440 protein-coding genes, 5 tRNA genes, 4 pseudogenes and 2 riboswitches (1 of these 451 cut by a window edge) are annotated in these 445,729 nt (G+C 66.1%); of the genes and pseudogenes, 256 read left to right on the forward strand and 193 right to left on the reverse strand.

What is annotated here, in order from left to right; translation table 11 throughout:
- Nucleotides 1-297: 297 nt before the first annotated feature.
- Entirely contained in the window at nt 298-501 is a 204-nt protein-coding gene (locus ROJ8625_RS20490) for a hypothetical protein (RefSeq protein ID WP_143534995.1), read from the forward strand.
- A gap of 391 nt (nt 502-892) precedes the next feature.
- Nucleotides 893-1,978: a tyrosine-type recombinase/integrase gene (locus ROJ8625_RS00015; protein ID WP_159456674.1), complete on the forward strand. Its 1,086-nt coding sequence runs from the start codon at nt 893-895 to the stop codon at nt 1,976-1,978.
- 9 nt (nt 1,979-1,987) lie between these two features.
- Here ROJ8625_RS00015 and ROJ8625_RS00020 read toward each other — a convergent pair.
- Both ROJ8625_RS00020 and ROJ8625_RS00025 read right to left on the reverse strand, forming a co-directional pair.
- Nucleotides 1,988-2,064, reverse strand: a tRNA-Arg gene (locus tag ROJ8625_RS00020).
- 73 nt (nt 2,065-2,137) lie between these two features.
- Nucleotides 2,138-4,102 (reverse strand): bifunctional 2',3'-cyclic-nucleotide 2'-phosphodiesterase/3'-nucleotidase, encoded by a 1,965-nt coding sequence (locus tag ROJ8625_RS00025; RefSeq protein ID WP_085789810.1) that lies wholly within the window; start codon nt 4,100-4,102, stop codon nt 2,138-2,140.
- A 259-nt stretch (nt 4,103-4,361) separates the two neighbouring features.
- Between ROJ8625_RS00025 and ROJ8625_RS00030 the strand changes: the two genes are divergently transcribed.
- A complete protein-coding gene (locus ROJ8625_RS00030) occupies nt 4,362-5,090 on the forward strand; it encodes a Hint domain-containing protein (protein ID WP_085789811.1) in 729 nt (242 codons plus the stop codon).
- A gap of 11 nt (nt 5,091-5,101) precedes the next feature.
- Here ROJ8625_RS00030 and ROJ8625_RS00035 read toward each other — a convergent pair whose 3' ends face one another.
- The 9 genes from ROJ8625_RS00035 to ROJ8625_RS00075 form a co-directional block, all read right to left on the reverse strand.
- Complete coding sequence (locus ROJ8625_RS00035; protein WP_085789812.1) at nt 5,102-6,775, reverse strand: thiamine pyrophosphate-dependent enzyme; 1,674 nt, start codon at nt 6,773-6,775, stop codon at nt 5,102-5,104.
- Nucleotides 6,776-6,973: 198 nt separating this feature from the next.
- Complete coding sequence (locus tag ROJ8625_RS00040; protein WP_085789813.1) at nt 6,974-7,984, reverse strand: ABC transporter substrate-binding protein; 1,011 nt, start codon at nt 7,982-7,984, stop codon at nt 6,974-6,976.
- A gap of 43 nt (nt 7,985-8,027) precedes the next feature.
- The gene (locus tag ROJ8625_RS00045; protein ID WP_085789814.1) at nt 8,028-8,873 is read right to left on the reverse strand and encodes an ABC transporter permease; all 846 of its coding nucleotides are present in this window, start codon (nt 8,871-8,873) and stop codon (nt 8,028-8,030) included.
- A gap of 124 nt (nt 8,874-8,997) precedes the next feature.
- A complete protein-coding gene (locus tag ROJ8625_RS00050) occupies nt 8,998-9,930 on the reverse strand; it encodes an ABC transporter permease (RefSeq protein ID WP_234984164.1) in 933 nt (310 codons plus the stop codon).
- 124 nt (nt 9,931-10,054) lie between these two features.
- Nucleotides 10,055-10,882, reverse strand: a complete 828-nt coding sequence (locus ROJ8625_RS00055; protein ID WP_085789816.1) for an ABC transporter ATP-binding protein — start codon at nt 10,880-10,882, stop codon at nt 10,055-10,057.
- On the reverse strand, nt 10,875-11,348 hold the full coding sequence (locus ROJ8625_RS00060; protein ID WP_143534996.1) for a hypothetical protein: 474 nt from the start codon (nt 11,346-11,348) through the stop codon (nt 10,875-10,877). Before ROJ8625_RS00060 ends, ROJ8625_RS00055 begins: the two co-directional genes overlap by 8 nt.
- Nucleotides 11,349-11,397: 49 nt before the next feature.
- A complete protein-coding gene (gene hydA, locus ROJ8625_RS00065; protein WP_085789818.1) occupies nt 11,398-12,858 on the reverse strand; it encodes a dihydropyrimidinase in 1,461 nt (486 codons plus the stop codon).
- Between the two features lie 112 nt (nt 12,859-12,970).
- Entirely contained in the window at nt 12,971-13,219 is a 249-nt protein-coding gene (locus tag ROJ8625_RS00070; RefSeq protein ID WP_085789819.1) for a hypothetical protein, read from the reverse strand.
- Nucleotides 13,216-14,466: a Zn-dependent hydrolase gene (locus ROJ8625_RS00075; protein ID WP_085789820.1), complete on the reverse strand. Its 1,251-nt coding sequence runs from the start codon at nt 14,464-14,466 to the stop codon at nt 13,216-13,218. The genes ROJ8625_RS00070 and ROJ8625_RS00075 overlap by 4 nt, the downstream gene beginning before the upstream one ends.
- A gap of 184 nt (nt 14,467-14,650) precedes the next feature.
- Here ROJ8625_RS00075 and ROJ8625_RS00080 point away from each other — a divergent pair, with 184 nt between their 5' ends.
- From ROJ8625_RS00080 to ROJ8625_RS00090, 3 genes are all read left to right on the forward strand, one after another.
- Entirely contained in the window at nt 14,651-15,301 is a 651-nt protein-coding gene (locus ROJ8625_RS00080; protein WP_085789821.1) for a TetR family transcriptional regulator C-terminal domain-containing protein, read from the forward strand.
- Between the two features lie 70 nt (nt 15,302-15,371).
- The gene (locus tag ROJ8625_RS00085) at nt 15,372-15,878 is read left to right on the forward strand and encodes a methanogen output domain 1-containing protein (protein ID WP_143534997.1); all 507 of its coding nucleotides are present in this window, start codon (nt 15,372-15,374) and stop codon (nt 15,876-15,878) included.
- A gap of 112 nt (nt 15,879-15,990) precedes the next feature.
- Nucleotides 15,991-16,173 (forward strand): hypothetical protein, encoded by a 183-nt coding sequence (locus tag ROJ8625_RS00090; RefSeq protein ID WP_085789823.1) that lies wholly within the window; start codon nt 15,991-15,993, stop codon nt 16,171-16,173.
- A 60-nt stretch (nt 16,174-16,233) separates the two neighbouring features.
- Here the strand turns inward: ROJ8625_RS00090 and preA are convergent, their stop codons facing one another.
- Genes preA through ROJ8625_RS00105 form a run of 3 tightly spaced genes read right to left on the reverse strand, consistent with a single transcriptional unit; the run spans nt 16,234 to nt 19,760 of the window.
- Nucleotides 16,234-17,541, reverse strand: coding sequence for an NAD-dependent dihydropyrimidine dehydrogenase subunit PreA (gene preA / locus ROJ8625_RS00095; protein WP_085789824.1), 1,308 nt, complete (start codon nt 17,539-17,541; stop codon nt 16,234-16,236).
- Nucleotides 17,542-17,593: 52 nt separating this feature from the next.
- A complete protein-coding gene (locus ROJ8625_RS00100) occupies nt 17,594-18,379 on the reverse strand; it encodes an Fpg/Nei family DNA glycosylase (protein WP_085789825.1) in 786 nt (261 codons plus the stop codon).
- A 4-nt stretch (nt 18,380-18,383) separates the two neighbouring features.
- Nucleotides 18,384-19,760 carry an NAD(P)-dependent oxidoreductase gene (locus tag ROJ8625_RS00105; protein ID WP_085789826.1) on the reverse strand — a complete coding sequence of 459 codons (1,377 nt, stop codon included), beginning with the start codon at nt 19,758-19,760 and terminating at the stop codon, nt 18,384-18,386.
- 330 nt (nt 19,761-20,090) lie between these two features.
- On the opposite strand from ROJ8625_RS00105, the gene ROJ8625_RS00110 reads away from it, so the two are divergent.
- The 4 genes from ROJ8625_RS00110 (at nt 20,091) to ROJ8625_RS00125 (ending at nt 22,978) form a co-directional block, all read left to right on the forward strand.
- Complete coding sequence (locus ROJ8625_RS00110) at nt 20,091-20,591, forward strand: type III secretion system chaperone family protein (protein ID WP_085789827.1); 501 nt, start codon at nt 20,091-20,093, stop codon at nt 20,589-20,591.
- A 40-nt stretch (nt 20,592-20,631) separates the two neighbouring features.
- On the forward strand, nt 20,632-21,450 hold the full coding sequence (proC, locus tag ROJ8625_RS00115) for a pyrroline-5-carboxylate reductase (RefSeq protein WP_085789828.1): 819 nt from the start codon (nt 20,632-20,634) through the stop codon (nt 21,448-21,450).
- Entirely contained in the window at nt 21,440-21,781 is a 342-nt protein-coding gene (locus ROJ8625_RS00120; protein ID WP_085789829.1) for a tRNA-binding protein, read from the forward strand. The genes proC and ROJ8625_RS00120 overlap by 11 nt, the downstream gene beginning before the upstream one ends.
- 78 nt (nt 21,782-21,859) lie before the next feature.
- Nucleotides 21,860-22,978, forward strand: a complete 1,119-nt coding sequence (locus ROJ8625_RS00125) for a beta-ketoacyl-ACP synthase III (protein WP_085789830.1) — start codon at nt 21,860-21,862, stop codon at nt 22,976-22,978.
- A 16-nt stretch (nt 22,979-22,994) separates the two neighbouring features.
- Here ROJ8625_RS00125 and ROJ8625_RS00130 read toward each other — a convergent pair whose 3' ends face one another.
- Nucleotides 22,995-23,576: a thymidine kinase gene (locus ROJ8625_RS00130; protein ID WP_085789831.1), complete on the reverse strand. Its 582-nt coding sequence runs from the start codon at nt 23,574-23,576 to the stop codon at nt 22,995-22,997.
- A gap of 67 nt (nt 23,577-23,643) precedes the next feature.
- Between ROJ8625_RS00130 and ROJ8625_RS00135 the strand changes: the two genes are divergently transcribed.
- Nucleotides 23,644-24,528 carry a helix-turn-helix transcriptional regulator gene (locus tag ROJ8625_RS00135; RefSeq protein ID WP_085789832.1) on the forward strand — a complete coding sequence of 295 codons (885 nt, stop codon included), beginning with the start codon at nt 23,644-23,646 and terminating at the stop codon, nt 24,526-24,528.
- A gap of 378 nt (nt 24,529-24,906) precedes the next feature.
- On the opposite strand, the gene rimO is transcribed toward ROJ8625_RS00135, so the two are convergent.
- The gene (rimO, locus tag ROJ8625_RS00140; protein WP_085789833.1) at nt 24,907-26,277 is read right to left on the reverse strand and encodes a 30S ribosomal protein S12 methylthiotransferase RimO; all 1,371 of its coding nucleotides are present in this window, start codon (nt 26,275-26,277) and stop codon (nt 24,907-24,909) included.
- A 164-nt stretch (nt 26,278-26,441) separates the two neighbouring features.
- Here rimO and ROJ8625_RS00145 point away from each other — a divergent pair, with 164 nt between their 5' ends.
- Complete coding sequence (locus ROJ8625_RS00145) at nt 26,442-27,503, forward strand: FUSC family protein (protein ID WP_085789834.1); 1,062 nt, start codon at nt 26,442-26,444, stop codon at nt 27,501-27,503.
- Nucleotides 27,504-27,512: 9 nt separating this feature from the next.
- Here ROJ8625_RS00145 and ROJ8625_RS00150 read toward each other — a convergent pair whose 3' ends face one another.
- The gene (locus tag ROJ8625_RS00150; protein WP_085789835.1) at nt 27,513-28,106 is read right to left on the reverse strand and encodes a GcrA family cell cycle regulator; all 594 of its coding nucleotides are present in this window, start codon (nt 28,104-28,106) and stop codon (nt 27,513-27,515) included.
- Between the two features lie 129 nt (nt 28,107-28,235).
- Here ROJ8625_RS00150 and ROJ8625_RS00155 point away from each other — a divergent pair, with 129 nt between their 5' ends.
- Nucleotides 28,236-29,045 carry an ABC transporter permease gene (locus tag ROJ8625_RS00155; protein WP_085789836.1) on the forward strand — a complete coding sequence of 270 codons (810 nt, stop codon included), beginning with the start codon at nt 28,236-28,238 and terminating at the stop codon, nt 29,043-29,045.
- A gap of 5 nt (nt 29,046-29,050) precedes the next feature.
- Nucleotides 29,051-29,749 carry an SDR family NAD(P)-dependent oxidoreductase gene (locus tag ROJ8625_RS00160; RefSeq protein WP_085789837.1) on the forward strand — a complete coding sequence of 233 codons (699 nt, stop codon included), beginning with the start codon at nt 29,051-29,053 and terminating at the stop codon, nt 29,747-29,749.
- A gap of 1 nt (nt 29,750) precedes the next feature.
- Here the strand turns inward: ROJ8625_RS00160 and ROJ8625_RS00165 are convergent, their stop codons facing one another.
- From ROJ8625_RS00165 to dapF, 3 genes are all read right to left on the reverse strand, one after another.
- Nucleotides 29,751-30,470: a CDP-alcohol phosphatidyltransferase family protein gene (locus tag ROJ8625_RS00165; protein ID WP_085790723.1), complete on the reverse strand. Its 720-nt coding sequence runs from the start codon at nt 30,468-30,470 to the stop codon at nt 29,751-29,753.
- Between the two features lie 117 nt (nt 30,471-30,587).
- Nucleotides 30,588-31,844, reverse strand: coding sequence for a tRNA (N(6)-L-threonylcarbamoyladenosine(37)-C(2))-methylthiotransferase MtaB (gene mtaB, locus ROJ8625_RS00170; RefSeq protein WP_085789838.1), 1,257 nt, complete (start codon nt 31,842-31,844; stop codon nt 30,588-30,590).
- Nucleotides 31,841-32,677 (reverse strand): diaminopimelate epimerase, encoded by an 837-nt coding sequence (dapF, locus tag ROJ8625_RS00175; RefSeq protein ID WP_085789839.1) that lies wholly within the window; start codon nt 32,675-32,677, stop codon nt 31,841-31,843. Before dapF ends, mtaB begins: the two co-directional genes overlap by 4 nt.
- A 139-nt stretch (nt 32,678-32,816) precedes the next feature.
- On the opposite strand from dapF, the gene ROJ8625_RS00180 reads away from it, so the two are divergent.
- Together ROJ8625_RS00180 and ROJ8625_RS00185 are read left to right on the forward strand one after the other, a co-directional pair.
- Nucleotides 32,817-32,892: transfer RNA gene (locus ROJ8625_RS00180), tRNA-Lys, on the forward strand.
- A 140-nt stretch (nt 32,893-33,032) separates the two neighbouring features.
- Nucleotides 33,033-33,839 carry a DUF6635 family protein gene (locus ROJ8625_RS00185; protein WP_085789840.1) on the forward strand — a complete coding sequence of 269 codons (807 nt, stop codon included), beginning with the start codon at nt 33,033-33,035 and terminating at the stop codon, nt 33,837-33,839.
- A gap of 131 nt (nt 33,840-33,970) precedes the next feature.
- On the opposite strand, the gene ROJ8625_RS00190 is transcribed toward ROJ8625_RS00185, so the two are convergent.
- The 3 genes from ROJ8625_RS00190 to fabA all read right to left on the reverse strand — a co-directional run bounded on the left by ROJ8625_RS00190 (nt 33,971) and on the right by fabA (nt 36,859).
- Nucleotides 33,971-34,756, reverse strand: coding sequence for an enoyl-ACP reductase FabI (locus ROJ8625_RS00190; protein ID WP_085789841.1), 786 nt, complete (start codon nt 34,754-34,756; stop codon nt 33,971-33,973).
- A gap of 45 nt (nt 34,757-34,801) precedes the next feature.
- Nucleotides 34,802-36,031, reverse strand: a complete 1,230-nt coding sequence (gene fabB, locus ROJ8625_RS00195; protein WP_085789842.1) for a beta-ketoacyl-ACP synthase I — start codon at nt 36,029-36,031, stop codon at nt 34,802-34,804.
- A 318-nt stretch (nt 36,032-36,349) separates the two neighbouring features.
- Complete coding sequence (gene fabA, locus ROJ8625_RS00200) at nt 36,350-36,859, reverse strand: bifunctional 3-hydroxydecanoyl-ACP dehydratase/trans-2-decenoyl-ACP isomerase (RefSeq protein WP_085789843.1); 510 nt, start codon at nt 36,857-36,859, stop codon at nt 36,350-36,352.
- Between the two features lie 201 nt (nt 36,860-37,060).
- Here fabA and irrA point away from each other — a divergent pair, with 201 nt between their 5' ends.
- Entirely contained in the window at nt 37,061-37,477 is a 417-nt protein-coding gene (irrA, locus tag ROJ8625_RS00205) for an iron response transcriptional regulator IrrA (protein WP_085789844.1), read from the forward strand.
- Between the two features lie 53 nt (nt 37,478-37,530).
- On the opposite strand, the gene nagA is transcribed toward irrA, so the two are convergent.
- The 7 genes from nagA to ROJ8625_RS00240 form a co-directional block, all read right to left on the reverse strand.
- Nucleotides 37,531-38,661 carry an N-acetylglucosamine-6-phosphate deacetylase gene (gene nagA / locus ROJ8625_RS00210; protein ID WP_085789845.1) on the reverse strand — a complete coding sequence of 377 codons (1,131 nt, stop codon included), beginning with the start codon at nt 38,659-38,661 and terminating at the stop codon, nt 37,531-37,533.
- Nucleotides 38,658-39,515 (reverse strand): glucosamine kinase nucleotide-binding domain-containing protein, encoded by an 858-nt coding sequence (locus ROJ8625_RS00215; RefSeq protein WP_159456675.1) that lies wholly within the window; start codon nt 39,513-39,515, stop codon nt 38,658-38,660. Before ROJ8625_RS00215 ends, nagA begins: the two co-directional genes overlap by 4 nt.
- 62 nt (nt 39,516-39,577) lie before the next feature.
- A complete protein-coding gene (locus ROJ8625_RS00220; RefSeq protein WP_085789847.1) occupies nt 39,578-40,408 on the reverse strand; it encodes a metal ABC transporter permease in 831 nt (276 codons plus the stop codon).
- Nucleotides 40,405-41,283 (reverse strand): metal ABC transporter permease, encoded by an 879-nt coding sequence (locus tag ROJ8625_RS00225; RefSeq protein ID WP_085789848.1) that lies wholly within the window; start codon nt 41,281-41,283, stop codon nt 40,405-40,407. Before ROJ8625_RS00225 ends, ROJ8625_RS00220 begins: the two co-directional genes overlap by 4 nt.
- 49 nt (nt 41,284-41,332) lie before the next feature.
- A complete protein-coding gene (locus ROJ8625_RS00230; protein ID WP_085789849.1) occupies nt 41,333-42,208 on the reverse strand; it encodes a manganese/iron ABC transporter ATP-binding protein in 876 nt (291 codons plus the stop codon).
- Complete coding sequence (locus ROJ8625_RS00235) at nt 42,205-43,101, reverse strand: metal ABC transporter substrate-binding protein (RefSeq protein ID WP_085789850.1); 897 nt, start codon at nt 43,099-43,101, stop codon at nt 42,205-42,207. Before ROJ8625_RS00235 ends, ROJ8625_RS00230 begins: the two co-directional genes overlap by 4 nt.
- A 220-nt stretch (nt 43,102-43,321) precedes the next feature.
- On the reverse strand, nt 43,322-45,544 hold the full coding sequence (locus ROJ8625_RS00240; RefSeq protein WP_085789851.1) for an NADP-dependent isocitrate dehydrogenase: 2,223 nt from the start codon (nt 45,542-45,544) through the stop codon (nt 43,322-43,324).
- A 657-nt stretch (nt 45,545-46,201) separates the two neighbouring features.
- Between ROJ8625_RS00240 and ROJ8625_RS00245 the strand changes: the two genes are divergently transcribed.
- Together ROJ8625_RS00245 and ROJ8625_RS00250 are read left to right on the forward strand one after the other, a co-directional pair.
- Complete coding sequence (locus ROJ8625_RS00245) at nt 46,202-46,669, forward strand: YcbK family protein (protein WP_159456676.1); 468 nt, start codon at nt 46,202-46,204, stop codon at nt 46,667-46,669.
- Between the two features lie 525 nt (nt 46,670-47,194).
- Nucleotides 47,195-47,284 (forward strand) — tRNA-Ser (locus ROJ8625_RS00250).
- A 255-nt stretch (nt 47,285-47,539) separates the two neighbouring features.
- Here ROJ8625_RS00250 and ROJ8625_RS00255 read toward each other — a convergent pair.
- The 7 genes from ROJ8625_RS00255 to ROJ8625_RS00280 form a co-directional block, all read right to left on the reverse strand.
- The gene (locus ROJ8625_RS00255; protein ID WP_085789853.1) at nt 47,540-48,289 is read right to left on the reverse strand and encodes a heparan-alpha-glucosaminide N-acetyltransferase; all 750 of its coding nucleotides are present in this window, start codon (nt 48,287-48,289) and stop codon (nt 47,540-47,542) included.
- Nucleotides 48,290-48,351: 62 nt separating this feature from the next.
- On the reverse strand, nt 48,352-48,666 hold the full coding sequence (locus ROJ8625_RS00260; protein WP_085789854.1) for a hypothetical protein: 315 nt from the start codon (nt 48,664-48,666) through the stop codon (nt 48,352-48,354).
- 16 nt (nt 48,667-48,682) lie between these two features.
- The gene (locus ROJ8625_RS00265) at nt 48,683-48,868 is read right to left on the reverse strand and encodes a hypothetical protein (RefSeq protein WP_085789855.1); all 186 of its coding nucleotides are present in this window, start codon (nt 48,866-48,868) and stop codon (nt 48,683-48,685) included.
- 140 nt (nt 48,869-49,008) lie between these two features.
- Nucleotides 49,009-49,131: a hypothetical protein gene (locus ROJ8625_RS21430; RefSeq protein ID WP_268794679.1), complete on the reverse strand. Its 123-nt coding sequence runs from the start codon at nt 49,129-49,131 to the stop codon at nt 49,009-49,011.
- A 117-nt stretch (nt 49,132-49,248) separates the two neighbouring features.
- On the reverse strand, nt 49,249-49,524 hold the full coding sequence (locus ROJ8625_RS00270; RefSeq protein ID WP_085789856.1) for a hypothetical protein: 276 nt from the start codon (nt 49,522-49,524) through the stop codon (nt 49,249-49,251).
- Nucleotides 49,525-49,570: 46 nt separating this feature from the next.
- A complete protein-coding gene (locus ROJ8625_RS00275; RefSeq protein WP_085789857.1) occupies nt 49,571-49,891 on the reverse strand; it encodes a hypothetical protein in 321 nt (106 codons plus the stop codon).
- A 33-nt stretch (nt 49,892-49,924) separates the two neighbouring features.
- Nucleotides 49,925-50,959, reverse strand: a complete 1,035-nt coding sequence (locus ROJ8625_RS00280) for an SH3 domain-containing protein (protein ID WP_085789858.1) — start codon at nt 50,957-50,959, stop codon at nt 49,925-49,927.
- Between the two features lie 389 nt (nt 50,960-51,348).
- Between ROJ8625_RS00280 and ROJ8625_RS00285 the strand changes: the two genes are divergently transcribed.
- From ROJ8625_RS00285 to ROJ8625_RS00340, 13 genes are all read left to right on the forward strand, one after another.
- On the forward strand, nt 51,349-52,287 hold the full coding sequence (locus tag ROJ8625_RS00285; protein WP_085789859.1) for a PDR/VanB family oxidoreductase: 939 nt from the start codon (nt 51,349-51,351) through the stop codon (nt 52,285-52,287).
- Nucleotides 52,277-53,467, forward strand: coding sequence for a Gfo/Idh/MocA family protein (locus tag ROJ8625_RS00290; RefSeq protein ID WP_085789860.1), 1,191 nt, complete (start codon nt 52,277-52,279; stop codon nt 53,465-53,467). The genes ROJ8625_RS00285 and ROJ8625_RS00290 overlap by 11 nt, the downstream gene beginning before the upstream one ends.
- Complete coding sequence (locus ROJ8625_RS00295; RefSeq protein WP_234984113.1) at nt 53,464-54,456, forward strand: ABC transporter substrate-binding protein; 993 nt, start codon at nt 53,464-53,466, stop codon at nt 54,454-54,456. The genes ROJ8625_RS00290 and ROJ8625_RS00295 overlap by 4 nt, the downstream gene beginning before the upstream one ends.
- A gap of 10 nt (nt 54,457-54,466) precedes the next feature.
- Nucleotides 54,467-54,913: a hypothetical protein gene (locus tag ROJ8625_RS00300; RefSeq protein ID WP_085789861.1), complete on the forward strand. Its 447-nt coding sequence runs from the start codon at nt 54,467-54,469 to the stop codon at nt 54,911-54,913.
- 105 nt (nt 54,914-55,018) lie between these two features.
- Nucleotides 55,019-56,500, forward strand: a complete 1,482-nt coding sequence (locus ROJ8625_RS00305; protein WP_085789862.1) for an aldehyde dehydrogenase family protein — start codon at nt 55,019-55,021, stop codon at nt 56,498-56,500.
- 26 nt (nt 56,501-56,526) lie between these two features.
- Nucleotides 56,527-58,278: a thiamine pyrophosphate-binding protein gene (locus ROJ8625_RS00310; RefSeq protein WP_085789863.1), complete on the forward strand. Its 1,752-nt coding sequence runs from the start codon at nt 56,527-56,529 to the stop codon at nt 58,276-58,278.
- A 129-nt stretch (nt 58,279-58,407) separates the two neighbouring features.
- Nucleotides 58,408-58,935, forward strand: a complete 528-nt coding sequence (locus tag ROJ8625_RS00315; RefSeq protein ID WP_234984114.1) for a MarR family winged helix-turn-helix transcriptional regulator — start codon at nt 58,408-58,410, stop codon at nt 58,933-58,935.
- 262 nt (nt 58,936-59,197) lie between these two features.
- Nucleotides 59,198-60,181: a TAXI family TRAP transporter solute-binding subunit gene (locus ROJ8625_RS00320; RefSeq protein WP_085789864.1), complete on the forward strand. Its 984-nt coding sequence runs from the start codon at nt 59,198-59,200 to the stop codon at nt 60,179-60,181.
- Entirely contained in the window at nt 60,178-62,082 is a 1,905-nt protein-coding gene (locus tag ROJ8625_RS00325) for a TRAP transporter permease (RefSeq protein ID WP_234984115.1), read from the forward strand. Before ROJ8625_RS00320 ends, ROJ8625_RS00325 begins: the two co-directional genes overlap by 4 nt.
- Before the next feature lie 177 nt (nt 62,083-62,259).
- A complete protein-coding gene (locus ROJ8625_RS20870; RefSeq protein WP_159456677.1) occupies nt 62,260-62,499 on the forward strand; it encodes a putative antibiotic biosynthesis monooxygenase in 240 nt (79 codons plus the stop codon).
- A 148-nt stretch (nt 62,500-62,647) separates the two neighbouring features.
- The gene (locus ROJ8625_RS00330; RefSeq protein WP_085789866.1) at nt 62,648-63,928 is read left to right on the forward strand and encodes a Rieske 2Fe-2S domain-containing protein; all 1,281 of its coding nucleotides are present in this window, start codon (nt 62,648-62,650) and stop codon (nt 63,926-63,928) included.
- Nucleotides 63,929-64,070: 142 nt separating this feature from the next.
- Nucleotides 64,071-64,640, forward strand: coding sequence for an antibiotic biosynthesis monooxygenase (locus ROJ8625_RS00335; protein WP_085789867.1), 570 nt, complete (start codon nt 64,071-64,073; stop codon nt 64,638-64,640).
- An 80-nt stretch (nt 64,641-64,720) separates the two neighbouring features.
- Entirely contained in the window at nt 64,721-65,653 is a 933-nt protein-coding gene (locus tag ROJ8625_RS00340; protein WP_085789868.1) for an EamA family transporter, read from the forward strand.
- Between the two features lie 167 nt (nt 65,654-65,820).
- Here ROJ8625_RS00340 and ROJ8625_RS00345 read toward each other — a convergent pair whose 3' ends face one another.
- From ROJ8625_RS00345 to ROJ8625_RS00365, 5 genes are all read right to left on the reverse strand, one after another.
- Nucleotides 65,821-66,216 (reverse strand): (R)-mandelonitrile lyase, encoded by a 396-nt coding sequence (locus tag ROJ8625_RS00345; RefSeq protein WP_085789869.1) that lies wholly within the window; start codon nt 66,214-66,216, stop codon nt 65,821-65,823.
- Nucleotides 66,217-66,239: 23 nt separating this feature from the next.
- The gene (locus ROJ8625_RS00350; RefSeq protein WP_085789870.1) at nt 66,240-66,875 is read right to left on the reverse strand and encodes an NADPH-dependent F420 reductase; all 636 of its coding nucleotides are present in this window, start codon (nt 66,873-66,875) and stop codon (nt 66,240-66,242) included.
- A gap of 55 nt (nt 66,876-66,930) precedes the next feature.
- Nucleotides 66,931-67,692 (reverse strand): carboxymuconolactone decarboxylase family protein, encoded by a 762-nt coding sequence (locus ROJ8625_RS00355; RefSeq protein WP_085789871.1) that lies wholly within the window; start codon nt 67,690-67,692, stop codon nt 66,931-66,933.
- Between the two features lie 110 nt (nt 67,693-67,802).
- A complete protein-coding gene (locus tag ROJ8625_RS00360; protein ID WP_234984116.1) occupies nt 67,803-68,762 on the reverse strand; it encodes a LysR family transcriptional regulator in 960 nt (319 codons plus the stop codon).
- Between the two features lie 29 nt (nt 68,763-68,791).
- Nucleotides 68,792-69,250: a (R)-mandelonitrile lyase gene (locus tag ROJ8625_RS00365; RefSeq protein WP_085790727.1), complete on the reverse strand. Its 459-nt coding sequence runs from the start codon at nt 69,248-69,250 to the stop codon at nt 68,792-68,794.
- A 331-nt stretch (nt 69,251-69,581) separates the two neighbouring features.
- Here ROJ8625_RS00365 and ROJ8625_RS00370 point away from each other — a divergent pair, with 331 nt between their 5' ends.
- The 3 genes from ROJ8625_RS00370 (at nt 69,582) to ROJ8625_RS00380 (ending at nt 72,004) form a co-directional block, all read left to right on the forward strand.
- On the forward strand, nt 69,582-69,935 hold the full coding sequence (locus tag ROJ8625_RS00370) for a cyclophilin-like fold protein (RefSeq protein ID WP_143534998.1): 354 nt from the start codon (nt 69,582-69,584) through the stop codon (nt 69,933-69,935).
- A 55-nt stretch (nt 69,936-69,990) separates the two neighbouring features.
- On the forward strand, nt 69,991-70,737 hold the full coding sequence (locus ROJ8625_RS00375) for an SDR family oxidoreductase (protein WP_085789872.1): 747 nt from the start codon (nt 69,991-69,993) through the stop codon (nt 70,735-70,737).
- Between the two features lie 325 nt (nt 70,738-71,062).
- Nucleotides 71,063-72,004 (forward strand): murein L,D-transpeptidase catalytic domain family protein, encoded by a 942-nt coding sequence (locus ROJ8625_RS00380; RefSeq protein WP_143534999.1) that lies wholly within the window; start codon nt 71,063-71,065, stop codon nt 72,002-72,004.
- 188 nt (nt 72,005-72,192) lie between these two features.
- Here the strand turns inward: ROJ8625_RS00380 and ROJ8625_RS00385 are convergent, their stop codons facing one another.
- Nucleotides 72,193-73,350: a zinc ABC transporter substrate-binding protein gene (locus ROJ8625_RS00385; protein WP_085789874.1), complete on the reverse strand. Its 1,158-nt coding sequence runs from the start codon at nt 73,348-73,350 to the stop codon at nt 72,193-72,195.
- 85 nt (nt 73,351-73,435) lie between these two features.
- On the opposite strand from ROJ8625_RS00385, the gene ROJ8625_RS00390 reads away from it, so the two are divergent.
- From ROJ8625_RS00390 to phnE (ROJ8625_RS00420), 7 genes are all read left to right on the forward strand, one after another.
- Entirely contained in the window at nt 73,436-73,912 is a 477-nt protein-coding gene (locus ROJ8625_RS00390; RefSeq protein ID WP_085789875.1) for a transcriptional repressor, read from the forward strand.
- Complete coding sequence (locus ROJ8625_RS00395) at nt 73,912-74,661, forward strand: metal ABC transporter ATP-binding protein (RefSeq protein WP_234984117.1); 750 nt, start codon at nt 73,912-73,914, stop codon at nt 74,659-74,661. Before ROJ8625_RS00390 ends, ROJ8625_RS00395 begins: the two co-directional genes overlap by 1 nt.
- Complete coding sequence (locus tag ROJ8625_RS00400) at nt 74,661-75,455, forward strand: metal ABC transporter permease (RefSeq protein WP_085789877.1); 795 nt, start codon at nt 74,661-74,663, stop codon at nt 75,453-75,455. The genes ROJ8625_RS00395 and ROJ8625_RS00400 overlap by 1 nt, the downstream gene beginning before the upstream one ends.
- A 344-nt stretch (nt 75,456-75,799) precedes the next feature.
- On the forward strand, nt 75,800-76,750 hold the full coding sequence (phnD, locus tag ROJ8625_RS00405; protein ID WP_085789878.1) for a phosphate/phosphite/phosphonate ABC transporter substrate-binding protein: 951 nt from the start codon (nt 75,800-75,802) through the stop codon (nt 76,748-76,750).
- A gap of 67 nt (nt 76,751-76,817) precedes the next feature.
- Nucleotides 76,818-77,639 (forward strand): phosphonate ABC transporter ATP-binding protein, encoded by an 822-nt coding sequence (phnC, locus tag ROJ8625_RS00410; protein ID WP_085789879.1) that lies wholly within the window; start codon nt 76,818-76,820, stop codon nt 77,637-77,639.
- On the forward strand, nt 77,636-78,439 hold the full coding sequence (gene phnE / locus ROJ8625_RS00415; RefSeq protein ID WP_085789880.1) for a phosphonate ABC transporter, permease protein PhnE: 804 nt from the start codon (nt 77,636-77,638) through the stop codon (nt 78,437-78,439). Before phnC ends, phnE (ROJ8625_RS00415) begins: the two co-directional genes overlap by 4 nt.
- Nucleotides 78,436-79,245 carry a phosphonate ABC transporter, permease protein PhnE gene (gene phnE / locus ROJ8625_RS00420; protein WP_085789881.1) on the forward strand — a complete coding sequence of 270 codons (810 nt, stop codon included), beginning with the start codon at nt 78,436-78,438 and terminating at the stop codon, nt 79,243-79,245. Before phnE (ROJ8625_RS00415) ends, phnE (ROJ8625_RS00420) begins: the two co-directional genes overlap by 4 nt.
- A 75-nt stretch (nt 79,246-79,320) precedes the next feature.
- Here the strand turns inward: phnE (ROJ8625_RS00420) and ROJ8625_RS00425 are convergent, their stop codons facing one another.
- From ROJ8625_RS00425 to ROJ8625_RS00450, 6 genes are all read right to left on the reverse strand, one after another.
- Complete coding sequence (locus ROJ8625_RS00425; protein WP_085789882.1) at nt 79,321-80,073, reverse strand: ABC transporter permease; 753 nt, start codon at nt 80,071-80,073, stop codon at nt 79,321-79,323.
- 4 nt (nt 80,074-80,077) lie between these two features.
- Nucleotides 80,078-80,899 (reverse strand): ABC transporter ATP-binding protein, encoded by an 822-nt coding sequence (locus ROJ8625_RS00430; protein WP_085789883.1) that lies wholly within the window; start codon nt 80,897-80,899, stop codon nt 80,078-80,080.
- Entirely contained in the window at nt 80,899-81,723 is an 825-nt protein-coding gene (locus ROJ8625_RS00435) for an ABC transporter permease (protein WP_085789884.1), read from the reverse strand. Before ROJ8625_RS00435 ends, ROJ8625_RS00430 begins: the two co-directional genes overlap by 1 nt.
- 70 nt (nt 81,724-81,793) lie before the next feature.
- Complete coding sequence (locus tag ROJ8625_RS00440; protein ID WP_085789885.1) at nt 81,794-82,786, reverse strand: ABC transporter substrate-binding protein; 993 nt, start codon at nt 82,784-82,786, stop codon at nt 81,794-81,796.
- Nucleotides 82,787-83,070: 284 nt separating this feature from the next.
- Entirely contained in the window at nt 83,071-84,018 is a 948-nt protein-coding gene (locus ROJ8625_RS00445; RefSeq protein WP_085789886.1) for an NAD(P)/FAD-dependent oxidoreductase, read from the reverse strand.
- Between the two features lie 36 nt (nt 84,019-84,054).
- Nucleotides 84,055-84,741 (reverse strand): fumarylacetoacetate hydrolase family protein, encoded by a 687-nt coding sequence (locus ROJ8625_RS00450; protein ID WP_085789887.1) that lies wholly within the window; start codon nt 84,739-84,741, stop codon nt 84,055-84,057.
- Nucleotides 84,742-84,880: 139 nt separating this feature from the next.
- Here ROJ8625_RS00450 and ROJ8625_RS00455 point away from each other — a divergent pair, with 139 nt between their 5' ends.
- Complete coding sequence (locus ROJ8625_RS00455) at nt 84,881-85,573, forward strand: FadR/GntR family transcriptional regulator (protein WP_085789888.1); 693 nt, start codon at nt 84,881-84,883, stop codon at nt 85,571-85,573.
- A 26-nt stretch (nt 85,574-85,599) separates the two neighbouring features.
- Here ROJ8625_RS00455 and ROJ8625_RS00460 read toward each other — a convergent pair whose 3' ends face one another.
- Nucleotides 85,600-86,586, reverse strand: coding sequence for a substrate-binding domain-containing protein (locus ROJ8625_RS00460; protein WP_085789889.1), 987 nt, complete (start codon nt 86,584-86,586; stop codon nt 85,600-85,602).
- A 195-nt stretch (nt 86,587-86,781) separates the two neighbouring features.
- On the opposite strand from ROJ8625_RS00460, the gene ROJ8625_RS00465 reads away from it, so the two are divergent.
- The 8 genes from ROJ8625_RS00465 (at nt 86,782) to xylA (ending at nt 95,004) form a co-directional block, all read left to right on the forward strand.
- A complete protein-coding gene (locus tag ROJ8625_RS00465; RefSeq protein ID WP_085789890.1) occupies nt 86,782-87,603 on the forward strand; it encodes an ABC transporter ATP-binding protein in 822 nt (273 codons plus the stop codon).
- Complete coding sequence (locus ROJ8625_RS00470) at nt 87,600-88,355, forward strand: ABC transporter permease (RefSeq protein ID WP_085789891.1); 756 nt, start codon at nt 87,600-87,602, stop codon at nt 88,353-88,355. The genes ROJ8625_RS00465 and ROJ8625_RS00470 overlap by 4 nt, the downstream gene beginning before the upstream one ends.
- A 12-nt stretch (nt 88,356-88,367) precedes the next feature.
- Entirely contained in the window at nt 88,368-89,132 is a 765-nt protein-coding gene (locus ROJ8625_RS00475; protein WP_085789892.1) for an ABC transporter permease, read from the forward strand.
- Between the two features lie 132 nt (nt 89,133-89,264).
- Nucleotides 89,265-90,296 carry an ABC transporter substrate-binding protein gene (locus ROJ8625_RS00480; RefSeq protein ID WP_085789893.1) on the forward strand — a complete coding sequence of 344 codons (1,032 nt, stop codon included), beginning with the start codon at nt 89,265-89,267 and terminating at the stop codon, nt 90,294-90,296.
- Nucleotides 90,297-90,409: 113 nt separating this feature from the next.
- Nucleotides 90,410-91,942, forward strand: coding sequence for an acyl--CoA ligase (locus tag ROJ8625_RS00485; RefSeq protein ID WP_085789894.1), 1,533 nt, complete (start codon nt 90,410-90,412; stop codon nt 91,940-91,942).
- A gap of 78 nt (nt 91,943-92,020) precedes the next feature.
- On the forward strand, nt 92,021-92,998 hold the full coding sequence (locus ROJ8625_RS00490) for a 2-dehydropantoate 2-reductase (protein WP_085789895.1): 978 nt from the start codon (nt 92,021-92,023) through the stop codon (nt 92,996-92,998).
- Between the two features lie 128 nt (nt 92,999-93,126).
- Nucleotides 93,127-93,567 carry a MarR family winged helix-turn-helix transcriptional regulator gene (locus tag ROJ8625_RS00495; protein ID WP_234984118.1) on the forward strand — a complete coding sequence of 147 codons (441 nt, stop codon included), beginning with the start codon at nt 93,127-93,129 and terminating at the stop codon, nt 93,565-93,567.
- A gap of 141 nt (nt 93,568-93,708) precedes the next feature.
- Nucleotides 93,709-95,004, forward strand: a complete 1,296-nt coding sequence (xylA, locus tag ROJ8625_RS00500) for a xylose isomerase (RefSeq protein WP_085789897.1) — start codon at nt 93,709-93,711, stop codon at nt 95,002-95,004.
- Here xylA and ROJ8625_RS00505 read toward each other — a convergent pair.
- On the reverse strand, nt 94,995-95,867 hold the full coding sequence (locus ROJ8625_RS00505) for a hypothetical protein (RefSeq protein ID WP_143535000.1): 873 nt from the start codon (nt 95,865-95,867) through the stop codon (nt 94,995-94,997). The genes xylA and ROJ8625_RS00505 overlap by 10 nt on opposite strands.
- A 121-nt stretch (nt 95,868-95,988) precedes the next feature.
- On the opposite strand from ROJ8625_RS00505, the gene ROJ8625_RS00510 reads away from it, so the two are divergent.
- The 7 genes from ROJ8625_RS00510 to ROJ8625_RS00540 all read left to right on the forward strand — a co-directional run bounded on the left by ROJ8625_RS00510 (nt 95,989) and on the right by ROJ8625_RS00540 (nt 102,292).
- On the forward strand, nt 95,989-96,756 hold the full coding sequence (locus ROJ8625_RS00510; protein ID WP_085790729.1) for a sulfotransferase family protein: 768 nt from the start codon (nt 95,989-95,991) through the stop codon (nt 96,754-96,756).
- 90 nt (nt 96,757-96,846) lie between these two features.
- Nucleotides 96,847-97,614, forward strand: a complete 768-nt coding sequence (gene pxpA, locus ROJ8625_RS00515) for a 5-oxoprolinase subunit PxpA (RefSeq protein ID WP_085789899.1) — start codon at nt 96,847-96,849, stop codon at nt 97,612-97,614.
- 20 nt (nt 97,615-97,634) lie between these two features.
- Entirely contained in the window at nt 97,635-97,871 is a 237-nt protein-coding gene (locus ROJ8625_RS00520) for an acetyl-CoA carboxylase (RefSeq protein ID WP_085789900.1), read from the forward strand.
- Between the two features lie 8 nt (nt 97,872-97,879).
- Nucleotides 97,880-99,238 carry an acetyl-CoA carboxylase biotin carboxylase subunit gene (locus tag ROJ8625_RS00525; protein WP_085789901.1) on the forward strand — a complete coding sequence of 453 codons (1,359 nt, stop codon included), beginning with the start codon at nt 97,880-97,882 and terminating at the stop codon, nt 99,236-99,238.
- Between the two features lie 21 nt (nt 99,239-99,259).
- The gene (locus ROJ8625_RS00530) at nt 99,260-100,135 is read left to right on the forward strand and encodes a 5-oxoprolinase subunit B family protein (RefSeq protein ID WP_085789902.1); all 876 of its coding nucleotides are present in this window, start codon (nt 99,260-99,262) and stop codon (nt 100,133-100,135) included.
- On the forward strand, nt 100,125-101,093 hold the full coding sequence (locus tag ROJ8625_RS00535; protein ID WP_085789903.1) for a 5-oxoprolinase subunit C family protein: 969 nt from the start codon (nt 100,125-100,127) through the stop codon (nt 101,091-101,093). Before ROJ8625_RS00530 ends, ROJ8625_RS00535 begins: the two co-directional genes overlap by 11 nt.
- A gap of 56 nt (nt 101,094-101,149) precedes the next feature.
- Entirely contained in the window at nt 101,150-102,292 is a 1,143-nt protein-coding gene (locus ROJ8625_RS00540; RefSeq protein WP_085789904.1) for a type 2 periplasmic-binding domain-containing protein, read from the forward strand.
- Here the strand turns inward: ROJ8625_RS00540 and ROJ8625_RS00545 are convergent.
- On the reverse strand, nt 102,282-103,304 hold the full coding sequence (locus tag ROJ8625_RS00545; protein ID WP_085789905.1) for a GntR family transcriptional regulator: 1,023 nt from the start codon (nt 103,302-103,304) through the stop codon (nt 102,282-102,284). The genes ROJ8625_RS00540 and ROJ8625_RS00545 overlap by 11 nt on opposite strands.
- A gap of 278 nt (nt 103,305-103,582) precedes the next feature.
- Here ROJ8625_RS00545 and ROJ8625_RS00550 point away from each other — a divergent pair, with 278 nt between their 5' ends.
- The 11 genes from ROJ8625_RS00550 to ROJ8625_RS00600 all read left to right on the forward strand — a co-directional run bounded on the left by ROJ8625_RS00550 (nt 103,583) and on the right by ROJ8625_RS00600 (nt 114,218).
- Complete coding sequence (locus ROJ8625_RS00550) at nt 103,583-104,683, forward strand: ABC transporter ATP-binding protein (RefSeq protein ID WP_085789906.1); 1,101 nt, start codon at nt 103,583-103,585, stop codon at nt 104,681-104,683.
- The gene (locus ROJ8625_RS00555) at nt 104,683-105,594 is read left to right on the forward strand and encodes an ABC transporter permease (protein ID WP_200813260.1); all 912 of its coding nucleotides are present in this window, start codon (nt 104,683-104,685) and stop codon (nt 105,592-105,594) included. The genes ROJ8625_RS00550 and ROJ8625_RS00555 overlap by 1 nt, the downstream gene beginning before the upstream one ends.
- Nucleotides 105,595-105,607: 13 nt before the next feature.
- On the forward strand, nt 105,608-106,459 hold the full coding sequence (locus ROJ8625_RS00560; RefSeq protein WP_085789907.1) for an ABC transporter permease: 852 nt from the start codon (nt 105,608-105,610) through the stop codon (nt 106,457-106,459).
- Nucleotides 106,456-107,202: an SDR family oxidoreductase gene (locus ROJ8625_RS00565; RefSeq protein ID WP_085789908.1), complete on the forward strand. Its 747-nt coding sequence runs from the start codon at nt 106,456-106,458 to the stop codon at nt 107,200-107,202. The genes ROJ8625_RS00560 and ROJ8625_RS00565 overlap by 4 nt, the downstream gene beginning before the upstream one ends.
- 14 nt (nt 107,203-107,216) lie before the next feature.
- Nucleotides 107,217-107,969 (forward strand): SDR family NAD(P)-dependent oxidoreductase, encoded by a 753-nt coding sequence (locus ROJ8625_RS00570; RefSeq protein ID WP_085789909.1) that lies wholly within the window; start codon nt 107,217-107,219, stop codon nt 107,967-107,969.
- Between the two features lie 45 nt (nt 107,970-108,014).
- Nucleotides 108,015-109,226, forward strand: a complete 1,212-nt coding sequence (locus ROJ8625_RS00575; protein ID WP_085789910.1) for an ABC transporter substrate-binding protein — start codon at nt 108,015-108,017, stop codon at nt 109,224-109,226.
- Between the two features lie 68 nt (nt 109,227-109,294).
- Nucleotides 109,295-110,398, forward strand: a complete 1,104-nt coding sequence (locus ROJ8625_RS00580; RefSeq protein ID WP_085789911.1) for an ABC transporter ATP-binding protein — start codon at nt 109,295-109,297, stop codon at nt 110,396-110,398.
- 55 nt (nt 110,399-110,453) lie between these two features.
- On the forward strand, nt 110,454-111,329 hold the full coding sequence (locus ROJ8625_RS00585; protein WP_085789912.1) for a polysaccharide deacetylase family protein: 876 nt from the start codon (nt 110,454-110,456) through the stop codon (nt 111,327-111,329).
- A gap of 79 nt (nt 111,330-111,408) precedes the next feature.
- Nucleotides 111,409-111,729, forward strand: a complete 321-nt coding sequence (locus tag ROJ8625_RS00590) for a hypothetical protein (protein WP_085789913.1) — start codon at nt 111,409-111,411, stop codon at nt 111,727-111,729.
- Nucleotides 111,726-112,766 (forward strand): CobW family GTP-binding protein, encoded by a 1,041-nt coding sequence (locus ROJ8625_RS00595; RefSeq protein WP_085789914.1) that lies wholly within the window; start codon nt 111,726-111,728, stop codon nt 112,764-112,766. Before ROJ8625_RS00590 ends, ROJ8625_RS00595 begins: the two co-directional genes overlap by 4 nt.
- Nucleotides 112,767-112,853: 87 nt before the next feature.
- Nucleotides 112,854-114,218, forward strand: coding sequence for an amidase (locus tag ROJ8625_RS00600; RefSeq protein WP_085789915.1), 1,365 nt, complete (start codon nt 112,854-112,856; stop codon nt 114,216-114,218).
- Between the two features lie 31 nt (nt 114,219-114,249).
- Here the strand turns inward: ROJ8625_RS00600 and ROJ8625_RS00605 are convergent, their stop codons facing one another.
- The 5 genes from ROJ8625_RS00605 to ROJ8625_RS21245 form a co-directional block, all read right to left on the reverse strand.
- Nucleotides 114,250-116,211 (reverse strand): hydantoinase B/oxoprolinase family protein, encoded by a 1,962-nt coding sequence (locus tag ROJ8625_RS00605; RefSeq protein ID WP_085789916.1) that lies wholly within the window; start codon nt 116,209-116,211, stop codon nt 114,250-114,252.
- A gap of 3 nt (nt 116,212-116,214) precedes the next feature.
- Nucleotides 116,215-118,242: a hydantoinase/oxoprolinase family protein gene (locus tag ROJ8625_RS00610; RefSeq protein WP_085789917.1), complete on the reverse strand. Its 2,028-nt coding sequence runs from the start codon at nt 118,240-118,242 to the stop codon at nt 116,215-116,217.
- A gap of 103 nt (nt 118,243-118,345) precedes the next feature.
- The gene (locus tag ROJ8625_RS00615) at nt 118,346-119,296 is read right to left on the reverse strand and encodes an AraC-like ligand-binding domain-containing protein (RefSeq protein ID WP_085789918.1); all 951 of its coding nucleotides are present in this window, start codon (nt 119,294-119,296) and stop codon (nt 118,346-118,348) included.
- 162 nt (nt 119,297-119,458) lie between these two features.
- The gene (locus ROJ8625_RS00620) at nt 119,459-119,764 is read right to left on the reverse strand and encodes a cupin domain-containing protein (protein ID WP_085789919.1); all 306 of its coding nucleotides are present in this window, start codon (nt 119,762-119,764) and stop codon (nt 119,459-119,461) included.
- Between the two features lie 111 nt (nt 119,765-119,875).
- On the reverse strand, nt 119,876-122,218 hold the full coding sequence (locus ROJ8625_RS21245; protein ID WP_234984119.1) for a calcium-binding protein: 2,343 nt from the start codon (nt 122,216-122,218) through the stop codon (nt 119,876-119,878).
- An 859-nt stretch (nt 122,219-123,077) separates the two neighbouring features.
- On the opposite strand from ROJ8625_RS21245, the gene ROJ8625_RS00630 reads away from it, so the two are divergent.
- The 11 genes from ROJ8625_RS00630 (at nt 123,078) to ROJ8625_RS20495 (ending at nt 133,625) form a co-directional block, all read left to right on the forward strand.
- Nucleotides 123,078-124,271, forward strand: coding sequence for an MFS transporter (locus ROJ8625_RS00630; protein WP_085789920.1), 1,194 nt, complete (start codon nt 123,078-123,080; stop codon nt 124,269-124,271).
- A gap of 203 nt (nt 124,272-124,474) precedes the next feature.
- Nucleotides 124,475-124,548 (forward strand) — tRNA-Cys (locus tag ROJ8625_RS00635).
- 351 nt (nt 124,549-124,899) lie between these two features.
- Nucleotides 124,900-125,193 carry a helix-turn-helix transcriptional regulator gene (locus tag ROJ8625_RS00640; RefSeq protein WP_085789921.1) on the forward strand — a complete coding sequence of 98 codons (294 nt, stop codon included), beginning with the start codon at nt 124,900-124,902 and terminating at the stop codon, nt 125,191-125,193.
- Nucleotides 125,186-125,641, forward strand: coding sequence for a hypothetical protein (locus ROJ8625_RS00645; protein WP_085789922.1), 456 nt, complete (start codon nt 125,186-125,188; stop codon nt 125,639-125,641). The genes ROJ8625_RS00640 and ROJ8625_RS00645 overlap by 8 nt, the downstream gene beginning before the upstream one ends.
- A 79-nt stretch (nt 125,642-125,720) precedes the next feature.
- Nucleotides 125,721-127,739: a virulence-associated E family protein gene (locus tag ROJ8625_RS00650; protein ID WP_159456678.1), complete on the forward strand. Its 2,019-nt coding sequence runs from the start codon at nt 125,721-125,723 to the stop codon at nt 127,737-127,739.
- Between the two features lie 520 nt (nt 127,740-128,259).
- Nucleotides 128,260-128,646 (forward strand): hypothetical protein, encoded by a 387-nt coding sequence (locus ROJ8625_RS00655; protein ID WP_085789924.1) that lies wholly within the window; start codon nt 128,260-128,262, stop codon nt 128,644-128,646.
- Nucleotides 128,639-130,102 carry a terminase large subunit domain-containing protein gene (locus tag ROJ8625_RS00660; protein WP_200813261.1) on the forward strand — a complete coding sequence of 488 codons (1,464 nt, stop codon included), beginning with the start codon at nt 128,639-128,641 and terminating at the stop codon, nt 130,100-130,102. Before ROJ8625_RS00655 ends, ROJ8625_RS00660 begins: the two co-directional genes overlap by 8 nt.
- Nucleotides 130,084-130,341, forward strand: coding sequence for a hypothetical protein (locus ROJ8625_RS00665; protein ID WP_143535001.1), 258 nt, complete (start codon nt 130,084-130,086; stop codon nt 130,339-130,341). The genes ROJ8625_RS00660 and ROJ8625_RS00665 overlap by 19 nt, the downstream gene beginning before the upstream one ends.
- On the forward strand, nt 130,338-131,021 hold the full coding sequence (locus tag ROJ8625_RS00670) for a hypothetical protein (RefSeq protein ID WP_159456679.1): 684 nt from the start codon (nt 130,338-130,340) through the stop codon (nt 131,019-131,021). The genes ROJ8625_RS00665 and ROJ8625_RS00670 overlap by 4 nt, the downstream gene beginning before the upstream one ends.
- Nucleotides 131,022-131,043: 22 nt before the next feature.
- On the forward strand, nt 131,044-131,238 hold the full coding sequence (locus ROJ8625_RS00675) for a hypothetical protein (RefSeq protein WP_085789927.1): 195 nt from the start codon (nt 131,044-131,046) through the stop codon (nt 131,236-131,238).
- A 407-nt stretch (nt 131,239-131,645) separates the two neighbouring features.
- On the forward strand, nt 131,646-133,625 hold the full coding sequence (locus ROJ8625_RS20495; RefSeq protein ID WP_159456680.1) for a P-loop NTPase fold protein: 1,980 nt from the start codon (nt 131,646-131,648) through the stop codon (nt 133,623-133,625).
- A 248-nt stretch (nt 133,626-133,873) separates the two neighbouring features.
- On the opposite strand, the gene ROJ8625_RS00680 is transcribed toward ROJ8625_RS20495, so the two are convergent.
- A complete protein-coding gene (locus ROJ8625_RS00680) occupies nt 133,874-135,244 on the reverse strand; it encodes a tyrosine-type recombinase/integrase (protein ID WP_085789928.1) in 1,371 nt (456 codons plus the stop codon).
- Between the two features lie 560 nt (nt 135,245-135,804).
- On the opposite strand from ROJ8625_RS00680, the gene ROJ8625_RS00685 reads away from it, so the two are divergent.
- From ROJ8625_RS00685 to ROJ8625_RS00695, 3 genes are all read left to right on the forward strand, one after another.
- A complete protein-coding gene (locus tag ROJ8625_RS00685; protein ID WP_085789929.1) occupies nt 135,805-137,139 on the forward strand; it encodes a glycine cleavage T C-terminal barrel domain-containing protein in 1,335 nt (444 codons plus the stop codon).
- A 212-nt stretch (nt 137,140-137,351) separates the two neighbouring features.
- A complete protein-coding gene (locus ROJ8625_RS00690) occupies nt 137,352-137,777 on the forward strand; it encodes a CBS domain-containing protein (RefSeq protein WP_085789930.1) in 426 nt (141 codons plus the stop codon).
- A gap of 29 nt (nt 137,778-137,806) precedes the next feature.
- Nucleotides 137,807-138,496: a BON domain-containing protein gene (locus ROJ8625_RS00695; RefSeq protein WP_085789931.1), complete on the forward strand. Its 690-nt coding sequence runs from the start codon at nt 137,807-137,809 to the stop codon at nt 138,494-138,496.
- Nucleotides 138,497-138,933: 437 nt separating this feature from the next.
- Here the strand turns inward: ROJ8625_RS00695 and ROJ8625_RS00700 are convergent, their stop codons facing one another.
- On the reverse strand, nt 138,934-139,203 hold the full coding sequence (locus ROJ8625_RS00700) for a hypothetical protein (RefSeq protein WP_085789932.1): 270 nt from the start codon (nt 139,201-139,203) through the stop codon (nt 138,934-138,936).
- Nucleotides 139,204-139,646: 443 nt separating this feature from the next.
- On the opposite strand from ROJ8625_RS00700, the gene ROJ8625_RS00705 reads away from it, so the two are divergent.
- The gene (locus ROJ8625_RS00705) at nt 139,647-139,871 is read left to right on the forward strand and encodes a metallothionein (RefSeq protein WP_085789933.1); all 225 of its coding nucleotides are present in this window, start codon (nt 139,647-139,649) and stop codon (nt 139,869-139,871) included.
- 105 nt (nt 139,872-139,976) lie between these two features.
- Nucleotides 139,977-140,228: a hypothetical protein gene (locus tag ROJ8625_RS00710; RefSeq protein ID WP_085789934.1), complete on the forward strand. Its 252-nt coding sequence runs from the start codon at nt 139,977-139,979 to the stop codon at nt 140,226-140,228.
- A 92-nt stretch (nt 140,229-140,320) separates the two neighbouring features.
- Here ROJ8625_RS00710 and ROJ8625_RS00715 read toward each other — a convergent pair whose 3' ends face one another.
- From ROJ8625_RS00715 to ROJ8625_RS00740, 6 genes are read right to left on the reverse strand one after another with little or no spacing between them, the layout of a single operon-like run.
- On the reverse strand, nt 140,321-141,268 hold the full coding sequence (locus ROJ8625_RS00715; protein ID WP_234984121.1) for a sugar kinase: 948 nt from the start codon (nt 141,266-141,268) through the stop codon (nt 140,321-140,323).
- Nucleotides 141,265-141,915, reverse strand: coding sequence for an RraA family protein (locus tag ROJ8625_RS00720; RefSeq protein ID WP_085789935.1), 651 nt, complete (start codon nt 141,913-141,915; stop codon nt 141,265-141,267). Before ROJ8625_RS00720 ends, ROJ8625_RS00715 begins: the two co-directional genes overlap by 4 nt.
- A gap of 37 nt (nt 141,916-141,952) precedes the next feature.
- On the reverse strand, nt 141,953-142,930 hold the full coding sequence (locus ROJ8625_RS00725; protein WP_085789936.1) for a C-terminal binding protein: 978 nt from the start codon (nt 142,928-142,930) through the stop codon (nt 141,953-141,955).
- 21 nt (nt 142,931-142,951) lie between these two features.
- Entirely contained in the window at nt 142,952-143,965 is a 1,014-nt protein-coding gene (locus ROJ8625_RS00730; RefSeq protein WP_085789937.1) for a DctP family TRAP transporter solute-binding subunit, read from the reverse strand.
- Between the two features lie 17 nt (nt 143,966-143,982).
- Nucleotides 143,983-145,269: a TRAP transporter large permease gene (locus tag ROJ8625_RS00735; RefSeq protein WP_085789938.1), complete on the reverse strand. Its 1,287-nt coding sequence runs from the start codon at nt 145,267-145,269 to the stop codon at nt 143,983-143,985.
- Nucleotides 145,266-145,775: a TRAP transporter small permease gene (locus ROJ8625_RS00740; RefSeq protein WP_159456681.1), complete on the reverse strand. Its 510-nt coding sequence runs from the start codon at nt 145,773-145,775 to the stop codon at nt 145,266-145,268. Before ROJ8625_RS00740 ends, ROJ8625_RS00735 begins: the two co-directional genes overlap by 4 nt.
- Nucleotides 145,776-145,931: 156 nt before the next feature.
- On the opposite strand from ROJ8625_RS00740, the gene ROJ8625_RS00745 reads away from it, so the two are divergent.
- The 8 genes from ROJ8625_RS00745 to ROJ8625_RS00780 all read left to right on the forward strand — a co-directional run bounded on the left by ROJ8625_RS00745 (nt 145,932) and on the right by ROJ8625_RS00780 (nt 153,135).
- Complete coding sequence (locus ROJ8625_RS00745) at nt 145,932-146,588, forward strand: GntR family transcriptional regulator (RefSeq protein WP_085789940.1); 657 nt, start codon at nt 145,932-145,934, stop codon at nt 146,586-146,588.
- Nucleotides 146,589-146,843: 255 nt separating this feature from the next.
- On the forward strand, nt 146,844-147,842 hold the full coding sequence (locus ROJ8625_RS00750; protein ID WP_085789941.1) for an ABC transporter ATP-binding protein: 999 nt from the start codon (nt 146,844-146,846) through the stop codon (nt 147,840-147,842).
- A gap of 48 nt (nt 147,843-147,890) precedes the next feature.
- Complete coding sequence (locus ROJ8625_RS00755; protein ID WP_085789942.1) at nt 147,891-149,150, forward strand: ABC transporter substrate-binding protein; 1,260 nt, start codon at nt 147,891-147,893, stop codon at nt 149,148-149,150.
- A complete protein-coding gene (locus ROJ8625_RS00760) occupies nt 149,147-150,094 on the forward strand; it encodes an ABC transporter permease (protein WP_085789943.1) in 948 nt (315 codons plus the stop codon). Before ROJ8625_RS00755 ends, ROJ8625_RS00760 begins: the two co-directional genes overlap by 4 nt.
- A 4-nt stretch (nt 150,095-150,098) precedes the next feature.
- Nucleotides 150,099-150,977 (forward strand): ABC transporter permease, encoded by an 879-nt coding sequence (locus ROJ8625_RS00765; protein ID WP_085789944.1) that lies wholly within the window; start codon nt 150,099-150,101, stop codon nt 150,975-150,977.
- On the forward strand, nt 150,977-151,684 hold the full coding sequence (locus ROJ8625_RS00770) for an aspartate/glutamate racemase family protein (RefSeq protein ID WP_085789945.1): 708 nt from the start codon (nt 150,977-150,979) through the stop codon (nt 151,682-151,684). Before ROJ8625_RS00765 ends, ROJ8625_RS00770 begins: the two co-directional genes overlap by 1 nt.
- 147 nt (nt 151,685-151,831) lie before the next feature.
- Nucleotides 151,832-152,251, forward strand: a complete 420-nt coding sequence (locus ROJ8625_RS00775; protein WP_085789946.1) for a nuclear transport factor 2 family protein — start codon at nt 151,832-151,834, stop codon at nt 152,249-152,251.
- The gene (locus ROJ8625_RS00780; RefSeq protein WP_085789947.1) at nt 152,248-153,135 is read left to right on the forward strand and encodes a polysaccharide deacetylase family protein; all 888 of its coding nucleotides are present in this window, start codon (nt 152,248-152,250) and stop codon (nt 153,133-153,135) included. The genes ROJ8625_RS00775 and ROJ8625_RS00780 overlap by 4 nt, the downstream gene beginning before the upstream one ends.
- A 109-nt stretch (nt 153,136-153,244) precedes the next feature.
- On the opposite strand, the gene ROJ8625_RS00785 is transcribed toward ROJ8625_RS00780, so the two are convergent.
- Together ROJ8625_RS00785 and ROJ8625_RS00790 are read right to left on the reverse strand one after the other, a co-directional pair.
- On the reverse strand, nt 153,245-153,601 hold the full coding sequence (locus ROJ8625_RS00785; protein ID WP_159456682.1) for a hypothetical protein: 357 nt from the start codon (nt 153,599-153,601) through the stop codon (nt 153,245-153,247).
- Between the two features lie 12 nt (nt 153,602-153,613).
- Entirely contained in the window at nt 153,614-153,994 is a 381-nt protein-coding gene (locus ROJ8625_RS00790) for a hypothetical protein (RefSeq protein ID WP_085789949.1), read from the reverse strand.
- Between the two features lie 206 nt (nt 153,995-154,200).
- Here ROJ8625_RS00790 and ROJ8625_RS00795 point away from each other — a divergent pair, with 206 nt between their 5' ends.
- The gene (locus ROJ8625_RS00795; RefSeq protein ID WP_085789950.1) at nt 154,201-154,626 is read left to right on the forward strand and encodes a universal stress protein; all 426 of its coding nucleotides are present in this window, start codon (nt 154,201-154,203) and stop codon (nt 154,624-154,626) included.
- 320 nt (nt 154,627-154,946) lie between these two features.
- On the opposite strand, the gene ROJ8625_RS00800 is transcribed toward ROJ8625_RS00795, so the two are convergent.
- From ROJ8625_RS00800 to ROJ8625_RS00835, 8 genes are read right to left on the reverse strand one after another with little or no spacing between them, the layout of a single operon-like run.
- Nucleotides 154,947-155,381 (reverse strand): SRPBCC family protein, encoded by a 435-nt coding sequence (locus ROJ8625_RS00800; protein WP_085789951.1) that lies wholly within the window; start codon nt 155,379-155,381, stop codon nt 154,947-154,949.
- Nucleotides 155,382-155,392: 11 nt separating this feature from the next.
- Nucleotides 155,393-156,235 (reverse strand): phosphoenolpyruvate hydrolase family protein, encoded by an 843-nt coding sequence (locus tag ROJ8625_RS00805; protein ID WP_085789952.1) that lies wholly within the window; start codon nt 156,233-156,235, stop codon nt 155,393-155,395.
- Complete coding sequence (locus ROJ8625_RS21250) at nt 156,235-157,440, reverse strand: Tm-1-like ATP-binding domain-containing protein (RefSeq protein ID WP_085789953.1); 1,206 nt, start codon at nt 157,438-157,440, stop codon at nt 156,235-156,237. The genes ROJ8625_RS00805 and ROJ8625_RS21250 overlap by 1 nt, the downstream gene beginning before the upstream one ends.
- Nucleotides 157,441-157,453: 13 nt before the next feature.
- On the reverse strand, nt 157,454-158,167 hold the full coding sequence (locus tag ROJ8625_RS21255; protein ID WP_085789954.1) for an ABC transporter ATP-binding protein: 714 nt from the start codon (nt 158,165-158,167) through the stop codon (nt 157,454-157,456).
- Nucleotides 158,157-158,909, reverse strand: a complete 753-nt coding sequence (locus ROJ8625_RS00820; RefSeq protein ID WP_234984122.1) for an ABC transporter ATP-binding protein — start codon at nt 158,907-158,909, stop codon at nt 158,157-158,159. Before ROJ8625_RS00820 ends, ROJ8625_RS21255 begins: the two co-directional genes overlap by 11 nt.
- A gap of 14 nt (nt 158,910-158,923) precedes the next feature.
- Entirely contained in the window at nt 158,924-160,189 is a 1,266-nt protein-coding gene (locus tag ROJ8625_RS00825) for an ABC transporter substrate-binding protein (RefSeq protein ID WP_085789956.1), read from the reverse strand.
- Between the two features lie 14 nt (nt 160,190-160,203).
- Nucleotides 160,204-161,205, reverse strand: coding sequence for a branched-chain amino acid ABC transporter permease (locus ROJ8625_RS00830; RefSeq protein ID WP_085789957.1), 1,002 nt, complete (start codon nt 161,203-161,205; stop codon nt 160,204-160,206).
- The gene (locus ROJ8625_RS00835; RefSeq protein ID WP_085789958.1) at nt 161,205-162,092 is read right to left on the reverse strand and encodes a branched-chain amino acid ABC transporter permease; all 888 of its coding nucleotides are present in this window, start codon (nt 162,090-162,092) and stop codon (nt 161,205-161,207) included. The genes ROJ8625_RS00830 and ROJ8625_RS00835 overlap by 1 nt, the downstream gene beginning before the upstream one ends.
- Before the next feature lie 267 nt (nt 162,093-162,359).
- Between ROJ8625_RS00835 and ROJ8625_RS00840 the strand changes: the two genes are divergently transcribed.
- Nucleotides 162,360-162,995 carry a hypothetical protein gene (locus tag ROJ8625_RS00840; RefSeq protein WP_085789959.1) on the forward strand — a complete coding sequence of 212 codons (636 nt, stop codon included), beginning with the start codon at nt 162,360-162,362 and terminating at the stop codon, nt 162,993-162,995.
- Here ROJ8625_RS00840 and ROJ8625_RS00845 read toward each other — a convergent pair.
- From ROJ8625_RS00845 to ROJ8625_RS00865, 5 genes are all read right to left on the reverse strand, one after another.
- A complete protein-coding gene (locus ROJ8625_RS00845; RefSeq protein ID WP_159456683.1) occupies nt 162,985-164,712 on the reverse strand; it encodes a phosphoenolpyruvate hydrolase family protein in 1,728 nt (575 codons plus the stop codon). The two genes, ROJ8625_RS00840 and ROJ8625_RS00845, sit on opposite strands and share 11 nt — an antisense overlap.
- A 124-nt stretch (nt 164,713-164,836) precedes the next feature.
- Nucleotides 164,837-165,697, reverse strand: a complete 861-nt coding sequence (locus tag ROJ8625_RS00850) for an amidohydrolase family protein (protein ID WP_085789961.1) — start codon at nt 165,695-165,697, stop codon at nt 164,837-164,839.
- Nucleotides 165,694-166,833 carry a mandelate racemase/muconate lactonizing enzyme family protein gene (locus tag ROJ8625_RS00855; protein ID WP_085789962.1) on the reverse strand — a complete coding sequence of 380 codons (1,140 nt, stop codon included), beginning with the start codon at nt 166,831-166,833 and terminating at the stop codon, nt 165,694-165,696. Before ROJ8625_RS00855 ends, ROJ8625_RS00850 begins: the two co-directional genes overlap by 4 nt.
- Nucleotides 166,830-167,735 carry a 5-dehydro-4-deoxyglucarate dehydratase gene (gene kdgD, locus ROJ8625_RS00860; RefSeq protein WP_085789963.1) on the reverse strand — a complete coding sequence of 302 codons (906 nt, stop codon included), beginning with the start codon at nt 167,733-167,735 and terminating at the stop codon, nt 166,830-166,832. The genes ROJ8625_RS00855 and kdgD overlap by 4 nt, the downstream gene beginning before the upstream one ends.
- Nucleotides 167,736-167,820: 85 nt before the next feature.
- Nucleotides 167,821-168,537: a FadR/GntR family transcriptional regulator gene (locus tag ROJ8625_RS00865; RefSeq protein ID WP_085789964.1), complete on the reverse strand. Its 717-nt coding sequence runs from the start codon at nt 168,535-168,537 to the stop codon at nt 167,821-167,823.
- A gap of 99 nt (nt 168,538-168,636) precedes the next feature.
- Between ROJ8625_RS00865 and ROJ8625_RS00870 the strand changes: the two genes are divergently transcribed.
- The 5 genes from ROJ8625_RS00870 to ROJ8625_RS00890 all read left to right on the forward strand — a co-directional run bounded on the left by ROJ8625_RS00870 (nt 168,637) and on the right by ROJ8625_RS00890 (nt 173,833).
- Nucleotides 168,637-169,620 carry a TRAP transporter substrate-binding protein gene (locus ROJ8625_RS00870; RefSeq protein ID WP_085789965.1) on the forward strand — a complete coding sequence of 328 codons (984 nt, stop codon included), beginning with the start codon at nt 168,637-168,639 and terminating at the stop codon, nt 169,618-169,620.
- A gap of 63 nt (nt 169,621-169,683) precedes the next feature.
- Nucleotides 169,684-170,199 (forward strand): TRAP transporter small permease, encoded by a 516-nt coding sequence (locus ROJ8625_RS00875; protein ID WP_085789966.1) that lies wholly within the window; start codon nt 169,684-169,686, stop codon nt 170,197-170,199.
- 6 nt (nt 170,200-170,205) lie between these two features.
- On the forward strand, nt 170,206-171,483 hold the full coding sequence (locus tag ROJ8625_RS00880; RefSeq protein ID WP_085789967.1) for a TRAP transporter large permease: 1,278 nt from the start codon (nt 170,206-170,208) through the stop codon (nt 171,481-171,483).
- Between the two features lie 18 nt (nt 171,484-171,501).
- The gene (locus ROJ8625_RS00885) at nt 171,502-172,296 is read left to right on the forward strand and encodes an NAD-dependent epimerase/dehydratase family protein (protein WP_085789968.1); all 795 of its coding nucleotides are present in this window, start codon (nt 171,502-171,504) and stop codon (nt 172,294-172,296) included.
- Nucleotides 172,297-172,312: 16 nt separating this feature from the next.
- Entirely contained in the window at nt 172,313-173,833 is a 1,521-nt protein-coding gene (locus tag ROJ8625_RS00890; RefSeq protein WP_085789969.1) for an aldehyde dehydrogenase (NADP(+)), read from the forward strand.
- A gap of 141 nt (nt 173,834-173,974) precedes the next feature.
- Here ROJ8625_RS00890 and ROJ8625_RS00895 read toward each other — a convergent pair whose 3' ends face one another.
- The 8 genes from ROJ8625_RS00895 to ROJ8625_RS00930 form a co-directional block, all read right to left on the reverse strand.
- Nucleotides 173,975-176,287, reverse strand: coding sequence for an AAA family ATPase (locus ROJ8625_RS00895; protein WP_085789970.1), 2,313 nt, complete (start codon nt 176,285-176,287; stop codon nt 173,975-173,977).
- Between the two features lie 157 nt (nt 176,288-176,444).
- A complete protein-coding gene (locus ROJ8625_RS00900) occupies nt 176,445-176,738 on the reverse strand; it encodes an anti-sigma factor family protein (RefSeq protein ID WP_085789971.1) in 294 nt (97 codons plus the stop codon).
- Nucleotides 176,739-176,937: 199 nt separating this feature from the next.
- The gene (locus tag ROJ8625_RS00905; RefSeq protein ID WP_234984123.1) at nt 176,938-178,356 is read right to left on the reverse strand and encodes a dynamin family protein; all 1,419 of its coding nucleotides are present in this window, start codon (nt 178,354-178,356) and stop codon (nt 176,938-176,940) included.
- Nucleotides 178,357-178,762: 406 nt separating this feature from the next.
- Nucleotides 178,763-179,089, reverse strand: a complete 327-nt coding sequence (locus ROJ8625_RS00910) for a hypothetical protein (protein ID WP_085789972.1) — start codon at nt 179,087-179,089, stop codon at nt 178,763-178,765.
- 539 nt (nt 179,090-179,628) lie between these two features.
- The gene (locus ROJ8625_RS00915) at nt 179,629-180,651 is read right to left on the reverse strand and encodes a glycosyltransferase family 4 protein (RefSeq protein WP_085789973.1); all 1,023 of its coding nucleotides are present in this window, start codon (nt 180,649-180,651) and stop codon (nt 179,629-179,631) included.
- Nucleotides 180,652-180,669: 18 nt separating this feature from the next.
- Nucleotides 180,670-181,647: a glycosyltransferase family 2 protein gene (locus ROJ8625_RS00920; RefSeq protein WP_085789974.1), complete on the reverse strand. Its 978-nt coding sequence runs from the start codon at nt 181,645-181,647 to the stop codon at nt 180,670-180,672.
- Between the two features lie 12 nt (nt 181,648-181,659).
- Nucleotides 181,660-182,574: a glycosyltransferase family 2 protein gene (locus ROJ8625_RS00925; protein ID WP_085789975.1), complete on the reverse strand. Its 915-nt coding sequence runs from the start codon at nt 182,572-182,574 to the stop codon at nt 181,660-181,662.
- A 1-nt stretch (nt 182,575) separates the two neighbouring features.
- Nucleotides 182,576-183,814 (reverse strand): oligosaccharide flippase family protein, encoded by a 1,239-nt coding sequence (locus ROJ8625_RS00930; protein WP_085789976.1) that lies wholly within the window; start codon nt 183,812-183,814, stop codon nt 182,576-182,578.
- Between the two features lie 261 nt (nt 183,815-184,075).
- Here ROJ8625_RS00930 and ROJ8625_RS00935 point away from each other — a divergent pair, with 261 nt between their 5' ends.
- Entirely contained in the window at nt 184,076-185,251 is a 1,176-nt protein-coding gene (locus tag ROJ8625_RS00935) for a polysaccharide biosynthesis/export family protein (protein WP_234984124.1), read from the forward strand.
- On the opposite strand, the gene ROJ8625_RS00940 is transcribed toward ROJ8625_RS00935, so the two are convergent.
- The 3 genes from ROJ8625_RS00940 to ROJ8625_RS00950 all read right to left on the reverse strand — a co-directional run bounded on the left by ROJ8625_RS00940 (nt 185,213) and on the right by ROJ8625_RS00950 (nt 189,887).
- Nucleotides 185,213-187,816, reverse strand: a complete 2,604-nt coding sequence (locus ROJ8625_RS00940) for a hybrid sensor histidine kinase/response regulator (RefSeq protein WP_085789978.1) — start codon at nt 187,814-187,816, stop codon at nt 185,213-185,215. The two genes, ROJ8625_RS00935 and ROJ8625_RS00940, sit on opposite strands and share 39 nt — an antisense overlap.
- 14 nt (nt 187,817-187,830) lie before the next feature.
- A complete protein-coding gene (locus ROJ8625_RS00945; RefSeq protein ID WP_085789979.1) occupies nt 187,831-188,349 on the reverse strand; it encodes a putative pterin-binding protein in 519 nt (172 codons plus the stop codon).
- 122 nt (nt 188,350-188,471) lie between these two features.
- Nucleotides 188,472-189,887, reverse strand: a complete 1,416-nt coding sequence (locus ROJ8625_RS00950) for a WecB/TagA/CpsF family glycosyltransferase (RefSeq protein ID WP_085789980.1) — start codon at nt 189,885-189,887, stop codon at nt 188,472-188,474.
- A 369-nt stretch (nt 189,888-190,256) separates the two neighbouring features.
- Here ROJ8625_RS00950 and ROJ8625_RS00955 point away from each other — a divergent pair, with 369 nt between their 5' ends.
- The 3 genes from ROJ8625_RS00955 (at nt 190,257) to ROJ8625_RS00965 (ending at nt 193,860) form a co-directional block, all read left to right on the forward strand.
- Nucleotides 190,257-190,868, forward strand: coding sequence for a response regulator transcription factor (locus ROJ8625_RS00955; protein WP_085789981.1), 612 nt, complete (start codon nt 190,257-190,259; stop codon nt 190,866-190,868).
- A 110-nt stretch (nt 190,869-190,978) separates the two neighbouring features.
- A complete protein-coding gene (locus ROJ8625_RS00960; RefSeq protein ID WP_085789982.1) occupies nt 190,979-192,463 on the forward strand; it encodes a GumC family protein in 1,485 nt (494 codons plus the stop codon).
- Nucleotides 192,460-193,860 carry an O-antigen ligase domain-containing protein gene (locus tag ROJ8625_RS00965; protein ID WP_234984125.1) on the forward strand — a complete coding sequence of 467 codons (1,401 nt, stop codon included), beginning with the start codon at nt 192,460-192,462 and terminating at the stop codon, nt 193,858-193,860. The genes ROJ8625_RS00960 and ROJ8625_RS00965 overlap by 4 nt, the downstream gene beginning before the upstream one ends.
- A 32-nt stretch (nt 193,861-193,892) precedes the next feature.
- Here the strand turns inward: ROJ8625_RS00965 and ROJ8625_RS00970 are convergent, their stop codons facing one another.
- The 6 genes from ROJ8625_RS00970 to ROJ8625_RS00995 form a co-directional block, all read right to left on the reverse strand.
- The gene (locus tag ROJ8625_RS00970) at nt 193,893-195,221 is read right to left on the reverse strand and encodes a TRAP transporter large permease (protein ID WP_085789983.1); all 1,329 of its coding nucleotides are present in this window, start codon (nt 195,219-195,221) and stop codon (nt 193,893-193,895) included.
- Nucleotides 195,218-195,784, reverse strand: a complete 567-nt coding sequence (locus tag ROJ8625_RS00975; protein ID WP_085789984.1) for a TRAP transporter small permease subunit — start codon at nt 195,782-195,784, stop codon at nt 195,218-195,220. The genes ROJ8625_RS00970 and ROJ8625_RS00975 overlap by 4 nt, the downstream gene beginning before the upstream one ends.
- Before the next feature lie 73 nt (nt 195,785-195,857).
- Nucleotides 195,858-196,910, reverse strand: coding sequence for a C4-dicarboxylate TRAP transporter substrate-binding protein (locus ROJ8625_RS00980; protein ID WP_085789985.1), 1,053 nt, complete (start codon nt 196,908-196,910; stop codon nt 195,858-195,860).
- Between the two features lie 59 nt (nt 196,911-196,969).
- Complete coding sequence (locus tag ROJ8625_RS00985; protein WP_085789986.1) at nt 196,970-199,351, reverse strand: xanthine dehydrogenase family protein molybdopterin-binding subunit; 2,382 nt, start codon at nt 199,349-199,351, stop codon at nt 196,970-196,972.
- The gene (locus tag ROJ8625_RS00990; protein ID WP_085789987.1) at nt 199,348-199,848 is read right to left on the reverse strand and encodes a (2Fe-2S)-binding protein; all 501 of its coding nucleotides are present in this window, start codon (nt 199,846-199,848) and stop codon (nt 199,348-199,350) included. Before ROJ8625_RS00990 ends, ROJ8625_RS00985 begins: the two co-directional genes overlap by 4 nt.
- Nucleotides 199,845-200,678 carry an FAD binding domain-containing protein gene (locus tag ROJ8625_RS00995; protein ID WP_085789988.1) on the reverse strand — a complete coding sequence of 278 codons (834 nt, stop codon included), beginning with the start codon at nt 200,676-200,678 and terminating at the stop codon, nt 199,845-199,847. The genes ROJ8625_RS00990 and ROJ8625_RS00995 overlap by 4 nt, the downstream gene beginning before the upstream one ends.
- Nucleotides 200,679-200,803: 125 nt before the next feature.
- On the opposite strand from ROJ8625_RS00995, the gene ROJ8625_RS01000 reads away from it, so the two are divergent.
- The 9 genes from ROJ8625_RS01000 to ROJ8625_RS01040 all read left to right on the forward strand — a co-directional run bounded on the left by ROJ8625_RS01000 (nt 200,804) and on the right by ROJ8625_RS01040 (nt 209,538).
- Nucleotides 200,804-201,448 (forward strand): TetR/AcrR family transcriptional regulator, encoded by a 645-nt coding sequence (locus ROJ8625_RS01000; protein WP_085789989.1) that lies wholly within the window; start codon nt 200,804-200,806, stop codon nt 201,446-201,448.
- Between the two features lie 499 nt (nt 201,449-201,947).
- Complete coding sequence (locus tag ROJ8625_RS01005; protein ID WP_085789990.1) at nt 201,948-203,555, forward strand: glutamate synthase-related protein; 1,608 nt, start codon at nt 201,948-201,950, stop codon at nt 203,553-203,555.
- Nucleotides 203,552-203,914 carry a hypothetical protein gene (locus tag ROJ8625_RS01010; protein WP_085789991.1) on the forward strand — a complete coding sequence of 121 codons (363 nt, stop codon included), beginning with the start codon at nt 203,552-203,554 and terminating at the stop codon, nt 203,912-203,914. The genes ROJ8625_RS01005 and ROJ8625_RS01010 overlap by 4 nt, the downstream gene beginning before the upstream one ends.
- Complete coding sequence (locus ROJ8625_RS01015) at nt 203,911-204,963, forward strand: Rieske 2Fe-2S domain-containing protein (RefSeq protein ID WP_085789992.1); 1,053 nt, start codon at nt 203,911-203,913, stop codon at nt 204,961-204,963. Before ROJ8625_RS01010 ends, ROJ8625_RS01015 begins: the two co-directional genes overlap by 4 nt.
- Nucleotides 204,960-205,718 carry a hypothetical protein gene (locus ROJ8625_RS01020; RefSeq protein ID WP_200813262.1) on the forward strand — a complete coding sequence of 253 codons (759 nt, stop codon included), beginning with the start codon at nt 204,960-204,962 and terminating at the stop codon, nt 205,716-205,718. Before ROJ8625_RS01015 ends, ROJ8625_RS01020 begins: the two co-directional genes overlap by 4 nt.
- Nucleotides 205,715-205,999, forward strand: coding sequence for a hypothetical protein (locus ROJ8625_RS01025; protein WP_085789993.1), 285 nt, complete (start codon nt 205,715-205,717; stop codon nt 205,997-205,999). Before ROJ8625_RS01020 ends, ROJ8625_RS01025 begins: the two co-directional genes overlap by 4 nt.
- Nucleotides 205,989-207,962 carry a thiamine pyrophosphate-binding protein gene (locus tag ROJ8625_RS01030; RefSeq protein ID WP_085789994.1) on the forward strand — a complete coding sequence of 658 codons (1,974 nt, stop codon included), beginning with the start codon at nt 205,989-205,991 and terminating at the stop codon, nt 207,960-207,962. The genes ROJ8625_RS01025 and ROJ8625_RS01030 overlap by 11 nt, the downstream gene beginning before the upstream one ends.
- An 11-nt stretch (nt 207,963-207,973) precedes the next feature.
- Complete coding sequence (locus tag ROJ8625_RS01035) at nt 207,974-208,783, forward strand: hypothetical protein (RefSeq protein WP_085789995.1); 810 nt, start codon at nt 207,974-207,976, stop codon at nt 208,781-208,783.
- 227 nt (nt 208,784-209,010) lie between these two features.
- Nucleotides 209,011-209,538: a peptide-methionine (R)-S-oxide reductase gene (locus ROJ8625_RS01040; RefSeq protein WP_159456684.1), complete on the forward strand. Its 528-nt coding sequence runs from the start codon at nt 209,011-209,013 to the stop codon at nt 209,536-209,538.
- Nucleotides 209,539-209,696: 158 nt separating this feature from the next.
- Here the strand turns inward: ROJ8625_RS01040 and ROJ8625_RS01045 are convergent, their stop codons facing one another.
- Both ROJ8625_RS01045 and ROJ8625_RS01050 read right to left on the reverse strand, forming a co-directional pair.
- A complete protein-coding gene (locus ROJ8625_RS01045; RefSeq protein WP_085789996.1) occupies nt 209,697-209,975 on the reverse strand; it encodes a hypothetical protein in 279 nt (92 codons plus the stop codon).
- Nucleotides 209,976-210,372: 397 nt separating this feature from the next.
- Nucleotides 210,373-211,635, reverse strand: coding sequence for a sensor histidine kinase (locus ROJ8625_RS01050; RefSeq protein ID WP_085789997.1), 1,263 nt, complete (start codon nt 211,633-211,635; stop codon nt 210,373-210,375).
- Nucleotides 211,636-211,926: 291 nt separating this feature from the next.
- On the opposite strand from ROJ8625_RS01050, the gene ROJ8625_RS01055 reads away from it, so the two are divergent.
- The gene (locus tag ROJ8625_RS01055; protein ID WP_085789998.1) at nt 211,927-212,802 is read left to right on the forward strand and encodes a LysR family transcriptional regulator; all 876 of its coding nucleotides are present in this window, start codon (nt 211,927-211,929) and stop codon (nt 212,800-212,802) included.
- On the opposite strand, the gene ROJ8625_RS01060 is transcribed toward ROJ8625_RS01055, so the two are convergent.
- From ROJ8625_RS01060 to ROJ8625_RS01070, 3 genes are all read right to left on the reverse strand, one after another.
- Complete coding sequence (locus ROJ8625_RS01060; RefSeq protein ID WP_085789999.1) at nt 212,779-213,456, reverse strand: peroxiredoxin-like family protein; 678 nt, start codon at nt 213,454-213,456, stop codon at nt 212,779-212,781. The two genes, ROJ8625_RS01055 and ROJ8625_RS01060, sit on opposite strands and share 24 nt — an antisense overlap.
- Nucleotides 213,457-213,684: 228 nt before the next feature.
- Complete coding sequence (locus ROJ8625_RS01065; protein WP_085790000.1) at nt 213,685-214,581, reverse strand: dihydrodipicolinate synthase family protein; 897 nt, start codon at nt 214,579-214,581, stop codon at nt 213,685-213,687.
- Nucleotides 214,582-214,781: 200 nt separating this feature from the next.
- On the reverse strand, nt 214,782-215,828 hold the full coding sequence (locus ROJ8625_RS01070; RefSeq protein WP_085790736.1) for a LacI family DNA-binding transcriptional regulator: 1,047 nt from the start codon (nt 215,826-215,828) through the stop codon (nt 214,782-214,784).
- 177 nt (nt 215,829-216,005) lie between these two features.
- Here ROJ8625_RS01070 and ROJ8625_RS01075 point away from each other — a divergent pair, with 177 nt between their 5' ends.
- The 13 genes from ROJ8625_RS01075 (at nt 216,006) to ROJ8625_RS01130 (ending at nt 229,327) form a co-directional block, all read left to right on the forward strand.
- Nucleotides 216,006-217,325 carry an ABC transporter substrate-binding protein gene (locus ROJ8625_RS01075; RefSeq protein ID WP_085790001.1) on the forward strand — a complete coding sequence of 440 codons (1,320 nt, stop codon included), beginning with the start codon at nt 216,006-216,008 and terminating at the stop codon, nt 217,323-217,325.
- Between the two features lie 159 nt (nt 217,326-217,484).
- Nucleotides 217,485-218,435: a carbohydrate ABC transporter permease gene (locus ROJ8625_RS01080; RefSeq protein ID WP_085790002.1), complete on the forward strand. Its 951-nt coding sequence runs from the start codon at nt 217,485-217,487 to the stop codon at nt 218,433-218,435.
- Nucleotides 218,432-219,370 carry a carbohydrate ABC transporter permease gene (locus ROJ8625_RS01085; RefSeq protein ID WP_085790003.1) on the forward strand — a complete coding sequence of 313 codons (939 nt, stop codon included), beginning with the start codon at nt 218,432-218,434 and terminating at the stop codon, nt 219,368-219,370. The genes ROJ8625_RS01080 and ROJ8625_RS01085 overlap by 4 nt, the downstream gene beginning before the upstream one ends.
- On the forward strand, nt 219,367-219,648 hold the full coding sequence (locus ROJ8625_RS20505; RefSeq protein WP_143535005.1) for a hypothetical protein: 282 nt from the start codon (nt 219,367-219,369) through the stop codon (nt 219,646-219,648). The genes ROJ8625_RS01085 and ROJ8625_RS20505 overlap by 4 nt, the downstream gene beginning before the upstream one ends.
- 5 nt (nt 219,649-219,653) lie before the next feature.
- Entirely contained in the window at nt 219,654-220,751 is a 1,098-nt protein-coding gene (locus tag ROJ8625_RS01090) for an ABC transporter ATP-binding protein (protein ID WP_085790004.1), read from the forward strand.
- Nucleotides 220,744-221,739, forward strand: a complete 996-nt coding sequence (locus ROJ8625_RS01095) for an ABC transporter ATP-binding protein (RefSeq protein ID WP_085790005.1) — start codon at nt 220,744-220,746, stop codon at nt 221,737-221,739. Before ROJ8625_RS01090 ends, ROJ8625_RS01095 begins: the two co-directional genes overlap by 8 nt.
- An 11-nt stretch (nt 221,740-221,750) precedes the next feature.
- On the forward strand, nt 221,751-223,394 hold the full coding sequence (locus ROJ8625_RS01100; RefSeq protein ID WP_085790006.1) for a dihydroxyacetone kinase subunit DhaK: 1,644 nt from the start codon (nt 221,751-221,753) through the stop codon (nt 223,392-223,394).
- A gap of 323 nt (nt 223,395-223,717) precedes the next feature.
- Nucleotides 223,718-224,764: a LacI family DNA-binding transcriptional regulator gene (locus tag ROJ8625_RS01105; protein ID WP_085790007.1), complete on the forward strand. Its 1,047-nt coding sequence runs from the start codon at nt 223,718-223,720 to the stop codon at nt 224,762-224,764.
- A complete protein-coding gene (locus tag ROJ8625_RS01110; protein WP_143535006.1) occupies nt 224,761-225,696 on the forward strand; it encodes a substrate-binding domain-containing protein in 936 nt (311 codons plus the stop codon). Before ROJ8625_RS01105 ends, ROJ8625_RS01110 begins: the two co-directional genes overlap by 4 nt.
- The gene (locus ROJ8625_RS01115) at nt 225,693-226,478 is read left to right on the forward strand and encodes an ATP-binding cassette domain-containing protein (protein ID WP_234984127.1); all 786 of its coding nucleotides are present in this window, start codon (nt 225,693-225,695) and stop codon (nt 226,476-226,478) included. Before ROJ8625_RS01110 ends, ROJ8625_RS01115 begins: the two co-directional genes overlap by 4 nt.
- Nucleotides 226,478-227,488, forward strand: a complete 1,011-nt coding sequence (locus ROJ8625_RS01120) for an ABC transporter permease (RefSeq protein WP_085790008.1) — start codon at nt 226,478-226,480, stop codon at nt 227,486-227,488. Before ROJ8625_RS01115 ends, ROJ8625_RS01120 begins: the two co-directional genes overlap by 1 nt.
- Nucleotides 227,481-228,548, forward strand: a complete 1,068-nt coding sequence (locus ROJ8625_RS01125; protein WP_085790009.1) for a phosphotriesterase family protein — start codon at nt 227,481-227,483, stop codon at nt 228,546-228,548. The genes ROJ8625_RS01120 and ROJ8625_RS01125 overlap by 8 nt, the downstream gene beginning before the upstream one ends.
- A 14-nt stretch (nt 228,549-228,562) precedes the next feature.
- The gene (locus tag ROJ8625_RS01130) at nt 228,563-229,327 is read left to right on the forward strand and encodes a glutamine amidotransferase (protein WP_085790010.1); all 765 of its coding nucleotides are present in this window, start codon (nt 228,563-228,565) and stop codon (nt 229,325-229,327) included.
- Nucleotides 229,328-229,338: 11 nt separating this feature from the next.
- On the opposite strand, the gene ROJ8625_RS01135 is transcribed toward ROJ8625_RS01130, so the two are convergent.
- Nucleotides 229,339-230,214: a PfkB family carbohydrate kinase gene (locus ROJ8625_RS01135; RefSeq protein ID WP_085790011.1), complete on the reverse strand. Its 876-nt coding sequence runs from the start codon at nt 230,212-230,214 to the stop codon at nt 229,339-229,341.
- A gap of 35 nt (nt 230,215-230,249) precedes the next feature.
- Between ROJ8625_RS01135 and ROJ8625_RS01140 the strand changes: the two genes are divergently transcribed.
- The 3 genes from ROJ8625_RS01140 to ROJ8625_RS01150 all read left to right on the forward strand — a co-directional run bounded on the left by ROJ8625_RS01140 (nt 230,250) and on the right by ROJ8625_RS01150 (nt 232,453).
- Nucleotides 230,250-231,086 (forward strand): BtpA/SgcQ family protein, encoded by an 837-nt coding sequence (locus ROJ8625_RS01140; RefSeq protein WP_085790012.1) that lies wholly within the window; start codon nt 230,250-230,252, stop codon nt 231,084-231,086.
- Nucleotides 231,086-231,727 (forward strand): TenA family protein, encoded by a 642-nt coding sequence (locus ROJ8625_RS01145; RefSeq protein ID WP_085790013.1) that lies wholly within the window; start codon nt 231,086-231,088, stop codon nt 231,725-231,727. The genes ROJ8625_RS01140 and ROJ8625_RS01145 overlap by 1 nt, the downstream gene beginning before the upstream one ends.
- A 483-nt stretch (nt 231,728-232,210) precedes the next feature.
- Entirely contained in the window at nt 232,211-232,453 is a 243-nt protein-coding gene (locus tag ROJ8625_RS01150; RefSeq protein ID WP_085790014.1) for a hypothetical protein, read from the forward strand.
- A 26-nt stretch (nt 232,454-232,479) separates the two neighbouring features.
- On the opposite strand, the gene ROJ8625_RS21435 is transcribed toward ROJ8625_RS01150, so the two are convergent.
- Nucleotides 232,480-232,614, reverse strand: coding sequence for a hypothetical protein (locus ROJ8625_RS21435; RefSeq protein WP_268794680.1), 135 nt, complete (start codon nt 232,612-232,614; stop codon nt 232,480-232,482).
- Nucleotides 232,615-233,043: 429 nt separating this feature from the next.
- On the opposite strand from ROJ8625_RS21435, the gene ROJ8625_RS01155 reads away from it, so the two are divergent.
- Nucleotides 233,044-234,075, forward strand: a complete 1,032-nt coding sequence (locus ROJ8625_RS01155; protein WP_085790015.1) for a Hint domain-containing protein — start codon at nt 233,044-233,046, stop codon at nt 234,073-234,075.
- A 497-nt stretch (nt 234,076-234,572) separates the two neighbouring features.
- Nucleotides 234,573-236,276, forward strand: coding sequence for a hypothetical protein (locus ROJ8625_RS01160; protein ID WP_085790016.1), 1,704 nt, complete (start codon nt 234,573-234,575; stop codon nt 236,274-236,276).
- A 144-nt stretch (nt 236,277-236,420) separates the two neighbouring features.
- On the opposite strand, the gene ROJ8625_RS01165 is transcribed toward ROJ8625_RS01160, so the two are convergent.
- Genes ROJ8625_RS01165 through ROJ8625_RS01190 form a run of 6 tightly spaced genes read right to left on the reverse strand, consistent with a single transcriptional unit; the run spans nt 236,421 to nt 241,210 of the window.
- Complete coding sequence (locus ROJ8625_RS01165; RefSeq protein ID WP_085790017.1) at nt 236,421-237,179, reverse strand: glycosyltransferase family 2 protein; 759 nt, start codon at nt 237,177-237,179, stop codon at nt 236,421-236,423.
- Entirely contained in the window at nt 237,176-237,613 is a 438-nt protein-coding gene (locus tag ROJ8625_RS01170; RefSeq protein WP_085790018.1) for an HAD family hydrolase, read from the reverse strand. Before ROJ8625_RS01170 ends, ROJ8625_RS01165 begins: the two co-directional genes overlap by 4 nt.
- Entirely contained in the window at nt 237,606-239,075 is a 1,470-nt protein-coding gene (locus ROJ8625_RS01175) for a hypothetical protein (RefSeq protein ID WP_085790019.1), read from the reverse strand. The genes ROJ8625_RS01170 and ROJ8625_RS01175 overlap by 8 nt, the downstream gene beginning before the upstream one ends.
- Complete coding sequence (locus ROJ8625_RS01180) at nt 239,072-239,965, reverse strand: hypothetical protein (protein ID WP_143535007.1); 894 nt, start codon at nt 239,963-239,965, stop codon at nt 239,072-239,074. Before ROJ8625_RS01180 ends, ROJ8625_RS01175 begins: the two co-directional genes overlap by 4 nt.
- Complete coding sequence (locus ROJ8625_RS01185) at nt 239,962-240,756, reverse strand: glycosyltransferase family 2 protein (RefSeq protein WP_234984129.1); 795 nt, start codon at nt 240,754-240,756, stop codon at nt 239,962-239,964. Before ROJ8625_RS01185 ends, ROJ8625_RS01180 begins: the two co-directional genes overlap by 4 nt.
- Before the next feature lie 4 nt (nt 240,757-240,760).
- Nucleotides 240,761-241,210, reverse strand: a complete 450-nt coding sequence (locus tag ROJ8625_RS01190) for a GtrA family protein (protein ID WP_085790022.1) — start codon at nt 241,208-241,210, stop codon at nt 240,761-240,763.
- Between the two features lie 737 nt (nt 241,211-241,947).
- On the opposite strand from ROJ8625_RS01190, the gene ROJ8625_RS01195 reads away from it, so the two are divergent.
- Nucleotides 241,948-243,189 carry a cation:proton antiporter gene (locus tag ROJ8625_RS01195; protein ID WP_085790023.1) on the forward strand — a complete coding sequence of 414 codons (1,242 nt, stop codon included), beginning with the start codon at nt 241,948-241,950 and terminating at the stop codon, nt 243,187-243,189.
- A gap of 199 nt (nt 243,190-243,388) precedes the next feature.
- On the opposite strand, the gene ROJ8625_RS01200 is transcribed toward ROJ8625_RS01195, so the two are convergent.
- Entirely contained in the window at nt 243,389-244,318 is a 930-nt protein-coding gene (locus ROJ8625_RS01200) for a DMT family transporter (RefSeq protein ID WP_234984130.1), read from the reverse strand.
- Between the two features lie 649 nt (nt 244,319-244,967).
- On the opposite strand from ROJ8625_RS01200, the gene ROJ8625_RS01205 reads away from it, so the two are divergent.
- Both ROJ8625_RS01205 and ROJ8625_RS01210 read left to right on the forward strand, forming a co-directional pair.
- Nucleotides 244,968-248,306 (forward strand): M10 family metallopeptidase C-terminal domain-containing protein, encoded by a 3,339-nt coding sequence (locus ROJ8625_RS01205; protein ID WP_085790024.1) that lies wholly within the window; start codon nt 244,968-244,970, stop codon nt 248,304-248,306.
- An 86-nt stretch (nt 248,307-248,392) separates the two neighbouring features.
- Entirely contained in the window at nt 248,393-248,746 is a 354-nt protein-coding gene (locus ROJ8625_RS01210; RefSeq protein ID WP_085790025.1) for a hypothetical protein, read from the forward strand.
- 144 nt (nt 248,747-248,890) lie between these two features.
- Here the strand turns inward: ROJ8625_RS01210 and ROJ8625_RS01215 are convergent, their stop codons facing one another.
- Nucleotides 248,891-249,631, reverse strand: a complete 741-nt coding sequence (locus ROJ8625_RS01215) for an NAD(P)H-dependent oxidoreductase (protein ID WP_306372285.1) — start codon at nt 249,629-249,631, stop codon at nt 248,891-248,893.
- 77 nt (nt 249,632-249,708) lie between these two features.
- Here ROJ8625_RS01215 and ROJ8625_RS01220 point away from each other — a divergent pair, with 77 nt between their 5' ends.
- The 7 genes from ROJ8625_RS01220 (at nt 249,709) to ROJ8625_RS01250 (ending at nt 255,068) form a co-directional block, all read left to right on the forward strand.
- A complete protein-coding gene (locus ROJ8625_RS01220; RefSeq protein ID WP_085790027.1) occupies nt 249,709-250,605 on the forward strand; it encodes a LysR family transcriptional regulator in 897 nt (298 codons plus the stop codon).
- A 267-nt stretch (nt 250,606-250,872) separates the two neighbouring features.
- Nucleotides 250,873-251,262: a hypothetical protein gene (locus ROJ8625_RS01225; RefSeq protein ID WP_085790028.1), complete on the forward strand. Its 390-nt coding sequence runs from the start codon at nt 250,873-250,875 to the stop codon at nt 251,260-251,262.
- A gap of 125 nt (nt 251,263-251,387) precedes the next feature.
- Complete coding sequence (locus ROJ8625_RS01230; RefSeq protein WP_085790029.1) at nt 251,388-251,822, forward strand: alpha/beta hydrolase; 435 nt, start codon at nt 251,388-251,390, stop codon at nt 251,820-251,822.
- 566 nt (nt 251,823-252,388) lie between these two features.
- On the forward strand, nt 252,389-253,366 hold the full coding sequence (gene mbfA / locus ROJ8625_RS01235; RefSeq protein ID WP_085790030.1) for an iron exporter MbfA: 978 nt from the start codon (nt 252,389-252,391) through the stop codon (nt 253,364-253,366).
- Nucleotides 253,367-253,624: 258 nt separating this feature from the next.
- The gene (locus ROJ8625_RS01240) at nt 253,625-253,882 is read left to right on the forward strand and encodes a PepSY domain-containing protein (RefSeq protein ID WP_085790031.1); all 258 of its coding nucleotides are present in this window, start codon (nt 253,625-253,627) and stop codon (nt 253,880-253,882) included.
- Between the two features lie 3 nt (nt 253,883-253,885).
- The gene (locus ROJ8625_RS01245; RefSeq protein WP_085790032.1) at nt 253,886-254,527 is read left to right on the forward strand and encodes a cytochrome b/b6 domain-containing protein; all 642 of its coding nucleotides are present in this window, start codon (nt 253,886-253,888) and stop codon (nt 254,525-254,527) included.
- Between the two features lies 1 nt (nt 254,528).
- Nucleotides 254,529-255,068, forward strand: a complete 540-nt coding sequence (locus ROJ8625_RS01250) for a helix-turn-helix transcriptional regulator (RefSeq protein WP_234984131.1) — start codon at nt 254,529-254,531, stop codon at nt 255,066-255,068.
- Nucleotides 255,069-255,161: 93 nt separating this feature from the next.
- Here the strand turns inward: ROJ8625_RS01250 and ROJ8625_RS01255 are convergent, their stop codons facing one another.
- Nucleotides 255,162-256,535 carry a multicopper oxidase family protein gene (locus ROJ8625_RS01255; RefSeq protein WP_085790033.1) on the reverse strand — a complete coding sequence of 458 codons (1,374 nt, stop codon included), beginning with the start codon at nt 256,533-256,535 and terminating at the stop codon, nt 255,162-255,164.
- Nucleotides 256,536-256,799: 264 nt separating this feature from the next.
- Between ROJ8625_RS01255 and ROJ8625_RS01260 the strand changes: the two genes are divergently transcribed.
- Nucleotides 256,800-257,558, forward strand: a complete 759-nt coding sequence (locus ROJ8625_RS01260) for a MauE/DoxX family redox-associated membrane protein (protein WP_085790034.1) — start codon at nt 256,800-256,802, stop codon at nt 257,556-257,558.
- Nucleotides 257,559-257,861: 303 nt separating this feature from the next.
- Nucleotides 257,862-258,635 (forward strand): alpha/beta fold hydrolase, encoded by a 774-nt coding sequence (locus ROJ8625_RS01265; RefSeq protein WP_085790035.1) that lies wholly within the window; start codon nt 257,862-257,864, stop codon nt 258,633-258,635.
- A 159-nt stretch (nt 258,636-258,794) separates the two neighbouring features.
- On the opposite strand, the gene ROJ8625_RS01270 is transcribed toward ROJ8625_RS01265, so the two are convergent.
- Complete coding sequence (locus tag ROJ8625_RS01270) at nt 258,795-259,442, reverse strand: DUF2268 domain-containing putative Zn-dependent protease (RefSeq protein WP_085790036.1); 648 nt, start codon at nt 259,440-259,442, stop codon at nt 258,795-258,797.
- Nucleotides 259,443-259,784: 342 nt separating this feature from the next.
- On the opposite strand from ROJ8625_RS01270, the gene ROJ8625_RS01275 reads away from it, so the two are divergent.
- Both ROJ8625_RS01275 and ROJ8625_RS01280 read left to right on the forward strand, forming a co-directional pair.
- Nucleotides 259,785-261,731, forward strand: coding sequence for a PhoX family protein (locus ROJ8625_RS01275; RefSeq protein ID WP_085790741.1), 1,947 nt, complete (start codon nt 259,785-259,787; stop codon nt 261,729-261,731).
- Between the two features lie 259 nt (nt 261,732-261,990).
- Complete coding sequence (locus tag ROJ8625_RS01280; RefSeq protein WP_085790037.1) at nt 261,991-263,778, forward strand: SLC13 family permease; 1,788 nt, start codon at nt 261,991-261,993, stop codon at nt 263,776-263,778.
- A gap of 272 nt (nt 263,779-264,050) precedes the next feature.
- Here ROJ8625_RS01280 and ROJ8625_RS01285 read toward each other — a convergent pair whose 3' ends face one another.
- The gene (locus tag ROJ8625_RS01285; protein WP_085790038.1) at nt 264,051-265,172 is read right to left on the reverse strand and encodes a putative sulfate/molybdate transporter; all 1,122 of its coding nucleotides are present in this window, start codon (nt 265,170-265,172) and stop codon (nt 264,051-264,053) included.
- 83 nt (nt 265,173-265,255) lie between these two features.
- Here ROJ8625_RS01285 and ROJ8625_RS01290 point away from each other — a divergent pair, with 83 nt between their 5' ends.
- Nucleotides 265,256-265,468 (forward strand): TOBE domain-containing protein, encoded by a 213-nt coding sequence (locus ROJ8625_RS01290; protein WP_085790039.1) that lies wholly within the window; start codon nt 265,256-265,258, stop codon nt 265,466-265,468.
- Here ROJ8625_RS01290 and ROJ8625_RS01295 read toward each other — a convergent pair.
- The 5 genes from ROJ8625_RS01295 to ROJ8625_RS01315 form a co-directional block, all read right to left on the reverse strand.
- A complete protein-coding gene (locus ROJ8625_RS01295; RefSeq protein WP_085790040.1) occupies nt 265,441-266,238 on the reverse strand; it encodes an ABC transporter ATP-binding protein in 798 nt (265 codons plus the stop codon). The genes ROJ8625_RS01290 and ROJ8625_RS01295 overlap by 28 nt on opposite strands.
- Nucleotides 266,235-267,221 (reverse strand): FecCD family ABC transporter permease, encoded by a 987-nt coding sequence (locus ROJ8625_RS01300; protein ID WP_085790041.1) that lies wholly within the window; start codon nt 267,219-267,221, stop codon nt 266,235-266,237. The genes ROJ8625_RS01295 and ROJ8625_RS01300 overlap by 4 nt, the downstream gene beginning before the upstream one ends.
- Nucleotides 267,222-267,228: 7 nt before the next feature.
- Nucleotides 267,229-268,260: an iron ABC transporter substrate-binding protein gene (locus tag ROJ8625_RS01305; protein WP_085790042.1), complete on the reverse strand. Its 1,032-nt coding sequence runs from the start codon at nt 268,258-268,260 to the stop codon at nt 267,229-267,231.
- Nucleotides 268,261-268,264: 4 nt separating this feature from the next.
- Nucleotides 268,265-269,074, reverse strand: a complete 810-nt coding sequence (locus ROJ8625_RS01310) for a molybdate ABC transporter substrate-binding protein (RefSeq protein ID WP_085790043.1) — start codon at nt 269,072-269,074, stop codon at nt 268,265-268,267.
- Nucleotides 269,075-269,410: 336 nt separating this feature from the next.
- On the reverse strand, nt 269,411-270,322 hold the full coding sequence (locus tag ROJ8625_RS01315; RefSeq protein ID WP_085790044.1) for a LysR substrate-binding domain-containing protein: 912 nt from the start codon (nt 270,320-270,322) through the stop codon (nt 269,411-269,413).
- A 109-nt stretch (nt 270,323-270,431) separates the two neighbouring features.
- Between ROJ8625_RS01315 and ROJ8625_RS01320 the strand changes: the two genes are divergently transcribed.
- From ROJ8625_RS01320 to ROJ8625_RS01410, 19 genes are all read left to right on the forward strand, one after another.
- Nucleotides 270,432-270,968, forward strand: coding sequence for a DUF6647 family protein (locus ROJ8625_RS01320; RefSeq protein WP_085790045.1), 537 nt, complete (start codon nt 270,432-270,434; stop codon nt 270,966-270,968).
- 539 nt (nt 270,969-271,507) lie between these two features.
- Nucleotides 271,508-271,876, forward strand: a complete 369-nt coding sequence (locus ROJ8625_RS01325) for a MarR family EPS-associated transcriptional regulator (protein ID WP_085790046.1) — start codon at nt 271,508-271,510, stop codon at nt 271,874-271,876.
- 235 nt (nt 271,877-272,111) lie between these two features.
- Nucleotides 272,112-273,374 carry a nucleotide sugar dehydrogenase gene (locus ROJ8625_RS01330; RefSeq protein WP_306372278.1) on the forward strand — a complete coding sequence of 421 codons (1,263 nt, stop codon included), beginning with the start codon at nt 272,112-272,114 and terminating at the stop codon, nt 273,372-273,374.
- Between the two features lie 80 nt (nt 273,375-273,454).
- On the forward strand, nt 273,455-274,486 hold the full coding sequence (locus ROJ8625_RS01335) for a CgeB family protein (RefSeq protein ID WP_085790048.1): 1,032 nt from the start codon (nt 273,455-273,457) through the stop codon (nt 274,484-274,486).
- A complete protein-coding gene (locus tag ROJ8625_RS01340; protein ID WP_085790049.1) occupies nt 274,483-275,610 on the forward strand; it encodes a DegT/DnrJ/EryC1/StrS family aminotransferase in 1,128 nt (375 codons plus the stop codon). Before ROJ8625_RS01335 ends, ROJ8625_RS01340 begins: the two co-directional genes overlap by 4 nt.
- Nucleotides 275,607-276,518, forward strand: a complete 912-nt coding sequence (locus tag ROJ8625_RS01345; protein WP_085790050.1) for a formyltransferase family protein — start codon at nt 275,607-275,609, stop codon at nt 276,516-276,518. The genes ROJ8625_RS01340 and ROJ8625_RS01345 overlap by 4 nt, the downstream gene beginning before the upstream one ends.
- A 4-nt stretch (nt 276,519-276,522) precedes the next feature.
- Complete coding sequence (locus ROJ8625_RS01350) at nt 276,523-277,932, forward strand: hypothetical protein (RefSeq protein ID WP_085790051.1); 1,410 nt, start codon at nt 276,523-276,525, stop codon at nt 277,930-277,932.
- A 95-nt stretch (nt 277,933-278,027) separates the two neighbouring features.
- Complete coding sequence (locus tag ROJ8625_RS01355; protein ID WP_159456685.1) at nt 278,028-279,080, forward strand: glycosyltransferase; 1,053 nt, start codon at nt 278,028-278,030, stop codon at nt 279,078-279,080.
- Complete coding sequence (locus ROJ8625_RS01360) at nt 279,058-280,236, forward strand: glycosyltransferase family 4 protein (RefSeq protein ID WP_159456686.1); 1,179 nt, start codon at nt 279,058-279,060, stop codon at nt 280,234-280,236. Before ROJ8625_RS01355 ends, ROJ8625_RS01360 begins: the two co-directional genes overlap by 23 nt.
- 25 nt (nt 280,237-280,261) lie before the next feature.
- Nucleotides 280,262-281,011: an FkbM family methyltransferase gene (locus ROJ8625_RS01365; protein ID WP_085790054.1), complete on the forward strand. Its 750-nt coding sequence runs from the start codon at nt 280,262-280,264 to the stop codon at nt 281,009-281,011.
- A complete protein-coding gene (locus tag ROJ8625_RS01370; RefSeq protein ID WP_085790055.1) occupies nt 281,008-281,853 on the forward strand; it encodes a polysaccharide deacetylase family protein in 846 nt (281 codons plus the stop codon). The genes ROJ8625_RS01365 and ROJ8625_RS01370 overlap by 4 nt, the downstream gene beginning before the upstream one ends.
- A gap of 4 nt (nt 281,854-281,857) precedes the next feature.
- Nucleotides 281,858-282,646: a formyltransferase family protein gene (locus tag ROJ8625_RS01375; protein WP_159456687.1), complete on the forward strand. Its 789-nt coding sequence runs from the start codon at nt 281,858-281,860 to the stop codon at nt 282,644-282,646.
- Complete coding sequence (locus ROJ8625_RS01380; RefSeq protein WP_085790057.1) at nt 282,643-283,806, forward strand: glycosyltransferase family 4 protein; 1,164 nt, start codon at nt 282,643-282,645, stop codon at nt 283,804-283,806. Before ROJ8625_RS01375 ends, ROJ8625_RS01380 begins: the two co-directional genes overlap by 4 nt.
- A 68-nt stretch (nt 283,807-283,874) precedes the next feature.
- Nucleotides 283,875-284,726, forward strand: coding sequence for an FkbM family methyltransferase (locus ROJ8625_RS01385; protein ID WP_159456688.1), 852 nt, complete (start codon nt 283,875-283,877; stop codon nt 284,724-284,726).
- 3 nt (nt 284,727-284,729) lie between these two features.
- A complete protein-coding gene (locus ROJ8625_RS01390) occupies nt 284,730-285,887 on the forward strand; it encodes a glycosyltransferase (protein ID WP_085790059.1) in 1,158 nt (385 codons plus the stop codon).
- Complete coding sequence (locus ROJ8625_RS01395) at nt 285,884-287,146, forward strand: oligosaccharide flippase family protein (protein ID WP_159456689.1); 1,263 nt, start codon at nt 285,884-285,886, stop codon at nt 287,144-287,146. Before ROJ8625_RS01390 ends, ROJ8625_RS01395 begins: the two co-directional genes overlap by 4 nt.
- 157 nt (nt 287,147-287,303) lie before the next feature.
- Nucleotides 287,304-288,134, forward strand: a complete 831-nt coding sequence (locus tag ROJ8625_RS01400; RefSeq protein ID WP_085790061.1) for a sulfotransferase family protein — start codon at nt 287,304-287,306, stop codon at nt 288,132-288,134.
- Nucleotides 288,135-288,154: 20 nt separating this feature from the next.
- Entirely contained in the window at nt 288,155-289,321 is a 1,167-nt protein-coding gene (locus ROJ8625_RS01405; protein ID WP_085790062.1) for a glycosyltransferase family protein, read from the forward strand.
- Nucleotides 289,318-289,890, forward strand: coding sequence for a WcaF family extracellular polysaccharide biosynthesis acetyltransferase (locus ROJ8625_RS01410; protein ID WP_085790063.1), 573 nt, complete (start codon nt 289,318-289,320; stop codon nt 289,888-289,890). The genes ROJ8625_RS01405 and ROJ8625_RS01410 overlap by 4 nt, the downstream gene beginning before the upstream one ends.
- An 821-nt stretch (nt 289,891-290,711) precedes the next feature.
- Here the strand turns inward: ROJ8625_RS01410 and ROJ8625_RS01415 are convergent.
- Together ROJ8625_RS01415 and ROJ8625_RS01420 are read right to left on the reverse strand one after the other, a co-directional pair.
- The gene (locus ROJ8625_RS01415; protein ID WP_143535009.1) at nt 290,712-291,953 is read right to left on the reverse strand and encodes a hypothetical protein; all 1,242 of its coding nucleotides are present in this window, start codon (nt 291,951-291,953) and stop codon (nt 290,712-290,714) included.
- A 796-nt stretch (nt 291,954-292,749) separates the two neighbouring features.
- The gene (locus tag ROJ8625_RS01420; protein WP_085790065.1) at nt 292,750-293,643 is read right to left on the reverse strand and encodes a tyrosine-type recombinase/integrase; all 894 of its coding nucleotides are present in this window, start codon (nt 293,641-293,643) and stop codon (nt 292,750-292,752) included.
- Between the two features lie 78 nt (nt 293,644-293,721).
- On the opposite strand from ROJ8625_RS01420, the gene ROJ8625_RS01425 reads away from it, so the two are divergent.
- The 4 genes from ROJ8625_RS01425 (at nt 293,722) to fcl (ending at nt 297,138) form a co-directional block, all read left to right on the forward strand.
- Nucleotides 293,722-293,949: a helix-turn-helix domain-containing protein gene (locus ROJ8625_RS01425; protein ID WP_200813263.1), complete on the forward strand. Its 228-nt coding sequence runs from the start codon at nt 293,722-293,724 to the stop codon at nt 293,947-293,949.
- Between the two features lie 332 nt (nt 293,950-294,281).
- Nucleotides 294,282-295,025 (forward strand): glycosyltransferase family 2 protein, encoded by a 744-nt coding sequence (locus tag ROJ8625_RS01430; protein WP_234984132.1) that lies wholly within the window; start codon nt 294,282-294,284, stop codon nt 295,023-295,025.
- Between the two features lie 17 nt (nt 295,026-295,042).
- The gene (gmd, locus tag ROJ8625_RS01435) at nt 295,043-296,167 is read left to right on the forward strand and encodes a GDP-mannose 4,6-dehydratase (protein ID WP_085790067.1); all 1,125 of its coding nucleotides are present in this window, start codon (nt 295,043-295,045) and stop codon (nt 296,165-296,167) included.
- Nucleotides 296,168-296,172: 5 nt separating this feature from the next.
- Complete coding sequence (gene fcl / locus ROJ8625_RS01440) at nt 296,173-297,138, forward strand: GDP-L-fucose synthase (protein WP_085790068.1); 966 nt, start codon at nt 296,173-296,175, stop codon at nt 297,136-297,138.
- Nucleotides 297,139-297,219: 81 nt separating this feature from the next.
- Here fcl and ROJ8625_RS01445 read toward each other — a convergent pair whose 3' ends face one another.
- The 4 genes from ROJ8625_RS01445 to ROJ8625_RS01460 all read right to left on the reverse strand — a co-directional run bounded on the left by ROJ8625_RS01445 (nt 297,220) and on the right by ROJ8625_RS01460 (nt 301,039).
- The gene (locus tag ROJ8625_RS01445) at nt 297,220-297,900 is read right to left on the reverse strand and encodes a phosphatase PAP2 family protein (RefSeq protein WP_159456690.1); all 681 of its coding nucleotides are present in this window, start codon (nt 297,898-297,900) and stop codon (nt 297,220-297,222) included.
- A gap of 594 nt (nt 297,901-298,494) precedes the next feature.
- Nucleotides 298,495-299,397 carry an EamA family transporter gene (locus ROJ8625_RS01450; protein WP_085790070.1) on the reverse strand — a complete coding sequence of 301 codons (903 nt, stop codon included), beginning with the start codon at nt 299,395-299,397 and terminating at the stop codon, nt 298,495-298,497.
- A gap of 295 nt (nt 299,398-299,692) precedes the next feature.
- Nucleotides 299,693-300,055: a VOC family protein gene (locus ROJ8625_RS01455; protein WP_085790071.1), complete on the reverse strand. Its 363-nt coding sequence runs from the start codon at nt 300,053-300,055 to the stop codon at nt 299,693-299,695.
- Between the two features lie 171 nt (nt 300,056-300,226).
- Nucleotides 300,227-301,039, reverse strand: coding sequence for an alpha/beta fold hydrolase (locus ROJ8625_RS01460; RefSeq protein WP_085790072.1), 813 nt, complete (start codon nt 301,037-301,039; stop codon nt 300,227-300,229).
- A gap of 89 nt (nt 301,040-301,128) precedes the next feature.
- Here ROJ8625_RS01460 and ROJ8625_RS01465 point away from each other — a divergent pair, with 89 nt between their 5' ends.
- Nucleotides 301,129-301,755, forward strand: coding sequence for a CGNR zinc finger domain-containing protein (locus ROJ8625_RS01465; protein ID WP_085790073.1), 627 nt, complete (start codon nt 301,129-301,131; stop codon nt 301,753-301,755).
- 216 nt (nt 301,756-301,971) lie between these two features.
- Here the strand turns inward: ROJ8625_RS01465 and ROJ8625_RS01470 are convergent, their stop codons facing one another.
- Entirely contained in the window at nt 301,972-302,946 is a 975-nt protein-coding gene (locus tag ROJ8625_RS01470) for an alpha/beta hydrolase family protein (RefSeq protein ID WP_085790074.1), read from the reverse strand.
- A gap of 173 nt (nt 302,947-303,119) precedes the next feature.
- Nucleotides 303,120-303,293 (reverse strand): hypothetical protein, encoded by a 174-nt coding sequence (locus ROJ8625_RS20875; protein WP_159456691.1) that lies wholly within the window; start codon nt 303,291-303,293, stop codon nt 303,120-303,122.
- A gap of 86 nt (nt 303,294-303,379) precedes the next feature.
- On the opposite strand from ROJ8625_RS20875, the gene ROJ8625_RS01475 reads away from it, so the two are divergent.
- The 3 genes from ROJ8625_RS01475 (at nt 303,380) to ROJ8625_RS01485 (ending at nt 306,852) form a co-directional block, all read left to right on the forward strand.
- Complete coding sequence (locus tag ROJ8625_RS01475) at nt 303,380-304,249, forward strand: LysR family transcriptional regulator (RefSeq protein WP_085790075.1); 870 nt, start codon at nt 303,380-303,382, stop codon at nt 304,247-304,249.
- Between the two features lie 798 nt (nt 304,250-305,047).
- Nucleotides 305,048-306,052 carry an ATP-binding cassette domain-containing protein gene (locus tag ROJ8625_RS01480; protein WP_085790076.1) on the forward strand — a complete coding sequence of 335 codons (1,005 nt, stop codon included), beginning with the start codon at nt 305,048-305,050 and terminating at the stop codon, nt 306,050-306,052.
- A complete protein-coding gene (locus ROJ8625_RS01485) occupies nt 306,049-306,852 on the forward strand; it encodes an ABC transporter permease (RefSeq protein WP_085790077.1) in 804 nt (267 codons plus the stop codon). The genes ROJ8625_RS01480 and ROJ8625_RS01485 overlap by 4 nt, the downstream gene beginning before the upstream one ends.
- Before the next feature lie 103 nt (nt 306,853-306,955).
- Here ROJ8625_RS01485 and ROJ8625_RS01490 read toward each other — a convergent pair whose 3' ends face one another.
- From ROJ8625_RS01490 to ROJ8625_RS01500, 3 genes are all read right to left on the reverse strand, one after another.
- Complete coding sequence (locus ROJ8625_RS01490) at nt 306,956-308,110, reverse strand: calcium:cation antiporter (protein ID WP_085790743.1); 1,155 nt, start codon at nt 308,108-308,110, stop codon at nt 306,956-306,958.
- 492 nt (nt 308,111-308,602) lie between these two features.
- Complete coding sequence (locus ROJ8625_RS01495) at nt 308,603-310,183, reverse strand: hypothetical protein (RefSeq protein WP_143535011.1); 1,581 nt, start codon at nt 310,181-310,183, stop codon at nt 308,603-308,605.
- 15 nt (nt 310,184-310,198) lie between these two features.
- Nucleotides 310,199-310,429 carry a hypothetical protein gene (locus ROJ8625_RS01500; protein WP_085790079.1) on the reverse strand — a complete coding sequence of 77 codons (231 nt, stop codon included), beginning with the start codon at nt 310,427-310,429 and terminating at the stop codon, nt 310,199-310,201.
- 368 nt (nt 310,430-310,797) lie between these two features.
- Between ROJ8625_RS01500 and ROJ8625_RS01505 the strand changes: the two genes are divergently transcribed.
- Entirely contained in the window at nt 310,798-312,603 is a 1,806-nt protein-coding gene (locus ROJ8625_RS01505; RefSeq protein ID WP_085790080.1) for a sensor histidine kinase, read from the forward strand.
- The gene (locus tag ROJ8625_RS01510) at nt 312,566-312,916 is read left to right on the forward strand and encodes a response regulator (protein WP_085790081.1); all 351 of its coding nucleotides are present in this window, start codon (nt 312,566-312,568) and stop codon (nt 312,914-312,916) included. Before ROJ8625_RS01505 ends, ROJ8625_RS01510 begins: the two co-directional genes overlap by 38 nt.
- Before the next feature lie 13 nt (nt 312,917-312,929).
- On the opposite strand, the gene ROJ8625_RS20510 is transcribed toward ROJ8625_RS01510, so the two are convergent.
- Together ROJ8625_RS20510 and ROJ8625_RS01515 are read right to left on the reverse strand one after the other, a co-directional pair.
- Nucleotides 312,930-313,166, reverse strand: a complete 237-nt coding sequence (locus ROJ8625_RS20510; RefSeq protein ID WP_143535012.1) for a hypothetical protein — start codon at nt 313,164-313,166, stop codon at nt 312,930-312,932.
- A gap of 65 nt (nt 313,167-313,231) precedes the next feature.
- Entirely contained in the window at nt 313,232-313,462 is a 231-nt protein-coding gene (locus tag ROJ8625_RS01515; RefSeq protein WP_143535013.1) for a hypothetical protein, read from the reverse strand.
- Between the two features lie 1,235 nt (nt 313,463-314,697).
- Here ROJ8625_RS01515 and ROJ8625_RS01520 point away from each other — a divergent pair.
- The 5 genes from ROJ8625_RS01520 (at nt 314,698) to ROJ8625_RS01540 (ending at nt 320,592) form a co-directional block, all read left to right on the forward strand.
- A complete protein-coding gene (locus ROJ8625_RS01520) occupies nt 314,698-315,144 on the forward strand; it encodes a hypothetical protein (protein ID WP_085790083.1) in 447 nt (148 codons plus the stop codon).
- Nucleotides 315,141-315,668: a hypothetical protein gene (locus ROJ8625_RS01525; RefSeq protein WP_085790084.1), complete on the forward strand. Its 528-nt coding sequence runs from the start codon at nt 315,141-315,143 to the stop codon at nt 315,666-315,668. Before ROJ8625_RS01520 ends, ROJ8625_RS01525 begins: the two co-directional genes overlap by 4 nt.
- A 4-nt stretch (nt 315,669-315,672) precedes the next feature.
- Nucleotides 315,673-316,230 carry a hypothetical protein gene (locus ROJ8625_RS01530; RefSeq protein ID WP_085790085.1) on the forward strand — a complete coding sequence of 186 codons (558 nt, stop codon included), beginning with the start codon at nt 315,673-315,675 and terminating at the stop codon, nt 316,228-316,230.
- Between the two features lie 428 nt (nt 316,231-316,658).
- Nucleotides 316,659-317,015: a lysozyme inhibitor LprI family protein gene (locus ROJ8625_RS01535; protein ID WP_159456692.1), complete on the forward strand. Its 357-nt coding sequence runs from the start codon at nt 316,659-316,661 to the stop codon at nt 317,013-317,015.
- A gap of 295 nt (nt 317,016-317,310) precedes the next feature.
- Nucleotides 317,311-320,592, forward strand: coding sequence for an ExeM/NucH family extracellular endonuclease (locus ROJ8625_RS01540; protein ID WP_085790087.1), 3,282 nt, complete (start codon nt 317,311-317,313; stop codon nt 320,590-320,592).
- 118 nt (nt 320,593-320,710) lie between these two features.
- Here the strand turns inward: ROJ8625_RS01540 and ROJ8625_RS01545 are convergent, their stop codons facing one another.
- Both ROJ8625_RS01545 and ROJ8625_RS01550 read right to left on the reverse strand, forming a co-directional pair.
- Nucleotides 320,711-321,052 (reverse strand): hypothetical protein, encoded by a 342-nt coding sequence (locus tag ROJ8625_RS01545; RefSeq protein WP_085790088.1) that lies wholly within the window; start codon nt 321,050-321,052, stop codon nt 320,711-320,713.
- 34 nt (nt 321,053-321,086) lie between these two features.
- Entirely contained in the window at nt 321,087-321,977 is an 891-nt protein-coding gene (locus ROJ8625_RS01550) for a DUF2333 family protein (RefSeq protein ID WP_234984134.1), read from the reverse strand.
- A 269-nt stretch (nt 321,978-322,246) separates the two neighbouring features.
- On the opposite strand from ROJ8625_RS01550, the gene ROJ8625_RS01555 reads away from it, so the two are divergent.
- The 14 genes from ROJ8625_RS01555 (at nt 322,247) to otsB (ending at nt 334,677) form a co-directional block, all read left to right on the forward strand.
- Entirely contained in the window at nt 322,247-322,756 is a 510-nt protein-coding gene (locus ROJ8625_RS01555) for a sigma-70 family RNA polymerase sigma factor (RefSeq protein ID WP_085790090.1), read from the forward strand.
- An 11-nt stretch (nt 322,757-322,767) separates the two neighbouring features.
- A complete protein-coding gene (locus ROJ8625_RS01560) occupies nt 322,768-323,559 on the forward strand; it encodes an anti-sigma factor family protein (protein WP_085790091.1) in 792 nt (263 codons plus the stop codon).
- A gap of 177 nt (nt 323,560-323,736) precedes the next feature.
- Complete coding sequence (locus ROJ8625_RS01565) at nt 323,737-324,117, forward strand: hypothetical protein (RefSeq protein ID WP_085790092.1); 381 nt, start codon at nt 323,737-323,739, stop codon at nt 324,115-324,117.
- A 281-nt stretch (nt 324,118-324,398) separates the two neighbouring features.
- On the forward strand, nt 324,399-325,001 hold the full coding sequence (locus ROJ8625_RS01570; RefSeq protein WP_085790093.1) for a Na+/H+ antiporter subunit E: 603 nt from the start codon (nt 324,399-324,401) through the stop codon (nt 324,999-325,001).
- Nucleotides 324,998-325,249, forward strand: coding sequence for a monovalent cation/H+ antiporter complex subunit F (locus tag ROJ8625_RS01575; protein WP_085790094.1), 252 nt, complete (start codon nt 324,998-325,000; stop codon nt 325,247-325,249). Before ROJ8625_RS01570 ends, ROJ8625_RS01575 begins: the two co-directional genes overlap by 4 nt.
- Complete coding sequence (locus ROJ8625_RS01580) at nt 325,246-325,539, forward strand: cation:proton antiporter (protein ID WP_085790095.1); 294 nt, start codon at nt 325,246-325,248, stop codon at nt 325,537-325,539. The genes ROJ8625_RS01575 and ROJ8625_RS01580 overlap by 4 nt, the downstream gene beginning before the upstream one ends.
- Nucleotides 325,536-326,435, forward strand: coding sequence for a hydrogenase subunit MbhD domain-containing protein (locus ROJ8625_RS01585; protein WP_085790096.1), 900 nt, complete (start codon nt 325,536-325,538; stop codon nt 326,433-326,435). Before ROJ8625_RS01580 ends, ROJ8625_RS01585 begins: the two co-directional genes overlap by 4 nt.
- Nucleotides 326,432-326,713 (forward strand): NADH-quinone oxidoreductase subunit K, encoded by a 282-nt coding sequence (locus ROJ8625_RS01590; RefSeq protein ID WP_085790097.1) that lies wholly within the window; start codon nt 326,432-326,434, stop codon nt 326,711-326,713. Before ROJ8625_RS01585 ends, ROJ8625_RS01590 begins: the two co-directional genes overlap by 4 nt.
- Nucleotides 326,706-328,133: a complex I subunit 5 family protein gene (locus ROJ8625_RS01595; protein WP_085790098.1), complete on the forward strand. Its 1,428-nt coding sequence runs from the start codon at nt 326,706-326,708 to the stop codon at nt 328,131-328,133. Before ROJ8625_RS01590 ends, ROJ8625_RS01595 begins: the two co-directional genes overlap by 8 nt.
- Nucleotides 328,130-329,602 (forward strand): complex I subunit 5 family protein, encoded by a 1,473-nt coding sequence (locus ROJ8625_RS01600; protein WP_085790099.1) that lies wholly within the window; start codon nt 328,130-328,132, stop codon nt 329,600-329,602. Before ROJ8625_RS01595 ends, ROJ8625_RS01600 begins: the two co-directional genes overlap by 4 nt.
- Complete coding sequence (locus ROJ8625_RS01605) at nt 329,599-331,296, forward strand: proton-conducting transporter transmembrane domain-containing protein (protein ID WP_085790100.1); 1,698 nt, start codon at nt 329,599-329,601, stop codon at nt 331,294-331,296. The genes ROJ8625_RS01600 and ROJ8625_RS01605 overlap by 4 nt, the downstream gene beginning before the upstream one ends.
- Before the next feature lie 192 nt (nt 331,297-331,488).
- The gene (locus ROJ8625_RS01610; RefSeq protein ID WP_085790101.1) at nt 331,489-332,985 is read left to right on the forward strand and encodes a fused MFS/spermidine synthase; all 1,497 of its coding nucleotides are present in this window, start codon (nt 331,489-331,491) and stop codon (nt 332,983-332,985) included.
- A gap of 213 nt (nt 332,986-333,198) precedes the next feature.
- Complete coding sequence (locus tag ROJ8625_RS01615; RefSeq protein WP_085790102.1) at nt 333,199-333,900, forward strand: hypothetical protein; 702 nt, start codon at nt 333,199-333,201, stop codon at nt 333,898-333,900.
- A 3-nt stretch (nt 333,901-333,903) separates the two neighbouring features.
- The gene (gene otsB / locus ROJ8625_RS01620) at nt 333,904-334,677 is read left to right on the forward strand and encodes a trehalose-phosphatase (protein WP_085790103.1); all 774 of its coding nucleotides are present in this window, start codon (nt 333,904-333,906) and stop codon (nt 334,675-334,677) included.
- On the opposite strand, the gene ROJ8625_RS01625 is transcribed toward otsB, so the two are convergent.
- Nucleotides 334,674-335,414 (reverse strand): Crp/Fnr family transcriptional regulator, encoded by a 741-nt coding sequence (locus tag ROJ8625_RS01625; RefSeq protein ID WP_085790104.1) that lies wholly within the window; start codon nt 335,412-335,414, stop codon nt 334,674-334,676. The genes otsB and ROJ8625_RS01625 overlap by 4 nt on opposite strands.
- A gap of 219 nt (nt 335,415-335,633) precedes the next feature.
- Between ROJ8625_RS01625 and ROJ8625_RS01630 the strand changes: the two genes are divergently transcribed.
- Nucleotides 335,634-337,070, forward strand: a complete 1,437-nt coding sequence (locus tag ROJ8625_RS01630) for an alpha,alpha-trehalose-phosphate synthase (UDP-forming) (RefSeq protein WP_085790105.1) — start codon at nt 335,634-335,636, stop codon at nt 337,068-337,070.
- The gene (locus ROJ8625_RS01635) at nt 337,067-337,834 is read left to right on the forward strand and encodes a PIG-L deacetylase family protein (protein WP_159456693.1); all 768 of its coding nucleotides are present in this window, start codon (nt 337,067-337,069) and stop codon (nt 337,832-337,834) included. Before ROJ8625_RS01630 ends, ROJ8625_RS01635 begins: the two co-directional genes overlap by 4 nt.
- Here the strand turns inward: ROJ8625_RS01635 and ROJ8625_RS01640 are convergent.
- From ROJ8625_RS01640 to thiM, 7 genes are all read right to left on the reverse strand, one after another.
- Nucleotides 337,831-338,811 carry an adenosine kinase gene (locus ROJ8625_RS01640; RefSeq protein ID WP_085790107.1) on the reverse strand — a complete coding sequence of 327 codons (981 nt, stop codon included), beginning with the start codon at nt 338,809-338,811 and terminating at the stop codon, nt 337,831-337,833. The two genes, ROJ8625_RS01635 and ROJ8625_RS01640, sit on opposite strands and share 4 nt — an antisense overlap.
- Before the next feature lie 11 nt (nt 338,812-338,822).
- Nucleotides 338,823-340,250 (reverse strand): adenosylhomocysteinase, encoded by a 1,428-nt coding sequence (gene ahcY, locus ROJ8625_RS01645; RefSeq protein WP_370738458.1) that lies wholly within the window; start codon nt 340,248-340,250, stop codon nt 338,823-338,825.
- Nucleotides 340,251-340,326: 76 nt separating this feature from the next.
- Nucleotides 340,327-341,508, reverse strand: a complete 1,182-nt coding sequence (gene metK, locus ROJ8625_RS01650) for a methionine adenosyltransferase (protein ID WP_085790108.1) — start codon at nt 341,506-341,508, stop codon at nt 340,327-340,329.
- Nucleotides 341,509-341,636: 128 nt separating this feature from the next.
- Complete coding sequence (locus tag ROJ8625_RS01655; RefSeq protein WP_085790109.1) at nt 341,637-343,328, reverse strand: glycine/sarcosine N-methyltransferase; 1,692 nt, start codon at nt 343,326-343,328, stop codon at nt 341,637-341,639.
- Nucleotides 343,329-343,905: 577 nt separating this feature from the next.
- A complete protein-coding gene (gene thiD / locus ROJ8625_RS01660; protein ID WP_085790745.1) occupies nt 343,906-344,715 on the reverse strand; it encodes a bifunctional hydroxymethylpyrimidine kinase/phosphomethylpyrimidine kinase in 810 nt (269 codons plus the stop codon).
- The gene (thiE, locus tag ROJ8625_RS01665) at nt 344,712-345,320 is read right to left on the reverse strand and encodes a thiamine phosphate synthase (RefSeq protein ID WP_085790110.1); all 609 of its coding nucleotides are present in this window, start codon (nt 345,318-345,320) and stop codon (nt 344,712-344,714) included. Before thiE ends, thiD begins: the two co-directional genes overlap by 4 nt.
- A complete protein-coding gene (thiM, locus tag ROJ8625_RS01670; RefSeq protein WP_085790111.1) occupies nt 345,317-346,108 on the reverse strand; it encodes a hydroxyethylthiazole kinase in 792 nt (263 codons plus the stop codon). Before thiM ends, thiE begins: the two co-directional genes overlap by 4 nt.
- A gap of 45 nt (nt 346,109-346,153) precedes the next feature.
- Nucleotides 346,154-346,249, reverse strand: a riboswitch (TPP riboswitch).
- A gap of 232 nt (nt 346,250-346,481) precedes the next feature.
- On the opposite strand from thiM, the gene ROJ8625_RS01675 reads away from it, so the two are divergent.
- From ROJ8625_RS01675 to ROJ8625_RS01735, 13 genes are all read left to right on the forward strand, one after another.
- Nucleotides 346,482-347,462 carry a cytochrome c oxidase subunit II gene (locus ROJ8625_RS01675; protein WP_143535046.1) on the forward strand — a complete coding sequence of 327 codons (981 nt, stop codon included), beginning with the start codon at nt 346,482-346,484 and terminating at the stop codon, nt 347,460-347,462.
- A gap of 56 nt (nt 347,463-347,518) precedes the next feature.
- The gene (ctaD, locus tag ROJ8625_RS01680; protein ID WP_085790746.1) at nt 347,519-350,062 is read left to right on the forward strand and encodes a cytochrome c oxidase subunit I; all 2,544 of its coding nucleotides are present in this window, start codon (nt 347,519-347,521) and stop codon (nt 350,060-350,062) included.
- Nucleotides 350,062-350,424, forward strand: coding sequence for a hypothetical protein (locus tag ROJ8625_RS21260; RefSeq protein WP_085790113.1), 363 nt, complete (start codon nt 350,062-350,064; stop codon nt 350,422-350,424). The genes ctaD and ROJ8625_RS21260 overlap by 1 nt, the downstream gene beginning before the upstream one ends.
- 2 nt (nt 350,425-350,426) lie before the next feature.
- On the forward strand, nt 350,427-350,993 hold the full coding sequence (locus ROJ8625_RS01690; RefSeq protein ID WP_085790747.1) for a cytochrome c oxidase assembly protein: 567 nt from the start codon (nt 350,427-350,429) through the stop codon (nt 350,991-350,993).
- Nucleotides 350,990-352,072: a c-type cytochrome gene (locus tag ROJ8625_RS01695; protein ID WP_085790114.1), complete on the forward strand. Its 1,083-nt coding sequence runs from the start codon at nt 350,990-350,992 to the stop codon at nt 352,070-352,072. Before ROJ8625_RS01690 ends, ROJ8625_RS01695 begins: the two co-directional genes overlap by 4 nt.
- 289 nt (nt 352,073-352,361) lie before the next feature.
- The gene (locus ROJ8625_RS01700; RefSeq protein ID WP_234984135.1) at nt 352,362-353,306 is read left to right on the forward strand and encodes a DMT family transporter; all 945 of its coding nucleotides are present in this window, start codon (nt 352,362-352,364) and stop codon (nt 353,304-353,306) included.
- 263 nt (nt 353,307-353,569) lie between these two features.
- Nucleotides 353,570-354,298, forward strand: coding sequence for a GntR family transcriptional regulator (locus ROJ8625_RS01705; protein WP_085790115.1), 729 nt, complete (start codon nt 353,570-353,572; stop codon nt 354,296-354,298).
- A 30-nt stretch (nt 354,299-354,328) separates the two neighbouring features.
- Nucleotides 354,329-355,732, forward strand: coding sequence for a vanillate/3-O-methylgallate O-demethylase (gene ligM / locus ROJ8625_RS01710; protein WP_085790116.1), 1,404 nt, complete (start codon nt 354,329-354,331; stop codon nt 355,730-355,732).
- A 75-nt stretch (nt 355,733-355,807) separates the two neighbouring features.
- Nucleotides 355,808-356,800, forward strand: coding sequence for a TRAP transporter substrate-binding protein (locus tag ROJ8625_RS01715; RefSeq protein WP_085790117.1), 993 nt, complete (start codon nt 355,808-355,810; stop codon nt 356,798-356,800).
- On the forward strand, nt 356,801-357,316 hold the full coding sequence (locus ROJ8625_RS01720) for a TRAP transporter small permease (protein ID WP_085790118.1): 516 nt from the start codon (nt 356,801-356,803) through the stop codon (nt 357,314-357,316). It begins immediately after the preceding gene.
- Complete coding sequence (locus ROJ8625_RS01725; protein ID WP_085790119.1) at nt 357,313-358,617, forward strand: TRAP transporter large permease; 1,305 nt, start codon at nt 357,313-357,315, stop codon at nt 358,615-358,617. The genes ROJ8625_RS01720 and ROJ8625_RS01725 overlap by 4 nt, the downstream gene beginning before the upstream one ends.
- Before the next feature lie 36 nt (nt 358,618-358,653).
- Complete coding sequence (locus tag ROJ8625_RS01730) at nt 358,654-359,574, forward strand: methylenetetrahydrofolate reductase (RefSeq protein ID WP_085790749.1); 921 nt, start codon at nt 358,654-358,656, stop codon at nt 359,572-359,574.
- 31 nt (nt 359,575-359,605) lie between these two features.
- A complete protein-coding gene (locus ROJ8625_RS01735; protein ID WP_085790120.1) occupies nt 359,606-360,568 on the forward strand; it encodes a VOC family protein in 963 nt (320 codons plus the stop codon).
- Nucleotides 360,569-360,620: 52 nt separating this feature from the next.
- On the opposite strand, the gene ROJ8625_RS01740 is transcribed toward ROJ8625_RS01735, so the two are convergent.
- The 4 genes from ROJ8625_RS01740 to ROJ8625_RS01755 all read right to left on the reverse strand — a co-directional run bounded on the left by ROJ8625_RS01740 (nt 360,621) and on the right by ROJ8625_RS01755 (nt 364,878).
- Nucleotides 360,621-361,676 (reverse strand): AbrB family transcriptional regulator, encoded by a 1,056-nt coding sequence (locus ROJ8625_RS01740; protein WP_085790121.1) that lies wholly within the window; start codon nt 361,674-361,676, stop codon nt 360,621-360,623.
- A gap of 127 nt (nt 361,677-361,803) precedes the next feature.
- Nucleotides 361,804-363,342, reverse strand: a complete 1,539-nt coding sequence (locus ROJ8625_RS01745) for a tripartite tricarboxylate transporter permease (protein ID WP_085790122.1) — start codon at nt 363,340-363,342, stop codon at nt 361,804-361,806.
- An 11-nt stretch (nt 363,343-363,353) separates the two neighbouring features.
- A complete protein-coding gene (locus ROJ8625_RS01750; RefSeq protein ID WP_306372279.1) occupies nt 363,354-363,788 on the reverse strand; it encodes a tripartite tricarboxylate transporter TctB family protein in 435 nt (144 codons plus the stop codon).
- 97 nt (nt 363,789-363,885) lie between these two features.
- Nucleotides 363,886-364,878, reverse strand: a complete 993-nt coding sequence (locus ROJ8625_RS01755) for a Bug family tripartite tricarboxylate transporter substrate binding protein (protein ID WP_085790123.1) — start codon at nt 364,876-364,878, stop codon at nt 363,886-363,888.
- A 147-nt stretch (nt 364,879-365,025) separates the two neighbouring features.
- Between ROJ8625_RS01755 and ROJ8625_RS01760 the strand changes: the two genes are divergently transcribed.
- The 5 genes from ROJ8625_RS01760 to ROJ8625_RS21270 all read left to right on the forward strand — a co-directional run bounded on the left by ROJ8625_RS01760 (nt 365,026) and on the right by ROJ8625_RS21270 (nt 369,237).
- The gene (locus ROJ8625_RS01760; RefSeq protein ID WP_085790124.1) at nt 365,026-365,703 is read left to right on the forward strand and encodes a response regulator; all 678 of its coding nucleotides are present in this window, start codon (nt 365,026-365,028) and stop codon (nt 365,701-365,703) included.
- Nucleotides 365,687-367,072 (forward strand): sensor histidine kinase, encoded by a 1,386-nt coding sequence (locus ROJ8625_RS01765; protein WP_085790125.1) that lies wholly within the window; start codon nt 365,687-365,689, stop codon nt 367,070-367,072. The genes ROJ8625_RS01760 and ROJ8625_RS01765 overlap by 17 nt, the downstream gene beginning before the upstream one ends.
- Entirely contained in the window at nt 367,069-368,124 is a 1,056-nt protein-coding gene (locus ROJ8625_RS01770) for an ABC transporter substrate-binding protein (RefSeq protein ID WP_234984137.1), read from the forward strand. Before ROJ8625_RS01765 ends, ROJ8625_RS01770 begins: the two co-directional genes overlap by 4 nt.
- 472 nt (nt 368,125-368,596) lie before the next feature.
- A complete protein-coding gene (locus ROJ8625_RS21265) occupies nt 368,597-369,025 on the forward strand; it encodes a hypothetical protein (protein ID WP_234984172.1) in 429 nt (142 codons plus the stop codon).
- Between the two features lie 20 nt (nt 369,026-369,045).
- A complete protein-coding gene (locus tag ROJ8625_RS21270; protein WP_370738459.1) occupies nt 369,046-369,237 on the forward strand; it encodes a helix-turn-helix domain-containing protein in 192 nt (63 codons plus the stop codon).
- 158 nt (nt 369,238-369,395) lie between these two features.
- Here ROJ8625_RS21270 and ROJ8625_RS01780 read toward each other — a convergent pair whose 3' ends face one another.
- From ROJ8625_RS01780 to ROJ8625_RS01795, 4 genes are all read right to left on the reverse strand, one after another.
- Nucleotides 369,396-370,409, reverse strand: coding sequence for a LacI family DNA-binding transcriptional regulator (locus tag ROJ8625_RS01780; protein ID WP_234984138.1), 1,014 nt, complete (start codon nt 370,407-370,409; stop codon nt 369,396-369,398).
- A 47-nt stretch (nt 370,410-370,456) separates the two neighbouring features.
- Nucleotides 370,457-371,956, reverse strand: a complete 1,500-nt coding sequence (locus ROJ8625_RS01785) for a tripartite tricarboxylate transporter permease (protein ID WP_085790127.1) — start codon at nt 371,954-371,956, stop codon at nt 370,457-370,459.
- Nucleotides 371,957-371,975: 19 nt separating this feature from the next.
- A complete protein-coding gene (locus tag ROJ8625_RS01790) occupies nt 371,976-372,395 on the reverse strand; it encodes a tripartite tricarboxylate transporter TctB family protein (protein WP_085790128.1) in 420 nt (139 codons plus the stop codon).
- 73 nt (nt 372,396-372,468) lie between these two features.
- Nucleotides 372,469-373,521 carry a type 2 periplasmic-binding domain-containing protein gene (locus tag ROJ8625_RS01795; RefSeq protein ID WP_085790753.1) on the reverse strand — a complete coding sequence of 351 codons (1,053 nt, stop codon included), beginning with the start codon at nt 373,519-373,521 and terminating at the stop codon, nt 372,469-372,471.
- Between the two features lie 258 nt (nt 373,522-373,779).
- Here ROJ8625_RS01795 and araD point away from each other — a divergent pair, with 258 nt between their 5' ends.
- The 4 genes from araD to ROJ8625_RS01815 all read left to right on the forward strand — a co-directional run bounded on the left by araD (nt 373,780) and on the right by ROJ8625_RS01815 (nt 378,809).
- Nucleotides 373,780-375,522, forward strand: coding sequence for an L-arabinonate dehydratase (gene araD, locus ROJ8625_RS01800; RefSeq protein ID WP_085790129.1), 1,743 nt, complete (start codon nt 373,780-373,782; stop codon nt 375,520-375,522).
- Between the two features lie 21 nt (nt 375,523-375,543).
- Complete coding sequence (locus tag ROJ8625_RS01805; RefSeq protein ID WP_085790130.1) at nt 375,544-376,443, forward strand: dihydrodipicolinate synthase family protein; 900 nt, start codon at nt 375,544-375,546, stop codon at nt 376,441-376,443.
- Nucleotides 376,444-376,467: 24 nt separating this feature from the next.
- Nucleotides 376,468-377,991, forward strand: coding sequence for an aldehyde dehydrogenase (NADP(+)) (locus tag ROJ8625_RS01810; protein ID WP_085790131.1), 1,524 nt, complete (start codon nt 376,468-376,470; stop codon nt 377,989-377,991).
- Between the two features lie 107 nt (nt 377,992-378,098).
- Nucleotides 378,099-378,809, forward strand: coding sequence for a ribonuclease activity regulator RraA (locus tag ROJ8625_RS01815; protein WP_085790132.1), 711 nt, complete (start codon nt 378,099-378,101; stop codon nt 378,807-378,809).
- A gap of 156 nt (nt 378,810-378,965) precedes the next feature.
- On the opposite strand, the pseudogene ROJ8625_RS01820 reads toward ROJ8625_RS01815, so the two are convergent.
- From ROJ8625_RS01820 to ROJ8625_RS01835, 5 genes and pseudogenes are all read right to left on the reverse strand, one after another.
- Nucleotides 378,966-379,151: pseudogene (locus tag ROJ8625_RS01820) on the reverse strand (2Fe-2S iron-sulfur cluster-binding protein); the annotation flags it as partial.
- An 18-nt stretch (nt 379,152-379,169) separates the two neighbouring features.
- A pseudogene (locus tag ROJ8625_RS21540) lies at nt 379,170-379,496 on the reverse strand (hypothetical protein); the annotation flags it as partial.
- A gap of 78 nt (nt 379,497-379,574) precedes the next feature.
- Nucleotides 379,575-379,784 (reverse strand): annotated as a pseudogene (locus tag ROJ8625_RS21545) (DUF6538 domain-containing protein); the annotation flags it as partial.
- A 337-nt stretch (nt 379,785-380,121) separates the two neighbouring features.
- A complete protein-coding gene (locus tag ROJ8625_RS01830) occupies nt 380,122-380,946 on the reverse strand; it encodes an ImmA/IrrE family metallo-endopeptidase (protein ID WP_085790134.1) in 825 nt (274 codons plus the stop codon).
- Between the two features lie 3 nt (nt 380,947-380,949).
- Complete coding sequence (locus tag ROJ8625_RS01835) at nt 380,950-381,294, reverse strand: helix-turn-helix domain-containing protein (protein ID WP_234984139.1); 345 nt, start codon at nt 381,292-381,294, stop codon at nt 380,950-380,952.
- Between the two features lie 111 nt (nt 381,295-381,405).
- Between ROJ8625_RS01835 and ROJ8625_RS01840 the strand changes: the two genes are divergently transcribed.
- The 5 genes from ROJ8625_RS01840 to ROJ8625_RS01860 all read left to right on the forward strand — a co-directional run bounded on the left by ROJ8625_RS01840 (nt 381,406) and on the right by ROJ8625_RS01860 (nt 385,961).
- A complete protein-coding gene (locus tag ROJ8625_RS01840) occupies nt 381,406-382,710 on the forward strand; it encodes a site-specific DNA-methyltransferase (protein WP_085790136.1) in 1,305 nt (434 codons plus the stop codon).
- Nucleotides 382,707-383,426, forward strand: coding sequence for a DUF5681 domain-containing protein (locus ROJ8625_RS01845; protein ID WP_085790137.1), 720 nt, complete (start codon nt 382,707-382,709; stop codon nt 383,424-383,426). The genes ROJ8625_RS01840 and ROJ8625_RS01845 overlap by 4 nt, the downstream gene beginning before the upstream one ends.
- Nucleotides 383,427-383,974: 548 nt before the next feature.
- Nucleotides 383,975-384,751, forward strand: coding sequence for a DUF4198 domain-containing protein (locus tag ROJ8625_RS01850; RefSeq protein ID WP_143535047.1), 777 nt, complete (start codon nt 383,975-383,977; stop codon nt 384,749-384,751).
- Nucleotides 384,748-385,089 (forward strand): hypothetical protein, encoded by a 342-nt coding sequence (locus ROJ8625_RS01855; RefSeq protein ID WP_085790139.1) that lies wholly within the window; start codon nt 384,748-384,750, stop codon nt 385,087-385,089. Before ROJ8625_RS01850 ends, ROJ8625_RS01855 begins: the two co-directional genes overlap by 4 nt.
- Nucleotides 385,090-385,127: 38 nt before the next feature.
- Nucleotides 385,128-385,961, forward strand: coding sequence for a DUF4198 domain-containing protein (locus ROJ8625_RS01860; RefSeq protein WP_085790140.1), 834 nt, complete (start codon nt 385,128-385,130; stop codon nt 385,959-385,961).
- Here the strand turns inward: ROJ8625_RS01860 and gspD are convergent.
- From gspD to gspG, 5 genes are read right to left on the reverse strand one after another with little or no spacing between them, the layout of a single operon-like run.
- Nucleotides 385,955-387,892, reverse strand: a complete 1,938-nt coding sequence (gspD, locus tag ROJ8625_RS01865; protein ID WP_085790141.1) for a type II secretion system secretin GspD — start codon at nt 387,890-387,892, stop codon at nt 385,955-385,957. The two genes, ROJ8625_RS01860 and gspD, sit on opposite strands and share 7 nt — an antisense overlap.
- A gap of 17 nt (nt 387,893-387,909) precedes the next feature.
- The gene (locus tag ROJ8625_RS20880) at nt 387,910-388,803 is read right to left on the reverse strand and encodes a type II secretion system protein N (protein WP_159456695.1); all 894 of its coding nucleotides are present in this window, start codon (nt 388,801-388,803) and stop codon (nt 387,910-387,912) included.
- Nucleotides 388,800-389,162, reverse strand: a complete 363-nt coding sequence (locus ROJ8625_RS01875) for a prepilin-type N-terminal cleavage/methylation domain-containing protein (protein ID WP_085790143.1) — start codon at nt 389,160-389,162, stop codon at nt 388,800-388,802. The genes ROJ8625_RS20880 and ROJ8625_RS01875 overlap by 4 nt, the downstream gene beginning before the upstream one ends.
- The gene (locus ROJ8625_RS01880) at nt 389,159-389,647 is read right to left on the reverse strand and encodes a prepilin-type N-terminal cleavage/methylation domain-containing protein (protein WP_159456696.1); all 489 of its coding nucleotides are present in this window, start codon (nt 389,645-389,647) and stop codon (nt 389,159-389,161) included. The genes ROJ8625_RS01875 and ROJ8625_RS01880 overlap by 4 nt, the downstream gene beginning before the upstream one ends.
- A 1-nt stretch (nt 389,648) precedes the next feature.
- Nucleotides 389,649-390,314: a type II secretion system major pseudopilin GspG gene (gene gspG / locus ROJ8625_RS01885; protein WP_370738460.1), complete on the reverse strand. Its 666-nt coding sequence runs from the start codon at nt 390,312-390,314 to the stop codon at nt 389,649-389,651.
- Between gspG and gspL the strand changes: the two genes are divergently transcribed.
- From gspL to ROJ8625_RS01905, 4 genes are read left to right on the forward strand one after another with little or no spacing between them, the layout of a single operon-like run.
- A complete protein-coding gene (gspL, locus tag ROJ8625_RS01890) occupies nt 390,307-391,410 on the forward strand; it encodes a type II secretion system protein GspL (RefSeq protein WP_159456697.1) in 1,104 nt (367 codons plus the stop codon). The genes gspG and gspL overlap by 8 nt on opposite strands.
- A gap of 32 nt (nt 391,411-391,442) precedes the next feature.
- Complete coding sequence (locus tag ROJ8625_RS01895; protein ID WP_159456698.1) at nt 391,443-391,868, forward strand: type II secretion system protein GspM; 426 nt, start codon at nt 391,443-391,445, stop codon at nt 391,866-391,868.
- The gene (locus ROJ8625_RS01900; protein ID WP_085790148.1) at nt 391,865-393,409 is read left to right on the forward strand and encodes a GspE/PulE family protein; all 1,545 of its coding nucleotides are present in this window, start codon (nt 391,865-391,867) and stop codon (nt 393,407-393,409) included. The genes ROJ8625_RS01895 and ROJ8625_RS01900 overlap by 4 nt, the downstream gene beginning before the upstream one ends.
- A gap of 4 nt (nt 393,410-393,413) precedes the next feature.
- Nucleotides 393,414-394,634 carry a type II secretion system F family protein gene (locus ROJ8625_RS01905; RefSeq protein ID WP_085790149.1) on the forward strand — a complete coding sequence of 407 codons (1,221 nt, stop codon included), beginning with the start codon at nt 393,414-393,416 and terminating at the stop codon, nt 394,632-394,634.
- A gap of 5 nt (nt 394,635-394,639) precedes the next feature.
- Here the strand turns inward: ROJ8625_RS01905 and ROJ8625_RS01910 are convergent, their stop codons facing one another.
- A complete protein-coding gene (locus ROJ8625_RS01910) occupies nt 394,640-395,344 on the reverse strand; it encodes a hypothetical protein (RefSeq protein WP_159456699.1) in 705 nt (234 codons plus the stop codon).
- Here ROJ8625_RS01910 and ROJ8625_RS01915 point away from each other — a divergent pair.
- From ROJ8625_RS01915 to ROJ8625_RS01925, 3 genes are read left to right on the forward strand one after another with little or no spacing between them, the layout of a single operon-like run.
- Nucleotides 395,323-396,399: a penicillin-binding protein activator gene (locus tag ROJ8625_RS01915; RefSeq protein WP_159456700.1), complete on the forward strand. Its 1,077-nt coding sequence runs from the start codon at nt 395,323-395,325 to the stop codon at nt 396,397-396,399. The genes ROJ8625_RS01910 and ROJ8625_RS01915 overlap by 22 nt on opposite strands.
- Nucleotides 396,396-396,953 carry a type II secretion system protein GspJ gene (locus tag ROJ8625_RS20885; RefSeq protein ID WP_159456725.1) on the forward strand — a complete coding sequence of 186 codons (558 nt, stop codon included), beginning with the start codon at nt 396,396-396,398 and terminating at the stop codon, nt 396,951-396,953. The genes ROJ8625_RS01915 and ROJ8625_RS20885 overlap by 4 nt, the downstream gene beginning before the upstream one ends.
- Complete coding sequence (locus tag ROJ8625_RS01925) at nt 396,950-397,804, forward strand: type II secretion system minor pseudopilin (RefSeq protein ID WP_085790152.1); 855 nt, start codon at nt 396,950-396,952, stop codon at nt 397,802-397,804. Before ROJ8625_RS20885 ends, ROJ8625_RS01925 begins: the two co-directional genes overlap by 4 nt.
- A gap of 65 nt (nt 397,805-397,869) precedes the next feature.
- Here ROJ8625_RS01925 and ROJ8625_RS01930 read toward each other — a convergent pair whose 3' ends face one another.
- Entirely contained in the window at nt 397,870-398,100 is a 231-nt protein-coding gene (locus ROJ8625_RS01930; RefSeq protein ID WP_085790153.1) for a hypothetical protein, read from the reverse strand.
- A 12-nt stretch (nt 398,101-398,112) separates the two neighbouring features.
- The gene (locus ROJ8625_RS01935) at nt 398,113-399,672 is read right to left on the reverse strand and encodes a DUF4331 domain-containing protein (RefSeq protein ID WP_085790154.1); all 1,560 of its coding nucleotides are present in this window, start codon (nt 399,670-399,672) and stop codon (nt 398,113-398,115) included.
- A 147-nt stretch (nt 399,673-399,819) separates the two neighbouring features.
- Between ROJ8625_RS01935 and ROJ8625_RS01940 the strand changes: the two genes are divergently transcribed.
- Nucleotides 399,820-400,266 (forward strand): prepilin peptidase, encoded by a 447-nt coding sequence (locus ROJ8625_RS01940; protein ID WP_085790155.1) that lies wholly within the window; start codon nt 399,820-399,822, stop codon nt 400,264-400,266.
- 653 nt (nt 400,267-400,919) lie between these two features.
- Here the strand turns inward: ROJ8625_RS01940 and ROJ8625_RS01945 are convergent.
- Nucleotides 400,920-401,474, reverse strand: a complete 555-nt coding sequence (locus ROJ8625_RS01945; RefSeq protein ID WP_085790156.1) for a carboxymuconolactone decarboxylase family protein — start codon at nt 401,472-401,474, stop codon at nt 400,920-400,922.
- Between the two features lie 212 nt (nt 401,475-401,686).
- Between ROJ8625_RS01945 and ROJ8625_RS01950 the strand changes: the two genes are divergently transcribed.
- The 3 genes from ROJ8625_RS01950 to ROJ8625_RS01960 all read left to right on the forward strand — a co-directional run bounded on the left by ROJ8625_RS01950 (nt 401,687) and on the right by ROJ8625_RS01960 (nt 403,671).
- Nucleotides 401,687-402,268: a TetR/AcrR family transcriptional regulator gene (locus ROJ8625_RS01950; protein ID WP_234984140.1), complete on the forward strand. Its 582-nt coding sequence runs from the start codon at nt 401,687-401,689 to the stop codon at nt 402,266-402,268.
- Nucleotides 402,269-402,303: 35 nt separating this feature from the next.
- Nucleotides 402,304-403,011, forward strand: a complete 708-nt coding sequence (locus ROJ8625_RS01955) for a haloacid dehalogenase type II (RefSeq protein WP_085790157.1) — start codon at nt 402,304-402,306, stop codon at nt 403,009-403,011.
- Between the two features lie 399 nt (nt 403,012-403,410).
- Nucleotides 403,411-403,671 (forward strand): hypothetical protein, encoded by a 261-nt coding sequence (locus ROJ8625_RS01960; RefSeq protein WP_085790158.1) that lies wholly within the window; start codon nt 403,411-403,413, stop codon nt 403,669-403,671.
- 28 nt (nt 403,672-403,699) lie between these two features.
- Here ROJ8625_RS01960 and ROJ8625_RS01965 read toward each other — a convergent pair whose 3' ends face one another.
- The 3 genes from ROJ8625_RS01965 to ROJ8625_RS20890 form a co-directional block, all read right to left on the reverse strand.
- The gene (locus ROJ8625_RS01965; protein WP_085790159.1) at nt 403,700-403,930 is read right to left on the reverse strand and encodes a WGR domain-containing protein; all 231 of its coding nucleotides are present in this window, start codon (nt 403,928-403,930) and stop codon (nt 403,700-403,702) included.
- Complete coding sequence (locus tag ROJ8625_RS01970) at nt 403,921-404,517, reverse strand: tyrosine-type recombinase/integrase (protein ID WP_234984141.1); 597 nt, start codon at nt 404,515-404,517, stop codon at nt 403,921-403,923. Before ROJ8625_RS01970 ends, ROJ8625_RS01965 begins: the two co-directional genes overlap by 10 nt.
- Before the next feature lie 249 nt (nt 404,518-404,766).
- A complete protein-coding gene (locus ROJ8625_RS20890) occupies nt 404,767-404,919 on the reverse strand; it encodes a hypothetical protein (protein WP_159456701.1) in 153 nt (50 codons plus the stop codon).
- A 122-nt stretch (nt 404,920-405,041) separates the two neighbouring features.
- Between ROJ8625_RS20890 and ROJ8625_RS01975 the strand changes: the two genes are divergently transcribed.
- Nucleotides 405,042-406,175 (forward strand): HAMP domain-containing protein, encoded by a 1,134-nt coding sequence (locus ROJ8625_RS01975; RefSeq protein WP_159456702.1) that lies wholly within the window; start codon nt 405,042-405,044, stop codon nt 406,173-406,175.
- Nucleotides 406,176-406,708: 533 nt separating this feature from the next.
- Nucleotides 406,709-406,885, forward strand: coding sequence for a hypothetical protein (locus tag ROJ8625_RS20895; protein WP_159456703.1), 177 nt, complete (start codon nt 406,709-406,711; stop codon nt 406,883-406,885).
- Nucleotides 406,886-407,059: 174 nt separating this feature from the next.
- On the opposite strand, the pseudogene ROJ8625_RS21550 reads toward ROJ8625_RS20895, so the two are convergent.
- The 3 genes and pseudogenes from ROJ8625_RS21550 to ROJ8625_RS21555 all read right to left on the reverse strand — a co-directional run.
- Nucleotides 407,060-407,287 (reverse strand): annotated as a pseudogene (locus ROJ8625_RS21550) (thermonuclease family protein); the annotation flags it as partial.
- 603 nt (nt 407,288-407,890) lie between these two features.
- Nucleotides 407,891-408,202: a thermonuclease family protein gene (locus ROJ8625_RS01985; RefSeq protein ID WP_085790163.1), complete on the reverse strand. Its 312-nt coding sequence runs from the start codon at nt 408,200-408,202 to the stop codon at nt 407,891-407,893.
- A gap of 628 nt (nt 408,203-408,830) precedes the next feature.
- On the reverse strand, nt 408,831-409,283 hold the full coding sequence (locus tag ROJ8625_RS21555) for a calcium-binding protein (RefSeq protein ID WP_143535018.1): 453 nt from the start codon (nt 409,281-409,283) through the stop codon (nt 408,831-408,833).
- Nucleotides 409,284-409,632: 349 nt separating this feature from the next.
- Here ROJ8625_RS21555 and ROJ8625_RS01995 point away from each other — a divergent pair, with 349 nt between their 5' ends.
- Both ROJ8625_RS01995 and ROJ8625_RS02000 read left to right on the forward strand, forming a co-directional pair.
- On the forward strand, nt 409,633-410,391 hold the full coding sequence (locus tag ROJ8625_RS01995; RefSeq protein WP_085790165.1) for an SDR family oxidoreductase: 759 nt from the start codon (nt 409,633-409,635) through the stop codon (nt 410,389-410,391).
- Between the two features lie 206 nt (nt 410,392-410,597).
- Nucleotides 410,598-412,517 (forward strand): calcium-binding protein, encoded by a 1,920-nt coding sequence (locus ROJ8625_RS02000; protein ID WP_085790166.1) that lies wholly within the window; start codon nt 410,598-410,600, stop codon nt 412,515-412,517.
- 106 nt (nt 412,518-412,623) lie between these two features.
- On the opposite strand, the gene ROJ8625_RS02005 is transcribed toward ROJ8625_RS02000, so the two are convergent.
- The gene (locus ROJ8625_RS02005; RefSeq protein ID WP_085790167.1) at nt 412,624-413,352 is read right to left on the reverse strand and encodes a helix-turn-helix transcriptional regulator; all 729 of its coding nucleotides are present in this window, start codon (nt 413,350-413,352) and stop codon (nt 412,624-412,626) included.
- Between the two features lie 459 nt (nt 413,353-413,811).
- Between ROJ8625_RS02005 and ROJ8625_RS02010 the strand changes: the two genes are divergently transcribed.
- The 4 genes from ROJ8625_RS02010 (at nt 413,812) to ROJ8625_RS02025 (ending at nt 418,183) form a co-directional block, all read left to right on the forward strand.
- Entirely contained in the window at nt 413,812-415,095 is a 1,284-nt protein-coding gene (locus ROJ8625_RS02010) for a TAXI family TRAP transporter solute-binding subunit (protein ID WP_085790168.1), read from the forward strand.
- 781 nt (nt 415,096-415,876) lie between these two features.
- Nucleotides 415,877-416,146 carry a DUF3489 domain-containing protein gene (locus ROJ8625_RS02015; RefSeq protein ID WP_085790169.1) on the forward strand — a complete coding sequence of 90 codons (270 nt, stop codon included), beginning with the start codon at nt 415,877-415,879 and terminating at the stop codon, nt 416,144-416,146.
- Nucleotides 416,136-416,546 carry a DUF2924 domain-containing protein gene (locus ROJ8625_RS02020; protein WP_085790170.1) on the forward strand — a complete coding sequence of 137 codons (411 nt, stop codon included), beginning with the start codon at nt 416,136-416,138 and terminating at the stop codon, nt 416,544-416,546. Before ROJ8625_RS02015 ends, ROJ8625_RS02020 begins: the two co-directional genes overlap by 11 nt.
- The gene (locus tag ROJ8625_RS02025; protein ID WP_085790171.1) at nt 416,543-418,183 is read left to right on the forward strand and encodes a recombinase family protein; all 1,641 of its coding nucleotides are present in this window, start codon (nt 416,543-416,545) and stop codon (nt 418,181-418,183) included. The genes ROJ8625_RS02020 and ROJ8625_RS02025 overlap by 4 nt, the downstream gene beginning before the upstream one ends.
- A gap of 183 nt (nt 418,184-418,366) precedes the next feature.
- Here the strand turns inward: ROJ8625_RS02025 and ROJ8625_RS02030 are convergent.
- From ROJ8625_RS02030 to ROJ8625_RS02045, 4 genes are all read right to left on the reverse strand, one after another.
- Nucleotides 418,367-418,441 (reverse strand) — tRNA-Gln (locus ROJ8625_RS02030).
- A 107-nt stretch (nt 418,442-418,548) separates the two neighbouring features.
- Nucleotides 418,549-419,538, reverse strand: coding sequence for a GGDEF domain-containing protein (locus tag ROJ8625_RS02035; RefSeq protein ID WP_085790172.1), 990 nt, complete (start codon nt 419,536-419,538; stop codon nt 418,549-418,551).
- Nucleotides 419,532-420,134 carry a heme NO-binding domain-containing protein gene (locus ROJ8625_RS02040; protein WP_085790173.1) on the reverse strand — a complete coding sequence of 201 codons (603 nt, stop codon included), beginning with the start codon at nt 420,132-420,134 and terminating at the stop codon, nt 419,532-419,534. Before ROJ8625_RS02040 ends, ROJ8625_RS02035 begins: the two co-directional genes overlap by 7 nt.
- Nucleotides 420,135-420,252: 118 nt before the next feature.
- Nucleotides 420,253-420,537, reverse strand: a complete 285-nt coding sequence (locus tag ROJ8625_RS02045) for a DUF3572 domain-containing protein (protein WP_200813264.1) — start codon at nt 420,535-420,537, stop codon at nt 420,253-420,255.
- A gap of 94 nt (nt 420,538-420,631) precedes the next feature.
- Between ROJ8625_RS02045 and ROJ8625_RS02050 the strand changes: the two genes are divergently transcribed.
- Nucleotides 420,632-422,044: a diguanylate cyclase gene (locus ROJ8625_RS02050; protein WP_085790174.1), complete on the forward strand. Its 1,413-nt coding sequence runs from the start codon at nt 420,632-420,634 to the stop codon at nt 422,042-422,044.
- Here the strand turns inward: ROJ8625_RS02050 and ROJ8625_RS02055 are convergent.
- The 4 genes from ROJ8625_RS02055 to ROJ8625_RS02070 all read right to left on the reverse strand — a co-directional run bounded on the left by ROJ8625_RS02055 (nt 421,996) and on the right by ROJ8625_RS02070 (nt 424,032).
- The gene (locus tag ROJ8625_RS02055; protein WP_159456704.1) at nt 421,996-422,490 is read right to left on the reverse strand and encodes a periplasmic heavy metal sensor; all 495 of its coding nucleotides are present in this window, start codon (nt 422,488-422,490) and stop codon (nt 421,996-421,998) included. The two genes, ROJ8625_RS02050 and ROJ8625_RS02055, sit on opposite strands and share 49 nt — an antisense overlap.
- Before the next feature lie 4 nt (nt 422,491-422,494).
- The gene (locus ROJ8625_RS02060; protein WP_085790176.1) at nt 422,495-422,875 is read right to left on the reverse strand and encodes a hypothetical protein; all 381 of its coding nucleotides are present in this window, start codon (nt 422,873-422,875) and stop codon (nt 422,495-422,497) included.
- Nucleotides 422,856-423,440 (reverse strand): RNA polymerase sigma factor, encoded by a 585-nt coding sequence (locus ROJ8625_RS02065; protein WP_234984142.1) that lies wholly within the window; start codon nt 423,438-423,440, stop codon nt 422,856-422,858. The genes ROJ8625_RS02060 and ROJ8625_RS02065 overlap by 20 nt, the downstream gene beginning before the upstream one ends.
- 94 nt (nt 423,441-423,534) lie before the next feature.
- The gene (locus tag ROJ8625_RS02070) at nt 423,535-424,032 is read right to left on the reverse strand and encodes an EF-hand domain-containing protein (protein WP_159456705.1); all 498 of its coding nucleotides are present in this window, start codon (nt 424,030-424,032) and stop codon (nt 423,535-423,537) included.
- Between the two features lie 239 nt (nt 424,033-424,271).
- On the opposite strand from ROJ8625_RS02070, the gene ROJ8625_RS02075 reads away from it, so the two are divergent.
- Nucleotides 424,272-424,682: a DUF983 domain-containing protein gene (locus tag ROJ8625_RS02075; RefSeq protein ID WP_085790178.1), complete on the forward strand. Its 411-nt coding sequence runs from the start codon at nt 424,272-424,274 to the stop codon at nt 424,680-424,682.
- 24 nt (nt 424,683-424,706) lie between these two features.
- Nucleotides 424,707-425,411 carry an NUDIX hydrolase gene (locus ROJ8625_RS02080; RefSeq protein WP_085790179.1) on the forward strand — a complete coding sequence of 235 codons (705 nt, stop codon included), beginning with the start codon at nt 424,707-424,709 and terminating at the stop codon, nt 425,409-425,411.
- Nucleotides 425,412-425,437: 26 nt separating this feature from the next.
- On the opposite strand, the gene metK (ROJ8625_RS02085) is transcribed toward ROJ8625_RS02080, so the two are convergent.
- The 8 genes from metK (ROJ8625_RS02085) to miaB all read right to left on the reverse strand — a co-directional run bounded on the left by metK (ROJ8625_RS02085) (nt 425,438) and on the right by miaB (nt 433,445).
- On the reverse strand, nt 425,438-426,619 hold the full coding sequence (gene metK, locus ROJ8625_RS02085; protein ID WP_085790180.1) for a methionine adenosyltransferase: 1,182 nt from the start codon (nt 426,617-426,619) through the stop codon (nt 425,438-425,440).
- Nucleotides 426,620-426,625: 6 nt separating this feature from the next.
- A riboswitch (SAM-SAH riboswitch) is annotated at nt 426,626-426,673 on the reverse strand.
- A 14-nt stretch (nt 426,674-426,687) separates the two neighbouring features.
- Complete coding sequence (gene lnt / locus ROJ8625_RS02090) at nt 426,688-428,211, reverse strand: apolipoprotein N-acyltransferase (RefSeq protein WP_085790181.1); 1,524 nt, start codon at nt 428,209-428,211, stop codon at nt 426,688-426,690.
- Nucleotides 428,204-429,151, reverse strand: a complete 948-nt coding sequence (locus tag ROJ8625_RS02095) for a transporter associated domain-containing protein (RefSeq protein ID WP_085790182.1) — start codon at nt 429,149-429,151, stop codon at nt 428,204-428,206. Before ROJ8625_RS02095 ends, lnt begins: the two co-directional genes overlap by 8 nt.
- Nucleotides 429,144-429,677 carry an rRNA maturation RNase YbeY gene (gene ybeY, locus ROJ8625_RS02100; RefSeq protein ID WP_085790183.1) on the reverse strand — a complete coding sequence of 178 codons (534 nt, stop codon included), beginning with the start codon at nt 429,675-429,677 and terminating at the stop codon, nt 429,144-429,146. Before ybeY ends, ROJ8625_RS02095 begins: the two co-directional genes overlap by 8 nt.
- A 76-nt stretch (nt 429,678-429,753) precedes the next feature.
- Entirely contained in the window at nt 429,754-430,734 is a 981-nt protein-coding gene (locus ROJ8625_RS02105; protein ID WP_085790184.1) for a PhoH family protein, read from the reverse strand.
- A gap of 148 nt (nt 430,735-430,882) precedes the next feature.
- Nucleotides 430,883-431,197: a hypothetical protein gene (locus ROJ8625_RS02110; protein ID WP_085790185.1), complete on the reverse strand. Its 315-nt coding sequence runs from the start codon at nt 431,195-431,197 to the stop codon at nt 430,883-430,885.
- A 14-nt stretch (nt 431,198-431,211) separates the two neighbouring features.
- Entirely contained in the window at nt 431,212-431,751 is a 540-nt protein-coding gene (locus ROJ8625_RS02115) for an OmpA family protein (protein ID WP_085790758.1), read from the reverse strand.
- Between the two features lie 371 nt (nt 431,752-432,122).
- Nucleotides 432,123-433,445: a tRNA (N6-isopentenyl adenosine(37)-C2)-methylthiotransferase MiaB gene (gene miaB, locus ROJ8625_RS02120; RefSeq protein ID WP_085790186.1), complete on the reverse strand. Its 1,323-nt coding sequence runs from the start codon at nt 433,443-433,445 to the stop codon at nt 432,123-432,125.
- 122 nt (nt 433,446-433,567) lie between these two features.
- On the opposite strand from miaB, the gene ROJ8625_RS02125 reads away from it, so the two are divergent.
- Complete coding sequence (locus ROJ8625_RS02125) at nt 433,568-434,437, forward strand: hypothetical protein (protein WP_085790187.1); 870 nt, start codon at nt 433,568-433,570, stop codon at nt 434,435-434,437.
- 12 nt (nt 434,438-434,449) lie between these two features.
- Here the strand turns inward: ROJ8625_RS02125 and ROJ8625_RS02130 are convergent, their stop codons facing one another.
- Nucleotides 434,450-435,124: an FAD-binding oxidoreductase gene (locus ROJ8625_RS02130; protein WP_085790188.1), complete on the reverse strand. Its 675-nt coding sequence runs from the start codon at nt 435,122-435,124 to the stop codon at nt 434,450-434,452.
- A 342-nt stretch (nt 435,125-435,466) separates the two neighbouring features.
- On the reverse strand, nt 435,467-435,715 hold the full coding sequence (locus tag ROJ8625_RS02135; protein WP_085790189.1) for an accessory factor UbiK family protein: 249 nt from the start codon (nt 435,713-435,715) through the stop codon (nt 435,467-435,469).
- 115 nt (nt 435,716-435,830) lie between these two features.
- Here ROJ8625_RS02135 and lgt point away from each other — a divergent pair, with 115 nt between their 5' ends.
- The 5 genes from lgt to ROJ8625_RS02155 all read left to right on the forward strand — a co-directional run bounded on the left by lgt (nt 435,831) and on the right by ROJ8625_RS02155 (nt 439,966).
- On the forward strand, nt 435,831-436,736 hold the full coding sequence (gene lgt, locus ROJ8625_RS02140; RefSeq protein ID WP_085790759.1) for a prolipoprotein diacylglyceryl transferase: 906 nt from the start codon (nt 435,831-435,833) through the stop codon (nt 436,734-436,736).
- Complete coding sequence (locus ROJ8625_RS02145) at nt 436,733-437,800, forward strand: class I SAM-dependent methyltransferase (RefSeq protein WP_085790190.1); 1,068 nt, start codon at nt 436,733-436,735, stop codon at nt 437,798-437,800. Before lgt ends, ROJ8625_RS02145 begins: the two co-directional genes overlap by 4 nt.
- Nucleotides 437,797-438,552: a peptidoglycan editing factor PgeF gene (gene pgeF / locus ROJ8625_RS02150; protein ID WP_085790191.1), complete on the forward strand. Its 756-nt coding sequence runs from the start codon at nt 437,797-437,799 to the stop codon at nt 438,550-438,552. Before ROJ8625_RS02145 ends, pgeF begins: the two co-directional genes overlap by 4 nt.
- A gap of 242 nt (nt 438,553-438,794) precedes the next feature.
- Nucleotides 438,795-438,947, forward strand: coding sequence for a hypothetical protein (locus tag ROJ8625_RS20900; protein WP_159456706.1), 153 nt, complete (start codon nt 438,795-438,797; stop codon nt 438,945-438,947).
- Between the two features lie 341 nt (nt 438,948-439,288).
- Nucleotides 439,289-439,966 (forward strand): Hint domain-containing protein, encoded by a 678-nt coding sequence (locus ROJ8625_RS02155; RefSeq protein WP_085790192.1) that lies wholly within the window; start codon nt 439,289-439,291, stop codon nt 439,964-439,966.
- A gap of 3 nt (nt 439,967-439,969) precedes the next feature.
- Here ROJ8625_RS02155 and ROJ8625_RS02160 read toward each other — a convergent pair whose 3' ends face one another.
- The gene (locus ROJ8625_RS02160; RefSeq protein WP_085790193.1) at nt 439,970-440,470 is read right to left on the reverse strand and encodes an Lrp/AsnC family transcriptional regulator; all 501 of its coding nucleotides are present in this window, start codon (nt 440,468-440,470) and stop codon (nt 439,970-439,972) included.
- 292 nt (nt 440,471-440,762) lie between these two features.
- On the opposite strand from ROJ8625_RS02160, the gene trxB reads away from it, so the two are divergent.
- From trxB to ROJ8625_RS02175, 3 genes are all read left to right on the forward strand, one after another.
- Nucleotides 440,763-441,767: a thioredoxin-disulfide reductase gene (gene trxB, locus ROJ8625_RS02165; RefSeq protein WP_085790194.1), complete on the forward strand. Its 1,005-nt coding sequence runs from the start codon at nt 440,763-440,765 to the stop codon at nt 441,765-441,767.
- A gap of 178 nt (nt 441,768-441,945) precedes the next feature.
- The gene (locus tag ROJ8625_RS02170; protein WP_085790195.1) at nt 441,946-443,658 is read left to right on the forward strand and encodes a bifunctional sulfate adenylyltransferase/adenylylsulfate kinase; all 1,713 of its coding nucleotides are present in this window, start codon (nt 441,946-441,948) and stop codon (nt 443,656-443,658) included.
- A gap of 100 nt (nt 443,659-443,758) precedes the next feature.
- Nucleotides 443,759-444,820 carry a Hint domain-containing protein gene (locus tag ROJ8625_RS02175; protein WP_085790196.1) on the forward strand — a complete coding sequence of 354 codons (1,062 nt, stop codon included), beginning with the start codon at nt 443,759-443,761 and terminating at the stop codon, nt 444,818-444,820.
- On the opposite strand, the gene ROJ8625_RS02180 is transcribed toward ROJ8625_RS02175, so the two are convergent.
- On the reverse strand, nt 444,817-445,044 hold the full coding sequence (locus ROJ8625_RS02180; protein WP_085790760.1) for a DUF1150 family protein: 228 nt from the start codon (nt 445,042-445,044) through the stop codon (nt 444,817-444,819). The genes ROJ8625_RS02175 and ROJ8625_RS02180 overlap by 4 nt on opposite strands.
- 5 nt (nt 445,045-445,049) lie before the next feature.
- Nucleotides 445,050-445,463: an Hsp20 family protein gene (locus ROJ8625_RS02185; protein ID WP_085790761.1), complete on the reverse strand. Its 414-nt coding sequence runs from the start codon at nt 445,461-445,463 to the stop codon at nt 445,050-445,052.
- A gap of 181 nt (nt 445,464-445,644) precedes the next feature.
- On the opposite strand from ROJ8625_RS02185, the gene ROJ8625_RS02190 reads away from it, so the two are divergent.
- Nucleotides 445,645-445,729, forward strand: the start of a protein-coding gene (locus ROJ8625_RS02190; RefSeq protein ID WP_085790197.1) for a YdcH family protein. Its footprint extends 140 nt past the window's final position; 85 of the gene's 225 nt are visible here — the first part of the coding sequence; the start codon lies at nt 445,645-445,647; its stop codon lies off the right edge, out of view.

The following is a 445,729-nucleotide window of genomic DNA, read 5'->3' on the forward strand; positions in this document are numbered from 1 at the left end:
TAAGTAACGCACGACGTCACACGTACATAGCAGCTCGCTTACATGTGATCAGTCACTCTGCTGTCGCTAGTGTTGTGTATGTTTTTTTTTTTTTTGTATCACCAGCACGACGGCGAAACGCGTAGTTCTGGTGCTTAGGGTTTTGCCTTCTTCTCTTCCCCCCCCCCGCCGCCCCCCCCCCCCCCCCCCCCCCCCCCCCCCCCCCCCCCCCCCCCCCCCCCCCCCCCCCCCCCACACGGAGACGAGCGATGACGATGCGTGAGCCCGCCCGCACCACTAGCAAGGCGGGAGGGTGAGATGGTGTTCAACAAGCGAACAACGCTCGAACATGCGGGATACCGTGGCATCACCGGGAAATGGTGGCCCGGCTTCGGGATTGGATTTGTCCTGATGTGGAAGCCCACATGCCTTGTGATCGGCGCGGAAGCCGTCTCGCACGGCGTCATGATCTACGTAGGCCCCGCCGTTCTGTGCATAGGCAATCCCGGCGGGGGAAAGTGAGATGACAGAGCCGCACCTGACAGACGAGCCGAACGCATACGGGAAACCCTTCATCGCTCCGGCGCGTGCAGAAACCATGCTGCGGGACTTTGATCGCCTGCGCCAGTCAATCCGATCAGGCGACATAAAGGCCGCAGAGAAGGCGCTGGACAAGTGCGAGCGGTGGTTTTCGTGCATTGACCCTAGCAAGGCGGGAGGGGCGTAGGATGGGACGGCCGCTAACGCCTCAGCAACTGCGCGATGCGGCGGAGGTTGCGACCGCGACCGGCACCACCATCGTCATTGAGGCCGGCGGCAGGGTTTACAGGATCGCGCCAGGTGTCGATAGCTTCCCTGTCACAGCGACAGAGAAGGACCGCGCGGCATGCGACAAAGCGTTCGGAGTGTCAGGTTGAAGGGGCTGTGGACGCATCCCAAGACGGGCCAGCGGTATTTCCGCACGCGCAGGGGCGGGAAGCCGCGCCTCGTTAAGCTGCCGAGTGATCTGCCGATAGATCACCCAGACTTTATCGCAGCGTGGGCGGCCGCAGCCAAGGAACTCGCCCCGCCAAAGGCTCACGCAACCGGCACCATTGGCAGCACCTTCAAGGCGGCTCTCGCGTCTGACAGGTTCCATACGTTTTCAGAAGGCTACAGGGCGACCGTAACCCGGCAGGCTGAGGCGGTCATTGCGAAGGTTGGAGGGGTGAAGGCGTCGGCCGTTGAACAGCACCATATCCGAGCGGACATGAACAGCAGTCCGAACCCAGAGGCTAGGCTCAAGGCGTGGCGGTTCTGGGCTGGATTCTGCATAGAGAAAAGCTGGCTGCGGGCCGATCCGACAGTGGGTCTCAGGAAACCCAAGCGGCTAAACACTGGCGGGCATCCGACATGGAGCCTACAGAGCATTGCAGCGTTCCGCGCAGCCTACCCCATCGGCACCACGTGCCGCGCCATTATGGAGCTGACCTATTGGGCCGGCGCACGGATCGGTGACGTCGTGAAGATCGGCCGGCCGCACATCGACGCAGACGGCGTGCTGTGCTTCCGACAGGGCAAGACGCAAGACATGGCTTACGTGCCCTGGACGTGCACCCTACCCGCCTACGCGCGCGGCATGGAAGCAGACAGACAAATGTGCATGGACGCTATCGCCCATCTCGGGCCGGGCCTGACGTTCCTTCAGACGAACCGCAAGCGCGCTCGATCACACAAGAGCGCAGGGCAGGACATATCTGCGGCCTGCCGGGCTATCGGGCTGGAACTGAGTGCGCACGGGCTGCGGAAGGCGCGCGCAGTCGCTCTCGCGAACGCTGGGGGCACCACGTCACAGATCGGCGCTTGGACGGGGCATAGGAGCCTGTCCGAGATCGCGCACTACACGGCCGAAATGGACCGGCGCGGAGCAGTGCGTGGGGTAGATCCTGAACATGTATCGGAAAACAGCGCCGACCCGCAGGAAAAATCTGGCTCTAGTGGCTTGAAAAGTATAGGATAAATCAAAAGGTGGCGACCCCGGCAGGATTCGAACCTGCAACCTGCCCCTTAGGAGGGGGCTGCTCTATCCAGTTGAGCCACGGGGCCGTCGCCCCGGGGCTTAGCAAAGCGGTGCGCGGTTGTCTCGGACGAATTCCGGCGCAGCGCACGCTCCGGCGGCCTACAGGCGGATGCGCATGCGTGCGAAGCCAGTCTCGGTCACGAGGCCGGTCTCCTCGATCTCGACGCCCTCGACATCCTCGATGTAGCGCGCGGCGTCCGGTCCGGTATCGAAGAGAACGGTCGTGCCCGGCATCGGCGCGAAGCGCCAGTTGCCGTCCGCTGAAGGTGTCACCGTGCCCTGCTCCACGATGTAGCGCACGATCGCGTCGCGGTTGGTGTCCGGCGCCTCGAAGACCGTCGTCTCCGGCGTCGCACCGGGGAATTCGCCGCCCCCGCCGGCGCGGTAGTTATTGGTCGCCACGATGAACTCGGCGTCGGGGTCGATCGGCACGCCGTCGCGGGTCAGGTCGACGATCCGGTGGGCGTCCGGATGCGCGACGGCACCGTCGGCGTCGTATCGTGCCGGCTGCGACAGGTCGATCCGGTAGCTCACACCATCGATCACGTCGAAATTGTAGGAGGGGAAATCGGGATTCAGCAGCGTGGCGTCGGTCGCGCCGGGCTCGATGCGGTTGAACATGCCCGCCGCGCGTTCGAGCCATTCGCGGACCTGCGCCCCGGTGATCCGCACTGCCCGCACCGTGTTCGGGTAGAGATAGAGATCGGCCACGTTCTTGATCGCCACGTCGCCCGCCGGCACGTCTGTGTAGTAGTCCGGACCGCCCCGGCCGCCGGCCTTGAACGGCGCCGCGGCGGAGAGGATCGGCAGGCCGGCATGTTGTGTGCCTTCGAGCATCTGGCGGATGTACCAGGTCTGCGCGTTCGACACGATCTGGACGGATGGATCGTCCGCCACCAGCGCGAAATACGAGTGAAGGGGCGCCGCGGTCTTGCCGACCGCCCGGCGGACATAGGCGAGCGTCGCTTCGTGCACGTCCCGAACCGAGGCCAGAACCGGTTCCACGCTTTCGACGGTGGGCGTCACCGAGCGGTCCTCGGCGCGTTCGTAGATCGGCCGTGTCGCGACCTCGGTCGTCACCACCCGCCATGCGCCGGCATCGCGTTCGAGCATCAGGTCCACAACGCCGAGATGGCTGCCCCAGAAGCCGCCCATGACCGCAGGCTTGCCGGCTATGGTGCCGGCGGCGAGATCGACATCGGCGAAGCCTTCGTAGTCCGGCGACGGGAACACCAGGTGCGAGTGTCCCGTCATCAGCGCGTCGATCCCGTCGACGCGCGCCAGCGGAACGGAGGCGTTCTCCATTCCCTCCTCGTGCCGGGGGCTGCCGATGCCGGAATGACTGAGGGCGAGGATGATGTCAGCCCCCTCCTCGCGCATCTGCGGCACCCACGCCCGCGCGGCCGCCACGATGTCACGCGTCGTGACGCGCCCGTCGAGGTGCTGGCGATCCCATGACATGATCTGCGGCGGCACGAAGCCGATCACGCCGATCCGGATCGGATGGGTCGCGCCGGCCCCGTCGGTCACCTCGCGGTCGAGGATGACGTAGGGCGGCACCAGCGTCGTGTCGTCGCGCGGGCCCGCGCCCGCGTCCTTGACCACGTTGGCGGACACGATCGGAAACTCGGCGCCGGCAAGCGAGGTCATCAGGAAATCGAGCCCGTAGTTGAACTCGTGGTTGCCAAGCGTCGAGGCATCGAAGCCGAGCGCGTTCATCGCGGTGATGACGGGGTGCATGTCGCCCTCGCGCATGCCGCGCTCGTAGGCGATGTAATCGCCCATCGGGTTGCCCTGCAGAAAGTCACCGTTGTCGAACAGCAGGGCGTTCGTCGCCTCCGCGCGGATCGCGGCGACGTGGGCCGCTGTCCGGGCGAGGCCCACCGTGTCCGACGGCCGGTCGGCGTAATAGTCGTAGGGATAGACGTGGACGTGGAGGTCCGTGGTCTCCATCAGCCGCAGGTGCACCTGCCCCGACGCCGCCCGCGCCGAGAACGGATGCAGAAGCGACAGGCCGGTCGCCCCGGCGACGGTCATGAAGCGGCGACGATCAATGGCGGGCATGGGCGGTCTCCTCTCACGATGCTCTCTCTCGATGTCTTGAGGATCCAGTGTGACAGGCGCGCGACGGCGCCGACAACCTGCACGCGACGCCGCCCGGGTTTACGGTTTTCAAAGGTCGAAACAATACCTCTATTTTCCGCAATCCTGCCACGTTTGGTGCGTCTGAGGGCCGTATTGGCGGGCGAAGAGGACGGGTGATGGCCCGGCCCGACCGGCCGCGCATGCAGAACGCAACAAGACACGATCGGCAGACCACCAGATGACGGAGTTCGGAAGCACGCAAGGCGCACGGAACGAGACCGCGACGGGCTCGGTCGCCGGCGTGTGCGACACGCCCGCCCCCTCCGGCCGCAGCGTCGACCCGACCGCGGACACCGCGGCGTCGCGCTTCGTTCACAGCCCCTGTTTCACCGCCGGCACCTGGATCAAGACCGACCGCGGCGAGGTCGAGGTGACCGAGATCCGCGTCGGCGACCGGGTGCTGACCCGCGACCACGGCTATCGCCCCGTCCGCTGGGCCGGGCACCGCCACATCACCGCCGACGAGATGGCCGAGCATGCGCATCTGCGCCCGGTGCGGCTCGCGCGGGACGCGCTCGGGCCCGGCCTGCCCTCGCGAGATATGGACGTCTCGCCGATGCACTGCGTGCTGATCCGCGGGCCCGAGACGCAGATGCTGCTCGGCCTCGACGAGGTGCTCGTTCCCGCCCGCGCGCTCCTCGGCCAGCCGGGCGTGACCCGGCGACCGGCGCGCGCGACGACCTATGTCCACTTCATGTTCGACGACCACGAGCTGGTCATGAGCGACGATCTCTGGACCGAGAGCTTTCAGCCCTGCGCCGCCTCGCTCGGCGCGCTGGAGGCCGAGCAGCGCGACGAGCTGCTCGAGATCTTCCCCGAGCTGGTCGAAGAGACCGGCCGCGAAGAATATGTCGCGGCCCGCCCGCGCCTGCGCCCGCACGAGGCGCGGCTGCTCCTCGCCGCCTGAACGCCCGGCGCTCACCGCCCCGCGCGCAACGCCGAGATCGTGGTCCGGGTGGAAATCCGCTCCAGATCGGTGACGAGCTCGATCACCGTCGGGCGGTCCGCCGCCATCGCGGCCTCGAGCGCCGGGGCGAATGCCTGCGTCGTCTCGACCCGCGCGAACCTTGCGCCGAGCCCGGTGGCCAGCGCCCCGAAATCCGGGTTGGCGATATCGGTCCCCGACACGCGGCCGGGATGCTCGCGCTCCTGGTGCATGCGGATGGTGCCGTAGCTGCCGTTGGAGAACACCAGCACGATGGGCCGCCCGCCATGCTGGACCGCGGTGGCGATCTCCATCCCCGACATCATGAACCCGCCATCGCCGACGCAGGCGACGACGGTGCGCGCCGGCGCGTGCAGGCTCGCCGCCACGGCCGCCGGCACCGCGTAGCCCATCGATCCGCAGGTCGAGCCGAGCTGCCGCCCGGGCCGCCCGAAGGTCAGAAACCGCTGCGGCCAGCCGGTATGGTTGCCCGCGTCGAGGGTCACGACCGCGTCATCCGGCAGCGCCGCATCGAGGATCCGCATCGCCTGCCCGAGGTCGAGCGGCCAGTCGGTCTGTGGCGGCTCGAGGTCGGCGAGCCGCGCCGCGCGCAGCTCCTCCAGCCATCCGCTCTCCGCCTCGGGCGCGAGCGCATGCGCGGCGAGTGCCGCCGGAACCGCGGGCGCATGGCCCGCCACCCCGAGGGTCGGCGCGAAGACGCGGCCGATCTCGTCGGCATCGGCATGGACGTGGATCAGCGTCTGGTGCGGCGCCGGCGCGGCGAGCGTGGTGTAGGACTTCGTGGTGATTTCACCCAGCCGCGCGCCGAGAACCAGCAGCAGGTCGGCCCGTCCCACAGCCTCGACCAGCGCCGGCGCGACGCCGGTGCCGAACTCTCCCACATAAGCGTCCGACCGGTGGTCCATCACGTCCTGCCGCCGGAACGACACCGCCACCGGCAGGCGGTTCGCCTCCGCCATGGCCCGCAGCGCGGCGGCCTCGTCGTCGCTCCAGACCGGCCCGCCTGCGATGACCAGCGGCCGCTTCGCCTCCGCCATCGCGGCGGCGATGTCGGCGGCGTCCGCGTTCGTCGGGCGGGCCCGCGTCGCGCGCGCCGGCGGCGCGTCCGCGGGGGCCGCACGCTCGGTCAGCATGTCTTCGGGCAACGACAGGACGACCGGCCCCGGCCGGCCCGACATCGCGGTGCGGAACGCTCGCGACAGGTATTCGGGGATGCGTGCCGCGCTGTCGATCTCCGCCACCCACTTGGCCAGCGGCGCGAACATCGCCCGGTAATCGACCTCCTGGAACCCTTCGCGGTCGCGCGCATCGCGGGCCACCTGCCCGATCAGCAGGATCATCGGCGTCGAATCCTGGTGCGCGATGTGCACCCCCACCGCGGCATGACAGGCGCCGGGGCCGCGGGTGACCATGGCGATGCCCGGCTGTCCGGTCAGCTTGCCGTGCGCCTCGGCCATGTTGGCCGCCCCGGCCTCGTGGCGCGCATTGTAGAGCGTGATGCGGTCGCGGTGATCGTGCAGCGCGTCGAGAACCTCCAGATAGCTCTCGCCCGGCACGCAGAACGCGCGGTCGGCGCCATGGATCAGAAGCTGGTCGACAAGGATCTGCCCGCCCGTGCGGGGCCGTACTGCTTCGCTCACGCACATCTCCGAATTGGTCGTCTCCCGCCGAAGCGACACCAACCGCCCGCAGATGTAAAGCCGCGCCGGCCCGCCGCGGCGTGACCTCGGCCGGGCCGTGACCTCGGCCGAGCGGTGGGGCGACCGATCCCGCGCCGAGGGCCCCCGAACGACGAACGCCGCCGGGCCCGGGACCCGGCGGCGTCTTCAGTCAGGCGCCGGCGCTCAGGAATCGCCGCCGAGCGCCTCGTCGGTCACCGCGTGGGTCCAGGCGCCCTCGGGCTCCTCGGTGATCGCCGGGTTCTCCTCGGACACCGCCGAAAGCAGCGTATCCACCGTCTGCTGGTAGTCGGCCGGGTCGAGCGCGCCGTCGGAACCGGCGGTCAGCTTGGCCACCTCACCCATCATGTAGACCTGGTGATCGAGCGTCTGCGCGCCGGTCATGTCGTTGTCGACGACGATCTGCGCCGCCTCCTCGGGGTTGTCCTCGGCCCATTTCCAGCCGCGCATGGAGGCGCGGACGAAGCGGGCCATCTTGTCGACGAACTCCGGATCCTCGAGGTCCTCCTCCAGCACGTAGAGCCCGTCCTCGAGCATGCCGACACCCTCGTCGAGATAGTTGAAGTTGACGAGTTCCTCCTCGGTGTAGCCGGCGTCGAGGATCTGGCCGTACTCGTTGTATGTCATCGTCGAGATGCAGTCCGCCTGCCCCTGCAACAGCGGATCGACGTTGAACGCCTGCTTGAGGACGGTCACGCCCTCCTCGTCGGCGCCGTCGGTGTCGATGCCGAGCTGCGCCATCCAGGCGTAGAACGGATACTCGTTGCCGAAGAACCAGACGCCGAGCGTGCGCCCGGGAAAGTCCTCCGGGCTCTCGACGCCGGTCTCCTTGAGACAGGTCAGCTGCAGCCCGCCCGTGGCGAAGGGCTGGGCGATGTTGACGAGAGGCACGCCACGCTCGCGCGCGGCGAGCCCCGCGGCCATCCACGTCACGATGACGTCGGCGCCACCGCCGGCAATCACCTGTTCGGGCGCGATGTCGGGTCCGCCCGGCTTGATCGTCACGTCGAGGTTCTCGTCGTCGTAGAACCCCTGTTCCTCGGCCACGTAGTACCCGGCGAACTGCGCCTGCGTCACCCACTTGAGCTGCAGCGTCACCTCGTCGGCCTCCTGCGCGGACGCCGGCACGGCGAGCGCGGCGAGGCCGAGCGCCCCTGCGATAAGTCTGGTCGTCATGTAGTCAGTACCTCCTTGTGGGTCCCGGCTTCTCGCCCGTCTCTCAGGTCCGGTGCGACGGGTGCCAGAACGTGACCCGTTTCTCGACGGCCGCGATGGCGCCGTAGAACAGCGTACCCGCGAGCGCCGCCACCGCGATCTCCGCCCACACCATGTCGAGCGCGAGTTGCCCGACAGAGGTGGAGATGCGAAAACCGACGCCGCGGATCGGCGAGCCGAAGAACTCCGCGACGATCGCGCCGATGAGCGCGAGCGTGGTCGAGATCTTCAGCCCGTTGAAGACGAAGGGCATCGCCGCCGGAATCCGGAGCTTCAGCAGGGTCTGCAGGTACGACGCGCCGTAGGTGCGCATGAGGTCGCGCTGCATCGCCCCGGTTTCCGCGAGCCCCGCGACCGTGTTCACCAGCATCGGAAAGAACACCATCACCACCACGACCGCTGCCTTCGACTGCCAGTCGAAGCCGAACCACATCACCAGGATCGGCGCCGTTCCGACGATCGGCAACGCCGCCATGAAGTTTCCGACCGGCAGCAGCCCGCGGCGCAGGAAATCGACGCGATCGGCGAGGATCGCGACCGCGAAGGCGGCGACGCAGCCGATTGCGTAGCCCGACAGCGCCCCCTTCACGAAGGTCTGGACGAAGTCCTCCCACAACGTGCCTATCCGGTCGGCGAAGGTCGCCGCGATCACGCTCGGCGCCGGCAGGATCACCATCGGCACCCCGAGCCCGCGCACGATCAGTTCCCACATCGCCAGCAGCGTCGCGCCGAAAACGAGCGGCACAGCCAGCCGCACCATTGCGCTGTCCGCCGCGGGCCCGTTGGCGAGCCGCGCATTGGCGTACCACGCCCCGGCCCACAGGATCAGCGCGAGGCTCACGAGCAGCACGGCATCGCCTCCCCGCGCCCACGACAGGGCGCAGCCGCATCTTCTTGGCGGAAATACTCCGCGGGGGGCTGCCGCAGGCAGCGGGGGGCGCGCAGCCCCCCTCCGGTCTCGGGCAGGCGCGCCGTCACGACCGCATTCCCATCCGCCCGAGAAGCGCGCGCTCCACCACGCCCAGCGCCCCGACGCACAGCGCCGCAAGAATCGCCGCGGCGAAGAGCGCCGCCCAGATCTGCTCGGTCTGGCCGTAATAGCTTCCCGCCAGGAGCCGCGCGCCGAAGCCCGCCGAGGCGCCGGTCGGCAGCTCGCCGACGATCGCGCCCACCAGCGACGCCGCGATGCCGATCTTCAGCGAGGCGAAGAGATACGGCATCGAGGCCGGCAGCCGCAGCTTGCGGAAGATCTGCGCCTTCGACGCGCCGTAGGTCGCCAGGAGATCGAGCTGCATCCCGTCGGGGCTGCGCAGCCCCTTCACCATGCCGACCACCACCGGGAAGAACGAAAGGTAGGCCGAGATCACGGCCTTCGGCACGATGCCCTGGATGCCGATCGAGTAGAGCACCACGATGATCATCGGCGCGATCGCGATGATCGGCACCGTCTGGCTCACGATCGCCCAGGGCAGCACGCTCATGTCCATCACCCGGCTGTGCACGATGCCCACCGCCAGCGCGATGCCGAGCCCGGTGCCGATGACGAAGCCGAGAAGCGTCGCCGAGAGCGTCACCCAGCCATGATAGACCAGCGAGCGGTTGGAGCCGATCGGCTCACCGGCGGTCCCGGCCCAGAGCTCGGCCGCCACCTGGTGCGGCGCGGGCAGCCGCGCGCGGTCCTGTCCGAAGGCGCCCGAGACCGCGACCTCGGGGTTGGCCAGCGCGAGCGCGAGCCCGCCCATCTGGCGCCGCTCGGCCGGGCTCTCCGGCGTGACCGCGATTCCCGCGCGCGCCGCCGCCAGAACCGAGGACTGCGCGTTCATCGGGATGCACGCGAGATACCACAGCCCCAGGATCGCCGCGACGATGGTGGCCACCGGCACCAGCGTGTGACCGATCCCGCGCATCCAGAGCGCGGCGCGCGCGGAGCGTCCGATACCGGCGCCCTGCCCGGAGATGGGAGCCGTGTCGGTCATCGCGCCGCCCCGCGGGAGTCCGGCGTGCTGCGCGTCCGGTCGGCCGTCCGCTGCGTCATGCCGCCTCCATACCGGCGCGCAGCCCTTCGCGAACCCGGTGGGCGACGTCGATGAACTCGCGGCTGTCACGGATGTCGAGCGGCCGCTCGCGCGGCAGCGGGCTCTCGATCACGTCCGAGATCCGCCCCGGCCGCGGCGACATCACCACGATCCGGGTCGACAGGTAGACCGCCTCGGGGATCGAATGGGTGACGAAGAGCATGGTCTTGCCCGTCCGCCCCCAGAGTGCCAGAAGCTCCTCGTTCAGCCGGTCCCGCACGATCTCGTCGAGCGCGCCGAACGGCTCGTCCATCAGCAGCAGGCCCGCATCGAAGCTGAGCGCGCGCGCGATCGACGCGCGCTGCTGCATGCCGCCCGACAGCTGCCAGGGATACTTCGTCCCGAACCCTTCGAGGTCGACGAGCGCCAGCGTGTCGCGCACCCGCCGCCGCTTCTCCTCCTCGGAAAAGCCCATGATCTCGAGCGGCAGCCGGATGTTGCCGTCGATGGTGCGCCATGGATAGAGGCCCGCGGCCTGGAAGACGTAGCCGTAGGCCCGCGCCCTTCGCGCGGCGTCGGCGCTCATTCCGTTCACGCTCAGGCGGCCGCCGGTCGGCGTCTCGAGGCCGGCGACGCAGCGCAGGAACGTCGTCTTGCCGCAGCCCGACGGGCCGATGAAGGACACGAACTCGCCCTGCCCGATCTCGAGATCCACGTCCTTCAGCGCGTGAACCGGCCCGTCATTCGTATGGAATGTCAGCTCCAGGTTCGCTGCAGAGACCACCGGACCGGCTCCCGCGCCGGACACGGGTTCGGGCGTTGCGTCGGACGTCGTGTCAGACATGGTCCGCCTCCGTCCACGCCGATCGCGCGACCGGCAGCGACACGAGCGCCGCGACCGCCCCGACCCAGACCGAGGCGTCCCGGGCATCCGGCCAGACCGGGCGCTCGCCGGATGCCGCCACCAGCACCGTGAAGGAACCGATCGCGGCGACCCACACAGCCCCCGGCAGGGCCACCATCGCCGCGGCACGGCGCGACATCACCCGCGCGGCGAGCCCGAAGACCGGCGCGAACAGGAGCGCCGCCACCGCCGCGCCCACCGTGACCGCCGTGGCGAGCCACGGCAGGGCGAACCGCCAGCCGACGGCCGAAGACGAGACGACGGCCGTCACGACAGCGACGGCGCTCGCGTCCTCGGGCATCCCGCCGATCACGGCGCCGATCGCGGCCGCGAGCCCGACCGCCGCCAGCGGGAACAGGACATAGGTCAGACCCGTCGTCGCGTAGTAGGCCACGGCGAACCTCACGATCGGCCGCCCCGATGCCGGGTTTCGTGCCGTGCCCGTGCCCGCCAAATCACACCCCCGCCGGGATGTTCATCGGGTCGCGGTGGATCTGCTTCGGTGCCGTCAGCGCCTTCCATTTCGACAGCGCGGTGTGCGCCGAGGGGAAGGCCGGACGCGGCACGAACCGGCCGCGCCCCGGCTGCGGCTGGCTGTTCTGGCCCCAGGCCCAGATCACCTCGCCCCGGCTGATCGTGTAGCGCGGCTGGGCCGTGACCTCGAATCCCTCGAACACGTTGTAGTCGAGGATGGAATGGTGATTGGACGCGCTGATCGTCTTGGTGATCGACGGATCCCAGACCACGATGTCGGCGTCCGCGCCTTCGACGATCGCGCCCTTCTTGGGATAGATGTTGAGGATCTTCGCCACGTTCGAGGACGTGACCGCCACGAACTCGTTCATCGTCAGCCGCCCGGTCTCCACGCCCGTCGTCCACAGCACGCCGAGCCGCTCCTCGAGACCGTTCGACCCGTTCGGGATCTTGGTGAAGTCGCCCACGCCCATGCGCTTCTGCTCGGTCGAGAAGGCGGCGTGGTCGGTCGCGACCACCTGCAGCGATCCCGCCTGCAACCCGGCCCAGAGCGAATCCTGGTGCTGCTTGTTGCGGAACGGCGGCGACATCACCCGGCGCGCGGCGTGGTCCCAGTCGGTGTTGAAGTACTCGCTCTCGTCGAGCGTCAGGAACTGTGCAAGCGGCTCGCCATAGACCCGCATCCCCTTCTGCCGCGCCCGGCGGATCGCCTCGTGCGCCTGCTCGCAGCTCACGTGCACGATGTAGAGCGGCACGCCCGCCGCATCGGCGATGGTGATCGCACGGTTCGCCGCCTCGCCCTCGAACTCGGGCGGACGGGAATAGGCGTGGCCCTCGGGCCCGGTGATGCCCTGTTCCAGCATCTGCTGCTGCATGTCCGCGACCAGGTCGCCGTTCTCGGCATGCACCATCGGCAGCGCGCCCAGCTCCTTGCAGCGCTTGAACGACGCGAACATCTCGTCATCCTCGATCATCAGCGCGCCCTTGTAGGCCATGAAGTGCTTGAACGAGTTGACGCCCATGTCGACGGCGTCCTTCATTTCGTCGAAGATCAGCTCGTTCCAGCCGGTCACCGCGCAGTGAAAGCCGATATCGGCGCAGATCTGCGGCCCGGACTTGCGGTGCCAGTCGTTGATCGCATTCTTGATCGACCCGTCGGCGCCCGGCAGCACGAAGTCCACCGTCATCGTGGTGCCGCCGCAGGCCGCGGCCCAGGTGCCGGTCTCGAAGGTCTCGGCGGCGGTCGTGCCCATGAAGGGCATCTCCATGTGGGTGTGCGGGTCGATGCCGCCGGGGATGACATAGGCGCCCGAGGCGTCGATCACCTCGTCGCCGGACAGGTTCTCGCCGATCTGCTTGATCGTCTCGCCCTCGATCAGCACGTCCGCCGTCCAGGTGCGGTCCGCGGTGACGATGGTGCCGTTCTTGATGACCTTGGTCATGGTCTCTCCCTGTCGTCTCTGGCGCGCCGTGTGGTCTGTCGCGCGCGGTCCTGCGCTTCTTCTTGGCAAAAATACTCGTATCCCGTCGCCGCCACCGGCGGTCCGGCGCGGATCACCCCGCCGGCGCCACGCAGACCGGCGCGCCGTCGCCGTCGAGCACCGGCTCGGCGATGCTGGACCCCGCCGGCACCACCGACTGGCAGCCGTTCTCGTCGATCATCAGCGTGGCGCCCTCGGCATCCTCGACGAGCGTGGTGCCGCCCACCTGACGGATGCCGCCCTCGCCTCCGCCGCCGCCGAACCCGCCGGAGCAACCGGCGGCCAGCAGGACGACGATGATGAGTCCCGTGCGTGCGGTCACGCGACGATCTCCGCGGTGTCCACCACTGCGTGCATCAGCACGTCGGCCCCGGCGCGCGCCCAGTCCTTGGTGATCTCCTCGGCCTCGTTGTGCGAAAGCCCGTCGACGCAGGGGCACATCACCATCGCCGTCGGCGCCACGCGGTTGATCCAGCAGGCGTCGTGGCCCGCACCCGACACGATGTCGCGATGCGAGTATCCCAGACGCTCGGCCGCGTCCCGGATCGCCGCCACGCAGCCCGTATCGAAGGTCACCGGATCGAAATGCCCGACCGGCTCGATCTCGATGCCGAGACCCAGTGTCTCCGCGATCTCGGCCGCCTCGGTCTCGAGCCGGTCGCGCATGGCGTTGAGCTTGTCGAGATCGGGCGACCGGAAATCGATGGTGAAGACGGCCTTGCCGGGGATCACGTTGCGCGAGTTCGGATAGACGTTGGCCTGCCCGATCGCCCCGACAGCGTTTGGCTGGTGGTCCATCGCGATGCGGTGGACAGCCTCGGTGATCCGCGCCATGCCAAGGCCGGCGTTGACCCGCATCTCCATCGGCGTGGAGCCGGTATGCGCGTCCTTGCCGGTCAGCGTGACCTGCAGCCACCAGAGGCCCTGTCCGTGCGTGACCACGCCGATGTCCTTGCCCTCCGTCTCGAGGATCGGGCCCTGTTCGATATGCAGCTCGAAGAAGGCGTGCATCTCGCGCGTGCCCACCGGCTCCTCGCCGCGCCAGCCGATGCGGTCGAGCTCGTCGCCGAAGCGCTTGCCCTCTGCGTCGGTCCGGTCCTCGGCCCAGTCCTGCGCGTGCATGCCGGCAAAGACCCCCGACGACAGCATCGCCGGCGCGAAGCGGGTGCCTTCCTCGTTCGTCCAGTTCGTCACCACGATGGGACGTTTCGTACGGATTCCGAGGTCATTCAGCGAGCGCACGATCTCCAGCCCGCCCAGGACGCCCAGCACTCCGTCGTACTTGCCGCCCGTCGGCTGCGTATCGAGATGCGAGCCGACATAGACCGGCAGCGCGTCGGGATCGGTGCCCTCGCGGCGCGCGAACATGTTGCCCATCGTGTCGAGACCCATGCTGCAGCCGGCATCCTCGCACCAGCGCTGGAACAGGGCGCGCCCCTCGGCATCGGCGTCGGTAAGGGTCTGGCGGTTGTTGCCGCCGGCGACGCCGGGGCCGATCTTCGCCATTTCCATCAGGCTGTCCCAAAGCCGTTCGCCGTCGATCCTCAGGTTTTCGCCCGGTGCTGCCATGTCACATCCCTGTTCGCCGGTGGCGGGACCGCGCTTGACCGCGCCCGCTCCGGTTTTTTACCGTTTGGTAAAGGGACGATTGCAACCGGGCTGCGGCCTGTCAAGCGAGCGATCCCGAGCCCGCCCCGGCCGGCGCACAAGATTTGGGCAGCCTGCCTGCCATGTTTCCAGTGAAGGGACCCGCATGGCCGAGGACGGCTCTCCCGAGGGTGGCACGAAACCGCTGAGCCGGATCCAGGCCCGCAATCGCCGCCGGATCCTCGAGGCGGCGCTCGACGTGTTCTCGCAAGCCGGGTTTCGCGGCGCGACTCTCGACCAGATCGCCGAGAGGGCGGGCATGTCGAAGCCCAATGTCCTCTATTACTTCGACAGCAAGGACTCGATCCACGTGGCGTTGCTCAACGCACTGATGAGCCGATGGCTCGCCCCTCTCGAGCGGCTGGGGACGCGCGCCGGCGAGCCACCGCTCGACGCGCTCATGGCCTACATCCGACGCAAGCTCGAGATGAGCTTCGAGATGCCGCGCGAAAGCCGGCTCTTCGCCGGCGAGGTGCTGCAGGGCGCGCCGCGCATGGCGCCGCATCTCGACAGCACGCTCAAGCCGCTGTTCGACGAGAAATGCGCGCTCATCCGGCGCTGGGTGGACGAAGGGCAGCTCGCCACGGTCGATCCCGAACACCTGCTCTACTCGATCTGGGCGGTCACGCAGCACTACGCCGATTTCGAGGCGCAGGTCGGGGCGCTGACCGCGGACCAGGCCACGGCGCGCGAGCGCGCGGCCACACATGTCGATGCGCTGTTTTTTCGGCTCCTGGCCCCCCGCCAGAAGACATGAATTCCTGTTTCTCAAATGCACTGTTAAGACCTAGTCTCTATTACTGGGGATGAGTGCGAGGAGACGCGAGATGCAGAGCGCAACGGAATTCGACGAGGCTCACATTTCCAGGGATCGCGACGTTTTCGTACGGGAACTGCTGAGCGAACTCGCCGAAATCCTCGAAAGCGGTGTCGGCCTCGAACAGACCGCGTCGTTCATCGCGCGCGTCGGCAACCGCATCGGCTCCAGCATGAACGCGGAATACGTAGGCGCGGTGCCGGGCGACCGGCTCGAGGTCGAACAGGTCGCCGCCGCCCTCGTCGACCTCAAGCGGCGGATCGACGGCGGCTTCTCCGTCGAGAGCGTCGACGACGAGGAAATCGTGCTGGTCAACAGCGCCTGCCCGTTCGGGCACTACGTCCACGGCCGTCGATCGCTGTGCATGATGACGTCGAGCGTGTTCGGCCGCATCGCCGCGGACAATCTCGGCTATGCGCGCGTGGAGATCGAAAAGGCGATTGCGCGCGGCGATCCGGGCTGTCGGGTGATCATCTATCTGAACGAAGGCGACGCCGGGATCGAATACAGCCGGTGATACGCATGCCGCCGCCGGCGCGGGCACGCCCTTGGAACGTCCCATCCGATTCGTCCGTTTGCGTGGTACAGTGGCCACTCGTGGCAGAACGCATCGACGGAGGAGACCCGAGATGGATGCGATGCAGATCTCTCACTACGCGGGCGCGCTCTACCGCGCCCATGGGCCGAAAGCCGAAGCGGAAGCGTCGCAGCGCGCGCAAGCCTGCGAGGTTGCAGGCCGGATGGACGAGGCGGAGGACTGGCGTCAGATCCGCGCCGCGATCTGCCGGCGTCGCCCCGCACGCGAGACCTGACGGGCCCGACATTACCGCATCACGAATTACCGGGCCGCCGGAGGCCGGCGGCCCGGTTGTTCATTCGGCGGCCTTCACGGCAGCCGGATTGTTCGGGTGCGTCGTCCAGTTGGCATAATGCGGCTCCACCGTGCGTCCGGTCCGCGGATCGACCTCGCCCGGGGCCATTTCCACCATCGTGATGCAATCCTCGACCGGACAGACATCCACGCAAAGGTTGCACGCCACGCATTCGGCATCGATCACCTCAAACACGCGGCCCGGCTTCATCGCGATGGCCTGATGCGAAGTGTCTTCGCACGCGGCGTAGCAGCGGCCGCACTGGATGCACGCATCCTGATCGATCCGCGCCTTGGTGACGTAGTTGAGATTGAGGTATTGCCAGTCGGTCACGTTCGGAACCGCGCGCCCCACGACCTCGGCCACCGACGCGTAGCCTTTCTCGTCCATCCACTGCGACAAGCCACGCTTCATCTCTTCGACGATGCGGAACCCATAGGTCATCGCCGCGGTGCACACCTGCACGTTGCCGGCGCCGAGCGCCATGAACTCCGCCGCGTCGCGCCACGTCGTCACGCCGCCGATACCCGAGATCGGCATCCCGCGCGTCTCGGCGTCACGAGCGATCTCCGACACCATGGATAGCGCAATCGGCTTCACCGCCGGGCCGCAATACCCGCCGTGCGAGCCCTTCCCGTCGATGGTCGGCTCGGGTGCCATGCTGTCGAGGTTCACGCTGGTGATCGAGTTGATCGTATTGATCAGCGACACCGCGTCCGCACCGCCGTTCTTCGCCGCCGTCGCAGGCTTGCGAATATCGGTGATGTTGGGCGTCAGCTTCACGATCACCGGGCGGTCGTAGTACCGCTTGCACCAGCGCGTGACCATCTCGATATATTCCGGAACCTGCCCGACAGCAGAGCCCATGCCGCGCTCGCTCATACCGTGTGGGCAGCCGAAATTGAGCTCGATCCCGTCCGCGCCCGTCTCCATCACGCGCGGCAGGATCGCCTTCCACGCCTCCTCCTCACACGGCACCATGATCGAGGCGATGAGCGCGTGGTCGGGGTAATCCGCCTTCACGCGCGCCATCTCTTCGAGGTTGGTCTCAAGCGGGCGATCGGTGATGAGCTCGATGTTGTTGAGGCCCATGAGGCGACGGTCCGGCCCGTAGATCGCGCCGTAGCGCGGCCCGTTCACGTTCACGACCGGCGGGCCCTCGGCGCCGAGGGTCTTCCACACGACGCCACCCCAGCCGGCCTCAAAGGCGCGGCGGACGTTGTATTCCTTGTCCGTCGGCGGCGCGGAGGCGAGCCAGAACGGGTTGGGACTCTTGATGCCCACGAAATCGGTCGTCAGATCGGCCATTGGTGTCTCCCTGCCGTGGGGCGTATCGGCCCCTGGGTCGTGATTGCCGCTCTCAGGCAGCCTCCTGGTGATCGGCGCAGGCATACGCGGTGCGCCCGCCGACTTTCGATTTCTCGATCCTGCCACCGCATGCCGGGCACGCCGCGCCGGATGTGCGGTGCGGAAACAGCCAGTCGTCCGGGATCTGGCTGTAGTCGGCGTCGGCCGACACGAGATGGCCCAGAACGTCGTGCACCGCTTCGTGAAGTCGCGCGGTCCGGTCGGGCCCGAGCGCGTCGGCCCGGGTCTCCGGCGCGATGCCGGCGCGGTAGAGCGCCTCGTCCGACCACAGGTTGCCGATGCCGGCCAACTTGGTCTGCGCCATTAGCGCGGACTTCACCGCGCCACGCGTGCGGCCCATCACGTCGGCGAACGCGTTCGCCCCGATGTCGAGCGCGTCGGGCCCGAGACGCTTTTCGGCGATGTAGGCATCGGGATCGTCGATCACCGCCATCGTTCCGAACTTGCGCGGATTGCGGAATGCCAGCCGGCGGTCCCCCTCGAACACGAAGGTCACCTTTGCGTAGTCGGGCTCTTTTCCGCCGGCATCGTAGGGCCGGAGCGATCCCGTCATCCCGAGATGGACAACGATCCACGGTCCGGTTTCGGACCCGGCGAAGATCGCCTTGCCGTGACGGCGCGTCTCGGTGAACTGGCGCCCAGTCAGCCGGCCGCGCGCGTTGTCGCCGGGCAGGTCCATATGCGTGACCTCGCCCAGCTCGACGCGTTCGATCGTGCGGTTGAGGCAATCGGCCTCCACCCGCCGTCGGTTCGCCTCGCATTCCGGCAACTCGGGCATCCGATCAGGCGCCCCCTGCCGCCTCGCCCAGCGCCGGGCGTGTCTGCGGCACCGCGACGCCCATGAGCTCGGCATGGATGTCTGCGGCGGCATCGCGGCCCTCTGCCACCGCGACAACGGTCAGATCCTCGCCGGGCGTGCAGTCGCCGCCGGCCCAGACGCCCGAAACCGACGTCCGGCCCGCGTCCGACACCTTCAGCTTGCGGCCCTCGGTCTCGAACCCGTCGAGCGGCACGAAGGTCTGGCCGATCGCGCGGAACACCTGGTCGGCAGGCAGGCGCATCGTCTCGCCCGTCCCGCGCAGGCCGGTGCCATCGTCGGCGGTGTATTCGAGCTCGATTTCCACCGCGGCCCCGTTGCCGTGGATCGCCTTGGGCTGGGCATTGGCCACGATCCGCACACCCTTCGATGTCGCCAGATCCTGCTCGTACTGCGACGCGCCCATCCGATCGCGCCCGCGACGATACGCGATGGTCACGTTCTCGGCGCCAAGAAGTTTGGACTGCACTGCGACGTCGATCGCCGTCATGCCGCCGCCGATCACCACGACGTTGCGCCCGACCGGCAGGCCGGTGAGATCCGACGCCTGGCGCAGCTCGGCGATGAAAGACACGGCGTCATCCACGCCCTCGCGCTCGGAGCCCTCGATGTCGAGCGCGTTGACGTCGCCAAGCCCGATCCCGAGGAACACTGCGTCGAACGTCTCTTTCAGAGTGTCGAGATGGAGGTCGCTGCCCAGCGCGCGGCCGGTCTCGAAGGTGATGCCGCCGATCCCGGCGAGCCAATCGACTTCGCGCGCCGCGAACGCGTCCACCGCCTTGTATGCCGCGATGCCGTACTCATTCAGCCCGCCGGGCTTTTTGCGGGCATCGTAAACCGTGACGTCGTGGCCCCGCATGGCGAGCCCGTGCGCACAGGCGAGCCCGGCCGGCCCGGCGCCGACGACTGCGACCCGCCGGCCGGTCGGGGCCGCCCGGTCGAACGGATGACCCTGCCGGGCCATGACGCTGTCGGTGGCGTGGCGCTGCAGCCGACCGATCTCGACCGGCTGGCCCTCCGCGATCTCGCGCACGCAGGCGCCTTCGCACAGGTCCTCGGTCGGGCAGACCCGCGCGCACATCCCGCCGAGGATGTTCTGCTCGAGGATTGTGCGGCCCGCCGCCTCCGGCTGTCCGGTCGCGATCTGGCGAATGAACAGGGGAATGTCGATTTCGGTCGGGCAGGCTTCGACGCAGGGCGCATCGTAGCAGAAGTAGCACCGATCGGCGGCGACCGCGGCCTCGTGCGGCGAAAGCGGCGCATGCAGATCTGCGAAGTTCGACGCGATCTCCTCGGCGGTGAGTCGCCCGGAGGCGATGCCTGGGGTCAGCGGGTCGGCCATGGAATCCTCCGGTCCGTCATCGTTCGGGCGAGCCTGCCACGGATAAAAATTTTTCCAAACGGTAAATTTTTCGCTGCGCGGTAAAAACCGAAGCCGGAGCGGCCGGACGCTCAAAGCCTGGGCAGCGAGGGCGGCCCGCCTCATCTTGCGTGCGGGATCGCGCAATCCACAAGTTAGTGGGCGTGTCGTGAAAATATCGCTTTACACTCGAGCTGCGGCACAGGCACGATATCTGGTAAGGGCGGAGCAAGAACGCGCCGCCCCTAGAGCAGGCACCAAGCGCTGGGGGCGCTGCCAGCCCCGGGCGCGACAACAGATGAGGTTGGCGCCATGGCATTGTCCGAGCAGTTCCTGGAAGACGACATTCACCCGATCGACATCGTCGAGCACATCGCGTCGCACAACGACTGGGACTTCGATCGCGTGGGCGACGACCAGATCGCGATGGCGGTCGAGGGCCAGTGGCGCACCTATTCCATCACCCTCGCCTGGTCGCATTTCGACGAGACCCTGCGCCTCATCTGCACCTTCGACATGGAGCCGCCGACCGAAAAGCTGCCGGCGCTTTATGAAGGCCTGAACCGCGTCAACGACCAGTGCTGGGCCGGCGCCTTCTCCTACTGGGCCGAACAGTCGCTGATGGTGTTCCGGTACGGTCTCGTCCTGTCCGGCGGACAAGTCGCCAGCCCGGACCAGATCGACACGATGATCACCGCCGCTGTGGTGTCGGCCGAGCGCTACTACCCCGCGTTCCAGCTCATCGCATGGTCCGACAAGAGCCCCGAGGCCGCGCTTCAGGTCGCCATTGCAGAAGCCTACGGCCGCGCGTAATCCTCCGATCGACATCTCATTCGATCGAAGGAATGCGTTAATGCAGGATACCGAGATCGCCCGCCGCGGCCTCGTGCTTCTCGGGTGCGGCAAGATGGGGTCGGCCATGCTCGAGGGCTGGCTTGCCCGGGGCCTGCCGGCCACATCGGTCACCGTGCTCGATCCCGAACCGTCGGACTGGGTGCGGTCGCAGAACGTCAGGATCGACGGCGAGATGCCCGCCGATCCGGCGATCGCCCTGCTGGCCGTGAAGCCGCAGATGATGCGCGACGCGCTGCCGACGCTCGCGACGCTCGGTGGCGGAAGCACGCTCTTCGTGTCGGTCGCGGCCGGGATCCCGCTGTCGACCTATACCGACCTGCTCGGCTCGAAGACCCCGGTCGTCCGCGCGATGCCCAACACGCCGGCCGCCATCGGCCGCGGGATCAGCGCGCTGATCGGCAACGCGGCCGCCACGGAGACGCATCTCGAACAGACCGAGATGCTGCTCTCGGCCGTGGGCGAGACTGTCCGCCTCGACAGCGAGGACCAGATGGACGCGGTCACGGCAACGTCCGGGTCCGGGCCGGCCTACGTCTTCCATATGATCGAGGCGCTCGCCGCTGCCGCAGAAGCCGAGGGATTGTCGCGCGATCTCGCGCTCACGCTGGCGCGGGCGACAGTGGCCGGCGCAGGCGCGCTGGCGCAGGAAACGGGCACCCACCCTTCCGAACTGCGCGAGAATGTCACCAGCCCGAACGGTACGACCGCCGCCGGACTGTCGGTGCTCATGGACGCCGATACCGGCCTGGCGCCGCTGATGCGGGCCACGGTTGCCGCCGCAGCGGACCGGTCGCGGGAGCTCGGGCGTGACGACTGAAATCGGCATCGACGATTTCACCAGGGTGGACATTCGCGCGGGCACGATCCTGCGGGCGGAGCCGTTTCCCGAGGCCCGCAAACCGGCGATCAAGCTCTGGATCGATTTCGGCCCGGAACTCGGCGAAAAACGATCGTCGGCCCAGATCACCGTGCACTACACGCCAGAGACGCTAGTCGGGCGGCAGGTGATGGCGGTGGTCAATTTTCCGCCCCGCCAGATCGGACCCGTGCGCTCCGAAGTGCTGGTGCTTGGGGCGTCGGACGCGGACGGCGCCATCGTGCTTCTGGCGCCCGAGCGGCCTGTCCCGAACGGCGCCCGGATGCACTGACAGCGACGGCATACGGGGGACCGCTTGACCGCGGACCGCCGCTCGGGTCATGTCCCCGCGACGCTTCGGAGGAGAGCCATGACCCAGCCCGCCATCACCGGAAGCGGCGTCTTCACGCCAGAGCTCGCCATCTCGAACGACGAACTCGTCGCCGCCTTCAACGCCTATGCAGACCGGTTCAACGCCGACCACGCGGAGGCCATCGCCGCCGGCACGGTCGAGGCGAAGCCGCAATCGAGCGCAGAGTTCATCCTGCAAGCCTCGGGCATCGAGAGCCGCTACGTGCTCGACAAGTCCGGCATCCTCGATCCCGACCGGATGTATCCCAGCCTGCGGCCGCGTCGCGACGACGAGCCGTCGGTGATGGCCGAGATGGCGCTCGACGCTGCGGGCAAGGCTCTGGCGGCCGCGGGCCGTGCGGCCGGCGAGATCGACCTCGTGATCTGCGCGGCGTCGAACCACGAACGGCCCTACCCCGCGATGGCCATCGAGATCCAGCAACTGCTCGGCGCCGGTGGGTTCGCTTTTGACATGAACGTCGCCTGCTCGTCCGCGACCTTCGGCATCCAGGCGGCGGCCGACATGATACGCGGCGGGTCGGCCCGGCGTGCGCTGGTCGTGTCGCCCGAGATCTGCTCGGGCCATCTCGAATGGCGGGACCGCGACTGCCACTTCATCTTCGGCGATGTCGCGACCGCGGTCGTGATCGAGCCGGCGGACGAGGCCAAGGGCGCGCGGTTCGACATCCACTCGACGCGCTGCGCGACGCAATTTTCCAACAATATCCGCAACAACCACGGCTTTCTTCGACCGGTTCACGACCAGATGGAAGACCGTCGCGACATGCGGTTCATGCAGAACGGGCGCAAGGTGTTCAAGGAAGTGCTACCGCTCGTGTCCGCCCACATCGCCGGTCACCTCGCCGATGCAGGCTGGCAGTCGGACGACCTGAAGCGGCTCTGGCTGCACCAGGCGAACAAGGCGATGAACGATTTCATCGGCAAGAAGGTGCTCGGCCGCACACCCGAGCCCCGCGAGCAGCCGAACATCCTGCAGGACTATGCCAACACGTCGTCGGCCGGATCGATCATCGCGTTCGCGCAGAACTCCGACGATCTCGAACCCGGCGACCGAGGGGTGATCTGCTCGTTCGGAGCGGGATACTCGGTCGGCTCGGTGCTCGTCGAGCGGGCCTGAGCGCCCGGGCCCGGCCCTACCCGTCCGCCATGGCCTCGCGCCAGTGGCGGCGACAGAGGCTTTCGTAGGTCTCGTTTCCGCCGACCTGCACCTGCGCGCCCTCGCGCAGCACGCGGCCGGCGTCGTCGCGCCGCACGACCATGGTGGCCTTGCGCCCGCACGTGCAGATCGTGCGCACCTCGCGCATCCAGTCGGCCAGCGCCAGAAGCGCCGCGGAGCCGGGAAACAGCTTGCCCCGGAAATCGACGCGCAAGCCGTAGCACATCACCGGCACGCCCAGATCATCGGCCACCTCGGCAAGCTGCCAGACCTGCTCCTCGGTCAGGAACTGCGCCTCGTCGACGAAGACGCAGGCCAGATCCTGCGTCGCGCGGCGCGAAGCGACCAGCGCGACAAGATCGGTGGCGGCATCGAAGCAGTCTGCGTCACGCCCGAGACCGATCCGCGACCCGATGCGCCCTGCCCCCGCCCGGCTGTCGATTGCGGCGGTCAGAAGCATCACCGACATGCCGCGCTCCTCGTAATTGTGCGCCGCCTGCAAGAGCAGAGTCGATTTCCCCGCGTTCATCGTGGAATAATGAAAGTAGAGCTTCGCCATGCCGGCCTGATGCCCCACCCCGCGGGACAGGGCAAGACACGCGCGGGGCCAGGGGACGAGGACGGGAATGGAACCGACGCAACCGACGCCCGGTCGCGTGCTGAGCGCGGCCGAGCGCTACACGCCGGAATTGCTTCAAGGCGTTCTGGCGCGGCTCGAAGCGACAACGCACAGCCGCGAGGTCTGGCAGATCATCGTCGAGACCGGGCGCACGGTCGGCCTGCCTTTCGTGGATTTCGTGTCGGCGTCGGGCATGCTCGACTGGCGGCCCACGCTGTTCGTCCGGACCTCCTACGACGCCGACTGGCTGATGGACCAGTACCGCGACCCCGACCTGCGAAAGTGGTCCTTCTTTCGCCAGCACGCGCTCAGTTGCCTGACACCCCTCGTGATCGGCATCGACTTCGCCGACGAGTATCCGCCGGTGCCGCCGGCGCGGGTCGCCCTCTTGCGCGAGGCGGCCGAACGCGGGATGCGCGCCGGTCTCTCGATCCCGCTGCGGCAGAACGCACCGCCCCAGGCGGCGTTGCTGACCTTTTCGGGCGATCATGGCCGGCGCGAGATGCGCGCGATCGTCAAGGCACATGGCTGGACGCTGCACGCGATGTCCCTGATCGGTCATCAGCGATACCTCATGCACTTCGCCGAGGAGTTCACCGAACGAAACGAGATCACCGACAAGCAGCGCGCGCTTCTGGAATTGATCGGCCTCGGGCTTCAGGACAAGGCGATCGCGGAGCGGCTGGGAGTATCGATCTCGGCGGTGCGCCAGCGGATGAACTCGCTGTGCGCCAAGACCGGTCTGGGATCGCGTGCGGAACTGGCGGCGCTGGCGATGACGCTCGGGATTCTGCCCGACCCGCTGCGCGGACCGACCGAAAACGGCCCGACGGAGCTGCTCGTGGAGATGGATCCGGCCGGCGTCCGCAGGGCGCCTGCGCCCAGATTGTGACGCCTCGCGACCCGGGCACCCGCCACCAAAAAGGGCGCCCCCGAAGGAGGCGCCCGATGCGTGTCACCAATACAGACTGAAATCCTTCGTCCCCCCGAACAAAGGGAAAAAACCTTAGGCGAGAGGAAGATACGATGCCAAATGGCACCGCGACCGGTATCGATCCTTCCTGTCCCCTTTGAGGCGCCGCGGCCCAGCGAGCATCCTCAAGTAATGCCTCATATTAACCCAACGTAAATTTTTTGTCCTGCGGATTCTTGCCGAAATGCAGCCACAAATGCCGCTGAAAGGCCTCAAACGAAGGACCGAACTGCAAGATTCGACAGCTTGGTCATCACGCGCCGTCACGGCGCGTTGAGCGAATCGGGAATCGGACCCTCAGATGCGGGTTGCCCAGAGATCGTAGTTCGACGCTTCGTCGATCTCGACCTCCACCAGATCCCCCGGGGACAGGCTCTCAAAGCCACTGTCGACGTAGATATTTCCGTCGATCTCGGGCGCTTCGGCGGCGCTCCGGCAGGTCGCGCCGTCCGAATCCACCGCATCGACGAGCACACTGGCCCGGCGCCCGACGCGCGCCTCGAGCTTCGCGGCCGAGATCGCCTGCGCCTTCTCCATGAACCGCGCCCAGCGTTCGGCCTTCACTTCGTCCGGGACGTGATCGGGGAGCGCGTTCGACCGTGCGCCCGCCACGTTCTCGTACTGGAAGCAGCCGACCCGGTCGAGCTGCGCCTCGTCGAGCCAGTCCAGCAGCGTCTGGAACTCGTCCTCCGTTTCGCCGGGGTAGCCGACAATGAAGGTCGAGCGGAGCGTGATCTCGGGGCAAGCGGCCCGCCACGCCGCGATCTCGTCCAGCGTCCGCTCCGCCGCGGCCGGCCGCGCCATCCGTCGCAGAGTATCGGGATGAGCGTGCTGAAACGGGATGTCGAGATACGGAAGAATCCCACCCGACGCCATCATCGGCACCAGATCGCGCACGTGCGGATACGGATAGACGTAATGCATCCGCACCCAGATCCCGATTTGTCCCAGCTCGCGCGCAAGGTCGAGGATCGGCGCCTTGGACGGCCGATCGGACCAGTCGGTCCCGTAGGCCGATGTGTCCTGACTGATGACGAGGAGTTCGCGAACGCCGCTCTCGGCCAGTTTCTCGGCCTCGCGCACCACGGCCTTGAGCGGGCGCGACGCCAACCGGCCGCGCATGTCGGGAATGATGCAGAAGCGGCACTTGTGGTTACAGCCCTCGGAAATCTTGAGATAGCTGTAGTGGCGCGGCGTGAGCTTCACCCCCGAGGCGGGCATGAGATCCACGAACGGATCCGGGTCTGGCGGCACCGCGGCGTGCACGGCATCGAGAACCCGCTCGTACTGGTGCGGACCGGTCACCGCCAGGACGGTCGGATGCGCGCCGGTGACATAGTCGGGCTCGGCCCCGAGGCAGCCCGTGACGATCACGCGGCCATTCTCGTTCAGCGCCTCACCGATCGCCTCGAGGCTCTCGGCCTTGGCGCTGTCGAGAAACCCGCAGGTGTTGACGATCACCGCGTCCGCGCCGTCGTAGTCCGCCGATATGCCGTAGCCTTCGGCCCGGAGGCGCGTGAGGATCCGCTCGCTGTCGACGAGCGCCTTCGGGCAGCCCAGCGAGACCATGCCGATGGTAGGCTGCCGCTCGGGGCGGACGGTCGAGAGATCGCGCTCGAGGCGGGCATTGGCCCTGTCGGGGCGAAGATCGGGTGGGTTCTGAACCATGATCGCGGCCTATAGCGGCCACGCGGCACCTTGAAAAGCGGCAGGCGCCGCGCGCTCACGGCTGCGTCAGGGCCGCACGCGGGCCGCCGGCGCTTTCCTGACCGTGCCGGGGCCCTATCTCCGCGACAGTCTCACGGACACGGGCGCGAGGGCACGGAAACTTCATGCGCGGCACGGCGCGACGCTTCCTGATCGACGGCGACGGCTACATGCCGTGGCGCGGCGTCGCGGCTGTCCTCCTGGCCGTGGTCGTGCCGGTGCTGCTGGCCGTCACGGTATTCGGCCCGGCGGGTGCAGCGGTGTTCATCGCCGCCTTGCCGGCACACCTTGCCGCCAAGCAGGCGGGCATCTACGCGGCGACAGTGGTGACGATGGTCACCGCGATGGGCGGCGTGCTCGCGCTCGGTTCGCTCGAGATGTCGCTGCTCGTCGCGGCTTGCCTCGCCATCATCACCTCGATCGGGTTTCGCCACGGGCTCGCCACACCGTGCTTGCGCGCGCTGTTTACCTGGACGGTGTTCACCGGGCCGATCCTGCCGGCAGACGAAAAGCCGCTGATCCTGCTTTTGTCCATCGCCGCGATCTTCTGGAGCGTCAGCGTGACATGGGCGATGGGCGAGGCCGCGGACGCCTCCGAAGAAGAAAGCTCCGGCCCGGAATTCTCCTTGCTGTTCGGGGCGATGCTGGGCGTCGGCCTCGTTCTGTCGGTCTATATAGGCGCGCGGTTTTTCGGCCCGCACGGATTCTGGTTCCCGCTGACCTTCGCCGTCCTCTGGATCCCTCCATTCGGCCAACTTTTCACGCGGACCGCGAAGCGGACGGCGGGCACCGTGGCAGGGGTGGCCTTGGCGATGGCGCTGGCCATTGGTGTGGAGTCGGAGGCCACGCGGGCCGCCATCGCTCTGGCGATCGTGCCGTTCGCTTTCCGCATCCTGCCGCGCAGCTACGCCGGGTTCACCGCACTCCTGACGATGATCGTGCTCGAAGCTCTGAGCCTCGTGTCGGATCTCGACGCGCTCGCGGTAGAGAGGATCTGGTCCATGCTCGCGGCTGCTCTGACCGCGGGACTGCTCGGGCTCCTGGCCTTCGCGATCCTGCGGCGCGTGGCGCCCGATGCGCTGGACGAGCTCATGCAGCCAAGCGAGGACGACACGCGCGAGGAGGATGGTCCCAACGCGCAAGAGCCCCGCGCAGAGCCGCGGGGCCGGACACCTGAACCGACGTGAGGAGCGCCGTCAGCGCCGTCGGTCGCGGCGCGACGACATTGGCTGGAACGCCACGCCCACATGCGCCTCGCAATAGGGCTTGCCTTGCTGCACGGGCAGGCCGCAGAACCAGAACTCCTCTGTCGCAGGGTCGCCCACGGGCCATTTGCAGGTCCGCTCGGTCAACTCCATCAACGAGAGTCTCTTGGCCGTCTTCTCCACTTCGCTCACCTTTGCGAGGGCTTCGGGGCTGATTTCGTTGGCCGAGGGCTGCGGGGGCAGCGGTTGGCCAGCGGGCACGATCTTGCCGCGCGGCGCGGGCGCGGCGGATTTCGTTTCGGGGGCCGGCGCCGCGGCGGCAGCGGCCGTCGCGGGCTCGGGCTCCGGCGCCGGTGCCGGCTCGGCCGGGGTCTTGGGCTTGGGCTCGGCGCTCTTTGTCGGTGCGGCGGCAGGTTCGGCCGCGGCCGGTTCCGCACCGGTGCGGTTCGACAGGCCCAGCCGGTGCACCTTGCCGATCACCGCGTTGCGCGTCACGCCGCCCAGTTCCTTGGCGATCTGGCTCGCCGACTGGCCCTCGCTCCACATCTTCTTGAGAAGTTCCACGCGCTCGTCGGTCCAGGACATCCGCAGCCAGCCTTTCTGATTGAAAAAGCGGCCGCGTGGTGTCGGCCGCCTGACTATTCCGCTCGGACCCCTATTCTAATCACCAGCCCGCCAGATACAAGCGGGGCCAACCGCATCGAGGGAGACGACATGAGCGACATCGCGTCATTCGAGCAGGGCACACGCCGGTTCGGCCGGGTGAACTGGCTGGGTCTTCTGACCTTGTGCCAGCGCGAGATCCAGCGCTTCATGAATGTGTGGACGCAAACGCTGCTTGCGCCACTGGTGACCGCCGGCCTGTTCATGGTGATCTTCTCCATCGCTATCGGACCGCGCCGCGGCGACGTGATGGGGATGCCCTTCACCACCTTCATCGCGCCGGGGATCATGATGATGACCGTGATCCAGAACGCCTTTGCCAACACCTCGTCGTCGATCGTCATCGCCAAGGTGCAGGGCAACATCGTCGACACGCTGATGCCGCCTCTGTCCGGCGGCGAAATGGTGCTGGGGTACTTGGCCGGCGGTATCGCGCGCGGCCTGGTCGTCGCAGTCGTGATCGCGGTGGGGCTGGGCCTCGTGCTGGGCGTCTGGCCGCAGCACCCGCTGGTCATGCTCGCCTTCGTTCTGCTCGGCGCCGCGTTCCTGTCGGGACTCGGCATCGTCGCCGGCGTCTTCGCCGAGAAATTCGACCAGATGGCTGCGATCACGAACTTCGTCGTGACGCCGCTCGCCTTCCTGTCGGGCACCTTCTACTCGGTCGAGGCGCTGCCGCCGGTGATGTACGAAATCACCCACCTCAACCCGATCTTCTACCTGATCGACGGCGCGCGATACGGCATGATCGGCGTGTCCGACAGCTCTCCGCTGCTGGGCTTCTTCATTGCGGTGGCCTCCGTCGCCGCGATCAACGTCATCGGCTGGCGCATGTTCGCGCGCGGCTACCGGCTGAAGGCATGAGCGCCATGAGCAAACCGATCGCCGTGATTGTCGGTGTGGGTGACGGCCTGTCGGCGTCTCTCGCCCGCCGCCTGTCACCGGAGTACGAGCTTCACCTCTGCGCGCGCGGGCCGGACAAGATGCGCGCCGTGGCGGAAGAGACCGGCGCGGCCACGCACCTGATCGACGGCACCGATGCCGGCGCGACCGCCGCGCTCTTCGACGGGCTGCCGGAGGCGCCGCGCGTCGCGATCTACAACCCGTCGGCCCGCGTGCACGGCGGCATCGCCGAGCTCGATCCCGTCGAGGTTCGCCGCGCCGTCGAGATCACCGCCTTTGGTGCGTTCCTGACCGCGCAGGCCGCCGCCCGGCGCATGCTGGCCGCCCAACCGGACGATCGCGGCATCCGCGGCACGATCCTGTTCACCGGCGCCTCGGCCGGAGTGAAGGGATTTCCCCGCTCGTCCGTCTTCGCGATGGGAAAGTTCGCGCAGCGCGGGCTGGCCGAGAGCCTGAGCCGCGAATTGCACCCCGAGGGGATCCACGTCGCCTGGATCAACATCGACGGCGCGATCCGCAATCCCGGACGCAGCGAAGCGGCGGACAATCCCGACTCGATGCTCGATCCCGACGCGATAGCCGAGGCCTATGCCGGCCTCATCGCGCAGGACCGGTCGACCTGGAGCCACGAGTTGACGCTCCGGCCCTGGGTCGAAAAGTTCTGAACTACTCGGCGGGAGTTTCCTGCTCCCGCCCGCGCCGGACAGGCACGATCTGCTGCACCGCGCCGACTGCAACGAGGTAGACCGAGGTCGCCACGAGCCCCCAATGCGCCCAGCTTTCGGGGTGGAAGTCGACCCACGCCGCCCACCCCGCGAAACAGACCCACGCGAAGGCCACCGGCAGCGACAGGGCGCGCCACCGGGCCGTGCGCACCGGGTGGATGAACTTGATCGGCAGGAACATCGCCGTGGCGAGCGCCGCCACGAGGACCAGCATCACCGGCACCGCCGGTTCCACCGCGAACAAGACCAGCACCAGCATGTTCCAGCAGCCCGGAAAGCCCATGAACGAGTTGTCCTCGGTCTTCATCCGGCAGTCGGCGAAGTACATCGCCGAGGCGAACGTGATGACGAAGATCGTCACCCACCCCGTCCAGCCCGGCAGCAGGTCCGACTGGAACAGCGCGAATGCCGGGATGAAAACGTAGGTCAGATAGTCGATGATGAGGTCGAGCAGCACCCCGTCGAACCGTGGCGCGTTGAGCTTTACGTCGTATTTCCGGGCCAGCGGGCCGTCCACGCCGTCGACGGCGAAGGCCACGACCAGCCACAGGAACATGATCGACCACTGCCCCTGCGCCGCGGCGAGCAGAGCGAGCATGGCGAACACGGCGCCGGTGGCGGTCAGGAGATGGACGAGCAGCGCGCGGGTCTGAAGTGTCATCGAAACGTGATGGAGGAAATCGCCGGCGGGATCAATGCCCGCCAGCCGGGACCGTGAGCCGCGGCGCACACGCAAGTCATGGCGCGGCTCACCGCCGAGGACGGTCCCGAGCCGCGCTCAGGCGAGCAGGACCGACCCGTCCCGGCCGGACGGCACCGCCTCGACGATCGCGCCCTCCGACCGCGGCGTGGTGAACCGCACCTCGGCGAAATGCTCCGTGCGGCCCATCTCGGGGGCCTCCATCAGCACGCGGTGCGGCTGACCGACCTGCGCCGAGACATGCCGCGCGACGGCGGCCTCTCCGGCCTCGCGCAACCGGCGCGCACGGTCCTTGATTGTGCGCCCGTCGACCTGCGGCATCCGGGCCGCCGGCGTGCCGGGGCGTGGCGAATACGGGAACACGTGCAGCCAGGTCAGGCCGCAGGCCTCGACCATGCCGAGTGCGTTCTCGAACGCCGCCTCGGTCTCGGTCGGAAAGCCGGCGATGATGTCCGCCCCGAAGATCATGTCCGGGCGCAGCCGGCGGGCGGCGTCGCAGAACGCGATGGCGTCCTCCGAAAGGTGCCGCCGCTTCATCCGTTTCAGGATCAGGTCGTCGCCATGCTGCAGCGAGAGGTGCAGATGCGGCATCAGCCGCGGCTCCGTCGCGATCGCCTGCATCAGGTTGTCGTCGACCTCGATCGAATCGATGGACGAGATCCGAAGGCGCGGCAGATCCGGCACCAGCTTCAGGATGCGCATCACCAGATCGCCGAGCTTGGGCGCCGCCGGAAGGTCCGCCCCCCAGCTCGTGAGGTCCACGCCGGTCAGCACGACCTCGTTGAAGCCCGCGCCAACGAGCCGCTTGATCTGTTCGACCACAACGCCCGCCGGGACCGATCGCGAATTGCCCCGGCCGTACGGGATGATGCAGAAGGTGCAGCGGTGGTCGCAGCCGTTCTGCACCTGTACGTAGGCGCGCGAGCGCGTGCCGAAGCCGTCGATCAGGTGGCCGGCGGTCTCGGTCACCGACATGATGTCGTCGACCATAACCCGCTCGGTCTCGCCGATGAAGTCCGCCGCCAGCCGACCCCAGGTCTCCGGCGCCATCTTCTCGGCGTTGCCGATCACGGCATCGACCTCTTCCATCTCGGCGAAGGTCTCGGGCTCGGTCTGCGCGGCGCAGCCGGTCACGATGAGCCGCGCCTCCGGGTTGTCTCGCCGCAGCCGGCGGATCTCCTGGCGGGCCTTGCGCACCGCCTCGGCAGTGACCGCGCAGGTGTTGACCACAACCGCGCCGGACAGGCCCGCCTGCTCGGCCAGCCCCTTCATCGCCTCGGTCTCGTAGGCGTTGAGCCGGCAGCCCATCGTCGTGAACCGGGGCGGCGCCGTCATCGCTGCGCCTCCAGCCACTCGGCTGACAGCACGCCGTCGAAGACATGCATCGTGGGCCCGGTCATCCAGACGCCATCGTCGCGCCAGTCGATCTCGAGCGTCCCGCCGTCCAGGTCGACCCGCACCTGCCGCCCGGTCAGACCCCGCCGCGCGGCCGCCACCGCCGCAGCGCAGGACGAGGAGCCCGACGCGAGCGTGATGCCCGCGCCCCGCTCCCACACCCGCAGACGCAGCCGGTCCGGCCCGGTCACCGTGACGACCTGGACGTTGGTCCGCTCGGGATAGAGCGGGTGATGTTCGTAGCGCGGCCCGAACGTCTCCAGCGCCACCGCCTCGGCATCGGGCACGAAGAACGTGCAATGCGGATTGCCCATCCCCGTCGCGGTGGGCCCGCCCTCGATGGGCAGTTCCAGCGTGTCGACCGCCTCGGCCAGCGGGATCTCGGACCAGTCGAGCTGCGGCGCACCCATGTCGACCGACACCGCGCCGTCGGGCGCCGCGACCGCGCGCAGGGCGCCACGGCCGGTGGCGAGCGTCAGACGCTCGCGCCCGGTCTCGTCCATCAGCAGGCGCGCGATGCAGCGCGTCGCGTTGCCGCAGGCGGCCGAGGGCGAACCGTCGGCGTTGAGAAAGCTGAGCCGCGCATCCGCATCGTCCGTGGCCCCGATCACGGCCAGCTGGTCGAACCCGACCCCGCGGTGGCGGTCCGCCAGCGCCGCGGCCAGCCGCGGCGTGACCTCGATGGCACGCGCGCGCGCATCCAGCACGACGAAGTCGTTGCCCAGCCCGTGCATCTTCATGAAGGGCAGTCCGGTATCGCGCGTCTGGCTCATGCGCGCGGCATATACGCGCCTTGGCCGGCGCTTTCCAGAGCCGTCCGTGGGCCGCGCCCCATGCCCTCGAAAAGCGCTCCGAAGGCCGCACGTTTTCGGGTTGACCTCCCTTCGCGCTCTTTCTAGGTAGCGCGCCAGTGGGCCGTTAGCTCAGTTGGTAGAGCAACTGACTTTTAATCAGTGGGTCGCAGGTTCGAATCCTGCACGGCTCACCACTGTTCCCGAGATTTCCATCGACGGCACGTCGGACCCGGCGCGTGAGCTCCGGGATCTCGCGCGTTTGCGACGTCGGGCGCCTTGCCCCGCGCGGACCGCGCGCCCACCTCTGGCCTGTAGCGCCGGAAGGGCCCGCCCCATGACCGCCGACGAGATCCGCGATGCCGAGATCCGCGCCTTCGTGCGCGACACGTTCGGCCTGCGCGGCACGCTCCGGATCCACCGCGATGCGCTCGGCCTCGACCTTCTGCGCGCGCCGGTCAACGTCGCGCTGGCGCCCGTCTTCCTGCTCTCCCGGCTGCTCGCGCTCGCGCTTCACCTCGTGCGCTTGCGCCGCGCATCGGCCTGGATCCTGGGCCGCCAGGTGTTCCTGCGCACGTCCGTCGCACGCACAGTCGCCGACCGTCTCGAGGCGCTGCTCGCGCGTCTCGACGCGCGCGACGCGGGCGTTGCCGCGGATCCTGCGCGGCGCACCCGCGCCATCGACGACTACGTGGGGGTCCGCAGCGCGGTGTCCGAGATCACGACGTCGCTGATCGTTCTGGCACTCGGCTACCTCGTCTTCCATGCCGCGACGCCCGGAATCGTGTCGCTCGCGCCGAACGTCGCCGACCGGCTGGCGCAGGCCGAGGCGGCGCGCGGCTTCTGGGCCGGCGAGCGCCTCGGGACGATGTGGTACGGCGCGTTCCCTGCCGACATCCCGCCCCGGCGCATCGTGCTCACCGGGTTCATCCTCGCCATGCTGGCCTCGGTCGTCACGACCTTCGCGGGGCTCTTCGCCGATCCGGTCCAGCGCGCCACCGGCATGCACCGCCGGCGGCTGCGCCGCCTTCTGTCAAGGCTCGACCGCGGCACGCCCGAAGGTCTGGCACCCGAGCATTTCGCGGCGCGAACCGGCGATCTGGTCGATGCGGCCCTCGCCCTCCTCCGCGCCTTCCGCGGCTAGCCGGGCGCGCCGCGATCCCCTTCATCTTGCCGCAAACCCCGGGGAGCGCGAGGGGCAGCGCCCCTCGCATGCGCCGTGCAAGCACGCCCGAGGCATGGATCCCCGCGGCACACGCGCGCCGCGACGGCTGCTCAAAGGTTGTCGAATTGCGGCATGCCGAGGACGTGGAATCCGCCGTCGACATGAATCACCTCGCCGGTGGTGAACGCGCCGGCATCGGAGACGAGCCAGACCGCGGTCCCGCCCACCGCCTCGAGCGTGGCGTTCGAGCGCAGGGGCGCGTTGGCCTCTGTGTGCTTGTAGCTGCGGCGAGCGCCACCGATCGCAGCGCCGGCCAGCGTCTTCATGGGTCCGGGCGACAGCGCGTTCACGCGGATGCCTTCGGGCCCGAGATCGTTGGCGAGGTAGCGGGTCGTCGATTCCAGTGCAGCCTTCGCCACGCCCATCACGTTGTAGTTCGGCACGACCTTGTTCGAGCCCTGGTAGGTCAGCGTCAGCATCGTGCCGCCCGCTTCCATCATCGGGTAGGCGCGGCGCGCCACCTCGATGAAGGAATAGCAGGAGATCTCCATCGAATGCTTGAAGTTCGTCCGGGAAGTGTTGAGGAATCGCCCCGTCAATTCGGACTTGTCCGAATACGCGATCGCGTGAACGAGGAAATCGAGCCGATCCCAGCGTTCGCCGAGCGCCGCGAACGCGGCGTCGAGCGACGCGTCGTCACAGACATCGACATCGAAGAGCAGGTCGGAGCCGACGCTTTCGGCAAGCGGCGCGAGCCGCGCGCCGAAGGCCGGGCCCTGGTGGGTGAAGGCGAGCTCGGCGCCCGCCTCGTGCATCGCCCTGGCGATCCCCCACGCGATCGATCGGTCGTTGGCAACGCCCATGATGAGCCCGCGCTTGCCGTTGAGAATGCCCATCTGGTGTCGTCCGTCTGAAATCTCTCGCCGCGGCGCGCCGCGGTCTTATCCTGAAAACCGGCTGAGCAGCATCGACCCGTTGGTGCCGCCGAAACCGAACGAATTGGTCATGACCGTGTCGAGGCCTGCGTTCTCCACCGTCTGCGTCGCGATCTCCTCGGGCTTCAGCGCCGGATCGAGCGTGTCGACGTTGATCGACGGGCAGATGAAGTCGTGTTCGAGCATCAGCAGGCAGTACACCGCCTCCTGCGCACCGGTCGCGCCCTGGCTGTGGCCGGTCATCGACTTGGTGGAGGAGACCGGCGGCGTGGTGCCGTCTCCGAAAACGCGCCGCACGGCCTCGATCTCTCCGACATCGCCCACCGGAGTCGAGGTGCCGTGAGCATTGATGTACCCCACGCGGCGCTCTTCGGGCAGCGTCTCGAGCGCGATGCGCATCGCGCGCTCGCCGCCCTCGCCCGACGGCGCGACCATGTCGTGCCCGTCCGAGGTGGCGCCGTAACCGGTGATCTCGGCATAGATCTTCGCGCCCCGGGCCTTTGCGTGCTCGAGATCCTCCAGCACGAGCATGCCGCCGCCGCCCCCGATCACGAACCCGTCGCGATCCGCGTCGAAGGCGCGCGACGCCTTCTCGGGCGCGTCGTTGAACTTTGACGACATCGCACCCATCGCGTCGAAGAGGCACGACAATGTCCAGTCGAGTTCCTCGCCGCCGCCGGCGAACATCACGTCCTGCTTGCCCAGCATGATCTGTTCGGCCGCGTTGCCGATGCAGTGCAGCGAGGTCGAGCACGCCGAGGTGATCGAGTAATTGATGCCCTTGATCCGGAACGCCGTCGACAGGTTCGCGGAGATCGTCGAGGACATGCATTTCGGCACGGCGGTCGGCCCGATGCGCCGCGGCGCGCCGGTCTTCAGCACCGTCTGGTGCGCCGCGAACATCGCGCTGGTCGAGGGGCCGCCGGAGCCGGCGACGAGACCCGTCCGCGGGTTCACCACGTCGCTCTCCTCAAGCCCGGAATCTGCGATCGCCTGGGTCATCGCGATATGCGCATAGGCCGCTCCCGGCCCCATGAAGCGCAGCGTCCGCTTCTCGACATGTTGTGTCACGTCGAGCTTCACGTCTCCGGCGATCTGCGACCGGAACCCGTGTTCCTTCATGTCCTCGTTCGCGGTGATGCCGGACGTGCCCGCCTTCAGCGAGGCCAGCACCTCTTCGGCGGTGTTGCCGATGGACGAGACGATCCCCAGTCCGGTGACGACGACGCGGCGCATGCCTGCTCCCCTCGGTGATGCAATGATCGTCCTAAGGGACAGCACCGGCAGGAGCAAGGGGCCAGCGCGCCCGCCCCGCCGCCGCGTGGGCGCAGATGCGGCTGTGCGCTAGCGCGTTGAGAGCACGCTCGTTTTCGCGGGTCGGCGCCATTGTTGCGCGAGGACGGAGCATCGCATGTGCCGCAGGGTTCAGCATCGCGCACCATCGGCCCACTGCACCAGGACCGCCGTCGCCGCCGAACCGTCAGGCTATGGCAGGAGATGCCGGACCAGTGCCGGCGCGCGGAATGGCCATGCAGGCCGCCATGTCGCGCATAGTCAGGTTTCGGACAGCGCCACCTTCATGTCGCTCACCTGATAGATGGTTTCGCCATCCGCCTCGACGCGCCCATCGGCGACGCCCATCGTCAGGCGCCGGGTCTGCACCGCCTTGGTGAAATCGACGTAGTAGGTCAGCATCTTGCGGTCCGGGCGCACCATTCCGGTCAGCTTCACTTCGCCCACGCCGAGCGCGTATCCTCGCCCGGGCCAGCCGCGCCAGCCAAGGTTGAACCCGGTCAACTGCCACAGGCCGTCGAGACCGAGACATCCCGGCATGATCGGATTGCCCGGAAAGTGACACTCGAAGAACCAGAGGTCGGGGTGGATGTCGAACTCGGCGACCACGTGCCCCTTGCCATGCGGTCCGCCATCACCCGAAATGTCGGTGATGCGATCCATCATCAGCATCGGCGGTTCCGGCAGTTGGGCGTTGCCGGGGCCGAAAAGCTCTCCCCGCGCGCATTTCAGCAGGTCGTCCTTGTCGAAGCTCGTCGGATAATCGGCCATCTGCACGGGCGCTCATTCGGTTCTGGGTAACAGGGTCGCGACCGTCTAGCACCGCGTTCGGCGCCCTTGCAAGTGCGTCCGCAGGGGCACGAGGCACAGCATTCTACCTGGTTTGCGATTGAAATCACTCGGTCCCGCGCCCTATATTCCGTGGTAATGCCGACGTCCGGCATCCAAGGACATGAAGGGTTCGACTGGTACATGACGCCCGAAGCGATTGAGCGCGGAACGTCGTGGCTCGGCAAGGCCGGGCTTCGCCCTACACGTCAGCGCGTGGCGCTGGCGGCGTTGCTCGTGGGCGATGGCGATGATCGTCACGTCACTGCGGAAAGCCTGTTCGCCGCCGTCAAGGGAACTGGCGAGAAGGTCTCGCTCGCGACCGTCTACAATACCCTGCGCGCCTTCTGCGATGCCGGTCTGATGCAGGAAGTGACTGTCGATGGCTCGAAGAGCTACTTCGACACCAAGACGCACGATCATCCTCACTTCTTCTGGGAAGAGGATGGCCGTCTGACCGATGCGCCGGCGGACGAGCTTCAGATCGCGCAGCTGCCGAAAGCGCCCGACGGGGCGGAGATCGCCAGCGTCGATGTGGTCATCCGCCTGCGCCGCAGCTGACGCCAGGTCGGACACGGCCTTTTGGACAGGAGATCGCCAGGGCCGCCGAACCGTTAGACGGGCTGGCCCCGCTGCCAGATTGCTGTCGGCCGCAACGCATCGTCCAGATGCACCAGATCCGCCGGACCACCCTCCGTCAGCCGACCAATGTCGGCGCGACCGATCGCGTCCGCCGGCCGCGATGTCGCCATCGCGAGGACCGTCTCCAGCGGCTCTCCGAGCTCCATCAGTAGACGCATCGCGCGCGGCAGGTCGAGATCGGCGCCGGCGAGCGTTCCGTCCTCCAGCGTCAGCCGGCTGTCCTGCCGGCGCACCTCTCGCCCGTTCAGGGTGAACCGATCGAGATCCGTGCCGGCCGGCGCCATCGCGTCCGTGACGAGGAAGAGGCGGTCCGGCGACGCTGCAAGCGCGATGCGCAGGGCCGAAGGATGGACATGGATGCCGTCCGCGATGATCCCCGACCAGAGACGCTCTGTCAGGGCAGCGCCCACGACACCCGGCGCGCGGTGGCCGAGCGGGCTCATCGCGTTGAAAAGGTGGGTCGCCATCGTCACGCCCGCCGCGATGGCGCCGCAGGCCGCCTCGTGGGACGCGTCGCTGTGCCCGATCGAGACGATCGCCCCGGCTTCACGCAGCGCGGCGATCTGCGCGTCCTTGGCAGAGCGCGGCGCGAGCGTGACGATCAGGCTCGGCAATCGCACTGCAGCATCCACGAGACGTGCGAGATCGGCGTCGTTCATCGGCCGGATGAGATCGCGGTCATGCGCTCCGGCGCGCGCCGGATCGAGGTGCGGCCCCTCGAGATGAAGACCACCAATGCCCCTGCACGACGCGACGGCCACCTCTGCCGCCGCAATCGCCGCGGCGGTGATCTCGGGACGGTCGGTGATCAGCGTGGGCAGAAGCGTCGTCGTCCCGAGCCTCGCGTGGGCCTTTGCCATCCGCGAAAGCGTCTCTGCGGTCGGCGCGGCGTTGAACTGTATCCCGCCACCGCCGTTGACCTGGAGATCGACGAGGCCGGGCGCGAGGATTCCGCCTGACAATGTCCGGCGCGGGACACGTGCAGGCAACTCACTGTCGGAAGCTATGGCAGCGACTTCGCCATCCTCGATCAGCAGCGCCGCGGCGTCGCGAAAGCGCACCCCGTCGAAGATCCGTGCGCCGATCAGGACCTCGGCGCTCATGCGTCCGTCTCCGCGAGTTGCCGGGCCCGCGCCAGCGCGCCGTCGAGGGCGCTGCCTCGCGGCGCGACGCGGGCCTCAGCCAGCGCGGGCGGGAGGTGGTCTGCATAGCTCTCGGCCAGACCGCCCAGCAAACAGAACGGCTCTCCCGTCTCCCAACCGAGCGCATGGGCGGCCCGTTGGAGATAGGCGGCACCGTCGGACAGGATCGCCGTGGCGGTCGCGTCTCCCGCACGGGCGGCCTCGGCGACGTCCCGGGCAAGCGCCGCGAAGGCCGCGGCGTCCGCATCACGGGCGAAGGCGACGATCCCGGCGATGCCGCCGTGCCGCGCGAACGCGGCATCGGTCAGCGGGCTCGGCGATTGCAGCCCTTCGGCCGCGTGCAAGGTTCGAGCGAGCAACGCCTTGCCGATCCATGCGCCGGACGCCTCGTCTCCGAGAACAGCGCCATGCCCGCCGATGGCCCGCACACTGCCCGACCCGCTCCGTGCGAGGAACGACCCGGTGCCGACACCCGCGAGCGTGCCGCCCCCCCCGGCGAAGGCACCGCGCAGCGCGGCGCGCCAGTCTTCCTCCACCACGACCCGTTCGAGCCCGAGCGCCCTGCCGACGCGAGCGGTGACGTCGTCGTCGATGGCGCCCGCGACCGACAGACAGACCGGCAGCCCTGCGAGGCTTCGCCCAGTGTCCGCTTCGAGCGCCTCCAATCCCTCGCGGAGGACCGCGAGGCTGCCGTCGAAATCGGAGAACACGTTGGCCGGACCGCGGGCGATCACGACCCGGCGTCCCCCGTCCTCGAGCGCGAACCGGCTGCCGCTACCGCCGCCGTCGATCCCGATAATGCCGCTCGGGCTCACGCTGTCGTCACCGCTTCCCATCCCCGGGAAAGGGCAGCGCCCGGCGGCGATGTCAAGCGGGCTCAGATCGCTGCGCTGGCCCGACGGGTCACAACGATGCGCCGCACGAACGCCACCACGAAGAGTGCCGTGAGGATCAGAACGACCGTCGGCGCGGGGGCGCTGTCGAGCCAGAAGCTTGCATACGTGCCGCCGGCCATCGACACGACGCAGACCGCGACGGCCACCGCCAGCATCGCGCCAAACCGCCGGACACACAGAAAGGCGATGGCCCCCGGCGCGATGAGCAGCCCGACCGCGAGGATCAGGCCGGTCGCCGTCAGGGTCGCGACGACCGTCAGCGACAGGATCGCGAGCAGCAGGTAATGCAGCAGCGCGACCGGCAGGCCGGACGCCCGCGCCTGCGCCGGATCGAAGGCGTGAAGCAGGAAGTCGCGCCACTTCATGAGGAGAACGGCGGACACCGGGACCGCGATGGCGGCGGCCGACCACAGATCGCCGCCGCTCACGCCCAGCATATTGCCGAACAGGATGTGGTCGAGGTGCTGGTTCGTATTCACCTGCGTGTAGAGCACGATGCCGAGGCCGAACATCCCGGAGAATACGACGCCCATGACCGTGTCACGCTTCACGCGGCTGTTCTCGGCGAGGAACCCCGTCAGAAGGGCGCAACTCATGCCGGCGGCGAAGGCTCCGAGGATGAGCGGAATACCGGTGATCCACGCGAGAACGACGCCCGGCAGGATCGCATGGCTCACCGCGTCGCCCATCAGCGCCCAGCCCTTGAGCACCAGGAAACACGACAGGAGCGCCGTCGGGACCGCGACGATCGCGCCGATGAGAAACGCGTTCTGCATGAACGGGAACTGGAAGGGCAACAGGAGGTCCGTCATCGGGCCGGGCTCCGATCGGTCGTTGCATCGGCGCTATCGCGCGCGGCCCGGGCGCGGGCCGCAAGGAGGCCGTGCTTCGGCGCCACCACGAACGCGACGAGAAAGATAAGCGTCTGCAGGCACACGATGACGCCGCCGGTCGCCCCGTCGAGGAAATAGCTTGCGTACGCTCCGGCAAAGCTCGTGCCCGCGCCGATCACCACCGCCACAATCAAAAGACGCGGGAACCGGTCGCACAGCAGGTAAGCGGTCGCGCCCGGCGTCACCACCATGGCGATCACGAGAAAGGCGCCGACGGTCTGCATCGCCGCGACCACCGCGAGCGACAAGAGCGTGAAGAAGATGAGCCTCAGGCGGCCGGGGTTCAGGCCGATGGACCGGGCGTGCGTCTCGTCGAAGAAGACCGCGAGCAGATCCTTCCACTTGGCCACAAGCACCGCGAGCGACACTACGCCGATCAGCACAAGCTGGACCGTGTCGCCCGGCGAGATCGCCAGGATATTGCCCATCGTGATCGTCTGTACGCTGACCGCCATCGGGTTCAGCGACACCATGAACAGGCCCAGCCCGAAGAAGGCCGTGAAGATCAGCCCGATGATGACGTCGATCTTCAGGCCCGACCGCTCCGAGAGAAACAGCATCGTGCCGGCGGCGAGCCCGCCCGCGATGAAGGCGCCGAGCGCGAACGGCAGGCCGAGCATGTAGGCGCCGGCGACCCCGGGGACGACCGAATGCGAGAGTGCGTCGCCGATCAGGCTCCACCCCTTTAGCATGAGGTAGGCCGAGAGAAAGGCGCACAGCGCACCGACGAGCGAGGACACCCACATGGCGTTGGTCATGTAACCGTAGCTGAACGGTTCGAGCAGCACGCTCATCGGCCGCTCCTCCGCCCGGTCCGGGCGTCGTCGCACGCGCTCGCCCCGGTCACGATCCATCTCCGGTCGTGCGCGCTCGGTTGCCGTAGTGCACGAGCGGCCGTTCGTCGTCGGTGAAGATCGACACCGCGCGCGCGTCCTCGTCGTGGTCGTCATGCAGATCCTTCCCGCCGAGCGTGAACTGCCGCAGGACGCCGCCAAAGGCGCGCTCGAGATTGGACTTGGTGAAGACCTCTTCGGTCGCGCCGTGGGCCAGGACCGTGCCCTTTACCAGAACGGTGCGATCGCAGAACTCGGGCACGGAGCCGAGGTTGTGGGTCGAGACAAGCATCACCCGCCCCTCCTCGCGCAGCTCGCGCAACAGCGCGATGATCTGCTCCTCGGTTCTGACATCCACCCCGGTAAACGGCTCGTCGAGGAGGATCACCTGCCCTTCCTGCGCAAGAGCCCGGGCGAGGAACACACGCTTGCGCTGTCCGCCCGACAACTCGCCGATCTGGCGATGTCGGAAATCGGTCATGTTGACCCGTGCCAATGCGGCATCCACCGCAGCGCGATCCGCGTCGCGCGGGCGCCGGAAAAAGCCCATGTGACCGTACCGGCCCATCATGACAACGTCTTCGACCAGCACCGGAAAGGCCCAGTCCACCTCTTCGGATTGCGGGACGTAGGCCACGAGGTTGCGCGACAGCGCATCTCGCACCGTCATCCCGAGCAGGCGGATGTCGCCCTTGGCGACGGGTAGAAAGCCCATGATCGCCTTGAACAGCGTGGATTTGCCGGCCCCGTTGACGCCGACGAGCGCGGTGATGGTGCCTTGCGGGATCGAGAACGAGGCATCGCGAAGCGCGGTGTGCCCGTTGCGATAGGTGACGGTCACCCCCGTCGCGTCGATCCCGCCCGTCGTGACCGCAACGTCCTTCACGAGGGATCCTCCGGAGCGAGGCCGTCGGCCACGGTGCTGGCCGTCACCCGCAACAGGTCGAGATAGGTCGGAACCGGCCCGTCCGCCGCAGACAGCGAGTCGACGTAGATTTCACCTGCGTAGCGCGCGCCGGTCTCGCGTGCGACCTGCTGCGCCGGCCGGGTGCTGACCGTGCTTTCGCAGAATACCGCGGGCACGTCGTGCTCGCGCACACCGTCGATGACGGCCCGCACCTGCTGTGGGGTGCCGACCTGGTCCGCGTTCATGGGCCAGAGGTAGAGTTCCTTGAGCCCGAAGTCGCGCGCGAAATAGGAGAACGCGCCCTCGCAGGTAACGAGCCAGCGCTGCTCTTCGGGGATGCCGGAGATGCGCTCGCGCAGCGGCTCCAGCGTGTCGCGGATCTCCTGCTTGTAGGCCTCGGCGTTGCTCTCGTAGGTATCGGCATTGTCCGGGTCCGCCTCCGACAGCGCGTCGGCGATATTGTCGACATAGACGAGCGCGCTTTCGAGCCCCATCCAGGCATGCGGGTTCGATTGTCCCTCGTAGGCGCCTTCGGAGATCGGGATCGGGTCGATGCCCTCGGAGATGGTGGCCGACGGCACGTCCCCGAGATTGCCGAGAAACTGCTCGAACCAGAGTTCGAGGTTCAGCCCGTTCCAGAGGATGAGGTCCGCATCCTGCGCGCTCACGATGTCGCGCGGCGTCGGCTCGTAGCCGTGGATCTCGGCGCCGGGCTTGGTCACCGATACCACTTCGGCCGCGTCGCCCGCGACGTTCCGCGCCATGTCGGCGATCACGGTGAAGGTCGTCACGACCTTCAGCCGGTCCTCCTGGGCGTTCGCTCCGCCGGCCACCACGCCGAGACAAAGAGCAAAGACGATCGGGGCACGCATGAACAGGTCTCCTCGAGCTCGCTTACTTGCGAATAAGTCGCAACTGGAGTGAGACTGAGAACGCGGCGCGCGAAGATCAAGTCCTTGCCGAAAATATTCCCGGCAGGACCGCACCGACAGGACCCACCGCCGCGCCGATCCGCCCGATGGGAATGGTGCAAACGCGAACGGCCCCGCGCGGTGCGCGGGGCCGTCACGGCACCCGGTCGGGCTCGAGTGATCAGCCGATGATCTTGTTCAGCGTGGCCGAGGGCCGCATGACCGACGCGGTCTTCTTCGCGTCCGGGTGATAATACCCGCCGAGGTCCACAGCGTTGCCCTGCGCCTCCGCCAGTTCCTGGGTGATCTGGTCGGCGTTCACGCGAAGCGTTTCTGCGATGGGCTTGAAGTGGTCGGCGATCTCGGAATCCTCGCTCTGCTCCGCCAGCGCCTCGGCCCAGTAGAGCGCGAACCAGAAGTGGCTGTCGCGGTTGTCGGGCTGGCCGACCTTGCGCGACGGCGAGCGGTCGTTGTCGAGCACGCCCTGCGTGGCGGCCTCGACCCCGCGGCCGAGCACCCGAGCCTTTTCGTTGCCGGTCTGGTCGGCGAGGAACTTCAGGCTTTCGCCCAGCGCGCAGAACTCGCCGAGGCTGTCCCAGCGCAGGTGGTTCTGTTCCTGCAGCTGCTGGACGTGCTTGGGCGCGGAGCCCCCTGCCCCGGTCTCGAACAGACCGCCGCCGTTCATCAGTTTCACGATCGAGAGCATTTTTGCCGAAGTGCCGAGCTCGAGGATCGGGAACAGGTCGGTCAGGTAATCGCGCAGCACGTTGCCGGTGATCGCGATCGAGTTCTCGCCCTTGCGGATGGTCTCCAACGTCCGGCGCGTGGCCTCGCGCGGCGCCATGATCTCGAATTTGTCGGCCACGCCCTCTGCCTCGAGGATGGGGCGGACGAAGCGGATGAGTTCGGCATCGTGCGCGCGCGTCTCGTCAAGCCAGAAGATCGCCTCGCATCCCTCGGCGCGCTGGCGCTCGATGGCGAGCTTCACCCAATCCTCGATCGGCGCTTTCTTGGCGCTCGCCGCGCGCCAGATGTCGCCCGCTTCCACGGCATGCTCATGGAGCACGTCGCCATTGGCCAGCACCATGCGGACAGTGCCCTTGGCCGGAATCTCGAACGTGGTGGGGTGCGAGCCGTATTCCTCGGCCTTCTGCGCCATCAGTCCGATGTTCTGGACCGTGCCCGACGTGCGCGGGTCGAGCGCACCGGTTTCCTTGAAGTACTCGATCGCCGCGTCGTAGACCGGCGCGTAGCTGCGGTCGGGGATCACGCAGTTGACGTCGTGCTGCGCGTCGTCCGGGCCCCAGCCCTTGCCGCCGGCCCGGATCACCGCGGGCATGGACGCGTCGATGATGACGTCCGACGGCACGTGCAGGTTGCTGATGCCCTTGCCCGAGTCGACCATGTACATGGGCGGGCGGTCGGCCATGACGCGCTCGATCTCGGCGCGGATCTCGTCGCCCTTGCCGGTGTCGTCGAGCCGCGCCATCAGGTCCTTGATGCCCGAGTTCGGGTTCACGCCGGCCGACTTCAGCGCGTCGCCGTACGTGTCGAACACCGGCTTCAGGAATTCCTTGACCGCATGGCCGAAGATGATCGGATCCGAGACCTTCATCATCGTCGCCTTGAGGTGAAGCGAGAACAGGATGCCGGCATCCTTTGTCTTCTCGATCTGTTCGGACAGGAAGGCGTCGAGCTTGGCGGCGGACATGTAGGTCGCATCCACCACCGTTCCCGCCGGGTAGTCGACGCCCGTCTTCAGGACCGTCTCGGAGCCGTCCTCGGCCACGTGCACGATCTTGGCCGCGCCGGCCTGGGCGTCCGACAACGTCGCCGACACCTCGTTCTCGTAGAAGTCGCCACCGGGCATCGAGCTGACGCACGTCTTGCTCTCGGGCGCCCAGGACCCCATCGAATGCGGATTGGCCATCGCGTATTTCTTGACCGCGGCCGCGGCGCGCCGGTCGGAATTGCCTTCGCGCAGAACCGGGTTGACCGCCGAGCCCTTGATCGTGTCGTAGCGCGCGCGGATGTCCTTCTCGGCGTCGGTCTCCGGCGCCTCGGGATAGTCGGGGATGTCGTATCCCTGTGCCTGCAGCTCTTTGACCGCGGCCACGAGTTGCGGCACCGACGCCGAGATGTTCGGCAGCTTGATGACGTTCGCGTTCGGCTCCTTCACGATGCGCCCGAGCGCGGCGAGATCGTCTTCCTGCCGCTGCGCCTCGGTCAGGCGATCGGGGAAGGTCGCCACGATGCGGCCGGCAAGCGAGATGTCGCGCAGGCCCACGGACACGCCGGCGGCATCTGCGAAGCTGCGGACGATCGGCAGAAGCGAGAACGACGCCAGTTCGGGCGCCTCGTCGACCTTGGTGTAAATGATGTCGGGAATGTGCGGATCGGCCATGTCTCTCTCGTCCCTTGTCCAGTCGGGCGTTCGTATACCCCGGTATACATCGCAGGTCTACCGGACAGACGCGCCCCCCGTCCGGCGGGACCGCGCGCACCCTACGCGATCGCACGGGCCTTGGCGATGCCGTCGCGCGGGTGGTGCCCGGAGAACGCAGGACCAGCGTATCTCAAGCTGTTTGGAGGGTCCTGGCCGCACTCGCGCGGACTGCCCAAGTGGGCATCGCGCGGCACCAAGACGCGGTTCCCCCGGCCGGCAGGCTCGCGGCCGCGCGGCGCCACGTCGCCGAAAACCGGCGACCCGGCAAGCCCCGAGCCGACCGGGACCGACCGTGATACGCCCGTGGCCGCCGAACCGCGGCGCGCCAATAGTTTGCCGCGCATACCCAATTTCCTTGCCAGCGGCGCCCGTCCCCGGCACTCTCATGATCGGAGGCATGACAGCCGACGCCTCCGTTGAGATCCCGGAAAACGGGACCGAGCAGTGATGAGGCAACCAATGAGCACACGACCCCAGACCGCGGGCCGCTTCAACCGGCGTGGGCTACTCTGCGCCATGGGCGCGAGCTTGACCGTTCCCCTCGTGTCAGGCTGCGGAAGCCGCCGGCACGAACCCCTCCCCGCTCCCGGACGGACCGGATCGCGACTCGACTCGGTGTTTCCGAACGTGGACAGCTATCTCGATGTGAAGAACGCCCATACCGGCGAACAGGTCGCGGTGCGCTTCATGTCCAACGGGCGCGAAAGACGGCGCGCCCTGCACCGGCTCGACTGGCTCTTCCGGGACTGGCGCGAGGAAGAGGCCCCGGACATCGACCGCCGGATCTACTGGAGCCTCGCGGCCATCTCGGACGCCGCAAAGCGCAACGGGCATTCCGGGCAGATCATTCTGCTGTCGGGCTACCGCACGCCGCACACGACGCACCTGCTACAGAGCCGCGGCACGGGAGCCTCGTCGACGAGCTATCACATGAAGCGGCGGGCGGCGGATATCCGTCTCGAGGGCATCCCCCCCGAGCAGATCGCCAACTTGGCCGAATGGCTCGAGGTCGGCGGCGTCGGGCGCTACGGGTCGCGGTTCACACATATCGATTCCGGCCCCATCCGCACCTGGGGCAGCTGACCGGAGGCGCGCCGCCGCGGTCACGCTCCCGGCCGGGGGATCTCGGCCCGAGACGCCACCCGACGATCGGGCGGCGTCTGTCGTTTGGCGCGGACGACCGTGGATGCTTGGCACGGGAGTGCCGATTCCGTTCGACGAAAACTGTCTCAGGCCGGCGCGTGTCGGGACTATCCGTTGCCCTTGACGCGCCTCGATCTCCGAGGCGACAGCCATCCTCCAAAGCGGGTTTCCGCGTTTTGCCTTGCGAGCGAACGCCGGCCCGACGACCGTTCGCCCCCATTGCGACAGGTCTCGGAAGTCGCGCCTCTCTGGTGGCAGCGCTGGTCGTCGCGAATGGCGCAATCCCCGGCGCATGCAGTCGCGATACCCGGCCCAACCTCGGGCTCGTATCGCGCCGTCGTCGCTCCGAGGTGCCAAGCGCTCGGTCTTCCGCCCGAGATCCAGTCCGCCGTTCCGCCCGGGAAACCTTCAAACCGGAGACATTCCGCCTTGTTTCCCGAGATACGTGCCGGTAGACGGGTCGACGGAGACGTGGCCGAGTGGTCGAAGGCGCTCCCCTGCTAAGGGAGTAGGCGGGAAACCGTCTCGAGGGTTCGAATCCCTTCGTCTCCGCCATCTTACACTAGATGAATATGCGCCACCGGATCGCCCCTAGGGTGTGAAGCGTGCCTTTGCGGCAAAGCTTGGCCGGCGCCGACTTTGATTTTCGAGACCTTGCGCGACAGATCGAAGCGAGGCCGCAGGTTCGGGCGGTAGGTCCGGCGAGGCTCCGCAAGAGCGGGCCGGCACGCTCTGCCTTACCCCCGCCCCGCTCCGGGCTCAGGCGTGTGTCGACGACTGGCGGCATCGCTGCAGCCCGGCCCATTGTCGTCAGCGGGTTAGCGCCATGGCGCACCAAAGAACGGCGAGCAGGATCGGTTGGTGGATGACGTAGACGGCAAGGCTGTGGCGACCGAGCACCGTGACGACCGGGATCTCTCGCAGCGTCCGCATCCGGTCAAAGCGCGCAACGCCGATCGCCCGTCCGAGCGCGATGCCAATCAGGAAGATCGCGAGCCATGGCACCACCGGGATCAGGTCCAGTGTGGGCGGGACGGATCGGCCGAGTCCGGTCCATGCCATCCAAGGCGCGTCGAAAATCGCGCGACCGGCGACACCGTGCAAGAGCAGGATCGCGAGAGCCGCGGCGACGAGCTCGACGGATGAGAGGCGCACCCAGAGAGGTGCGAGCACGCCGAAGGTCGCGATCGCGTGAAGGATGCCGAAATAGACGAACCGGTCCGGGACCGCGACGAAGGTTGCGGCAGTGACCGCAACGGCCGCAGCCGTGACGGTCACGCAGTGGCGGAGCCATTCGCGGACCCGGAACCCGCGGCCGTGGACCAGCACGACGCTGATCCCGGACAGGCCGACGAAGCTTCCTGCGATCAGGCGCGCGATCCACGCCCACGCACCCTGGCTGGTCGTTCCCGGGGCGAGGAGGCCGAAGACCTCGAGGTCCCGGACAAAATGGAAGATCACCATGCCGCCGAGCGCGCAGACCCGGGCGATGTCAAGCCAGACGACCCGTCCCGCCGCGGCACGACCGTCAGAGTGCGACGGGTTTGTGCGGGTCACCATCTGGGGTCTCATGATCGGCAAAAGGGTTCGCCCCACACCGGCCTTGGCAACGACCGCGGGGTTTATTCAGCGGCCGCAGCGCGCATCCGGTCCATGACCTGCGAACACTCGTCCAGGCTTCCGACGACCGGCGCCGCGGTGTCGGTGCCGGCCATCTCCGACGCATCGGCGGCAGCACGGTTCAGCACCTGGTCGATCTCGTCCGCGGTGAGAAGACCCTCCTCTTCGGCCGCGATCACCGTGGAGCAGATGCCGGCCGACAATCCGGTCGCTATGCCGATCCCGGTCGTCGCGCCCCCGAGGACGGCGCCACCGAAGATCGCGCCGATAACCGCGCCGGCGCAGAGCCCCACACATCCGATCAAGATCTTGCCCATGGCGTGCCCTCTTCCGTCAGGCAGTGGTCCCGTAGGGCCAGACAATGTTGAGGATCAGGAGCACGACGAACAGGATACCGAACAGCACGAGCGATCGTTTCTGCTTGGTCATCCCTTCGAAGGGTCCCGTGTGGTTCACCACCCAGACCACGCAGAATATGATGATCGCCGTCACTATCATATGCGGAAGGTCAAATGTCATTGGCTATTCCTGCGTTCATCAGGGTCGGTCGGCGTGGCTGCGCCGCGCGGACATCAGGGCGCACGCCATTGAAATGAGAGCGAGGTTCACGAGCGGCGTTGCCGCGAAGAGCAGCGATCCCGCCGTATCGCGATGTAGATTCAGGGGATGCCGAGCGGGATCAGCGAGACGCCGGAGAAAGGATCTCTCTCCTGACCGATCAATCCGTAGGTTCCAGCGATGAGAAGGTCGAGCGCCAGGATCCGGATCAGGCACCGACACATCAGCCCGACGCTCCGTCGCGCCGGGGGGCGCGTGGCGCGTTCCGCAGCGCACGGCGCCGCGAGAAAGCGACAATGAGACCGGCCGGCACGCAACGTCATGCCGGCCAATCCACTGCATCAGAGCGTTCCCTCGTCGGTGAGGGATTGGATGCCCGCCGTCGTGCCGTCGCGATACCCGATGCACCGCCACGTGCCGGTCGGACCGACCTGAAGGATCACTTCGGTTCCGGCTTCGGAGAAAGACGAGCGTTGCACACGCACGTCGGGGTTGCCCGTTTCTGCCCGCACAGCCGACGCGCACGCGCTGCGCGCCTGCCCCTCGAGCGAGTCGCCCGGCACCGCGCGCGGTTGCGACGGAGCCGCCGCCTCCTCGACACAAGCTGACAGAAGCATTGCACACCCGAGTGCAGCGACGCGTTTCAAGATTGGCGTTACCATCTCAGCAATCCTCCGCCGGAACCATGGTCACATCGGAATACCGGCCCTGGTCTGTAGTGATGCGCGCACAGGCGCCGGTGTCGCGATTGAACCAGTAGGTCGTCAGCCCCTCGCTGCGGATGGATTCGTAGCCCAGCGCCCGAAGCCCGCCTTCGGCTTGTCCGGCGCGCGCCCCCTCGAACGAGGTCACGTCGCTCGCGCTACCGACCGCCGGCATGCCTTGTGCCGGAGGCTCCTGAGCGGGTTGGCTGGTTTCCTCGACACAGCCTGCCAGCAGGGCAAGTGCGGCGGCCGCCGCGGTCAGCTTTATGAAGTCGGTCATTCTGTCCCTCGCTTCTGGTGTTTGGTTTGCGACTTACTGGATCCCGAGGATCACGTTGAACGAATGCATCGCGCTGTCGGCATTGGTGACCTCGATCCGGTGGTCGCCGGATTGGAACAGACTGCCGCGATACTCGCGCGCGCTCGTCGCCTGATCGAGAAGCGCGCCGTCGGGCGTGTAGAGCCTCCATGAGAGCGCGGGCGTGTCGGCGGCGAGGCGGAAGTACATCTCCTGCTCGTCACTTGCACCGAACTGGTAGGTCACCGACATGCCGGGGCCGAGCTGATCGGTGAACTCGGTGCCGTTCGTGCCAGGCTCGAACCGAACGCGCTCGGTCCGCGGCGCGCGTGACGTCTGATTGACCTGCGTGCCCCCGTCCGAGAGGTAGCGGGCACTGACCCAGCCGCGCTCCCGCATATCGGTCATCATCTCGATCTCGCACCAGCGAGAGCCGCTCGCGTCCTGGCACCCCAGACGGCGAACGGGGTCGCCAGTCGCAAGCGCGCCGATGATCCCGAACGTCGTTCCGGGGCCGCTGCGCACGTTCAGGACATCGTTGGAGGCCACGCCGACGACGGTTGCTGTTCCGCCGGTCCGGGCCGCTTGCGACGCGCCGGCGCCGTTCGGCGCGATAAACACGTCGATCGAGTACCCGACGGTCCGATCGGCGTCGCGATCGTTCCCCATGAGATAGACCCGGATGGCCCAGTCTCCGTCCCGCGGGATCGTCACCTCTGCGCGCGAGTCGACGTCGGTGCTTCCGACATAGAGACCGTCGTAGTCGAGACCGGCGGGGAGGATATTGAAGAAGGCCGAGCCGTGCCCGTTGGTCCCGGTGACCGCAAGAGAGACGACCATGGCCTGCCCCGCCTGCGCCGTCACGACGTAGTCACGGTACTCGTCTCCGCGGATCGTTCCGTTGATCGTCGCGCTCGTGGCGCCCGGGTCGAACCGCACGGAGCTGACCTCCTGCGCAGTGAGTTGTCCTGCTGTGATCGCAACCGCGCCGAGAGCCACCAACGTTCTTGCGACGAAGGGCAGGAGCGATCGCGAACAGGACTTGCTCATCACGGAACCTCCCCCGGCGATGTTCCCGCATAACGTTATCAAGTCTCTCGCAGAAAGTGTTAGAACTTTTTGCCGCAGCCGGTCAGATTGCGCGGCATCCACCGCCATACCTCACCGTTTCCGGGATATTTTCGGGGCGCGTGCAGCGACAGGATGGCGTGGCAGCACGCGTGCTCCCAAAGTATTCCAAGCGAAGATCCGGCGCCCGGAGCGGACCCTCCGCCGCCTGCAAAACAAGAGCGATCTCACGCTCGGGTCGTGCCGGACCCCACCACCCCGCCGAAGTTCCCTTGCCATTCCTTGACAAAAACTTAGCCTTCTAAGTATGAACGCACAAAGCCGGGCGCGGTTCTGTATGCGCGCCCATGCGGAGGAGACGAGGTCTAGGAATGGATGATCTGAAAATGCGTGTCGAAGCGCGACGCGCGCTCACCGAACACATTTGCGAGTTCACCCTGAAGCCGGTCGAGGACGTGGAGCTTCCGAGCTTCGAGCCCGGCGCGCACGTGACCATCGAAACCCCGTCGGGCGCCATGCGCCGGTACTCGCTGGTAAACGACGGCAGCGCGCCGGAGGTCTACAAGATCGCGGTCAAGCGCGAGGCGGAGTCCCGCGGCGGCTCAGCGTCGATGCACGACGAGGCGACCGAGGGCAAAGAGCTGCGCGTCGAGGTGCCGGAGAACAGCTTTCCGCTGAAGGACGCGAAGGAATACCTGCTGATCGCCGGCGGCATCGGCGTCACCCCGATCTACGCCATGGCGCAGCACCTCAAGCGTGAGGACAAGCCGTTCAACGTCATCTACTGCAGCCGCAGCGAAGCGGACACGGCCTATCTCGAGGACATGCGCGAGGCGTTCGGCGACCGCCTGACCGTGCATCACGACAACGGCGATCCCGACGAGGTCTACGACTTCTGGGACCATTTCGAAGAGCCCCGGAACATGCGCGTCTATTGCTGCGGTCCGGAGCCGCTGATGGAAGAGATCGAGGCAATCTCGGGTCACTGGCCCGAGGGCCGCGTGAACTTCGAGGATTTCAAGCCCGTGGAAGTCGTCCGCGAGGACGACAAGGCTTTCGAGGTGACACTGGAGAAGTCTGGCAAGACCGTCACCGTGCCGGAGGATCGCTCGATCCTCGAGGCGCTGCGCGACGAAGGGGTGGCGACCGTCAGCTCTTGTGAAAGCGGCACCTGCGGCACCTGCAAGACCAAGCTGATCTCGGGCGATGTCGATCATCGCGACATGGTGCTGATGGATCACGAACAGGCGGATCACATCATGATCTGCGTGTCGCGCGCGAAGGACGGGGACCTGGTTCTTGACCTCTGATCCGATCCGGCTGGGTGTGGCCGGGCTGGGTCGAGCGTTCATGCTGATGCTGCCGACGTTCCGCGCCGATCCGCGCGTGCGCCTGGTCGCTGCCGCCGCGCCGCGGGAAGAGAGCCGGACGGCATTCGAGGCCGAGTTCGGGGGAACCGGGCACGCCAGCGTGGACGACCTGGCGGCCGACCCGGAGGTCGAGGCGATCTATGTGGCAACGCCCCACCAGATGCACGCCGATCATGTCGCCGCCGCGGCCCGCCACGGCAAGCACATCCTGGTGGACAAGCCGCTCGCAGTATCGCTCGAGGATGCCGACGCGATGGTGGCGGCCGCGGAAACGGCGGGCGTCCACCTGATCGTCGGCCCGAGCCACAGCTTCGATGCACCGGTCGCGCTGGCACGCCGGATGATCGACAGCGGAGAGGTCGGCGCGGTGCGCATGGTGCAGGCGTTCAACTACACCGATTTCCTCTACCGCCCGCGTCGCCCCGAAGAGCTGCGCACCGAGGAAGGTGGTGGCGTGCTGTTCAGCCAGGGCGTGCACCAGATTGATATCGTGCGTCTTCTCTGCGGCGGCATGGCCAACAGGATCACCGCGATGACCGGCGCATGGGATCCCGCCCGACCGACCGAAGGCGCCTATGCCGCCCTGATGAGCTTCGAGGGCGGTGCGTTCGCAACCCTGACCTATTCCGGCTACGCGCATTTCGACAGCGACATCTGGATGGACGACGTGGCCGAGCTTGGCGGTGAAAAGTCGCCTTCGAGCTACGGGAAGGCGCGGCGTGCACTCGAAGGCCTCGATGCCGAGGCCGAGGCGCGGCTCAAGACCACGCGCACCTACGGCGCGGGCTCCGAGCCGGCCAAGGCAGACCATCACGAGCATTTCGGTCCGATCATCGTGTCGTGCGACCGCGCGGACCTTCGGCTGACGCCGGACGGCGTGGAAGTCTTCGGCGATTTCGACCGCCGGTTCGTCGAGGCCCCGCTCGGCCCTGTGCCGCGCAAGACCGTGATCGACGCGCTGCTCGCAGCGGTGCGCGAGGATGTCGCCCCGGCCCAGACCGGACGCTGGGGACGCGCGAGCCTGGAGGTCTGTCACGCGATCCTGCGCTCGGCCGAGACCGGCGCCGCGGTCGACCTGACACGCCAATGTGGAACGATCCAAGAGGAGGAGCACGCTTGACCGACCTGACACTCTCCATCGCGATGGGCAACTACGACCGGACCCGCCCCATCGTCGACGGCCGCGTCAAGATCGACGGGGTGGATCCGGTGCCGATGCTCCTGTCGCCCGAGGAGATGTTCTTTCGCGCGTTCCGGCACCAGGCGTTCGACATCTCGGAATTGTCGCTGTCGTCCTACTCGATCTCGGTCGCGCGCGGAGAGCCGCACTACGTGGCCGTGCCCGTTTTTCTCAGCCGGGCGTTTCGCCATACATCGGTCTATATCCGCACCGACAAGGGCATCGAGCGTCCCGAAGACCTCAAAGGCAAGCGCATCGGCATCGCCGAGTACCAGCTTTCCGCCAATGTCTGGGTGCGCGGCATCCTCGAGGACGATTTCGGCGTGAAGCCCTCCGATGTCACGTGGGTGCGCGGCGGGATGGACACGCCCGGCCGTCCCGAGAAGATCAAGGTGGATCTGCCAGAGGACGTGACCGTCGAGGCCGCACCGGACGGAGCGACCCTGAACGGGATGCTCGAGGCCGGCGAGATCGACGGCTTCGTCGGCCCGCGCTGGCCGCGCTGCTTTGCCGAGGGGCATCCGCATGTCGGGCGGCTCTTCCGCGACAGCGTCGCCGCGGCCGAAGACTATTACAGCCGGACGCAGATCTTCCCGATCATGCACGTTCTCGGCGTGCGCCGGACACTGGCCGAGGCGCATCCATGGCTGCCCGGCGCGCTTCTCAAAGCGTTTTCGGAGTCCAAGCATCTCGCCCAGGAGGCGTTGCAGGACACGTCCGCGACGAAGGTCACGATGCCCTTCGTGGAAGACAACCTGAACCGCGCGCAGGCACTGATGGGGGCCGATCCGTGGACATACGGCGTCGCCCACAACGCCCACGTTCTCGATCGCTTCCTCGACTATCACCACGCGCAAGGCCTGTCGCCGCGCCGCGTGCAGGTCGACGAGCTGTTCCATCCGTCGACACACGAAGCCTACAGCCTTTGAAGGAGGGACCATGACCGACTTCACGCCAGGAGACATCGTCGAGATCGAGACCGACAGCGGGAAGGCCTACGTCCAGGTCACGCACAATCATTCGAGCTACCCGCCGGTCGTGCGGGCGCTTGACGGTCTGCACGAGAGCCGCCCGGACGATCTGGAGGGGCTCGCCACCGGTGCGACGCGCTTCGTCGGGATGATCCCGCTCGGTAGCGCGCTGCAGAAGCTGGGCCGCACGTGCGAGGTCGTGGCGCATGTCGATGTTCCCGAGGACCAGAAGCCGTTCCCGACCTTCCGGATGCCGATCCGCGACAAGAAGGGCGAGATTGTCTACTGGTGGTTCTGGGACGGGCGCGGGCTCAGCTACGATGTCGAGTTGACCGAAGAGCAGAAGGCCCTGCCCCTCCGCGAAGTCATGAGCGGAGAGCGCTTCCTCGAACTTCTCGTGAATCACGAGACGTGATCCAGCGCCGGCCAGGCCGCCCCGGCGGCCGGGCCGGTCTCGCGCGCAAGTCGGCGCCACGGTCGACGGCGCGCCGCCGATGACCCCGATAGGGAGGAGACCCTCATGGACCGCACCGATCCGGTCGATGTCGATGCAGCGCTTCCCGCGCATCGTGACATCTATTTCGGCGGAGGCTGGCACGCGCCGGTCTCTGGCACTTACGAGACCACGATGAACCCCGGAACCGGCGGCACGCTCGCGTCGGTCGCGGTAGCGGGGCAAGCCGATGTCGATGCCGCCGTTGCAACCGCGCGCAAGGGCTTTCTGGAATGGCGCGATGTGGCGCCGCTCGAACGGTCCCGCATCCTCAAGGAGATCGCCGCACGCCTGCGTGCGCATGGCGACGAGCTCGCGATGATCGACGCCGCCAATTGCGGCAATCCCTACACCGAGATGCGCGGAGACGCGACGATCGCGGCGGCGCAGATGGAGTTCTTTGCCGGCCTTGTGACCGAGATGAAGGGCGACACTATCCCGATGGGGCCCGAGCGGGTCAACATGACCGCACGCGAGCCGATGGGCGTCGTCGCGCGCATCCTCGCGTTTAACCATCCGTTCATGTTCTGCGGCGGAAAGATGGCCGCGCCTCTTGCCGCCGGCAACTCGGTCATCATCAAACCGCCTGTCCAGGCGCCGCTTTCCGCGCTGCGCCTCGCCGAGCTGGTGGACGGTCTCCTTCCCGATGGCGTGTTCAATGTCCTGCCCGGGGGGACGGAGGCCGGCGCCGCGCTCGCCGAGCACAAGGACGTGGCCAAGGTCACGCTGATCGGCTCGGTCGCGGCGGGCAAGGCTGTCATGCGCAGCGCCAGCGACACGCTGAAGCCCGTACTGCTCGAACTGGGGGGCAAGAACGCGCTGATCGGGTATCCCGACAGCGACCCCGCACGCGTCGCCGACGCCATCGTGGCCGGCATGAACTTCGGGTGGTGCGGTCAGTCCTGCGGATCGACGAGCCGCGCCTTCCTGCACGAGGACATCCACGACGCGGTCGTGGAGCGGCTGGCCGAGAGCGTCTCGCGGTATCGCCCCGGCGTGCCGACCGATCCCGCGACCACGATGGGCGCGCTCGTGTCCCGCGAGCATTTCTCCAAGGTCATGGGTTATATCGAGAGCGGCAAGTCCGAAGGGGCCCGCATCGTCGCGGGCGGGCACGCCGTGACCGACGGACCGCTTGCGGACGGCTGCTTCATCGCGCCGACCATCTTTGCCGATGTCACTCCCGACATGACCATCGCGCGGGAGGAGATCTTCGGCCCGGTCTTGGCCGTGCGGCGCTGGTCCGACGAGGCGGCCATGCTGGAGGAAGTGAACGGGCTCGATGTCGGGCTGACCTGCGCGATCTGGAGCCGCGACCTTGCCACCGCGCACCGCGCGGCAAACAGGGTCGAGGTCGGGTTCGTCTGGATCAACGAGGTGGGCCGGCACTTCCTCGGAGCGCCCTTCGGCGGGGTGAAGCAATCCGGGATTGGCCGGGAGGAGGGTATCGGAGAGCTGCTGTCCTTCACCCACGAGAAGAACATCCACATCAACCTGGCCGGCCAGTGAGCCGCGACACGTCGGAGGAAGCCCACATGCGCGACGACATCGACCGTCCCGTGCCCCACGAGCCCACGGAGCACTACGGCAGCGACGCCATCGCCGACATGATGCAGCGGTTGGGCACCCCCTATGTCGCGCTCAATCCCGGATCGAGCTTTCGCGGCCTGCACGACAGCCTCGTGAACCATCTCGGCAATCGCGATCCTCAGATGCTGCTGTGCCTGCACGAAGAGCACGCGGTCGCCATCGCGCACGGCTGGGCCAAGGTCACCGAAACGCCGCTCGCTGTGATCCTGCACGCGAATGTCGGCCTGATGCATGCGGCGATGGCCCTCTACAACGCGTGGTGCGACCGGGTGCCGATGATGGTTTACGGCGCCACGGGGCCCGTGGACGCGGCAAAGCGCAGGCCGTGGATCGATTGGCTGCACACGTCGCGCGATCAGGCGGCGGTCGTGCGTCCCTACGTGAAGTGGGACGACCAGCCGGCATCGCTTCAGGCGTCCCTCGCCGCGATGATGCGTGCCGCGACCATCACGGCCACGCCGCCGATGGCGCCCACCTATGTCTGTTTCGACGTGACCGTGCAGGAAGAGAAGCTGACGGCGCCCGCCGCCCTTCCTGCCCCCGATCGCCACGCGGTGCCCCGACTGCCCGAGCCGTCGGATCGCGATGTGCGCGAGGTCCTGGACCTGCTCGAGGGCGCGACCGCCCCGGTCTTTCTCATGGGCCGCGTTTCGCGTGACCAGGCCGCATGGGACCGGCGCGTCGCGCTGGCCGAACACTTCGGCGCGCGGGTCGTGACCGACATCAAGACCGCCGCGGCTTTCCCGACACGGCACCCGCTTCATGCCGGGGCACCGGGATATTTCCTGTCGCCCGAAGCCGGCGAGGTCATCGCTGCGGCCGACCTGGTCGTTTCGTTCGACTGGGTCGATCCCGCGGGCACCTTGGCTCAGGCCGGCCTCGACATCAGCGCCGCGCGCGTCGTCAACGTGACACCCGAGCCGTTGATGCAGAACGGCTGGTCGCTCGATCATCAGGCGATGCCGCCCTCGGACCTCACGCTTCTGACCACACCCGACACGCTCATCGCGGCGCTTTGCGCCGAAGCGGGTATCGGCGCACCGGAAAGCCGGGCGACCGCCGCAGAACCGTCGCCCCCTGCGCCTTCGGCGAGGATGTCGATCGACACGCTGGCCGACGTGCTGTCGGACGCGCTGACCGACGAGGCCACGACCTACCTGCGCCTGACGCTGAGCTGGAACGGCGCCAAATGCGACTTTGCCGGACCCCTCGACTACCTCGGCTACGATGGCGGCGCGGGGATCGGCTCCGGGCCCGGCATGGCGGTCGGCTCGGCACTGGCGCTGCGCGGCAGCGGGCGCCTGCCCGTGGCGGTGCTCGGCGACGGCGACTTCCTGATGGGCGCCACCGCGCTCTGGACGGCGACCCATCACCGCGTTCCGATGCTGATCGTCGTCGCCAACAATCGCTCGTATTTCAACGACGAGGTTCACCAGGAACGGGTCGCGCGCGACCGCGGTCGCCCGGTCGAGAACAAGCATGTGGGTCAGGCAATCGATGCGCCCGACATCGACATCGCCGGCATGGCCCGCTCGCAGGGCGCGACCGCCTTCGGCCCGGTCGAGACACCGGACGAGGCGCGACGTGTGCTTTCCGACGCGATCGCGGCGGTCCATGCCGGCGAAACGGTCGTCGTCGACATGCGGATCCAGCGCGGTTACAGCGACGCCATGGCCGAAGGCATGACGCAGGAGTAATAGGCATGCTCCGCAAGATCGGGGCCCGTCAACCGCGTCGATTTGGAACGAGACAGTTCGTCAACTTGCCCCTGCGCCGTTTGATGTCCAAATTGCACTGCAATCGACATGACGCGGAATGGAACCGGGATGGCGGACGGGACAACCAGGTCGACCGATCGGACCGAGGAGATCTACGAAGAAGAGCGTATTGCTCGCCTCATCCGCTTGGCGGCACGATCGTTCAACCGGTCCTTGCAGATGCGGCTCACGAGCGAGGGCGTCACGTTCGGCCAGTGGATTTTTCTTCGGATCCTGTGGCGAAGTGACGGCCTGTCGCAGCGCGAATTGAGCGAGCGGGCGCACCTGACCGAACCGACGGCGCACACGGCGCTGCAACGGATGGAGGAACTCGGCTTCATCACGCGGCGGAAGGTCGGCAACAACAAGCGACGGCAGCACGCGTTCCTGACCGAGAAGGGTTGGGCGCTGCGCGACCGGCTCGAACCGCTGGCGGTCGAGGTCAACGATCTCGCCCTCGATGGCCTCGACGAGTCCGAAGAAACCGTCTTGCGGCGCGCGCTGAGCGTGATCATCCGCAATCTCGAGCGCGACGAGAAAGACGCGGCAGCGCGCGGACTTCGCGTGCCCGCAACGCGGTCGCTCCCCAACATCTGAGACAGCACGGACCGGTCTGTCAGAGCGGTCTGACAGGTCGATTGTAAGCCTCGCTGCGGTCGGTTGACGCTGCGGCGAAAAAGTCCGTGATCGTCTGTATCCCCCCAGAAAATAAGATTTCTAATTATTTGACCCGATCCGGCAGCGCCACTAAAAAGTAGATGTCTAAGTTTTTCGGTGGCTCCCCGGCCTCGGGAAGACAAGCGACGATCAAGCGACGCCCGCCCCAGTGGCGGGTGGTAGTGAAACTGGGAGGTACATCATGAAAATGTCAGCAATGGCCGCGGTTGTCGGCCTCGCATTCACGTCGTCGGCCGCGTTCGCGGACCCCGTCAATCTCACCCTGTCGGGCGGCAACCCGGGCGGGCTCTGGTCGCTGCTGGGCGCCGGCATCGACCGCGCGGTAAAGGCAGATGACGGTGATTCCGTTGTCACCTACCAAGCGACCGGTGGCGGTTTCGCCAATATCGGCCTGCTGGGCGGCAACCGCACGGATCTCGGCCTGCTGCACGACGCAGAAGCGCAGATCGCGCTCGAGGGCGGAGAGCCGTTCCAGGGACCGATCGAGAACATGCGGGCCATCGGCTACATGTACAACTGGGCGCCGATGCACTTCTTCCTCGATCGCGGGATGGCCGAGGAATATGGCATCGAGAGCCTGGCCGACATCGCCGACAGCGGCGCGCCGATCCGGGTCGGGATCAACCGCTCCGGCAACATCACCTCCAACGTCGCGCTCGCCATGCTCGAGCAAGTCGGTGTGACCGAGGAATCGCTTCAGGAGATGGGCGGCCAGTTCGTCCGCGCCGGCGCGAACGAGCAGGCAGACCTGATCCAGGATGGCCGGCTCGACATGATCACCAACGGCATCTTCATCAACCACTCCTCGTTCCGGTCGGTCGATGAAAACAGCGACGTGGTTCTTCTGAGCGTCCCCGAGGAGGTGGTGACGGCAACGAACGAACAGTTCGGCACAGGCACGATGACCATTCCGGCCGACAGCTACTCGAACCAGAGCGAGGACATCTCGACCGTTGCTCTCGGCGCGCTTCTCGTCGCAACCGAAGGCATGGACGAGGAAACCGCGCATTCGCTCGCGCAATCGCTCGTCACCAACATCGACGAGGTGCGGGCCGTCCACAGCTCCATGAAGCAGCTCGACCCGGAACTCCTGGCCACGCCCAGCGTGCTCGAGTTCCACCCCGGCGCAGCACGCGCCTATGAAGAGGCGGGGCTGATCAATTGATCGGATCCCTTGTCGCCACCGGCCGCAGGCGAAAGCTTGCGGCAGGTTTGCAGCGCGCCCTGATCGTGGTCGCCGCTCTGTTCGCGGCCTGGGTGATCTATGCAAACCTGTTCACGATCTCGGATCCCCTGATCCTGGGCATCCTGTTCGTCTGCGGCATCTACACGATCATGTTCGTCGCGATCGGGGCGACCCCGAACGCGACGGACGAGATCCCGTTCTACGACTGGGCGCTGTCTCTTCTGAGCCTCGCCTGCGGGATCTACTTTTTCGTCAACGCCGGCGCGATCGCGGATCGGATCAGCCTGCTGAACCCGTTCACACCGGCGCAGCTGTTCTTCGGCAGTTCGCTGCTGCTGCTCACGCTGGAGGCCACGCGCCGCACCACCGGCATGGGCCTGACGGGCGTTGTCGTGCTGTTCCTGCTGTACAACCAGTTCGGATACCTGCTGCCGCCGCCGTTCGGACATGGTGTCGATGACTACACCTACCTGCTCGATATCCTCGTCTTCACGACGGACGGCGTGTTCGGTGTGCCGATCCAGGTCGTCGCGAGCTACGTGTTCCTCTTCGTCATGTTTGGCACCTTCCTGTCGAAGGCCGGCGGGGGCGAGTTCTTCTTCAACGTCGCGGCCCTGCTGACCGGCCGGACGCGCGGCGGGCCGGCCAAGATCGCGGTTCTGTCCTCGGGCCTCTACGGCACGATGTCCGGCAGCCCGACCTCGGATGTCGTCGCCACCGGGTCGATCACGATCCCGGTGATGAAACGGCTGGGCTACAAGGCACGCTTTGCCGCGGCCGTCGAGGTCGCCGCCTCCACTGGCGGCAGCGCGATGCCCCCGATCATGGGCTCCGCGGCCTTCATCCTCGCCGAATACACCGGCGTCGCCTATCAGCAGGTCGTCCTCGCGGCGCTGTTCCCTGCCCTGCTCTACTATCTGGGCGTCTTCGCGCAGGTGCACTTCCGGGCGGTGAACAACGATCTGCGCCCCTCGGACGACGACATCCCCACCGCGGCCGAGACGTTCAAGACGGGCTGGGTCTTCCTGATCCCGATCGTCGGCATCGTCGTGGCGCTGGTCGTCGGCTACTCTCCGACCTTCGTCGCGGGGATCGGCGTTCTGGGCGCGGTCGTGGCCTCCATGCTTCTCAAGGCGACGCGCCTGAGCCCGTGGCAGATCGTCGAGGGTCTGGGCGAGACGACGCTGCGCATCCTGCCGGTGGCGGGTGCCTGCGCCGCGGCCGGCCTTGTGATCGGCGGGCTGTCCATGACCGGCCTCGGAATGAAGGCGGCCAATGTCATCCTCACGATCAGCAACGCCCAACCGGCGGTCACGCTGCTGATCGCGGCCGTGGTCACGATTATCCTCGGCCTCGGGATGCCCACGCCCAGCGCCTACATCCTGGCGGCTGTTCTCGTCGGGCCGGCTCTGGCGGAGCTCGGCTTTCCGATCCTGCAAAGCCACATGTTCCTGCTCTACTTCGCGATCCTGTCGGCGCTGACGCCGCCGATCGCGGTCGCCGCGCTCGCGGCCGCCGCAATCGCGGATGAGGATCCGTTCAAGATCGCGTTTTCGGCAGTACGTCTGGCAGCCATCGGTTTCCTTCTGCCGTTCGCCTTCGTCGTGAACCCCGGGCTGATCCTGCAGGCGGACCCGTTCACCAACGGCCTCGCGATCCTCGGCGGCATTCTCGCCACGGGGGCCATCGCCATGTCGATCGAGGGAGCGGTCGGGATCTCGCTGCGCAGTGCAGAGCGCTTGATCCTCACCTTGGCTGCCGTCGCTGCGGTGATGCCGTTCACACTCGTGGCGCTTGGCGGGATCGCGGTGATCTGCGCGATCATGGCGCGCTACTTCATCAAGGTGAAGGGCACGCAGGCACCGGACATCGCCGGATGACCTGCTACATCCTCGTGGGGCGCCATCGTCGGCGCCCCGCATCTTCCGGCCCCGGAACACGCGGCAGAGATGCGTGCGATGCACCGCCGAAGGTGCCGTGCAACGCGTCGGCGGGGCCCTGCAACATGGATCGCGACGACATCGCGTTATCGAACAGAACTGACATGGAGGGTCACATTGCCCGACACAGCCGGCGATCATCCACGCCAACATCCGTCCTTCTGGAAGCGTTGGACCGTGGCCATGATCGCAGTCTATCCCCCGCTGGTGGCCCTGGTGTATCTGTCGCAAAGCGTGCTGCAGGGCGTGCCGACCCCGGCATCGCTGTTTATCATCGCGCTGTGCCTGACCGGCCTGTCGACCGGACTCATCCTGCCGTTCCTGAACCGCCGACTTGCCGGCTGGCTGCACCGCTAGCCAAGAGGGTCGGGAACCGCATCCTCGGCCCCGCGATCAATCGACAGGCGAGATCGTGACCCCAGCCAGCAAGCCTGAGCTTGACTCAACTTCTTAGATACCTAAGACTAATCACAGATCCGAATGCCCTATTCCGGAGGAAAATTCGATGCTCACGTATGAGGAAAACGAGCTGCTGACCCGCGTTAGCGGCGATGCGCCGATGGCGCAGCTGATGCGCCAGCATTGGACCCCTGTCTGCCTGATCGAGGAAGTGGCAGAGCCGGACTGCAACCCGCTGCGCGTCGAAGTCCTCGGTGAAAGCTACGTCGCGTTCCGTGACTCCGACGGGCGCCTGGGCATGCTCGACGAGCTTTGCCCACACCGCAAGGCGTCGCTCGTCTACGGGCGCAACGAGGATTGCGGCCTGCGCTGCCTCTACCACGGCTGGAAGATGGACGTGGACGGCAACGTCGTCGCGATGTCATCCGAGCCCGAGGGCAGCCCGCTGATGGACAAGGTGAAGGCACGCGCCTACCCGGTGCGCGAATGGGGCGGTTTCGTCTGGGCATGGCTCGGCGATCCCGAAGAAGTCCCCGAGTTCCAGCCCCCCGCCTTCGCACCCGAAGAGGACACGCCCGTTTCGATCCTCAAGATCCGCGTTCCGGCCAACTGGGCGCAGATCCACGAGGGCCAGATCGACAGCGCGCACAGCTCGTCGCTGCACTCCTCGACGATGAAACCGGCCAAGGTCGAAGGCGCCGCGTCGGACGACAAGTCCTGGTATCGGCCGTCGACCGACAAGTCGCCGAAGATGCAGACGGAAACCACGAGCTACGGCTTCCACTACGCGGCGATCCGCAAGCCGATCAAGAACGCGAAGACCCACCACTACCTTCGGATCACCGAATTCGTGGCGCCCTACTACTCGCTGATCCCGCCGAACAACAACTACAAGGTCGCGAGCGTCATCGTTCCGATCAACGACGATGAATCCGCCTTCCACTTCATTGCGTGGGGCGGGCCCAACGTCCCGTCGACCGAGGAGTGGCGCAGCTTCAACCACGCCGTTCCCGGCGAGGACGTCGATCACAAGTGGCGCACGAAGCGGACGCTCGAGAACGACTTCATGCAAGACCGCGAGGCCATGAAGGAAGGACACTTCACCGGCGTTCCGGGCATCCCGAACGAGGACATCATCATGTGGGTCTCGATGGGAAGCCGCGTCCAGCGCCATACGGACACGCTCGGCGCGTCCGACCTCGCAATCGTCGAGTTTCGCCGCCTCATGGTGGACGCGGCGAAGAAGGTTCAGGACGGCGGCCGCGCGATCGGGACGGACTCGGACATTCCGCAGGCCCGGATCGCCTCGCACGAAGGCGTCTACTCCAAGGACGTCGACTGGCGCACGCTGGTGGCGCCAAGCTCGGCGTCGCAAGCGGCGGAGTAACCTCGCCCGGGCATAGGGCCCGTGCCGCGGCGTCCGCCCTCCGGCCCGAGGGCGGGCGTCTTGCGTTCGGCGCTGGCACCGAGTGCTGACGGACCACACAACCCGGCCCCGGCCGGGACCACAGGCGAAGGACAGGACCAAGGTGCTCGACGCGAAGATGCTGGATGAGTCCGGCAGTTCCCTCATGGTCGCGCTGCGCGTGCGGCAGTCCGACGCCGACCTGTGTGCCGAACGGCTCGAGGCGCTCAATCGACGCCTGACCGAGGCCGACGGGTTCCGGTCCCTCGACGTGATCCGCCGCGATGGCGGTCTCGGCACCGACTTCTTCATCATCGCGCGCTTCGACACGGTCGAAGCCCTCGAGGCGTGGCGGGCGTCTCCCGAACGCGCGGAGCGCTTGCGCGATGTCGAGGCGCTCGCAATCACCGATGTGTCGCGGCAGCAAATGGCGGGGTCCAACATCTGGTTCGAACCAGTCGTCTCCATCCCCAGCGCGCCGACGCCGCCGCCGTTCTGGAAGCGCTGGCTCCTGAGCTTCGTGGCGGTGTATCCCGCGCTGATCCTGCTCGTCGCGATCCTCTCGCCGGTCACGGCCTCCCTGCCCGAGGCGCTTCGGCTCCTCGTCATCGCGATCGTCCTGACGGGCCTGACCACGGCCTTCATCGTGCCCATCCTGACCCGCTCGCTTTCGGGCTGGCTGCATCGCGGCTGAGACACGCAGTCCGGGAATGGCAGAAGACGTGAAGCCGTGCGCGACCCCGACCTCGCGCGTCAGATCCTGCGGAGATCTTCATGCAACTGATCGGTGAAGGTTTCGCGGTCCTCGCGGCATTTCTGTACGCGCTCGGATCGGTCGGGGTAACGCTCGACGCGCGCGAAAATGGCGGGCGTGGCACGTCCGTTGTCCTGTCGGTGGCGATCACGGCGGTTCTGTCGGGCGTGCTATGGCTGTTGGTGGGCCAGCCGATCCCTGGCATGAGCACGGACCTTCTCGTGGGTATCGGCTATTTCTGCCTTGCGGGCCTGCTTGCCACGGTCCTCGGTCGTGTCTTCTTCTTTCGATCGATCGAGCTGACCGGCGCGGTCGAGACCTCGCTTCTGCGTCGGCTGATCCCGGTGTTCGCCACGGCGCTGGCCGTTGTCTTCCTCGGCGAAGCGTTGAGCGCGGAGGTTCTGCTGGCCTTCGCGCTGGTGTTTTCGGGCGTCGCGATCGTGGTCCTGAAATCGCCAGGCAGGCTGGCCGCGAGCCGAGACGATGCGGCTGCCGACCGCAAGGCCCGGATGGCGGGGCGCGGCCTCGCCGTGGGGTCCGCCGCGAGCTATGGCGGCGCTTACGTGACGCGCAAGTTCGGGATGATGACGCTGCCCGATCCGCTGGCCGGCACGTTCATCGGCGCGATCGTCGGGCTCGTGTTCTTCGCCGCGGCATCCCCGTTCAGCCCCCGGTACCGAAGCCAGATCGCGACCCTTCTAAACCGCCCGACTCGGTGGCAGGCGCTGTCGGCCGGGGCGATCTCCTGCGGCCAGATCTCGCAATTCGCGGCGCTGAAATACACCAGCGTCACCAACGTCGCCATTATCGCGTCGATCGAGATGTTCTTTGCCGCCTGGCTGGCCGGCTTCGTGATCCGGTCGGAACCCCGGCCGGGGATGGGCTTTGCCATCGCATCGCTGCTGGCGATGGCCGGCGTGGTGGTGCTCGCGCTCGAGCGCGGCGGGCCGTGACGCCATCCCGCGGCCGCGCGAGGCACGCGGCACGGGCGCCAGCCAACCAGGGTCCGGTGCAACACCGAAGTGGCTTGGCCCCGATGCGAAAGGCGACACCTCAGGCTCAGCACCGTGCCGCATGCCGCGTCTCCGAGGTCGCGCCACGGCCCAAAGTCGGGCGGCAGTCAGATGCCGTAGTCCTCGTCGGATACCTTCTTCAGCCAGGTCACTGGCGAGCCGTCGATGCTTTCCTGGATCGCGATGTGGCTCATTGCGGTGTCGGGTGCGGCGCCGTGCCAGTGCTTTTCGCCCGCGGGAAACCAGACGATATCGCCCTCGCTGATCTCCTCAATCGCGCCACCCTCGCGGGCGACGCGTCCGCGGCCGAAGGTCACGATCAGGGTCTGCCCGGCGGGATGGGTGTGCCACGCGGTCCGGGCGCCGGGTTCGAACGTGACATGCGCGCCGGAACTGCGGCCTGGCTCTTCCGCCTGGAACAGCGGGTCGATGCGCACGGTGCCAGTGAAGGTCTCGGCGGGGCCGACGCTCGACGGCGTCTGGCCGGATCGGGTGATTTTCATGGCGATCTCCTTTGCTGCTGTGCTCAGCTCAGCTTGTCGAAACGGTAGGTGAGGGCCGGCCCGCCGGGCTGCCCGTAGGCAAGGACGGCAGTGACCATCGCAAAGGGTTCGGCGTAGCGTCCCGTGGCCAAGCCGCCCGCGTCGAGCGGATCGAACCCGATGTCGCGGATGAGGCCACCCGCGAGTTCCTTTGCTCCATCGTTGTCACCGTAGATCAGCAAGTGCGGGCGCGGCTCGGTGTTCTTGCGGGAGAACACCGGATCGAACGCCTCCGACGGGCTGGTGTTGAAGCACGACACCCATGCCGCGCCCGGACGCATCGCCGCCAGCTCTTCCGCACCCGACGTCTCGGGCCCGAGAACGAGCGCATCGTTGGCCTCGTTGAGCGGCACGCAGCAATTGAGCACGACCCGGCCCTCGAGATCGCCCGCCTGCGCGAGCACATCGCCGATGCGCGACCAGTGCACCGCGAGCAGGATCGCATCGGCGCCTGCGACAGCCTCGGCCACGGTGCCGGATGTCGCGCCCGCATCGCGCGCGAGCCGTGCGAGTTTGTCCGCGCTCCGGGAATAGGCGAAGGTCACGTCATGGCCGCCGGCGGCCCAGAGCCGCCCCAGTTTCGATCCCATGAGACCCGCGCCGAGAATGGCGATCTTCATGATCTCTGCCTCCGATTGTCGGGCGGGCGGGCCGGCCCCCGCCCGCCCGAGGGGATTACTGCCGCCGGCTTTCGAACACGTCCTTCGCGACCGGCATCGCGGAGAAGACGCGCGGCCAGCCGGTGTAGAACGCGAGGTGCGATAGCATCGCCCCGGCCTCGTCCTGCGTCAGGCCGTTGTCCATGGCGCGATTGAGGTGGAACGTCATCTGCTCGGGTTGGCCCGCGGCGATCAGCGCGGCCACCGTGACGAGGCTGCGGTCGCGGGGGTCGAGCGCGGGGCGGAGCCAAAGGTCTCGGAACAGCAGCTCCTCGGTATTGTCCACGACACCCTGGCTCACGTCGCCATAGGTCGATTGCACGAAGTCCTGGCGCTCGGCCTCCGCGTCCTCGTCCAGCGGAAGAAGCTCGGGGTCCTCGGCCGGCAGGTCCTCGGACGACACGCCGCGTTCTTCGAAGACCGGCGCGGCGGACTCGGCGGCCGCGACAGCATTCCCCCAGCCACTGTAAAAGGCGAGGTGCGTGATCGTCTCGGAGATCTCGGCCGGCGTCACACCGGCATCGAGCGCGAGCGCCACGTGCTCGGACAGGCTATCCGTTTCGTTGCGGGTCAGCTTGGCGGCGAATGTCACCAGCGCCCGGTCGCGCATCGACAGCTGCTCGTCGGACCAGACCGACCCGAACAGATCGTTCTGTGCGTATGTTTCGAGCTTGGGGGCAACCTGGCCGACTGCATCCGGCAGCGTGGTTGACAGGTCCTGCGCCGCGAGGGGCGCGGCGACAACGGCGAGGGCCGAGGCGGCAAGGCGGGTCTTCATCGGTGGTCTCCCGTAGAGAGTTTCTGACTCTCCACGGGATGTGGACCTTCGTGTCGGGACCTTAATGGCCCGCACAGCGAAGGCGCTCATGAGCGCGCCTCATCAGTCGCTCAGCCGCGTTCGCGCAAGGCATCGAGAACGACCTGGAACGCCGAAGATGGGCGGAGGCGGCTCGGGTAGTAGAGGTAGAACCCCGGAAAGGCGGGGCAGAAGGTCTCGAGGCACGTCTCGAGCGCTCCCGCCGCGAGCGATTTCGCGGCCAGACGCTCTGGCACAAGCGCGAGGCCGATCCCGTCCACCGCGGCCTGCATGACCGGCCCGATCGTGTTGAAACAGGCCTGCCCGCTCACCTTTACTGTGATTTCGGTGCCGTCCGGCTCCTCGAACTCCCATGCATAAAGCCCGCCATGGTTCGACAGGCGCAGATTGATGCAGGCGTGCTCCGACAGATCCTGAGGGGTCTCGGGTCGTCCGCGGCTCTCGAAGTAGTCGGGCGATCCGATGCAGATCATGCGCTCGTCCGGGCCGATCCGCGCGGCGATCATGCCCTCGCTCACCTGGTCGCCGTAGCGCACGCCGGCGTCGCATTGCGACGCGGCGAGGTCGGTGTATCCGTAGTCGTTGACGAGCTCGATGCGCACCGAGGGATAGGCTCGCAGAACCGGCGCAAGTTTTGGCCAGAGCAGCGTGTCGATGGCATAGTCGGTGGCCGCGATCCGCACGGTGCCGGTTGGCTCATCCCGCGCCTCGTTCAACGCGAGGAGCCGCGCCTCGATCTTCTCGAAGCACGGGTTGAGGGTCGCGAGCAGGTCCTCGCCCTCGAGCGTCGGCGCGACGGACCGGGTCGTACGGGTCAGAAGGCGCAGGCCGAGCCGCGCCTCCAGGGATTTGATCGTGTGGCTGAGCGCGGATTGCGACACGTTCAGCCGCGCCGCCGCGCGCGTAAAACTCCGCTCTTCCGCAACGGCGGCCAGGGCGATCAGGTCGGTGATGTTCTCGCGAAGCATGAGCGCGGCACGGGCCTGCGTGTCGATTGCACTGTCCCGCTGCGATATATGCGTCAGGCTCATGACGTCCACCGACTAAGTGGCCTGAGCGCTTATTGCGCGTATTCGGCGTCGGTGACCTGATCGCCCCATTCGACCGCGGATCCGTCTTCGGCTGCCTGCACGGCAAGATGCGTGACCGACGTGGTGTCGGTGGCCCCGTGCCAGTGCTCGACGCCGGCCGGCGCCCAGATCACGTCACCGGCCTGCATGGTGATCTTCTCGCCGCCGCGCTCCTGCACCCAGCCGGTGCCGGCGGTAACGACGAGCCATTGGCCGATCGGATGCGTGTGCCAGGCCGAGCGGGCCCCGGGCATGAAGATCACCTCGCCGGCGTTCACGTCGTTCATCTCCGGGCCGAAGACGGGCGCGACATAGACGGTCCCGGTGAAGGTTTCCGCGCTGCCGAGCTGTCCGGCGCGGTCTTCCGCCCGGGTCACGTCGAGCGATTGCGCCAGTGCGGCAGGCGCGGTGAGCGAGAGAGCCAGGGTAGTTGCGATCAGTCGGGTCATTCGGTTCGTCTCCAGGTGCGGGTAGAAATGTCGCGGGCGGTCGATCGCCCTGTCCTTCACTTGGCGCGCGCGCGGCGACGCATCATCGCCCCCGGACAGGATCCGCTCATGAGCGGCCCTCATGAGCGATCGGCGTGCACGCGGCCAAGCGACTGATGAGCCCCCCTCATGAGTAATAGTGATTTGCGGCGGATTATCCCGCGGGGCTCACGCATCTACTTGCACGGCATCGACACGGGAGCACGGCGCCATGGATCAGAAGCAACGAACCGCCATGGTTTTTGCCGTCGCCCTGTGGACAGGGCCCGCAGCATCGCAAGAGGAGGCCGGAATGATACCGATCACCATCACCGTCGGCGCGGAGACCCTTTCCGCCACGCTCGACGGCAGCACTGCGGGACGAGACTTCGCCGCGATGCTGCCGCTCGACCTCACGCTGTCGGATTTCCACGGCATCGAGAAGGTCGCGGACCTGCCTCGCGCCGTTGATACGAGGGACGCGCCCGAAAGCTACACGCCCCGGGCCGGCGACATCACGATCTACGCGCCGTGGGGCAACCTCGCGATCTTCTACAAGCCATTCCGGACCGCGCGCGGCCTCGTCCGCCTCGGCGCGTTCGACGATCTCATCGACCCGCTCCTGCAGAGCGGGTCCTTCGCGGTCCGCATCGCGCGGGCCGACTGATCCCCGGGGCGGACGCGTGCCGCCTGCACACACCAAGAAACCAGGAGAACGATCCATGACCGACAACATCAGCGGAAAAGTCATCGTCATCACCGGCGCCTCCAGCGGCATGGGCGAGGCGACGGCCCGCGACCTTGCCGCGAAGGGCGCGAAGGTCGCGCTCGGCGCGCGCCGTCAGGACCGGCTCGACGCCATCGTCAAGGACATCGAAGCGGCCGGCGGCGCGGCCGTGGCTCTCACCACCGACGTCACCAAGCGCGATCAGGTCGAGACGCTGGTCACCAAGGCCAAGGACGCCTTCGGCCGGGTGGACGTGATGTTCAACAATGCCGGCCTGATGCCGCTCTCGCCGATGGAAAGCCTGCGCGTCGACGAATGGGACCAGATGGTCGACGTCAACGTGAAGGGGACGCTCTACGGCATCGGGGCGGTCCTGCCGATCTTCAAGGAGCAGAAATCGGGTCAGATCATCAACGTCAGTTCCGTCTATGGCCACAAGGCCGTAGCCACCGGAGCGGTCTACTGCGGCACCAAGTTCGCGGTTCGCGCCATTTCCGAGGGTCTGCGTCAGGAGGTGAAGGACTACAACGTCCGCGTCACGGTCATCTCCCCCGGCGCGGTCGACACCGAGCTGACACAGCACATCGCCGAGCCGGATCTCGGCGACCAGATCCGCGACTTCGTCAAGGACATCGCTGTGCCCTCCTCGACCATGTCCGACATGGTCGCCTTCGCAATTTCCCAGCCCGAGAACGTGGACGTGAACGAGATCCTCTTCCGCCCGACCGTTCAGCCGGTCTGACCCCCTCGGGGATCTATCGACACGGTCGTCTTGAAGCACCCCCGCCGCGTGCGGGGGTGTCTTTCGTCTGAAGGCGGCAGAATCGAGCGCGGCTGGCCTCCGAGGTCCGGGCCCGGCCTCTTCGGACATCGTCGGCCTGCGCCTTTTTGGAGGTTCCCTGTTGCACCGGAGCCAGACCTCGCAATGCAACTTCGGCAGCAGCGCATGATTTCACGGAAGCTCCGCGCCCGGGCGCATCGTTTGTGTTACGCTCCCGCCGAGGCAACCCGAGCAGGAGCGCTTCCCGATGTTCGCGATTTCACGCCGGTTCGTACTGGTATCCGCGATGCTTGCCATCGCGACAGGGTCGATCCCGGCCCGAACGGGCGCAGAGACGGCCGATATTCCGGCATGGCTGCAGCAGCATGTGGGGACGGACGAAGGTCAGATCGCGCCCATCGTGCTTCAGCGGGCACGGGCGCTCCATCAGCGAAAACGGCGCGAGGGCGTCGTCCAGAACCCCTGCTACCTCGCGAAGGATGCGACACGTCCGAGCACGTCCACCAACGGGCAGCCCAACCCCCGGTTCTATGTCATCTGCGAGCAGAGCCAGCAGTTCCAGGCGGTGTCATCGGGTTACGGCAACGGCCGGTCGCTGCCGCGCGCGGACTTCTCGAACAATCGCCAGTGCGCCCGACACTTCAGCAATGCCGAAGGGTCGAAGCTGACGATGGGCGGGACCTACCTGACCGCGGAGACGCGTACGTCTTTCAAGGGCTACTACAGCCAAGCCGGCCAGTCTCGCCCGTTCAATCGCACGTTTCTGCTGTTCGATGGCGAAGGTGAGACGCGCAACGCACGCGAGCGCGCCATCGGCGGCCACGAGGCTGTTTTCCTGAAATGGCAATGCCGTGGCCGGAAGCCGGACAGCGCATATGCTGATGAGGACGGATATGTCCCGTACGGACGGCTGGTCGATTACACCGGGGGCCGCAGCAACGGGTGCACGACGTGGTCGAGCGAGGTGTCAGACGACATCATCTCTCTTGTCGAGGGCAATCCCACATCCCTCTACATCTATCCCGAATCCGAAGACATCGATGCCGTGGCCCGGGCCGTGCGGTCAGGAACGTCTCCGTCGGAGGCCGGGCTCTACTGGAACAGCACCTGCCTCGCGGCGATCGGGGAGCCGAAGTTCTGGCCGAAACGACAGCTTCAACCGATCATCGACGAATGGCGTCGGTCGCTGCCGCCGAGCGAACCATTGGTCCTTCCGATCTGCCGGTAGCAGCGCTCGATCTCACCCCTCGCGGTTGGCCGCAGACGGGCGTTGGGTGGCCGATTGGCAAGACGTCGCGTCCGCTGCTGACCTGGAGCGATGCGTCGAAAGAGGCGCCTGTGGTATCCCCGCCGGGACTGGTGGCGCGCGGTCGGTTCGAGGCGCCCCGCCGGCGGTGCGGCGACGCGCATTGAAAATCAGGACGCCGACCCGCAGCCGGCAATGCTGTCGGCGACGGTGCGGATCAGGTCGGGATAGAAGCCCGGACCCATCTGCAGGTCGAAGCCGAGCGGGTCGATGACGGCCGCTTGCGCGTCGGTGCCCTCGGACACGACGGCCACGAGATCCTGATTGAATTGCGGTTCCGCGAAAACGCACCGGACCTCGAGATCGCGGATGGTGTCGCGCACCTCCTCAACCCGCGCGGGGCTCGGGTCCGTCGCGTCGCTGAGCGAGATCGCTCCGGCCGCCGCGAGGCCGAACCGGTTCTCGAAGTAGTGATATGCGTCGTGGAAGACCACGAAGCTGATCTCGCCGGCTGCGGACAGGGTGTCCTCCGCTTCCGCCATTGCGGCGTCGATCTCCGCCTGCCCCGCGGCGGCGTTGTCGCGATAGGTTTCGGCGTTTTCGGGGTCGAGTTCGGCCAGTTCCGCGGCGATCACGTTCAGCCAGATCTTGCCGTTCTCCGGGTCGAGCCAGGCGTGCGTGTCGACACCTTCGTGGCTGTGACCCGCATGATCCTCGCCTTCGTGCGCATGGTCGTGGTCGGCGTGCTCCTCGCCGTCATGCGCGTGGTCGTGGTCGGCATGTTCCTCGCCGTCATGCGCGTGGTCGTGGTTGGCATGTTCCTCGCCGTCATGCGCGTGGTCGTGGTCGGCATGCTCCTCGTCGTCATGCGCGTGGTCGTGGTCGGCATGTTCCTCGCCTTCGTGCGCATGGTCGTGGTCGGCATGCTCCTCGCCGTCATGCGCGTGGTCGTGACCCTCGAAAGTCGCGCCTTCGCGGTAGTCCAGCGTGGTGATGCCGTCGACGTCGAGCAATTCGACGACGCGCGCGCCCGAGGCCAGCGTGCCGATCGAGTCCGAGAGCCACGGCGCCAGTTCGGATCCGACCCAGAAGACCGCGTCGGCCTGCTCGAGCGCCTGCGCTTCGGACGGGCGCATCGAGTAATTGTGCGGCGACGCGCCCGGCTGGACCACGAGGTCCGGCGTGCCGAGGCCCTCCATGACACGCGCCACCAGCCCGTGCACCGGCGCAATGTCGGTCGCCACGCGCGGCACATCCGCCTGCACCGCACTTGCTGCCGTGATCGCGACGACGCTGCCGGCCAGAGAATTGGCAAAGCTCATGGACATCCAAAGCTCCTGTAATTAGGTAACACCTAAATGCCTTAGTCGTTATGATATTTCATAGCAACCCGAAATCACGCAGGAGCTGGCAATGACCGACCCGGCATTCGAGGCGCATGACCACCATGCATGTATCGTCGACGGCGTTGCGGCCGTCGAGCGGGCCTGCGTCGCGCGGGGCCTTCAACTCACGCAGACCCGAAAACGCGTGCTCGAGATCCTGCTGTCCGAGCACAAGGCAATGGGGGCCTACGAGATCCTCGACGTGCTGCGCGCCGAAGGCCTCGGATCGCAGCCTCCCGTCGCCTACCGCGCGCTCGAGTTCCTGACAAAGCACGGCTTCGCCCACCGGATCGAACGGCTCAACGCGTTCATCGCCTGCTCGCATTTCGGGGACGCTCACGCGCCCGTCTTCCTGATCTGCCGACGGTGCAATTCGGTCGCGGAATCCCGGTCGGACGTTGCGAAGAGCGAGATCGGCCGCATTGCGAAGGGAGCCGGCTTCGTGATTGAACGCACGGTGCGCGAGGCCGAAGGGCTTTGCCCGAAATGCGTGGAGGCCGCCTGATGACGGACGCGAGCCCCCTCGTTTCGGCCAGCGACCTGACCGTCCGCTTCGGCGAGACGACCGTGCTGCACGACGTCAACCTGCGCGTTCAAGCCGGCGAGATCGTGACGATCGTCGGGCCGAACGGCTCGGGCAAGTCGACGCTGATCGCGGCCCTTCTGGGCGGTGTGACGCCAGCGACGGGCCGCATCGACCGCGCGGCCGGCCTTCGGATCGGCTACGTGCCGCAGCGGCTCGTGCTCGACCCGACGCTGCCGATGACGGTCGAGCGGTTCCTGTCCCTGCCCCGCCGCGTGTCGGCGCGCCGCGCCCGCGAAGCGCTGGAGCGCGCCGGCGTGCCGGAGATCGGCAATCGCCAGATGGCGGCGCTCTCGGGCGGCCAGTTCCAGCGCGCGCTGCTGGCACGCGCGATCCTCGAAGAGCCCGACCTGCTGATCCTCGACGAGGCCACCGCGGGGCTTGACCAGCCGGGCGCCGCCGCCTTCTACCAGCGCATCGAGGAGGTCCGGGCCACGACCGGCTGCGGCGTGCTGATGATCAGCCACGACCTGCACGTGGTGATGAGCGCGTCGGACCGTGTGATCTGCCTCAACGGCCATGTCTGCTGCGAAGGCACGCCCGAGGTGGTCGCGGCGGCTCCAGATTACCGCCGCCTCTTCGGCGAGGGCACCCAGGGCGCGCTGGCGCTCTATCGCCACCATCACGACCACACCCATGCGCACGATCATTCGCAGGACGCCGCTGAGTAATGCTCGACGACTTCATGACCCGCGCCGCACTGGCCGGCATCGGCACCGGCCTCGCGGCGGCGCCGCTCGGATGCTTCGTGGTCTGGCGCCGCATGGCCTATTTCGGCGATGCGACCGCGCATGCCGCGATTCTCGGCGTCGCGCTGTCGCTCGCCTTTTCGCTTCCGATCTTCGCAGGCGCGCTGGTCATCGCTCTGGTCATGGCGACGGTCGTGTCGATCATCTCGGGCCGCGGTTACGCGATGGACACGCTCCTCGGAGTTATGGCGCATTCCGCGCTCGCGTTCGGCCTCGTCGGCGTGACGTTTCTTCAGGGCGTCCGGATCGACCTGATGGCGTATCTGTTCGGCGACATCCTGTCCGTTTCGCGCGCCGACCTCGGCGTGATCTGGGGCGGCGCGGCCTTGGTGATCGCGCTGATCGGCTGGCGCTGGTCGGCGCTTCTGACGGCGACGCTGAACCCCGACCTCGCCCGCGCCGCCGGGATCGACCCCAAGCGCGAACAGCTCGTCCTGACGCTGGCGCTCGCCGTCGTCGTGGCGGTCGCGATCAAGGTCGTCGGCGTCCTGCTGATCACTGCGCTCCTGATCATCCCGGCGGCGACCGTGCGCCCGTTCGCCGCCACGCCCGAACGCATGGGCGTCATGGCCGCGCTCGTGGGCATGGCGTCTGCCTGGGTCGGGCTGCGCGTCTCCTACGCACTGGACACGCCGACCGGGCCGACGATCGTCTGCATGGCCGCGCTGCTCTTCAGCCTCTCCACCGTGGCGTCGGGCGTGAAGCGCGCGGTATAGGGCGCGCCGCAGGTCCGGCCGCGCAGACGGAGCCGCCGCCCGCACGAGGCTTGTGCGACATCCGGACGCGCACCGAGCCCAGTCGGCCCGAAACCCGGTTACACTCGCGGGGCTGCCTTTTTACGAGGATCGCGATGTGAGCCGATCGGCCGCTTGCACAGGCCCGTAGCGTCGACACGATGGGAGCAGCGCCGCCGAATGAGTCGCCCGTCCAAAAACCCGCACATCTGCAAAGCCCCGAGCCGCCGCACCGATTTGTCGCACGCTGCGGCGCGCGTCGTGTTACGTTCCCGACACACTGCCTTGTTACGGCCCGACCCAGACGAAACAGACAGGGGAAACTCATGAAAACGCTCAGCACTCTGACGGCGATCGCGGCACTGTCCTTCGCGGGCGCAGCACATGCGCAATTTGCGCTCGGCGACCGCTACGAAGACAACGACGGCGACCTGATCGCGGACATCCCCGAAGACGAATCGGAGCTGATCGATCCCGACACGCTGATCTTCGCCTACACGCCGGTGGAAGATCCGGCCGTCTATGCCGAGGTCTGGCAGGGCTTTCTCGACCACATGTCCGAAGTGACCGGCAAGGAGGTCCAGTTCTTCCCGGTCCAGTCGAACGCCGCCCAGATCGAGGCGATGCGCGCCGGGCGCCTGCACGTCGCGGGCTTCAACACCGGTTCGAACCCGCTGGCCGTGGCTTGCGCCGGCTTCCGTCCCTTCGCGATGATGGCGGCCGAGGATGGCTCGTTCGGATACGAGATGGAGATCATCACCTACCCCGATTCCGGCATCGAGGAGGTCGCGGATCTGCAGGGCGAGACGCTGGCCTTCACCTCCGAGACGTCCAACTCGGGCTTCAAGGCGCCGTCGGCCATCCTCCAGGCCGAGTTCGACATGACGGCTGGCGAAGATTTCGAGACCACCTTCTCGGGCGCGCATGACAGCTCGATCCTCGGCGTCGCCAACCAGGACTATATCGCCGCCTCGATCGCCAACTCGGTCAAGGCGCGCATGATCGAGCGCGAAGTCATCTCCGAAGACCAGATCGAGGTCGTCTACCAGTCGCAGACCTTTCCGACGACGGGCTACGGCACGGTCTACAACCTGACGCCGGAGCTGCAGGACAGCATCCGCGAAGCGTTCTTCAGCTTCGAGTGGGAAGGCACCGCGCTCGCCGAAGAGTTCGGCAAGAACGGCGAGGACCAGTTCATCGAGATTTCGTTCGAAGAAGACTGGGCCGTGATCCGGACTATCGACGAGGCGAACGGCGTCTCCTACGACTGTAACTGAGCCGGGCCACTGGCCCCGATCGACGGGCGGCTCCGGCCGCCCGTTTGCGTTCGACGGAGACTGCGCGATGCTGCATCTGGACGGATTGTCCAAGACCTATGCCACCGGGGAGGCGGCGCTCAGCGATGTCACGCTGACCGTTCCGCAGGGACAGATCATGGGGCTGATCGGCCCGTCCGGCGCCGGCAAATCCACCCTGATCCGCTGCATCAACCGACTGGTGGAGCCGAGCTCGGGCAAGGTGATCCTCGGCGATGTCGACCTCGCCCGGCTGGGCAAGGCCGAGCTGCGCCGGCAGCGCCGGCGCATCGGGATGATCTTTCAGGAATACGCGCTCGTCGAACGGCTGACCGTGATGGAAAACGTCCTGTCCGGGCGTCTTGGATACGTGCCGTTCTGGCGCAGCCTGCTGCGCAAGTATCCCGCGCGCGACATCCAGACCGCCTACCGGCTGCTTGATCGCGTGGGGCTGATGAACCGCGCCGACAGCCGCGCAGACGCTCTGTCGGGCGGCCAGCGGCAACGCGTCGGCATCGCGCGGGCGCTCGCGCAGGAGCCCGAGCTTCTTCTTGTGGACGAACCGACGGCGAGCCTCGACCCCAAGACGTCGCGCCAGATCATGCGGCTCATCACGGAGATCTGCGCCGAGCGCGGACTTCCTGTCATCGTCAACATCCACGACGTGCCGCTCGCCCAGCAATTCATGCAACGCATTGTCGGTCTCCGGGCGGGCCGGATCGTGTTCGACGGCGCGCCGGCGGACCTGACCGAGGCCGCGCTGACCGAGATCTACGGCGCCGAAGATTGGAACGCCATGCGCCAGGGGGACAGCGAGCAGGCGGAGGCCGAGGCCGACGCGGCGCGCCGGCTGGAGGCGCTGGCGAAATGAGCGAGACCTATCCCACGACGTGGCGGCGGCCGCCACAGATCATCCGTTCCGCGCGATGGCGCTACGCGGTGCAGCTCGGGATCGCCATCTACCTCGCGCTCGCCCTGGGAACGATCGAGGTCGACTGGGGACGCGTCGCCGATGGCCTCGCCCGCGGCCAACGCTTTGCCGCCGGCTTCCTGCAGCCGGACTTCGTCAGCCGCTGGGCCGACATCTCGCGCGGGCTGATCGAAAGCCTGACGATGACCCTGACATCGACGGTGGTCGGTGTGCTGATCTCGATACCCGTGGGCATCGGCGCCGCCGCGAACCTCGTGCCCGCGCCTGTCTATTTTGTCTGCCGCGGGATCATCGCGGTCAGCCGCGCGCTGCAGGAGGTCATCATCGCGATCTTCCTGGTGGCGATGTTCGGCTTCGGTCCGTTCGCCGGATTCCTGACACTGTCATTCGCGACGATCGGGTTCCTCGCCAAGCTCCTGGCCGACGACATCGAGGAGATCGAGCCCGGCCAGGTGGAGGCCGTGCGCGCGACCGGCGCCTCCTGGACGCAGCTCGTGAACTACGCCGTCCAACCGCAGGTCATGCCGCGCCTCATCGGGCTGTCGCTCTACAGGCTCGACATCAATTTCCGCGAAAGCGCGGTGATCGGGATCGTCGGCGCCGGCGGTATCGGCGCGACGCTGAACACTGCAATCGACCGCTACGAATACGACAGCGCGGGCGCGATCCTGCTGCTGATCATCGGCATCGTCATGATCGCCGAGTACGGCTCCAGCTATCTGAGGAAGTTCCTGCAATGACCGCGCACGACTATCCCGAGGTCTGGCAGCGCCGGACGCCGCGGGCGCGGCTCGTGCAATGGATGGGCTGGCTGTGCCTCGTCGCGCTCTTCGTCTGGTGCTGGCAGGTGATGACGGCGAACACGATCTGGGCGTTCGTCACCGACGCACCGCGGCAGGCCGCCGACATCGGAAGCCGGATGTGGCCGCTCGAGTGGGGATACGTGCCCGAGCTTCTGTTGCCGCTGTGGGACACGATCAACATCGCCACGCTCGGCACGATCGGCGGCGTCGCGATGGCCTTCCCGATCGCCTTCCTCGCCGCGCGCAACACGACACCGTCGGCCATGATCCTGAGGCCCATCGCGCTCTTCATCATCGTGGCGTCGCGCTCGATCAATTCGCTGATCTGGGCGCTGCTTCTGGTGGCGATCATCGGGCCGGGCCTCCTCGCCGGGATCGTCGCGATCGCGCTGCGCTCCATCGGCTTCGTTGGCAAACTTCTCTACGAGGCGATCGAGGAAACCGACGCGCGCCAGGTGGAAGCCGTCGAGGCGACCGGCGCCAGCGGTCTGCAGGTTCTCAGCTACGGCATCATTCCGCAGATCATGCCGGCGTTCTGGGGCATCTCGGTCTTCCGGTGGGACATCAACATCCGCGAAAGCACGATCCTCGGGCTTGTCGGCGCGGGCGGGATAGGGCTCAAGCTGAACGCCTCGATCAATACCTTGTCGTGGGACGAGGTCGCGGTGATCCTGCTTCTGATCCTCGGGACCGTCGTGGTCAGCGAGTGGGTCTCCGCCAAACTGCGGCGCGCGATCATCTGACGACCCGGCGCGCCCGGCTCGGCGCCCGTTTCGTGCCGCCCTTCCCCCGGTCCTTCATGCAGTCCAGCCGGCGCGTCAGCTCCGGCTGCCGGCGTAATATTCGACCCGCGCCTCGAGACGGTTGATCAATTCGGCAAGCGACAGCGCGAAGGCGAAGAGGATCAGGATCAGCGCCCAGAAATGCGCCATCAGGAAGTTCTGCGAGTAGAGCGAGAACAGCGCGCCCACGCCGATGATCGACACCAGAAGCTGACCGATCACAACGCCCTTCACGCCGCGAATGACGCCGAGCCTAATGCCGGCCAGGATCTCCGGCAAGGCCGACAGCAGGATCAGCTTCAGCCGCTGGCCCCGCGACGCGCCGAAGGCGCGCCCCATCTCGAGCAATGACGGCGACGCGTGCAGCACGCCCGCGCGGGTGTCGAGCGCGATGATCCAGACCGCGAACATGAAAACCGTCGCCACCACCGTGGGAGATCCCATCCCGAACAGGATCATGATGACCGGAACGAGCGCCGAAAGCGGCGCCGACAGAAAGATGTTCACCCACATGTTCAGGATCTGGTCGGCCCGCTTCACCAGCCCCATCAGCAGCCCGATACCGATCCCGACAACGATCGCGAGCGCCAGCCCGGCCAGGTAGCTGACGACCGTGATGCGCGCGGCCTCGGCGAAGCTTGGAGTGCCGATCACATCGGGCAACGAGGCCAGCACCTCGGTGAAGGGCGGAAACATCAGCAGAAGGTCGAACCGGCCGACGATCTCCCAGATCACCACCCAGACGATCAACGCGGCGGCAGCGGGCACCCGGTATCCGTAGATCTCCATCGGCTCACTCCACGTAGGTTCGCAGGCCCGCCCAGATCTCGTCGATCAGGTCGAGGTATTCCGGCGTCCGGCGGATCGCGTCGGGATCGCCAGACCGATCAATCTCGGGCGTGACGATCTGCGCCACACGGCCCGGCCGCGGCGACAGCAGCACGATCCGGTCCGACAGGTAGACCGCTTCTTCGATCGAGTGGGTGACGAGCAGGAACGTCTTCTTCTCGATCTCGCGCAGGCGGATCAGATCCTCCTGGAACTTGCGGCGGGTCTGTTCGTCGACCGCCGAGAAGGGCTCGTCCATCAGCAGCACATCGGCGTCGACCGCCAGGGCACGGGCCAGCCCGACCCGCTGGCGCATCCCGCCCGACAACTCGTGCGGATACTTGTCCTCGAATCCCGACAGGCCGACCTCGTCGATGTAGTGGCGCGCGCGCTCCTCGCGCTCGCGCAGCGACACACCGCGCAGTTCGAGACCATAGGCCGCGTTGCGCAGGACCGTGGCCCACGGCATCAGCGCGAAATCCTGGAACACGAAGGCGCGCTCGGGCCCCGGGCCGGTTACCGGCGTACCGTTCACCCGCACCTCGCCCGACGTCGGCTGCAACAGCCCGGCGAGGATCTTGAGCAGCGTTGTCTTTCCGCAGCCCGACGGGCCCAGAAGGCTGGTCAGGGCACCACGGTGAAAGTCGAGGTTGATGTTCTCGAGCGCCGTAACGCTGCCGCCGTAGATCTTGTGGATGCCCTCCACTTCGATGATCGCATCCCGGGCGGCGTCGCCGGCGGCCGGCGCGCTGTGCGCGCGGGACTCGGACAGGTGGGTCACGTTCATCAGACGCCTCTCTTTTCGGGACGGAACAGCGTCACCTCCAGCCGATGGAGCAGCGACACGGTGATGACCGCCAGCGCGACGATCGAGAAGATCGCGGCGTACATGTGCGCGAACTTGGCGATCGAGCGGTTGTAGGTGATGAGATCGCCGATGCCGGTCGGAGTGATGAGAAGCTCTGCCAGCACGGCACCGGAAAAGCCCTCGGCCACGCCCAGCCGGATGCCGGCGAACATCATCGGGCTGGCGGCCGGCAGGATGATCCCGAAGACCTGCTGCCGACGCGAGCCCATGAACGATCGTGACATGTCGACCAGCGAGGACGGCACGTTGCGCACCGCCTTGTAGCTGTTGATCGCGATGACCGGCAGCGACAGCATCACGACGGCCAGCACCTTGGAGGCGAGGCCGATGCCGTAGACGAAGGTGACGAGCGGGATGAGTGCGGCCATCGGCGCCGCCTGCATCGTAATGAATATGGGCAGGGTCAGCCACTCGACATCGCGGCGCAGACCCATCGCGACGCCCGAGCTGACGCCGATCGCCAGCGAGATGACGAGGCCGAGGACGAGTGGCTCGGCGGTCCGCAGGTAGGCCGCGCCCATCGAGCCGTCCGCGATCATCTCCCACAGCGCGGCCATGGTCTCGAGAAAGCCGGGAAAGGCGTAGTTGAAGTTCGTCCTCCCCGCGATCTCCCAAGCGCCGAAGATCAGCGCGAGCGACAGGATCTTCCAGATCGCCGGCGTGTCGGCGGCCGCCGACGCCCAGCGTGAAGTGAGCCCGGCGACCGGGCCTTCCGCGGCATTGGTCTGGGTCGTGGATGCCATCTGCTTTCCGCTCGATCCGGGGGGCGCCCGCGCAGCGGCCGGCGCCGCGCGGGTCTGGGTCTCGATGCGATCAGTTCGAGGCTTTCGCCGCCTCGAGCAGATCGAAGCTCCAGTAGTCCATCGGGTCGATCTCGGCAGGATCGCCGGTCACCTGACCTGCGGCGGCCAGGAACGCGATGTCGTCGCCCACATCCGCAGGCTCGCCGCCATCGGTCGGGTAAACGCCGTTCTCGACCGCTTCGGTGTAGTACGGCACCGCCTCCGCCGCGACGTCCTCGGGCAGATCCTGCAGAAGGCCGTACTGCTCTCGCAGCTCGCCCACGATCTCGGGGTTTTCCTCGATCTCCTGCCACGTCCGCAGCAGTTCCTCGACAAAGACCTGCATGTCCTCGGCGCGAGCCTCGAGCACGTCGGTGTTGGCGTACAGAGCCTCGTCAGTGGCGTTCACGCCTTCAAGCGGCAGGCGCTGGAACTTGTCGCCGCCTTCTTCCTTCAACAGGCGGAAATTCGCGGCATCGACGATCGACGCGTTGATCGTGCCCTGCAGCATCGCGCCGGCGCGCACCTCGGAGCCCGGGACGTAGGAAATGTTGGAATACTCGATCCCGTGCACCTCCTCCATCAGCCGCATGAGCGCCTCCGTGCCCGATCCGCGCGAATGGACGGTCACCTCCTGTCCGTCGAGGTCCTCCCATCCGGAATAGACCTCCGAATTCACCACCGGGAAGAACAGCAGCGTCGACATCCGGTAGAACATGCGGATTGGCGCATCGGAGTTCTGGATGAAGGCGTAAGGTGCGCCGACACCGATATCCGCTTCTCCCGACAGCACGGCCTGCACGGCGACGTCTTCGGAGTTGAAAAAGGTCATCTCCATCGGCACGCCGCGCTCGCCTGCCCGCTCCATCGCGATCAGCAGGTTCAGGCTCTCGACGCTGGCAATGTCTCCCAGCGCGACCTGAAGCGGGTCGTCCTGAGCCAATGCGGGCGCGCCCGCCAGCGTCACGGTCGCGGTGATCGCCCCGGCCGCGGCGCGCATGAAGTCTCGTCTTTCGAAGGTCATGGTCGCTCCTCCCTCAGGTTCGCGGGTGCTCCACCACCCGGCGGGACGCGCAGTGCCCGCTATCCTGTTCCTGCGCCGTCTCGGCGCCCCGAGGGTCGACTCCCCTTCGATCCGCGGGCTGCAGGACTGTTCCGACCAATACTCCTTCAATCTGCGCGAGTCACGCATTAATCCAAATTGATCTGGATTGGTATACCGATGCCCACCGCGAGCAGGTATGGCGGCTAACCGCAGCTTAATTACTTGATCGTAAAAGTATATTTTGAAACGAGAGTGACTGCGCCCTACGAACCGCGAAGAACGGCGTCGGCCAGCGCCGCGCCGCTTTGGACGGCGTGATCGGCCAAGGGGCCCAGCGTCCAATCACCGCCGAGAACGAGTCGGCCATCGCCAGAGGCCACGCATGGTTGCCCGAACGCCACCTCCACCTGCGAGAACCGCCAACGATGCCCCATGATGACCTCGACCGGCGGCAGCGGACCGTGCGCTGCATCGAGCGCGCCCAGCAATGCCTCGGCCGCATCCGGGCGCGGCATTTCGAGGTTGGCGCGGCTCCATTCGGCGCCGGCATGCGCCACCCAGCACTCTGCGCCACCGGCACGTCCGGGCTTCGATGAATCTCGCATTACGTGTGCAAACGGTGCATTCGGCGCCGTGATCGCGTCGCCCCAACCGGGCGGTGCGGCAAAGGCGACCAAGAGCGTGTAGCACGGCGCATAGACCACCCGGTCAAGCGCGCGACACAGCGTGTCATCGACATCCGCAAGGAGTCGCTGGGCCTGCGGCGCGGGGATCGCCAGCACGACGCGATCGAAGGGCAACGCCCCCGCATCCGTGCCGACGATCCACTGACTGCCCTCGTCCCGCAGGCTGGTGACCTCGCTCTGGAAGGCGATGTCGAGCCCATCAGCCAACGGGCGGCACAAGCCGCTCATCCCCGGCAGGCCAACCCATTCCGGCCCGTCAGCCAACGACCGGCCGGGCCACGCAACGGCGTGTTCCGCGGCCTCGGCGGCGGCGACCCAGGCCCGCCCTTGGGGCGACGACACAGCCACCGCGGGCGCACCGTGATCGAATTGCACGCCCTCGCGCCTCCGAGTCGCCAGCCGCCCACCAAGCCCGCGGGATTTCTCGAACACCGTTATCGAAAAACCGCTCTCTGCCAGTGCCTTGGCGCAGGTCAGCCCTGCGGGCCCGGCACCGACGACGGCAATCCTGGGTGGCTCACGCATGACTCGTGGTATCCTTGCCCGGCGCCGGATCGTATCTCAGGTAACCGTGACGGTCATCGATCCGAGTCCGTCGATCGTCATCTCGAGCGTGTCGCCCGGCTTTACCGGCCCGACGCCCGACGGCGTGCCGGACAGGATCACGTCGCCCGGGGCGAGTTCGAAATACTCGGACAGGTACGAGATCATCTCCGGAACCTTCCAGATCATCTGATTGAGGTCGCCTTCCTGCTTCACGTCACCGTTCAGCTTCAACTCGAGCCGACCCTCTGAGGGGTGCCCCACATCCGCGGCCGGATGCACGGGACCGACGGGCGCGGAGCGCTCGAACGCTTTCCCGATCTCCCACGGGCGGCCCATCTTCTTCATCTCGCCCTGCAGATCCCGGCGCGTCATGTCGAGCGACAGACCGTAGCCGTAGACGTGCTCCAACGCATCATCGACCGGGATGCTCTTTCCGCCGGACTTCAGGTAAACCGCCAATTCCGCCTCGTGATGCACGTCAGAAGTGTGCTCGGGGTAGGGAAACGTGCCGGACGGATCGAGGTTGTTGGGGTTCTTCTGGAAGAAGAACGGCGGCTCGCGGTCCGGATCGTGACCCATCTCGACCGCGTGCGCGGCGTAGTTGCGGCCGATGCAGTAGACCCGGCGAACGGGAAACGCCCCCTGCTGCCCGGCCACCGGCAGGGCCGTGACCGGTGGCACGTCCGTAACGTAATCTGGCATCGCAACCTCCCTGACGAACGATGATGGTCTCGTTGCTAACCTCCGGCGACGCCAAGATCAATCTATACCAATACGAAAATTGGTGACACGGCCGGATCGATTCGATACGGTCCACGTCTCAGAGGGAGGACATGATCACGTGCTCGTTCGTGCAGACCAGCCGGAACGCGATGACGCCGCCGACCTTCTCCGCGCCATGATCGCGGAGCGCGAGCTCGGGCCGGGCGACCGCCTGCCCGCCGAACGCCACCTGATCGACCTGCTCGGCATCGGCCGGTCCGCGCTGCGCAAGGCGCTCGACCAGCTGGAACGCGACGGGCTCATTTGGCGGCACGTGGGCAAGGGCACGTTCGTGTCTCACGCGGCGGGCGACGAAACCGGGATCGACCCGTTCGCCGGCATCGGCGCGCACCTCACGCCCTACCGCATGATGCGCGCACGGATCACGATCGAGCCGGCAATGGCGCGCGAAGCGGCGATGAATGCGTCGCGCGATGCCCTCGCCCGGATCCGCACCACGCTCGCCCGGCAACGGGCCGCGGCAAGCTGGACCGAATACGAACGCCAGGACGACCAGTTCCACCGCGACATTGCCGCGGCGGCAGACAACGCGCTGCTGCTGGCCCTTTTCGACAGTCTGAATCGGGTGCGGCGCGAGGTGGCGTGGGGGTCCGTCACCCGGACGACGACCCGTCCGCCCGAAGATCATTCGAGCTTTGGGGAGCACGAGGCGATCGCCGCCGCGATCGAGGCGCGCGAACAGGACGCGGCCCACGACGCGATGCGCCGCCACCTCAAATCGGTCGCCGCGCGGCTGTTCGGGGATCCGTGATGCGACCCACGGCGCACCCAACCCGCTCAGGTGTCGAGCACGCTTTCGTGGAACAGGTCCTCGGGGGCGACGCGGTGGGGTGCGAGATACTGTTCGACGGAGTAGCGGCAGATCGCGTCGAGTTCCGCGCGATTGCGCCGGACGCCGTAGGACCAGAAATCCTCCCCCATCACCTCAAGCGTTCGCTCCATGCTCGCGTTGAGCCACGGCAACGACAGCCGGTTGGAGTTGCCGAGCCAGATCTCGCGCAGCCGCGCCACGGCCATGTCGCGCGCGGAGACGCCGGCCGCCTGCAGCGCCGCGGGCAGCCAGGGATGCGCTTCGGACAGCGTCTTGCGGATGCCGAGCACGTGCATGATCGGAAAGAAGCCGGTGGCGCGATGGTACGCGATCTCGGCCGCCTCGAAGTCCGGCAGCACGCGCATGATGTCGGGGTGCCCGTCGAGGAACGCCTGCGGCGGCTTCGGCGCCAGGAGCCCGTCGATCTCGCCGGCCAGCAGCAGCTCCTGCAGCGTTTCGCCCTCGGCGATCGGCTCCACGACCATCCCGTCGGGCAGCGCCAGCGCCAGCCGCTCGCGCCGTACGCCGGCATCGAGGGCGCCGGTGCGCCAATGGATGTCCTCGACACTCACACCGTGCTCGTCTTGCAGGATGCCTCGCATCCAGAGGGCGGCGGTCATCTGGTATTCGGGCACGCCGATCCGTCGTCCGGCGAACTCGGCCAGCGTCGAGATGCCGGCGCCCCGGCGCGTGAAGAAGCCGGAGTGACGAAAGGCGCGGGAGGGAAAGACCGGGACCGCGGTATAAGCGGCCTCTCCGCGCGCGATCTGCAGGATGTAGCTGGAGACGGACATTTCGGTGATGTCGAACCGCGCTTCCTGCACCGCCAGCGGGAAGAGCTTGGAGGTGGGCAGAACGTGGCTCTCGAGCGTCACGCCATCGATCGCAACGCGGCCGTCGTGGAGCGGCATCGTGCGGTCGTGATCCCACGTGGCGAAGGACAGCGTCAGCATCGTCCGCGCGCCTCTGACCGGTCGATCACGCTGCATGCCATGATGCTCTCCCCTTGCCCGGGCGCCCGAGATCGCGCCGCTCCAAACCGACGAACACCAAGCGAACCGCGCGGTCAAGCGCGGCACGACTGAGCGGGGGACCGCATCGGCGACGACACGCAGGGCGGCTGCCGACCGCCGAGGGAGGATGAACGAATGAAGGACGCGACCGTCGACGTCCCGGCCATCGAACTGCGCGGGATCCGCAAGACCTTCGCGCTGTCCGATGACGAGAATGCCCAGCGCGTGCTCGCGCTGGACGGCATCGACCTGTCGATCCGGCAGGGCGAGTTCCTGACGATCATCGGCCCGAGCGGATGCGGCAAGACAACGCTTCTGCGCATCATCGCGTCGCTCATCCTGCCCGACGACGGCGAGGTCATGGTGGAGGGAGAAACCGTCCGCGAGCCCGGCCTGAAACGCGCCATGGTCTTCCAGACTTTCGGGCTGTTTCCCTGGAAGACGGTCATCGACAACGTGATGTTCCCGCTGCAGGTCAGGAACGAACCGGCCGAGACCGCACGCGAGACCGCGATGCACCATATCCGGCAAGTGGGGCTCGACCGCTTCGTGGACGCCTACCCGCACCAGCTTTCGGGCGGCATGCAACAGCGGGTCGGACTGGCCCGGGCGCTGTCGACCGGCGCCGACATCCTGCTGATGGACGAACCGTTCGGCGCGATCGACGCGCAGACCCGGGAGCTCATGCAGGAAGAGCTGATGCGGATCTGGCAGGAAGAGCAGAAGACCGTCGTCTTCATCACTCACGACCTCGACGAGGCCGTGCTGCTGGCCGATCGCGTTCTTCTGATGTCACGCGGCCCCGGCCGCGTGCGCGAGACGATCCCCGTCGAGTTGCCGCGCCCCCGCTTCGACTATGACGTGCGCGGTCACGAAGGCTTTGCCAAGGTGCGCGGCCATCTGTGGCAGGCCCTGCGCAACGACCTCGTGGAACAGCGCGCGGAGGAGACGTCATGAGCGCGCGCAGCCGCAAGGACGTGCGCCGCGACCAGCTGATCGGGGTCGCAGTCTTTCTCGTGCTGTGGGAGGTGACCGCGCGCGCGCTCGACAATCCGCTGACCATGCCTCCGATCAGCGCGATCCTCGCCGCGCTTCTCGACCTGATCCTCAGCGGCGAGCTTTTTCTGGCGCTCGGGCAGAGCATCTTTCTGCTGATCGTCGGACTGATCGCGGCAACCGTGATCGGCTTTGTCTTCGGTGCGCTGATTGCGCGGTCGCAGACCGCGTACTGGATGCTGAACCCGTATTTCAGCGCGCTCTTCGTGACGCCGACGATCGCGCTCGTGCCGCTGGTGCTGGTGTGGTTCGGGTTCGGCTTTCCCGGCCGGGTCATCGTGGTGGTTCTGGCCGCGGTGGTGCCCATCCTGTTCAGCGTGGCCTCGGGCCTGCGCGATGCGCCGGGCGACCTGATCGACGTGGCGCGGTCCTTCGGCGTGAAGGGCGAGATCCCGCTACTGTTCACCGTGCGCATCCGTGCAGCACTGCCGGTCCTGATGGCGGGGCTTCGCCTCGCGGCCGGGCGCGGGGTCGTCGGCATGGCGGTGGCCGAGACATATTTGCGGCTCGGCGGGATAGGTGGGCTCATCAAGTCCTACGGGGCGATGTTCCAGACCGACTACGTGTTCGCGTCGATCCTGCCGCTCTCGCTCCTCGGCATCGGCCTCGTCACCCTCATCGCGCGGGTCGAGCGCCGCCTGCACTGGACCTGAGGGAGGCTCTTGATGCTTGCCACCATCTCGAAACCCCGCGTCTTGCTGCCGCTTCTGAGCCTCGTCGTCGTGGTCGGCGGCTGGGAACTCGTCGGGCGCAGCATCAACCCGCTGCTTTTCGCGCCGCCCTCGGTCGTCGCCCAGCAATTCGCCGAACTGCTTGCGACAGGAGAACTCCAGCGGGCCGCGACGATCACCGTTCAGGCACTGTTTCTTGGCTACGCGCTCGCCGTCGTCGCGGGCATCCCCTTCGGCATCGTCATGGGGGCATGGGAACGCTTCGGCGACATTCTTCAGCCGTATCTCTACGCGATCTTCTCGACCCCGCGGGTCGTCGTGGTGCCGCTCATCATCGTGTGGTTCGGGATCGGCTTCGAGGCGCGGTTGTTCCTCGTGTTCTTCTGGTCCGCCATCGCGATCAGCGTGAACACCGCGCAGGGCGTGCGCCATGCGCGGCCGGACCTCGTCGAGGTGGCGCGCTCCTACCGGGCCAACCGCGTGCAGATGGCGCGGCACGTCCTGATCCCGGGTGCGATCCCCTTCGTGGTGGCGGGCCTCCGGATCGGGGCGGAGCGCGCTATCGTGGGCGTCATCATCGGCGAGATGTTCCTGCAGATCGTGGGCCTCGGAGGCGTGATCCAGAAGGGCTCAGAAGAGCTGCTTCCGGCCAAGATGCTGTGCGCCGTCGTCATCATCGCGACGCTGGGCACGATCATCGTGACCCTGCTCGATACGTTCGAGAAACGCTTTCAGAACTGGAAGGGAGACGCTGCCTGATCCCGTGACGCCAAGAACGCGTCGGCAGGCGTGCGGGCGCCCTCGCAAAGCCGACCAAAGGGACATCGCACCCGCCCCGCTCGCCGGAGGAGGATCGGCACCGGGGCATCGGCAACCAAGGAGGAGGAGAAGATGACCATGACTGCCAATCTCGGAACGCTCGCCGCATCGGCGAGCCTCGCCGCGGTGTTCGCCGCGGGCGGGACCGCCGCTTCGGCGCAGACCTTCGATCTTTCGGGCACGGAGGTCACCATCGGCACCGCGCAGGCGCAGGTGCTCAACGTCGGCACGCTGCGCATGATCGAAATGCTCGAGAGCTGGGGCGCGGATGTGACGCGCGTCGAGCTTCCGAACATCTCGGGGCTCGAAGCCATCGTGGCCGACCGGATCGACGTCGCCGCGCGCAGTTCCGACGAGATCATCTCGGGACAGTCGCGCGACGTCGACGTGGTCGCGTTCGGCGCACCGATCTCGACCATGCACTACGCCGTCGTCTCGTCCGAAGGCGTCGCCAGCATGGAAGACCTCGAGGGCGGCGCGATCGCCACCAGCGGACCGGGCGGCTTCAACGGCATGCTGTTCCGCTACATGCTCCGCCAAGCCGGCCTCGAACCCGAGGTGGACGTGCAGGTCGTGCCTGTCGGCGGCAGCTCCGAACGCGCGGCCGCCGTCATGGCCGGGCAGGTTCAGGCGACGATCGTCTACATCGACAACTGGCTGGCGATGAAGGAGCAGGGCGCGAACACGCAGCTGCTCGGCTATGTCGCCGATCTCGTGCCCGGCCTGTCGTCGCGCGCGATCTACGCCCCACGCGAGTACATCGAGGCAAACGAAGAGCTGGTCACGGCGATCGCCTGCGCCAATCTCGAGATCAACCACTGGATAAATTCCAGCAAGGAGGATTTCGTGTCCTACACGATGGACAACGTGCGCGGCGCCAACGAGGCCGCGGTTTCGGCCTTCTACGATGTGGCGGTGGAAATCGAGATGTTCCCGACCGATCCGCAGGCGGTGCTCAACACCTCGGGCTATCAGGCGCTCGCCGATCTCATGCACGACGGCGGCGCGATCGAGGAGGAACTGGACGCGGCGAACTTTGTCACCCACACCTATCTCGAAGAGGCGGCCGGCATGGGCTGCGGCACCGGCGAGATGGCAAGCTGACCCGCCGGGTCGGCGGGCCGGTCCCGCCGACCGACGAGCGTTACCCGCGCCCCGGCGCGCCTGACGGCGCCCGGGGCGCGCGGCCAGAAGCGGACCCGCGAGGAAGAGACATCATGGCGGACACGATTGCAGACCTGATCGCGCCTCACCCGGACGACGCCCCCGCGCTCGGCGCGCCCGGGCGCGGCTGGATGGACTACGGCGCGCTGCGCGCGCTTTCGGGCTACGTCCATACGGCGCTGCGCGCCGCGGGCGTCGGCCCCGAGGACCGCGTGGCCATCGTGCTGCCGAACGGGCCGGAGATGGCCGCGGCCTTCGTGACGATCGCCCAGGCGGCCACGACCGCACCGCTGAACCCGGCATATCGGGAGGAGGAGTTCGCCTTCTACCTCGAGGATCTGGGCGCCCGCGCGATCGTCGTTGCGGCCGACTACGACGGCCCGGCACTCGCCGCCGCGGGTCGGTTCGGGCTGACGGTGCTTCGGCTTGCCGCGGATCCCGAAGCGCCCGCCGGATCGTTCTCGCTGTCGCCCGAGGGCGAGACCACCAGCGCGCCGGAAGGAACACCGGGCGCGCGGGACGTGGCGCTCATCCTGCACACATCCGGCACGACCTCGCGGCCCAAGATCGTGCCGCTGCTGCACGCCAACATCGCGGCCTCGGCCCGGAACGTCGCGGCCTCGCTCGACCTGACGGCGCGAGACAGGTGCCTGAACATCATGCCGCTCTTTCACATCCACGGGCTGATCGCCGCCCTGACGGGATCGTTCGCCGCCGGCGGCTCAATTGCCTGCGCCCCGGGCTTCGACGCCCTGCGCTTCTTCGGCTGGCTGCGGGAGGCACGGCCCAGCTGGTACACGGCGGTGCCGACAATGCATCAGGCGATCCTCGCCCGGGCGCCGCGCAACGCCGAGGCCATCGCCGAGGCGCCGCTCCGCTTTCTGCGTTCGTCGTCCTCGTCCCTTCCCGGGCCGGTCATGACGCGGCTGGCCGAGACGTTCGGCGCGCCGGTGGTCGAGGCCTACGGCATGACGGAGGCCGCCCATCAGATGTGCTGCAACCCGATCCGGCCGGGCGCGCAGAAACCCGGCGCGGTCGGCCTGCCGGCGGGCCCCGAGGTTCGGATCGCCGACGAGATCGAGGACCGGCTGATCGACGGTACGGGCGAGGTCGTGATCTCGGGCCCGAACGTCACGCCGGGCTACGAGGGCAATCCCGAGGCCAATGCCAAGAACTTCTTCGAGGATGGCGGCAAGCGCTGGTTCCGCACCGGCGATCAGGGCGCCTTCGACGACGAGGGATACCTGACGCTGACCGGTCGATTGAAGGAAATCATCAATCGCGGCGGCGAGAAGATAAGCCCGCTTGAGGTGGACGGCGTCCTGTCCGATCATCCGGCCGTGGCGCAGGCGGTAACATTCGCCCTGCCCCACCCGAAGCTCGGCGAGGATGTGGCCGCCGCGATCGTGCTGGCCGAGGGCGCAGAGGCGACGGAGCGCGAGATCCGCGACTTCGCCGCGGCGCGACTCGCCGAATTCAAGGTTCCGCGCAAGGTTCTGATCCTCGACGAGATCCCCAAGGGCGCGACCGGCAAGCTCCAGCGCATCGGACTGGCCGCGAAACTCGGTCTGGCTGAGGACGCCTGACCCCGCGCGGCACCGCCCCGCAACATGAACGGGCCAACGACACGAAAAGGGAGGGGCGCTGCGCGCCCGGAGACCAACTTGAAGATCTGCATTTTCGGCGCCGGTGCGATCGGCGGATACATGGCGGCCAAGCTCGCGCAGGCAGGCGCGGACGTGAGCGTCGTCGCGCGCGGCCCTCACCTTGCCGCGATGCAGGCGAACGGCCTGCGCCTCATCGAGGGCGAAACCGACACGCACGTCGATATCACCGCCGAGGAGGATCCCGCCCGGCTCGGCCCGCAGGACTACGTGATCGTCACGCTCAAGGCGCATTCGGTGCCTCCCGTCGTGGACAAGATGCAGCCGCTGATCGGGCCGGAGACCACGATCGTTTCGGGCGTCAACGGCCTGCCCTGGTGGTATTTCCACGGCCACGGCGGCCCCTACGAGGGCACGCGGCTCGAAACCGTCGACCCGGGCAACGCGCAGTGGGACGGGTTCGGCCCCGATCGCGTTCTGGGCTGCGTGGTATATCCCGCCGCCGAGGTGTCAGAGCCCGGCGTGGTGCGCCATATCGAGGGCAATCGCTTCTCGCTGGGTGAGCCCGACGGCTCCAAATCCGAGCGGGCGCAAGCGTTGTCGAAGGCGCTGGCCGAAGCCGGCCTGCGCGCGCCGGTTCGGCCGCGCCTGCGCGACGAGATCTGGCTGAAGCTTTGGGGGAACCTGTCCTTCAACCCGATTTCCGCGCTGACGCACGCGACACTCGATGTCCTGTGCACCGATGACGGAACGCGCCAGGTCGCGCGCGCCATGATGGTCGAGGCGCAGCAGATCGCCGAGACGCTGGACATCAAGTTCCCTGTCGATGTCGACCGCCGCATTCGCGGCGGCGCGGAGGTCGGCGCGCATCGCACGTCCATGCTGCAGGACCTGGAGGCGGGCCGACCGATGGAGATCGATGCGCTCGTGCGCTCGGTGCAGGAACTTGGCCGGATCACGAGCATCCCGACGCCGACGATCGACACAGTGCTGGCCCTCGTGACCCTGCGCGCCCGCGTCGCCGGAACCTATCCCTGAGCACCCTATTCGACGGGTCGACACTCAAAGACCGGGCCACGCCGACGCGGCGGTGAGACAGGAAATCGTTGCACTTGAGACGATGACACGGAACACTCCGCGCCATGCGAGCCGCAGCGGACCCAGACGTGAGCAAGGACCTTCCGGACTTCGACCTCGCCCGGTTCCTGCCGTATCGCGTCACCGTTGTCGGCGAGCATCTCAGCGCCGGGCTCGCGCGGCGCTACCGGGCGGAGTTCGGGATCTCGGTAGCCGAATGGCGCGTGCTGGTGCATCTCGCCGATGCCGGAACGGTGTCGATCCGCGACCTCGAACGGCGCGTCCACCTCGAGAAATCCAAGGCCAGCCGCGCGGCCTCCCGGCTCGCGCGCGAAGGCTACGTGACCAAGGTTCCCGACCTGTCCGACCGGCGCCTCGTGTGCCTGTCCCTGAGCGATCGGGGGCGGTCGCTGATGGCCGATCTCCTGCCGCTCGCGGCCGCCTACCAGGCACGGCTCGAAGCGGTTGTCGGCAACAGCCTGCGCGATCTGGAAGCCGCGCTCGATCGGTTGATGCAGGAGGATCTGTGAGCCGGCCGGCGCCACGCCCCCCGCGGACCGTGCGGCGAATCGGTTGTAATGTCACGATCTGTCCGACCCTTCTGGACCCCGCGCAGCCGATCTGCGCATGATCCGCCCGAACTGATAGCGCAAACGGACCGGAGACACGGCATGAGCGATTTCTTCGCAGACATTCCAAAGCTGACCTACGCCCCCGATGCCGAGGGCCTCGCGTTCCGGCACTACAACCCCGACGAGATGGTGATGGGCAAGCGCATGGAGGACCAGCTGCGATTTGCCTGCGCCTACTGGCACAGCTTCGCCTGGCCCGGCGGCGATCCGTTCGGCGGCCAGACTTTCGACCGGCCGTGGTTCGGCGACACGATGGCCGATGCCCGGCTCAAGGCCGACGTCGCGTTCGAGATGTTCGATCTGCTGGGCGTGCCGTTCTTCTGCTTCCACGATGTCGACATTCGGCCTGAAGGCGAAAGCTTTGCCGAGAGCCGCCGCAACTTCGAAGAGATTGTCGACATCTTCGCGGCAAAGATGGAGACATCGAAGACCCGGCTCCTGTGGGGCACCGCCAACCTGTTCTCGAACCGGCGCTTCATGTCCGGCGCGGCGACTAACCCCGACCCCGATGTCTTCGCGTGGTCGGCCGCCACGGTAAAGCTGTGCATGGACGCGACCCATCGGCTCGGTGGCGAAAACTATGTGCTCTGGGGCGGGCGCGAAGGCTATGAGACGCTGCTCAATACCGATCTGTCCCGCGAGCTCGACCAGATGGGCCGCTTCCTGTCGATGGTCGTGGACTACAAGCACAAGATCGGCTTTCCCGGTACGATCCTCATCGAACCGAAACCGCAGGAACCGACCAAGCATCAGTACGACTACGATGTCGCCACGGTCTACGGCAACCTCAAGCGCTTCGGTCTCGAGAACGAGGTCAAGGTCAACATCGAGCAGGGTCACGCGATCCTCGCCGGGCACAGCTTCGAGCACGAGATCGCGCTGGCGAACGCGCTTGGCGTGTTCGGATCGATCGACATGAACCGCAACGACTACCAGTCCGGTTGGGACACCGACCAGTTCCCGAACAATGTGCCCGAAGTCGCGCTGGCGTATTACGAGATTCTCAAGGGCGGCGGCTTCGGCACCGGCGGCACCAATTTCGACGCCAAGCTCCGGCGCCAGTCCCTCGATCCGGAGGATCTTGTGGCGGCTCATGCCGGTGCGATGGACGTATGCGCGCGCGGGCTCAAGGCGGCGGCGCGCATGCTCGAGGACGATGCGCTGGAGGCGCCGCGCCGCGCCCGGTATTCCGGCTGGGAAGATCCGCAGGCCCAGGCCATGCTCACGAGCGACCTCGAGACGATTGCCGCGCGGGTCGAAGCCGAGGGGCTCGATCCGCAGCCCCGCTCGGGCCGGCAGGAGATCCTGGAGAACGTGGTGAATCGTTACGTCTGAACGGACGCGCGTGCCGTGGCGGCCGGCGTCGGCCGCCGGCGCAGCGCCTCCGAGTGAAGGCGCGCATCCGCAGCGTAATAGTCGGCGATGAACGCCTCCACGTCGGGGCCGAAATCCACGTCTCGGTAGCTCTGGGCGGCGTCGGTAAAGGCCGCGCTGTTCATCCAGAGCGGATGCAGCGCCGCCTTGACCGGCCGCGGCAGAAGCCGGCGGCCGACAAAGCGCGCGGCCGGCTGCAACGACTTCGACCACCGGGTCGGCTGGCGCCGCGAATGCGTGTGCGCCACTTCGATCGTCAGCCCGCTCTCGGCCTCGATCCAGTCCACGAGAGCGCGCATGTCCTCGACCGGAAACACCGTGCACAGGCGCGTGCCGTCCGGGGTATCGACATAGTCGACCTGCCGGGTGAAGTGCACGAATTCGATGTCGGTGAAGCGATCGCGCGCGGACAGCCAGTCGCACACCGCGGACGCTTCGCGCCGGACGAGCGGATCGTCGGCGCTGATGGCCCCGGCGTCGCGGAACTCCTTGAGACGCTGCATCAGCGCCGAAACGAAACGATCGCGCGGCGCGCGTACGACGGCGAACGGGCGCGCCTCCGACAGCGCACGCCACGTGCGCGGCAGCTCCGAACGGATGGCAGCCAGCGGCAGATGCGCCGGATGGATCCGGCCGAGGACCGGGTGATCGAAGCCATTGCCGCGCTCCGTCACGCGCTCGGCCTCCTCTGGCGACAGCCCGAGATCGTCGGCGAGCGGCCCGAAATCCGTTTCTCCGGGGATGGTCAGCGCCGAACGCAGGCTCATGCCGGCGCATTTCGGCACGTGCAGAAAGAACAGCTTGCGGCGATGCAGGTATTTCACGCGCCAACCTTTCGGCACCATACGTTAACGGTTGAATAACGATCTCGGCTTCAACTGGAAACGGCCGGACGTTCGCACAATGGCGGGGCGTCTCGGCCACGAACCGGCGGGATCAAAGGCGATGCGCGAAACGATCAAACGGGCGGCGGGCGCCGGCGTGGCCGCGGTCTGTCGCCAATGCACGTTCGAGACTTGCATATTCGTGATCGCCCACATGCGGTGCGGCTCCACGGCGCTGTCGAATATCCTGTGCTCTCGGTCCGACCTGTCGGGGTATGGCGAGGCGCATATCCGCTACGATGGACCAGGCGCGCTCGGTCGGCTCGTCGTGAACCAGGCCCTGCGCGGGGTATGGGCGCCGGCGGCTCGCGGTCTGTTCGACAAGATCCTTCACGACCGGCATGACGCCGCGGCCAGCCCCGAATTCTTCGCGGCGCGCGCGATCTTCGTCGCCCGAACGCCGAGCCCCGCGATTCGCTCGATCCGGCGCCTCTACGATCGGCTCGGGCGCAATGAGTACGACACCGACACGAAGGCGGCCGACTATTACGTGCGTCGGCTCTCGACGATCTCCGCCCTCTGGGACCGCTTCGCGCCGGAGCGTCGGGTCGCGCTGACGCACACGGCGCTGATGGCCGACCCTCAGGCGAGCCTCGACCGGATCAGCGCGCGCTTCGCGCTCGATCCGCCCCTGCAGAATCGCTATGACAGCGCCGCCGCCTCGCGCCGGGGCGGTGGAGGCGACCCGTTCGACAGCGGGATGTTCGACCGCATCGTCGCGCGTTCACCCGGAACCGACGCGCCGGCGCACCTCGATATCGACCCTGCGCTGGGGGACGCGGCCGAGGCTCGATACGCGGAATTCGAAGCCCTCGCCCTGCGCGATTGAGCGGCCGCTCGCGGCCCCAATGAGCTAGGCCATTGCACTCGCGACCGCTTTCGCGCTTCATTGACGCGACGGGACCCGGGGGCAGCCGACATGACACGCGCCAGTATCGACCTCAACTGCGACATGGGCGAGGGCTTCGGGCACTGGAGCTACGGCGACGCGCCGGACGAGGACCTGATGCCGATCATCTCCTCGGCGAACGTGGCCACGGGGTTCCACGCCGGCGATCCGATGATCATGGATCGGCTTGCCGGGCTCGCGCGAGAGCATGACGTGGGGCTCGGCGCGCACCCGGCCTATCGCGACATGCAGGGGTTCGGTCGCCGCGCCATCGCGGCGTCGAGCGAGGAACTCGTCAACGACATCCTTTATCAGGTGGGCGCGCTCGACATCTTCGCGCGCCGGCACGGGATCGCGCTCAGCCACGTGAAGCCGCACGGTGCGCTCTACATGACCGCCGCGAAGGACCGCGCGCTGTCGGAAAAGCTGATCGAGGCGCTGCAGGTCGTCGCACCGAACCTGCCGATTTTTTGCATGGGCGTGTCCGAGACATGGGAGGTCGCGCAAGCGGCGGGCCATCCCGCACGGCGCGAATTCTATGCCGACCGCGAATACGACGCCTCGGGTGCGATCGTGTTCGCGCGCAAGGCCCCGAGTTTCGAGCCCGCCGCGCTGGCCGACAAATGCGTGCGCGCCTGCGTCGAAGGCAAGGTCACCTGCATCGACGGGCACGACGTCGACGTCGCCTTCGAGTCGATATGCTTTCACTCCGACACGCCCGGCGCGCGCGACATCGGCCGCGCCATCCGCGACGCGCTCGAGGCCGAGGGCATCACGGTCGCCCGTCCCGCATCCTGACCCCCAACGGAGGCCCGATCATGGCCAAGGAAATTCAGTGCCCCCTGCCCGGCATCTTCTATCGCAAACCCGCGCCGGAAGAGCCGCCCTTCGTCGAGGACGGTGGAGCGGTCGAGGCGGGCGCGGTGATCGGGCTTGTCGAGGTGATGAAGTCCTTCCACGAGGTGACGGCCGAGGAAGCGGGTGAGAATATCCGCTTCGAGGTCGAGAACGAGGGCCAGGTAACCGCGGGCGCCGTGCTCGCGCGGATGGACTGATCCGGCGCATGGATCTCAGCGGCAAGACGCTCTTCGTCGCCAACCGTGGCGAGATCGCGGTCAGGATCGTGCGCGCCGGGCAAGCTCTCGGGATGACGGTCGTGCAGGCCCACTCCGAGGCCGATGCCGACATGCTGGCCGTCCGTATCGCTGACCGCGCGGTCGAGATCGGACCGGCGCAGGCCACGAAATCCTATCTCGACGTCGACCGCGTGGTCGCCGCCGCGACCGAGGCCGGCGCCGACGCGGTGCACCCCGGCTACGGCTTTTTGTCCGAGAGCCCGCGCTTCGCTCGCGCCGTGGAGGCGGCGGGCCTGATCTTCGTCGGGCCCTCGGCGGACACCATCGAGCGCATGGGCGACAAGGCGCGTGCCCGCGCCACGGCGATCGAGGCCGGTGTGCCCGTCACCCCCGGCAGCGACGGCCGCATCGAAAGCGTCGATGCGGCCCGGAGCGTGGCCGACGAGCTGGGCTATCCGGTGATGATCAAGGCCGCCGCGGGCGGCGGCGGGCGCGGCATCCGGGTCATTGCGGATGCCGAGGCGCTCGCCAAGCAGATGCCGCAGGCGCAGTCCGAGGCGCAGGCCGCCTTCGGCGATGGCGGGCTCTACATGGAACGCTTCGTGCCCGACGCGCGCCATGTCGAGGTGCAGATCCTCGGCGACGGGACCCGCGCGATCCACGCGTTCGAGCGGGAATGCTCGCTCCAGCGGCGACGCCAGAAGGTGTGGGAAGAGGCTCCGGCCACCTGCCTGACCGAGGACGAGCGCGCCGAACTCTGCGCCTCCGCCGTGCGTCTGGCCGAAAACGTCGGCTACCGGGGCGCCGGAACGCTGGAATACCTCTTCGATCCGGCGCGGCGCGAGTTCTACTTCATCGAGATGAACACCCGCATCCAGGTCGAACACCCGGTGACCGAGATGGTGACCGGCCTCGACCTCGTGGCCGAACAGATTCGCGTCGCCTTCGGCGCACCGCTGTCGGTCGCGCAGGAAGACATCCGGCTCGACGGCCACGCCATCGAAGTCCGCGTGAACGCCGAGGATCCAACCAAGAACTTCATGCCCTTTCCCGGCGTGACCGGCGCGATGCACATCCCCGATGGCGTGCGTTTCGACACGATGCTCTACGAGGGCTACGCGATCCCGCCGTTCTACGACTCGCTGCTGGGAAAGCTGATCGTGCACGCCACGGACCGCGACGCCGCGATCGACGCGCTCGCGCGCGCCATCGACGGGATGTCGATCGACGGGCTCAAGACGACCCTGCCGCTTCACGCCGCGCTCGCCCGCGACCCGGACGTGCGCGGCGGCGAATATCACACGACCTGGCTGGAAGACTGGCTGGAACGCACCGAGCTCAACTGAGATCCGGAGGGAGACACCGCCGTGAAGACGAGATATTCCCACGGAGGCGACGAGCACATCTTCGTCGAGATGGACGAGGAGATGTCGCTCGACGCCTTCTTCAAGAGCCTGTCGATGACGAACGCGCTGCGCGAGGCAAAGATCGACGGCGTGACCGAGATCTGCCCGGCGAACGCCTCGTGCCAGGTCAAGTTCGATCCCGACGTGATCGCGCCCGACGCCATGCTCGAGGAGCTCAAGAAGCTCGAGGACGTGGCCGAGGCGGCGGAAAAGCGGATGACCACGCGCATCGTCGAGGTGCCGGTCTTCTATCAGGATCCGTGGACTCACGAGACGCTGATGCGGTTCCGTGAACGCCACCAGGATCCCTCGGGCACGGATCTCGATTATGCGGCGAAGATCAACGGGTTCGACAACGCGGAGGGGTTCATTGCCGCGCACCACGCGAACCCGTGGTTCGTATCGATGGTCGGTTTCGTGTCGGGCCTGCCCTTCCTCTACCAGCTGGTCGAACGGGAGCGGCAGCTGCAGGTGCCGAAGTACCTCAGGCCCCGCACCGACACGCCCAAGCAAACGGTCGGCTACGGCGGCTGTTTCTCGTGCATCTACTCGGTGCGCGGCGCGGGCGGCTACCAGATGTTCGGCATCACGCCGATGACGATCTTCGATCCGAAGCAGGAGGTGAGCTACCTTCGCGACTTCATGGTCTTCTTCCGCCCCGGGGACATCGTGAAGTTCTCGCCCATCGACCGCGACGAGTACGACCGCATCCTCAAGGAGGTCGAGGCGGGCACCTACACGCCGAAGATCGCCGAGGTCGATTTCGATCTGGAGGCGTTCAACGCCGACATCGCCGGCACCAACGCGAAACTGATGGAGGCTCTCGATGGCGCTTGAGATCCGCAAACCGGGCCTGCTGACCACGATCCAGGATCTCGGCCGTCCGGGCTATTTCCATCTAGGAATTCCCATCGGCGGTGCGATGGACCGCCTGTCGCTGCGCGCCGCCAACCGGCTGGTCGGCAATCCCGAGGACGCCGCCTGCCTCGAGGCCGTGTTCATGGGGCCCGAACTCGTCGTGACCGAGGACACGCTGCTGGCGGTGACAGGTGGCGAGATGCCCGTGAAGCTCGACGGAGCCGAAGTGCCGACATGGACCTCCTTTGCCGCGAAGAAGGGCCAGGTGCTGAGCTTCGGCTATCTGACCGACGGCGCGCGGATCTACATCGCCGTCGCCGGTGGCATCGCCACGGAGCCCATGCTGGGCAGCCGCGCCACCTACGCGATCGGGGCCCTCGGCGGCGTTGACGGTCGCGCGGTCGCCGCCGGCGACGTGCTTCCCGTGGGCGACGGTGCAGGCACGCCAGGCCGCACGGTACCCGAGGCGCTGCGTCGCCGGCCCGGCCGACCTGCCGAACTGCGGGTCCTGCCCGGCCTCTACTGGCACCGCATCACCGAAGCCTCGCAGAAGGCGTTTTTCGATGACGAGTGGTCCGTCGCGCCCGAGGCCGACCGGATGGGCTATCGCTTTCGCGGCGGCCGGCCGCTCGAATTCGTCGAACGCGAACAGCCGTTCGGCGCGGGATCGGACCCCTCCAACATCGTCGACGGGTGCTATCCCTACGGCTCGATTCAGGTGCCGGGCGGGACGGAGCCGATCGTGCTTCACCGAGACGCGGTCTCGGGCGGCGGGTACTTCATGATCGGTGCGGTCATTTCGGCGGACATGGATCTGATCGGTCAACTGCAGCCCAACGTCCCGGTCCGGTTCCAACGTGTCGACATGGACGCCGCCCTCAAGGCGCGCGCCGAACGGACCGCCGTGCTCGACGAGATCCGGGCCGCGACCGCGTGAGCATCGGAACCGCCGAAGCGCCCCAGGCTCCGCGGGTGCGTCGCCCGCGGGAGCCGATGCGCGTGCTCGGCACGACCGTCACGCAGGTGCCGGCGCTCAAGCGCGCGGCCGAGGAAGATCTCGGCATCCAGCTCGAGTTCATCTCGCTCGACGGAACGGCGGCGCAGCGCGTCGGCGCCCTCTACCCCGACAGGTTCGACGTCTACGACCAGTGGTTTCACGACATCGACCTGATCTGGCCCACGGGCTCGATCCAGCCGATCGACGTCACGCGCATCTCGCGCTGGACCGAGATCGAGACGCTTCCGCGCCTTGCACACCAGACGTCGGGCGCGCCGCCGGCCTCGGGCTCCGAGCCGTCCGAACGTCTTTTCGTGCAGATGGACGGCTCGCTCGGCGACCGGCCGACATCATGGATCTCGATGGCGCCGACCGTCCACAACGCCGACAGCTTCGCGGTGGTCGGAGCCGACCCGAAATCCGTACGCAGCTGGGGCGCCCTGCTCGATCCGGACTGGTCCGGCGCGGTCTGCCTTCAGACCGACGCGGCGATCGGTGTGCTCGACATGACGCTGGCGCTTCACGCGCGCGGTGGGTTCGCTCCCGATGACGCCGGCGACCTGTCGCTCGAGGAGATCGATACCCTCGTTGCGAAGACCGAGACCTATCGGCGAGAAGGGCATTTCGGCTGTCTCTGGGCCGACGAGAGCGAGGCGATCCGCGCCTTCGGCCGGTCCGAGCGTATGCTCGGTTCGCTCTGGTGGTCGGGCTTCACCAAGCTGCGCGCGCTCGGCATCCCGGTGGAGATGGTCACGCCCGAGGTCGGATACCGCGGCTGGTTCGGGGGACTGTCCCTGTCCTCGCGCGCCGATCCTTGGCACGTCGACGCCGCCTACGACTACTTCAACTGGTGGTACGGCGGCCGCGCCGGCGCGCTCATGTCCCGCAACGGCGCGTACATGATGGCGCGCGAAACCGTGCGCACCTACCTCACCGAGGCGGAATGGGATTTCTGGTACGCCGGCAAGCCCGCCGCGACCGAGATCCGCAACTCCGACGGGGCAATCGTCTTCGATGTGGGCGAGGTGCGCGAGGGCGGCTCCTACACCGAACGCATGTCGCGGATCGCCATCTGGGACACGATCATGCGCGAGCACAATTACCTCGTGCGGCGCTGGGAGCACGCGCTCAGTCGTTGAAGCGGCTCTCGCGCATCAGGTAGTCCGGCAAGTCGGGCGGCGGAAAGACCGAGATCGCCATCAGACGTTTCTGCGTGCGCGCGGCCGACAGCCGCAGGTGCTCGTCGAGGGCGCGGGCAGCGGCCTCGATCGAGCCACGCCGCAGGAAGCCCAGCACGAAGAGGTGCTCGCGCAGCGCGGGCTCGAACGGCCGGCCGCCGATCACGTTGGAAAAGACCGCGTTGACCGTCAGCGCGATCTGGCTCTGCTCGATGAAGCGCAGGAGCTGGCTGTTCGGTGTTTCCTGCAGCAGTCGACGATGGATGTCGTGCTCCAGCTTCTCGACCTGTTCGGACGTGAGCGTGTCGCCGCCCGCGGCCAGCGCCGCCTCGGTGTCGTCCAGCATCTGGACAATCGTTCCGGGCGGCAGCCGTGGCGCGCTGTCCTCCAACGCCAGCGGCTCCAGCCGCTGACGGATCGCGAAATAGTGCGCGATGTCCCGCGCCGTCAGCGGGCCGAGAACCCAGTGCGAGCGTCTGTCCTTGCGCAGGAGCCCGCGATCCTGATGACGCTGCAGCAGTTCGCGGATGATCGTGCGCGAGACGTTGTAGTGTTCGGCCGCGCCCACCTCGTTGATGCGAAACCGGCCGAACGGCAGCGCGCCGGCGATCGTGGCCTCGAAGTCCTGCGCAATCCGTTCCGCGCCGGCCCGCGGCGCGGCGCCCAGCCGATCGTCTTCGGCGCCGAGCATGTGCGCCGTAAGCGTGATCCGCTGTGGCGCGGCGTCGGCGTCCGCGCCAGCAACGAGAAAGCCGCGGCCATCGAAGCGGACGAGCCGGCCCTTGGCGACCAGTTCGGCCAGCGCCTTGCGCGCTGGGGTGCGCGAGACACCGAAAATTCGCGCGACCGGATCCTCGCTGACGACGGTCCCGGCCGGCAGCCGACCGTCGCCTATCGCACCGGTGAGCGCGACCTCGATCGCCGCGTAGCGTGGGGTCTGCCGTCTGCCGTCGAAGTCCCTGGAATCGTCCATCGGAAATCCTGAGTGCGCCTGTCCAAATTTGTGTCAGTGCCGACGGAGTCGCAACCGGTATACAAATGCACTCTGTGCACAGAATTTCACAATCGTTCGACAGGGTGCCCCAAAAATTCGTCATGAGCAAATTTTGATGCGCATAAACCCAAGAAAAACGCGTCTTGATGGTGCAGAAGGGGATTGACCGAGCGGAAACGCCAACGGAATACTAGTATCTGAATACAGAATACATAATGCAGCATCGGAAGCTGCGTTCAAAATACAGGGAGCCGTCCATGCTGGAGCTCAGCCGGGTCACCAAGGCCTATGCCGGGATCCCCGCGATCGACGCCGTCGACCTGACGATCCGCGACGACGAGTATCTGACGCTGCTCGGCCCGTCCGGATCGGGCAAGTCCACTCTGCTGCGCCTGATCGCCGGCCTCGACATGGCGGATTCGGGTCGCATCTCGCTTGATGGCGACGACATCACCTTCCGGCCCACGCACCTTCGCAATCTCGGCTTCGTCCAGCAGAGCTACGGCCTCTTTCCGCACATGAACGTGTTCGACAACGTGGCGTTCGGACTGCGCTACCGCGAAATCGATCCCGTCACGGACGACTCCGAGGTTACCCGCCGCGTGCGGTCGATCCTCGACCTCGTTGGGCTCGGCGACCTTGGGGGACGCATGGTCGGCCAGCTCTCGGGCGGGCAAAAACAGCGCGTGTCGCTGGCGCGCACGCTGGTCACGGAACCCAAGGTCTGCCTGCTCGACGAACCGCTGGGCGCGCTCGACGCCAACCTGCGCGAGCGGATGACGGTCGAACTGCGCAAGATCCGTGAAACGCTCGGCGTGACCTTCATGCACGTGACCGGCAACGAGGCCGAAGCGCTCGCCATGGGCGACAGGATGATCGTCCTCGACCGTGGCCGGCTCCTGCAGGTCTCGGACCCCGACAGCGTGTTCCGGGCGCCGCGCAACGTCGGCGTCGCGCGCTTCGTCAACGCCTACAACATCCTCGAGGGAGAGGTGAGCGACGGCAGCTTCCGCTACCGCGACCTGCGCTTTCCCGCACACGGCGCGCCTTCGGGCCGCGCCTCCTACGCGATCCGTCACGACGCCGCCGAAATCCATACCGACACCGCCCCGCCCGAAAGCCACGCCAGCCTGCCGGCGACCTTCGTCGCCTCGGAATTCCTGGGCAGTCGCTTCTTCTACTTCCTGCGCCTGCCCGACGGCACGATCTTCGACGTTGAGCGGCACCTGAGCCGTGAGGATCCGCGCCGGATCGAGGCCGGAACCGCCTGCACGGTGTCCTGGGATCCCGCCAGCGCGCTGGTCTTTGACGCACAGGGCGCGCGTCTGGGTGACGACACGCTGAAGGGAGCCGCCTGATGGCCGACAGTACCGCAGACATGGCCGCCGGCACCGCGCACGCCGCCCGCGACGGGCGCGGCTTTCTCGCCCGGCACGGCAACTACCTCCTGCTGGTTCCCGGCGTGATCTGGATGATCCTGTTCCTCGTCGTGCCGCTGGGCATGATGGTCTATGTCAGCTTCTGGACGCAGACGACCTTTTCGATCTCGTCGGACCTCACGCTGCAGAGCTGGATCACCTTCTTCAGTTCCGACACGTATTTCGGAGCCCTCCTCAGAACGCTGAAGATCTGGCTCTACGTCCTCGTCCTGACCTTCGTCATCGGCTACCCGACCGCGCTCTTCATCGGGCAGGTGGTGCGCAACAAGACGGTGCAGACCGTCCTTCTCGTGACATGCGTCATCCCGTTCTGGACGTCGTTCCTTATCCGGGTTCTCGCATGGCGCCCGATGCTGGGCGTCGAGGGTGCGATCAACATCCTGCTTCAGAAGTTCGGCCTCATCGCGGAACCGATCGAGGTCCTGCTGTTCACCGAGCTGTCGGTCGTGATCGGCATGGTCCAGATCTATGTGGTGTTCATGGTCGGTCCGATCGCCTTCATGCTGGCGCGGATCGACGAGAGCCTGATCGAGGCGGCGCGCGACCTCGGCGCGTCCACCTGGACGATCTTCCGCAAGATCATCTTCCCGCTGTCCCTGCCCGGCGTGGTCGTGGGCGCGATCTTCGTGTCGGTGATGGTTCTGGGCGAGTTCGCGACCGCATCGGCCCTGTCGGGGCGCAAGGTCAACCTTCTGGGCAACATCATCGTCACGCAGGTCGGATCGCTCAAATGGGCCTTCGCCGCGGTGATCGGGGTGATCCTGACCGTGATCATGGCGGTCGTGATCACCGGCCTCCTGCGCATCGTCAACCTGCGCCGCGCGCTCTGAGGAGGAGACGGACATGCAATCGAACAACCTTCTCCGCACGATCCTCGGCGCCTATACCGGCCTCTTCATCCTGTTCCTCTACGGCCCGTTCATCGTCATGGGCATCCTGTCCTTCCAGGCGGGTCCGGAGGGCGGGCCGCAATTCCCGATCATCGAGTGGTCGACCTACTGGTATCAGCACGTCTTCGGGCTGACGCCGCCGTCGCGGGTGGCGCCGCTGCCGATCGGCGAGGCACTGCTGCGCTCGCTGACCCTGGCCTTTGCCACGATGGTGGTCTCCACGGTGCTCGGGACGCTCACGGCACAGGGATTCCGTCGCAATTTCCGCGGCTCGGGCTTCGTCTTCTACCTCGTCGTCCTCGGGATGATGGTGCCCGGGGTGCTTCTGGGCCTCGGCATGGCGCTGGTCGCGGATCAGGTCGGCATCGACCGCACGTGGTGGGGCACCGCCTTCGTGCTCCACGTGGTCTATACCTTTCCCTTCGCATTCCTCGTGATGCTCGCGATCTTCAACCGCTTCGACAAGTCGGTGGAGGAAGCGGCGTGGGCGCTCGGCGTGCCGCCGGGGCGGACCTTCCGGAAGGTGACCTTCCCGATGATTTTTCCCGGGGTTCTGTCGGCGATGCTGTTCGCCTTCACGCTGAGCTATGACGAGTTTCCGCGCACGCTCTTCACCGCCGGGTCCGACGTGACCATGCCGATCGCGATCTACGGCACCTTCGCGGTCGAGATCCATCCGAACATCTTCGCCTTCGGCGTGCTGACGACGCTCTTCAGCTTCGCGCTCCTGAGCGTCTACGGCGTGCTCATGACGCTGTCGGTGCGGCGCGCCAAGACCGCGGCGGTGCAGGAGGAGATCGCGTGAGCCGTCTTGCCGGACAGCATATCCTCGTCACCGGCGCGGGCGCCGGGATCGGCGCCGCCGTGGCCCGCCGCCTCGCGGCCGAGGGCGCGTCAGTCACCTGCACCGATCTCGACGGCGCCGCGGCTGATGCCACCGCAGAGGCGATCCGGACCGCGGGGGGAGCAGCGACCGCTGTCGCCTGTGACGTCTCGGACGATGCCGCGATGGATGCCGCCTTCACGACGGCGGAGGCGGAATTCGGCCCGGTGACGGGCCTCGTCAACAACGCGGGCATCGTGCTGCAATCGCGCCTCGAGGACATGGCGATCGCGGATTTCGACCGCATGATCGCGGTGCATCTGCGCGGCACGTTCCTCGGATGCCGCCGCGCCATCGGCCCTATGCTCGAGGCAGGACGGGGCAGCATCGTCAACATGGCCTCGCAACTCGGCCAGATCGGCGGCGTCGAGCTCACGCATTACTCGGCGGCCAAGGCCGGCATCATCGGCCTGACCAAGGCGCTGGCCCGCGAGGTGAGCGACCGCGGCGTGCGCGTTAACGCGGTCGCGCCCGGGCCGATCAATACCGACCTCGTACGCAGTCTCAGCGCCGACTGGCGCGCGGCCAAGGCTGCCGACCTGCCGCTCGGCCGCTTCGGAGAGTCCGAGGACGTGGCGGCGACGGTCGCCTTCCTGATGTCGGACGACGCCGCGATATACGTGGGCCAGACCCTCGGCCCGAATTCCGGCGACGTGATGCTTTGAGGAGCCGAGACACCATGCGCAACGTTCTCATTACCGGATCGGGCATCGGCATCGGCCGCGCCACCGCCAAGGCCTTCGCGGCCGCGGGGGACCGGGTGATCGTGACCGACGTTCTCGATTGCGAGGGCCGCGCGGTCGCCGACGAGATCAACGCCACCGACGGCACGGCCGAGTTCCACGCGCTCGACGTCACCTCGACGGAGGCCGCCGATGCCGTCGTGGCCAAGGTCGAGGCCGACCACGGGCCTCTCGATGTCATCGTGTGCAACGCGGGCATCGCGCACCGCGTGCCGCTTACCGACATGACGGACGAGGCGTGGGACCGCACCTTCGAGATCGATCTCAAGGGGATGATGCGGCTCGTGCGAGCCGCCGCGCCGGCGATGCGCGCACGCGGCAGCGGCGCCATCGTCTGCCTGTCCTCGATCATGGGCGTGGCCTACGGCTGGGACGAGCATGTGCACTATTCCGCGGCAAAGTCCGGCGTCGTCGGGCTGGTCCGCGGTCTCGCGGTCGAACTCGCCGGCGACGGGCTGCGCGTCAACGGCATCGCGCCCGGCTACATCCGCACGGCCCAGGCGCTGTCGGAGAAGCATTCGCTCGGGCCTGCGGGCCTCGAGAAGGCGGCGAGCTTCATTCCCATGGGACGCGTGGGCGAACCCGAGGACATCGCCGACGTCATCACATTCCTCGCCTCCGACAAGGCCCGGTACATGACCGGGCAGACCATAACCGTGGACGGGGGATTGCTCGTCGGACGCTACTAGGCGCCGGCGCGCGAAACTGAGTGCAATCAGCAACAGGGACCAAAGATGACCAGGACACACCTTTCGCGACGCGGCATGCTCGCCTCGATGGGCGCCTTCGCCGGCTCCTCCGCCCTGATGACCCCACAGATGGCCTTTGCGCAGAGCCTCGGCGACCAGGCGCTGCGCACCGTCGGGCTGTCGGTGACGGTGCAGGAGCGGATCCTCAACAACTTCCAGGAGCAGTCGGGCGTGGGCTCGGTGTCGGGCAAGGCCGACATCTTCCCCAACACCCAGACGGAGCTTCTGTCGGGCTCGACCGCCTACGATTGCTGGGAGATCATCGGCGAGCGCCTGCCGGCGATGACCATCACCGAAACGATCAGCCCGATCCCGGTGGCAGACCTGCAGAACTGGAACGCGATCCGCGACACGTTCGTGCAAACCGACGACCGGATGGAGGCGCGCGCGCAGATCTCCGGCCAGATCTGGGCGGACGACGAGCAGTCGCAGCTCTGGATGGTGCCGAGCGTCTACAACTTCGACTCCATCGGCTACCGCCCCGATCTCGTCGATGCCGAGGAAGCCAACACCTGGACGGCGCTGTTCGATGAGAAGTTCAAGGGCAAGACCGGCCTCAACGTCGATCCGCTCATCGCCTTCGGCCAGGCGATCCTCGCGATGAACTCGATGGGCATGCTCGAGGTGCCGAACCCGGGCAACCCCAGCCGTGAAGAGATCGACGAGGCCGCGGCCTTCCTGATCGACAAGAAGAAGCAGGGCCAGTTCCGCGCGCTCTGGGGCGATTTCGGCGAACTCGTGAACCTTCTGGCTTCGGGCGAAATGATCCTCGCCGACGCGTGGCAGCCGGCGGTGATGGCGGTGAAGGCACAGGGCATCCAGTGCTCCTACGCCGTCCCGCGCGAGGGGTATCGTGCGTGGGCGATCGGCGTCACGCAGATCGCGTCCTCGCCCAATGCTGCGGCGGTCAAGGCCTATGCCGATTACTGGCTGTCCGGCCCTCCGGGCATCATCGTGTCCGAGCAGGGCTACTACTCGCCGACCACGACGATCAAGGACGTCATGGACCCAGCCAAGTACGGCTTCTGGTACGAGGGCAAGCCGTGGGAAGGCGCGCCCGAGCGCGGCATCCAGGAAGGCGAGACGCGCGACGGCGGCAGCCTCGAGGAGCGCGCCAGCCATGTCAGCTACTGGCACCAGTGGCCCGACGAATACGATCACCTCATCATGCGCTGGGACGAGTTCCTCAGCGCCTGATCCGATGTCGGAGACGGCGCCCGGCGCCGTCTCCTCCCCTGCCCGATCGCCCCGCGCCGGAGAAGAGAATGTCCGACCACGACCTCGAACTCGTGAAGCTCAAGAAGGTCTACCCCGGCGGTACGCTGGCGGTCGAAGCCTTCGACCTTAAGGTGAAGAAGGGCGAATTCATCTCCTTCGTCGGCCCATCGGGCTGCGGCAAGACCACCACGCTGCGCATGATCGCGGGGCTCGAGAGCATCACCTCTGGCAACCTGCTGATCCGCGGCAAGGATTTCACCACCGTTCGGGCCGAGGACCGCCCGACCGCGACGATCTTTCAGAATTACGCGATCTTCCCGCACATGACTGTCGCCGAAAACATCGCCTTCGGCTTGCAGGTGCGAGGCAAGGAGCCGGCAGAGGTGAAGCGTCGCGTCGACGCGATCATCGAGACGCTGCAGATCGGCGATATCCGCGATGCCCGAGAAAGCGCGCTTTCCGGTGGGCAGAAGCAGCGCGTGTCGCTCGCCCGCGGCCTCGTGACCGAACCCGATATCCTTCTGCTCGACGAACCGCTGGGCGCGCTCGACGCCAACCTGCGCAAGTCGATTCAGGAAGAGCTGAAGATCCTTCAGCGCGACCTCGGGATCACCTTCATCTTCGTCACGCACGCGCAATCCGAAGCGCTTTCGATGGGCGACCGCGTGGTGGTGATGAACTCCGGCCGGGTCGAACAGATCTCCGAACCGTTCGAGCTCTACACCCGCCCGAAGAGCCCGTTTGTCGCGCGCTTCATCGGCCGCAACAAGATTATCGAGGGCAAGCTCGGCGGCCTGTCGGACGGTCGCGCGACCGTCGAGACCGCGTTCGGGCCGCTCGCCGGAATCCCGAGTTTCGACGCCGGGCATGTCGCCTCGGGCGGCGCGGTCTTCGTCGTGGCGCCGTCTGAGTACGTGGAGATCCTGCCGGCCGGACAGGCCGCAGCGGAGCCCGGCTACGACACGATTTCGGGCACGGTGTCGACGATCGAGCCGGTCGGACAGGTTGTCTACGTCACCGTCGAGCTGCCCGGCATGGCCCCCATCCGCATCGAGGCCTACCGCGACAAGATCGAGGGCGCGGGCCTCGCGCCCGGCGCGTCGGTCGACCTGCGCTGGAAGGCCGAGCGCGCCACCGTCGTCGCGGCCTGACCGCGATGGCCATTCGACACCAGATATCGAAAACGAGGGAGTGAAGGAGAACCCCATGGCCAAGAAGATCTATTGCGCGTTCGGCGTCGACGTGGACGCCGTGGGCGGCTGGCTCGGCTCCTACGGCGGCGAGGACAGCCCCTGCGACATAAGCCGCGGCATGTTCTCGGGCGAAGTCGGCTCGATGCGCCTGCTCGAGCTGTTCCGGCGCTGGGGCATCAAGACGACGTGGTTCATCCCGGGCCACTCGCTCGAGACCTTTCCCGATCAGATGAAAGCTGTCGCCGATGCCGGCCACGAGATCGGGATGCACGGCTACAGCCACGAGAACCCGATTGCCATGACGCCGGAGCAGGAAGAGGCGGTCATGGACAAGTCCATCGGCCTGATCGAGGAACTCTGCGGCCGACGGCCCACTGGCTATGTCGCGCCCTGGTGGGAATTCAGCCGGGTCTCGAACGAGCTGCTTCTGAAGAAGGGCATCAAGTACGATCACTCGCTGATGCACAACGACTTCACGCCCTACCGCGTGCGCGTCGGCGACAGCTGGACCAAGATCGACTACTCCAAACCGGCCGAGGAGTGGATGAAACCGCTCGTGCGCGGCGAGGAAACCGACCTGATCGAGATCCCGGCATCGTGGTACCTCGACGATCTGCCGCCGATGATGTTCATGAAGGCGGCTCCGAACAGCCACGGCTTCGTCAACCCGCGCCACCTCGAGGAGATCTGGCGCGATCAGTTCGACTGGGTCTACCGGGAGATGGACTACGCGGTCTACACGCTGACGATCCATCCGGACGTGTCGGGCAAACCGCAGGTGCTTCTGATGCTCGAACGGCTGTTCAACCATATCAGCAGCCATCCGGGCGTGGAGTGGACGACCTTCGACTCCATCGCCGACGACTTCGACAAGCGCCACCCGCGCTGATCGAGAGCGGGCGGGCGGCGCTCCCCCCCGACGCCGGCCGTCCGATCAGAACCGGAACTCGAACAAAGGACGACGCGGCATGTGCGGATTGTGCGGCCTTCTGGGTATCGTGCACTGGACCGAGACGAACGCGCATCCCGGCGCCTTCACCGGAACTGGGCGGCGCACGATCCGCGCCGAGCGCGCGCATCGCGCCCGGCTGGTCAACGCCGCACTGGCGCCGGTCCGGATGAGCGTATCGGACTTCCAGGCGAGCGCATACCTGGTGCGCGCGCCGACCGGCCGGCAGGAGATCGTCGATGACCTGCAGTCGGTGTGGGGCGCGGTTGACCGGCTGAGGGGTGGGCCGGTCGACCCGCTCGACGAAGACTGGATCGCGGCGATGGAACGCGGATCATGATCCCGGTCAACGTCGTCACGGGCTTTCTCGGCTCCGGCAAGACGACGCTCCTGCGCGAGATCCTGCGCGCGCCGGCGTTCTCGGACAGCGCCGTCATCGTCAACGAATTCGGCGAGGTCGGGCTCGATCACCTGCTCATCGAGGAGGTCGAGGAGGGTGTTCTGCTGCTCGACTCCGGGTGCATCTGCTGCACCGTGCGCTCTGACCTGCAGGAGACGATCCGCGACTTGCAGGCCAAGGCGGCGCGCGGCGCGATCCCCTCCTTCGCCCGCGTGATCGTCGAGACGACCGGCGTGGCGGACCCCGCGCCCATCGTGTCGACCATCGCGGCGGAGCCGGTGATCCGGCAGCATTTCCGCATCGGCAACATCGTCGCCTGCGTCGACGGCGTGAACGGCGCCGCGACGCTCGATGCCCATCCCGAGCCTGAAAAACAGATCGCAGTCGCCGACCGAATCCTCGTGACCAAGGCGGATATCGCCGATGCCGGCGCGCTTGCCGCGGTCGAGGCGCGCGTCGCCGCGCTCAACCCGTTGACGCCGATGGCCCGGTCGACCGGGGCCGGGTTCGACCCCGAGTTCCTGTTTGGCGACGATGTCGGCGACGCGGCCCGGCGCGCGGCCGAGGTGTCGCGCTGGCTGGCCCTGTCCGAACAGGCTGGCGCAGACGGACACGCCCATCACAGCGACCATACGGCCGGGACGCAGTCGTTCGTCCTGCGCTACCCCGACCGGATCGACTGGACCGCGTTCGGCGTCTGGCTGACCGCGCTTCTGCACGCCCACGGCGAGAAAATCCTGCGCGTGAAGGGCATCCTGAACGTGCGGGAGAGCGACACGCCGGTGGTCATCCACGGCGTTCAGCACGTCGTGCATCCGCCCATGCATCTGAACGCGTGGCCCGACGACGACCGGGAGTCGCGCATCGTCTTCATCACCCGCGGGCTCGACAAGAGCAGGATCCTCCGCTCGCTGTCCGCGTTCATCGGAGAACCGACGCCGGGCCGCACGGCGGATGCGGCAGATCGGGTCAGCTGACCGCGCAGCCCGCGCGCATGCATGTTCCAGCATCGGCCGACCGCAGCGCGCGGGCCTGAATGCCCGCCTCAATTCGAAAGTCCAGCCATGAGCGACCTCGAAACCCTCGCACGTCTTCCTGCGACCGAGATCGGCGCAGCGCTCGGCCGACGGGAGATCCGCGCCAGCGACCTCGCCGAGCATTGCCTGGCGCGGATCGCGGCGCAGACGGAGCCTGTCTTCCTGTGCGTCACCGCCGATCGGGCCCGGGCCGAGGCGCGCGCCGCCGATGCGCGGCTCGACGCCGGGCGGCCCCTGTCGCCGCTCGACGGTGTGCCCGTGGCATGGAAGGACCTGTTCGACCTCGCCGGCGAGGTCACGACCGCCGGGTCTGACACGCGCCGCGCCGCCGCGCCCGCGGTCCGCGATTGCCGCGTGGCCGAACGCCTGACGCAGGCCGGCATGGTGTCGATGGGCAAGCTGAACATGACCGAGTTCGCGTATTCGGGCCTCGGGCTCAATCCGCATTTCGGCACGCCCGCGAACCCGCATGGCCGTGACGAGCCGCGGGTGCCGGGCGGGTCGTCCTCGGGGTCCGGCGTGGCGGTGGCGGCGGACCTCGTGCCCTGCGCGATGGGCACGGACACCGGAGGATCGATCCGCATTCCCGCCGCGCTGAACGGGATCTTCGGATACAAGCCGTCCTCTGGCCGGATTCCCGACGCGGGGGTATTCCCTCTGTCGCGGACGCTCGACACGGTCGGACCGCTTGCGCGCTCGGTTCCGGATCTCGTGGCGCTCGATGCGGCGCTGCGCGGCGGGGCGCCCGTCGCTCCGCGCCCGGCCGGCCTGCGCGGGCAACGGATCGTCGTGCCCGAAACCATCGTCTTCGACGACATCGAACCCGAAGTTGCGGAGGCTTTCGAGGCGGCGCTCGCAGCGCTGGAGACTGCCGGGGCCCTGATCGACCGCGCGCCGTTCGCGCCGTTCGCGCTCAGCGCCTCGCTCGCCGCGCAGCACGGATCGCTGGCAGCCGCGGACGCCTACGCGGAGCATCGCACCCTGGTCGAAAGCGAGGCCGGGGCCCGCGTCGATCCCCGCGTGACCGACCGGATCATGGGCGGGGCGCAGATGTCGGCATTCGACGTCATCACGCTGCAGCGGGCGCGCAAACGTCTCGTGGCGCAGACCGCCGACGTTCTGGACGATGCGCTCCTCGCGTTTCCGACGGTTCCGCACGTCGCGCCCGAGATCGCGCCGCTCGACGCCGACCGCGCCCTGTTCCACCGGGTCAATCTGCTGACCCTGCGCAACACGATGCTCGGCAATTTCCTCGACATGCCCGGGGTCGCGATGCCGATGGGAACGGGAGCCGCTGGCCTGCCGGTGAGCCTGCTGCTCTCGGCGCCGAGGGGTCGGGATGCGGCGCTTCTGGCAACGGCACTGGCCGCCGCGGATACGTTGGCAAGGTGACCCGGCCGAAGGCGGGTCACCTTGCCGTCTGTCAGGTCCAGTTCACGACGGTGCGCTTCTCGTAGCTTTCGCGGAACTGCTCGGTTGTCTTGGGCAGCAACGCCCCGCTCTCCCAATCGAGGATGACGGCATAGCGCCGCACGGCGTCGAGCGCGTCGATCTCGCCGTCGCGGTAGAGTTTCGCGACCGCTTCGGGATCCATCCGCGCCCAACCGACACGCTCGGCCCGGATCTCGGCGCGCATGGCCTCGGTGGCGTCCGCATCGATCTCGAACTCGCAGAGCTCGGCGTCGACCTCCCGGATCGCGACGCCGTAGTCGCGCGCCGCCCGCTCGATCGAGACGTAGTCGTCGATCACGTCCTCCAGCACGCGCGCAGGGTCGCGGTCGAGCGGGTCGCCGAAGCCTCCGCCACCCGCGGTCGGACGCGCGAACTCGTCACCCGTGGAGACCGGATAGTCCGAAAAGACCGAGCCGAGCCACTTCGCTTCGGTCTCGCCCTCGCGGCGGATCGAAAGGCCGTGCGGCATGGACGGCAGCCCGCCCTCGACGCCCCAGACCACCGCGCGCTCGCGGTCGCAGATGTAGGACATCACCGCGTTCTCGCTCTCCAGAAGGACCGATGTCTTCTGCACGCCGCAGCCGCCGCGCCATTTCCCCGGCCCGGCGCTGTCGCGCAGGATCTGGAACTCGGAGGTGCGCGTCGGATTGACCCGTTCGTTGCCCTCGTTCGGCTGCGACATCAGGCCGGTGCCGAAGCAGGCGGTCGTCACGTCCGAGCCGTCCTTGCCGTTGCGGCCGCCCCAGCCGCCGGGCAGCCATTCGTAGAACATGAACATCGGCTTCTCGGGCGTGCGCAGGTCGGTGCCGCCCGCAAGCAGGTATTCGAGGTTGAACGCGCAGGCGATGGCGCGATCGGGCATGATCTCGGACCACATCTCGAAGATCGCGTTCATGATCTTCTCGAACGGCATCAGGAATCCTGTCACCGCCACCGGCCACTCGGCGCTGACAACGGTATTGTCCGGAGCGTCGATATCGATCACCCGGTAGAACCCGGAGTTGAGCGGCAGGTCGGGGAAGAAGGTCTTCATCCCCGCGACAACGGCCGAGAAGGTCGCGCCCGGCGCAGAGTTGTAGATCGACGAGATCGTTGGATGGCTGCCCGCGAAATCGTAAAGGATCCGGTCGCCCTTGATCGTCATCTTGATGTGGATCGGGATCATGCCCTCGCCCTGCCCCGGGTCGCGGTCGATGTAGTCGACCGTTTCCCAGGTGCCGTCGGGCAGCGCCGAGATGCGCTGGCGCACGGCGCGTTCCACGTAGTCCTGAACCTCTTCCATGCCCTGCAGCACCGCGTCGCGTCCGTACTTGCCGATCAGGCGGAGCACCTCGCGTTCGGCGACCTGCGTCGCGCTCGCCTGGCTGTGAATGTCGCCGATGATCGACGCCGGATCGCGGGTGTTCGCCGCGATCATCCCCGCCACGTCATGGCAGAACTCGCCCTGCCGGAAGAGCCGGACCGGCGTGATCCGCACCGCCTCGCGAAACATGTCCCGGGCGGAGACGTCGAAGGACCCCGGCACCGACCCGCCGAGGTCCGACCAGTGACCGTTCGATTGCGAGAAGCCGACGAGCGTGTCGTCGTCGAAGATCGGCCGCACCAGCCGGACGTCGCTGAAGTGCGTGCCGCCGGCATAGGGATCGTTGATGGCATAGACGTCGCCCGGCATCATCTCGCCGCCGAAGACGCGGATCACGTCCTTGCATGTGAAATGCAGTGTGCCGACATGCACGGCGATGTCTTGGTTGCCCTGCGCGACGGAATTGCCGTCGGCATCGTGCAACCCGTTCGAAAAGTCGCGGTTATAGATCACGAACGAGTAGCAGGTGCGCAGCATCTGCTCGGACATCTGGTCGACGGCCGTGATGAACGAGTTCTTCAGCACCTCGAAGGTGACCGGATCGAGCGGTTGGGTGTTCGCGTCACGCATGGCTCAGCCCTTCGTGTGGATGCGGATGTTCATGTAGGCGTCGACCTCGGCGCGCATGCCGGGCGGGACAACGATGGTGGAGTCGACCTGTTCGACGACAGCCGGACCGGTGATTTCCGCGCCCGCCGTCAACGTATCGCGGACGTGGATGCCGGCATCATGGCGGGTGCCGTCGAACCAGACCGCGCGTGTCGACGCTGGTTCGGGACTGTGGGTCTTCACGTCCGATTTGGGAAGCTCCGCCTTGGGCACGACGCCGGTGGCCTTGACCGCAACGCGGAAGAGCGACACCGGCGCGTCGCGGCGCGCGAAGTTGTACTCGCGCTCGTGTGCGGCGTGAAACGCGTCGGTCAGTTCGGAAATGCTGGTGATCTCGGGCGGAGCGGACACCTCGAGCGACCGCCATTGCCCGTGATACATCATTTCGGACGAGCGCTGGAACACCATGTCCGCGGGCGACACCCCCTCCTTTTCGAGCTGCGTGCGGGCGTCGTCCTCGATGCGGCGGAACGCGGCTTCGAGATCGGCCGGATCGGTCGTCGCGGCGGGCTGCATGAAGCTGTCTGAGAAATCATGCTGGATGTCGACGAGCAGGCAGCCCAGCGCCGAGGTCACGCCCGGGTTCGGCGGCACGATCACGGTCGGGATCGACAGCTCGCGCGCGATCGCGGCGCCGTGGAGTGCGCCCGCGCCACCGAACGCGCAAAGCGCGAAGTCGCGCGGATCGTAGCCGCGCGTGATCGACAGCAGGCGCACGGCGTTCGCCATGTTCGCGTTCGCCACACGCACGATCGCCTCGGCCGCCTCGTGAAGCTCCATCCCGAAGGGCTCGGCCACCGTCCGGCGCACCGCGGCCTCGGCCAGCTCGGGGTCGAGCGTGATCTTGCCCCCCGCCAGCGAGGTGCCGAGGCGCCCCAGAACCACGTTGGCATCGGTGTTCGTCGCGACCTCGTTGCCGTTCTTGTAACACGCGGGCCCCGGGTCGGCGCCGGCAGATTGCGGTCCGTTGCGCAGCGACCCGCCCTCGTCCTTCCAGGCCAGCGACCCGCCGCCCGCGCCGATGGTCAGAACCTCGATCGAGGGAAAGCGGATGGGGAAGCCGTATTCGATGTACCAGTCCTTGGTAATCCGCGGCTTGCCTTCGTAGCTGACCGACACGTCGGTCGACGTGCCGCCCATGTCGAAGCCGATCGTGTTCGGAAAGCCGCAGAGATTGCCGATGAAGCGGCTCGCGATCGCGCCGGCCGCGATGCCCGATCCGGCGAGCCGCGCGGCGAAGTCGCGCACCGCGTGCGGTGTCATCACGCCGCCGCCGGTGTGCAGCAGCAGCAGCTCGCGCTCGTAGCCGCCCTCGGCCAGCTTGTCGCTGAGCCGCGAGACGTAATCGACCACCACCGGCGAGACCACGGCGTTCGCCATCGTGGTGGAGAAGCGCTCGTGCTCGAAGATCTCCGGCATGATCTCGGCGGAGATCGATACCGGCATGTCGGGCATCTCCTCCTTGAGGATGTCGCGCATCCGCCGCTCGTTCTCGGGGTTCACGTACGAGTTCATGAAGCAGACCGCGATCGACGCGACGCCGCGCCGCGCGAGGATGCGCGCCACGCGGCGGGCATCGTCCTCGTTCAGGGATTCGAGCACGCGGCCCTCGGCATCGACGCGCTCGCGCACGGTCAGCCGATCGCGGCGCGGGATGTAGGGCTTGGCCACGTCCTTGTAGGTATCCCAGAGGTCCTCCTTGTTGGCGCGGCGGATCTCGACCACGTCGCGGAATCCCTCGGTGCAGACCATCGCCGTGCGCGGCAGGTTGCGGGTGATCAGCGCGTTCGTCGCGACCGTCGTTCCGTGCGAGAACATCGACACATCGGACAGGTCGATCCGTCCCTGTTCGATGCCGGTCATGATGGCCTGCATCGGGTCCGACGGGGTGGACGCGGTCTTTTCGATCCGGATCTCGCCGGTGCCCTCGTCCATGATGCAGATGTCTGTGAAGGTGCCGCCGACATCGACGGCCACGCGTGTCTTGCTCATGCGAACTCTCTCCTGTTGGCGCACGGACACAGGCAGGCGGCCGCCCGACGGGCGGACCGCGCGCCGTGGCACGCGCTGAACTCGTTGTTGGATACCGGCGGCGCTAGCCTGCGCCGCGGAACCGGGCCGCCTCCTTGCGGGTGGCGGTGGGCGTGCGGCCGAACCTGGCCTTGTAGTGACGCGAGAACTGCGACTGGTCGGCAAAGCCCCAGCGATAGGCGATCTCGGCCACGCTCAGGCCGGTCGGCGCGGCGCGCAGTTCCTCGTCGCAGCGGCTGAGGCGGCGGTCTCGGATATAGCCGTTCACCGAGTTGCCGGTCTCGGCGAAGAGATCCTGAAGATAGCGCAACGAGATACCGCAGGCGTCCGCCACCGTCTGCGGGCCGAGTTCGGGATCCTTGAGGTGATCCCGGATCACCTGCTCCGCCCTGTAGAGATGCGCGGCCCGAACCGACGAGCGCTGCGAACGCAGCACCCGCGCGTCGCCCTCGATCGCGAGGCAGAGCAGATCCAGAAGGTGCCGCCCCGCCGCCTCGCGCCCCGGCGCGTCGAGCCGGTCCACGTGGCTCACGGCGGCGCGCATGCTGGACAGGAAGTAGGCGCCCACGCCCTCCTGCGCGTCGAGCGTCAGACCGCCCAGACGATCGGTCGGCCCGAGCCGCGCGAGGACGCTGGCCGTGGGCACCTTCACCACCCACTGCGCATTGCGCCCGGCGTGCCAGTATTCGTAGGGAGCATCGGACCGTTCCACGAGCAGCCCGCCGGGGGCACAAGACGTGCGGCGGCGGTTCTGCGTGAAGTGCACCGGTTCGTTCTCGGGGATCGCGATCAGCAGTGAGCTGTCGCGCTCATTGAGGAAGTGGCGCCGGTGACGGCGATAGAGCACGCCGTCGCATTCGATACGGCTGAGGCCGATCACGCCGAGCGACCAGCGCTGCATGTCGCCGCCGAACGATTCCCGGTCGTGATACTCGGTCTCCAGCTCGAAATAGGTGCTGGAGACGGTCTGCTGCCATCTGTCGCCGCCGGACAGGCGAGGCTCGGGCTTTGACATGTCACTCCTCCACGGCGCCGCGATCGGGGCCGGTGCGTCGATCTTGGCAAACGATGCCACAACAGCGTCCGCGTTCTTGCCGATTCGCGCAGAAAAATTTTCCGGCGTCGCGGTCGCACCGGCACCGTGCCCGGATATCGGGCCGTCCCTGGCCGCACGGGCCTATTTCGGATCGAGGAGTTCGATCTCGATGAAGGCGCACTCGAAGTCGTTGCCGTTCACCACGTCATGTTCGACGCCCGCCTCGCGGAAATAGGGGACACCGGTCTTCAGGTGCGCCTCGTTGCGCGTGCCGCCCTCGGTCTCGATCACGAGCGTTCCGTCGAATTGCGGAACGACGACGTAGTCGACCGCGTGCCGATGCCAGCCGGTGTTGTCGCCCTTGCGCGGAAAGCGCCACTCGGTGACGCGCACGCGCGCATTGTCGATCATCACCGTCGGCGTCGCGGTTCCGGTCGTTTCGGTCATGATGTGTTCCCCACTTGCAGCGGGGCGATGGTGGCCGATCCGAACCGCGCAATCCAGCGCGACGACGTCTCGGGCGTACCGACCCTCGCCACGCCTTCGGTGGGGCAGGTGTCACACGAAGAGGAAGTCGTCCACGCCGAGATCGGCCGCCCGCACGCCCGAAAGCTCGATCCGGTGGCCCGCGTATTCCACCACCGCGCCGGTCGGCGTGTCGTGGAGCGACAGCGCCTCGAACCGGCCGGCGAGCCCCGAGCCGGGCGCGTTCTCGACACCCGACAGCCGGATCAGGTCCGCGCCGAGGGCGAAGTCCGAGATCTGGTCCCGCTCTCCGGCGATGAGGTCGTTGAACACGAAGACGTCCGCGCCGGTGCCCCCGACGAGCACGTCGTCGCCGTCGCCGCCGTTGATCGTGTCCGCGCCCGCGCCGCCCCAGACGCGATCATCGCGACCACCCCCGGCGAGGAAGTCGTCGCCATCGCCCCCGATGACGGTGTCGTCCCCCTCGCCGCCGCCGAGCGAGTCGTTGCCCGCCTCGCCATGCAGCACGTCGCGCCCGGTCCCGCCGCCGAGGCTATCGTCGCCGTCGTCGCCGATGATCCGGTCGTGATGGTACGAGCCGCCCACGGTGTCGTTTCCGGTCCCGGCGACGAGGAAATCGCCGCCGGCCCCGCCGGCGAGGCGGTCGGCGCCATCGTTGCCGTAGATCAGGTCGTCGCCGAACCCGCCGCCAATCGTGTCCGCGCCGGCATTGCCGGTCAGGGTATCGGTGCCGAGACCACCCCCGAGCAGATCGTTGCCCGCCGCGCCGTCGATATCGTCGTTTCCGTCCTTGCCCCCGATCGTATCGTTGCCCGTCCCGCCGATGACCCGGTCATCCCCGTTCCCCGTCACGCTCCGCTCCGGCATCGCCGGCTCGCGCGGATCGGCGGCGTGGGGGGTCGGCGTGTCGACGGCCTCCGAGGGCGCCCGGGCAAAGATCCGAAGCTGCAGGATCTCGCCCTCGGCAAGCGTGGCCGTCACGATTCCGTCCTCGTAGACCGATGCCGCGGCCAGCTCCTCCAGCTGAACCTCCGAGCGATTGTGCCCGGCTTCGGCGCCATCGGCCACGCCAAGCAGGATCGCGTGCACCAGAGCGGGGCCGGACAGCAGATCCGACAGATCGATGCGCGTGGTCTCTGTCCGCGCGCTGTCCGAGGCGATGTAGACCACCGTCTCGTTCGCGTCCGAAAAGGCATGAACGTGGACCGGGCCGAGTTGGGCCTCGGTTTCGCCTCTGTCGGCCGGGTCGAGGTCGACCATCGTCTTGCCCGGCAACGCGTCGGCCATCATGCGGAAGAACACGCCGGGCGCGTTCAGCGCGGTGAACTCGAACCCGGAGGACAGCGCGTTCGGCGTGTTCTGGATCAGCGGCCAGACCTGCGCCGCAGTCACGCCCTGCGCCATGAAGGCCTCGACGATGTTGAGCATCTCGTGCGCCTGGTGCAGGCCGTAGTCGGCCCGGTCGTCGAAATGCCCGGACGACCCGGACTGGCTCCACTCCGTGACGTGGATCCCGGTGCCCTCGAACCGCGCATCGGCGCCCCACGTCTCGCGGATGGTCGTAAGGTCGAGGTCGCGCTGGCCGTCGACCGCGGGCTCCTTCGAGTAGACATGGGCCACGATCGCATCGACGGCCGAAATTTCTTCGGCGGTGTCGAATGGCTGCATGACGATCCGGTTGGCGACGAGGCCCCAGTTCACCTCGCCGTTGCCGCGCACCACTTCGGCCCCGAGATCGAGATCGTAGGCGGCGTTGAGCGCGGCGAGGATGTCGGGCGCCGCCATGCCGTGGAATTCCGCGCTCAGGTTCGAGTGATTGAAGTTCGTGCCCATCTGCACGGCGATCTCGATGGCCTCGCCGCCCGGCACGCGCGCCAGTTCCTCGTCGATCACGGTCGCCATCTCTGCCGCCAACCGCCCGTACTCGGCGGCGCTCATCATGCCGGAGCCCCAGTATTCGTTGCCGATCTCGAAGCTGGCGACGCGCGCGTCGCCGTAGGCGCCGCCGGCGACGTCGCGTACGAACGCGCGCAGCTCGGACTCATCGATCTGCGGCACGCGGTGCCCGTCGGCGTCGCGGCGGTCCGACAGCTGATCCCGCGTCGGGATCACGATGTTCACGGCGTGCCCGTTCGCACCGGCGAACGCCATGAATTCGGACAGCGGGATAAAATCGATGACCTCCCCGGTCACGCCATGGGTGGCGCGCGTCGCGTCTGGATCGGAGATGTCGAAATAGAATTCCGTCAGCGACCCACCGGGATAGCGCAGGTCCGTGACCCCGAGCTGGTCGATCGCCTCGGCGTAGGAGCCGTCGCCGGTCATCGCGCCGCGCGGCGCGAGCACATTGCCACCGAAAAGCCGCGCGTCCGCCATTCCACCGGCGGGCCCGTACGTTTGTATCGTGTAAGTCATCGCATGCACATTCGTTCAGGGACGAGCAGGCACCACGATCCCGGTCCGCGCCCCGGGCGGGTGCGGTCTGCAACGGCAAACGGGATCACGTGCGCGCTGCGGACGGACGCAGCGCGGGCCAGATCGTCAGATCAGGTTGGTTCGGTGGCAGCCGGTCCTACCGGACCGCGGATACAGCCCAAGGCGGCTTCAGAAGGCTGACGTGCTGCAGGCGCTTGATGGCCGCTGCCACTATGTCGTGCGAGGTCATCGCGAAACTCCGGACTATGCACACCCGGATATGTTTTTTCTGTTGGAGAGAAGGGTAAGATTCGGCCGGGCAAAAATGTGGCAGACCCTTCCGGAAGCTTGTCCAAACGCCCCCTTATCTGCCACGAAGTCGCGCTCCGACCGATGTTATGCGTCTAAACGATTGAATCTTGAATATTTCCCGAGTCCACATTGTGGCGAATAATGGTGTAGCTTTTTTGCGATTTTTTAACCTTTATGCATTGCCGAACCGAGGCACCGGCTCAATCCAGCGTTTGCTCTATGCAGTTGATTTATTGGAAAGACTCGCACCGCCGCTGCATACATTTGCACGCCGAGACGTCGGCGTAAGTCCAGAAGATTAAGGCACGCTGTCGGGCGCACCCGAACCGCCGCGTATGGCTCGCAACGTCATGGCGGCCCGACGCACCGAGGCCGGCACCATCCCGCAGGGGTTTCCGGACATGACGCAGAGCTTGCTTGAGGCGGCGGCGAGCTGTCACGACACGCCGCTGCAAGCGGATTCCTGCGATGCTGCGTCGCAGGAAACCGGTGCTCTGGAACCAAGCCCCCCGCGCCATCGCTCCGCCCGGAATCAACGGAGAGTCCGATGCGCACACTGACACGAGTTGCCTCCGCCGGATCGGCCGCCACCGCCATCGCGTTCGGCCCGGCGCGTGTCGGCTTCGGGCTATTCCTGCCGCAATTCCGCGAGGAGTTCGGCATCTCGACGAGCACGGCCGGCCTGATCTCCAGCGCTGGATTCGCCGCGTTTCTGATGGGGCTCATCGGCTCCTACCTGATGATCCTGCGCTTCGGCCCGCGTGCGCCGATCGTCGCCGGCATGGTGCTCGCGCTTCTCGGCTTGACCACGGCGGCGATGGCCCCGAACGCGCTCATGCTCGCACTCGGCGTGTTCTTCGCGTCCGCAAGCGCGGGCCTCGCATGGACCCCCTTCAACGACGCGGCCAAACGAGCGCTCTACGACGAAGAGAGGCCCGAAGCCCTGTCGGTCATCAGCAGCGGCACGGCCGTCGGCGTCATGGGTGCCGGCGTGTTCGCGCTTGCGCTGGTGCTGGGCGGGTTCGACTGGCGCCTCGCCTGGGCGGCTTTTGCCCTGGCCAGCGGGCTCGCCGCGCTCGCCAACTTCATCGCCCTGTCCGATACCACCGGCCCCGACGGCGGCGTCACCCGCGCGATGGCCGAGCGACTGGCCGAGCGATCGGCCATTCCGCTCTTCCTCGTCGCGGCGTCCTTCGGCGTGACCAACGGCATCTACGTCACATTCGCAGCGGACCGCGTGTCCGGTCTCGGCGGCTTGCCCGGTCTCCCGGCGGAGGCCAGCGCGGCCATCGTGTTCAGCGCCTACGGCGCCGCCGGACTGATCGGGCTGGCGACCGCACGCGTCAAATCCGGGATTGGCCTGGCCTGGCTGTTGCGCCTCCTGCATGTGGGCGCGGCCACCTCGATCGCGCTGATCGCGTTTGTGCCGCAGAGCTGGCCTGGGCTGATCGTCTCCGCGGGACTTCAGGGCATCTACGTGATGATGCTCAGCGCGACCCTGTCGATGTGGTCCGAACGGTTGTTCCCGGCCATCCCCTCGCTGAGCTTCACCGCCGCGCTCCTGGTCACGGCTCTCGGCAATGTCGGAGGCCCTGCCATTGCCGGCATTGCGGCCGACAGCTTCGGCGCGGTGCCCATGTTCGCCGCGACCGCCGCCGTCGCGCTGGCGACGGCGCTGGTGCTGAAGCCCGGCATACTCCGGGAACGCCCGGAACCAGAGCCCAAGCCCGCCGCAGCCTGAGGAACCGGCGCGGCCGAGTATGGATTTTCGGTCATTCAAGGCAGGCGCGGCGGCAAGGTCCGCCTCGCGCGGTGCGCGCGTTTCTGCGCCCGCCGCAATTCACCCGGCGAAGCTCCCGCGCGAGACGCGGGCGCCGCACGCGCGTGCGACGCCGATCACCTCTTGCGGCGAGGAAATCAAACGTCTAGGTCATGCAGCACTCTGGCGAGTTGGCGGAGTGGTTACGCAGCGGATTGCAAATCCGTGTACACCGGTTCGATTCCGGTACTCGCCTCCATTTTACCAGTAAAATCAACACCATGCGAGCGCAGGCCCCTCTATGGGTGCCGCCACGAAGCGTTTTCTGAATACCTCGCTTCAAGGCTTTTCGCACCCTCTTAGACTCAGAAGGGGGTTTCTCTCAGGGGCGTTTTCAGGTTATTTAGCGTCAGGCTGCCCGCTCGCCGAAGAGCGGGGTTAAACGGCCTTTGTGCAAGCATCGCAATCGCCGGGGTCGATGCCCGGTTCGTCAGGCTTCCACGCAGCCGCCCGGAAATCGGCAACCTCCGAGCAATGACGATCTCTTCAACGCAGCAAGCGTCGAGGGATCGTGTGCGCACTCCCTCGACCGTTTCGAGAGGAGGCCGTGATGCCCCGTCAAGAAGTCGAGCCCGCCCGCTCCTACAACACCGCGCCGGTGAACAGCGCCCGCGCGCGCTCCGATTGGAACACCATGCCCGATTATGACCGCCTTCCGATGTGGTCGCTGATCGGTGTTTCGGAGGTCTCAATCCTTACCGGCCTATCCCGTACGGCGCTCGATGCGCGCCTTGCGGAAGGCACCTTCCCCGCTCCCTCCAAGCACGGGAAGAACCGCGTTTGGTCGCTCCAGCAGGTTCGCAATTGGTGCGTCTCCGTCACGGAGGGCGCTCTCAATGGATAAGCAGGTTATCGAGCGCAAGACCTCGGTCGAGAAGATGATCGAGGACGCCAACCGGCATTCGCGGCGCCAACAGAGCGCGGAAAAGATTGTTCGCCAAGCTGACAAGCTGCGACGGGAGACGGCGCAGGACGGCCATGACCCCCGCTTCCCGGAGGGATGGGGCGAGCCGCTGGCCAAGTTCTTCGTCACCTATCGCTTCACAGAGAACGGGACGGAAGAGACCGTCCACCCCGTTCGCCCGTCGACCGATCAGTATCTCACAGTCTACCGCTTCGGCGGGTTCGAGGCCACGGCGACCTTCGACAGATACTACTTCGGCCCCCACGAAGATCTGAACTGGGAGAGGACGCCGCCGCCTTCCGGCGCTTGGAAAGAAGCCGGGCCGACTGAGAACCGCTCTACGCTCTGGACGCGTACCCGTTCGACCGGAGGGCAGCGCGATGACTGACCGCTCGGACCATCGAAACAAAACCGCCCCCAGCGAGGGACCGGGGGCGGGCGAATTTCACAACAGCAAGGAGGGGGCTATGCCCCTTGATAGTATCGCTGAAAATGCTGACGGTGGAAAGGTTTATCAGCCTTCAGCCAATCGCGGCAGCGGTAATAGTGGCGATGTCGACCGCCCGCGCTGGAACTTCCAGACCGAGCTAATTCGACAGCACGACTATCACCACGCCGATGGGACTTATGCCTTCACGACCCAGAAAGGCCGCAACGGTAGTGGCGAGCAGGTGTGGCGCACGATCCGCAAGAACATGCTCCACCCGAAAGAGCGCTTCGAGCTGGAGGAGAAGCGCGAAGAGTTTCCCGGCATCGGGGATGAGGATTGGCTTCTCTATCGCCTGCCGGAACTTGTAGAGGCGCGTCAGCAGCCCGATCCGCTCGCCTTGGTCGTTGAGGGCGAGAAGGACGTGGAGACGGCTCGCGACTTGGGCTTCCCGGCGACGTGCAATCCGTGTGGCGCGCTAAAGTGGCGGCACGAGTTCTCGGAACACCTGCGCGGCTTCCGCGTGGCGGTCATCCCGGACAACGACGAACGCGGACGCCAGCACGCCGATATGGTTGCGCGCTCCATCGAGGACGCGGCCCACTTGGTCAAGGTCGTCGAGTTGCCCGGCGCGCAGTCGAAAGGCGACCTGAGCGATTGGGTGGCGAAGCGGCGCGAGAACGGCGAGAGCGACGAAAGCATCAAAGCCGCGCTCAACGAGTTGATCGAGCACGCTCCGGAGGCTGATCCGCCGAAGCGCAAGAAGGCTCTCGCGCCGAACGTGGATAACGTCGCGCGCGTCATGGAGGACTCACCGGATTGGAACCCAGACGGAGAGGCATTGATCGCGTACGACGAGTTCCGGGACGAGATGATGCTACTGCATCCCGTTCCCGGGTCCAGGACGCCCAGATCGACTTTTCGCCACCGCCAGTGGAGCGACGGCGACGACGTGGCCGCCCAGAGGTGGTTCAACCGCAACGGCTTTCCGCGCGTGGCGAAACTGACGGTTCATGATGCGGCGGTGAACGTCGCGCAGCAAAACATCATCTCGCCGGTGAAGCACTACCTCGAAGCCCTGACATGGGACGGCCAGAAGCGGCTCGACCGGTGGCTAATCGACCATTGCGGCGCTGACGTTGACGACGAAGAGGGCGACGCCCCCGGGGCCAAGGCCAAGTTCGTGTCGGAGGTCGGGCGCCGGTTTTTGATATCGGCGGTGGCGCGGGCCATGGAGCCGGGCTGCAAGGCCGATGCCTGCCTCGTGCTCGAAGGCGCGCAAGGTATCGGCAAGTCAACCGCACTACGCATCCTCGCGGACGGGCGTGAGCAGCCCAGCGGGCACCGATCGTGGTTCAATGACTCGCTGCAACAGTTCGTGGGCAAAGACGCGCAGTCCGCTTTGCGCGGCAGTTGGATCGTGGAACTGGGCGAACTCTCCGCAATGAAGCGCGCCGAGGTTGAACACATTAAAGGCTACCTTTCCCGCCAAGTGGATCGCTATCGACCGGCCTACGGGCGTAGCGAAGTGGAGATGCCTCGGAGGTGCGTGTTCGCCGGATCGACCAACAAGAGCGACTACCTCAAAGACGAAACGGGCAACCGGCGGTTCTGGCCTGTCCGCGTCACGACCATCGACCTGAAGAGGCTTCTTGAGGACCGGAATCAGCTTTGGGCGGAGGCGATGCACGCGTTCAAGAAAGGCGAGCCGTGGCACCTGCGCGGCGACGCTGCCGCCTATCAAGTCCGCGCCGCAGAGCAACGCTCCGAGGAAGATCCATGGTCAACGGTTCTGGATTGCCTGAGCGACGTGAAGGAGGTCGCCACGAGCGACGTTCTCGAGTTGCTGGGGAAGCCGACCGGCGATCAGTCGAAGCAAGACCAAATGCGCGTCGGGGCGATGCTCCAGCGAGCGGGGTGGACGACCCGGGGGAAGTTCTCCAGCGGGCCTCGCCGACACTCGCGGAGGTACGTGAACCCCGATCCGGAAGCCAAGAAGGAGATGGATCGCGAGGTGGTTGAGGAAGCCAATAGAAGGGGCGGAAATGGACCGCTCTAGGCGAGCCGCCTTGGGGCGTCAGGCGGCGCGAAAATGGGGTCTAATTGAGACAACTTCTTTTCGGGCGCGCCGCCCGCGCCGCCTTTTCCTTGGCGTTTCACTGGCAGTCGGTAACAATATGTTATTACTAGTAATTCCTAGGATATGTCTATTAGGGCAGGCGGCGCGAATATGGGAGGCGGCGCGTTTTACGTGAAACGCGAGCTAGAGGCGGCGCGGGCGGCGCGGCGGCTCTCCTTCCTCCGTCCGGGGCCCCTCCGGCCCCCTCCCCGCGACAGAGCTGATCGGGGTCTGAGGGTCCGGGCTTTCAAGACTTCTGCGGCGAATTGGCAAAAGAAGGGCATTTCTTTTGCCCCCTACCCCGAAATCGCCCACGGAGGACCAACCATCCTCCATATTGTGGGTAAAGTACTTTTAGATACCATATATATACGTTAGCGTTCGGAGTCAGGATCCGCGCAAACACCCGATAGGACCCCCTATTTGTGAGCTAGTGTGGCCCAGAAGTCGGAGGAGTGTAATGCCAAAGCCCAGCGTGCCCGAGAAGTTCCGCCCCGGATATATCGGGGAGATGGACCGCCGCACGAAGCTGGGCGCGATTATGCAGGCCCGGTGGCAGGAGGTCACGGAAGACCTCGGCGGACCGGACCGGCTTTCCTACGCGCAACGCTCGCTGATCGAGCGGGCGCTCTGGCTCGAATACTGGCTACAGGCACAAGAGGCGTCCTTGGGTGAAGGGCGCATTCAGGACTTCGACCCGGGCCAATGGGTGCAGGCCGCCAATTCGCTGCAAGGCATCTTCTCGCGCCTCGGGCTTGAGCGCCGTTCGCGCGACGTGAAGGACATTACCGACTACCTCGACAGCAAGGCGCGGCGCGGACGGTCGCAGAAGGTCGCTCATGGCTGAGCCGTCGGTCACGATTGTCGAGGCGATGAGCGACCCAGAGTTGTTCGGCGACACCTTCGGGGGCGATAGCTGGGAGGCGTGGAGAGCGCTGCTTGGAGCGTTCTACGGCCTTCCCGTTTCCGCCCGCTCCGAAAAGACCGTCGAGGCCCTTACGGCGCGCTCCGTGGGCGCCTGTGGCTCCTTCCGCGAGTTGTGGATGGCGATCGGGCGGCGCGGCGGAAAGAGCCACGTGGCGGCGCTCATCGCGACCTATGAGGCCGTGTTCCGGGACCACCGCCCTAAGCTCTCGCCGGGGGAGTGGGCCACCGTCGCGCTGATCGCGGCGGACCGAGCGCAGGCGCGCACGCTGTTCCGCTACATCCGGGCGATGTTCGCTCATCCTTTGCTCGCGCCGCTCGTGTTGCGCGAGACCTCGGACAGCTTGGAGCTACGCAACCGGACTGCGATCGAGGTCCACACGGCCAGCTTCCGAAAAGTCAGGGGCTACACTCTGGCGGCAGTCATCGCGGACGAAATCGCGTTCTGGCAAGTCGAAGGCGCCAGCCCGGACCGCGAGATCATCACCGCGCTTCGACCCGCGCTCGCGACGCTAGACGGCAAGCTTGTGGCGCTCTCCTCGCCCTACGCGAAGCGCGGGGTATTGTGGGGCGCCTTCAAGCGCCACCACGGCTCAAACAGCGAGCGGGTCTTGGTCGCGCAGGCGCCGTCACGGACGATGAACCCTACGCTGCCTCAATCTGCCATCGACGACGCCATGGCCGAAGACCCGGAAGCGGCGCGGGCGGAGTATCTCGCCGAGTTCCGCACGGACATATCCTCGCTGATCGACCCGGGGCTGGTGGCCGATTGCTCGCGCCCCAAGCCGCGCGACCTGCCGCCTACGACGGGCGTCCAATACGTCGCCTTCGTGGACCCGGCGGGCGGCGGGGGAGACGAGTTCACTTTGGCGATCGGCCACCGGGAGGACGACGCGGTGGTGGTGGACCTATCGACCGGGCTCAAGGGCTCGCCAGCCGCGATCGTTGAGGAATACGCGCGCACATTGGGCCGCTACGGCGTCCGCCGCGTCGTGGGCGACAGGTACGCGGGCCGCTGGCCGCGAGACGAGTTCGCGAAGCACGGCATCCAGTATGACGTATCGGACCTCGACCGTAGCGGGCTGTATCTGGAAATGCTCGCGGCGCTCAATTCCGGGCAGGTGGAGCTACCGCCCTGCGAAGTGCTGTCTCGGCAATTGATCGGGTTGGAGCGCCGAACGAGCCGCAGCGGACGCGATCAGATCGACCATGGGCCCGGAGGCCACGACGACCGCGCCAATGCGGTCGCAGGACTTGTCGCCAACATCGGGCGGCGCAAGGCGCTCTCGGGAATACTCCTGAAGGCGCGGAACCGGGCCGGGAAACCGGCTGCCCCTCAACCGCAAGAGAGAGGAATGAGATGGAACGAGTGTTTGTGACGACGACTGCCGTGCCGATCGACGGCGCGCAGAGGGTCAACGCAGAGCGAACAGAGGCTGAGCCCTCCTACTCGCTGGCCGAGGACTGGGAGCGGGAAACCGTCACGAACGACGCGGGTTCGCTAGCCGAGGACTGGGAAGGAGAGCCGGAGCGCACCTGGTCGCCCGATGACGTCCGCGTCCCTTGGGCCAACGGCGCGAGCGACTACACGCTGGCCGAAGACTGGGAGAAAGAATGATGAGTGCCGCCGAGAAATCCAAGACCAAGCCGGATCTGACGATGGTTCGCGATCCCGCTTCCATCTGGCCCGATCCATTCGAGTGCCCGGACTACCCGCTGACGGTGGCCGGCGAGCGCCTGACGGGCGCTTACAGCCGGGCGCAAGCTGAGCAAAAACTGCGGACGTTGTCGAAACAGATGAACGGCAATCACTCACTACATAAGCCGTCTGAGCATGAACGCTCCGCTGCACTGAGCACGCACTTCAAACAGCAACGCGGCCATGGCCCGGCCCGACCTCTGATGAATGCCCTCGGCTTCACTGACATGGCGCCAACGCAGCAGGGCAAGCTGATTGCTCAAGCCGTTCATCTGCGCGGGTACTTGAGGAAGCTGGAAGCGCGAGACGCCGAACGCGAGAAGGCCGCTCAGGAACGGCGTGAGCACAAAGCGCGATCCAAGCTGGAGCGCTATTCCTCGTATGTCGACGGGCTCGAAGCGGAGGCCGACGAGCTACTGGCGAGGGCGGAGCGCTACCGGCAGTTCCTCGCAGACAAGGCCGCGTACCACCGGGTAATGGACCTGCGCACGGAGATCGACGCAACGCACCGGGAAGCAGCCACCGCTGCCGCGGAGCTAGGCGAGCCCTCGCCGGACAGGCCCGCGTGGATCGACAAGCTGACAGCGTTTGCCGACTAGCGCGAGACAAGGAGGCCCTGCGATGGAAGAGAACGAGAGTGAGCCCCGGTACGCGCAGTTGCTAGCGCGTATCGAGCGGGCCGAGGCCGCGATCAAGGCGAAGCAGGAGAAGATCGACGCCATAGCGCGACGGTTGGACGGCCTTGGTACCGACAGATATCTGGCAGGCAGCGCTCAGTCAGGACGGATCTACCCAGAGACGACCGCAGCTCACTAAAGCGGAGATTTGAGCGCCCGTATGGTGGTGACCCCCTGCAAAACGCTGGTCCATCAGGCACGCAACGAACAACCCGCATGAGCCAGAACGGTGATTTTCGCGCGAGTACCAGTGGCGCCTACACGCGGCGAGCGCGCTTACCAAAGTCGCTCAGCGGGACGCGACCCACAAAACGCTTCGCCGGTGGCAGGCATTACCACTGTTGTGCATATCGCAGAGCGTACTTTCGAACGCGCAGCCATCACGCACTCAGCTTAGCCGACTTCAAAAACACACACCTACCCACAAGCGGCCCGCCGCTATTGTGATTCTCTTTGCGGTGGCCAGGCATTTCCGACAAACGTCTGGACGTTACCACCCTATCGACTATGGTCGCAACGAAGAGCATTAAGGCGGAACCTTTTTTCATGCATGATGCAGCCCGAAACCAAATTCGACGATTCCTATCGGATTGGGTCAATTCGCCTGATAATCCAAAATTTGCCGTGATGCTTGAAGGTCGGTGGGGATGCGGGAAGACGCACTTCATTCAGCAAGTTGTGAGCGAACCAAACTTCACAAGGCGAAAAACCATATATCTTTCGCTGTTTGGCATTAGCAACTTGCAGGATTTTGAGCGACAGCTGTTTTATGCCGGATCATCCAACGCAATACGGATTATGCATCAGGGGGTCGGCTTTGCCTCGTCACTTTTTTCTGGGGCAATTTCGATTGGGTCTGGAGGTATGTTCTCAGGATCGGCGGACATCGGAAAAGCTGTCGAAAGCACTTTGGGCCAAGTAACCAAAGCCGCTGATGCAATCAATGAAGCCTTGGTAATAATTGACGACCTTGAGAGGTGCAGTTTTGACCAATCCGAGTTACTCGGCGTTCTAAACAGACACATTGAACATGGCAACTCTCGCGTCATCTTAGTCGCAAACACACAGCGAATTGACAACGATCGGTTTGCCGAGTTTCGCGAAAAAGTAATCGGCCAAACATTCGAAATTCCACCCGACCCTAAGGGCGCTGTCGATGCGTTCATTGCGGAGATGTCGGAGAGTGCTGCAACAACATTAATCGTCTCTCGAGCTGAGGGAATTCAGGAACTCTATCGCCTCTCTGGATTCAACAATCTCCGGGCCGTCCGTCAGTTCTTTTGGTTCCTGGCAGGCATGCTCGAAGCTACAGATCAGAAACTCCAAGAGAATGAAAAACTGATTGACAGCCTTATTACCCAAGCTTTCATTTTCTTTATGGAATTCAAATTGAACCTTGGCGGCCCAGAAAACTCTTTAACCCCCATTGATCTGTTGCCAGAATTTGGAGGCGACGATCCTGAACTACGAAGCTTCTTTGCATTCAAGATGAAAGAAGACACCCCGGACACTCCCAAGCTGAAAGTATTAAAAAAATACAATATTATAAATGGCATCCAGACGGCCATCACAATTCATCAGTGGATTGATATCCTCAATATCGGAACTGTCGATGCAGACCGTTTCAACGCCGAACTGGCTGGCGCTCCGGAAGTCAATGGCCCGGATAGCTGGCCGTCTTGGAAACGGCTATGGCATATTTGGAGCTGGGACTTTTCAGACGGTTCGGCGACAGAATTCAACGCCGACATCGATGATATTCGCAAAGGAATTGAAGAAGGTCGTTATAAAAACCCTCATGTTGTGATGCACGTTGTAGGGGTAACGTTGATGCTACTCGATGAAGAATTGATCGAAGACATCGAGGGCGGCTGGGTCCATAGGTTCAAGCTTTACATTGATGAAATTGTTATTCCTGCGCTTGATCTGGACAGCTTTGATGCGACACGGTGGAGTTTTGATTCAGGTTATGACAATCTAGGTTACGCCCGTCGTGAAAAAAGCGATTTCATCGAGGTGCTCGATCATCTGAAGCAATCAGCACGTGATTGGTACTCACACTACAAGGCGGAAGCGGTTGCTGGGCACCTCATCGAAACCCTGAAATCGGATTACTTTGCATTTCTTGGCGACCTTGTGATTGTCAATGGAAAGGGAGATCAAAGATTTCTCAAAGAACCAATTCTTCAAACCATTGACGTAGATGACTTCGTGAATGCATGGTTGTCGCTAGGCAGGCAAGAAGAGCACTTACTTACGCGTTACTTCGACGAACGATATGATCAAGTGCCGGATTTGATTTTGACTGAGGGCCCGTGGTGGCAGGGTGTTGCAAATGCGGTTTTAATCAAAATTGATGATGAGCCGGCAATGCCTCGAAAGGCTCAACTACAAGGATTAGTGGGGGGGATCGAAAGATTGATCGACGACAGACTTGAAAAGGCGCGACTAAGAAGCCTGTTCGTCGAACCAATCTGCAAAATGGAAATCGATCTTAGCTGGACCTTATCCACCTCACGATCGTAGCTTAATTCATCGGTCCCCGCCCATCGTTGCTCCGCCAAGAGCTCGGCATAAAACATGACGAGCGCATCCAATTCGCAGCACTAGTGCCCGCTCTCAACTGAGAGTTCGGCCCTTAGCTTTGAACATCAAAAGCGGCGCAGCGATATATCGTTTCATGGAAGAACTGCGATTTGCGCTCCGGGCGACCCTCAGATCTTTTGAGTTCAGGCAATTTCGGGAAACGCCAGGCCGCAAGCACGGCAGAAAGCCTAGCAAATCAATCTTCCGGTCGAACAATCGGCAGGAAGCTCGCTCAGCGCAAAGTTCGCCCACTCGTCCATCAACGCGCGCCGCTTCTCAACCATGTCCGTTCTGTTGTAGGCTCGCTCCACTGCCGTTCCGACATTATGCGCGAGGGCCATCTCGACCATCTCGTATGGGTGGCTGGTTTGCTCGGACGCCCAGACGCGGAAGGTGGAGCGGAAGCCATGAGGCGTCGCGGGGCGTCCCGAGGCCGGATCGACAAGCCCATCCCCGCCCGCCTTCAGATCTGCAGCGTGCATCTTCTTCAGTAGGGCCGCTAGCGTCGCATCGCTCATCGGCTTCTTGAGCCCGGAGCCCGGCCAGATCAGGTCCATTCCGGCGAAGCGCGGCGAGCCGTTCAGAATTGCGAGCGCCGCCTCAGACAGCGGGACGCGATGGTCCTTGCTCGCCTTCATTCGCGCCGCAGGGATTGTCCACAGCCCTCGTTCAAGATCAATCTCGCTCCACGTTGCACCGCGAACCTCTCCCGAGCGGGCCGCAGTCAGGATCAGGAACTCTAGCGCCCGGGACGTCGGCGACGGCTTACGCGCGCGGAGCGCGGCAATGAAGGAGGGCAACCGCGTGAAAGGGAGCGAGGGCTGGTTCGCTTTCTGACGCACCTTCTCCGGCTTGGGCAGGATGGCGGCGAGATGGTCTTTCCACTGCGCGGGGTTCGGCCCGCCCCGGTGGCCGCTGGAGATCTCCCGACGGAGGATCATCTCGACCTTCTTGATGCACCGCTGCGCACGCTCGGGCACTGACTGCCAGAGTGGCTTTTCGGTTTTGGTGCCGTAGCGAATATGGGGGCGTTCGGTAATCTCGATGATTTGGGCGGTTTCGATCTGATCGACCGGCACGTCTCCGATAACTGGGAATGCGAACTTCTTAAGATCGTTCATCCACTGGCCTTCGTCCTTCGCGTTCGCCGACCCCCGAACCTTGGCGTTGAAGTAGTCCAGCGCCGCCTCTCGGAAGGTCCGAGTGGCCGTCTTTCGCGGTCCGCTCTCCGACCTCCTCGCGCGCCTCTCCTCAGTCGGATCTACCCCAGCCCACAGCTTATCGAGGACAGTGCGCGCTCGCTCACGGGCAGCAGCCAGCGTAATATCCGGCCACCGACCTAGGGCGAAGTCTCGGCGCCTTCCCTCGTGGGTTCGGCGTAGAACCCAAGACGCAGACATTGCCTCGCCAGACTCATACCGGCGCATCCGAACGTTAAGCGCGAGGCCTGACACGCCCCCTACCCGGACCAGCCCTGGCGCCGTCTTGCCCGCTTCGATTGCGCGGACGCGCTTGTTCAGAGCAGATACAGTCATCTCGTCTACTGGGCGACGTGGCATGGAGCCCCTCCTGATCTCATAGGACCCCCTATAAGTGCCCGTCTTTACCACCCGAGAAAACCCTTCTCGCGCCCAAGATGCGAAAAAAACTCAAGAAAAGCTATTCCGGTTGGGTTGTTGGGGGAGGTACTCGCCTCCATTCAAAATCAATGGCTTGAGCTCCACTGACCGCCCTTTACCGGTGACGGTCGGCGTGTCGCTTCGGACGGGCCATCCGCGGTCGGCCTGCCCACCGGCCACGAAGGTCGGGCGATCCGATGGGCGGACCAAGCAGCGGCATCTGACGGGAAGAGCCCGAAGCAACGACGCTGCGCCGCGCCTCGGATAGTCGTGACCGGGCTCAGCCAAGACGGCGAGCCACCCACGGCAATGCCCCGCACGTCAGAAATGACCGATCATGCCCGACGCGCCAAAGCGTCGTCGTGGGACGGCGCGACGGCGCATGTGGGAAAGAGTGCGGTCAAGCGCGGTGCCATGATGGGTGGCAGGCGCCGACCGCGCGGCCTCTATCCCGGGGCCGGAACCGGCGACCGCGACGCAGCCAGAGGAGGGCCGTGGTCATGACCGAACTCAAGCCAATCAATCCCGACCATCTGCACGCGAACGTGCCCGGCATAGATCAGTCCGATCGCCGCGTGCCGACGAACCTGCGCCAATCAGGGCCGACCTCGGTCGAGCTCCTGATCTCGACACGCGTGCGGAAGTCTCCCTTCTGGCACCTGTCGATCGAGGCCGGGGCGTGGCGCGCGACGGTCTATAATCGCATGTACCACCCGCGTGGCTACGTGCGCCCCGAGGAGGGCGGCGCGATGGCCGAGTACGACGCGCTGGTGAACCGCGTGACCCTGTGGAACGTCGCCGTCGAGCGGCAGATCCGGGTCAAGGGGCCGGATGCCGAGGCTTTCGTCAACTTCGTCATCACCCGCGACGCCACCAAGATCGCGCCGATGCGCGGGAAGTACTGCATCCTGTGCAACGCGGCGGGTGGCATCGTGAACGACCCGGTCCTCCTGCGTCTTGCCGAGGACGAGTTCTGGTTCTCGATCTCCGACTCCGACCTGATGCTCTGGCTGCAGGGCATCAACGTCGCCGAGGCCTGGGACGTCGAAATCGCCGAGATCGACGTCGCGCCACTCCAAGTGCAGGGTCCACTCTCGGAGGATCTGATGGCCGACCTCGTGGGCGACGAGGTTCGCGAGTTGCCATACTACGGCATGATGGAAGCGCGGATCGGAGGGGTCAGCGTCGTCATCAGCCAGACCGGCTTTTCCGGTGAAAAGGGCTACGAGGTCTACGTGCGTGACGCCACGCTGAACGCCGAAGCCGTATGGTACGCGATCCGCGGCACCGGCGCGCGCTACGGACTGCGCGTCATCGCGCCGGCGCATCATCGCCGGATCGCCGCGGGCATCCTGTCGTGGGGACAGGACATGGATTCGGAGACCTCACCGTTCGAGGTCAATCTCGCCTATCAGGTCCCGCGGAAGAAGACGGCGGAGTACGTGGGCAAGGCGGCGCTGGAAGCGCAGCGCGACCGGATTGATGCCTGCGACTACCCGTTCCGGCAGAAGCTCGTCGGCCTTCGGCTCGGCGGTCACCCGATCACCGACTATGCGCCGGACTTCTGGCTCGTTCAGGACAGTGCTGGCGACCGCGTGGGCTACGTCACCTCGCCTTGGTGGTCCCCCGAGCTCGAGACGAACATCGCACTCGCCTATGTCCCGTGGTCGCTGAGCGAGGTCGGAACGCGACTGCAGGTAGAGCTTCCGTCAAGCTACGCGCTCGTGGCCGGCCAGCCCGTCCCGGCCGAGGTCTGCGAGATTCCGTTCCGGCCGTCCGTGAACCGCAGCGCCCGGGAGCGCGCGCGCGAGTCGGGGCGCGACTGGTCGGACTGAACACTTCGGTCATGACATGGCGGCGCGCCGGGGTCGGCGCGCCGCAGCGCGTTCCGGCCTCCTGCTTCGATGTCGCGAGACGGCGGTTGGCTTGCCTCAAGCCCTGGCCGCCGCGCCGATGCCTCGCCGAATGGCGCGTGGCTGGAACATTGATCCGAACTCATTGTTGGCGCGGGTATCGGAAGGACGGCACACCGAAAGGAGGCCATTCGATGCATATCCGAGAGATCATGACAGCGGACCCGATCACGATCACGCCCGAGAAGACGCTGCGTGAGGCATCCGAACTGATGAGGACCGCCGATATCGGCATCCTGCCGATCGGCGAGAACGATCAGCTCGTCGGCGCGCTCACGGATCGCGACATCGTGGTGCGCGGGCTCGCCCTCGGCCATGGGCCGGACACGCCGGTCCGCGACGCGATGAGCACCGATGTCCTCTACTGCTTCGACGACGAGGAGGTCAGCGCCGTTGCCGAAAATCTCGGCGACCAGAAACTGCGCCGCCTTCCGGTCGTCAACCGGAGCAAGCGACTCGTGGGGCTCGTGTCGCTCGGCGATGTCGCCCTGCAGGAGGACACGAGAGCCGCAGGCGATACCCTTCGCGAGATCGTTCAGGACAGCCGGACCGCAAGCTGATCGAGCGACGGCGCAGAAAGGAGCGATCCATGGTGCCGAGACACAGCTTCAGGGGGTGGGGCGACCAACGTCCCCATCCCGACGTCGAGCGCGGTTTTCACGGCCGTGGCGATCCGCGCCACGAGGATCCGCGCGATCCCTACCGGACAGAGCCGGCCGGCTCCGACCGCGAGAGCCGGCTCCGCGAGGCGCACCGCGACCCGGAGCGAGACATGGAAGCTCGAAGAGAGCGCGAGCGCCAGCATTGGCTGCGATACCATACCGGGCCGTGGCTCGGTCCGGGCATGTATCCCGAGGTCGTCGCCTACCCCTGGGCCGGCACGCTGGCGCCGCGCCCCGGGGGGCGCAGCGACCGACCGGTCTGGGACAGGGCCGCCGACGAAGTGGCCTCTTGGTTCGGAGACGAGGAGGCCGCCGGGCGTCGTGAGCGGGACTACTCCGGCGTCGGACCGCGGAACTATCGGCGCTCCGACGCCCGGATCGAGGAAGACGTCAACGACGGGCTGACCGACGACCCCGCGCTCGACGCAACGGATATCGAGGTCAGCGTTACCGACCGCGAAGTTACGCTGGATGGATACGTGCGCAGCCGCCACGGCAAGCGCCGCGCCGAAGATTGCGCCGATGCCGTTCTCGGGGTGCAGCACGTGCAGAACAATCTCAGAATAAGAGACTCCGTTTCGGAGTCCGAGGCGTTCGCGCCCGGCAGTTCGACCTGACCCCGACTGCACGGAGCGGACCTCCGGCTCGCGCAGAACCATCCCGCCGGTTTGCGCGGGCCGGCCGTCGCCGAAGTTTCGCCGCTCGCCCACACCCGCTCGCCCACACGTGCCTGTCCGGCGCTTAAGCGAACGCGGAGCGGACAGGAAATGGTGGTTCGTGGCTCGCGCGGCCACGTGATGGCGGCAGACTTCCTCCAAACTGCATCACGTCCCGAAATCGTGCTGCCCCGATGACGATTGTCGCATTCCGCCAACCCCTTGCGGCGCGCGCGCGAGTGAAAATACGGCGCGGGTTATCGCCCGGCCGCATTCGGTCTAATGTCTTTTTGGTTCATCCGTATATCGCTGCGGATGCCGATTTGCTTGAACCACACTCCTATTGCGCCGGTCGCGGCTCCGGAACCCTATGCACGCACGTTAATGCGCACCGAACACTAATCGTGGGTCTCCGACCCGGAACTGCCGTTCATGCGTGCCTGCTCGTTGCGGAGAATGTCGCGCACTTCCTCAAGAATCTCCGCCTCCCGCTCACTGCCGTTTCGGAGGGCGTCGACCTGTCCGAGTTCGGTCAGGACGGCTTTGAGGAATTGATCCCGACCCCCGGCCGAATACCCCTGTTCCGCCATGATCTCCTGCAGCTCCTCGCGCCCGATCAGGTTGCCCTCGGGCGTCAGCAGCCGTGATAGGTCGAATGGAACTGTCACGTCATTGTCCTTTCGAGTGCGTGTGTCGGACGCTGCCGGCGTAGAGGCGCCAGAGCCGCGGACATCAAATCACTCGAAGGGACGCCGTAACGCTCGATCGTGGACGCTGGCACTTTGCTCGCCGATGTCTTGGCACAGAGTGCATTTCGGACCCTGCCCTTCATGCCGAAACGTGCTCGATACACTGCCGTTCCTGAATGCCGGCTTCTGGCACTCTGCAGATCCACACATCATTTGAGCTGAATGAGCGCCGGTATTGCACATTGATGGCGGACCCGCTCCGCAAACGACCTGAAATGATACAAGCGTTTCTCGAACATTTGGCCGTCCCAATCGTTCCTGACTTGGACGCGAGCCGAACCGGACCCATCGACGTCCCGAAAACTGGTCATTCGACACGACAGGATGCAGCCCGTTTCACTCGGCGCGAAAGGAGAAATCTCATGGCGGAATGTGCACAATGCCACAACGCATACGACAATCTGATGTTTGTCGAGAAGAACGGCGAACGTTTCGGATTCGACTGCTTTGAATGCGCGATCGAGAAAATGGCCCCCCGCTGCGCGCAATGCGGCACACGGGTCATCGGACATGGGCTCGAGACCGCCGACTCGGTCTATTGCTGCGGACATTGCGCGCGCAAAGCGGGTGTCGACGCCCGCGCCTGAGCGGCGTTTCATGGACGCGCGGACCGCGCCGCGTTGAACGCTATTTCGGAACGCGGCGCTCGATCGCCGCGTTTTCCAATCGAAGCTATTGAACGGAGGTCTGTCATGCGCGGTCTTCTCGCTTCTGCCGCAGCATTCCTTGGCATCGGCTATGTACTTGGGCGGAAAGCCCGACGCGGCGAGCCGTCACGCCGGGTTGCATTCCGCCGCTTCGAGGACGGCGGGCCGCCGGAACAGGCGCACGCCGTCCGCGATGCCGGCCCCTCGACCATGCGCGAGCCCCACAACCCGTGGAGCCGCCGCGACGACGATCTCGATCAGACGTTTCCGGCGAGCGACGCGACGGCCAAATACTGAGTATGGCGGCGGCCGCCGGCCGAGCGGTGCAGAACGTCCGTCCGACCGGCGCGGGCTGACAGGTCCGCTCTCCATCGAGGCGTCAGCGATGGTCAACCGTCGCCACGCTCGCGCAGAAACGCCTCAACCGCGTTCCGCGTCGGCATGGGCGCGACCGCGCCGTAGCCTTGCGTGGACAGCGCGGCCGCCGCATTCGCGTATCGCGCTGCAACGAACGGATCTGAACCGGCGCGCAACTCGGCGAGGAACGCACCGTCAAACGTATCGCCTGCCGCCGTCGCATCGACAGCCTCCACCGGAAATGCCGCGACCCGCTCCCGGCGATCACCCGCCGCGACGAGCGTGCCGTCAGAGCCGAGGGTGAGCGCGACAGTTTCGGCGCCGAGCCCGAGGTAAAAGTCGGCGATGGCATCGGGGTCCGACAGTCCGGTGAGCGCTTCGGCATCTTCAAGCCCCGGCAACGCGATGTCGGCCATCTCCATCGCTGCATGTATGACAGCCCGCGCGCGCGGCAGCGGCCACAGCTTTTGTCGCAGGTTCGTGTCATAGGACACCTTCACGCCGGCCGAGCGGGCGGCGTCGATAGCGGCGAAGGCCGCATCGCATGACGTGTCGGAGATCGCCTGCGTGATCCCCGACACGTGCAGGATTCCGGCCCGTCCGATCACCTCGGGGTCGATATCCGAGGGTCGGATCAGGCTCGCCGCCGACCCTTTTCGCAGGTAGCTGAAGCTGTGCCCGTCAGGCCCGTGCGTGATGAAGTAGATGCCGGTATGAGCGTGCGCGTTGCGCGCCACCGCTTCGGTGTCGATCCCCTCGTTCTTCCACAGTTGCATGAAGCTGTCGCCCGCCGCGTCGGCGCCGAGATGGGTCAGCACGCCGACGCGCGCACCGGAGCGGCTGGCGGCGACCGCGCAATTCGAGGTATCGCCGCCGTGACCGGCGAGGAAACGCCCGTCCGACTGCTCGTTGAACTCGAGCATGGGCTCGCCGAAGCACAGGATGTCCATGTTGATCTCCGCTCCGCTGCGCCGGCTCATATGCGGCCGTATTTCGCCAGGCCCTCCTGCAGCGATCCGGCCTCGATGATCAGGCGGGCCTGTTCGGCTTCGCGCTCGTCGATCTCGCGCGCCATCTCGAGGACTTCCTCGGCCTTGTCGCGCGGGATGACCACGACGCCGTCGATGTCGCCCACGATCAGGTCGCCCGGCTTCACCTCGATCCCGTCGACGGTGACCGCGACGTTGGAGGCAACCGTCTTGTAGCGGCCGACCGTCGTGCCCGGCGACGCGGAACGCGCGTAAACCGGGAAGTCGTAATCGCCCTTGATCTCGGTGATATCGCGCACCGCGCCGTCCAGAACCGCGGCCTCGAGCTTGTTGGCGACGGCGCCCGCGGTCATCAGGCCACCCCAGACCGCGACATCGGCTTCGCCGTTGATCGAGATGACGATCACCGACCCCGCATCGGCGCTGTCGATCAACTCGATCGCGTGCGTCGGCGGATGCGCTTCCTCGGTCGCTTCCTCGAGCACCGTCACGGCCGGGCCGACGATCTTCTTGTCGTTGATGCGGGGCTTGATCGCGTGGCCGAGATAACCGCGATGCCCGGCGATCTTGTCCATCGCGTCGGCGCAGGAGGCGATCGCGGTATCGCGGAACCCGGCGATGAGCTGGTCGAGAGTCATGTTTCGTCCTTTCGTTGGGCGTGGATGGTTCGGAGTGTCACGGGCCGTCCCAGCGGTTGACCCAGTTCTCGGGCGCCTCCCCGCGAAGCACCCGGTCGAGCTCTTGCGCGGCGAGCGTCTGCAAGCGGTCCACCGAAGCCTCGGAATACCAGGCGCCGTGGTCGCTCAGCACGGTGTTGGGGGCACGGAACAGCGGGCTTCTCGCCGGGTCCGGCGGCTCGACCTCGAACACGTCGACGCCGGCGCCGAAAATCCGCCCGTCGATGAGCGCCGAGGCCAGCGCGGCCTCGTCGACGAGCCCGCCGCGCGCAACGTTGACGAGGATCGTCGTCGGTTTCATCAGCGCGATCCGACGTGCGTCGATCACGTGGTGGGTGTCCGGCACGAGTGGCGCGTGAAGGCTGATCACGTCCGCCTCTCGGCAGATCGTGTCGGGGTCCGCGGGCGTCGCCCCCGCGGCCGCCATCTCCGTGGCCGGGACGCCCGGATCGTGGGCGAGCACGCGTGCGAAGCCCATCGCGCGGAACTTCGTCGCCGCGGCGCGCGCGATCCGGCCGAAGCCCAGAAGGCCCAGCACCCCGTCGCGGCGGCCGGGGATCCGGGCGCCCTGCCCCACGCCCCACGTCCCGGCACGCACGTCGGCGTCGCGCGAGACGATCCGGCGATTGACGGCGAGGTAGAGCGCGACGGCATGGTCGCTCACCTCGTGCTCGGCGCCATAGTCGGGCACGTTCGCGACGTAGATGCCGGAGGCCCGGGCGCTGTCGAGGTCGATGTTGTCGACCCCGACGCCGTAGCGCACGACGGCCCGCAAGCCCGGGGCCGCCGCGATTTCATCACTGCCGAAGCGGCGTTCTCGCAGCAGGATCCCGACGGGATCGAGCCGCGCGAGCGCGGGAACCGCCGCCTCCGTCGCGGGCACCGCGACGATCTCGACACCGTGCTTTGCCAACAGCGCGCGTTCGGTCGCGTAGTCGGCATAGCCCGGCTCGAGAACGGCGATGACCCGTGTCATTGCGGCGACCCCCGGCGCGGCTCAGTACTGGTCGCGATAGGCCTGCACGGCCTCGTCGAGCCGGTTCGGCCAGTCTTCACCGATCTCGCCCACGATGTATTCGCGCACGGCCGGCTGAGCCGCCTCGCGGAACTTGTCCTTGTTCTCGGGCGAGACAGGCGTCACCTCGAGGCCGCGCTCGGCCAGGATCGTCGCCGCGTTCGCGTCCTGCGCCGCGGTCATGCCGCGATGGATCGTGATCGCGATATCGACGCACTGGTTCACGGCGGTCTGCTGATCGCCCGAGAGGCCCTGATAGAAGTCCTCGTTCATCATGTAGGCGTGCCAAGAGAACACGTGCCCATCGAGCGACACGTAATCCTGGTGCTGGTAGAGCGATGCATTGAGAATGTTGGTCACCCCGTTCTCCTGCCCGTCGACGACACCCTGCTGAAGTGCGCCGGGAAGTTCCGGCCACGGCACCGGCGTTGCGGACGCGCCGAGGCTCTCGACGAGGTTCACCCAGACCGGCGCGGTCTGGACGCGGATCTTGAGCCCCTCCATGTCGGCGGGCTCCGCCACCGGGCGCACCGAGTTGGTGAAGTTGCGCACGCCGTTGTCGGCCACGCCGAAGGCACGGATGCCCGTCTGCTCGCGCATGTCCTCGAACAGCGCATCGCCGAACTCTCCGTCCATCACCGACCATGCCATCGCCTGGTCGTCGAAGATGTAGGGCATCGCCAGCACCGAGAACGGCTGGTACGTGCCCGAGATCGGGCCGTCATGCACCACACCCATCTGGATGGTGCCGAGCTCCAGCCCTTCCATCACGGTCGGTCCATCACCCAGCTGGCTGGCCGGAAAGATCTGCACGTCGATCGCGTCCGAGGTCTTGCCCTCGACGCAGCTTTCGAAGGCGAGCGCGGCGGCGTGCTTCGGCGAGCTCATGTCGGCCGACTGGAAATGCGCGTATTTCAGCACGTGCTCCTGCGCCTGAACGGCGCCGGCGAGCACGGTCGCGGCGGCGGTGGTCGCGAAAAGGGTCTTGTACAGCATGATTTTCCTCCCTGTGATCAGTTGCTGTATCCGAAGAACTCGGGAATTGCGGTGCTCACCCACGGCACGAAGATCACCAGGAGCAGCACCGCGAGTTCTGCCGCCAGAAGCGGCAGGACGGCACGGGACAGCGCCTCGAGGCGCAGACGTCCCACGGTCGAAATCACGAAGAGCACCGGTCCGATCGGCGGCGTGACCATTCCGATGGCGAGGTTGAGCACCAGCATCATCGCGAACTGGCGCGGATCGATGCCGAACTGGTGCGCGATCGGCGCGAGGATCGGCGTCAGGATGATGAGCGCCGGCAGCGTGTCGAGAAAGAGCCCGCAGAGCAGCGCGAATATCGCCAGAAGGATGAGCACGAGCGTCGGGTTCTCGGTCAGTCCGCCGAGCAGCGCGGCAAGCTGCTGCGGCACCTGCAGATAGGCCAGAAGCCAGGCGAAAATCGACGCCATCGCCACGATCAGGAGAACCGAGGATGTGGTCAGTGCGGCATTGACGAACACGCTGTTCAGCTTGCGCCAGGTGGCCTTGCGGGTCACGAACCCCAGAACGAGCGCATAGGCCGACGCCACCGCCCCTGCCTCGGTCGGGGTAAAGACTCCGCCGAGGATGCCCCCGAGGATCACGAGTGGCATCAGCATGGCCGGAATCGCCGTCACCGCGGAGCGTCCCAGTTCGCCCGACGTGGCACGATGCTCGCGCCCGCGATAGCCGTGCCGGACCGAGATCACGTGGTTCACGACTGCGAGCGCGAGGCCCAGCAGGATCCCCGGAAGGATCCCGGCGAGGAAGAGCCCGGCGACCGTCACGTTGCTGTCGGAGATCGCGTAGACCACCATCAGGATGGACGGCGGAATGATCGGGCCGATCGTCGCCGTCGCGGCCGACAGCGCCCCGGCATAGTTCTTTTCGTATCCGGCCTCGCGCATCATCTTCATCACGATGGCGGACGGCCCGGCCGCGTCGGCCAATGCCGACCCGCTGATGCCGGCAAAGAACATCGACACCAGAACGTTCACGTGGCCGACACCGCCGCGAATATGGCCAACGAGATCGTTGGCCAGCCGCAGAAGCGTCTGCGTGAGGCCGAAGGCCGTCATCAGCTCCGACGCGAGGATGAAGAACGGCACCGCCATCAACGGAAACGAGTTTATGCCGCCGAAGATCTGCTGCGTGGCGAGGATCGGGGTAAGCGAGCCGTCGATCAGGATCGCACCGAGACCGGCGACGCCCATGGTCAGCGCGACGGGAACGCCGAGCGCGAGACACCCGAAGAACAGCAGGAACAGCGCCGTGGTCATTCGCTCCGCTCCTCAGGATCGAGCGGACCGCCCGGCTCGAGGAAGTCTCCGCGCACGAAGCTGCGGAAGAACAGGAGCAGATGCAGAATGAAGAGTGCCGCCCCGATCGGAACCGCGAGGTAGGGCACGCCGCGCGGGATCTGCGTGGCCATCGTCTCCTTGTTCCAGCCGAACTGGACGAATGCGACGCCGTACCAGACGAGCGCCCCCATGAATGCGAGCATCAGGACCGCGATCGCCGTTCTCAGCCCTTTGCGCGCCATGCCGGGCAGAACGTCCTGCAGGACGGTGATCGCCACCAGCCGGCCCTCGCGCAGCGCGATGCCCGCGCCGAAGAAGGCACCCGCGATCATCAGGAAGCGCGCCACCTCCTCGCCCCACGCGAAAGAGGTGCCGAAGCCGTAGCGCATGACGACGTTGACGATCACGACCGCGAACGTCGCCGCCAGCAAGAGCGCGACAAGCGCCTTGTTCAGGGCCGTCAGGTAGCGGTCGAACGCGTCCATCTTTCCTCCCGCGCCGCTGATCCCTCCCACGGCGCCGGCCCAGAAGACACACGCTGGCATACAGTATGTCAAGCCGTATCTGGCATACCGTATGCCATGGATAAATCGCTCGGCACGTGTTAAGAGCGACGCGTTGCCCCTAAGGCCCGCATTCCGATGAACCGTATCGAACGCCCCAAGTCGCTGACCGAACTCGTGTTCGAAGAGATCAAGGACGAGATCGTCACCGGCCAGTTGGCGATGGGTGAAATGCTGTCCGAAACGCGCATCGCCACGCGGCTCGACGTGAGCCGGACGCCAGTCCGCGAGGCTTTCGCGCGGCTCGAACTGGAAGGTCTCGTCCAGTCGAGGCCGCAACGTGGCACCTTCGTCCTCACGATGGGCAATGGCGAGCTTCAGGACATCTGCGATACGCGCGTTTGCCTCGAGACGGGCGCGCTGCGCGCCGCCTTCGAACGTGCGCGCACCGACCTGATCGCGGCGCTGCAGGCGATCGTCACCGAGATGGCGCGCGCCCGCGACGCGGATGCCACGGCAGACTACCTGCGGCTGGACGCCGAGTATCACGAGGCGATCCTGACTGCCTCGCGCAACCCATTCATGGTCGACGCCTACATGACCATTGCCGCCAAGATGAGCGTCCTGCGCAACAAGCTCGGCAATCACCCCGACCACATGCGCAAGAGCTTCGACGAGCATTGCCGCCTTATCGAACTCCTCGAGGCCGAGGACCTTTCGGCGGCCACCGATCTTCTGGTCAGCCATATCGGCCGCAAGGAAGGCAGCTACTGGAGCATTCCGGCGACGGAGTGATCCGGCCCCTCGAACGGCAGCGGGCCGCGATCGGCTCTCCCCGACCTCCGCCGCGCCGCCGCGCAATGCGGGCGAACGACAATCCTCCGAAACCGGGATCACTGGACAGCCTGCTTTTCAGGCACAGCGGCGAATTGTGCTGAACGCTTGGGCGGATGTCCCCCAGGGATCGCTATGTGAAGTAACGGATGCCCCGCCGGACTTGAGCGATCGGGTCCCCCGCTTTTTCGGTAGCCGAATAGCAGGGGGTGCCGCATGTCCGAAGCGCAGACCGTCGAACTGGCTGCCGTCACGAAACGCTATGGCGACGCGCTCGCAGTCGATGCCATCAGCCTCAAGATCCGCGCCGGCAGCTACTGCTGCCTCCTCGGTCCATCGGGGTGCGGGAAATCCTCCACTCTCCGGATGATCGCGGGCCACGAGGACGTCAGCGACGGCGACATTCTGATCGGCCCGCGCGTCGTCAACGATGACCCACCCGCGGCGCGCGGCACTGCGATGATGTTCCAAAGCTATGCGCTCTTTCCCCATCTGAGCGTGGCCGAGAACGTGGCCTTCTCGCTCCGCATGAAGGGCGTGGCGAAAGACGAACGCCTGAACCGCGCGGCACGGATGCTGGAACTCGTCTCCATGACCGACTTCGCCGACCGGACACCGAACCAGCTCTCGGGCGGACAGCAGCAGCGCGTGGCGCTCGCGCGCGCGCTCATGACCGAGCCTTCGGTGCTTCTGCTCGACGAGCCGCTGTCGGCGCTCGATCCGTTCCTGCGGGTGCGGATGCGCTCCGAGCTTCGGCGCATCCAGTCCGAACTCGGCATCACCTTCATCCACGTGACCCACAGCCAGGAAGAGGCGATGGCGCTGGCGGACCTCGTGGTCGTCATGAACGAGGGCCGGATCGCACAATCCGCCGCCCCGCGTGAGATCTACAACGCCCCGCGGACGCCATTCGTCGCGCGATTCATAGGCGGCCACAACATCCTGGAGGACGAGGGCCGCACGATCACGCTGCGCGCCGACGACCTGTCTATCCTGCCCGAAGCGCGCGCCTCCGAGGCGCGACGCCGGGCGCGGATCAGCGAGATCGAGTACCGGGGACCGGATGTCCGCGTCGGGCTCGAGACCGAGGCCGGCGAAAGCCTGACAGCGGTCATGGGCGAACGCGACTTCTTCGACAGTCCGCTGACCCGGGGCTCCGATGTCGCCATCGACTGGCGCCCCGAGGCGGCCCACGAGCTTTCGCGCGACGGCTAACGCGCGCGCAAGACACGACCACAAAACAAGACCAGCAGGAGAGTGACGATGACGAAGATTTCGACCACACGACGTTCCGTTCTGCGCGGTGCCGCGGCGCTCGCCGGCACCGCGGCGTTTCCCGCCCCGTTCGTCCACGCGCAGGAACGCGTGACGCTGCGCTATCTCTCGACAGCGGTGAACCAGTCCCCCGCGATCGCCGAGAAGGCGTCCGAGGAACTGGGGATCGATATCGAGTATATCGCGGTGAACACCGACGAGGTGCCGCGCCGGGTCATCACCCAGCCGAACTCGTTCGACCTCGTGGATTCGGAATATTTCTCGCTGCCGAACCTCGTGCCGTCAGGCAACATGAAGGGGATGGACGCCAGCCGCATCGACCGCATCGACCAGCTCGCGACCGTCATTTCCGAGGGCAAGGTTGCGGGAGAGGCCGTCGGCTCCGACGGGACAGCGCCGCACGAGGTGCTTTATCTCGAGGGGCAGGAGTCCACCTCGTTCGCTTCTTCGCCGACCGAGTGGATCACCCTGATCCCGACGACCTACAACGCCGACACCCTCGGCATCCGGCCCGACCTGATCGACAAGGAGATCAGCTCGTGGGCGTCGCTGCTCGACCCCGATTTCGCCGGGAAAGCATCGATCCTCAACATTCCGTCCATCGGCATCATGGACGCCGCCATGGCGCTCGAGGCTCGCGGAGACCTGACCTACGGCGACAAGGGCAACATGACGCGCGAGGAGATCGACACCACGATCGCGGCGCTGATCGAAGCCAAGCGCGCCGGGCAGTTCCGCGCCTTCTGGTCGAACTTCCAGGAATCCGTGAACCTGATGGCTTCGGGCGAGGTGGTGATCCAGTCGATGTGGTCGCCCGCCGTCACCGCGGTCCGCACGCAGGGCATACCCTGCGTCTACCAGCCGCTGCAGGAAGGCTACCGCGCCTGGGCGTCGGGCTTCGGCTTGCCGCGGACGATCGAAGGGCGCAAGGAAGATGCGGCCTACGAGTTCATCAACTGGTTCCTCTCGGGCTGGGCCGGTGCCCACCTGTCCAAGCAGGGCTACTACCCCGCCGTGCTCGACACCGCGAAGGAATACATGGAGCCCTATGAATGGGCGTACTGGTACGAGGGCGCGGAAGCCGAGCAGGACATCATGGCGCCCGACGGGCGGCTTCTCGAAGAGGCCGGCGCGACGCGCGACGGCGGTTCCTACGAGGAGCGCATGGGCGCCGTCGCCTGCTGGAACGCGGTCATGGACGAGAACCAGTACATGGTCCGCAAATGGAACGAGTTCATCGCGGCGTGACCGACGCGACCGATACCGCAGCGGAGGTCCGGCCCGCCCGGACCTCCGCCCGCCGCAGCGGCACGGGCCGCGCGGGCGCCGCACTCGCGCCCTACCTCCAGGCGGCGCCGATGGCGCTCGTCTTCCTGATCTTCTTTGTTCTGCCGCTCGCGGCGACCATCGTCGTCAGCTTCTGGCAATATACCCAGTATTCGATCGAGCCGGCCCTCACCGCGCAAAACTACGGCGATGTCTTCTACGGCTGCCTTGCGAACCTGCCGAGCCTCTGCACGACATTCCTGACCTACCTGTCGACCCTGAAATTCTGCCTGATCGTCTGGGCGACGACGCTGACCATCGGGTTCACCATCGCCTACTTTCTCGCGTTTCACGTCCGGACGCTGAAGGTGCAGGTCATCTGCTTCCTGCTCTGCACGATCCCGTTCTGGACCTCGATCGTGATCCGCATGATATCGTGGATCCCGCTTCTGGGGCGCAACGGGCTGGTGAACCAGACGCTGATTTCGATGGGCGTGATCGACACGCCGCTCGAGGGTCTGCTCTATTCCGATTTCGCGGTGATCCTCGCGCTGACTCACCTCTACACGCTGTTCATGGTGGTGCCGATTTTCAACTCGCTGATGCGTGTCGACCGGTCGCTGATCGAGGCGGCGCGCGACGCCGGCGCCTCGGGCGCGCAGATCCTGCGCCATGTGATCGTGCCACTGGCCCGGCCCGGCATCCTGATCGGCTCGATCTTCGTGGTCACGGTGGTGATGGGCGACTTCCTGACCATCGGCATCATGGGCGGACAGCAGATCGCGTCCGTCGGCAAGGTGATCCAGACGCAGATGCAGTTCCTGCAATTCCCGCTCGCGGCGGCAAACGCGGTGATCCTGCTGGCAGCCGTGCTCGCCGGGGTCTGGGCGCTGCTCAAGCTCGTCGACATCCGCAAGGAGCTCTGAGCCCATGACCGAACGCCGCCCCCGCTCCTTCTACGTCCTGGCCTTCGTGTTCGCGCTGTTCCTGATGTTCCTCTACGGCCCGATGATCTCGATCCTCGTGCTGTCGTTCCAGGGACCCGAGGGCGGTCTCGTGTTCCCGATGACCGGCGTCTCGACCCACTGGTTCCAGCGGCTCTGGGAGGGCGGCGGACAGGTCGAGATCGGCAGCGCGCTGCGTCGGTCCTTCGTGCTCGCGCTCGTGGTGATGGTGCTGACGGTGACGATCTCGGTGCTGGCCGGGCTGGCGTTCCGGCGACAGTTCCGGGGCGCGACCGTCCTGCTCTACGTCGCGATCGCGAGCCTGATCGTGCCGTCGATCGTCGTCTCGCTCGGCATCGCGCTCGAGTTTCGCCTGCTCGACGACGCGATCAAGGATTTCGGCGCAGCCACAGGCATCGGCTGGATCCAGAACGATTTCGTTTCGGCGCTGGGGCCGTTCACCTCCGGGCTCGGAGCCCACCTGACCTGGACACTGCCCTTCGGTCTTCTGATCATGTTCGCGGTCTTCAACCGCTTCGACCCGGCCTACGAAGAGGCCGCCCGCGACCTCGGCGCGACGCCGTGGCAGACATTCCGGCACGTGACGCTGCCGATGATCGCACCGTTCCTGATCGGGGTGGCGGTGTTCGGTTTCACGCTGAGCTGGGACGAACTGGCGCGATCGAGCCAGGTCATGGGCTCGCAGAATACGCTGCCGATGCAGCTTGCCGCCAAGACCACGACCGTCACCGACCCCGAGATCTACGCGCTTGGGACCGCGACGACGGGCGGGTCGATCCTGCTGGTCCTCGTCACGTTCACGCTCATCAGCCTGATGCAGCGCGGCCGGGCCAAGCGCGGCTGATGCGCCTCCACGTCGTCAATCCCAATGCAAGCGCCGCGATGACCGAGGGCATCGCGCGGGCCGCGTCGGCCGCGGCGCCGCCCGACGCCGCCGTCACCACCACCGGCGCGGCGGGCGGGCCGCTGTCGATCGAAGGACCGGTCGACGGTGCAATGGCGGTGCCGTGGATGCTGCAACGGATCGAGGAGGCGGAGCGCGCCGGGTGCGATGGCCACGTGATCGCCTGTTTCGACGATACCGGGCTCGACGCGGCGCGATGCGTCGCCCGTGCGCCCGTCGTGGGGATCGGCGAAGCCGCCTATCACTGCGCGACGCTGATCGCAGACCGCTTCGCGGTGGTCACGTCGGTTCCCGAGGCGCTGCCGGTGCTGCGCGGGAATCTCGCCCGCTACGGCCTGTCCGCGCGGTGCGCGGGGTTGCGCGCCGCCGGCGTGCCGGTTCTCGACATCGACGCCGGCACGCCGGAGGCCCTGGCCGCGATCCGGCGCGAAACGCGCGCCGCGCTCGAAACCGACGGCGCGGACGCGATCGTGCTCGGCTGCGCCGGCATGGCGACCCTTGCCGCAACGCTTTCGGACGAATTCGGATGCCCGGTGGTGGAGGGGATCGCCGCCGGCCTTTCGCTCGTCGGCGCGCTGGCGGGCGCCGGGCTGCGCACGTCGAAGCGCGGAGGCTATGCCGCACCGCGGACCAAGGCGGCGCAATGACGCCACCGACGGTCCGGGGATCCGTGTTGCCCCGAATGATCCTTGCGCGAAGATCGCGGCTGCCGGCCGCGCTGCGAAGTGAACAACGTTGGCCCGGCCGCCGGCGCCCCTAGGTAACGGCCCGGCCGAAAGAGCGGAGATCCCAGTATGACCGACGACATCATCGCCGAGGCAAAGCGCGTCGTGGCCGCGTATCTCGAGCGGTCCATGGCGAAGGATGCCGACGGCGCGCGCGGCTACATGGCGCCCGGCTGCGAAATCGTCTTTACCGGCGGTCGCCGCATGGACGGCCCGGAGGATCCGCCCGCATTCAACGCCAAGCGCTATGCCTCGGTGCAAAAACGCCCCTTGCGCACCGATGCGGTCTGGAACGACGAAGCCGGCGCCGTGCATGTCTGGACCATCGGGCACCTCTACGGAAGCTGGCCGGACGGAGCGGCATTCGACGGCAACCGCTACGTCGATTTCTTTGCCGTGCAGGACGGGCTGATCGTGCGCACGGAGGTCTGGAACGACAGCGCCGAGATCCTTCTCGCGCGCGCGGGCCTCGCCGAGGCCCCACTGTGAAGCTGCCGCATCACGACCGCTTCGACTACGTCCCGATCACACGTCGGCGCGACTTCACCTGGCCTGGGGGCAAGCGGCTCGCGGTCTATTTCGGGATCAACCTCGAACACTTCGCCTTCGGCGAGGGCCGTGGCGCCCAGCTCGTTCCCGGAGACATCGAACCGGACGTGCTGAACCACGCGTGGCGCGACTACGGCAACCGCGTCGGGGCGTGGCGGCTGATCGACTTGTTCGACGCGCTGGATCTGCCCGCGACGGTTCTCGCGAACAGCACCATGTACGATCACGCCCCCGAACTGATGGACGCCCACCGCGCACGCGGGGACGAGATCGCGGGTCATGGCCGAACGAATTCCGAACGACAGGACACAATGGCCGAGCCGGAAGAGCGCGCGCTGATCGCCGAGGCGACCGACGTCCTGGCCCGGGCCGAGGGACGTGCACCGGACGGCTGGCTCAGCCCGTGGATCGCGGAGAGTTTCGTCACGCCGGATCTGTTGGCCGAGGCGGGATACCGATACACGCTCAACTGGTGCATGGACGACCAGCCGATCTGGATGCGGACGCGCTCGGGCCCGCTGCTGTCGATCCCGTATCCGCAGGAAATCAACGACATCCCGTCGATCATCGCGCGCAACGACGCGGCCGAAATCTTTGCCAAGATGATGCTGGAAGATTTCGAGGAGCGGCTCGCCCAGTCCCGGAACCAGAGCCTCGTCATGGGAATCGCGCTTCATCCGTATATCGTCGGTCAGCCGTATCGGCTGCGCGCGTTGCGTCGGGTTCTCGATCGGATAACCGCCGCGCGCGACGAGATCTGGATCACCCGGGCGCGCGACATCAGTGACTTGTGCCATGGGTCCTTGCGGGACGTCATCGCCTGAAAGCGCATGCCCGCACCGGAGGACACTCTCGGTGCCTCGTGGAACGTGTCGCGCGGTCCGCTCTCGCCAAGTCGAGGTATATGGAGCCAAGCGACCGACGTTCGGCGCGTCACGGGGCGAGCCGAGGCCCGCACCAGTTGAAGTCCTGACCTCGCTCCGCCTGACCTTCGAGCAGCGTGAAGCGGCTTGGCGCCGTGATCGTGATCCGGTCTCGGGTCGGTCGGACCTCGCCGTCATACCTTGCCGCGCAGGTTTGCGAGACGACGATGCTGTCGCCCTGCGGTTCGGTGGCGTCAATCTCGCACCCGGTGCTCGAGGCGCCGCGCAAACCCACACCGTCGTAGACCCGCCACCTCGCGTTCGCGGGAGTCTCGCAGGTGTCTCCGGCGATCACCCAGAAGCCCATCGGGATCGGCAACGGACCGTCGAAAACCGCAGCCTGCGTTGCATCGGAGTTCGAGGGCACGGACGCAACGACCTAGGCCCCATCACATCGAACCAGGACGTCCGTGCGGACGTCCTTCCAGACGAACGTCATCCGGCCCGCCCCGTCTCGTGAATCGAACCGGAAGTACTCGCGGGTCCGCGGCTCCACCGCTGCGGCCCCCTCGAGTTGCTCGAAATCGCCGGCGGCGAAAACGACGTCCCCGATCCGTTCGACCTCGCGGATCTGGGCATTGCCGCCGAACGTGTCGATCCGCCCGGCGGTGATATCGACCCGGGTGACCGAGGTGCCGGGTTCGGCGCAGGCGTCATCGGAGACATCCCATGACCCCTCCAGCTCCGACGGGAGTGTCTGCGCCAGCGCGGGAGCGGCCGCGATGACCGCCGCGACGAGCGCTGAAATAGCTCTGATCATCCGACACCCGTTTCTTGCTCACGTCATGAAACCTGAAAGCGAATGCGCCGTTCCTCAAAAGGAACACAGGCACGAGCCAGACGCGCGGAAACACGGAGGCGTTGCGGGGCCCGATGCAGGTGGTCTCGAATTTTACACTTTCCCTATCGCACCACCTGAATTGAAATCGGAAAGCGGTTTGGAACGACGAGATTGGAGCAGAGACGATGCCACAAGAGACGAAACTCATCCTGTGTCCGATCAACCTCAGGCATACCGAGCTGGATTACAGCGAGTATGAGCAAGCGGTGACGATGGCCAAGTTCCGAGGGGCCAAGCTCATCCTGGCGACGGTCGCCCCGGAGTTCGAGCGCAATCTCAACATCCGCGACGTCGAGGGTTTCTGGAAAGAAGAGTTGCGCAAGTTCCTGAAGACGCACCCCGCCGATGGCGTCGAGGTGGAAACTGCCGTCCGCAAGGGATCGACCCACCGCGAGATCGTCCGGCTCGCCAAGGAGCGCAAGGCCGATGTCATCGTCATGAAGTCGGCAAATCCGAAGGTGAAGGACTATCTTCTCGGGACCACCGCCAGCCATGTCGTGGCTTACGCGCCCTGCTCCGTCTACGTGGTCCGCAGTTACCCGCACGCCTAGGCGTCGGGCGCCACGACAGGTCGAAGGGCTCCGCCGCCTCGTTCTTTCGGGTCGACCGGTGGCGTTGGCCCGAGCGGCGTGTGTGTGCCGCAGTCACGTGGCGAGGTCGATCGCTCGTGCGCGACGAGACGCGCTCGTACCTCCTGCGTTCAAGACGGACGGGCGCGCTGCCACTCGCCGATCCGCCGGTGCCGGTGTCGCACGCACTTCTGGGCGCGCGGCGACCCGGACCACCTGAGCCCCTGATCTGGCCCGCAGCTCCGGAGATCGCCACGGCCTCGTGCGTCAGGTGGCCCGCCCCGCCTCTGAAATCGTCATCTCTATTCGAGACGCTCCGCAAGCGCACGGATGCCCGCTGCGAACGTGTCCTTTCCCACGGCCTGCCGGATGTCGGGTTCGTCCTCGGCGCCGACCTCGAACGTGGCCCACCATTCGACGAAGGTTGCGCCGCGCTCCGTCACCGGCGTGCAGCGGAAGGTGGCGACGTAGTTCTCGATCGGCATTGGCGACACGAGGATCGAATAGGTGAAGGCATGATCGAGATCGCTGAAACTCAGCAACCGCTCGCGCAGATGCCCGCCGTCCGACAGGGTGAAGTTGCGCACGCACCCCACCTGATCCGGCGGAAGCCCGTCTTCGATCGTGCTCTCCGCGATCCGGGGGTGCCACTCGCCGTGGCCGTTGAAATCCCGGGCGAGCGCCCAGACCTTGTCTACGGGGGCCTCGATGATGTCGCTGATATAGACCTTCGCCATTCTCTTCTCCCTCACTTGGCCTTGCCGGGTTTCAGCGCCTTGAACTCGCGCGTCTGCGCGATGAGCGCGTTTTCGACCGGCAGCCGCTCCATCGAGCTCGCGCCGTAGAAGCCGTGGCAGCCGCGGCAATTGTCGAGGATGAACGCCGCGTCGTCGGGCATCGCGATCGGGCCGCCGTGACAGAGCACGATCACGTCGTCGCGCACGGCGCGGGCGGCTTCGGCGATCGCGTTGATCTCGTCCGCGCAATCCTCGAGCGTCAGGGCGGTCTCCGCGCCGATCGCCCCGCCCGTGGTCAGCCCCATATGCGCCACCACGATATCGGCCCCGGCGCGTGTCATCTCTTCGGCGTCGCCGGCGTTGAACACGTAGGGCGTGGTCAGCAAATCCTTGTGCCGGGCCCGAGAGACCAGATCGACCTCGAGCCCGTAGCCCATGCCCGTCTCCTCGAGGTTCGCGCGGAACGTGCCGTCGATCAGGCCCACGGTCGGGAAGTTCTGTATGCCCGAGAAGCCGACCGCGCCCAGCTGATCGAGGAACCAGTCGAAGTTGCAGAACGGATCGGTCCCGTTCACACCGGCAAGGACCGGCGTCTCGCGCACCACCGGCAGCACCTCGCGCGACATCTCCATGACGATGTCGTTGGCGTTGCCGTAGGCCAGCATCCCCGCGAGCGAACCGCGCCCGGCCATGCGGTAGCGGCCGGAATTGTAGATGACGATGAGGTCGATCCCGCCGGCCTCCTCGCACTTGGCCGAGAGGCCCGTGCCGGCACCGCCGCCGACGATCGGCTGGCCGTCGTCGATCATGCGGTGGAACTTGGCGAGGATCTCCTCGCGCGGAATGCGGGGCATCACTGACCTCCTGTCGTTGTCTCCCGCCAGGCCGATACGAGCGCGTCGGCAAAGGCGGGATCGTTGATGTGATGAGGCACGCGCACCAGCCGGCGCGTGTCCGATTGTTCGACCGTGCTCTCGAGCGCATCGAACAGCGCGGCGCGCGCCGCGTCGTCGTGGAAGGCCGCGCCAGGCGCGTCGAGCGCGGAAACTCCGCCCTCGGGCAGCAGGAACCGCACCGGACCGTCGCAGGCGTTCAGCTTCTGACCCAGCCAGCGGCCCATCTCGGCGTTTTCCTCGGCGGTGGTGCGCATCAGGGTGACCTGCGGATTGTGCTCGTAGAACAGCCGGTCGGCATACCGCTCCGGCACGGTGTCGGGCGCGCCGAAATTGACCATGTCGAGTGCGCCGACGGATCCCACATAGGGCACTTTCGTGCGCGCGATGGCGCCCAGCCGATCCTCGGTCGCCGCGAATACACCGCCGAACAGGAGGTCGCAGATTTCCGTGGTCGTGGTGTCGATGACGCCCTCGACCAGCCCGGAATCGACGAGTTTCTCCATCGACTGGCCGCCGGTGCCGGTGGCATGGAAAACGAGGCAATCGTACTCTTCCGACAGCCGCTCTACCGTCTGGCTCACGCATATCGTGGTGACGCCGAACATGGTCAGGCCGAGCGCGGGCTTCACGTCCGCCGGCGGCACCTCGGCGCGGGCCATCCCGGCAATGGCGCCGGCGGCGTTCGCCATGACCCTGCGCGAGATGCGGTTGAGGCCGCCGACATCGGTGACCGAATACATCATCGTCACGTCGGTCGGGCCGACATAGGGCGCGACGTTCCCCGACGCGACGGTGGAGACCATGAGCTTCGGCACGCCGACGCCAAGCGCGCGCATCGCCGGGGTGATGAGTGCGGTGCCGCCCGAACCGCCGAGACCGATCAACCCCGAGAGATCCTCGCGCGTCGTGACGAAGCGCTCGAATGCCTCGGCCATCGCCGCGACGGCGGTGCCCCGGTCGCCGGTGAAGACGCGGGCCGAGCCTTCGGGGTGGTACGCGGCCACCTCGCGCGCCGCGATGTCGGCGCCATCCGGCGGCGTCTGGGTCGTCGAAAGATCCACGAGCGCGACCTCTGCGCCGGTCGACCGGATCCGGTCGCGGACGTAGTCCAGTTCCGGAAGCTTCGTGTCGCATGTTCCCGCGAGATAAATGCGTCTGACCATCGGTCCTCCTCCCTCAAGCCTCGGCGGCGACGCCGAGGTAACGATTGCGCAGAGCGCGATCGTTCAGCAGCGAGTCCGCGTCCGTTTCGAGCGCGATCTCGCCGTTCATCATCACCATGATCCGGTCCGACACCTGCGTCGCGACGTTCAGGTTCTGCTCGACCAGAAGAAGCCCGACGCCGGAGCGACCGATCTCGCGCAGGACGTCGACCACGTGATCCACGATCACCGGTGCAAGGCCCTCGGTCGGCTCGTCCATCACCAGAAGCCGCGGATTGAGAAGCAGTGCGCGCGAGATCGCCAGCATCTGCTGCTCACCGCCCGACAGGGCCCCGCCGCCGTTCCTGCGCCGTTCCGCAAGGCGCGGGAAAGTGTCGTAGATGCGCTCGATCGTCCATTCGCCGTCGGGTTTGCCCACGAGTTGCAGGTGCTCATCGACGCTGAGCGAGCGGAACACGCGACGTCCCTGCGGAACGTAGCCGACGCCGGCGCGCGCGACCTTGTAGGCGCGCTGTCCACTGATGCGGGTGCCGGCGAGGCGGATCTCGCCCCGCGCGGCCGTGACAAGCCCCATGATCGCCTGGCAGAGTGTCGTCTTGCCCATGCCGTTCCGCCCGACGATGGACAGCGGCTCCGTCCCCGTCTCCAGCGACAGGCCGTGCAGGACGTGGCTGGAGCCGTAATAGACGTCGAGGTCCTCGACCTTCAGAAGCGGGTCATTTTCCATGGCGGCCCATGTAGATGTCCTGGATGTCCTGGTTGGCCGAGATCTCGGCCGGCGTCCCCTCGGCCAGCAAACGACCGTTGTGCATGACGCTCACGTAGTCGACGGCCTTCAGCGCGATATCGAGGTCGTGCTCGATCAGGATCAGCGTCAGGTCGCGCGGCAGGTCTGCCAGCATCGCCACGAGCGACTCGCGTTCACGCGTCGACAGGCCGGCAGCCGGTTCGTCCAGCAGAAGCAGTTTTGGCGGATGCGCCAGCGCCATGCCAAGCTCGAGCTGGCGCTGCTCGCCGTGGCTGAGCTCGCTTGCCAACGTGTCGAGCCGGTCGGTCAGACCGACGCGATCGGCCAGCGTATCCGTCTCATGCCGGTCGGGCTGATGTTCGGCGCGGGTCCAGATCGCCAGCCGTGGTCCGGTGGCGCCGCGGACCGCGACATAAAGATTGTCGCGCACGGTCATGCCGCCGAAAACCAATGATTTCTGGTAGGTGCGGCGCACCCCCTCGAGCACGCGTCGCTGCGGGGACAGGCCGGTGATGTCTTCGCCGAACAGGCGGATCGAGCCCGCGCTCGGGGGAAGGTCGCCGGCGATCATGTTGAAGAGCGTCGTCTTGCCCGCGCCGTTGGCGCCAAGCACCGCCCGACGCTCGCCCGGTGCGACGCGCAGGGTCACGTCATCGACCGCCACGAGCGCGCCGAAGCGGCGGGTGAGGCCCTCTACGACGAGGGCCTCCTCCTTGGTCATGTCGACCGCCTGCATCACGACGGGCAGGACGGGTTATCGCGGGACGGCAGGCCCAGTTCCATGTACGCCTCGCGGTCGAGGCCGAGATACTGGTCGACGTTCTCGATCCGCTCCAGCGGTTCGAGCGCGAGGCTGCCATCCTCCTGCTCCACGACCTCGTTGATGTAGATCGCGGCGGTCGCCTGCCGATTCTCGTTGAGGCTCACCGTGCCGGTCGGGCTGGTGAACTCGAGGTTGCTGAGCGCCTCGTTCAGTGCCTCGTGGTCGTTCGACAGATCACCTTCCACCTCCTGAAGCGCGAGGAGCGCGGCCTTGGTGTTGGTGTAGTAGTTCGACGCGAAGAGCGACGGCGACGGAAGCCCCTCGTCCCCGAAGTAGTCCTGATAGCGCTGGGTGAATTCCTGCCACGCCTCCAGTTCCGCGTTGTCCGACACCGGACCCGAGGACAGAATTCCGGGCAGAAGCTCGCGCGCCGGGCCCTGCGTCGTCAGGACCGTCTGGTCGGTCACGTTGGTGCCGCCGACGATGGGGAGCTGACCGCCCATCTGCGCGTATTGCGACAGGAAGTTCACCGCATCGGAACCGCCGAGCACGACGTACATGCCGTCGACCTCGCCCGCCTCGAGCGGAAGCTGGGCGATCACCGACGAGTAGTCGTTGTTGCCAACAGGCGTGAAGTACTTGTCCTGCACGGTGCCGCCGGCTTCGCAGTACGTCGCCATGAAGCCGAAGATCTGCGCGTAGGGGAAAGAGTAGTCCTCGGACACGATGACGATGTTGTCCCAGCCGCGCTCGTTCACAACGTATTCGCCCAAGGGCGACGTCCATTGCGCGCCCTCGGTGTTGAAGCGGAAGAAGTTCTCGGCCGGGTCCACCAGTGTGGTCTCGATCGCCGCCGAGCCGCCATTCAGGAACGTCGTTCCCGGCTGCTCCTTGGCGTATTGCGCGATGCGGATACCTTCCGACCCCGAAAGCGGGCCGACGAGGATGTCCGCGCCGTCCTGTTCGACCAGCCGGCGCGCGGATTCGAGCGCCACGTCCGGGTTGCCGTCCGACGACGCGGTGATGAACTCGATCGGATGGCCGGCGATTTCGCCGCCGAACTCCTCGATCGCGAGCTCGACGCCGCGCAGGCCGTCCTCGCCGGGGCCCGCGAACGGGCCTTCGAGCGTGGCGAGCCCGCCGATGGTGATGGTCTCGGCGTCCTGCGCGAGCGCGGTGGTGCCCATGAGCGCCGCGACCGTGGCCGCCGTGCCGAGCATGAAGCGTTGTGTGGTCATATCGGAATACCTCCTCATTTGCCGATATCGTCGGTCTTGGGGGCGCCGCCGCGGTCGCGGCGTGCCCATCCGGTCCCCCGCGTCCATGCGCGGCGGACAAGGCCCGTGAGCCCGTCGGGCGAGAACAGCACGATGGCCAGGAAAACGAGGCCGATCAGTGTGTTGAATCGTTCGCGGGCGATGAAATCGATGGCGAAGTTGTCGACGATCGTGAACACGAAGGCGCCGACATAGGCTCCCGCCGGGTGGCCGATCCCGCCAAGGACGCCGGCCATCAGCACGTCGATTACCGGGTTCAGCGCGACCGAGCCGGGCGAGATCGAGGCGTTGAGCCAGACGTTCAGAATGCCGCCGATCCCGGCGATGAACCCCGCCAGCCCGAACGCCAGAACCCTCAGGAGCGGCACGTTGAAGCCGAGCGCGCGCAGCCGGTCGGGTTCGTCGCGCACGCCCTGCAGCGCGAGGCCGAAGGGTGTGCGCACCACGTGGCGGACGCCCAGGTAGCAGGACGCGGCGAGCACGACGCTCATGTAGTAGAATGGCAGGTTCGCGCCGAGGTCGAGACCGAGGATCACCGGCGGCTCGACATTGTTGAAGCCGGTGAACCCGTTGAAGATGTCGTAGTTCTGGAGCGTCAGGTAGTAGAAGGCCATCGCCACGGCGAGCGTGATCATCAGCGTGTAGATTCCGCGTGTGCGCACCGCGACGAGGCCGATCAGAAGCCCGGCGAGCGTGGCGAGCGCCAGTGCCAGCACCAGCGCTACCGGCCACGGCAGCAGAAGCCCCACCCCACCCGTCGGCGCAGTGAAATAGGCGGTCGCATAGCCCGCTACGCCCGCCACGGTCATCTGCGCGAGGCTGAGCATGCCGGTATAGGCGGTCAGGAAGACAAGGCTGAGGACGATGGTCCCGAAGCCCAGCGTGCGGCCGCCGATCTGCACCAGCCAGAAGCTGTTGACCACGAACGGATAGACCAGCAGCAGGACGATCACCGCGAGAGGGAGGATCCAGCGCATCAGGCGGCCCTCCCCAGAAGGCCCTGCGGCCGCACCGCGAGCACCGCGACCATTATCGCGAAGGTGTAGACGATGCCGTAGGTCGGCGTGTAGGCGAGCCCGTAGGTTTCGGCCATCGCCACGAGCAGCGCGCCGATCGCCGCCCCTGGGATCGACCCCATGCCGCCCACGATCACCACGATCAGCGACGACAGCAGGTAGCGCGCGTCCTCACCCGGTGAAACGGACAGGACCGAGCCGCCCACCACGCCGGCCATGCCGGCCAGTCCGGCCCCTATGGCAAAGACGCCGACGAAGACCAGCGGCACGTTGACGCCCATCGCCTCGAGCATGCGGCGGTCGTCCACGCCGGCGCGGATGAGCATCCCGATACGCGTGCGATTGAGGATCAGCCAGAGCGCGATGCCGATCACCAGCGCGAAGCCGATCAGCATCAGCCGCGCCATTGCGTAGCGCCCGGCGACGGGCACCGGCACGAATGTCGACACCGCGTCGGGCAGCGCGATCTGGTAGGCGGAGCCGCCCCATTGCGCCAGCATCAGGTCGGCGGCGACGATGGAGACACCGATCGTCGCCAGAGCCTGTCGCAGATCCTGTCCCTGCATCCACGACAGGATCGACACCTGCAACGCCGCGCCGGCGGCAGCCACCACGAGACCGGCGGCGAGGATGCCGACGATCCAGCTGCCGGTGGCCTCCGACACCTCGAAACCGACATAGGCGCCAAGCAGATAGAGCGAGCCGTGCGCCATGTTCACCACGCGCATAAGCCCGAAGATCAGGGAAAAGCCGCTCGCCACGATGAAGTAGAGCGACGCGAGCGTCAGACCGTTCAGCGTCACGATGGCAAAGAGGCGCCAATTGATGTCGGCCAGCGTCTCGATCATGGCCGATCCGGTCGTGGCGTCTTGGTGCAGCGCATATGCGGCGTCTCCTCCCGGTGGTCTGCGGGCACGACCTCTCCGTCCGGCGACGCGCACCGCGTCGCTGGCCAGCGCATCCTCGGGGATGCCGCCGATCCGGATTGTCCTCCCGCATCGCGGTGTGGCAGGGCCACGCTCGTCCGCGATGAGTTGAGCATTTCACGCGGAAAGACGTTCGCTCAACAGGCGGGACGCCTTTTATTGAGTAAGATTGGGTAACTTTGGTGCGGAATGCGTAGATTCTCCAAATGGCCGATCCACCCCTTCGGCACCGCCGCCAACCACCTGCCCGAGGCGATCGTCACCGCGCGCGCCGGCATCCCGGCCATGGAAATGCCGCCAGCCGTCGCGCTGCTGCTGCCGAATGCCGGGGGCGCCCAGGATGTCCTTGACGATCTCGGCGATGTCGCGCCGCCGGCGCTCGGGCTGTTCCTCGCCGACCCGAACCTGCTGACCGAACGGCTGTCGCGTCGCATCGCCAGGCACCGCCGGTGGGTCTGCAACTTCCCGAGTGTCGGACAGCACGAGCACGCTTTCAGGCGCTACCTCTCCGAGGTCGATCTCGACCATGCGCGCGAGATGCGCGTTCTCTCCGATCTCCGCCGCGCCGGTCTGTCCACCATCGCCACGGTATCGACACGCCGCGACGTGGACGTGGCACTCGCCGCACGGCCAAACGCGCTCCTCGTCGTGCCCCCGGTTCCCGAATTCGCCACCGGAGGAGTCTCTTTGGCGCGCCGGGTCGAGCTGGAGCGTTCGATCGCCAGCCAAAGCGACGGGCTCCCGATGATCGGGCTGCGCACGGCGGGAGAAGACGCATCCGGCCTCGACGCAGGATTGATGCCCCCGACGGAGCTCAGTCGTTGAGCCCGAGCCGCGCCATTCGGTTGTATAGCGTCTTGCGCGAGATGTGCAGCGCCTCGGCGGTGCGACCGCGGTGGAAGTCGTTGCGCCAGAGCGCCTCTACGATCTGGCGTTTTTCGAGGTCCGTTGCGGTCTCCGGCTGCGCCTGATCCGCGGTGTTCGCATCCAGAAGCGCTGCGATCTCGGTCCCGCTCACGTCCTCGCTCGCGCTCCGCGCGACGAGCCCGCCGATGACCCGGTCGAGTTCGGCCTCGTTGCCCGGCCACGGGTGGCGGCGCAGCCGATGAAGGGCGCCCGGACTGAGCTGCGGCAGATCGGCGGAGCCAAGGCCCGCATCGGCAGCGCGGGCGGCCATGATGTCGGGCAGATCGTCGATGCGTCGCCGTACGGGTGGCATGCGCACTGCCCAACCGGACAGGAGCCCGACGAGGTCCGGGTGCAGGTCGTCCGGAAAGAGCGGCTCGTCCGCCGCGCGCTCGAACAGGAATATAACCCGCGCCGTGATCCGCATGCGCCGGCGGCGCCGGGATGTCACGAGCGCGCCGTGCGCGAGGCTGCGCGCCAGTCGCAGCTGCAGCGACGGCAGCGTCCGGTGCATGTCGCGCAGAACGATCGTCTCGTTGCCCGGGCTGGTCAGAAGCCCGCTCTCGTAGCCGTCTGCATCGTCGTGCCCGAACAGGCGACGCGACACGCGCGGGCCCGGATCGTCCCGCCCGTCGATGTGGGGCGCATCCCGCCGTCCGCCGTCGAGCGCGGAGAGGGTCGGCGCGAAGGGCGTGCCCGGCTCCTGCGTGACCGCGATCGCGCGGCGCGTGCCGGACAGCGCCTCCAGGTGTTCGAGGCATGCGAGCACGGGGCCGGACCGACCGGCGAAGCCGTGACGGCGGCCCCAGCGCAAGAGCGCCTCCTGCCGCTCGGTGAGCGCGTCCTGACGACGGCCTGCCTGCCGGTACCCCGCGATCCGGTTGGTGACGGATTCCTCGTAGGGCATCCGGTCGAGCGTCGAGCCTCCGACATAGCCGTCGAGGGTCGCGACCCTCGCCACGTGCCCCAGATCCTCCGCCGACACCACCGGGCCACCTTCCAGCAGGATCTGCGCGCCCGGGTGGATGCGCCGCACGAGTGCCGCGTAGTCCCGTGCGATCAGGCCGACCTCCTCGAGCGAGGCGCGCTGCGCATGGCCGAGCGAGCCGCCGGCGTTCCATCCGAAGTTCAGCAGGATCATGTCGATCCCTGCCTCCGCTGCCGCCTGCGCATGTTCGCGCGCCCCGCAATAGTAGAGCGCCCGGTATCCCGCCGACTGCACGCGCGCCAGCGCCTCGATCTCGCGCCGGAACCCGCGGCCGGCCCGATCGAGGATCTGTCGCATCGCGCGTGGCATCAGGGTGGTGTTGGGGAAATTGACCGCACCTGCAAAGCCCTGTTCGGCAACCCGGTCGACAGCGGACTCGGGCGTGAAATCCGGATCCCAGCAATTGATGCCGAGGAGGACGGGCACCGACACACGCGGGAGGATCTCGCGCGCCGCAAACGCATCGGTCATCGCCGTCGCCGCGTGGCACGGCAGCATGCTCGCGATCGACGGGGCGCCCATGTTCCGCATCCGCGCGGCATTGACCGCCAGAAGGAGGTCGGCACCTCCGACCTCGGCCGTCTGCGCGGCGATCCCGCTTCCAACGGCGGCGCCAATCAGCAGCCCTTCTGACGTGTCCTGCGGCATGCACGGATCCTGCACCGGATCGGGCGGCCGGTCGACCGCCTCGGCCCACGCTCTTCCCGTTGGCGCGCGACGGGCGATGGCCGGGCCGGACCCTCCCGCCGGCGGTGCAGTGCAATCGAATGCCCTAGCGTCCCGCGAAGAACAATCGGTCCGGCGTGTCGACCAGTGCCGTGCGGAACGCGCGCTCCGACGGGAACCACGCGGCAACGGTGTCGAGCAGCACGGCATCGTCTGGATACGCGTCCGTCGTCTTGGCCATGTTGTGCGGCCAGTTCGTGCCCCAGACGATCCGCTCGGGGGCGTGGGCGGCCATGTCGCGAGCGACCTCGGCGACATCGTCGTAGTCGGGCGGGCCGGCGGTGCTGCTCTCGTAGCACGCGGCGAACTTGAAATAGCAGAAGCCGGTGTCGAGCAGGCGTTTGATCGCCGCCTTTCGCCCCTCGGTCGGGCCATCGAAGATCTTGGCATGGTGATCGAGGATCCACGGCTGCTTCAACCTGGCGAGGCGCCCCTCTTCCTCCTCGATCCGGCTGCCGTCGAACTGCACGGTCATCAGCCAGCCGCGCGCGCGGGCACGCTCTGCCACCGCGTCCAGCTGCGACAACGGTACGGCGCCGCCCGGCAGGTCCATGATCCGCGCACCGACCACGCCGGCCGCCGCGAGCCGATCCAGCTCGGCCTCCGACGTCTCGCCATCGATACAGCCGATGCCGCGCGCCGCCTCTCCCATCTCGGCCAGCGCAGCGAGGAGGTTGCCATGATCCTTCTGCTGGGCGTTACCCTGCGTGACCACCACGCGGTCGATGCCGAGCCACGCCATGACCTGTCGGTACTGGTCGGGCGTCGGCAAGTCGCCCGGCGGGTTCGGCGGACCGCCCTCGATCGCCGGATAGCCCGGCAGGTACATGTGCGTCTGGGTATCGACCACACCGTCTGGCAACCGGGTCCGCGGCGACGCACCGGTGATCTTGCGCACGATGGTCATGCGGATGCTCCGGGGGCAAAACGCGCGAGCGCGTCGCGGTTGATCTCGATCCCGAGACCCGGTCCGTCCGGGATCACGACGACGCCGCCCTCGTGCTCGATCGGCTGTGTCACGACGGCCTGCCGGAACGGATTGTGAGTGCGGTCGAATTCGAGGATCGGCTCGACGGGATCGCGCCGCACCGGGCTCGGCACCATCGCCGCCATCCATTGCAGAGAGGCGGCGATCTGCACCGCAGTCCCCCAGACATGCGGCACCAGTCGGATACCGTGAAGCGAGGCCATGTCCGCGATGCGCCTCATTTCCGTGAAGCCACCGCAGCCGCAGAGATCGGGCTGCGCAATATCGACGGCACGCGTCTCCAGCGGCTCTCGGAAGGCCCAGCGGGCATGCCATGTCTCGCCACCGGCGACCGGGATCGGCTGTCGGGCCCGCACTTCACGATAGGCGGCGAGGTGCTCCGGCACGACCGGCTCTTCGAACCAGTCGATGCCGTAACGCGCGGCGCGATTGCCCAGTTCGACCGCCTCGAGGACGTCGTAGCCGTGGTTCGCGTCGATCATCAGGCGCATGTCCGGGCCCATCGCCTCGCGCACCGCCGCGATTACGCGCAGATCCTCCTCGACGCCAAATCCGATCTTTATCTTCATCGCGTGAAAGCCCGCGTCGCGATGGCGCGCGGCCTCGGCGGCGTTGTCCTCCACACGGTCGACGCCGTCGCGCCGGAACGACCCGGTCGCGTAGGCGCGCACACGCTCACGGAAGCGGCCGCCGAGGAGAACCGAGACCGGCTGGCCCAACGCCTTGCCCTTGATGTCCCACAGCGCGACGTCGATGCCCGACAACGCCGTGATCGTCAGGCCGCGCTGCCCCTGATCGCGCAACGCGTTGTAGAGCTCCGCCCAGATACGCTCCGTCTGAAGCGGGTCGGCGCCGCGGAGGCGCCCGGCATACGCCGCGACGACCGCCGCGTTCGGGCCTGCAGGACCGAGGCATTCGCCCCAGCCGGTCGTGCCGTCGTCGCAGACGATCTCGACCAGAAGGTGCATCCGCCGATCGAACCGCATCGAGGCGCTCTCGAAGGGAACATCCAGCTCGTGGTCGAGCAGGTGCGTGCGGACCTCTTCGATCTTCATCGCTGTTCGGTCCCGATGATCCCTTGCAGCGTCTCCATCTCCGCGTCCGTCAGGTCGCAGAGCGGCGGGCGCACGGGCCCCGCATCGAAGCCCTGAAGCCGCACGCCGGCCTTGATCGCGGCGACGGCATAGCCCGCGCGCCGGTCGCGCAGCTCGAGAAACGGATAGAAGAAGTCGTTGAGGATCTCTTCGCACCGAGCCCGGTTCCCGGCGTGCAGGCTGTCGTAGAACTCGATCGCCAGCCGCGGCACGAAGTTGAACACCGCCGAGGAATAGGTGCTGAACCCCGCGGCGAGATACGCCTCGGCGAACACCTCGGCCGTCGGCAACCCGCCGAGATAGACCAGCCGGTCCCCCATCTTGGCGGTGATCTGGCGCATCTTCCCGACCTCGCCGCCACCGTCCTTGAACCCCACGAGGTTGGGCAGCTCGTCGCACAGGCGCGCGACAGTGTCCGGCGCGAATTTCGAGTTGCCGCGGTTGTAGATCGTCACGCCGATCCCAACGGACCGGCAGACGGCGCGCACGTGATCGGCCAGTCCCTCCTGCGGCGCCTCGGTCAGGTAGTGCGGCAAGAGCAGGATACCGTCCGCGCCGACCTTCTCGACCTCGCGCGCGATGCCGATCGCGATCTCGGTGCCATAGCCGCAGCCCGCGACAATCGGCGTGTCGCCGGCCGCCTCCTTGGCCGCACGCACCACCTGCGGAATCTCGTCGGGTGTCAGCGAGAACATCTCGCCGGTGCCGCCCGCCGCGAAGAGCGCGCTTGCCGGGTAGCCCGACAGCCAGTTCACGTGCGCCTTGTACGGGTCGGGAGCGAATGCGCTGGCGTCATCGAAAGACGTGACTGGGAATGACAACAGACCTGCCCCGAGGGCGGTCTTGAGCGATTGAGGATCCATCGCGAGACGCTCCGTTCTGTCCGGTGTTTTATCCCGCTTACCGGCCCAGTATCGACCTGTCAATAATTCGTATGATGACTATTCCCTATCGTCTTATGAGTTCGCGGTAGCGCGACATCGAGTTGCGCAAGTGCGCCTGCATCGCATCACGTGCCGCAGCGGAATCGCCCACGGAAACGGCGCTTGCGATCGATTCGTGCTCACCCGCGATCATGTCGATATAAGCGGGATCGCCCCGCTGGTCGCCCCCCGCAAGTGCGGCGCGCGGAATCATCGACAGGCCCAACACCTCCAGGAACTCGCGGAACCTCGGGTTGTTGGTGGCGTCCGCCACAGCGAGATGGAAGCGCTGGTCGGCCTCTTTGGTCGACGCCCCGCTTTCCAGACAGCGGCGCATTTCGGCGGCGGCATCGAAGATCGCTTCTTCCTGCAAGGGCGAGCGCCGCTGCGCAGCGAGCGCGGCCGCCTCCATCTCGACTGCGACGCGCAGTTCCAGCATCTCGACAACCGAAGAAATTCTTTCGTAATCAACGATATGAAACGGCTTTTCCGGCTCCTCCGGACGCTCCAGAACGAACACGCCGGCGCCCTGACGCGGGGCAACGAGCCCGTCTGCCCGCAATCCGGCGATGGCTTCGCGAACGACCGTGCGCGAGACACCGAACCGCTCGGTCAGCCGCGCCTCGGAGGGCAACTTGTCGCCCGGCCGGAACGTACCGTCTGCGATCTCGGCGCCGAGCGCGCCGACAAGTTCAGCCACGAGATTGCGCCGCGTCTTGCCCGTTCCCGCGGTCATGTCCATCGTCGTTCTCCCGCTTTGGTTTCAGCGTCATCCTACCTGTTGACAGCTTATGCCACAAGTTGTCATACAACCTGCATCGAAAGCGGAGGAGACAGCGACATGACCAAGACCATCACGACCACAGCCCTTGCCGCGCTGATCGCCGGCGCAACGGCTCTGCCCAGCGCGGCCGAGGAATGGCGCGGCTGGAACATCCACCCCGAGGACTACCCCAACGGCGTTGCCCTCGAGAGCTTCGCAGAGATGGTGGCGGAGCGGACCGAGGGCCGGATCGAGCCGCAGGTCTACCACAACGGCGTGCTCGGCGCGCAGCCGGACGCGATCGAGCAACTGCGCAACGGCGGGCTCGACTTCGCCAACTTCAACATGGGCCCGATGGGACAGATCGTGTCGGCCACGAACGTGCTGTCCCTGCCCTTCCTCTTCACCGACCTCGACAACATGCACGAGGTGATGGACGGCGAGATCGGCGACCGTTTCGCCGACGCTCTGGCCGAGGAAGGCATCATCGCGCTGTCCTGGTTCGACAGCGGCGCGCGCAGCTTCTACAACACCGAGCGCGCGATCAACACGCCCGCGGATCTCGACGGTCTGAAGTTCCGCGTCATGAACAACGATCTCTACGTGCAGATGGTCGATCAGCTTGGCGGCAATGCAACCCCGATGGCGTATTCCGAGGTCTACCAGTCGCTCAGCACTGGCGTCATCGACGGGGCCGAGAACAACTGGCCGTCCTTTGACACGTCCAACCACTTCGAGGTGGCCGGCTTCTACTCGAACACAAACCACCTGATCCTGCCCGAGTGCATCTGCATCTCGGCCGACACATGGGAAAGCGTGTCCGACGAGGACAAGGAGATCGTGCGCGAGGCCGCCGTCGCCGCGGCCGAAGAGCAGCGCGAGCTCTGGGCGGACAGTTCGGAGGAAAGCCGCCAGAAGGTGATGGATGCCGGCGTTCAGGTGAACGATGTCGAAGACCCCGCCGCATTCCAGGAGGCGATGCAGCCGATCTACGACCAGTTCATCGAGAACAACCCCGATCTCGAGAGCTTTATCAACGACATCCGGGCCACTCAGAGCTGACCCGACGACCGGGCGGCCCTCGGGCCGCCCGGACCGCACCGGCCCCCTGCAGAAAGCGCCGCCATGCTGATCGCCGATGAACGCCAGACCCGGGACCCCGCCTACCGCGTCCTCCACGGGATCGCGACGGTGTGCATGGGGATCGCCGGCGTGCAGCTTGTGGTCCTGATCGGGATCTTCGGCTGGCTGGTTTACGGACGCTACGTGGTCAACGACACGCCGACATGGGTGGAGCAGCTCGCGCTCGTTCTCGTGGTGTGGATCACGTTTCTCGGGGGTGCCGTCGGCGTCTGGACGAAGTCGCACCTCTCGGTCGATTTCATACGCGAGGCGATGCCGCCGATCCTTTCGGTGCCGCTTCGGTTCTCGGCGCTCTTCGGTGTCCTGGCATTCTCTGTCGCGCTTGCGGTCTATGGCGGGCAGCTGTCGCTCGACACCTGGGGCCGACAGATCCCGATGCTGGGCGTGCCCGAGGGCGTGCGCGCCCTGCCGATGGCGATCTGCGGCGTGTTGTCGAGCCTTTTCACCCTCTATCACCTGGTCGAGCATGCGCGCGGCCGCGATCCCCTTCTGGACTGAACACACATGGGCCTCGCACTTCTCTTCGGCCTCTTCGCGGTCGGTCTCATCTGCGGCATGCCGGTGGCCTTCGCGCTCGGGCTCGCCACGGTGGTCGGCTTTCTCTACGAGGGCCTGCCGCTCTTCATCGGCTTCCAGCGCGTCCTGTCCGGCATATCGGTCTTCTCGCTCCTTGCGATCCCGTTCTTCATCTTCGCCGGCGAACTGATGATGCAAGGCGGCATCGCCGCGCGCCTGGTCCGCCTTGCCGCATCGGCCGTGGGATTCATGCGCGGCGGGCTCGGCGTCGTGAACGTCGCCTCCTCGATGCTCTTCGGCGGTATCTCGGGCTCCGCTGTCGCGGATACCTCCGCGCTCGGCTCGATCCTCGTGCCGGTGATGAAGGAAAAGGGATACGACGCCGATTACGCGGTCAACGTCACCGTCACATCGTCCGTCGCGGGCGTGGTGATCCCCCCGTCGCACAACATGATCCTGTTCGCCGTCGCTGCCGGGGGCGTGTCGGTGTCGAATCTCTTCATCGCCGGTATCCTGCCGGGCATCCTGATGTGCCTCATCCTCGGGCTCGTCGCGTGGATCATCGCGGTGCGTCGCGGCTACCCCGGCGAACCCTTTCCGGGCTTCCGCCAGCTGGGTATCCGCTTCCTGGTCGCGATCCCCGGCCTGATGACCGCGGTCATCATCGTCGGCGGCGTCCTGTCGGGGGTGATGACGGTGACGGAATCCGGCGCGTTCGGGGCGATCTGGGCGATCCTGGTGACGACGCTCGTCTACCGGGAGCTGACCTGGGACCGTTTCGTCGCCGCCGTCGTCGCGGCGGTGCGCACCACGGCTCTGGTGATGTTCCTCGTCGCGACAGCTTCGGCATTCGCCTATCTTCTGGCGCTCTACCGGGTGCCGGACCTCCTGGCCATGTCGGTGACGCTGATCTCCGAGAACCCGATCATCATCCTGCTGCTGCTGAACATCACCCTACTGGTGCTGGGGATGGTCATGGACATGGCTGCGCTCATCCTGATCTGCACGCCGATCTTCCTGCCGGTCGTGACCGACCTCGGCATGGATCCCCTGCAGTTCGGCGTGATCCTGATGATGAACCTGGGGCTCGGCCTGTGCACGCCGCCGGTGGGGGCCTGCCTCTTTGTCGGGTGCGTCGTGGGCGGCATCCGGATCGAGCAGGCGGTCCGCACGATCCTGCCGTTCTACGCGGCGATCGTCGCGGCGCTGCTGCTCGTCACCTACGTGCCGTTCTTTTCGATGTACCTGCCCAGCCTCATAGACTGAACCATTCGGGAGCCTGACATGAAACGACTTCTCATCACCGGAGCAGCCGGAGGGCTGGGGCGGATGATGCGGTCACGACTGTCGCACATGGCCGACACCATCCGCCTGTCGGACGTGTCCGACATGGAGCCGGCGGGTGACGGCGAGGAGGTCGTGCAGTGCGATCTCGCCGACGAGGCGGCTGTGCATGACCTCGTGAAGGATTGCGACGGCATCGTGCATTTCGGCGGCGTATCGGTCGAGCAGCCGTTCGACCCGATCTGCGCGGCCAATATCCGCGGCGTCTACAACATCTACGAGGCCGCGCGCGCTCACGGGATGCCGCGCATCCTCTTCGCGTCGTCGAACCACACGATCGGCTACTACACGCAGGACCAGCACCTCGGCGTCGACGACCCGATGAAGCCGGACGGGCTTTATGGCGTGTCGAAGTGCTTCGGCGAGGCGATGGCCTCCATGTATCACTCGAAGTTCGGGCAGGAGACCGCGATCGTGCGGATCGGCTCGTGCTTCCCCGAGCCCAAGAACCACCGGATGCTCGCCACGTGGTTCAGCCCCGACGATTTCGTGGCGCTGATCGAGTGCGTGTTCCGCGCTTCGCGGATCGGCTGTCCGATCGTATGGGGCGTTTCGGACAACGAAGAGCAATGGTGGGACAATTCCGCCGCGCGCTTCCTCGGCTGGCGCCCGAAGGACAGCTCCGCACGCTTCCGCGACAAGGTCGATGCCGAACACAAGCGTCCGCCGGCGGACGATCCGAACGCCGTGTACCAAGGCGGCGCCTTTACTGCGGAACCCATTCACCGCGACTGACCTCGCAGGAGACTTCATGACCTACCACCCCCACGGCAAGCATCTGATCGCCGGCGAGCGCGTCGGGTCGGACCGCACCTTCTCATCGGAGCCGGCCCACGGCGAGGCGCATGCCTTTAGCGTCGGCTCGCCCGAGATGGTCGATCGCGCCTGCGAGGCCGCGGAGGCGGCGTTCGACGCCTTCGCCGCGACCACCCGCGAGGCGCGCGCCGAATTCCTCGACACCATCGCCGCCGAGCTCGAGGCGCGGGTCGACGACATCACCGCGACGGCCATGTCCGAGACCGGGCTTCCGGAGCCGCGGATCCGCTCGGTCGAGCTTCCACGCACGGCCAACCAGATGCGGCTCTTTGCGCGCCATATCCGTGACGGCGCCTATCTCGACCGCCGACACGACGCAGCCATGCCGGACCGAGAGCCGATGCCGCGCCCGGATCTGCGCATGATCGAACGACCGATCGGCCCCGTGGCGGTCTTCGGCGCGTCGAACTTCCCCCTCGCCTTCTCGACCGCGGGCGGGGACACGGCCGCGGCGCTCGCGGCGGGCTGTCCCGTCGTGGTCAAGGGCCACGGCGCGCATCCCGGCACCGGGGAGCTTGCGGCCGAAGCCATCGCGGCCGCCGTCGAGAAATGCGGGATGCCGTCGGGCACATTCAGCCTGATTCAGGGCGGCGACCGGTCTGTCGGTCAGCGGCTCGTGCAGCATCCGCTGATCAAGGCCGTCGGCTTTACCGGATCGCTCAAGGGCGGCCGCGCGCTGTTCGATCTCTGCGCGCAACGGCCCGAACCGATCCCCTTCTTCGGAGAGCTCGGCTCGGTCAATCCGATGTTCCTGCTTGAGCAGGCCGCCGCCGTGCGCGGGGCGGATATCGGAAAGGCTTGGGCCGGGTCGCTGACCATGGGCGCGGGGCAGTTCTGCACCAATCCAGGCATCGCGGTGGTCCTCGACGGCGCTGGCGCGGACGCGGTGCGAGACGCGGCCAAGGCAGCGCTCGAGGAGATGGGCCCCCAGACCATGCTGACGAACGGCATCGCCTCGGCCTACAAGGGCGGCGCCGCGGCAATGGCCGATCAGGCCGGCGTCACCGCAATCGTCACCACCGAGCCGGCCGAGCGCGCGGCAACGCCGTTCCTCTTCGAGACGGACGCGCAGACGTGGCTCGGGAACGAGGCCCTCGGCGAAGAGGTCTTCGGCCCGCTCGGGCTCATCGTGCGCTGCCGCGACACGACCGAGATGGAAATGGTCGCCCGGACGCTGAAAGGCCAATTGACCGTCACGCTGCACATGGATGACGGCGATGCCGATGCTGCGCGCCGCCTCCTGCCGATTGTGGAGCGCAAGGCTGGCCGGATCCTCGCCAACGGCTTTCCGACAGGCGTCGAGGTGGCCGACGCGATGGTTCATGGCGGTCCGTACCCGGCCGCCACGAATTTCGGCCACACCTCCGTCGGCACACTGGCGATCCGCCGCTTTCTGCGACCGGTGTGCTTCCAGAACATGCCCGAGAGCGTTCTGCCGGACGACCTGACGACCTGACGACCTGACGCCGCGCGGGCGTCTGCACCACCGACACACAAAGGGCGCCCGGCCGATGCGGGCGCCCTTTCAATTGGTTTCATCGGCATCGCCGGAGAATTGAATGCGCCTCCGGGCGCTTCTCCACGGTGCCGAAGGCGTCTACGCGGCGACCGCACCGTTCGGTTCCAGCACGCGCGACAAGAGCCGTTCCCAGGTGTCGAGCGCGCCAGCCGGGAGCGCGCTCGGCGTCAGGTCGAGCAACCGCGCCTTGGCCCGCATGGCGAGATCGCGGCGCCAGTCGCCGGAGAGCGTGATCCCTTCCTGTGCCGCCCAGCGCTCGACCTGCAGGACGAGCGGCATGTCGTGACGCACCACGTCGGCAAAGAGACGGTCCGGTCTGCGCTCGATCCGATCGACCAGCGGCGCCAGGAACTCCGCGCCCAGAAGATCCTCGACCTGTGCCCCGCGCACGCCGATCACCTCGTCGAGCATCACCATGCGGTCCGATGCGATACCCTCGGCCCGGTGCTGGCTGGTCCCACCCGGCACAGCCGCGCGGCCGGCGGCGATCGTCGGCGGTGTCTGCGTCGCATCGCCGGCGATCATCCGCACCATCGTCTGCATGATCTCCGGGCCGGCCGCGGGCGTGAAGATCACGTCCCTTGCCGGTCGCAGCCGCCCCTCCCGAACAAGGATCGTCTTGATCGCGGAGAGGTAGATCTGCTCGGTCGTGCTGGCGACGAGGACCGGCGCGGAACCCAGCAACATGGCGTCCGCCACCGAAATGCTCAGCGCAGCCCGCACCGCGAAAGCGGCTCCACGCTTCGTGTCTGTGCCCTCGTCACGGCCCAGATCGGCGCTCACCCGCGTCGAGCCGTCGCGATCGACAAAGACCTTGCGCGCGCGTTCGAGCCGGTCGGCGCCCACGAGAAAGGGTGAATGCGTGGTGTAAAGGATCTGGTTGTTCGCCGCGAGACCTTCGAAGAAAAGCGAGAGATCCCGCTGCGCCAGCGGATGCAGCGAATGGCCCGGTTCGTCGAGCAGCAGAACCGCGTTGCGGTGCGCGCCCCGGCTCTCGTGAAGAAACACCAGGAAGAAGCTCAGGAACCACTGCAAGCCCGTCGAACGGTTCTCCAGCTCAACTTCCTGAGGGCGTCGCGCGTCTGCCACCCAGATCCGGAAGTGATTGCCGTCCGCCTCGAAGCGGAATCGATAGTCGCCCTGCTTCCACCATTCGCCGAAATGCTCTGTGAGCTTCGTGCTCGCGGATTGCAGCAAGATGGAGCGGGTGCGCTTCGCTTCGGCGATGCGGGCCAGCATCGCCGCGTCTGGCGCGGGCTCGGGCTGGCGCGCACGGTCGAGCCACTTGCGCATCCTGCCCGCCTGACCGTCGCGGGCAGCCGCCTCGGCCTCGGCCTCCTCGTGAATGTCGCGGAAGTCGCGTCCGAGTTGAAGGATCTCAGACGCTTCGAGGCCGACGAACCCGAAGAGAACGCGCAGGGTCCGCGCCTTGGCGGCCTCCTTCGCCCCGAGATCCGATCGCTCCATGTTCTCGACGACATGCGGCAGGTAGATCTCGGAGTCGAGGTTGCCGTAGTTCGAGTAGTAGACGAAGACCGGCATGCGCGAGAGGACAAGCTCGCGCACGGCGTCGATCTGGCCCGGGTCGGGCGCCAGGATGCGCGCCATGCGCCCCCCGAGACATTTGCGCAGGGCTTCGAGTTCCTGGGCCAGTTCCGATACGCCTTCAGGCGTCTCGCCCGCGTCCGCGGCTCCGGCCTCCGCCGTGGTCTCTGTCGGCTCCTCTTTCGGCTCCTCGGCGACCAGCGCTCCGACGCGGTTGCGCAGGCGGATCAGGTCGTTGGCCGTAAGCGGCTCCACGCCGGACAGTTCGTCGCGCACGGCCTCCAGTGTCGCCGTTGCCTCGGACAGCCGATCGACGTCGGCATCGCCCAGCACGGACAGCCGCTCGAGTGCGCCATTCACGTCCTCCCGGACTTCGGCGCGGTCGTCGGTCTTGCGGGGCCGATGCAACGGGAAGCTGACGAGATAGCTTCCGTCGAAGCCACGGCTGACCGCGACAACCTCGGCCGCCTCCTTGTCGATCCGTGCCAGCGCTGCAATCTCTTCGGCAGCCGCGCCGGTCTCGAATTCGGCGGTGATGAAGTGGAAGGCCTCGGGCGCCTTGCGGATCGTTCCGAACAGCGCCTTCGGGAAGTCGGAGATCGGATCGATCGCGCCGTCGCCGGCGGGATTGAGCTTCCAAAGCGGCAGGAGAAGGTTGGTCTTGCCGGACTCGTTCACGCCGATCAGGGCGGTGACGTCATCAAGATCGAGAAACCCGGAGTCGACCACCGACCGGAAATTCGTCACGCGGTACCGGCGCAATCTGAATTCGGACCGGTCCCGACGGTCCGCGCGCGTCGTCGCGTCCACCACTTCCGCCGGCGCGAATGTCTTGACCTGATGCATGTTGCTTCCCCCTCCCGAACAATTCTGACAGCGCCACCACCCTCGACCGACACGGCCGGATCGCGTTGGCTCCGGTCATCGGCGGGTGTCAGTGTGAAAACGCCTCATCTGCGGTTTTCATCCCGTCCTCGACGGGAGCGCGGTCACAACGGTTTGGTCAGGTCGGCCAAAGGGCCGGTCCTTCTCGTTCGGCGCCGCCCGTCATCGCCATCCGCCGCGACAGGGCCTGGACGAGCGTCGCCTGCAGGCGCGCCGTTTGGCGGCTGGCCGCGGACGCGACGTCGATGGCGTCCATTGCCCGCGACAGTGTCTCCTTCTGGCGCCAGATCGCGTCGAAAACGGCGCGCATCCGGTCGTCGCGTTCAAGCCGGGCCTCCAGCTCGCACGCCTCTTCCGGCCCCAGTTCCCCGTCGATATAGAAATCGATCTCGCACAGATGGGTCAGCGTCATCGATATCTCCTCACATGACCGCTGCGATGTCTCTTTGTGCCGGCCCAGCACGACGCGGCCGGGCCCGTTCGACCACTTCGCGTGCCGCGCGGGGCCGGGACGAGCTGCAAGACCCGCCACGCATCGGCGGCGCGGATGGAAGGACAAACGCGCGACGGCGCGCCTTCATCCGTGCTGTGCCTGCGAATGCGGCACCGTCTCAAACCGCTCTGCGGCGCGGAACGAGAACGTCAGCGCGGTCGGCGGGGGCGACGCGCACCTCGGCCACGCGTGGCTGGGGCGACGGGCCGCGCGCCTCGGCGCTGCCAAACCGGCCGTAGAGCTCGCTGCGCAGCTGTGGAATCTCCTCCTCGATCAGCTCGTTGAGCTTGATGCGGTCGGACCGGCTCAGCCGCGTGAAGCTCTGGAGGCCACATTTCTGCGCCACCTCGCGCGCATGGGGATGCACTTGCGACCAGAGCGCGCGCAGGTCCATGTCGCGGTCCCGCATGAGCAGTTCACGCTCGTAGATCCGCTCGAACACGTCGTCGAAACGGGCCACGAGACGCTTCCTTTCGCGGGGCAGGATCCCCAGTTCCACGACGAGCGTCAGGATCATGATGACCGCAAGAACCCCGGGCAGCGCGATCAGCATGCCGGTCGCGACAGAGGCGGCCGATGCGGCGACGAGAATGCCGAGCAAAGCGCATCGCCACTGCGTTCGGATCCGCCTGAACTTGCGCGCCGCGCCGTCGATGACGAAGGCGTGCAGGCGCAGCCGCTCGGTAAAGGTCTGCATCTGCGTGATCAGGTTGTCGAGTCGGCGCGTCGGTGCGCTTCGGAGCTCTTCGACGAGGCCCCTGCGCGCCTCGTCGAAATCGTCCACCGGAAGCTTCGAGGCCGGTTTCCCCGCGATCGGAACGAACGTGTTGTATATGAGCGGAAGATCCTTGCGCAACGTGACCTTGCCGAGGTTCCAGCACAGCGCGCCGTAGGCACGGGCGAAATCGTGCAGGTTCTGGAACTGATCCATCTTGTTCATGACGATCAGAAGCTTGTGGTCGATACCGCTCAGCGCCTCCTTGAAGACCTGGAGGGTCTCACCGGTCGTTCCGGGCTTGTCCGGATCGAAGAAGACGATCACGAGGTCCGCACGTTCCGCGAACCAGCGGACCGCGCCTGGAAAATCGTAGCCGCGCCCGCCCTCGGCCTTGGCCTCGTCGATCATGCCCGGGCTGTCGATCAGCGTGACCGTCCGCAGAAGATCGGCCTGCCGCTGCTTCAGACGGATGTGACTGACCAGCTGATCCCCGAAATGGCGAAGCCCCTCGTAGGGCAGATCGGGGTTGCTCACCACTGCGGGCCCATCGCGATCCGCGCGATCCGCTCCCCAGGTGATGATCGTGAAGCTGTCGTCGGTCGGCGCGACGCCCGTCTTCTGCACCTCTGACCCGAGGAGGTAATTGATGAAGGTCGACTTCCCCGACGAGTGATTGCCGAGCAGAAGAACCTGCGGCGGGCGGCGCAGTTCTCCGATGGTCGGAGGGCGCCGAAACATGAACTGCTGCGACAGCGGATCGAGCGGGTCGCCGTAATAGGCGCGGATCTTGTCGGCAAAATCGTCGGTGACATGCTGCACGAGGGTGACCTCTCTCTATATCGTTGGATTTGGGCCGCCACGTCGCAAGCGGTCAGCCGCTCCTGTCGCAACGGCCGCCTGCGTCCGCGAGGCGCGAGGGACACCCCGCCGACGCGCAGGTCGGCAGGGCGGAAGATCTCGGATGTGCCGCCCCCGGTTTGGCACCGTGACCACCGCCGCGGCCATACGTTGCGCTGTCGTCGGGGAGCGGCATGCCGTGGTGAAGGTGCCCACGTCCTCGGAGCAAAGGCGCCCGATAACGGTCACAGCTTCGGCAGCCGACGACGAACGCCGCTCGGATCAAGCGCAGAGCGTCGCGGGGCCTGAGCGAAGCGGCGAATGCGTCGCGAACGTTGTTCGATGAGGCACCAGCCGACGACTTCGCTCCGAAATCTCACACACCCGCTCAGGCCGCCGCCTGAGCGTCCGCTCTCGCCGTGGCCACCGTTTTTGGGGTCGTTGCGTCCTCCGGCGCTGTCTCCAGAAGTTCGACAACATCGCGGCCGATCCGGCGCTGCTCTTCGGCGCGCATCATGAGATCCGACACCGCCTCGAACAGCTCTTCCCGGCGCATGCCGATCAGATCGAGTTGCCGGTCGCACAGGCGATCCAGGCTCGCCATGATGGCCGCGATGTCGCCGCGAAACCGCCAGCTGTCGTAGCGCTCCCGCAGCGAGCGACGCGCGTCGCCGCTATCCACGGCAGCCGAGTGACCGAAAAATCGGGTGAACATGGGGTAGTCCTCCATTGTCGGAAAGAGTCGAGCCACCAACACGGTGACGGGTTCGCGGACCTGCGGAATCGCAGGCGTCGTGGGCCGAACCGGCAGGCAGCATTGGAACGCGACGATTGCCCGGACGTGAGCGTCGCGCGACCACGGATGAACACGAGAACAGCGCCGCAGCGCCGCCGCCGCAGTGGCGACGCGCCCGCGACCCGAGCCAGAGGTCCGGCACAAGGTCGTCCGCCGGCACGACGTCGCGGAACGTGTCCGCAGATTTGAGTGCTGTGGCCGTGGTCACGTCGCGTCTCGCTTCAATCGTATCGAAGCAAAGACGCGTGCCGGATGGTTTTCATCCGGCACGCGCGAGCAATTGGCGCGAAATAAAAGCTTCAACCGCAAGGGATGAATTCACGGCCCGGCGCGTAGCGCGTGCGTTCCCAACCGTCTTATCTCCCGGCGGAGGATCTCTCGACCGGGGCCTTTAGCCGAAGCAGAGCGTGCGCGCGGGCCCTTGCGAATTGCTCTAGTCGCACCGCGCGCGTCCGGTCTCAGGCGAGACCGACCTCCGCGCGCCCGGTGCGGCGGGCGACATCGGCTTCTGTCGCCCGATCCAGCAGGTCTGCCACCAGCCTCGCCCATCCATCGACGCAGGCCGCTTCGGCCGACATATCCGTCGCCGGCATCCGCATCCCTGCCCGCGCCCGCACGATGGCCGATGCCCATGCCTCGACCGTCATCTCCTCGACGGCGACTGCGCCGTTGGCGATGTGGTCCTTGAGTCCGTCGACGTTGGCGACGAGCAGCGGGCGGCGTGCAGCCATCGCTTCGAGCGCGATCAACCCGTAGGGCTCCCAGCGGGAGGGCATCGCCACGAGGTCGCAGCCGGACATCGCCATCGCGGGATCCGCCGCGAAGCCCGGTAACGAGATCCGTGGATCGCCCGCGGCGAGCGTCTCCAGTGCAGCGCGCTCCGGGCCATCACCGATGAGTTGCAGCCGGAGATCGGGATCGGAGACGGCCCGGAACGCACGGATCAGGAGGTCGAAACCCTTCTGCTGATCGAACCGGCCGATCGCGCCGATCGTCCGAACCGACCCGCCCGGCACCGGCAAAGCGCGAAACGCGTCGAGCGCGACGCAGGGTCGGATCATTTCGAGCACGGACGGCGCCACCAGCCCGCGGCGCACAAGCCAGTCGGCCTGTGCCGCACTCACAGCGACGACGCGGTCGAAGAGCGCATAGGCGCAGCGCAGGAGCGTCTGGAACCGACCTGGCGCCGTCACCCGCGCCGCGGCGAACCCGGCGCAATAGCTGTGCTCGACATGCACGAGCGGCGTGTTCGGGAACCGCGCCCGAAGCAGCATGAGCCCGGGCAGGCCCCGCCATGATACGGTAAGGTGCGACACGATCACGTCGGCCTCGATCGGCGCCGTGGCGGGGCGTGTGCGGGACACGGGCACCACGACATGCGTGGCCAGCCGCGCCATGGCGGCATCCGCGGCGATGAAATCGAGATACCGTGTGACGCCTCCGGGATTGGTGTCGTCGATAAGGTGAACGATGCGAAGCATGGCGGGTCTCCTCGAGGATCAGGCGCGGCGCGCGGCAAGTCGCCGGAGCGCGGTCAGCGGTTTCGGCCCGCAGGCCGTCAGGGCGACGGCGGCAGCGAGCGTGGTGATGGTTTTGGCGGGCTCTTCCCAGAGCGGACGGAACGATGCCGAAAGCGCGGCGCGGATCCGCGCGAGCGCTTCGGGACCGTTGCCCGAGACGACCGCGCGCCGTGCGAGATATCGCAGCTGGTAGGCACGAGCGGCGGGCGCGTGGCGGGCCATGAACTCCGGCGCGCACGGGCTCAGCTTGTCGACCATGCGCTCCCACGCCGCGAACTGCCGGACGGTGGCTGCCGACAATCCGCCGGCAACGATGCGATAGCGGGTCAGGAGGCCCGGCACGCCCTCGATCTGCCAGTCGGTCATCAGCGCGAAGCGCAGCCAGCACTCGATATCCTCGGACTGGCGGAAGGTCTCGTCGAACCACCAGTCGCGATGCGTCTCCCCAGCCGGCCGCCATGCAAGGTCGTCGAGCGCCGCGCGGCGCAGCACCGGTGCCGAGCCATTGCCGACCGGATTGCGGCAGAAGACATGCGCGGCGGTGATGCCGGTCAGCCGTGGACGCTGCGACAGGCCGGTCGGCCGGCCCCTCTCGTCGATCATTTCGGACCCGGAGAAGCTCAGCCCGACGCCGGGATTCGCATCGAGATGCGTCACGTGCGCCGCAAGCTTGGCCGGGCGCCACAGATCGTCGGCATCGCAGAACCCGATGTATTCGCCGCGCGCCGCGGCGATCCCGCTGTTGCGCGCGCCGGCGAGGCCGCGGTTCGGCTGCTGCACGATCCGGATCCGCGGATCTCCGAGGCTGCGCGCGATGGCGACTGTCCGGTCGGTCGATCCGTCATCGACCACTATGATCTCGAAGTCGGTGAAGGTCTGCGCACGAAGACTGTCGAGCGTCTCTGCGATGGTGTCGGCCACGTTGTAGGCCGGAACGATGATACTGGTTTTGGGCATGTCGGGGAGCTTTCAGCTGGCAAATAGCGCGCGGCGCAGCCGGGCGGGCATTAGGGGCGAAAGAAGCGCGCCGAGCGCGGTCAGCCCGCCCCGGCGCAGGTCGGACAGGAAGCCCGCCGGGCTGGTGGCGAGTCCCGCGGCGGCAAGGCGCAGGGCTTCGGCGCCGGGCGCGCCGACGCGCAGCGCCCGACGCGCCAGGTAGCGCAGGTGGATCGCCTCCGACCGCGCGTCGGCAACGAAGCCGTGGCGCGCCGCGGTCGCGATCGCCCGATCCCGCCCGGCCCGCATCGCGGCGAGATCCGAGGACAGCCCGGATACGCTCGTGCGGTAGCGCACCAGCGTCCGGTCGAGCCCGATCACGCGAGAGCCCTGACCCACGAGGCGAATGAGCCATTCGAGATCCTCGTTGTGGACCATGCCGGTGTCGAAACCGCCGGTCGCGACGAACGCGGCGCGCCGCACCACGAGGTTGGACATCGTACAGACCGGGTTTTCCCCGAGGAGCGTCGGAACGGACAGGTCGCCAGACGGGACCGTGGACAGCTTGCTCGTCCGCGCTCCGTCGAGGAAGGCAATCCGCGCAAAAACCGCGTCGACGGCGGGATCCGCGAGCGCGGCAAGGCAGAGTCGAAGTTTGTCGGGCGCCCAAAGGTCGTCAGCATCGCAGAAGCCGATCACCGACCCACGCGCCTCTGCCACCCCGAGATTGCGCGCGCGGCTCGGGCCCTTTCCGGTGTTCGCTATGACGCGTATGCGGGCATCGGCGCGCGCCGCGTGCGCGAGCATCTCCGGTGTCGCGTCGGTCGAGCCGTCGTCGACGCACAGCATCTCCCAGTCGGTGACGCTCTGCGCGCGGAGGCTGGCAAGGGTTTCGGCCAGCGTGTCAGCGGCGTTGAAACAGGGAACGACGATCGAAACGGTCGGCATGTCAGGCCCTTTCGGCGTGAGAGATGGCGGAGACGGGGCGCAGCGTCGCGAGGGCTGCGCCGATCTGCGTGACCGTGGCGACCAGCAGGTAGCCCCAGGCGATGGCGGTCAGTCCCTCGCGCGCCAAAATCGCGGTCGTGCAGATCAGTGCGGCGGTAACCCCCAGCGTGACGGCGAACTCGACATGCGCCCTGTCGTCCGCGCGCAGCCATTGCGCCGTTCCGGTCCAGATCACGCCGGGGATCGCTGCGAGGCAGAGGATGGACACGACATCGGCGATGCCCGCCCAATTCGATCCGAAAAGTACCGGCACGTAGTAGGGCGCGGCCAGCGCCTGCGCGACCACAAGGCAAGAGATCAGGGCGGTGCTGAGCCCGAGCGCGCCGCGCAGGGCTGCGCGGCGGTCCGTCGCCGAGCAGAGATGCGGAAAGAGCGCGACCGAAAGAGCCTGCGCGAACGAGTTGGCGAGGCCGAGCCCGGCGTTGAACGCCATGAAGTAGAGGCCCAGCGCCTCGACCCCGAGAAGAGCTCCGATCACCAGCTTGTCGGCCTGCACGCGCAGCGCCTTGACCACCTCGACGCCCAGAACTGCCCAGCCGAACCGCAGGAACGGCGCGAGCGGGGCCGGCGCGACCGAGCGGTCCGGCTGCCACGGCTGCAGACGGCGCATGGCGACCAGCCACAACGGTGCGGTCAGAAGGCGCGGCAGGATCAGAGCCAACGGCCCGGGCACGATGACCGCGAGGCCCGCGGAGAGGACATTCGCCCCCACGACCTGGCCCGCCGCGATCGCAGCTGTCTGGCGCAGCTTGCCCGCCCGCATCGCCAACCCGCAATGCACGAGGCCCGCCGGCATGAACAGGTACTCGCCGGCAAGGATCGCCACCAGCCAGAACAGCCGGACATCGTCGCTCAGCTGCCAGATCGCCGCTCCGATGACGAGCTGGAGCGCGAAGAGCGACAGGCACCAGGCCCAGACGATGCGGCGGGCCGTTCGGCAGGTGGCGGCAAGGTCGGACACGTCCGCGCGGATGATGCGCTGGCCGACGCCGTTCTCCGTCAACGCCTTCAGGATGTCGGCCGCGGCCAGTGCCGTCGCCGCAATTCCGATCGCCGCGGCATCCATTGTTCGCGCGACGGCGACGACGACAAGAAGGCGCGACGCCTTCGCCGCGACCTCGGACAAGCAGTAAGCGACAAGGTTGCGGGCGAACGGCGCGAGGCCGGCACTGAGTTGCATTTTGACGTATCCGGTTCTGGCGGGCTCCGTGCCGGCCGAGATCGGAATAGCCTCAAGCGGTCTGAACTGTCGCGCGCACGGCGGGACAGTGCAGCGGCGCAACGGATTGCCTTTGTCACCATTCGGATAGGTCTGCGATCCCGAAGTTCGATGGACGACCTGCCCCGCCCGACCTTAGGGTTTTCTCAACCATAAAGAGAGCGTTGGAGCAGTTTCCGTATGTCTCGTCGAAGACCCTCCGCGGCGGTCAGTGGCTTGGCCATGCTCGCCCTCGCCGGCTGTGCCGGGGGGCAGCCGGCCGCCAACCTCGAGCCCGTTTCCGTAGGACGCGCCTACCAGGCGCAGTATCGCGCCTTCGCACGCGACACCGATGGGACGCTGCAGTCCGAGGCCATGAACGCCGCCCGCTGCCGGCCCTTCGCGGGCGGCGCTGGCAGCGCCGGCGGCAAGATCGGGCGCGTGCTGCCGGCCTCGTTGCGCGGCGAGCTTCTGTCGCGCGGCGACCTTCTCGATCTGCGGATCGCCGAGGATGAAACGTTCAGCGGCCAGTTCGTCGTGTCCCGCGACGGCACGCTCAAGGTGCCGTTCCTCGCCCCGATCGCCGCGCAGGGGCGCAGTCCGGGCAGCGTGGCCGCCGAGATCGAAAATGCGCTCGTCGCCGGCGGCTATTACGACGCGCGCCCCGATGTCTCGCTGCTGATGATGGATTTTGCGGCCGCCCGCGTCGCGGTGAGCGGCGCGGTCTTCGAACCGAGACCGGTGGATATCGGCGGCGTTGCGGGCGACAACGTGGACGACCGTCGGCAGGCCGCGCTCGGGGACTCGACCGAGGGGCGCAACGTGTCCGTCGCGCTTAGCAGCGCGGGCGGCGTGCGGCCCGATGCCGACCTGTCGGCCGTCCAGATCATCCGCGGCGGCACGATCTATACGGTCGACCTGCGCGGCGCCATCGACGGCCGGGAATTCGACGACGTGATGCTTCTGACCGGAGACCAGGTGGTCGTGCCATCGCGCGACTGCTTTCAGGACGACCTGATGAAGCCGAGCCCGATCAGCCCGCCGGGCATCTCGCTCTATCTTTCGAACCTCACGCAACCGGCCACCGGCAACGCGCCGTCGGCCATCGGGCAGACGGTGCGCGAGGTGCCCTACGGCACCCGGTTCATGCAGGCGGTGATCGATGCGAACTGCGTCGGCGGCGCGCGCGCGACGAGCGCCGACCGCTCTGCGGCGCTCTTCACTCGCAACCCCGACAGCGGGGTGTCCGCCGTGATCGAGCGTCCGGTCGAGGACATGCGCCAGCGCGCGGATCGCGACGACTACGACCCCTACCTGCTGCCTGGGGACGCGATCGCCTGCTACGACAGCGGCGTCACCAATATCGGCGAGGTCGGGCGCCTAATCGGACTCGCCACCGCCTTCACCGTGTTCCGCTGAGGCACGTCCCGCCCGGTCGACCAGTGCCGCGCGCGAGCGCCGCCAGAGCGGGCCGAGCGCAATAAGATCGTCGGCCGAGACGGCACCCGTCCTGGCCGCCGTTTCGATCCGCCCCAGCGCCGAACGCATCGCGGCCAGCCCCAAAGTCGCGCAAGAGCCCGCACAGCGATGCGCGCGCGGTCCGAGGTCGGGCTTGCCGGGGCGCTCTGCGGCCAACGCGGCGATCGCCGCATCGAGTTCGTCGACGAACCGATCGATCAGCTCTGCCATGTGTGCCGGCCCGATCGTCGCCCTGAGCGAGTCGAATTGCGCTTCGTCGAGGAGCGGCACCGAGTCGGGCGAAGGAGCCGGTTCGATCCCGTGCCCGCCGCGCGCGAGGTCGCGCAGCGTGCTGGCCAGAAGCGCACGATCGACGGGTTTGGAGATGCAGCCGTCCATTCCGGCGGCACGAAACTTGGCGATCTCGTCGGGCAGGGCGTGGGCGGTGACGGCGATGATCGGCGTGGTTGCCGAAGGGCCGGCGCCGGCGCGGATGGCACGCGCGGCGTCCTGTCCGTCCATGACCGGCATCGAGATATCCATCAGGATGGCGTCGAAATGACGGGCTTCGGCCCACTCGACGCCGGCACGGCCGTTGACGGCCTCCGTCACCACGTGGCCTTCGGCCTCGAGCATTTCCCGCGCGACGAAGCGATTGATCTCGTTGTCTTCCACCAGGAGGACCGAGAGGCCCGGCGGCGTCTCCGACGGCTCTCCGGCAGTGGCGTCGCGCGCAGGGATCGGCGTCGGGCGATCCTCGACCGGGTCGAGCGGGATGCGGATCCAGAAAAGGCTGCCTTCGCCCAGCTCGCTTTCGACGCCGATCTCGCCACCCATGAGGCCCACGAGGCGCCGCGCGATCCCGAGGCCGAGTCCCGTGCCGCCGGTTTGCCGCGAATACGACGAGTCGAGCGTTTCGAAATCGTTGAAGATACGGTCGAGATTGCCGTCGGCGATGCCGACCCCGCTGTCGATGACCCGGAACTCGATACTGTTGTCGCCATCGCCTATCTGCTCGACCTCGATGTCGATGGTGCCGCCGCGCGTGAACTTGACGGCGTTGCCGACGAGATTGAGCAGCACCTGACGCAGCAGGCGGGAATCCCCGAGAACCGCCCGGCCTGGCGGGCCGACCCACTGCCAGCTCAACGCGTTTCCGTTGCTGGCGGCGAGGCTCGCCGTGGTCTCGATCACGCCGTCCAGCAAACGCTGGATCTCGAACGGGCGACGCTCTGCCGTCAGCTTGCCCGCCTCGAACTTCGACAGGTCGAGTACGTCGTTCACGAGGCCCAGCAGAAGCCGCCCCGAGCTGACCATGCGATCCAGCAGCTCGGTCTGCCGTTCGGTCAGGTCATGATCGCGCATCAGCTGCATCGTCCCGAGAAGGCCGTTCAGCGGCGTCCGCATTTCATGGCTCATCACCGCAAGGAACTCGGCCTTCGCTTTCTCGCCCGCAAGCGCCTTGTCCCGCGCCTCGGTCAACCCTTCCTCGGCGGCCTTTCGGCGCGAGATATCGCGGACGAAGGCGACGTAGACGACCTCGCTCTCGTCCTCGGCACGGTCGATCGACATCTCGGCGGGAAACCTGCGCCCGTCGCGGGTGACCGCGACGCTCTCGAACACCCGCCGGTCGGCTCGAGGCCGCCGCCCCTCGGCGACAGCGGCCATCGCATCGTCGCGCAGGATCGGCTGAATGTCAGCGGGAAAGAGCGTCTCGAGCGCGGAGCGCCCGATCAGTTCGCTCTTGGGATAGCCGAAGGTGCAGACCGCGGCGCCGTTCACGTCGACGATGCGACCGGTCTTGTCGCTCACCACAATCGCATCGACCGAGGTTTCGACGATCGTCTGCATCCGGGCCCCGGTCTGGCGAAGATCGCGGGCGCGCAACTCGGACAAGCGGTAAAGACGTCGAAACGACAGCGCGAGCAGCGACAACCCCGCCAGGAGCAGCGCCAGAACCGCGGCCATGACAAGAAGCGTGGTCGTCACCTCGTCGCGCCGCGCGTCCGACAACTCGGCGAAGCTGGTCAGCCCGGCCAACGACAATTCCCGCACGTCGTCCGTCAGGGCGCCAACCTCGCGCGCCAGATCGGGAAGCGCCGCGCGCAGATCCTCCGGCGGTCCGTCGATCAACGGCACCGTCGCGTCGAGGAAGTCGCGCACGTTCGCCCGAGGCGCGTCGTAGTCCGGGTTCTCGCGCATGTCGCGGAACACCTCGCCGCGCTCGAGGGTCGACATGCGACTGTAGAAGATGTCGAACCGGCGGCGCACCACCGGCAGCAGCGACGGATCCCGCTCGGCCTCCAGAAGGGCGACCTCGAGCTGAAGGAACTCCACGTCGACCTGCGCGAGGCTCCATTGCAGGTTGTCGGAGTTGGCCGTGCTGAGATCGTCGATCTCGCGCAGAACGAGCCAGCCCATCCCGGCGACGGTCGAGAAGCAGAAGACGAGCAGAGTGACCACGACCGACAGACGCGACCAAAGCGTGCGCCGCGGTGCGATTTCCTGGGCCGTGGTCGTACTCATGGGATGCGAAGGTCCTACTCGGCGACGACAATCCGGTCGAGTTGCCAGATGCTGCGCGAATAGACCACCTCGGTTTGATATTCGGTGTTGTCGTCGAAGGGATAAACCACCCAGAGCGGCCCCTTGTCGCGCACCGACATCGGCGATCCGTTGTTCAGGTAGGCGATGATCGGACCGCCTTCGACCCAGTCGTCGCGCGGGATCTCGACCGCGTAGTCGTTGATCGCGGTCGCGCTCAGGACGTCGCCTTCGGCACCGACCGCCTCCATCAACGTGACCAGGGGGACGCCGGTGAACGTCTGCTCGCCCTCGGTCCAGATCGTCGTCGTGCGGATCGTCACGGGTCCGAGCGCTTCGAGCATGTCGAGATCGAAGGCCGCCGCATCGCCTTCGTTGGTGGTCTCGATGGCACCGGTCACCGTCAGGATGACCTCGCCTTCCGGCTCGGGCAGCGCCTGGGCGGCGGCTGGCACCGGGCCGAGGGCACAGGTCAGGACCAGGGACGTCAGAGCAAGACGAGTGAGAGATGTCATGGCGATACTCCGAAAAGCGTGTGCGGGGCTTATGCCACAACCCGGCTTGAACGGTCATCGGGACATCGGCAGAGCCCACCTATCCGAAGGGATAGGTGGGCGACCACGCGATCAAGCGCGGCTCAGTAGGCGCCGCGGCCGCCAAGGACGGCACGGAACGTCATCGCGATCAGGATGAGGTCCAGCAGGACCGAGCGTGACTGTGCGTAGGCCAGGTCGACGTCGATCATCTTGTCGAACCCGATCTCCGCCCGGCCGGAGACCTGCCAGATGCCGGTGAGGCCGGGCTTGACCGCCAGCCGCCCGAGCGCGCGCGCCGGGTAGGCCGCGACCTCTTCGGGCAGAGCGGGCCGTGGCCCGACGACCGACATCTCGCCGCGCAGCACATTGATGATCTGCGGAAGCTCGTCGATCGAGAACCGGCGCAGGATGCGCCCGACCCGCGTGACCCGTGGATCGTTGCGCGACTTGAAGCAGACGCCGGCCCGGTCGGCTTGCGCGAGCAGCGCCGCGCGACGCGCCTCGGCATCGACGTGCATGGAGCGGAACTTCAGCATGGTAAACGGCGCGCCGTCCTTGCCCACCCGCACCTGCCGAAAGAACACTGGCCCGCGGCTGTCGATCTTGATCGCGGCGAGGAGGAGCAGGAGCAGCGGCGCCAGCGCCAACAGCGCCGTCCCGGCCAGCGCGATGTCGAGCGTCCGGCGAACTGCCGCGACACGGTCGATCCGGCCTGCCGCGTGACGCGCAGCGCGCGCGAGGAATGTCGCGTTGCCGACAAGGTAGCGGCCCGCCATCCGGCGCGGCTCCATCGCAAGGCGCCAGATCCATTCACAGCGTGCCTTCCGGATCGCGACAGGCGCGCGCCGCACCCGGCCGGCAAGAAAGTCGAAAAGCGCGCCGACGCCCAGAGTGACCCTCGCATCGAGGAGACGGGCATATTGCGCCAGCCAGACATCCTGCGCCGGCACCCCCATCGCCACCAGCACGATGTCGGGGCGCGCCGCGTTGATCGCGGCGATCGCCGCCGGGGCGCTTGCCACGCCATCGAAGCCGTCGCGCGTGCCGACCACGCGCAAGCCGGGGAACCCGAGGCAGAGGGTGCGCGCGGCTGCCTCGGCCACGCCGGGTCGTCCACCGAGAAGAAACACGCTCTGACCGCAGCGGGCCGCCTCCGCCAGAAGGGCCGGCACGAAATCGGTGCCGTTCAGGTTCTCTGCGAAACGTGTGCCGCACATCCGCGCGGCCAGCTCCACACCGATGCCGTCCGGCAGGACCATATCGGCCGAGTGAAGCGCATCGGCGTATCGCGCGTCGCGTGCCATGATGTTCCCGCAATGGGCATTCAGGAAGGCGACGCGGCTGCGCCATCCAGGCGCGAGAAGAGCGTCGATCACGGCGCCACGGTGGGCGTCGACCACGTCGAGGCCGAACAGGCTGACATGCGCCAGATCAGCGTCAGGCGCCGGGGGCTGGGCGGCCGGAACGGCCGAAAGCGCCGAGGTGGCAAAACTGCGGGCAGGGCTGGCGAAGGTCATGGAAACGATCCCGTTCGATTGCGTTTCCAGTGACTTGCGGCGAACGCGCCTTTCCTCTCAAGCGCGCGTCGGGCGAGGCTGCGCCTCCGCCGGGACAGCGGGCCAGCGCGTTCAGGCAGCGCGGCGCGCCGTGGGGAGTGGCGCCGGACCGTAGGCATCAGACCCGCTATCCGATCGGATAGCATGGTTAACCGTCAGCGCCCTGTTCATGCGTGGTTAACGGTGCAAAAGACACGTCGCGGGCCTGTGACCCTCACCCGCCGTAGTTGTGTCTTGTTCAGGAGTTAGGCGATGGATATCGAGTTCGGAACCACGGCGAGCCAGCCGCCCCGCGCGGTCCGGCCGACGCTCTCGAAGAGGCCTTTGGACATGCGGATCCTGATCGCCGACGACCACGACCTGCTGCGGGAAACGCTCGACATGTTCCTGACCAGCGAGGGCGGGATCGAAACCGAGACGGCCGCCGACTACACCGAGGCCGAACGGCTCGTATCGGAAAGTGCCTTCGACCTGGTGCTGCTCGATTTCTCCATGCCCGGGATGCAGGGGCTCGACGGGCTCGCGCGCATGATGGCGATGCCGGGCGACCACCGCGTCGCGATCATATCCGGCACGGCGGATCAGGACGTGGCGCAGCAGACCCTGGCGTCCGGCGCCGCGGGCTTCCTGCCGAAAACGCTTTCGGCGAAGTCGCTGATCAACGCCGTGCGGTTCATGGCGATGGGCGAGCAATACGCCCCGCTCGAGTTCCTGCGCGCGCCCACGCCGGTCGCCCAGCATCCTCTCGCGGAGAAACTCTCGCAGCGCGAGTTCGAGGTGCTGCGCGGTCTGACCGAGGGCAAGTCGAACAAGGAAATCGCCCGCGATCTCGATATCCGCGAACCGACGGTCAAGCTTCACATGAAGACGCTCTACCGCAAGATCGGCGTGTCGAACCGGACCCAGGCGGCGATGATCGCGCGGGACGAGGGCCTGTTCTGACCTATCCCTCCGGATAGTTCGCGCTATCCCGCGGCTCCGGCCGCTATCCCGCCCCGCACGCGCATCGACGATCCGATCGGGCTAGAGCGACAGGCAAGGAGACTTGCCAGATGCCCAGCCCCCGTTCGATCCCGTTTCGCCTTCCCCTGCTCGTACGGCTGCCCTTTCGGCAGCTGTCGCTGACCCGCGTGCTGCGTGGCGGGCGCCCGCGCGATCTCGGACGCTTGCCGCGCTATGTCGGGCTCTTCGCCCTCGGCGCCGCATGCATCTGGGGACCGATCACCAGCTACCTGCAGACCGCGCCGCTGCGGTTCACCTCCAGCACGTCGCTGATCCTTCCCGGCTCCGGCGCCTCGGCCTCGGTCAACCTCGACCGGATCGGTCAGGCCTCGTCCTTTGCAAACTCGCCGTTCGCCAGCAACGCGGTGAGCCCGACCGAGACCTACAAGCGGCTTCTCGGCGCAGGACGCATCGTCGATGCCGCCGCCGAAACCGTCGGACTGCGCGCGCGCGATTTCGGCCAGCCGCGGGTCGAGCTCGTGGACCAGACCGGCCTGATCCACGTGTCGGTGACCGGGGCGTCCGCGGAGGATGCTCGGGCACGCGGCGCGGCTCTGCTCGACGCGTTCTTCACCGAAATCGACGCCCTGCGCACCGACGAGGTCACACTGCGCGAGGACAGCGGCCGCGACGCGATAGAGGAATACCGCCAGTCCGTTCTCGCGACGCGGGACGAGATTTCGCGCCTTCAGCGCGAGACCGGGCTCATCTCGGCCGGGCAATACACGGATCTCGTCGCCGAAACCGAGATCCTGGCCCAGCGCGTGCGCGACCTCACCGCGACTCTGGACGAAAAGACGGAATCCGTGGCTGCGCTCGAACGCGCGCTCGGGTCGGACGCGACGCTGGCCGCGGCCGCGCTGCGCCTGCATGCCGATACCGAGTTCGCGGCGCTCAACGAGGAGCGGTCCGTGCAGGCGGCGGCGCTGTCGCAGGCGGAGGGCCGCTACGGCGCGAACCACCCCGAGGTTCGCGCGGCGCGGGCCGGTCACGAGGCCGCCCGAACGCAAGCGCTCGCGCGGGCAGAAGCCCTGACCGGTCTGCCGCACAACGCGCTCGACGCGCTCGACCTCAGCCATGTCGGCAGCCGCGCGGATCTCCTGAGCGATCTGGTGTCGCTCGAGGCCGAACGCGCTGGCCTGTCCGCCGAGTTGGCCGCGCTGTCGGCCCGGCTGGAGACGGCCGAGGCGCGCAAGATCGATCTGATCGAACCGGCGGCGCGGCTCGAGGATCTGCAGCGCGACTTCTCGGTCGCCGAGGCGGTGTTCGCCTCGGCGATGGCCCGGACGCAGACCAGCAAGACCGATCTCTACGCCTCCTACCCGCTCGTGCAGGTGCTCGAGGATCCCTCGCTCCCGACCGAGCCCTCGTCGCCGAAGAGAAAGCTCGCGCTCGCGGCCGGCGTCGCCGCGACGCTGTTTCTGTTGATGGGCCTCTTCCTCGGCTGGCTGCGCCGCCCGCTGATCAACCGCCTGCTGGCAGAGCCCGGCGCACCGCACGGCGCGTCCGCTCCCGGACTGGTGCCCGCCGAATGACACCCGCAAGCGACATCCGGCCCGAGAACCCGGCAGAGGCGCTGGTGTTCCGGACCCTGCGCTGGACCTGGCCGTTCTACTTCGTCGGCGCGCTCTACGTGGTCGGGCCGGTCCTCGCCTGGGTGCTCGGCGGACTGGCGGTGCTCTCGCTCTACCTCGGGCCCGCGATCCGTCCGGACCTGCGCGCCCGCGGACCGGTTCCGGATGTCGTCTGGATCTGGATACTCGGCATGGCGGTGATGCTCGTGGCGCTGTGGGCGGGGCATGTCGACTGGGGCCTCGGGCTCAAGCAGACGATCAAGTCCTCGATCGGCTGGGCCAAGGGGTGGGCGCTGCTGGCGCTCTTCCCGCTCGCCGGTGCCGTGCTGCCGGTCAGGCGCGAAATTCTCGTGCGCGGGCAATGCGTGATCGGACTGTGGACGCTCGCGTTGCTGCCGATCCTCGTTGCCGCGCCCTATGTCGGGCTGCCCGAGCGCATCTTCACCTCGCCGCTCAAGGCGATCGGCGGGCCCGGGCCGGAGTACTTCTCGGTCTTCCTGTTCACCTGGGATCCGGCGAGCTGGACGCCACGCTGGCAGTTCTATGCCCCATGGTCACCGTTCGCCGCACTGCTGGGCGTGCTGCAGGTCTGTTTCGCGCTGGAAGAGCGCAACATGCGCTGGCGGACCATCGGCATCGCTGCCGGCCTCGCCCTGATCCTGCTGTCGAAATCGCGCATGGGCCTCGTCGGACTCGTGGCCTGCACCGCCGGCCCTCGGCTGATGCCGCTCGTCCTGCGCGTTTGGGCGTGGCAGGCGCTTGCCGCGGTGACCGCCTCGCTGGCGATGTTCGGGCCCGCGCTCGTGCAGGCGCTGCGGGACGGTGTCGCGGCCTTCAAGGGTGCGCGGGCCGACAGCACGCGCGTCCGCGCGACGCTGCAGCGCATTGCCGGCGAACGCTGGGAGAACGAGGCGTTCTGGTTCGGTCACGGGACGGTCCACCCGGGCGCGCACGTTGTCGAATACATGCCCATCGGCAGCCATCACACATGGTGGGGCCTCTTGTTCGTGAAGGGTCTGGTGGGGCTCCTCGCCCTTCTGGTGCCGATGCTCTGGCAAACCGCCCTGGCCCTGTCCGACGCCGCACGCGGACCCAGAGGGCGGCTGCCGCTCAGCGTCATGATGACCCTCGTCCTGCTGTCGTTCGGCGAGAACATCGAGATCGAGGCCTACATGCTCTGGCCAGGCCTGATGGTGCTGGGACTCCATGCCGCCGAACTCGCGCAGCGACCGATCCATGGCTCGGACGGTCCGGACGCTCCTCGCGTCGAGGCCTGGCCGGTGCAGGAAACCGCGGACACGGAGTGCAGCAAGGGCTCGCTGCGGATCGCGGCCAAACCCGGGTGCCCGATACCTTGAACCCGCGGGGCAAGAGCCAAGGCAAGAGCAGCCTAGAGGAACAGTGTAACCGTCGACGGCACCAGGGCGACGATCACGAGCACCGCGAGCATCACGGCGATGAACGGCAGCGTCGCACCGAAGATCTGTTCGACCGACACGCTCGGGTCGTTCAACGTGTTGTGGACCGTGAAAACGGATATGCCGAACGGGGGAGTCAGCAACCCGATCTCCACAGCGATTACCGTGACGATGCCGAAATGCATGAGGTCGATGCCCATCCCCTGCGCGATGGGCGCGGCAATGGGTACCATGATCAGCAGGATGGATGTGCTGTCGAGGATCATGCCCATCAGCAGGATGATCAGCGCATAGAAGAACAGGAACCCGAGCGGTCCGAACCCCGACTCGGTGACCAGTCCCGCAATCGCGTTGGGCAGGCCGGCGATGGCGAGCATCCGGGAATAGAACGACGCTGCGACCAGCAGCAGCAGGATCGAAACCGAGATCACGCCGGTCTGCTTCATCACCTGCCAGAGCTTCTTGCGATTGAGGCTGCGCCGCGACAGCGCCACGACGAGCGCGCCGAATGCGCCGACCCCGCCCGCCTCCGTCGGCGTGAAGAAGCCGGTATAAAGGCCGCCGAGCACGAGGATCACGAGCAGAATGATGGGAATGAGCTTCGACACCATCACGTTGAGCGGCATCGACTCCTGTGCCCGGTCGAGCCGGCGCTGGCGCGTGCCCTCCGGATCCTCGAGCACGAAGCCCGGAAACAGGATCGTGACGCTGATGAGCATGGCGACGAAGCCGCCGGCGAGCATGAGGCCGGGAATGATGCCGGCAATGAACATCCCGCCGATACTGACCTCGGCCAGCACCCCGTAGATGATGAGCAGAAGGCTCGGCGGGATCAGCATGCCTAGAACCGAAGAGCCCGCCACAGTCCCGGCCGAGAACGACGGGCGGTATCCATGCCGCTTCATCTCCGGCACCGCCACGCGGGTGAAAACGGCCGCCGACGCGATCGAGACGCCGGTGACCGCCGCGAAGATCGTGTTCGCCGCGACAGTCGCCACCCCCAGCCCGCAGATCATGCGGCGCAGAAGATCCTCGGCCACCTCGAACGTGTCACGGCCGACATTCGACACGCTGACCAGCAGCCCCATGAGCACGAACAACGGTATGGTGGCAAAGAGGTAATCCGCGATCCCCGAATAGGCGGTGAGTTCGAGCATCCGGAACGCAAGGTCGATGTTGTCGCGGATCATCCAGATTCCGACGAAGGCCACACCGAAGAGCGCGTAGGCGATCTGCATCCCCAGGAGGACCAGGGCGATCAGCACCCCGATCAGAACGAAACCGAAGGCGAGCGTGGTCATGGCAGGCTCCGGATCGTTCGGATTTCGTCGGTCGTTCGGTAAAGCGCCGCCATGACGGCCAGAGCGCATCCCAGCACCGTGATGCCCCGGAACGGCCAGGTCGGGATCGTCCAGACGCCCTGCACGCCGAAGAACTCGGCGGTCGCCCAGCTTTCGGGCAGCTTGGGCCACGACGCCCAGAGGATCAGGGCGAAAACGATGGCGCCCACGACCGAGAAGACCGCCTCGATCGCCGAGACCGCGGCGGGCGACGCCGTCTCGATCCGGCGGACGAGGAAATCCGCCCGGGTCAGGCGGCGCTGCAAGATCGCGGCGGGAACCTGAAGGAACACGATGGCGACGACAGACCGCGCGGCGATCTCGGACACCCCGGTGACAGGCGCATCGAGAAAGTTGCGCCCGATCACGTCGGCCACGATGAGCAGCATCAGCGCGCCGATGGCGATCGTGCCGACGGCCGAAAGCGCGGCTGCCGCGCTGCCGAGGATCGCGCCCACCGGCGCCTCCGAAAACGCCGGGACGAACCGGTCTTCTTCGAATTCGCCGGAGTCTTCGTCGCTCATGCCCCTGCCCTGTCCTTACGTGATGCGCCGCCCGGCATCGCTGCCGGGCGGTCGCGTGTCGATCTGTATTGCCTCAGAGGCCTTCGTCCCAGGCCCGCAGCGGCTCCGCACCGCGTTCGCGCAGCGCGTCGAAATAGGCCTTGAGCACGACCTCGCCGGCTTCGCCGGTCTGTTCCAGCCACGGCTCGACGATGTTCGGAAGGCCGTTCACCCAAGCCTCCTTTTCCTCCTCGGGCAGCTCGTGGATGGTCAGCCCGGCCTCCTGCATCTCGTCGATGGCGCGCGCGGCAAGGTCCGCCACGTAGTCGCCGTGCGCGATCGAGGTCGCCTGCGCGGCCTCGCGCATCGCGTTCTGGACAGGCGCCGGCAGCCCTTCGAAGAAGCTCTGGTTGGCGGCAATCCCGCCGAAATACATGGAGCCGATGCCGACGCGGGTGAGTTCCGGCGCGACCTCGTAGACACGGGTCGGCAGGATGCCCGACGCGAAGGACAGCGTGCCCTCGGTCACGCCGGTCTGGATGTTGGTGTAATAGGTGGTCAGTGCCCCGTCGACCGGCGTCGCACCGGTCTCGCGCAGCCAGTTGGCCGAGGTGCCCGGCGCATTCAGCTTGCGGTTCTGGAGGTCTTCCATCGAAGAGACCGGAAAGGTCGCGTAGATGTCGTAGCTGTCCGTGATCAGCGACGACAGGTGCACCATGCCGTTTTCGGCCCAGCTGTTCTTCAGCTCCGGCAGGTTCTCGGACAGGTCGTCGAAGATCTCGATGATCATGCGGTGATCTTCGGTGGCGAACGGCGTGAAGTAGGTCACGTTCTGAAGCGGCATGTTCGCCCCTTCCCAGACCGTGCCGACCATGCCGACATCGACAATGCCGTCCATCACCGCCTCGCGGGTGTCGGTGAACTTGTAGAGCGTGCCGGCATAGCTCTCGACCCAGTTCACCTGGTACTCGTTGCCGCCTTCCTCGAGGATACGGTTCACCTCGGGCTGGAAGGTGTTCTTCATCGCGTAGACCCAGATATTCTGTTCGGGGTGCGACGAGCCGATGTTTACGGTGATCTGCTGCTGCGCGACCGCAGCGCCGCCGCAAAGGACGGCCGCGGCCGCCGTGAAGGCTGTGAGTTTCATTGCTTTCCTCCCTTTTGGTTCCTGTGATCGAGCGCCGCTCCCCTTGGCGCCCTTGCGGTTCAGTCGTCCAGTTTTCCGAGCGCGCGAAGGATCCGCTCCGGGGTGAACGGCATCTCGGTCACTTGCGCCCCGAGGGGTCGCAGCGCGTCGTTGATCGCGTTCATCACGGCGGCGGGGGCACCTGCGGTGCCGGCTTCGCCCGCGCCCTTCGCGCCCAGTTCGCTTTCGCCCGTCGGCGTTTCCACGTGTCCGATCTGCATGTCGGGCATCTCTGCGGCCATCGGCACGAGGTAGTCGGCCATCGAGCCGTTCAGAAGCTGCCCGTCCTCGTCGTAGTGGATCTCTTCGTAGAGAGCGCCGCCGAGCCCCTGAACGATGCCGCCGCGGATCTGTTCGTCGACCAGCTGCGGGTTGATGACCCGACCGCAATCCTCGACGCACCAGTGCTTGAGCAGCGTCACCACGCCGGTGTCCACGTCGACCTCGAGGTAACTGGCCTGCACACCGTTGGTGAAGGCGAACGGATACTCCATCGTGATGAAGTGCCGGGTCTGCACCAGCTCGCGCGGCAGGTCCTTGGGCAGGGTATCGCCGCGGAAATACACGATGCGACCCAATTCCTCGAGCGGCATGCGATCCTCGCCGGTGTCGGCATCGACGACCTGACCGGCGCGGATGTCGAGCTTGCCCTTGTCGGCCTGCAGCATCGCCGCCGCGACCTCGAGGATCGAGTCCCGCAAGGCGCGCGCCGCCTGCAGCGCCGCCTCGCCGCCGATCCCGGCACCGCGCGACGCCCAGGTGCCGCCTCCGTAGGGCGTGACCTGCGTATCGCCGGTGATGATGCGCACCTGGCCGGGATCGACGCCGACCCCTTCGGCCACGACCTGGCTCAGCATCGCCTCGGTGCCCTGTCCCTGTTCGGTCACGCCCGACAGCGCGACGACCGAGCCGTCGGGATCCATGCGCACTGTGCAGCCGTCCTGCGCCGAGATGCGCGCCCCGCCGATGCCGTACATGAAGGGCGAGGGATTCGTCAGTTCGATGAAGCTCGCGATGCCGATGCCACGGTATTTGCCCTGCTTTCGCGCCTCCTCCTGGTCGGCGCGCAGCGCGTCGTAGTCCATCATCTCGACGAGCCTGTCCATCGACGCGTGATGCGACAGCCCCTCGAAGCGCATCTTGGCCGGGGACGTCACCGGGTAGGCGTCGTCGGCGTACATGTTGCGCCGCCGGATCTCGACCGGGTCCATGCCGATCGCACCGGCCGCCATGTCGACCAACCCCTCGGTGATGGCGACCGCGATGGGATGGCCCACCGCGCGGTATTGGCAGGTCGGCGTCTTGTTCTGGAAAACGACCGTCGTCTGCGCGCGGTAGTTGGCGAAGTCGTAGGGACCGCCGCACAGGTTCACGACCTGGTTGCCCTCGATGGCCGAGGTGCGCGGATAGACCGAGTACGGCCCGATCCCGGTCCAGTCGTCCACGTCGATGGCGAGGATCTTGCCCTCCTCGGAGACCGCGATCTTCGCTTCGATCTCGTGATCGCGGGCGTGTATGTCGGTGGTATAGCTCTCCAGCCGGTCGGCGATGAACTTGATCGGTCGGCCCATGACCTTGGCGATGGCAGCGGTCGCCACCTCGTCTGGATAAACATGGACCTTGATCCCGTAGGACCCCCCGACATCTCCGCAGACCACGCGCACCCGGCTTTCGGGAATGTCCAGATGCTCGGCAAAGACCGTCTGCATCATGTGCGGCGCCTGCGTGGCGTGGTAGGCCGTCATCTGCCCCTCGGCCGGGTTCCAGTCCACGAGGATGGAGCGCGGCTCGAGCGTCACGCCGGTATGCCGGGCGGTGCGAAAGCGGGCGGAGACGACCTTGTGCGCGCTCTCAAGCGCCGCATCGACGTCGCCCTCTTCGTGCAGGCGGCGGAAGGCGAGGTTGTCGCCCAGATCCGGATGGATGACCGGCGTGTCGGTGTCGAGCGCGGTCATCGTGTCGGTGACGGCGGGCAGATCCTCGTAATCGACGGCGACCAGCGCCGCGGCCTCCTCGGCCGCCGCCCGAGTGGTCGCGACGACCGCGACGACCGGCTCGCCCACCCAGCAGGCGCGATCCACGGCCAGCGGATATTCGGGCGGCGATTTCAGGCCCTTGAGATGGGCGAGCACGGCGACCCAGGGCGTGCAGACCTCGGCGAGGTCCTTCCCGGTGAAGATCCGTATCACGCCCTTCACCGCCTTCGCCTCGGACAGATCGATCTCGCCGATCCGGGCATGCGCCACCGGAGAGCGCGCGAAGCAGACATGCAGCATCCGCGGCAGCACGATGTCGTCGACGTAGCGCCCCCGCCCCTGCACGAGCTTGGTCGCGTTCGGGCGCGGGACGGTCTTGCCGATATACGAGTTCGGCCGGTCCGGGTTGTTGAACGGGATGGTCATGCCGCCCCCTTTCCGGCGCGCGCCTGCGCCACGCCTTCGACCGCGTCGATGATCGCCTCGTAGCCCGTGCAGCGGCAGTAATTGCCCGAGAGGTGCTCACGGATCTCCGCGCGGCTGGGAGTGCCGGACTGCGACAGGAGTTCTTCGGCCGCGACCAGCATCCCGGGCGTGCAGAACCCGCATTGCAGTGCGTTGCGCGCGACGAAGGCATCCTGCAGGTCGGTCATCGCGCCGGTGTCGGTCAGGCCCTCGACCGTCCACACCTCGGCGCCGTCGGCCTGCGCCGCCAGCATCAGGCATCCGCGCACGGACTGATCGTCGACGCGGATGGTGCAGGCGCCGCAGACCCCGTGTTCGCAGCTTGCATGCGCGCCCGTCAGGCCGAGCTCGAGCCGGAGGAAGTCGATCATGTGCTGACCGGCAGGCACGCGGGCCTCGACCGGCTCGCCGTTGACGGTCAGCGACACGTCGACCTTGTCGCGGAAGTGTCCGGTCATTGATTGTCTCCTTTCAGCCGGGCCACGGCGCGGCGCAGAAGCACACCGGCCAGGTGGCGGCGGTAGGCGGCGCTGGCCTGCGTGTCGGACGGCGGGTCGATCTCGGCCGCGAGCGCCGCGACCGCACCGTCCAGATCGCCGTCGTCGAGCGCGGTCATCGCGCCCGTCGCAAGAATCGGCTTCGGCCCGACCGAGAACAGCGCGATGCGGTGGCCGGCGGCACGCTTGACGAGGCACAGACCCGCCAAAGCGTAGTCGCCAGAGCGGCGCGCGACTTCCTCGAGGACCTGCTTTTCGCCGTCCTCGGCCACGGGCACGGAAATCGCGGTGAGGATCTCGCTCTCATCGAGTGCGGTGGTGAACACCTCCTCGAAGAAGTCCTCGGCCGGGATCGTGCGCGTGCCGTCCGGCCCCTCCGCGTGCATCTCGGCCCCGAGCGCGAGCGCGCAAGCCGGGAACTCGGCGGCCGGGTCGGCGTGGGCCAGGGCCCCGCCGATCGTCCCGCGGTTCCGGATCGCCGCGTGCGCGATGTGCGCGACCGCCGCGGCCAGGACGGGCGCGTGTGTCTTCACCAAAGGATCGGAGCCGATTTCGACATGGCGCGTCAGTGCGCCGATGTGCAGCGTGCCGCCCTGTTCGGTGACCCCGGACAGCTCGCTTAGCCGCGAGATGTCGACGAGCAGATCGCCGGCAGACAGCCGCATGTTCATCGCTGCAACGAGGCTCTGGCCACCTGCGAGAAGGCGACCCTGGCCGCCCGAGGCCGCCAAGAGGTCGAGCGCGTGGCGCACGTTTTCAGCCCGGGCGTAACCGCCCGCCGATGCCTTCATGGCGTCCTCCCTTCCTCCTTTGACCCGCGCCTTATTAAGCGCTTGATCAATCCTGTTGAGCAGATGATCTTTTAACTCGAGTCGATGCAAGAAGATTCTTTGGGCCGGGGAGCTGCGGGAGTTTCATGGACGGACCGACCGACAAGACCGCGTCCGAAAGCGACTGCGGCACGATCCGCCGCCGCCTTCCCCCGGCCGAGCGGCGTCAGCAGATCGTCGACGAGGCGGTGCGCTTCTTCGCCGAGGTCGGGCTAGACGGAAAGACCCGCGAGCTGGCGAAGCGCCTCGGCGTCACGCAATCGCTGCTGTTCAACTACTTCGCGACGAAGGACGACCTGATCGAGGCGGTCTACGAGAAGGTCTATATCGGTCGGCTCTCGCCGGACTGGCCCGAACGTCTGACCGATCGCAACGTGCCGCTGCGCGACCGGCTGATGGCGTTCTACAGCGAATACAGCGCGCTGATCTTCGAGCGCGACTGGATGCGGATCTTCATGTTTTCTGGTCTTGCCGGGGCATCGCTGAACCACCGCTATCTCAAGCATCTCGGCGACGTCATCCTTCGCCCGCTCTTGTCCGAGACCGAAGCGCTCGCGCGGACGGACGTCCGCCCGACGATGGAGGATGTCTGGAACCTGCACGGCGGAATCGTCTACATCGGCATCCGTCAACACATCTACCGGATGCCGGCGCCGGAGAGCCCCGACGACGAGATCGCTCGGGCCATCGACAAGTACCTTCAGTTCTTCGGGATCGAGCGGGACGATTGAGCGCCCGCCGGCGCGGACGGCGGAGGGCCGTGACCGCGTATCATCCGCGGTGACGGTCCCACCCGGCCGAGTCGGCAGGTCTTTGCGACCTCCGCCGCCAAGGATATTCCGATCGCCCGGACCGGTGCGTCACGCCATTGCGAGGTGACGAAACACTCGGCATGTGCCGCGGCCGCCCAAGCGGCGATCTCGACCGCGTTCGACGCGGTTCGAGCGGCAAAACGTTTCAATGGACCCCAATCGCGTGATCCGGCCGCGGGGCGCGTTGCCAGAACCCGAAAACCTGCCGTCAAATGCTCTCGAAGCATCTGTGTCTCGGGAAGGAACGCGGCGTGGTCGAGCACTCGGCAGGTACACTCGGTTTGGACCACCCCGGACCGCGCGCGCCCAGACGCGCGGCCTGGACCGAAGCGTTGCGGTCCGTCGTCCCGGCACCGGGCGCGAATGTCACCCCCGTCGGGAGCCGGGCGCGGTTCGACCATCTCGAGGCGATCGGCCGATGAACATGGTCTCGGTCGCATCGTTCAGCGCGTTGGCGGATCGGCAGCCGCACTATGCACTTGTGGGAGAGGTCGACCTCGTGGTGGTGCGCTGGGACGAGGACGTGTCAGTGTTTTACGGCCAGTGTTTGCATCGCGGTGCACTTATGTCCGACGGGTTCGTGCGGGGGCGCAACCTCATCTGCGGGGTTCACGACTGGGATTACCGGCTCGACACCGGGGTGTCTGAATACGCCAACGACGAGGCCCTGCCGAAATTCACCAGTCGGATCGAGGGCGACCATGTACTGGTCGACAGCGCCGAAATCGCCGCCTGGGCGGAGGCCAACCCGCAGCCGTTCGACCGTGAGGCCTATCTCGGCCTCTACGCCGATACCTCGCACGGTACCGCGGAGGAACCGCATGCCGCCCTCACCCACACATACGCGCGCGACGGGCTGGCATCGACCGGCCACCACGGCATCATCGATGCGATGGGCGTGCCGCGCGACCGCCTGCCCTCATGGGACGATCTGCAGATCCTGACCGCTCAGCTGCATCGCGCGCCGCTCCTCGACGATCATCCCGTCGGCACCGACGTCGTCATCGGCCCGACGGCGCAAAAACCGCTCAGGCTCGAGATCCCGCTTCTGGTGTCCGACATGTCCTTCGGCGCGCTGTCCCAGCCCGCCAAGATCGCGCTCGCCCGCGGGGCGGAGCTTGCCGGGACAGGCATCTGTTCCGGCGAAGGCGGGATGCTCCCCGAAGAGCAGGCCGCCAACGCGCGCTACTTCTACGAATTGGCGAGCGCTCGCTTCGGCTTTTCGTGGGACAAGCTCGACCTCGTCCAAGCCTTTCACTTCAAGGGGGGCCAAAGCGCCAAGACGGGCACGGGCGGCCACCTCCCGGGGGCCAAGAACACCGGCCGGATTGCCGAGGTGCGCGGCATCCCGGAAGGACAGCCGGCGATCAGCCCCGCACGCTTTCCCGACTGGACCGAGCCCGCCCAGATCCGCGACTTTGCCGACGAAGTGCGCGACCGGACCGGCGGGATCCCGGTCGGCTACAAGCTTTCTGCCCAGCATGTCGAGAAGGACATCGATGCGGCGCTGGAGGTCGGTGTCGACTACATCATACTGGACGGACGCGGTGGCGGCACCGGCGCGGCGCCAACGCTCTTTCGCGACAACATATCGGTCCCGACCATCCCGGCCCTCGCCCGCGCGCGGCGCCACCTCGATCGCGCGGCGCCGGACGTCAGCCTGGTGATCACCGGCGGGCTCCGGACGCCGGCCGACTTCATCAAGGCCCTCGCGCTCGGCGCGGATGCCGTCGCGGTGTCGAACGCCGCGATGCAGGCGATCGGGTGCATTGCAATGCGCGCGTGCCACACCAACAACTGCCCTGTCGGGATCGCCACACAGAAACCGCACCTCGTCAGCCGGTTGGTCGTCGAGGCCTCCGCCCGGCGCCTCGCCAACTTCTTCTCGGCCGCGACCGATCTGATGCAGGTCATGGCACGGGCCTGCGGTCATGATCACGTTTCGAAGTTCAACGCGGATGACCTGACCACGTGGAAGCGCGACATGGCCGAGTTGTCGGGCGTCGCCTACGGCGGCGTCCGATGAGCACCGCGGCCGCGATACTGGACCTCGCGAGAGCCTGGCTCTGGATCGGGGCTGCGGTCGCGGCGCTGTTCCTGTCGATCGGGATTGGCCGGATCGACCCGGACGCCCGGGGCGCGTTCGTCTTTCGCGTGCTCCTGGTACCCGGCTTGCTTCTGATCTGGCCCTTGGTCCTCTGGAGATGGTGGCGGCTGGAGAAGGGCGACCGGTGGCTGCCGCGCTACCGTCCGCCTTCGGCCCACGCCTCCGCCGCCGCCGCGATGTCGGCGCTGATCATGGCCGCGCTGGTCCTGTCCTATGGCGCGCGTCAGGACTGGCCCGACAATATCGCTCCGCGGCGGATCACGGAGGCCGGGTCGTGAGCGTCCGCTACATCCCGGTCCAGTGGAACCGCTTCAAATGGGGCTACGACGCGGCGCTTCTTGCCAGCGTCGGTGTGTTTCTCTGGGCGTTTCTGCGTGTGACCCCGGAGGACCTAGGACACGAGCGCGATGTCTCCGGCGCGATCCGCAACGCGCGGGCCTTCGGCGCCTGCGCGTTCGTCATGCTGACGGGGATCCTGTGCATCGGCCCCCTCGCCCGGCTCGACACCCGCTTCCTCCCGCTTCTCTACAACAGGCGGCATTTCGGGGTCGTGACCGCCGCAGTGGCGCTGACGCATTTTTCCTTCGTGCTCGACTGGTATTTCGCGTTCTCGCCCGCGGGCAAATACGAAGCCCTCCTGTTCGCCAACACGAGCTTCACGAACGGCGTGGCCGGGTTTCCGTTCGAGGCGTTCGGAATCTTCGCGCTCCTGTCGCTGCTGATCCTCGCCGCGACCAGCCACGACTTCTGGATGAAGTTCCTCACCCCGCCGGTCTGGAAGGGTCTGCACTACCTGATCTATCCGGCCTACGCCGCCGTTGTCGCGCATGTGGCCTGGGGCGCCCTGCTCGATCAGGAGAACACGACGTTCGCCTGGGTGGTCCATGTCGGCGCGCTCTTGGTCGTCGGCCTGCACCTCGGCGCGGCGCTGTCTGGACGGGACGCGGCGAAACCGAGAACCGCCGGCTGGGTCGATGCGGGCGATCCGGCAACGATCCCGGAAGGCCGTGCGCGCATCGTGACGCTGGCCTCCGGCGATCGGGTCGCGGTCTTTCGGCACGAGGGCGCGCTCTCGGCCATATCGAACGCCTGCGCCCACCAGAACGGCCCCCTCGGCGAGGGTCGCATCATCGATTGCCTCGTGACCTGCCCATGGCACGGCTTCCAGTACGATGTGCGCACAGGGCGATCGCCCGCGCCGTTCACCGAAAAGGTGCCGACTTACGCGCTACGGCTCGAGGGCGGCAGACTGCTGGTGAGCCCCGACGCGGATCCCCCCGGCACGCCGCAACGCCCCGTCCCCGTGCACAGGGGGCGGACGACATGAGCGAGCGTCCGTTCTTCGTCGGGTACCTCGGCCTGCCGCGCGGTCTGCGGTTCATGACGCTTGCGCTGGCGGTGTCGCTGCTGATTGGCGGAGGACTTCTGGCCACCGTCATCGCGCGGGCCAAGGACGATCCCGGTCCCGGCACCTTCAGGTTCGACTACGGCCGGCAGACCGTCACCGGCATCGTCGCGCTCACGCCGACGCCGATCCTGCACGTCACCAAGGGCTCCGAGCACATCGAGGCGGGCCGTACGCTCATGCTGTCCGGCCAGGGCAAGAACGGCGCTCTGCTCCGCGCCCGCGCGCTCGAGGGCCGGCTGGCCAATGCCTCGGGCATCCTTCTCACACGGGGAGATCTCGACATGATGCAGCTCGTTTGCGGCGAGGCCGGCCTCGGCCCCGCGGACGGCGACGCGCCCATGGCTCCCGAGCCCGAGGATCTCGGCCGCTGGGAACTGGCCGGAGAGATCTGCGACGGCAAATGCGCCGCCGGCGCCATGCGGCCCGGGACCGGCATAGCGCACAAGGCCTGCGCCAGTCTCTGCATCCTCAACGGGCTGCCACCGGTCTTCATATCGACCCGGCCGATCGAGGGGGAGACATTCCTTTTGATCGCCGGCACACCCGAGGACCCGATGCCGCCCGAGCTCTACGACTGGGTCGCGGAATACGTCGCGCTCAAGGGCCAGATCGTGCGCCACGGCGACCTGCTCGTTCTCGACATCGACACGGCGACGCTGGAGCGCACGCCATGATCCGCCACCTGCCCGCAACGACACTGACCCTCCTTGCCGGAGCCTGCATCTTCTACGTCAGCCGCTTCTGGACACTCCGCCTCTGGTCCGGCGGGCTTTTCGGGATCGAGGCGTTGCCCGCGCAAGGCGGCCTGACCGCCCGGTGGCTGCGCGGCACGCCGCTCGCACCCTACGAGCTGATCATCTGGCTCGTCGGCGGCGTCCTCATGCTCACCGTGCTCGAAGCGCTGATATCGCGGCTCTGGCCGCCCGTACCGGAGGACGACAGCCATGAAGGATGAAGCGCTCGACTGGGTCAGCGTCGGCGCTGCCGATCTCCCTGAGGGACGGGTCAAGACGGTGTCGGCGCGCACCCGCTACCTTTGCCTGTCACATTTTGACGGGCGGTGGGCCGCGATGGACAACCACTGCCCGCACCAGGGCGGACCGCTCGGCGAAGGCACGATCGAGCGCGGCGTCGAGGGCAAGTGCTGGATCCGCTGCCCCTGGCACGGCTGGGACTTCGACCCGATCACCGGCGCCCCGCCGGGCGGGCACGCGGATGCCGGGCAGACCACCTACCCCGTAAAGGTCGAGGGTGGGGAAGTCTTTGTCGGCCTCACGCCCGATCCGCCCCGCGCCCGCACCGTGACCGACGCAATAGCCGAGACCATGGTGGCGTGGGGGATCAAGCGCGTCTTCGGCATGGTGGGGCATTCCAACCTCGGACTTGCGGACGCGATCCGCCGCCGCACCGCGGATGGCGAGATGGCTTATGTCGGAATTCGCCACGAGGGGGCGGCCGCCTTTGCGGCCTCCGCCTACGGCAAGCTCGCCGGCCGGCCTGCCGCGTGCCTGACCATCGCGGGCCCCGGCGCCACGAACCTTCTGACCGGGCTCTGGGACGCCAAGGTCGATCGCGCGCCGGTGCTGGCGTTGACGGGTCAGGTTCAGACGCAGGTCTTCGGACCCGGAGCGTTCCAGGACATTGACCTGGGCTCCGCGTTCGAGGCGGTGAGCCGGTTCTCGCAGCCCGTGCTCTCGACCTCGAACCACCCCAAACTGGCCGCGCTCGCCATCAAGACGGCTCTGATCGAACGGGACGTCGCGCACCTAATTTTTCCCGACGACGTGCAAACGCAGCCGTCGGAGGCGCCGGCGCTGCCGCCCGCGGGCCGGGTTGGCGGCGCCGTGGTCAAGCCATCGGATGCCGACATCGGCGCCGCACTGCAGCTCATCGGCGGCGCGCGCCGTCCGGTCATCGTCATGGGCCACGGTGCGTGGGAGGCGCGCGACCGGATCATCGCGCTGGCCGAAACGCTCGGCGCGCCTGTGCTCACGACGTTCAAGGGCAAGGGCCTCATTCCCGACGATCACCCGAATGCCGGGGGCGTGCTCGGGCGATCGGGTACGCCGATCGCAAGCTGGTTCATGAACGAGTGCGACCTCCAGATCGTCCTTGGCGCGTCCTTCTCGAACCACACGGGTATCGACCGGGGCAAGCCGACGATCCAGGTCGATTTCGAGCGTATGCAGCTTGGCAAGTTCCACCCTGTCACTTTGCCGATCTGGGGCGAGATCGGCGCGTTCTGCGACGCGGTCGCCCCCCGTGTGACATGCCATCCCGATGCCGACGACCAGATCGCTGACCTCGCCACACGCTGGTCGATGTGGCGCGAGGAAAAGCAGCGGCGCCTGTCGGAAGAGCGCGGTACCGGTGTGCATTCGGTCGCGGTATTCGAGGCGCTTGCACGGGTCGCGCCGCCCGACGCCCTGATCGCGGTCGATGTCGGCAACAACACGTATTCCTTCGGCCGCTATTTCGAGACGCGCGGCCAGCGGGTGCTGATGTCCGGGTATCTCGGCTCGATCGGCTTCGCGCTCCCGGCCGCCATGGGTGCGTGGGCGGCAACCCAGGACATCGAGGACTTCGCCGGGCGCAAGGTCATCTCGATCTCCGGCGACGGTGGTTTCGGACAATACGCGATGGAACTGACGACGGCCGTGAAGTACCGGATGGATATAACCCACGTCCTTCTGCACAACGCGGAGCTCGGCAAGATTTCCAAGGAGCAGCGCTCCGGCGAATGGCCGGTGTGGGAAACCTCCCTCGTCAATCCGTCGTTTGCGGCCTTCGCGCGGCTCTGCGGTGCGCAAGGATCCAAGGTAACCAAAGGCCTGGATGTGGAGGCGGCGCTGGCGGAGGCCATCGCCGTGCCGGGCCCCGCCCTTGTCGAGATCATGACCGACCCCGAGTTGGTTTGAGGACGCGGTGGATGGCAAAGATCGCGCCGACCCCTCCAACCCGCCTCGCCACGGCGCGGACACAGGCGCACGCGGCGGTCCAGTTGCTCTATCGCGCCGCGGTCGCGAACCTCGCCGCGCAAGCCGGCGATGCGCATACCAACCTTGCTTGGGATCGCGCGGACATGGCCCTGGCGACGCAGCCGCTCGGCCGCCGCGAGGTAACGGTCGGCCTTCGGATGTCTCCCCTGACGCTTCGGATCGGCGACGCGGAGCTTGCGCTTGACCGCCGGACCGCGTCCGACGCGCTCGCTTGGCTCGACGATCGGCTTGCCGATGTCGGTCTGCGCTCGGCGCGGTCCACGGCTGTAACGTACGACCTGCCGACGGCGGTGGCCCACCTTCACGGTTTCGAGGACGATCCCGGGCTAATCGCATTGGCGGAATGGTTCGATCTTGCCGATACGGCACTGCACCGCGTCGCGAAACGGATCGACGCGGTGCCAGGGCCAAGTCCCGTGCGCTGCTGGCCCCATCATTTCGACATTGCCAGCTATGTCGCACTCGAGGACGGCGATCCCGAAGAGGCGCGCGGTATCGGCATCGGCCTGTCGCCCGGAGATGCGGCGCAGGATCAACCTTATTTCTACGTGACCCCTTGGCCGCGGCCTCCGGTGCATCTGTTGCCCGAGGCGATCCCGCCGGGACGATGGCACCGCGGATCCTTTGTCGGGTTGGTGGCGTCTGCCTCGGATCTCACGGCCATGTCCGAGATCCATTCGGCAAGCGAGGAATTCCTGGAGCGAAGCGTCGCCATTGCGCGCGAACTCCTTGGCGCATGAGACGCGATGTGCCCCCGCCGCAGGTGTTGGAGGGAATTCGCACTGAGTCGTCATTCGTCGATATTTAGAGAAATATGGATCGGTCCGAAGCGCAGAGAACGTGTTACATACCTCACGAGTCGGAGCATCGCAGATCCGTGTAATGCGCGGAAATCCAATCGACCCTACTCTAGTCCCAATCGCCGACGCTTCATTTCGTCGGCGCTGGTATGAACAGGAGAGTCGCGATGCCCGGATACGACATGACACGCCGCGCCGCAATCGGCGCCGCCCTTGCCTCCGTTGCAACGACCAAATCACGAGCGGATGACACCGCGGCGCTGACCAATGAGGACTTCATTTTTGAAATCACCCGCTCCGACGCCGAATGGCGGAGATTTCTCGGCGACGAGCGGTATTACGTCATGCGCGAGGTCGGAACGGAATGGGCACGCTCATCGGAACTCTGGGATCGATACGGTGCCGCGACATATTCGTGCGCTGGCTGTGATCTCAAGGTCTATGACGAGAAACAGCGCCGGCCCCTCGATAAGGGCTGGGTCTTTTTCCACCATGCGGAGCCGAGATCGGTTCTGATGAGCATCGACAGGGTCAGCCCCACCGCCTACGGCGGTTCGGGCATGGAGGAAGAGGGAAAGGAACTCATCGAAGTCCAGTGTCGCCGCTGTGGCTGTCACCTCGGGCACATTCTCTACCTCGAGGGCGGGATCGTGCACTGCATCAACGGGATCGCGTTGACGTTGCAGGAAATCTGAGGACGCCCTTCTTGCGTGTCGCGCGGACCCTTTTGCCCGGCCAGACCAACCACAAGGCGCTCGTATAAATACGAGAATACCGACATCCTCAACAAGAAAGGTCGCGCCGTGGGGCGCGACCGATCATTCCGTTGGTTCTGGATAGACGGAACCGGCCGTCAGTCGTCCATCGTCATGCCGGCGGTCGCGGCGGTCAGGATCGTGGTGGCGGCCTCGTTGCTGCCGCAAATGTTGTTCAGGCGCACGCGCGCGGAGTCCGGATTCTGGCGCGAGCCCAGGCGCTCGACCAATGCGGTTGCCGCTTCGAGCTGCCCCGCTTGGTCCATGTCCTGGAATTCCGCGCAGGTGATCGAGGAGACATCCATTTGTGCGGCAACGGGCGTCGCCATGACAATTGCGAGGCCGCAAGCCGAAAGGATCTTTGCGATATTCGTCATTACTGAGTTCCTTCAATAGGTGGCGTTTCCCGGAGAAGCTACACCGCTCATTCTCCGCATGAACAGTCTCCCTCAATCGCCGCACACATTCCATGAACAAGCCGGTCAGGAATACTACTGCAATAAATTCTCCACTCGTTCACGGACCCGCCCCGCGAAATCACGTTCCGGTCAGGCCGACAATGAATTCGTGAAACAATCGCCCCGGATATCGCAACGTACAGAACAAAGAGAGAGTTGCAGACGCTTTCGGCTCTCGTCTTCGCCGAATTTCATCGCGGCCCCGGCATCTGTATTACAGCGCGCCGCACGAAGCGACGTATATCCCGTCGACACGAGCCGATCCGCGGGCCCTGGACGGGTCCGGTCTCACTTCGCGGCCTTGTGCGGAAGCGTATCAGGAAAGGGGAATTCGGATCCGGAAGCAGGCGCCACGGTTGCGACCCTCGCTCGCGGCAAAGACGCGACCGCCATGCGCCGCGACGATCTCCTTGACGTTCGCGAGCCCAAGACCGAGTGACGGCTCGCCGGCCGTCGGACGCGCGGACAGCGTCTGGAACCGACGGAAGATCCGCTTGAGATCGCCCTGCTCCAACCCCTGCCCGGTATCGGCGACCATGATTTCGGCGCTCTCGGCATCGCACGACACCGAAACCGTCACGCGCCCGCCCGGATGGGTGTATTTGACGGCGTTGCTGACGAGGTTGTCTATCGCCTGCAGCACAAGGTCCGGATCGATACTTGCCGTGACGATCTCTGTCAGATCGTGGCGCAGCGCGATCGTTTTTCGTCGCGCGGCCTCTGCATTCAGGTCGAGAGCGATCTTCGCGAGGCCGCCCAGATCGGACGGGCGACGTTCCAGCGTCAGCGCACCGGTTTCGTTGCGGACACGATCGAGCGTCGCCGAAATGATCGCCGCCATGCGTTCGGCCTGTTCCAAGACGCCGGCGCAACGGCCCCTGAGTTTTTCGGTGTTGCCCGGAAGGCGATCGACCAACGTATCGATCAGTTCGAGCTGGATCATGATCGCCGAGAGCGGGTTGCGCAGATCGTGCGCGATCATGCCAAGGAGCCGCGTCTTGAACTCGTTGACCTCGCGCAGCGCACAATAGCGATGGCGCAGATGGTCGTCCGAGGCGTGCAGCGCACGAAAGAGCTCGTCGCGCTCGGTCTCGGTGCCTTCGGCCTGCCGTTCGATTGCGATCCGCTCGGCCGCAAGTTCGACGATGGCGCGTGCGCTTTCGGGATCCCGGCAGGGTTGGCGCGACATCACGGCGATGTGCCCGTCCATTCGACCGGACACGACGATGGGCGCACCGATATAGGCTTCGAACCCGTCTTCTTCGGGAAACAGCCGGGCGAGGTCGCAAGGGATGATCACGGTGCCAGCAGGATGTACGAGTTGGCACGGCGACGTGTCAAAATCGTACACGAAAGGGTCGTCCTGGGCGCCATCCGCGAACGCCAGTCGCGCGATGATCTGGCGCGTCTCCTCGTCGAAGGCGCCGGCAACGAAGACGAGATCCGGAGCCATCACGTGGCGCAGAGCCGTCGAGAGCCGCCTCAGGGTCTGAAGCTCCGTCGCGCGCGTCTCACCCGGGAGTTCGACACGGGTTACAGGCGGTTCGGTGGCATCCGTACAGTCGAGGAAGTGTAGCATCGCTTGCTCCGTCAAGACCCGGGGAAAGCATCCTCGCGCGTCGTCTTCCGAACAAGCCAGCGGCGCGTATGGATTTGATCGGTATTGCCAATGCCGCCGGTCCCAGCTGCCGGCCGCGGATGATCCGGGTCCCGCCGGCCACGCCGCACCCGTCGCCGAAACGGCATATATTGCGGCACGTTGGCAGAGGTGCGCGCTGCCTCAGGCGATCGCGGTGCGGCCAACCTTGCCGGGACCTTGCGGCGCTGCGTATCCTGCGCTCGACCGCATCGTGGCCCTGGACGAGCGAACATGGAACTTCGGCAAGTCAGATACTTTCTTGCCCTGAGCGAGACGCGCAATTTCACCCGCGCCGCCGAGATGTGCGACGTCACTCAACCGACGCTCACGCTCTCGATCAAGAAGCTCGAGGACGAAATGGGCGGGCCGCTTGTCCATCGCGAGCGCGGCAACACGCACCTGACCCAGCTCGGCGAGATGCTCCTGCCTTTCCTGGCGCAGGTCTACGAAAGCTCGACCGCCGCCTCGCGGCTCGCTTCCGAGATCGCGCATGGGGAGCGTGTGCCGCTCAACTTCGGTGTCTCGGACGTGGTGCGGAAGGCACTTCTGATCGCTCCGCTGCGCGAGACGGGGAATGCCGCCGAAGGGCTGGAATTGCACGTCGAAGGAGGATCCGATGGCGATCTGGTCCAGCGGCTCGTCGATGGCGTGCTTCACCTTGCACTCGTGGACGAGACCGCGATCTCGGCCGACCGCTTGCGCTTTCACCCGATCTACCGCGAAGCGCTTTCGGTCCTCATGCTCGCCGACGATCCGCTGACCGAGAGCAACCGCTTGCGCTCTGCCGATATCGTGGGGCGCCCGTGGATCACGCTGGACGGTTCGCCTGTTCACGAAGCGCTCCAAACCCGATTGCAGAGCATGTCGGCCGAATGGACCCCGCGACATCGCGCCAACCGCTCGGCCGATGCGCAGATCCTGTGCCTCGCAGGCATGGGCCTGACCCTGATCGGCCAGCAGGAGCCGGTCCTGCCCGGCCTCGTTGCGCGACCGCTGGACGACGTGTCGCTGAGCCGAACTATCGGCATTGCCGAGGCACGCGGCCGGCCGCTGTCCTCGACCGCGCTTTCTTTCACGCGGCTCCTACGCGCGCTGTCCGTCGCCTGACGACGCGCGCCTTGCCAGCGCATCACGCATCTCGGTCAGCATTTCCGAGGGCTCTGGTCGCTCGCGGGGATCGATCCCGCCGAACTGGGCCACGATCGTTCCGTCCATGTCGATCCCGTAGCTCTCGGTCAGCGGCAGGAACCACGCGCCGGTGCCCGACCTTTCGCCAAGGTCGATGCCGCGGGATGTCAGGAACGCCCGCGTGTCCTCGGGCACGGCGAACAGCAGGCCGTAGGACAGCGTCACGCCCATGCCGACGTCGCAGAGCACGGGGAACGGCACATCGTGTCGCGCCGCCAACTTCCGCGCGCGGCCGCCGATCTCCGGCGAAACGATCGCGAGGCCAATTCCGGCGGCGGCGAAATCCGCCGCTGCATCCGAGAGCGCGGCGACTTGAGCGGCGCAATACGGGCACCAGTCTCCCCTGACGAAGACGAGTATCTGCGGCCCCTGCGCCAGCAGTTCAGACAACCGGACAATTCGGCCATCCTGGTGCGGCAGAGCGAAATCCTGCGCCATGTCGCCGATTCTCAGGCGCCGGTCCTCCTGCGCGATCCGTTCGAGAAAGGCGATGAGGTGGTCCTGATAGGCGTGGGACTCGGGTCCACGTTCGGCGTTCAGCGCGGCGAGCCTGTCCTTGAGTTTGCCCAACATCCGTCTCGCCTTTGCATGATCGTGTCGACTGCCCAGCTTCACTGTATCTCGCGCGGCCGACGGGCTGAAATAGCGGCTCGCAATGATCGCGATCGGTTCGGCCAATGCAGCGTGGCGATCGGACCGGGCGCAGCCATAGCCGTCCGGGCGCGGCGATGCGCCCCGCGAGTGACGCGAAGCCTGCGCCTGTCTCGCCCTGCCCCCAACCGAAACGGTCTTCGTGACCCGTCAGGCCTCGTCGAGCAGTCGATCGAGAGCTTGAGCCACCCGATCCAGGTCACGCTCCGCAAGCGGGAGGATCGGTCGGGGCGGGCGAAGACTGCCCAACCCCAGGATTTCAGCTATCGAGAACATGACGCGAAAGCTCCCGAACTCGCGAAAGAGCGACCATACAGGACCAAACGCGCGATCGAGCCGCTCGGCGGTGTCGATGTCCCCAGACTGCACCGCACGCGTCAAGGCGACGGCGGGCCCCGGCAGGAGGCCGGCCACAACGCTGAACCAGCAGGCGCCGCCCGCGAAAAGCGCCTCCTTCGCGCCCCAGTCGCCGCTATAGCCGACGGCGAACCCTTTGGGCGTGATGCCGCGCAACCTGAGCACCTCGCCCGTAAAGTCGCCGTCCGCCGGCAGCGGCATCTTGACCGCCGCGATGTTCGGGACCTCGGAGAGCCGCGCGATCAGGTCAGTCCCGAACGTGAATTTCGTCGTGGTCGGATTGTTGTAAATGCAAAGCGGCAGGCCCCCTGCCCCGGCGACCGCTTCGAAATGGCGGAAGACCTCTTCGTCCGACAGCGGCTGATACGACATCGGCGCGAGCAAGAGACCGTCCGCCCCACCCTCTCTGGCATCGCGGGCAAGGCTCTCTGCCTCGGCTGTCGTGAGAGCGCCGACACCCACGACGAGCGGCGTCCGCCCCGCCACGACCTCCACCGCCGCGCGCAGCGTGCGTTTGCGCGCTTCCGGCGAGAGGTAGGCATACGCGCCGGTGCTTCCCAGAAGCCCGATGGAGTCCGCCCCGGCGCCTACAATGCGGTCGAGGAACCGCTGCAGGAGGTCCGGTACCAGCCGCCCGGCGTCATCGACAGGCGTCAGCGGAAACGCGGAAAGGCCGGTGAACAGCGTCATATCGATCTCCTCTGCTGGTCCTGTACCGCAGCGCGACGGAGATCGACGCACCGAAATGCCGTGCCTTCATGGGCGCACCGTCCGGAGCCTTCGGAACGCGGCGCGAACATCACGTATCGTCAGCCTTACGGCATGTCTTATCCTCTCCTAGCCGAGATGCATTCCCAAACCGCGGCAAGATCTGCCTGCGCCGAACCGGTCTAAAGGTTCGTTTCCATCAGGATTTCGGTTCGAATGCGCTCTTGGTCTGCAAGGACCTCGTAGCCGTCGCACTTCGCTTTCAGGCGTCGCAGGACACTGCGCGCGAGATGTCCCGGATCTTGTGTGATGAGCGCGTCGAGACGGCCCTCGCGCAGCGCCGAAACGGTGGCGGCCGTCCGTTCATGGGCGATCACCACGAGGTCGTCCTGCGCGTCGATCTCGCGCAGGATCTCCAGCGGAATCCGCGCCTCCGCGCTCAGGATGTAGAGTCCGCACAGATCGCGGTAGTGGGTGCAGATGTTCGAGAGGATCGAACGCGTTCGGTCCGGATCGCCGTAGGTTTCGAGGCTCGCCGGAACACGGATCCCGGAGAACCTCTCACCGATCTGCCGGTCGAATCCGTAGCGCCGGTTCAGACTGTCCTGCGACGTCATCGTTTCGGCGAGGACCGCTACCGTGCCGTGACGCTCACCAAGAAACCGGCCCATCAGAAGCCCGGCCGTCGCGCCTGCGGCCCGGTTGTCGATGCCGACGAAGCCGTCGCTCGCCTCGTCCTCTTGGCTCGTGACGAACGACATGACCTTCAGCCCCCGCTCGCTCAGCCGGAAAACCGCGTCACGGACTTGCGGCGAGCGCGGCGCCATGATCGCGACGCCGTCCCAGTCCGCCGGATCGAGGCCCGACAGGTAGGCGGCCACGAGGTGAGGGTCGTTCATGTCGATGCGTTCGACCCGGGCGACGATACGTTCGGCGATGAAGGCGTTGGCCGCTTCGGAGACGTAGCGCTCCAATTCCTCGATGAACTGGTCGCCCGTCCGAGGAAGCAGATGCAGGAACCGGTAGCTGCGGCCCGTCGCCAGGTTGGCGGCCGCGACGTTGCGAACGAAGCCGAGTTCCCGGATCGCCTCGTGCACCTTGTCGATGGTCGGCTGACGAACACCCTCGCGATCGTTGAGAACCCGATCGACGGTGGCACGGCTCACCCCTGCGAACCGCGCGATGTCTTTGGTCGTCGGCCGCCGGAAGCCGTCGCTCTCCTCGTTCATGTCGGTCGCCAAATCCACATCGCCCCAACGCTTCTATCCGGTTGACGACGCCGCTTCCAGCAATATGAGGCACGTGTCTCAGAATTTTCTTGCAGTGATACACGTGCCTCAAATATGAATGTTGCTGCCACGGGAGGACGCGGAGGCCACCGCGCCGAGGGCAATAGGGAGAAACACATGAAAAAGCTTCTGCTCGCAGGCACCGCCTGCAATGCCATCATGATTCTCGGCGCCGGCGCTTCGCAGGCCGAGGAGCTGACGCTCTGCTGGGCCGCGTGGGATCCGGCGAACGCGCTCGTCGAGCTTTCGACAGATTTCGAGGAGCAGTCGGGCCACACCATGAACTTCGAGTTCGTGCCCTGGCCGAACTTCGCGGACCGGATGCTCAACGAGCTCAACTCGGGCGGACAGCTGTGCGACCTGATGATCGGTGACAGCCAGTGGATCGGCGGCGGCGCCGAGAACGGCCATTACATCAAGTTGAACGATTTCTTCGAAGCCGAGGGGATCGACATGGCGGATTTCATCCCCGCCACGGTCACCGGCTACGCCGAATGGCCCAAGGGCACGCCGAACTACTACGCGCTGCCGGCCTTCGGCGACGTGGTCGGCTGGACGTACCGCAAGGACTGGTTCGAGCGCCCGGAGATCCAGGAAGCCTTTCAGGAGGAATACGGTCGCGAGCTCGCGGTTCCCGCCTCGCTCGATGAGCTCAAGGATATCGCTGCTTTCTTCCAGGGCCGCGAGATCGACGGCAACACCGTCTACGGCGCCGCGATCTACACGGAACGCGGCTCCGAAGGGATCACGATGGGCGTGACCAACGTGCTCTACAACTATGGCTTCCAGTACGAGAACCCGGACGAGCCCTACGACATGGAGGGGTTCGTCAACTCCGAGGGCGCGGTCGAGGGCCTCGAGTTCTACAAGGAGCTCTATGAGGTGGGCACGCCTCCGGGGTCGTCGAACTGGTACATGGGCGAGAACATCGACGCCTACAAATCGGGCCAGGTCGCGCTGCAGATGAACTTTGCCTTCATCTGGCCGGGCGTGGAGGCGGACCCGAATGTCGGCGGCGGCGCCTCGGGGTATTTCGCGAACCCTCCCGGCCCTGCAGGGCAGTTCGCGCAGCTTGGCGGACAGGGGATCTCGGTCGTCTCCTACAGCGACAAGCAGGATGCCGCGCTCGAATACATCAAGTGGTTTGCCCAGCCCGAGATCCAGGCGCGCTGGTGGGAGCTCGGCGGCTACTCGGCCCTGCGCGCGGTGGTCGAGGATCCCGGCTTCGCCGAGAGCCAGCCCTATGCGCAAACCTTCCTCGACAGCATGGCGATCGTGAAGGACTTCTGGGCCGAGCCGGCCTATGCCGACCTTCTCCTCGCGATGCAGGACCGCGTCCACAACTACGTGATCGCCGGCGACGGCACCGCGCAGGAGGCGCTGGACGGTCTGGTCGAGGATTGGGTCGAGATCTTCGAGTACGAAGGCAAGCTGTAACCGGATTTCCCGGGTTCGGGGCGACGCTCCGGACGCCGGGAACACCTCCCTCCGCGCCGCGCACCCCTTCGACGGCGCGGAGGGCCCAGGCCCACCGACTGCCGCGACCGCGTTCCGGTCGCCGGTGCCGGCCCCGTCTCGGCGAGCGAAGGACACAGAATGGACGAGACATCGCACCTCGACCGCGCGGCCCGAGCGACACCACCGCGCATCGCCCGGCGCATCCAGGGCCTGTCGGATCGCACAATCGCGTGGATCTTCGTCGCGCCGTCGATCTTCCTGCTTCTCGCGGTGAACATCTTTCCGCTGATCTGGACGATCCGCCTGAGCTTCACGAATTACCGGGTCAACCGGCCGAACAACGCTGTCGAATGGGTCGGGCTGGAAAACTACCAGCGGATCCTGTCTGATGAGGACGTCTGGCAGACCATGCAGGCGACGGCGCATTTCCTGATCTGGACGATCGTCCTTCAGGTGCTGATCGGCTTCGCCCTCGCCTACCTCATCAACAAGAAATTCAAGGGAAACGATCTCTGGACGACGATCATCGTGTTCCCGATGATGCTGTCCCCGGCCGTGGTCGGCAACTTCTGGACGTTCCTCTACCAGCCGCAGATCGGCCTGTTCAATTACGTCGTCGCCTTCTTCACCGGCGCGGATCCTGCCTCGTTCTCGATGATCGGTGACGTGAACCTGGCGCCCTGGGCCATCGTCATCGCCGACACCTGGATGTGGACGCCATTCGTGATGCTGATCTGCCTCGCGGGCCTGAGATCGATCCCGGAGTCGATCTACGAGGCGGCCGAGTGCGACCGGGCCAGCAAGTGGCGACAATTCTGGACGATCACGGTGCCCATGGTGCTGCCGTTCCTGATGCTGGCGGTGCTGTTCCGCGGCATCGAGAACTTCAAGATGTTCGACATGGTCGTCCAGCTCACCGGCGGCGGGCCGGGCAACACGACCACCCTGACGTCGATCGATCTGAAGCGCGAGGCGTTCGAGCGGTGGCGCACGGGCTATTCGTCGGCCTACGCGGTGATCCTGTTCGTGACCGTGTTCGGCCTTGCCTCGATCTACGTCAAAGCCCTGAACAAGGTGAAAGAGCGATGAGCCTTTCCGTCACCGACCCGAACCCGCGCACCAAGTGGATCGCCGGCGCTCTGGTGATTGGCTACGCGATCGTCACGATCATGCCGCTGCTCTGGATCATCGCGACCGGCTTCAAATCCCCGGCAGACTCGATCGCGTATCCGCCGAAGGTCGTGTTCGAACCGTCCCTCGAAGGATACGTGAACCTCTTTACGGAGCGCACGCGAGCGACCGAGGGCATGCTCGAGGACGCGGGCCCGCCGACGACCTGGTACGAGCGGATCGTGCGCGACCAGGGCATGGTCATCACCGGGCCGAGCCGGTACGGCGAACGATTTCTGAACTCGGTCATCATCGGCTTCGGCTCGACGGCGCTCTGCATGTTGCTCGGGACGATGGCGGCCTATGCGTTCAGCCGCTTTCGCGTGCCGCTCAAGGACGATCTGCTGTTCTTCATCCTGTCGACGCGGATGATGCCTCCGATCGCGGTGGCGATCCCGATCTTCCTGATGTTCCGCGGCCTGGGACTGAACGACACGCATCTGGGCATGATCCTGCTCTACACGGCAGTGAACCTGTCGTTGTCGGTCTGGCTGCTGAAGGGGTTCATCGACGAGATCCCGGTCGAATACGAGGAAGCCGCGCTGATCGACGGCTACACGCGCTTTCAGGCATTTTACAAGGTCGTGCTCCCGCAAGCGGCGACGGGTATCGCGTCAACCGCGATCTTCTGCCTCATCTTCGCGTGGAACGAATACGCCTTCGCGGTCCTCCTGACCTCTGGCACGGCGCAGACGGCGCCGCCGTTCATCCCCACCATCATCGGCGTCGGCGGCAAGGATTGGCCGGCCGTCGCGGCAGGCGCGACCATCTTCCTCGTGCCGGTCATGGTCTTCACCATCCTGCTGCGAAAGCACCTGCTGCGCGGGATCACGTTCGGAGCGGTGCGCAAATGACCAAACCCGGAGCCGGATACGGAAACGTCCCGCCAGAAGCCGATCGCGGCCCGCTCGAGCCCACGGCCGCCCGCCTTGGTGGTGACGCCGACCCTGCGCCGGCCGGATGGCCGCGGTTCCTGCGACGGGGCCCGATGGAGATGGTCGCCTCGATCCTCATCGCGGCGGGGGTCGTGATGCTGATGCAGCCTTTCGCGATCGCGCTCTACAGCTGGTCATTCCTCGTGACGCTGATCGGAACGGTCATGTTCCTCGTCGTCAGCCACTTCCCGAAATAGGCGTCATGGCACAGATCAGAATAGAAGACGTGCGAAAGGATTTCGGCAGCTTCACCGCGGTGAAGTCGTCGACCTTCACGATCGAGGACGGCGAGTTCTTCATGCTGCTGGGCCCGTCCGGCTGCGGCAAGACGACAACGCTCCGGATGATGGCGGGCCTGGAGTTGCCCACGGCCGGCCGGATCTATCTCGACAACGAGGAGGTGGGGCAGAAGCCCGCATCGGAACGCGATATCGCCTTCGTTTTCCAGATGTTCGCGCTCTATCCGCACATGAACGTGCGCAACAACATCTCCTACCCTCTCAAGAGCCAGGGAATGCGGCGCGACGAGATCCGACGCAAGGTCGCGGAGGTCGCCGAGATCCTCGCGATTACCGATATCCTCGACAAGCCCGTAGGCGGTCTGTCGGGCGGAGACCGCCAGCGCGTCGCCCTCGGCCGGGCGATCGTGCGCGAACCGAAGGCGTTCTTCATGGACGAACCCCTCGGTGCGCTCGACGCCGAGTTTCGCGAACGCATGGCCGAGGAGTTGCGCGCGCTGCACGACCGCATGAACGCCACGACGGTGTACGTGACCCACGATCAGCTGGAGGCCATGCAGATGGGCGACAAGATCGTGGTGATGAACCACGGTGTGGTCGAGCAGTTCGGCGTTCCGCAGGACATTTACGACTGGCCGGCCACCAAGTTCGTGGCCGAGTTCATCGGCTCTCCCCCGATGAACTTCCTGCGGTTCAACGGTTCGGTCGCCAAGGGACAGGACAGCATCGCGCTCGATGGCACCGAGATCGCCGTGCCGCCCTCGATCGACGAGCGGAGCGGCGAACTGGCGCTCGGCGTCCGGCCCGAATTCGTGAAGCTGGACGATGCCTCGAGCTACCGTGGCCGCATCGCGGCCTCCGAATACCTTGGCACGACCCAGATCGTGACCATCGACACCCCGTCAGGGCGCATTCGCGCCCGGATACCGTCGGACGCCACGGCCCGCGAAGGCGAAACGGTCGGGCTACGCTTCGACGCGCGGACGCTGACGATCTTCGACGACGCGACGGGTCGCGCGCTGCGCTCGCAGGGCAACCGGGAGGTGCTGGAGCATGGCTGAGGTCGTTCTGGACGGGATCACCAAGCGCTACGGCGATACGCTTGCGCTCAAGGACGTCTCGATGACCGTCCCGGACGGCGCCTTCGTAGTGCTGCTGGGCCCGACCGGCGCCGGCAAGACGACGACGCTCCGGATGGTGTCGGGCCTCGACGTGCCGGAGGGCGGCGACGTCCGGATCGGCGGGCAGTCGATGCGCGGCCTGTCTCCCGCCCAGCGCAACGTGGCGATGGTGTTCCAGCAATACTCGCTCTACCCGCATCTCACGGTCCGCGAGAACCTGGCGTTCCCGTTGAAGTCGCCCCTGCTTCGGACGCCACAGGCGCAGATCGACATGAAAGTCGCCGAAGTGGCCGAGGTGCTGCAAATCGCGCACAAGCTCGACAACAAGGCCACGGCGCTGTCGGGCGGCGAGATGCAGCGGGTGTCGATCGGCCGCGCGCTGGTGCGGCGGCCGTCGGTCTATCTCATGGACGAGCCGCTGTCGTCGCTCGACGCGAAGCTTCGGGCGGACCTCAGGATCGAGCTCAAGCGGATCCAGGCGACCTCCGGCGCCACGCTGCTCTACGTGACGCACGACCAGATAGAGGCGATGACGATGGCGACCCACGTCGGGGTCCTCGATCGCGGCCGGCTCGTCCAGTTCGGCACGCCGCGAGAGATCTACGAGGACCCCGTCAGCGTCTACGCCGCCAGCCGGCTGGGCTTGCCGCGGATCAACATTCTGCCGGCGGACCTGTTCGGACGCGCGCCCGACGGCGCGGCCCAGATCGGCCTCCGCCCCGAACAGATCCGCCAAGGCGAAGGGACGGACGCATCGGTTCGGCGTGTCGAGAGGCTGGGCGACCAGACCCGGCTGCACCTGACGATACGCGACCACGACATCGTCACGGTGACCGACGCCCACACCACGCTGGAAAGCGGAGACATCGTGAAGATCAGGCCCGAGCGTGCGTTCTATTTCGACGCCGCCGGCGCACGCATCGCCTGAGGGAGGGAAGGATGGCGCATTTCATCAATGAAAAGGCCGACGCGGTCACCGACGCGATCGACGGCACGATCGCGGCTTCGGGGGGAAGCCTCACGCGGCTGGACGGCTTTCCGCACATCCGGGTGGTCGTGCGGGCCGATTGGGACCGCTCGAAAGTCGCCCTCGTCTCGGGCGGAGGCTCCGGGCACGAACCGGCCCACGCGGGTTTCGTCGGCCAAGGCATGCTCACCGCTGCGGTCTGCGGCGACATCTTCGCGTCGCCGTCCGTCGATGCGGTGCTCGCCGGCATTCTCGCCGTGACCGGCGATGCGGGATGCCTCTTGATCGTCAAGAACTACACCGGTGACAGGCTGAATTTCGGCCTTGCCGCGGAACGCGCGCGGGCCTTTGGCCGCAAGGTCTCGATGGTCGTGGTCGACGACGATATCGCCCTGCCCGACCTGTCGCAGCCACGCGGCGTCGCGGGCACGCTCTTCGTCCACAAGATCGCCGGGGCGCTCGCCGAGCAAGGCGCTGACCTCGGCACCGTGTCGGACGCCGCGCGGCGGGTCATCGCGACGACACGCTCCATCGGCATGTCGCTCGACACCTGCACGATCCCCGGTTCGGCCAAGGAAAACAGGATCGGACCGGGCATGGCGGAGCTGGGCCTCGGCATCCACGGAGAAGCCGGGGTCGAGCAGATCGCGTACCACAACGCCCGCGAGGCCATGAACGCGGTCGTCGGCAAGCTTTCGGCAGGCCTGAAGGAGGTCAGCTACGTTGCGCTGTTCAACAATCTCGGCGGGCTATCGGACCTCGAGATGCAGGTGCTCGCGAACGAGTTGCTCCGCTCGGACCTCGCCTCGCGGGTCGAGCTCGTCGTCGGGCCCGCCGCACTCATGACGTCGCTCGACATGAAGGGCTTTTCGGTCTCGCTGCACGCGCTGGACGGCGCAGATGCAGAGCACCTGACCGCGCCGACCGGAACGCTCGCGTGGCCAGGATGCCGACCGGTCAAGGCCGCCAGGGTGTTGCCGCTGCCGGACGGACTGACCCCGATCAAGCCACTGGCATCGCCGCACCCGGCGACGCGGACCTTCCTCGTGCGGTGTTGCGAAACCCTCATCGCGGCCGAGGCCGACCTCAACGCGCTCGACGCGAAGACCGGCGACGGCGATACCGGATCGACACTCGCACACGCCGCGCGCGCGCTGATCGACGCAATGGAGCGGCTTCCGCTCGCCGATCACACGCAGCTGTTCCGCGCGATCGGCCAAGAGCTCAGCCAGACCATGGGCGGATCGTCGGGCGTCCTTCTGGCCATTTTTTTCGCGGCCGCCGGAGACGCCGCATCGTCCGGGATGCCGACGCGCGAAGCGCTGCGCGCGGGGCTCGCCCGCATGCAGGAAATCGGCGGCGCCGACATCGGCGACCGCACGATGGTCGATGCGCTGGCGCCGGCTCTGGAGCACCTTCACGACGGGCTCGACGGGGCTGCGTCGGCGGCGCGTGCCGGAGCCAACCGCACGGCCGGCATGGCGCGAGCGAATGCAGGCCGCGCGGCGTATATCAGCGCGGCGCAGCTCGAGGGACATATCGACCCGGGCGCCGAAGCCGTCGCCCGGCTGTTCGAGCACATGGCCGAGCAGGCGAAATCGACCGCCAAGGGATAGACGATCAAGTGTAGCGGTCGGACCATTCATGGGCATCGGACGGCTTTAGTCAGGTCTCCGTGCGAGGTCGGCGGCGCCTCGTGACGCTTCGGCGCGCGCGCGCGATCCGCCACGCGGTCGCACGGCCCGCCTCGGACATGCATGAGCCGCAGGACCGGCGTCGGCCGAGATCCGTCGCGGTCCTTTTTCGACACGGACCGGGACTCTGACCCGAGTGCGCGAATTTCCATCCGTCGGCTAGTGGCAGGCTGCATTCCGAAAGAATCTTCTTGCATCGATTCACGCGTTGTTGTGCGCTTGTAAAACGCTTTACCGAGGGTGGAATGGCGAATCTCAGCGATGTTGCGAGGAAGGCAGGTGTGTCGGTCACGACCGTTTCGCGCTTTCTGAACGGCTCGCTGTCCCTGCCCGAGGCGCGTGCCCAGCAAATCCGCGATGCCGTCTCCGAATTGCGCTACGTGCCCAATCCGCATGCCCGCCGCCTGTCGCGCGGCCGGTCTGACGCCATCGGTCTCGTCGTTCCCGACATCGCCGGGCCGTTCTTCGCCAAGCTGGTCGCGGCGGTCGAGGAGGAGGCGGACCGACGGGGCCTGGGGCTCGTGCTTCACGCCACGCTGAACCGGCCTGCGCGCGAGGTGCGCTACCTCGATTCCCTACGCATGCGCCACCTCGACGGCATGATCTTCGTGACCAACCGCGCCGCGGACGCGGCCCTGCTCGATGCGGTCAGGTCGTGCCGACACCTCGTGCTGCTCGACGAGGACGTTCCGGGCGCCGATGTGCCCAAGGTCTTTTGCGACAACGAGGCCGGCGGACGCATGGCCGGATCCCATCTCGCGGCGATGGGACACCGATCGGTGCTGTTCGTCGGCGGAGCGTCGGAGATGATCTCGGGGCGTCGCCGTTATCGCGGGTTCGAGCAGGAATTGCAGCGCATCGCCGATGGGCCGGTCCGGATAGAACGGGTGCTCGGACCCTACACGCCAGAGACCGGACGCGATGCGGCGCGCCATTACCTGCAGATGGACCCGCGCCCCACCGCGATATTCGCCTCGTCCGACGACATCGTCATCGGGTTGATCGAGGTCCTGCGCGATGCGCTGATCACGATCCCCGACGACGTCTCCCTGATCGGGTTCGACGACGTGGGCCCCCTGCACCTTTTCGCGCCGCCAATCACCGCGATCCGTCAGCCGGTTCGCGAACTTGGCGGCCGCGCGCTCGGCATCGTTCTGGACACGCTGAGAAACGACACGGGCGAGCCCGCTCCGACCGAAGAGCTCCTCCCCGTCACCCTGGTTGAGCGGGCTTCCGTCGCCCCGCCGGCCGGTCGATCAAATGCGGCGGTCAACAGGAGAGCCTCACCATGATGACAATAAAGACAGTTCAACGCGCGGCGATTGCGCTGGCAAGCGCAACGGCCCTCAGCTCCACGGCGGCCTTCGCGCAAGATGACGGCAAGACCTTTGCCCTCGTTCAGATCAACCAGCAGGCGCTTTTCTTCAACGAAATGAACCGCGGCGCGCAGGAAGCGGCAGACGAACTCGGCGTCGAGCTCGTGATCTTCAACGCCAACAACGAGGCGTTCGAGCAGAACTCGGCCATCGAGACCTACATCACCCAAGGCGTCGATGGGATCGCGGTCGTCGCCATCGACGTCAACGGGATCATGCCCGCCGTCGAACAGGCGGACGCCGCGGGCATCCCCGTTGTCGCCATCGACGCCATCCTGCCGGAGGGGCCGCAGGCGGCCCAGATCGGCGTGGACAATGCCCAGGCCGGCGCCGATCTCGCGAGCTTCATCGGGGAGAACATGGAAAGCGAGGAGATGTCGCTGGGCGTCGTCGGCGCATTGAACTCCTACATCCAGAACGTCCGCCGCGACGGTTTCGTCGACAATCTTCCGGAAGGCGTGAGCGTGGTAAACACGGTCGACGGCCAGAATATCCAGGACGTCGCGCTGAACGCCTCGGAAAACCTCCTGACCGCCAACCCGGGCATGAACGCGATCTACGGGACCGGCGAACCCGCACTTATGGGCGCGATCGCGGCCGTCACCTCGCAGGGGCGCACCGAAGACATCTCGATCTACGGGTGGGACCTGACAGAACAGGTGATCCAGGGGATCGACGACGGATACGTCAAGGCGGTGGTGCAGCAGGACCCGGCCCAGATGGGCGCCGAAGCCATCCGCTCGCTCAATACGCTGGCCGACGGCGGCGAGGTCGAGTCGGAAATTTCCGTCCCGGTGACCATCGTGACCCAGGACAACGTCGACGACTTCCGGTCCCTGTTCGAATGATGGCGACCGACACCAGCATCGCGCCGGAGGGGGAAACCTCCCCCTCCGGTGGCAAGCCGCTGATGTCCCTGAAGGGCATTCGCAAAACCTTCGGTTCACACCAGGCGCTGCGCGGTGTGGATCTCGATATTTTCGCCGGCGAGTGCGTCGGGCTGATCGGCGACAACGCCGCCGGCAAGAGCACGTTGTCGAAGATCATCGCCGGGACGCACATTCCCGACGACGGGCACATGATGCTTCGCGACGAACCGGTCCGTTTCCAGTCGCCCGCGGACGCGCGCGCACGGCATATCGAAATGGTCTACCAGGACCTTAGCCTGTGCGATCACATCGACGTCGTCGGCAACCTGTTCCTCGGGCGGGAGATGACCAAGGGCCCGTTCCTCGACCAGGACCAGATGATCAAGCGCGCCGAGGAAATGCTGGCCCGGCTGGAGATCCGGATCCCCCGGCTGACCGCGAAGGTCGAGAAACTGTCGGGAGGACAGAGACAGGCCATCGCCATCGCACGGGCCGCAAGCTTCGAGCCCGACATTCTCATCATGGACGAACCGACCTCCGCCCTCGCCGTGGCCGAAGTCGAGGCCGTGCTCGGCCTCATCAACCGCGTGAAGGAGCGCGGTGTCGGCGTGATCCTCGTGACGCATCGGATGCAGGACCTGTTCCGCGTCTGCGACCGCATCGCGGTCATGTACGAAGGCACCAAGGTCGCCGAACGACGCACGCAGGACACCAACCTCGAGGAGCTCGTCGACCTCATCGTCGGAAAGGGAGGACACTGATGTCCACCACCTACACCGAGCGCGTTGCCGGCTCGGCCCTGCGCGACTTCGTGACGGACTTCGCGCAGGTCCTGTCTATCGCGACCTTCTTCATCATCTGCCTCGTCTTCTTCGGCACGATGTCCGACGTCTTCCTGACCCCGGCCAACCTTCTGAACATCGTGCGGCAGGCCGCGCCGATCCTCGTGGTCGCGGTCGCGATGACGATGGTCATCACCACAGCGGGCATCGATCTGTCGGTCGGCAGCCAGGTGGCCTTCATCAACGCGCTGGCCGCGATCACGATCTCTGCCGGTGTGCCGTGGCCGGTCGCGATCGTCCTGATGCTGGCGGCCGGGGCGATGATCGGCGGCGTGCAAGGCTGGTTCGTCTCCTACCAGGGCATTCCCGCATTCATCGTCACGCTGGCCGGCCTGTCGATCTACCGCGGCGCCGCACTCCTGCTGACCGAAGGCTACTCGATCCCGATCCGCGATGCGGACGGGTTCCTTTGGCTGGGTCGCGGCACGCTCCTCGGGATCCCGGTGCCGGCGCTGATTGCCGTACTCGTCGTCATCGCGGGTTTCGTCGTGATGTGGCGCACGCCGTACGGGCGACAGATCATCGCCTGTGGCTCCAACCTCGAGGCGGCTCGCCGGGTGGGCATGCCCGCGCGGCGCGTGGTCAATTCCGTCTACGTGTTGACCGGCGTGGCCAGCGCGCTCGCCGCGCTTCTGCTGGCCGCGCGGCTCGGGTCCGGGTCGTCGAACGCGGCGCAGGGCTTCGAGCTCCAGGTGATCGCGGGCGTGGTGCTCGGGGGCACGTCTCTCATGGGCGGCAAGACCTCCATGATCGGGACGGTCCTGGGCACGCTGACCATCGCGGTGATCGGCAACGGGCTCATCCTGATGCACGTCTCTCCGTTCTTCACCCAGATCGTGACGGGCGTGATCATCCTTCTCGCCATCTGGATGAACACCCGCCTGTTCACCGGAACATGGAAGATCGGAAAGGGGGCGTCGAATGGCTGAGCTGTCTCCCGCCCACGTCGGCTCGGGCTTCGTGATGACCGTGGACGGCCCGCGCCCCTCGGCCGAGATGGGCGTGACGCTGATGCACGAGCACCTGCAGAACGATTGCAGCTGCTGGTGGCATCCGCCCGAGACGGAAGAGCGCCAATACCTCGTCGATGGTCCGGTGCGGATCGAAATCCTGTCCGAGCTGCGACAGGACCCCTTCGTGAACCGTCACAACATCGCGCTCGACGAGCTCGATCTCGCAATCGACGAGTTGGGCGATTTCGTTCGGCTCGGGGGCCAAACCGTGGTCGACCCGACCTGCCGCGGGATCGGGCGCGACCCGAACAAGCTGCGCCAGATCTCGGCGCGGACAGGCCTGCAGATCGTGATGGGGGCTGGCTACTACCTGGCTTCGTCCATGCCCGAGGGGATCGCCGACAAGACGGCCGACGACATCGCGGACGAGATCGTCACGGAGGCGCTGACCGGAGTGGACGGCACCGACGCTCGGATCGGCCTCATCGGCGAGATCGGCGTCTCGGGCGATTTTCTGGAGATCGAGGAGCGGTCGCTTCGCGGTGCGGCGCGGGCCCAGGCTCGAACCGGGCTCCCGTTGATGGTTCACCTGCCCGGCTGGTTCCGCCACGCGCACAAAGTGCTCGACATCGTCGAGAGCGAAAGCGCCGACATCCGCCAGACGGTGCTCTGTCACATGAACCCGTCGTTCGACGACGTCGCCTACCAGACCGAGCTGGCCGACCGCGGGGCGTTTCTCGAGTTCGACATGATCGGGATGGATTTCTACTACGCGGACCAGGGCGTTCAGTGCCCCTCGGATGACCAGGTCGCCGAGGCGATCATCGGGTTGGCCGGTGCCGGCCATCTCGATCGGCTGCTCCTCTCGCAGGACGTCTTCATCAAGATGATGCTCACCCGGTACGGGGGGAACGGCTACGCCTTCGTCCTGCGCCACTTTCTGCCGCGGCTGGAGCGGCACGGCATGCCGCGCGCCGACGCGATGCGCATGCTTACGCACAACGCGCGCAGCGTCTTCGACTCCACAATTTCCTGAAAGGACCGCCCGCCATGACAATCAAGGCCATGCTCGTGGGAGAAAGCTGGGTCACGTCCGAGACCCACTACAAGGGCTTCGACCAATTCGGCAGCGTGCATTTCCACCTTGGCGCTCAGCCGATGGTCGATGCCCTCAGCGGCAGCGATATCGAGCTCGACTGGATGACCGCGCATGACGCGGCCGAGAAATTTCCGTTCGAGCGCTCGGGCCTCGACGCATACGATGTCCTGATCCTGTCGGATATCGGTGCGAACACGTTTCTTTTGCCCCCGGACGTCTGGCTGCGGTCCAAGCCGGTTCCGAACAGGCTCAACCTGATCCGCGACTGGGTTGCCGATGGCGGCAACCTCCTGATGGTCGGCGGGTATTTCAGCTTTCAGGGGATCGACGGGCGCGCGCGCTGGCGCCGGACCCCGGTGGAGGAGGCGCTGCCCGTTCGCTGCATGCCGTGGGACGACCGGGTGGAAATCCCCGAAGGCGCGCACCTTGACCCTGTGGCGCCCGGTCACCCGATCCTATCGGGCTTTCCCGAGGGCGAATGGCCGCTCCTTCTCGGGGTGAACGAGGTCGAGCCGAAGGACGACGCGACCGTGGTCGCCCGCCTTCCCCCGCATCAGGGAGGCCACCCGCTTATCGTGACCGGCAGCCATGGCAAGGGCCGCAGCGCCGTGTGGACCAGCGATCTCGGGCCGCACTGGCTCCCGCCGGAGTTCTGCGAGTGGGCAGGGTACGGCGTTCTTTGGCGCAACCTCCTCGGATGGCTCACGGCGCGATGACGCACCGCGCCTCAGAGCAGCGTGCCGATCTCGGCCGCGGTGGGAAACGCCGCGACCGTGCCGGACCGCGAGACCGTGATCGCCGCCGCCGCGGCAGCGACTTCAAGGGCCTGCTCGTCGAGCGTCCGGCGTCCGCGCAGGATCGTCGACGCGAGCGCCGTTGCCATGAAGCAGTCGCCCGCTCCGGTCGTGTCCACGATGTCAGCCGAGACGGCGGGAATTGCGTAGCTGCCAGCAGCGTCGCTCAGCAACGAGCCTGCGCCGCCGAGGGTGGTCACGACCTGCCCGACGCCGGCGCGAAGAACCGCGGCGGCGCCACCGAGCGCCTCGGCTTCGCCCTCGTTGACGACGACGACGTCGAGGAGTGGCCACAGCGCAGCATAGCCCGGTTGCAGCGGCGAGGGATTGATCGCCGTAAGCATGTCGCGGTCCTTTGCCGCTGCCAGAAGCGCCTCGGTGGTCTCGAGCGACAGATTGCCCTGAAGAACGAGCCAGTCACCCGCTTCGGCGTCGGCCAGCACACCGACGGCCGTTTCCGTCCCGAGCGCGGAGGCGGCCTCCCGCGTGGTGATGATCGTATTGTCGCCATCGGCCGCACGCACGATGATCGAGGTATCGGTTGCGACCCCGTCGAGGTCGATGGGGTGCCGGCGGACCGGCTCGCGGTCCAGTGCGGCGCGCAGTGTCACGCCCCGCGCATCGTCGCCGATCGGGGCCGCCAGAATTGTCGTCACGCCTGCGCGGCCGAGCATGACCGCCTGGTTGACGCCCTTGCCCCCGAGCCCGCGCGTTCCTGTGCGTCCGAAGATGGATTGACCCGGGCGCGGCAGGGCATCGACTTCGAAGATCTCGTCGAGTGCGGCGTTTCCGATGACGAAGGCGCGCAAAATCAACTCCTTGCTTATCGCACGAAAGGCGATCGATGACTGTCATATCCAGCAGATCTTCTGGCGCAATAGAGGAAATCTTCGGCCGACCGAAAGCCCTGATCGGGATGATCCATTGCCCGCCGTTCCCGGGTGCCCCCCGATATCGGGGGGCCTCGCTCGACGAAATCTGCGACGCTTGCCTGCGCGATGCCGACCGCCTCGTCGAGAACGGAATGCATGGTCTCATCGTCGAGAACCACGGAGATATCCCGTTCTCGAAGCCCGAGGATATCGGCCCGGAGACGGCCGCCTTCCTGGCCGTGGTTTCGCGACGGATCCGCGATCGCTTCGACGTGCCGCTGGGCATCAACGTGCTGGCAAACGCGCCGATCCCGGCCTTCGCGGCCGCCGCGGCCTCCGGCGCTTCTTTCATTCGGGTGAACCAATGGGCAAACGCCTATGTCGCGAACGAAGGGTTCATGGAGGGACGCGCCGCCGAAGCCATGCGATACCGGTCCGCTCTGCGTGCCGAACACATCAAGGTCTTCGCGGACTCGCACGTCAAGCATGGCGCCCATGCGATCACCGCCGATCGCACGATCGTGGAGCTGACCCGCGACCTCGCGTTCTTCGACGCCGACTGCGTGATCGCCACGGGGCAACGAACCGGCAACAGCGCAACGACCGACGAAATCACTGAAATCGCCAGCGCCACGCAGCTCCCTCTCCTGGTCGGGTCCGGCGTTTCGGAGGATAACGTCGTCGAGATCCTCGGCCTGACGAACGGCGTGATCGTCGCCTCCTCGCTGAAGGAAGACGGCGTATGGTGGAACCCGGTCGAGGCCGCCCGGGTCAAGAGCTTCGTGTCTCGGGCGTCGGAGGGTCTGTGATGGTCGAGAACCTGTCCGACCGCTGCCTGCGCGAGAACCGCGATGCCTTCGACCGGATGGTCGGTCACCGGTTCGTCCGCGATATCGCGACCGACGCCCTCCCCCGCGCCGTATTCGACAGATACCTTCTCATCGAGGGAGAATTCGTCGCGACTGCCATTTCGATCTTCGCGTTTGCCACCATAAAGACCGAGGATATCGGCGATCGCCGGCGCCTGATCGCGGTGCAGCACGCGTTGGCCAATGACCAGATCCCGTACTTTGAAAAACTGCGCGACCGGCGCGCCATCGCCGCGGCACCGCAGGTTGCAAAGGATCCGCGCGTGGTCGCGTTTGACCGCGGCATGTTCGATATCGCAGCCAAAGGAGATCTGCCGCAAATCCTGGCGGCGATGTTCGCCGCCGAATGGATGTATCTGACCTGGTGCCAGCGCGTCAGCAGCAACCCGATCAGCGACCCGGATATCCGCAAATGGGTCGACATGCACACGGACGCCGACTTCAGCGATCAGGCCCATTGGCTCAAGACCCGTCTGGACGCCGCCGGTGCAAAGATGGACGAGGCACAGGCGGCGGCCTGCAGCCGCATCTTCGGAACCGTGCAGGATCTGGAATACGACTTCCACGAAGCAGCGTACTGATCGCGTCGATCCCTCGAAACGGGAAGATTTCCCCACCGGCGCGCGGTCTCCGCCCCGCCGGTGGTCTCCGCCTCTCGGGCGGCGGGCGGTGCTCGAAGAGGTCGTCGGCCCCGACGCGGGCCGCGTGATGAACGGCTCCGAAGGTCAGGCGGGATCGAAACTGAGCCTATCCTACTGCGGCCGCGGACCATCACAGCTCGTGCGCTGACATCACAAACCGTTACACATTCAAAAAATGAATCGACCGGTGGATCGCGGTAGGATATCTCACCACACGTGATTAACCGGTAGACGGAAAAAAAGACCCCGAACGCGAGAAACGTCCGGGGTATCAAGTCTACGGTGTGCAAAGGCGAACTTGATGCAGCCAATGAGGGTGGTCAAGTTCGCCTTTTACCGTTCATATCAAACAGTGTGTTTCCTCTGCAACGAGCAATGTAGCCAACGCGACCGTGCCGATCGGCCAACCGAGGAGCGAAATCAATGGCGGAGCAGAACCCCTACATTCTCGATGAAGTCGGCCTGGCGCTGGCCGCCAAGCACTTCGCGCAGATTCCGGAAATTCGATCGGACGAGGAATTCGCGCATTACGCCCGTCAGGTCATTCAAGCGAGCAACCAGCACTCCGTCCACACGCCACTCGAAGCACGCGCGATGATCGTCGCCGTTCTCCACCGGCTGATCGAATACGATGGCAACGCCGAAACGCCGGACGCCTGCGCCTAGCTCGATCGAATTCGGAGCGCATCAGATCACTCGGTCGCTGCCGCGCCCGTCGCGGCCGGCATCGGTGCGTCATCGTCCGAGCCGCCGAAGACTGCGAGCGGCAGGACACCCACCACCACGACGATACCGACGAGGATCAGCGCGTTCCGCGACGTGGACACCCTCCCGGACTCGAATGAGCCCACGCTAGCTTGTTTGAAAGGCGCCCTGTCGGAGCAACGCATGATTGCGCAGCCTGTTGTCGCTGTTTGTCGACCCGTGGCCCTAGCCATGGTCGTTTTCCGAGAACTGATCCATCACGGATCGCGTCGAATAAGGGCGCATCATCGGGTGCGGTGCGAGTTGGCAGAACCTTTGCACCGCGCTTGACCGGCCGTATCGACCCGTTCGAAACCCATCGAGACCGCCTGCAAGAACAGGCTTGCACAAAACCTGGGAAGGCAGATCGCGCTGTTTTTAAATTATTTTTTCGGATCGCCCCGTGCGCCCGGACAAATGTGGCGCCGAAACGGCCGGCTCGCCTTCAAACCGGCCGACTGGACCAACAGACATAAGGTAATTGAACGATACGGCAAACCCCGAGCGACTTGATGGAAGAATTCCAGTTCACCGGCCTGCAAATCGCGACGTTTTCGTTCGCCTATTCGACCGGCAACGCGAATACCAATGACCTCCAGCTCAATCTTCGGGGCGTGGAGGCGATCGGCACCGGCGATGAGATCTACACGCTTCGCCAGACGCAGCAGACCGGGAATACCGGCGAGTTCGACAACGGACAGTTCTGGGAGTTGCGGGGTCCCGATGGCGATATCCTCGCCCGACAGCTCAACCCGGACGACAACAATTACCAGGGTCTCGGTGCGACCGACGAGTACATCGTCTTTCAGGGGAACAGCTTCGGCAACGTCATTATAAGCGTCAACGACCTCCCGACAGAGCCCACGGATCTGACGTTCACTCAGGCCGACGAGAGTGGCACCGTCGGTGACGGCGACGACGATGGCAATTACGATTTCACCGAAGCCGCGACAGCCGTTCCGGTCTGCTATGTGTCCGGGACGTTGATCGATACGCCGTCCGGCCCGCGGCCGGTCGAGCAGCTCAAGGCGGGTGCGCTCGTCGTAACGGCCGATGGAGGTTGGGATTGCGTCACGTGGACCGCTTCGACGTTGGTCAAGCTCGACAACTCGAGCATGGCACATGCGCCTGTGGTGGTGAAAAAGAACGCTCTAGGCTCCGGTTGCCCGAACCGGGACCTGTTCGTTTCGCCGCAACATCGGATACTTCTCGATGGTCCCGAGATCGAATTGAACTTCGGAACGCCAGAGGTGTTCTTTAAAGCCAGGGACCTGATCGACGGAGAAGGCGTTCAACAAACGTTTCGCCGCGGCTTGGTGCGCTACCACCACGTTCTTTTGAGTTCCCATCAGGTGATCGTTGCGAACGGTCTCTTGTCCGAGAGTTTCTTTCCCGGCCCGGGCAGCGTGACGATGATGTCGGCCAAGACCCGGCGAAGCCTTGCCAACGTTCTCGGGGCGACACTCGAATACGGCCCTCTGGCCCGCCCCGAGGCGCATCCTCGTCTCGCGAACGTCTTGCAGGCGCGCCTGAGAGCCGCCTAACTCCCGCGATGCACAGGCCAGATCATTTTTGCGAACCGGTTCGTGGTCGACAGCATTTTTCGCGAGATTGATGCGGGAAAGCCAGCACGACGATGTGCGAAACAAGCACCGGGCGCCAAGCAGTTCGTTCCAGCGATACTCTCGTTCGATTTGTCGTCACCAACACCGCCTCCAAATCGTGTCGTTGCAGTCAGCCCAGCGCGTCAGTCAAGTTTACTGCCAACCACTCGTATATAATATCCCGAATGCTCGGTGTGATCCGGATCGGGCATCCGAGCCGAAATGACATTCAACAAGCGCTATATTGCATGGGGCTAGATGCTGCTTTTGATTGAGGTCGCGACATCGGATATTCACGGCGCAGACTTCGGCGTTAGCTTTAACAGCCGCATTGATACGCGGCGCTGAAAACCGTATTGACCCAGAAGAAGCCAATCGAGCCCCGATATCTCTTGAGCACGCCCCCCTCCGAGACCACGATTTCCCGTGCAGGAGGGATGCCCAAGGTCTGGGCCGTCGTCATTGCGCTCCTTGCCATCGCCCTGTGGCCGACCCTCGGACGCGTTCATGTCGAGGGGTTCTCCTACCTCACAGAAACCATCTCGGTGCTGTTTCCAGACATCGCGGCAAGTGATCCCTTGTGGGGCGTCAACTCGGAGTTTTTCTACCTGACGCGGCCGGGTGCCAGCTGGCTCATGGCTCCGCTGTCAGACCTTTCGCCTGGGAATGGCTACAACATCCTCACATGGCTGGTACTGCCGCCTTTTCTCTTCGGCCTGGTTCTGGTCACGCGGCTATGGAGCGGCGCCTCGTGGCTGGCGAGTGCTTCCACGCTCTTGCTCCTGCCGATTTCCGTCGAAGTCGGCCATTTCTACAACGACAATATCGTGGCGATGAGCTTTTCGCTCTGGGCCTTGGCAAGCGTGCTGGCCGGCCCAAGCTTGATCTGGCCCGCGCTGTCCGGGGCCCTGCTGTCGATCGCCATATTGTGCCGGCTCGATAATCTGCTGCTGCTGCCGTTGATGTTGTTTTTGGCGGGATTGCCGGCAGATCGGCTCCATCGGGCGCTTTTGCGATCGGTGCTTCTGGTCGCGGCCGCCATCGCAGTCCATCTTCTCGCGTCACTCGTGGATCCCGCGGCCGCGAACCTGTTCGGGCGCATCGAACTTGCGGCTCAGGCGGATGCGCTTTGGTCTCGGGACCAGTTCCCGTTGCATGACCTGTTTGCGAGCGACGCATCGGCATGGCTGACCGCGTTCGGGCTTGGAGTACCGGCGATCATAGCCGGTATCGTGGAGGTGAGACTGCGGTCGCGCGTCGAGGCCGCGAGTGCAGAAGGTTCGGTGATGGATCGCCTGAGGCACTGGTCCGGCCCATTGTGTTTCTTTGTCTATCCCCTCGCGATCTACGCTCTGACGATGGGTAAGTATTACGATCCCCGCGGTTTCCTGACCATGTTGCCGCTTCTGGCGCCCCTGGCCGCACTGGGAGCGGATCGCTGGATGTTCGAGCCGTTGCGCGCGGGCCGGGCTCTCGGGTCGCAAAGTTCGGTCGGAGCTCTGCTGATCCTTGCCCCGTTGCTGATCCCCGGTGTGCCGGCCCCGCCGGAGCCCGAAAGTCCCGTGACGTCCTTGACCGGGCGGATCTGGCATGGGGGCGACTGGCGGAGTTGGCAGACCGCAGTGCAGCGTCGCGATGCAAACCTGCGAAGACTGGTGACCGAGCAATTGCCGCGCGGCGAAACCTCGGTTCTGGTGGCACGACAATGGACTCCCGACCGCAGGGCGCAGAATACCCTCGCCACGGAGGGTTTTCGTCTCGTGACAGAGCGCGCTGAGGGTCAAGAACGGTTCGCGTCACTGCCCGACAGCCCTGCGGCCGCGTGCGATACCCTGAGCGAGACATGGCGCCACCCGGACGGGACGCAGGTCCGCCTGCTTCGGCTCCATGTGCCTTTCCTCGCGAATGCCGCCACGAAAACGGATGCTGCCCTGGTGCTGGCACGCCCGTGTCTCGAGCAGAGCGCTTCCGATCGGCGCTTCGTCATCGATCGCGCCGAACCGGTTCGCCTGTCTGGGTCCGACCTCGACGCCAGGCATGGGGCCGCGGTCGCGAATCTGCGCACGCTCTCCCCGCATGACGCCCCGCGCCGCACCGCGCTGGAGATATTGCAGACCGCCGACTCCGTGTTGAACCGCTGACTTCACGGATCGGCCGCGCGGCGGGAGTGTGGCGGCACCGCCGGGAGCAGCCGCGGGAGCCATGCGGAACCCGTGGTCCAATGGACCCACGGCGATACACAGAATCACCGGCGGAGCTTGCACGAGCCGATGACGCAGAAGCGCTCAAGCCTGACAGAGGGACAGAGCGGCGAGCGGCGGACGTGCCTTGAACTCCGCCACCTGCTCCGGCGTGCCGAGCATGCCAACGTCGTCGAGGCGCAGCGGAGAGATGCGGACCTGCGCTCCGTCCGCGATCAATTGATTGTAGAGCGGCGCGACGTAGCGCTCCCCGCTCTCCTCGCGGCCGGCGATGCCGTAGTAGCATCGGTAAGCCCCCACGTATCGTGCAGCGCTGTCGAACCAGTAGAGGCCGACGGTCGCATGGGCTGAAATCCGCTGCTTCTCGCGCAATTCCACGACGTGTCCGTACGCATCGGTCCGCGCGAAGGACCAGCCTTCACCGGGGGCCGGGAAGCAGGGCACCCACCCGGCGCAGGTGGCGGGATCGGGGGGAACCATCGCGGCCGGCGCGACGAACGTATCGATGTTGTAAATTGCGAACGGCGCGTCTTGTGCCGCACGCTCCGCAAGCATCAAAGCTGTCGTCGCCTGCCCGTCGGTCACGCCATCGATGCTCAGGACTTCTGTTTCTCCCAAACGCAGCGCGTTGGCGCGTTCGGCGATGTAGGCCCGCGCGCCGAGCCCCTCCCGAACCGCGAACGAAAAGCGCCAGCCGGCGGTGCGGAACGCCTCAAGGCTCAGCATCGACCAGTCGAAGAGCGGGCGACCGAGCGCATCCAGCTCGTATTTCGGCCGGTCGAAACCCGCCTTGGCGAAGCGGCTACCGAGACCCGCCATGGTGATGGCGACCGTGCCGCTCATGAGCGGTCCTCCTCGGCCGAGCCGGTCTCTGCGAACGATCGTGCGACCCGGTCGCGGTCGACCAGCGCGTTCAATTCCTCGAGGCTGAGTTGGAGGAACTCGCGCGGGCGCACCGACCTGTCGTCGACGTAGAAGCCCTGCCGTCCCGGCCAGGGCTTGGCCAAGTGCAATTCGTCGAAGGGGATCTCGTGCTCGATCAGCCATTGAAGCATGCCCGGCGCCGCGGTCTTGCCGATCCTGCCGACGTTGCCGTCGTTGCTTCGCATGCCGCGCGCGGAGCTGAGAATGATGTGCCACCCCTCTGCATGAAGCGCCCTAAGTCGCGCGAGCATGCGCGGTTCGGGCACCATGTCGGCGTAGCTTTCATCCGGCCGCTTGATGGCGCACAGGGTCCCGTCGACATCGACCACGAGCGCTTTCTCGGTCTCAATCATTCCCGCCCCCATCGAGTTCGGTCAGGATTTCCGCGGCGATCAGGCAAAAGGCGATGAGCTTTCGCTCGTGGTCCACGTGAAGCGGCAGCATCGACAGAAACAGCGAGGCTTCCACCGCGCGCATCTGCGCGACGTCCCAGCCCTCGTCCACGACCCGTTCGCGGAAGGCCGCCTGCATCCAGTCCGGCGCACCGCCCTGATGCGGTTGCAACGCGAGGCCCAGAGCGTCGTTGACCTCGATGGAAAACAGGCCGTTGTTGACGAAATCGTAGCCGCCGCAAATCGAATGCGAGAACTTCGCCAAATCGTACAGCGGATGGAGGAGCGCATCCTCGCGGGTGACCGCCCCGCGCGGATCGATCAGGCGGAACAGGCTGATCCGGCTGTCGAAGAGCACGTTGGACAGACATGGATCCCCGTGACTGAACGCCAGATACGTCGCGCCATTGGCGTCGAGTGCGGCCTCGACAAGCGACGCGGCGCGGGCCTGCAAACCCGAAAGCCCGCCCGAGATGCTGGCGGCCTCGAGAAAGGCATCGACCCGGGCTCCGGCCGCACTCGCGCGGAATGCCTCCAGCCGGGTGTGCATCTTGCCCACGATCTGGTCTTGCCCCACAGCGCGAACCCGGGCCCGGCCACGCGCCTCCCGAGCCCGCGCATTCAGGAACGCGAAGAAGTGATCCAGAAGTTGCTCGAACTGGGGTTCCGAGAAAGAGCCAAGCACGAATTGCAGTGCGGCGTCCGGGACGCGCAGATGCTCCATCTTGTAGGAGGCACGTCCACGGTCCTCGGAATAGCCGAATGTCGGCAAGAGGAACCGCTTCATCTCGGGAGGTGCGAGCTCGAAGAAGCCGTGTTCCGCCTGCATTTTTGCGATATCGGAAGAGCTCTTGACGAACACGCCCTCCTTCACCGCGAGGTGGTTGAAGGCCCGCGGCTCGGTGGCGCCAGAAAGAAACGCACGCAGCGCATCGGGCTGGCGAAGATCTGCGCAGGGAAGTGGATCGGCCAGCATCTCGGCCTCGGCCTCCAGCTGCAACACGATCGACCGTCTCTCCCGCCCGGCTGATGCCGAGAGAAGCGTCAACGCGGAAGGTCCCGTCAGGACCATTGGCGCGTCGTCCTCCATGACCGGGCTGAGCAGCATCGTTCCCAGGGCAAAGCGCATCTTGCGGATCACGAAGTCGACCCTTTCGAGGTCGAATTGCCCGATAACCGTCGGCAGGCGCAGCCAAAGCCCATCGCCGCGCGCGCCCTCGATCCGGCGTTGAAGTTGCTCTTCCTCTTCGGCGGTGCGGATCACGATCACATCGTCGGCCCCGGCGCAGGCCGCGGCAAGCTCGTCCAGATACCTGCGGCGGCGACGCAGCAGGTCGCCGAAATGGATGTCGCCGATCAACCGCTGAAGCTCGGTCGGCAGCGGCTCTCGGTCATCTATGATCGCGCACAGTCTCGGCTTCATGGGATCACGCGTAACTCCGCACGACCGGCTGCGGGCACGCGGCGGGGCTCGTTTCGGCGGCGCTTCAGGTAGAGGAAGACCATCAACGGCCAGGGCAGCAGCAGTGCGATGGTGACCAGCGCCAACGCGGGACCTGCAACCGGATCGACCCCCAGATCCCACCACGGTGCGACGAGACGGGCGCCAAGCAGTTCAAGCGCCTGACCGGCGACCGCATTGACCAGGATGAGACAGACCAGAAACTCGCTCAGCCAGATCAGGAAGGACAGAAGACTGAGTTCGGGCGCGCGGCGCAGCGCAACATCGGACGCCCGCGCCACGATTACGCGAAGCGCGTCGATCTGCTGCAGCAGGCTCAGCGTGCGACGGGAGTTGTGGTTGACCAGGATATACCGCTGCAACTCGGTCAGCAGCTTTGGGCCGATCACCACAATCGTCAGCGGCAACGCCGCGATGAGCAGGGTCAGAAGCGTCAGGGTGGTCGGCGCGCCTCCCTGGCTCAGCAGAACGAGCAGGACCGGGACGAGAAACAGCGAGTCGTACATCCTGTCGATGAGAAGCGCGATCAGCGCATAGACGGCTGTTCCGCTCAGACGCCAGAGCTCGTACAGGCGGAAGAGCTCTCCGGTCTTGAACGGCAGGATCAGCGCCAGAGGCGCCGTCGCGAAATGCATGAGCGCCGCCGAACGCCCGGACAGGCCCAGAATGTCCGTTGCCAGCAGCATGAGCCGGCAGGCGCGCAGGACGTGGCTCGCCAGGTAGATACCTCCGGCGACAAGCGCTCCGATCATCGTCAGATCACTCACGAGCGGCAACAGCAGGATGACCGCGACGGCACTGAACGCGGCCGCAACCGCCGCGCCAAGCGTGTATGACGCGGCCCTCTTCACGCGTCCCACCGCGCAATGCGGGTCGATGGATAGGCCGTCCGTGGCGTGTCCCGATGCTCTCCCGTCAGAAACGCGTGCTTGTTGGAGACCCGCCGCCACAGCAGGCCGAGGATCTGAAGCCCCATGCGGCCGAGCTTGGCGTTGGACACCTGGTCGTCCTCGCGCCAGGTGAGCGGGAAGAACTGTAGGGCATGGCCGCGCGCCGCTACGGCGAGGATCAGGTAGTAATTGAACGTCAGATCGTCGGCGAAGCGCAGGTGGAAGCCGTCCGAGAACGCCGACACGCGGAACACGTTCAGGCCCGAGCCCAGATCGTAGAGCCGCGTCCCGGATACCGCCGAAAAAATCAGGTTGAAGGTTCGATTGGCCGCGGTTCGAAGCGTGGAGTATCCTTCGAGCGTCGAGCCGCGCATGAAGCGCGCGCCCATGAGGAATTCGCTCCGTTCGTGCGCGCGGGCCTCCAGATGGGGGATCAAATCGCGAATGGAGCCTTGATCGTCGCCATGCAGGACCGCCAGATGCGTATAGCCATGCGCCGCGGCATACTCGATGGCCACCTTGTGCGACCCACCAAGCCCGTAATTGCCATCGTTTTGCAAGAGAACGCGCGAGGGGACATCGGCAGCCTCCAGTCCCGCTTTGGCGGCCGCGACCGTTCCGTCGGTCGAGCGATTGTCGATGCAGAGAATGCCGTCGACCCATGTGGCGATACCGGCATCGTTGAACTGCGCAAGAACCCGTGGGATCTGTGCCGCGCAATCATACATCGGAATGAATACGAGAAGAGACACGCGTTTAACCTTGGCCCGTCGAAATGGACAGACCCGAGCTGAGGCGTCGCGTCAACCATCGCATGAAAAGGAAGTTGGCCAAAAGTGTTATCGGCGTGACAAGCGCTTTTGCCGCGCCGGAGGCCAAAGCCAGCGGGTCGGCTGCTTGAACCGGCAAGGCTGCGGCCATGGGTAGAAGAGCATGCGATAGCCACGCAACGAGCGCCGAGGCGATAAAGATCGCAACAGCCTGCCAGATCAGATACGCGGGGAACCCACGCGCCCCCAGCGCACCTTCGACCGAGAAAATCCTATTGAGCGAAACGACATAGACGAAGCTCACTGCCACCGCTGCACCGATCATGCTGCTCCAGAACGGCGAGGCGCCCAATTGCACCAGCCCCATGGTCAGCCCAACATCCAACAGCCAGCCACACCCGGATACGATGGCAAATACGAGAAAGTTGGAGTGCATGAGCCTGCTTTGCGGTTTCGCCCTTGGAAAACGGACCGGCCTTAGGCCAGCCCATACCGAGCACGCTAACGCGAGATAAGCGCCGCGTGAATTGCGGAAGCTCAGAGTTCGTCACTCAAATTACGCAACGTAAGCATTGGGAGGCTTAAACTGCTAGCGGTCTTGCGACGCTCCTTATTGCCCAGTTAACGCCTTCGGAAGCGGAAAGGCTGAAGAATTTCGCGAAGTTGGGCCAGCAGCGCAGAGGATTTCGATCAGGCGATATCGACGACCCTGATTGTTTTTACAATACATCCGAACAGTGGCCGCCCGCAACGGATGCGGAAAATTGAAATTGTCGGGTGATCAGCGCAGATCTTGTTTTGGTATATCTGGCGCGGCGCTGGATGCTCGCGAACGAATATCACCGCCGCAGAACACGCCGTCCGCGCCATGACGGACAACAAGGCCAGCCCGCAGCGATCTCAGCAGCATGTCGTTGGGCGGACCGGACAATCGGAAACGGCTGTGGGACCAACGCCGTCTCTGCTGCCGTCAATCGTGGTTCCGCCATGGGCCGCGCCCGCAAACCCACAACATTCCGAAGTTGGCACGAGACGGCGTTGGTCCCGCTCGTCCTGTCCTCGTGACCCCCGATCACCGCAACTGCGGACCATCGCCCAACGCGAAACCGAACACTGCGGGACGGAGCCATCGCGGGAGTGGCGGCGTTGTTCCCGAGCAAAAAGGCTTCTGCGATGGATGATCCGCGTTTCGGCTTCGAAGTCTACCACCTCCTGTTGGCTGCACTGGGCGCGAGCCTCCTGGTGTCATTCTGGCTGACTCACCTCGTCTCAAGCCGACCACCAGCGTCGAGCGCGCTGCTCATCGCCTGCGGTTTCGCAACGTCCCTCGTGTTTCCGGGCATGTTCGGCGCAATCGACCCGCTTCAGTCCCCGGAGCTCTGGGAGACCTCTGCCGAGATCGTCGTCATCGTCGTACTCTTCGCCACCGGACTGCGCATCGACGATCTCGGCCACAAGCGTCTCTGGCGCCCGACGATCCGGCTCCTGGCCGTAACGATGCCGCTGTCGGTCGCGGCTGTCGCGGTATTGGGCTGGGGGCTTGCGGGCATGACGGTCGGTGGCGCGATCCTCTTGGGGGCCGTGCTCGCCCCGACCGACCCGGTCCTCGCGGGCGACCTGCAGATCGGTCCGCCCCTCGGCGGGCGCGAACATCCGGTCCGCTTCGCGCTGACGACCGAGGCCGGTCTGAACGACGGCCTCGCCTTTCCGTTCGTCTACCTCGCGCTCCACATCGCCGCCGTCGGTGTGGCCCCGTCCGTCTGGCTGACCGAGTGGCTCGTTTGGGACGTGCTCTACCGGATCGCGGCCGGGGCGCTTCTCGGGGCCGCGATCGGCTGGATTCTCGGGCGCGTCCTTTTTCGACTGCCCGGTCGCAGCACGCTTGCCGAATCAGGGCCCGGCGTCCTCGCGCTCGCCGGTGTGTTCCTGACATACGGCCTGGTCGAACTGGCAGAGGGCTACGGCTTCATCGCAGCGTTTGTCGCCGGCCTCGTCTGCCGCAGGGCCGAGCATTCGCACGCGTTCCACCAGCGGCTGCATGCCTTCACCGTTTCGATCGAACATGCCGTATCGGCGATCCTCCTGGTGTTTCTCGGCGGCGTCATGCCGTCGCTTCTGTCCTATCTGGACTGGTCTCATGCGGTCATCGCATCCGCGCTCCTGCTGGTGATCAGGCCGCTGACCGGCTGGCTCGGCCTGATCGGGACCGATTTCACGAGACGGGGCCGACTGGTGATCTCCTCGTTCGGGGTGCGAGGCATCGGCTCGCTCTACTATCTCGGATACGCCTCGACTCATGTCGAGTTCGTCGACGAGGGGTCGCTTTGGGCGCTGGTGGCCTTCACCATCTTCGCTTCGACAGTGGTCCACGGATTGACCGCGAACCGTATGATCGAAGGTCTCGACCGACAGTGAGACACCGACCTGGTCGAAGGGCCGGCCTGCGTCCCGCGTTGACACGGGATCGATTAAAAAAAATCTCTTCGTATCAAGAGCCTCGCGCTTGGACGCTCGACGGCCGGGAACCCGTCGAACCGGCCGCGGGCTATCCGGTGAGGGGCCGCGATCGGTTCAGTCGAACGAGCGCTGCACGGATGTCGGGCCGGCGACCGGCTCAGGAACGAGGATGGCCCATTTCGTTGCAGGACCTTTTGGCGGGCCAGACTTCCAGCACGCCGGCGCACAGCACGAGCGCGCCGCCCACGAGTTCCCGCGGGGCCAGATGCTCACCGGCCAGGACGGCCGCCGACGCCGCACCGACGATCACCTCGGTCATCAGAAGAATGCCCACCCGCGCAGGTTCCAGTCGGACCGTCGCCCACATCAGGGCAGCGGTCGAGAGCACCCACCAAAGGCCGCCAGTCGCCAGAGCCAGAGCGGCAGGCTCAAGAAAACCTCCGACATCCGGACCGGCCGGCCATGCGCCCAGCCACGGCGCCACGACGAGCGCCGTCACCGTTGCGCCGAGCGCGAAGACGAACGCGGCCGCGACGGGCTCGACCCGCGATTTGACGCGCATCCCGGTGGTGGCGATGGACCAGAGGCCGCCGGCAAGCAGCGCCATCCACTCCCCGGTCCCTTGCGGCACCGGCAGACCGCCATCGCTGCTGAGCATGACGTAGAGTCCCGCCAAGCCAAGAAAGATCGCGACTACGCGCAAAAGCGGCGTGTGCCACCCCATGACGTACCGTGCGAACAGGCTGCTCCAGACCGGCGTGAGGAAATAGAGCAGGATGATGATCGCGACGTGCCCGTATACGAAGCCGATGGAATACAGCGCGAAGGCGGCGCCGCCCAAGGCGATCGACAGAAGTCCGATCCGGTTCGATGCAAGGAGATGGCGCCGTCGCAACACCGCAGCCGGACACAGAAGAAGCACTGCGGCCGACGTGATGGCGAGCGTTCCCCAAGCACCATCGAGGCCCGCATCGCGAAGCGACCGGATCGGCAGCCAATAGAGACCCCACAGCACGCCAGTGACAATGACAATCGCGGTGGCGAGGCTCGTGGTCTGTTGCTGGTTCATGAGGATCGCATACGTCATGCCTCCGGGGAGTCAAAGCCGCCTCGGCCGCCGCTCGAAGCCGTGCGCAAGCGGCATGCGCGCGCCTCGCCAACAGAGGACCGATCTGGTGGCCGGTCACGTCTCGAGATGCTGCGACACGGGTGGATGAGCGCGTCACGCAAGATACGCCCGACAGGCGCAGCCATTCGAATGACAAATACTCGATGATTACGCCAATATTCTGACATCTTTCATTGGAGCCTAGGCCGAACGACCATCCTGCCCGGAATCCAAGTATCAATCAGAACTCAGCCGAGAATGGATGCCAATAGCCTTGGCGACTCCCGCGCGGAGCGGCGCCGTTATCCGGGTCCAGATGAAATGGCCAGAACGCAAGAGGCGAGCTGACTTAACGTAATGAACCCGTGAGCGTTGTCACGCCGACGGGCCGAGCAGGTTTGAGCGTCAGCCTGCCGGAAACCAGATAGGATCGAATTTTCGCGCCTTTTCATTGCCTTCTGACAGGCGAAACCTTCAACTTGGACTCACCATAAGGTCACGCACGGTCGGGTATCGGGCCGTGCAATTCCGGGGAAGCTTTGCGCCGCACAGCACCCGGCGTCGAAATCCGACGCCGGAACCCGGGAATATTGACCGCTAATGGCTATTTTCTTGAGGGAGGCATCGAATGCCAGAAACAAATCAGACCGGCACCGAATGGTGGATCAACGATCAGACGCCGGACAATCCTTATGGCAAAAGCGAGGATTACGACGCCTTTCTCGATTATCTCGGCGCTCTGCCCCGCAGCCTGACGCCCGAGATCGCGTCCGAGCCGCTGAAAATCAACGTCTCCGACCTCAACGATCATCCGGGCTACAAGGATGCCGCCATCGGCGCTCTCGAGATGTGGTCGTCGGTCACGCCGCTCGAGTTCGAGATCGTCGATGACGAACCGTTCGACCCCGAAACCCAGTGGATGGAGGTCGTCAGTCCCGAACTTGGCGAGCCGAGCGACGGAAGCGCCTTTTCGGCCAACCGCTACGTGAGCATCGGCCAGCGGTTCCACGATACCGAGCCGAACCTCACCGACATCGGCGGGTATGTCTACGACAGCTTCGTACACGAGTTCGGCCACGAGTTCGGGCTGAACCACCCGGGTCTTTACAATTACAGCGGCCCCGGCGGCGTTCAGATCAACTATCTCAACAACGCGACCTGGACCTACGATCGCCAGCAATACAGCGTCATGTCCTACTTCGACGGCATCGATGTCGGGGAAGATTCGCGCTGGTCCGCGGTCACCCCGCTCATGGCCGACGTCGATGCGGTGATCCGCCGCTTCTTCTCGAGCGTGGACGAGGACGGCAACCGGACGTTCGAGACGATCGACCTCATGACCGGCGACAACGTCTACGGCTTCGGCAGCACGGAGTATGGCTACGAGCTCGAGTCGTCCGGCATGAAGAAGGATATCGGCTTCGTCATTCACGATACCGGCGGGGACGACACGATCGACTTCTCCGGCTCGACCGACGCCACGATCCTCGACCTGCGCGCCGGCAATTTCTCGAGCGTCAACGGCCACAGCAACAACGTGTCGATCTTCGACGGGTACAACGAGGACCAGGCAGAGTACTACATCGAGACCGGCATCGGCAGCGATCACGACGACATCCTCATCGGCAACGACGGCGACAACGTGCTCGACGGGCGCGGCGGCGCCGACAGCATGGCCGGCAATGACGGCGACGACACCTACTTTGTCGACAGCGCCGACGACGTGGTCCGCGAAGAGGCCGACGGCGGCACCGACACCGTCATCGTGTTGAACGAGGATCTCGACCTCGGAGAGATCGAGAACGTGGAGAACATCGTCTATACTGGCGCGACCGCTCCGGAAGAGGACGGCGGGTCCACGCCCACCGGGGAGGACAGCGGCCCAGCCGTCGCGGCCTCCGAGATCGTCTTCGGCGACGAGACCAGCGAAACGATCGACGGCGGCGCGGACGGCCAGCGCATCTTCGGGCTCGGCGGCGACGACTACATCGTCGGGGGCCGCGACACGTTCGAAAGCCGCGACATCAACAACACGATCGCGGTCGAGGACCTCGAGGATCAGACCCCGAGCGACGACGCCGCCGATGCGCTCTATGGCGGTGCCGGCAACGACACCATCGACGGCGGCGCCGGCGGCGATCTTCTCGATGGCGGCAGCGGTGACGACGTGCTGCGCGGTCAGGACGGCGAGGACACGTTCTACGGCGGCGCCGGCAGCGACACAGTCGACTACAGCCGGGAAAGCCCGTTCCAGCTGCTGGTGAACCTCGAGACCAACACCGCTTCGGGCGGCACGGGATCCGGTGACCAGTTCTACTCGATCGAGAACCTGATCGGTTCTGACGACCGGATCGACAGGTTCATCGGCACAGAGGCCGACAATCACTTCGTCGGCCGCGGTGGCGGCGACGTGTTCAACGGCCGCGAGGGCGACGACACGCTCGATGGCGGGCGCGACGGCGACCTTCTCTACGGTGAGGGGGGCGACGACTACATCGTCGGCGGTGCCGGGCAGGATTACCTCAACGGTGGCGCCGGGACCGACACGATCGATTACTCGGGCAGCGACGAGGGCGTAACCGTGGACCTCGCCGGGGGCACGGCCCGGGGCGGCGATGCCGACGGCCCGGTCCAGATCGTCGGACGCGGTACCACGATCCGCCACGACATCATCGAGAATGTCGAGAACGTCGATGGCTCGTATTATGGCGACCACCTGATCGGGACCGACGGCGAGAACGTCCTGTCGGGCGCACAGGGCGACGACACGCTGACCGGCAGTCTCGGCGCCGACACGCTCGACGGCGGCACCGGCCGCGACACCGCGGACTATTCGACGAGCGAAACCGGGGTGAACATCAACCTGCAGTCCGGCAATACCGAGGGCGACACCTACGCGTCGATCGAAAACCTCTCGGGCTCGGGCATGGATGACCGGATCCGGGGTGACCGGGGCGAAAACGTGCTGACCGGCCAGGGCGGCGACGACGTTCTGCGCGGCGCGGCCGGGGACGACACGCTGCTCGGGGACTTCGCCTACGACGACGAGTCGATCCCGCGTCCGGGCCTGGGCAGCGGCTACGCGAGCCTCGGGGCGGATGCCGACAACAACACGCTCGAAACCGCGTTCGATATCTCGGACAATTTCTCGCTGGAGGAGGATCCGGACATCTTCGACTCGACAGAGGTTCTGCACACGACCGTTGAGTCGACGGGCAACGGCCAAGGCGACTACTACCGGATCGACCTCGCGGCTGGCACGGTCATCACGCTCGACATCGACGGCATCGCCGATCCGAGCGTGCATGACAGCTGGATCCGGCTGCTTGACGAGAACGGCGAAATCGTCGCGCAGAACGACGATGCCGGCGGCGATCCCGGGTCGACCTCGAACCGCGACTCGAGCCTGGTCTACAGCGTCGAGGAAACCGGCACCTACTACATCCTCGAGGGCCAGTGGTCCCCGGAGACGGGCGACTTCGATCCGTCGGTGCCCGAGGGCTCGACCTACGAGCTCAACGTGTCGGTAGAGTTCCCGCCGGAGCCGATCGAGCCGGGCACGCCGGGCAACGACCGCCTCGCCGGTGGGCGCGGCAACGACCTGCTGGACGGCGGTCTCGGCGACGATATCCTCTTCGGCGGTCAGGGCGCGGACAGCTTCCGCTTCTCGACCGAGCTCGGGGCGGACAACGTGGACCGTATCCGCGACTTCGACAGCGGCGAGGACATGGTGCTTCTGGACAGCGAGATCTTTGCGGGTCTGGGCGCGGAAGGCCCGCTGTCCTTCGGAGCATTCCATTCCAGCGCGACGGGCGAGGCGCAGGACGCGGAGGACCGGCTTGTCTACAACACGCGGAGCGGCGACCTGTCCTGGGACGCGGACGGCTCCGGCGATGTCGAGGCGGTCACGTTCGCCCGCCTGCAATCGGCGCCCGAGCTCACGGAGTCGGACTTCATCCTCGTGTGATACGATCCGCGGGAGGGCGCCGTCCGGCGCCCTCCCCGTCCGAGCCCGGCACGTTTCCCGGGGCATTCATCGCAAAGGGCTTGAACATGGCCTCCGACCTGCACCGTCGACAGCTCCTGTCGTGTCTCGCTGCGCTCCCCTTCACGCTCGCAACCGCCGCCTGTGCATCAGAGATGCGCGGTGAACTGACTTTTGCGGACGGCGGGGCGATCCCCCAAGGGACGATCCGCGTCTTCGCCGAACCGACCGGCGACCGGTCCGACGTTGTCCTCGAGAGCGACGGCAAGGCACGCGCCCTGGCGTTCTCCCTGCCGCACGGCGATGCGGAGCCGCGCCAGATCGTTGCCGTGCTCGAACGCAAAGACGGCTGGCTTCTGGCACGCGGCAGCGCGGCACCGTCCGACCCACTGTCCATCACGCTCTACGAGGCAGCACGCTGACGCGGCGCGGGCCGGCTCCCGGCTCAGGCGCCGGGGTTCGACATCCGGTCGGGCCGAAGCGCGAAACAGAGGCACTTCGCATCTGGCGAACGGCGTTCGCGCCCCTCCTGCACGGCCCTCGGCCAGGAAACGCAAGCGACACACCTACCCGACAGCGCTGCCGTCGGCATTCCAATCGGACCAGCCGGGAAACCGGAGCGGCTCGGCCTGATCGAGGCGCGTCAGGTGTGCCGACCAGGCGTCTTGGTTGTGGCGAAGCCGCTCCTGGACGCTTGCCTCATCCTCGTAGCTGTAGCCGTGCCCCTGGACACCGTAGGAAATGAAGGGCGGCAGCACCGAAAACCCCATGTAATGCATCGAATATTGCACGGGCCAGAGCATCGTCTCGAAGTCGCCGCCCCGGCCCCCTGGCCCGAAGGCCGCCTGCGGGGCGCCCGTCGTCACGGAGACGATCGCGCGGCGCCCCCTGAAATAGCCCGCATCATAGCGCATCCGACTGGTGTAGAGCCCGCCGCTGACGAACACGCGGTCCATCCAGCCTTTGAGAATGGCGGGCGGCCCATGCCACCAGAGCGGAAACTGAAGGACGACCAGGTCCGAGCGTTCCAGTTGCCGGATTTCGACGGAAACGTCGTCGGGCAGAGCATCGATGCGCCAGGCATGGCGCTGCTCGGCGAGCGGAGCGAACGTGTCAGGCTGGGCGCGGTTCGCGTAGTGCCGGCCGCTTTCGACCGGGTCGAAGCCCGCGCGGTAGAGGTCGCTCACCGTCACGCTACCCCGTTTCCGCATCGTGCGCTCTGCGGCCCGAGTGAGCGCGGCATTGTAGGATCTCGGCTCGGGATGGGCATGAACGATATGGGTGTGCATCTGAGCGCCTTCCGGCATCGGTTTCGGGTCACCTCGACGCTGCACGATCACTTCTGATATGTCTTCGGACACATCTGATAGCCGTGCTTTCAAAAATGAACAAAAAGCTTGATTGGAACGACTACGCGACGGTCCTGCGGATCGCGGAGGCCGGCTCGCTCGCCGGGGCGGCCCACCGGATCGGATCGAGTCATCCGACGATGTTCCGCAGGATCAACGCGGTCGAGGCCAAGCTCGGCGTGCGGCTTTTCGAGCGGTTCCGCACGGGCTATCGGCTCACGAGCGCAGGCGAGAAGGTCGCGGCCGCCGCGCGGGAGATCGAGGAACTTACCAACGAGACCGAACGGCGCGTCGCGGGACATGACCTTCGCCCCTCGGGCATCGTAAGGCTGGCGACGACCGATACGCTGCTCTGCGGGCTTCTGGCGCCAGAGATCGCCCGCTTGCGACACGAGGAACCGCAGATCGTGCTGGAGGTCGCCGTGTCCAACGAAACCTCCAACCTCTCCTTCCGCGAGGCCGATATCGCGATCCGGCCCTCCGCTGCGCCGGACGAGCACCTGGTCGGTCGCCGGCTGGGCGTGATCGAGCAAGCAGCCTATGCCGCGCGGGCCTTCGAACCCGCCGACCAGCCGTCACGGAGTTGGGCGGCCCTGCCATGGGTCGGGCCGACTCCCCTTATGCCCTATCCGCAGTTGCACGCGTGGATGCGCGACGCGGGATGTGACATGTCCTGCGTTTGCCGCATGGACAGCGTTCTGGGTATGCACGCCGCCGTGCGCTCCGGTCTCGGTGTGGCGATCCTGCCGTGCTATCTTGCCGAAGCGGATGGCGCGCTGCGCCGCATCGGACCTGAGGTCGAAGGTCTCGCGGTGGACCTCTGGATGCTGACCCATCCCGACCTTCGACAAACCGCGCGGGTGCGCGCCGTTCTCGATCACCTCGGAGGCAGGCTCGGCCACGCGCTGAAGGCGACCGCCAGCGTCCGCTAGTCCAGCCACGCTGAAGCAAGCCGAGCGTGCGTGAAGAAGCCGAAAAAGAGCCGGTTGTACCCCGCTGCGCTTGAACGCAATCTGACCCGCACGACACAGACCACGTGAACGCGACCTGCGTAACCGAAGCAGGTGGGCTCCGCCTTGGCCTGCCGTCGAGCCAGTATAGATCAGGAATGCGTTTCAGCGCGTGATCATTGCCGGGAGTATTGTTCCAGAGTGCGACTTGAACTGACTGTTCCGAAGGACCTTCGTGGGAAAACCGAAATGCTGGACGCATTGGATGCCGTGGAGGGACGCGACGACACCAAGGCCCTGTTGCGCCCGATCCTCGAGATCGTGAGCCGCGCCGTCTCCTCCGGCATCCAGCAGGAGGTCTTCGACAACTTCGCTCGATACCGGGACGAGACGTCCCTGCCCCGGCAAGGCCTCGGGGATGTGCGCATCGCGCTCGACCTGCCGGAGACGGATCTGGAGGCGGCGCGCGGCGACCTCATCGATATCGCGATGGAGGGGTCCGAGTGGATTTGGCAGACCACGTCAGACGGACGGACCGCCGCGGTCTTCGAGGTGCTTTGCGACATCCTCGACGAAGGACTCGCCCCCGTGGATCAGCAGGCCCTGCTGGACGCGAACCTCGCCGACCTGGCGAGTTGACGATCGGTCGGCGCCAGCGCGTGTCCGATACTCCGAGTGCCGTTTCGATAGAGCGACCCGCATCATGGCTGACGGTCGAGCCATGACGGACCGGCCGTCAGGTCTATGCCTGCCAGGAGGATTTCGTGGGTGGCCAAAATTCGGCCGTCCGGCGGGTCGTAGAGACCGCGTCGCTGCCCTTCGCCGAGACCTTCATCCCGGCGATGCTGCCCGATACGCCGGAGCACTTCACGATCTGCGAAGAGCTTTTCGAACCGGTGCCCCGCGACACCCGGCTGGAGCCTGTGACCAGCGACCGTCAGGAACTGATCCTGAACGGCGAGATCGACGTCGAGACCGATTTCAGCTGGGGCGCCCGGGCGGCCGAGACGCTGCCGAACCGCCAGACCATCGTCTTTCCGGAGTCGGTCCACGGCACGATCCTCTGCAGCCAGTGCGCGCGCGACATCACCGAGGCCAATATCGGGTCTCCGCAAGGCTCGCTCGACCCCTCCTGCATCGCCGACCTGCGCCCGCCGGTGTTGTTGCTGGACGGAACGATGCATCCTCTGCCCCTGTGATCTCGGAGAGGCGCCGCGAAGGAGCATCCGGATGCTCCTTCGCGGCGACACAGCACGCTGACGGTCGGTGAAGCATGACACACGCGGACGCGATACGATCCGAACGGCGCCAACCGGTGCAGCGCATTGACGATCGAAGTGCGGCTTGGGCCTTGCGTGGCCGTCGTGGCGCGGCGCATCGAACGGACTTCGGCCAGGGCCCCTCGCGCGTCCTTGAGTATTTTTGCCAAGAAGAAGGGGAAAACGGGCGGTCTGCAGGCCGCGGCGCGCGCTTGGGCGGGGCATCGTGCCAGCCGAGTGGTCGGACCGAGAGCGGAGCGGGTGGCGTCCGGGTCGAGACCGCAAATCCGGCGGTCGCCGCAGGTGCGCGCGCGCGGCGTGGCCGATGCGTGCCCGACCGTGTTCCAGCGAACAGCGCGGCGATCGACCCGGCCCGAACGCCGTTCGCCGCGGCCCGTTCACCGCTCGGCCGCCCCGCCTCTGGCTGACCCTCCTATCTTGAAAGAGACAGGCGGCCTGCGGAAGGTGTAAATTCCAATCGCTGAATGACGTCGAGGGATCTCACGATGGTTCCGTTCCTTCCCGGCCGGCGACGCTTCTCGCAACTCAGCGAGCAGGAAGTCCTCGCGCTCGCCATTTCGGCAGAAGAGGACGACGGCCGCATCTACCGGGGCTACGCGGCGCGGCTGCGCGACGACTTTCCGGCGAGCGCCGAGATCTTCGACGGCATGGCGCGCGAGGAAGCCGAACACCAGCAAAGGCTGATCAACCGGCACAAGCAGCGGTTCGGGGAGACCATCCCTCTTATCCGGCGCGAACATGTCGCCGACTTCTACAGGCAACGGCCTGTCTGGTTGGTGGAAACCCTGTCGCTCGAGGAGATCCGCGCCCAGGCGAAGATCATGGAACGGGAGGCGCAGAGGTTCTACGAGGCCGCCGCGCGCCGCTCGACGGATGCCGATACCCGGGCATTGCTGAACGACCTTGCCGCGGCCGAAGCCGGCCACGAGAGAGAAGCGTCGGAACTCGAGGCCGTCCATCTCGGCGAGGCGGCCCGCGATGCGGAAGACGAAGCCGCGCACCGGCAATTCGTCCTGACATGGGTGCAGCCGGGCCTTGCCGGACTGATGGACGGTTCGGTGTCCACCCTCGCGCCGATCTTCGCCACGGCGTTCGCCACTCAGGATCCGTGGACGACCTTTCTCGTCGGGCTCGCCGCCTCGGTCGGCGCGGGCATCTCGATGGGCTTTACCGAAGCCGCCTCGGACGATGGCGCGATCTCGGGGCGGGGATCTCCCTGGAAGCGCGGCTTCGCGTCAGGCATCATGACGACCGTCGGCGGTCTGGGACACGCGCTGCCGTATCTCATCCCGCATTTCTGGACTGCGACCACGATCGCTTTCGTGGTGGTCTTCCTCGAGCTTTGGGCGATCGCCTGGATCCAGAAGCGATACATGGCGACGCCGTTCCTGCGGGCCGTGGTCCAGGTCGTGATCGGTGGCGCGCTCGTGCTCGGCGCCGGTATCCTGATCGGGTCGGGCTGAGCGCGCCGCGGCCGGGTCGGCCAAGCACGGCGCAGGCGATTGCCGCATTGCAGCGCCCGGGCGGGGAAGCTGCGCTCCGGCCCCGGACAGTCAATCCTTTTCCACCCCCGGCCGGAGCACCCGGCGAGAGGCGGCGTAAGCATCCGCTTACGCGGGCCCGTATCAGCGCTCGGTCAATGGCCTGTCGGCCCGTCCGCGCGTCATGTCAGACCCACGGCCAACCCGGTCGGGAAACCCTAATCCCTGAAAGGACATGACATGACCAAACTCCTGCTCGCCGCTCCGCTCGCTCTCATGCCCGCTTTCGCTCACGCCCTTCCCGCCGTCGGCGATATGGTCGGGACCACCCCCGCAGAGGCGACCGCCGCGCTGGCAAATGCCGGGTGTGCCGTCGACGAGTTCGAGGCGGAAGGCGGCCAGATCGAGGCCAAGTGCCGCGATGACGCTGCCAAACGATACGAGGTCTACATCGACCCGAAGTCCGGCATCGTCACCAAGATCAAGTCCGAGGATTGAGCGATGCGGCAGCACATCGAGTCGGGCGCCCACGCGGCGCCCGGTGCCGTGCCCCCGTGGGATCCAGTGGTGCGGCTGACACACTGGAGCCTCGCGGCCGCGGTCCTTGCCAATGCTCTGCTGACAAAGCCCGGGGCCACGATCCACGTGTGGATCGGCTGGGCCGCCATGGCCGTTCTCGCGCTTCGCCTGCTCTGGGGCGTGATCGGCCCGCGAGAGGCGCGCTTCGCTTCGTTCCTGCCCGATCCGCGGGGCGCGCTGAGCCACCTGGTCGATCTCTTGCGCGGACGACCGCAGGACCATGCCTCGCACAATCCGGCAGGGGCTCTCATGGCCTACGCGCTCTGGGCGTGCCTCGCCGTCGTGATCGGCACTGGCCTGGTGATGACCGACGGCAAGAGCCCATTGACCATCTCCGAGGAGAACGCCGCGGTCGCCGCCGGCGACTGGTCGGTACTTGTCGCCAAAGACCGCGCGGACGATCATGACGATGAGGGCGCGGGCGAGATCGCGGAAGAGGTGCACGAGGTCGTGGCAAACCTGATGCTGATCCTCGCGGTCATACACGTCGCGGGCGTGGCAGTCGAAAGCCGTGCGCTTGGCCGAAATCTGGTGCGCGGAATGGTGGCCGGACGAAGGAGGTAGCGTGATCGACCCGGACCGGACTCAAGCAACCGAGCGACGACGCCAGCTCGGCCTCGCCGGGATCATGGTTCTGCAATGCGTCGCCGCCGTCTTCTTCGTCGGTGACGTGGCTGCAGACCTCGTTCATGCGCCACTCGCCGGCCATTCGGTTCTCGAGGCTCTGGTGACGGCGGCCCTCGTTGCCGGGATCTTGCTCAATGCCTGGCAACTGCGTCGCACGATAAACCGGATGCGGGCGCAGGATCGGGCGCTTGGTGCCGCGCGCGGCGATCTGGCCCGGATCATCGGGGCCCAGTTCGAGGCGTGGAGCCTGACGCCGGCCGAGCGCGACGTCGGGCTCCTCGCTCTCAAGGGTCTCGACGCCGCCGAAATCGCCGGGATCCGAGGCGCGGCGCCAAGCACGGTCCGCGCGCAGCTCACCCGGATCTACAGCAAGGCCGGCGTCTCGGGCCGGGCCCAATTCGCCGCGTGGTTCGTGGAAGACCTTCTCGACGGAATTTCCGCGCCGCCCGCCGGGACCGCGGACCGACAGCTCTCGTGAGACGCCCGAGCATAGTCGGACCTCGGCCGCGTCGCCCGCATCTGGTGTGCAACGTCTGATGATGTCTCGGCAGGCTCAAGACAGCGGCGGACCTCAGACGACACGAACCCGCGTCATCATTCCGCTCGCCGCATGGCCGAGCATGTGACAATGCAGGAGCCAGTCGCCCGGTCGCTCCGCGACGAATGCGATCTCGGCCCGGCCGTCCGGCGCCACGAGAGCCGTATCCCGAAGCGCCCCGGCTGTGCCGTCCTCGCCGATCTGGCGGAAATGGTGGCCGTGCAGGTGCATCGCGTGGGGCCATGCGCTGTCGTTCACCATCCGGATGCGCAGCGTCTCGCCCGCGCGAACCTCTGCGAGCGGGCGCTCGTGCATGTCGACCGCGCCGTTGAAGGCCCAAACCTTTCCGCGCGCGGCCAGCTCGCGCAGGGAAAGGGTCTCGCCGCCGAGCGTCGCATGGGAGAGACCGCCCATCGCCCCCCCCTCCATCCGGAGATCGACGGCCCGCGCGTCGCCAAGCGCGAGATCGGGCCACGCATTCGGCGCCAGAGGTGCAACCGGGCCGAGCCTTGAGGTGCGCGCATCGCCGTCGACGGTCAGGTCGAGGAGCGGCACGCCGCCATCGCGTTCGAGGTGGTAGAGGAACGCCGCCTCGCCCCCTTCGGCGGTCACGTCGACGATCAGGTCGGCGCGCGCCCCGGGGCCGAGCGGCACTGGCGCGGTCAGAGGTTCGGGCGACCTCAGGGGCTGGCCATCGAGCGCGACGATCACAGCGTTTACGCCTTCTCCACCGATCCGGAGGATGCGGGCGCTCGCGGCGTTGATGACGCGCACCCGCAACCGCGCGTGGCGACCGACGCGGCGCTCGACCGCCGCAAGACCGTTCGCGGTGAGCCAGTTTCCGATGCGCCCGGCATGCGACCGGTCGTGCAGCGACCCGAAATCCTCGGCGATCTCGCCGTTCTCGGTCAGCCGCCAGTCCTGAACCAGCAGGACCTCGTCGAAATCGACCTCCGGCGGCTCGGGCTCTTCGACGATCAGCGCGCCGGACAGGCCGCGGCCGACCTGCTCCCACGACCGGTCATGCGGATGATACCAGTAGGTACCGGCGTCAGGCAGGTCGAACGCGTAGTCGAACGTACCGCCGGGCGGCACGGTGTCCTGCGTCACGCCCGGCACGCCGTCCATTTCGTTTGGCAGGCGCAGCCCGTGCCAGTGGATCGTGCTGGATTGGTCCAGGGCGTTCTCGAAGCGGCGGCGGAGCCGGTCGCCTTGCCGGAACCGGAGCACCGGGCCCGGCGAAGACCCGTCATAGGTCCAAAGCGATGTCGCCGGATACGCGTCCGGCAGGAGTTGACGCACCCCCTTGCCGGCCACGAGCCGTTCGGTCTCGGCCCGTGCGGGCATACCGAGCGTCAGGGCGACGCCGGCACTCCCGGCCAGGAAGCTCCTGCGTGAAACGGTCATGCGAGAGGTGCCTCCATCCCTTGATGACGTGCGCGCGGCGGGCGATGCCGCGCTACGGCCGTAGTCAACCGCGCGTGTGCGCAGGATAGCGAAGCGAGGCGGGCACTCCCAGTGGGACCAATGCGCCATTCCGTCACCCCGACCCGGGCACCGGACCGGAATACTGGCTGGGGAGCGCTTCGGCGCCGCGCCCGACAGGCGGGGAACCTGCACCTTCGGTCGGTGTGTTTTGCCTCGAAGCACCGCATCGACCGGAGGTGACACATGCCGCGCGACAGCACGAACAAGACCGCCACGCTCTACCGGATGGTCATGCCAGACCATCTCTGCCCGTTCGGCTTGAAGACGAAGTCGCTCCTCGAACGTGAGGGGTATCGGGTCGACGACCACTGGCTCGAGACCAAGGACGAAAAGGACTCGTTCATGGCGGAGCACGCGGTCAAGACGACACCGCAGGTCTGGATCGGCGATGATCGCATCGGCGGCTATGAGGAGGTCCGGGCGCATCTCGGCAAGTCGGTGAAGAGTGACGACGAGACGACGTATCAGCCGGTGCTCGCGATCTTCGCGGTCGGTTTTCTCATGGCTTTGGCCATCTCCTGGGCCGCGTTCGACACGGTTCTCACGCTGCGCACGCTCGAATGGTTCGTCGCGATCTCCATGACCTTGCTCGGGCTGCAGAAGCTTCAGGATGTCGAGAGCTTCTCGACCATGTTCCTCAACTACGATCTGCTCGCCCAGCGCTGGGTGCCCTACGGAAAGCTCTACCCGTTCGGCGAGACGCTTGCCGGCATCCTGATGATCACCGGCGCCCTGGTCTGGATCTCGGCGCCCGTTGCGCTTTTCATCGGCACGGTCGGTGCCGTGTCGGTCTTCAAGGCCGTCTACATCGATAGGCGCGAACTGAAATGCGCCTGTGTCGGCGGCGGCAGCAACGTGCCGCTCGGCTTCATCTCGCTGACAGAGAACCTGATCATGATCCTCATGGGCCTCTGGATGCCGGCAAAGGCATTTCTGTTCTGAGGCGGGAGCAAGAGACCATGACCGACACACCGATTGTGGAGCGGTCGAGCCACGCCACACATGCACTGTCGACCGGTCCAATCGCTCGTCGGAGCGGACTGTGATGGAACGAAGTGAAAGTACCGGGCGACGCGACGGCCCGGGATACAGTCTTCGAGATGTGACACAACGTGCGGCCGTCTGGAGGGCTTTCGGACCGATGCTGCGGAGCATTCGAATGGACGTTTCGGCAACAGCCGATGGATATACTCGGATGTTGCTGGCACTAGATGGCCATGATCGCGCGACCGGAAGGACTTGGCCATGCAAGGCGGATGGCGAAAGTATGGTGAGGGGCCATCGCGCGCCGTCGTTCTGCATGGCGGGCCCGGCGGTGCCGGAGAGGTTGCGCCGCTTGCCCGGGAGTTGGGCATCAGAGGTTATCGCGTTCTCGAACCTTTCCAGACGAGACGGTCCGTTGCCGAACAGGTGGAAGAGCTGGCGGAACAGATCACGGCGGCCTGCGCCCCGCCCGTCGCGGTGATCGGGTGGTCATGGGGTGCGTGGCTCGGCTGCCTTCTGGCCTCACGACGCGGGAGGCTCGTCGAGACGCTCGTCCTTGTTGGCAGCGGCCCATTCGACGCACGCCACGCCAAACGGATCCGGGCGACGAAGATGTCCCGGCTGTCCGAGGCCGAACGCCGCGAACTGTCCGTCCTCGATCCCCGGGAGGGTGATGCCATGCAGGTCGCCCGCTTCATCGAACTATCCGACCGGTCTGACAGCTACGCACGGGATGGATCGCCTTTGCCTGAAGTGATTTTCGATGGGGCAATCCATTCCGCCGTCTGGCCGGAAGCGGATCGGATGCGCCGAGACGGAACGCTGCTCCGCGAGATCGGCACGATCCGCTCTCCGGTCACCGCTTTGCACGGCGACCACGACCCAAGACCCTCCGAAGGTGTCCGCGCTCCTTTGGCGGCTGCCCTTCCCGCCGCTCGGTTCGTCCTCATCGACAGATGCGGTCACAAGCCCTGGCAGGAGGTCTATGCCAGGGACGTCTTCTTCGACGAGCTGGAAGCGGCGCTCGCCCGATAACACGCATCTTGCAGCCGTTCCGGCACGACGCGGGAAGGTCTCTTTCGTCCCGCGCAGCCGCCGCTCGGGCGATACGCAGAGAACACCCGCACCGAGCGCTGTGTCACGGAATGCTGCGATCACCCTGAACGACGGCTCTCCGGGCTTACTTTTCCGGTTCTAGCCGAATGCCATATCGCAATCGTCGCGGAATCTTGCAGCTTCGGCATGGATCAGTGTCGCCGGCGTCTCCTTTGGGTGAGAGAGGAGAAAACGTCCGACCAATGCGTATCCAAGCGCGTATCCGCGCCACGCGGGGTCGTTTCCGAAGAACCACGCGGCATGGTCATACGCATCGTCATCCCATGCTGCCTCCGCGTCACGCGCGGCCTCTGCTAGGCCTTCCGCATCAAGCGACGACTCCCACTTCTCCGGAGGCCCGCCGTAGAGCTGCTGCGCGAAGTGACCCGCCAACCCTTCGGTGACGAGGGCCTCGCCCAGCGTGCGCCCATAGCCGGGCCCGCGCCATCGCAGCACGTGATGCAGTTCGTGAACGATGGTTCGCTCTAGCGGCTCACCCAGGTTCTCCGCGCAATTCGCATTGGTTGGATCAAGGGTCAGCTGAATCATGTCGTCGGTGGGCGCGTAGCCCGCGTGCCCCAGATGCTCGATGACACGGCCCGGCCAAGCCTGAACCACAAGGTCTATGTCAACGGGTTCGGTCACGGCCTCAGCCTGCGTCTGCGCGCGGGCGATCGCCGAGCGGATCGCGGACACAAGACCGTCGAGGCGTCCTGAGGCATTGGCAATGTGGATGGTCCATGTCACGCGGCCTCACTACCTTGCTCGGCTGGACTCATCCAATCGCCAGCAGCGGATATGCGCTCAGGCGAAGCGAAAGCCAGCTCGTCCCGCCGAACCCGGCCCCGGCGTGGCGGACAGGCGAGGTCCGGAAAAGGTCTGAAGCCGCGGTCCGGACCATCCGAGCCGAATGTCGAGTATTCGTTTCGCGTCCTCCGAAACCGCCGGGCGGCGACGTCCGGAGCCGCCGCACAGGCGAACGGGCGCCGGCACACTTGTCATGGCTGCGTCAGATAGAATCGCTACCGTCGGCGCTGGCGGACGACCCGCGTCCGGCCCGGATCACTTCGCACAGCAGGGATGGACGAGATGAAAGATCACACGCACCACGGTCTCACCTTCGACGAGTGGGACGAGGCACGTTTTCCGCGCGAGAAGACGCAGGAGTTCGACCGCGTGGTCGAGCGCGCGATTTCGCGTCGCGGCTTCCTGGGCGGCGTTCTTGCCTTCGGCTCCGGCGCGGCCGTCATGGGCGTGGCTGGCCTGAAAGGCTCGACCGCGCTGGCCCAAGGGGCCGGTCGCTTCCCCTTCGAACAGATTGCCGCGCAGACCGATGGAACGGTCCACGTGCCGGACGGCTACGACTGGCAGGTGCTCGTGCGGTGGGGTGACCCGCTCTTTTCAGATGCGCCCGAGTTCAGCCACGAGACCGGTATCCCGACGGACGGGTCGGACCGCGTCTTCGGCGAAAACACCGACGGGATGGAGTTGTTCTCGGTCGACGGCCGCGAGATCCTCGTGGTGAACAGCGAGTATACCAACAACGACATCAACCTCGTCGGATCGACCACGTCCGAGGCCGACAACCTCGAGGAAGAGCGCGCCCCGAGTTCGGCCGACGACGTCCTGCGCTTGCAGAACTTCCAGGGCGTGACCGTCATGGAAGTGGAAGAAGGCGAGAGCGGATGGTCGGTGGTGATCGACAGCCCCTACAACCGCCGCATCACGCACAACACACCGATGACGATCGACGGGCCCGCGGCCGGCCACGCGCTCCTGCAGACGCAGGACGATCCCACCGGCACGCAGTCGCTGGGCACGTTCAACAATTGCGGATCCGGCCGGACGCCGTGGGGCACGTACCTGACCTGCGAAGAGAACTTCAACGGCTACTTCGGCGCGACCGGAGAGATGCCGACCGACGAGAAGGTTGCCGCGGGCTATGCCCGCTACGGCATCTCGGCCGAGGGCTGGGGCTACAACTACCATCTCTACGATCCGCGCTTCGATGTGAGCGAAAACCCGAACGAGCCGCACCGTGCCGGCTGGATCGTGGAAATCGATCCTCGCGACGCGAGCGCCACGCCCGTCAAGCACACCGCACTCGGCCGCTTCAAGCACGAGAACGCCGCCTACGCACTGGCCGAGGATAACCGGCTGGTGGTCTACATGGGCGACGACGAGCGCGGCGAGTTCATGTACAAGTGGGTCAGCCGCGACGCCTACGAAGACGGAGGCGACACCTCGACGCTTCTGGTCGAGGGCCAGCTTTTCGCCGCGACCTTCTCGGACGATCAAAGCGGTCAGTGGGTCGCCCTGACGCCCGACGCGACGGGCATGGAACCCGCGGAGATCGCCATCTTCACGCGCACCGCGGCGTCGGCCGTCGGCGCGACGACGATGGACCGGCCGGAGTGGATCGCCGTCAACCCGACCGCTCCCGAAGGCTATTGCTGCCTGACCAACAATTCGCGGCGCGGCGCGACCGACGACGACGGCAACATCCTGACGAATGCGGGCGGCGATCCGATGGAGGTCAATGCGCCGAACCCGCGCGAAACCAACGAGTACGGACAGATCGTGCGCTGGCGGCCCGAAGGCGGCGACCATGGCAGCGAAAGCTTCGAGTGGGACCTCTATGTCATGGCCGGCAACCCGAGCGTCTACCAGGACAGCCCCAATGCCGGCACCGACAACATCAACGCGGGCAACCTCTTCAACTCGCCCGACGGGATGCAGATCGACACGACCGGCCTGATCTGGATCCAGACGGATGGCGACGACAGCAACGAGGGGGATTTCGAGGGCATGGGCAACAACCAGATGCTTGCGGGAGATCCCGAAACCGGCGAGATCCGACGCTTCCTGACCGGCCCGAACGGCAGCGAAGTGACCGGTCTGACCTGGTCGTCCGATCGCCGCACCATGTTCGTCGGCATCCAGCATCCGGGTGCCCCGTTCCCAGATGGCGAAGGCATGCTGCCCCGTTCGGCCATCGTGACGGTCAAGCGCAGCGACGGCGAGCCCGTCGGCTGACATCCGGCAAGAGACCAAGCTCCCGGGCCCCTGCAGTCCGGGAGCTTCCGGCTCCCGGCACGCGGGGACATGCCGCGACCGACGCTCGATGAAGTGGCGCCGTCGCTCCCGCCCATCCCGGCCGTCGATGCGCGACTCGTGATCGACCTGCGTGGAGCGGAGGCGGCCGACAAAAAAGGTGAGCGCGAAACTCTCCTATCGCCAAGCACCCGACGACGTGAGATTATCCGAGCGACGTTTCCTCTTCGAGACATCCGCCATGACCTCGTCGCTCGGCCTGGATCCGGCCGTACTCGCGCTTGCGCTCCTCTTTCTCCTCTTCGTGGCTTTCATCGTCGAAAAGTACCCGCCGGACGTCACGGCGGTCGGGGGAGCCGCGCTCTTCATCGTGTTCGGCCTGGTGCCGAGCGACGACGTGATGAGCGTGTTCTCCAGCTCGGCCCCGATCACGATCGCGGCGATGTTCGTGGTCTCGGGCGCCCTCGTCCGGACCGGCGTTCTCGATGCGCTTGCCAACCTCGTCGTCGACCGGGCACAGAGCCGGCCGGTAACGGCCGTGGCCCTGTTCGTCTTTGCCACGATCACCGCGTCCGCGTTCATGAACAACACGCCGGTCGTGCTGGTTCTGATTCCGGTCGTCATCCGGCTCGCCACGAGCCTCGGCCTTGCGCCAACCCGTCTGCTCATCCCGCTGTCCTACGCGGCGATCCTCGGCGGGACCTGCACTCTCATCGGGACCTCGACGAACATTCTCGTGGATGGGGTCGCACGGCAGAACGGGCTCGAGCCGTTCTCGATATTCGAGATCGCGCCTGTAGGCATCATCGTCGCCGCCGTGGGTGGTGTCGCGATGCTGGCGCTCGGCAAGTTTCTTCTTCCGGCCCGCGCCTCGCGCGACGCAGCCGGTGGCGACGGCGCCGAAACCGCGTTTCTGTCCGAAGTCATGGTGCAGGACGGCTACCGCTACATAGGCGAGCCGCTCGGAACCATTGCCGACTTCCAGCGCTCTCGGGTGCGGGTCACGGGCCTGCGCCGCGGAGCGGAGATCGAGCGCGCGAACCTCGACGATCAGGTTCTCCGCAAGGGTGACGCGCTCATCATCATCGCGGAGACGTCCGAACTCCTGACGCTCTCCGAGCGCACCGGCCTGCGGGTGGGGCTGCGGCGGTCCATCGAGATCGACAAGGAAGCCGACGTGCGCGTGGTCGAAGCGATCATCACCCCGTCGCGACGCAGCTCCGGCATCCGCATCGCCGACCTCGCGCTCGGCCGCCGGGCCGGCATTCGGGTTCTGGGCGCGTTCCGACCCCGGCACATCGCCGGTGCGGACCTGTCGAGCGTTCGCCTGCGGCCGGCCGACAAGCTCTTGCTCGAAGGCACGCCCGAAGGGTTCGAAGAGCTGTCCCGGTCCGGCGACGTTGTCTCGGTCACCTCTCCGGTCGGCCGCGCCTATCGCCGACGTCAGGCGCCGATCGCGGTGCTCGCATTGCTGGGGATCGTCGGTCTCGCCGCCTTCGACGTCATGCCCATCGGCGTTCTGGCCCTTGTCGGGGTCGCGGCGATCCTGATCCTGCGCTGCATCGACAACGACGAGGCGTGGGGCTCGGTCGATGCGTCGATCCTGATCCTCATCTTCGCGATGCTGATCGTCGGCCTCGGGCTCGAGAACACCGGCGCGGTGGAACTGATCGTGTCAGCGGTCACGCCGTGGCTTCGGGAGTTGTCGCCGGTCCTGATGCTCCTCGCCGTCTATTTCGTGGGCTCCTTCCTGACCGAGGTCGTCACCAACAACGCGGTCGCGGTCATCTTCACGCCCATCGTCATCTCGCTCGCCGGACAGCTGGGGGTCGACCCGCGGCCGTTCGTCGTGGCCGTCATGTTCTCGGCAAGCGCGAGCTTTGCCACGCCCATCGGATACCAGACGAATACGCTTGTCTACGGAGCCGGAAACTACCGCTTTTCGGACTTTCTCAAGATCGGCATCCCCATGAATATCGTGGTCGGCGTCACCGCCGTTGCGGCGATCCCGCTGTTCTTCCCGCTCTGAGGGCGCGGGAGCGCGAAGTGTCGTCTCACTGCTGACCTCACTTCGAGCAGCACCATCGGCGGCATGTCTGCGCCGTCAGGACGCTTTGGACACCGACGGCTTCGCCGGGGCGAAAGCATGCGCAGTCAGGTGCCACATGTGTCCACCGGCAATCAGTCGGCATCATCGACACGCGACGGGCCAGTCTCTCACCCACGCGACGACCGGACCTCCCTTTCAGAGGCCGACCGCAACGGTCGCGCCCCCAGGCGGCTACTGCCATGCGGAACCGCCTATTCTTCGCGGAAACTCCGACGAACCGCCCATTTTCGCAGGACCTCCGAAACCGTTCCGGCCAGCAGGCCGGCAAACGGGTCGAGAGCGACGCAGGTCAGTGCGGTCACGCCGATGACCGGATAGCAGGATGGCCGGCTGTCCGTGAGGCGACGATCCTTGGCGAGTTCGATTGCCGCGACAATGAGCAAGACCCCGAGCACGAAGTCCGGAAAGCGCGCAAGCAAGCCCAGGCTCGTTTCGACCGCGAGTGCGGCGAGGACAAGCAGACCACCGATCATGAGCGATGCGGCGCCGCTCCGTGCGCCGAACGCCTGATGAGCGGCCAGACCGCCGGCGCCGTGGCACATGGGCAGCGCGCCGAGCGGCGCGAGCGCGCAGTTCAAGAGGCCCGAGGTCAGGCACAGGCGCTTCGGTGTCACGTGCGCGGCCTGCGCACCGAACAGGTCGCCGGCAACGAGCGCTGTCAGGATGACGGCGTTGGTCAGGGTCAATGCCAGTTGAGGCAGAACGAGGCCGGTCAGGGCATCCGATGCGAGCGACAGGGTCGGCAGGACGATAAAGGCCGGCGGCCAGGCCGCCGTAGCGCCGATCCCCAGCGCGTCCGATAGCGCCGCGATGGCCGCCCCCGCCACGAGGAGGATCAGCGCCGCCGGGGCTCCCATGCGACGCGCGAAGAACAGAAGGGCGACCGCCGCGGCGGCCAGGACGGGCGCATCGGCCATGAGGGTCGCGGCGACCCATGCGAGGCCGAGACCCAACCCGAGCCGGAGACCCGCGATGATCGAGCGGGGCACAAGCCGCGCGAGCCGGTCGATCGCCCCCGTGGCTCCCAGGATGACCAGCACCGCGCCGATCATCAGCCCGGCGACGGCGACCGCTTCGGGCGTCACCTCCGACACCATCACCAGCGCAGCGATCGCCTTCATCGGCTGCACCGGAAGCGGGAGGCGGTAGACGAAGCCGGTCACGAGGTAGGCGATCGCGAAGCCCAGGAGAACCGGTGTCGGCGACAATCCCCCGACCGTGATCGCCCCGATCACGAGCGGCAGAAGCGTGCCGGTATCGCCGAGGGCCCCGTTGAGCTCGGCGAGGCTCCAGCGATACCGCGCCCCGGTCACGCGGCGCCTCCCGTGACTTCGGGCTTGAACTTCGGTGATGGAAGCAGACGTTGAGGGTGAAGCAAATTCAGGAGGACATTCCCGTGAAACTCAGCGCGCGCAACAAGCTCAAGGGCACGGTGGTCGAAGTCGAAAAGGGCGCGGTCAACTCCACTGTGAAAATCGATGTCGGCGGCGGGACGATCATCACTTCGATGATCACAAACGACTCGGTCGACGAGCTCGGTCTTGCCAAGGGCAAGGAGGCCTATGCTGTCATCAAGGCGTCTCATGTCATGGTCGCAGCCGACGACTGAACCGCGGGCAGGCAGACCCGGCGGCCGCTGGCCGTGCGCTCGACCGTCAACGGGACGCCGTAGATCTCCGACAGGCGCGCGGGCGTGAGCACGTCCGCCGCCGGGCCCTCGGCGATCATCCGACCCGCCGACATCGCGAGCACACGCGCCTGAAGCGCGAGCGCCTGGTCGGGATCGTGCGTGGACAGGATGACGCCGCGCCCGCTCCCAGCTCGGGCAAGCGATGCGATGCGGTCCAGAACCGAAAGCCTGTTGCCGAAGTCGAGGCTGGCCGTCGGCTCGTCCATGACGATGAGCGGCGCCTCCTGCGCGAGCGCGCGGGCGATCAGCACCAGTTGCCTCTGGCCACCAGACAGGCGCGCGTAGTCTCGACCGGCGAGGTCCGCGATGCCGAGCGCGGCGAGAGCCTCCGTGGCGATGGTGCGATCCCGGGCGGAGGGTTGCGCGAAGGTGCCGATCCGCGCCGTGCGTCCCATGAGGACGACCTCGAGCACCTCGAACGGGAACGGTGGCGCGTGGGCCTGCGGCACATAGGCGATGGCGCGGGCGATATCCTGGCGCGACATCCGCGCGATGTCCGTGTCGTCGAGCGCGAGGGCTCCGTCGAGCCGCGGAAGCAGGCCGAGCAGCGTCTTGAAGAGCGTGGTCTTGCCGCAGCCGTTCGGCCCCAGCAGGCAGACGATCTCGTCCGGACCGAGCGCGAGCGACAGGTCTGCGCCGATCCGCTCGCGCCCGTAGCCGATGGCGAGATCCGTGGCCGCGAGCCTCATGTCCAGCCCCGGCGGCCCGAGGCCAGCAACCAAACGAAGACCGGCGCGCCGATCACGGCGGTGAGGATGCCAAGCGGAACCTCGATTTCGGCGATGGTGCGCGCCGCGGTGTCCACGAGCAGCAGATAGCCCGCGCCGATCAGTGCCGAGGCGGGAAGCAGGTGTCCGAAGCCCGGACCGACCAGCATCCGTGCTATGTGCGGAATGACGAGCCCGACCCAGCCGACGACGCCCGCGACGGCGGTCACCGAGGCGGTGACGAGGGTCGCGGCGGCGATCACCAGAAGGCGCGTGCGCCCGGCCTCGATGCCGAGCGCGCGCGCCTCCTCGTCCCCCATCGAGAGCACGTTGATCCGCCAGCGCAACAGCACGAGCGGCACCAGCCCAAGCGCGACGGCCGGCAGCGCGGGCAGGATGTCGGCGGAGGTGACCGAGGCGAGCGAGCCGAGCAACCAAAAGGTGATCGCCGGCAACTGGTCGTAGGGGTCCGCCAGGACCTTGAGGAGCGACGTCGCCGCCCCGGCCAGCGCGCCGATCACCACTCCGGTCAGCACGAGCGTCAGCACCCGGTCCGCTCCGCGCACGGCGGAGGCCACGGCCATGACCAACGCGACGGCCGCGAGGCCTCCGACGAAGGCCGAGAGCTGGATGAGCGCCACAGGCAGCGACAGAAAGATCCCCGCCACGGCGCCGAGACCGGCCCCGGCGGAGACCCCGAGGATATCGGGCGACACCAGCGGGTTGCGGAAAAGCGCCTGATAACTCGCGCCCGCCGAGGCCAGCGCGGCACCGACGAGGCAGGCGCCCGCAACCCGTGGCAGGCGGATGTTCCAGACGACGATCTGCGCTTGGTCGCCTGCCTGGCCAAGCAGCGCGGCGACGGTCTGCCCCGGGGTCAGCCCGAACGGACCTACGAGCAACGCTCCGAAGGCGAGAGCAACGAGGCCCACCGACAGAGCACCGTTCAGCCCGAAGCGCGTCATGCGGCCCTCATTCGGGCGGCCGACCCTCGGCCCATTCGAGCAGCCGGTCGAGCTCGGCGTCGTCGAGGTCGACCTGATACCACGTCTCGTAGAACTCGGCCGTCTCATCGCGCAGATCGCCCTCCCACCGCTCAGGATAGAAGAGCCGCGCCATCCAACGAAGGCCCATCATGCGATTGAGCGATGGCGGCCGGTCGATCCAGCCGAACGGCGCTGTCGGCGAGAGGTAGACCTGCCCCTCGCGCACCGCCTCGACGCCGGACCAAAGCGGATCCTCCCAAACGCGGTCGTGGAAGGTCGGGTCCCAGGTCACGACGACTTCCGGATCGGCGACGATCACCTGCTCGGGCGAGACCTGCACGAGGCCCTGCGTGCGCCCGCCGTCGTCGGCGACATTCGCGCCGCCCGCACGTTCGATGATCTCGGTGTTGATCGAGCCTTTCATTCCGGTCTCGAGCCCGTCCGGTCCGCGCGCGAGGTAGGTGCGGGGCCTGTCCTCTTCAGGAACGTCGTCCAATATCGCGTCGATCCGGGCGAAGGTATCTTCGGCGTCGCGCGCCAACTGCTCACCGCGCTCGGGCTTGCCGAGCACCTCGCCGAGAAGACGGAGCGCCTCGGGCGTGTTCTCGAACCGTCCGTCGATCAGGATGTAGGGAATGCCCGTCTGCTCCTGCACACGGTTTGCGAGATCGACATACGTGTCGCGCACCGAGCCAAAATCGAGGATCAGATCCGGCGCGATCTCCAGAACACGCTCGAGATTGGCCTCGCCGCCGCGCCCGGTCAGCCTGCCGGTCTCGGGCAGGTCGCGAAAGGGTTCGGCGATGTAGTCCCGCTCCTCGGGCCTGAGGGCACGCGGCCATCCGGTCAAGGTTTCGGGCGCGACGACGTAGACCAGAACCGAGGCCGGCGGACCCGCAGCAAAGACCGTTTCGATCTCGTCCGGCACCTCCACGGTCCGGCCCGCGCTGTCGGTGACGGTGCGCGCGACCGCCGGGGCTGCGAGAAGTGCGAGGGCGACGAGGGTTCGGAGGATCATGCCATCACTCCTTCGGAAGTCCGGGGGCATAAAATCCGTAATCCGCCAGCACGGATTGCCCGGCGGGCGACAGGATGTGGAACGCGAGCCGCCACGCCGCGTCCGGCGCGCCATCGAGCACCATCAGCCCGTAATCGGCACCGACGGAGAGCGCCTCGGGCATCTGCACGATTTGCAGGTCCGGCACCTCTCGCTGCGCCAGCACGGCGTTGGTGCAATAGGTCAGGAACAGGTCCGCTCGATCGGTCTCCATCACCCAGGCATAGGTGTTGCGGCCCTCGGGCGCCGGCGCGCTGTCGGGGCCACCGGTCAGCTGCGCCGCCTTCGTTTCGAGCGCTTCTTGCGCGCCCGGGCTCAGGCCCTCGGCCTTGCCGAAGAGGTCCCAGACGTAGTCACCCGACGGGTCCGCGCCGGGTGTCGAGGTGCCAAGGCGCGTGTCGTCGGACAGCATCACGTCCAGAAGGCTCGCGGAGGTGACCTCGAGACCCGGTTGCGCGAGGCCGCAGAGCCGGTTGCGGGCAAAAAGAACCACCGGGCCGCCGCGCCCCGCTTCTTCAAGGGTGCATGGATGAGCCATGTTCGCGGACGCGAAGACATGGGCCGCCCGGCCGCCCTCGATTTCCTGTCGCATGAGGCCGGAGGGGCCGAACGTCGTTTCGACGGCGGTCCCGTGCGCGGACCCGAAGTCGGACGCCACCTGTCCCAGCGCCGTGCGCAGGCTGCCGGCCGCGACGAGGGACACGGTATCCTGCCCGATTGCCGGTCCCGCGCTCAGGACCGCGGCTCCGATGGCGCACAAGACCGGTATGCGCATGTCACTCCCCCTGTCATGATCCGTCGCTCGCAAGGACATGTCTCGCGCACACACTGGGCGTGGGAAATTTTGCAGTCAAATGCAAGATTTCGCGAGCGCAGATTGGCCGCGGGCACGACGGAATTGAGCAAGCCCATGCCCTGCATAAACATTTCCCTGAACTGACGCTCGATTGAACGGATCGAGCGTCGCGCCGCGAGGGATTCTTTGCATCGAAACGGCACCGTACGCCTCCGGTGAGCGCGTCTCTTCAGCCGCCAAGGGACGCTCGACGCGCGGGTCCGGGCAGCGAACGACTCCGATGCGGCGCGCCGTGCCGGAACGCGCCCGGCGCGGTCACTCCGCGGCGTGGGGCCGGGGCTCCGGCACGACGCCGTCGGCCTCGGCTTCGGCGCGCAGCCAGCGCCGGAACGCGGCGAGCCTCGCGTCGCCGGCGCGCGCCTCCGGCGTGGCGATCGCGTAGATCGACATCGGCGGCGTCGTCACGTCGAAGAGGCGCATGAGGCGTCCCGACGCGATGGTCCCGCGAACCACGGCGTCGTAGGCCAGCGACACGCCCTGGTGCTGCTCGACCATCGTCGTCGAAAGCTCGCAATTGGGAAAGGTCGGGCCCGGCGGCAGATCCGCGCCCGGCAGGCCCGCCGCGGCGAACCATTCGGGCCACGCGTCGTCGGTCTCGTCGTAAAAGAGCGTCAGGCGCAGAAGGTCCTCCGGCCGCCGCACGTCCTCTCGCTCCTGCAAGAGCGGGGAGATCACCGGGTAGCGCGCCGAGGCCATCAGGGGATCGACGCGCAGGCCGGGCGTCGGGCGGTCGGACCACTGGATCACCACGTCGGCGTCGTTCGTGGCGAAGTCGAGCGAGGGCGCCCCGTTCGAGACCCGAAGCCGGATGTCGCGGGCGAACTCGAGCCGCGGCAGCCGCGGCACCAGCCAGCGCGCCGCGAAGCCCGGCGTCGAGAGAACGCGCAACGGGCCCGGCGTTTCGCGCACGGCGTCCGTCTCTTCGAGGAACGTGTCGAGAAGATGGGTCAGCTTGCCCGCATAGGTCTCGCCCGTGAGCGTGAGCGAGATCCGGTTTCCCGCGCGCTCGAAGAGCTGGGTGTCGAGAAAGCCCTCCAGGGCCTTGATCTGGTGACTGACCGCCGAGGGCGTCAGGCACAGCTCGTCCGCCGCGGCCTTGACCGACATGTGCCGTGCAGTGGCCTCGAAGGCGCGGACGGCGGCGAAGGGCGGAAGCTTGCGTCCCATCTCTCTGCCTGAACTGGGCTCACGCGAGCCTGAAAAGCGACCGTTCGGTGACGTAACGAAATCGTAACATCGGCATACCAGTTCTCCAAATCCCGACCCGGAGGGACCGATGCACCGTTCCCGTCTCGCCGTGGCGCTCGCCGCGGCTCTCGTCGCCCTGTGCCCGACGCTCGCGCGGGCCGAGACCGCCGCAGCGCCCCCGGATGCCGACTGGGCGCAGGCGGGCAGCATGACTGCGCTCGTCTCGACGCTCGAGGCCTGGCTCGATGCGCAGTCCCCCTGGCCGCGTCGCGCGGCGGCCCCGGACGTGCGCCTGCTCAGCCCGTGGCAGGCGGCGGCGCGGCGGGGTGCGACGGCGAGCGTCCAGCGCGGTCGGCTCCGGGGCCTCTACGACCCCGACCGCGCCGAGATCCTGCTGGTGCGCCCCTGGGATCCGCGCAGCGCCGAAGATGTCAGCGTCCTGCTGCACGAGCTCGTTCATCACCGTCAGGCCCCGCATCACTGGTACTGCCCAGCCGCACAGGAGCTGCCGGCCTATCGCCTGCAAGCCGGGTGGCTTGCCGATCAGGGGCTGGAGGCGGACGTGAACTGGATCGCGGTCGCGCTCGACGCCGGCTGCACGCCGCGGGACATCCACCCCGAGTGACCGAGGTGGCCCGCGCGCGGGCGTTGCGATCGCGCGATCCGGCGCGCCAAGATGCGGGGCCCGAGACGCGCCGGGAGCGACATGACGGACGACGGCGTGCCGGCGGCGCATTCGAGGCCTCTCGCGCTGCCCCCTTCAGAAGCCTCGAGCCCCCTGCCCTCCAGCCACCGCGATGATGGCTCGACGGACCGGAGGCCGCGCCACCGACGACCGACGGGTGGACCCGACGATCCGGAGGCGCATCGCTCCCGACAAGGCTCCGCCGCGCCAAAACTCGGGGCTTACGGCCCCCGAGCGGTCGCGTGAGGGCCGGCACACAGGCGGCGCACCCCTCGTTGGCCGGATCCGCCGCGAGGCCGGCGTGGCCGAGCCGAAATCCCGCCTGACGCGCATTGCCATCACCTCGCGGCGTTGATACGCGTTCACGCATGAACGGTCTCTTCCCTCTGGATTCGCGCGGCGAGCTCCGGTGCGGTAGCCGTGGACGCCCCGCCCCGTGACGAGACACCCTGCCCCGTGACGAGACACGCTGCCCCGTGATGAAGAGCGTCGACGAGGATGTCCGCTTCCGGGTGATGCGCGCGCTCGCGGACAATCCGCAGATCTCCCAGCGCGAACTTTCGGTGTCGGTGGGCATCAGCCTCGGGCTTGTCAACTACTGCCTGCGCGGGCTCGCCGACAAGGGCCAGATCAAGATCCGCAACTTCCGCGCCTCGGACCGCAAGCTGCGCTACGCCTACGTGCTCACCCCGGCCGGGCTCGCGGCGAAGGCGGCGATGACGCGCCGCTTTCTCCAGCGCCGGGTCGCCGAGTACGAGGCGCTCCAGGCGGAGATCGAGGGGCTGAAGCGGGAGGTGGAGGCGGCTCCCGGGACGGGCGCGGCGTCGGGTTCGGAGAACCCTCGATGATTTGTGTTATTGAGCATTTCCTGCGAAAGAACACCTCGCACTGCTGTTGAACGATCGCCTGACGGACAACCAAACAAAAATCATTCCCTTGCGGGCATCCCCTGCCCGCTCATATTGCAGAAAATTTGAAGTAAATCGGATTGGACATCAAATGAGAAACGGTAATTCTTCGAATGATAGGGCGTATGGTTGCGCTCTCGCAAGACTAACGGCGAGACTAGATCAGAAGTCAGCCGTGATCGGAATTGTCGGCTTGGGCTATGTTGGCCAACCCCTCGCTTTGCGATTTTCTGAGGTGGGCTATCGCGTCCTAGGCTTTGACATTTCTCAGGATCTGGTTGACAAGTTGAATGCTGGAAGAACTCCGATTGCGCACATTGCTGATGACCGCATTAGCAACGCTCGGGAGTTCGGTTTCGAGGCGACTGCTGATTTTACTCGTATCTCCGAAGCGGATGCCGTTCTACTTTGCGTTCCAACCCCTTTGAACAAGTATCGCGAGCCGGATCTGAGCTTCGTCACAAATACCTGCGACCAAATCGCCCCACATTTGAGGGCGGAGCAGGTGGTGGTATTAGAAAGCACCACCTATCCCGGAACGACCAAGGAAGAGGTCGTTCCCAGAATCGAGCGCGGCGGGCTCAAGGTGGGTAAGGAAATTTTCGCAGTTTACTCGCCCGAACGCGAGGACCCCGCCAACCCCGACTTCACGACCTCAACGATCCCCAAGGTGTTAGGGGGGCATACGCCGGCCTGCCTCGAGGCCGGTATTGCGCTCTACCGCCATGCGATCGGCACGTTGGTTCCGGTCCGTTCGACCCAGACAGCCGAGATGACCAAGCTGCTCGAAAATATCCACCGGGCCGTGAATATCGGCCTGATCAATGAAATGAAGGTCGTGGCGGACCGCATGTGCATCGACATCTATGAAGTGATTGATGCGGCGAAGACCAAGCCTTTCGGGTTTACTGCCTATTACCCGGGTCCGGGCCTGGGCGGACACTGCATTCCGATCGATCCCTATTACCTGACCTGGAAAGCCAAGGAATTTGGCCTGCACACAAGGTTCATCGAACTGGCCGGCGAGGTCAACCGCGCCATGCCTGACTACGTCTTCTCCAAGCTGGTTTTTGGCCTGAACCGCGACAGCCGATCGGTCAAGGGAAGCAAGGTCATGGTGCTGGGCATCTCGTACAAAAAGAACGTGGACGATATGCGGGAATCTCCCTCGGTCGAGTTGATGGAGATGCTGCGCGACCACGGAGCAGTTCTCAGCTATGCGGACCCTCATGTTCCCAGCTTCCCGCAGATGCGCCATCACTCGTTCGACTTGGACGCCACGCTAGTATCGCCGGACAGCTTGGCCGCGCAGGATGCCGTGATCGTCGCCACTGACCACGACGCGTTCGATTACGTCCAGATCAAGGCGCATGCCAAGCTGATCATCGACGCGCGCGGAGCTTATCGCGAACCCGCCGATCACATCATTCGGGCCTGACGGCTATATGCAACGTGCCGCCGAGCCGAGAAGGGCGGCATCGCCCACACCTATCGTGGCCAAGCAGGTTGCAGAATGGAATGACAAGACCACTGAAAGTCCTCATCCCCAATTATCGTGGCGTCGACAGCTTTACGGACAACGTGGCCGATGCTCTTGAAGTCATGGGGCACGAAGTGCGCACGATGGCCCGCCCTACCTTCCGAGACCGGGGCAGACTGCGTCGGGTTGTTCATGACGGCCTGTCCATGGCCTGGCCCGGACGCCCAAGTGCGAACGCGGTCTGGGCGTTGAGGGCCGCAAGGGACTGGAGACCCGATCTAGTGCTCTGCCTAACCCTCGCCCTGGACGAGAACATCCTGTCTGCACTGCGCGACATCTGCCCTACTCGCATCGTGGCTTGGTGGGGAGATCCCCCTGCCAACATGAAGGGGATGGGCCTGCTGGCGGACGGGTACGACAGGATTTACATCAAGGATGCCGCAGGGGCGGCGAAGCTGCGTGCAGTGGACCTCCCTGCCGATCTCCTGCACGAGGCCATGAACCCGAAATGGCACCGGATCATCCCACCGGGCCAAGGAGACGACCGAGATGCGCTGATCGTGGCCGGCAACTACTACGGCTATCGCCAGTTCCTCGTCTCACGACTGATCGGAAAAGAGGTGCCGGTGGCGCTTTACGGATCGCCGCCGCCGCGCTGGTCCCGATCCGAGATCAAGCAAAAATTCCGCGGCTGCTACATCGTCCGCGACGAGAAGAGCCGCATTTTCGGGGCCGGTATGGCCTGCCTGAACTCGACTTCAATGTGGGAAGGCGACTCTCTGAACTGCCGCGCTTTCGAAATCTGCGGTGCGGGGGGCTTGCAGCTAATCGAGAACAAGCCGTCCGTGCCGGACTGCTTCGAACCCGGCCGCGAGGTTCTAACTTACAACGGCGTGAACGAGATCCTCGATCACCTGGCCCGGGCCCGGGCGGAGCCTGACTGGGCCGCCGCCATCCGTGAAGCCGGTCACCGCCGGGCGCATGCGCATCACACATACGCGCAACGCCTCGAACGCATTCTTGAAGAAACGGGGCTTAGCGACGCCCGCAACCGGAAACACGCACAATGACCGAAGACAGGAAATTCTATCCCGTTTCCATGCCTACGCTCTTGGGCCGGGAACTCGACTACGTGACCGACGCGGTACAGAGTGGCTGGGTCTCGTCTCTGGGTACATATGTCACTCGTTTCGAAGAAGATTTCGCCAGCTTCTGCGGAGTCGAGCACGCCATTTGCGTGTCGAATGGGACGGTGGCCCTGCATCTCGCATTGCACGCTCTGGGCATCGGAGCGGGAGACGAGGTGATCGTGCCCGATTTGTCCTTTATCGCGACTGCGAACGCCGTCCTGATGAGCGGCGCGATTCCGGTGTTCTGCGATGTCGAGCCCGAAAGCCTTGGCATCGATCCGGCCCGTATCGAAGCGCTGATCACGCCAAAAACCCGCGCGATCATGCCGGTACACCTCTATGGGCATCCTGCCCCGATGGCCCGGATCCTCGAGATTGCCCAGCGGCATGACCTGCACGTGATTGAAGACGCGGCCGAGGCGCATGGCAGCCGCATCGATGGCCGGTGTGTCGGCACGTTCGGTGCTTGCGGCACCTTCAGCTTTTACGCCAACAAGAACATGACCACCGGCGAAGGCGGGATGATCACCACCGATGACGGCGCTCTCGCACGGGAGATCCGCGTTCTGCGCGACCACGCCATGTCGCCCCAGAAGCGCTACTGGCACGACCGGATGGGCTTCAACTACCGGATGACCAACATGCAGGCGGCGTTGGGCTGCGCCCAACTCGAACAAATCGACGATTTCCTGGGCAAGCGCCGCGAACTGTTTCACGGCTATGCCGAGCGACTTGCCGCGGTTCCGGGGCTGCGCCTGAATCGCGAGGCAGCAGGCACCACCAACAGCTATTGGATGATCTGTGCCGAAATTGAGGGCGCCGATGCCAAGACCCGCGACCGCGTCTGCGCGGCGCTAAAGACCCACGGCGTAGACACGCGACCCTACTTCTACCCGATGTCCGACATGCCCTACACGCCGGGCCCGGCGGATACGCCGGTGGCGCACCAGGTGGCGGCACAGGGCTTCAACCTGCCCACCTACCTGACGCTGGATCCAAACGATCTGGATGCGATTTGCAAGACCGTCCGCACCGTGATGGCTGATTACAGAGCGTGGGCATGACTGAAGCAGTCGACGCGCTCAAAGTTTATCTCGTCGGTTTCAAAGCCAACTTGGTTACAGCTTTATTCTTGGACAACGCCGCGATACAGGAGATCAATCTTCAAGGAGTCATTTACGTTGGACGCTCAGGAAGTCTCTTGGCGGTGGCAACACGGCTGTTTTTGAAAGGAAGAGTGAACGCCACCCGCGCCATGCTGATCACGAACTGGTGGCCACCTGTACCGGCGGTGGATGCCGTGAGTACAGATGATGGACAGCTAGAGGCAATTCTCCGAGAAAAAGGGGACGCTGTCTTCATCGTATGTGGCTGTGATCGAATTTTGCGTGCCGCCCATCTTTCGCAAGGAAAATTTGTCAACTTTCACAACTCAATACTTCCTGGGAATAGAGGGGTGGCAGCGATTAAGTGGTCTAAGTTCAATGGGCAACCAGTCGGCTTCACTTTTCACACTATGGCTGTGGAAATTGATAAGGGTGAAGTTCTTTATCAGCATGCGGTTGCGCAGGATTTGCAGGCGAGGGGCTTCCCTGTTCTGTCAGAGCTGCTTGCAACTCGTGCGGCTCAGGTGCTGCCGCACCTCATTGAAATTCTCCAAGGACTACGTAGCTCAGTTAGATTCAAGAAAGAGGTTTCATCAAGTTACCATTCCAAGGCGGACACGGAGCACGCCACGAGAGTCCTGAAGGATATGGCTTCGTCAGAGCTCATTGAAAAGATCGTTTTCGCATTCGAGGAACTTCGGCTCGTGAATGAGTCTGGTGATGTACTGCGTCTTGCCCCCGTACATGTACGACGTCCCGCAGGAGTATGGGGTAAACTATTTCGGCAAATCGATCTTTTGGGAGCTGAAATATTCTTGCCGGTTTGGCTCGTTAAGAGAGCCCGCGGGTTTTCCTGTAGAAGATAGCGTCGTGTACCTTCAGGACAGTATACCCTTAAGCGATATCAATCTCCTTATGCAGCTTTTCCTCGTCGCATGGATCAGCCTAGTAGTGCTGATCGTGCGGCGAACAATCGCATCGGGAAGTGTCGGCCTGCCGGCTGCCTTAGTTCTGACGATGAGCTTTCTTTATGGCGGTTGCTTCGTCTACGCGATGCCCGGTTACACGCATCTGCGTCCCGGCGGACACTGGTACCTGGTTCAGTACGACTTCTCGGAATGGATGATCGTACAGGCGACCTTCGCTTCCCTGCTCGGTCTTCTAGGCTTTGCCATTGGTAGTGGGGCCTTCGTACGCAACCCAGCTAAAAATTGGCCGCCGCCTGTTACCCAGACACGTCTCTATGAGCGCAACATTTTGACCACTCTCGGTATGATCGGGTTGATAGCCTTCGTTTTTCATTACTTTCGCATTTCATTTCCGATGTCTTCCGCCTTGATCGAGGCTGGCCGTAACGTTGCGGTGGCCGCACTCATACTGGGCGCCTACCTCGCTCGGCGCGACGGCAAGTCTCTGCTCGGTTGGGTGGCTTTGGCGGCGCTGGTTCCGCTGTATTACGTCGTGGTCTTTGGCTTCGCCTCCTATGGCTTTCTCTTCGGGCTTACCCTCGTAGCGTTCTGGATGGCGCAGCTGCGCCGGCGCAGAGCGGGCAATGGGTTGCAGGGCGCTCTTTGGAGCCTTCTGGTCCTCTGGCTCGTTCTGACCGCGTTCATCGGTTGGTTTTCCTTTCGCGACGAAATCCGCTTGGTCGTCTGGCAAGGCGTAGAAGGCTCAGTTTTTGGGATTGTGCTGGAGACCCTGCGCGAGACCGAACTGTTCTCACCGTGGAACTTCGACTCGCTCGATTTAGTGAACATCCGGCTCAATCTTAACATCTTTATCGGGCGGATGATCGAACAGCATGACTTGTTCCCCGAGTTACAGCGTTACGGTGCCACGCTCGTTATCCTGCCACTGGTGATACTTCCGCGCTTCGTTTGGCCGGGTAAGCCGGCCCGGGGCGGAAGCGATTTCATGGAAGACCATACCGGAATGATCCTGTCCGATTCAGCTACCTTCGGCACCGGCCTCGTCTTCGAGTTTTTCATTAACTTCGGCTATGTTGGTGTTCTGCTTGGCTTCATCACGCTGGGATGGATTATCCGCCGCATTGACCAGGCTGCAGCCCGGCGGCTGGCCCGCGGCGATTTCCTCGACTTCGCCCGCTTCTTTGTCGTGGGCGTCGTGGCCCTCGACCCGCTGCAGCGGCCCTTCTTCATCGTCAATGGCGCGGTCTTTGCCTGGATCCTGATGAGCCTGCTAATGTTGGCCCTCAACCGTTGGTCGGCTCGGCTCCGACGCAGCGCACCGAACAGTATGATGCAAGAATCCCAGCGATGATACCTTCTGGTTTCCTGTTGGTCTCTCCAGGACCAGTGGACGGGTATCCGCCGGTACAATACCAAGCGCGATTGCTGGCCAATGCGGGATATGAGGTGGAGCTTGTCACCCTCCCTTTGAACGCAGGACGCGAGGGTACGTTCTTTGCTCATCGAGGGGTGCGCATCACCTGCCTGCCGGGTCGTCTCCTGACGCCCGGTCGCACCGCACTGCGGCTGCTGGCGTTGGTGCGCTCCGTGGCGGCGGCGCGGCTCCGGCTGGGGCGGGCACGCAGCGTGGAGATCTGCTACGACCCAATCGGGGTCTGGATCTCCGACCTGACGCCGCGAAAGCCGGCGGTGCGGGTGGCGCATTTCCATGAGTTACTGCGCGACGCTCCCATGCATCTGGAGCGACGCCTTCCCCGTGCCATTGCCGGTTTCGATCACGTGGTGGTGCCTGATGCCGGCCGCGCTCGCCATACGCAGGACAAGCTGGAGCTGCCGCGGCTGCCACTGGTGATTGAAAACTATCCGCTGCGCGCGCACGCTCTTCCGGACCGTCCCGTCCGGAAGGACGGTTTCGAGGTCGTGTATTGCGGGTCCTTGGGCCTCAGCCAAAAGCTGGACGCCGTCATCCAGAGTATTCCAGCATGGCCGGCCCATGCCACGCTCGTCCTCATCGGTGACGATACCAGACCGATTGCGAAGCGGTTGCGCGCGATGGCCGAGGAACTGGATGTGAGCGATCGGGTGACTTTTCTGGGATGGATGGATCTGCCCCAAGCCGAGGAGCGGATGGCGTGGGCAGATCTGGGGATTGCACTGCTGGACAGCAAGAGCATCCAGTGGCGGACCGCGTTGGGGGCCAGCAACAAGCGCTATCTGTTCATGAAGGCGGGTCTGCCGCAGATCGGCGACACGAATCCCGGGGTGCCGGAACTGATTGAGAGCAACGGGATTGGCGCCTGCGTCACCGATCACGATCCCGCACAGATCGCCGCACAGGTCGCAGCCTACGCCGCCGACCCGTCACGCTGCCGGGCCGAAGGCATGCGGGCCTTCGACCTGCATCGAGGGGTTTACAACTACGATGCGGCATTCCGGCGCTTACTCGATCTCTGGAACACACCACTCGAGGCGGGGCATGAGACTGCACTACATATCTAATCTGCCCGCCGATCTGCGCGGCGGCGGCTACAGCTTGCGCAACGCGGCTGCATTCGAAGCCCTGTCGGAGGCGTTCGGAGCACGCTATCGCGGCCCCTTCACCTTTCCGCCGGGCGGCGTGGCAAAGCTGATCTCGGCCTCGCGCAGGCGACTGGGCTTACATGGCACGTTTCACCATTTTGCCCCGGGGCGTCTGTCGGCGCTCGCGCGCGCCGTTCGCAGGTCGCAGGCATTGGAAGCCGACCTGGTGTTCTTCAACGGCTTCACACCATGGATCCACACCGTTCCAGAGGGGCCGTACATCGCTTGGAACGATTGCAGCTTCCATGACTATGTCCGCATTTATCATGATCCCGCCCGTTTCGACCCACTCGACCTGGCCCGTATCGAGAGCCGGGAAGCTCAGTGGCTACGTGGCGCCCGGGCGGTGATCCTGCGCAGCCGGCATTTCGCCGACCGGACCATTACTCAATACGAACTGGACCCCGCCCGGGTCTTCAGTCTGCGCAACTTTTCGACCATGGCTCCGCCCAAAGCAGACACCTATAGTGGAGCGCCACTCTTTCTGTTCATGTCGACGCATTTTGTCGGAAAAAACGGCCCCGTCGTGCTGGACGCCTTCGCCCGACTGCGGGCGCGCTACCCGCAAGCACGCCTTGCCGTAGTCGGAGACATACCGGCAGCGGGGCAGCGCAGCACCTCTAAGAGTGTAGATTGGATCGGCTTTCTGGATCCGCGTGATCCTGCTCAAGACACGCGCAAGCGCGAACTGCTCGCCAGCGCTGCTATGCTAGTTCATCCGACCAGCTTCGACACCAACCCCGCAGTGCTAGTCGAGGCAGCATATTTCGGCTGCCCGGCGATTTCTACTAGAGCCTTTGCAATTCCCGAAATCATCGAGCATGGCAAGACTGGTTGGCTCGTCAACGATCCGCGCGACGCCGACGCACTGGCCGCCCGCATGGTCTGGGCGCTCGAAGCGACACACCCCTATTTCGAGATGCGTCGCGCCGCCCGGAACCGAGCGCTGGAGCGCATGACCCTGTCTCGCTTCAAAGCCGACCTGACCAAGATTGTGGCAGGGTGCAACTATGGGTCCGCGTCTACTCCTGGGACATCAGTTCGCCCTAATAGTCCCGAGAAAGTAGACATATGAAAAGCATTGCCCAACGCCTTTTCATATGCCCGACTTCCGCGGGCGCATGCGGCTGATCGGCCTGTTGATGGCGCCGCTGAAATCGACCCGATCGGCTTATGGGCCGCACATGCGTGTGCGCTCAGGCGACTACACCAACCTGGCTGCTCTGTTCGGCTTCTATGGCACCGAATTGCGCAACCTTATCCTCGAGTTGCCAAGTGACGGGGTCTTCGTGGACATCGGCGCCAACGCGGGCATCTATTCGTTGATCGCCGCCGATCATTTGACGAGGGGCCGGGTACTAAGCTTCAAGCCTAACCCCCGGGTCTTTGCCGACCTCTTGGCCAATCTTGAATTGAACGACGCCGATAACGTCGTGGCTCTGAACGCCGCAGTGGGCTCGCCGGGCGGCATTCTCAATTTAGCCGCGTCGGCAACTCATTCCGGCGCCGGCCACCTCACGCGCATGTCTGTCCCCGGGATGACCACACGGCCGGTCGCCTGCTTGGGCTTGCACCAACTACCCTTTCTAGCCGAGCTCCTGCGGGAGTCCGAGGTCCTGTGCAAGATCGATGTCGAGGGAGCCGAACGGGGCGTGCTGAAGGCCTTTGCAGAGGCAGGTGTTCTGGGAGAGGTGAACCGGTTCTACATCGAGATCTGCGCCCATCACCTGGATCGTTTCGGTTCCAGCCCCAAGGACATCTACGCCGACCTGGAAGCGCAGGGTTTCCGCGCTGCGGGTGGGCTGCGAACGTCTTATTCCTACGACGAATTGTTCGAGCGTCACGCATGACCACGGCAATGCCACTCGGTTTTGCCGAAACTGAAGCACAGGCATATCCGCGGCGACCGCCCCAGGCTAGGTTGCGCGCGGCAGCAAAATCGGCAGTGCTGCATTGTGCGCCCTGGTTGCGGCGACCCGCCCCGCGCTTCGTGCGCTGCCTTTATGCCCATGCGATCTTCCCCGAGCAGCGCAGCATCTTTGCAGACACGCTGGCGGCGCTGCGCACCCGCGGAGACATCATCGATAGTGCCACACTGTCAGAGTTGATCGCCGACGGCACGCCACCGGACGGCCGCTATTTCCACCTGTCCTTCGACGACGGTTTTGCCAATGTGGTTGAAAACGGAGCCGAGTCGCTGGACGCGGCCGGCGTCCCGGCCACCATCTTCGTGTGCAGCGGTTTTCCGGACGCCGCACCTGCGCGGTTGCGGGACTGGTTTCAAGGCATGTCAGCCTACGCTCGCCCCGTGCGGCCGATGAACTGGGACCAGATCCGCGCCTTCCATGCGGCCGGTGGCGAGATCGGAGTGCATACGCGGAGCCATGCGCGGCTATCGATGCTGGAGCACGACACGAAAGCCCTGCAGGCCGAGATCGCCGGCGCCAAGTCCGAGATCGAGGAGCGGATCTGCGCGCCCTGCACGACCTTCGCCTGGCCGTTTGGGCGCGCCTCGGACATCGGGCCGAGGGGCCGCCAGGCGGTGGCGGCTGCGGGATTCCAGCTGGCTTTCAGCGCGGTGCGCGGGTGTGTGCGGCCCGGAACCGACCCGATGGATGTGCCGCGCCACCAGATCGAGTTCCACTGGCCGCGCGGCGATCTGCGCGCCTGGATCGACGGGTTCGGAGAGTGACATCATGCGTGTGTTGATCCTGACCAGCAAGGAGTTCGGCATCGCCGGCACGGTGCTCGCGGCCCTGCATGACAGCTCGACGGTCGCGGACTGCGCAGCCTTGCTGTGTGATATGACCGCCACGCGCAAGGACCGGGCTTGGCTACAGCGCAAGGCCCGCAAGACCTGGCGGATCGGAGTCGGCGGCGCCGTGAATGGCCTGCGCATCCGGTCTTGGTTCGACTACGGCACCGTCGCCCATCTGCCCTCGGTCTGCGACCGGCTGGGTATGCCTCTGCTGCGGGCGCCGGGCGTCAATTCGGACGAGGCCGTGGCGCAGGTAAAGGCCTGGGCGCCCGATCTGATGATCTCGCTCGGCAATCCGATCATACACGAAAAAGTATTCGGCCTGCCGCTCTGGGGCACGGTGAACTTTCATGGCGAATTGCTGCCTGACTATCCCGGCGCGCAGAGCATCCTGTGGCCAATTCATGACGGCCGGCAAGTCAGCGGCTTTACCATCCACAAGGTGGCGCGGCGGCTGGACGGCGGCGACATCCTTGTCCGCCGGGAGGTGCCGATCGTTTTCCGCACGGATTTGCGCGCCACCATCGAGGCCACTGGCACGCGGATCCAGGCGATGGTCCCGGCCGCCTTTCGCGACCTGGTCGAGCATTGGCCCGAGCGCTGGCAGGCTGCCGCGCCCAACCCATCGCAGCCTGGCTACACCACCCCGACGCTGCGACAGTTTCGGCGGATGGTCCGCAACAATCGCCGCCTGCATGCCGCGCAGCAGCGAAAGGAGACCGGATGACCGCCCCCCGTCGCGTACTCTTTCTGACGACCACTGCGCTGGAATACGGTGGTGTCGGCCGCTATAGCCGTTACCAGATCGACGCTCTGCGCGAGATCTTCGGTCGCGAAGGGGTGCGCGCGCTGTCGCTCTTGGGACCCGACCCCGCGGCCTCGGTGTCGTTCCCGCTGGACTGGCACGGACGCGGACCGCGTTCGGGCAGCGTTGATCGCGCCCGGTTCTCCCTGGGCGCGGCGGCGCTGGCCTTGTCGTGGGGACCGGACGTCATCCACTGTGCGCATGTAAACCTGACGCCGCTGGGCGTGCGGCTGGCGCAGCTCTGCGGCGCGTCGACGGTGCTAAACGTCTACGGTCTGGAACTCTGGAGCGGGTTGTCGAACGCCCGTCGCGCCGCCATGGCGCGCATGGGCCGGTTGATCGCCGATTGCCACGCCACTGCCGATCACGTCGTGCGGGAGCGGCTGCATGCCGACCCGCCCGACGTCATCTGGGACTGCGCCGATCTGGACCGTTTCCGCCCCGGCTCGCCGCCGCCACACCTGTTCAAGCGTTATGGCCTGCCCGATCCCGATCGGTACCGGATCGTGCTGACGCTGGGCCGTTTGTCGGTCGGAGCGCGGCACAAGGGCTACGACCGGCTGCTGGATATCTGGGGCGACGTGCGGGCACGGGTGCCGCAGGCGCGGCTCGTATTTGCTGGACGCGGCGACGATGCCGACCGGCTGCGTGTCAAAGCCGCGAAACTGGGCCATGCCGACAGCGTCGTCTTTACCGGCTCCGTCGATGAAGAAGACCTTGCCGCAATCTACCGCACGGCCCATGTATTTTCGCTGGTCAGCGACAAGGGAACGGGCCGGGGCGAGGGCATTCCGCTCACCCCGATCGAGGCGATGGCCTCGGGTGTGCCAGTGCTGGTCGGCAACGAGGATGGCTCGATGGAGGCGGTGGACGACACGCGAAACGGCATCGTGGTCTCTCCCCGCGATCCCGCCAGGATGACCGACGCGCTGGTCGACCTGTTGACCGAGAAGGGCGAAAATCGCGCCGCTCGAGTGAATGAGGCCCGCCGCGTAGCCGAGGAACGCTTCGGCTATCGCGCTTTCCTGGCCAAGCATCGCGACTTCTTCGGCGTCCCTAGGCCGTCGGATCCCCCTCTTTGAGAGAGCGCACTCCAATGAGACATTCGTCAGTTTCACGTCCGTTCCGATCGCGCCTTCTGCGCAAGCTGGTGCGCAATACGCCGCTGAACGATGGTTATACGCTGGCCTTGGACATCGGTGGGCGCCGCTTTGTGACGCCGGTCATCGACGGCCTCGCCAACGAGGGGCCCGATCCGGCGATGGCGGAGCTTTTGGGAAAGGTCTTGCCGATGCTCGAAGACAGTTTCCTCGACATCGGCGCCAATGTCGGTCAGACACTGCTGGCGATGAGGGCGGCCGCTCCGGACATGCCCTATGTCGGGCTCGAACCCAACATCTCTTGCGCGGCATATATGCGGACCCTGGTCCGGCGCAACGGTCTGTCAGGCACCCTTGTAGTGCCGGTCGCGCTAATGGAACGCGCCTGCATCCTGCAGATGTCGCAGTACTCGGCCAGCGAGATCGATCCCAGCGCGACGCTGGTGGCGGATTTCAGGCCGGAGAAGGCCGTTGCCGGGACTCTCCACGTGCCTGCCTTTCCCTGGGCCGAGATCGAGCCTCTGATGGAAGGGCGCCGTTTCGGTTTCATCAAGATTGACGTGGAGGGGGCCGAGCTTGAGGTCTTGCGCGAGATCGCACCGCTTCTGCGGTCGTCCCGGCCTTGGCTGGCGATCGAGATTCTGCCCGCTTACAGTGCAGATTATGCGAACCGGTTGCCCCGGCAGGAGGCGATCGAGGCGATCTTGAAGGACGCGAGCTACGAAATCCTGCGCATCAAGCGCGACGTGTCGCAGGGTCTGAGCCATCTCGAACATCTTGATACGATCGGGATCCACGACGTTGTCGCGGACAGCGACTACCTGATGGTGCCTTCCGAAGCCATGGGGCGGCTGTCTGTGCTGCCGATGAAACCTGCGGGCACGGCGACTCGAGCCGCCTGAGCCATGCGCGTTCTGATCTTTGCTCCAAACTACCTTCCCGCCACCCGCTATGGCGGCCCGGTGCGGTCCACGCACGGGCTGGCGCGTGGATTGGCAGGCCAAGGCCATGAGGTGCATGTTCTGACCACCGACGTCGATGGGTCCGGGCGGCTGGATGTGCCGCTGGATCGCCCGGTCGAGATGGACGGAGTTCACGTGCATTATCGCCCGATCATCCCCCCGCGGCGGATCTATTTCAGCCCGGCGCTTGCGCGGCTGGCCGACGAGATGGTGCCATACATGGACGTGGTGCATGTCAACGGTATGTTCCTGTGGCCGGGCCCGCGGATCGCACGCGCGGCACGGCGGGCGGGAGTGGCGCTGGTCGTTTCGCCCCGGGGCATGCTGATGCCCGAGATGATCGCCGGCAAGTCGCGCCTGGTCAAGCAAGCCTGGATCAGGGCCTTCGAGCGCGCCAACCTCGCTGGCGCGCGCGCCATCCATCTCACCTCCGCGGGCGAGGCCGAAGGGCTGCGGAAGACCGGCCTCGATCTTGCGCCCTGCATGGTGATCGGCAATGGGGTCGACGCTCCGGACCCGGCCCCGACCCCTGCCGAGATCGCCGCCGTCTGGGGCGATGTGCCCGCCGGGCGACGGGTTGCCTTTCTGGCCAGGCTCGACTGGACCAAGGGCGTCGATCTCGCGATCGACGCTGCCCGCGCCTGTCCGGAGGTCTATCTGCGCATCGCTGGCTACGATCAGATCGGCCTGCGCGAGGCACTCCTACCGCGCACCCGCCGGTCCGACGGAAGCCGCTGCGCTGAATTCGTGGGCCCCTTGGACGGCCGCGCCAAATGGGCATTCTTGGCCGGCGCCGACATGCTTCTGGCGCCGTCGGTGCGAGAGAGCTTCGGCATGTCCGTGGCCGAGGCCTTGGCGGTGGGCACGCCAGCCATCGTCACCCCCGGCGTCGGCATCCGGACCATCCTAGCCGAACTCGATCCTGAACTCGTGGAGGAACGGACAGAAGAGGCGCTGGCGGAAAGCCTGCTCGAATGGATGAGAAACGGACCGCGCCGCAAGGCGGTGGGCCAGCGCGCAGCTTCTGTGATGGCCGACCGCCATGGCTGGCACGCCGCCGCGCAGCGTATGGTCTCTCTATACCGGGGAGAGCCGGAATGACCGGGACCACCGTTCAGCCTTCACCACGGTCGCGGTTCCTTCGCAATGTCTTGACACTTACTGGAGGGAACGCGCTCGCCCTAGTGCTACCCATCCTCGCGGCGCCGCTTCTTGGCCGCATCTACCATCCAGCAGAGTACGCGGCCTTGGCCCAATACATGGCCGCCGCCGGTCTCTTCAGCGTGATCGCCTCATTGCAGTTCCACCATGCCATCATCGCCGAGGCCACGGATCGCGCCGCAAACGATGCCTACTGGCTATGCATCCTGTCCGGGGCGGCATGCAGTCTGCTTGCGCTTCTCGGCGTCGCTGTCCTTTGGCCGGTCTGGTTGTTTCAGACCGCGGCTGGAGCATGGTTTTTCTGGCTCCCTCTCGGGGTCATGGCATCAGGGTTCATAATCGCGGCCACGACGCTGACCAACCGCGTGGGCCGCTACCGAGGCATGGCCGGGATCCGGGTTGTGCATGTCACTGTCACTATCTCGGCCTCGATCTGGCTGGGCCTTGAAGGCTGGAGCAGCTCCGGGCTGATGGTCGCATATCTGCTGGGTCAGCTGACGCAGGTGCTGGTCTATGCCGGCATGATCGGCAGCCTGTTCCGCAGATACCCCCTGCCGCGCCTGACACGTCTCCGCGTCATCGCCCGCAGGCACCGGCGGTTTCCAATTTTTACCATGCCCGGCGCGTTCTGTTACCAGCTGAACATGCAACTCCCCGTCTTCGTCATGACCGCAATCGGGGCTGAAGCGGCCCTCGGGGCATTCAACCGCGCCCGTCAATTAGTCAGTGCCCCCGTCACCACGATTGGGCAAGCCGTGATGCAGATCTTCCGCAGGGACGCGGCGCAGCAATATCGCAAGACTGGAGACTGCCGTCCGATCTTTCTGCGCACCGCCCTCGGCCTTTTTGCCGTCGGGCTACCGTTTTGCCTGCTCCTGATGGCTACCGCCCCCTCATTCTTCGAACTCTACCTCGGCCCGGCCTGGCGCGAAGCGGGCGATCTGGCCCGGATCCTGGCCCCGATGCTGCTGATGCAGGTCGTCACGGCTCCATTGTCGACAGTGTTCTTCTTCACCGGCCACCAGGCTCTGGATTTCGGGCTCAAAGTGATCTCGTCGGTCACAATGATCGTGCTGTTATGCGGAGCCATGGCGCTGGACGCTTCGGTGAGGACCATTGTCATCTGCTTCGCTCTGGCCTTAACGCTAACTTATCTCATCTCCTTTCTCTTAGGCTTCAAAATATCGCGTCAACAATGATGTTCCAATCTCGGAATCTCAGCCGCTTGCGGCGTCTTGCAGAATATTCCAGTGAGAAGAGTACCGAATTTTGTTCACCACAAAAACAAATCGCATACAAGCCCACCCCGAAAACCAGCATTCAGGACGTGGAACTGCGATTGTCAGGGGCCTCTCCATGCCGAACGACCATCTACCAAACCTCGTGGTGATCGGAGCCATGAAATGTGGCACGACCGCACTCCACGACTATCTCGAACGGCACCCCGACATTTTTATGTCCACTCCGAAAGAGGTGAACTACTTCTCCGGCAACCAATCGGATCGGTCGCTCGATTGGTACAAGAACCTGTTTCCCGCGACCTGCAAAATCCAGGGTGAATCGTCTCAGAATTATTCGAAAGCTCATCTTGAGAGATTCGCCGATGCTCCAAGACGAATGGCCGAGACTATTCCCGACGCCAAATTGATCTACATGGTCCGCGACCCCATTGAGCGATACCGCTCCCATGTGTCCGAGAACTACGTTGGAGAGATGCCGGAATCCATCCGGTGGATTGAGAAAACAGACCACCGGTTGAAAACGGGCCTCTATCACTGGCAACTGTCCCACTTTCTGAAATTCTACCCGATCGAACAGATCCGGGTCGTCGATCTTGACGATCTGGCGCGCGATCGTCTTGAGGTTATGAATGGGGTGTTCGATTTCCTTGGCGTGGATCGGGTGGACGATCCGGCCATGTTCGATTTTGTCTCGAACCCGAATGGCGAGGACGTCGTGCCCCCGCACCTGCGCAGAACCTTTGCCTATCGCGCCGCCAATCGCCTCGCGCCCGGCATGCTGAGCAGGGTCGTGCATCGGGACGCGGTCCGCCGCCGATTTTTCCCGGGTAGCTACAAGCCCAAACTGAGCTTGGCGGAAGCCGCCAGACTTCGAGAGGTCTACGCGCCCGATGTCGCCGCTCTTCGGGCCCTGACCGGTCAGCCGTTCTCGGGCTGGAGCCTCTAGGCCAGAACAGGAGAGACACGATGCCAACCACTTTCAAACGCATCCCCGGCAGGCCACTGGCCTACGTCATCTCGCCTCAGAAATGGGCGGGTTACCAAGTCTCAAAGCACCATTATGCCAAAGGGCTGGTCAAAAAGGGCTGGCAGGTGGTCTTCGTCGACCCGCCGACCAGCATGCGACGTCCGGGGCGCATCCAGCTACTGCCGTCCAACATTCCCGACTTGTGGGTCATGCGCTACCAGACGCCTTTTCCCTACAACCTGAAGTTCCAGCTGCGCAGAGTATTCGACCTGCTTATGAAGCTGCAGGCAAGACGGATGACCGCCGTGACTGGCGTCCCGGACGTGGTGTGGGACTTTGACAACGCCTATCAATTTCGGGACCTTCAAGCCTTCGGGGCCGGCAAGTCGCTTTTCCATCTGGTCGATGCAGGCACCCAGGGCATGGGGGAGAAGAACGCGGATCACTTTTTCTATTTGTATCGGTCTTACTGTGAAAACGCGGGCGGCACACCACTGGAAGATCACTACGTTGGGATCGGTCTGGGAGATGCGCATGCGGCCTTGGCGCGCACGCGCTTGGAGCATCCTTTGCCCGAACGTAAAGATGCCCCCGCCCATATCGGCTATGTGGGAAACCTGGCCGCGCCTTGGATCGACTGGGCCGGCATCCGCGAGATGGCCGCTCGCCACCCCGAGGCGCGCTTCACGCTCTGGGGTCCGTTGGGCGACGCGCCAGAACGAGACCCCGACCGTGCCGCGCTTCGTGACATGCCCCACGTCACCTTTCCCGGTCTTACCCCGCCCGAGGAAATCGTGCGCAAGTCCGAGGACGTGGATGTCTGGCTGATCCCTTTCGTGTCAGAGAAGGTGCAGGGCGGGCCGGTGAACTCGCATAAAGTGATGGAATACATGGCGACCGGGCGTATCATCGTCATGAGTTGGCTGGCAGCCTATCAGGACAATGATCTGGTCTACATGGCGGATGATCGCGACAGCCGCAATCTGCCCGAAATGCTCGACGATGTCCTGAAACAACTCGACGCTTACAACGCCTCCGACCGGGTCGAGGCCCGCAGATGCTTGGCGCTCGACTGCACCTACGACAAGCGCGTGACTCAAGTCCTCAAAATCGCCGGTCTGGACAGCCTCTCTCCAGTCGCGTCGGGCCGCGAGGCGGCGGAATGAGACTCGACCGATACGAAACCGGCGACTTCCAGCGCGGAGCCAATCGACTGACAGAGGCAGTTTGGCTTCTATTTTCTGCGCTTTTGGGCTCTGGCCTTCCAGGTTCAGCATGGCGCCGATGGATTCTGATTTGTTTTGGTGCGCGGATTGGCGAGGGGGTGGTCTTAAAGCCAGGTCTGAGAATAAAGTTTCCTTGGCACTTAGAGGTGGGGAACCACACATGGATCGGAGAGCGCGTCTGGATTGACAACTTGGCTCGCGTCAAGCTTGGGCACAACGTTTGCATATCGCAAGGCGCCTATCTTTGTACCGGAAGCCACGATTGGGCGGCCGATAGCTTCGACCTCATTACGAAACCGATCGAAGTTTCAGATCATGCTTGGGTTTGCGCAAAAGCTATGCTGGCGCCTGGAACCGAGGTGCTTTCGGGAGCTGTAATTACTATGGCGAGCCTAGGCAAAGGGCGACTAAAAGCTTGGACAGTTTATTCAGGGACTCCGGCTGCGCCAATAAAGCCAAGGCCAAGCTATGGAGGTTCGACGCATAGAGAATACGCTGAGCTCCCTTGATCTCTTGGGTAGGACCTGGCGCAATTGAAACTACTCGTTGCACCTTCCGATTGGGTTAATCGATATCATTTCTTGGCCAATAGGCCAAGGCCGGCGGCTTGCCGCCAAGGGCCGAATGGGCACGCTGTTGGTTTTAGAAGGCCAAGTTTTTTCGGATGACCCGCTTAGTCTCCAAACTGGTCTCCCAAGCATGCAGGTACGCGTATGCGTATTTCGCTTCGCGGACCTTCGGTTCTGGTTGCGCTACAGCCTCTCGATGAATATGCTATTAAAACTAAGGCTTTTTCCATCCATCGAGATCAGCACCCCAGAGCGGCGGAGCCGATCCGTCCAGGCGGAGGAAGTGATCTGATATCATTGGACTGTCAATCGGCGCCGAGCTACTGGGAGCTGATCAACCCGCTACTGGGTCACTTTTCACGCCAGTTCACATCAGCCGACCGAGTTAAGGCAAAGCCCCGATGATCAGCGTTATCGATTGTCCCAGACGAAGACCCTGGTTTCGCTTGAGCGTCGAGACATTTGCTCGTTCAGCATAATACTCAGGTTGAAATAGGCCATTACCACTACGTTTCCGGCGCCTGACGCTTCCAAGCCCCCAGCCCGGGACGCGGCGTCAGAAACGCGGTATAACCCTCGAGATCACTCGCAGGTGTTTCCTGGCTCAAGGCATCGTATTTCTCGGGACGCCACAGGAAGACCCTCGCCAAAGGATTTAGCCGGCGCGTAGCTGAGAGACGAGGGCGCATGAGGATTATCTGGGGCGCCCGAGGACGAAAGTTGGCGTCGCCGCCCGAAAAGCCGGGCGGCGACAAGTCTCATTACAGGATCGTGTCGAGAGTCTCGGCGAAGCCCTGGGCATCCTCGGCGGTGTCGAACTCCCAGCGTTCCTGGCCGCCGACGCCTCTCGGGCCGAGCTTGACCTCCGTGTCCGACAGGAACTGGACCGAGCCGTCGAAATTCTCGCTGACGGATCCATCGCGCGTCTGCGTGCCGCCCCAGCGCTCCCCGGCAAATTCGACGAACTCGTCGACACCGACCAGCGTCTCGGAGCCACTGATGCCCGCAGTCCCGCTCACCTTGAAGATAAACTCGTCGACGACCTTGCCGTCCTGCGCGGTGATGCCGAGGTGATCGCGCAGCTCGTCGATAAACTGCTGTGCATCTGCCTGGGAGCCGAACTCGAACTGCTCCTTGCCGCCGACCTTGTGGCTGCCGAGATCGACAATGGATTTGTCGGGCCCGGTCACCTTGATCTGCCGCGCCTCGTAAGAGTTGGACACGTTGCCGTCACGGATCTGCGTGCCACCGCTGGCGTCCGCGAATTTCTCGATGAAATCATCGAGACGCGATCCCGCATTGGTCGCGAACGCGTCCTTCACAGCGGCAAGAAATCCAATTGCATCCGCCTCGCTCGCGAAGTCCCATGTCTCCTTGCCGCCGACACCGCTGGAGCCCAGGTTGACTTCGGTTCCGGTTCGCGATGCCTGGTTTGCCGTGAAATTCGTCTCGCTGACATTTCCATTGCCGGTGAGCGTTCCGCCGAAGTCCGCAGCGATCAATTCGACATACTTGTCGGCCCATCCGTTTTTGATGTTGCCTGTCTCGGTCAGACTGAACTTGACCTGCGTGATGTCGTCGTCGCGCTCGGAGGTCTCGACCTTGAACTTGAAGTCCCCGAACTGAACGCCGACCTGCGTCGAGATCAGCGACGCGGTCGCCCGACCGAGCAGATCATTGGCGAAGCCTTCAAAGGCATCCTGATCGGCCATGTTGTCGAAATCTGCACGATACGAGCCACCGACGCCCGAACCACCGATGCTGACCCTATTCGCCCCATCATCCGAGCTGATCGAGGGGTTCGTTCCGAAAGCGTCGTAGACTGGCCCGTTGCCGCCCTCGTAGTTCTCCAGCGCGTTCGTGCTGACGTTGCCGCTCGAGATCGCGACGCCCGCGTCGAGCGTTTGCGCCGCGGCGGTCAGAAATCCGCTGACACTGGTGATGTCGTGGCGCACATCGCCGTCGATCACATATTGAACCAGCCCGTCGGTCACGCGGACCACGAAATTCGATCCGCCAAGATCAGCGTCGAAAATATTGAAAGCAGGCACGGTGTCTCTCCCCTATGCCACCAATGTCTCAGGATAAGGGGGACGCCCCGCGCCGCAGTATGCGTCGGGACGTCCACCCCGCGCAGAGAATTCACGCGGCGGTGAACGCCGTCAACGAAATACGACATTTTTGAGGCGTACTTGAGCGCCGAAACGCGGCCGGAACGTTGCGATTTGCGTGAGGTAAATTCGGCACTCCGTTCAAGCATAAGGACATTTGTGATCGGTTCACATTAGCGTCAGATCATGCTCCGGCTCCGTCGTCGCAGCTGGAACGTTTCTCACCAAACGACCCCCAAGGGAAATCCTAGGATGAAGTTTCTCAATAAGGTTGTGTCGAAGGATTTTCATGTCGCGGCACATAGAATCTCGGTACCTGCCGGTCGCTTACAGGATACTCGGGCGCGCAAATAATCGCCTCTAGGTCACACTCTCATTGTCCTCGCTCCCGTTCCGGCGAGAAAGCCGCTGCCGTTATCACCGGTGGTTGTGCAGGCACTTTCGCCTCCTCCGACATCGTCGTTGCCGGGGCCGCCTTGGACCCCGATCCATCCCTAGTCTTACACCGGGTCTGTCGTCACCACCTTTGGCCGTGGATTTGGTCATTTCCGTCGAAGCCAGCAACCGCGTGGCGGCCGTCTCCGATAATTGTGGCGGCCCGCCCGGGTCGCGATGCATCGGAGGGACGACCCAATACCGGAACAGCCGTGAGGCGCCTTCTGTCGTGCGCGACGACAGTAGATCTTGTTCAAGTTTCCCAGACATTCTGTTCGGCAAGCTCGAGATAGCGCGCCAGGACGCTGACCGACTTCCAGCCGCCGGCGCGCATGATGGCGGCTGTGTCGAAGCCGCGGCGCAGGAGATCCTGCGCCGCGCCGACGCGCAGCGAGTGACCGCTGAACGCGCGGACCTCCCCGGGCGGGTAGCCGGCGCTCTTGGCGGCAGTCTTGATCACCGTCTTGACCGTGCTGTCGCTCAGGCTGCGATCGATGGCATGGCCCTTGTAGATCGGGCAGAAGAGCCAGTTCGTGCAGTCACCGCGCCAGTCCATCCAGTCCAGCACGCAGCGCGCCGTGTCGCTTGAGGTGAAGGCAATGCGCCCCCTGCCCTCCTGATCCGCCTTGCTGCGCCGGATCAGTACCCGGAACGTTCCGTCATCACGAAACTCGAGATCGCTGTCGCGCAACGCGACGAGCTCGGATCGCCGTGTCATGAGCTCGTAGCCAAGCGAAAGCATCGCCGCGTTGCGCAGCCCCCAGGGGCTGTCGGGTTGCACCGCGAGGAAGCGTCGGAGATGCGCGGAGGTCAGGCCGCGCGCCTGCTCCGGGCGGCTGGGCCGCGCGCGGCGCACCCGGCGGAACGCCAGGTTGACGGTCTCGTCCCGGGTCGGATCGTCGAGCCCGAGGAGCCGATGGGCCTTGCGGATGCCGTAGAGGCGCCGCCGTACGGTCGACGGCGCCTTGCCCTCCGCCTCCGCTTCGAGAAACGCGCTGACCTGGGCCGCGCTGGCGGGAAACGGCGTGCATCGCGCCGTCTCGCACCATGCGACATAGGCCTCCACGTCCGAGTAGTACCCGCGCATCGTGGATGTCGCATAGGCGCCCTCAAGCGCTTCGAACGCCTCCCGCCACTCCAATGACATCGCACCTCACCACTACAGCTCTTGCGTTATGATCTCATTTTTATCATAATTGTAGGGATGTCAATAACGGGTCAGCAAATGCGGGCCGCGCGCGCGATGCTCAACTGGTCGGTCCGAGACCTCGCCGACGCGACCGGTGTCGGGACGGCGACGATCGTGCGCTATGAAATGGTCGATGCCGCGGTGCCGAAGGCGCGCAAGAACAACCTCGAGATCATCCGCACCTGCTTCGAGGCCGCAGGCATAGTGTTTGTCGGCATGCCGGAGGATGGGCCGGGCTTGCGGGCATACCCGAAGCGAAGCTGACGGATGAAGCGCTTCACAACCTGCCGAAGCACGCGGTAGAGCGCGCCGCTCTAGCGGGTAGTGGATCAGTCCGTTCCTGCCGCCGTCGGCGAGAAAGCCATTGCGGCTATCGCCGCAATTGCGAACTCGACCAGTCAATTGCCAAGAATGTCGTTGCCGACGCCGCATTGCGGTTCGGCCGATGCCACCAAAATCGTCACAGCCCCAATCTTGTCGCCGGTCAGCGTCATCGCCCGTTGCCAGTCGGACGGTTCTGCGACAGACACGCGTCCGAGCCAGCCGCGGGGATCTTTCGCGCGCCAACCCGTCTTGAACCAACGGAACGCATTCTCTTGCCGTCGATTTCCGTGATCACCGCCGTCTACAACAGGGCCGGCGTCATCGCCGAGGCGATGCAGAGCGTTGCCGTGCAGACCCATCCGGAGACCGAGCACATCATCCAGGACGGGGGCTCGACCGACGGGACGCTCGACATCGTCGAGCGCCACCGGACCGCCAACACGCATCTCGAAAGCAGCCCGGACGGCGGGATCTACGACGCGATCAACAAGGGCATCGCGCGTGCGACCGGCGACGTGGTTGGCCTCATGCACTCGGACGACTTCTTCGCGGATGAGCGCGTGCTCGCGCGCGTCGTCGACGCGCTGAGCGACGCGCGCATCGACGGCGTCTACGGCGATCTCGATTACGTCTCGGCGAGCGATCCGGCGCGCATCATCCGACGGTGGCGCTCGGGCACCTACGCGCGCAAGAAGCTCGCAAAAGGCTGGATGCCGCCGCATCCGACGCTCTACCTTCGCCGCGAGGTGTTCGAGCGGCACGGCCTCTACGACACTTCCTTCCGCATTGCGGCCGATTACGACGCGATGCTGCGGTATCTCGCCAAGGGGCGGATCGAGCTCGCCTATATTCCCGATGTGCTCGTGAAGATGCGGGTCGGTGGCGAGAGCAACCAGTCGCTTCGCAAGATCATCCGCAAGAGCCGCGAGGATTACCGGGCGATCCGGCGCAACGAGGTCGGTGGTCTTCCGACGCTCGCCATGAAAAACCTCTCCAAACTCCAGCAATTCTTCTGAAGGCTTCGCCGACCGACATGACCAGACGCGCATTGATCACCGGCATCACAGGCCAGGACGGCTCTTACCTCGCCGAGTTTCTGCTCGCGAAAGGCTACGAGGTGCATGGCATCAAGCGGCGCGCCTCGCAGTTCAACACCGATCGCATCGATCACATCTACCAGGATCCACACGAGCCGAACCCGAAGCTCAAGCTGCATTACGGCGATCTCACCGACAGCTCGAACCTGACCCGGATCCTGTCGGAGGTACGCCCCGACGAGGTCTACAATCTCGGCGCGCAGAGCCATGTCGCCGTCAGCTTCGAGAGCCCGGAATACACTGCGGACGTGGACGGGATGGGCACGCTGCGGCTTCTCGAGGCAATCCGCTTTCTCGGCCTCGAAAAGACGACACGGTTCTACCAGGCCTCGACCTCCGAGCTCTACGGCCTCGTGCAGGAGACGCCGCAGCGCGAGACGACGCCGTTCCACCCGCGCAGCCCCTATGCCGTGGCGAAGCTCTATTCCTACTGGATCACGGTGAACTACCGCGAGGCCTACGGGATGTATGCCTGCAACGGGATCCTCTTCAATCACGAGAGCCCGCGGCGCGGCGAGACCTTCGTGACACGCAAGATCACCCGCGGCCTCTCGAACATCGCCCAGGGTCTCGAGGATTGTCTGTACATGGGCAATATCGATGCGCTGCGCGACTGGGGGCACGCCAGGGATTACGTGCGCATGCAGTGGATGATGCTGCAGCAGGACACTGCGGAAGACTTCGTGATCGCGACGGGCAAGCAGTACAGCGTGCGCGAGTTCATCGCCTGGAGCGCGCGGGAGCTCGGCATCGAGCTCGAGTTCTCTGGCAGCGACGTGGAGGAGACCGCGACCGTCAAGGCGGTCACCAGCGACCGCGCCCCGGCCGTGAAACCCGGCGACGTCATCATGCGGATCGATCCGCGGTACTTCCGTCCCGCCGAGGTCGAAACACTTCTCGGCGATCCGGCCAAGGCCAAGGAGACGCTCGGCTGGGAGCCCGAGATCACCGCGCAGGAGATGTGCGCCGAGATGATCGCGGAAGATCTCAAGATCGCGCAGCGCCATGCGCTCCTGAAGACGCACGGCTACGACATTCCGGTCAGCCTCGAGAACGGGTGAGCGCCATGAAGATCTATGTGGCAGGCCATCGCGGCATGGTTGGCGGCGCCATCCTGCGGCAACTGCAGGCGCGGCCCGATGCGGACAACCTGACATTCCTGACGCGCACACATGCCGAGCTCGATCTGACCGACCAGGCGCAGGTGCGGGCGTTCATGTCAGCCGAACGGCCCGACGTCGTCATCCTTGCCGCCGCGAAGGTCGGCGGCATCCAGGCCAACAACACCTACCCCGCCGAGTTCATCTACGAGAACCTGATGATCGAGGCGAACGTCATCCACGAGGCGCATGCGGCGGGGGTCGAGCGGCTGCTGCAGCTCGGCTCGTCCTGCATCTATCCGCGTGAGGCGCCCCAGCCGATGCGCGAGAACGCATTACTGACCGGGACGCTCGAGCCGACGAACGAGCCCTACGCCATCGCTAAGATCGCCGGCATCAAGCTGTGCGAGAGCTACAACCGCCAGTACAGGCGCGACTATCGCTCGGTCATGCCCACGAACCTCTACGGGCCGGGCGACAACTTCCACCCCGAGAACAGCCACGTCCTTCCGGCCCTTATCCGCCGTATCCACGAGGCGCGCGAGGAGGGCCGCGAGAGCGTGACGATCTGGGGCACCGGCACGCCGCGGCGCGAGTTCCTGCATGTCGACGACATGGCCGCCGCCTCGCTATTCATTCTGGACCTCGACCGCGAGACCTACGTGGCGAACACGCAACCGATGCTCAGCCATATCAACGTCGGCTGCGGCGAGGACATCTCCATCCTCGAGCTCGCCCGGATGGTCGCGCGCGTCACCGGCTTCGTGGGCCGGATCGAGACCGATCCCTCGAAACCCGACGGCACCCCGCGCAAGCTGATGGACGTCTCGCGCCTGCGCGACATGGGCTGGCAGGCATCGATCGGGCTCGAGGACGGCGTGCGTGAGACGTACCGGTGGTACATCAACTCCTGGAAGGACGTGCGTGGCTAAGCCTGCGCGGCGGCGGCGCTCCTACGACTCGAGGCAGATCCCTGTCACTGCCAACCTTGCGGCAGATCGCTTTCGAAACAGCTACAAAAAGAGCAAATCGATCAATCGTCGACCGGTCGCGAACATTTGCGTGAACTCGAAGGTGGCGAAAAAGAGAAGCGGATAGCCGACGGCCTCTCTCTTCTCGAAGTACGGAATCACTTGCGCGCGACGCACCAAGCTCGACACAGGGCGCATCAGGACAAGAGCGATCGACGCGCCAATGCACCACCCCGCGACGATGTCGGATGGCCAGTGAAGGCCCATGATCACGCGCGGCATCGACACCACCAGAACGGACCAGAGAAGCAGGAACATCCCGGCTTTTCTGTTTATGGTCAACACGGCCACAGCGAAGCCGAAGAACAGGCTCGCGTGATCCGACGGCATCGAGCTCCACCCATCCAGCGTCGCTCGCGACTGGCTGTCCTGCAGGTTCAGTTCGAACCCGTCCGCGTGCAGCGGTCGCGCTGAAAAAGGCGCGAAGTTCGCGATCAAACGGGTCAACCCGATGATCGGCACCATGCATAGAAGAGCAGCGACCAGTCGTTCCCGGGAGGTCCGTCTTCCCTCCGATTCGCTCGCGGAAAACCAGAGCGCCCAAAGGACGAGCGCGAACGGCAAGGACTTGAAGACTGCAATCTGCGAATTTCGGAGCGCCAGATCGAAGGAGGCGGTCCCGCCGTTAAGGCTATTCAAGTGATTGAATACAACTTCATCCAAAACGCGCTCCGTGGCATTCTGCAGAAGGATCCCGTGTCGCACCCTTTCGCGGCCCGCTGCAAGCGCCTCCAAGCCTCGCCGCCAAGAAACTCGCCGGAATATACTCTCACGCCGGTATGGTCTTGAGTGGAAGCAGCTTGGATTGCCGCACCTCGAAGTCCAGATGCCGAGCGCGAGATGTCTCGACCAGGGGCAATGAGATGGGGATCACTCCGAGAATGCCGCACAAAAAAGCCGAGCATCGACACGATAGGCGATGGAGCTCTCAATCTGGCAGTCTCGCCGCCTCCACTCTCGGTGTCCTCAAGCTCGCCCGGATGGTCGCCGCGTCACCGCCTTCAAGGCCCGGATCGAGACCGATCCCTCGAAACCCGACGGATTCTCCGCGAGGTTCGAGGGTAGTCGGGTCTCAGGTCATTATCAACAGCCACGATGCCGCGAAAGGATTTGACGTCATCTACGATACCGAAGTCTCGGACCACTGTCCGCTCATCCTCGACGTATAGCGTCGGGCGCAAACGGCTGTTCTCTCGCGCAAGGGGTGGGATGGCGAATGACCACTTCGCACCTGTTGCCGCGTACATGCCTAAGCGATCATCGAACGACGACGACCGCGATGACGGACAGTGTGATCAGCACCATTCCGATCAGCTCGCGCAATCTGGTCCGTTCGCCGAATATCAGCGTCGCCGCCAGGATCGAAAAGATTACTTCGACCTGACCAACCGCGAACACGATTGCGGCGTTCTGGAGCGTGAACGCGGTGAACCAGCACAGGCTGCCGGCGAGCCCACTCAGCCCGATCCATACGGCCGTGCGCCATGCCGCGGCAACGCGCGAGACCTGCCCGGGCTCCTGATTGGCCAACCAGAAGGACAGCGCGGCTGTCTGCAGGATGGTGATGATCGCGAGAGACAGCCCTGCGCGCAAAAGAGGGTCTGGGCTATCCACCGCGAGGGTGGCGCCGCGATAGCCGACAGCGGAGACAGCGAAGCACGCCCCTGAAGCGATCCCGAGAAGCGTGGCGCGGCTCTTGAGGCCGGTCCAGATGCGCCCGCCGAGTTTAGGTGCTTCAGACAGCGCAAGGACGCCAACCAATCCCATGAGAATAGCCGCGACGCCGAGGGGAGAAACCCGGTCTCCGAGGATGACGAAGCCGACCAGGGCCGTCTGAACGACTTCGGTCTTCTTAAACGTGATCCCGACCGCGAAGTTTCTCTCGGCAAACAGCGCGACGACGCACCAGGTGGCCAAGATCTGGCTTGTTCCGCCGGCGAGCGCGTAAGGCCAGAAGGACACCTCGATGGCGGGGAGAGGAAGCTCTCGAACTGCGAGATAGAGGGGAACGAGCGCTGCAACGAACGGTGCGGAGTACCAGAAGCGGGCGAGTGTCGCACCGCCCGCGCTGAGCGCGCCCACGCTCAGCTGCTTCTGCAGAACGAAGCGCAGGGTTTGGAAAGCCGCGGCTGCGACCGCAATGATGACCCAAGGTTCCATCGCTGTCGGATAGTGCGAAGCACCCCCCGCCTCAATGCCAAGCCACCTCCCATAGTCGGGCGACCTCGAGATCTCGACGTGGCCGGAAGAACCGCTCGGCGACTAAGGAAAGCCATCATGTGAACGCCGGATCAGCTGAGCTTTTTTTAAAGCTGTCGATCTCCGGAGCCAATGTGACGGAGAGCTCGACAGTCGCTGAGACGCGCGTGCCGACTCCGTGAAAAGGATCTCAGAAGGTGCTGCAATCCGGACGTCGAAGCCGGCCGCGACGGGTAGCGGCCGCGTGCCCGAACCGTCACTCCCGGAATGCGCGGCTCGACACCTGGATCGAGTTCCTGGAGGGGTCTTTGGCATTGGCAAACTCATATCCGCCAGCCTTGTGGATCTTGCCGAAATCGAGCCCGCGAGCCCTGGCCGCCTCGCAGAAGCCCGCCACGTCCTCCACGTCGAACACGAGCTTCACCAAAACCTGACCTTCTTTCTGCTTTGCCGCTGCCGGGTGCAGAAGAAGTGCCATGCCTGAGTTCTGCGCCCGGAGTTCGACGATGCGGTCGCCGTCAGCGCGCAAGACTGAGAAGCCGAAATGCCTCGAATAGAACTCCGCCATCTGATCGATCTTGCTGGTGTAAATTACCAATCGCCCGAGTGATGCTGCCATTTCTGCGCCTTCTGCAAACTCCGTATCGGTCGGTTCTAGCATTTCATGGTTCGAGACGGCAGCTTCGTCCGCCAGGCCATGCAAGCATCGCGCGTCGGATGATCGTTCAGTCTGTCTCTGTCTCGACGGCTTGCACTGAGACCAGCAGTCTCCGACGATCAGTGCCGCCGCCTACAGAAACGCGGCCAGCTGCTGCGCGACAGCTTCGGGCTTCTCCAATTGTGGCATGTGCCCGATACCGGGTATGGTGTCGAACTCCGCGGTCGGCATGAGGTCGTGCAGGGACCGTCCACGCTCCAGCGGGATCCACGGATCATCCTCGCCCCAGACGATCTTCGTAGGGCACCGAACCTCGCCAAAGTGGGGCTCGACCTCGGCAGTGTATCTTTCGTCCGCTTGTGCGAATTGCCGATAGAAGCTGAGGGCGCCGTCATCCGTGAGCCAGGGTGCGACGAGGCTCTCGATGTCCTCGGCAGGCAGCTCCGTAACCAACGCTCCCTCGATATAGGCCTTCACAATTGCCCGGTGGATATGCGGCGGCAGGCCTTGAAAGGCGTCGACATGCCGGCCCAGGTGGTCGAAGAACTCGGACCCCCAGGGCCGCATCGCAACGACGTTCATCAGCACGTAGCGTTCGAAGTCGCATCCATGCAGCAGATGGGCACGCAACGTCGTGGCCCCGCCGAGATCGTGTGCAACGACACACGGGCGCGACACCCGCCAATGGTCGAGCATCTCTGCAAACACCCTACCCTGAACGTCCAGCGCCGTTCGTTGATCGGCGCTCTTCGCCGATTGGCCGTAGCCGGGCATGTCGTACCAGTGAACGCGGAAACTCTCTGCCAGCGCCGGAACGACCCGATGCCATGAGTAGGACGACCACGGCCAACCATGTGCGAGGACAAGATCCGGCCCGTCTCCGGTCCGGCCCGCCGCGACCGTTCCCGCCGACGTGTCGTAGCGCTCGTCCAGGTTCCAAGGCATGGTTCACCTCATTTCTCACCATCAATTTTCTTTAGACGGTATGATATCTCCCCACTTCACACCGTCAAATGAACATTTTATGGTGAGACATGGCGCGATGGGACCAAAGCGACTGGACGGAGGACCACCTCGTTGGCGGTCATCCGGTGCTCGACTTCCTGAATACGGCAGGCGGGAGAACTAAGCAGCGCGACGTCGAGCGGCTGCCCGAGTTCGCAAGCTTCGTCGCGTGGTCCGAGATCACCAATATCGTGTCGATAGACGAAGCAGACATGCTTCGGGAGGTCGCTGAAGACGATCCGGCTGCAGCAGATGCCGAGTTGGCGGCGGCGCGGCGATTTCGCGAGGCGCTGCACGGGTGCATGATGGCCGAACAGGCAAACACGCCTTGGCCTCCGGCAGAACGCGATGCGGTTCTGAGCGACATTCGGCAAGCGCTCCTGGCAGCGCAGCTGCAAGAAGATGGCGGCCGCTACGGGTGGGTCGTCTCCAGTGGTTCGCCCGGTCTGTCCCTGCCGATAGACAGGCTCGCCCTTGCGACAGAGGCCCTGCTTCGAAGCGAAGATCTCGCACGCATGCGGAACTGCGAACGGTGCTCCTGGCTCTTCATTGATCGCGGTCGAGGGCGCGCGCGCCGCTGGTGCAGCATGGCGGCGTGCGGCAGCCGGGCGAAGTCCGCGCGATATTACGAGCGAAGAAAGGCGGGTAGCGCGTAATCACTATCCGTGCACCGTGTCGCGATTGCGCGCGCCGTTTTGGAGACCGGTTGCTCAGGATCGCTGCGGCGGACGTCGGACGCGCGCCCACGATCCTTCATGCTGCGGAACCGGCAAATGTCGTCTTCGGTCGTGTCGCGCTCCTCGACTTGGCAGACTGCTGGTGCAGATCGCGAGCCCCTCCATCTCGGCGAGAGGTCTGGCTGACATCGCCGCCTAGTCGATGTCGTCTCTGAGGAAGGAGACGATGGTCTCCGTGATCGACCGATGGACGATGCTCCGCGATCCATCTGACGCACCGCAGAGCCTCAGGTCGCCGCCCTCTTCGCGCAGAAGGTCCGGCCCGGCATCCGTGCAGACGGAAAACGCGTCGAACCCGGACGACCCGGATATTGTCACGGATCTGGTGCGCGGAAGAGCGTCCGACGCATCAGGCACCCCACCGAGATAAATCGCAAGCTCCGACACGTCGGCAGGGACCGGGCCCACAGCTGCCGAATATTCCGGCTTCAAGGCGATCACGGAAGTCACACGAGGATCCGCGGTCAGGCTGGCCAGGCCGTCCTTGCTGGTGTCCGAAAGCGCTACGCCCTGCGCGGCAAACCACCCACAATCGGGCGCCTCGGCGCCGCCGTCGGTGTTGTCGCAGGCGCGCGTGTAGCGCTCGGTGTGCAGGTCCGCTCCGGCAACCGACAGGGCAGCGGTCGCCCCGAGGGCAAACCCCGCGACCGCAATGCGGTCTTCGTCGATGCGCGCGGCCCAAGTCTCGTCATCGAGCAACAGATCGAGCGTGCGCCGGATGTCTTGCGGCCGCCGCCAGATCTCGTCGAGGGCAGTGGCCGCGTCGACGGGGCGCGGCGCGTTCACCTCGACGACGATGAAGCCTGCCTGCGCCATCGACGCGGCGAGCCACGCGCCCGAGTCCGCGGCAGAGCGCAAGCCGCCATGCGACAGAGCGACGAGCGGCAACTCGGCGCCCGGCAACGACGCGCCCGGGGCGGCTGGTGCGCCCTTGAAGACGGCATTGCCGCCGACGGTCGCCGAGGCGTCTTCGCTCGAGGGATACCAGATCGACAACGAAAGCGGCCGCGCTGCGACCGCGGTATCGCTGAGGTATGCGATCCCGGCCGCCGTTTCGGCAAGACAGGGCGCAGCCGCGATGGCCAGAGACAGTGTCAGAACGACTCTCATCGAGGTGCTCCATGCCGGAACGGCGAGGTATTACCGCTCCGCCTGATCCATGACGCTTGGAGCATGACCCTGCAATACGCGACTGTCGCAGATCCGGCCGCAGAGGTCTGGCCCGCCGATACGGGCCGCCAATGGCCGCCGTCCGCTGCCCCGGCCAATTGGATGAGACCCCCTCACACGAACGCCGAAATAATCCGATGGAAGACGCGCGGGCCGAGCCGGGCGTGGCGCTCGTAAAAGGCATGTTCTTCGCGGCGTGCAGCGGCACGGGAGCGGACTGAAATGCGTCGGTCGGCAGCGGGCTGATCGGGACGCGTTCTGCGCGGGCAGATGGTCAGCGGGATCATGAGGTGGCTCCTGTGTGAACTGGCTTGCCAACGACCTACGCACACCACACTCTCAACGGAACGACATGAGATGAAAGGAGCCTTTCATGAGTGAAACGACTGGCACCGGAAAGGATGGTTCTGGCCGCGCATCTCACGATCCCTCCGTGGCATCGCTTGCCTCCTGGAGCGACCTCGCCGCCTTCCTCGCCGTCGCGCGCCATGGGGGCCTCTCCGGGGCGGCCCGGGACATCGGGTCGAGCGCTCCGACTTTGGGCCGCCGGATGCGGAGCCTCGAACGGATGCTGGGCCGCGAGCTGTTCGTGCGGCGCACCCACGGCTACGATCTCACCGAAGCCGGGATGCGTCTTCGTGACGACCTTCAGCCCGCGGAGGCGGCGATCCTGCGCGCGACGACTCCCAAGCAAGACTATGCCTTGCCTCTCGTGCGGATTGCCGCCGGCACCTGGACGATGTTGGCTCTGACGCGCAGGCTGCCGTCGATCACGGGATCGCCGCCCGATCTGCGCGCCAGACTGCTTCAGGGAGAGGACATCCTGTCGATTCCGCGGCGCGAGGCCGCCATCGGGTTTCGCAACAGGCGGCCCGTCGAAGCGGGACTCGCCGCCCGGACGCTGCGCCCCGTGACGTTCGCGCCCTACGCGGCCCCTGGCGCCGCACGCCAATGGATCGTTGTCCGGGCGAAAACGCCGTCGGCCCGATGGGTCGCCGCCCGCTGCGGCCACGCGGTCGCCGCCGAGGTGGACACGCCGCGGCTGGCCCTCGACCTCGCACTCGGTAGTGTCGGGCGGACGCTATTGCCGACCTTTGTCGGCGACGCGGAGACCGGCCTCGAGCGCGTTGGCGAGGAGATCGACGACCTCAAGCACGACCAGTGGCTCGTCACCCACGACGACGACCGCAAGCTTCCGGAAATACGGCGCGCGCTGGATCGGATCGTGGACGCCTTCGCATAACCCGTCACCAGGCCATCGGATTTAGGCTGCGACCAGTGCGAACGCCGATATATCCTAATACGCATCATTTCGGAGAGCTGCGGTGTAGTTCGACTTAAAGCCCTATGCGACATCATGGTTTCCTTCCGACAAGAGAACCGTTTAGCGTACTTTCTATGAAAATATATCTGCAATTCGCGTTAGTATCACTCGCTGCTGTCGCTGGCACTGCCGCAATATTCGAACCTTTAGACATGACCGGATTGTCTTGCGCACGCATAACAAAATTCGGAACGAATACATGGGAGTTTTTTGGCGACATTGCGGTGAGGAGATATGCGGAAGGTCAACGGCGACCGCAAAGATTCGTTCGGATGGGAAAAGGAGCTTACGAAAGATACAGCCGATATGATGGAGAGTGGAACGCGATCTATTACTTTTTTGATGTCGGTGATGGCGTGCAAATGCGAATACTCTCGCGACCGGGACTTATCGTTCGTGACGAGAACCCGAAAACTTCCTGGGACGAGAGCGTTTTCCCATTTGCTGCACGATACACCCCCTTTGGACGAAGCAATAGTTTTGGACTTTTGACCCAATTACGTCAACCAGTAGACATTGAAGCTCGCTGAGTGAGGCATGTCTGTATTGCGATGGACAGCACCTGCTTCCGCCTCAACTCTGCGGCGACGCACAACAGGCGATGATACGGCAACACGAGGGCCACTTTGTCCGACCGGCCTCACGCACCCAAAGTCCGCCTAAGCACGACCAACCCGTGATATACGCCGGGCGAACAGAAGAGCGAGTCGGGGAACGATGTTGGATATCACCCATGAGACCCCCTTGCCGCACGAGGCGGGAGACGCAGCGCTGGCAATCCGGGCACGCGGCCTGGTCCGGCGGTTCGGCAATCTCACTGCGGTGGATGGCATCGACCTCGACGTTCCTCAGGGCATGATCTTTGCGATCCTCGGCCCGAACGGCGCTGGAAAGACGACACTGATGCGCATGCTCGCGACGCTGACGCGGCCCGATGACGGATCGGCAGAGGTGATGGGACACGATCTGCGGACAGCCCCTGACGCGGTGCGGGAGGTCATCGCGATGACCGGTCAGTTCGCTTCGCTGGATGAGGACCTGACCGGGCGCGAGAACCTCGTGTTTCTCGCACGGCTTTGGGGTTTCGGGACCAGAGCAGCACGTCGGCGCGCCGACGATCTCCTCTCGGCGTTCGAGCTTGCGGACGCACGGCACCGGCAGGTGAAGGATTACTCGGGCGGGATGCGGCGGCGCCTCGACATCGCGGCGTCGCTCGTCGTCACCCCGGGCGTATTGTTCCTCGACGAGCCGACCACCGGTCTCGACCCGACGGCACGGCTGCGCGTGTGGCGGATGATCCGCCAGCTCGCCCAATCCGGTGTCACCGTCCTTCTGACCACGCAGTATCTCGAGGAGGCCGACCAGCTTGCCCAGCGGATCGCGGTGATCGATCACGGCCGAAAGATCGCCGAGGGCACCAGCCGGGAGCTGAAGGCGGCGACAGGCTCGGGGTTTCTGCATGTGGCACTGACCGACCCGGCCGGACTGGACCGGGCGGCGGCTCTCCTGGCAGAGCATCTCGGCGCGCCAGTCCAGCGCAGTCCCGAGGGCGCACGACTGTCGGTCATGGCGCAGACGCCGGAGGCGGCGAACGCGGCGCTGGCCGCTCTGCTGGCCGCCGGTATCGCGCTCGAGGATTTCGCAATGGGCGTTCCAAGCCTCGAGGAGGTGTTCTTTGCCCTCACCGGTGGGGCTGGCCGCCCCCCCGAGGAGGCCGCATGACCGAGATTACCCCCGCCACGCTACAGCACACATCCCGGCCGCCGCGCCCCTCGGCGCTCTCGAATGCGCTGACCTTCGGCTGGCGAGCGATGCTGAAGTTCCGCCACGTGCCCGAGCAGCTCTTCGACCTTGTCATGACACCGATCATGTTCACGCTGCTCTTCACGTTCGTCTTCGGCGGCGCGCTGGCAGGATCGACACGCGACTATCTGCAGTTCTTCCTGCCGGGGATCCTGGTGCAGACGGTTGCGTTCAATGCGGTCTATTCTGGGATGGGCCTGTCCACCGATCTCGGAAAGGGACTGTTCGACAGGTTCCGCAGCCTGCCGATCTGGCCGCTGGCGCCGTTTGCGGGGCTGATTGTCGGGGATCTCCTGCGCCACCTGATCGCGAGCGCGATCATCCTCGGGATCGGCCTCGGCCTGGGCTATCGCCCCGAGGCTGGACTCCCGGGCATCGCGGCCGCGGTGCTGCTCCTGCTCGTGATCGGCTTCGGGATCGGCTGGGTGTTCATCGTGCTCGGCCTGATGATCCGCACGCCGAGTACGGTCATGACGCTGGGCTTCACGGTGCTCTTCCCGGTGGTCTTCGCCTCGAACATCATGGTTCAGCCCGAGACCATGCCCGACTGGCTGCGCGCCTTTGTCGAGGTCAATCCGATCTCCCTGATGACCACCGCGATGCGCGGGCTGATGGCAGACACGGCGACCGTGTCTCAGATCGGGCTCGCGCTCCTTGGTCCCATCCTCCTGACAGCGGCGCTGGCGCCCGTGAGCCTGTGGCTCTACCGCCGAAATTGAGCGGTAGGCTTGGAATTAGGCTTTCGCTGCGCGCCTCGCCGATGTCTGCTGTGCGGTCGAAGCGAGCCTTCGATTAGTCGGAATGAATGCCCGTTTCGGGTTCTCAGACCGTGAACAGCATGAGACCGAACACCCCGAAGAGCAGCAGATGCAGCATACCTTGCGTCGCCGAGGTCCTGTGCCCCATGAAGGTCAGCGTGGTCAGAGCAACGGTCAGGGCCATGAGCACGGTCTCGGTTTCCGAAATGCCGAAGACGACGCTCTTGCCGGTGACCAGCCCGACGACGAGGACGGCCGGCACCGTGAGCCCGACGGTCGAGACGAACGCGCCGAGGCACAGATTGATCGCCCGTTGTGTCTGATCGTCGAGAGCGGCTCGGACCGCCGTGACCGATTCCGGCGTGAAGACGATGATCGCGATCAGGACGCCGCTCAACGCGGCCGGCGCTCCGGCCGCCTCGACGCCGTAGTCGATGATGATCGAGAGGTCGTGCGCCAGCAGCACGATCGGCAGGATCAACGCGATGAGCGTAATCGCGTGCTTCAGATTGCTTCCCCTGCCCACGGCCTGTGCTTGATCGTCCGTCGCTTCGCGGCGGCGGGCTTCCCTGAGAAGGATCCGCATCGAACCTGTCTTCGGTTGCACGAAGTCAGTCCGGTACCGGCCCATCTGCAGCGCGAGGAAGGCGGCATAGCCGACAAGGATCAGAACCGAGACGACGACCGCCTGCACCGGCGTGAATGTCCCGTCTCCGGACCCAGTGTAGTTCGGAAGAAGGAACGCAACTCCGACGAAGACCAGGATCACGCTGATGAAAGTGATCGCGCCGGGTGCGTTGTATTCCTGCTCCCCGTACCGGATCCCGCCGGCAAGAAGGCAGATCCCGGTGACGAGGTTCATGATGATCATCATGACGGCGAAGATGGAGTCGCGCCCGATGGTCGCCGAGGCACTCGGCCCCAGCATGACGGCGGCGATTAGGACAACTTCGATGACCACAATGGATGTCGTGAGGATCAGCGTTCCGTAGGGCTCTCCGAGTTGGTGAGCGAGTTCATCCGCTTCATGGACGGCTCCGAACGCGGCCATGAGGATGGTTCCGAACAGAAGTGCGAACAAGGACGCGGCGACCGGGACCGACATGTCCGGCCCAAGCAGCGAATGAAGACCGAACTGGAACGATGCCACGATGGCCCAGGCGACGGCGAGCTTGATTCCAGCGGCGCGCGACGGAAGGTAGGGTACGGATTTGTTCATATTCGAGACCTCGTGCGGGGTCGTCCCTGTCGAGATCATCCAGGCCCGGGTCGTCCCGAGCAACGTTCGCGCTCTCGACGCGAACCGGAAATTGATACCGATGGGCGTAGCTCTCGTCTATACCTCCAAGTCGGATAGCGCCGAGATACTGAAGCGGACCCCGCGCTGTAAGCGGCATCAGGTAACAAGGTCTCGAATCTGACCTTCGCTGCAAATTGCGCCAATGTCCGCTCTAGGCCTTTTCGTGGAGCTACGCGCATCGGGGCGCGCAAACTCCGTAGCGCCAGCCGTCGTCAATCAAGGGCTCCACCCTGCCCGCCGCGTTGCGGCGCCCTCGTCCCATGGCCCGGAGCTTAACGCGCTGTTCCGCAACGAGGGCAGACAGACGCATTCCGCCCGTATCGTCGCGGAATGCGTCACCCCCGAACGCGCCGGGTGTCGTGGCACTGACCCGAGGCGCGACGTCCGAGGCCGCGCGCTCCGACCAGGCCCTCAGTTCTCGAAGCCTTGCATGAGATAGGCGATCTCCTGGCTCACCGGATCGTTGTCGATGGCTTCCTCGGCGGCGAGGCCGATGAATGCAACGAGGCCCAGGCTCGCGGCCTTGAGCGCCGGGCGCAGTCCGAAGAAGCGCCGCGAGGCGACCTCGCCGAAGCGCCGAACCGCCGTCGTCGCGACAGAGACCGGCCCCGTCGGGCGAAGGGCACTCCGAGGGCGCGGCGCGGCCCGCATGCCGTGCGCGATCTCTCGTGCGGTTGGTGTCGGGACCAGCCGGCTTGCCTCGGGCAGCGCGATGTCGCGTTTCCACCCCGTCGTGATCTGCCGGCAGTGGTGATAGGTGAACGCGCTCGAACGGAAGGCCCAATTGAGCGCGAATCCTTCGAGGATGTGCGGGCGCCATTGCAGGTCCCCCAGCGGACCGCTCGGACGCACGCACCACTTGGCCGGGCACGCGCTTTTCTTGAGGTGCCGCAGCCCGTGATCGCCATGGCGAACGACGTCCCCCTCCACCGGCATCGGCGCGTAGCGCCATTCGCCCGCGAACCGTGTCAGGCCGAACCGGCTCTGCCAGGTCGCGTCGAAGATTGACGCGGGCGTGCGGCTCAGCACGAGCTCGTCGATGTCGCAGCAGAGGACGGCTCGGGCCTGTTGCAAGTACCGCAAGCGCACGGCGTTGAGCGCACATGTCTGCAGGAATAGCTCGGTATTGCCGAACGGGCTTCGGCCACGCGGCCCGAAGGTCAGCGCAGTCCTCAGCACAAGGGCGTCGAGTCCGGCCCGCTCCAGTACCCGCTGGAGGTCACCGACCTCGTAGTCGGTCGAGCCGTTGTCGACGAAGACGATGCCCTCGGCGCCTTGTGTCTGCGCGTGAAACCGCGCGAAATCCTCGATCCAGACCAGGTCGTTGTTCCGCGACATGGTGACGATCACGTTGCGGCCCCGGAACCTCTCCGGCGTCGCCTCGTGCACGGGTGTCTCGAGCTGCGTGTTCCCCGCAACGAATGTAACCCGCTGCGGCAGCGTCGGGCTTTTCAAGCGCGTGAGGCTGTGGCGATAGAAGGTGCGCAGCCGCATCGGCGCCGGTCGGCCGTCGAGCGTGAACGTGCCCGTCCGCACCAGAGAGCCGAGGTTGTTCAGGCGCGGACAGACGAGCGTAACCACACCTTTGTCCCAGATCGCATCGAACCACAGCGTCCGATCGTCGAAAGCCTCCGCGTAACCCGTCTTTCGGTATTTCGGTGCAACGCGCGATCGGCGTCTGGGCGCGTCCCGGTCGAGACGGCAGGTTGCGAAATCTTCACTCATGAAAACCGGCCTTGTTGTGCTGCGCCAAGCGCTGCATACCAAATAAGCGGTTGCCAGATCGCCAACAATGGCTGATCTGCAGCTGACCGAACGTATTCTCGAAGCATCCCATGCCGCGTGCTGCACGTCTGCGTCATACGAGAGCGCCGAGGCCAGTCGCGCGCAGTGCGGCGGCGTCGCGCACGAGTCTCGATGTGCCTGCAGCGGGCCCCATCGCGATGGCAGGGCTCGGTGCTCGACAGGCTTGCGCGCCGAGATGTCGGCCACGTCGCGGCGACCGGTTCAGAACCGCTTGACCGCCGTGGCGATCTCGTCGGCGAGCCAGGTCGCGAGTTGTGGGTCGCCCACCGCGGCCCGCAGATCGCGCAGGGTTTCCGCATGGCCTTCGAGGGACATCCAGAGGCAGAGGTCCGAAAGGTCAAGCGCGCGCAGTGAGGCCGGCAGGTGTTCAGGCGTCGCAAGCCAGGTTTGGGCCAGGTGCCGAAACGTCGTCTCCGGATCGCTTTCTTCCATGCGGTGAGGGGCCTCCGCAGAACGTCATCATCCCTACGAGATAGCGGTCGGTGGACAAAGAGGAAGACCGCTCCGCGCTCCTCGCGGTCGATCCGTCTGCAATTTCCTGCGCCGAGGTCGCCGGATCCCGACAGGCGACCCGGCCGTCCTTGGATCCGAGATCGGCCGCGCTGTGTTCAGAGGCAAGTTCCAACGCCGGTCTCTTGCCCCGGATGCGCTTACCCATCGTCAGTCGTGGTGATTGTCATTCCAAGAGAATATCTTGCGATGTCGGCACCTCTGCGTCTGTAAATCGACACTTGACGTGCAGGTTTTCAGTCGCCGTTGTTGGTGAGAGACCGAAGCTGGTCAGGCAGTACGAGTAAGCGATGCATGTCGACACCGTCATGGGCAAGGATGATGTCAGCGCCCTGCTGAGGGACGTTCTGGACAACCTCATTGCCTTCGTCGGTCTGCTCGATCCCGAAGGCCGGTTGCTCGAGGTCAACGAGCCCGCGCTGGAGATTGCCGGGATCGGCCGCGAAGACGTCATCGGCAGACCTCTCTGGACGACATTCTGGTTTACCGAGAACTCCGAGGCCGGGCACCAGTTCAAGACTGCGGTCACCAGGGCGCGACGAGGCGAGACGGTCCGGTTCGACACGCGGGCGCGCACCGCAGGGAACGGCGACATCGATATCGACGTCCTGATCGTGCCCCGCACGGATGACGCAGGCAACGTCGTCAGCCTGATCGCGTCGGCCACCGACATCACCGACCGCAAGCTCGTCGAGCGGCGCCTGCTCGCGTCGCACGATGCGTTCCTGAAGATGGTGACCGGCTCGCCCTTCGGCATTCTGGTCGTCGACAGCAATCTCGACCTTCTGGTCGTCAGCCAGGGCGCACAGGAGACCCTCGCGGATTTCGGAGACCTGATCGGCGACAACTTCGCGGACATCCTGCGCCAGTTCTGGCCGCCACAGGTCGCCGAGGAGGTGATCGGCCAATTCCGCAACACGCTCGAGACGGGCGAGACCTTCGAGCAGAAGAGCCTCGTAGACCGCCGCGAGGATACCGGCGAGACGGTTGCCTTCGACTGGCAGCTCGAACGCGTCGATCTGCCGGACGGGAGCCACGGGGTCGTCAGCTACTTCTACGATTTCAGCGAGCGCGAGCAGATCGAGGCCGCGCTGCTGGAAAGCGAGCGCATGTTCCGCGCGACGTTCGAGAACGCGGCCGTCGGCGTGGCCCATGTCGCCCCCGACGGCACGTGGATGCGGGTGAACGAAAAACTCTGCGAGATCACGGGCTATACCCGCGCCGAGCTCAACGAGATGAAGTTCCAGGACATCACCCACCCCGAGGATCTGGCCGTCGACCTCGATCTCTTGTCGCGCGTGATCGACGGCCGTGCCGACGAGTACGCCCTTCGCAAGCGGTATATCCGCAAGGACGACGAGATTGTCTGGGTCAATCTGACGGTGGGTTGCGTCCGCAACTCGGCCGGCGACGTCGATTATCTCATCTCCGCCATCGAGGATATCGACGCCCAGATCGCGACCGAGGCGCAGCGCGACATCCTCGTGCAGGAGCTGCACCACCGGGTGAAGAACATTCTCGCGACGATCCAGTCGGTGGCGTCGCACACGCTGCGGGCCTCGACCGACCTGTCCGACTTCAGGGGGCGGTTCATGGGTCGCCTGCAAGCGATTTCGAAAGCGCATGACAGCATCTTCGACACCGAGGTCGGCTCCGCGGTTCTCCACGACATCGTCCGCGATCAGTTCGGTGTCTATTATCCGGACGGCCTCGAGCGCGCGCACATTGCCGGGCCAGTAATCTCTGTCGAGGCCAATGTCGCCAGCGCTCTCGGCGTGATCATCCACGAGCTTCTGACAAACGCCATGAAGTACGGCGCCTTGTCGGTGGACGGCGGCCATGTGCATATCGAGTGGCGCTACGAGGCGCGTGGCCGGGACAAGAAGGTCAGCATCTCGTGGCAGGAGCGTGGTGGCCCGCCGGCAACAGAGCCGACGAAGAAGGGTTTCGGCAGCAAGCTCATCGAGATGATGGTGAACCAAACGCTTTCGGGGACGTTTGGTTGCGGGTACTCGCAGATGGGTATGTCGTGCCACTTCGACTTCACGGTGTCCCCGCATGACCATGATAAAGAGAGCGCTGATCCTCGAGGATGATCCGATCATCGCCCTCGACGTCGAGGCGGAGCTGGAAGACGCAGACTGGAATGTGTCTGGCATAGCCCATAACGTCGAGTCTGCCCTGGATCTCTTGAAAGAGCACACGCCTCACGTGGCGCTTCTTGACATCAATCTTGGCCGCGAGACGTCCTTCGACTTCGCGCGCGCCTGCAAACAGGCCGGCGTCGGGATCATCTTCATGTCTGGCTACGCAAGCAATGTGCTGCCGGAGGATCTCCGCCAGGAAATGATCCTGAGAAAGCCGATCCAGATGCCAAGGCTGCTCGAGGTTCTTGCCGCGCTGACGTGAGACGAGCATCCGATTAATTTGACAGGTGGCCCGGGGCCTCCGGCTGCGTCGCATCCTTCTCGAGCTGAAGTGTCGCACTGATCTGCGACCGGGTTTCCTTCGGAATTTGCAGCTCGGGCGTAAAATGCCGAGACGCCTTCACGGGTGTTTCCATATCTTGCGGATAAGCCGATGCCGACAGCGCTGCGGCAGTTGCAATGACGATGGCCGGAGCCAGATGAACCGGGTCCGTTGCAATAACATTGGTCATGATCGTACCTCGCGTGGCTGCGCACGGGGTTGACCGCTTCGGCCCGCTCCCGTGCGCAGTTCGGTCTATTTCCAGGCGCGGACGAGCGATGCCACGGCTTCCTTCTTTTCGCTCTCGCCCTCTTCCGACCCGATGACATTCATCAGGGCCGCAATTTGAGTGCGTGAGAGAGAAGAGACATCAGCGCCGTGCGCGTATTTCTGCACTTTCAGGCGAGCCGTTTCCTCCGCCGTCAAGGCAATGGCAGGCATGGCGGAGATCGCGATGATCGCGGATATGGAAAGCAAGGTTTTCATGTCACAATACCTATTTGTACCGGGAGGCCCGGGTGAGATTGGTGGATATTGAAGTTTCTTCACCCGCATCAGCAGGCGCAGTCGATTTTATTCTGACCGGCACTGCACCGGACAGACCTGGATTGGAGATAGGACTTTAGAGAGCTCCACACGTAAGTGTGTATCTTCCGGCGTCATGACCGGGCAAAAAATCAGGTTCAGATCAAATAATAATTCATATGCTGTAATACTCCTCTTGCCAAGAAGAAGGCTTCGACCTTCTACCCAAACTCGACCATTTGCAAGCCTGCGTTGTAAGGGCGCTTGCCATGCCTTGTCTGAGTGGAGCACGCGAACAGTGGCTAATGCAGTGACACCTCAAGATGTATTCATCGGTACACAGAGCTCCGAAAGGCGACGCGGCAACAATTCGTGATTACCCGATCATGTCGCAACACGCTCCAGGACCGAGAGAGGAGACCGTATTCTTCGACTTTGGCGACTCACCTTGGCACTGGTAAGCGCTCCTCAACGTGAACGTGCGAACGGTGGTCGTGGACCCCGAGACGCGCCGCATCCTGCAGATGCCGCGCTGATCCGCGATCGATACCACCGCGATAATCCCGGCGCGTGCGGCCCGGGTCATCGCCCGGCTCGGAGGACAGGGTCTGGAGGCATCCGGCACGCCGCGTGTCGCGCACCGCCCGCTCTGCCTGCCGGAGTTCTCCTTGGCGGATAGGGCCTGCTGCCGCCCTTCGAGTTCCGACCGCCCAGGCCGTTCGGCATGCTGCGGAAACGCTAAAGCGCAGGCCGATCAACGGTCGCAATTCGCGCACGACACTGTTGGGAACGTCAGGCCCCGTACGCATAGGACCAGTCACCATCTCGCGCCCACGCACATTGCTTCACGACCTGCAGCCTCGCGTGCTCCGGGTTCGCAAAACCGCATCTCGCGCGATCGCCGGTCCCGAGCGATTTTCTTCCTTTGCGAAATCTTAATCACGCTGGCGCAGAAAAGAACATCATGGCAACATCGGTCCACGATGAAGGAAAAAGCCATGTACACCGACACCTCCGATCGCATCCTCGGGCCCTCGTTCGACGCCACGCGCCGCTGGGCCCAAGCGCCGGCAGCGCCAGGATTTTCTTGTTTGGGCGGATCCCGCAAGGCCGAGGATCCGCTCGGCGGCACGGTCCCCGGGAAAACCAACCATCGAGGCCGGCGCATCGCATGCGTCACGCGAGGGATGAGGTAGATGCGGCGGTCCGAGCCTGACCTGGTTCTGGCGTTCCCGGACAGCCCCTCCGGAGCGAAGCGACGCTTCGGCAAGGCGAGTTTAGAGGCCTCGATGCTGGACGGGACCTATGCCGATATTCGAACCAAACCCATCGATGAAATGACGCGCGACGACATCATTGGACGGGTTTTCCACGAGCTGAACCAGTTTTTCTACGGACCCACTGTGCTGGAGCTGGTCGGTGGTCCGGATCTGATCACGAAGGGCTTGGATTTCTCGGGAGTGACCCCGTCAACGCCGCGGCCATCGGGCGAGATCAGTTTGGCGGTCCGCGCTGATCGCGCCTCGGGCCAGAGGAAGGTTCGGATCTCCACAATCGTTACACAGCCAAATGTGTCGGCGATATACATGAGCCTCGTCGACCAAATTAAACGAAACCAAAAGAAACGAAAGTCCTCCAAATGACAGACCAAGTCCGCACCCTTGACGACGTCCTTGCATATTACCCGCTTCTCGCCGGCGAAGATGCCGAGGATTTCGAGACGATACGTCAGGCGCTTCTGTTCGAGCTCGCGCCGCGGAGCGGATATGCGCGCATTATCGCCAACAACCTCGTCGAACTGGAATGGGAACGCCGGCAGTATCATCAGATGATCCACGACGTGATCAAACGGAGTGCGAAACGCGCGTTCACTCGATATCTTGCCGATGGGCACGCGGGGGAGATTTCTCAGAAGGTCCTGGAGGATCTCGAGGCCGGCTTTGACGGTCCCGTTGCAGAGCGCCGCAGAACGGAGCTGCGCCTGTCGGAGTACGGAATTGATGTCGGGGAGCTCGTCTGCCAAGCGTGGACGAGTCAAGCAAAGCTGATCGGTGATCTCAAGGCGCAATTGAACGACACAGAGATCCGTCGGCGCAAGCTATGGAAGGATTTCGACAAGCTGCAACCCCAGCGAGCCGACGCGATCGAGGATGCCGAGGTTCTGTGATCCGATGATCCTTAAAACGTCGAAGTGGGCAACGCGACCGAAGGATGATCCCGCCGGCGCAGAGCAGCTGCCGGCGTCCGTCGCGAGGTCGTCTCTGAATGCCTGGCGGCATGGTCTGTCGGTCCCGCCGACCAAAGCCGACAGGGAAGTCGCCGAAATATGCCGGATCCTGTCGGAAGACACTCACCAGCATCACGCATCCGCGTGGCCGTCAGAGACAATCGTCGATCTGGCGCGCGCAGAGGTTCAGGTGCGCCGCGTGTCGCGTCACATCGCCTCGATGACAAAACGGCTCGAGGAGCTGACAGCAACCGATCAGATCGCTCTGAGCGCAAAACGTCGTGGCTATTTCAGGTATATGCGAGACCTTGGCGTCAGCGACGAGATTGCGTTCGACCCGACGCATTGGGTCCACGAGATCCTTAAGATCTCCGGCGACCTGACACTTCTCGACCCCGTCACCGAGATCCTCAAGGATTTGAGGCTCATGCGCCGCTATCGAAGTGAAGCGGAAGCCTGGCGCAGCAAAGCGCTTCAAAACTGGATCGAGGCCGATGCTTAAGCGTCAAGGATCACGAGCCCGCTCGATGGCACAAGTTCGACAAACCGCAAGGATTGTGACCTGCCAAGCGCCGGGGAGGAGATCTCGCTCAATGCGACGATGCATTGCAGCAACGGGAGAGGGCCGACGTCTTGCACGCTCCGCGAGACGAGGAAGTGCTGTCAGGGCGGTCAGACCGAAGAAAACAATTTTCCCGAAACGAAGGAAAATTCCCCTCAGAGTTGCATTGTCTCGTAAAATAAAATGCTTTCAGACACTTAATAAAAATCGACACTCGGCGATCTCTCGATCGCCTCGACCGGCGCCTGGCGCCCAACTTTCGTGTACGTCGCACACCTCACAGCGCGCGCCGTCACCGATCAGATGCGCATATGGTCCAGCGCCGTCTCGATTTGCTATCATTCGGTATTCGAGGAGGTATTTTCACCATGCGTTTTTCTCTCATCATCGCGGCCGTGTTGCTCGCAACCCTGCCCGTTGCCGGATCGGCCCAGGCGTCCTGTTCCGGCACGACTTCGGCGGCCATCACCCAATGCGAGCACACGCGCTGGCAGCGCGCGGATGCCGAACTGAATCGCCTCTGGAGGGAGCTCAAGCCGCGGGCCGATGCGCAGGGCACAGGGCAGGCATTGCTGACTCAGCAGCGTCGATGGCTCCAGCGGCGCGATGCCACGTGCGAGCAGGAGCTCGGGCACGGCGGCAGCCTCGACCGTGCGCTCTACTACGGCTGCATGAAGGACATGACCGTACAGCGGAACGCCGAGTTCCGCGCCATGCTGCGCTGACCACGGCGCGAGCGGATCAGTCGCAAGGAACAGCGAGGTTGGCGCAGCCCCCTCGGCCAGTCGCGCACATGGCGCCTGCTCCGACCTCGCCGGGCGGAGGGACGCCGATGCAATCGAATTGTCCTTAAACCGTCATCAAACGGTTAACGCGCGTGGTAACGTTCCCGCTTGCGCGCCACGGCGATGTGCTTCGTCCCTCCGCTCCGGACGTTGCCCGGGCGCGTGCTGCCCGCGCTCCCGCGCTTTTGACGGAACATCCCGGCGTCGATGACGCCCGCGACAGAACGAGGTTCGCATGTCACTCCTGATCACCGGCATCATCGACGGCCCGCTTACCGGCGGCGTTCCGAAGGCGATCGAGCTCACCGCGCTCGCCGACATTCCCGACCTGTCGATCTACGGCATCGAGTCGGCCAATAACGGAGCGCCGAGCTCGGATCCCGAGTTCGTGTTGCCGTCACAGCCGCTGTCGGCCGGCCAGACGTTCTACATCGCCTCCGAGGTGCCGGGGTTCACGTCGTTCTTCGGCTTCGCGCCAGACGCGACCGGCGGCGCCGCTTCGATCAACGGCGACGACGCCATAGTGCTCTTCGAGAACGGCACGATCGTCGATGTCTTCGGCGAGCTTGGCACCAGTGGCTCGGGCGAGCCTTGGGAATACACCGACGGCTGGGCGTACCGCGCTCCGGGCGCGACGCCGACACCGACCTTCGATCTCGCGGAATGGACCTTCAGCGGACCCGACGCGCTTGATGGGGAAACCTCGAACGGGACGGCGGACTCGCCCTTCCCGGCCGGCAGCTTCGTGGCGGGTGAGCCGGGTTTCTCGATCGCGGCCGAGGATGCCGACAAGGCCGAGGGCGACGCGGGCACCACGCCCTTCACCTTCACCGTCACCCGCCCCATCGACACGGACAGCGCCGCCACAGTCGACTACGCGGTCACGAGCGCGGAGGCCGACGCGGCCGATTTCGGTGGCGCGCTGCCCTCCGGCACGGTGAGTTTCGCCGCGAACAAGACGTCGCGCACGCTCACGGTCGACGTGTCCGGCGATACGGACATGGAGGATGACGAGGCATTCACCGTTTCCCTGTCGAACCCGTCCCGGGGCAGCATCTCGGTGGCGGACGCGACCGGGCGGATCGTAAACGATGACCTGCAGACCACGCTCATCAGCGAGATCCAGGGCAACGCGGCCACCTGGGGCGAGCAGTTCGGCCGCACCGACGCGACACCGCTCTTCGGCGCGAGCGTCTCGGTCACCGCGGTCGTCGTCGGAGACTTCCAGAACGGCGACGGGGACGACGGCCGCAACCTCGGCGGCTTCTACCTGCAGGAAGAGGACGCCGATCAGGACGGCGATCCGACCACCTCCGAAGGCATCTTCGTGTTCGAAGGCTCGGGCCCGACCGCGCTCGATCTCAATGTCGGCGACGTGGTGACGGTGACCGGCGAGGCGACCGAGTTCTTCGGTGAAACGCAGATCCAGCCGACGACGATCGACGTCGTGGATACCGGCGCGCCGCTGCCGACGCCGGCGACGATCTCGTTCCCGATCGCCAACGCGATCACGAACGGCGATGGACAGCTGATCGCGGATCTGGAGGCCTACGAGGGCATGCTGGTCACGCTGGACCAGCAGATGACGGTGGCCGACCTCTTCGAGTACGGCCGCTTCGGAGAAATCGGGCTCTACGCCGATGGCCGGCTCGAGACCTACACGCAGTCGAACGCGCCGGATGTCGACGGCTTTGCCGATTACCTCGACCTCGCGGTGCGCAACACTGTCACGCTGAACGACGGGCTCTCGACGCAAAACCCATTCTCCCTGCCCTATCCCGACGGCGATTACGGCACGGATGACGCGCTGCGCTCGGGCGACACGGTGTCCGACATCCTCGGCGTGGTACGATACTCGCGCAGCGCCGGCGGCAGCGGTGACGAAAACTACCGCATCAATCCGATCGAGCTGCCGACATTCGAGAACACCAATCCGCGCGAAGAGGCGCCGGATGTGGGGGGCTCGCTCAAGGTCGCATCGTTCAACGTGCTCAACTACTTCAACGGCGACGGCCAGGGCGGCGGCTTCCCGACGTCGCGCGGCGCCGATACGATGGCGGAGTTCGAACGCCAACAGGAAAAGCTCGTTGCGGCGATCACCGAACTCGATGCCGACGTCGTGGGCCTGATCGAGATCGAGAACGACGGCTACGGGCCCGACAGCGCGATCCAGAGCCTTGTCGATGCGCTGAACGCCGAAGCGGGCGCGGGAACCTATGCCTTCGTCGATCCCGGCGTGCCGCAGCTGGGCTCCGACGAGATCGCGGTCGGCTTCATCTACAAGCCCGGCGAGGTCGCTCTGGTCGGCGAAACGGCGATCCTCGACAAGTCGGTCGATCCGCGGTTCGACAGCGACAACCAGCGTCCGACGCTGGCGCAGAGCTTCCGGGATCTCGACAGTGGCGGGATCTTCACGAGTGCCGTCAATCACTTCAAGTCCAAGGGCTCGCCGCCAGACGGTCAGCCCGAGGACGACGACCAGCGCGACGGCGCCGGCAATTCGGACGCGCTGCGCACCAACGCGTCCGAGGCGCTGGCCGACTGGCTGGCGACCGACCCGACCGGCGTCGGCGACGAGGACGTACTGATCATCGGCGATCTGAACGCGTACGCCGCCGAGGCTCCGATCAGCGCGCTGCGTGAAGGCGCGGACGACATGCTGGGCACCGATGACGATTTCACCAACCTGGTCGAGGGAGAATATTCCTACGGCTTCCCGGCAGACCTCGCGACCGCCGGTCAGGTGCAAGCCTTCGGTACGCTCGACTACGCACTCGCCTCGCAAAGCCTGAACAGCCAGGTGACCGGGGCAGAGGTCTGGAACATCAACGCGGACGAACCGGCCTTCATCGACTACAACACCGAGTTCAAGCCGCCCAATCCAGACATCTACGCGCCGGATGCCTTCCGGTCGTCGGACCACGATCCGGTCGTTGTCGGCCTCGATCTCGCGCCGGAGGCGCCCGAGACGGTGCTCGCGCGGCTCGAGTTCGAGGAGCGGTTCCTCCGCGATGCCGCGATCTACTCGATCGACGGCGACACGATCTCGACCGACCGCGTGCGGTTCCTCTCGAGCGAGGTGGAGCTCAAGCGCGCCGGGATCACCATCTCGGCCGAGGACGGCACCTTCCTGCCCGAGTTCGTCAATTTCATCGGCGACGGCCTCGGCGTGCGCTCGCTGCGCAGCGACTTCTTCAGCTTCAAGAACTCGGGCGCGCTGAACGGGCGGGAAACGCTGGTGCTCGATCTCGACGAGAAGAACGGCGCCGGCGACGCTTTCGACGTTGCGTTCGACTTCGCCGACAAGCGCGGTTCGGGGCAGCTGGAGCTGGCCTTCTACGACGACGGCGCGCTGGTCGAAGAGGCGCTCATCGACGTGTCGAAACGCGGCGCCTCCTACGATCTTGACGGTGATGCGACCTTCGACCGTGTCGAGATCTCCACGACCGGCTCGCTGGCCGTCAGCTTCGAGGCGTTCGAGTTCGAGCGCATCGACACCGACGATCTTCTGGTCTGACGGCTCTGGCCGGTCCTGAATCAACGCGGCGGCGCCCGACCGGGCGCCGCCGTTATCTATCCAAGTTCTGCGCTCGACCCGGCCAAAGGCCAATTTGCCGAAGCGGACGCGTCGAATATCAGGCCGCGTTGGCCACGCGCGCGCCGGGCTCGGACGAAGCGTCGATCTCCGCGGCCGACGGTGCCGTTTCGCCGGCCAGCGGCTTTTCGAGAAGCTCCATCACCTCTCGGCCGATGCTGCGCTCTTCCTCGGCGCGGATCATCAGGTCCGACACCGCCTCGAAGAGCTCGTCGCGGCGCATACCGATCATCTCAAGCCGGCGGTCGGACAAACGATCGAGCGTCGCGGTGATCGCGGCGATGTCGCGGCGGAAGCGCCAGCTGTCATAGCGCGCCCGCAGACCTGCGGTCTCGCCTGCGTCGTCGGTTTCGGCGGGGGCGCGAAACAGGAAGTTGAGCATCTTTGGTCCTCCTCTGGTGAAACTGGTGATTGGGTCAAACGGCCATCACGGAGACGGCCTCCTCCAGCTGCAGGATCGCGCGTTTCATGTAGAAACCCTGCAGCGCGAGGTGGTTGGCGAAGATCGACCGGTCGCGATCACCGTTCAGGACGATCGCCGGCGCAAGCTGCGATCCCTGGCGCAGGCTCTCCAGCGCCTGGCTCCAGACGGTCGACAGGTTGCGCTCCTCGATCACGCGCTCGAAGTCCTCTCCGAGCGCGGCGAGGATCACGTAGTAGCCGTAGAGCATGCCCTTGTTCTGGTAGAACACGTCGTCGGCGGTGCGGCTGAAGATCCACCAGCCGCTGCGCTGTGCGCGCTCGAGCTGCGCGGTCTGGGAGCCGAGATCGGCCGAGATCCGCGAGAGCGTGCCTGCCAGCGTATCCGCCCGCCGCTCGAACACCGCGTTGCCATCCGACAGCCGAGCGTTGTAGCGCTCCAGCGCCTCGAGGCCCTGGCGATATTGCGTTTCCGACGGCACCGTCGGCAGCAGCGAACTCGACGGCTCCCACACCCAGATGTCGGGCGGAAACTGCAGAAAGCCGGTCGCGCGCTCGAGATCGGGATCCGCGCTCGACGACCCCCGCGTCCGCGCGATCTGGTCCAGCATCTCAAAGCTGAAGCGCCCGACCGCCTTGGTGATGCCGGTCTGGAAGTTGGGCATGTTGTCGAGAACGGCGGAAGGCGCGAGAACCGGGTCGTTCGGCGTCCAGCCGTAGCCGTTCACCTCCCTGTCGATCAGCGCCGCGGCGGTCGCCACGGCCGCACTGCCGTTCTCCGGCACGAGGGTCGCGCGGAACGCGGGGTCATTGTCGATCTCGTGCGTCAGCGGCCCGAACACGCCGTAATTGACCACCGCCCCCAGGATCAGGGCGAGCGCGGTCATTTTCAGCCCCCGTCGCCCGATCTTCGGCAGGCGGCGGGCCTGCGTCCGTGCGGGGCGCGGCGTCGCGGGCACGAGCATGCCGCGAAGGCCGGTTCCTGTCTGTTCGGTCGTGCTCGCCACGGTGTGCTGTCTCCCATCAGGTTCGAGACACAAGACGCGCCACCGCCGCGCTTCATCCGAGAAATCGCGGTCACGAAGTTTTTTTGACCGACCCGGGATGAATCCGCCGGCCCGCACGTATTCTGAGTCAAGCAACTGTGGGGAGAGACATGGACGCACGCGCGAAACTGGAGCGCAGACTGACCGACTACGTGACGAGCCTGCGGCGCTACGCGCTCGTGCTGACGCGCGATGGCGACCGGGCCGAGGATCTGGTGCAGGAGACGCTGACGAAGGCGATCGCCGCGGCCGATAGTTGGCAGCCGGGATCGGATCTTCGCGTCTGGCTGTTCCGGATTCTGCACAACACGCATGTCAGCGAGCGGCGGCGCGCCCGCGTGCGCGAGGATGCGCGCCTTATGCTGCCCGAGGCGGTCGACGAGACCGACCCGACCAAGCGGATCGAATTGCAGCAGGTGCTCGATGCGCTCGAGCAGCTGCCCGAGGCGCAACGCCAGCCCATCGTGCTCGTGGCGCTCAAGGAAATGAGCTATGCCGAGGCCGCGCGTGCGCTCGATGTCCCCCTCGGCACCTTCTACAGCCGGCTTGGCCGGGGCCGCGAGGCCCTGCGCAAGATCGTCGGCGGAATGAAATCGACAAAGCTGCGGCTTGTCGTTTGAGGAGAGGTCGCATGACACTGACCGAACGGACCGACATCAACGCCTATCTCGACGGGGAGCTCGGCCCCGACGAAGCCGCCGAGATCGAGGCGAAGCTGGCCGAGGACGAGGAGGCCCGCGCCCGGCTCGAGGCGTACGCCCGCCAGAAGGACCAGTTGGGCGCGGCGCTCGCCGGACTGGGCGAGGGCGCGCCCTCCACCCTCAAGACCGCACGGCTCCAGAAACGCCTGGCCGCCGCGCTTGCCCGCCGGACGGCGCCGCGCCGCGTCGTGTTTGGCGGGCCGTGGCTGCGCGGCGGCGCGCAGATCGCGGCGGCTTGCGCGCTCGTGGCGTTCGGCTGGTGGGGCCACGCCTCCTATGCACCGACGGCGCCGAACGTGCCGGAATACGTGTCCGAGGCGTTCGGGGCGCACACCGTCTTTGCCGAGGATGTGGTGCGGCCGGCCGAGTTCACCGGAGGCGCCGTCGACGGCGCGGCAGAGTGGTTCTCGTCCAAGATCGGGGTTCCGGTCTCCGCCCCGGATCTCGCCTCGCTCGACCTGCAGCTCGTCGGCGCGCGGCTCCTGGGCACCAAGGAGGGACCGTTGGCGCAGTTCATCTACGAGGACACTGACGGCGGGCGCTATTCGCTGACGCTCGCGAAGCATCCCGAGGATCGCCCGCTCGCGCCGCTCAAGGTCGTCGACTATCCCGACCGCGCCGTCGGCTACTGGAGCACGCCCAACATCGACTTCGCCCTCATCGGCAAGAAGGACGGCCAGGCGATCCAGACAATCGCCACCAATCTTGCGGAGCGGATCTGAGCCCGATCGCTTCTCTCCTTCGTCCAGACCCGGCCCCGCGAGACGACCGCCCGACACGTTCGGGCGGTCACTTTTTTCGGGTCACGGATGAAACCGCCCGGCGGGGCGTATTCACCACATGAACGCGGCGCCGACCGACCCGACCGGTGCCGCCCCAGAACAAGGAGGAGGATACGGATGACCAAGCTTTCGTTCACCCAGATCCGCGCGCTCTACGCCGCTCTTGCCGTCGGCATCGGGGCGCTCGTTCTGCCCTTCGTCGTGACCTTCACACCCGACAAGGCGATCGCCGCGCATCTCGTCGGCCTCGTGATCGCCGGCCTCGCAGCCAAGGCGCTATGGCGGCCCGACGCCAGCGACGGAATCCTGCTGGCCGGCGCAGGGGCGCTGGCGATCGTGATCCCGGTCTTCGCGCTTCAGGTGCCGGCCGGCGCGACATGGACGCTGCCCGCGCTCGGCGCCATCGCCTTCGCGATCGGCCTGCACCACGTCGCCCGACGGGATGAGCGCGATCCCACGCCACCCTCGACCCGGGTCGGGACCGACGCGGAAGCCTGAGACTTGCCTGCCAGGCGGAGCGTTTTCGCCCCTTGCCCCTCGCTGCTCCGCCACTTCGGGGCCGGTCCTGGACCGGCCCCTTTTTTCTGGCCGATGCCCGGATGAAGCGGTCGCTTCGCGCGTATTTTAATCAAGTGCTTCGCGCGGGCCGAGAGGTCTGCGACGGCACCCGGTCCGCCGATGCGGGCCACAGGGTCCGGGCCCCTCTGGCAACCGCGTGGCAGCAGGTTGCGATGTCGGACCCCTGATCAGCGCCATGCGACGCTGCCACAGGAGGTCCAATGAACGCCCGTCACGACTTTCAGCCGTGCGACCTTTCCCCGACGCCGCCGGAGACGGTGCGCGAAACGAAGCACACCAGCCGCACCGACGGGCCGAGGGCCGCCCTTCGCGCCCCGGGCCGCGTGCGCAGCGCCCTCGTGACGGGTGGTACGCTCGCCGCGCTCTGGGCGGGGCTGCACTGGGACGACCCGCAAAGCTGGGTCATCGGCGCCCCGACCGTGCTTCTCGGCGCCGGCGCCGCGGCGCTCGTGCCGCCGAGTACGCCCCCGCGTCTCTCTCTGCGCGGCGCGCTGGGCTTCGCGGCATTCGCGGCGGTCGGCGTGATGCGCGGGGCAATCGACGTGAGCCTGCGTGCGCTTCGCCCGCACACGTTGCGTCCCGGGCGCCTCGTCTGGCGCACCTACCTGCCCCCCGGACGCCCGCGACGGCTCTTCGCGCTCACCATCACCCTTCTGCCCGGCACGCTGACCGCGCGGCTCGACGGCGACACGCTGATCGTCCACGCGCTCGATCGCGGTGCCGGGACGCGCGCCGATCTCGGCGCGCTCGAGGCGCGGGTCGCCGCGCTGTTCAAGACGACGAAACCGGAGACTTGGCCATGATCCTCGAGGTCCTACCGTTCCTGTCGCTTCTTGCGACGCTGGCCAGCCTGCCCCGGCTCCTGCTGGGGCCTGGCGCCGCGGACCGCATCGTCGCGGCGCAGCTCGCCGGGACGGGCGCCGTCGCGACGCTCATCCTTCTGGGCGCGGCAACGGCGACACCACCGCTCTACGACGTCGCCCTCGTCTTCGCCGCGCTCGCCGCGGTGACGGGTCTCGCGTTCGTCGCGCTCTCGGGGCGCGCGCGATGAGTGCTGCGCTGTTTGGACTCGGGCTCGTACTGATGAGCCTCGGGATCGTGTTCCTGTTCGTTGCGGCGCTGGGGCTCTGGCGGCTGCCTGACCTGCTGTCGCGCCTGCACGTTCTGACCAAGGCCGACACCGCGGGGCTGGCGCTCGTCGCTCTCGGCGCGGCCTGCGTTTCGGGGTCGCTCGCGGCGCTTCTGCCGCTGCTGCTGTGCGTCGTCCTGGTTGCGATCTCCGGGGCCACGATCGGGCACCTGGTCGCGCGCTCCGTCACGCGGCGGGAGACAGCGCCATGATCGCCTTCGACATCGTCCTGACGCTCGGCCTCCTCGCCTGCGCCGCTATGGCCCTGACGCTTCGCGACCGCACCGCGTCGATCGCAGCCTTCGTGGTCGCCGGGCTTCTCATCGCGCTGTCCTGGGTCCGGCTGGCCGCGCCCGACGTGGCGCTCGCCGAAGCCGCGATCGGCGCCGGCGTGACAGGTGCGTTGTTCCTGCGCAGCGCGCGCCGGATCGGGCCGATCACCGGCGGGCCCGTCGGTGGCATGAGCGCCTCGATCGCAGCGGCGCTCGGGGCCGGAGGCCTCTCTGCCGCGTTGTTCTGGGCCTTTGCCGGCACGTCGGGCCCGGTGCCCTACCCGCCGCTCGTCGCCGCGAACCTCGAGGCGAGCGGCGTCACCAACCCTGTCACGGCGGTTCTGCTAAACTTCCGCGCATGGGACACGCTGCTCGAGATCGCGGTTCTCGCGGTCGCGCTCGCCCTCGTCGTCATGCTCGGCCCCGCGCCCGTCGTGCCACGCGCGCTCGGCGAACTCGTCCTGCCCTTCGCGCGGATCGTCGTGCCGCTGGCGATCCTCGTCGCCGGGCACCTGCTCTGGCAGGGGGCAACGGCGCCCGGCGGCGCGTTCCAGGCGGGCGCCGTTCTCGCCGGCGGCATGCTGGCTCTCGTTCTGGCCGGGATCGGACCCGCGGGAGAGCGTATCGTGCGCGGCGCGCTCCTTCTCGGGCTGGCCGGGCTCGCCGTGTTCGTCGGTGCGGCGCTCGCCGCCGAAGGCCTGACGGGCCGGTTCCTCGGCTACCCGGCGGGCGCCGAAAAGGCCTGGATCATCGCCATCGAGGCATCGCTTACGCTGTCGATCGCGGCGACGCTGTGCCTGCTGTTCACCGGACCGGTGCGGAGACCTCACCAATGACGACCGACCTTGTCTATCATGTCGCCGGCGCCGGGCTGACCGGTCTTGCGCTCTGGCGCCTGGCCACCTGCCGTGACGCGCTTCGGCGGATCATGGCGCTCAACGTGCTCGCCATCGGCATCGCGATGGTGCTGCTCGCCTCGGGCTTCGATGCCGCGACCGGCCGCACGGACCCGGTGCCGCAAGCATTCGCTTTGACCGGTATCGTCGTGCTGGTGTCGGTCACGGCCGCGCTCCTTGCGCTGGCCGAGCGGATCGGAGGACGCTCGAATGACTGAGGCGTCGCTGATCGTGTCGCTGCCGCTCCTCGCCGCCGTCGTCACTGCGGCATCCGCACGGGTGGCGCGGCCCGTGGGCCTGATCGCCACGGCGGCCAACGCGGCGCTGGCGATCCTGCTCGCCCGCCGCGTGCTGGCGGAGGGCGCGCAGGTCACGCATCTCGGCGGGTGGGAGGCACCCCTCGGTATCGCGTTCGAAACGGACGGTCTGGCGGCGGTGATGATCCTGATGGCAGCGATCGTCGGCGTCGCCGTGGCCGTGCAGGCGAGCGATGACCGGACACCGCGTTCCGCCACCGATCCGGGAGCGTTCTGGCCGCTCTGGCTGGCCACCCTCGGCGCGATGAACGCGCTGTTTCTGTCGGCGGACCTGTTCAACCTCTACGTGACCTTCGAGATCCTCGGCCTCGCAGCCGTCGGCCTGACCGCGCTTACGGGCACGCGCCGCGCGCTCCGGGCGGCCTTCGATTACCTGAGCGCCGGACTTGCGGGCAGCTTGCTCCTGCTGCTGGGCGTGGCGCTGGCCTATGCCGCCGCCGGACAGGTCGACCTAAGCGTCGTGCCCGCACTGACCGAAAGCGCCCAAGGCCGCATCTCTCTCGCGCTCATCTTTGCCGGACTGGCGGTGAAGGCGGCGCTCTTTCCGCTGCATTTCTGGATGCCGGCGGCACATTCGAGCGCCGCGCCCGTCGCCAGCGCGCTGCTGTCGGCGCTGGTCGTGAAGGCCGCGATCTACGTCGCCCTGCGGCTGTCGCTCGATGGTGGCATCGGGGCCGAACCTTTGCGCGTGGCGATGGCCGCCGCCGGCGCCGGGGCGATGCTCTGGGGGTCGTGGCACGCGCTGCGGGCCGACCGGCTGAAGCTTCTGGTCGCGCACTCGACGGTCGCCCAGGTCGGTCTCATCTCTCTCGCTCTCGGCGTCGCGCCCGGCGCGGCCGACAGCACCCTGTGGCACGCGGCGGTTCTTCTGATGCTCAGCCACGCCTTCGCCAAGGCCGCGATGTTCCTCGCCGTGGGACGCATCGCCGAAGAACTCGGCCACGACCGCATCTCGGGCCTCAACCGCGAAGAGCTGCGCCCGGGCGCGGCCGAGTTCGCCTTCGCGGTCGCCGCAGTGAGCCTGATCGGATTGCCGCCCACCGCCGGGTTCGTCGGCAAGTGGGTCCTGATCGAGGGGCTGATCGACCGCGACGCCTGGATCTGGGTCGCGCTCGTCTTCGCGGGGACGGTCCTGTCCGCCGCGTATCTCAGCCGCGTCGTGTCGCGCTGCCTTCGCGGCGGCCCGCATGTCGCACCCGGCGCGCGCCGCCCGCAATGGCGCGCCGGAGACGTGGCCGCGCTCGGGCTCGCCGTCTCGGCGCTGCTTCTCGGTCTCGGCTCCGCCCTACCGTTCGCGCTTCTGGAGATCACCGTCACATGAGCGACCTTCTGCCCCTCGCCATCCTGCTGACCTCGCTCGGCGTGGCGCCCGTGATCCTCGCGCTGCCCGATCACTGGAGCCGCCTGCGCACGGCGCTCAACCTCGGCGCGGCGACGATCAAGGTCGCGCTCGTCGCGTGGCTGTCGATGGCCGTCGCCAGCGGCGCCGATTTCGGCGTCGGCATCGCGATCGCGCCCGGCCTTTCGCTCGAACTGCAGGCCGATGCGCTCTCGGTCCTCTTTCTCGCGCTGTCGTCGGTCCTGTGGCTTCTGACGACGATCTACGCCGTGGGCTATTTGGAGGGTGGGACGGACCGCAGCCGGTTCTTCGGGTTCTTCAGCCTCTGCGTCGCCTCGACCGTGGGCATCGCCATGGCCGGCAACCTCTTTACCTTCCTCGTCTTCTTCGAACTTCTGACGCTCGCGACATGGCCGCTGGTCGTGCATCGCGGCTCGGCCGAGGCCCACCGCGCCGGGCGGATCTACCTGATCTATACGCTGGGCGGCGGGCTCGCGCTCACGCTCGGGACGATCTGGCTCTATGCGCTTGCGGGCGACGTGCCCTTCACGCCGCGCGGCGTTCTCGGCGATCTGCCCGAGACGCATCGCGCGAGCGTCACGGCGATCTTCGTGCTGCTGATCGCGGGCGTGGGCGTTAAAGCGGCGCTCGTGCCGCTCCACGGCTGGCTGCCCGTGTCGATGGTCGCACCCGCACCGGTCAGCGCGCTTCTCCACGCGGTCGCGGTGGTCAAGTCCGGCGCCTACGGGATCATGCGGATCGTCTACGACGTTTACGGGGTCGATACGGTGCAGGCGCTCGGCCTCGCCCTGCCACTCGCGGCGCTGGCCGCGCTCACGATCCTCTGGGGCTCGATCCGGGCATTGCGCCAGGACGACCTGAAGAAGCGTCTCGCCTATTCGACGGTCAGCCAGGTCAGCTACATCACTCTGGGTGTTGCGCTGATTTCGCCGCTTGCGGCGATCGGCGGGCTCGCCCACCTGATCCACCAGGGTATCATGAAGATCACGCTCTTTCTCGCCGCCGGCAATTTCGCCGAAGCGCGCGGGGTCAAGACGGTGAGCGCAATGGACGGGATGGGGCGGCTCATGCCCGGCACGACGCTGGCCTTCACCATCGGCGCGCTCGGCATGATCGGCATTCCGCCGCTCGCGGGCTTCGTCAGCAAATGGTACCTGGGCGCGGGCGGCCTCGACGTGGGCCAGCCCGCGGTGATCGCGCTCCTGGCCGGGTCGAGCCTGCTGAACGCCGCCTACTTCCTGCCGATCCTGCAACGTGCGTGGTTCCGACCGCCGCCCGAGGACGTCGTTCCGAAGCGCGGCATCGGCTGGATGCTCGTCGCGCCTCCCGCCGTCACCGCCGCCCTCGTCGTCGCGGCGGGTCTTCTGGCCAACGCGCCGTTCAGCCCGCTCGGCTGGACCCGCTTCATCGTCTCGCTGGAGTATCTATGATCGCCGTTCCGATCTGGCTCGTTCCCGCCGTTCCGCTCGCCCTTCTCGTCGCGTTCTGCGTTCCGGTGCTGCGCCCCGGGGTGCGATCGCTTGTGCCGATCGCACCTCTCGCCGGGCTGCTCGCCGCGCTCGCCGATCCGGTGCCGGCGCCGGCGCGCATCGACTGGCTGATGCTCGGCACCGAGTTCGCAATGACCGATCTCGGCCGCCCGTTCGTCGCCTTCACCGCCGCGCTCTGGTCCCTCGCGGGATGGCAGGCGCTCCGACTGCTGCGCGACGACCCCGCGCGCGATCGGTTCTTCGCCTGCATGCTGATGGCCATGGCGGGCAATCTCGGTCTGCTCGTGGCACAGGACATCGCATCGTTCTACGCGTTCTTCGCGGCCATGAGCCTGTCGTCGTGGGGGCTCGTCCTGCACGGCATGGGTGCGGCGCAACGCTTCGCGGGACGGGTCTATATCGGCTTCGCGATCGCCGGTGAGGTGGTCCTGTTCGCCGGGCTGTCGCTCGCGTCCTTCGCGACGGGCGACACGCGGCTGGCCGCGACGGCCGGCCCGGAAGTGCCGGCCCTCGCCACGGCGCTCATGGCGGCCGGGCTCCTCGTGAAGCTCGGCGCGGTCCCTTTGCACCTTTGGTTGCCGCTGGCGCATGCCGCCGCGCCCGCGCCGGCCAGCGCCGTGCTGTCTGGCGCGATGCTCAAGGCCGGTCTCTTCGGTCTGATGACCATTCTGCCGCTCGGAACCGAGGCCGAGCCCGGCGCGGCGGCGACACTCGCCGCGATTGCGCTGGCCGGGCTCATCCTCGCGCCGTGCCTCGGCCTTCTGCACGGTGATCCGAAGGCAGTGCTGGCCTATTCGAGCGTCGGGCAGATGAGCCTGATGGCGCTCGGCCTCGCGGCCGCGCTGGCGGCGCCCGCGGCGTGGCCGGCGATCGCCCCCGCACTCGTGCTCCTCGCGGCCCATCATGCCTTTGCCAAGGCGGCATTGTTCCTTGGCGTGCCGACGATCTGGGCGACCGCGCGCGGCCCGGCACGCTCGGCGGTGCTGGTCCTTCTCGCCCTGCCCGCCCTCGCGCTCGCGGGGATGCCGGCGACCAGCGGAGCGACGGCCAAGGCCGCGCTCAAGACCGGGCTCGACGGCGCAGCCGATGGCTGGCTGGTCTGGCTCGAACCAGCGCTCTTCGCGGCAAGCCTCGGCACCGCGCTCCTGATGATCCGGGCGCTCATTCTCCTCGCTGGGGCCGCGCCGAAGCCCGACGTCGCCGCGGACGTGTCGCTGCCATGGCTCGCCATGTCCGGTCTCGTCGTCGCGGGACCGTGGCTCGTGCCGGACCCACCGGTCACCGACGCAGCGGCCGGACTCTCGGATCTCGCGCCCATCGTTGTTGCCGTGGCGCTGGCGGTCGGCGTCGCCGTCGTGCTTCGCGGGGCGAGGCTCAGCGTGGCCACCATGCCGCCGGGAGAGGTTCTGAGCCTCGTCGCGCGACGCCCGGAGCCCGAACCCGTCCTGGCCCTTTCCGCACCGGTGCGGCGCGGCCACGCGCTCGTGGTGAGACGGAGCCGGCCCTTGACGCCACGCCCCGAGCGCGGGGCGCTCGCGATCCTCTTCGTCGCGGCGGCGCTGGCCTTCGCGATGGCGGTGACCGGTCCGGAAACGACGCACGAGCCCGAGACCCCGATGAGCGACACGCTGTAGACCCGGGTCGCGACCGTGGGGCGACGACTGCCCCGCCCGAACCACGGCGACCGTGCCCTGCTGGCCTCACGACAGCAGGAGCCTAACGTCCTGTCGCGTTCGCGACGTGACGCGCGCGCGAGTTGACACATATCCCGGCGCAGATACCCGTGGCACGATCGCGGGCAGCCCGAAAACGCCGGGGAGGCACATATGCGGTTCTGGACCGCGATCGTCATCATAACGTGTCTCGCCGTGGTCGGCCTCACCTACGAGATCGCCGCCGGCAGAGTGCTTGCGCCGTTCTTCGGCACTTCGCTCATCACCTGGACGGCCGTCATTGCCACCGTCCTCGCCGGGTTCTCGCTCGGAAACGCGCTCGGCGGCCTCGTGGCCGAACGGGAACGGCGCGCGGCGATGCGCGCGGTGCGCACGGCGCTCGTCACCACGGCCATCCTGATGGCGCTTTCGCCCACGGCGCTCGCGCTTCTTTACGCGCTCGGTGCGCGTGGCACGGGCGGCATGCTGCTGAGCGTGGTCCTCGCGTTCTTCCCGGCCTCGGTGCTGGTGAGCCTGCCCTCGCCGCTTCTGGCCAAGCTCGCCGTAGAGGCCCGGCCGGGTCGCGAGGGATCGTCGCTCGGGATGGTCCTCGCGGCCGGCTCGGTCGGCGCGATCTTCGGCGCGATCCTTGCCGGGTTCGTCACGCTGCCGCTCATCGGCTCGGCGGCGACCTTCACGGCATGCGGGGCTGCCGCGCTGTTCTGCGTGCCGTTCGTCCGCGCCGGCGCTTCGGACGACGATGACAATGGCGCGGCCCGGATCGAACGGCGCGAGGTGCGCGCCGCCGTCGGCCCGGCGGCGCTGATCGTCGTGGCAAGCGTCGCCAACGGATCGGTCTGCCGGTACGAGTCCGGGTTGTCCTGCATCGATGTCGTGCAGCGCGGCAGCGCCATCCAATTGATGTCCGACCGCACGCAGCAGGCGGCCGAGCGCACTCTCCGTCCCGGCGAACCTCTCGAGTCGTCGCCCGAGCTCATCCTCGAGTACACGCAATGGCTCTGGGCCCGGATGGACCGCGATCTCGGAGAGGCGCCCTCGGTTCTCTTCATTGGCGGCGGTGGCTACACCCTGCCGACCGCTTTGCTGGCCTCGCGCCCTGCGGCGGAGGCGATCGCGGTCGAGATCGACCCCCTGATCACCTCGGTCGTGCGCGCGCACCTGCCGCGCGCCGGGGCAATGATCGAGCGCGCCGGCTACGATGCCGACCGCACCGGCGGCGCGGCCTCCGCCGACGACGGACGGCTCGGCATCGTGCATGAGGACGGGCGCGTCTACATCAACGAGGCTGGCCGCCGCTTCGACGCAGCCGTGATGGACGCGTTCTCCTCGGGCTCCGTGCCGGCGCACCTCGCGACAATCGAGACGTACCGGCGGCTCAAGGCGATCGTCGACGGGCCGGTCTACGTGAACCTGATCGACACGCCCGACGGCCGGCTGGCTCGCGGAATCCACGCAATCCTCACCGAGCTCTACCCGCATGTCGACGCGGCGCAGGGCCCGGTCAGCGACCGCGGCCAGGCGAACACGGTCCTCGCAGCGGCCGAAGCGCCGTTCGATCCGCTCGATACGCTGCCACGGGATTACGCGCCCGTCTCGATCGGGCCGGGCCGGGCGTTCACAGACGATCGGGGCTGGTTCGGCCACCGGTAACGTCGTCGCCCGGGCCGGTGAATGGCACCCGCCGGAGCGGGCTTCACACCTTCGTCGAGAATTGCGCGAACGATGCGACTCGGGCGTTGGCCGCCGCGAAACGGCCGGCGAACGACAAGCCGCAGCGCCTCCGGATGATATATCGCAATCCGGGGACCAGCCGAGCGGGTGCGACGTTTCCGCCATCGAAAGACAACGATAAGGACCATCGCAATGATGGAATGGATACAACAATACGAGGCAGGTCTCATGCTCGCGGTTCAGGCCACATCCATGGTCGTCTGGATCGCCTATCTGCAGGTCTTCGTGACGAGCTTCCGCCGTCAGCGGCGCTCGAACATCTTCGTCAACCGCGTGGCCGGAAACCGTGACCGTGCGCACCTGCTCGTCGGCAACATGGGCGCCGAGCCGATCTACGTCTCGGCGATCATCGCCGATGTCTACGGCAACGACGCCCACCATTCTGCCGTCGTGACAGAGCGCGACGGCACGGATGCCGACGGAGCGAGTTCCTCGTCCGATGCCGGACCGTCGGAGCTTCTGTCAGCGACACGGCAGGGCCCGTTGCGCAGCGCCGAATACCGCGACGCGGGGTCTTTTCGCAGCCTGATCGACCGCACGCTCGCGACCGGGTCGCCACCGCTGTCGTCCGAAGACGTGACGAGCGTCACGATCACCGTGGCGGCGGAAAGCACGCACGACTCCTACCTCGTGGCGGGGCAGCAATCGTTCTGGGTCCGGCGCAACGACGACGGCCGGGTCTTCATCCCGCAGGCGACACGCACGCGTCAGATCCGCGGACGGCGTGCGCGCCGTCACCTCGCCGACCGGATGAAGCAGGCCCTGCAGGAGGAAGCTCAGCGGTTTCTCGGCACCAGCGCGACGCCGTCGGGCGGATTGGCGAGCGTGGCCTGACCGATGAGACAGTCTGAAATCTCACCCACCACGGAAACGCGTCCCCCCGCCCGCCTGGACCTGGATCAGCACGCGCTGTTCCTGGATTTCGATGGGACGCTGGCCCCGCTCGTCGATCATCCCGACGACGCGGCGATGCCAGAGCGCACGCGCCAGACCCTGATACACCTTCGGGAGAGGACGAATGGCGCTCTCGCCATCGTGTCGGGCCGCGCGCTGGCCGATCTCGCGCCGCGCCTGCCCGATAGCGATTTCGCGCTCGCCGGCTCGCACGGCCACGAGATCCGCCATCCCGGAGACCCCGATGCGGCCGCGCCCACGCTGGCCGCCCCTCTCGAGGCGGCCGAGGCGCGGCTGCACTCCTTCGCGCAGCGCCACAACCTGCGAATGGAACGCAAGCCCGGCGCTCTGACCCTGCACTACCGCGGAATGCCGCATCTCGAGGAGGCGGTGCGCGACACCGTCCGGACCGAAGCGGCAGCGCATGACGGCGTCACCGACCTGCACGGCAACATGGTCAGCGAATTGGTGATCGCGGGCGGCGGCAAGGGCAGTGCCATCCGCACCTTTCTCGATCGCGCGCCGTTCCGGGGACGGTCGCCGGTGATGATCGGTGACGATGTGACCGACGAGCACGGCTTCGATGCGGCACAGGCCCTCGGCGGGTTCGGGCTCAAGATCGGAGCCGGTCCCACCTGTGCGCGGCACCGGCTGGACTCGGTGCCATCGCTGGCCGACTGGCTGCACGCTATCGCCGATCCCGGATCGACGGACTAGCGGTCGAGCCTGTCGACTTCGAGGTAGCTCGGATCGAAGCGGGCCAGCGTTTTCAACCGATCGAAATCGTGGATCGCGACGCGATGGCGATGCCAATCGATCAGCCCCTGCGCGCGCAGCTCCTGAACGGCGCGGTTGGCGTGCGCCCGCGACAGCCCGAAGATCCGCTCCAGGTCCTTCTGCTCGAGCGCCATGTCAAAGGCTCCGTCCTCGACGAAGCCGATGATCTCGTAGCGCACGTAGAGTTCGCACAGGAAATGCGCGATCCGCTCCTTCGCGCGCAGGGTCGCACTCGCCGCGAGCCAGGCACGGTGGATCTTGGCGTCGATGAGAGTGGTCATCCACAAAAGGCGCGTCAGGTGCGGGTAATCGCGCGTCACCTCGCGCAGCGCCTCCTTGCGCACCAACTGCACCTTGCAGGTCCCCTGCGCGACCACCGAATGATCGAGGTATTCCAGCACCAGCGCATGCAGGTCGACGAAATCGCCAGGGATCTGGACCGCGGAGACGATTCCGGTCTCGGCTTCGGTCGGCTGTACCCGGAGCGCCATGCCCGAAACGACGAGGCAGCTCTCGTCCGGTGACGGGCCCTGCGGAATGATCGTCTGCCCATGCGAGAAGGTTTCCGAGCGTACCGGAAGGTTGGCAAGGGCCGCTTCTTCCTCGGCGTCGAGAGACGCGCGACGGCCGAGGACAAGCGACAGAAGCTGCGAGGTGCGTGTGGCGCTGCGGTCCAAGAGTCAGGCTCCGAAGTCTCGGCCGGGCAAGCCCGGCAGTGACGGATGGGCTTGCGACAATAACGCGCGGTTGACCGGCGCTGGTTCCCTGATTGCCAAACATCAATCCGGCTTCGGTCCGCGGAACGCGGGTTTCGACGTCACCGTTTCTATCCTGCATGGCGGAAACATGAATTGCCCGCGATGCACGCGACACCCCGATACAGGAAGCTCCACGCCATGTCCGGCAAACTCGTTGTCGTCTCCAATCGCATCCCAACCGACGCCGCGCCTTCGGGCGGGCTCGTCGTGGCGGTGCATGACGCGCTCGAACAAAGCGGTGGGCTCTGGGTCGGTGCTCACCCCGAGCGCGGCGGGCCCACCGACGACGGCCTGACCGAAATTGCGCGCGACAGCTACACGCGTCTCGCCTTTCACCTGAGCGAGGAGGAGTACGACAACTACTATCTCGGCTTCTCGAACTCGGTACTCTGGCCGATCTGTCACGGCCGGATTGATCTGGTGGAAATCGAGCGCTGCCACGAGGCGACCTACCTCGCGGTCAATCGCCGGGTCGCGCGCTTGCTGGCGCAGCACATCGAGGACGACGACCTCGTCTGGATCCATGACTATCACTTCCTGCCCCTCGCGCAGGAACTGCGAAGGCTCGGCGTCCGGGCTCGCATCGGGTTCTTCCTGCACATCCCGTTTCCGCAGCTGAGCGCCCTGTCGACCCTGCCGACGCCGGACGACTTCGCGAGATGGCTGGCCGCCTTCGATCTCGTGGGCCTGCAGACCCGCCGAGATACCGCGCGCTGTCTCGAGATGTTCCGCGCCGATCCCCGCGCCGAATTCATGCCGGACGGCACCGTCAAGTTTCACGACCGGGTCCTCGCGGTCCGGTCGTTCCCGATCGGGATCGAGGTCGACGGGTTCGCGGCGGCGGCGCGCGCACAGCAGGATGCTGCCGATCTCGGCTCGGATCTGGGCGACAGGCTGGTGATCGGCGTCGACCGGCTCGACTACTCGAAGGGGCTGCCGAACCGCTTCCGCGCATTCGGCGCCTTTCTGGGGGCCCGCGCACCCGAAGATCCGCGCGCGAGCCTTCTGCAGATCGCGCCACCCACGCGCGAGCGCGTCGCGGCCTACCGCGCCATCAGGACCGAGCTGGAGGAGATCGCCGGACGCCTGAACGGCGAGTTCGCCACGCTAGACTGGACCCCGATCCGCTACATTCACCACGCCGTCGAGCGCGACCTGCTGGCCGGTCTCTACCGCCGCTCTGCAGCCTGCCTCGTGACATCGCTCGCCGACGGCATGAACCTCGTGGCCAAGGAATACGTCGCAGCGCAGGATCCCGACGATCCGGGCGTGCTGATCCTGTCGCGCTTTGCCGGCGCGGCCGAGGACATGACCGACGCGATCCTCGTCAATCCCTACGACATCACGGAGATGGCCGACGCGATCTCGACCGCGCTGGCGATGCCGCGCGACGAGCGGCGCGCCCGGCACGAAGCATGCCTCGCCGCTGTGCGCGACAGCGACGTCGCGGTCTGGGCCGACCGTTTCGTGGCCTGCCTGCGCGCCTGCCCGCCCACGCTCATGGTCGGCGGACCGGGCGACCGTGCCGGCAATCTCCTTCCCTATACCAAACACGCCGAACCGGAGATCCAATGACACCGTTCCCCACCCCGGAGGCGGACGCGCCAGCCTGCCTCGACCACCTGCTCGGCGACGGGCCGATCATGGTCCTCACGCCGCATCCCGACGACGCCGCCTTCGGCTGCGGGGCGCTGTTATCGCACGCGTTTGCGCGCTCCGGCGCGCACGTCGTCTGCATGGGCGAAGGCCCGCATGCCGGACGCGCCGGAGGGGCGCCGCGCATCGGGGAGATGGAGTTGGCGCTCGTGCACCTGCGCGGCGGCGCGGGTGACATCACCGCGCTGCGCCGGCCGGCCGGCTGGGCCGAACAGCGCGATACCTTCCCCATGCTGGCGACGCATGTCGGCACCATCGCGCGGGCGATGGGGGTCCGGCGCATCTTCTCCACCGCGCGCACAAGCGACGATGCCGAGCATCGCGCGACGGCCGAGATCGCCGAACGCGCTGCCGAGATGTATGGCCTGGAGTTGTGGCACTATCCGGTCTGGGCGCGCTGGACCGACGACGCGCTCTCCTCCGGCGCAGCTCCGGGGTGCTTGCAGCGGCTTCCGATTGGCGCGGCCGCGCCAGCCAAGGCGCGCGCGATCGCGGCCTTTCGGGGCCAGGGCACGCGCGCCGCGCCGGCGTTGGGTGATGCCGCAGACCTGCCGACCGACGAACGCGATCAGTTCCTGGTGGGCGACGAGATCTACATGCGCGCGGATCGCGCGCCCAGCTTGGGCGGGGCGGCCCCCGACCGGACGCGCGCGGCGACCGTCGGGCCCGCCGACACGCCCTAGGCCGCGCCGCGGTCCGGTGCCGCCTGCCGCGCTCCGGTGTGCTGCACCACGCGCGCTCCGAGCTCGGTGGCGCGTTCCGCGGCCCGCGCCACACTGCTGCCGTTGGCCAGCTCGCCAAGCAGCCCGGCGGCATAGGCATCGCCGGCGCCGGTCGTGTCGACAACATCGGCTATCGGCTCTGCCGGCAGGGCCGCGGTCCCGACCATGTCGGACACCAGGCAGCCATTCTCGCTCAGCGTGACAGCCGCCGTGCCGACGTGACCCCGCGCCCAACGCAGCGCCGCCTGGGCCGACTCCACGTCTGCCAGCGCACACATCTCGTCGGCATTGCCGACGATTACGTCACAGCTCTCGGCGATGAAATCGCGCATCGCGGCGGCGTTGCGCTCGACACAGCCGGCGTCGGACGGTGTCATGGCGACCTGCGCACCGGCCTTCCGCGCACGGGCCGCGGCCTCGGCGACGACGGCGGCGCCCTCGGGCGAATCCCAGAGATATCCCTCGATGAAGACCATGTCGCAGGACTCGGGCATCGACTGCACCACGTCCTCCGGGCCGAGATGCTGCGCCGCCCCGAGAAAGGTGGACATCGTGCGCTCGCCGTCCGGCGTGATCATCACCATGCATCGGCCGGTGCCGACGGTCGCATGGCGAGGCGTCTCGAATCCGATGTCGAGCGCTTCGAATTCCCCGGCGAACACGTCGCCGAGGTCATCCGTCCCGAGCTTGCCCACGAAGCGCGCCGCGACCGGCTCGCCGGCGAGATGGGCGACGGTGTTGGCGACCGAGCCACCGGCCTGCCGCACGCCCGGGCCGATTTCCTTGTAGAGACCTGCGGCGGCCTCGGCCTCGATCAGGTGCATCCCGCCGGCGGTCAGGCCGTGGCGCGCCACGGCCTCCGGTCCCGTCTGGGCGAGCACGTCGACCAGAGGATTGCCGACCCCGACGACGACGGGTCCTTTTGAAACCACTGTCATGCCGTGTCTCCTCAGTACCGGTAATGCTCTGGCTTGAACGGGCCCTCGGGAGTGACGCCGATATAGGCGGCCTGCTCGGGCGAGAGCTCGGTCAGGCGCGCGCCGATCTTCTCGAGGTGCAGCCGCGCGACCTTCTCGTCGAGGTGCTTGGGCAGGACGTAGACCTCGTTCTTGTACTGATCGCCCTTGGTCCAGAGCTCGATCTGCGCCAGCACCTGGTTGGTGAACGACGCCGACATCACGAAGGACGGGTGCCCGGTGGCGTTGCCGAGGTTCAGAAGACGGCCCTCGGACAACAGGATGATGCGGTTGCCCGAGGGCATCTCGATCATGTCCACCTGGTCCTTGATGTTGGTCCACTTGTGGTTCTTCAGGCTGGCGACCTGGATCTCGTTGTCGAAGTGGCCGATGTTGCCGACGATCGCCATGTCCTTCATCTCGCGCATGTGGTCGATGCGGATGACGTCCTTGTTGCCGGTCGTGGTGATGAAGATGTCGGCGCTGTCGACCACGTCCTCGAGGCGCACCACCTCGAAGCCGTCCATCGCCGCCTGCAGCGCGCAGATCGGATCGCTCTCGGTGACCTTGACCCGCGCGCCGGCGCCCGACAGCGACGCGGCCGAGCCCTTGCCCACGTCGCCGTAGCCGCAGACCACCGCGACCTTGCCGGCCATCATCGTGTCGGTGGCCCGGCGGATGCCGTCGACGAGGCTTTCCTTGCAGCCGTACTTGTTGTCGAACTTCGACTTGGTGACGCTGTCGTTCACGTTGATCGCCGGGAAGGGCAGACGGCCTTCCTTCATCAATTCGTAAAGGCGGTGAACGCCGGTCGTCGTCTCTTCGGACACGCCCTCGATCGCGTCGCGCTGCTTCGTGAAGAAGCCCGGGGTCTCCTTCATGCGCTTGCGGATCTGGGCGAAGAGGAACTCCTCCTCCTCGGATCCGGGATCCGAGATCAGATCCTCCTCACCGGCCTCGACCCGCGCGCCGAGCAGGATGTACATCGTCGCGTCCCCACCGTCGTCGAGGATCATGTTCGCGCCGCCCTGTCCCGCGCCGTCGAAATGGAAGATCCGGTCGCAGTAATCCCAGTATTCCTCGAGCGTCTCGCCCTTGACCGCGAAGACCGGCGTGCCGCCTTCGGCGATCACCGCCGCGGCGTGGTCCTGCGTCGAGAAGATGTTGCACGACGCCCAGCGCACGTCCGCGCCCAGCGCCACGAGCGTCTCGATCAGGCACGCGGTCTGGATTGTCATGTGCAGGCTGCCGGCGATCTTGGCGCCGGCCAGGGGCTTCGAGGCGCCGTATTCCTCGCGCGTGGCCATCAGGCCCGGCATCTCCGTTTCGGCGATGTCGAGTTCCTTGCGGCCGTAGCCGGCGAGCGCGATGTCCTTGATGACGTAGTCGGTGGACAGATGGGGGGTGTCTTCGGCGGGCATGTTTCTCTCCTGTCGGGATGACTCGAAGACGCCGGAGCGCGCGGATCGCGCTCCGGCGTCGATGTTCAGTCGCGCCTCACTCGGCAGCGATCTTGTGACCGAAGGTCGAGGCGAGGTCGCGTGCCAGGTCGGTGCGCTCCCAGCCGAAGCCGCCATCGTCCTCCACCGGACGGCCGAAGTGACCGTAAGCCGCGGTGCGGGAATAGATCGGACGCTGCAGGTCGAGCTGCTCGCGGATGCCGCGCGGCGTCAGGCGCACCATCTGGCGCAGCGTCTCGCCGAGCTTCACCTCGTCGACCCGGGCGGTGCCGAAGGTCTCGACATAGACGGCGACGGGCTCCGGAACGCCGATCGCGTAGGCCAGCTGGATCTGGCAGCGGTCGGCGAGTTCGGCGGCGACCACGTTCTTGGCCAGATAGCGCGCCGCGTATGCGGCCGAGCGGTCCACCTTCGTCGGATCCTTGCCCGAGAACGCGCCGCCGCCATGCGGCGCCGCACCGCCGTAGGTGTCGACGATGATCTTGCGCCCGGTCAGCCCGGCGTCGCCTTCGGGCCCGCCGAGGACGAAGCGCCCTGTCGGGTTCACGAAGAGCCGGTCGTCGGTCACCGTCCAGCCTTCGAGCGAGGCCTTTGAGAGATACGGCTTCACCAGTTCGCGCACCTCGTCGCGGCTGACATCCTCGTCGTGTTGGGTCGACACGACGATGGCGTCGATGCCGACCGGTTTGCCGTCCTGGTATTTCAGGGTCACCTGGCTCTTGGCGTCGGGGCCGAATTCGGGGCGGACGCCCGATTTGCGGTCCTCGGCCATCATCCGCAGGATGCGGTGGGCGAACTGGATCGGCGCGGGCATGAGCTCTTCGGTCTCACGGCATGCATAGCCAAACATGATGCCCTGGTCGCCGGCGCCTTCTTCGCCTTTGTCACCCTCGTCCACTCCCATCGCGATGTCGCCGGACTGCGCGTGCAGCCGATTTATCACCTCGACGGTGTTCCAGTCGAAGCCGAGCTGGTCGTAGCCGATGTCGCGGATCGCCGCGCGGACGTGCTCCTCCACGGCCTTGCGCACGCTGTCCGGGCCGCGAACCTCGCCGGCGATGGTGACGTGGTTCGTGGTCGCGAGCGTCTCGACCGCGACGCGCGCATCGGGCGCCTCGGCCAGGTAGGCATCGAGAATCGTGTCGGAGATGCGGTCGCAGACCTTGTCCGGATGGCCCTCGGACACGGATTCGCTGGTGAAGAGCCAGGTCTTGGACATGTCGGTGTTCCCTGTTCCTTTGGATGAAGATGGTCGGCCCGCACCCGGCGGGTCATCGAAATGCATGCTTGGGGATGGATGCGGGGCCGAAGGGTCCGGCGCACAGCCGCGTGCGCCGGACGGAACGCTCACTCCGGTTTGCGGAAGAGCGTGATGCCCCAATAGAGGTTGCCGGCGTCGGCGGCCTTGACCCAGTTCTCGAGGCCGAGCGCCATCTTGTCGAGATACTCGGCCGAGGCCCCGGCCCCGCGCAGCTTGTCATAGTTCGACAGCAGCTCCTCGCGGACGCGGAAGTAGTGCGTGCGGAGCTGGTTCGTCATGTCCCGCTGCTCGATCGTCTCGAAGCCGATCCGCTCCGCGGCCTCGCGGTAGAACCCGGGCGAGCCGAGGTTCGACAGCTGCAGCCGGTCATAGACGGGCTGAAGCTGTGCGGGATCGGCATCGTTCGACTGCTGCGGATCGGTAAAGATGAAGTAGCCGCCCGACTTCAGAACGCGCCACACTTCCTGAAGCACCGTTTCGCGCTGATCGGAGTGCAGGATCGCGTCCTGGCTCCAGACGATGTCGTAGCTCGCCGCCGGCTCGGGAATGTCCTCGAACACGCCGTGGATCACGTTGATCTTCTCGACGAAACCCTGCTGGCGATTGCGGAGCCGGTTCGTGTCGTTCTGGATCTCGGAGATGTTGAGGCAGGTGGCGCGGCCGCCATGCTCCCCGACGACCTTGCGCATCGCGCCGCCGTAGCCCGCTCCGATGTCGAGGATGCGGGTGTCGGAGGTGAGGTTCGGCAGCATGCCGACCATCCGGTCGATGGTCACGTCCGAGGCCGTGCGGATATCGGACGTGTCGTCGTAGCAGCCGACGTGAAGATCCTGCCCGCCCCAGACGAGGCTATAGAACGTGTCTGCGTCGTCGCTGTCGTAGTAATCCTCGGCCACGTCGCGCACGTCGGTTTCGCCGTCCTCTCTCGCGCCGCCGCCCCAGCGGACGAGATGCATCGTCGACTTCTCGCAGACATGGATGAAGAAGTCCGGATCGTCCTCGGCGTAGGTTTCCTGGAAATCGCCGTAGGTGCGCACCCGGGCGAAGCCCGCTTCGCTCAGCAGGCGCCGCATGTAGTTCTTGCGGATGGGACACATGTTGAGCGTGTAGCTCTCTCCACCCGGAAAAGAGTAGCGCATCCGGCAGAGCCCCTCGTCGACGTGATCGGGCTCGGCCGTCACGCGATCGCCGCAGTAGTAGTACTTGTGCTTCGTGGAATAGCCGTGATCGATCATCGCGTCGTAGTTGCGCTGATCGAGGATCAGGATGCCGTCGTGCTTCAGCGCCGCATAGAACTCGGCGAGCGCGCGGCGCCGGTCGTGTTCGTCGTGCAGGTGCGTGAACGAGTTTCCGAGACAGATGATCGCGTCGTACTTGCCCTGGATGTCGCGATTGAGCCATCGCCAATCGGCCTGCACGGTCTTGAGGATGTGGCCTCGCGCCTGCCCGTTCTGGAACGCCTTGGCGACCATCGCCGCCGAGCCGTCCGCCGTCGTCACGTTGAATCCCGCCTCGGTCAGGCGCACGGAGTGAAAGCCGGTGCCGGCGGCAACGTCGAGGACGGTGTGCTTGCCGCGGGCGCGCAGGATGTCGATGAAGAACTGGCCCTCGCTCTCCGCGCGGCCCTGCCAGTCGATCAGCTCGTCCCACTTCTCGACGAACGCCATGACATATTCGCCGCGATAGAGGTCCGTGTCGCGATCCGCGAGCGGGTCGTCGCCGTAGGTTTGCCGATCGAGGTCGAGTTCGTAATTGGTGCTGCGGGCGGCATCTTTCATTCTCTGTCTCTCCCTGCTCCGCGGGCGGTCCGCGGCCGTGGCGTATCGGCTCCGGCCCCCGAGCAGAGGCCAGCCATATTGAACGGGCGCACTGCACCGCGACGGTGCGAGGACTGCGCGCTTGTGTTTCGTGCCAGCCGCCGGTTCACCTGCAGCGCCCTGTTCCGGGCGCCGTCGAGGCTGTGCCTTGTCGGTCTGTGCGGGCCGCGCTCTTGTCTGGCGGTCCCGTGTCGGGCGACTGCCGCACCGCCGTAGCGGCTCCGACTGGCCATAGGCTTACCGGAGGGCAACGCTATTTCAACCGAAACATCTGTGAAACGCGATGAATGCCGGCTTAGCGGTTGAAAACAATAATATGTTTCCGCATGAAATGTTTACGACATCTAGGAATTATCGGTACTTAGCCGAAGAATCGCGCGTCGCGACAATATCTGGATTGACGTGTTCGTGCGCCTTTGCGATCGCGCGCGAACGCAGTCCGCAGCTCATTCCCCGGACCCTGCCGGGCCGCGAAACACATGCGTTCCGCGGCTTGCCGACAGTCCCGCCAGACCCGCTCGCGGGGCGAGGCAATCCACTAGAAGTGGTGCTGCCTTTCGAATGCATGAAAATGATGCACCGGACCGTGGCCAGAACCGACCGACAGCCTGCCGGAGCCCGCGATCGCGGCGGTCGTGTAGCTCTTTGCCTGCTGCAGTGCGGCGCCTAGATCGGATCCGCGCCCGATCCACGTGGCGAGCGCCGAGGACAGAGTGCACCCCGTGCCGTGCGTGTTCCGCGTCTCCACCCGCTCGCTGTCGCTCCACCGGCCACCCGTGGCATCGACAAGGAGGTCCGGGCTCCGGTCGCCCGGCAGGTGGCCGCCCTTCAGCAAGACCGCAGTCGGTCCGAGCGCGAGAACGTCCCGCGCCGCACGCTCCATGTCGTCGCGCGTCGTTGCCGGTGCAGCGCCAAGGAGGTCGGCCCCTTCGGGCAGGTTCGGCGTGATGATCGACGCCATCGGCACGAGCACGTCGCGCAGCGCGTCGACGGCGTCGGACGGCAGAAGTCTGTCGCCGCCTTTCGCCACCATCACCGGGTCCAGGACGACCGGCGCATCGAGGTCGGCCAGTGCATCGGCCACCGCCGCGACAATCGCGGCACTGCCGAGCATGCCGATCTTGACGGCATCGACGCGGATGTCCTCCCGGATCGCGGCGATCTGCGCCGCGACCATTCCCGGCTCGACGAGCGCGACGTCCCGCACGCCTTGCGTGTTCTGTGCCGTCAGCGCGGTGATCGCAGCCATGCCGTAGCCGCCATTGGCCGAAATCGCCTTGAGATCGGCCTGGATCCCGGCACCACCCGAAGGGTCGGATCCGGCGATCGACAAAATATTGGAGATCATGTCCGCCTCCATGTTTCGACAAGGGTTCGGGTCGCGGCCTCAGGATCGGGCGCACGCACGATGCACGACACGACGGCCATGCCTGCGGCGCCAGCGCGCTTCAGGGCGGGCGCGTCCGCGGCCGTCAGACCGCCGATGGCGATGGCCGGCACTTTGAGCGCTGCCACGATCCGCGCGAGACCGTCGACTCCGACCGGCGCCGCCGCGTCGGGTTTCGTTGCGGTGGCCCGGATCGGACCGACGCCGACATAGTCCACGCCGTCAGGCACCCGGGCGCACTGCGAGAGCGTCTCGATCGACAGGCCGAGGCACGCGTCCGGCGATATCCGGTCGCGCGCTTGGCGCGGATCGCCGTCGCCCTGTCCGACATGCAGGTCGGCGCCGGTGATGCGCGCGACCTCGGTCCGATCGTTGACGAAAACCCGCACGCCAAGCGATGCGAATTCGGCAAGGAGCGTTTCGGCGAGCGCCGCGATTTCGGCATCCGACGCGCGCTTGTCGCGGATCTGGACGGCCCATGCCCCGCCGCGTGCGGCAGCGCGCGCCTGATCCAGAACAGGAATCGGCGCAGCAGGGTCGGTTATCGCGTAGACCGCGCCGATCACGCCACGACCTCTATCCGCGCCGCCGTGTCCAGCGCCGCGGGCGTCTGGGTATAGAGCGCGTCAAGGAAGGCGGGCATGAAGCTCCCGGGCCCGGAGGCACTGCGCCCGGCCTCCTCTCCAGCGACGCCGTAGGCGGCGAGCGCGGCCACGGTTGCGTCGAAAACCGGCTGCCCGACGCAGAACGCCGCGATCACGCCGTTGAGCGAACACCCCATCACGGTGATCCGCGACATCATCGGGTGCCCGTTTCCGACGCGCGCCGCGCGCTGGCCGTCGGTGATGAAATCGGACGGTCCGGACACGGCGACGATGCCGCCCGTCCGCGCGGCCAGTTCGCGCGCCGCGTCCTGCGCGGCCTCGACGCTGTCGCCGGCATCGACCCCGCGCGCGGAGCCCCGCAGACCTGCGAGCGTCAGGATCTCCGACGCGTTGCCGCGTACCACGCTCGGCCGGAGATCGAGAAGCCGCGCCGACAGGCCCTGGCGGAACGCCGTCGCCGCCACACCGACCGGATCGAACACCCAGGGCCGGCCGTTGCGCGATAAGACCTCTGCGGCGTCTTGCATGGCGGCGCCCCACGTCGCGTCCGCGGTGCCGATATTGACGGTCAGCGCTTGCGCGAGCCCGGCGAACTCCGCCACCTCCTCGCGCGCATGGACCATCGCCGGCGACGCTCCGACGGCCAGAAGGACATTCGCCATGACGTTCATCGCGACGAAATTGGTGATGTTGTGAACGAGTGGCCCCTGCTCGCGCACGCTTTGCAGGAAAGGTCCGGGGGTGTGCATCGTGCCTCCTTTCCGGCGGGGCACGGAGCACGGCGCCACGACGTTGGGCGCGTCTCCGCAACTTCCTCCGCCGGCATGATCCGGGTCAGGTTCGAAGGGTCCTTCTCAGCCCGCGCGTGGCGGACGCCCCTGTTGCGGTCTCGAGCGTGGCAGACTCGAACCGGGCATTCAATGGCATCGCGGGTATCGATACGGCGGCGCGCCGCGCCCGCCGTCGATCCCGCTTGCAAGTTCGCCGCCAAGCGCCTCAGATACGTCCGAGCGAGGCCTGTCTGGAGACGATGAGTGACGCAAGATCCAGCGCAGGCAGGCAGCGGCGCGCGCAACGACGCGCAACGGCAGGACGGATCCTGCCGATGGTAGTTCGTCGATGATGCGCCGGCGCGCCCTGCTCGCACTCCTGCCGATCCTGCTTCTGAGCGCATGTGGTGGCGTGCAGTCCGTGCTCGGTCCCGCCGGCCGCGATGCGGAGGTCATCGCGACGCTTTTCTGGTGGATGCTCGGCGGCGCAGTCGTCCTCTGGCTTCTGATGAACGGGCTTCTGATCTTCGTGTCGCGGATCGACCGGCGGCCGTATTCGCCGCGTGCGGCCGAGGCATTGATCATCGGCGGCGGCATCGTGTTTCCGACGCTGGTGCTCGGCATTCTGCTCGCCTTCGCCCTGTCGGAGATGCCCCGCCAGCGCGAGCCGGGCTCGGGGCTGACCGTGCGGGTCACCGGCGAGTCGTGGTGGTGGCGGGTCGAGTACCTGCCCGACGGCGCGTCCGACCCCGTGGTGGCGGCCAACGAGATACGCCTGCCTGTCGGTCAGCGCAGCGAGATCACGCTCAACGCCCATCGCGTCATCCACTCCTTCTGGATCCCCGCGCTCGGCGGGAAGACCGACATGATCCCGGGCCGTGAAACGCGCATGTCGCTCGAGCCCACGCGCGCGGGCGAGTTTCGCGGACAATGCACCGAGTTCTGCGGCGAGAGCCATGCGCTCATGGCCTTCGGCGCCGTGGTGATGGAGCCCGAAGATTTTGCCGAGTGGCTCGCCAAGGAGGCCGAACCGGCCACGTCGCCCGCGACCGAGGAGGCCCGGCGCGGAGCGGCGGTGTTCCGCGCGGAGGGCTGCGGTGCCTGCCACGCCGTGCGCGGCACTGCAGCCAGCGGCCGGGTCGGGCCTGACCTGACGCATGTCGGCGGGCGCGTCTCGCTGGCCGCCGGGATCCTGCCCATGACCGAGGACGCGCTCGTGCGCTGGATCCGCGACCCCGAGGCCGTCAAGCCCGGCGCGATGATGCCCGGCTACGACCACCTGCCCGACGCCGACCTGCGGGCGCTGGCGATCTATCTGGAGGGTCTGACGTGACCGACTTCGCCGGCTCCCTGCCCGAGCGTCCGCGCGCCGGCGAGATCGAGGACGCGATGCCGCAGGGCATCTATCCGCCGACCGAGGAGATGCTGAACGAACCCGTCGATCCAGAGTTGCGCGAGGCGCAGGCGGCGCGGCTGCGCGCGGTCTGGGCGGAACCGCCGGGCTGGCGCTACTGGTCGGCCGTCAACAACTCCGAGGTCGGCGCGTGGTACTCGCTGACCGCCTTCGCCTTCATGCTGGCCGCAGGGGTGCTGGCGCTGCTGATGCGCGTGCAGTTGTCGGTGCCCGAGAACGACTTTCTTTCGGCCGACCGGTTCAACCAGTTCTTCACCATGCACGGCTCGGCGATGATGTTTCTCTTCGCCGTCCCGATGTTCGAGGCGATCTCGATACTGCTGCTGCCGGCGTTCCTCGGTGCGCGGGACATGCCGTTCCCTCGGCTGAGTGCCTACGGCTACTGGTCGTTCCTGATCGGCGGCATCTTCGTCCTCAGTTCCATCCTCTTCGGCGTCGCGCCCAATTCGGGCTGGTTCATGTATCCGCCGCTGGCCACAGAGGCCGAGGGACCCGGCAGCGACATCTGGCTTCTCGGCCTGTCCTTCATCGAGGTCGCGTCGATCGCGGCGGCGGTCGAGCTGATCGTCGGCGTCATCAAGTGCCGGCCACCGGGGATGCGCATCAACCTGATGCCGCTCTACGCGTGGTATGTGCTCGTCGTCGGCGGCATGATCCTGTTCGCGTTCCCGCCGCTCATCGCCGGCGATTTCCTGTTCGAGATGCAGCGCTCCTTCGACTGGCCGTTCTTCGACCCGGAGCGCGGCGGCGACCCGATGCTATGGCAGCACCTGTTCTGGATTTTCGGTCATCCGGAGGTCTACATCATCTTCCTGCCGTCAATCGCCATCGCCGCCATGGTCATCCCGACTGCGGCGCGCCGTCCGATCGTCGGCTATTCCTGGATCGTGCTGTCGGCCGTGGGAACCGGATTCCTGTCCTTCGGGCTCTGGGTCCATCACATGTTCACCACGGGCCTGCCGTCGATGTCCCTGGGCTTCTTCTCGGCGGCGTCGGAGGCGGTAGTGATCCCGACGGGCGTGCAGCTCTTCGCCTTCGTCGCGACGCTGCTGGTGGGCCGCGTGCGGATGATCCAGCCGATGCTCTGGATCGCCGGCGCGGTCGCGATCTTCACCGCCGGCGGACTGACGGGCATCATGGTGGCGCTGGCGCCCTTCGACTGGCAGGTGCACGACACCTACTTCATCGTGGCGCACCTGCACTACACGCTCTTCGGCGGGATGGTCTTTCCGATCATCGGCGGGGTCTACTACTTCTATCCGTTCTTCGCGAAGAAGAAGATGTCGGACCGGCTGGGCAAGGTGTCGTTCTGGCTGACCTTCACGGGTTTCAACATCTGTTTCATGCCGATGCACCTGACCGGTCTGCAGGGCATGCCGCGGCGCGTGTTCACCTATCCCGGGGATATCGGGTGGGACTGGCTCAACATGATCTCGACGCTCGGCGCCTTCGTCACCGCCGCGGGCATCCTCGTCTTCGCGTGGGATCTGCTGCGTTCGAAGAAGGACCAGCCCTTCACCGAGCGCAACCCCTGGGGCGGCGGCACGCTCGAATGGGCGCACGACGTACCGGATCTGGGTTGGGGCGCACGTTCGGTGCCCTACATCACGTCGCGATACCCGCTCTGGGATCAGCCGAAACTGCTGGAGCGCATGGATGCCGGACGGTTCTACATTCCCGACGCGCCCGAGGGTCTGCGCGAAACGGTCGTGACCTCGGCGGTGGACGCGGTGCCGCAGCACGTCGCGCGGATCACCGGCCCGGCATGGTGCACGCTCTGGGCGGCCGCGTTCACCGGCGGAGCTTTCATCTTTCCGACCTTCCACATGTACCCGCCCGCAATCCTCTGCGGCGTGCTCGCCATCGCGACCGTGATCTGGTGGCTCTGGACCTCGACCGCCCAGGTGCCGGAGGCCCCGATGAAGGACGCCGGGCTCGGCCTGCGGCTGCCGACCTACGTCTCCGGACCGCGCGCGCCCGGCTGGTGGGGCGTCTTCATCACCATGCTGGGTGACGCGACGGCCTATGCGAGCCTGATCTTCGGCGTGTTCTTCTACTGGACCGCGCGGCCCGACTTCCCGCCCGACAACGCCACCCACGCCGATCCGGCCTTCGCGGCGCTGGCCGCGGCACTGCTCGGCGGAAGCTGGGCGATGACCCGTATCGCACGCGGCGTGAACCGCCAGGGCGACCGGCGCACGGCGCGCGTCCTCCTCGGCCTCGCGCCGGTAGCGGCGCTTGCCGGCGGCGCAGCGCTCGTCTTGGCGGTCTGGTGGCCCGGGCTCTCGCCCGCCACGCATGTCTACCCGGCGACGATGTGGGCCATCGTCGTCTGGACCTGTGCGCACATCGGCGTGGGCGCGATCATGCAGCTCTACTGTCTCGCTGGGTCGATCTTCGGCAAGCTGACGCCGCGCTACGACGCGGATCTCTGGAACACGACGCTGTTCTGGCACTTTCTGGGCGTGACCTGCCTGATCTCGGCCGCGGTGATCGGTCTTCTGCCGAGGGTTCTGTGATGCTGGGCCGCCGCGAGGAGAGCCTGTGGCACATGATCGCGGCGCCCACCGTATGGGCGCTGCACTTCTGTCTCTGCTACGGCTGGACGGCGTCCGTCTGTGCCCGGACCGACGACGTGACCGCGGCGCGGGTCGGCATCGCGCTTGTCTCGGCCGCCGCGCTCGTGGCCATCGCCGTGATCGGCTGGCGCGCATGGCGACAATGGGATTACCTCGACGACTTCGATTACGAGCACGATCGCCCGACGGTGGAGGATCGGCGCGAATTCCTCGGACATGCGGGGTGGCTGCTGGCGCTGGTCTCCGGGATCGGAACCCTCTTCGTGGCGAGCCCCGCGCTCTTCATCGAGAGCTGCCTGTGACGGTGCGCGCACCCTTCGCCCTGCCGGCACTCGCCGCGCTCGCCGTCGCATGGGGCCCGGACTGGGCCGCCTGGCTCGGGCCGTTCCCGGCGCACATGCTGCGGCACATGACGCTTGTCGCGGTTGCCGCGCCGCTGATCGTGTTCGCGGTGCCGGCGCTGACACGGCTGGCCCCGCCGGTCGCGGTCGCGGCCGCACTCGAATTCGTCGTGGTCTGGGCGTTTCACCTGCCACAGGTGCACGCCGCCGCGCAGGGCGCACTGCCCTGGTTCGCGGTCGAACAGGCGCTGTTCCTCGCGGCCGGTCTGTGCGTTTGGGCCAGCGCGCTGCCGCCCGCCCCGCCGCTTGCCGGAGCCGGGGGGCTCCTTCTCACCTCGATGCACATGACGCTCCTGGGTGCGCTTCTGGTCCTGGCGCCGGGCGATCTCTACGCGGCGCTGTGCGGCCGCGCGCCCGACCTGTCGGGGCAGCAGCTGGGCGGCGTCCTGATGCTGGCCATCGGCACGCCGGTCTACCTGTTCGGCGGGCTCGCGCTGACCGCCCGCGTTCTTCGCGAGAGCCCGGCATGAACTGGCGCGATCGCCTCCTGGCCGATCTCCACTGGCCCAGCGTCGGCCGCACGCTGGCGGCCCTTGCCGTCGCAGGCGCCGTGGCCGGCGGGTCCGTCGTGCTCTTCGGGCTCTACAACGTGTCCGCAAAGACCGGCCACTGGCCCGGGGTGAGCGCGGTGCTGCACACCACCTTCCGCAATTCCGTGGCGCTGCGCGCTCATGCGATGCCGCCGGCCGACCTGCGCTCGGAGGCGATGGTGAAGCTCGGCGCGGGACATTTCGACAGTGCCTGCGCCGGCTGCCACGCCGCACCGGGCGCGGACCGTTCCGCCACGGTGCGCGCGATGGTGCCCGAGCCTCCCTATATCACCGAGGCCGTGACGCATTGGGAGGCATCCGAATTCCACTGGATCGTCCACCAGGGCATCAAGATGAGCGGAATGCCCGGATGGCCCGCAACGCGCGACGACGACGTGTGGCCGGTCGTTGCCTTCCTCCTCGCCGTGCCCGACATGACCGACGCGGATTATGCCGCGCTGACCGAGGCCCCCGACGGCCAGTATTGCGCGATGTGCCACGGAACCGACGGGGTCTCGGACAATCCGCATATCCCCCGTCTCGACATCCTGTCGGAGCGCTACATCGCAGAGACGCTCGGGGCCTACCGGGACGGACGCCGCGACAGCGGCATCATGGCCGAGGCGATGTCGCAGGTGCCGGAGAACGAGATCGCCGAGCTGGCCGCGCATTTCGCCGACGGCACGCCCGGCGGCTCTGCCAGGACCTTTGGCGATCTCGAGGGCTTGGGGCGCGCGCTCGCCGTCGAGGGCGGGACCGACGAGGTGCCGGCCTGCGCGGCCTGTCACGGCCCGTGGCCGGAGCCGCTCAATCCCGCGTTCCCGTCGCTCGCCGGGCAATACGCCCCCTACCTCGCCCAGCAACTGCGGCTCTGGCGCGACGGCGAGGATCGCGGCGGCGGACGAGCATCTCAGCTGATGCACCATGCGGCACGCGACTTGACCGACGATGACATCGCCGCGCTGGCGGCCTATTACGCAGCACTGGCCCCAGCGAAGTTGAACGACGTGACTGAGTAAGCGGAGCCGGGGCAGGCGCACGGCAACCGCTCGCGTCGTTCCGTATGTGACGGAACCGTCCGCCTCGGCGTTTTACCGGCCGGGGAGCAGGTGCCGACCGCCCCGGAAGGACAAGCGCGAGATCCGGCGCACAGCTCGCTCCGCCACGGCCGGGGTGGGCGAAGTCTTGACCCCACCCACGCGCCGGGTCTAGCGGTGGCCGGCGGGATGGCGTCTCGCACCCCGTCCGAAACCGTCCTGAACGCCCGGACATGGCCGCGCATCCGGCGCGGCTGCAGGAGGCATGTTCATGGCCCTGACCCGCTCCGCCGCGTCCGACGGCTCCGACGACAAGCGCATCGGCATGATCGCGATGTGCATCGCGATGGCTTTCCTGCCGATGGGCGACGCGATCTCGAAATCGCTCACGACGGTCATCTCGTCGTTCGAGGTCACGCTGCTGCGCGCGGTGGCACAAGCGGCGTTCTTCGTGCCGGTGGCCCTGGTGCTGCGCCGTCGCTTCACCGGGCCGGTCCTCACGCTGGGGTCATTCGGCTCGGCCGTCATGATCGTCACCGTCACGTATTCGCTCATCACCGCGTTCTCGGTGATGCCGATCGCCACAGCGATCGCGATCTTCTTTCTGGAACCGCTGGTGCTGACCGTGCTCGCCGGCATTCTGCTGGGCGAAGTTCCGGGACCCCGACGCTTCGCGGCGGTCGGCGTCGGGCTCGTGGGCGCACTCATCGTCATCCGTCCGAACTTTGCGGAATTCGGGCCGGTCGTGCTGATGCCGCTTCTCGCCGCCTGCGCCTATGCGCTCAACATGATCATCATGCGCCGGTCGAGCGGCCGGCAGTCGCCGCTTAGCTTCCAGTTCGGCGCATCGCTGTTCGGCGCCGCGATCCTCGTGGCGCTCGAACTCGGCCGGACGGCGTTGGGACGCGGCTCCGTGCTCGAGGCCGCCGCGCCGGGCTGGGTTCTTCCGGCCGCCCTCGCGGCCGGGGCGCTCGCGATGGTGACGTTCCTATTGATCACCTTCGCGTTCGGCAAGGTCGAGGCGAGCATCCTCGCGCCATTCCAGTATCTGGAGATCGTGGGCGCGGTGCTGGTCGGTTTCCTCGTCTTCGGCGATCTGCCGGACGCAATGACCGTGCTCGGCACGTCGATCATTCTCGGCTCGGGCATCTACGTCTTCCACCGCGAGCGCAAACGCGACCTGGAGCTTGCCGCTACTCACGGGACGGACCGCTAGACGCAGATCGCGCGGCGGCCGCCCGTCGGCAGACCTACTCCAACGCATGCTGTCGTGCCGGATCATTAAAAAGCGGAGACGTTCGCTCTGGCCGCGCCGGCATTGCGTGGCGCCCGTCAATGCACCGTCGTCGTCACTCGGCCCGGCTGACAATTGTATACAGAATTATCGACAGGACGTGAAAAAAGCGCCCAGATTCGCCGCTTGATCCTTTTCTGTATACAACTAAGCTCCTCTCAGAACGTTGGGGAGAGCGTCGCGCGGTGACGAAGCAGGGTCGAAAGGCACAATTCGCGAACGCGCTGATCGAGCTTCGGTCGCTGATCATCGGCGGCTCCCTGCCCGCTGGCGCGCGCCTGACAGAAACCGCCGCGGCCGAGCGGCTCGGCCTGTCGCGCACCCCGGTGCGGCAGGCGATGGACCGCCTCGTCGACGAGGGACTGCTCGACCGGATCGATACCGGTGGGTGCCGTGTCGCCAGCTTCACGATGACCGACCTCGTGGACGCGATCGAGCTCCGCGGCGTGCTCGAAGGGACGGCAGCGCGCCTCGCGGCGGAGCGGGGCGTCGTGCCCGAGATCGCGGAGCGCATGGACCACGTGCTCGACGCGCTGGACCGCGCGGTGGATCCGTCACGCTTCGACTTCGATGCCTATGTCCGGCTGAACGCCGAATTCCACGATTTGCTCGCCCGGCTCGCCGGATCGGACATCGTCGCCCGCGAGGTGGAGCGCGCCGCCCGTCTGCCCGCGGCGTCGCCCGTCGCGTTCCTGCAGGGGCAGGAATTGATTCCCGATTTCCGCGTGAGCCTCGGACGCGCGCAGCATCAGCACCGCCGCATCGTGGAGGCGATCCTCGCCCGCGAAGGCGCGCGCGCCGAGGCGCTGGCCCGCGAGCATGCCCGCCTTGCCCGTGCCAACCTCGAATACGTGATGCACGAGCGTCCGGGCCTGGCCGAACGTGTGCCGGGCCTCGCGCTCGTGGCCGAATGATTTTCTGAGACCAGGGAGGAGACCTACGACATGCCAAGCCTCAGCGACGTGATGAAGAACCACCCCAACCCGGTGGAGATGCTGCGCAACAGCCGCATGGGCATCTACGTCTATCCCGTGGTGGCGCCCGAATTCACCAACTGGCGCGACGAGCAGCGCGCGTGGCGCGAAAGCGCCGTGCTCTATGACCAGTCGCACCACATGGACGAGCTGATCGTCGAGGGACCGGATGCCGAGGCGTTCCTGTCGCATGTCGGGATCAACGGCTTTGCCAATTTCGACACGAACCGCGCCAAACATTTCGTGCCGGTCACGCCGAACGGGCATGTCGTCGGCGACATGATCATCTTCCGCGAACGCGACGACAAGTTCATCCTCGTCGGCCGCGCCCCGACCGCCAACTGGACGAAGTTCCGGGCCGCGATCGGCAAGTGGAAGGTGCGCCTGCACCATGATCCGCGGTCTCCTTCCCGGCCCGACGGAGAGCGCGTGCTGCGCACGCATTACCGCTACCAGATCCAGGGGCCCGACGCGCCGAAGATCTTCGAGAAGATCAACGGCGGGCCGGTGCCGGAGGTGAAGTTCTTCCACGTGGACGAGATCAATGTCGGCTCCCGCCGCGTTCAGGCCCTGCGCCACGGCATGGCCGGCGCGCCGGGCCTCGAGATCTGGGGCCCCTACGCCGACAAGCACTACATCGAGTCGACGATCCTGCAGGCCGCGCGCGACCTCGGCGTCGAACTGCACCAGGTCGGCAGCCGCGCCTACTCTACCAACACGCTGGAATCGGGCTGGATTCCGTCGCCGCTGCCGGGGATCTACACCGGGGACGGCATGCTGGCCGAGTACCGCGACTGGCTCGGCGCCGACAGCTACGAGGCCAACGGCACGATCGGCGGCAGCTTCGTCTCGAACGACATCGAGGACTACTACGTCAATCCGTTCGAGTTGGGCTACGGCTTCTACATCGGGTGGAAGAAAGACGACTTCGTCGGCAAGGCCGCGCTGGAAAAGATGAAGGACGCGCCCTCCAACCGCAAGAAGGTCACCTTCGAGTGGAACAAGGATGACGTTCTGAATGTGCTCGCGTCGAGTTTCGAGGACGGCGTGCCCTACAAGTGGATCGACTTCCCGCAGCCGAACTATGCGTCCTCTTCGGCCGACATGATCATGCAGGGCGACAAGATGGTCGGCATGTCGATGTTCAACGGCTACAGCTACAACGAGCGCTGCGTGCTGTCGCTCGGGGTCGTCGACCAGAGCGTCGAGGTGGGCGACGTGCTTACCCTGCGCTGGGGCGAGCCCGACGACACGCAGAAAACCTCGGCGGAGAAGCACAAGCAGGCCGACATCCGCGTGCGCGTGTCGCCCACACCCTACAGCCGCGAGGCGCGCGAGAACTACGGCGGGGGCTGGCGCACGAAGGCCGCCTGACCCCGAGCATCACGTCGGCCGCGGGGAGAGAGCGCGGCCGACAGCATCGACCACAGTCTCGAGGGAGGAGACAAGATGACAGTCACACGTTCCATCGCCGCGCTTGCGGTGGCCGCCTGCGCGGCGCTGCCCGCCGCGGCCGCCGAGATGAAATTCGCGAACTTCACGCCGCCGTTCCACACGATCAACGCGAGCGTCATCGAGAAGCTCAACGAGGACCTGTCGGCAGCGACCGATGGCGAGCTGACGGTGCGCGGCTACCACGGCGGTGAGCTCGGTGCCGGCCCGGCCGAGCAATACGTGCGCGTGGTGCAGGGTGTGGCCGACATGGCCTGGGGCCTGCCGGGTTACACGTCCTCGCAGTTTCCGAAGACCATGATCGCCGAGTTGCCGACGACGCTGACGCTCGACCAGCCGGGATACGAGGCGCTCTGGAACGCGTATTCCGAGCTCGAGTCCGAGTTTCCGCGCACCAAGCCGCTCGCGCTTTGGACGTCCGAGCCCAACATCTTCATCATGAAGGATCACGAGATCCGGCAGCCGTCCGATCTCGATGGGCTCAAGGTCCGGGTCGCGGGCGCGACGTCTGCGGACGTGGCCGAAGCGCTCGGCGCGACCCCGGTGCAGATGCCGATCAACCAGGTTTACAACGCGATGCAGACCGGCCTGATCGACGGGGTCATCACCGGGGCCTCGACGCTGTCCGACTTCAAGCTCGACGAAGTCGCGAACAGCTACACGCTCGGCGCGAACCTCGGGCGGCTCGTGTTCTACACGGTGATGACGCAGTCGACCTACGACAACCTGCCCGACGACCAGAAGGCGGCGATCGACGAGGTCGCCGGGGCCGAACTGTCGAAATCGGCCGAGGACGCATGGAACGCCACCGCCGACAGCGCGCTTCAGGCCGCGCGCGATGCCGGCGACAACACCATTATCGAGCTGTCCGAGGACGAGGCGCAGGCGTTCAACGATGCCGTCGCCGAGGTGACAGACGCCTACGTCGAACGCGTCGGCGGGCAGGCCGCGTACGATGCGATGCAGACCGCGGCGGGCCAGGGCAGCTGAGTGCTGGGCTCCCTGCGCACGGCGGCGGACGGGCTGATCGGCCTGTCCGCCTTTCTCGGCGCACTCGGTGCGCTGGTAGAAGTCGTCGTGATCGTCGCCGATGTGGTCGGCCGGGCCCTCGGCGCACCGCTCTTCGGCAGCCAGGACCTGATCACGATGACGCTGGTGATCGTCGTTTTCGGCGGCATGGCGGTCTGTGACCGCGTCGGCGGGCATATCTCGGTCGATGTTCTGGAACGGCGCTTTCCCGATGGCCTGAACCGGGCAATCAATATCGGATCGGCACTCCTCGGCGCGGTGATCTTTGCCTTCATCGCCGGCGCGGTCGCCCAGAGTGCAGGCCTGAGCCGCATGCTGAACCTGTCGACGAACCTGCTGGGGCTTCCCAAGGCGTGGTTCCAGTACGCGCTCTGCGCGCTCGCGGTCATCACTGCGCTCGGGATGCTGCTGCGCGCGGCGGAGCTTGCGATCTCCGGCCGCGACGTGACACGTGAGCGGCCGCCGGGGGTCACATGAGCGGCGCGACTCTCGGCACCATTGGCATCATTGTCCTTCTCGCGCTGCTGATCCTGCGGATCCCGGTCGCCTTCGCGATGTTCCTCGTCGGGTTCATCGGCATCTGGATGCTGAACGGCTGGAGCGCCGCGACCGGGCTGCTGGCGTCCGAAACCTTCACGCTCGCCTCCAACCCCGAGCTCGTGATCATCCCGTTGTTCATCCTGATGGGCAACGTGGCCACCGTCACCGGCATGAGCCGCCAACTCTACGACGCCGCCTATGCGAGCATCGGACAGGTGCGCGGCGGCCTCGCCTCTGCGACGGTCATCGGCTGCGGCGGCTTTGCGGCGCTGTCGGGCTCTTCGGTGGCGTCTGCGCTGACCATGGGCAAGGTCTCTCTCGCCGAAATGGACCGCTTCTCCTACGATCCACGGCTTTCGACCGGCGTCGTGGCCGCGGGGGGGACGCTCGGCATCCTCATCCCGCCATCGACGGGCTTCGTGATCTACGCGATCCTGACCGAGCAATCGATCGGTCGCCTGTTTCTCGCCGGCGTCCTGCCCGGCATCCTGTTGCTGAGCGCGTTCCTGACGACGATCGCGCTCATGTGCTGGTGGCGGTCCGACATGGGGCCGGCCGGTCCCTCCACCTCGGCGGCGGAAAAGGCGCGCGCGCTGCGCGGCGCGCTGCCGATCCTCGTGGTGATCCTGATGACGATCGGCGGCATCTATACCGGCCTCTTCTCGCCGGTCGAGGCGGCGGGCGTCGGGGCGGCCCTGGTGATCCTCTACGGCTTCGTCACCCGGTCTCTCGGGCCGGTCGCGCTTTGGCGCGCGGCACGCGAAAGCATCGTGACGACGGCGACCGTAATGCTGATCCTGATCGCGGCGCATCTCATCAACCCGTTCCTTGCGCTCAGCCACATCCCGTCGGCGGTCGGCGCGGCGCTCGACGCGCTCGCCCTCGGGACGATCGGCACGCTGGTGGCGATCCTGCTGGTCTACCTCGTGCTCGGCTGTTTCCTCGAGGGCTTCGCGATGCTGGTCCTGACGTTGCCGATCTTCTTTCCGGTGATCCTCGAACTCGGCATCGACCCGATCTGGTTCGGCGTCCTCGTGGTGCTGACGCTCGAGATGGGGCTGATCTCCCCACCTGTGGGAATCAACGTGTTCATCGTGAAATCGGTCGCCCCGAACGTCCCGCTGGGCGACATCTTCCGCGGCGTCCTTCCGTTCTGGTTCGCCATGCTGGTGACGCTCGCGATCCTGATCGCGCTGCCGCAAATCTCGCTCATCCTGCCCGACACGATGTTCGGCTGACATCTCGCGCCCGCGCGGGGAAAGGAGACGATGCTGATGACGATCCTCAACTTCTTCCGGCCGCGGCCGACCCGTGAAGGCGCGGCGCTGCCCGACTTCCTCGCAGGATACTCGATCGAGGTGATGCCCCGCACCGCCGCGAACATCGACGATTTCCGCGATGTGCTGCCCGCCGGGACGCGCGTCTACATCGCGCATATCGAGGGCACGCCGATCGAGGACATGGTGGCCTGCGCCAAGCGCGTCCGCGACGAGGGCTTCCGCCCGATGCCGCATGTGCCCGCACGCTGGATCGACGGGCGCGACACGCTCGAAGACTGGCTGCGTCGCTACGCCGAGGAGTCCGGCGTGACCGAGGCGCTGGTGCTGGCCGGCGGCGCGCGCCGCGCGGCGGGTGGCTTCGACAGCTCGATGGCGCTGCTCGAAACCGGCCTGTTCGACAAACACGGCTTCACCCGCCTGCACGTCGCCGGGCACCCCGAAGGCAGCCGCGACATCGATCCCGACGGCGGCACACGCATCGTCGACGACGCCGCGCGCTGGAAGCACGACTTCGCCCAGCGGACCGGCGCGGACATGGCGCTCGTGACCCAGTTCGTGTTCGACGCCGCGCCCGTGATCTCGTGGAGCGAGCGGATGCGCACCGCCGGCATCGACCTGCCGATTCATGTCGGCGTGGCCGGGCCGGCAAAGCTCCAGACGTTGCTGAAGTTCGCCGTAGCCTGCGGCATCGGCCCCTCCTATTCCGTGCTGCAGAAGCGCGCGCGCGACGTCAGCAAGCTGGTCAAGCCGTTCGAGCCGACCGAGGTTCTGAACGACATCGCCGATTACGCGGCGAAGACGCCGGACTCGCAGATCGCCGGTGCGCATCTCTTCCCGCTGGGCGGCATCCGGCAGGCCGCGGAATATGCCAACCGCATCGCAGGCACCGCACCGGCCGTCGCCGCGCGCGGCTGAGGATCACCGAGCAGAACCGGGAGACATCACAATGGCCGACACCCGAACGCGCGCCGGCGACATCGCTCATCTCGGCCATGTCGAGATGCTGACCGACCGCTACGATGAGAGCCTCGACTTTTTCACGCGGGTCTACGGGCTGAAACTGTCGGGCGAGGACGCCGACAGTGCCTACCTGCGCGCCTGGGACGACTACGAGCACCATTCGCTGAAGCTGACCCGCGCGGAAACGACGGGCGTCGGTCACATCGGCTATCGCGCCGCGTCGCCCGAAGCGCTCGACCGTTGCGTCGCGGTGATCGAGGCCTCGGGCTATCCGGTGCAGGGGTGGGTGGACGGCGATGACGGGCACGGTCCCGCCTTCCGTTTCGGGGATCCGTTCGGCCACGTCTTCGAGATCTATTACGAGACCCGGCGTTACGAGGCCCCGCCCGAAGACCGCCCGGCGCTCAAGAACACGGCGAGCGCCTTTACCGGCATGCCGCCGCGCCGGCTCGATCACCTGAACCTGCTCGCACAGGATGTCTCGGTTTTCCGTGACTTCATGCTGACCTGCCTCGGAAGCCGCGTGACCGAATACATCCAGCTCGACAACGGGCGGATCGGGGGCTGCTGGTTCACGGTCAACAACAAGACCTACGACCTCGCCTGCACAGAGGAGCATGGCACGGGCCACGGCCGTCTTCACCACGTGACCTATGCAACCGATCAGCGCGAGGACATCCTGCGCGCGGCCGACATCTTCCTGCAGAACGGCGTGCACATCGAGACCGGGCCGCACAAGCACGCGATCCAAGGCACCTTCTTCCTGTATGTCTGGGAACCGGCAGGCAACCGGGTGGAGCTGGCGAACGCCGGCGCGCGGCTGATCCTCGCTCCGGACTGGGAGCCGGTCCGCTGGACCGAGGCGGATCGCAAGAAGGGCCAGGCTTGGGGCTTGAAGACGATCGAGACGTTCCACACCCATGGCACGCCGCCGACGGCCGAGGACTGAGCCGCCGCCGCGGCCGCGTCACCGCGGGTGCGTGCCGCCCCGGGAGGTCCGCCTATTGGCCGGACTGCCGCGCGCGTTTTTCCTGGCCCAGCACCACGCCAATGACGACCGTCAGGACCAGAAGCCGAAAGACGTGATGCGCGGCGACGACTGTCGGCTCGATCCCGATCTGCACCGCCATCGCAGCCATGACCTCTACCCCGCCGGGCGCGAACGACATCAGCATCAGGGCGAATGGCAGGTCGAGCAGGCTCGCCGACACGAGCGCGCCGGCGACGGCCAGCGCGCAGGACAATGCGGTCAGCGCGACGCCGGCGCCGAGATTGCGGCGCAGGTCGCTCGAACTTCGCCCGCGGAACCGCAATCCGATCAGGCTTCCCATGATGGTGAAGGCCGTCAGCGTCATCCACGCCGGCAACTGACCCGGGGCGAGCTCCGATCCGTGACCCACACCCGAGGCGATCATGCCACCGAGCAGCCACGCCGCCGGGATGCTCAATCGGCTCAGCCCCATCGCCAGTGCGGCGGATACGAGCACGATCACCACGAACCCGAAGACCGACATCGGGCCCGTATTCGGTTGGGGTGCGTCGCCCTCGACGCCCCAGACCGCAAGGATGGCCGGGACCGCGACGGTCAGGAACAGCACACGCATCGACTGGACGATCGCGATACGGGCGGTATCACTGCGCAGGTCGGTCGCGATCCCGATGACGTAGCTCAGGTGGCCCGGCGTCGCCGCAAGTGTCGCCGGAAGCTTCTCGAACCCGAAAGCGCGGCGCAGCAGGGTGCGGCACGCGATCAGCGTGACGATAAGCGTCACGGACATGATGGCGAGGCTGGCCGGCCACTTCGCCGCGGCCTCGAGCACGTCCGGCGTGACGGACGATCCGATCCCGATGCCGAGCAGCAGGAAACAGGTGTCGCGCACGGGCGGCAGGATCGACAGGCGGGCGCCGAGCAGGCTGGCAAGCGTGACCGCGATGGCGGGTCCGGCGAGGAACGGCGCCGGAAATCCGATCGTGACGAAAAGCCCGGCGCCAAGTCCACCGACCGCCATGCAGGCGAGCGTTTCGAGCAGTGCTGTGCGGAGCTTCGTGTCGATCATGCCACTTCGTAAGACGTGAGAGCGTCCGCCCGTTCCGGACAATGCGCGGCGGGTTCCGTCGGACCCCCGCCGCACGGCGCGGTATACGCGCGGCGCGTCCCGGCCCCAAGGGGGGCCGGGCGCGAGATCAGTCGCTGAGCGGACCCTCTTCTTCGGCTTCCTTCATCTTCCGCTTCACGCGCTTGCCGAGGAAGATCGGAAGAACGAACCCGACGATCGCGATGGTCCACAGGATGATGGCCAGCCAGCTGTCGAAGAGCGTCGTCCATTCACCGTTCGAGATCGTCATCGCGCGGCGCAGGTTCACCTCCATCTCGTTGCCGAGGAGGATGCCCAGAATGATCGGGACCAGAGGCACGTCGAGCTTGCGCAACACCCAGCCCAGCGCGCCGAACAGCACCATCATCGTCAACTCGAAGGTGGAGCCGGTGATCGAGTAGATCCCGATGAAGGCGATCATCGCGACCACCGGCATCAGGATGTGCGTCGGCACCAGCAGCACCCGGGTGAAGATGCCCACCATCGGGATGTTGAGCGCCAGCAACATGAAGTTGCCGATGAACAGCGCCGCGATGAGGCCCCAGACCACGTCGGGGTTGTTCTGGAACAGAAGCGGCCCCGGCTGGATGTTCAGCGTCAGCAGCACGGCCAGAAGCACTGCCGTGGTGCCCGAGCCGGGCACGCCCAGCGCCAGCATCGGCACGAGCGCACCCCCCGAAGCGGCGTTGTTGCCGGCCTCCGGCGCGGCGACACCGCGCGGATCGCCTTTGCCGAACGTCTCGGACCGCGGGTCCGACACCTGCTTTTCGACCGAGTAGGCCAGGAACGACCCGAGCGAGGCCCCTGCCCCCGGCAGAACGCCCGAGATGAAGCCCAGAACGGTGGATCGGATCATCGCGGGCGTGCAGTAGCGCAGAACACTCAACGACGGCGTGACGCGGCCGATCTTCATCTTGCCCTCGTCCGCGCTGTCGTTCTGTCCGCGATGCTCGAGAAAGACGAAGACCTCGGACAGGGCGAACAGGCCGACGATCGCGATCAGGAAGTCGATGCCGTCGTAGAGGTGCACTTCGCCGAAGGTGAAGCGCTGCACGCCGGTCTGGGTGTCGACGCCGATCATCGCGATGCCGATCCCGAGCGCCGCCGCGAACGCGGACTTGGCCTGGTTCGTCGCAGCGATGCCGCCCAGCGTCGCGAAGGCGAGCGTGTAGAGGACGAAGTATTCGCCCGGGCCGAACAGCAGCGCGATCTGCACGAGAAGCGGCGCGAGGAAAACAAGGCCCCAGGTCGCGAAGAACGCACCGACGAAGGAGGCAACGCCCGAGAGCGCCAGCGCCTCGCCGGCCCGGCCGGCCTGCGCCATCGGATAGCCGTCGAGACAGGTCATCATCGCCGGTTCGTCACCCGGAATGTTGAGCAGGATCGACGAGATCCGGCCGCCGTACATCGCCCCGTAGTAAACGGAGGTCAGCAGGATCAGCGCGGCGATCGCACTGAGACCGAAGGTAAAGGCGAGCGGGATGAGGATCGCGACGCCGTTGGCCGGGCCGAGACCCGGCAGGGCGCCCATCATCGTGCCAAGAAAGCAGCCGAGCAGCGCCAGCAGAAGGTTCTGCCATGTCAGTGCGACGGCGAAGCCTTCGTAGAGGGAAGCGAAAGTTTCCATGATGTATGCCTTCAGAAGCCGAGCGGGCCGTCGGCGAGCGACAATCCGAAGATCAGCTCGAACAGCACGAAAAGACCGACCGAGGTGCCGACGCCGTTCAGGAGCGCAGTCAGCGGACCCGCACCGAGGCGCCACGTCAGGTAGGCGGTGATGATCACGGTCGAGAACACGAACCCGAGGATCGGCAGCACCTGCGCGTAGCCGAACATCACGAGCAGCGCGCAGCCGATCTCGGCCAGACGGTTGAGCGCCGGCCATTTCGGCTCGGGATCGGGTTTCACGACGAAGTAGATGGACGAAAGGCCGAGGACGAGCGCGATGATCATCGGGAAGCCGTCGGGCCCGATGGCGTCGGACGAGAACGGTTCGGGGATGATGGTCGCCGCCCAGGCGTAGAACACGGCGAGGGCGAGCCCGACGCCGCCGAGAACGCGATCACTCATCATGAGATGTCTCCCGGGTGCATGTTTTTAGGAAAGCCGCATGCGGCGAATGCCTCGCCCGCGACATCGCCGCGGGCGAGGTGCCGGCAGCTCCGGCGCCTTACTGGATGAGGCCGATCTCGCGCGAGATCTCCTCGATGTCGCTGACGGACTCGGCGACGAAGTCGCGGAATTCCTCGCCGTGGAGATCGAGATCGGCGAGGCCGTTCTGCTCCATGACGGCTTTCCATTCTTCGCTCGCGTACATCGTGTCGAGCTGACCGCTCCACCAATCGTACGCTTCGTCGCTCATCTCGCCCGGGGCGTAGAAGCCGCGCCAGTTCGCGCCGACGACGTCGAGACCCTGCTCAGAAGCTGTCGGGAACTCCGAGAAGTCGCCCTCGAGCCGCTCCGGCGCCAGCACGGCGAGAACCCGAAGATCGCCCGACTCGACGAAGCCCATCGCTTCGGAGAGATCGCCCGAATACGCCTGAAGCGAGCCGGCCAGAAGCTGGCTGATCGCCTCGCCGCCGCCGGCGAAGGCGACGTACTTGATCGAGCGCAGCTCCTCGATCCCGGCTTCCTGCGCCGCGATCAGGACCTTCAGGTGATCCCAGCCACCCGAGGCCGAGCCACCACCGATCGAGATCGAGCTCGGATCCTCCTCGAGCGCGGTCATCAGCTGCGGCAGATCCTCGATCTCGGAATCGGGCCGCACGCCGATGACGCCGTAATCCGCGCCGATCGTGCCGAGCCAGCGAACCTGGTCCATCGTGTTGCCCGGATACGCGCCCTGCGCGAGGCGGGTCGCCGTCGCGGTCGAGGCCGCCACGATCAGGTCGTTCTCGTCGTTGCGCTTGTTGACCACCTCGGCATAGGCAACGCCGCCACCGCCGCCCGACAGGTTCTGCACCCGCATCGAGCCGTCGATCAGGTCGGTTTCGCGCATGATGCGCGCCACCTGGCGGCAGGTGAAGTCCCAGCCGCCGCCGGCCGCGGCGGGCGCGATGCACTCGGGCTGATCGGGGGTGAATTCCTGGGCCGATGCCGCGAACGGCACGGTTGCGACGAGGGCGGCCGCAACGGCGCCGCCCGCTAGGGTTGTCTTGATCATGTCAGTCTCCTCCACTGGACGTCGGGGCGCGCAGCCCCGTCCACTCGCGGAGCCTAGTGGCACAGGCTGTCGTCAAGCTGTCATCGGCCTGCACATCTTTTCACCGACCGTCCCACCTTCTATGCTTGCGGTCCGGGGAGGAACGGCATGCGCGTACTCTTGATCGAGGATGCCGGCGATGTGGCCGCGACGATCGCGGCGCATCTGGGTCGCGAGGGATTCGCCTGCGACGTGGTCGACACCGCCGCCGAGGCAGAGACCTGCCTCGCGGTCCAGGAGTTCGATCTCGTCATCCTCGATATCCAGCTTCCGGACGGCGACGGCCGCGAGGTCCTGAGGGCGATGCGTCGCCGGCGCGACACGACGCCGGTTCTGATGCTCTCGGCAAACTTTTCGGTCGAGACGCGGGTCGGCTCGCTCGACGAAGGCGCGGACGACTATCTCGTCAAACCGTTCGATCTGCGCGAACTGAGCGCGCGCGTCCGCGCCCTGACCCGGCGTGGCAACGAGCAATCGGCGCCGGAGATCTCGGTCGGCGACATCGTCTTCGACCCTTCGGCGCACACGGTGCGCCTTCGCGGCGAACTGGTGCCGATGACGCGCCGGGAACTGACGCTGCTCAACATTCTCATGCGCAACACCGGCCGCATCATATCCAAGGAGAAGCTCTTCGAGGGGTTGTTCACCTTTGATGATGCCGATGTCGGCCTGAACGCGATCGAGCTCTACGTGGCGCGCATCCGCAAGAAGCTCGGAGGATCGGACGTGAAGATCCTTACCCACCGCAATCTTGGCTACTCGCTCGAGAATGCCGGCCGTGACTGACGCCGCCGCCCCGCGGACCACGCTCTCGCTGCAGGCGCGCATCGCGCTTGCGATCGGTGCGGTCGTCGCCATCGGCGGGATCCTCGTGCTGATCGCCGCGCTTGCCTACGGCCGCCATGCGGCGCGCGAAGCGTTCGATCGTCTGCTGGTCGGCGCCGCGAGCGACATCGCCGAGTCCATCACGATCCGCGACGGGGTCCCGATCGTGGACATGCCGGTCTCGGCGTTCGAACTGCTCGCGCTCGCGCCCCGGGATCGGATCGACTACCGCGTGGTCGGCCGCGGCGGCGAGACCCTGACAGGCAGCGACAGCACACCCCGGCCCGACGACGCACTGCCGATCAGCTTCTACGGCGGCACGTTCGGCGCGGAGCCCGCGCGCTACGTGGCCGTGGTGCGCCGCTTCGCCGAGCGAGGCTACACTGGCCCTGTCGAGGTCATCGTCGGCCATACGCTTCACGCGCGCCGGGCGCTCGCCTTCGACATCGCGCAGAACGCCGTCGTCGTCCTGGGCGCGGCCGGCGTGGTGATTGCCGTCTTCGCGTGGCTCGCGGTCCTGTCCGCGCTGCGCCCGCTGGGGCGGATCGGCGATGCGCTTGCGCGCCGCACGCCCGCAGACCTCACGCCGCTGGCCGAACCTGCCCCGCGCGAGGTCGCGGCCCTGCGCGACGCGCTCAACGACTTCATCGCGCGACTGCAGCGGCAGTTGAACGCAAACCGGGACTTGATCGCCGACACCGCGCACCAGCTGCGCACACCACTCGCCGCGATCCGCGTGCAGCTCGATGCGGTGAAGCACGAGGACGACCCCGCACAGCAGGCCGCGCTTCTCGATCGTGCGCGCGACCGCCTCGTGGCCCTGAGCCGGCTGCTCGACCAGTTGCTCAGTCAAGGCCTCGTGGTGCACCGCGGCGACGCCGCGCGGAAGGAACGGCTGGACCTGCGCGACGTGGCGCTCGAGATCTACGAGGCCAGCGAACTGGAGATCGCGGCGTCGCACCACGCGATCACGCTCGACCTTCCGGAAACCGAAGTCGCGGTTACCGCGGACCGTCTGTCGCTGACCGAGGCGGGAAAGAACCTCCTTGGGAACGGGATCCGCCATGGCGTGCCGCCGATCGTCTTCGGCGTGTCGGGCACGCCGCAGGAGGCGCGGCTCTGGGTCCGGGATGCCGGAGGCGGCCCGGACGACGCCGTGCTGTCGCGCATGGGCAGCCGATTCCTGAACGGCGCGTCCGCCGGGGCCGGCGGCCTCGGCCTCGCGATCGCGCACGCCGTCGCCACGAACCACGACGGTCAGCTGGCGCCGCGCCGTGGCGACGCGGGCTTCGAGATCGCCATGGTCCTGCCGCGGGAGACCCCCCCGTGATCCTTCGGCTCGCGCTCTGTCTAGGCTTTGTCGCGGGCACCGGTGCCACCGCGCAGGAGCTTTCCGAACGGCTCGGGCCGCCGGACGCCGCGCAGGAGATGCGGGTGCGCAGCACCACGGACCTCGCCGTGCTGCGTCCTGTTCTGGAGAGCTTTCTCGACGCGCGGCCCGATACGGCGATCGTCTACGAGCAATGGCTGTCAAACAATCTCTACCGGCGCAGCCTGGCGGACTGCGAGCAGGGGCCGCCGGGCGCGGATCTGGTCATCAGTTCCGCAGTTCATCAACTGGTGGAATTCGTAAACCGGGCGTGCGCCGCATCCTATGTCTCCGAAGAAACCGCGTCGTTGCCCGCGGCCTTGTCGTGGCGCGACGAACTCTGGGGCATCACCCGGGAGCCGGCGGTGATCGTCTACAATCGTGAGCTGGTACCGACGCAGGATGTGCCACGCTCTCGCTTCGATCTTCTGGACATCCTGCGCAACCGGTCCGAACGCTACGCCGGGCGCGTGGCGACCTACGACATCGAGGCGTCGGGCCTTGGATTTCTCTTCGCCTACGCGGACTCGCTCGAAGCCACGACGTTCGGCGGCCTGCTCGAGTCATTCGGCCGCACGGGCGCCGTTGCGACCTGCTGCTCGGCCGAGATCATGAACGGGGTCCTGAGCGGGCGATACCTCATCGGCTACAACATACTCGGCTCGTACGCCTTCGATCTCGCCGAGGAGAACCCGCAACTCGGTATCGTCGCACCCGCGGATTATACACTGATCCTCGCCCGCGGCGCGGTCATTCCCCGAAACGCGGAAAATGCCGCGCTGGCTGCCGGGCTTGTCGACTACATGCTGTCCCCGGCCGGAACCGACGGCCTGCGCGATGCGCATCTGCTCACCGATCTGGACGGCCTGATCGACAAAGGCGCAGCAGCCGAGGCTTTCGGCGCCTCGCAGTTGAGGCCGATCGAACTGTCACCAAAGCTCCTCGTCGCCTCTGACCGACAGAAGCGCAGCCTGTTCAACGACCTCTGGCGAAACGCCTTTCCGGGACAGTGAGCGCGGCTCCCAAACCGAGACCCTATCGCTGGTTCGGCGGACCGGACATCGAGCGATCGAAGTGACCGGGGCGGGTGCACCACGTCATGTCGATGTTTGTTCTGGCCCATTTTCATTCATCGACTTGAAGGCAGAGGTCATCGGACGTCGCACGCCTTCGCTTGGTTTCGCGGCCGTCTAGCACACGACATTCGAATGGATCCGACGGTTCAATACTGGCCGCCTGCGCGAGCCCATCAAAAACATCGTGCCCGCAGAAGTTACGCGATTCCGGAAGCCAATGCCGAGTCCGCCTCGGCGACGATTTCCGGTCTTCGGCCGAACCGGCGCGGTGCAGTCGGTGCCACGGGGCGCATCATCAACAGACCGCGATCCATGAAGCGTCGCATGGCGGAGCACACCGCACGCGGGACCAACGTTCAGACGCCTCCGTTCGCCAGAGACGCAACACGACCGGAGGGTTCATGCTCGGGTGGATGCAGCGGAACGCCGAATTGCTAAACGTCTTCATGAGCCTCGTGCTCATGTGCGTTTGGGTTGCGTCCTACAGTTCTTTCTCGTCAGCTTCTTGCGGCAGAACCGCAGCGTGATCCACATCAGTCGCGCCGCCTCTGAGCAAAGCAAGGGCCGATGCCTCGTGACGAACATGGGCGCCACGCACGCCTACCTGCTGGCGGTCGCGGTGGACATCGATACGGACGACGGCAACACCCGCTCGCTCGTCACCGACCGGGAGGACGTGGCCGAAGGCGAGTTTTCGGATCTCCTCATGCGCACGCTTCAAGGTCCTCTCGGACCGGGCGAGGCGCGCGACATCGGCAGTTTCGAGGATCTCGCGCAACGCGCGCAGACACACCTGCAAACCGAGTTCGACATTCGTCGATCTCGGTGCGGCAGCTAGAACGCCTCTTCGGGCGCCTGATGAACACGACCCCGAAGCGATACTACGCCGAGCTGCGCCTCGACCGAGCGAGGCTTCTGTTTTTGCAGACGGAAATGTCCGTGTCGGAGGTCGCGTTCGCGTGCGGGTTCGAAAACCCCAGCTATTTCTCGTGGACCTATCGCGCGCATTTCGGCACCTCGCCGCGCGCTCAATCCTTTCGGATTGCGTAACACCGTCGCCGTCAGCCGGGCGCGACGATCCGATCAAGTTCGCGCCGGATGATCTCTGTCACTCGCTGGTGGAGGGTCGAGACAGACCGTTTCGGGCGGCCCGACTTGCATTCACGCGGACGCGTAGAGCCGGTTTTGCCGCCCGTCGCGGGCGGTCCTCAGGTCGTGCCGCGGCGCACGATCTCGAATCCCACATCGACGACCGGATGGGTCACCTCCGACTTGGCCAGCCGCGCCAGGAGCGCCTCGGCCGCAAGCCGTCCCAGACGCTTGCGGTCGACCCTTACGGACGTCAACGCCGGCTCGAGTTCGGCGGCGAAGTCCTGGTCTCCGAAACCTATCACGGCGAGATCCTCGGGGATCGAAAGCCCCCGCGCCTGAGCCTCGATCATCACGCCGTGCGCGAGAAGGTCAGACGAGCAGAACACCAGCCGTGGCGTCGGCCCCTGCCCTTCGATCAGTCCGGCGAGCGCGGTTCGTCCGGCACGGATCGAGGCGGGGCCACCGACATCCACATCCCGCACCGACGCCCCCCCGCGCGCCGAAAAGCGGTCCGCGAAGGCGCGCCGCCGCCGGTGGGCCCGCTCGTCCGAAGCCGTGACACTCGCAGCACATGAATGTCCGAGATCCAGCGCGAAATCCGCAACGGCGCGGCCGGCCTCGGCGTGGCTGAACCCGACGCAAAGATCCACGGGGCTGTCGCTCAGATCCCAGACCTCGACCACCGGTATGGCCGCACCCAGCAAGAGCCGCCGCGTCGCTGCCGTGTGCTGGATCCCGGTCAGCAGCATCGCGTCGGGACGGCGCGACAGGTGGGCCGAAATCAGCGCCTCTTCTTCGGACGGGTCGAAACCGGTTTCGGAAAGCAGGATCTGGTAGCCCCGCGCCCGGAGCGTTTCCGAGAACGGGGCCATGAAGGATGAGTAGACCACGTTGGTCAGCGACGGGATCAGCGCCGTGACGAGGTTTGACCGGTTCGAGGCGAGCGCCCCCGCGATGGCGTTCGGCACGAAGCCGGTAAGCTCGATGGCCTCACGAATGCGGCGCAGGGTCTCGGGCGAAACCTTCGACGGGTCCGAGAGCGCGCGGCTCACGGTCACCTGGCTGACGCCGGCCATCCGGCCGACGGTTGCCATGGTGACGCGCTTGCCTGTCCCATTCTCGACGTTCATGCTCGAATGCTCCGGCCCCGGCCGTCATAAGGCAAGACGGCGATGCGTCACGCGAGCTGATCCGTCGCCCGCTTGTTGCGAGCTATGTACACGGATGCGGCAAGAGACCCAATGATCAGCACCCAGAGAACCAAGGCTATCCAACTCTTGGTGAAGAAGATCGTCAGATCGCCGAAGCTCTCCAGGCTCTTCACGAAGTAAACTTCGGCCGATGGCCCGAGAATGAAACCGATGATGAACGGCGCGATCTCGAGGCCGAGCTTGACTGCGACCCAGCCGAAGAGGCCGAAGATCAGCAGCGTCCAGACGTCGAACATGATGCCGTAGTTGATCGTGTAGGCGCCGATCACGCACATCATCAGAATCACCGGGAACAGGATGTGCTTGGGGATCGTCACCACCATCGCAAAGTAGCGGATCGCCACGTACATCATGACGAGCATGGCCACGTTGGCGAGCAGCATTGCGAAGATCATCGCGTTCCATGTCTCGGGATTGTTGCCGATAAAGAGCGGTCCGACCTGGATTCCCTGAAGCGTGAAGGCGCCGATCAGGAGCGCCGTGGTCGAGTCCCCAGGGATGCCGAGTGACAGAAGCGGCACGAGCGCGCCGCCAGTGAGGCCGTTGTTGCCCGACTCCGACGCGATGAGGCCCGACGGCTCACCCTTGCCGAAACGCTCGGGGTGTTTCGAGAAGGTCTTGGCGTTGGAATAGGCGAGGATCGACGCGGCCGATCCTCCGACGCCGGGAAGAATGCCGGTGAAGGTGCCGATGCCGGACGAGCGAAAGATGTTCACGAATTGGCCCTTGAAGATGCCCAGCGAGAAGCCGCCGCCGCCGCCGATCTTCACGTCGTCCATCGTCTGGCCCTGCTTCACGCCGGTCTCCGCCTCTTCAAGGATCGCGGCGAGACCGAAAAGACCGATGAGGACGGGAAGGAGCGAAAAGCCGCCTTCGAGCCAGTATTCCGTGCCCGGCGGGATGAGCCGCAGCTCGCCATTTCCCCCATCCGAGATGTCGTAGACGCCGATAAGCGCGACGAAGATGCCGAGAAAGCCCGAGAAGATGCCCATCAGCATGTCCGAGGACAATGCCGCCATCACGGTAAGAGCAAAGAGGATGATGAGGAACTTCTCGACATACGAGAACTCGATGGCGAAGTTCGCAAGCGCCGGGGCGAAGAAGAACAGAGCGATCAAGCTGACCACCCCGCCACAGAAGGAAGCGATGATACCAATGCGCAGCGCCTTCTCGCCCTCGCCGGCCTTGGCCATTGGATAGCCGTCGAAGGTCGTCGTGATCGAGGACGGGGTGCCGGGAATACCGAGAAGGATCGCAGGCACGAGACCACCCGAAATCCCGCCGACGTATAGCCCGAGCAGCAACGCAAGGCCGTTCTCGAGACCGAGCGAATAGGTCATCGGCAGGCAGACGGCGACGGCCATGGTGGCGGTCATGCCGGGAATGGCACCGAAGATGATGCCGACGAGCGTCCCTCCCACGACGAGGCAGAGGAAGAGCGGCGATATGAGGCTGAGAAATTCCATGCCGAATGCTCCAGACACGTCAGGGAAGGGTCAGGAAGAAAAGGTCGGTGAAGAGCCACCAGACCAGAGCCGGGGCGAGGAGTGCGACGATGGCTAGCGGTACGACGTTCCGGATCGTTCGGTCGTGCATGAACAGCAGTCCGGTGGCGAGCACGTAAGGCACCGAGCAAATCAGGAAGCCCCGGCCAGTGTTGGGCCAGATGTCCCCGACCGGAACCATCAACGAGAAGTAGAGCAACGTCAGCGCCAGCGTGCCAAAGAAGCGCGCCTTGTCCATGCGGGACAGGGTCTCGCGCCAATAGCCGCCGGCACCGGCAATACGCTGCCTCTTGGTCAGCAGGATCGCGGCCCCCATAAGCGCGAGGATCACTGAGATCAGCCGCGGAAAAACGAGGTGCGAAGTCTCGAAATCGATCGTTACCTGGGTAAGCGCGTCCATGCCCGTCTCCTCCCTCAGAGATGTGCGGATACAAAAAGGGCCCGGACGCGCGCGCCCGGGCCCTTCGATTGGATCAGGATTCGCCCGAGATCTCGGAGATCACCTGCTCGTAGGTGTCGCGCTTGTCCATGAGGTGTTGCTGCGCCTCGCCCGAGGGCAGGAAGTTCGGAATGAAGAACGACGCCTTCTGACGCTCCTGGATCTCGCCGTTCTCGAAGATCTCGGCCAGCGCGGTGTCGATCTGCTCGATGATCGCCGGGTCCATCTCCGGGTTGAAGAGGAAGAAGAACTCCTTGTCGAACGTGAAGTTCTCGCCCTCTTCGTTGAGCGGCACGGAGGTTTCCGGGGCGGCGTACTGCATCAGCGCGGCGCGGTCGGTCTCGCCCATGCCCTGCTCGGGCGCTTGCTCGAGCGTCGCGGGACGCGCGGTGATCCAGACGAAACGCATCGCCTTCTGGTCATCCTCGGGCAGCTGCGTGAACTGCTCGTTGGCCTGAATGGAGCCGTTGATGACGTCGGCGAGGTCGTCCCACATCGCCTGGTTCTTGTCCGACTGCGAGCCGGTGTTGACCGCGACGATGTTCTCCTCCGAACCCGGGCTGCGTACGGCAGCTGCGTTCTTCATCGCCGAGAAGCCGATTTCGGACACGCCGCCCGGCTGGATCGCGACGCGCACGCGCTCCCCGTTCTCTGCAGCCGTGAGGATGTCGTCCATCGACTGGTATTCGGAGGACTTGGGCACGAGGTAGGCGTTGCCCGGGTTGATCGCGACGGTCGGACCGACGGTGTAGTTCTCGAACGGATCGTCGTAGCCCGACACCCCGTAGAGATTCCCCAGATACGACTGGTCGTGGAAGATCATCAGCGTGGTGCCGCGGCTATCGCGCTCGAGCGCCTTGAACGCCTCGGTCGCGCCCACTGCATCCACTTTGATGTTGATGTCGAGATGCTCGGCCAGAGCATCGGCGACGATGGACGAGTTCTGGTAGGTATCCCCGCCCGTCGAGGTCGAGCCGATCACGAGGCGCACGTTGCGCGGCAACTCCTGCGCGGCGGCGGCGATCGGTTGGGCAAGCAGCGCCGTGGCGCTGACGGCGGCAAGGATGGTTCTGCGGGTAAAGGTCATCATGTCCTCCCGTGAGGCCGCGCGCGGCGACCCGTCGATTGCTGTCGAAGCGTCCCCCTCAGACGCCCGATGCGACTTCGGCCAACGGCCAATGTAAGCGCATACATGACCTTCAGCACGGCTGAGTATGCGCTGTCAACAGCTTTCATGGCTCGCATCGAGCGCGGCAGAATTACCTCAGAAACATTGCGCGACCGCGTTGACAGGCTCAAATGTATGCGCATACACAAACGGAAACAGCTACGGGAGGAGCGTCTCATGAAGGATTCGCGGGGCAAGACCGCTGACGACCTGCGCTCGGCGCGCTGGTTCGCGCCCGACGACCTGCGCAGCTTCGGCCACCGTTCGCGCATGATGCAGCTTGGCTACTCCGAGGAGGAATTCCGCGGCCGGCCCATCATCGGCATTCTCGACACCTGGTCCGAGTTGAACTCGTGCCACAGCCACTTCCCCGAGCGCGTGAAGGACGTCAAACGCGGCGTGCAGATGGCGGGCGGCCTCCCCGTCCAGATGCCGGCTCTCAGCGTCGACGAAAGCTTCACGAAACCGACCTCGATGCTCTACCGCAATCTGCTCGCGATGGAAGCCGAGGAGATCATCCGGTCGCACCCGCTCGACGGCGTCGTCCTCATGGGCGGCTGCGACAAGACCACGCCGGGTCTCGTCATGGGGGCGATCACCGCCGGGATACCTTTCATTTACCTCCCAGCCGGCCCCATGCTGCGCGGGCACTATGCCGGCCGCATTCTCGGCTCGGGGTCGGATGCCTGGAAATTCTGGGACGAGCGTCGCGCCGGCAACATCTCGGACGAAGAATGGCTCGGCGTGCAGGGCGGCATCGCACGGTCAGCGGGCACATGCATGACCATGGGCACGGCATCGACGATGACGGCGATCACGGACGCGCTTGGCCTCACCCTGCCCGGCGCTTCCTCGATCCCCGCCGCCGATGCGGGCCACCAGCGCATGGGGTCGGCCTGCGGGCGGCGTATCGTGGAGATGGTGTGGGAGGACCTCACCCCCGACCGGATCATCACCGACGCATCGGTGCAGAACGCCGCGATTGTCGCGATGGCCACCGGTTGCTCCACCAATGCGGTCGTTCACCTCATTGCCATGGCACGAAGGGCAGGCGTGGACCTGACGCTCGAGGATCTCGACGCGCTGGGGCGCACCACGCCGCTCGTCGCCAATGTCCGGCCCTCCGGCAAGGAGTACCTCATGGAGGACTTCTTCTATGCTGGTGGGCTGCGCGCGCTGATGAAGCAGATGGAGGAACGGATCGACACCTCCTGTGTGACAGTTACCGGCAAGACGCTTGGCGAGAACCTGGAGGGGGCCGAGGTCTACAATGATGACGTCATCCGGCCGCTGTCGAACCCCGTGTACCACGAAGGCTCGCTCGCCGTGCTGCGCGGCAACCTCTGCCCTGACGGTGCGGTGATCAAGCCCGCCGCGTGCGATCCCAAATACTACAACCACGAGGGCCCTGCGCTCGTCTTTGACAGCTATCCCGAAATGAAGGCGGCGGTCGACGATCCCGACCTCGACGTGACGCCCGACCACGTGATGGTTCTGCGCAATGCAGGTCCCCAGGGCGGGCCAGGATTCCCCGAATGGGGCATGCTGCCGATCCCGACCGCGCTGGTGAAGCAGGGCCATCGCGACATGCTGCGCATATCGGACGCGCGGATGTCGGGCACGTCCTACGGCGCATGCGTGCTGCACGTTGCGCCAGAAAGCTTTGTGGGCGGGCCGCTCGGGTTGCTCAAGACTGGCGATATCGTGCGGCTCGACCTCGCAAACCGCAGGCTCGACATGCTGGTCGACGAGGATGAGATCGAACGCCGCCGCGCGACCTGGACACCGCCGGAGCCGCGGTTCCAGCGGGGCTGGGGTTGGATGTTCTCGAAACATGTAGGCCAGGCCGATACCGGCTGCGACTTCGATTACCTGCAACGAGACTTCGGGGTTGCAGCAGGCGAACCCGACATCTTCTGAAGACTATGAAGCGGAGGCCGCATGGCTCTCGATCTCGATACAGCGCTCCGGGGCATCTCGGGCATTCTGGTCACTCCTTTCGACGAAAAGGGTGGAGTCGCCCCGGAGAAGCTCGCTCCGATCGTTGACCGGGCGCTCAAGGCAGGAATGCACATGCCGGTGGTGAACGGAAACACCGGCGAGTTCTACGCCCTCACCACCGATGAAGCCATGACCATGGTGCGCGAGGTCGCTGGCCTCGTCGACGGTCGTGCGCCGCTCCTTGCGGGGGTCGGACGCGGCATACGCGATGCCTGCCGCCTCGCCGAAGCCTCGGCAGAAGCGGGCGCAACTGCGCTCATGATCCACCAGCCGCCCGATCCCTTCGTCTCGCCCCGCGGCACGGTCGACTACGTGAACGCCGTCTCGGACGCCGCGGGTGGCCTGCCGATCATGCTGTATCTCCGCAACGACGCCATCGGCACGGACGGCATCCGCGCGCTCTGCGAGGTGTCGGGCGTAAAGGGCGTGAAATGGGCAACGCCGAACCCGCTCAAGCTCGCCGCCGCGATCAATGCTTGCGATCCCTCGATCGTCTGGGTGGCCGGCCTCGCAGAAGTCTGGGCGCCACCGCTCTACGCGGTCGGCGCTCGCGGGTTCACCTCTGGCCTCATCAATATCTGGCCCGAGCGGTCGATGGCGATCCACGCTGCGCTCGATGCCGGCGATTACCCCGAGGCGAACCGGCTCATCGCCGGGATGCGCGCCTTCGAGGACATCCGAGCCGAAGAATTGAACGGCACCAATGTCACCGGTGTGAAGGCCGCCCTGCAGGCACTCGGCCAAGATTGCGGACCGACGCGCCCGCCGTCGGCCTGGCCACTGACCGACGCGCAGGACGCGACGATGCGGGCCTTCCTCGCCGCCAACAAACTCACCTGATCCACACGGGAAAGGACCACGCACATGCTCGACGAGACCTTCACCCCGCACGGGAAGCACCTCATTGCCGGCGACTGGGTCGCCGGAGACCAGACGTTTACCTCGCAGCCGGCGCACGGGCCCGCGCATGCCTACTCGGTCGGAACGCCGGAGCTTGTTGACCGCGCCGCCGAGGCTGCGGAGGAGGCGTTCTGGACCTACGGCTACGCGAGCCGCGAGGCGCGTGCGGCCTTCCTCGAAGCCATCGCCGACGAGATTGAGGCGCGCGGCCCACAGATCACGGCCATCGGCACCTCCGAGACTGGTCTTCCCGAGGCGCGACTCGAAGGCGAGCGCGGGCGCACGGTCGGTCAGCTGCGCCTCTTTGCCTCCCACATCCGCGCGGGCGACTACCTCGACCGCCGTCACGACGAGGCGTTGCTAGACCGCCAGCCGGCGCCGCGCCCCGACCTGCGCATGATGCAGCGGCCGATCGGCCCGGTTGCCGTCTTCGGCGCGTCGAACTTTCCGCTCGCCTTCTCGACGGCAGGCGGCGATACGGCGGCCGCACTGGCTGCGGGCTGTCCGGTGATCGTGAAGGGCCACGGCGCCCACCCCGGCACCGGAGAAATCGTCGCTGAGGCGATCAAGGCCGCCGTCGAAGCGACCGGCATGCCGAAGGGCGTCTTCTCCCTTGTTCAGGGCGGCAAGCGCGACGTCGGACAGGCGCTGGTACAGCATCCGCTGATCAAGGCCGTGGGCTTCACCGGATCGCTCACGGGCGGCCGCGCGCTCTTCGATCTCGCGATGTCGCGCCCCGAGCCGATCCCGTTCTACGGCGAGCTCGGCTCGGTGAACCCGATGTTCCTGCTGCCCGCGGCGGTCAAGGCCCGCGGCGCCGAAATCGGCACCGGCTGGGCCGGGTCGCTGACCATGGGCGCCGGACAATTCTGCACCAATCCCGGCATCGCGGTCGTCGAGAAGGGCGACGCGGGCGACGCTTTCGTCGCGGCGGCCAAGGCGGCGCTTGAAGCGAGCGCAGAGCAGACCATGCTCACCGACGGCATCGCTCAGGCCTATCGTGACGGCAAGGCCCGCTTCGATGCGCGCAACGCCGTGACGCCGATCCTCAAGACCGAATGCGACGGGCGCGCCGCCACGCCGAACCTCTACGAGACCGACGCGGAGGCCTACCTGCAGGACCATTCTTTGGGTGAAGAGGTCTTCGGCCCGCTCGGCCTCGTGCTGCGGGTCTCGGGTCCGGACGAGATGGAAACGCTCGCACGCGGGTTCGAGGGTCAGCTCACCGCAACCCTGCACATGGATGACGGCGACGCCGAGACCGCAAAACGCCTGCTGCCCGTGCTCGAGCGCAAAGCGGGCCGCCTGTTGGTGAACGGCTTCCCGACCGGCGTCGAGGTGGCCGACTCGATGGTGCATGGCGGCCCCTACCCCGCCTCCACGAACTTCGGCGCGACAAGCGTCGGCACCTTGTCGATCCGGCGCTTCCTGCGCCCGGTCTGCTATCAGAACATGCCCGAAAGCCTGCTCCCCGAGGATCTGGCATGAAGGACAGGCAGGGTGCCGAGGGGCCCGGCCCCTCTGCGCCTTCCGGCGCATTTACCCGGCACCTGCCCGGGCAGAGCAAGACCGGGGACGGTCGAGGAGGAGACGAAATGAACGACAACACGCGCACGAAGCTCATGGGCGTCTCGGTGGCGACGCTCGCGACCGCGCTCTACAAGCGGGGCCTGCGCAGCCAGGTGATCCAGGGCGTGCACCCGGTCGGACGCAAGGGCGTGAACATGGTCGGCCCGGCCTTCACCCTGCGCTACATGCCCGCGCGCGAGGACCGCAACACGCTCGCCGAGTTCCGCAACCCCGAGCACCCCCAGCGTGTCGCGATCGAAACCTGCCCCGAGGGCGCAGTTCTCGTCATGGACAGCCGCAAGAGCGCAACCGCGGCCTCGGCCGGCGACATCCTGATCACCCGCCTGATGAAGCGTGGCGGTGCGGGCGTTGTGACCGACGGCGGCTTCCGCGACTCCGCGGTCATCGCCGATCTCGATATTCCCGCCTATCACACGCGACCCTCTTCGCCGACCAATCTCACGACAAACGAGGCGATCGCGATCAACGAGCCGATCGGATGCGGCGATGCCCCGGTCTTTCCGGGCGACATCGTCGTCGGCGACGACGACTGCGTCATCGTGATCCCGGCGGAGATCGCCGACGAGGTCGCGGACGAGGCCGTCGAGATGACCGCCTACGAGGACTTCGTCGTCGAGCGGGTCAAGGACGGCGAGAGCATCATCGGTCTCTATCCCTGCACCAAGGATGAACACCGCGCCGCCTTCGAGGATTGGCGAAAGGCAAGCGGCCGGTAACCAGTTTGGTGGCGGCGCTGGCAGCGCCGCCCAACCTCTCGCATTCCAAAAAAGACCGCCCCGGCGTCGGCCGTTGGGGCGGTCAGTCAGAGCACTGCGCAGGGAGACGACACGGGGCCCGTTGAATGGCAGCGGCACGCTCACCGGACCGGCGGGTCATGCCTCGATCGTGACCTTGCCGATGGCGTTCGAGCAGCATGCGAGGATGTAGCCGTCCTCGATATCATCGTCGGTGATGCCGCCGTTGTGGACCATGTGCACCTGCCCTTCGAGCTTCCTGACCTTACAGGTTCCGCAGCCGCCGAAGGTGCAGCCCGACGGAATGACGAGGCCCGCCGCTCGAACGCGGCTTTCTCGACATCAACGCACCCATCCCGCCGGCTCTGTGACAGGTCTGCCGCGTGCCATGTAGCCGGTCAGAACAGCAGCGAGGATCGGGACCTCGGCAACCCGGCGACCTTGGTCGTGTGCCCCGGGCTCTGCTCCGGCCGTTTCGAGCAATGCATCCACGGACAGTCAGGGCATTCCCGTGGAAGATGGCCCGAGAGGTACCGTCTCGGCGCGGTTCCTGCGGTGAGATCCAATCTGTGGCCGCCAGATGGCCCGGCCGAGGTATCTGGACGCGTGAAGCGCCTCGGCCCGCGCGACCGCGCCCGCGGACGACGGCGCCCAAGGCCTCGCGTTCTCGAGGTGATCTGCCTCGAAATCCCTCCGAGAAGGTCTTAAAGGTGCGCTAGCTACCTGGCCTGCGATCAATGCGTACACTTCAGCGACTTTCGCCGGAGCCAACATAATAGCCGCGCGACGGTCACCGGTGCCAAGACTCCCCCAAACCTCTCCCCTACCAGGGATCTCTTGCGGATCTCTTGGCACATGAACACGCACGTTCCAGCTGCCAGTCCCTGCCCTTTTCGTGATCAAATCGCGCTTGCGCGTCCGTTCACCTTTACAACCAGTCGTCTCGACTGTCCGCAACAGTTCACGGTCGTAACCGCACGATCCTACTCAAGTATTTGATATGTATGAAGTGGCTGTGCGGCCAGTCCAAGGCTAGCCGGTCTCGGCTGATATCTGCGGAAAAACAGGGAATTTACAGCGAACTCGTGCGTCGCTCCGGGTCCGGCAGCACTTTTCGGCATGTTAAGTGCACGTAATTCAATGCTTTGGATGAAAATTCCCTACGGCTGAAAACAAGGAATTCTCCGCGCCGGAACAGGGAAACTGCAGGGCGGCATCAGGGAACGGTGCGCACGGAACATTGGCTGTGGCGCATCGAAACCGCTTGGCGCGCACAGAGTAGAGAGCCGACCGGCTATAAGCAGTCGTCGTTCTTGCTCGGTAACTCGGCTTCGAGAAGCGTGACCGCGGTCGCGTTCTTGCCGACCCGCGTTTGCTCCCACATTGGCATGTCCTGCCTGTCAGTCCAGGCGCCCGAGTGGGTCTCGGTGCACGGGGTGAAGCCTGTCCGCGCGCCCTCGACCGCTCGACGCGCGACGGAGAGATCAGGCAGCACGTCCCTTGGATTGAGCCTGATATAGGGAAATCCGTTAGATCGGACCGCGTAGCGGATGCGACCGCCCTTCGAGAGCACAGCCGCTAGTGGCTCGTCCCGCCCGACGATCATGCGGCGGACGGCCGCTTCAAGACTTATGTCAAACGCATCTCGGATGCGCTGTGCATCGCGCAGGTCAGGCTCGCGTGAGAGCAACGCGGGGACCATCCGGTTGGGTGCCAGCAGCTCGATCGCAAAGAGATTTGCCTGCGTCTCCTGCTGACGATCGCGCCGATCCTCCCGGCTCTCACGCATGTCCTCTGTGCGGCACTGGAAGCCCAGGTCGCCGGACAGGACGTGCCATTCCATCAGGAAGTGACCAAGCTCGTGCGCGATTGTGAAACGAGCGCGGCGCGCCCCATGCCGATTGTTGGCGGCGATGATTCCCCGACTGCGTCTGGGATCGGTTAGCAGCATCCCTTCGAATCCATCGAAGGCGGAGATGTTGATCTTTTGGACCCCGAGCGCACACGCCACCTTGCGAACTGGAATACGCGGCGTGTCGTCGTCAAGCTGGGCGCGAATGCCGCGCGCGATGGCCTCAGGCGTTCGCAGGTCGCAGAGTTCTATGCGTGAGAGCTCCAAGGATCAGCCGCCGTCCGCCTGCTTGAGGGTTTCAATCATCTGCTCGACCACCCTTCGATCGCGTTCGGAGAGCGCGTCAAGCCCGCGGTTGATGCGCGCGACCTGCATGGCTTCGGCATCCGGCTCTTCGGTCGCGCCGGTCAGCACATCGAGGCTGACCCCGAAATGCGCCGCCAGCCGTTGGACCAGATCGAAGGAGGGGTTCTTGCTGTGGCCCTTCTCGAGTTCCCAAACATGCGCCTTCGAGACGCCGACGTCGTCCGCGACCTGCTTCAGTGACTGTCCGGCTTTCGTCCGAAGGCTGAAGAGCCTGTCTCCGATCTCCATGGCACCCCTCGTCTGCTGCATCGAACGGCACCATACCGGCTTGTTTGACGCAAGGCTAGTCGTCTGATATGTCTTACGGAGCAGGCAGGCCGAGTGACTCGGCACAGAGCGGTAGCAACAGAGAGGTGCCCCATGCCCCCGGAGAAGATCGAGCACATCGCCATCGGCGATCTCACACCCTGGGCGAAGAACGCCCGCACGCATTCGCGCAAGCAGGTTCGGCAGATCGCCGAGAGCATCGAGACCTTCGGGTTTACGAACCCGGTGCTGATCGACCGCGAACGGCGCATCCTCGCGGGCCACGGCCGCGTGAAGGCGGCGAAGGAGCTCGGGCTGGAGACCGTCCCGTGCCTCCGGATCGAGCACATGAGCGAGACGGAGAAGCGCGCGTATGTCATCGCCGACAACAAGCTGGCGCTGAACGCGGGCTGGGACGAGGACCTTCTGGCTGCAGAGCTGGGCGCCATTCTCGAAAGCCCGGAACTCGACTTCGAAATTGGCATCACCGGTTTCTCAATTGCGGAAATCGACGCTCTCCTCGAAGCGCCGGAGCCCGAGGAGCCTGGAAATCCGGAAGATGACGCGGTCCCGGACCAGGCGCAGCGGCGCGTCTCGCAAGGCGATGTCTGGCAGCTCGGGCGGCACCGCCTGGTCTGCGGTGACGCACTTGACCCAGATGTGGCGGCGCACGTCATGGACGGCAGCCGCGCCCGCATGGTGTTCAGCGATCCGCCCTACAACGTGCCGATCGACGGCCATGTCGGCAATTCCGGCGCAATCCAGCACCGCGAGTTTGCCATGGCCGCCGGCGAGATGAGCGCCCCGGAGTTCACTGAGTTCCTGCGTAAGGCCTTCGCCAACATGGCCCAGGTCAGCCTAGACGGCGCCATTCATTATCTCTGCATGGACTGGCGGCACATGGGGGAGATGCTGGCGGCTGGACAGGGGATCTATGCCGAGCTGAAGAACCTAATCGTCTGGGTGAAGGATAACGGCGGCATGGGCACGTTCTATCGCTCGCGCCACGAACTGATCTTCGTGTTCAAGTTCGGGACTGCCCCGCACATCAACAGCTTCGAGCTAGGCCAGCACGGCCGCTACCGCACGAATGTCTGGGAGTACCGCGGGGTGAACACACGGCGTGTCGGGCGCCTCGACGATCTGGCCCTGCATCCAACGGTCAAGCCGGTGGAGATGATTGCCGATGCGCTCCGCGACGCGAGCGGACGCGGCGAGATCGTGCTGGACCTCTTCGGTGGCTCCGGATCGACCCTCATCGCGGCGGAGAAGACCGGGCGCTGCGCCCGGCTCGTGGAGCTGGACCCGATTTACTGTGATCGCATTCTTGCGCGCTGGGAAGCCTTCGCCAAGGACAACGCGGAGCAGCTGGTCTGCGGTTGGTCACCGAAGCCGGCGGCATTGGAGGCCGCAGAATGAGCGACGAGATCAAATCAGGCCGCAAAGTCCTCGCGACAAGGCCAGGATACGAAGTGGGCTACGGCAAGCCACCGGTGTCGACCCGCTTCAAGAAAGGCCAATCCGGCAATCCCAAGGGCCGTCCGAAGGGCGCGAAAAACAAGCGGCCCGGGCTGCACGAGGAGCGCATGAAAGACATAATCCTCGACGAGGCCTATCGCGGGATCACAGTGAAGGATGGCGATCGCACCGTGACGATCCCAATGGCCCAAGCGGTCATCCGCGCTATGGCGGTGAATGCCGCGAAGGGACAGCACCGTGCGCAACGGCTCTTTGCCGAGCTGCTCGCCTCCGTAGAAGGCTCACGCAAGCGCCTGCACGACGAGTACTTCGAGAAAGCCGCCACCTACAAGATCGAGTGGGACAAGGAACTCAAGCGCCGGCACGAGCTAGGCATCACGAACCTAGAGGACCCAGTCCCGCACCCGGACCATATCAAGCTCGACATGAGCACCGGAACGGTCCGCATCACCGGTCCAATGACGCCGGACGACAAGGCCGAAATTGACAAGTGGCGCGATCAGCTGCCGCGGATCGAAGCGGCCGTCGCCGAGCTGCGCGAGCAGCTCGAAACCGAGGACGATCCCGAAGAGCGTGCGACAATCAGATATCACATCCGGCAGGGTGAAGACCTGTGGGCAAACATCTCCTCGGCGCTCGACAAGATCGGAAAGTAATGCCAACGTACCTTAGAGAACTGTGACCCAATACCCCTAGCCTTCCGCTGCGATGTGCATGGACAGCGGCAAAGCGAGCTTCCCGCCGTCAGTCGCAGGTGCGAAATTTACGCTGCAACTGCGATGCTACGCGGCCGTAGGCGGGCTCCGAAGCTTTGCCGCGAAGGCAAGAAATTTACGGCCAATCTGCTGAAGCGGACTGCATCGGCCTCTTGGTATGCAGCTAATCCACGCGGCTGCGCATGGTTGCTCCGTGCCCGATAAGCAAACACCAAACTCTTGCAGTGCGCGCTCGCAGCATCGACTTTGGACAACCATGATACCACAAGAGGATAGGAACGGATCACGGAAACCAGGCAGCTTTCGGACTGTCTGGCCGATGTTCGGCAGGGGCGTTGCGCGACAGGTCTTAGCTGCTCGCCTCGCGGTTCGTCCGCGCTGCACAGTAAAACCCACCCGGTCATAGTTTGAAGCGATTGAAACTTTGTACGGACGTCGTTCGTGCGTTAAAAAATACTTCGACGAAACAAGTTAGCAGGGATATGAATATGCCGATTAAGCTATCTCAAATGGCCTTGACCGCAATCTTTGCGGCAGCCGCAACGGCGGCATCGTCACATTATGGAATGGTCATTCCTTCGGACAACATGGTGGACCAAGAGGATGGCCGATCGGTTTCGCTAACCTTGTCGTTCTCGCATCCGTTCGAAGGCGATGGCATGGTGCTCGACGAACCGGTGTCTTTTGGTGTCACTCACGAAGGCGAAACCACAGACCTTCTCGGCCTTCTCCAAGAGGCCGAGGTTATGGGTCAGCCCGGCTTCGTGCTCGACTATCCGTTGGAGGCGCCCGGGACACACGCCTTCGCAATGGAGCCCCAGCCATACTGGGAGCCAGGCGAGGACAGCTTTATTATCCACTACACCAAGACCTATGTCAGCGCATACGGCGAGGACGGCGGCTGGGATGCAGAACTGGGCCTCCGGACCGAGATTGTACCTGTGTCGAAACCCTTCGCGCTTTGGACCGGGAATGCGTTCCAGGGCGTGGTGATGCTGGACGGAGAGCCGGTGCCTCACTCAGATGTCGAAATTGAGTACTACAACGAAGATGGCGCGGCCGTGGCGCCGTCGGAGCTTATGATTACACAGACCGTCAAGGCCGACGAAAACGGTGTCTTCACCTATGTCGCTCCGCGCGGCGGCTGGTGGGGCTTTGCCGCGCTCAACACAGCACCGGAGACGATGGAGCACGAGGGCGAGGACAAAGCCGTGGAGCTCGGCGCTGTGGTGTGGGTGCATTTTGAAGACTGGATGCAGCGATGATCGGGTTCTGCGCTCGGGGGTGTCTAGTCGTCGCGCTCTGCGTCGCGCAACCGGCCGACGCGCATCACTTCAACGTCTACGCTTGGACGGATTGCCGAGTGATCGAGGTGCGCGCTACGACCGAAAACGGTACGGCGGCCGCAGCGGGCGATATACAGCTGCGTGACGACGATGGGAACATCGTCGGTTCGTTCGATCTCGGGCCCGGCGAGACGACGAAAATTCCACTGGACGGGCTCGACTTGTCGGGCGGGCTGCGGGTGGAGGTGCAGTCCGGACCGCACGAGGACTACTGGCAGCTGACCCAAGAGGAAATCGCAAGAGCCTGCTCAACCTGACGGCACGCCGACACCCTGATTAGAGAGAGAGCAGCACCATGTCAATTCGCCGCGGATCGCAAATTGCTGGCGCCGCCTTGCTCGCTCTTGTCGTTCCGACGCAGGCGCCCGCTCATGAGACTTGGCTCGACGTACATGATTGGCAACCCGCGAAAAGCGACCGGATCGAGGCAGACATCCGCAATGGCCACGGGTTCGACGGACGAATTCTGCCTTGGCTGGATCAGCTTATCGACAGCATGGAGCTTATGGACGGTCTAGGGCGCCTCGCCATCGAGGGCGAGAATGGGAACATGCCCGCTGTGGCGGTCCGCGCGCGTACAGACGGTTTGTCGATCCTCGTCTACGAGTCGCGGTACCGCACGCTTACCTACGACAGTTTCGAGGTTTTTCGGGAATTTCTCGCGGACAAGGACGAAAACTGGGTGCTTTCAGAACACACTTTGCGCGACCTGCCCACCAGCGCGGTCCGAGAGGCTTATCGCCGGTTCTCAAAGGCCCTCGTCGCCGTCGGTGGGAGGCGGGGTGCGGACCGGTTCACGGGGATGGAGCTCGAACTCATCGCCGAGGCGAACCCCTACACCGACCACGGTGCGCCTTTCGTAGTCCAGTTGCTCTACAATGGTGCGCCGAAGGCCGGAGAGCGCGTGACTCTTTTCAGCCGGGATGCAGGTGGCGTCGTCGACATCCGTTTGGCGAAAACCGGGGCCGACGGGCGAGTGGCGTTCGCTTTGCGCCCGGGCCGGGATTATCTGGTCGATGCCGTGCTGGTGCGAAAGCCCGCGCGCAATATCGCCGCCGAGCACCTGGTCATGTGGGAGTCACTATGGGCGTCGCTCACCTTCGCCACGCCGGCGACTGACGGTCAGTAGAGACCGTTGATCTCGAGCGGGAGCTTTTTGACCTTGCGCTCCTTCAAAAGGCTACGGGGCGGTTCCGCTGCGTCCGCGCTGCGCAGTCGCTGATAGCGCCGGTCCGCGACGGCCCGCGCCTTGTGTTCGCTGTCGATAACCGTCGGGCGCATAAAGACGAAGAGCGTCCGACGAGTTTGGTCGACGTTGCGCGAGCGGAAGATATTGCCGAGGACCGGGACGTCGCCGAGGCCCGGCACTTTGGAGTTCGAGCTTTGCGCATCGTCGGTGATGAGGCCGCCGAGTACAATCGTGCCGCCGTCGCGCGACTGCACCGTCGTCTCGATCAGACGGCGATTGGTGATCAGGTCGGCCGCGCCCTGAACATTCGCGTTGACCAGCGATGACACTTCTTGGCTGATATCCAGCCGCACGACGCCGTTCGAGGTCACGCGGGGCAAGACTTCCATGGTGATGCCTACATCCTGACGCTCGATCGTGGTGAACGGGGTCAGTGTATTGCCGTCCGTGGCAAAACTTCCGGTCCGGAACGGCACGTTCTGGCCGACGATGATGGTGGCGGACTGGTTGTCCATCGTGGTGATCGAGGGGGTCGACAGCAGGTTGGCGCGGGTCGACTGACCGAGCGCCTGCACCAGCACGCCGAACTCGTCGCTGCTGCCGGCGAGGGTCAGTCCCGGCGTGAGGCCGCTCGCGCCGGGCACACCGAGCGCCGAGAGCACCGCACTGAGCGACGCGCCGCCCTGTGAAAACGACGTCGAAGCGAAGCCGGTGTTCGGCAAGTTGTCGGCAAAACCGAGCTGCACGCCGAGACGTTCGCCGATTTCGCCCGAGACCTCGACGATGGCCGCCTCGATCATGACCTGCGCGCGTTCCTTGTCGAGCGAGCGCACGATGGCGATGACCTCCTCGATCTGGCGGGCCGTACCGCGGATCACCACGGCGTTGGTCTGCGTCGAGGCCTGCACGGCAACGGCCGGCGCCGGTCCTTCCGGCAAGGCGACGCCGGGCTGGTCCTCGCCGTCGCCCACCGCCTGGGCGACCGGATTGGTCAGCTCGGTGGCGCCGCCCAGCGTGCCGTTCACGACCTCGGCCACCACCTCGGCGTCGGCGTATTGCAATTCGTAGACATAGGTGCGCAGCTGCGCCTGAGGAGCTGCGCGCGGAGCGACGTCCATATCGCGCACTAGGTCGCGCACCATGGCGATGTCCACCTCGGTACCGCGGACCAGAAGCGTGTTGGATGTCGGGTCGCTCGACAGCCGCGCGCCGGTTCCCGCGGACCCCAGCACATCGTTGATCGCCGTCAGCACTGCGTCGGCATCGGCATAATTGAAGCGCACGACCTCCGTGCGCAGGTTCTCCGGTCCGTCGAAGGTGCGCGCTATCTCGACGATACGCTCCACGTTTGCACGCGTGTCGGTGACGATGATGGCGTTGGGATCGCTCAGTGCCTCGATGTAGCCTGCCTCGGCCACCAACGGACGCAACACGCGAACTGCCTCTTCGGCGGGCAGCCGGTCGAGTTCGACGATGCGGGTTGTCGTGTCTTGACGGCCGGACAGCACGCCGCCTACCGGCATGCCCTTGGTCCTGGCGTCGGCCTCGGACACGATTTCCCACACGACACCGCTTTCGACGGCGACGAAGCCGCGCACGCGCAGAATGGATTGAAACAGCTCCCATACGCCCGCTTGGCTGAGCGCTTCGGCCGAGATCACCGTGACCTCGCCGGCAAGTGCGGGATCCACCACCAGGGTGCGGGCGGTGATTTCCGACACCTGCTCGGCAAGGGCAGAGATATCGGCATTGCGAAGGTTGATGACGAAGTCGCCATCGTCCGACAGTCCTTGCGCCAATGCCCGGTCGGCCGTCCCGCAGACGAACGCGAGCAGCGACAGGCAGACGCAGAACAGGCGGCAGATCGGCATCGAACCTCGTCGAAACTTCATCTCAGTGGAAACGACATCAGCAGCGTTTCTCCGTCCCTGACCACTTCCAGACGGGCTTGGCCCGAGGCCGCAATCTCGTCGTAGAACGCGCGGTCCCGGTCCGGATCGCCGACGTCCTGCCCATTCACCCGCGTCACCCGGTCGCCTGGCTTCAGCCCTGCCATCGTGACACCGATGTTGGGATCTTCAGCTATGGTATAGCCCTCGTCGCCCGGCACCAAACCAATCGTGTCGAGGACGGCTTGCGGATCGGCGATGATGCGTTCGCGCCACAAGTCGATGTAATCCTTCGTGGTCTCTGGCGGCGGCGCCTCGCGCAGATCGAGCGATCCGCGGCCGGGCACGATGGCGGCCCGCAGCCGGTCGAGCGGCGATTGCGGCGGCGCGGCGTCCGGTATCGGCGATGTCAACGTCGACCCGGAACCCGAGGCGCCATCGAGCGCACCGTCGAAGCCGAAGCGGCGCGAGTCCCCGTCGATATCGACCTCCACGAAATCAGCGGCGATCGCAGCCAGAATGGCATTTTCAGCCAGATCGTCACCGATCCGATAGCGGTCGACGCCGCCGCCGACGGCGATGAGCGCGCGCGACCGCGCGGGATCGGAGGCGACCAGCACGCCATGCAGCACCAGGTCGAGCGTGCGCGCAGTCGCCCCCGGACTTTTGGGTGCGGTGGGCGCGGCCTGAGCGCCGAACGGTGCGAAGGCAAGGATGTTCTCGGTGCCAACCGGCGGGGGGGCGCGGTCTTCGGTCAAGGGCGTGTCGAAGCGTTCAGGCACGACACTGGTGTGACCGGCCATATGCGCGGCCAGCCGCGCGCCCGGCGGCACGAGCGTCGCGCCCAGGGCGGCGACGGCGCAGATCGCGACGAGGCGGGGCAGATTGCTCATGGCGCGGCTCCGTCCGGCATGTAGCCAATCAACGTGACCAGCGGGTCGCCCGGCGGGCCGGCGACCATGTGCACTTCCACGAGGCCGCTGCCGTCGAGCGCGCGGCGCTCTGTCTTGATGTCGATGTCCTGGCCTAGCGCGGTGCGCCATTCGGCGCGCATCTCGACACCGAGTTGCGTCGTCACTAGCGCGTTCTCGGCCACCCAGCGCGCAACGATCCGATCGGCAAGGCCGCGGGTCTCGGCGGCGTGGCGTTCGGCGGCGGTGAGCAGGGTCACCGCGCCGAAGCCCAGAACCGTCATGGCAACAAGCGCCTCGATGAGGGTGAACCCGGCGTCGGTCGCGCGGGCGGGCCTCATTGGACCGGCCCCAGGTAGGCAGACAGCCCATCGAACGCCACATTCGCGCCGGCGCCGATGCGGAAGACCGCGATGCCGCTGGGGGGCGGCGCGGCGTCTGGCCCGATCGCAAGGCGCCCCTCGGTCGCGCCGGGGTCGCCCGCGAGGCTCAGCGCAAGCGAAACCGTCTGCCACTCTGCGAGGCGCGGGTTGCCGTGCGGTCGCCAGTCTTCCTCGCCCCGCTCCACGAAGCTGTAGCCGTCCCGCCGCCAGTCGAGCGCGGCGGCGCGGCCGGACAACAGGCTTTCCTCAGTGGCGATGCTCAGCCGCGCGGCCAGAAGCTCAGCGTCTTGCCGGGCAGTCCAGTCCGCGCGGTCGCCCGACCGCAGGCTCAGTGATACCAGACCCGCACCTGTCCCGATCAGCGCCAGCACTATCAGCACCTCGAGCAGGGTGACGCCCGCGTCACCGCCGCGTCCATGCCGCGATGGGCGCGCCCGCGGCATGTCAGCTGCCCGCCTCTTGCCGTGCGCCGCGCCCGATATCGGCGTCGACGGCATCACCGCCAGGGCGTCCGTCCGCGCCGAGGCTTATGAGGTCGAAGGCTCCGGACTGACCGGGCGAACGATAGACGTACGCGTTGCCCCATGGATCCTCGGGCATGGTGTCGAGATACCCGTCCGCCGGGAAGGCTTCGGGCACCGGCGGCGCGCTCGGGCGCTCGACCAGCGCGGCCAATCCCTGCGCGGTCGTGGGATAGACGCGATTGTCAAGGCGGTAGAGTTCCAGCGCACTTTCTATGCTGCGCAGATCGGTCTCGGCGACCGTGGCGCGCGCCTCGTCGGGGCGGCCGACGACGTTGGGCACGATCATGGCCGCTACGACGGCGATGATGACCAGAACCACCATCATCTCGATCAGCGTCACACCGGCTTCGGGGTGTCTGGCGCGCGCGGCACTGCCGCGTCGCGCGCGGTTGGGGCGAGCCGCCGAGGCGCGCCGGATGCGGGCTGGTGTCATGAAACTCTCTTTCTCCTTGCAGCGTGCATCGGTTAGCATACCAAACACCCGCCACGAAGAGGTGGAGCCTGAATACACCGGAAACATCTTGCTGATAAGGGCAAATTTGGGAAGATTTTCGCCCCGCCGGCCAGACGCTGCGCCGATGGACATCCTGGTCGCGCCGGGTCGCGAAGGTGCTCGCGTCGACGACATCGGCCCACTGGCCGCGCGTCTGCGACGCGCGTCCGGCCGGGATATCCACGTTGTGCCAGCCGAGCATGTGACGCTCTTGAACGTGACGCTGCCGTTGCGGTCGAACCGCCAGCGCATCGCCGCCTTGCCTTTCGCGGTCGAGGATCGTCTGGCCGCGCCGCTCGAAGATCTGCACGTGGCGCTGTGCGGCCATGGACCGGATGGCGGGATCGTCGCGGCGGCCCTCGCGCGGGATGTAATGGCGGACGCGGCGCGAGACCAGCCCGACTTAGCGATCCTGCCCGAACAGCTTGCCCTTCCGGTGCCGCCTCCCATCGGGGACGGCCCGCCGGCATGGTTGGTGTTCCGCCACGGCGCCCGCGTCGTCGTTCGTCTGGCCGACGGCACCGGATTTGCCGCTCGGGCAACCGCCTTGCCCGAGCTTTGGCTGCGCGCCGGGCGTCCGGTCGTCAAATCCTTGGGCGAAGCCTTACCGGACGGAATCGACTGGACACAGGGTAAGGATGTCCCGCCTAGCCAGGCCGATCTGTCCGTCGACATGCGTCAGGGCGCGTTTCGCCCGCCGAGCGGCTGGGTCCGCCCGCTGCGCGCCGTCGCCGCCGCTCTGCCTGTGGTCGCCCTTCTTCATCTCGCGCTGGCCTGGGCCGATCTGCAAGTGCTGCGCGGCCTGGCTCTCGACGCGCGGGTCGAAACCGAGGCGGCGCTGGCCGAAAAAGTTCCCTCGGCGACCGTGTTCGACGATCCAGGCATGCTTTGGTCGCGTCTGTCGGCCCGCGATGACGACGGACCCGGAGACGGCGGCCCGGTGCCGCTGCTGGACCGTGCCTCAGGCACGCTTATGAGCGCGGAACTCGCCGTAACCGTGGACCGTCTGGTCTGGTCGACAGCGCCCGATACCCTGGCGCTGTCGATCACCGCGCCGACGCTGGACGTTCTGCAACAGACCGAAGAGGCGCTGCGCCTCGCAGGGCTGGCGGTAACCGCCGGTACCGCCACCGCCGGCGAGGCCGGCGCGCAGTCGGAACTGACGATCCGCGACGGCGACGGCGGATGAGCGCGCTCGCCAGTCTTAGCCCGCGAGAGCGGATGCTGCTGCTGGTCGGCGCCGTGCTGATTTTGGCCCTGGTGCTGTGGCGCTTTGCCTGGCAGCCGATCCAGGCCGAACGCGCCGCGCTGAACGATGACATCGCCCGCTATCTCGCGCTCCGGCGCGTGGCCGAGCTGGCGGACGTCGCGCCGGGTGGAACAGCGCAAGGGGCGGCAGAGCCGGCTGCGCCGCTGTCCCAGCGCGCGACGCGCAGTGCCGAGTCGGCTGGCGTGCGGATCACTCGCATCGACCCGCAGGGCGCGCGCTTGACGTTGGTTGTGCAGGACGCGGCGTTCCGCGATATCCTGGCTTGGACCGTGGCGCTGGAACGAGAGGAATACGCGAGGGTCACCGCACTCGAGGTCGACCGTCAGACCGCCCCAGGCACGGTCAGCGCTCGGCTCACACTAGAGGACGCGCGATGACGGATAACGCCGAAACCGACGGCACGGAAACCGATCGGATCGGGGATCGGCCGATCGTGTCCTACGCCTTTGCCAAAGCGCATGGCGTGATCGTTGAGCCGGACGCGGATGGCGCGCCGGTCTGCCGGCACCTCGGAACCGCCGACCTGCCCGCGCTCATGGAGGCGCAGCGCGCGGCCGGGGAGCTCGCCGCCTTTGAGGAAGTCGGCGGGGAGACCTTCGAGGATGCGCTCGGGCGCGTCTTCCGCAATGACGCCACCGAGGCGGCACGGATGGCCGCGAAGGACGACGACGATCTTTCGGCGCTGGCCGAGACCGCCGCGTCGGTCGACGATCTCTTGGACCAAAACGACGACGCACCGGTGGTACGGCTGATCAACGCGCTGCTGCTCCAGGCAGTCAAGGAAGGCGCCTCTGATATGCATGTGGAGGTCGAGGAGCGCCGCTTGGTTGTTCGATTCCGCGTTGATGGCCTCCTGCGCGATGTGATCGAGCCCAAGCGCGCGCTCGCGCCTCTTTTGGCGAGCCGCCTCAAGGTCATGGGTAAGCTCGACATCGCCGAAAAGCGGCTGCCTCAGGATGGACGCGTCTCGGTGCGGGTGGGCGGCTACGAACTCGACGTGCGGATCTCCACCTTGCCGTCGCAATTCGGCGAACGGGTGGTGCTGCGCCTGCTCGACCGCGGCCAGACCCAGCGCGGCATCGCACATCTGGGCATGTCCGAGCGCGACCGCGCCGCCTTCGAGCATGTCATCGCCGCGCCCGAGGGGCTGGTGCTGGTCACCGGTCCGACCGGGTCCGGCAAGACCACGTCGCTCTACGCTGCGCTCGGCCATCTTAACGACCGCAAGCGCAACATCCTGACCGTCGAAGATCCCATCGAGTATTCGATGGACGGCATCGGGCAAATGCAGGTGAACCCAAAGACCGAACTGACCTTCGCCCGTGGCCTGCGCGCGCTCCTGCGGCAGGACCCCGACGTCATAATGGTGGGCGAGATTCGCGATGCAGAGACCGCCAAGATCGCGGTCGAGAGCGCGATGACGGGGCACTTGGTGCTATCGACGCTGCACACCAATACAGCCATCGGCGCGGTGTCGCGGTTAATCGACATGGGGGTGGAGCGGTTCCTGCTGGCGCCGATGGTCCGCGGGCTTGTCGCACAGCGCCTCGTGCGACAGCTCTGCGCCGAATGCCGCGCGCCGCATCAGCTGAGCGCGGCCGAGGCGAAACTGCTGTCGGGCGCGCTGCTCGAAGGCGCCGAGGTCTGGCGTGCGGACGGCTGCGAGACCTGCGGCCAGTCAGGCTATCGCGGGCGCCTACCGATTTACGAGATCGTCGTCGCCGACCGCGAGATCGAGGCCATGATCCATGCCGGCGCGTCCGAGGCGGACCTCACGGCAGCCGCGCGCGCCAAGGCGCCGGGCATCCTGCAGGACGGGGCGCGGAAGATGCGCGAAGGTTTGACCACCGCCGAAGAGGTCGTCCGCGCGGTGCGCGAGGACAGCGCGCCGGACCCGGCCGCACGGGCAGCGGAATAGCCCGTTGGGCGCGTTTCTCTACAAGGCCGTCGATGCCGGCGGGCGCCACGCCCGCGGGTTGATCGAGGCCTCGAGCGAAAGCGCCGCGCGCGCCGAATTGCGCCAGCGCAAGCTGTTGCCGCTGTCGGTCGAACCCACGCGGCGGCGCCCGGGGCAGGCGTTTTCGCGCGACAGGGCACCGCGATCCTCTCGGCTCGGTCCGAAGCGGCTGGCGCTTCTCACACGGCAGCTCGCGACGTTGGTGGGTGCCAATGTGCGTATCGAGGACGCGCTACGGGTCGTCGCGGGTCAGACGCGGAGCGCGCGCGAGGGGTCGTTGCTTCTGAACCTGCGCGGCGCGGTGCTCGACGGGCGTAGCTTTGCCGCGGCACTCGATGACAATCCCGCGAGCTTCGACGAATATTACCGCGCCTCGGTGCGCGCGGGCGAGACCTCGGGGCGGCTGAGCCAGGTGATGGACCACCTCGCTCTACACATTGAGGAGCAGGCGAAGAACCGTCAGAGCCTGCAACTGGCGCTAATATATCCGGCGCTCCTGACTATCGTTTCCGTCGTCGTGATCTCCGCGCTTTTGGCCTTCGTAGTGCCGGATATCGTACGCGTCTTCACCTCGCGCGGGGCCGACCTGCCGGGGCTGACCCGCGCGCTGATCGCCGCATCGGATTGGCTAACGACATGGGGGCCGGTCGCAGCGGCGGTGTGCGCGGGTGGTGTTGCCACGGGTCTTGCCGCGCTGCGCCGGCCACGCATCCGCGCGCGCTGGCACTGGCTGCTGGCTACCACGTGGCCGATGCGCGGCCCTGTGCTCAAGATCGCCTCGGCGCGTTTTTCGGGCACCCTGGCCACGCTGGTGCAAAGCGGGGTGCCGCTGGCCGATGCGCTCCGGGCGGCGACCGATACGGTCCCGAATCTCTACCTGCGCACCCGGCTCGCTGCGCTCGCGCAGCGGGTGTCGGACGGGGCGGCGCTGTCCCGCGCGGCGGAAGAGTCGGGGATATTCCCGCCGATGCTGGTGGCGATGATCGCTAGCGGCGAGGCCGGCGGTACGCTTGGCCATAGCCTCGAGCGCAGCGCGGCGGAACAATCGGCCGACCTTAAGGCAAAGGTCGCGACCATCGTCGCGTTGGTGGAACCGGGCGTGCTGCTTGTCATGGGGGGGATCGTCATGCTGCTTGTCCTAGCGATCCTGATGCCCATCGTCAGCCTGAACGATCTAACCGGATGATCGGTTCAGAAGGCGTATTCGAGAGTCAGTGGTCCATTCTTGGGCAGCGCCGGATAGATCTCCGCCGCCTCTTTGAGAATCGAGAGTGTGGCGCGGCCCGCGCCGTCGATCCGGAAATTTGCGAGAGGCCGGTTGCCGCCGGCGTCGAGAAGCGCGGCGGCCGTATCGTCTTCGGTCGAGAAGATCAGATTTTGCTCAGGCAGCGCGATCTCTCGCGCCCCTTTAGCGCATGTGCCGGCGGGCAGCGTCACCCTCCCGTCGGCCCGGGCCGCGCCGCCGGCCTTGAGCAGCGTCACGTCGTCGACCCGAGCCGTAATGCCGCAGCGCCACGCACCGGGGACCAGCCGCGCCAACCCCGGCCCCGCGCGCCCGGATACCGCCGTGATACCGATCTCGCGCGGAAAAAACCGCAGATCACCTTCGAGCCGCGTATCGCCGCCCTCGAGCCGCAGCGTTCCGCCAAACCCGGGCCAGGGGCGGAGGCCCGGCCGTGTCAACCAGGTCAACGTGTATCCTTGGGCGAGGTCCGCGCCACCGTTTCGCAATGTGCCGTATACGGCATGCACCTGTGGCGGAAGGTCGAGCGTGCGTGTTAATATCGTCAACGGAGCGAGATAGAGGAGCGCGCCGCCAAGCGTGCCGAGACCTACACATGCGAGACCCAAGAAAAACGCGATCCGCGACAGCCATGACGCGCCGCGCGACACCATCGCGGCGGGCGATCCTGAAGGGGCTGGCTGCGTCATCGGTGTCGGTCCTCGGGGGCTGCAGCGTCGGCGAGGCGATTGGCGGTGGCGTCACGTCCGGCGGACCGGGTCAGGCGGCGCTGCTGCTCCCGCTGTCCGGCGCGTCCCAGCAACTAGGCCAGATGCTCCAGACCGCCGCAAGCCTCGGCGGCGGTCCGGGCATCGGCATCGACATCTTCGACACGGGCTCGAGCCCCGAGGACGCGGCGGCGGCAGCGAGGAACGCCGTCGATGCCGGCGCCAACATGCTGATCGGGCCGGTCTTCGGGGCACAGGCTCGCGCGGTCGCCGCCGCCGTGCCTGACCAAGTGCCGGTCGTGACGCTGTCGAACGACGCCTCGCTGGCAGGCAACGGCCTCTATGTCTTCGGCATCACCCCGGCCCATTCGGCGCAGGCGGTGCTGAGCCTCGCCGCGCAGCGTAACTTGCGCGATGTCGCGGTGATCGTGCCGCCCGGAGCTTTCGGCGCGCAATCGGTCTCGGCGGTGCAGGCGCTCGCTCCGCAACTCGGGATGCAGCTGCGCGCGCCCATCGTGCGCGGCGACGCCGCAGGAATCGGCGCGGCGCTCGCCAATGGCGGGGGCACGCCCGACGCGGTCTATCTGCCCGCCGCCGATGGTAATCTAGCGCCGATTGCCCGCGCGCTCTCGGGCCTCGACATCCAGCTTCTGGGATCGGCGCAATGGTCGGCGCTAGATCTCGAAAGCGACCCAGCATTCAACGGCGCCTGGTTCGCGGCGCCCGACCCATTGCGCTTCGCGCCGTTCCGCGACGCCTTCGCGGAGGCGACGGGATCGAATGCGGGGATCATCGCGGGGCTGACATACGACGGCACCGAACTCGCCCGGACGCTCGGCCGCCAAGGCCGCCAGTCGCGCCGCGGATTGCAGGCCGAGGACGGATTTTCCGGGGTGCTGGGGCCGTACCGGTTTCTGCGCTCAGGACTCTGTCAACGCGGCCTTGCGGTGCTGCGCGTCGGGTCGGGCGATTTCGCCCTGATCGGTGCCACTTCCGTATGACGCCGCCGCGGGCACGGCCTGGGGACGCCGGCCTGACGCTTGTCGAGGTGCTGGTGGCACTGGCGCTCTTCGCGCTCGTCAGTGTAGCGGGGCTGACCATGCTCGACACCGTGCTGCGAGTGAACGACGGCACCGGTACACGGCTCGAGCGGCTGGCCGAGATCGACCGCGCGTTTCTGGTCCTGCGCCGTGACCTCGCGCAGATGGCGCCGGGACCGGTCACGCTCGACGCGCAGGGTCTGGCTTTCCCGCGCGCCTTTGGCGCGGGGCCAGCTGAAATGCGTGTGCGGCACACAGACGGCACGCTGGTGCGTGAAGTGCCGGCGGCGGCTGGGGCGCAGTCGTCGCAGCGGTTGCTGGCGGGGGTCGCAGGCGCGAGGTGGCGGTTGCTCGGGCCGGCGCAAGTCTGGCACGAAAGCTGGCCGGTGGACGCCGTTCCCGAAGGCGCTCCGCCGCGGGCAGCCGAGGTGACGCTCGATCTGGAGCGGGGCGAATCGGGGACCGGCGGAACGCTGACGCGTCTCTTCGCGCTGCCGGAAACGGCGCGCCGATGACACGCGACCGCGAGGCCGGTATCGTCCTTGTCAACGTGCTGGTGATCCTAGCGTTGACCGCCAGCATCGTTGCGCTAATGTTCGGCAGCCGCGACACGGCGCGCGAGCGGGTCTCAGCCATGTCCGATGGCGCGCTCGCCGAAGCGCTGGCGCTGGGGGCCGAGGCCTCAGTGATCGCAGCGTTGCGCCGCGACCTCATTACCGCGCCCGAGGCGGATCACTTCGGCGAACCCTGGGCGCGGATCGCGCAGGAGGAGACCCGGCTCGCCACCGGGCGCTTCTCGGTCGTCATCCGCGATCAACAGCGCAAATACGACATCAACTGGCTGGCCGGCGGCCGACTTGGGCCGGTCACCACTCTGGCGCGGCTCTTGGAAGAGCTTGACCAGCCCCCTGAACTCGCCGCGCAAATCGCAGCGATCCTCACGCGCGTCGGGCGGGTTCCGGCGCTGGAGAACCTGACAGCGTTCGGGATACCTGCAACCGCGCTCGAGGAGATTGCACCTTACGTAACGGCTTTGCCGGTAGAGGGGGAAGTCAACCTGAACACCGCCGAGGCGCCGCTCATGCGGGCGATGTTCGGCAACCGCGCGATCGCCGCGCGCCTAATCGCGGTCAGAGCGCGCGAAGGCCACATCACCCGCGAAACGCTGACCGGCGCCGGCGCGGTCCGCCCGGATCACTCGGGCTTCACCTCAAATCTTTACGCGGTCGAGGTGTTCGCCGAGGCCGGCGTCGCTGCGGTGCGGCTCGAAAGTACGATCCTGCGCGTCGCCGAGCTCTCAGGGCAGTCCGTCGGGGTTTTGTCGCGACGGTTCATGGATGTCTATCCGGCTGCCGCCCCGGAATGACCGAATGAAATCGGCCCCCGGCGCGGACGACGGGGGCCTAATATGGCTGGCACGGGCTCGGCCGATCAGGGATTGAACGGCTGCGCCCCGGGGGTCAGCGTCAGGCTGACATCCTGCGCGTCGACGGGATCGTCGTTGGGGTCGGCGTTGAACGCCGCGACGAAGCCGTCGCCGAGCGTGTCGATACCTTGCGCGGTGTCGTCGTCATCGTCGTTCCCGCCGCCGCTTTCGTCGCAGGCCGCCATGACCAGCGCACCGGCGATGAGCAGCGCGAACTTGGTGGTTCTGAACATCATCACTACTCCAGATCAGCCGCCGGCACCGGGAAGCGGCGCGCGCAAATACGGGAACTGCCCACCTACGTCGAGAGCACTGACCGGAGCGCCGTCGATGAACGGCTGGTCGCCGACCGGCGCGTCGCCCGGGGCACAGAGCCCGAGATTGACCAGATCGCTCTCGGTGTCTTCCTCGGCGCCTTCGACGCCAAGCTCGGCGCCGAGCGGCACCGGGTGGCACAGTGCCCCCATAACCACGCGCAGCGCGATGTCGACGACATCGTCGCCGGGACGGCGGCCGTTCGGGAAGCCGGCGAGATCTTCACCCACAACACCGAAATTGCTTTGCTGCTGGCGCGGCGTCGGCGGCACGGCGGTGTTGAGCCGCATCATCTCGGACGGCGTGACGGTGGCCTGCTGGTTCAATCCCGGAAACCCGGTCAGGAACGCGGTCACGAGATCCTGACGCGGCAGGTTCGACGGCGCGATGTTGCCTGGGGCACCAAGCGCGTCGCGGAATAGGATGTCGATGAGCGCCGGCAAGGTCGGGTTGGTCACGTAGGTGGCCAGCGCACTATCCTGAGTTGGCTCGGCTGCGTTAAAGAGGTCCTTGTCGGGCAGTCCGATGACCACCTCGTTCACGAGCGGAGCGGACAGGCGCGACTGTTGCACCCAGGCCCCGCCATGGACGGACGTGCCTTCGTACGTCGGCGAGGGATCCTCGATCTCGGCTTGCGGAAGGCTCGACGTCGTCCAGCCGCCGATGACGCCGTTTCCGTCGCCGATGACACACGAGATCGGCAGCTCGAGCGCCAGCGAGGTGACGTTGAAACGGTCGATCAGATCGTCGTTCTCGCGACTGTTCTCGATAGCCCCCTCAAGCGGCACGAGGTTCACGAGATCGAAGATTTCGCCTAGGTTCACAGCGAAGGCTTCGGCCCGCTGACCGGCAAAGACCCGCCCCTGCATCTCGCAGCCGGGTATGTCGACCTTGTAGATGTACTGGTCGGCATAGGCCTCGTAGTCGGGGATTGTCTTGGTGCCGATGTTGTCGAGCGGCTTGACGAAAGTGCGCCGACCGTCGAGGCCGACGATGGGCTCCGCGTCGCCGCTGCGGCGGTCGCCCCGGATGACATCAAGGCTATACGTCTCGATCTCGTTCAGCGGGTCACCGTCGTCGCCGGTAATCGAACCAGCCGTTTTCAGCGGGATCGCGACGGTTTCGTCGCCGATAGTAAGAGCGATGCCATTGCCATCGGCGCCAAGGGCGTTGTCGAAATCGAATTGGAAAGTCAGATCCTCGATCGCGTCGCCATCGTTGTCGATGTGGATCTCGTAGATAGCATCCGAATCCATGGTGAAGTAATTCGGACCACCGTAGGGAGCCTGTAGCGGCTGGTAGTTAGCGATAATAGTCACGAAGTCCTCACGTGCCGCCTGATAGCTGCGGAACATGTAGAAGTCTGTCGCATCGACCTTGGGGCTCTCCGTGATGCCGGGAGCTTCGCGGTGCGACGAGGCCTGCGCCCCGCACGCCGCTGCGACCAAAGTGGCGACCAACGCGCCTTGGCCGAGTTTCAGATTTGTTCTCATTCCGTTCGACTCCCCGTAGTATTTTTGCGTGATACAACAGCACTCATACTTTACCTGTCATGCGCAACTGTACGTGCGACGTACCATGCACGGAGCTCTTGGTGGGAAAGTTTCACAGGCACGAAGAAACATTCTGATGGTCGATGTATGAGTGTCGAAGTTTTCGCGACCGTCCCGCTGCTGGTGATCTTGGCAGCACTCGCCCTGACGGATGTCCTCACGCATAGGCTTCCGGATGCCGGGACGATACCGATCGGCGTTTTCGGTCTCATTGTGGCGATTGCGTCACCGGCAGGTGATCTTTTCGAATCGCTGCTGGCGGCAGCGGCTGGGTACGGTCTGTTCTGGGGTGTGGGCGCGGCGTTCTATCGGCTGCGAGGATACGAGGGGCTCGGTCTTGGCGACGCGAAGCTTTTCGGCGCGGCGGGCGCCTGGGTCGGGCTGGCGGGATTGGCGTGGGTGTTGCTCGTGGCAACGCTAATGGCGCTGATATATGTACAAGCGATGGGCGCAAGGCGCGACACACGAGTGGCGTTCGGTCCTTGGTTGTGTATCGGCTTTTGCGCAGTCTGGGTCGGCAAACTGATAGGATGAAGAATTAATTCATCGGACGGTTTGAGTTTGAGACCGTCCAGTTGGTGTTGTGCGAGTGCGGCCAATATTGTTACGCTTTAAGATATCAAATTATAAGGGCGTGTACGGCAGCTAACCGTCCTGATTGTTGCGACTGCGAGCGTCTGCATTTCCATGCGGCTGCCGCATCGAGCAGTAGTTACCGGTATTTTGGCGTCCAACTTAAGGATGCACTGAATATCGCAGAGTCGGTAGATATCTGATACTAACAGCGGTTGCGTCTGCAGTTCTCCAGCCGAGGCCGATGGTGTCACGACTGAAGGGCCCACGCGGGCGCCGAGCCGGCTTAGCCTGACCCTGTGCCAAGCACAATGGCAGCTCTTGTAAGCTGCATGAACTGCAAGTCCCGCTTTTGCCATAATTCCAAACGAGGCCGCGCAGATGAATGCACAGCTGTACGCGTCCGATGTCGATGTGACCAGGTAAACGCGTAGCTAAATCGCGATATACTAAACTTCATAACCACTGGTGAAGCTCGCAGGGAGTAGAGAAAGCTTGGTCGCTTCCTTGCTTCTAGGCAACAGCGAGCGTCTAAACGCCTGCCCGAAAATCCAAGGACCGAGCAGGCGCTTATCGTGTCTGATGTGCCGGTCAGACAGCACATGTTCTGATCGTCAGGCCGCCCTGGACCACTCGAATTTCTGGAATGGCTTGTCGATCGGCGTCTCGGCGATGTGGTTAACGTAGTTTGACATCACCTTCTGCGACACGCCGAGAACCACCTCGAGAACCTGGCGTTTGGTAAAGCCGATCTTCAGGAACGTCTCGACGGCCGCTTGGTCGACGTTCCCGCGCTCGCGCACAACGCTGAGCGTGAACGTGCGCAGCACTTCGAGCCGATCGTTCGGCAGCGGCGTCTCGTTGCGCAACGCGTCGGTGATCTCGTCGCTGACGCCCATCGACTTGGCGATGCCGGTGTGGGCCGGGACGCAATAGTGGCAAGCGTGCTCGACGTTGATGGATTGCCAGACCACGGTGATCTCGTCTTTGTCGAAACTCGTGTTCTGGAAGAGCTCGTGCAGGACCTGGTACCCTTCCAGCAGTCCCGGCGCCTCGGCCATGACGGCGTGCAGGCTCGGGATCATGCCGAAGCTCTCCTGTGATTTTTGCAGGAGCGGCTTGCTCTGCTCCGGCGCGCTTTCGGTGTCGTGTAGCGGAAAATCGGTCATGGCGTCTGTCCTTTCTCTTCGGGGCGAACCCATCTGGTCCTGCGCCGAACATCGGACGTTTGAGTGATTGCTCAAGGACTCAATTTGAGCAATCACTCAATGGTGACCTGACCTGAACTTTCGATGCTCGCACACCGTTGCTTCCGCGCCTTATGTTGCTGTCCATGACGCGTGCCCGCCCATATGACCGTGACGTCGCTCTAAATGCCGCCTTGGATCTCTTCTGGCGCAAGGGATTCCACGCAACCTCCCTCAAGGATCTGGAGACTGCGCTCTCGATGAAACCAGGGAGCATCTACGCAGCCTTCACCAGCAAGGAGGCTTTGTTCCAGGAAACGCTTCATCGGTATTTCGAGGCTGAACAGCGCCGGGTCCGGGCTCTTGCCGAGCAAGCGTCGTCACCACTTGAGGGGCTTGTGGCGCATGTACGGCACGCCGGACGGTGCTCCGACACCGGCCGGGCCTGCATGCTGGTAAAGACCGTCCTTGAGCTCTCCGCCGAGCAAAGCACAGCGGGCGCAGAGGCCCGTCGTTACCTCGACGCGCTCCGGGACGAATTCCGAGACCTCTTTGTAGCCGCCGTCGCCGCCGGTGAGATTGCAGGGCACGATCCCGATCGTATGGCGCGCCTCTACCAGACCAAGCTCATCGCGTTGAAGATCGAAGTCCAGCGAGGGCTTGGAGCCGTCGAGCTCCAGGTGCTGGCTGACGACATGGCTGAGGAGATTGCCGGTCTCCGCGAGGCCGCGGCAAGCACCACTCGTGACGCGGCCTCAGCGATCCCCTCTCGATAGTCGACATTAGTCCACCGGTTCCGGGAGCAGACATCGTGCCAGACCGACGTCACCCTTCGATCCTTGTCTTCGACGTCAACGAGACGTTGCTCGATCTCACGACCCTTGAGCCGCTCTTCGATCGCGTCTTTGGTGATGCCGCGGTCATGCGGGAATGGTTCGCCCAGCTTATCCTCTATTCCGAAGCGCTGACGCTGTCGGAGATTTATACGCACTTCAGCGATCTCGCGGCCGGTACGCTGCGGATGGTTGGTGAAACGTCAGGCCATGTCGTGACAGAGGACGATGTCGATGAGCTGAAGGAGCGGATTGGAACGATGCCCGCGCATCCTGACGTGGCGCCAGCCCTTGAGCGGTTGCAGGCGGAGGGATTTCGGCTGGTGACGCTGACCAACTCACCACCGGGTCCTTCTCCGACTGCGCTCGAACGAACAAACCTTGCTAGGTATTTTGAACGGTCATTCAGCGTGAACGACGTTGGATATTTCAAACCTGCGCCTAAAACCTACCGGCTCGTGGCCGAGCAGCTCGGGGTGGAGATGTCGGATATGTGTTTGGTGGCCTGCCACTTCTGGGACACGCTTGGCGCACAAGCGGCCGGGTGCACAAGCGCATTCGTCAAGCGTCCGGGAAATGCCGAACTTCTTGCCTCCGGCGTGCCGGTGCCAGACATCATCGCAGACGACATGCACGAGCTTGTCCAGAAGATCATCGAAAAATGGGCGCGCCGCCCCAGCATCTGATTTGTGTGCATGGCGCTCGGATTTATCGCTCAGGATTGCGTTTCGATTGTACCCACTTCCTGAACCTGCTCTGCAGCAGCGCTGAGCGAAAGACGAAAGTTACAAATAAGGACGCTCATCCCAGCCGCAGCGGACGCCCACTCAATCCCGCGGCGCATCACTTGTAGCGCTCTGCAGCAGCGCTGCGTCGCGATCGCTCAGCACCGCGCGATAAATCCGTCTGGACATTGCCCCGACCCCTCGGCAGTTCGACTTTCACGTGTCCTTGCCAGCTGCCGGTGACCTGCTCCCCTGAAACCTCCCCACTCTGAGGTTAGTCTGTTCCTCGACAGAGGAGACGGACGATGAAGCGCAGCAGAGACCGAAGGGCAACGCAGTGCACAGCGGAAAGGTTTGGAGATGGGTAATGATCCCGAGGTGGTCGACTCGAGCGTGTCGCAGGCGATCTACATCAATGGTTTCGTCTTCGACGTCTTCATTTACCAGCTGAAGGGTGATGCCACCTGGGCGCTGGAAGTCGTGGACGAGCTCGGCGGATCTCACGTCTGGATGGAGGAGTTCGCATCCGATCTCGACGCCCTCGCAGCGGCGCAGCGAACGATCCGCGCGATCGGACCCGTGACCTTCATGTCCGACGAGAGTGGACCGACAACGCCGTGACCACGAGCCGCCGCCCTCTTTCAGAATGCTACTGGTAGCCGCGCTTCGCTTTCGCCATGTGCAGCGCGAACCGTGCGTCCTCGGCGGCGGCTTCGGTCGCGTGCCAGTCGATCCGGACCCGTCCGGCCTGGCCAATCCGGCCCCATTCCCGAACGAGATCCCAGTCACCGAAAAGACCGCGAACGATCTCGATACGGTAGAACCGATGACGGTTGGCGTCGCGTTCGATCCGTCTCAGATACGTGGCCCCTACCCCCACATCCTGGCCACGATGTCCTGCTCCCCCTTGCCAACGGCGTCGGCGTAGATCGCGGTGGTGCTGAGCTGGGCGTGGCCCATCCATTTCTGGAGCATGTGGAGGGGCACGCCAGTGACGATGGCGTGTACGCCGAACCCATGCCGGAACCCCTTGGGACTGCGCTGCGGCGCATCGGGCACGCCGGCCTCGATCAAGATCCGCTTAACGATCTGCCACAGCCGGCCGCGGCCGATGGGCCAGATCGGCGAGCTCGCTCGCCGTACCGATCGCTGTGCGGCGCGGAGATCGTGCGCGGTGTTGAGCGTGTCGAGGTAGTCCGGTGGCACCGGAACGCTGCGAAAGACATGCCCCAAGCGCCCGCTGGCATCGGCGCGCTTCTTCAGGCTGCGCAGCGTGACGGTATGGCCCTCGAGATCGACCTGAGCCGGCGTGATCTCGACGAGCTCCGAGGCGCGACAGCCGGTGAAGAGCAACGTCTCGATCAACGTCCGGTCACGCGCGCAGGCGCGCCGCGCGACGGCCAGGATCGCGGCACGTTCGCCGGCGTCGAGAAAGAGCCGGTAGCCGGCCCGGTTGTAGAGGCGCATTTCCCCCATAGCGAACGGGATACCCGAAAAGCGTTCACACGCGAAGCCCGAACGCGCCCCCTGCGCCGCGCAAAGCGCCTGGTCTGATTGGACGTCGCGGTCTCGGCTGCGCCAATACCGTGGTCAGAATTCGGTTGTAGTTTGAAGCCGGCTTCAATACTCGATTTCGAGGTTCATGCAGCGAAGGTCTCGGGCGAGCCCATCTCACCCGCTCACGGGACACCGGCAAAGGGCAACCGCTTGGTGCCGTCAATCTTTCCAGCTAGGCCCTCCTGTGCGCTGCTGAAGAAATTCAGCACGGCGCAGCATCATCTTCAGCATCTTGGTAGAGCCGGTGCCCATGCACTTCGCAGCTTGAGGCTCGCTGCAACCGCGCGCATCTTCGGCGAGAATGGCGCTCACACAGAACGCTCCTGAACGGGGAAAATTGAAACGTGCGCCGCAATTACGTCATTTTCCCTGATTAATCGACTGGTCGTGTCAGCAGAACATCTTGTGCTGCACGTAGCGATCAGGAGCAAATGATGAACTTGAGCACGCACCGCCCGCGTTTGTCCGTGGTTCTCACGTTTTGGAATGCTTTGTGTCTCGGCATCGCCGTCCTGATGGTCCTGCACTTCACGCAGCAGCATGCGCACGAAGTAAGCCGCCAAGCCCAAGAAGATAACGCGCTGAGAGCAGCACGCGCCGTTTCGTTGACCTTCTCCAAGGCCCTTGATCGGGAGTGGGAGAGCATCCGCGCAGTCTCCGAGAAGATTGAAACAAGCGACTACGAGTCCATGCGCAGCTTCGTTGACGCCGTTCCTGACGCGAGCGTGAGCGTTGCATGGGCCGGCGTTGCCGATCCGTCTGGCCTTATCGTCGCGGGCTCGAACGCGGTGCGCGAGGGTGAGGACGTCAGCGAGCGCCGATGGTTCCGGGAGGGCTTGCGCGGGGAGAGCGCCGGATCGGTATTCCAACCGTCCGGGCATGAGGGCGACGGCTTCATCAACTTGTCCCGCCCTGTTCTCGATGCTGACGGAGCACCGGTCGGCGTAGCTGTCTACCGCATCGACATGGCTTGGGTTGATGGCTTCATTCAGGAGACAGCAGTTGCACTCGACGCGGACGCGCTGGTCGTAAGCAGAGACGGTAGCGTGCTTGCCAGCGCGGCGAAGCAGTTTGACTTCATGCCGTCCGAAGCCGAGCTGATGGCTCTCGGCCTGGGACAGGATCGGGGCATCAACGCTGATCGGGAGGATGGACCCAGCTTCGCCTCTGCGACCATTTCGAGGATTACCAGCACTGCGGTTCCGGACATGGGCTGGAGCTTGATTGTGCGGGTGCCGCTACAAGGTCAGTCGGCCACGAGCGAGCACCCTTGGAACTGGGATGTCCTTGGGTTCGTCACTGCGGCGGCCTGCATACTCGCGATGCTCGGCAAGGTGAACAGCGTGATTTCACGACCGATTGAGCGCTTGGCCGGGTGCTCCAGTGCGCTCGCGCGTGGAGAACTCGACTACCCCGTTGAGCGCGCCGGATCATTTGAGGCGGAGGAACTCTCGCAGTCTCTCGCCGTGATCCAGACAAGTCTGCAGAGGCACGGTCACTTCCGGAGGAACGGCACCATGATCAGTGAAGGCACCGACGCTCGCTTCCGGTTGATCGCCGCGGAGTAGTAAGCGAGCCTTTCCTTCAAGCCGACAAGAGTTGCAACAGTCGGGCCGACCCTGGCATCCGTGCGCTCTGATTTCTGCGAGAAATTAAGTCTGCAGGCGCGGGTACATATCTGCGCCTGTCATCCGTGGGGGACATCACGTCTTGCGTCTCTGATATCGTCCAAGGGCTCCAGCAACACTCGGGCATCTACCCCGAAGTATTGGCAGATCCGATCCAGAGCATCCGGTCGAGGCCACGCCGCAGAGGCGAGATAGCGGTTCAGCTGGGTTCGGTTCATGGGCATCTCGCGAGAGACGTGGGATACGTTTCCGCTGTGTTACTCGTCGATGAGTTGCCGGAGGTTGGTCCCGAAAATCCTGTTGATGTCGTTTGAGGTCTTCTCCACGACACAGCTCCTTCCGACGCGGTTCGAAGCTACTTGCGAGATGCAAAATTAGGCAACCGTGAGTAGGTCACAATGTCTCGCGTGCGCTCGCTTGACGCGACCTGCTGACCTGTCACTGTATCGCTGTGCTCGTTGCAGATTTCTTGTTTGAACACCGACACCTCAAGCCAGCGGATGTGCCTGTCTGCTATGTACGACGACAAACATCACGAACCCGATGAAGATGAAGATGAGCGCTGGGGCGCGCCTGGCGCGGCGGTGATGGTTTTGCTTGTTCTGACGGTGGTCGGTTCGTGCACGGGTCTCGTCGCGATGATTGTCTGAGAGCCACACGAACAGACTGTTGACGCTCAACAGATACATCGGCCGTTGAGCGCGCGTGGATCTTGGATAGCGTTGTCAGCAGGGAGATCCGGTTCGCATGTCAAGGGGTCAACGGTGCCTCAGCTCCTCTGGGTGGCGTTGGTGTGTTTCAGGATCTCCCGACCTTTCTACCGTCTAGCGACACCAGTCCGCGTTCTTTGACGCCTGAGCGAGACCCGCACGCATTAATGGCTCGCGCACATCTTCGCCGTCACGACCGAACAGGATGCCCAGGTCTCGGCCGTACCCGCCGCCGCCGCGTTCGATGATGCAGAGGTTTCCGAGCATCAGAGGCTGCACCAACTTGGTCGCCGCAACTCCAAACTCAGCTTCGTGGCCGCACTCGGCCTCGTACGTCTCCGGGGTATCGAGGGGCGAGTTTCTGAACCCAGTGAGCCGGGAGTTCCTCGCAACGCCGTTCGTGTGTAAGCTCTAGTCAGAAGCCACTATCGAAGAGACGCCGGTCAATGCCTTATAGAACGAGCACATCGCTGATCGTTGGGCTTCTTTCGGTCACCGCCGGTTGCACTGACATTCCTGGAGCTGACGCTGCCTTCTTGGAAAGAGATATCCCGGTTGGCCTCGATGCAACTGTGGCGCGTTCCCTTGTTGAGCGGCGAGGCTTCGAGCCAGCGGAGCTCCTGAGATTCCTGCAAAGTCGCTACGATGAGGCAACTCGCAGCTTCGAGCAGCTGCCGTTGACCGAGAGACAATTCGCCAATCAGAATATTGGCGTCGTACAGCTAGACGGAGATCCGCAAGGGCGGCTGGTATGCTTCGAGCGGAGCTACGCCTTACTGATTGCCTCGGGAAATCGACTGATCTGCTGGACCGAGGATGAAGACAATAGGATCACATGGAAGCAGGCGGGCTTTCGCGGCGGCATGCTATAGCTGGCGCAGCCGCCAAACGGGTGTTCCTCTTCGGAACGGCGTCGTGATTTCGGCCAGCAAGCTTTGGGTACCTTCAGTACCTTGCGCAAACGCCCTCCTGCAGCATCACATCACCGACATCTCGCCCGTCCTGCAGGCTACATTCGCCGATCCACCGGTCGTAGCTGCGCCTGCCGGTCAGGGTGCATGATCCGCTCTGACGAGCTGCCAGCTGAAGCATGCGCCGCTTGGCCACCGCGCCCTGCGAAGTCCCCATTTCCGCGCAATCCAGCTTGGCCAACCGAACCGGAATGCCGTTGATCTCGATGGTGTCGCCGTCCCGGATGTGTGTGAACCGCCCTTCGACGAGGCGGCCGGGGAACACGTCATTGTCGTCAGGGCCCATAACTCGCTGACCACGCCAGGCGCTTCCACCGCGTGAGCTTGAGCTGCTTTGAAACGCATCGCCCCCGCGGAGTACCGTGACACGCGGTGATCCGTCCGCCTCATTGCTCGGGAAAGGTGCCGCGGCTTCAGACGCGATCCAGCGACCAGGATCGTCTGTAATCACTGACGCTAGCACGACCGCGACAGAAAGAACCATCAGACGTTGCCAGAGTGGACGCTTGCGGTGCCCCCCATGTCGTAGCTCTCTGCGTTGGAGCCGAGGCCGAATGTGCTCGACCTGCCGATGCTGAATTCGCATAGTCTGGAGACCTCCGGAGCGCCAATGGGTGCACCCTTCCGGCAATTTCAGACACGACGATGGCAAAGGCGTGGTCGGGGTGGGAAGTTCTTGAATTGATCGTTCAAGCCACGTCGTGAGTACGCGTGGAAGGGCGGCGACCAGAATTTCGTCCCGCCGCCCTTGGTTCAATCAGAAGAACGAGAAACTGTCCGCCGTCAGCTCGTCACGGTTCACACCCTCGATCAGGATCGTCCGCTTGACATGCTGCACAAGCGTTCCGTCAGCCGTATTGGTGCACTCTAGGTCGTCGAACGCCCCCCCGTTCAGGCGCCGGCGCTCGAGAACATCACCACGTCCAGGCCAATCCGGAACTCCGATACCTGATCGGTCTCTGAACCGGTTGCCGGGCTAAAGAGAGCCTGTCGTGCTCAAGGCCTCGGGACATGAGATCGTCTCCCGAGCCACCAGCCTGGACATCGTCGACCGTTCCACCGGAGATCGTATCGTCTCCATCGCCGCCTCCGACGGTATCGTCGCTGGAGAGAACGTCGTTGCGACCGCCTCCGACGAGGCTGTCGTCTCCCAGTCCGCCCACTATGCTCTCGTTGTGGAGTCTGCCGGCCGCCGTGTCGTTGCCCGCTTCTGCGAGGATGAAGTCCAACCCAGCCCCGCCTCTGATCGTGTTATCGCCTGCACCTTCGTCGATGGTACCGGCGCCGGTTTCGCTTGAGATCACATCTGCCTTTTCGCCGCCGAGGAGAAGATCGGCGCCAAATCCGCCGCCTAGAATATCTTCCACACGGCCTTCGATGCTCTTGTTGCCAACCTGGCCGCTTAGGGAGTCGTTACCCGCACCTCAAATTTTGTCGGCTTTTGACTTGCTGAGCGAGCGTTACCGGTGGCGGTCGAGAGTGTCTGCAGGCAGCCCGAAGCGGACATGATCCGGTCGTCCGTCACGGCGCAGCGGCTCCGACAAGAAGGGCGGAAAGCAGACGTTCTCTGCGCCTGCGAGCTGCGCGGGACATCGAACAAAGAGCCGACATTCGGGGGGGCCAAAACCGTGTTGGTCACCCATACAGACAGCCCTGCTGTTCGTGAGTGCCTCTGATTGCTCTGGCAAGTCAGGCAGCCGAGTGTAACGTTCTGTTATGGCTAATCGACCCTTCGTTCTCGTTACAGGCGCCAGCAAGGGTATCGGCGCTGCAACTGCGTTGGCATTTGCCAAGGCTGGTTACGATGTATGCGCGAATTATCATCGTGATGATGCCGGTGCCGCTGAAACCGTGGCTCGATGTAGAGGCGTTGGTGCCGGAGCTTTCGCGGTCAGCGCGAACGTAGCCGTCCGTGCTGAGGTGCTCGCGATGTTCGACGCCTGTGATCGCACATTCGGTCCGCTTACATGCCTTGTGAACAATGCTGGTATCATTGGCGGAAGTGCCGCTGTAACCGAGGTCTCCGAAGAGGCCCTGACCGCGGCATTTGCTACGAACGTTCTCGGCACTGTGTTTTGCCTCCAGGAGGCAGCGAGACGCATGCGGACCGACCAAGGCGGCGTTGGCGGAGTGATTGTCAACATGTCCTCTGTTGCCGCAATCCTTGGGTCGCCAGGAGAATACGTGCACTACGCCGCGTCGAAAGGTGCAGTTGAAACGTTGACAATCGGGGCAGGCAAAGAACTGAGGCCTTTGGGCATTCGCGTTTCGGCAATTCGTGTTGGCACCACGAATACCGATCTGCACGCGCGCGAGGGCAATCCCGAGCGGCCCGCTACGGTCGCTGCAATGACACCTCTTGGCCGTATCGCCGAGCCGGTAGATGTCGCCGAGGCTGTCGTGTGGCTCGCCTCCCCCGAGGCCGCCTTCATATCAGGAACAGTTCTGACTGTTGCTGGTGGCCTGTTGTCATGACTCGACCTCCTGCGCGGCAGTCGTGCCACATTGCGGACATCCTCATTCGAGCATCGATATTGTGAACGCAAAACGAACAAATCGCAAATTTTTCGTGATTTTAGCCCTAACTCTGCAACAATTGGCGGCCGCATCTCGACCTGATGTTACTCTGCGTCAGGCTGCTCAGCCGATTGCCTGCAAATAACTGATTTTCGGAGTTTTTCATGGCCGACGTGTTTGGAACGACCGACGATGACGACCTGATCGGAACTGGCGATGCAGATCTGCTACGCGGATTTGAGGGGGACGATACGCTTGAAGGGCTTTCGGGTGACGACACGCTCGAAGCCGGCCCGGGTCGCGATCGACTGGTTGGCGGGGACGGGAACGACATACTCGATTCCTCGGACGGCGCCGCCTCGGAAGAAAGCTTTGGTGACATCATTAGGCCAGGTGCGGGCAACGACACGATAATCGGCAACGCCGATCTCTGGGCCGCTGGCGGAGGCATCGATTTCGGATACGCCGAGGTCGAAGGTGTCGACGGTCTTACGATCATTGCTGACGCACTTGGATCGGGAACCGTCGTCAGCGGCGACGGATCGAAGAGCGATACGTTCACGTTCGCAAACTACATATGGGGTAGCCGGGACGACGACTTCATCTCGACGGCTGTGACCGACCGCTTCTTCGGCTTCGAGGGAAGCCCCGGAAATGATACGTTGGTGGGTGGCGATGGTAACGCCGATGAGTTGGTTTACCTCTTCTCCGGCGGAGGCTCCGGTGTCAGCGTTGACCTGGCGGCGGGGACGGCAACAGATACCTTTGGTGACACCGACACGTTTACCGGCATTGAGCGTGTTTCCGGGACGGATCAAAACGATCTGATCGCTGGGGACGAAAACGGAAACGTCCTCTACGGCGAAAGCGGCGGCGACACGCTCTCCGGTCGCGGCGGCGACGACACGCTTCTGGGCGACGCCGGCGACGACGTCATCTTCGATGGAGATGGCGATGACCTTGTCGAGGCCGGAGACGGCAACGACGTGATCCGCCCTGGTGACGGGCAGGATACATTCGATGGTGGAGACGGTTTCGATGTCCTCGAACTCGACCTCAGGGGGTTTGACGGCGATGCGTTCGTCCTCGAGGTCGATTTGGCGGCCGGCGAGACAGGTGCGCTCGGATCGGAAGCGACGCGCGATGAGCTGATTTCGATCGAGGCCGTTGAGCTCTCGGGCGCCATCAGCGGGTTGTTTCGGGGCTCTGAGACCGACGACCGACTGGTCTCGAGCGACGGCGATGACACGATCGACGGGCAGGACGGCAACGACAGCATCTTCGGCCGCGATGGTGACGACAGTCTCCTGGGCGGCGCCGGCAACGACATCATCGGTGCATCTGACGGAGACGACGTCGTGCGCGGGGACGAGGGCGACGACTCCATCGGTGGCGGCTTAGGCGACGACGATATCTCCGGCGGGATCGGCAATGACACGATTGGCGCGGGCGAAGGCGACGACACCGCCGAGGGTGGCATCGGGAACGACGTTCTGGCCGGGGGCGCCGGAGTCGATCTGCTCAACGGCGGCATCGGCGACGACACCATGGGCGGATCCTTCGGCTTCGACGAACTTACCGGAGGCGAGGGCGACGACAGTCTTGGCGGCGGGTTCGGCCGCGACCTGCTCGAAGGCGGTGACGGCGACGACTCCATTGGTGGTGGTGAGGGCAACGATACGGTCTTCGGTGGAGACGGGTCGGACTTCCTCGCCGGGGGCGGCCGGGATGACTTGCTTGAAGGCGGCGCGGGTGACGACACGCTTAACGGCGGCGAAGGCAACGATACACTGGTCGGGGGCAGCGGCGCGGACCTCTTCGCGTGGAACGACGCCCAGACGGGTGCGACGGACTTCGTGGACGGCTTCGAAGACGGCGTGGATCTCTTCCGGCTCGCGGGCCTCGAGGGTGAGCCCGGAACCGGGCTTCAGGGTCGTTTCGAGGAGCTGGACATCCTTGATGCGGTCATCACGGGACCGGATGGAGAGTTCTCAGGTGTTTCGATCACATATCTCGATCAGACCATCCTGCTAACCGGGGTGGAGGCGGACGATCTCACCGTGGACGACTTCCTGTTCACGTAGTCTTCCGCCAAGAAGCGACTCTGACCTCCCCTAATCGGGAGGTCAGGCAATGTTGACCATCCATTGCGTTCGAGGTGGGCAAAAAAGCTGCGTTGAGTAGACTTGATTAAGGTTCCACGAGGCCGCGTGAGATCGCCCGCGCGAGTGCCTCTTCCTTCGTTTTGGCGCCCATCTTCAGAGATGCGCTTCGAATGAGACGCCAGACCTCGAACTCGGTGATCTTCATGACGTCGGCAATGAGGTATTCCGGCAAGCCATTGGCGATATAGGCCAAAACGTTGCGTTCCGCCGGACGGAGACGCCGGACCTCTGCGCCATAGGCCCATCCCTCGTGAATATCGTCTACCGGTTCGATAAGGCTCGCAGCCATCAAGGCGGAGACGGCGGAAAAGGCGCGTAGGGTTCCTGGGCCGAACAGGCACGTGGGATCGTCCCGGCAACTCAACGCGACCCCTGTGCCGTTGTTGCCCTCGTAGAGCGCGTGGGAGACCAGATAGTTGTAGTTGTAGCTCATGCTCGTTGCGCGCCAGTCGCGCAGCTTTCCCGACGCGGGTGACCTTTTCTCATCAGCCTCGATGTCTATAAGTAACGGCGCGTTCCCGGTTACGGCCCCGCGGACCAACGGGTCGACGGTCGCGAAGCCGGCGTGGTCGTATTCCTCGAGCCACATCGGATCCTTCGAACTGCGCACCCACAGGACCTCTCGGGTCGCGGTGTTGAAGGCACCGGAGTTTACTGCCTCCGCACCGAGCTGCCGCGCGATGCGCGTGATCGCCCACCATCGATCGTCGCCACTCTTGGCGCTCGCAAGAGTGTCGGCGGTGTCGATGATCAACCGCCCGATACGGGATGTTCTCACGAGACTTGTTCCCTGCCCCTGCTCGGATAGTGGAAGGGAACCTGGCCCCTGTCCAGTCGTCTCGTAGCAGCGGCGTATTCCCGCCCTGCAGGGCAATTCGCCATACCCTCGCGGCTCGCTTAGTCGATGGTCGTGATGTTTGCCATTCGCTACCGACAGGCTTCGGGAGCGTGGTTCAATGCATCGCCGTATCTCGCGATGCCGAGCATAAAGCCCTTCACGTCAGCGACATACATGATTATCGCAGCCGTAGTGCAGCGAAGGCCCAGACCCTCGGGGCGCACTGCGGCCATGCAGACCAAGGATCAATGGCGGCTCTGGGCCGTTTGAGCCACCGCGACGATATGTGTGGCCGAAGCGACAGTCACCCCTGTTATTGGCTCCGCGCGCCTTTGCCGCCTTCGCAGCTCATGCATTGCGGGACAAGATTGGCCAATGCGTGTCGCCCTTGCCCTTTTCCTGTCGCTCTCCGCGGCTTTCTTCATCTGGTCGATTGGACGAGACCTCGTTCCGCCACGATCCGTGACCTTCGCTGCAGGTATGTCCGGAGGAGGCTATCATGCGATCGCCACACGGTATGCCGAGATCCTTGCTCGTGATGGCATAGAGACCCGTATCCTAGAGACGGCCGGATCAGTCGAGAACGTGGACAGGCTGTCATCCGGCGAGGCCGATGTCGCGCTCCTTCAAGGCGGCGTCCATGCCGAAGGTGGAGCCGAGGCGCTCGGCGCCATGTTCTACGAACCGCTCTTCGTGTTTGCGCAGGCCGATGCCGATCTTTCTTCGAACCCTGGTGACTGGGCCGGGCTGGGTCTGGCCGTCGGACCGGAGGGATCGGGCACACGCGCCGCGTCGCGTGTTCTTTTGGCGGCAAGCGGGATAGCACCCGCCGACGTCACCCTTCTACCAGTCGGTGGGGCAGACGCAGTGTTGGAGCTACGCGCCGGTGAAGCCGATCTGGCGCTCTTCGTGGCGCCGCTTGCGGCGCCATATCTTCAACCGCTCTTCAATGATCCGGACGTGCGTCTGCTGCGGCTTCTGCATCTCGATGCGATAGCCCGTCGCATGGACCATGCAGAGATTGTCACGCTCCATGCCGGCGCGATTTCGTTACGTCCGGTGCTGCCTCAGCAATCCACAGACCTCGTGGCAATGGTCGCGCGGCTTGTCGGCCAGCGTGATCTTCACCCCGCCTTGGTCGACAGACTTGTGATGGCGGCACGCGAGATCCACGGCGAGCGCGACCAGATTACGCCGGAGGGTGCATTCCCCGCGACATCTGGGATCAGCATGCCAATCGACGTGAACGCATACGACATCATTACCGACGGGCCAAGCGCGCTGTCCGCATACCTGCCATATTGGGCGGTGGCGCAGGTCAACCGGATTGCTCTGCTGGCCCTTCCCATAGTCTTCCTGCTCTTCCCGCTGCTGCGGTCGCTGCCGGGCCTGTATCAATGGCGGATGCGGTCGCAGGTTTTCCGCCACTACCGCGAAATTCGCGAAATCGACGAAGAGCTTCGAGAGGCCGCCAGCCCCACGCGGCTCTCCACCCTGCGAGACCGGCTCGACGCAATAGACGCCGAGCTCGCAGAGCTTCGTTTGCCAGTCGCCTACCGCCATCTCGCGTATACCGCACGGCTGCATGTCGATCTCGTAAGATCACGCATAAACGAGAAGCAACACGGTCTCGACTCAGGTGCCGGCGTGACCTCGTAGACCCAAAGTCAAGACAGGGACGTTATAAGGCGACTGTTGGCTTACGAACGGCAGCCTCCTGGAACCCGGCGGCTCGTAGGCGGACTGAGGCACCCGGTGTGACAATCACGTCCGGTGCAAAAGCCGCGGGTCTGGACTCCGATTACTGCGCCTCGAAGGAGTTAACTTTCGAGAAGGCGCAAGGCGGCGACGAACCGGGGCAACTCGATTGACGAAGCGCAAGTCGGCGTAAGGAGAAGGCAGATGCCATTCGAATTTCAGATTTTAGCGATCGTTTTGCCGGCTGCTGCAGCAAGTGCAGTTTTCATTCACGTCGAAAGCTGGCGAATGGATCGCGCTAAGTAAGGTGAGCTTCCGGCTTGTCTCGTAGAGCGCGAACGAGCGATTAACGGCGGTTTCGATCCGGACCGGTAGGAGGCCGCGCCGATAAATGACTGGTTCGGTGAAGCTGCTCCGCAGCAAGGCTACGGACTTGAATGTCGGGTCCGGGCCGGTCGCGCCCCTTGCGCCAAGCGACGAGCCGAAACTTTGGAAAGGGTGCTTCCTGCGCTGAGCCGTCGACTGTTCTAGGCGCAGCGAACGGCGGCTCGCCCCTCCATTCCAATCATCGGCGCGGCCGCATTTCGTAGCTAGGAAGGAGGGGCTGGACTTCGGCCGCCGTCAGAGCGGTACTGCAAGGAGACAACGGGCTTGTCGCCCATTCGTCGCATCCGCCCGGACCGGTCCGGGCTCGGCTCGGTAGCAAGGACTCTTTCCCTGCAGCAAGCCAGAGGAGGCGAACATGGCGACCACGACGTTGAAACCCCGCACCACCAAGAGGGCCCAGCTGATCCGAATGCTCGAAACTAAGAACGGTGCGGATGTGGCGACGATCAGCAAGAAGCTGGGATGGCAGTCACATACGACTCGCGCCGCGCTCACGGGGTTACGCAAGGCGGGCCACGAGATCTCTTCCGAGAAGCCAGCCAAGGGCGTCGGCACCCGTTATCGGATCGTCCAAACCACAACCGCTACGGCAGAAGCCAAGCCGGAGCTGGGCCATGCCGACTGAAGGTCATGCGGAGCGCAGCGATGTGCAGCGCGCATGGGAGGAAGCCTTCGGGGCTCCTCCGCCGCGGTTCCTATCCCATTCTTTTATGCAGCGGGCATTGATCCACGATGCGCAGTGCCGTCGCCATGGCAGCCTTCCTGCGAAAACCCTCCGGACGCTTCGGCGGCTTGCGGAGGACGCGCCGACCTCGCGCATCGCGGCTCCGGATCTGCGGCCCGGCGCGCACCTCGTGCGAGAGTGGAACGGGCGCTCCTATCAGGTCGAGGTCATCGAGGGCGGCTACCGGATGGACGGGCGGACCTGGACGTCATTGTCCGCGCTCGCGCGACATATCACCGGCACGACCTGGTCGGGGCCGCGCTTCTTCGGTCTGTCGGGCCGCAGAAAAATTCCGGCATGACAAAGGTTCGCTGCGCAATCTACACCCGCAAGAGTTCTGAAGATGGGCTCGAGCAGGAGTTCAATTCGCTCGATGCGCAGCGCGAGGCCTGTGCCGCCTTTATTTCGAGCCAGAAGCACGAAGGCTGGGCGCTGCTGCCGGACCGGTACGACGATGGTGGGCTCTCCGGCGGCAGCCTGGAGAGGCCAGCGCTGCAGCGCTTGCTGGAGGATGTAAAAACAGGACGAGTGGACCAGATCGTGGTCTACAAGATCGATCGGCTGACCCGATCGCTCGCGGACTTTGCAAAGATCGTCGATGTGCTTGATGCCTCCCAGGCGTCGTTCGTGTCAGTGACCCAGTCGTTCAACACCGCGACGTCGATGGGGCGGCTTACGCTCAACATGCTCTTGTCCTTCGCACAGTTCGAGCGTGAGGTGACCGCGGAGCGCATCCGCGACAAGATCGCGGCTTCGAAGCGTAGGGGGCTCTGGATGGGCGGCACGGTGCCGATCGGCTACGATCCCGACGGGCGGACGCTGACGATCAACGAGGCCGGGGCCGCAACGGTTCGGATGCTCTACGATCTTTACGAGCGGCTCGGATCGGTACGCTCGGTGACCGAGGAGGCCGAGCGGCAGGGTCTGCGCAGTCGGAAAAGAGAGGGCGATGATCGCACGCGGGCCGGCGGCGGCGTTCTCGGTCGCGGGCATATCCATCATATCCTGACCAACCCGCTTTACGCCGGTCGTATCAGGCATCGTAGCCAAGTGTACGATGGCCAGCATCCGGCGATCATCGATCCGGACCGGTGGGATCGAGTCCAGGCGCAGTTGCAAGCGGAGGCTGCGAAGCCTCGGGGCAAGGCCGCCTCAAAACGCCAGTCGTTGCTGTGTGGCAAACTCACCGACGAGACGGGCGATCGGCTAACCCCGTCGCATTCCAAGTCGAGAACCGGCCAGCGCCTGCGCTACTACGTCTCGCACCGACTGGTGACGGGGCGCGCCGAGCGTCATCCAGATGCCTGGCGGCTTCCGGCGGACCAATTGGAGACGCGGATCGCAAGCCTCGTATGCGGAGCGCTTTCCGCGCCAGGCCTCGTACCGACGCTTGTTCCGAATGCCCCGGCAGACGCCATCGTGAACCTCACGACGAAGCTTTCAACCGTTCTGACCGAGGCGGGGTCCGATGACATCCTGGCGCTGGTCGAGCGGGTCGACATCGCACCCGGATCGCTGACGCTAGCGCTTGATGCCTCCACGATTGCAGAGCGGCTCAACTTGGACGCAAACGTGATCGAGGTCGCCCCTCTTGTCACGTCACACCCCTTCCAGCTGCGCAAGCGCGGTGTCGAGACCCGGCTCGTCCTCGGCACGCCTGCGGTCCATCTGGATCGGACACTGATCCGAAACATCGCGAAGGCGCATGCCTGGTTCGAACGCATCAAAGCCGGCGAGACCTTTGCCGAGATTGCCGCGACCGAGGGGACATCGAAGCGGCGCATCCAGCAACTGATCGACCTCGCCTTTCTCGCGCCGGACATCGTTCGCGACGTTCTTGCCGGCACCCAGCCGGTCGGCTTCACCTCGGATTGGTGCAAACGGCGCACCTTGCCGACTGATTGGACGGAACAGCGCGCGCTCCTCGCTACGCTCTGATCAATGCGTGATCGTCCAAACCCCAAACTGCTACCGTGAAAATGCCAAACGCAGACTCTAGGCCTCTGCGGGCCGGAATACGTACGCCTGTCCAGTCTCCGATTCAGGCAGCCTCCCGTAACCGACTGAAAATACGAAGCTATTTCGCGTCGGGTACGCAACATCTCGATTTTTGAGCCTGGATGGCTGGGGTGGTAGGATTCGAACCTACGGTACACGGTACCAAAAACCGCTGCCTTACCGCTTGGCTACACCCCAACTGGCGGGCTACTTACGTCGGCGCTCGCGCGGGATCAAGCCCGGACCACCAGAAATTTGAGGCGCTCCTGCGCCGATCGCAGGCGGCGCGGCCGCGGCGGGATTGCTCACCCCGACCTTCGGTCCGACCGGTGCGGAGCGGACACGATGGCACGGCCCCGGCCGGCTGCCTTCGCCTTGTAGAGCGCCGCGTCGGCGCAGTCCAAGACACGCTCGGGACCCTCGATCGCGCCGCCCGGATGACAGGCGATGCCGATGCTGGCCGAAATCCGCAGCGGACCGTCATCGGATGCGACCGGCGCTTCGATCTCGGCGATGAGCCGCTCGGCCAGACCGCGAAGCGCATCCTGGCTTGGCGGCTCGGGCAGCAGGAGCACGAACTCGTCGCCCCCCGGACGCGCGGCGACGTCACCGCGCCGGATATTGCCGCGCAGAACATCCGATACCATGCGCAGCATGCGGTCTCCGGCGGCGTGACCATGGCCGTCATTGACCGCCTTGAAGCAGTCGAGATCGATCAGCATGACTGCGAAGGGCGCGCCTCGCCCGGCTAGCCGGTCGAGCTCCCGCTCGAGGGCGCGCCGATTGCACAGCCCGGTCAGCATGTCGGTTTGCGCCTGTTCCTCGGCCGCGAGCCGCGCGACATGCAGCCGCCGGTTCAATCGAAGCGCAGAGCTCATCGCCGCGGATCGCGACTCGATCAGGAACAGCATCTCCACCGACAGGTCGGTGGGCGGAAAGTCCGCGCTGGACACCGGATGGGCGCCGAGCGCCGCCGCGACACCGACCCCGAAGGACAGATCGAGCACCCCACCACCGGTTCCGTCCGCCACGAAATGACCGACCAACGGCGTGTGCGGCGAATGCCGCAGGCGCAGGCGCAGCCGTCGCGCCGTACTGTCCACAAGCGCCGCGATTCCGTCGATGCCACTGGGTCGTGTCACCTCGAACATGTCAAACACCGATCCGGTCCCCGCGCCGGGGGCGGCAACCACCTTCGCGATCGTCGGGCCGAGACGCGTCACCTGCCCGGCGGCATCGATGCAGACGTGCATCGGGCACAGACGGTCGAGCAGGCGCACCGGAAACGTCAGCATGACGGGGCACCCGTCGCGTCGTCAACGAGCGGGAACGCCCGCCCCTCGGTGAAGTCGCGTTCGATGATCGTGACGCGAATGCACTCTCCTTCGGAGGCCCGGGTCACGTGGTCGATGACGGCGAGGGAGCCGAAATCGTCCGCCATCGCCCGCACGAGGCCGGCGACAAGCTCGGCGAAACCCGGAACGGCATCGCGGCACAGGATATCGAAGATGCGGTCGTCACGGTCGATCACCTCGATCGTCGGCACGGAGAGTTCGGGCACCGCCAGAGTGATGCGGCCCGGCAGATCCTCGAGCGAGAACAGGAAATCAGCGAAGTCGACGCCGCAGAAGCGCAGCAGGCGCCGGACGGACGCCGCGTTCGGATGAGAGACAAGGTAGGTGCCGACATCCTCCAGCACGGCGCCGATCGGCCGTGACAGCTGCGCCTCGACCGCCGCCGCGAGCTGATCAGTGAGTGCGGGGTCGTGCCGCAGCATCGCCTCGACCTCGATACGGCCGAGGCCGGCCTGTCGAAGCACGTCATCCCAACGCGAGCGGCCGTAGGTGTCCTCGACGAACACCTGCAGCATTCGATTGATCAACCCGTGCATACCCTGACCCCGTCTCACCCGTCTTCAAGGATCGACACAGGCGGTTAAGATCGGCGCAACAAATGCAATTCAGGGGAATTTCCACACTTCTGCCGCAGACCAGGACCCGGGCGGCGGCTCAGGTCCAGTGGACGTTCTGTCCGCCCGGGAGCGCGGCGCGCGCCTGCATCGGCACGTCGTAGTCGAGACCCGAGGCATCGCAGAATTTCCGGATCCATGCATCGTCCATCAGCACGAAATCCAGCACCGAGGCCTGGAAGGACGGGTCCGACAAATGGGCACGAAACGCCTCCTCGTCGGCGCCCGTGGCCCCCATGAAGACAGGCAGAAGATCCTCGTCGGCGGCGAGCCAAGCGATGGCCTGCAGGCCGACGGTCTCGGCCGCGCTGCGTGAAAGTGACAAGTGAATCTCCAACCACAATCCTTTCTTAACCAATCTCAAGAAAGACTGAGCACGACAAGACGGCCGTGGGGGCCATTCCGGGGAAGGACCACATATGAGCGGACGGATCCTGGTTGTGGACGGCACCGCAACCCAGCGGATCATTCTTCAGGTGAAGCTCGCCTCGGCATTCTACGATGTCGTGCAGGCCGAAACCGGCAAGCAAGCGTTGAAGGAGGCGCTGCGCACGCGGCCCGATCTCGTCATCGCGGCACAGGATCTGCCCGACATGACGGGCGCCGAGCTCTGCCGCCGGATCCGGCCGGTGGCGCCTTCGGGCGACCTGCCCGTGATCCTCATGCAGTCACGAGACGATCCCGCAGGGCGCCTCGCCGCGCTCGAGGCCGGCGCGCAGGACACGCTGCCGCAGCCGATCGACGAGGTGCTTCTCTTCGCGCGATTGCGCGGCCTCATCCGCGCGCGGGAGGCCGAACGCGAGTTGCGTCTGCGCGACGATACGGGGCGCGCGCTCGGCCTCGCCGAAGACGCGTCCGGCTTTGCGACGCCCGCGCGGGTCGCGGTGGTCGAGGCGCCGGGCGCGGCAACCCGTTCGGTCGCCGCCGCCCTGGCCGGAGCATCGAGCGCGGACATCGTCCGGACCGCGCGCGAGGATGTGCTGCGCGGCCGCGCCGCACGCGTGGACGTGTTCGTTCTGGTCGAAGGAGAGAGCGGAAGCGCGCTCGACCTTCTGAGCGACCTGCGCGCGCGGCCCGAAACGCGCCGCGCGGCGATCCTCTACATCGCCGAGGGCACGCAGCGCCAGTTGGCTGCGACGGCGCTCGATCTCGGCGCCGACGACATCGTCATCGGCAACGCGCTTCCGGCGGAACTCACGCTGAGGCTCGCAAAGCTTCTGCAGCGCAAGCGCATATCCGACCGGCTGCGCGCGAATGTCGAGGAGGGATTGCGGGCGGCCCTGACGGATCCGCTCACCGGGCTCTACAATCGCCGATACGCGGGGCCGCACCTCGACCGTATCGACAGCGCGGCGCGCCAGAGCGGAAGGCCCTACGGCGTCCTCATGCTCGACATCGACCACTTCAAGAGCATCAACGACCGATACGGGCACGCGGTCGGAGACCTGGTTCTCGCCGGCGTGGCCAAGTGCCTCGCGGGCAACCTGCGCGCTGCCGACCTCGTCGCCCGGTACGGTGGCGAAGAGTTCCTGGTGATCCTGCCCGAAACCGACCTGCGCGAGGCGCTCGGCATCGCGCGACGGCTCTGCGCACGGGTGCGCGACCTCGCGATCCCGCGCGGCTCGGATCGACCGGCGCTCAAGGTCACGGTCAGCGCCGGTGCCACATCGGGGCCGGTAAAGACCTCCGGCGATACAGGCGATGTCGTGGCCGCCGCCGACCGCGCGCTCTATTCCGCCAAGGAACGCGGCCGCAACCGCGCGCTCGCCACGCCGGCCGAGGGTTACTTGTCCTCGAAGCGGCGGATCTCGGTGACCAGGCGATCCGCGTAGGCCGCGCGCTCTTCGGCCGACATGTTCGCCAGCACATCGAGCAGGATCGCCTGCCCCCGGTCGCGGCGCATCTCGGCCGCGCGTGCCTGCGCATCGAGGATTTGGGTCAGCGCCGCCCGGTCGAGCGGCGACGCGCGCAACACCTCCGCCGCTTGTCGGTAGCCCTCGACAAAGCGCACGCGGCGGTCTTCGCCGCTGGCGGTGTCATCGTCGCGCGCATCACGCAGTGCGGCGCGAAACTCGCGCCGCATCATCGCGCGCTGATCCTCGTCCAGCGCACGGTAATACGGGAATGACGAGCCAGCCCCGGCCCGCCCATCGCGTTGCGGTTGGCCGTCACGCAGCACCGCGCCAAGGACGATGCCCGCGATCAGCAGGTTCGCGGCGAGCGACACGAACAGAACGGGCCAGAGCCAGCGGCGGCCGCTTTCAGACGTCCGGGCCACGCGATCACTCCCCCATCCATGCGAGATCGTAGGCCGTCATCGGATCGACCGAGCCGGCGATCTGAGCATCGCCCGCCGACCAGATCCCGTCGACCGTGGCCGACAGCGGCGCGGGTGGCGCGGCGCCGATCCAGATCCCCGCAACCAGCGTCGCCGCAAGCGCGGCCCCGCGCAGCGCGGGCAAGCCCACCCACCCCGCGAACAGCGATCGGAGGCGCGACACGGGGCGCATGGGCCGGCGGCGCGCGGCCTGCTCGGTTTCGGCATCCATGGCGATCCGGGCGAGCAGATCGTCCGCCGGCTCCGGCGGGGCAGCCCGTGCCGCGGCAAAGAAATCGTCGAGGTCGTCGCGGTCACGCCGCGGTTCAGGTGTCGTCGTCGACATATCCCAGCTCCTCGCGCCGGCCCGAAAGAATGGCCTCGAGCGCACGCTTGCCCCGCGCCGTGAGACTTTCCACGGCACGCGGTCCGATGTCCATGATCCGGGCGATCTCGGGATTGCCCAGACCCTCGATATGGCGCAGCACCACCGCCTGGCGCTGCCGTTCCGGCAATTGCGCCAGCGCCTGTTGCAGCGCCTCGGCCCGCGCCGCCTCGGTCAGCCGCGCCTCGGCCGAAGGCGCGCCGTCCTCGGGCTCGGGCACCGCGTCGAGCGGCGTGCTGCGGCGGCGGCGCATCCTGTCGATGCACAGGTTCGCGGTTACCCGGAACAGCCAGGTGGTCACCTTCGCTTCGCCTGCCCGCCAGTCCGGCGCGATCCGCCAGAGCTTCAGCATGACCTCCTGCGAGATGTCCTCGGCCTCGGCGCGGTCACCGAGAAGCCGGGCGGCATGCGCGAAAACGCGCGGCGCGAGGCGCACCGTCAGCGCGTGCGCCGCGTCGCGGTCGCCCGCGGCATAGCGCGCCAGCAGTTCCTCGTCGCCCAATTCGCTCATCGCATCCAGCGGCACACCCGAACTCCCTCGCGCTTAGCGGGCGAAACGCAGGCCCGCAATCACCGGGTGGGCCGACCCCCCGGCCCACCCGGTCGTCACGCCGCGTCGGTCAGTCGTCGCCGCCGCGTGCGCGCTCGCGGAGCAGCTCGCGGGCCGCGCGCATCTCCTCGCGCGTGAGCCCGCCGCTATCGTCGCTGTCCAACCGCTCGAACAGCGCACCCCGGTTCGGACGGTTTTCCATCTCGTCGAGGCTGATCGACCCGCTGTCGTCGGCGTCGAGTCGCGCGAGCATGCGCTGGGCGCGTGCCTCCCGGCGGCGCGTCTCCTGCGCCTCCGCGTAGGCCACCATTTCCTCCGCGGTCACCGCGCCATCGCCATCGGCGTCCATCGCCGCGAACCGGGCCGCCGCAGGATTCTCGAACTCCTCGAGGCTGACTTCTCCGTCGCCGTCTACGTCGAGCCGGCCGAAGCCGCCACGCGCGGACCCGGCGCCATGCGCGCCATGATGCCAGCCAGCGCGGTCGCCGCCCCGATCACGGGCATCCGCTGCGCCTGCCACCAGCGCGGTCGCCGCCACCAGCGCCGCCGCACCGATCAGTCTCGTCATGGTTCTCATCCGTCCTGTCCTTTGCCTGTGGATCGATAGTCACGGGCCGCGAGCCTTGCGCCGACGGTCCTGATCGATCACACGTGATGCGGCGGCTTTTCCGTCGCCGCCCGCGCGCCTAGATGTCATCACGGGCGTGTGAGACTGTGCGCGACACGCCGCCGCAAGGACATCGCGCCACCTTCCGCAGCGTCGCGCGGGAGATCACTTAGACGGTCGTGGACAACCAGAGGTGAGCCATGAGCCCCGAGACCGGCACGACATCCGACAGCCGCGCGCCGCGCGAGACATGGCCCGCGCTGATGCGCGGCTGGCGCCGGCGCTGCCCTTCCTGCGGCACGGGCCCCATGCTGCGCGGGTATCTCAAGGTGCGCGACACCTGCCCGGTCTGCCGCGAACCCCTGCATCACCATCGCGCGGATGATGGACCGGCCTATCTCACGATCCTGATCGTCGGGCACCTGATGGCGCCGCTCCTGCTCTTGGTGTTCGAGACGTGGCGTCCCGAGCCACTGACCCTGTTCACGATATTCGCGGTCGGCTGCCTTGCCCTGACGCTTTACCTCCTGCCGCGCTTCAAGGGCGCGATCGTCGCGTTCCAGTGGGCGCGCTACATGCATGGCTTCGGCGAGACACGCGCGAGCAGCTGACCGACAGGAGGCGGACGACCGACGATGACAACGCCCGGCGAGTCCGCCATCCGCGATGCCGCGACGGTGATCGTCCTGCGGGACCGCGCGACACGTCCGCGCGTGCTGATGGGCCAGCGCGGCGCCAAGGCGGTTTTCATGCCGAACAAGGTCGTCTTTCCCGGCGGCGCGGTCGATCCCACCGATGCGGACGTGCCGCTTGCGCGCGCGGTTTCCCCTCTCTGTGCCGGACGGCTGGCCGAGGATGCGGCGCCCGGCCACGCCCACGTGCTGGCCGTCGCGGCGATCCGCGAACTCTTCGAAGAGACCGGGCAGATCCTGGGACAGCGCGGCGACTGGGCCGGACCGCCCCCCGCCGACTGGCGCGACTTTGCTGCGACGGGACACGTTCCCGACGCCAGCGCGCTTCAGTTCGTGTTTCGCGCGATCACGCCGCCGGGCCGCCCGCGCCGGTTCGATGCCCGGTTCTTTCTCGTCGATGCCGAGGCGCTCGCGAGCGATCCCGACGATTTCTCGGCGGCGTCCGACGAGCTGTCGCACCTGCAGTGGATCGCGCTCGACGAGGTGCGCGCCCACGACATGCCGTTCATCACCGAGGTCGTGCTGGCCGAGGTCGCGGCCCGCGCCAAAGCGGCGGATCCGCCCGACAGCGTGCCCTTCTTCCGCAACGACGACGAAGAGAGCCTGTTTCTTCGGCTGGGGCGCCGCGGGCCGCTGTCGGGCCGCTGAGCGCGGCCCGGCACCGTCGAACGGGATCAGACTTCTTTCTTGAGCGCCTCGGCGAGGTCTGTTCGCTCCCACGAGAACCCGCCGTCGGCATCGGGCTCGCGGCCGAAATGTCCGTAGGCGGCGGTGCGCTCGTAGATCGGCCTGTTGAGATCGAGATGCGTGCGGATACCGCGCGGCGTCAGGTCGATCACTTTCGGGATCGCCGCTTCGATCGCCGCGGGGTCGACCGCCCCGGTGCCGTGCGTGTCGGCATAGATCGACAGCGGCCGCGCGACGCCGATGGCGTAGGACAGCTGGATCGTGCACCGCTCCGCAAGGCCGGCCGCCACGACGTTCTTGGCGAGATAGCGCGCGACATAGGCGGCCGAGCGGTCCACCTTGGACGGATCCTTGCCCGAGAACGCGCCGCCGCCATGCGGAGCCGCGCCGCCGTAGGTGTCGACGATGATCTTCCGGCCGGTCAGGCCCGCATCGCCGTCCGGTCCGCCGATCACGAAGGTGCCCGTCGGGTTAACCCACCACTCGCAGTCCGGGGTGATCCAGTCGGCCGGGAGCACCTCGCGGATGTAGGGCTCCACGATGCCGCGGATGTCCTCTGATGTCTGCGCCTCGTCGAGGTGCTGGGTCGACAGCACGATCTGCGTGACACCGACCGGCTTGCCGTTCTCGTAGCGCACGGTCAGCTGCGATTTCGCGTCCGGGCCGAGAAGCGGCTCGGCCCCCGACTTGCGGGCCTCCGCCAGCCGAAGCAGGATCTTGTGCGCGAACAGGATCGGCGCCGGCATCAGCGCGTCGGTCTCGTTCGTCGCGTAGCCGAACATGATCCCCTGGTCGCCGGCGCCCTCGTCGCCGCGCTCGCCCGTGACGCCCTGCGCGATATGCGCCGACTGCTCGTGCAGCAGGTTCGTGATCTCGCAGGTGGCGTGGTGAAACTTGTCCTGGCTGTAGCCGATGTCCTTGATGCAGGCGCGCGCGATGTCCGGGATCCGATCCATGTACGCGCGCAGCTTGTCCTGGTCGGTCAGTCCGATCTCCCCGCCGATCACGACACGGTTCGTGGTCGCGAAGGTCTCACACGCGACACGGGCGAGCGGATCCTCGGCCAGAAGCGCGTCGAGCACCGCGTCGGAGATGCGGTCGCACACCTTGTCCGGGTGGCCCTCCGAGACGGATTCCGACGTGAAGTAATAGGACTGCCGAGTGGTCATGAAGATTGCTCCGTTGGGTACGTCCGCCACGCCAGGAAGCCGTTGTGACGGGAATTGGCGGATCAGCGCTATCCCCTGCCCGGACCGGCGTCAATGCGGCTTGACAGCGGCGCGCGGAGGGCGAGTCCGGCCAGCAACGCGAGCAGCGCGACAAGTGCCGGCCAGTCGCCGGTCCGGCTGTAGAGTGTCGCCGGCCCCGCCGGCGGCAACGGGTGATCGACATGGCCCGCCTGCCCCAGCGGCAGCGCTGCGAGAACCCGCCCGCCACTGTCGATGACCGCCGAAACCCCCGTGTTGGCCGCCCGAAGCAGCGGCAGTCCGGTCTCGATCGCGCGCATCCGCGCCTGAGCAAGGTGCTGGTACGGGCCCGAAAAGGTGCCGAACCACGCGTCGTTCGTGAGTTGCAGAAGCATCTCCGGCCGCGCCGGTGCGCCCGTCACATCCTGCGGAAACACCGCCTCGTAGCAGATCAGCGGAAGCGCGGCGCCGAGCGCCCCGAGATCGAGCAGCCGCGGCCCCGGGCCCGGCGAGTAGCCGCCCTCGGCCCGCGCGGCGAGGCCGGAGACCTCGATATGCTCGAAGAGCCAGCGCGCCGGCATGTATTCCCCGAACGGCACGAGGTGATGCTTGTCGTAGACGTCGACGATGCCGCCTTGCGGTCCGATCGTGACCGCCGAGTTGAACCAGCGGCCGTCCTCTTCGCGCTGGATTCCGACGACGACCGGTGCCCCCCGGGCCGCCTCCTCGACGATCGCGAGCGCCTCACCGGCATTGTCGAGCAGCATCGGCAGCGCCGTTTCCGGCCACACGATCAGGTCGGGGCGCGGCGCCGCCGCCGTCGCCGCCACTTGCCGTTCGAAATAGACCGGCACCATGTCCCGGCGCCACTTGAGGTGCTGGGGCGCGTTGGGCTGCACCAGCCGGACGACCGGGCGCCCGTCGAGATCGTCGGGTGGCGGTGCCAGGAGCGCGCCCCCGCCCAGCATCAGAACCACGCCAGCGATCGCGCCTCCGCCGATGCGCCAGTCGCGTCGTGCAAGAGCGTGCCCGCCGAGCGCCGCGACCGTGAGCGCGGCAAGGGTCAGGCCGTGCGATCCGACGAACGCGGCCCAGTGCGCGGCCGGACTCGGGCTCCAGACGTAGCCGACGAGGCCCCAGGGAAATCCGGTGAGCACGTAGGCGCGCGCCATCTCCGACAGCGCCCAGAGCGGAACCACCAGCGCCGGGCGACCAATTCGCCACGCCAGCCATGCCGGCACCGCCCAGAAGAGCGCGAGCCCCCCCGCAAGACCGGCCAGGCCGAACGGCGCCATCCAGCCGGTCAGCGCGGCATCGACAAGAAACGGCTCGACGATCCAATGCAGCGACAAACCGAAATACCCGGCGCCGAAGACCCACGCCGTCCAGCCGGCCTCGGCCGGTCGCTGGGCGAAACGGATCAGCACGAAGAACAGGACGAGCGCGGCAAGCGCGAGCGGCCAGAGATCCGCCGGTGCCTGTCCCAGGGCAAACAACGCGCCGAGCGCGAGCGCGGCGCCAAGCCGCTGGCGACGGGACAGGTGCGGCGCTCCGGCCGCCGCGACGTCAGTCATTCTCCGGGCGGGATCCCACCTGCACGTGCGTGCGCGTCGCGGCGGCCGCGGTTCCGGGCGCGCCGGGCAGGCGCACGCGCATCCGCTTGATGCGGCGGGGGTCGGCGTCGACGACTTCGAACTCGACACCGCCGGGATGCGGCACGACCTCGCCGCGGGCCGGCACGTGGCCCGCGAGCATGAACACGAGCCCGCCCAGCGTATCGATCTCCTCGCCGTCCACGTCCTCGTGGTCGGTCAGGTCGAAGCCGATTTCGGCCTCGAACTCCTCCAGCGGGGTCTTCGACAGCGCAAGGTAGCATCCCGTCCGCTCGAGCGTGAAATTGCGCTCCTCGTCGGTATCGTGCTCGTCCTCGATCTGGCCGATGACCTGCTCGATCAGGTCCTCGATTGTGACGAGTCCGTCGACGCCGCCGTATTCGTCGATCACGAGGGCCATGTGCCGCCGCTCGGTCTGCATCTTCGTCAGGAGCACCCCGATCGGCATCGAGGGCGGCACGAAGAGAAGCGGGCGCAGCAGACGTTTCAGGTTGAAACGGGTGTCGCGGCCGTTGAAGCCGTGCTTCAGCGCGAAGTCCTTGAGGTGCGCCATGCCGATCGGCGTGTCGAGCGTGCCGGCGTAAACCGGCAGCCGCGTCAGGCCGCTTTCGCGAAAGACCTGAACGAGATCGTCACGGGTAATCGTGTCGGGCACGGCGATGATGTCGGCCTTGGGGATGGACACGTCCTCCACCCGCATGCGGCGAAGGTTTCCAAGGCCCAGGAGCCCCTCGCGAGAGGTCTCGCCCCCGGAGCCTGCCTCGTCCTCGTCCTCTTCGCCTGCGGCCCCGAACCCGAAGAAGCGGCGGAAGAAGCCGCCGTCGCCGTGGTCGCCGTTTAACTCGGCGTCCGTCTCCTGCGCGCCCTGCGCCGCGCGAGACGAGTCGTCGCTGTCACCCATCTGTCCTAATCTGTCCTGTCTGACCAAGGGCGCCCTGCCCTCCTTCGGCATATGGGTCGGGCACACCCAGTTTGCAAAGTATGTCAGTCTCGAGCCGTTCCATCAATGCGGCGTCGCCATCGCGCTCGTGATCGTAGCCTAGAAGATGCAACACCCCGTGAACGATCAGGTGGATCACGTGATCGATCACCGGGCGCCCCGCCGCCTCGGCCTCCCGGGCGCAGGTGCCCCACGCGATGGCGATATCGCCAAGCTCGCCCGGCTCCGGCGCGTCGGGCGTATCGCCCTCCGACTCGGCCCCGCGTTCTTCTGTCGGCCAGCTCAGCACGTTGGTCGGGGCCGGCCGACCCCGGAACGCGCCGTTCAGCGAGGCGATGCGGGCGTCGTCGCAGCCCAGGACCACGATCTCGTACGCACCGGTGTCGAGCCCGAGATGCCCCAGCGTGGCCTCGGCCGACCGCTCCGCGATGACGGGCAGGTCCGCGTCCTCCCAGTCGACCGCCTCGATGACCGTATCGGTCAGCATGGCGCGGCCAGGCCCCCGCACCTCGGAATCGTTAGGCCGGCCGGCACGCGCCGGTCCGGCGCAGCGGCGACTCTGGTCATCCCGCCTCCGCGTCCTTGTCGTAGGCGTCGATGATCTTGGCCACCAACGGATGCCGGACGACATCGCGCGCGGTGAAATAGTTGAACGAGATCTTCTCGATGTTCGACAGCAGCCTCTCGGCGTCGCGCAGGCCGGACTGCACGCCGCGCGGCAGGTCGACCTGGCTGCGGTCGCCGGTGATGACCATGCGCGACCCTTCGCCCAGACGGGTGAGGAACATCTTCATCTGCATCGAGGTCGCGTTCTGTGCCTCGTCGAGGACCACGAAAGCATGGCTCAGCGTGCGGCCACGCATGAAGGCGAGGGGCGCGATCTCGACCGTCTTCTCCTCCATCATCCGGGCCAATTGCTTGCCCGGCAGGAAGTCGTTGAGCGCGTCGTAGAGCGGCTGCATGTAGGGATCGACCTTGTCCTTCATGTCGCCGGGCAGGAAACCGAGCCGTTCGCCCGCCTCCACCGCCGGGCGCGACAGGATGATCTTGTCGACGTGACCCTGGATGAACATGTTCACGCCCACCGCGACTGCGAGGTAGGTCTTGCCGGTGCCCGCCGGGCCGATGCCGAAGGCGAGCTCGTTCTCGTAGAGCGACCGCACGTAGGCCTTCTGCGCCTCGGTCCGCGGCTCGATCAGCTTCTTGCGGGTCTTGATCTCGATTCGGTCGCCGGGCCCGAACATGTCGAGCTGGCTGCCGGTCGTCTCGGCGCCGTCTGCCATGCGGAACTCGCGGTCGATGTCGCCGCGGTTCACGCTCTTGCCCTGCTCCAGCCGCTGATACAGCGCCTGAAGCACCTCGGAGGCTTCCGCCTGCGCCGCGGCCTCGCCGTGGATCGCGAGGAGATTGCCTCGCCGCAGGATCTGCACGCCGAGGCGGGCCTCGATATCGGTGAGGTTGCGATCGAACTCACCGCAAAGCTCGATCAGAAGACGATTGTCGGGAAATTCCAGGACGGCTTCGGTCAGGGTGCCGGTGCTCACGCAGGTCTCCGGGTTGGACAGGTGCCCGTATCGTCACAAGCCCGGAGGCCGGTGGCAAGGGCGAAGCGTGTTTCGGCGGTTCGCTGCGACACGAAAACGCCGCGCGAACAGGCTCGCGCGGCGCAGATCGCAGGATGTCGCGGGCCCGTCAGTTCGGATCCGGGATGTCGGAGCCGCCCTTGAAGTCGCCGGCCGTGTAGGTCGGCGGCGCGACGCCCGAGCAGACCGGCTTGCCGTACTTGTCGAGGCGGTTGACCTGGTAGCCTTCGACCCCGTCGTCGGCCATCCAGTGATCGCAACCGTCGGGGTCGACCCAGATGCCCCATTGCAGCTCTTTCAGCGAATGGGCGTTGATGCCGCGGTCGATCGACTTGTCGGGCGGGTAGCCGCGCAAGCCCTCGTCGACACACGCCGACACGAGCATCGCGGCGCCGAGGACGGCGGAGAGGGTGAGGCGGTTCATCTGACGTCCCCCGGTCACTGGTAGCACAGGATTTCGACGCGGCGGTTCTTGGCCATGCCCGCCGCCGAATTGTTCGACGCGACCGGGAGCCGCTCACCGTAGCCGCGGACATCGACGATGCGCGCGCCCACCTCTCGGCCGATCGCCGCGACCGCGTTGGCGCGATTGTAGCTCAGCCGCATGTTGTACTCGTCCGACGCGCGGCTGTCGGTGTGCCCGACGATCGCAAAGGCGGTGGCGTCCGAGGCGCGGAAGAACTCCACCAGCCGGGCACGCCCGGCTTTCGACACGCGGTAGCGATCGGTGGCGAAATACTGGTCGGTGTTCATGACGCCGCAGACGTTCTGCCGGCGGCAGACCGGCACGCCCTGCCGCGTCAGCCGGTTGGAGGCGTAGCCCTCGGCACCGTCGTCGAGCACCCAGACCTCGCAGCCGTCGGGCGTGAGCGCGACGTTCGGAATGTACTGGCCCTGGTCACGGCCCTGCTGCGACGGCGTGTCCCGGGTGAAGGCCTGTGCCTGCGCCTCGGACGACGGCAGGACAACAGCGGCCATCCCCAGCGCCGCCACCCCCGACAGCCCCGGGGCGATCGACGCCACGAGGCTCAGGCCGGCCAGTCCGGCCGCCACTAGGTTGCGAATCCCCACGTTGAAGTCCCTCGATCTTTGACCTGTCGTTCGGGACCGACGCTCCGGATGCGGCAGCGGATAGCGGCAGTCCCCATCCCGCGAACAGTGCACGGAATGCCGGGACGGGGAAGGGAAATGTTGCCGGCGTTCCCGGCGGCGCGCCGATGGCAGCACGGGGCCGGCATTGGCGCACATGCCCGAACAACGCCGTTTCCCGTGCGGCGCCAATGTACCCCGACAACTGCCGTTGTTCGACCCGCGCTCCGGAGCCGACCGGAACGCGCCGCAATTCCGGCTCAGGCCAGCGTGCCGCCAAGCGAGTTCGGGCCACTCTCGGTGATCCGCACCCGGCGCAGATCGCCCGGCGCGATCGCCGTATCGGTCACGTGTACCGCGTGCAGGTAGTCCGACTTGCCCACCATCTGCCCCGGCATGCGCCCGGGCTTTTCGAACAGCACGTCGACCTCGCGTCCCACCATCGCGTCCTGAAGCGCGCGCTGCTGCCGCGTCAGAAGCGCCTGCAGCCGCTGAAGACGCTCGGTCTTCACGTCCTCCGGCACCTGCGCGCGCTCGGCCGCGGGCGTGCCCGGGCGCGTGGAGTACTTGAACGAGAAGGCCGAGCCGTAGCCGACTGCCTCCACCAGATCGAGCGTGGCCTGGAAATCCGCCTCGGTCTCTTCGGGGAAGCCGACGATGAAGTCACCCGACAGGTGCAGGTCGGGGCGCGCCGCGCGCAGCCGCTCGATCAGCCGCAGGTAGCTCTCGGCGGTATGCTTGCGGTTCATCCGCTTCAGGATCCGGTCCGATCCCGCCTGCACCGGCAGGTGCAGGTACGGCATCAGCTTGTCGCAATCGCCGTGCGCCGCGATCAGGTCGTCGTCCATGTCGTTCGGGTGCGATGTGGTGAAGCGGATCCGGGCCAGCCCGTCGATCGTGGCCAGCTCGCGGATCAGCTGCGCGAGCGTCCATTCGCCACCGGGCCCCGCCCCGTGATAGGCGTTCACGTTCTGCCCCAGGAGCGTGATCTCGCGCACGCCCCGCGCGACCAGCTCCTGCGCCTCGTCTAGGACCTGCGCCACCGGGCGCGACACTTCGGCGCCTCGGGTATAGGGCACGACGCAGAACGCGCAGAACTTGTCGCAGCCCTCCTGCACCGTCAGGAAGGCGGTCGGACCACGCCGCGCCTTCGGCCCCCGCCCCTTCAGCGCGGCGAACTTGTCGTCCTCGGGAAAGTCGGTGTCGAGCGCCTTGGACCCGCTGCGCGCCCGCGCCTCGAGCTCGGGAAGCCGGTGATAGCTCTGCGGCCCCACCACGAGGTCCACCATCGGCTGGCGGCGCATGATCTCCTCGCCCTCGGCCTGCGCGACGCAGCCGGCCACGCCGATGCGCAGGTCCGGCTTTTCCGCCTTCAGGTCCTTGTAGCGGCCGAGTTCCGAATAGACCTTCTCGGCCGCCTTCTCGCGGATGTGGCAGGTGTTGAGCAGGATCATGTCGGCGTCGTCGGCGCTGTCCGTCGCGACATAGCCCTGACCGGCGAGCGCCTCGGTCATGCGCTCGCTGTCGTAGACGTTCATCTGACAGCCGTAGGTCTTGACGTAGAGCTTCTTGGGCGCGGTCATGCGGGCCTCCACGAGCCGGGAACGCGGGGATCAGGCAAGCGCTCTAGCGCAGATGCGCCCGGCCTTGCAATGCGGCGCCGCATCGCCGATTCTCCACCGAAAACGGGCAGACGCGGCGGAACATGCGATACACGGGGCTCGAGGCGTTTCTGGCGGAGGGCAAGTCGGCGCTGGCGAAGGGGCCGGTGGCGCTCGTCTTTGCCGAGGACGCGGTCGAGATCGACACCACCATCCGACACCACCAGCAAAGCGGATTCGCCGCCGTCGTCGTCTTCGTCGCTCCGGTCTTCGACATCGCGCCCGACGTGGCCGACACGGTGCACCGCGTCGACTACGACCCGACGGCCGAGGACGCGGTGCCGGCGGCGGTCAACGCGGTGATCGCCGCGGCCCCCGGCGTCTGGTTGTTCTACTGCTACAACGCCGAGTACCTGTTCTACCCGTTCTGCGAGACCCGCTCGGTGGCCGAGATGCTGGCCTTCCACGCCGAGGAGCGCCGCGACGCGATGCTCACCTACGTGGTCGATCTCTACGCCGACGACCTCGACCGGTTTCCCGACGCGGTCTCGCTCGACCACGCGCATCTCGACCGATCAGGCTACTACGCGCTCGCCCGGACCGATCCGGCCAACCATGACCACCCGAAAGAACGCCAGCTCGACTTCTTCGGCGGGCTGCGCTGGCGGTTCGAGGAACATGTCCCGGCGACACGGCGCAAGATCGACCGCATCGCGCTGTTCCGGGCCCGGCCCGGCCTCGCGCTCCGGCCGGATCACACCTTTTCGGACGAGGAATACAACACCTACGCCTGTCCCTGGCACAACAACCTCACCGCGGCGCTGGTGTCGTTCCGCACCGCCAAGGCACTGAAACGCAACCCGGGCTCCACCTTCGACATCCAGACCTTCGCGTGGCACAACTCGACCCCCTTCGAGTGGCACTCGCGGCAACTCCTCGATCTCGGCCTGATGGAGCCCGGGCAATGGTTTTGAGCCGAAGCAAGCTCAGTCGAACTCCTCGGTAACGATGTCGTCCTCGGCGACGCCGATCTCGTTCAGCGCACCGGCGATATCGTCGAGCATCGCGTCCGGGCCGCAGACATAGCACTTGCCCTCGCCCGGCGTGACGTGCTCGGAAAGGAGGGCGCGCCCGATCTGGCTGGCGTAGAGCGGGCTCGACTCGTCGTCGGTCACGACGAAGACGCAACTCAGCCCCTCCATCCCCTCGAACGCATCCCGCAGGATGATGTCGCGCTCGGTCTTGTTGGAAAAGATCAGCGTCGAGCCCTCGAGCGTTCCGGCCTCCTTCAGCCGCTTGCGCAGGATCGCGATGAACGGGGTGACCCCGGCGCCGCCGGCGATGAACCAGCCCGGCCCCCGGTCTTCGATCGCCCCCCAGGGATCGTCGATCAGGACCGTGTCGCCCGGCTTCAGGTCGGCGATCTGCTCGGTGACGCCGTCATGCTCGGGATAGGACTTGATGACGAACTCGAGCGTCTCCTCTTCCGGCAGGCTGGTGAAGGTGAAGGGCCGCTTCTCCTCGCGCCAGCCATCGCGGTCGAGCGCGAGATCCGTGGCCTGGCCCGGGGAGAACGAGAACCCCTCGGGCCGGTCGAACACGAGGTGGTTGGTGTCGTGCGTCACCGGTGCGATGGATCTGAGCGTCAGCGTATGCGGCATCGGAATCTCCCGTCGAAAGGTTCACGATCAACCGCGCGACGCCGCCAAGGTTCCGAGCTGCCCGCCCCACACGTCAGGGCGCCGGGGCCGGTTTTTCCACGGGTCCCGCGCCGACCGGCGGTGCGGCGCGCCCCGCCGATCCTTCATCTTGCCGAAAACCCCGGGGGTGCGGGGGCAGAGCCCCCGCGAATTGTGGGTACGGGGGGCAGAACCCCCGCGACGGTCAGGTGCGGCGGGCGGAGCTCCCGCGAGGTGCGCGTACCAGGGCGCGGCACCTGCGCATTCCGGATACGGGCGCGTCGCGTCCGGGCGTCACCGAGCGCGCGTCGCGCCGCGCGCGGCTCAGCCCCGGCCGCCCTGCTCGAGAGCGTCGATCCGGGCCTTCAGCGCCTCGTTCTCCTCGCGTGCCTTCTGCGCCATGGCGCGGACGGCGTCGAACTCCTCGCGGGTGACGAAGTCGCGGTCTGCGAGCCAGCGATCCATCATGCCTTTCATCGCCGTCTCGGCCTCGGCGCGGGCGCCCTGCGCCACACCCATGGCGTTCGTCATGAGCTGGCTGAAGTCGTCGAACACCTTGTTCCGGGTCTGCATTCGGGGATCCTTTCCGCTGTCTCTGGCGTGTCGCCTTCGCTGTGTATATGGCCCGCGCGGCCGCCCGTCTCAAGGTTGACAGGGGGTGCGCCGAACCGCAAAGGAGTCGCCGATGATCACTGCCGCGATCCCCTTTCCGCCGCTGTCGCCCGAACTCGTCTCGATCACGATCGGCGGGGTCGAGCTCGCGTTGCGCTGGTACGCGCTGGCCTACATCGCCGGGATCCTGATCGGCTGGTGGCTTGCCGTGCGTGCGCTCAAACGTCCGGCGCTGTGGCCCGCGAACACGCCGCCGATGGGGCCCGCACGCGTCGAGGACCTGATGACATGGGTCGTGCTGGGCGTGATCCTCGGCGGCCGGCTCGGCTTCGTGCTGTTCTACCAGCCCGGCTACTACCTCGCGAATCCGTGGCAGATCCCGGCGATCTGGCAGGGCGGGATGGCGTTTCACGGCGGCCTGATCGGCGTGACGCTCGCCTTTCTCCTCTGGTGCCGGCGCACCGGCACGCCGATGCTGCCGACCGCGGACATGATGGCGCTCGCCACGCCGCCGGGCCTGCTGCTCGGCCGGATCGCGAATTTCGTCAACGCCGAGCTCTGGGGCCGGCCGACCGACATGCCCTGGGGCGTGATCTTTCCCGGTGCGCTCGCGCAGGAGTGCGGCCAGTCGCTGGGCGAGCTCTGCGCGCGCCATCCCTCGCAGCTCTACGAGGCCGCGCTCGAAGGGCTGATCCTCGGTGCGGTGCTGATCTGGCTCGGCTTCGGGCGCCGCGCGTTCCGCACGCCGGGACTGATGACCGGCGTCTTCGCCGCGGGGTACGGGCTGAGCCGCTTCGTGGTGGAATTCTTCCGCCAGCCCGACCTGCAGTTCCAGGCCCCGGGCAACCCGCTCGGCCTCGCGCTGCACGTGAACGGCTGGGGCCTGACGATGGGGCAGATCCTGTCCCTGCCGATGATCGCGATCGGCGTGGCGCTGATCCTGTACGCGCGCCGGCGCGGGAGCGCCGCGCAGCCGGCATGAGCGCGCTCGCCGACATTCTCGCCACGCGCATCGCGAGCGAGGGGCCGATGACCGTCGGCGAGTTCATGGCGACCTGCCTGATGCATCCCGAGCACGGCTACTACACGACCCGCGATCCGTTCGGCGCGTCCGGCGACTTCACGACCGCCCCGGAGATCAGCCAGATGTTCGGCGAGCTTCTCGGCCTCGCCCTCGCCCAGGCGTGGCGCGACCAGGGCGCACCGGCGCAGATCGTGCTGGCCGAGCTCGGTCCGGGGCGCGGCACCCTGATGGCGGACATGCTGCGGGCCACGCGCGGCGTGCCCGGCTTTCACGACGCGCTGTCAGTGCACCTCGTCGAGACTTCGCCGCCCCTGCGCGCCGCACAGGCGGAGACGCTGGCGGCCCACGCGCCGGTCTGGCACGCCGACATCTCCGACCTGCCCGACGCGCCGCTCTTCCTGGTGGCCAACGAGTTCTTCGACGCCTTGCCGGTGCGGCAGTTCGAGCGTGCCGGATCGGGCTGGTGCGAGCGGATGATCGGGCTCGGGCCGGGTGACAGCCTGACCTTCGGCCGCACGGAGCCCACGCGCCGCCCCGAATTGGCGCATCGCCTCGCCGACACCGCGGAGGGCGCGGTGGTGGAAACCTGCGCCACGGGCGCGGCAGTCGCGGCCGCCATCGGCGCGCGGATCGCGGAGCGTGGCGGCGCCGCGCTGATCGTCGATTACGGCGACTGGCGCAGCCTCGGGGACACGTTCCAGGCCGTGTCGGGCCATGCACCGACCGACCCGCTCGCCGCGCCGGGCGAGGCCGACCTGACGGCGCATGTCGATTTCGAGGCGCTTGCCGACGCCGCACGCCCCGCTCACGCGTCGGCGATGGTCCCGCAGGGCGTGTTCCTCGAACGGCTGGGCATTACGGCGCGCGCCGAGGCGCTCGCGCAGGGATTGGCCGGTCAGGCGTTGAGCAGCCACATCGCCGCGCATCGCCGGTTGACCCACCCGGACGAAATGGGAACGGTGTTCAAGGTTCTCGGACTTCGCCCCGAGGGCGCGGCTCCGCTTCCCGGACTTGACCTTTGACGCTCGAGATCATCACCACCCCTGCCCTGCGCCCGCTGCGCCACGGTTTCTTCACCCGCCGGGGCGGTGCCTCGTCCGGCGTGTTCGCCGGGCTGAACTGCGGCATCGGATCGACCGACCAGGTCGAGATGGTGCGGATCAACCGCGCCCGCGTGGCCGAGGCGATGGGCGTCGATGCCGAAGCGCTCGTCAGCATGCACCAGGTGCACTCGGCCGAGGTCGCGGTCATCGGCGCGCCGCTCGACGGCGCCCGGCCGCGGGCCGACGCGATGGTGACCGCCACGCCGGGCATCGCGCTGGCCGTGCTGACGGCCGATTGCCAGCCGGTGCTCTTCGCCGATGCCGAGGCCGGCGTAATCGGCGCGGCGCATGCCGGCTGGCGCGGCGCGCTCGACGGCATTCTCGACGCGACCGTGGCCGAGATGGAACGCCTCGGCGCAAGGCGCGAAGCGATCCGTGCCGTGATCGGCCCGTCGATCAGTCAGCGCGCCTACGAGGTCGGTCCGGAATTCCTCGACACGTTCCTCGAGGAGACGCCGGAAAATGCCCGCTTCTTCGCCAACGGGCACGGCGACAGGCTGCATTTCGACCTGCCGGCCTACGGCATGGAGCGGCTGCGCCGCGCGGGCGTCGAGGGGGAGTGGACCCGGCACTGCACCTATCACGATGCGGACCGCTTCTTCTCCTACCGACGCTCGACCCATGCGCGCGAGGCAGATTACGGCCGCCTGATCTCGGCCATCCGGCTCTGATCCAGCGGGTCTGCGCCGGCAAACCGCCCGCGGGTTACCCCGGCATCGCCCGATCCCGGACATTTTTGCACGCAAGGTTAACGCATGGACGGCGCCGCGGACGCGCCCGCCCGCCTCGCTGGCCGTTTCGCCGCCACGCACATTTCCCCGAATAAGCCCGGATTGGACACGATCGCGCCCCAATGTCCCGCGAAAGTCGGGGCAACACAGACAGACCGTCGCACAATCCGAGGATCGCACCCATGAAAACCCGGTTCATCGCCTCCATCATCGCCACCGCGAAGACCTACCCCGAGGCCAAGACCGCGCCGCTGCCATTCGCGCGCGGGCAGCGCCGCCCTCTTGCGGCGCGCCGTGCACCGCAAACGGCCCCGGCGTCGCTGAAACGGGCCTGATCCCGGCAACGATTCGGCGCTGGTGCGTCGGATTAAGGCGTGATCGATCTCGATCCGTCGACAATTCCCCCAAAAGCCCTCGATTGATCGGCCGAGCGCCCTCAATCGGGGGCTTTTTTTGACGTTCTCGGCCGAATGCCAACATATCCTCTTCATACAGCCGCAACTGTCCGTCTGTTGTTGTTGGTGGGGGCCAGCACGGATGTGACCCAACACGTTGGGAGCATCGAATGACTCACCCCGCCCACGCTCGGCCGGACCAAAGCGACTCTGTCTCTCTCCGGGTCCCGAGGGACCAGTTTGCTCAATCCGACGGGCGGCCTCGTCACGCACCTTCTCTCATGCGCCGATACGAGGCCGCCGCGCTCGGCCCCGACCTGACGATCCGACAGGTTTCGGTCACCGCTCCCGCCATTCCAGTGTTCGAAGAGGCGACCTCGGCCTTCGCGCGCGGCACGCTCGTGCGCACGGTCGGCGGGCCCGTCGCGATCGAGGATCTTCTGCCCGGCGATTACGTCGAGACCGACCGCGGCAGCGAACCGGTGGTCTGGATCGGCTCCACCTCCTATGTGCCGGGTGTCGAGTGCGAAGGCTCCGGCCTGACCCGGCTGACCCGTGTGGTCGCCGACGCGATGGGCCCGTCACGGCCCGCCACGGACCTTGTGACCGGTCCGGGCGCGCGGATGGTCGTCGAGAGCCAGCGCCTTCGCACCCTGATCGGTCAGTCGCGCGTGCTGGTGTCCGTCGCCGATTTCGCCGACGGCGACCGCTTTCTCGAGATCCATCCCGCCGGAGCGGTCGAACTCTACCACATCGCGTTGCGCCGCCACGCCACAATCCGGGTGGGCGGGATCGAGATGGAAACCTACCACCCCGGGACGGGCATCCGGCGCCAGCTCGGCGACTACGCCGAACGGTTCGCGCGGCTGTTCCCGCATGTCGACGGGTTCGAGGATTTCGGGGATCTCAGCCTGCCGCGCTCCTCACGCTCGGTGCTCGACAGCATCGAGATGCGCTGAGCGTCACGCGGAGCGCGAGAGCCGCTCTTCCAGCACATCGAACGGCACGCCCGGCTCGTCCTTCGCGCCGCGGATGACCAGCGACGTCTTGACCGACCCGACATTCGGCGCCGTCAGAAGCTCGGCCGTCAGGAAGGTCTGGAACGTCGACAGGTCCGGGGCAACGCATTTCAGGATGAAGTCGACCTCACCGTTCAGCATGTGGCACTCGCGGACGAGCGGCCACGACCGGCAGCGCGACTCGAAGGCCGACAGATCGGCCTCCGCCTGGCTCTGCAGTCCGACCATCGCGAAGACCTGAACCTCGAAGCCCAGTTCGCGCGGATCGACCTCGGCGTGGTATCCGCGGATGTACCCCTGCTCCTCGAGCGCGCGGACCCGGCGGAGGCAGGGCGGCGCCGAGATCCCGACCCGCTTGGCGAGTTCGACGTTCGTCATCCGCCCGTCTTGCTGCAATTCGGCGAGGATCTTACGATCGATCGGGTCGAGCCGATGGCCTGGCATTGGCAACTCCCTTGCGTCTTTTGCAGATCCTTACTCCTCACCTGCACCGAGCGCAATAAAGTTTCACGTCTCAACAACTTTATTGCGGCGGAGTGGGCAGGAAACGCTCTCGGCGCGGAATGCAGGGGCCTCAGCATTGGATGCGAACCCTCGCCGCCGCCACAAACGGTGACACGGCCCCGCGCCTCATGCAGGCCCGTCACGCCGTGCGCCAGCGATGCCCGGCCCGCCCTTCCACCCCGGCGCGTTCTCGCCTATATGCGACCGACACCCGAAACGGAGGACACGTCCCATGTCCGAAACGCGCCGCACCAAGGTTCTGATCATCGGCTCCGGCCCGGCAGGCTACACCGCCGGTGTCTATGCGAGCCGTGCGATGCTCGAGCCGATCCTCGTGCAGGGGATCGAACCGGGCGGGCAGCTGACCACCACGACGGATGTCGAGAACTGGCCCGGCGACACCGAGGTGCAGGGACCCGACCTGATGGTCCGGATGGAGGCGCATGCCCGCGCGATGGGGACCGAGATCATCGGCGACTACATCACGTCGCTCGACCTCGACACGCGCCCCTACAAGGCGCACGGCGACAGCGGCACCATATACGAGGCGGACGCGATCATCCTCGCCACCGGCGCGCGGGCCAAGTGGCTCGGCCTCGAGAGCGAGGAACGGTTCAAGGGCTTCGGCGTGTCGGCCTGCGCGACCTGCGACGGCTTCTTCTACCGCGGGCAGGAGATCGTCGTGGTGGGCGGCGGCAACACCGCCGTCGAGGAAGCGCTGTTCCTGACCAACTTCGCTTCCAAGGTGACGCTGGTGCATCGTCGCGACACGCTGCGGGCCGAGAAGATCCTTCAGGATCGCCTGTTCAAGAACCCGAAGATCGAGGTCGTGTGGGATCACGCGCTCGACGAGGTGACCGGCACGGACAATCCGCTGGGCGTCGAAGGTGTGAAGATCCGCCATGTCGAGACCGGCGCGATCACCGAGCTGTCCGCCAAGGGGGTGTTCATCGCCATCGGGCACGCGCCCGCCAACGAGCTCGTGAAGGACAAGCTCGAAACGCATATGGGCGGCTATGTCGTGACCAAGCCCGACTCGACCGAGACGTCGATTCCGGGCGTCTTCGCCGCCGGCGACCTGACCGACCACAAGTACCGGCAGGCGGTCACCAGCGCAGGCATGGGCTGCATGGCCGCTCTCGAAGCCGAGCGCTGGCTGGCCGAGCAGGATCTCGACTCCGGCAAGGACGAGACGGAACCGCTGGGCTATGGCGCCCCGGTGGACGAAACGGCCTGAGCGGTCCGGCCGCCTCTGCGGGCGGCCGGCTCGACCGCCACGCCGCGAGTCCTGCGTATGCTGCAATGCGGCATTTCGGCATCGGGAAGCCGCCGCCGGCCCAAGCGGCTTGAACTCTCTCAAGGTAAGGGTCTAAGGGCGCGGCGACCGTTACGCTCTGGCCGAAGAGAGAAGTTGCATGAGCCTGCCCAACCTTGCCCCGATTCCCGAACTCTACGTCTCCTTCGACAGCGCACAGAAGCTGAAGGTCGAGGCCGGCAACCTCGTCAGCCACGACCTGTCGCCGCGCCAGATCTGTGACCTCGAACTGCTGATGAACGGTGGCTTCTACCCGCTGAAAGGCTTCCTCGGCAAAGACGATTACGACAGCGTCGTGGACAACATGCGGCTGGCCGACGGATCGCTCTGGCCGATGCCGATCACGCTCGACGTGTCCGAAGCGTTTTCCGAGACCGTCGAGCTCGGCCAGGACATCGCGCTGCGCGATCAGGAGGGCGTGATCCTCGCCACGATGACGGTCACCGACATGTGGACGCCGGACAAGGCGCGTGAGGCGGAAAAGGTGTTCGGCGCCGATGACGACAAGCATCCAGCGGTCAACTACCTGCACAACACGGCCGGCAAGGTCTATCTCGGCGGCCCGGTGACCGGCATCCAGCCCCCGGTGCACTACGATTTCCGCGCCCGCCGCGACACCCCGAACGAACTGCGCGCGCGCTTCCGCAAGCTCGGCTGGCGCAAGGTCGTCGCGTTCCAGACGCGCAACCCGCTGCACCGCGCGCACCAGGAACTGACCTTCCGCGCCGCTCGCGAAAGCCAGGCGAACCTTCTGATCCATCCGGTCGTCGGCATGACGAAGCCGGGCGACGTCGATCACTTCACCCGTGTCCGTTGCTACGAGGCGGTGCTCGACAAGTACCCCGGATCGACCACGACGATGTCGCTTTTGCCGCTGGCCATGCGCATGGCCGGCCCGCGCGAGGCGGTCTGGCACGGCCTGATCCGCCGCAACCACGGCTGCACCCACTTCATCGTGGGCCGTGACCATGCCGGGCCTGGAAAGAACTCGGACGGAGAGGATTTCTACGGGCCCTACGACGCTCAGGACCTCTTCACGCAGTATCAGGACGAGATCGGCATCCAGATGGTGCCGTTCAAGCACATGGTCTACGTGCAGGAACGCGCGCAATACGAACCCGCCGACGAGATCGTCGATCAGGATCAGGTCACGATCCTCAACATCTCCGGCACGGAGCTGCGGCGGCGTCTGCAGGAAGGTTTGGAGATCCCCGACTGGTTCTCCTTCCCCGAAGTGGTGGCTGAACTGCGCAAGACCCGGCCGCCGCGCTCGCAACAGGGCTTTACCGTCTTCTTCACCGGCTTCTCGGGCTCCGGCAAATCGACCATCGCCAACGCGCTGATGGTCAAGCTCATGGAGATGGGCGGCCGTCCGGTGACGCTGCTCGATGGCGACATCGTCCGCAAGAACCTGTCCTCCGAGCTCGGCTTTTCCAAGGAGCACCGCGACCTGAACATCCGCCGTATCGGCTATGTCGCGTCCGAGATCACGAAGAACGGCGGCATTGCCATCTGCGCGCCGATCGCGCCCTACTCCGCGACCCGTCGCGCCGTGCGCGAGGAGATCGAACAATACGGCGCCTTCGTCGAGGTCCACGTCGCCACCTCTATCGAGGAATGCGAGCGCCGGGATCGAAAAGGGCTCTACAAGCTCGCCCGCGAAGGAAAGATCAAGGAGTTCACCGGCATCTCCGACCCCTACGACGTTCCCGAGGCGCCCGAATTGCGCGTCGACACCGAGGGCCAGGAGGTCGACAACTGCGCGCACCAGGTGGTGCTGAAACTCGAATCGATGGGCCTGATCGCAGGTTAATCCGTCGGTGCCGGCGCCTCGCGAAGAGCGTGCCGGCACGTCCGCATTAACTTAAAACAAAGCTGTCCGCGCATAGTCTCCGCCGCCGGAGGCCTGTGCGATGACGGACGTTGCGAGTTGGGGTTGGCTGCAGCCGACCCTTTATCCCGGCTGGACTGCCGCGAGCGACGATAACCTCGACTCGCGCCTGGACGGCATCAATGTCGACATCTCCAATTTCTACGAGGTGACGATCCGCGATGCGGATGGCGACGGCATCGTCAGCGATACCGACGCCGATGACGGGTCGAATGTCGCGCCGGGAGAGGGCGTGATCGGACCCTCCGGATTAACCACCGTGCGCGAGGTCGCCCGCTACGACGACAGCGAGGCCCTGGCCGGAGGCGTGACCTATACCGGCTTGGCGGCCGCCGTCATGTTGTTCGACGACGGAAGCTGGGCCGTCCGGCTTCATGACGAAACCCTGCCGCCGACGCTGTGGCCACGACAGGTGGCATCGCTGCGTCTCGGCACCTGGGACGGTGTCGAGTACTCCGGCGCCTACACCGCCTCGTTCGACGAACCGCTCTGTTTCGCCACCGAAACACCGCTGCGGACGCCTCATGGCTGGCGCCGGGCCGGCGATCTGCGCCTCGGCGACCGTGTGACCCTGTTCGAGGGTGACACGGCGCGGATTACGTGGCGTGCGTCGGCCACCCTTCCCGCGCGAAGCCGACGGCACGCGCCCGTGGTGCTGCCACCCGGAGCGTTCGGTGCGCGGTGCCGCATTCGGCTGTCACCGCTGCACGGGGTCCTGATCCGCTCGTCGGCCGCGACCCTTCTTTTCGGAAAACAGCACGTGCTGGTCGCAGCGCGCGATCTGGTCGGCCACCGTGGCACGAAAATCGTACCCGCGTCGCGTGTGACCTACGTGCACCTCGGCGTGGGGCGCCATGCAATTTTGCAGGCACCGGGGCTGGGCTGCGAAAGCTACAGGGGCGGTCATTGGGCGGAAACTCTGGTCCGCGGCGCGACGCGAAGCGGGATGCGCGAGACGCCACGCTATCCGTCGTGCCTCCCGGTCCTGACGCGTCCGGAAGCGCGCGTGTTGATGAACTACATGCGCGCCGGACTCACCGGCGCGCCGTCACTATCGCAACGTCCCTATACCGATGCCTCTTAGTGCACCGTCACCGGGGCGAAGTCGTTCTGACGTGCCAGCACGAAAGCGAGGCCACGGTCGCGCACGAGCGCCAGCCGTTCGCCGTCGGCGCGATGCACGGCATAGAGCGTATCCAGACCCTCGGCCTGGATTTGCACCTCGTCGGGAAGGTCGGACACGGCCACGGGCCGGACATAGACGATACGGCCTTCATCGACCGCGTCGAAGTTCACCTTGGTATCCATCGTGTTCACCCCTTCTTGATGTCGATCGTCTGAACGACGGTTTCCGGCCGCGAGAGGCTCAGGTCCACGTGCAGAAGACCGTTCTCCATTTGCGCCTCACGCACCTCGACCCCGTCCGCGAGGACGAAGCTGCGCTGGAACTGCCGCGCCGCGATCCCGCGATGCAGGAATACGCGCGACGTGTCGTCCTCACGCTGACGCCCGCGGATCACCAGCTGGCGATCCTCGACCGTGATCGACAGGTCATCCTCCGAAAAGCCCGCCACGGCGAGCGTAATCCGGTAAGAGCTGTCGGACGTCTGTTCGATATTGTAGGGCGGATATCCTTCGTTGCCCGACTTTGCGGTCCGCTCGAGCAGCCGCTCTAGCTGTTCGAAGCCGAGCATGTGGGGATGCGACCCCAAGGTGAGTTTGGTCATCGACATGTCCTTTGTTCAAGCGACCGTCTGGGCGGGCCCCTTTTCGGCGGCCCCCTCGTGAGAAATATGGTGCCGTCCAAGGCGCTGTGCAAGTCCGCGAGCCTCGCTCCGGCCTTTGCGACGAATGGCTTATCAGCTATAGTGGCAGCCTCCCGGCAGCTGACATTCAAGACCAAGAGCCATGAACGCCCCCACCGACCTGTCGATGAAAACTGAAGACGTGCTCCGCACGGAACTCGAGTATTTCAAGCGCGAGCACCGCGACC

The sequence above is a fragment of the Roseivivax jejudonensis genome, assembly GCF_900172265.1.
Lineage (GTDB): Bacteria > Pseudomonadota > Alphaproteobacteria > Rhodobacterales > Rhodobacteraceae > Roseivivax > Roseivivax jejudonensis.

Bases quoted from the DNA above. Each gene is read 5' to 3' on its own strand.
- ROJ8625_RS20490 (WP_143534995.1), top strand. From the start codon at position 298: ATGGTGTTCAACAAGCGAACAACGCTCGAACATGCGGGATACCGTGGC.
- ROJ8625_RS00025 (WP_085789810.1), bottom strand. From the start codon at position 4,102: ATGCCCGCCATTGATCGTCGCCGCTTCATGACCGTCGCCGGGGCGACC.
- ROJ8625_RS00030 (WP_085789811.1), top strand. From the start codon at position 4,362: ATGACGGAGTTCGGAAGCACGCAAGGCGCACGGAACGAGACCGCGACG.
- ROJ8625_RS00035 (WP_085789812.1), bottom strand. From the start codon at position 6,775: ATGTGCGTGAGCGAAGCAGTACGGCCCCGCACGGGCGGGCAGATCCTT.
- ROJ8625_RS00040 (WP_085789813.1), bottom strand. From the start codon at position 7,984: ATGACGACCAGACTTATCGCAGGGGCGCTCGGCCTCGCCGCGCTCGCC.
- ROJ8625_RS00050 (WP_234984164.1), bottom strand. From the start codon at position 9,930: ATGCGCGGGATCGGTCACACGCTGGTGCCGGTGGCCACCATCGTCGCG.
- ROJ8625_RS00055 (WP_085789816.1), bottom strand. From the start codon at position 10,882: ATGTCTGACACGACGTCCGACGCAACGCCCGAACCCGTGTCCGGCGCG.
- hydA (WP_085789818.1), bottom strand. From the start codon at position 12,858: ATGACCAAGGTCATCAAGAACGGCACCATCGTCACCGCGGACCGCACC.
- ROJ8625_RS00075 (WP_085789820.1), bottom strand. From the start codon at position 14,466: ATGGCAGCACCGGGCGAAAACCTGAGGATCGACGGCGAACGGCTTTGG.
- ROJ8625_RS00080 (WP_085789821.1), top strand. From the start codon at position 14,651: ATGGCCGAGGACGGCTCTCCCGAGGGTGGCACGAAACCGCTGAGCCGG.
- ROJ8625_RS00085 (WP_143534997.1), top strand. From the start codon at position 15,372: ATGCAGAGCGCAACGGAATTCGACGAGGCTCACATTTCCAGGGATCGC.
- ROJ8625_RS00090 (WP_085789823.1), top strand. From the start codon at position 15,991: ATGGATGCGATGCAGATCTCTCACTACGCGGGCGCGCTCTACCGCGCC.
- preA (WP_085789824.1), bottom strand. From the start codon at position 17,541: ATGGCCGATCTGACGACCGATTTCGTGGGCATCAAGAGTCCCAACCCG.
- ROJ8625_RS00100 (WP_085789825.1), bottom strand. From the start codon at position 18,379: ATGCCCGAGTTGCCGGAATGCGAGGCGAACCGACGGCGGGTGGAGGCC.
- ROJ8625_RS00105 (WP_085789826.1), bottom strand. From the start codon at position 19,760: ATGGCCGACCCGCTGACCCCAGGCATCGCCTCCGGGCGACTCACCGCC.
- ROJ8625_RS00110 (WP_085789827.1), top strand. From the start codon at position 20,091: ATGGCATTGTCCGAGCAGTTCCTGGAAGACGACATTCACCCGATCGAC.
- proC (WP_085789828.1), top strand. From the start codon at position 20,632: ATGCAGGATACCGAGATCGCCCGCCGCGGCCTCGTGCTTCTCGGGTGC.
- ROJ8625_RS00125 (WP_085789830.1), top strand. From the start codon at position 21,860: ATGACCCAGCCCGCCATCACCGGAAGCGGCGTCTTCACGCCAGAGCTC.
- ROJ8625_RS00130 (WP_085789831.1), bottom strand. From the start codon at position 23,576: ATGGCGAAGCTCTACTTTCATTATTCCACGATGAACGCGGGGAAATCG.
- ROJ8625_RS00135 (WP_085789832.1), top strand. From the start codon at position 23,644: ATGGAACCGACGCAACCGACGCCCGGTCGCGTGCTGAGCGCGGCCGAG.
- rimO (WP_085789833.1), bottom strand. From the start codon at position 26,277: ATGGTTCAGAACCCACCCGATCTTCGCCCCGACAGGGCCAATGCCCGC.
- ROJ8625_RS00145 (WP_085789834.1), top strand. From the start codon at position 26,442: ATGCGCGGCACGGCGCGACGCTTCCTGATCGACGGCGACGGCTACATG.
- ROJ8625_RS00150 (WP_085789835.1), bottom strand. From the start codon at position 28,106: ATGTCCTGGACCGACGAGCGCGTGGAACTTCTCAAGAAGATGTGGAGC.
- ROJ8625_RS00155 (WP_085789836.1), top strand. From the start codon at position 28,236: ATGAGCGACATCGCGTCATTCGAGCAGGGCACACGCCGGTTCGGCCGG.
- ROJ8625_RS00160 (WP_085789837.1), top strand. From the start codon at position 29,051: ATGAGCAAACCGATCGCCGTGATTGTCGGTGTGGGTGACGGCCTGTCG.
- ROJ8625_RS00165 (WP_085790723.1), bottom strand. From the start codon at position 30,470: ATGACACTTCAGACCCGCGCGCTGCTCGTCCATCTCCTGACCGCCACC.
- mtaB (WP_085789838.1), bottom strand. From the start codon at position 31,844: ATGACGGCGCCGCCCCGGTTCACGACGATGGGCTGCCGGCTCAACGCC.
- dapF (WP_085789839.1), bottom strand. From the start codon at position 32,677: ATGAGCCAGACGCGCGATACCGGACTGCCCTTCATGAAGATGCACGGG.
- ROJ8625_RS00185 (WP_085789840.1), top strand. From the start codon at position 33,033: ATGACCGCCGACGAGATCCGCGATGCCGAGATCCGCGCCTTCGTGCGC.
- ROJ8625_RS00190 (WP_085789841.1), bottom strand. From the start codon at position 34,756: ATGGGCATTCTCAACGGCAAGCGCGGGCTCATCATGGGCGTTGCCAAC.
- fabB (WP_085789842.1), bottom strand. From the start codon at position 36,031: ATGCGCCGCGTCGTCGTCACCGGACTGGGGATCGTCTCGTCCATCGGC.
- fabA (WP_085789843.1), bottom strand. From the start codon at position 36,859: ATGGCCGATTATCCGACGAGCTTCGACAAGGACGACCTGCTGAAATGC.
- irrA (WP_085789844.1), top strand. From the start codon at position 37,061: ATGACGCCCGAAGCGATTGAGCGCGGAACGTCGTGGCTCGGCAAGGCC.
- nagA (WP_085789845.1), bottom strand. From the start codon at position 38,661: ATGAGCGCCGAGGTCCTGATCGGCGCACGGATCTTCGACGGGGTGCGC.
- ROJ8625_RS00220 (WP_085789847.1), bottom strand. From the start codon at position 40,408: ATGACGGACCTCCTGTTGCCCTTCCAGTTCCCGTTCATGCAGAACGCG.
- ROJ8625_RS00225 (WP_085789848.1), bottom strand. From the start codon at position 41,283: ATGAGCGTGCTGCTCGAACCGTTCAGCTACGGTTACATGACCAACGCC.
- ROJ8625_RS00235 (WP_085789850.1), bottom strand. From the start codon at position 43,101: ATGCGTGCCCCGATCGTCTTTGCTCTTTGTCTCGGCGTGGTGGCCGGC.
- ROJ8625_RS00240 (WP_085789851.1), bottom strand. From the start codon at position 45,544: ATGGCCGATCCGCACATTCCCGACATCATTTACACCAAGGTCGACGAG.
- ROJ8625_RS00255 (WP_085789853.1), bottom strand. From the start codon at position 48,289: ATGGTGACCCGCACAAACCCGTCGCACTCTGACGGTCGTGCCGCGGCG.
- ROJ8625_RS00260 (WP_085789854.1), bottom strand. From the start codon at position 48,666: ATGGGCAAGATCTTGATCGGATGTGTGGGGCTCTGCGCCGGCGCGGTT.
- ROJ8625_RS00265 (WP_085789855.1), bottom strand. From the start codon at position 48,868: ATGACATTTGACCTTCCGCATATGATAGTGACGGCGATCATCATATTC.
- ROJ8625_RS21430 (WP_268794679.1), bottom strand. From the start codon at position 49,131: ATGTGTCGGTGCCTGATCCGGATCCTGGCGCTCGACCTTCTCATCGCT.
- ROJ8625_RS00270 (WP_085789856.1), bottom strand. From the start codon at position 49,524: ATGCTTCTGTCAGCTTGTGTCGAGGAGGCGGCGGCTCCGTCGCAACCG.
- ROJ8625_RS00275 (WP_085789857.1), bottom strand. From the start codon at position 49,891: ATGACCGACTTCATAAAGCTGACCGCGGCGGCCGCCGCACTTGCCCTG.
- ROJ8625_RS00280 (WP_085789858.1), bottom strand. From the start codon at position 50,959: ATGAGCAAGTCCTGTTCGCGATCGCTCCTGCCCTTCGTCGCAAGAACG.
- ROJ8625_RS00285 (WP_085789859.1), top strand. From the start codon at position 51,349: ATGGATGATCTGAAAATGCGTGTCGAAGCGCGACGCGCGCTCACCGAA.
- ROJ8625_RS00300 (WP_085789861.1), top strand. From the start codon at position 54,467: ATGACCGACTTCACGCCAGGAGACATCGTCGAGATCGAGACCGACAGC.
- ROJ8625_RS00305 (WP_085789862.1), top strand. From the start codon at position 55,019: ATGGACCGCACCGATCCGGTCGATGTCGATGCAGCGCTTCCCGCGCAT.
- ROJ8625_RS00310 (WP_085789863.1), top strand. From the start codon at position 56,527: ATGCGCGACGACATCGACCGTCCCGTGCCCCACGAGCCCACGGAGCAC.
- ROJ8625_RS00315 (WP_234984114.1), top strand. From the start codon at position 58,408: ATGGCGGACGGGACAACCAGGTCGACCGATCGGACCGAGGAGATCTAC.
- ROJ8625_RS00320 (WP_085789864.1), top strand. From the start codon at position 59,198: ATGAAAATGTCAGCAATGGCCGCGGTTGTCGGCCTCGCATTCACGTCG.
- ROJ8625_RS00330 (WP_085789866.1), top strand. From the start codon at position 62,648: ATGCTCACGTATGAGGAAAACGAGCTGCTGACCCGCGTTAGCGGCGAT.
- ROJ8625_RS00340 (WP_085789868.1), top strand. From the start codon at position 64,721: ATGCAACTGATCGGTGAAGGTTTCGCGGTCCTCGCGGCATTTCTGTAC.
- ROJ8625_RS00345 (WP_085789869.1), bottom strand. From the start codon at position 66,216: ATGAAAATCACCCGATCCGGCCAGACGCCGTCGAGCGTCGGCCCCGCC.
- ROJ8625_RS00350 (WP_085789870.1), bottom strand. From the start codon at position 66,875: ATGAAGATCGCCATTCTCGGCGCGGGTCTCATGGGATCGAAACTGGGG.
- ROJ8625_RS00355 (WP_085789871.1), bottom strand. From the start codon at position 67,692: ATGAAGACCCGCCTTGCCGCCTCGGCCCTCGCCGTTGTCGCCGCGCCC.
- ROJ8625_RS00360 (WP_234984116.1), bottom strand. From the start codon at position 68,762: ATGAGCCTGACGCATATATCGCAGCGGGACAGTGCAATCGACACGCAG.
- ROJ8625_RS00365 (WP_085790727.1), bottom strand. From the start codon at position 69,250: ATGACCCGACTGATCGCAACTACCCTGGCTCTCTCGCTCACCGCGCCT.
- ROJ8625_RS00370 (WP_143534998.1), top strand. From the start codon at position 69,582: ATGATACCGATCACCATCACCGTCGGCGCGGAGACCCTTTCCGCCACG.
- ROJ8625_RS00375 (WP_085789872.1), top strand. From the start codon at position 69,991: ATGACCGACAACATCAGCGGAAAAGTCATCGTCATCACCGGCGCCTCC.
- ROJ8625_RS00380 (WP_143534999.1), top strand. From the start codon at position 71,063: ATGCTTGCCATCGCGACAGGGTCGATCCCGGCCCGAACGGGCGCAGAG.
- ROJ8625_RS00385 (WP_085789874.1), bottom strand. From the start codon at position 73,350: ATGTCCATGAGCTTTGCCAATTCTCTGGCCGGCAGCGTCGTCGCGATC.
- ROJ8625_RS00390 (WP_085789875.1), top strand. From the start codon at position 73,436: ATGACCGACCCGGCATTCGAGGCGCATGACCACCATGCATGTATCGTC.
- ROJ8625_RS00395 (WP_234984117.1), top strand. From the start codon at position 73,912: ATGACGGACGCGAGCCCCCTCGTTTCGGCCAGCGACCTGACCGTCCGC.
- ROJ8625_RS00400 (WP_085789877.1), top strand. From the start codon at position 74,661: ATGCTCGACGACTTCATGACCCGCGCCGCACTGGCCGGCATCGGCACC.
- phnD (WP_085789878.1), top strand. From the start codon at position 75,800: ATGAAAACGCTCAGCACTCTGACGGCGATCGCGGCACTGTCCTTCGCG.
- phnC (WP_085789879.1), top strand. From the start codon at position 76,818: ATGCTGCATCTGGACGGATTGTCCAAGACCTATGCCACCGGGGAGGCG.
- phnE (WP_085789880.1), top strand. From the start codon at position 77,636: ATGAGCGAGACCTATCCCACGACGTGGCGGCGGCCGCCACAGATCATC.
- phnE (WP_085789881.1), top strand. From the start codon at position 78,436: ATGACCGCGCACGACTATCCCGAGGTCTGGCAGCGCCGGACGCCGCGG.
- ROJ8625_RS00425 (WP_085789882.1), bottom strand. From the start codon at position 80,073: ATGGAGATCTACGGATACCGGGTGCCCGCTGCCGCCGCGTTGATCGTC.
- ROJ8625_RS00430 (WP_085789883.1), bottom strand. From the start codon at position 80,899: ATGAACGTGACCCACCTGTCCGAGTCCCGCGCGCACAGCGCGCCGGCC.
- ROJ8625_RS00435 (WP_085789884.1), bottom strand. From the start codon at position 81,723: ATGGCATCCACGACCCAGACCAATGCCGCGGAAGGCCCGGTCGCCGGG.
- ROJ8625_RS00440 (WP_085789885.1), bottom strand. From the start codon at position 82,786: ATGACCTTCGAAAGACGAGACTTCATGCGCGCCGCGGCCGGGGCGATC.
- ROJ8625_RS00445 (WP_085789886.1), bottom strand. From the start codon at position 84,018: ATGCGTGAGCCACCCAGGATTGCCGTCGTCGGTGCCGGGCCCGCAGGG.
- ROJ8625_RS00450 (WP_085789887.1), bottom strand. From the start codon at position 84,741: ATGCCAGATTACGTTACGGACGTGCCACCGGTCACGGCCCTGCCGGTG.
- ROJ8625_RS00460 (WP_085789889.1), bottom strand. From the start codon at position 86,586: ATGCTGACGCTGTCCTTCGCCACGTGGGATCACGACCGCACGATGCCG.
- ROJ8625_RS00465 (WP_085789890.1), top strand. From the start codon at position 86,782: ATGAAGGACGCGACCGTCGACGTCCCGGCCATCGAACTGCGCGGGATC.
- ROJ8625_RS00470 (WP_085789891.1), top strand. From the start codon at position 87,600: ATGAGCGCGCGCAGCCGCAAGGACGTGCGCCGCGACCAGCTGATCGGG.
- ROJ8625_RS00475 (WP_085789892.1), top strand. From the start codon at position 88,368: ATGCTTGCCACCATCTCGAAACCCCGCGTCTTGCTGCCGCTTCTGAGC.
- ROJ8625_RS00480 (WP_085789893.1), top strand. From the start codon at position 89,265: ATGACCATGACTGCCAATCTCGGAACGCTCGCCGCATCGGCGAGCCTC.
- ROJ8625_RS00485 (WP_085789894.1), top strand. From the start codon at position 90,410: ATGGCGGACACGATTGCAGACCTGATCGCGCCTCACCCGGACGACGCC.
- xylA (WP_085789897.1), top strand. From the start codon at position 93,709: ATGAGCGATTTCTTCGCAGACATTCCAAAGCTGACCTACGCCCCCGAT.
- ROJ8625_RS00510 (WP_085790729.1), top strand. From the start codon at position 95,989: ATGCGCGAAACGATCAAACGGGCGGCGGGCGCCGGCGTGGCCGCGGTC.
- pxpA (WP_085789899.1), top strand. From the start codon at position 96,847: ATGACACGCGCCAGTATCGACCTCAACTGCGACATGGGCGAGGGCTTC.
- ROJ8625_RS00520 (WP_085789900.1), top strand. From the start codon at position 97,635: ATGGCCAAGGAAATTCAGTGCCCCCTGCCCGGCATCTTCTATCGCAAA.
- ROJ8625_RS00525 (WP_085789901.1), top strand. From the start codon at position 97,880: ATGGATCTCAGCGGCAAGACGCTCTTCGTCGCCAACCGTGGCGAGATC.
- ROJ8625_RS00535 (WP_085789903.1), top strand. From the start codon at position 100,125: ATGGCGCTTGAGATCCGCAAACCGGGCCTGCTGACCACGATCCAGGAT.
- ROJ8625_RS00540 (WP_085789904.1), top strand. From the start codon at position 101,150: ATGCGCGTGCTCGGCACGACCGTCACGCAGGTGCCGGCGCTCAAGCGC.
- ROJ8625_RS00545 (WP_085789905.1), bottom strand. From the start codon at position 103,304: ATGGACGATTCCAGGGACTTCGACGGCAGACGGCAGACCCCACGCTAC.
- ROJ8625_RS00550 (WP_085789906.1), top strand. From the start codon at position 103,583: ATGCTGGAGCTCAGCCGGGTCACCAAGGCCTATGCCGGGATCCCCGCG.
- ROJ8625_RS00555 (WP_200813260.1), top strand. From the start codon at position 104,683: ATGGCCGACAGTACCGCAGACATGGCCGCCGGCACCGCGCACGCCGCC.
- ROJ8625_RS00560 (WP_085789907.1), top strand. From the start codon at position 105,608: ATGCAATCGAACAACCTTCTCCGCACGATCCTCGGCGCCTATACCGGC.
- ROJ8625_RS00570 (WP_085789909.1), top strand. From the start codon at position 107,217: ATGCGCAACGTTCTCATTACCGGATCGGGCATCGGCATCGGCCGCGCC.
- ROJ8625_RS00575 (WP_085789910.1), top strand. From the start codon at position 108,015: ATGACCAGGACACACCTTTCGCGACGCGGCATGCTCGCCTCGATGGGC.
- ROJ8625_RS00580 (WP_085789911.1), top strand. From the start codon at position 109,295: ATGTCCGACCACGACCTCGAACTCGTGAAGCTCAAGAAGGTCTACCCC.
- ROJ8625_RS00585 (WP_085789912.1), top strand. From the start codon at position 110,454: ATGGCCAAGAAGATCTATTGCGCGTTCGGCGTCGACGTGGACGCCGTG.
- ROJ8625_RS00590 (WP_085789913.1), top strand. From the start codon at position 111,409: ATGTGCGGATTGTGCGGCCTTCTGGGTATCGTGCACTGGACCGAGACG.
- ROJ8625_RS00595 (WP_085789914.1), top strand. From the start codon at position 111,726: ATGATCCCGGTCAACGTCGTCACGGGCTTTCTCGGCTCCGGCAAGACG.
- ROJ8625_RS00600 (WP_085789915.1), top strand. From the start codon at position 112,854: ATGAGCGACCTCGAAACCCTCGCACGTCTTCCTGCGACCGAGATCGGC.
- ROJ8625_RS00605 (WP_085789916.1), bottom strand. From the start codon at position 116,211: ATGCGTGACGCGAACACCCAACCGCTCGATCCGGTCACCTTCGAGGTG.
- ROJ8625_RS00610 (WP_085789917.1), bottom strand. From the start codon at position 118,242: ATGAGCAAGACACGCGTGGCCGTCGATGTCGGCGGCACCTTCACAGAC.
- ROJ8625_RS00615 (WP_085789918.1), bottom strand. From the start codon at position 119,296: ATGTCAAAGCCCGAGCCTCGCCTGTCCGGCGGCGACAGATGGCAGCAG.
- ROJ8625_RS00620 (WP_085789919.1), bottom strand. From the start codon at position 119,764: ATGACCGAAACGACCGGAACCGCGACGCCGACGGTGATGATCGACAAT.
- ROJ8625_RS21245 (WP_234984119.1), bottom strand. From the start codon at position 122,218: ATGACTTACACGATACAAACGTACGGGCCCGCCGGTGGAATGGCGGAC.
- ROJ8625_RS00630 (WP_085789920.1), top strand. From the start codon at position 123,078: ATGCGCACACTGACACGAGTTGCCTCCGCCGGATCGGCCGCCACCGCC.
- ROJ8625_RS00640 (WP_085789921.1), top strand. From the start codon at position 124,900: ATGCCCCGTCAAGAAGTCGAGCCCGCCCGCTCCTACAACACCGCGCCG.
- ROJ8625_RS00645 (WP_085789922.1), top strand. From the start codon at position 125,186: ATGGATAAGCAGGTTATCGAGCGCAAGACCTCGGTCGAGAAGATGATC.
- ROJ8625_RS00650 (WP_159456678.1), top strand. From the start codon at position 125,721: ATGCCCCTTGATAGTATCGCTGAAAATGCTGACGGTGGAAAGGTTTAT.
- ROJ8625_RS00655 (WP_085789924.1), top strand. From the start codon at position 128,260: ATGCCAAAGCCCAGCGTGCCCGAGAAGTTCCGCCCCGGATATATCGGG.
- ROJ8625_RS00660 (WP_200813261.1), top strand. From the start codon at position 128,639: ATGGCTGAGCCGTCGGTCACGATTGTCGAGGCGATGAGCGACCCAGAG.
- ROJ8625_RS00665 (WP_143535001.1), top strand. From the start codon at position 130,084: ATGGAACGAGTGTTTGTGACGACGACTGCCGTGCCGATCGACGGCGCG.
- ROJ8625_RS00670 (WP_159456679.1), top strand. From the start codon at position 130,338: ATGATGAGTGCCGCCGAGAAATCCAAGACCAAGCCGGATCTGACGATG.
- ROJ8625_RS00675 (WP_085789927.1), top strand. From the start codon at position 131,044: ATGGAAGAGAACGAGAGTGAGCCCCGGTACGCGCAGTTGCTAGCGCGT.
- ROJ8625_RS20495 (WP_159456680.1), top strand. From the start codon at position 131,646: ATGCATGATGCAGCCCGAAACCAAATTCGACGATTCCTATCGGATTGG.
- ROJ8625_RS00680 (WP_085789928.1), bottom strand. From the start codon at position 135,244: ATGCCACGTCGCCCAGTAGACGAGATGACTGTATCTGCTCTGAACAAG.
- ROJ8625_RS00685 (WP_085789929.1), top strand. From the start codon at position 135,805: ATGACCGAACTCAAGCCAATCAATCCCGACCATCTGCACGCGAACGTG.
- ROJ8625_RS00690 (WP_085789930.1), top strand. From the start codon at position 137,352: ATGCATATCCGAGAGATCATGACAGCGGACCCGATCACGATCACGCCC.
- ROJ8625_RS00695 (WP_085789931.1), top strand. From the start codon at position 137,807: ATGGTGCCGAGACACAGCTTCAGGGGGTGGGGCGACCAACGTCCCCAT.
- ROJ8625_RS00705 (WP_085789933.1), top strand. From the start codon at position 139,647: ATGGCGGAATGTGCACAATGCCACAACGCATACGACAATCTGATGTTT.
- ROJ8625_RS00710 (WP_085789934.1), top strand. From the start codon at position 139,977: ATGCGCGGTCTTCTCGCTTCTGCCGCAGCATTCCTTGGCATCGGCTAT.
- ROJ8625_RS00715 (WP_234984121.1), bottom strand. From the start codon at position 141,268: ATGAGCCGGCGCAGCGGAGCGGAGATCAACATGGACATCCTGTGCTTC.
- ROJ8625_RS00720 (WP_085789935.1), bottom strand. From the start codon at position 141,915: ATGACTCTCGACCAGCTCATCGCCGGGTTCCGCGATACCGCGATCGCC.
- ROJ8625_RS00725 (WP_085789936.1), bottom strand. From the start codon at position 142,930: ATGACACGGGTCATCGCCGTTCTCGAGCCGGGCTATGCCGACTACGCG.
- ROJ8625_RS00730 (WP_085789937.1), bottom strand. From the start codon at position 143,965: ATGCTGTACAAGACCCTTTTCGCGACCACCGCCGCCGCGACCGTGCTC.
- ROJ8625_RS00735 (WP_085789938.1), bottom strand. From the start codon at position 145,269: ATGACCACGGCGCTGTTCCTGCTGTTCTTCGGGTGTCTCGCGCTCGGC.
- ROJ8625_RS00740 (WP_159456681.1), bottom strand. From the start codon at position 145,775: ATGGACGCGTTCGACCGCTACCTGACGGCCCTGAACAAGGCGCTTGTC.
- ROJ8625_RS00745 (WP_085789940.1), top strand. From the start codon at position 145,932: ATGAACCGTATCGAACGCCCCAAGTCGCTGACCGAACTCGTGTTCGAA.
- ROJ8625_RS00750 (WP_085789941.1), top strand. From the start codon at position 146,844: ATGTCCGAAGCGCAGACCGTCGAACTGGCTGCCGTCACGAAACGCTAT.
- ROJ8625_RS00755 (WP_085789942.1), top strand. From the start codon at position 147,891: ATGACGAAGATTTCGACCACACGACGTTCCGTTCTGCGCGGTGCCGCG.
- ROJ8625_RS00765 (WP_085789944.1), top strand. From the start codon at position 150,099: ATGACCGAACGCCGCCCCCGCTCCTTCTACGTCCTGGCCTTCGTGTTC.
- ROJ8625_RS00770 (WP_085789945.1), top strand. From the start codon at position 150,977: ATGCGCCTCCACGTCGTCAATCCCAATGCAAGCGCCGCGATGACCGAG.
- ROJ8625_RS00775 (WP_085789946.1), top strand. From the start codon at position 151,832: ATGACCGACGACATCATCGCCGAGGCAAAGCGCGTCGTGGCCGCGTAT.
- ROJ8625_RS00790 (WP_085789949.1), bottom strand. From the start codon at position 153,994: ATGATCAGAGCTATTTCAGCGCTCGTCGCGGCGGTCATCGCGGCCGCT.
- ROJ8625_RS00795 (WP_085789950.1), top strand. From the start codon at position 154,201: ATGCCACAAGAGACGAAACTCATCCTGTGTCCGATCAACCTCAGGCAT.
- ROJ8625_RS00800 (WP_085789951.1), bottom strand. From the start codon at position 155,381: ATGGCGAAGGTCTATATCAGCGACATCATCGAGGCCCCCGTAGACAAG.
- ROJ8625_RS00805 (WP_085789952.1), bottom strand. From the start codon at position 156,235: ATGCCCCGCATTCCGCGCGAGGAGATCCTCGCCAAGTTCCACCGCATG.
- ROJ8625_RS21250 (WP_085789953.1), bottom strand. From the start codon at position 157,440: ATGGTCAGACGCATTTATCTCGCGGGAACATGCGACACGAAGCTTCCG.
- ROJ8625_RS21255 (WP_085789954.1), bottom strand. From the start codon at position 158,167: ATGGAAAATGACCCGCTTCTGAAGGTCGAGGACCTCGACGTCTATTAC.
- ROJ8625_RS00820 (WP_234984122.1), bottom strand. From the start codon at position 158,909: ATGACCAAGGAGGAGGCCCTCGTCGTAGAGGGCCTCACCCGCCGCTTC.
- ROJ8625_RS00825 (WP_085789956.1), bottom strand. From the start codon at position 160,189: ATGACCACACAACGCTTCATGCTCGGCACGGCGGCCACGGTCGCGGCG.
- ROJ8625_RS00830 (WP_085789957.1), bottom strand. From the start codon at position 161,205: ATGCGCTGGATCCTCCCTCTCGCGGTGATCGTCCTGCTGCTGGTCTAT.
- ROJ8625_RS00835 (WP_085789958.1), bottom strand. From the start codon at position 162,092: ATGATCGAGACGCTGGCCGACATCAATTGGCGCCTCTTTGCCATCGTG.
- ROJ8625_RS00840 (WP_085789959.1), top strand. From the start codon at position 162,360: ATGCGTAGATTCTCCAAATGGCCGATCCACCCCTTCGGCACCGCCGCC.
- ROJ8625_RS00845 (WP_159456683.1), bottom strand. From the start codon at position 164,712: ATGCCGCAGGACACGTCAGAAGGGCTGCTGATTGGCGCCGCCGTTGGA.
- ROJ8625_RS00850 (WP_085789961.1), bottom strand. From the start codon at position 165,697: ATGACCATCGTGCGCAAGATCACCGGTGCGTCGCCGCGGACCCGGTTG.
- ROJ8625_RS00855 (WP_085789962.1), bottom strand. From the start codon at position 166,833: ATGAAGATCGAAGAGGTCCGCACGCACCTGCTCGACCACGAGCTGGAT.
- kdgD (WP_085789963.1), bottom strand. From the start codon at position 167,735: ATGGATCCTCAATCGCTCAAGACCGCCCTCGGGGCAGGTCTGTTGTCA.
- ROJ8625_RS00865 (WP_085789964.1), bottom strand. From the start codon at position 168,537: ATGGACATGACCGCGGGAACGGGCAAGACGCGGCGCAATCTCGTGGCT.
- ROJ8625_RS00870 (WP_085789965.1), top strand. From the start codon at position 168,637: ATGACCAAGACCATCACGACCACAGCCCTTGCCGCGCTGATCGCCGGC.
- ROJ8625_RS00875 (WP_085789966.1), top strand. From the start codon at position 169,684: ATGCTGATCGCCGATGAACGCCAGACCCGGGACCCCGCCTACCGCGTC.
- ROJ8625_RS00880 (WP_085789967.1), top strand. From the start codon at position 170,206: ATGGGCCTCGCACTTCTCTTCGGCCTCTTCGCGGTCGGTCTCATCTGC.
- ROJ8625_RS00885 (WP_085789968.1), top strand. From the start codon at position 171,502: ATGAAACGACTTCTCATCACCGGAGCAGCCGGAGGGCTGGGGCGGATG.
- ROJ8625_RS00890 (WP_085789969.1), top strand. From the start codon at position 172,313: ATGACCTACCACCCCCACGGCAAGCATCTGATCGCCGGCGAGCGCGTC.
- ROJ8625_RS00895 (WP_085789970.1), bottom strand. From the start codon at position 176,287: ATGCATCAGGTCAAGACATTCGCGCCGGCGGAAGTGGTGGACGCGACG.
- ROJ8625_RS00900 (WP_085789971.1), bottom strand. From the start codon at position 176,738: ATGACGCTGACCCATCTGTGCGAGATCGATTTCTATATCGACGGGGAA.
- ROJ8625_RS00910 (WP_085789972.1), bottom strand. From the start codon at position 179,089: ATGTTCACCCGATTTTTCGGTCACTCGGCTGCCGTGGATAGCGGCGAC.
- ROJ8625_RS00915 (WP_085789973.1), bottom strand. From the start codon at position 180,651: ATGCTTCGCATCGTTCACCTTATCGACGACACCAATCCCGGAGGCGTC.
- ROJ8625_RS00920 (WP_085789974.1), bottom strand. From the start codon at position 181,647: ATGCCCAAAACCAGTATCATCGTTCCGGCCTACAACGTGGCCGACACC.
- ROJ8625_RS00925 (WP_085789975.1), bottom strand. From the start codon at position 182,574: ATGCCGACCGTTTCGATCGTCGTTCCCTGTTTCAACGCCGCTGACACG.
- ROJ8625_RS00930 (WP_085789976.1), bottom strand. From the start codon at position 183,814: ATGCAACTCAGTGCCGGCCTCGCGCCGTTCGCCCGCAACCTTGTCGCT.
- ROJ8625_RS00935 (WP_234984124.1), top strand. From the start codon at position 184,076: ATGCTCGCCCTCGCCGGCTGTGCCGGGGGGCAGCCGGCCGCCAACCTC.
- ROJ8625_RS00940 (WP_085789978.1), bottom strand. From the start codon at position 187,816: ATGAGTACGACCACGGCCCAGGAAATCGCACCGCGGCGCACGCTTTGG.
- ROJ8625_RS00945 (WP_085789979.1), bottom strand. From the start codon at position 188,349: ATGACATCTCTCACTCGTCTTGCTCTGACGTCCCTGGTCCTGACCTGT.
- ROJ8625_RS00950 (WP_085789980.1), bottom strand. From the start codon at position 189,887: ATGACCTTCGCCAGCCCTGCCCGCAGTTTTGCCACCTCGGCGCTTTCG.
- ROJ8625_RS00955 (WP_085789981.1), top strand. From the start codon at position 190,257: ATGCGGATCCTGATCGCCGACGACCACGACCTGCTGCGGGAAACGCTC.
- ROJ8625_RS00960 (WP_085789982.1), top strand. From the start codon at position 190,979: ATGCCCAGCCCCCGTTCGATCCCGTTTCGCCTTCCCCTGCTCGTACGG.
- ROJ8625_RS00965 (WP_234984125.1), top strand. From the start codon at position 192,460: ATGACACCCGCAAGCGACATCCGGCCCGAGAACCCGGCAGAGGCGCTG.
- ROJ8625_RS00970 (WP_085789983.1), bottom strand. From the start codon at position 195,221: ATGACCACGCTCGCCTTCGGTTTCGTTCTGATCGGGGTGCTGATCGCC.
- ROJ8625_RS00975 (WP_085789984.1), bottom strand. From the start codon at position 195,784: ATGAGCGACGAAGACTCCGGCGAATTCGAAGAAGACCGGTTCGTCCCG.
- ROJ8625_RS00980 (WP_085789985.1), bottom strand. From the start codon at position 196,910: ATGAAACTCACAGCCTTCACGGCGGCCGCGGCCGTCCTTTGCGGCGGC.
- ROJ8625_RS00985 (WP_085789986.1), bottom strand. From the start codon at position 199,351: ATGACCATCCCGTTCAACAACCCGGACCGGCCGAACTCGTATATCGGC.
- ROJ8625_RS00990 (WP_085789987.1), bottom strand. From the start codon at position 199,848: ATGACCGGACACTTCCGCGACAAGGTCGACGTGTCGCTGACCGTCAAC.
- ROJ8625_RS00995 (WP_085789988.1), bottom strand. From the start codon at position 200,678: ATGAAGGCATCGGCGGGCGGTTACGCCCGGGCTGAAAACGTGCGCCAC.
- ROJ8625_RS01000 (WP_085789989.1), top strand. From the start codon at position 200,804: ATGGACGGACCGACCGACAAGACCGCGTCCGAAAGCGACTGCGGCACG.
- ROJ8625_RS01005 (WP_085789990.1), top strand. From the start codon at position 201,948: ATGAACATGGTCTCGGTCGCATCGTTCAGCGCGTTGGCGGATCGGCAG.
- ROJ8625_RS01010 (WP_085789991.1), top strand. From the start codon at position 203,552: ATGAGCACCGCGGCCGCGATACTGGACCTCGCGAGAGCCTGGCTCTGG.
- ROJ8625_RS01020 (WP_200813262.1), top strand. From the start codon at position 204,960: ATGAGCGAGCGTCCGTTCTTCGTCGGGTACCTCGGCCTGCCGCGCGGT.
- ROJ8625_RS01025 (WP_085789993.1), top strand. From the start codon at position 205,715: ATGATCCGCCACCTGCCCGCAACGACACTGACCCTCCTTGCCGGAGCC.
- ROJ8625_RS01030 (WP_085789994.1), top strand. From the start codon at position 205,989: ATGAAGGATGAAGCGCTCGACTGGGTCAGCGTCGGCGCTGCCGATCTC.
- ROJ8625_RS01035 (WP_085789995.1), top strand. From the start codon at position 207,974: ATGGCAAAGATCGCGCCGACCCCTCCAACCCGCCTCGCCACGGCGCGG.
- ROJ8625_RS01040 (WP_159456684.1), top strand. From the start codon at position 209,011: ATGCCCGGATACGACATGACACGCCGCGCCGCAATCGGCGCCGCCCTT.
- ROJ8625_RS01045 (WP_085789996.1), bottom strand. From the start codon at position 209,975: ATGACGAATATCGCAAAGATCCTTTCGGCTTGCGGCCTCGCAATTGTC.
- ROJ8625_RS01050 (WP_085789997.1), bottom strand. From the start codon at position 211,635: ATGCTACACTTCCTCGACTGTACGGATGCCACCGAACCGCCTGTAACC.
- ROJ8625_RS01055 (WP_085789998.1), top strand. From the start codon at position 211,927: ATGGAACTTCGGCAAGTCAGATACTTTCTTGCCCTGAGCGAGACGCGC.
- ROJ8625_RS01060 (WP_085789999.1), bottom strand. From the start codon at position 213,456: ATGTTGGGCAAACTCAAGGACAGGCTCGCCGCGCTGAACGCCGAACGT.
- ROJ8625_RS01065 (WP_085790000.1), bottom strand. From the start codon at position 214,581: ATGACGCTGTTCACCGGCCTTTCCGCGTTTCCGCTGACGCCTGTCGAT.
- ROJ8625_RS01070 (WP_085790736.1), bottom strand. From the start codon at position 215,828: ATGAACGAGGAGAGCGACGGCTTCCGGCGGCCGACGACCAAAGACATC.
- ROJ8625_RS01075 (WP_085790001.1), top strand. From the start codon at position 216,006: ATGAAAAAGCTTCTGCTCGCAGGCACCGCCTGCAATGCCATCATGATT.
- ROJ8625_RS01080 (WP_085790002.1), top strand. From the start codon at position 217,485: ATGGACGAGACATCGCACCTCGACCGCGCGGCCCGAGCGACACCACCG.
- ROJ8625_RS01085 (WP_085790003.1), top strand. From the start codon at position 218,432: ATGAGCCTTTCCGTCACCGACCCGAACCCGCGCACCAAGTGGATCGCC.
- ROJ8625_RS20505 (WP_143535005.1), top strand. From the start codon at position 219,367: ATGACCAAACCCGGAGCCGGATACGGAAACGTCCCGCCAGAAGCCGAT.
- ROJ8625_RS01090 (WP_085790004.1), top strand. From the start codon at position 219,654: ATGGCACAGATCAGAATAGAAGACGTGCGAAAGGATTTCGGCAGCTTC.
- ROJ8625_RS01095 (WP_085790005.1), top strand. From the start codon at position 220,744: ATGGCTGAGGTCGTTCTGGACGGGATCACCAAGCGCTACGGCGATACG.
- ROJ8625_RS01100 (WP_085790006.1), top strand. From the start codon at position 221,751: ATGGCGCATTTCATCAATGAAAAGGCCGACGCGGTCACCGACGCGATC.
- ROJ8625_RS01105 (WP_085790007.1), top strand. From the start codon at position 223,718: ATGGCGAATCTCAGCGATGTTGCGAGGAAGGCAGGTGTGTCGGTCACG.
- ROJ8625_RS01110 (WP_143535006.1), top strand. From the start codon at position 224,761: ATGATGACAATAAAGACAGTTCAACGCGCGGCGATTGCGCTGGCAAGC.
- ROJ8625_RS01115 (WP_234984127.1), top strand. From the start codon at position 225,693: ATGATGGCGACCGACACCAGCATCGCGCCGGAGGGGGAAACCTCCCCC.
- ROJ8625_RS01120 (WP_085790008.1), top strand. From the start codon at position 226,478: ATGTCCACCACCTACACCGAGCGCGTTGCCGGCTCGGCCCTGCGCGAC.
- ROJ8625_RS01125 (WP_085790009.1), top strand. From the start codon at position 227,481: ATGGCTGAGCTGTCTCCCGCCCACGTCGGCTCGGGCTTCGTGATGACC.
- ROJ8625_RS01130 (WP_085790010.1), top strand. From the start codon at position 228,563: ATGACAATCAAGGCCATGCTCGTGGGAGAAAGCTGGGTCACGTCCGAG.
- ROJ8625_RS01140 (WP_085790012.1), top strand. From the start codon at position 230,250: ATGACTGTCATATCCAGCAGATCTTCTGGCGCAATAGAGGAAATCTTC.
- ROJ8625_RS01145 (WP_085790013.1), top strand. From the start codon at position 231,086: ATGGTCGAGAACCTGTCCGACCGCTGCCTGCGCGAGAACCGCGATGCC.
- ROJ8625_RS01150 (WP_085790014.1), top strand. From the start codon at position 232,211: ATGGCGGAGCAGAACCCCTACATTCTCGATGAAGTCGGCCTGGCGCTG.
- ROJ8625_RS01155 (WP_085790015.1), top strand. From the start codon at position 233,044: ATGGAAGAATTCCAGTTCACCGGCCTGCAAATCGCGACGTTTTCGTTC.
- ROJ8625_RS01160 (WP_085790016.1), top strand. From the start codon at position 234,573: ATGCCCAAGGTCTGGGCCGTCGTCATTGCGCTCCTTGCCATCGCCCTG.
- ROJ8625_RS01165 (WP_085790017.1), bottom strand. From the start codon at position 237,179: ATGAGCGGCACGGTCGCCATCACCATGGCGGGTCTCGGTAGCCGCTTC.
- ROJ8625_RS01170 (WP_085790018.1), bottom strand. From the start codon at position 237,613: ATGATTGAGACCGAGAAAGCGCTCGTGGTCGATGTCGACGGGACCCTG.
- ROJ8625_RS01175 (WP_085790019.1), bottom strand. From the start codon at position 239,075: ATGAAGCCGAGACTGTGCGCGATCATAGATGACCGAGAGCCGCTGCCG.
- ROJ8625_RS01190 (WP_085790022.1), bottom strand. From the start codon at position 241,210: ATGCACTCCAACTTTCTCGTATTTGCCATCGTATCCGGGTGTGGCTGG.
- ROJ8625_RS01195 (WP_085790023.1), top strand. From the start codon at position 241,948: ATGGATGATCCGCGTTTCGGCTTCGAAGTCTACCACCTCCTGTTGGCT.
- ROJ8625_RS01200 (WP_234984130.1), bottom strand. From the start codon at position 244,318: ATGACGTATGCGATCCTCATGAACCAGCAACAGACCACGAGCCTCGCC.
- ROJ8625_RS01205 (WP_085790024.1), top strand. From the start codon at position 244,968: ATGCCAGAAACAAATCAGACCGGCACCGAATGGTGGATCAACGATCAG.
- ROJ8625_RS01210 (WP_085790025.1), top strand. From the start codon at position 248,393: ATGGCCTCCGACCTGCACCGTCGACAGCTCCTGTCGTGTCTCGCTGCG.
- ROJ8625_RS01215 (WP_306372285.1), bottom strand. From the start codon at position 249,631: ATGCCGGAAGGCGCTCAGATGCACACCCATATCGTTCATGCCCATCCC.
- ROJ8625_RS01220 (WP_085790027.1), top strand. From the start codon at position 249,709: ATGAACAAAAAGCTTGATTGGAACGACTACGCGACGGTCCTGCGGATC.
- ROJ8625_RS01225 (WP_085790028.1), top strand. From the start codon at position 250,873: ATGCTGGACGCATTGGATGCCGTGGAGGGACGCGACGACACCAAGGCC.
- mbfA (WP_085790030.1), top strand. From the start codon at position 252,389: ATGGTTCCGTTCCTTCCCGGCCGGCGACGCTTCTCGCAACTCAGCGAG.
- ROJ8625_RS01240 (WP_085790031.1), top strand. From the start codon at position 253,625: ATGACCAAACTCCTGCTCGCCGCTCCGCTCGCTCTCATGCCCGCTTTC.
- ROJ8625_RS01245 (WP_085790032.1), top strand. From the start codon at position 253,886: ATGCGGCAGCACATCGAGTCGGGCGCCCACGCGGCGCCCGGTGCCGTG.
- ROJ8625_RS01255 (WP_085790033.1), bottom strand. From the start codon at position 256,535: ATGACCGTTTCACGCAGGAGCTTCCTGGCCGGGAGTGCCGGCGTCGCC.
- ROJ8625_RS01260 (WP_085790034.1), top strand. From the start codon at position 256,800: ATGCCGCGCGACAGCACGAACAAGACCGCCACGCTCTACCGGATGGTC.
- ROJ8625_RS01265 (WP_085790035.1), top strand. From the start codon at position 257,862: ATGCAAGGCGGATGGCGAAAGTATGGTGAGGGGCCATCGCGCGCCGTC.
- ROJ8625_RS01275 (WP_085790741.1), top strand. From the start codon at position 259,785: ATGAAAGATCACACGCACCACGGTCTCACCTTCGACGAGTGGGACGAG.
- ROJ8625_RS01280 (WP_085790037.1), top strand. From the start codon at position 261,991: ATGACCTCGTCGCTCGGCCTGGATCCGGCCGTACTCGCGCTTGCGCTC.
- ROJ8625_RS01295 (WP_085790040.1), bottom strand. From the start codon at position 266,238: ATGAGGCTCGCGGCCACGGATCTCGCCATCGGCTACGGGCGCGAGCGG.
- ROJ8625_RS01300 (WP_085790041.1), bottom strand. From the start codon at position 267,221: ATGACGCGCTTCGGGCTGAACGGTGCTCTGTCGGTGGGCCTCGTTGCT.
- ROJ8625_RS01305 (WP_085790042.1), bottom strand. From the start codon at position 268,260: ATGATCCTCCGAACCCTCGTCGCCCTCGCACTTCTCGCAGCCCCGGCG.
- ROJ8625_RS01310 (WP_085790043.1), bottom strand. From the start codon at position 269,074: ATGCGCATACCGGTCTTGTGCGCCATCGGAGCCGCGGTCCTGAGCGCG.
- ROJ8625_RS01315 (WP_085790044.1), bottom strand. From the start codon at position 270,322: ATGGGACGCAAGCTTCCGCCCTTCGCCGCCGTCCGCGCCTTCGAGGCC.
- ROJ8625_RS01320 (WP_085790045.1), top strand. From the start codon at position 270,432: ATGCACCGTTCCCGTCTCGCCGTGGCGCTCGCCGCGGCTCTCGTCGCC.
- ROJ8625_RS01325 (WP_085790046.1), top strand. From the start codon at position 271,508: ATGAAGAGCGTCGACGAGGATGTCCGCTTCCGGGTGATGCGCGCGCTC.
- ROJ8625_RS01335 (WP_085790048.1), top strand. From the start codon at position 273,455: ATGACAAGACCACTGAAAGTCCTCATCCCCAATTATCGTGGCGTCGAC.
- ROJ8625_RS01340 (WP_085790049.1), top strand. From the start codon at position 274,483: ATGACCGAAGACAGGAAATTCTATCCCGTTTCCATGCCTACGCTCTTG.
- ROJ8625_RS01345 (WP_085790050.1), top strand. From the start codon at position 275,607: ATGACTGAAGCAGTCGACGCGCTCAAAGTTTATCTCGTCGGTTTCAAA.
- ROJ8625_RS01360 (WP_159456686.1), top strand. From the start codon at position 279,058: ATGAGACTGCACTACATATCTAATCTGCCCGCCGATCTGCGCGGCGGC.
- ROJ8625_RS01365 (WP_085790054.1), top strand. From the start codon at position 280,262: ATGCCCGACTTCCGCGGGCGCATGCGGCTGATCGGCCTGTTGATGGCG.
- ROJ8625_RS01370 (WP_085790055.1), top strand. From the start codon at position 281,008: ATGACCACGGCAATGCCACTCGGTTTTGCCGAAACTGAAGCACAGGCA.
- ROJ8625_RS01375 (WP_159456687.1), top strand. From the start codon at position 281,858: ATGCGTGTGTTGATCCTGACCAGCAAGGAGTTCGGCATCGCCGGCACG.
- ROJ8625_RS01380 (WP_085790057.1), top strand. From the start codon at position 282,643: ATGACCGCCCCCCGTCGCGTACTCTTTCTGACGACCACTGCGCTGGAA.
- ROJ8625_RS01390 (WP_085790059.1), top strand. From the start codon at position 284,730: ATGCGCGTTCTGATCTTTGCTCCAAACTACCTTCCCGCCACCCGCTAT.
- ROJ8625_RS01395 (WP_159456689.1), top strand. From the start codon at position 285,884: ATGACCGGGACCACCGTTCAGCCTTCACCACGGTCGCGGTTCCTTCGC.
- ROJ8625_RS01400 (WP_085790061.1), top strand. From the start codon at position 287,304: ATGCCGAACGACCATCTACCAAACCTCGTGGTGATCGGAGCCATGAAA.
- ROJ8625_RS01405 (WP_085790062.1), top strand. From the start codon at position 288,155: ATGCCAACCACTTTCAAACGCATCCCCGGCAGGCCACTGGCCTACGTC.
- ROJ8625_RS01410 (WP_085790063.1), top strand. From the start codon at position 289,318: ATGAGACTCGACCGATACGAAACCGGCGACTTCCAGCGCGGAGCCAAT.
- ROJ8625_RS01420 (WP_085790065.1), bottom strand. From the start codon at position 293,643: ATGTCATTGGAGTGGCGGGAGGCGTTCGAAGCGCTTGAGGGCGCCTAT.
- ROJ8625_RS01425 (WP_200813263.1), top strand. From the start codon at position 293,722: ATGCGGGCCGCGCGCGCGATGCTCAACTGGTCGGTCCGAGACCTCGCC.
- gmd (WP_085790067.1), top strand. From the start codon at position 295,043: ATGACCAGACGCGCATTGATCACCGGCATCACAGGCCAGGACGGCTCT.
- fcl (WP_085790068.1), top strand. From the start codon at position 296,173: ATGAAGATCTATGTGGCAGGCCATCGCGGCATGGTTGGCGGCGCCATC.
- ROJ8625_RS01450 (WP_085790070.1), bottom strand. From the start codon at position 299,397: ATGGAACCTTGGGTCATCATTGCGGTCGCAGCCGCGGCTTTCCAAACC.
- ROJ8625_RS01455 (WP_085790071.1), bottom strand. From the start codon at position 300,055: ATGGCAGCATCACTCGGGCGATTGGTAATTTACACCAGCAAGATCGAT.
- ROJ8625_RS01460 (WP_085790072.1), bottom strand. From the start codon at position 301,039: ATGCCTTGGAACCTGGACGAGCGCTACGACACGTCGGCGGGAACGGTC.
- ROJ8625_RS01465 (WP_085790073.1), top strand. From the start codon at position 301,129: ATGGCGCGATGGGACCAAAGCGACTGGACGGAGGACCACCTCGTTGGC.
- ROJ8625_RS01470 (WP_085790074.1), bottom strand. From the start codon at position 302,946: ATGAGAGTCGTTCTGACACTGTCTCTGGCCATCGCGGCTGCGCCCTGT.
- ROJ8625_RS20875 (WP_159456691.1), bottom strand. From the start codon at position 303,293: ATGATCCCGCTGACCATCTGCCCGCGCAGAACGCGTCCCGATCAGCCC.
- ROJ8625_RS01475 (WP_085790075.1), top strand. From the start codon at position 303,380: ATGAGTGAAACGACTGGCACCGGAAAGGATGGTTCTGGCCGCGCATCT.
- ROJ8625_RS01480 (WP_085790076.1), top strand. From the start codon at position 305,048: ATGTTGGATATCACCCATGAGACCCCCTTGCCGCACGAGGCGGGAGAC.
- ROJ8625_RS01485 (WP_085790077.1), top strand. From the start codon at position 306,049: ATGACCGAGATTACCCCCGCCACGCTACAGCACACATCCCGGCCGCCG.
- ROJ8625_RS01490 (WP_085790743.1), bottom strand. From the start codon at position 308,110: ATGAACAAATCCGTACCCTACCTTCCGTCGCGCGCCGCTGGAATCAAG.
- ROJ8625_RS01500 (WP_085790079.1), bottom strand. From the start codon at position 310,429: ATGGAAGAAAGCGATCCGGAGACGACGTTTCGGCACCTGGCCCAAACC.
- ROJ8625_RS01505 (WP_085790080.1), top strand. From the start codon at position 310,798: ATGCATGTCGACACCGTCATGGGCAAGGATGATGTCAGCGCCCTGCTG.
- ROJ8625_RS01510 (WP_085790081.1), top strand. From the start codon at position 312,566: ATGACCATGATAAAGAGAGCGCTGATCCTCGAGGATGATCCGATCATC.
- ROJ8625_RS20510 (WP_143535012.1), bottom strand. From the start codon at position 313,166: ATGACCAATGTTATTGCAACGGACCCGGTTCATCTGGCTCCGGCCATC.
- ROJ8625_RS01515 (WP_143535013.1), bottom strand. From the start codon at position 313,462: ATGAAAACCTTGCTTTCCATATCCGCGATCATCGCGATCTCCGCCATG.
- ROJ8625_RS01520 (WP_085790083.1), top strand. From the start codon at position 314,698: ATGCGGCGGTCCGAGCCTGACCTGGTTCTGGCGTTCCCGGACAGCCCC.
- ROJ8625_RS01525 (WP_085790084.1), top strand. From the start codon at position 315,141: ATGACAGACCAAGTCCGCACCCTTGACGACGTCCTTGCATATTACCCG.
- ROJ8625_RS01530 (WP_085790085.1), top strand. From the start codon at position 315,673: ATGATCCTTAAAACGTCGAAGTGGGCAACGCGACCGAAGGATGATCCC.
- ROJ8625_RS01535 (WP_159456692.1), top strand. From the start codon at position 316,659: ATGCGTTTTTCTCTCATCATCGCGGCCGTGTTGCTCGCAACCCTGCCC.
- ROJ8625_RS01540 (WP_085790087.1), top strand. From the start codon at position 317,311: ATGTCACTCCTGATCACCGGCATCATCGACGGCCCGCTTACCGGCGGC.
- ROJ8625_RS01545 (WP_085790088.1), bottom strand. From the start codon at position 321,052: ATGCTCAACTTCCTGTTTCGCGCCCCCGCCGAAACCGACGACGCAGGC.
- ROJ8625_RS01550 (WP_234984134.1), bottom strand. From the start codon at position 321,977: ATGACCGCGCTCGCCCTGATCCTGGGGGCGGTGGTCAATTACGGCGTG.
- ROJ8625_RS01555 (WP_085790090.1), top strand. From the start codon at position 322,247: ATGGACGCACGCGCGAAACTGGAGCGCAGACTGACCGACTACGTGACG.
- ROJ8625_RS01560 (WP_085790091.1), top strand. From the start codon at position 322,768: ATGACACTGACCGAACGGACCGACATCAACGCCTATCTCGACGGGGAG.
- ROJ8625_RS01565 (WP_085790092.1), top strand. From the start codon at position 323,737: ATGACCAAGCTTTCGTTCACCCAGATCCGCGCGCTCTACGCCGCTCTT.
- ROJ8625_RS01570 (WP_085790093.1), top strand. From the start codon at position 324,399: ATGAACGCCCGTCACGACTTTCAGCCGTGCGACCTTTCCCCGACGCCG.
- ROJ8625_RS01575 (WP_085790094.1), top strand. From the start codon at position 324,998: ATGATCCTCGAGGTCCTACCGTTCCTGTCGCTTCTTGCGACGCTGGCC.
- ROJ8625_RS01580 (WP_085790095.1), top strand. From the start codon at position 325,246: ATGAGTGCTGCGCTGTTTGGACTCGGGCTCGTACTGATGAGCCTCGGG.
- ROJ8625_RS01585 (WP_085790096.1), top strand. From the start codon at position 325,536: ATGATCGCCTTCGACATCGTCCTGACGCTCGGCCTCCTCGCCTGCGCC.
- ROJ8625_RS01590 (WP_085790097.1), top strand. From the start codon at position 326,432: ATGACGACCGACCTTGTCTATCATGTCGCCGGCGCCGGGCTGACCGGT.
- ROJ8625_RS01595 (WP_085790098.1), top strand. From the start codon at position 326,706: ATGACTGAGGCGTCGCTGATCGTGTCGCTGCCGCTCCTCGCCGCCGTC.
- ROJ8625_RS01600 (WP_085790099.1), top strand. From the start codon at position 328,130: ATGAGCGACCTTCTGCCCCTCGCCATCCTGCTGACCTCGCTCGGCGTG.
- ROJ8625_RS01605 (WP_085790100.1), top strand. From the start codon at position 329,599: ATGATCGCCGTTCCGATCTGGCTCGTTCCCGCCGTTCCGCTCGCCCTT.
- ROJ8625_RS01610 (WP_085790101.1), top strand. From the start codon at position 331,489: ATGCGGTTCTGGACCGCGATCGTCATCATAACGTGTCTCGCCGTGGTC.
- ROJ8625_RS01615 (WP_085790102.1), top strand. From the start codon at position 333,199: ATGATGGAATGGATACAACAATACGAGGCAGGTCTCATGCTCGCGGTT.
- otsB (WP_085790103.1), top strand. From the start codon at position 333,904: ATGAGACAGTCTGAAATCTCACCCACCACGGAAACGCGTCCCCCCGCC.
- ROJ8625_RS01630 (WP_085790105.1), top strand. From the start codon at position 335,634: ATGTCCGGCAAACTCGTTGTCGTCTCCAATCGCATCCCAACCGACGCC.
- ROJ8625_RS01635 (WP_159456693.1), top strand. From the start codon at position 337,067: ATGACACCGTTCCCCACCCCGGAGGCGGACGCGCCAGCCTGCCTCGAC.
- ROJ8625_RS01640 (WP_085790107.1), bottom strand. From the start codon at position 338,811: ATGACAGTGGTTTCAAAAGGACCCGTCGTCGTCGGGGTCGGCAATCCT.
- ahcY (WP_370738458.1), bottom strand. From the start codon at position 340,250: ATGCCCGCCGAAGACACCCCCCATCTGTCCACCGACTACGTCATCAAG.
- metK (WP_085790108.1), bottom strand. From the start codon at position 341,508: ATGTCCAAGACCTGGCTCTTCACCAGCGAATCCGTGTCCGAGGGCCAT.
- ROJ8625_RS01655 (WP_085790109.1), bottom strand. From the start codon at position 343,328: ATGAAAGATGCCGCCCGCAGCACCAATTACGAACTCGACCTCGATCGG.
- thiD (WP_085790745.1), bottom strand. From the start codon at position 344,715: ATGATCTCCAATATTTTGTCGATCGCCGGATCCGACCCTTCGGGTGGT.
- thiM (WP_085790111.1), bottom strand. From the start codon at position 346,108: ATGCACACCCCCGGACCTTTCCTGCAAAGCGTGCGCGAGCAGGGGCCA.
- ROJ8625_RS01675 (WP_143535046.1), top strand. From the start codon at position 346,482: ATGCGCCGGCGCGCCCTGCTCGCACTCCTGCCGATCCTGCTTCTGAGC.
- ctaD (WP_085790746.1), top strand. From the start codon at position 347,519: ATGCCGCAGGGCATCTATCCGCCGACCGAGGAGATGCTGAACGAACCC.
- ROJ8625_RS21260 (WP_085790113.1), top strand. From the start codon at position 350,062: ATGCTGGGCCGCCGCGAGGAGAGCCTGTGGCACATGATCGCGGCGCCC.
- ROJ8625_RS01695 (WP_085790114.1), top strand. From the start codon at position 350,990: ATGAACTGGCGCGATCGCCTCCTGGCCGATCTCCACTGGCCCAGCGTC.
- ROJ8625_RS01700 (WP_234984135.1), top strand. From the start codon at position 352,362: ATGGCCCTGACCCGCTCCGCCGCGTCCGACGGCTCCGACGACAAGCGC.
- ligM (WP_085790116.1), top strand. From the start codon at position 354,329: ATGCCAAGCCTCAGCGACGTGATGAAGAACCACCCCAACCCGGTGGAG.
- ROJ8625_RS01715 (WP_085790117.1), top strand. From the start codon at position 355,808: ATGACAGTCACACGTTCCATCGCCGCGCTTGCGGTGGCCGCCTGCGCG.
- ROJ8625_RS01725 (WP_085790119.1), top strand. From the start codon at position 357,313: ATGAGCGGCGCGACTCTCGGCACCATTGGCATCATTGTCCTTCTCGCG.
- ROJ8625_RS01730 (WP_085790749.1), top strand. From the start codon at position 358,654: ATGACGATCCTCAACTTCTTCCGGCCGCGGCCGACCCGTGAAGGCGCG.
- ROJ8625_RS01735 (WP_085790120.1), top strand. From the start codon at position 359,606: ATGGCCGACACCCGAACGCGCGCCGGCGACATCGCTCATCTCGGCCAT.
- ROJ8625_RS01740 (WP_085790121.1), bottom strand. From the start codon at position 361,676: ATGATCGACACGAAGCTCCGCACAGCACTGCTCGAAACGCTCGCCTGC.
- ROJ8625_RS01745 (WP_085790122.1), bottom strand. From the start codon at position 363,342: ATGGAAACTTTCGCTTCCCTCTACGAAGGCTTCGCCGTCGCACTGACA.
- ROJ8625_RS01750 (WP_306372279.1), bottom strand. From the start codon at position 363,788: ATGATGAGTGATCGCGTTCTCGGCGGCGTCGGGCTCGCCCTCGCCGTG.
- ROJ8625_RS01755 (WP_085790123.1), bottom strand. From the start codon at position 364,878: ATGATCAAGACAACCCTAGCGGGCGGCGCCGTTGCGGCCGCCCTCGTC.
- ROJ8625_RS01760 (WP_085790124.1), top strand. From the start codon at position 365,026: ATGCGCGTACTCTTGATCGAGGATGCCGGCGATGTGGCCGCGACGATC.
- ROJ8625_RS01765 (WP_085790125.1), top strand. From the start codon at position 365,687: ATGCCGGCCGTGACTGACGCCGCCGCCCCGCGGACCACGCTCTCGCTG.
- ROJ8625_RS21270 (WP_370738459.1), top strand. From the start codon at position 369,046: ATGAACACGACCCCGAAGCGATACTACGCCGAGCTGCGCCTCGACCGA.
- ROJ8625_RS01780 (WP_234984138.1), bottom strand. From the start codon at position 370,409: ATGAACGTCGAGAATGGGACAGGCAAGCGCGTCACCATGGCAACCGTC.
- ROJ8625_RS01785 (WP_085790127.1), bottom strand. From the start codon at position 371,956: ATGGAATTTCTCAGCCTCATATCGCCGCTCTTCCTCTGCCTCGTCGTG.
- ROJ8625_RS01790 (WP_085790128.1), bottom strand. From the start codon at position 372,395: ATGGACGCGCTTACCCAGGTAACGATCGATTTCGAGACTTCGCACCTC.
- ROJ8625_RS01795 (WP_085790753.1), bottom strand. From the start codon at position 373,521: ATGACCTTTACCCGCAGAACCATCCTTGCCGCCGTCAGCGCCACGGCG.
- araD (WP_085790129.1), top strand. From the start codon at position 373,780: ATGAAGGATTCGCGGGGCAAGACCGCTGACGACCTGCGCTCGGCGCGC.
- ROJ8625_RS01805 (WP_085790130.1), top strand. From the start codon at position 375,544: ATGGCTCTCGATCTCGATACAGCGCTCCGGGGCATCTCGGGCATTCTG.
- ROJ8625_RS01810 (WP_085790131.1), top strand. From the start codon at position 376,468: ATGCTCGACGAGACCTTCACCCCGCACGGGAAGCACCTCATTGCCGGC.
- ROJ8625_RS01815 (WP_085790132.1), top strand. From the start codon at position 378,099: ATGAACGACAACACGCGCACGAAGCTCATGGGCGTCTCGGTGGCGACG.
- ROJ8625_RS01835 (WP_234984139.1), bottom strand. From the start codon at position 381,294: ATGCAGCAGACGAGGGGTGCCATGGAGATCGGAGACAGGCTCTTCAGC.
- ROJ8625_RS01840 (WP_085790136.1), top strand. From the start codon at position 381,406: ATGCCCCCGGAGAAGATCGAGCACATCGCCATCGGCGATCTCACACCC.
- ROJ8625_RS01845 (WP_085790137.1), top strand. From the start codon at position 382,707: ATGAGCGACGAGATCAAATCAGGCCGCAAAGTCCTCGCGACAAGGCCA.
- ROJ8625_RS01850 (WP_143535047.1), top strand. From the start codon at position 383,975: ATGCCGATTAAGCTATCTCAAATGGCCTTGACCGCAATCTTTGCGGCA.
- ROJ8625_RS01855 (WP_085790139.1), top strand. From the start codon at position 384,748: ATGATCGGGTTCTGCGCTCGGGGGTGTCTAGTCGTCGCGCTCTGCGTC.
- ROJ8625_RS01860 (WP_085790140.1), top strand. From the start codon at position 385,128: ATGTCAATTCGCCGCGGATCGCAAATTGCTGGCGCCGCCTTGCTCGCT.
- gspD (WP_085790141.1), bottom strand. From the start codon at position 387,892: ATGCCGATCTGCCGCCTGTTCTGCGTCTGCCTGTCGCTGCTCGCGTTC.
- ROJ8625_RS20880 (WP_159456695.1), bottom strand. From the start codon at position 388,803: ATGAGCAATCTGCCCCGCCTCGTCGCGATCTGCGCCGTCGCCGCCCTG.
- ROJ8625_RS01875 (WP_085790143.1), bottom strand. From the start codon at position 389,162: ATGAGGCCCGCCCGCGCGACCGACGCCGGGTTCACCCTCATCGAGGCG.
- ROJ8625_RS01880 (WP_159456696.1), bottom strand. From the start codon at position 389,647: ATGCCGCGGGCGCGCCCATCGCGGCATGGACGCGGCGGTGACGCGGGC.
- gspL (WP_159456697.1), top strand. From the start codon at position 390,307: ATGGACATCCTGGTCGCGCCGGGTCGCGAAGGTGCTCGCGTCGACGAC.
- gspG (WP_370738460.1), bottom strand. From the start codon at position 390,314: ATGTCCATCGGCGCAGCGTCTGGCCGGCGGGGCGAAAATCTTCCCAAA.
- ROJ8625_RS01895 (WP_159456698.1), top strand. From the start codon at position 391,443: ATGCTGCTGCTGGTCGGCGCCGTGCTGATTTTGGCCCTGGTGCTGTGG.
- ROJ8625_RS01900 (WP_085790148.1), top strand. From the start codon at position 391,865: ATGACGGATAACGCCGAAACCGACGGCACGGAAACCGATCGGATCGGG.
- ROJ8625_RS01915 (WP_159456700.1), top strand. From the start codon at position 395,323: ATGACGCGCCGCGCGACACCATCGCGGCGGGCGATCCTGAAGGGGCTG.
- ROJ8625_RS01910 (WP_159456699.1), bottom strand. From the start codon at position 395,344: ATGGTGTCGCGCGGCGCGTCATGGCTGTCGCGGATCGCGTTTTTCTTG.
- ROJ8625_RS20885 (WP_159456725.1), top strand. From the start codon at position 396,396: ATGACGCCGCCGCGGGCACGGCCTGGGGACGCCGGCCTGACGCTTGTC.
- ROJ8625_RS01925 (WP_085790152.1), top strand. From the start codon at position 396,950: ATGACACGCGACCGCGAGGCCGGTATCGTCCTTGTCAACGTGCTGGTG.
- ROJ8625_RS01930 (WP_085790153.1), bottom strand. From the start codon at position 398,100: ATGATGTTCAGAACCACCAAGTTCGCGCTGCTCATCGCCGGTGCGCTG.
- ROJ8625_RS01935 (WP_085790154.1), bottom strand. From the start codon at position 399,672: ATGAGAACAAATCTGAAACTCGGCCAAGGCGCGTTGGTCGCCACTTTG.
- ROJ8625_RS01940 (WP_085790155.1), top strand. From the start codon at position 399,820: ATGAGTGTCGAAGTTTTCGCGACCGTCCCGCTGCTGGTGATCTTGGCA.
- ROJ8625_RS01945 (WP_085790156.1), bottom strand. From the start codon at position 401,474: ATGACCGATTTTCCGCTACACGACACCGAAAGCGCGCCGGAGCAGAGC.
- ROJ8625_RS01960 (WP_085790158.1), top strand. From the start codon at position 403,411: ATGGGTAATGATCCCGAGGTGGTCGACTCGAGCGTGTCGCAGGCGATC.
- ROJ8625_RS01970 (WP_234984141.1), bottom strand. From the start codon at position 404,517: ATGCGCCTCTACAACCGGGCCGGCTACCGGCTCTTTCTCGACGCCGGC.
- ROJ8625_RS01975 (WP_159456702.1), top strand. From the start codon at position 405,042: ATGAACTTGAGCACGCACCGCCCGCGTTTGTCCGTGGTTCTCACGTTT.
- ROJ8625_RS01985 (WP_085790163.1), bottom strand. From the start codon at position 408,202: ATGGGCCCTGACGACAATGACGTGTTCCCCGGCCGCCTCGTCGAAGGG.
- ROJ8625_RS01995 (WP_085790165.1), top strand. From the start codon at position 409,633: ATGGCTAATCGACCCTTCGTTCTCGTTACAGGCGCCAGCAAGGGTATC.
- ROJ8625_RS02000 (WP_085790166.1), top strand. From the start codon at position 410,598: ATGGCCGACGTGTTTGGAACGACCGACGATGACGACCTGATCGGAACT.
- ROJ8625_RS02010 (WP_085790168.1), top strand. From the start codon at position 413,812: ATGCGTGTCGCCCTTGCCCTTTTCCTGTCGCTCTCCGCGGCTTTCTTC.
- ROJ8625_RS02015 (WP_085790169.1), top strand. From the start codon at position 415,877: ATGGCGACCACGACGTTGAAACCCCGCACCACCAAGAGGGCCCAGCTG.
- ROJ8625_RS02020 (WP_085790170.1), top strand. From the start codon at position 416,136: ATGCCGACTGAAGGTCATGCGGAGCGCAGCGATGTGCAGCGCGCATGG.
- ROJ8625_RS02025 (WP_085790171.1), top strand. From the start codon at position 416,543: ATGACAAAGGTTCGCTGCGCAATCTACACCCGCAAGAGTTCTGAAGAT.
- ROJ8625_RS02035 (WP_085790172.1), bottom strand. From the start codon at position 419,538: ATGCTGACGTTTCCGGTGCGCCTGCTCGACCGTCTGTGCCCGATGCAC.
- ROJ8625_RS02040 (WP_085790173.1), bottom strand. From the start codon at position 420,134: ATGCACGGGTTGATCAATCGAATGCTGCAGGTGTTCGTCGAGGACACC.
- ROJ8625_RS02050 (WP_085790174.1), top strand. From the start codon at position 420,632: ATGAGCGGACGGATCCTGGTTGTGGACGGCACCGCAACCCAGCGGATC.
- ROJ8625_RS02060 (WP_085790176.1), bottom strand. From the start codon at position 422,875: ATGTCGACGACGACACCTGAACCGCGGCGTGACCGCGACGACCTCGAC.
- ROJ8625_RS02070 (WP_159456705.1), bottom strand. From the start codon at position 424,032: ATGACGAGACTGATCGGTGCGGCGGCGCTGGTGGCGGCGACCGCGCTG.
- ROJ8625_RS02075 (WP_085790178.1), top strand. From the start codon at position 424,272: ATGAGCCCCGAGACCGGCACGACATCCGACAGCCGCGCGCCGCGCGAG.
- ROJ8625_RS02080 (WP_085790179.1), top strand. From the start codon at position 424,707: ATGACAACGCCCGGCGAGTCCGCCATCCGCGATGCCGCGACGGTGATC.
- metK (WP_085790180.1), bottom strand. From the start codon at position 426,619: ATGACCACTCGGCAGTCCTATTACTTCACGTCGGAATCCGTCTCGGAG.
- lnt (WP_085790181.1), bottom strand. From the start codon at position 428,211: ATGACTGACGTCGCGGCGGCCGGAGCGCCGCACCTGTCCCGTCGCCAG.
- ROJ8625_RS02095 (WP_085790182.1), bottom strand. From the start codon at position 429,151: ATGGGTGACAGCGACGACTCGTCTCGCGCGGCGCAGGGCGCGCAGGAG.
- ybeY (WP_085790183.1), bottom strand. From the start codon at position 429,677: ATGCTGACCGATACGGTCATCGAGGCGGTCGACTGGGAGGACGCGGAC.
- ROJ8625_RS02110 (WP_085790185.1), bottom strand. From the start codon at position 431,197: ATGAACCGCCTCACCCTCTCCGCCGTCCTCGGCGCCGCGATGCTCGTG.
- ROJ8625_RS02115 (WP_085790758.1), bottom strand. From the start codon at position 431,751: ATGGCCGCTGTTGTCCTGCCGTCGTCCGAGGCGCAGGCACAGGCCTTC.
- miaB (WP_085790186.1), bottom strand. From the start codon at position 433,445: ATGACCGCGCCCAAGAAGCTCTACGTCAAGACCTACGGCTGTCAGATG.
- ROJ8625_RS02125 (WP_085790187.1), top strand. From the start codon at position 433,568: ATGCGATACACGGGGCTCGAGGCGTTTCTGGCGGAGGGCAAGTCGGCG.
- ROJ8625_RS02130 (WP_085790188.1), bottom strand. From the start codon at position 435,124: ATGCCGCATACGCTGACGCTCAGATCCATCGCACCGGTGACGCACGAC.
- ROJ8625_RS02135 (WP_085790189.1), bottom strand. From the start codon at position 435,715: ATGCAGACCCGGAACAAGGTGTTCGACGACTTCAGCCAGCTCATGACG.
- ROJ8625_RS02145 (WP_085790190.1), top strand. From the start codon at position 436,733: ATGAGCGCGCTCGCCGACATTCTCGCCACGCGCATCGCGAGCGAGGGG.
- ROJ8625_RS20900 (WP_159456706.1), top strand. From the start codon at position 438,795: ATGAAAACCCGGTTCATCGCCTCCATCATCGCCACCGCGAAGACCTAC.
- ROJ8625_RS02155 (WP_085790192.1), top strand. From the start codon at position 439,289: ATGCGCCGATACGAGGCCGCCGCGCTCGGCCCCGACCTGACGATCCGA.
- ROJ8625_RS02160 (WP_085790193.1), bottom strand. From the start codon at position 440,470: ATGCCAGGCCATCGGCTCGACCCGATCGATCGTAAGATCCTCGCCGAA.
- trxB (WP_085790194.1), top strand. From the start codon at position 440,763: ATGTCCGAAACGCGCCGCACCAAGGTTCTGATCATCGGCTCCGGCCCG.
- ROJ8625_RS02170 (WP_085790195.1), top strand. From the start codon at position 441,946: ATGAGCCTGCCCAACCTTGCCCCGATTCCCGAACTCTACGTCTCCTTC.
- ROJ8625_RS02175 (WP_085790196.1), top strand. From the start codon at position 443,759: ATGACGGACGTTGCGAGTTGGGGTTGGCTGCAGCCGACCCTTTATCCC.
- ROJ8625_RS02180 (WP_085790760.1), bottom strand. From the start codon at position 445,044: ATGGATACCAAGGTGAACTTCGACGCGGTCGATGAAGGCCGTATCGTC.
- ROJ8625_RS02185 (WP_085790761.1), bottom strand. From the start codon at position 445,463: ATGACCAAACTCACCTTGGGGTCGCATCCCCACATGCTCGGCTTCGAA.